The sequence below is a fragment of the Pseudomonas sp. KH_021 genome (genome assembly GCF_057838865.1).
The window spans coordinates 5,612,231-6,073,603 of the sequence record NZ_CM174477.1; the positions used below are offsets into that span (position 1 = coordinate 5,612,231).

A 461,373-nucleotide genomic window follows, 5' to 3' on the forward strand; every position below is an offset into this window, starting at 1 on the left:
TGGATAACCCGAGAGCGTCATCTGCTGGTACAGGGTTTCGCTGCCAAGGTTGCGCACGCTTAAGGGTGAGGCGAGCAGCGGCCCTTCCAGTTTCAGTCCCGGTTGCGCATTGCTGAGCTCGCGCGTCTCGTTGGCGCTGGAGAACTGCGCTTGCCAAGGCACCTCGGGTTTGCCAAGAAAACCGCGCCCCGCCAGAAACAATGCATTGCGTTCCTGCGTCGAAAGCCACCGGCTGGCGGCCAGTTGATCAGACAGCTCGAACAAGCGCTGCTCTCGTTGCCCAGCAGCCAGATCGTTCTCTTGCAGCAGCGCCAGTATCAGCGCTTGATCGCGCAACGGGCTGCCATAGTCCGCCAGCCATTCATTGCCTTGGCGCGCTGCCACCAGCCCAGCCTGCATCGCCTGATCGGCGCGCGGCTGATCGCCCATTTTCTGCAGCGCAATGGACAGTTGTACCAATGGCAGACCGGAGCGGGCATCGGCGCGTCGTTCAAACAGGCTGCGCAGCGCGCCCAGTGGCGCCTGTTGGCTGCGGGCCAACACCAGGCCCGCATAAGCCTGCACGGCGAAGCGGGTGTGCTCGGCGTTCTCGCTGTAGCTGACTTCGATCAGGTTGCGCTCCTGCACATAGCGCAACAGCCGCTCGCTGGCTTTTTTCAAGGCCTCGGCCGGCACCGCGAAACCCTGCTCGCGAGCGCGCAGCAAAAAGTCGGTGACGTAGGCGGTCAGCCAATATTCTTCTTCGCCGTCCGCGCTCCACAGCCCGAAGCTGCCGTTGTAGCGCTGCATGCCCAGCAGACGCTCGATGCCCAGCTCGATCTTGCGTTGCCGTACATTTGCAGGCTCGCCTTCAAGGCCCAGGCGCTTGAGGGTGGCCGAGTCGGCGTACAGGGAAGGATAAAGCCCGCTGGTGGTCTGCTCCGAGCAACCATAGGGGTACGCCTTGAGCGCACGAATCTGCTCGCCCAGGTTCAAGGGCGGGCGGCTCGACAGGGCCAGCAAAGCTTCACGACCGGCGGGCTCAAATTGCTCCAGGTCACCCGCTGGCAGTTGCCACGGCTGGTCCTTGAGCACCACGCGATAGTGCTTGAGCTGTGCCGGGTAGGCCGGGCGCACGCCCAAGGTCCACTCGCGGCTGAAGGCGTTCAATGACTCGCCCGGCAGATCAAGGCCGTCGACCTGCACCCTGACGCGGCCCTGACCAAGCCCGCCCAGGGCCTGCACGGGAATTTTCAAGGTGGTGCGCTGGCCTTCGCTCAAGGTCACGCTTTGATCGGTAGCGCCGAGCAGCGTCAACTGGCCGTCTACCGCCAGTTGCACCTTGAGGGTTTGCGCCTTGCCAGACAGGTTCGAAAGATCCAACGCCAATGTGGTCTGGTCACCGCCGGCCAAAAAGCGCGGCGCTGAAAGCTCGGCAATCAGCGGTGCGGCAATCACCGTCTTGGCTTCGGCCATGCCATAGCGCTCGTCCGTCCAAGCCTGGGCCATCAGTCGCAACTCGCCGTTGAAGTCGGGTATGTCCAGGCTGACCTCACCCTCGCCCTGCTCGTTCAAGGCGACCGGCGCACTTTGCAGGGCGACGATGGTGATGCTGGTGTCCGGGCGCTTGCCGCCCTTGGCCAGGCCCGCGTCACCGCCAAAGGCCAGGCTGGCCAGACGCCCCTGCCCGGCCTCGATCAATTGCCCATAGATATCCAGTTGGTCAGCACCATAGGCCTTGCGCCCGAACAGGCTGGCAAACGGGTCTGGAGTCTTGTAGTCGGTGATGTTGAGGATGCCCACATCAACCGCCGCCACTAGCACATGCACCTGGCTGGGCACACTGCCGTCGGCATTGCGCGCCTGCACCTTGACCTTGAGGGGTTGCTTGGGTCGCATTTTTTCGGGTGCGCTGACCGTCAACGCCAGTTTTCGCTCGGCACGGTCCAGCGGCAGATGCAGCACCCCGACCGCCCGCTTGGGCGTGGTGTTGGCCTTGCGCTCGCCGGGGCGAATCACCAGGGCGCTGAAATACAGGTCGTGGCGCAGCCATTTCGGGTCGAGCTTGACCGCAAATTGCTTGCCTTCGGCCGGCACGTCGATTTCCTGCCACCACAATGGCCCCTCGCTGGACTCGACCAGCAGATAGCCTTTGCCCGCCGCAGGCGGGGTGACCGTCACGTTAGCGGTGTCGCCATCGGCATAAACCGGTTTATCCAGCGCCAACTTGACCTGATCGGGGCGTACTGCGCCGCCTTCAGCGTTGTCCTGGGCGCGGTAGCCCGCCCAGAAGCGCAAGCTGCTGACCAAGCCGGTCTGCGGGTCTTCGACTTCGACGCGGTACGGCCCCCACTCTACCGGGAAGCTGACCTTGGCCGTTTCGCCGCCTGCGATGTTCAACGTCTGCTCACTCAAAGTCAGGTACTTCTCGTTGAAGTTGTAGCTCCAGCCGTCGTTGTCGGAGTAGTTCCAGTAATAGTCGCGCCGCTCGCGCACCAGCCGCACCTTGAGGTTGTCGGCGGCCAGTTTGTGGCCGTCCTTGTCAGCCACCAGCAATTCGAACTCGGCCTGGGCATCACCGTCGGTTTCTTCGCCCGTGAACAAACCACGCACACCCGGCAGCCGGTCCGCTGGCCAGATAGGCTGGTTGAAGCGCCGGGTGATCGGCCGTCCACCGGACTCCTGCAAACTGGCCTGGACGATCAATTCCAGCGGCGAGCGCGCTTCGGCCCATTTGCTCTCGATCGACAGGGTTGCCTTGCCGGCATTATCGAGAGTGGTTTCATCCAGCTCCAGATCCTGGCTCAACTGTTCTTCGGTGACCGAGCCGAACTGATAGCCCGGCAGCGCCTCAACCGCCTCGCGCAGGGGGCGCACATACGCCTGCCCGCTCAGGCGATTACCCGAGGCCGGCGCACCATAAAGATAGCGGCCGGTGACATCGATCTCTACGCTCTGATCCGGGCTGATCGGGGTGTCGCTGCCCTTGAGCTCCAGGGCCAGGCGTTCAGGCAGAAAATCCTCGACCTGGAACTCGTACAGCTGTGGCTTGCCGTCGCCCAGGTCGAACACCAATTGCCAGCGACCGGTGGGGGCTTCGGCCGACAGCTCCAGGGGATATTGATAGAGCCCGCTGGCATCTGCCTCCCAGACAAACTTGCGGCTGACCTGCTCGTCTGGCCGACGGACTTCGACGTTGACCGGCTGGGGTTTGAGGGCACGGCCATCGTTGTCACGCAGCAGCGCATTGAGCAGCACCGTTTCACCGGGGCGATAAAGGTCACGCGGGCCAAACACGAAAAATTGCAACGGGTGCGCCTGCGGCCCCGTGATGTCGAACTCGGCCAAATCCAATGCGGCGGTATTCAATCGCAGCAACGTGGTTTGTTCACCCTGCTGGGCCACCAGCACCTCGGCCTTGGCAGGCAACGAAAGCTGCGCATGGCCACCCTGCTCGGTCTTGGCCTGGGCCAGTACTCGGCCATTGCCATCCAGCACTTCAAGCGCAACACCTTCCATGGCCTTGCCGCCCTCGAGCGCCTGGGTGAAAACGTCCAGGCGATTGCGATAGCGGTGCACTGAGACGCCGATATCGCTCAAGGTAAACAGCGTTGCCGGCTGCGAATAACCGTAGGTGCCCGAGGCACGCATCACGGCCAGGTACACGCCGGGTTGCTGCAAAGGCTTGAGACCGGCGATGGGCAACAGCACTGTTTCGCGGGTGTTGCGTGCAGGGTTCAAGTCAAAACGTCCACCGTAGACCAGCTCTGCCATCGGCAACAGGTCACGGGACTCATAACTCTGCAGGCTACTGTTGCGCCCCCACTGGCTGAGAAAGGCTGGCAAGGATTCGGGCTTGATACGAAAGAACTCGACATCGACCTTGGCCACGTTCAGGGCGATGACCGGCAGACCTTCAGCCAGTCGAGTGGGCAACAACGAACCGCGGCTGGCAAAGCCGATGCTGGGCTCAAGGTCGCGGGTTTCCAGGCGGCTGACGTATTCACTGGCCAGTTGCTGGCCGTTGACCGCCCGCACGCCGGCGTCGATGGTCAGCACCAGTTTGCGCTTGGGTTCAAGATGACGAAGGCGCAGCTCCATCAGGTTATCGGAGAGCTCCCATGCGCCATCGACCTTGCCATTCACGGTGTCGACCAGGTGCAACTTGTCAGCGACATTTTGCTGCGGGTCCAGAGGCACCGAGAACGACACCGACAAGGTGCTGGCCCCGTCCAGTTGCACTTCGGAAACGTCCGCCACGCTCAGTTCGCGCCCGGCATAACGCTGGGCCAAGGCCGCCACATCCTGAACGGGTTTGACCACAGGCTGTGCGGTCTGCGCGGGCTTTTCCACAGGCGTTGGCGCAGGATCTGGCTTGTCGCCGGTCGATGAATCACAGGCGCTGAGCAGCGCCAAGGCACAAGCCAGCCACAATCCTTTGTTCAACATGGAAACACTCTTGGGCAGGAGACTCTGAAGGGTTGAACTATAGGTCGTCTTCGGATTGACGGCCAAGGCCCATCGCTGCCGGTACAATGCCGGCTCTCAAGGAGCCCGCATGTCCCTATTCGCACAAGACTGGCGCGACCGCCCGACTCACCGCAAGGTCTGGGCCCTGGCCGCGCCGATGATTCTGTCCAATATTTCCGTGCCGATGGTGGCGCTGGTCGACAGTGCCGTCGTTGGCCACCTGCCCCATGCCCATCAATTGGGCGCGGTGGCGGTCGGCGCCAGCCTCTACAGTTTTTTGGCCTGGGCCATGGGTTTTCTGCGCATGGGCTCGACCGGTTTTGCCGCCCAGGCGGTCGGTCGCAACGATGGTGCGGGCTTGCGCCAGGTGTTGGTCCAGGGCTTGTTGCTGGCAATGCTGTTTGCGTTGTTGATCGGCGTGCTGGCCTTGCCCTTCAGTCATTTGGCGCTGAGCTTCATGCAGCCCTCGGCGGAGCTTGCGCAAACCACCCACGACTTCTTCCAGACTCGGTTGCTCGGTTTGCCCGCGGCGCTGGCAAGCTTTGCCCTGGTGGGCTGGTTTCTGGGTACACAGAACGCACGGGCGCCACTGGCGATTCTGCTGACCACCAATGTGCTCAATATCATCCTCAACCTGTGGTTCGTGCTTGGCCTTGACTGGGGCGTGGTCGGTTCGGCGCGGGCTTCGGTGATTGCCGAGTGGAGCGCCGCGCTGCTAGGCCTGGCCATGACCCGCCCGGCCCTGCGTGCACGTCCCGGCCAGATGCTGTGGGCGGCTTTGGCGACCTGGCAAAGCTGGCGCCCACTGCTGAGCGTCAACCGCGACATCTTTATCCGCAGCCTGGCCTTGCAGACGGTGTTTTTCCTGATCACGGTCCAGGGTGCACGGCTGGGGGACGCGACAGTGGCCGCCAACGCACTGCTGCTCAATGGCCTGCTGTTGACTGCCCATGCCTTGGACGGTCTGGCCCATGCCGTCGAAGCCCTGTGCGGACACGCCATCGGTGCGCGCGACCGGCTCGCCTTGCGGCGCTCGCTGAACGTCGCGGCGGGTTGGTCATTGCTGTGCAGTGTGGTGTTTGCCGTGCTGTTCCTGCTTGGCGGGCACCTGTTTATCGATTTGCAAACCAGCATCGCATCGGTGCGCGAAACGGCTTACCAGTACCTGCCGTATCTGGCGCTGCTGCCCGTGATTGCGGTGTGGAGTTACTTGCTTGACGGGTTGTTCATTGGCGCAACAAAGGCGCGGGAGATGCGCAATGGCATGCTGATCAGCGTGGCCATTGCCTTGCCGTTGGCCTATGCCGCCAGTGGCCTGGGCAACCATGGGCTGTGGCTGGGGTTTCTGCTGTTCATGGCCCTGAGGGCCGTAACGCTGGGGGCGATCGGCTGGCGCTTGCAGCGCCAGGATGCCTGGATTCGGTAAACCTGTAGCCGCTGCCGAGAGGCTGCGATCGCTGTAGCCGCTGCCGTTAGGCTGCGATCGCTGTAGCCGCTGCCGTTAGGCTGCGATCGACCGCAGAGCGGGCGCGGGATCTTGAGATCCGCGTTGGCGCCCCTGACGGGCCGCATCGCAGCCTATCGGCAGCGGCTACAGTGCAATCACGACGACAGGTACGAAGAGCGGGTCAGCCCCAACCGCAGTGCATCCAGGAACTGGGTGCGTTCGCGGGCGGTGATCTTGGCGCTGGCGCATTTGTCGCGGTAGTGAGTCATCAACTCTTCCGGCGACAGGTGCACGTAGCGCAGCATGTCTTCGATGGTGTCGTGGGTCTCGATACCGGCGTGGTACACGCTGCCATCCAGGTTCTGGTAGATGTTCACCGAGTCGGTGTCGCCGAACAGGTTGTGCATGTCACCCAGGATTTCCTGGTAGGCACCGACCAGGAAGATCCCCAGCAGGTAGTCCTCGCCCTCCTTCATCGCGTGCACCGGCAGGCTGGTCTCGATGCTTTGCTCATCGACGTACTGGTTGATCTTGCCGTCCGAGTCGCAGGTCAAATCCTGCAGTACAGCACGGCGCATTGGCTCTTCGTCCAGACGGTGCAGCGGCAAGATCGGCAGTACCTGGCCGATGGCCCAGGTGTCCGGCAGGCTCTGGAACACCGAGAAGTTGCAGATGTACTTGTCGGCCAGCTTGTCGTTGAGTTCGTCCAGCACTTGGCGGTGCGAGCGCTGGCGAGCCTTCAACGAGTTGTGCAGGCGTCGGCAAACGGCAAAGTAGCACTGCTCGGCCAAGGCCTTTTCTGCCAGGGTGATCTTGCCGTCGGCATACTGGGCAGCCACGTCGCTCATGTAGTGAGTGGCGCGCCAGTAAGTCTCGGTGACCATCTCGATATCGGTCGGGCCCAGCAGGTCGGCCAGCCACTGGACGGTCTCTGGCAGGTTTTCCTTGTTCTCGATCACCGGGACTTCGTCGTTGTGCTTCTCGACGTCAGTCACCTGCACCACCAGCACGGCGTGGTGGGCGGTCAGCGAGCGACCGCTTTCGGAGAAAATATGCGGGTGCGGCAAGCCTTGGGCGTCGCAGAATTCCTTGAGCATACCGACCACGACACCGGCGTAGTCGTCCATGTCGTAGTTGATCGAGCTGGCGTTGCGCGAGTGAGTACCGTCGTAGTCCACACCCAGGCCACCGCCGACGTCGATATGGTCGACCGGCAGGTTCAAGGCGCGCAGTTCGCCGTAGTAACGAATCGCTTCCTTGAAGCCGTGCTGGTAATCGGCAAGGTTGGCGATTTGCGAGCCCATGTGGAAGTGCAACAGGCGGATGCCCTGGTCAAGGCCGGCATCGCGAAAGCGCTGGACCACTGAAATCAGCTGGGCCGCAGAAAGACCGAACTTGGATTTCTCGCCACCGGTGTCAGCCCACTTGCTCGACGCCAGCGACGACAGGCGCACGCGCAGGCCAACCTGTGGCTTGACCTTAAGCTCAGCCGCCTCTTCGATCACCAGCGCCACTTCCGACTCTTTCTCGATCACGATAAAGACGTTATGGCCCAGCTTCTGGCCCATCAGTGCCAGGCGAATGAACTCGCGGTCCTTGTAGCCGTTGCAAACGATGGTGCCGCCCTTGGGCGCCAGCGCCAGCACCGCCAGCAGCTCAGGCTTGGAACCGGCTTCAAGGCCGATGGAAACGTTTTGGGTGGCGATGATGTTTTCCACCACCGCTTCCTGCTGGTTGACCTTGATCGGGTACAGCGCGGTGTATTGGCTCTGGTACTCAAGGCGCGCGATGTTGGCATCGAAAGCACCGGTCAATTGGCGCACACGGTCTTGCAGAATGTCCGGGAAGCGAACCAGCAAGGGCAGCGACAGGCCGCTCTGGCGCAGCTCATCGACCTGCTCGTACAGATCGATCGGGGCGCTTTTCGGGCCGTTCGGGCGCACTTCCACGCGTCCGGCCTCGTTGATCGCGAAATACCCGGCCCCCCAATGGCGAATCCCGTAAACACTGCGGCTGTCCGCAACTGTCCATTGGCTGCCATCGTCTTTGCGTGTGCGTCGTACGGACATCGAAGTCCCCTATCAATAAAGTCAAAAAACACCGGCCAAGCGGGATGGCGCAGTGTAGAGAATGAAAATGACAATTCTCCGCCTGCCGGAGTAGACCCCGACCACGGACATGAGTTTAGAAGTCCGCCAGCAAAAGACACCGCTTCACACGGTCATGACCGTGTAAAGCATCGGTGAGACTTGTGCAGGCGAGGCGGATCAGCCGCCGGACTTCTTGGCTTTGAAACCCTGTTTGACCAGCTCTGCCAGAAGCAGCTCGACGTGGTCGCCCTGGATCTCGATGACGCCATCCTTGAGCGCACCGCCGGTTCCGCAGCGACGCTTGAGCGTACTGGCCAGTTCCTTGAGTTCGGCTTCAGGCAGCGGCACGCCGCTGATGGTGGTCACCGTCTTGCCGCCACGACCTTTGCTTTCGCGGCGCACACGGGCGATGCCATCCCCTTCGGGAATGAGCGTTTTCTTGCAGATGCAGGCATCTATGGGTTGACTGCAGTCCGGGCAATGCCGGCCAGCGTCGGTGGAGAACACCAGGCCACCGAGGGCGGCGAAGGAGGCGGCTTTCTTGGCCACTTTTGATCCTCTTGGGAGGACAAAAACTGGTCGGTGGGGACCGACCGCGAAGCCCCACTCTGGCAGGGGCAGCGCAACCGAAGCGGTGAGGCTTCGGTTTAAAAAGGCCGCGCAGTGTAACGGCAAAAGCGTCGCTTGCTAAGTACACAACTGCGCCATTTTACTCAGCAATCGCGACGTTATGGACGACTGGCGATAAATCGGTTCAATGCCGCCAGCGAATCGGGGCAATACGGGTTGCTCTGGCTGTCCTTCAAGGCCTCTGCGACCGGCAAAAACCGGGCCTCACTGACCTCTTCAGGTTGAAGCCGCAACGGCCCATCCCAGACCGCCGAGAACACCGCACACCAGAGTCGGTTGCCAGGCTGATCGAAAAAGAACCGTTCGTGCGCGGTCAACTCGACCCCCGCAACGCCCAGTTCTTCTTCCAGCTCACGGGCCGCCGATTCAGCGTAGCTTTCATCGGCCTGGACCATGCCTCCGGCTGCCACATCCCAGTAACCTGGGTAAATCGCCTTGCTCAAGGTCCGCCGATGTACGCACAACTCACCGGCAGAATTGAACAGCAAAATATAAGTGCCCCGCCCGATGAGGTTTTGCTCACGCAACTGTGCGCGGGGCAAGGCACCCAGTGGCTGGTCGTGTTCATCGACCCAAGCAATGGTTTCGGCATCGGAGGCGGCGCGGTGCGCGGCCTCCTCAGGAGTGACGGCCATGATTCAACCTTGCGAGAGCAGTTGGCGCAGATCGATCACTGCAGCGTTGGCCCGGGAAATATAGTTGGCCATGACCAGCGAGTGGTTCGCCCAGACGCCAAAGCCGCTACCGTTGAGTACCATCGGGCTCCACAGCGGCTCCTGCGAAGCTTCCAGCTCGCGAATGATCTGCCGCACGCTGACCGTCGCGTTCTTCTTGGCCAGTACATCGGCGAAGTCCACCTCAATGGCACGCAGCAGGTGCGACAGCGCCCACGCCTGGCCTCGAGCCTCATAGAAGACGTTGTCGATTTGTAGCCATGGGGTCTCGACCACTTCTTCATCGACCTGCGGCACCTGGCCTGGGACGATGCTTTCAGTCTTCAGGGTGGAGTTGAGCTTGACCCGGCCAACGCTTGCCGACAGGCGCTGGGACAACGAACCCAGGCGCGTGGCCACATCACCCAGCCAGTTGTTGAGGTTGTCGGCCCGCGCATAAAACAGCGCGTTCTTTTGATCAGGCGCCGACAACCGCAGTTGATAGCGCGTCAGCGAATTGATGCCTTCCTGATACTCCGATTCGCTCGAAGGCAGGACCCAGCTCTTGTTATCGAAGTTAAAGCGCGGCTCAGCCTTGGCCAGGTCCGCGTCTTCGGCGGATTGCGACTGGGAGCGGGCAAAATCCTTGCGCAGGGCGCGGCTCAGGTCACGCACCTGAACCAGCACGCCGTATTCCCAGCTCGGCATATTGTCCATCCACAGGCCTGGCGGGAAGCGGTCGTTGGAAATATAGCCGCCGGGGTTGTGCAGCAAGGTACCGGCTACGGTCTTGAGGGTTTCGACCGTGGTAAAACCGACCACCATCTGGCGCTGATCACGCTCGGCGGCAGCCTGGGCATTCTGTTGCACCGGAAACAAGTCCGGTTCGCGGCTCCAGTACCACCCCACCAGCGCGGCAACCAGCAAGTAAAGAAACAGCAGCGTTCCCAGCGCGCGGCTGAACAGCAGCCCCGTGAAGTAGCTGCGCGCACCGGCACTTCGTGCATCGACTCGTTCACGCGGTTGCGCATTGCCTGTGCGGTTTTTCCAGTCCAGCATGGCTATGTCCTTTCGATAACGTCAATTCAGGGGGATTCGACCGCAAGCCCGTTGCATCGTGCCTGTGCTGCACGAGCATTTTTGCGCGTGGCATCACTACGGATTGCGCCGCCCACCTGCACTATAAAGCAAGCATGGGCAGGCGCGGAACTGGCCAAGGTCATCCGCCATAACGAGCGCTATGTCAGCGTACCGATCATCTACTTGTCCGCCGAAGACGATCTGGACAAACAGCTTGATGCCATGAGCGAAGGCGGTGACGACTTCCTGACCAAGCCGATCAAGCCGCGCCATTTGATTACCACCGTGCGCAACCGTGCCGGCCGCGCCCGTCATCTGAAGTCGGATTGCCATGTTCCTCAAGCAGCGCCTGCTCAAAACCGACTGTATCGGCCATTACGGCGGTGAAGAATTTGCCAAAGGCGTCGCACAGTAGCACAAGGCAATTGGCCAGCTTTCTTGGATTTCGGTCATCCCCGTCATAACCCCGTCATAAAAACGCAATATCTTCAAACACTTACACTCGGTCGTAAGTAGATACCGCGTATGCGCCTGAAGCTGCTCACCAATTTCAATACCTTCCTGCTGGTCACAGTTTGCCTTGCCCTGGGCGCCACGCTGTGGTGGTCGCAGCAAGCGCTGGACCGCCCTTATCTGCTGATGGAGCGCTACCTGGGGCTGTCCCAGCAATTCCAGAATCAGGTCGCTCGCAATGTCGAAGACTATCTGAGCAGCGGCGATGCCCTGCGCCACAGCGAGGCGGTACAGAACCTGGCCAAACTGGAGCGGGAACTGGGCGAACTGCCGCAACCTTTGGCCGACACCCTGCGCCCCAGCCTGACCCAACTGAACGCGTTCAGCACCACTGACCTGCTGGCGGCCGGCAAGCTGGCCGGCGACCCCCAGGCCTTGCTGTTGCAAGCCGAGCGCGAACTGGGTGCCAACCTTGAACAACTGGCGCACTACGCAAGCGCTGGCACCGGCAGCGATGCCGCGCTCTATCAAGCCCCCCTGCTGAACGCCGCGCAGCATCTGGCACGCCTGTCGCTGGCACGTGACAAGCTGGTCAGCAGCGGTCGTGGCGAGCTGGCCGTGGATGTCGAACGTGAGCTGTCCGCCATTGCCACTCAGGCCGACGCTTTGCAGGCGCTGCCGTTGCTGGGTGTGGCCAGCAACAACGAAAGCAACACCGACGACTTTGCTTCGATGATGGGCCTTCAGACCGAAGCCAAGGTCGACGCCCAGGATAAGGGCGTGGACTTGAAGCGCGAGCTGAGCAGCCTGCTGACACGCTACCCGGCCGAACTCAGCCGCACTCGCGAGCAGATCGAACGCCGCGCCGCGTTGGCCGAACGCACCCACAAGGAAATCGCCCGCGTGCAGACCGCCATCGCCGATCTTGAACCGGCCGTGCGCAGCGAGCATGGCCGCATTCAGGGCGAAGTGCGCATCCTGCAGGGCATCATTATTGGCCTGATTCTGCTGATCGCGCTGTTGATCGATACCCTGCAACGGCGCCTGGCCCGCGTGCTGACCCGCCTGGCCCCAGCGCTCTCGACCTGGGCAGAGGGCGATTTCAGCAACCCCATCACGCTCGGCAAGACCAACCGCGAGCTGCACGACATCGAAGAATCCCTCAACCGCTTGCGCGCCTACCTGGTGGATCTGGTCGGCACCATTCGCCACAACGCCGAAGGCGTGGCCGGCAGCAGCCGTACCCTGGCCGACCTGAGCAGCGGCCTGCACGAGGATGCCGAACGCCAGGCGGGCGACACCGGCATGATTCGCGATTCCTTGGGCGAGTTAGAGGCAACCATCCAGCAAGTGGCCGGCGATGCCAGCCAGGCCGCCGACGCCAGTCGTGATGCCGGCCGCGCGGTCGAGCAGGGCCAGGCGGTTATCGGCCAGAGCCTGACCGGGCTGCATGCCTTGGTCGGTGAGGTGCAGAGCAATGCCCAGATGATCGAGCGGCTGGCCGAAGAGTCCGCGACCATCGGCGGTGTGCTGACGGTTATCCGCTCGATTGCCGACCAAACCAATCTGCTGGCCTTGAATGCGGCCATCGAAGCGGCCCGGGCCGGCGAGATGGGCCGAGGCTTTGCCGTGGTGGCCGAGGAAGTCCGCTCGCTGGCCCAGCGCACCGCCGGTGCCACCGGCGAGATCCAGACCCTGATCGCCAATCTGCAGCAAGCGGCCCGTCACTCGGTGGAAGGCATGCGCGCCCAGGTCGGGCACGCTGAAGCCACGGCCAGCCAGGCACAGGCCGCGGATGGCGCGCTGGATGAAATCGTCGCGGCCATCCAGACCATCGCCGCCACCGCCGAGCGCATCGCCTACGTGACGGCCCAGCAAAGTGGCGCAGTGAGCGAGATCCGCGACCACAGCGAGCGCATCCATGAATTGGGCGAAGGCAATCTTCAGCGCATCGGCGAAGGTCGCGAGCAAGGCGAGCAACTGCTGGCGCTGGGCGGTGAACTGCGCACGGCGGTGCGGGCATTTCGGGTCTGATAACCGGCTCTTAATCCTGGCGCACTAAAGATGGGCATCGCGGGTCGCGCTCTGCACGGCGCGGCTCAGTTCGCTATGATGCCCACACCCCAGCTTCGCGAGATTGCCATGCGCCGCCTGCTTTGCCTGCTGTTTCTGCTCTTCACCCTGCCTGCCGTTGGTGCTGGCCTGCTCGACAATCGCCCCAATGCGATCTTCGGCGGCGCCGCGCTGAATAACAGCAGCGACTTTTTGCCGGTGCGCGAAGCATTCAAGCTCAGCCTGGTCGACAGCACCCCCGAGACCCTCAAGTTGCGCTTTGTCGCCACCGACGGCTATTACCTCTATCGCCACCGCTTCCAGTTTCGCAGCGACCCGGTCGACGTGGTGCTCGGCCCTGCACAATTGCCTCAGGGCGAAAAGAAGCACGACGAGTTCTTCGGCGATGTCGAGGTGTACTACGGCATCCTCGACGTCGAAATCCCCCGTCCCAAGAATGACAACCGGGCCTTTACGCTGGTCGTGACCTATCAGGGCTGCGCCGACAAGGGCTTGTGCTATCCGCCGGAAACTGAGCGATTGAACATCGAGGGCGACCCGATCGCCACGCCAGTGGCCATGGCGGGTGCCGTGCCCATCCCCAGCGGTTGGAGCTGGAAGGAGATGGCGCTGTTCTTCCTGGCAGGGCTGGGCCTGACCTTCACGCCGTGCGTGCTGCCGATGCTGCCGATCTTGTCCGGCGTGGTGCTGCGTGGCCAGGTGGGTGGCTGGCGCGGCTTCAGCCTGTCGCTGGCCTATGTGCTGCCGATGGCAGGTTGCTTCGCCTTGCTGGGTGCATTGATGGGCCTGTTCGGTGCCCAGCTGAACCTGCAGGCACGCCTGCAATCGGTCTGGGTGCTGGTGCCCTTTGCATTCTTTTTCGTCGTGTTCGCCCTGGCCATGTTCGGCTTGTTCGAGCTCAAGCTGCCCCACTCGATCAGCTCGCGACTGGACCGCATGGCCCACAAGACCAAAGGGGGGTCGCTGGTGGGCGCCGCCATTTTGGGCGTGGTTTCAAGCCTTCTGGTTTCGCCCTGCGTATCGGCACCTTTGGCGGGCGCGCTGCTGTATATCAGTGCCAGCGGCGATGCGGCCGGTGGCGCACTCAAGCTGTTCAGCCTAGGGCTTGGCATGGGCGCCCCGCTGCTAGTCGTTGCCACGGGCGGCGCGGCCTGGCTGCCCAAGAGCGGGCCTTGGCTGGGCACCGTCAAAAATGCCATCGGTGTGCTGTTGCTGGGCTTGGCCATCGGCTTGCTTAGCCGAGTGCTCCCAGGCCAGGTCACGCTGCTGCTGGTGGGCTTGCTGGCCGCAGGGGTCGGCGTGTTTCTCGGCGCACTGGAGTTCACCCTCAAGAGCACCCGCCAGCGCTTGGCACAGGTGCTGGGCCTGATGTTGATGTTCTACGCCCTGGCCTGCTGGTATGGCGGCCTGAGCGGCAAAACTGACCCCTTCGAGCCCCTGGGCCGTACTGCGTTGATGGCCAGCAACAGCTCCAGCCCCCAGGCGCCTCATGGCGACTGGCAGACCATCACCACGCCCGCTGAGCTCGACCGCGCCTTGCTGGAGGCCAAAAACGCAGGGCAGCCGGTACTGCTCGACTGGTACGCCGACTGGTGCATCAGTTGCAAGGTGATCGAGAAGGAAGTGCTCACTGCACCGTCCGTGGTGCCTCAGTTGAACGACTACCGGCTGGTGCGTTTCGACATCACTGAAAGCAACGCCGAGCAGCGCGCCCTGCTGGACCGCTACAAACTGTTCGGCCCGCCCGCCATTATGTTCTTTGCGGCGAACGGCGACGAACTGAAGCAGGTTCGGGTCGTTGGCGAGATAAACGCCGTCGAATTTGCAGAGCGACTGAAGAGCGCAAGACGCGATCTGCGTCTATAACTTCCCAGGCCGCCGAAAAAGGCGGCCTTGATGACCAGATTTAATTATTCGGTCATAAATTTCGCGCAATCCTCGGGCATCGTGCTGGCTATTGCAGCAAACTGGACAGTGGGCAACCCTTGCGGCATAGTCGCCCGCATTGAACTCAGCCCAGACTCGAGAAAGGACAACGCAGATGGCAACGCTACTGGTGCTTCACGGCCCCAACCTCAACCTGCTCGGCACCCGCGAACCGGGTGTCTACGGTGCCGTGACCCTGGCCCAGATCAATCAGGACCTGGAGCAGCGCGCTCGCGCCGCTGGCCACCACCTGCAGTACCTGCAAAGCAATGCAGAGTACGAACTGATCGACCGCATTCACGCCGCGCGTGACGAAGGCGTCGACTTCATTCTGATTAATCCGGCAGCTTTTACGCATACAAGCGTCGCATTACGTGACGCATTGCTGGCTGTGAGCATCCCATTCATCGAAGTGCATTTATCCAACGTGCACAAGCGCGAACCTTTTCGCCACCACTCCTACTTTTCGGATGTCGCCGTAGGAGTGATTTGCGGCCTGGGCGCCAGCGGTTACCGGCTCGCCCTGGAGGCGGCCCTGGAACAACTGGCTGCAGCTGCAAAACCCTAAATATAGGCGCCTGGTCGCAAGACGAGGCGCATGCAATCGCTTGAAGACAGCGCTTACATACCCCTGACCGACCCTTGGGAGTTGATGATTAATGGATATTCGTAAAGTCAAGAAACTAATCGAACTGCTGGAAGAGTCCGGCATCGACGAGCTCGAGATCAAAGAAGGCGAAGAATCCGTACGGATCAGCCGCCATAGCAAAACCCCTGCCCAGCAGTACTACGCACCGGTTCCAATGGCTGCACCGGCACCTGTCGCTGCTGCTCCGGCCGCCGCTGCCCCAGTTGCTGAAGCACCGTCCGCACCAAAACTGAACGGCAACGTTGCCCGTTCGCCAATGGTCGGCACTTTCTACCGCAAGGCCTCGCCTAGCTCCCCTGCCTTCGTTGAAGTTGGCCAGAGCGTGAAGAAAGGCGACACCCTGTGCATCGTTGAAGCGATGAAAATGATGAACCACATCGAAGCCGAAAGCAGCGGCGTGATCGAGTCCATCCTGGTAGAAGACGGCCAGCCGGTTGAGTTCGACCAGCCGCTGTTCACCATCGTTTGAACCGCGGAGAGTTAACGATGTTGAAACCTGCGAAGTTGGAAAAAGTTCTGATCGCCAACCGCGGTGAAATCGCCTTGCGGATCCTGCGTGCCTGCAAAGAGATGGGCATCAAGACCGTCGCCGTTTACTCCAAGGCTGACAAAGACCTGATGCACCTGGGCTTGGCTGACGAGTCGGTGTGCATAGGTCCCGCGCAAGCCGCTCAATCCTACCTGCACATCCCGGCCATCATCGCGGCAGCCGAAGTCACTGGCGCCACGGCGATCCACCCGGGCTACGGCTTCCTCGCAGAAAACGCCGACTTCGCCGAGCAGGTCGAGAAATCCGGCTTTGCCTTCATCGGCCCGAAAGCCGACACCATTCGCCTGATGGGCGACAAGGTATCGGCCAAGGACGCAATGATCAAAGCAGGCGTTCCGACTGTGCCGGGTTCCGACGGCCCACTGCCTGAAGACGAAGAAGAAGCCCTGCGTATTGGCCGCGAAGTCGGCTACCCCGTGATCATCAAGGCCGCTGGCGGCGGCGGTGGTCGTGGCATGCGCGTGGTGCACAAGGAAGAAGACCTGATCGCCTCGGCCAAGCTGACCCGTACCGAAGCCGGTGCTGCGTTCGGCAACCCGATGGTGTACCTGGAGAAGTTCCTGACCAACCCACGTCACGTGGAAATCCAGGTGCTTTCCGATGGCCAGGGCAACGCCGTTCACCTGGGCGACCGCGACTGCTCCTTGCAGCGCCGCCACCAGAAGGTGATGGAAGAAGCACCGGCACCGGGCATCGATGAGAAAGCCCGCCAGGAAGTCTTCGCTCGTTGCGTCAAGGCGTGCGTCGACATCGGCTACCGTGGCGCCGGTACGTTCGAGTTCCTCTACGAGAACGGCGGCTTCTACTTCATCGAGATGAACACCCGTATTCAGGTAGAGCACCCGATCACGGAAATGATCACGGGCATCGACATCGTCAAGGAGATGCTGAGCATCGCCGCTGGCAACAAGCTGTCGTTCTCCCAGGAAGACGTCATTTTCCGTGGCCACGCCTTTGAATGCCGGATCAACGCTGAAGACCCGAAGAAGTTCATTCCAAGCCCTGGCACCGTCAAGCATTTCCACGCCCCAGGCGGCAACGGCGTTCGCGTCGACTCGCACCTGTACAGTGGCTATTCGGTACCACCGAACTACGATTCGCTGATCGGCAAGCTGATCACTCACGGCAAGGACCGCAACGAAGCCATGGGCCGCATGCGCAATGCCCTGGACGAAATCGTGGTTGACGGGATCAAGACCAACGTCCCGCTGCACCGTGAACTGGTTCGCGATGAAGCCTTCATCAAAGGCGGCGTCAACATCCATTACCTGGAACACAAACTGGCTAGCCAGGAGTGATTCTGCGGTAACGATGTAATGCTGTTCGAGGGTAACTCCGGCTCGGTAGGAGCCGGGTTTACCCGCGATGAACCGCGGCGCGTTCATCGCAGCCAAGGCTGGCTCCTACAACCCCCTGTCGTGTTTCCCCTCCACCTCAAGTAAACTGGCGAGCTTCTCGCAGCCCAGGGCTGCGCTCCGTTTATTTTCAAAGGTGCCCGCCATGCCTTGGCTGCAAGTACGTCTGGCTATCAGCCCGGAACAAGCCGAAACCTACGAAGACGCCTTGCTGGAAGTCGGCGCCGTGTCCGTAACCTTTATGGACGCCGAAGACCAGCCGATTTTCGAACCGGACCTGAACACCACTCCGCTGTGGTCGCACACTCACCTGCTGGCCCTGTTCGAGGCCGACGCCCAGCCCGAACAGGTGCTCGCGCACCTGCAACTGCTGACCGGCACCGAGCTGCCCGAGCATCAGGTCGAAGTGGTCGAGGATCAGGACTGGGAACGCAGCTGGATGGATAACTTCCAGCCCATGCGCTTTGGCCAGCGGTTGTGGATCGTACCGAGCTGGCACGCCGCGCCGGAACCCGAAGCTGTGAACCTGTTGCTCGATCCGGGCCTGGCCTTTGGCACTGGCACGCACCCCACCACCGCCTTGTGCCTGGAATGGCTCGACGGCCAGGACCTGAACGACTGCGAAGTCCTGGACTTCGGCTGTGGATCCGGCATCCTCGCCATCGCCGCCTTGTTGCTGGGCGCGCGCCTAGCGGTCGGTACCGACATCGACGTGCAGGCGCTGGAAGCTTCGCGTGACAACGCCGGGCGCAACGGCATCGCCAAGGAGCGTTTCCCGCTCTATCTGCCGCAAGACATGCCAGCCATGCAAGCCGATGTGCTGGTCGCCAACATTCTGGCCGGCCCGCTGGTCTCGCTTGCCCCGCAGCTGTCTGGGCTGGTCAAATCCGGCGGCCGCCTGGCGCTCTCCGGGATCCTGGCCGAGCAAGGCGAAGAAGTCGCAGCCGCGTATGCCGCCGACTTCGACCTGGACCCGATTGCCGTGCGTGACGGCTGGGTACGCATCAGTGGTCGCCGTCGCTAAGAGCGCCTAGAATGGTCCTCTGTCCAACCCGGATTGCCGCATGACCGACAGTTTCGTCACTCAGTGCCCCCATTGCCAGACCAGCTTTCGCGTCAGCCATACTCAGTTGAGTGTGGCGCGCGGAGTGGTGCGTTGTGGCGCCTGCCTGCAGGTGTTCAATGCCGCGCGCCAGCTGCTCGAACAGAGCGCCGCCCAGCAACCCCAAGCGGCGCAGCCACCTGCGCCACCCGTAGCCGAGGCGCCCACGACCAGCGAGCCGCCAGCACCGATCAGCCAGCGCGAATGGTCACCTGCCGAACTGGACCTGGATAACCTCGACCTGGACAAACTCGATCTGGATGGGGAACTGGCCAGGCTCGAGCAGCGGGAAATCCAGCCAATCACCGATTTTGGCCAGCCGCATCCTGCGCGTGAAGAGTCCTTGAGCGCGCAGCGCGACGTCCACGATATTGATGAGCCGCCCCTGGCGGGTGGCTTGTTCGGTTCAGCCAACGACGAACCTGAGCACGACGAGCCCGAACTTCAGCCTCCGACCATCGAACCCATCGCCATCGACGAACCTGAGCCGGCACGCTTTGAGCGAACCGAGCCGTCGCCGTCACTGGATCTTGAAGACGATCTGGATGAAGAACGCACTCCCCCATTGCCAGCGGTCGAAAAGCCGTTGCCGCGCACATCGAGCCGTGAGCGCCTGACAGCGCGAGACCCGCTCGATGAGCAGGACGATGAACCCGTTCGGCGCGATCCACCGCTGCAAAACCGTCACGGCAAAGGCGCGCGCAATGAGCCGGGCCTGAGTAACGAAGGCCTCTCCGATCTGATGGACGACCCCTTGCAGCTCGAATGGCAAAGGCGTCGGACGTCCTGGGGCAAGCGGCTGCTGTGGCTCATCCTGGTGCTGGTCGCCGCGGCGGCCTTGGCCGGGCAATACATTTGGTATCATTTTGATGAGCTGGCGCGACAGGACCAATACCGCCCCTGGTTCCAGCAACTCTGCCCAGCGCTTGGGTGCAAGGTGCCCTCCAAGGTCGATATCAGCCAGATCAAGAGCAGCAATCTGGTCGTTCGCAGCCACCCGGACTTCAAGGGCGCACTGATCGTCGATGCGATCATTTATAACCGCGCCACTTTTTCCCAACCGTTTCCGTTGCTTGAGCTGCGTTTTGCCGACCTTAACGGCCAATTGATTGCCAGTCGTCGGTTCAAGCCGGGCGAATATTTGAGTGGCGAATTGGCCGGCAAGGCCGAAATGCCGCCACAGACCCCGATCCACATTGCGCTGGATATCCTCGATCCGGGTGCCAAAGCCGTCAATTACAGCCTCAGTTTCCGCTCTCCGGAGTAATCTGTGCGCCGCGCCAAGCGCTGACGCCGGCATTTCGGCGCCAGCTTCTGGCCATTGAACCTTGGGTCATTAGGCCCCAGCTGTTCAGATTTTATCCAAATCGACCTTTATCCAGTCATCGAGAGCGGGTATCATGCCAACCCTTTTTCGAACTCCAATGATCCGGCCCCACAACAGGGAACACCTATGTCGGCGGTACGCATCGGCCCATATACATTGCAAAACGCCTTGATCCTCGCCCCAATGGCCGGGGTCACGGACCAACCATTTCGTCAGTTGTGCCGACGACTGGGCGCAGGCCTGGTGGTCTCGGAAATGGTGACAAGCGACATGAGTCTGTGGAACAGCCGCAAATCGCGTCTGCGCATGATCCACGAAGGCGATCCCGAGCCGCGCTCGGTACAGATCGCCGGTGGTGATGCCCAGATGCTGGCCGCTGCGGCCCGGGCCAATGTCGAGTCGGGAGCCCAGATCATTGATATCAATATGGGCTGCCCTGCGAAAAAAGTCTGCAACAAGGCTGCAGGCTCTGCTTTATTGAAAGATGAAGACCTGGTGCGCGAAATCCTGCACGCCGTGGTTGACGCAGTCGATGTGCCGGTCACGCTGAAGATCCGCACCGGCTGGGACCGTTCGAACAAGAACGGCATCACGGTGGCAAAAATCGCCGAACAAGCCGGCATTCAAGCGCTGGCCGTCCATGGCAGGACCCGAGCCGACCTGTACACCGGTGAAGCTGAGTACGACACCATCGCCGCTATCAAGCAGTCGGTGTCGATCCCGGTCTTTGCCAACGGCGACATCGACTCTGCGCACAAAGCCCGGCAGGTGCTGCAAGCCACCGGTGCCGATGGCCTGTTGATTGGCCGGGCCGCCCAGGGGCGACCATGGATCTTTCGCGAGATCGAGCATTACCTGCGCACCGGCGAGCTATTGCCGCCGCCGCAGTTGGAAGAAGTAGAACGAATTCTGTTGGAACACCTGGCCGCACTGCACGTCTTCTACGGCGATGTGATGGGCGTACGTATTGCCCGCAAGCATGTCGGCTGGTATCTGGCCACCCTGCCAGGGGCTAGAGAATTTCGCACCCAGTTCAATCGACTGGAAGATACCCAAGCGCAGTGCGCCGACGTTCGCAGCTTTTTTCGCGAACGTACCGAGAGCCTGGCAAGGGACGGAGATGGGGTGGCCGCATGACGATGATGACCGAGACTTTAGTGAGTGGAACAACACCCGTGAGCGACAACGTCAATTTGAAACAGCACCTGAACACGCCGAGCGAAGAGGGTCAGACCCTGCGCGGGAGTGTCGAGAAGGCGCTGCACAATTATTTCGCCCACCTGGAGGGCGCTGCAGTCACGGACGTGTACAACCTGGTGCTCTCCGAAGTCGAGGCTCCCTTGCTTGAAAGCGTAATGAACTACGTCAAGGGCAACCAGACCAAGGCCAGCGAACTGCTGGGCCTGAATCGGGGCACCTTGCGCAAGAAACTCAAGCAGTACGATCTGCTGTAAGCATGCATTCAAACCAGAAAAGGCGGCTCCCATGAGGTCGCCTTTTTTGCTGTCTCCCCTGCTTTAGACGGAAATTGAAATGACCGACCAGACTACCCGCCTGCCGATCCGCCGCGCTTTGATCAGCGTCTCCGACAAGACCGGGATCCTTGAATTCGCCCGTGAGCTCGAAGCCCTGGGCGTCGAGATCCTGTCCACCGGCGGCACCTTCAAGCTGCTCAAGGACAACGGCGTTGCCGCAGTCGAAGTCGCCGACTACACAGGCTTTGCTGAAATGATGGATGGCCGGGTCAAGACCCTGCACCCGAAAATCCACGGTGGCATCCTTGGCCGCCGCGGCATCGACGACGCCATCATGCAAGAGCACGGGATCAACCCGATCGATCTGGTCGCGGTCAACCTCTACCCTTTCGAAGCCACCATCTCCAAGCCAGGTTGCGACCTGCCGACCGCGATCGAGAACATCGACATCGGCGGCCCGACCATGGTTCGCTCGGCAGCCAAGAACCACAAAGACGTGGCCATCGTGGTTAACGCCAGCGACTACACCAATGTCCTTGAAAACCTCAAGGCCGGCGGCCTGACCTACGCCCAGCGCTTCGACCTGATGCTCAAGGCGTTCGAGCACACCGCCGCCTACGACGGCATGATCGCCAACTACATGGGCAGCGTCGACCAGTCGGCCCAGACCCTGAGCACTGAAGGCCGCAGCGAATTCCCGCGCACCTTCAACAGCCAGTTCGTCAAGGCCCAGGAAATGCGCTACGGCGAGAACCCGCACCAGAGCGCGGCGTTCTATGTTGAAGCCAAGCCTGCCGAAGTCGGCATCGCCACCGCCACCCAGCTGCAGGGCAAAGAGCTGTCGTACAACAACGTGGCCGACACCGACGCTGCACTGGAATGCGTCAAGAGCTTCGTCAAGCCTGCCTGCGTGATCGTCAAGCACGCCAACCCGTGCGGCGTGGCTGTTAGCCCAGACGCCGAAGGCGGCATCCGCCAGGCTTACGAACTGGCCTATGCCACTGACACCGAGTCGGCCTTTGGCGGCATCATCGCCTTCAACCGCGAACTGGATGGCGAAACCGCCAAGGCCATCGTCGAGCGTCAGTTCGTCGAAGTCATCATTGCCCCAAGCATCAGTGCCGAAGCCCGCGCCATCGTCGCCACCAAAGCCAACGTGCGCCTGCTGGCCTGTGGCGAATGGTCGGCTGAGCGTGCCGCCGCCTGGGACTACAAGCGTGTCAACGGTGGCCTGCTGGTGCAGAGCCGCGATATCGGCATGATCACCGCAGGTGACTTGAAAGTTGTGACCCAGCGTGCCCCGAGCGAGCAGGAAATCAACGACCTGATCTTCGCCTGGAAAGTGGCCAAGTTCGTCAAGTCCAACGCCATCGTCTACGCCAAGAACCGTCAGACCATCGGTGTCGGCGCCGGCCAGATGAGCCGCGTCAACTCCGCGCGTATCGCCGCGATCAAGGCTGAACACGCCGGCCTGCAAGTGCAGGGCGCGGTCATGGCATCGGATGCGTTCTTCCCGTTCCGCGACGGCATCGAAAACGCAGCCAAGGTCGGCATCACTGCTGTGATCCAGCCGGGCGGCTCGATGCGTGACAATGAAGTGATTGCTGCGGCCGATGAAGCCGGTATTGCCATGGTCTTCACTGGCATGCGCCACTTCCGTCATTGATCCACGGCGAGTGCTTTGCACTCGTTCGCGGCCAGGGCCGCTCCTACAGGTATTGCACTGACCTTGTGGGAGCGGCCTTGGCCGCGATGGCGTCCTCACTGGCGCCCTCACCCTGAAGAATTCGCTTCATCGAGGTTTTTGACATGAATGTTTTGATCATCGGCAGCGGTGGCCGTGAACACGCCCTGGCGTGGAAAGTTGCACAAGACCCACGTGTAGCCAAGGTCTTCGTGGCCCCTGGCAACGCCGGTACGGCGACAGAAGCCAAGTGCGAAAACGTCGACATCGACGTGCTGGCCCTGGAGCAACTGGCCGACTTCGCCCAGAAAAACGTCGCACTGACCATCGTCGGCCCGGAAGTCCCACTGGTGGCCGGTGTGGTCGATCTGTTCCGCAGCCGCAACCTGGATATCTTCGGCCCAACCGCCGGCGCCGCGCAGCTGGAAGGCTCCAAGGCTTTCACCAAGGATTTCCTGGCGCGCCACAAGATCCCGACCGCCGATTACCAGAACTTCACCGAGATCGAGCCAGCCCTGGCTTACCTGCGTGAAAAAGGTGCTCCGATCGTCATCAAGGCCGACGGCCTGGCGGCTGGCAAGGGCGTGATCGTTGCCATGACCCTGGCTGAAGCCGAAGACGCCGTGCGCGACATGCTGGCTGGCAATGCCTTCGGTGATGCAGGCTCGCGTGTAGTGATCGAAGAGTTCCTGGACGGCGAAGAAGCCAGCTTCATCGTCATGGTCGACGGCAAGAACGTATTGCCGATGGCTACCAGCCAAGACCACAAGCGCGTTGGCGACGGTGACACCGGCCCGAACACTGGCGGCATGGGTGCTTACTCCCCTGCCCCGGTCGTGACCGCCCAGGTGCATGACCGCGTCATGGAGCAAGTGATCTGGCCGACCGTGCGCGGCATGGAAGCTGAAGGCAACATCTACACCGGCTTCCTGTACGCAGGGCTGATGATCGACAAGGCCGGCAACCCGAAAGTGATCGAGTTCAACTGCCGTTTCGGCGACCCGGAAACCCAGCCGGTGATGCTGCGCCTGCAGTCGAGCCTGGTGCTGCTGGTTGAAGCTGCATTGGCCAAGGCCCTGGATAAAGTCGAAGCCCAATGGGATCCACGCCCAAGCCTGGGCGTGGTACTGGCCGCTGGCGGCTACCCTGGCGACTACAGCAAAGGCGCCGCCATCCACGGTCTGGATGACGCAGCTACACTACCTGGCAAGGTGTTCCATGCCGGTACCGCCCTCAAGGACGGTAAGGTAGTGGCCACTGGCGGCCGCGTGCTCTGCGCAACCGCGCTGGGTGAGACCGTAAGTGCCGCCCAGCAAGGTGCTTACGCACTGGCCAAGCAGGTCAATTGGGAAGGTAGTTTCTACCGCACGGACATCGGCTACCGCGCCATTGCCCGTGAGCGTGGCGAACAGGAATAAGCCTCGGAGCCTCGCTCGGCAGAAACTGCCTGGCGAGGCTCCATGGCTAGCCAGATAGGCGGCCCCACCAGGGGCCTTGCCATCTGCTTGGCGCCCCGCGCATAGTTATCAACAGGCATTCACCTACGAAGGGATTTCGCCGTGCGCTGGCTCAGGACTGCCACAGTATTCATCGTCAGCTTGCTGACCCTGCTCTGCCTGACTCCGGCCTTCGCCGAATCGAGCAGTGGCTGGTCGGTTTTGCTTGATGAGCAGGGCAGCCTGCAACTGAGCGATGTACGCTCCGAGCGTTACCGCAATCAATTCAGCCCCATCGAACTCAATCAGCTCGACGCCGCCGAACCGGACAAGGCGTTGTGGCTGCACTACCGACTGGCGCCCGGCCAATCGGAGCAACTACTGAGCATCTTTGCCCCGGACCTGGCCCAACTGGACCTGTACGTGCTCGATGGCAGCACGCTGGTCAAGCAGATCCGCAGTGGCAACGACGCCGCGCAAAGCCAACAACTGTTGGCCAATAGCAACCATCTGTTGCCGCTGCCCGAAAGCCAGTACACGCTGGATATCTATTTACGCCTGGTCTCCGAACACCAGTTGCGCCCCAGCATCAGCCTGCAATCGGCCGCCCTCGCCGCCGCAGACCAGCGCCAGCCCTTGTTGTTTGGCCTGTTGTTCGGCTGCCTGGCCATGCTGGTGCTGCATAACCTGGCCCGCTGTGCCTATGGTCGCTCGATCACCACCTTGTGGCTGGCCGGCTATCAGGCCTTGATGTTACTCAGCTCCCTGATCCTGCTTAACCTGAGCGGGCCCTGGCTCTCGCTCTGGCATCCGGCCCAAACCCCGGCGGCGTACTTTCTCGTTTTGCTCGCTTCACTGTGCAGCCTGATGTTCACCGCGCGCTTCTTCGCCCCTTGCGGTCACCCACTGCTGAGCAGGGTGCTGCTCAATGAAGTGCTGTTGGTCGCCCTCTGCGGCATGCTATTGCTGTTTATCGATACCCTGCCCCTGAACCTGATGACCTACGCCTTGGTCGCGCTCTGCAGCTTGAGCATGCTGGTGGTATCTGCCTACCATGCCCACAAGGGCTATCGCCCTGCGCGCTTGTTCGCCCTGTCGATGCTGGTGTTCAACCTGGGCTGCCTGGTGGTGCTCCCGGCACTGCTGGTATTGACCCGCACGCCAGTGCAGTGGCTGCTGTTCATCCTGCTCGCCCTGACCGCTGTCAGTGGCCTGATCCTCAATATCGCCGTCAGCGAACGCCAACGCTCTATCCGCGAGGCACGTTTCAACGCCAGCCGCGCCTTGGCGGCCAGCGACGCAGAAGTCAATGCCAAGGCCGAATTCCTGGCCAAGATCAGCCACGAAATCCGCACCCCCATGAACGGCGTGCTGGGCATGACCGAGTTACTGTTGGGCACTCCCCTGTCGGTCAAGCAGCGGGACTATGTACAAACCATCCACAGCGCCGGCAATGACCTGCTGACGCTGATCAACGAGATTCTCGACATCTCGCGCCTGGAGTCGGGGCAGATCGAGCTCGATGATGTGCAATTCGACCTCAACGCGTTGATCGAAGATTGCCTGAACATCTTCAGGGCCAAGGCCGAGCAGCAAAATGTCGAACTGATCAGCTTCACCCAGCCGCAAGTGCCACGGGTGATCAGCGGAGACCCGACGCGCCTGCGCCAAACGCTGCTGAGCCTTTTGGAAAACGCCCTGAAGAAAACCGACGAAGGCGAGATCCTGCTGGTGGTCGCCCTTGACCAGCGCGCCAGTGAGCCTCGCCTGCGTATTGCGGTACAGGACAGCGGCCAGCCAATGCCGGCCGCCGAGCGCGACGCGTTGCTGCAAGCCGAACTGCACAGCAAGAATTTTCTTTCCGGGAACCCGTTGGGCGGGCACCTGGGGCTGGTGATCGCCAAGCAGTTGATCATGCTCATGCAGGGCGAGTTCGGGATCAAGACCAGCAACAACCAGGGCAGTACCTTGTGGCTGACCCTGCCGCTGGACCCAGCCCGCCTGGAACAGCCAGCCACCGACCTCGACGGCCCGCTCAAGGACACCCGCGTGCTGGTGGTGGATGACAACGACACTTGCCGCAAAGTGCTGGTGCAGCAGTGCAGCGCCTGGGGCATGAACGTCAGTGCCGTGCCATCGGGCAAGGAGGCGCTGGCCCTGCTGCGCACCAAGGCGCACCTGCGCGACTATTTCGATGTGGTGCTGCTGGATCAGAATATGCCTGGCATGACCGGCATGCAGCTGGCGACCAAGATCAAGGAAGACCCGAGCCTTAACCACGATATCCTGCTGATCATGCTCACGGGCATCAGCAATGCGCCGAGCAAGATCATTGCCCGCAATGCCGGCATCAAGCGGATCCTGGCCAAGCCGGTCGCAGGCTACACCCTCAAGACCACCCTGGCCGACGAACTCAACCAGCGCACCCGCGGCATTCTGAGCGGCCCTGCGCCAATGGTTGCCGTGCAGGCACCGATGAACGTGCCGGCTGACTTTCGCATTCTGGTCGCCGAGGACAACAGTATTTCGACCAAGGTGATTCGCGGCATGCTCGGCAAACTCAATCTGGAACCAGACACCGCCAGCAATGGCGAGGAAGCGCTCAAGGCCATGAAGAGCCAGCACTATGATCTGGTGCTGATGGATTGCGAAATGCCGATTCTGGACGGTTTCTCCGCCACCCAGCAATTGCGCGCCTGGGAAGTGGGCAATCAGCGTCGACGCACGCCCGTGGTGGCGCTGACGGCGCATATCCTCGCCGAACACAAGGAACGCGCACGCCAGGCCGGCATGGACGGGCACATGGCCAAGCCTGTGGAACTGTCGCAATTGCGCGACCTGATCAACCACTGGGTCGCCCAGCGTGAACGTGGCAGCCAGCGCGCCCACACCTCCTGAGCTTTTTCGTCGCCCTGCCAGCGCCTGATACACTCCCACCCGACTTTTCTGCCGCGAGCCAAAACCATGCTCCATGCGCTGTTCAGCGTTTATTTAAAAATGCTTGTGCTCTACAGCCCGTTCTTCGTGCTGTCGTGCTTTATCGGGCTGTCTCGTGGCTATTCGGTGAAGGAGCGCAAACGCCTGGCATGGCGCGTTGCACTGGGCGTATTGATCGCCAGCGTGCTGCTGTATCTGTTTGGAAGGGCTATTTTCGGCATCTTTGGCATCACGGCGGACGCTTTTCGCATCGGGGCGGGGAGCGTGCTGTTCATCTCGGCCCTGGGCATGGCGCAAGGGAAGTCGGCCGTTCAGACCGATAATGTCCAACAGGATGTGACCATCGTGCCGCTGACCATTCCTCTTACGGTGGGCCCCGGCACCATCGGCGCGCTGTTGGTCATGGGGGTGAGCCAGCCTCACTGGGATGACAAGCTGATCGCCATTGTCGGTATCGCGTTGGCAAGTATCACCGTGGGGCTGGTGTTGTATCTGTCCAATCGAATCGAGCGGATCCTGGGCGATCAGGGCTTGGAGATCGTCAGCCGCTTGATGGGGTTGTTTGTCTGCGCACTGGCAGCGCAAATCATATTTACCGGTATCAAGGGTTACTTGCTGCCAGGCTCGTAGCGGCCGAGGGCAATGAGTTCATCCTCCTTGGCCCTGAGCCGGTTTTCGATAGATTCCCTGACGGATGCGTACACCGATGGGCTGAGCTGGGCCTGCATCACCTCAAGGCGTGCCCCGTCGATCAATTGGTCAACGCTGAAGTATCGGTGACTCCAATTCGTACCAATGGCTTGGCGTGTCTGTAATGTCAGGTTGAAGCAGCCTAGCCGGTACCCCGGGCAAGCAATGACCACCCGCAATGTCAGACCATAGGGCGGCGACGTGGCCAGTACACCACGCAAAGGCTCCTTACCCACTCTATTGGCCATTCGCGCCAACGCTTGGGCAAGCATATCTGGCACCAGCCATGCCTGCTCTTTGACCCAGTCGTCCCTCAGAAGGTCAGCGACAGACCGTTTTTCACCCACCGCAAAGGGCACAGCGCGCGATTGCGTGTCAGTAAAACCCCAGCCCACTGAAGTCATCGCCGAACGAAAAAGACCCGACCACTCAATAGACTCAGAGACCGCTGTGTATTTCTTGGTGGCCACCAACTGTGAAAACCAACTGGAGTAAACAGTGTCCTGTCGCTCACGAAGCCCAAGGGTATCTGGCAGTAAAAACAAACTCCCCCCACTCATGTAGAAATTATTTTTCTCATCGATCATGGCGTTCCCGATAAACGTATTAGATAGGCGTGCAGTCCCTTGGACTGCACTGGGCGGGCTCACGATTCAAATTTGATAACTGTCAACCATGGCAATGGCATGCTCACCCAACTTTCGAGCAATGGTTTCACGAAGGTAGGTTGCATATAACTGCTTATGAAAGTGCAACACGGCACTGCCGCTGTACATATCAACACTGCTATGTTGATAGTTCCAGAACAGTACGCGCGTGTTTTTGCTGGAGGTGGTGAAGTTCACGGTGCCCAGCGCCATGACCACATCGTGGTCTGCTGACTCACTGCAGGCGCCGACTGAAAAGGTACCGCCCTTGAACCCGCGAGAATTACTTTCAAATAGCGTGAGCGGGCCTTCGTGCCGCTGCAACGCGGCCAGGCTTTGATCGGCCAACGCGCTTAAGACCTCCGCACGAGAACTGGCAGAGGACTTGGCTACGCCGGCGAGCAACTCGATCACCACACGGTCCATGGTGAAGGAAGGGCCGTTCTGGGTCATACGCTCATATTTGCGCGTGCCAATGATCCAGCCAAAGTTTTGCATCGCTTCGATGAACTTCTTGTACCAGCGCTCGCCTTCCGCTTCAGGGTGGTGCGCCCTGTTGGCAACCAGGCTGGCAAACAGGAACGAGTTCCTGACGTCTTCCTTGCTTTGTTCCGACATCCCCTCGACGAATGAGAGGACACTATTGCCCACCACACTGGCTGTTCCGTTTGCCGTGATCGCAGGCGCATCGTCGCCGCGCAAATGATTACTTAAATAATCATCTTGCGCGATTGAACCCGCCATACGAGGGGCGCGCCAGTTATTGAAGTCGTCCATGAGCAAGTCCTTTTCAGTGATCGCGAAGCGTCATTGTTTCGCGCTGAAAAAAACTAATTAAATTCTCCCACTTTGTCCATGACAAGCACCCCGGGGAGTTTATTCCCCGGGGCACTTTCAACCCTATGGGCGCTCGCCATACCAACGCGGCGTATACACCCATTGCGTACCATCAGGCCGTGGAAATACGCAGGTGAGCGACGAGCCGATCAACACCATGGTGCGCATGTCGACCTGATCGGGCGTTAGCTCGCCCAGCGTGGTCACGCGAAGGCTCTGCCCAGGGCGGGCAATGTCACGGCCGAGCACCACCGGTGTATCGGCCGCGCGATGGCGGGTGACGATTTCCAGTGCCCTGCCCAACTGCCAAGGCCGCGAGCGGGAAATCGGGTTGTAGAACGCCATGGCCAAGTCGGCTTGGGCGGCAAGGTCCAGGCGCTTCTCGATGACGTCCCAGGGTTTGAGGTTGTCCGAAAGGGACAGCACGCAGAAGTCATGCCCCAGCGGCGCACCGGCTTGGGCGGCGGTTGCCAGCGAGGCCGAAATGCCGGGAAGGATCTGCAGATCGACCTGATGCCAGGCCGGGTCGCTGGATTCATGCAGCGCCTCGAGCACTGCCGCCGCCATGGCGAATACACCTGGGTCACCCGAGGACACCACAATCACCGAGCGCCCTTGCGCCGCCAGCTCGAAAGCGTGGCGGGCACGTTGCATTTCTTCACGGTTGTCGGTGCAGTGCTGCACTTGGTCGTCTCGGAACGGCCCGGCCATACGCACATAGGTTTCATAGCCCAGCACGTCGGTCGCTCGCGCAAGTTCGGCCTTGACCGCAGGGGCCATCAACTCATCGGAACCCGGCCCCAGGCCGATGACCGCCAGACGCCCTCGGGCACGGCCGATTTGCTCAGGCTGCAGAGGCTCGCGGCAAACGGCAATGGCCAGCTCGTTGCCGGCTGCAATGGCAGGCAACAGTTGTGGAACCGCTTGTTCAGCCATCTGACTGGCGCTCGCCGCCGGCGGCACAAACCGCAGGGCAACGCCCAACTCATCAGCGGCCGCACGCAGCTGTAGGTTGGCCATGTCAGTATCAGCAGCCAGCAGGCAAGCCAGCGACGGCAGCGCAATGCGAGCGGCCTGCAAGGCTTCGCGTACTGCGCCCGCAAGGTCTGGCAACTGGCCTTTGACCGCGACGGCTACGCAGCGCGGATAAATCAACAGCTCATCAGCGCAGTGAGGTGATTCGGTGCAGCCCACCCGAATGGTCAACGCAGCGTGCGGGTCTTGCGGCAACTGCGCCTTGTCCAACCAGGGCGCATCACCTTCGATACGCACGCTGGCGCCACCGAGCAGGTCCGATACGAAGCGCTTGCCCAGCTCCAGGTCGCCCAGCGCGTAACCGCGGGGCGGGCTGAGCAGGCAGGTGCCAAAACGCAGTTCGCCGCTGGTGGTGATCGCGGCGGATACACCCAAACCAGCGCCAATCTCTCGGGCCATCAGGTTGACGCCACCCAGGCCGCCCAGCAACGGCACGACGGCGCTGCCGTCTTCAGCAACGGCCAGCACGGGTGGCTCGGCGCCCTTCTCCAGCAACACGCCGGCCAAGGTCCGAATCACGATACCGGCCGCGCACAGGGCGATGATCGGGGTGTCCTGCTGATAGAGCTGACGCAGGGTCGTACCGAACTCCAGGTAGGTACGATCAGCGCCTTCAACACGCTCGGCCAGGCCGTAGATCAGCGCGTCGGGATACAACTGCTGAATCTTGCGCGCCGTGCTCAGGCTGCCATTGCCAAGAATGACGATGGCCGGTGTCTGTCGAGTCATCAACCTTGCCACCGTTCGCCTGGCACGATGATCAGCGAGAAGTACGGCGACGACATCGGGTCGACCGCTTCCAGCGCGACAATCTTCTGGTTGGCCATGGTCGCCCGTTCCACATACAGCGCGCGCTCCGCCAGGCCCAGCTCGGACAGCACCTCACGCACCTTGGGGAAGTTGCGCCCAAGCTTCATGATCACGGCCGCATCGGCATCGGCCAAGCGACGCTTGAGCTCTTCAGCGGGCAGCACACCCGAGAGCACCGACAGGCTTTGGTTGCGGTACACCAGGGGAGCGCCCAGCACCGACGCCCCGCCGAGCATCGAGCAAACGCCCGGAACGACTTCGGCGTCATAACGCTCAGCCAACCGATCGTGCAGGTACATGTAGGAGCCGTAGAAGAACGGGTCGCCTTCGCAGATTACCGCCACATCGCGCCCGGCATCCAGGTGCGCCGCCACTTCAAGGCTGGCGGTGTCATAGAAATCGCTGATCACCTGTTCATAGGACAGCGGGGCCGGCAGCGCTTCGGTGGTCACCGGATACACCAGCGGCATTAACTGCTGCTCGGCTTGCAGGTGCGCTTCGATGATGCCGAAGGCGTTGCCCTTCTTGCCCTTGGCGACAAAGTAGGCCACCACCGGCGACTCGCGTAGCAAGCGCAGCGCCTTGACCGTGATCAGTTCCGGGTCGCCAGGGCCCACGCCCAGGCCAAGCAAACGTCCGCGAGGCTGCATCATTCGACCTCCGTGGCCAGGGCGTTGACCGCGGCAGCGGCCATGGCACTGCCGCCACGACGACCTTCGACAATCACGAACGGCACACCGCGGCTGTCGGCCGCCAACATGGCCTTGGATTCAGCCGCACCGACAAAGCCCACCGGGAAGCCAAGAATCAGCGCGGGCTTGGGCGCGCCAGCATCAATCATGTCCAGCAGGTAGAACAGCGCCGTCGGGGCGTTGCCGATCACCACCACGCTACCCGCCAGATGAGGGCGCCACAGCTCCAGGGCGACCGCCGAGCGCGTATTGCCCAACTCACGCGCCAGATCCGGCACGCTGTCGTCCTTGAGGGTACAGATCACCTCGTTATTGGCCGGCAGGCGAGCGCGGGTAATGCCTTCGGCCACCATCCGTGCGTCGCAGAGGATGGGCGCACCGCTGGCCAGGGCATCACGCCCGGCCTTGCCGGCACCCGGTGAAAAGCGCAGTTCATCGACCACATCGACCATGCCGCAAGCATGAATCACCCGCACGGCGAGTTTTTCCAGGTCGGCCGGGATGCGGTCGAGCCGGGCTTCTTCGCGAATGATCGCGAAGGAGTTGCGATAGATCTCCTGACCATCGCGGATGTAATCAATCATCAAGGTTGCTCCGTGAGCAGGCGTCGAGTGTCGCGCCGGCTTCTTTCAAGGTGAGGTTGCTCGCCCGCAAGGCACCGAAACCCGGATGCCCCGCGTCGCGCAGGTATAAGTCGTATCGGCCCGGCGCTACCGCCAGCAGGGTGGCCGGGGCCGTGTGGGCCGATGCGCAGGAGCGTCGGCAACCGCTCAGGTGGACGCTGGCAATACCGCCATGTCCCTGCAAGAGCGTGGACAACTGGTGGGCGTCGGCCTTGGTGTCGGCCAGGCCCTTGGCGCAGCCAGCGGAGCCGGTGCAAGCCAGCAATTGCGCCATGGGTGCCCGGGGCTCGACCAGAAGATCGAGGGCCTGCAGTTCGGCTATCAGCGCCGCTGCGTGCTGCGCCAGTACGTTGGGCAGCAGCAGGCTCTGCCAGGGGGTCAGTCGCAACGTGCCGTCGCCAAAACGCTGGGAAAGTTCGGCAATGCCGCGCATTTGCCGAGGCTGGAGGCGGCCCAGTTCAGGAGCGGCCACCACGGCTACATGGTCGACAGTGTCCTGTGGATAAGTGCCCAGATGAGCGAAGGAGCTCGCCAGCCGACTCCGCTGCAACACAGGGGTATCCTGGCGAATGTCCAGTCCCAGGCCGTCGATGAATGCGTCAATGGCGATACTGCTCAACAGCTGACGCATGCGCGCCTGCGAAGGCAACGCCAGATCGAGAAAGCGCTCCAGCACGGCGAGCACCAGCCTGTGGCCCTGCTCCAGCGGCACCGCGCCCAACGGCGCGTCCAGGCCAGGGCAACCGGCCAGCCCAAAAGCCAGCCAGAGGGCTCCGTCCAGGCGCATCGCCGACAACCACAGGTCATGCGGGTGTTCGAGCATGGCCAGGCCTTCACCACCGTCCAGTTGCAGCGCGAACTTGGCCGACAACTGATGGAAGCGTTCGGTGCGTTCCAGCGAGTGCAGAATCTGCGCGGCCAGCGGGCGAGTATCCAGCAGCCTGTGCGGATCGATGCCGGCACTGGGGCTGAGCATCAGGTTACGCACATCGTCGCCACCGGCATGGCTGGGGCCCAGCCCCGCCGCCAGCAGCAGCGCGATCAGTTCGGCGTGCCGGGCACCGACACCGCGAATCTGCAAGTTGGCCCGGTTGGTGAGCTCGATCACGCCGCCGGCATGCTGCTCGGCGGCCTGGGCGACGACCCGCGCTTGCTCGGCCGTCAGGCTGCCACCGGCCAGCTTGACCCGGCAAATCCCGCCATCCAGTGCCTGGACAATGCGCAACAACCCCGGACACGCCGAGGGGCGAAGCGATTCTTGGGCAGGGTGGGCCGAAACAGGCTCGTTCAAAAGGTCATCCGATAATCGTCAAAAGACGCTTGAGTGTAGAAGGCGCGGTATTATGCCTGCTTTGTCCGAAGGCATGAAAAGCCTGCCGGTCGGATTGGCGTGGAATGAGGATGCGGGATGTCGCCCTGGCTGACAGTAGTGGGAATCGGTGAAGACGGCTTTACCGGGCTGGGCAAGCGTGCTCGACGGGCATTGCTGGGCGCCACGCAAGTGTTTGGCAGCCAGCGCCAGCTGGATCTGTTGCCGCATTGCCTGGTTGCCAGCCGCCAACAGTGGCCGAGCCCTTTCTCGCTGAGCCCGGTTCTGGCGCTGCGGGGGCAGCCGGTGTGCGTATTGGCCAGCGGCGATCCCATGTTCTACGGCGTCGGTGCAAGCCTGGCGCGGCAACTGCCCGCCCAAGAGCTCTGCGTTTTATCCGCCCCGTCGTCCTGTTCGCTGGCGGCAGCGCGGCTGGGCTGGCCACTGCAAGAAGTGGAAGTCGTCTCGGTGGTGGCCCGGCCCTTGGCGGCCCTCTGCGCGCACCTCTACAGCGGCGTGCGCCTGCTGGTGCTGAGCAACGACGGCAACAGCCCCGCTGCCATTGCCCAATTACTGCGCGAACGCGGCTTCGGCCCCAGCCGCATGACGGTGCTGGAACACTTGGGCGGTGAGGCCGAGCGGCGTATCGACGGCCAGGCCAACGACTGGCAGGCAGGGCCATTCGCCGCCCTGAACCTGGTCGCCATCGAATGCCAGGCCAGCGCCGATGCACCTCGGCTCTCGCCTTTGGCTGGCTTGCCAGATTCGGCGTTTCGTCATGACGGCCAGATCACCAAGCGCGATGTGCGCGCCATCACCCTCGCCCGCCTGGCTCCCCAACCGGCCGAGCTGCTGTGGGACGTGGGCGCCGGCAGCGGCTCGATCAGCATCGAGTGGATGCGTGCCCATCCCAGCTGCCGGGCGCTGGCCATCGAGGCCGATGAAGGCCGCCAGTGCTTGATCGAGTACAACCGCGATGCCTTGGGCGTACCCGGCCTGCAGCTGGTTCGAGGCCGCGCGCCGCAAGCATTGGCAGGGCTGGAGCGGCCAGATGCGATTTTCATCGGCGGCGGCGTCACTCGTGAAGGCGTGCTGCAAACTTGCTGGGAGCAACTGCGTCCCGGTGGCAGGCTGGTCGCCAATGCGGTCACCTTGCAAAGCGAACTGACGCTGGTCGATTGGCGTGAACGCCATGGCGGCGAGCTGACCCGTATCCATATCGCCCAGGCGCAACCGCTGGGCGACTTCGACACCTGGCGCCAGGCGCTGCCCATCACCCTGCTTGAAGCGATCAAACCCCTCGATGCGTGACGAAACTGGCGAACAAGCACGACCGCTGCGCAGCGGCCTGACCACCGGCAGTTGTGCCACCGCCACCAGCCTTGCGGCGGCCAGGTTGCTGCTGACCGGCCAGGTCAGCGATGCGGTGGCAATCACCTTGCCCAAGGGCAAGCAAGTGCAGATGCGCCTGGAGTTCTGCCGCACGCAGCAAGACGGCGCCGAAGCAGGCACCCTGAAAGATGCCGGCGACGATCCAGACGTCACCCACGGTGCCCTGCTGTTCAGCCAGGTTCGCTTGCTGGACACGCCCGGCGTGCATTTTAAGGCGGGCACCGGGGTCGGCACCGTCACCCGCCCTGGCCTGGTCTTGGCCGTCGGTGAACCTGCGATCAATCCGGTCCCGCGCAAGATGATGACCGATCACTTGCAGCACCTGGCCGATGAGTGCGCCTACCCAGGCGGCTTTGAAGTGACGGTCAATGTGCAGGATGGCGCCAACTTGGCCTTGAAGACCATGAACCCGCGCCTGGGGATTCTCGGCGGCTTGTCGATCCTGGGAACCAGCGGGATTGTCCGGCCGTTTTCTTGCGCAGCCTACATTGCCTCGATCCATCAGGGCATTGATGTGGCCAGCACCAATGCTTATGAGCACATCGCCGCGTGCACCGGCAACGCCAGTGAAGACACCATGCGGCGGGTGTACAACTTGCCGGAGATCGCCCTGATCGAAATGGGCGACTTTGTCGGCGCGGTGCTCAAGCACCTGCGCAAGGTCCCGGTGGCCCGCCTGAGCCTGTGCGGTGGTTTTGGCAAGATCAGCAAACTGGCGGCCGGGCACATGGACTTGCACAGCCGCCACTCCAGCATCGACCTGCCGCAATTGGCCAATTGGGCGCAAGCGATCGGCGCCGACGAGGCGTTGGCGGCGGCGATACGCCAGTCCAATACCAGCCAGCAGGCCTTGGCATTGGCCCACGCTGCGGGGGTAGCGCTGGGGGATGAGGTGTGCCGCCATGCACTGGAGTTTGCCCGCAGCATCGTCCCTGCCCAAGTGCAGGTTGAAGTGTTCGCCATCGACCGTCAGGGCGGCATCGTTGGCCATGCCGGAGCGTTCATATGAAGCGGATTCTGCTGCTGGGCGGCGTTAGCGAAGCCTTGACCCTCGCCCGCACGCTGGGGCCCGGGCATATTTACAGCCTGGCCGGGATCGGCCGGGTCCCCACCGATCTGGCCTGCCAGGTCCGGGTGGGCGGCTATGGTGGCGCCGAAGGCCTGGCCGCGTTTATCAACGCCGAAAACATCAGCCTGTTGATTGACGCGACCCACCCTTACGCAGCGCAAATCAGTCAGAACGCTACCCGTGCAGCCGCTAGGGCAAATATTGAATGTTGGGCCTTGCGCCGTCCGGCCTGGCAGCCCCAGGCCGGTGATGACTGGCGCGAGGTGGCCGACTGGGAAGCACTGATCGCGGCGCTCAAGCCCTTCAAGCGCCCGTTGTTCACGCTCGGCCGCGAGCCTTTGCAGCATCTGGACGAGATCCCCGCGCAGCAGTTCTGGACCTTGCGTGCCCTGGAGGCGTGCCCGGCCAATGAGCGCTGCGAAGTGATCGGCGCCCGCGGGCCGTTTCATCTGATTGATGAACGCGCCCTGTTCGAACGCCGCCAGATCGACGTGCTGATCAGCAAGAACAGCGGCAGCAGCGCGACCGAGCCCAAGCTTGAGGTGGCTCGCGAACGAGGCGTACCGGTGCTGATCCTCAAGCGCCCGGAACTGCCGCCCGTGACGTGCGCATTTTCCTCGCCAGATGCTTTACTCAAGGCATTGGCCCACGCCGGTTATTGAAGACCTGCGTCATCATAGGTATCTACACAACTCTGGGGCCGCGCGGCTCTTGTAGCCGCTGCCGAGGTACGAGGCTGCGATCGGCGGCGAAGCCGTCGTAAATTCAGGCCCTTCGGTGTGCCTGATGGATTACGGTCTCAGGTTTTACGGCCGCTTCGCTGCCGATCGCAGCCTCGTACCTCGTCAGCGGCTACATTCGTAGCAGTACGCCAAAAGATGTGTAGATACCTATGCCTGCGTCATACCACCACAGCCGGGTGTTTGTACTTACGCCGATGCATCTGGCTAAATAGCTTTCGCGCCTCCCCGCTGGCCTGATTCAAGCCTCGCACTGCCAAGCCCTTTGAATCGACTGGAGAAACACCATGCTGAAGAAAGCACTTGCCTTGGCGGCCTTGCTGCTGCCTGCCTGTTTTGCACAGGCTCAGGATTACCCACTCGGCCCCCTGACGATTATGCAACCCTGGTCCCAGGAATTGCCCCCTAACGCCCCCAATGTCGCCGCCTACTTCGTCATCCACAATGAGGGCACCCAAGCCGATCGCTTACTCCGTGTCGACAGCCCGGTGTCGGATAACGTCCAGTTGCATGAACATACGATGAGCAGCAATGGCCTGATGAAAATGCAGCAGGTCACCGGCGTCGACGTGCCTGCCCACCAGCACGCCGTGTTCGCCCCCGGTGCCTACCATGTGATGCTGATGGCGCCCAAGGACCGCAGCCTGCTGCAAGACGGCAAACAATTTCCGGTGACGCTACACTTCGAAAAAGCAGGCGCCGTGACAGTCAATGTCGAGGTCAAGCGTGAGCCGCCGAGTGAACAGTCCATGTCCATGCACGCTCACTAAACCAGCGCGCACGCTGAGGTGAACGCTCACCGCAACGGCCGGCCCATTTGTCACCGCACACGGCGGGGATCCTGGCTGAGCCTGTTCGCCATGCTGATGATTTTCATTGGCCCGCTGGTGTCCCAGTCGGTGCCGATGGACCCTCGCATGCCCATGCAAATGCCAATGTCGGCAGGCATGGTCATGGAGCATGGCGGGCATGACGCCCACCACGGCGAATCGCAGCTGCATGCCTTATGGGAAAAATGCGGCTATTGCACCCTCTTTTTCCACTGCCCGGCCCTGCCCCAGCCCCTCCACCTGATCACCGCCCAGGCCTTGCCTGGCACCCCGCTGCATCGCGCCCAACCCTCGGGCGGGCACGCTCGCCAGGCTGTATTTCCGGGCGCCCGAACCCGCGCACCACCCTCGCTCGATCGCGTCTGACTGTTTCCCTACCTCGTTTGCCCGATGAGCCATGCCCTGCGTGGATCATCGGCTGTGCATTCACCATGGCAACACCAGGAGCGCTCCCTATGAGCCAATCCAACGTCTCTTTTTACAATCTGGCCTGGCGCTGGCATTTCTATGCCGGCCTGTTCGTCGCACCCTTCATGGTGCTACTGGCCCTGACCGGCATCATCTACCTGTTCAAGCCGCAGCTTGATCCTTTGATGTACAGCGACTTGATGACGGTCCAGGCCGGTCATCACAGGCTCGCCGCCGATGAGCAATTGCATCGGGTCCAGGCTGCTTATCCCCAGGGCCAAGTCAGCCAGTATCTGCCACCGATCAATGCCGAGCGCAGCGCGCAGTTCGTAGTGAATCAGAGCGGCCGTGAACTCAATGTATTCATCAACCCCTACAGCGGCGCCCTGCTGGGCGAGCAAGACGCCAAGGACAACCTGCAAGCTATCGCTCGAGCCTTGCATGGCGAGCTGATGATCGGTACGGTTGGCGATCGCCTGATCGAACTGGCCGCTGGCTGGGGCATCGTTCTGGTGGTCTCTGGCTTGTACCTCTGGTGGCCCCGTGGCAAGGCATCCGCAGGCGTGCTCTGGCCGCGCCTGCACAGCCGCGGTCGGCTCTTCTGGCGTGACCTGCATGCGGTTATCGGATTCTGGGGCGGGGCTTTCCTGCTGGTGATGCTGCTCAGCGGCATGACCTGGACCGGCTTCTGGGGCAAACAATTTTCCCAGGTCTGGAACACCTTCCCGGCAGCCATGTGGACCGATGTGCCGAAGTCTGACCGTGAAGCCCGCGACCTCAACACCGCCACTCGCCAGACCGTGCCCTGGGCCCTGGAAAATACGCCCATGCCGGTCTCCGGCGCGCATGCCGAACATGCCGGCCACAACATGCCGAGTACAGGCCCTGCTGCGCCGCAGATCAACCTGCAGCAGGTGCAGGATATCGCCAGTGAACGCAAGGTCGAGTCCGGCTACAGTATCACTCTGCCCACCACCGCTGACGGCGTGTACACTATCGCGGTATTTGCAGACGACCCTCGCAACGACGCTACTCTGCATGTCGATCAATACAGCGGCAAGGTCTTGGCCGATGTTCGCTGGGAACACTACAACCTTGTCGCTCGCGCAACCGAAACCGGCGTGATGCTCCACGAAGGCAAGATGTTCGGCCCGGTTAACCAAATCATCGTGCTGCTGATCTGCCTGATGATTCTGCTGAGCGCTGTCAGCGGCGTTGTGATGTGGTGGAAGCGTCGTCCTCAAGGCAGTTTCGGTGTGCCACCGCTGCGTCATGATTTACCCAAGTGGAAGACCGCGATTGTGATCATGATCGGGCTGGGCGTGGCGTTTCCACTGGTGGGGGCTTCGCTGGTGGCGGTATGGCTACTGGAGTGGGCCCTGCTGTCGCGCCGCAATCGCCAGGTAGAAACCGCTTAATTTTGTGATGGCTTTTGTGCAGAATCGCCACCTTTTCAACAATGCTAAACGCTGCACAGAAGACTAAAAACGAAGATGAACGCGCCTGCCCTTGAACCTGTCTTTACCCCGAGCTGGAACGCTGAGCTTGAGCTGGCCTATGGCCGCTTTGGCGAAGCGACCCGGCCCACCTGCCGGCGCCACTTGGGGCCATTGCGCGTGCAGAAGCATCTGTACCCCGAAGGCCCGCAGGTGTGCCAGCACATCATCGTCCACCCACCTGCTGGCATCGCAGGCGGCGACAGCCTGGACATCAGCGTCCACGCGCAGGCCGATGCCTGGGCCCAATTGACCAGCCCGGGCGCTGCCAAATGGTATCGCGCTGCCAGTCCCGCTTATCAGAACATCACGCTTAGGGTCGACGCCGGAGCCACGCTGGAGTGGTTGCCTCAGGAGGCCATTGTCTTCAGCGCCGCTCAAGCCGAACTGACCACCTCCATCGAGCTTCACGGCGATGCCCGACTATTCTATTGGGACGTCGTTGCCCTTGGGCGGCCCGCCTGTGGAGAGCGCTTCGAGCGCGGGTACTTCCAGTCGCACTTGGATATCCGCCGCGATGGACAACTGATTTGGCATGAGCGCCAGCGCATCCAGGGCAACGACGGCTTGCTCGATTCACCGATAGGCATGGATGGCCAGCCGGTTTTCGCGACCCTGTTGGTGACCGGCGAAATTGACGCAACGCTGCTGGAGCAGTGCCGTGCGCTGCCCACCCAGGTACGCGGCGACCTGACTCAGCTACCCGGCCTTCTGGTCGCCCGCTGCCTGGCCCGCGAGGCCTTGCATGCGCATGACTGGCTGGCCACCCTGTGGCACCTGCTGCGCCCGGTCATGCTGGGCCGCGAAGCGGTTGTGCCGCGTATCTGGTATACCTGAATTCAACGAAAACACGAACTGGACCCGACATGGACCTGACACCACGCGAAAAAGACAAAATGCTGATTTTCACGGCTGGCCTTGTGGCTGAACGGCGACTGGCCCGAGGCGTGAAGCTCAACTACCCCGAAGCGATGGCGTATATTTGCGCAGCAATACTCGAAGGCGCTCGTGACGGCCAGACCGTCGCCCAACTGATGCACTTCGGGACCACCCTGCTCACCCGTGACCAAGTCATGGAGGGCATCCCCGAGATGATCCCCGATGTCCAGGTGGAAGCCACCTTTCCCGATGGGACCAAGCTTGTCACTGTCCACCAGCCAATTGCTTGAGTCGTGATCATGACCACGACCCTGCGCGATGCCGTCCATGCCGACTTGGCTGGCATCCGTGACATCTACAACGATGCGGTGCTCAACACCACGGCAATCTGGAACGAACAACCGGTAGACCTCGACAACCGCCGGACCTGGTTCAATGCACGCCAGGCCCAGGGTTACCCGATCCTGGTCGCCGTCGATGCCGACGAAACGGTCCTCGGCTACGCATCGTTTGGCGACTGGCGTCCTTTCGAGGGCTTTCGCCACAGCGTCGAGCATTCGGTATACGTGCGCGCCGATCAACGCGGCAAAGGCCTCGGCCCACTGCTGATGAGCGCGCTGATCGAGCGCGCCCGCGCCTGCAACAAACATGTCATGGTGGCCGCCATCGAGAGCGGCAATCTTGGTTCGGTGCGCTTGCATGAGCGCCTGGGCTTTGTCGTCACCGGCCAGATGCCCCAGGTGGGCGTCAAGTTCGGTCGCTGGCTAGACTTGACCTTCATGCAGTTGATCCTCAACCCAGGTGCCCCACCGCCTGCAATCGCTTCGGAGTAAGCCTTCATGAATGCTGACCAGTTGCGTCACGTTGCATCAGCGCGGCCTGCGCACTACTACAAGACATTGCAAGGAGCGATTGCATGATTCCTGGCCAATACCAAATCCAGCCTGGCGAGATCGAAATCAACGTCGGGCGCCGCACCCATCGCCTGACGGTGGCCAACACCGGCGACCGTCCGATCCAGGTGGGCTCGCACTATCACTTTTTTGAAACCAATGACGCGCTGGACTTTGACCGCGACGCCAGCCGAGGCATGCGCCTGAACATTGCCGCTGGCACAGCGATGCGCTTCGAGCCTGGGCAGAGTCGCGAAGTAGAGCTCGTGGACCTGGCGGGTAAGCGCCGGGTGATGGGGTTTGCCGGGCGGATCATGGGTGACCTCTAAGGCATCTTCGCAGGCAAGCCTTGCTCCTACCGCGGTCGCAATAATTAGGAATTGAAATGAAAATATCCAGACAAGCCTACGCCGATATGTTCGGCCCTACCGTCGGCGACCGCGTGCGCCTGGCCGACACCGAGCTGTGGATCGAAGTCGAAAAGGACTTCACCACGTATGGCGAAGAAGTGAAGTTCGGCGGCGGCAAGGTCATCCGCGATGGCATGGGCCAGGGCCAACTGCTCGCCGCTGACGTGGTCGACACCGTGATCACCAACGTCGTGATCATCGACCACTGGGGCATCGTCAAGGCCGACCTCGGTCTCAAGGACGGTCGTATCCATTCGATCGGCAAGGCCGGTAACGCGGATATTCAGCCGGATATCACCATCGCCATCGGCGCCAGTACCGATGTGATTGCCGGCGAAGGCATGATCGTCACCGCAGGTGGCATTGATACGCACGTCCACTTCATCTGCCCCCAGCAAGTTGAAGAAGCCCTGATGAGCGGCGTCACCACCCTGATCGGCGGCGGCTCAGGGCCGTCCACCGGCAGCAACGCCACGACCTGCACTTCGGGCCCCTGGCACGTGGCGCGCATGCTCCAGGCCTCCGATTGCTTCCCGATCAATATCGGCTTTACCGGCAAGGGCAGCGCCAGCGTGCCGGAGCCTTTGATCGAACAGATCAAGACCGGCGTGATCGGCTTGAAACTGCATGAAGACTGGGGGGCGACCCCAGCCTGTATCGACATTTGCCTGAACGTGGCCGACCAGTACGACGTGCAGGTGGCGATCCACTCCGACACCCTGAACGAATCAGGTTTCGTCGAAACCACCATGGCCGCCATCAAGGGCCGCACCATTCACACCTACCACACCGAGGGTGCCGGTGGCGGCCATGCGCCGGACGTTATCAAGTCCTGCGGTTATCCCAACGTCTTGCCGAGCTCGACCAACCCGACCCGGCCATTCACCCGCAACACCATCGACGAACACCTGGACATGGTGATGGTCTGCCACCACCTGGACCCGAGCATTGCCGAAGACGTGGCCTTCGCCGAAAGCCGCATCCGCCGCGAAACCATCGCCGCCGAAGACATTCTTCATGACTTGGGCGCTTTTTCGATGATCAGCTCCGACAGCCAGGCCATGGGGCGGGTAGGCGAGGTTGTCTCTCGCACCTGGCAAACCGCCGACAAGATGAAAAAGCAGCGCGGCCCACTGCCTGAAGATGGCCCGGGTAACGACAACTTCCGCGCCAAGCGTTATATCGCCAAATACACCATCAACCCGGCCATTACCCACGGTATCAGCCACGAAGTGGGCTCGATCGAAGTCGGCAAGTGGGCCGACCTGGTGCTGTGGCGCCCGGCGTTCTTTGGCGTGAAACCGACGATGATCCTCAAGGGTGGCACCGTTGCCGGGAGCCTGATGGGTGACCCCAATGGCTCGATCCCAACGCCCCAGCCGGTTCACTATCGCCCCATGTACGGCAGCTACGGCGGCACCATGCATGCGACCAGCTTCACCTTTATCAGCCAGGCAGCCATGGACCTCGGCGTACCGGAAAGCCTGGGGCTGCAGAAAAAGATCGGAGTGGTCAAAGGCTGCAGATCGGTGAAAAAGACCGACCTTATCCACAACGGCTACATGCCAAACATCGAGGTAGATCCGCAAACCTACCAGGTCGTGGCCGACGGCCAACTGCTCTGGTGTGAGCCGACCACTGAAGTGCCGCTGGCCCAGCGTTACTTCCTGTTCTAACGCCACCCTCGTACCGCGGTCTATCCGGCATCGGCGGTGATGCCATCGCGAGCAAGCTCGGCTCCTACACGGTCCTGTAGGAGCCGGGTTTACCCGCGATGACCATATCGCGGTGCAACAGGCAAACCGCGGTGCGCTCATCGCGGCTAAAGCCGGCTCCTACAAAAGAGCGCCAAGCAAAGGTGCGGTTCAAATCACAAATCGGCTCAAGCGACGCTTGAGCTGATCGTTCTCCCGGCGCAGCTGCTGGACTTCCTCCAGCAGCTCCATCGCCAATGCCACCCCTTCCCATTCCAGTTGCAGGTCGTCGTGCAGCTTGCACGCGCGCTTGGCGACCACCGGTGCGATGTCATCGAACAACCACTCATCGGGCGTTCGCCCCTGAGGCTCGAGAATGCCGTGTTCGACGATTTCGATCACGTAGGCGCGCGGAAGATCAGCGGCCTGACAGAAGCTATTCATGTCCATCTGAACGATCAGGGTATTGTTCATCGTCAACTACTCCATTGAGTACGGGGGTTGAACGCCGCCTTTTCCGACAAGGATTTCCACAGCTCTTGAGTGGCCTCGTCAGAATGCGCAGGCATCACCACTTTCAATTGTGCGAACAGATCGCCACGCTGGCCCTGCTTGTCGAGCAAGCCGTTACCTTTGACCCGCAGCCGCTGGCCACTCTGGCTGTCCGGGCGGATGGTCAGGTGGATCCGGCCGGTCAAGGTCGGCATCGCGACCTTGGTGCCCAGCGCGGCTTCCCACGGCGCCAGTGGCACTGTGATGATCAGATTATTGCCTTCGACATCAAACAGTGGATGAGGTGCCAGGCGGATGATCAAGTACAGATCGCCATTCGCTCCGCCACCCACCCCCGGTGCACCCTGGCCCTTGAGGCGGATGCGTTCGCCGTCGCTGACTCCGGCTGGAATCTTGACGTTGAGGGTTTTGGTGGTGTCGCCGGTGCGCTGGCCCATGGCGTTGTATTGCGGCACCTGGAAGCTGATCTTTTTCGACTCCTGGGCCAGGGTTTCTTCCAGGAAAACTGCCAGTTCCATTTCCACGTCTTGCCCTCGCCGTCCGGCGCTGCGTTGGTGGCCACGCCCGAACGGGTTGCCGCCGCCATTGCCGCGGCCGGCCTGGCCGAAAATGGAGCTGAAAAAATCCGAGAAATCGCCGCCGCTTTCCTGGCCAAAACCACCACCACGGCTTTCCCAGCCGGGCGGGCCCTGGAAGGGGCGACCGTGCTGGCCATATTTACGCAGTTCGTCGTATTCGGCGCGCTTTTCCGGGCTGCTCAGGGCTTCATAAGCCTCGTTGGCTTCCTTGAACTTGTCTTCGGCGCTGTGCTCCTTGCTGACATCGGGGTGATACTTGCGTGCGAGCTTGCGATAGGCGGTCTTGATCTCCTTGACATCCGCCGTCGGCTCTACGCCCAGTATCTTGTAGTAGTCTTTGAAGTCCATCTAAGGATCACCATCCTGATTAAATCGGTAAAAATCTGAAGATTGGGGTCAAGCATAGCCTTTCAAGGCAACAGATGGATCACTGGGCCTTCGATTCTGTTCGCGAGTGGCATACACTGCGCGGCCGTTTTTTTCCGGAATGCTCACGACCATGACTAGCGCTGCTCCTGCCCGTGCCTGCGGTATCGACTTTGGCACTTCCAACTCCACCGTCGGCTGGCACCGTCCGGGCATGGAATCGCTGATCACGCTGGAAGACGGCAAGATCACCCTGCCCTCGGTAGTGTTCTTCAATATCGAAGAGCGCCGCCCGGTGTATGGCCGCCTGGCCTTGCACGAATACCTGGAAGGCTACGAGGGGCGCCTGATGCGCTCGCTCAAGAGCCTGTTGGGCTCCAAGCTGATCAAGCACGACACTAGCGTGTTGGGCACCGCCTTGCCGTTCAAGGACCTTTTGGGGATGTTTATCGGCGAGCTGAAAAAGCGCGCCGAGCAGAACGCCGGCCGTGATTTCGACGAAGTGGTCCTGGGTCGCCCGGTGTTTTTCGTCGATGACGATACCGCTGCCGACCGGGAAGCCCAGGACACCCTGGAAGACGTCGCCAAGAAGATCGGCTTTAAAGAGGTGTCTTTCCAGTACGAGCCCATTGCCGCAGCCTTTGACTATGAGTCGACTATCGAGCGCGAAGAGTTGGTGCTGATCGTGGACATCGGCGGGGGTACCTCCGACTTCTCGCTGGTGCGCCTGTCGCCCGAGCGGCGTATGGTCGCCAATCGCCACGATGACATCCTCGCCACCGGCGGCGTCCACATCGGCGGTACCGATTTCGACAAACAATTGAGCCTGCAAGGCGTCATGCCGCTGTTCGGCTATGGCAGCCGGATGAAAAGCCAGGCACTGATGCCCACCAGCCACCACATGAATCTCGCGACCTGGCACACCATCAACTCGGTGTATTCGCAAAAATCCAAGTTGGCCTTGGGCAGCATGCGCTACGACATCCAGGACACCGACGGCATCGACCGCTTGTTCAAGTTGATCGACCAACGCGCCGGGCACTGGCTGGCCATGGAAGTGGAAGAAACCAAGATCCAGCTCACCGAAGTCGAAAGCCGCCTGGTCGCCCTGGACCGCATCGAGCCAGGCCTGAGCGTGGACCTGACCCGCGCCCTGTTCGAAGAGGCCATCGACAACCTGCTCGAGCGCGTACGCGCCAGTGTCGGCAACCTGCTGAACCAGGCCGGCGTGGGTGTCGAGCAAGTGGATACAGTGTTCTTCACTGGCGGTTCGAGCGGCATCCCGGCCCTGCGCAACAGCGTCGCGGCCATGTTGCCGAACGCACGGCATGTGGAAGGCAACATCTTCGGCAGCATCGGCAGCGGCCTGGCCATCGAAGCGCGCAAACGCTACGGCTGATCCCTTGTAGGAGCGACGGGGGCGCCTAGCCCTTGGTCGCGATGGCATCACCACGGTGTTACATCAAAAACCGCGTTGAGGCCATCGCGACCAAGGGCTAGGCGCCCCCGTCGCTCCTACAGTTACACCATCCCCGCCTGGCGCAGCTCGCTCTTCAGGTACGCGTAATAAATCGGCCCTGCCACCACCCCCGGCAGGCCGAACGCCGCCTCAAATATCAACATCGCCAATAGCAACTCCCACGACTTGGCGCTGATCTGCCCGCCAACAATGCGCGCATTCAGAAAGTATTCCACCTTGTGGATAACAATCAGGTAGCCCAAGGCGGCCATCGCCACCCAGATCGACAGCGACAGGCCGACGATGGTGATCAGGGTGTTGGACATCACGTTGCCGATCACGGGCAGCAATCCGAGCAGGAAGGTCAGCACGATCAGGGTCTTGGTCAGTGGCAGCTGGACCCCGAACATGGGCAGCACCACCGCCAGGAAAATCCCGGTGAAGAAGGTGTTGAGCAAAGAAATCTTGATCTGCGCGAAGACGATATTGCGAAAGGCCTTCACCAACAGGCTCAAGCGTTCGAACAGCGCGGCAGCCAATGGCTTGCGCAAAGTAGGGTCGGGATTGGTTTGCAAGGCGATGATCGCCCCCAGGATCATGCCGATCAACAGGGTCACGAACATGTGCGCCGCGCCCTTGCCCACCAGTTGCAAGTCGCTCAGGTGGGTTTTCAGCCATTCACCGATAGCCACCCGAAATTCCGCCGCGCTGGCCGGTAGATAGGCATCGATAAAGGGGGGCAGTTGGGAGCGGGCCTGTTCGACCAGCACCATGAACTTGTCCAGCGAGGCCCCAGGGTTCTCGGCTTCATGCAACAGAAAGCTGATGGCCCCGGCAAACAGCAAGGTCAAGGTGCTCACTATTAGCGTGCCCAGCAGCGCCACTGCCAGCCAGCGCGCCCGAGGCCCCGCGATCAGGTGCTGCAGCTTGGGCGTCAGCATGTTCACCAGTTCGAACACCAGCAAGCCGGCCAGCAGGCTTGGTAACAGCTTGAACGGCAAAACCAGCAGCAGCCCGGCAAACACGATGATCCAGCTGGCAATAGTGACTTGGCGCGCGGTGAACGTGGGCATACAGCCTCAAAAGCGAACGGCATGAAGGGACCCGCAGTCTGCCAGCGTTCCAGGGGCACGACCAGTGTGGGTTACGATCCGGCCGCCAGCGCCACACCCGAACGACCGGCGACATCATCACTTTTTCTTCAGGCATTCACTCATGTAGGCCTTGCGCTCATCGCCCTTGAGAGTCTTGGCCGAAGCATCGGCGTTGCAGGTTTTCATTTTTTCCTGCTGAGTGGCAGCGGGAGCAGGAGCAGCCTTGAGGCAAGTACTCATGTAAGCCTTGCGCTCATCGCCCTTGAGGCTCTTGGCGGTAGCGTCGGCATTGCAGGTTTTCATTTTTTCCTGCTGGGCGGTGGCGGCAAACACTTGGCCAGTCATCAGCAGGGACATCACCAGCACAGATACAGGCAACCTCTTCATGAAGCACTCTCCCCCGGCACCACGGCAAACCCGCAGCCTCGAAAACCAGTGTAGCCAAACTTTTTTACACCTCCCCGATCACAACCCCAACGCCCTCAACCGCGCCGCATGCTCGGTAAATAATCGCAGCGGCTGCGCCGCCTGGCCGACCGCCCCCAGTGAATGATTAACGATGTCGAAGTGATCCAGGGGGAAGTCATCGCCAATCACCTCGCCCAGGTGCGAACTGATACGCCCGACCATGCCATCGCATTCTTTATCCTTGGTGAAGCTGCGCGCATACAACCGGCAGAGGTAGTGACTGGCGTCGAACCGATTGAGCCCTCGATTTGTGCGCGGGTCCTGGAGGATGCCGGACCAGGAGAAGTAGCGCACACCCTCGACCAGTGTCTCGCCCGGCCCGCCCCAATGGGTCGGTACCCCTTGCGGGTATTGGCGGTTGAATCGCGCAGCGCCTTCGCAGGTCAGTGACTGATGCGCGGCATGCACATCAATCGGCAGCACAGGCCCTCGCTGGCCCGTCTCGAGCACCCACATCGACAGGGCCAGCGATCGCATGGCAAAGGCCAGGAGACGGCCACGTGCGGAATCGGCCGGGTAGTGGCGCTCACGGTAGTCAGCCAACTCCGAACCGCGATTGGGGCCGGCCACCGACGTCACCGAAGCCACCCACTCCGGGCGCTTGGCCGCTGCATAGCGAGCCGACAGCGCGCCTTGGCTATGGCCGATCAGATTGACCTTGTCGGCCCCCGTCTCGCGGCGAATGCGCTCAATGACCGCCAACAACTGCTCGCCCCGCACTTCATTGGAATTGAGGGGCGAAACCTGCGCGGCAAATACCGTTGCCCCACCCTTGCGCAGGGCCTTCGGGATGCCAAACCAATAGGGATACAGCACCAGCCGCTCAAACCCGAGCATGCCCGGCACCAGTACCAACGGATATCGTGTAGCCAGCGTTTGTGACATGGGTAGACGTCCCTGAGCCCTAATCTTGATGAACACTAGCATCGAACTCCTGCGCGCCGCCGAGGTTCAAGGACTTGCCCAACGGCGGCACCTGCAACAACTACATCCTCAATCGGGACGGCCACCAGCAGCCGTACTACATCACCTTCGACGGCACCGGCCATGTGGACGGCAAAGGCTTCATGACCTGTGAACAGCACATGAAAAACCAGAAGGCACACGGATAAAACTCAGCCCGGAGAACTCGGTTTCCAGGCGGGTGTAATTGAGCGCCAGCAAGCGAAGTTGCATGAACTGCGAGCGCAGGGACGCTACGTCGCCGATCTGGTCGAGCATCGCATGCAGGTCGTAGGTCTGTTCCAGCTCGGTAAAGTACTGCCGGTTGAGGATATCGAAGCTGCTCAGACCAGCTTCTCCGGCGTGGAGGCCCTGAAAGCGGGCGTCGTCGCGGGCAAGTCGAGCGCTCACCCATTCGCTGAAGGCCTGGCGGTAGCGCAAGGTGGCCTGTTCGATTTCCTCAAGGCGCCGCTGGCTGTCCGAATCGCCAAGCAAGGCCTTGAGTTGGCGGGTCAGGCCGAGGATGCCATCGATACCCGCTTCGACTGGCTGGGTCGCGTTTGTGTCGAGGCCACTGCTGTAGTTCTGTAGCTCGACCCGGCTCTGGATGAACTTTTCGTTGAGCTGCCCGCTCAGCAGCAGTTCGTCGCTGTTACGGACCATCGCGTCGATGCTGGAGAGCCCCGCCGCCGATATCAGGACGGTCAAGGCCAGGACGAGGCCAAAGCCCAGTGACATTTTCTTGCTCAGAGACAAGTCGCCCAGTCGGCGGGCAGCCCATGCATACATCTGACACATCCTCGGCAAAACGCCCGGCAGGTGCCGGGCGGTTCGGATTCAGGTAGGGATTTAGAAGTAGTAGCCAATGTTGATGTTGGTCCGGTAGTACCAATCGTTGCTGCCGACCGAGGATGTGCTCGTCCAGCCGGTACCGTTCTCGGCACCGCCGAAGGGGTTGGCGTTTTTCGCCCAGGTGAAGTCGACCCAGGCCATGATCGGCATGGCGAGGAACTGCGCACCGACGGTGAACATCTGCGAGTCGTCCCAACCGCTCTTGTCTTTCATCATCCGGCTGTAGTCGTTGTAGATCTTGATCTTTTTCAACTGGCCAAGGCTTGGCGTGAAGATGTCATAGCCGACGTTGAGCGAGGCAATAGTGGCCTTGGAGGCGATCAGGAAGGCCGGCGTCAGGCCATTGCCACCCATCAGCACCGAATCATCGCTGACCCCTGCCGGGTTCTTCGGATTGTATTCGTAGCGGATGCCCTGGGTGGTCACGGTCCAGGGGCCGGCATTGATCACCGCATGAATACCACCGGCCCAATAATCGCCGTCATCCTTGGTGGTGGCGTTGTATAGCTCGGCTGCAGCCAATGAAGCGCCGATTTCGGTCTTCCAGCCATCGCCGATGAAGGTCCGGGCGACGCGGGCATTGACCTGATTGCGCTTTTCGTTGTCCTGGCGTGACTGGGTGAACGCGATTGCGTTGTCCTTGAGATCAGCGAAGCGACCGACCTCTGGCGAGTAGCGAATGTTCGAGGGCAGCATGCGCGGGAAGTAGCCCAGCTGGAGGTCCCAGTCCTTGTCTTTGTAGCTGTACTTCAGGCCGCTGCCGGCGCTGACGCCATAGCCCATGAAGAAGGGAATGTGGTAACTCCAGCCGAACTGTGGATAAGGTTCCAGGCCGAAGGGTTTGAACGGTGCACCCAGTTGCAGGTTCGAGTTGCTGTTGAAGCGATAGCCGACAAAGCCACGGTCGATTGCGTGTTTGCCGTCATCCTGAAACCAGTAGCCGACATCACTGAAAAGGCTCTTGTGGCTGGCCTGTACATCCAGGCGGAAGGTATCGAACAGGAACCGGCCATTGTTCTCGGTGGTGTCCCAATGTTCGTCGCGGTAATTCATGCGCAGTGCACCGCCGATATCCAGGGTGCTCTGGCCATCGTCACTGCGCAGGGCGATATGCGGAAAGGGCTTTTTACTGACGGCCGGCTGGTCCGGTGCAGCAGGGCCTGGTTCGGAGGCGAAGCTGGCGCAACTACTGACCATCAGACCCAGGCATACGACGTACTTCTTCATCTAGACCACCCCTGCTGCGTTAAACGGTATAAGCAATCGGCAACACTTGTCCGTTCGCCTCAAACCGGGCAATTAACGGGGTCGCATCAGGTGCCGCTGCTTTGAATGGATAGTTGGCTTTATTGTTTTATAGGTAACACGCGGTCTTGCGTGCGAACTCACTATTGATTTAGCAGGATCTGTGCCAGGCGTTCGGTATTGAGGTTTTTGTTAATAAATTCCATATAAAACAATTATTTATATTTGAAACAGATGGCCTTGTGCCGTCCGTGAAACGTGGCTGCCCGAAGGTAACAACGTTGCACAATCACCGTGCGTAGTTATTGCACAGCGGGCTTTGCTGGAGCATTGACTGTGTTTCACTGATAAATAATCAGCAGGCTTTTTAATTAACTTACGAGCAAAAAAAGGCCGACATTAATGTCGGCCAATCATGCGCATGAATACGAGCGGAAGTTATATATCAAGTACCAGTCGGCGACTCTTGCAACCGGACACGCAGACCATCATTGATTTATTGGCGGCACGTTCGACCTTGGTCAATACACCGTCACGGTGGTCGATATCGCCATCGACCACTTTGGTTTCGCAAGAACCGCAGACGCCTTCGCGGCAGCTGTACTCAATGTCGCAGCCGGCTTCGAGCAGGACATCGAGCAGGTTCAAGCCAGGCTCGACCGATAGGGTCTTGCCCGACTTTCTCAACTCGACGCTGTAACTGCTCTGCGCATCCTCGGAAGGTGGCAGCTCGGCAGCGGTGAAGCGTTCGATATGCGCATGCGGATAGCCCAGGCTTTCGCAGGTGCTTTCGAAAGCGTCGAGCATCGGCGTCGGCCCGCAGCAGTAAAAGTGCGTATCGCCTGGCTGGTCGGCCAGGTAGGTGGTCAGGTCCGGCGCCAAGCCTTTCTCGTCGTTGAAGTGATAGACCACCTTGGCATCCACCCCGCTGAGCTGCTCCAGCAACGCGGCTTCCTTGCGCGAGCGAGCGCAGTAGATCAACTCGGCGGACTTACCCAGCGCCAACAATTGATGGAACATGCAGTAGATCGGTGTGATGCCGATGCCACCGGCGACCAGTACGCTATGTTTGGCATTGAGGTCGAGATGGAAATTGTTGCGCGGTTGCGAGATCGACAGTTGCATGCCGACACGCAGTTGCCCGTGCACGTATTCCGACCCGCCACGGCTGTTGCGATCACGCAGGATACCCACCACGTAACGGCCCTGGTCGCTCGGCGAATTGAGCAGCGAATAGCTGCGAACCAGCCCGTTGGGCAAATGCAGGTCGATATGGGAACCGGCTTCGAACGGCGCGAACACCGTGTCGCCATAAGGCCGCAGTTCGACACTGATAATGCCTTCGGCTTCATAGCGCAGGGTATACACCAGCGCGGTGATGGTGGAGGAGTTGGACATGGGTTACCTCGTCTGCGCAGTGCGCAAGTCAAGATCGAGCCGGGCGCTGGCTTCGATTTCCACCATCAGTTCAGGGAACACCAGCGCGTTCACTTCGACCAGGGTGGAGGTAGGGTAAATAGCGAAACCTTCGAAGAAGTCGCGACGCGCGCGACCCACTTCATCCTTGTCGGCAATGTTGGTGACATACACCGTGAGCCGGTAGATGTTGCCGATGTGCCCGCCGGCAGATTCGACCAGTGCCCGGGCCTTGTTCAGCACCACGAGCGTCTGAGCATAGGCGTCCAGCGGCGCACCCGCTTCAGCGGCTTGGCGAGTGGCGGGATGCCCGGTCATGCCGGACATCACCACTTCGTTACCGATCAGCAATGCATTCGACCAGCTGGCCGTCGCCAGCTCGGTCAAGATAGGTGCCTTGATTCGCTGCACGACGGTGTTCATGAAAGCTGCTTCGCGTCGATCAGTTCCAGCTGTTCCTTTGCCTTGCCTTTGAGGTAACGGCGCAGGCGCACCACACCCAGGTCATGCTGGTAAAGGTTTTCACGCTGGTTGGCATCTGGTTCCATGAACTCGAGCATTACCCGGTCCTGTTCCAGCACTGCCCAGTGACGCGCTTCCAGGCGGTTCTTGTAGAGGAAGCGCCAGGTATCGCGCTGCCAGCCGGTCAATGGGCGGCAACGCCAGTGGAACACCGCTGACAATGAGCGGCTGCTGGGGGTGTAGCTGCCGATGATGGTGAAGTTGCCGCCAGGGCCACCGGTTTTCGGATAAGGGATCTCCAGGCGCAGCCAATGGCAACCGTTGTCGAGGAACTCGGTCCAGTCGAAGTTCACGCCGCGCTGGCCTTCCTTCTCGAAGAAGAAGCCGTTGTCGGTGTCACGGGTGACGAACTTGGCGGTGGCTTCGCCCTCGCTCATGGAATGCGACATCTTGTGCAGGTAGGTGCCGTGCATCGGGTCCATGACGTTGTCGAGCACATAGCGGTAGTCGCCTTTCCACTCGGTGTAGCAGACGAAGCTGCTCCACTCGGGCGAAGTCAACTGCTCTGGCAGCACCAGCTCTGGCGGGTTGTCCAGGTGTGGGTCGGCGGCGTTGAACAGGAAGATGGCGCCTGCGGCCTCACGGGTATGGAACATACGGGTCGGACGGCTGCCTTCGAGCTTGCAGCCCGGGCTGCCGGGAACCTTGGTCACGGTGCCGTCGTAGCGCACTTCCACGCCGTGATAAGGGCATTGCAGGCGGTCGCCCAGTACCGGCCCCTGGGACAGCGGTGCGCCGCGGTGCGGGCAGTGGTCTTCAAGGGCGTGGACACTGCCGTCGTTGTCGCGCCACAGGGCGATTTTGTAACCCAGGCGGCGGATCGAGACCGGTTTGTCGCTGAGCAGATCCGAAGGCAGGACTGGGAACCAGAGGTTCTTCAGACCATTGGCAAGGTGGTTCTCAACGGGGTCGATGGTGACTTGCGTATTCATATTCTTCTACCTCCGGCGGGTCATTCGCCCAGCCGAGCCATCAGGGTTTTGTAGGAATCTTCGGTCCACTCTCCGGTGGTCAGCGGGCAGGGCGGGCCCGCCAGATTCAGGTGTGCGAGCAACGCGGGCAACTCGGTGATGCCACTGCCGAAGGCACGCTCGATTGAGTCGCCGAGCAACTCTTCGAACTGGGTGTTGGGCCGCTTGCGGGCCTGATGCGGTTCCAGATAACGCTCGGTAGTGTTCATGTCATTGACCTCCATTGCGGACCCGTTCGCGGATCATTTCGCGGACCGGGACAAAGTCGTAAGTCGGGTAGCATTCGGTGCGGAAAACGCCCCAGGCGGAGCGCTCCAGTTCAACATTGACCTTGGCCAGCAGGCTCGGCGGCAGGCGCAGGGTGACGATCTGGCCCAGGCCCATGGCCACGGTCCAGGACACCACCTCGACGCCTTGCGGTGGAAAGCTCTCCCACCAGCCCATTTTTTTCATGTGGCCCTGGATATCCTCCAGGTTCTTCGACTGATCATGCTTGAGCACGACCGTCAGCAGCATCGATTCGCTCATGGCCTAATTCTTGGGTTTGTCAGTGAGGAACTTGCCTTGCGGCGCGTCGACGTTCTGCTGGCGACGGGTATTGCCATCGATGCCGCCGGCAATCGCCCACTCGGCAAACACCGTCGGGCCCGGTTCGAATTCGCGGGGTTGCCACTCGCCGGTCAGTTGGTCTTCGTCGGCGTAGTACTCGACCAGCCCGCCGGCCGGATTCTTGAAGTACCAGAAGAACGCCGAAGACACCGGATGGCGCCCCGGCCCGATCTCCGTGGCCCAGCCGCAACGGGAAACGTGCATGCCACCGCCGAACACCTCATGCACATCACGTACGGTGAAGGCGACGTGGTTGAGGCCGGCCCGTGGTGCGGGCAGTTGCAGCATGAACAGATCGTGGTGGCCGCCTTCTTCGGCGGTGCGCAGGAAGGCACCGCGATCCGGGTAACGGTCCGAGGCCTGGAAGCCGAAGCGCTCGTGATAGAAGGCCTCACAGGCGTTCACATCCTTGACGAAGAACACCACATGGCCGACTTCGATCGGCGTGGCGCGTTCGTAGACCGGGGCCGGCTTGTTGATACGGCCCTTGGTCTGCCAGGTGTTATGGCCGCTGCATTCTATGTCCAGCGCGCGCTTGCGCGTGACTTGCAAGCGAATCGACAGGCCGTTGGGTTCGATACAGCCAATGCGGCCATCGACCTCAACGAAGCCGGGGTCGTTGGCGATTCGTTCGCGGTAGAGTTTCAAGTCAGCTTCGTTTTCGACCCCCCAGACCACCTCGCGCACTGTCGAGCCTGGCTCGATGGCTGCTGGCAGGCCAGGCTTGTTCAGGTCGGCTAGCACAACGCGGCAACCGTTGAGGGTTTCAAAGATGACCTCGTCGGCTTGTTCGCTGACTTTGTTCAAGCCCCAGTCGCTGAAGAAGCGGGCACAGGTGTCCAGGTCTTCTACGCCGTAGGTGACTTCATCAATGCCTAAAACGCTCATGGCGTAACCTCTCAGTGCCCACTGGCCCAGGCCAGTGGTTGTTCATTCATGCCCCAGTAGAGGCTTTTCTGTTCCATGTATTGCACGATGCCCAAGCGGCCTTTTTCGCGACCCAGGCCGCTGTCGCGCCAGCCACCGAAAGGGGTGGAGATCGAGAATTGCTTATAGGTATTGATCCAGACCGTGCCCGCCTGGATCTTCCGGCCCAGGGCCCAGGCGCGCTTGTAATCACGGCTCCAGATCCCTGCGGCGAGGGCGTACAGGCTGTCATTGGCCTGTTCGATCAGTTCGGCTTCGTCGTCGAAGGGCATGGCCACCAGCACAGGCCCGAAGATTTCTTCCTGGCAGGTTTGCTGGTGGTTGCTCAGGCCTTCGATAATGGTCGGAGGGTAGAAGTAGCCCTGGTCGAAAATGCCACCGGTCGGACGTTGACCACCCAGACGCAGGCGACCACCTTCCGCGAGACCAAGCGCAACGTAGCGCTCCACCGACTCGCGATGGCCGGCACTGATCAGCGGACCCATCTGGGTGTGCTCGTCGGCCGGATCGCCCAGACGCAGTTGCGCGGCGCCGGCGACCAGCCGTTCCATGAAGGGCTCGTACAGTGCGCGGGCGACAAACAGCCGCGAACCGGCAATGCAGGCTTCGCCGGAGGAGCTGAAGATGCCGTAGAGCACGCCGGCTACGGCATGATCCAGGTCGGCGTCGTCCAACACGATGGTCGGCGATTTGCCGCCCAGCTCCAGCGACACCGGCATCATCTTGTCGGCGGCAATGTGGGCGATGTGCTTGCCGGTTTTGGTGCCACCGGTGAACGACACGCGCTTGATCAGCGGGTGTTGGGTCAGGGCATCGCCCAGTACCGAGCCTTTGCCCGGCAATACGCTGAGCAGGCCACGCGGCAGGCCGGCGTCTTCGCAGATCCGGGCCAGTTGCAGGGCCATCAGCGGGGTGATTTCCGCAGGCTTGATCACTACCGCGTTGCCTGCCGCCAGAGCCGGTGCCACTTTCTGCGCTTCGCTGGCGATAGGCGAGTTCCACGGCGTGATGGCCGCAACCACACCCATGGGTTCGTAGACGCTCATGGTCACGAAATCACCGCGCGAGGGGGTGATGGTTTCTTCCAGTGTTTCGCAGGCTGCGGCAAAGAACTGGAAGGTGCCGGCGGCGCTGGCAACCAGCGCACGGGTTTCGCCAATCGGTTTGCCGTTGTCCTGGCGTTGCAGTTGCGCCAACTCTTCGCTGCGCTCGCGGATCAACTCGGCAATGCGATACAGGACGCTGGCCCGCTCATGCGGTTTGCGCTGTGCCCAGCCGCTGTGCAGGAAAGCCTGATGGGCACCTTGCACGGCGTCTTCGACATCTTCGAGGCTGGCGGCGTTGAGCCAGGCCACCGGTTCGCCGCTGGCGGGGTAGCGTGTGGCGTAACGCTCGCCACGGCCCAGCCGCCAGGTGCCGGCAATGCACAGGGGTAAAGTCTGTTCGAGATTCATCGGCTTGCCCCTAGATTGAAATGGCGTGAGCGTGGTTGCCCAAGGCTCGGACCACGCTGTAGACGGTCAGGGCCGAGGTTTTCGGGTTGGCCTGCAGCGGTTTGCCGCGCAAGCTCAATTCAAAGCCACCGAACGCGCCACGGGCCTCGAATTGGTGAACGTTCTCGTCGCTCAACGGGTCGGCGATCAGCGTGACCTGGGTACGGTCCAGGCCCAGGCCGGCCAGTGACAGGGTCGCGGCGACGTTGGCGTTTTTCGGATACAGACGTGCGGCTTCACGGGCGCTGCCCTGGAAAATCACCGTGGCTTCGGTGATGGCGTCCAGATCGCAGACCAGTTCGCCCGGGGTGTTCTTCCAGGCGCGTGCCGGCTTGCGTCCGATGTAGTTCACCGCGTCGAGACCGCCGACCTTGGCAGCCGACAGCGCATCGATACCACCGATGGCGCCGGGCAGCAGTTCGATGTGGGTGTTGCCGCGCGCGGCCGCCGCTTCCAGCCGCTCGACCAGGCCGACCTCCGAAAGCGCACCGACCGAAACGATCAGGCAGGCGATGCCACGCTCCAGTGCGGGCAACACATGCTCTTCGATGGCGCGGTGGCCGGCGCATTCGACCAACAGGTCGGGACGGGCATCGGCCGGCAACGCGGTTAGCACCTGGGGGGGCTGCCTGAAGCTGGACAGGCGCTGACGAACCAGGTCCTCGGACCCGGCCGAAGCGATGACGTGGTCAACGCAAAGCTGTGGGTCTTTCTCCAGCAGTTCGAGAACGCCGACGCCAATGGCACCGCAGCCGATCATGGTGATATGCAACATGGCACAGTCCTCAGGCAGTGGCTTTCTGAGCTTTGGTTTCGCTGTTGGGCGGGCCGGCGAACTGGGTAGCAAAGCTACCGACGCTGAGCATGTCGACTTCCAGCAAGAACGGCCCCGACTCGCTCAAGGCGCCATCGAGCACGCGACCGAAATCCTTCAGGTCGCTTACCAGGCCGTGACGCAGGCCCATGGACTCGGCCAGCTGCTTGTAGTCCGGTGTATGCAGCTCTACATAAGCATGCCGGGCACCGTAGATGGCATCCTGGATGTTGCGGATCACGCCATAGCGTTGGTCGTTCATCAGCAGGATCACGACGTTGGCCTTTTCCTGGACCAGGGTCGCCAGCTCACCCAGGTTGAGGATGAAGCCACCATCGCCAGCGAGGGCGAACACCTTGCGCTGCGGCGCAGTTTCAGCGGCGGCCACTGCGGCACCGATGCCCATTGCCAGGCCTTGGCCGATACCGCCGCCCAATGCATGGACTCCGGACCGCGGGTGGTAAAGATTGAGCAGGCGGTTGCCCCAGATGCTGTTGGACAGCGTCACGTCGCGGACCCAGGAGAAGTCGCGACCGGTGAGCGCCTGCATCTGCTCGACCATTGCCGAGTAAGGGCCAAGATCGGCGATCAATTGCTTGCGGGACTTTTCGCGAACATCCTTCAGTTCGGCGAGGAAATTCGGGGCGGTTTGCAGGCGGCCTTCAAGACGGTCGGCCAGCCCCTCAAGGGCCAGGGCAGCGTCACCGCAGATGAACAGCTCGCTGGAATAACTGCGGCCTTCAATCGCTGGGTTGGCATCGATGCGCAAGGTAGTACGCGGCAGCTTCAGGGCATATTTGAAGGTCTCGTTACTGCGCAGGCGCGAGCCGGCAACGACCAGCGCATCGCAGGTTTGCAGGAAGCCTTCGACCAGCTTGTTCTGCGAAAACGCGCCGAGGCAGCGCTCATCGTCTTCATTGACCACGCCACGGCCTTGGGTCGAGGTAATCACGCCTACACCCATGTCCAGCAGTCGCTTGACCTGAGGGCCTGCATGCCGTGCACCGCCACCGAGCCACAGTAATGGGCGCTTGGCCCCGACCAGGCGTTCAGCGACCAGGTCGAGCGCATCGGGTGCCGGCACCGCCACAGGCACCGGCAGCGGCGACAGGTCGGTTGGCATAGGGATGAAGGTGGACTGGATGTCGATTGGAATTTCCACGCTCACTGGCCCTGTCGGTGCCGTCAGTGCCGTTTGCACTGCGAGCTTCATGGTGCTCAGCGCGGTTTCCACGCTGCGCACGCGGAATGCTGCCTTAGACACGGCCTTGAGCATGGTCAGCTGATCGCGGGCTTCGTGAATGTAAGCGAAGTCCTGATCCAGATAAGGTGTTTCGATCTGGCCGGTGATGTGCAGCAGCGGCGTACCGGCGGTCAATGCTTCGACCATGGCACCGGCGGCGTTACCAGCGGCCGTACCGGTGGAGGTCAGGCACACGCCCAGGCCACCGGTGGTGCGGGCGTAGGCATCGGCCATGTTGGTGGCACCGGCTTCGCCGCGGGCCATGACGAAGCGAATATTGCCGCGCACGGCGAAGGCGTCGAGAATCGGCATGTTGTGAATGGAGATCACGCCAAAGGCTGCCTTGACCTCACATTGTTCGAGAAACGCAGTAATGGCTGCGCCAACGGTGACAGTGTTTTCGTTACGCATGACGGGACAGGCCTCCAGAAACATCGATATGGCTGCCTGTGGTGTAAGCCGACAGAGGCGAAGCCAGAAACAGGATTGCGCGAGCCGCTTCAACCGGCAGGCCCAGGCGACCCAGGGGAATGTGTTTGCGTTGCGCCAGCTGTGCGGTCCATTGCGACCAGTCGAGGTCGCGCTCTTCGCGGGCCTCGAAGCGCCGGCGCCATTGGCCGGATTCGACCAGGCCGATGAGAATGCCGTTGACCCGGATATCGTTGGCAGCAAACTCGGTGGCCATCGAGTGCACCAGGTTCTTGAGCCCGGCGCGGGCGGCCGACGTGGCGACCATGTGCGGCTCCGGCTGGCTGGCCAGTAGCGAGTTGACGCAGACGATGGCCGCGCCCGGCTGGCTTTGCAGTTGCGCCATGAAGGCACGAACCGGGTAGATCACCGAGAAGAACTTCAGTTGGAGTTCTTCGGTCCAGGCTGCGTCGGTGGTGTCGGTGAAGGTCGAGACGCGACCTTGACCGGCGTTATTGATCAAGACGCGGGCCGGGCCGAACGTGTTTAGGCTGGCCTGGGCGAAAGCCTCGACGGAGGCCTGGTCGAGCACATCGCAAACCTGGGCCAGCAAGCGTGCCTGCGGAAAGCGCTCGCGCAGGCGTGCTTCGGCGCTGCGCAGGCGATCATTGTCACGACCGCAGAATGCCACGGCGGCACCCGCCTCGAGCAGCAACTCGACACAGGCCAGGCCGATCCCGGAAGAACCGCCGGTGACGATGGCGGTGCTGCCCTGAAGTTGATAGAAGTTCATCTCAATCCCTCATCAACGCAGTGACGCGGTTGTGGCCGACGTTGGGGGTGTAGTTGAGCAGGCGCGACAATTCGTCGGCGCTGCGGCGCACTTGCGAGAGCAGCTCTTCGAAGTTCACATGGCCGATCTGCACGGTGGGGATGGTCACGCCCAGTGCGGCGACGATCCGGCTGGTGTGATCGCGCACCGGCGCCGCTACGGTGGAGATGGCCGACTCGAAAAATCCTTCACCGCTGACGAAGCCGCGTTGACGGTCGCCCTGCACCAGGTCGAACAGTTCGAGCACGGTTTTCGGCGTGCATGGCGAGTGTTGTTCCAGGTGTTCTTCGGGGTACAGCTCGCGCAGTTCCGCGAGGCTCAGGTCTTCGAGCAGGATCCTGCCCAGTACGGTGGCGTGGGCGGGCAGGCGAGTGCCGACACTGACGGCGCTGGAAAAAACCGAAGGCGGCGAGACCTTGGCCACGTAGACGATCGAGCGGCCATCGCGTATCACCAGGTTGCTCGGGTAGTTGAGGCGATCGCACAGACGCGCCAACAAGGGTTGGCCCAGCTCGGTCAATTCCAGCGAGGCGAGGTATTCGAAGCCCAGGCGCAGCACAGACATGCCCAGCCGGTATTCATTGCCGCTGCGGGTGACAAAACCCATGGTTTCCAGGGTGGTCAGCAAGCGGAAAATTGTCGAGCGCGGCAGTTCCAGGCGCCGCGCCAGTTCAGGGGCGGTCAGCGTGCGGTTTTGCCGGCTGAATTCACACAGCAGCAACAGGCCTCGCTCAAGGCCCGGCACGATGTATTTATCCTGAGCGTCTTTCAACAGATCCGAGTCATTCATAGCGCGCTACCTGTCAGGGATTCTTCGAGGGCGTGGGCCAGGCGCCCAGCCACTACGATGGGTTGTTCGATGGGGCTGGCGTGCCCGGCATCGGGAATCAGGCTGAAGCTTGCAGTCAATGATTTGGCCAGGGCATGGCAGGCTTCGGCGGGGGTGATTGTGTCTGCTTCGCCGCAGTGCACCTCGCAAGGCGCAGGCAGCGGTGCATGGCGCATCAGATCATCACCGCAGAGCAGTTCGATGGCCTGGCGATAGCCGGAATGATTGAGTCGCGACATGTTCCACTGCACCCACGCCAGGGCGCTGCTGCCAGCGAGGGGGCTGAGCATGTGAACACTGCGCTCGCGGGCCATCGTTTCGATGCCCAACTGCTCCAGCGCCTGCAAACGCTTGTTGCGAACCTGCTGGCGCTGGATCTCCCGAGCCGGGTCGCCATAGCCGCGCGCCGGGCTGATCAGCACCAGGCGGCTGACCCGGTGTGGCTGGCTGTTGGCGAACGCAGCGGCGGTCAAGGCGCCGAGCGAATGACCGACCAGCACACAGGTCTGGATGTTCAGTGCGTCGAGCATTTGCAGAAGACGACCGGCGTAATCCATCGCCACCGGTGCGGTCTCGGCCAAAGGTGTGGAGGCACCGTAGCCAGGGGCGTCCCAGGCAATGACCCGGGCGCCTTGTTTCAGCTCCAATGCCACCTGCAACCAGGACGCCGCGCCTGAGCCGATCCCATGCAACAGCACGATGGCCGGGCCAGTTCCGGCTTCACGGAAAGCCTGGCGACCGTCGCTCACCATCAGTTCACGCTGGGCGAATTGACTGTCGAGCAGTGCCTCCAGCCTGGCTGTAGGCGTGCAATCGTGGTTGAGGTTGGCAGTCTGCATGGGCTTATCCGCGCTTGATCGAAGCCAGTGGGTGCTCTGGCGGGTAGGTCGGGGTCACAGGCTTTTTGGCACCGAGCATTACGCACATCAGCGCATCTTCATCGCCGATGTTGATCTCTTCGCGGTAAACGCCCGGCGGCACGGAAATCACGTCACGGTCGGTGAGGATGGTTTCAAAACGCTCGCCATCCTTTTCGATGATCACCTTGAGCTTGCCGCGCAGGACGAAGAACACTTCTTCGACGTCGGTGTGCAGGTGCGGCGGGCCTTCGTGGCCGGCAGGAATGACCATGGTCGAAAAGGTGAAGTTCTCCGACGGAATGGTGTTCATGTCGGTGCTCACGCCGGTACCGCCGGTGCCGATGTAGCGCATTTGCGCGCGGCGGAATTTCGGGTCGTAGTCGGCCTGGAACTTCAGCGCGTTCCAGTCGTACTTGCGGGTTTCATAACGGGCGATGCGGGTTTGCATCCAGCCTTCGAGGCTGCTGCCGGCGGGCCGTTCCCAGCTTTTTGGGGTGTCTTGTTGTGCAGATAGATCAGTCATGGCTGTCTCCAGATCAAGGCATGACGAACCCGCCGTTGACCGGCAAGGTTTGTCCAGTGATGAATCGGGCCAGGTCAGAGAGGGCGAATATCACCGCTCCGCTGACGTCCTCGGGAAGTTGCGGGCGTTGGAGCGCCCGTTGTTCGGTGTACAGACGATGACGCGCCTCGGGTACGTAGGCGGTCGCCTCGACCAGGACCAGGCCTGGTGCGATCGCATTGACCGTAATGTTGTCGCTGCCCAGTTCGCGGGCCAGGCTGCGAGTCATGGCGATGATCGCGCCCTTGCTGGCGACGTAGGCCAGCAGGTTCGGCGCACCCCACAGTGGTGTGTCCGACGCCAGGTTGACGACTGCGCCCTTGCCGCTGGCGCGCAAGGCCGGCAGGCAAGCCCGGGTCATCAGCCATGTGCCACGCACGTTGACTTGCATGACCTGGTCCCAAGTGTCGACGTCCAACTCTTCGCAGGTCTTGCCGCCGGAGTTGGTGATCGAAGCGTTGTTGACCAGCCCGTCGAGCCCGCCCAGGCGCTCGACTGCTTCGGCAGCGCAGGCGTTGATGGCGTCGGGGTTGCCCAGGTCCAGGGCGACACCACTGACATCCAGGCCTTGTGCGGCCAATTCGGCGGCAGCCGTTTGTACACGCTCGTTCAGTATGTCGGCGATCACCACTCGGGCACCGGCCTGGCCAAGGGCTTGGGCGAACGCATAACCCAGGCCGCGGGCACCACCGGTCACCAGCACGCGACGGCCTTCGAGGAGACGATTGGAGTGGCTCATCATTGGGTACTCAGCATGGCTTTGGGCATGTAGTGCAGGACGCGTTTTTCCGCCCAGACCACCGCGCCGTAGGCCAACACACCGATCAAGGTGAGCATGACGATGGCGACAAAGACCCCGGCGGTATTGCCTTGACCTTCAGAGTCGACCAGCAGGAAACCCAGGCCCTGGTTACCGCCGACCAACTCGCCGACGGTGACGCCGATGACGGCGAGGGTCGAAGCGATACGCAGGCCGGAGAACAGTGCGGCCATGGCCGAAGGAAGTTCCACCAGGCGGAAGATCTGCCAGCGGCTGGCGTTCATGGTGCGCACCAGGTTGATCATGTCCGGGTCCACCGTGCGGATGGCCGAGAGCACGTTGATCATCACCGGGAAGAACACGATCAGGATGGCGATCAGGATCTTCGGGTAGATGGTGTAGCCCAGCCACATCACGAACAGCGGGGCGAAGGCGACCTTCGGTGCGATCTGCAGTGCCAGGATGTAAGGCGAGAGAATGGCTTCGGCCGAGGGCGAAAGGCCCAGCGACACGCCGATGACCACACCCAGCAATGCGCCCAGACCAAAGCCGACGATGATTTCAAAGGCGGTGATCAGGGTGTGCTGGAGCAGTCCGCTCGAGTGCCACATCACCACGCTTTCTTCGGCGACGCGGGTCAGTTGCGGCATGACAAACTCGGGCATGCCGAGCAGGCCGGGGCCCCATTGCCAGAGCACCAGGAACAGGATCAGCAGGGCTATGCTGCCGAGCATGGAGTTATTCAGGCTTTTCATCGTGTCAGTACCTTGTTGTTACCCGCGACTATTGAGCGGCCGTCGTGGTTTCGATGAATTGGTTGGTATAGAGCTCGTCCAGCGCAGGCTCCTTGGCGACGATGCCTTCGCTCACATAGAACTTGCGGACCTTGTCCAGGCGCGCCGGATCAATACGGCCCAGCACACTCTGGTTGGCGTAGACGTGTTCCACGTAAAGCTTGAAGGTCTTTTCCAGCGAGGCTTCCTTGCCGGCATAGGCCGGAATTGCCTTGGCAAAGGTCACGGCAGCGGCATGCGGGTCCTGGATAATGTCGTGCATGCCCTGCAACGTGGCCTGGACCACGCCGCGAATTACTTCCGGGTGGTTCTTGATGGCATCGTCCGAGGCGATGATTGCCTGGGCCATGCTTTCGAAGATCTGCTCCTGGGGAATCAGCTTGATCTGCAGCCCGGCTTCTTCGGCGTTGACGACCCAATCCGGTACGCCGGCCATGGCCTGGGCCTTGTTTGCCGAGAACAGCTGCCAGACACCCGCAGGGCCGGCAGCCTGGACGTTGACATCGGTCTTGCTCAGGCCGGCCTTGCGCAGCGAGGCAAGCAACGCGTAGTAGGTGGTGTCCGAGTAGGACATCACGGTCATGGTCTTGCCCTTGAGGTCGCTGATCGAGTTGATATTCTCGGCGGCATTGGTTGCGACCATGGTCACGCCACCAGCACCTAGTACGGCAACTGCGCGCACCGGAATGCCATTGGCACGCACCACGATCGGGGTGTCGCCGAGGGCGCCGCCGAGCATGGCGTTACCGGCACCGACCTGCTTGGCCACATCGACACCGCCCTTGGCAGCGATGAACTCCAGGTTCAGGTCCTTGTTGGCGTAGTAGCCCTTTTCCTTGGCGATGATCCAGGGGGCGAAGGCCGGGGAGTTCGGTGGCGCAGGTAGCAAGTAGGTCACGTTGGTCGGCTGCGCCTGAGCATTGAGTGCCAGGCTCAGGCCGAGGGCGACCACCGAGGCCTGACCGAATCGTTGAAAGAGAGTATTGAACATGCGTACTCCTGAATCCGTTGATGAGCCGTGAGGCGTTGATCAATGCAGTTCGGTGTCTTCGCCGACTTTCAGCAGTTCCATCAGGCGACCGGCCAGAGGACCGATTTCCGGCAGCTTGCGACGTTCCAGGGGGTTCTCCCGGAACGGCAGGTCAACGGTTATTTCTTCGATGATGGTGCCGGGGCGGGCGCTCATGACCAGCAGGCGATCGGACATTGCAATCGCCTCGACCAGATCGTGAGTGATGAACAGCGCGGTTTTCTTCTCTTCAAAGAGCATCCGTGCCATGTCCTGCTGCAGGATCATCTTGGTCTGGGCATCTAGGGCCGAGAACGGCTCGTCGAGGAACAGTACTTGCGGGTCGATGGCCAGGGTGCGGGCCAGGGCTGCGCGCTGACGCATGCCGCCCGACAACTGGAAGGGGTAGTGGTCGGCAAAGCCTTGCAGATGGCAACGCTTGAGCAGATCTTCGGCGATCGGCTGGCGCTGGGCGGCAGGCATGCCCTGGATCTCCAGGCCCAGTTCGATGTTGCGACGAATACTGCGCCATGGCATCAGCAGGTCTTTCTGCAGCATGAACGCCACTTTGCGCACGGGGCCGGTGACGGCTTCGCCACCGACGAAGACTTCGCCTTCGCTGGGGCGATAGAGGCCCGAACCCATGTTCAGGATGGTGCTTTTGCCGCAGCCGGACGGGCCGATGATCGATACCACTTCGCCGCGGCGAATCTTGAAGTTTACGTCACGGATGGCGAAGGGCGCTTCTGACTTCCCCTTGGCCGGGAAGCATTTGCCGACATGACGGAATTCAATTTCTGTCGGCTCGAGATCTTCCTTGAGCGCAGGTGTATTCCATTGTGGGGCGATTGCGTACATCTCTTTCACAGCCATTGGGAAGGTCTCTGGTCTGTTTTGTAGGTGATACGCCGTTTACTGCATGAACAATGCCAATTGTTAAAATATGCTGATTAAATAAAAAACCCTTATTTATTAATTGGTTACGCATAGCTAACTGTTTAGCTGTGTTTTATATATGAAACATCGATTCTCCTGTGACACATATTTACACATTCTTCGCGCGCAACCTGCGCAATGGCGAAGGAGCAGTGTTTTTTAGGTAACGGAAAATTGAGGTCAAAGTGCCACTTTGTTTTATGTGTAAAACAAGGCTTTTCTTTATATAAGAAGGCGGTTGGGGCTCCGCTGGACCTGCATGGTGGCCACCTTCCGTACCTCCAGGGACAAGAACTGCGACAAGTTCAGCACCACCCAGCCCTAGCGGATCGCACGACCAGCCACCACCATCGCCTGCCGACGTACTCAACCGCATGACCGTTGGCGGCAATAAGTGCTGCGGCTAACTCTCGGCGCGACCCCGGGTAGGCAGTCCGCTCGACTGAGGCCATTAGCATGCCCCCCAAAGACAAATTAACGCCTCGGCATAGTCGTCGAATCGTGGCCTAGCGGAGGGTCGGGAAAGTTTCGTCGGCAGATGATTTTAAAATCAAAGGCTAAGATGCCGAATGTCCTAATTTTTGCCTTATCTCGGCATGACCCCTACCTCGGTGCGGCCATCGCAGCCAAGGCTGGCTCCTACAACGGTCGGTAGGAGCAGAGCTTGCTCGCGATGGTCACACCGCGGTCTGCCTGATATACCGCGGTTTGACCATCGTCTGTACAAAATTTAGCCAACACCCTTCAGGCCCCAGCCCGCCGGTGCCTGGCGCTGTTGATATACATGTTATCCACAGGCAGGCCCACAGCAATTGTGGGCAACCTTGCCAATCCACAGCTGTACAAAAATTAACCACAACCAGATAAAACCATGCAGGCCGTGGCCTGCAGCCTTTGCTCTACACCTTATCCACAGCCAGGCCCACAGTAATTGGGGGTAAAAAAGTTATCCTCAGCCCGCCGTCTTCGGCGTCTTGCCCGCTTTCATCTGCTCCAGCAGAGGCCTGCATTGGTTCGGTTCACCACCACTGGGCGCCACCAGCGCCAACAAGCCCGCCGCAGGTCCCGCCACGACGCCCAAGGCCACCATGCCCGCGCCGCGCAGCATCAGCGGCACGGCCTGCACGCCTGCGCTTGGCTTCTTGAAGGTGCCACGTACATACAAGGGCGAGCGCAGCGACAGCAAGCGAATACCCTTGGATTCGGGGATGATCTTCAGGTCGAGTTTTTCCGTGGCGAAGTTGGCCGTGCCATCGATGTAAATGATCGCGTTCTCGGTATCGAAGACAAACACCTGCGAAGTCGCCAGGCCGTCCTTGATACCGAAGTGAGTGGCGGCGCAGTTGATTTTCACTTCCTTGTCACCAAACAGCTTGCCGACCACATAGTTACCCACATTGAGCCCGGCGATTTCCATCAGGCCGCGACTGATCGCGCCATCGTTAATGAGCATTTTCAACTCGCCATTGGCCGTCCCCAGCAGCGCCGCTACTGAATTGCCACGCCCACTGATATCCGCATCACCATTGAGCTCTCCGAAACTGGTCTTCATCGGTTCAAAGGTGGGAAACAACTGCTTGAGTTTGAAGTTGCGCGCACTCCAGCGTGCTCGTCCTTGCAGCGGTGTGCTTTGCCCTTGCAGGCGGATCTGGGCATCGAGCTTTCCGCCAGCGACGCCAAACCGCAGCGGTTCCAGGCGCAGCAGGCCGTCTTCAAGGATCAGGTGGGTGTACAGGTCGGTGAAGGGCAAGTCCTTGCTGCGCACGATACGCTTGCCGGTGAACTCCACGTCTGCGTCCATGGTTCGCCAGCGTTCAGTGCGAAACTCTTCGACCGGCAACACCTTGTCAGCCGGTTGTTTACTTTCACCGCCCCGGGCTTTCTGCTCGGCATTGGAGTCCGCCCCGATCAGCGGCGCCAAGTCGGAGAACAACAGTTGGTTGGACACCAGCGCCCCCGTCAATTTGGGCCGCGGTTGACTGGCGACGAAGGCCAGGTTGCCGTGAATGTCACTGTCACCGATCTTGCCGTTGAAGTCTTGATAGCGGAACGTTGCGCCTTCTGGCTCATGCAATTTTGCCAGCAAGTGACCATCGGTGCTGTAGGCCGGCGAATCCGGCAGGGTAATGCCCGTCAATGGGTAGAGATTGCCAAGACTGGTGCCCGAGAGCCGCAGGCGCAGGTCCAATGCGCCCAGGTTGCGTGGGTCGGTGAGGGTGCCAGCGACGGCGACACGCGTGTCACCCACGCGCACGTCCGCCTGCAGCGGGAACGGCTGGCTGGCATCCTGCAGCGCCAACAATCCGCCAATCTTGCCCTCGCCTGCCAGCGCCTGGCCTTTGTAGCGGCCCGTGACCTTGAGGGCGAAGGCATAGTCTTGCGGGTTGGCACCCTGGGTGCTGGTTTTTGGCGCCGCGCCACTGCCAACGATATCGCTGAACGGGATCGGCTTGCCCAATGGGTCAATCACCACGTCCACACGGGTCTTGAGCGTCTGGTCATCAAAGATCACATGGCCTTTGTCAAAACCAATGGCGCCGATATCCAGCACCCAAGCCGATGGCCCGGCGCTTTCATCCTTGGGCCCGAAGTCGAACACCCAGTTGGCCCGGCCATCGGCCAGGCGCTGCAACTCGCCGCTGGGTTCAGTGAGGTCGATACGGGGGACGACAATGCGCTGGACCACCAATGGCAAAGGCGAAAGGCGAAACTCGATGCGCTTGAGGCCGGCCATCTGCGGGGTTTTGGACCAATCCGGGTTGCCCAGGGTGATGTCTTCGGCGACGAAATGTGGCCATGGCAGCCAGGCCCGCCAGCCGCCCTGATCAGGCTCGCGACGCCACAGCACATCAAGGTTGCCATTGATGGAGAACGGTCGGTGCAACGCCTCGGAAACTTTTTCATTGATCGTGGGCTTGAGCCGGTTCCAGTCAAAGGTGGCGATGATGATGCCCACGATAAGCAGGATCGACAGCAGGCTGGAAAGGACCCAGGCCATGATTTTTGAAGTGCGCGTCATTGCACGATTCTCCCGATGACAGCCTTGCAGCGGCGCTGAGTATCTTCTTAGGACTTTGCAAAGCCCCACAGGTTTAAAAACCCTCGCACCGAATCGAATATTTCGCCGGTCGACAGGCCAGCGACCGGCTGCAACAGCCTCGCGCCAATCGGCTGGAAGCCACGGCTCACAAGGGCTGCGGCAACATATCAATTCCGTTGATTGTTACCATTACCTTTATGAACTTTTATATCTAATTCTCGAGAGTAGCATTGGCTCCGTAGACACATTTCAGCCCTCCAAGGAGCGCACTCTCATGAAACGCCAATTACTGCTCAGCCTTACCCTTTCTGTCCTGGCCGCCAACGCCTTTGCCATTCCGGCCGCCGACCAGGGAACTTCTGCCGAAGCCAAATCCAGCGCCACCGTGATCAGCCAGCCGGTTGGCAGCCTTGCCGAAGGTGGCTCCGATCGCCTGATCGAGCGCAGCAACACCATCGCCGAAGGCGGTTCTGATCGCACTCTGCACCGCAACGATGTGGCCGAAGGCGGCTCTGATCGCTTGATCGAACGCAGCAACACCATTGCCGAAGGCGGTTCGGATCGCACCCTGCAGCGCAACGATGTGGCCGAAGGCGGCTCTGATCGCTTGATCGAACGCAGCAACACCATTGCCGAGGGCGGTGCCGACCGTCTGCACCAGCAAACCAGCGTTTGAGCCAGGGCCATGCGGTCCTTGGAAAAAGCCCGGTTCCCGCAACCGGGCTTTGTTTTTGGGTAACGACTACGGTTCCCCGTTTTGCGCTTGAAAGTCGATTTGCTAGAGTGCACAGCTGTTCTAACTGAAACTTGCCCACCATGCTCCCCCGCGCCGAACAAAAACAGCAGACCCGCCATGCCTTGCTCGAATCTGCCCGTCAGCTGATGGACAGCGGCCGTGGCTTCGGCAGTCTGAGTTTGCGCGAGGTGGCCAAGGCTGCCGGTATTGTCCCCACGGGTTTTTATCGCCATTTCAGCGATATGGACACCCTGGGCCTGGCCCTGGTGAGTGAGGTCGGCGAAACCTTTCGCGAAACCATACGCCTGGTGCGCCACAACGAAGTGGTCCTCGGCGGTATTACCGATGCCTCGGTGCGAATCTTTCTGGATGTGGTGGCCGCCCATCGCAGCCAGTTTCTGTTTCTGGCCCGTGAGCAGTACGGGGGCTCTTTGCCAGTGCGCCTGGCGATCAAGGAATTGCGTGAAGGCATCGCTTCGGATCTGGCGGCCGACCTTGGGCTGATGCCCAAGTGGCAACACCTGGACAGCGCCGCGTTATCGGTCATAGCAGACCTTGTGGTTAAAACGGTCTTTGCCACCCTGCCCGAGCTGATCGACCCTCCTTGCGCCCCCCTTCCCCCTCACTTGACGCCCCAGGCCAAGATTACCCAGCAACTGCGGTTTATCTTCGTCGGTGCTCGTCATTGGCAAGGCATCAACTAACGCAATGGCTGTGTGATTGAGACACAGCCTTCCAACGATTGAATCCAAATTTCCCGTCTAGACTACGAAATGTCGCGAGCTTCTGTAGGCAATTTCCTACAGAATATGTCATTGGCAAGACACTTGCTCTACACAAGCTAACGCTAATCGCTGGAAATTTTAGTCATGCTGGTTATCCACAAACGAATCGCACCAACCTCTAACTGGTCGGCCGAACTGCACCTGACCTTTGAAGCCCGTAGCAAGAGTCGCCTGCGCTGTTTTAGCGCTGACGGCGAAGACGTCGGGTTGTTTTTGGAACGCGGCCAATCGCCGCTGCACGATGGCGAATGCCTGCAGGCCGAGGATGGCCGCGTGGTGAAGGTGTGCGCCCGCCCAGAACAACTCCTGCACGTTACCTGCTCCAGTGCCTTCGAACTGACCCGCGCTGCCTATCACCTGGGCAATCGCCATGTCGCCCTGCAAGTAGGCGACGGCTGGCTGCGCTTGCTCGATGACTATGTGCTCAAGGCCATGCTCGAACAACTGGGCGCCCATACCGAAGCACTGGAAGCGCCGTTTCAGCCCGAGCATGGTGCTTATGGCGGCGGCCATCATCATTCCCGGGCCGGTGAAGAAGACTTCAATTACGCCCCGAAGCTGCATCAATTCGGCGTACGGCTGTGAGCCCAGCCTGGGCTCTACTGCGCCTTGCCAGCCCGCAATTGCCCATTGGCGGCTACAGCTACTCACAAGGTTTGGAAATGGCCGTCGAGACGGCCGTCGTGTCCGACCCGGCCAGCGCTCGGCGCTGGATCAGCGACCAATTGCTGCTCAACCTCGCCCGCTTCGAAGCGCCGATGTTACTGGCCCACTGCGTGGCCGCCCAAAACGAAGACTGGGCAGAGCTTCAGAAGCAATGCAACCAGCATCGCGCCAGCCGCGAAACCCGCGAATTGCATTTGGAAAGCCGACAAATGGGCTATTCCCTCAAGCAGTTGCTGGAAGGCTTGCCGGAACTGGACGACGACGCCCGTCGCTTTATCGCCGCCATTGACGAGCCGCACCTGGCGCTCGGCTGGGCATTGGCCGCACGTGCCTGGCAGATCAGCCCACAAGATGCGCTGGCCGCCTGGCTCTGGAGCTGGCTGGAAAACCAACTGGCGGTATTGATGAAAACCCTGCCGTTGGGCCAGCAAGCCGCCCAACGCCTGACCAGCGAACTGCTGCCCTTGCTGCAAGAGGCCAGGCAGATCGCGACCGACCTTGATCCGCAACACATTGGCAGTGCCGCATTCGGCCTGTCGCTGGCGAGCATGGCCCATGAGCGCCAGTACAGCCGTCTGTTTCGTTCTTAGGAGAATCACGATGAATACACAACCCCTGCGTGTCGGTATCGGCGGCCCGGTCGGCTCCGGCAAGACAGCCCTGACCCTGGCGCTGTGCCTGGCCCTGCGCGACCGCTACAACCTGGCAGTGGTCACCAACGATATCTATACCCGTGAAGACGCCGACTTCCTGGTTCGCAACCAAGCCTTGGCACCGGAACGCATCATGGGTGTGGAAACCGGTGGTTGCCCACACACCGCGATCCGCGAAGACGCCTCGATCAATCTGGAAGCGGTCGATCAACTCAACCGCCGCTTCCCAGGCCTGGACATGATCCTGGTGGAATCGGGTGGCGACAACCTCTCGGCCACGTTCAGCCCGGAGCTGTCGGACCTGACCATCTATGTGATCGACGTGTCGGCCGGCGACAAGCTGCCACGCAAGGGCGGCCCGGGAATCTGCAAGTCGGATCTGTTGGTGATCAACAAGATCGACCTGGCGCCACTGGTAGGCGCATCGCTGGAAATGATGGACAGCGATACTCGCCGCATGCGCGGTGAAAAGCCTTTTGTGTTCAGCAATCAGAAAACCGGCCAAGGCCTTGAAGAAATCATTGCCTTTATCGAACGCCAGGGTCTGCTGACCGAAGCCTGAAACTCACCTTAGTCACTAGAAGGAAGCTGAATAATGTCACTGAAAAAACTACTGTGCCTATTGCCCCTGCTGCTCGCTCCCGGGCTTGCGTTTGCGCACCCTGGCCATGGCGATAACGGCCTGATCGCGGGTATCAGCCACCCAATTGGTGGCCTGGATCACTTGCTGGCAATGGTCGCAGTAGGCTTGTGGGCCGCTCAACAGCAAGGCGCTGCACGTTGGGCGCTGCCTTGCACCTTTGTCGGCACCATGCTGCTGGGTGGCCTGCTGGGCTTTACCGGCTTGGAATTGCCGGCAATGGAAAGCGGCATTGCCGCGTCGGTGCTGGCCCTGGGCCTGGCCGTTGCGCTGGCTGTGCGTCCGCCACTGGCTTTGGCGGTGGTCGCGACCGCACTGTTTGCGCTGTTCCATGGCGTGGCCCATGGCCTGGAACTGCCTGAGATGTCGAGCCCGTGGGCCTATGCCTTCGGTTTCGTAGCGGCCACCGCCGCACTGCATGCCGCGGGCTTCGTCGTGGTTCGCGTGCTGCCGCAGGCGGCTGCGCCACTGGTGCGTATCGCCGGCGCTGCCTCTGCCATCACCGGCGCCTGGCTGCTGGCCGGATAACACGCCACCCCCTGTAGGAGCCGAGTTTACTCGCGATGAAGATGACGCGGTCTGCCAGGGTATGGCGGCGCGGCCATCGCAGCCAAGGCTGGCTCCTACCGGGCTTATCCACAGCTGTGCGCCCTGCTACCATGTCGCCCAAACCCTGTGACGACATCAGCCAATGCCCGACCTATCCCTGCACACTCACCTGTCCGACGCCTTCGCCAAGGTGCAACAGCACTTCGCCCAGACGATAGTGCCGCTCTGGCAGGGGCCGGGATGGAATGCCGAATTGGCCCTGCCCTTCGAGGCCCTGGATGCCGGGCACCAGCCGCTACCGCCACAGCGCTACCGAGCCATGGCCTGCGCCCGACAACTGTTTCTGTTTTCCAGCCGCATGGATGAGCCCGGCGCCGCTGAGCGTGCTGGCGCGTTGTTCCGCTCCCTGCAACGGCACTTTCACGACGCCGAGCACGGTGGCTGGTTCTACAGCATCGACTCCAGCGGCCAGCCGCTGGACCGACGCAAGGATCTCTACACTCACGCTTTCATCATCTTCGCCTGCGCCCATTACTGGGCTCGGGTCCGTGATCCGCTGGTGGAATCGACCCTCAATGCCGCGCTGAAGGTGGTCAGCGAGCAGTTTTCCACAGGCGACGGGCTCTATGAGGCAAGTCTCGCTGAAGACTGGTCCCCGCTCGGCAGCGGCCCTCTGCAAAACCCATTGATGCACCTGGCCGAAGCCTTCCTGGCGACCCTTGAAGTACGTGACGATAAAGCGGTCGAACAGGCATTGGTGGCACTTACCGACGCCATGCAGAAGCACTTTATCGAGCCCACCCACGGGGTGATGCTGGAGAAACCCCGCGGGGCTATGGATAACTGGTTTGAACCGGGCCATCAGTTCGAGTGGTTCTATCTGCTGGCGTCATCGAACCTGCTCAACGGCAGCGCGCTGCATCGCTCACTGGAGCGCGCCTTCGGCTATGCCGAGGCGCAAGGTGTGCGCGAGGGGGCAGTATTGGCGATGCTGGACACTAAAGGTGACGTGCGCGACGCCACCCAGCGTATCTGGGCCAAGGCCGAGTACCTGCGCGCCCTGACCTTGCGCCCCGATAGCGAAGCGGCCGTACTGGCGCAGCTGCAAGCCTTGCAGGCAAACTTCCTGCACGCAGGCGGCTGGTATGAATGCCGTGATGCCAATGGCGCGGTCAGCCGGCATGACATGCCTTCGACCACGCCCTATCACCTGGCGACCTGCTATATCGGGTTGCAGACTGCGTTGGCTGGCTTGTAGGAGCGGCGGGGGCGCCTAGCCTTTAGCCGCGATGAAAGCACCACGGTTTGCCTGATGCACCACGGTGCGTTCATCGCGGCTAAAGGCTAGGCGCCCCCGCCGCTCCTACAGGTTTTTTGCTCAATCAGCCCTTGTGACGCTCAATCGCAAAACCGGCCAGAGTCTGGGTGACAGGCATCAACTCCAGGCTGTTGATGTTGATATGCGCTGGCTGGTTCATGACCCAGAAAATGGTGTCGGCAATTTCCTGCGGCTGGATAGGGTCGACACCGGCGTAAGTGGCGTCATAACGCGCCTTGTCACCCCCGAAGCGCACCAACGAAAACTCGCTTTCGCACATCCCAGGCTCGATGTTGGACACACGCACGCCCGTACCTTGCAAGTCACAGCGCAAGTTCTGGGAGAACTGCCTGACGAAGGCCTTGGTACCACCGTAGACGTGGCTGCCAGGGTAGGAATAGAGACCGGCCGCCGAGCCGACGTTAACGATGCTGGCGCCCTTGCCGTGGGCAATCAGGCGCGACAGCAGCAAGCGGGTGCTGTACATCAGGCCTTTGACGTTGGTGTCGACCATGGTGTCCCAGTCGTCCAGATCACACGTGGGCGCAGGGTCGGTGCCCAGGGCCAGCCCTGCGTTGTTGATCAGACCGCGCAGCGTGTTGAATTCCGGCGGCAAGCCTTCGATGGCCGCTTCCATGGCCTTGCGATCGCGCACATCGAGCACCAGGCCAAGGACCTTGGTCTGCTTGGATAACTCGGCGCACAACGCATTGAGGCGCTCCTCGCGACGGCCCGTCAGCACCAGTGACCAGCCGGCCTCTGCAAAGCGTCGGGCACAGGCTTCGCCAAACCCCGAGGTGGCCCCGGTAATGAATACAGAGGAAGTCATCGTGTTCTCCTAAAAATGGCGGCAGGTGGCAAGTTCTGAAGCATCGCTTGTGGGGTCAAACGATAATGGTGTGCGGGTATGCGTGCATGGCGCTGTCGTGTGTCACTAGGCTGATACCCTCTGCGAGCGCTTGGGCCACCATGATGCGGTCAAACGGATCGCGGTGATGGTTCGGCAGGGAACCTACAGTCAGCGCGTGATCAGACGTAATCGATAACTCAAGGTAGCCCGCATCTAGAAGCACCTTGCGCAGCACAGCAGGCATAACGCCGGTGCGTTCGGCTCCTTTTATGGTCAGCTCCCATATGCTGGCCGCGCTGAAATACAAAGTATTGGCCTTATCGTCGATGAGCTGGGCCGCGGCCTTGGATAGTTTGACGTCGTCGGTTGCTGCCCATATCAGGAGGTGAGTGTCGAGCAATAGCCTCATGCCTTACCCTCAAACAGGTCCGCTATTTCATCATCTAGGGCGTCCGAAGCCTCTGCATTGAATGTCACACCGGTTAGCATCCCGCGCCGCTTAGGGGCAATGATAGGGACTAGCATGGCTACTGGAATGCCTGCTTTAGCGATGATGATTGTTTCCCCGCCAGCAGCAGCATCGACCAGTTGCGAAAAGTGCGTCTTCGCCGCATGGATGTTGTGGGTTTGCATGTGCTTTGCTCCCAATGATTGGTGATGCGCCAAGATTAGTCCTCAGCATGGACTAAGTAAACAGCACTTCCCCGCTATCCTGAGCAAAACGATTTTTCCGCAAGCAACGTCAGTGAAACTGTACAAAAAACATACAGCACGCTGACACCCTTGCCGTTGCTGGCGCGCCCGTGGTTGTGCTCACCTTATCCACAAGCGGCTCCACAAAATCCGTGGGCAACTTGAAAAGCCCACAGGCCTTTATCCACAAGGGCTGTGGAGAATCGGAAGGATGATTTTCCTTGACGTTTGTGTTCGCTGCATGCCGCTGCGAACCACCTGGTGCAACCCGGTAACACCCGACTATGGCCGCAGGCCAGCAATTTCGCCGCCTGCAAGGGTCTTTCCAACGCTTGCCCACAGACTTATCCACAGGCTATCCGAGGCGTTATCAATGCTGCGCCGCAGCGGATAAAAGACTTGACATCAGCTTCTTGACGCCTATTAAAAGCCACTGTACAAAAAACAACCACACCGCTGTAGGCCACGGAAACAAAGGGCTGCAGCCATATGCTCCCAAGTTACCCACAATCGGCTCCACAGCAATCGGGGACAACTTGAGTTCATGACAAAACGATGAATTACAGCGGCTTTGCATGGCTTTTTTCACCCTTGGCAAAAGGGTTGTCCACAAAACGATGGCTGATCAAAAACGCCTGGCTTTTTGTAGGAGCCGGCTTTAGCCGCGATGAACGCACCGCGGTGCCTCAGGCAAACCGCGGTGCGTTCATCGCGGCTAAAGCCGGCTCCTACATCAGGGGTCAGGTCAGTGACCGCCTAGGTAGGCGTTGCGTACCTCGTCGTTGACGAGCAGCTCCTTACCGGTGCCGGTCAGGCGGATTTGCCCGTTGACCATCACGTAGCCGCGGTCTGACAGCTTCAGCGCATGGTTGGCGTTTTGTTCCACCAGAAAGATAGTCATGCCGGTAGACGCCAGTTCTCGCAAGGTATGGAAGATCTGCTTGACCACGATCGGTGCCAAACCCAGGCTCGGTTCATCCAGCAGTAACAGCTTGGGTCGGCTCATCAAGGCCCTGGCGATGGCCAGCATCTGCTGCTCGCCACCCGACATGGTCATGGCCCGCTGGTTACGCCGCTCCTTGAGCCGGGGGAACAGTTCGAACATGCGTTGCATGTCTTCGCTGGCGTATTTGTCGCCAATCGGGATGGTGCCCATCATCAGGTTTTCTTCCACCGACATGTCCGGGAATACCCGCCGACCCTCCGGCGATTGGGCGATGCCGTTGGAGGCGATGTAGTGGGCTGACTTGTGGGTGATGTCGATACCGCGATAGATGATCTGGCCGCTGCTGGCCCGTGGCTGGCCGAAAATCGACATCAGCAACGTCGACTTGCCCGCGCCATTGGAGCCAATCAGGCTGACGGTCTCCCCCTCGTTGATCTGCAGCGAAACCTTCTTCAGGGCCTGGATCGGCCCGTAGAACACGTCGATATCCTTGAACTCGAGGATCGGTTGAGTCATACCAACTCCTCTTCATCAGCACCCAGGTAGGCGGCGATTACTTTGGGATCTTTACGGATCTGCTCCGGCCCGCCTTCGGCGATCACGTTGCCGTGGTCCAGCACCACGATGTGGTCAGAAATGCTCATCACCATGCCCATGTCGTGCTCGATCAATACCACCGTCAGGTCGTGATCATCGCGCAGGTGGCGGATGATCGCGCTCAAGCGTTCGGTTTCCTGTGGGTTGAGGCCAGCGGCCGGTTCGTCCAGGCAGATGATCTTCGGCCGGGTACACATGGCCCGGGCAATTTCCAGGCGCCGCTGCTGGCCGTAGGAAAGCTCCCCGGCCAAGCGATTGGCGCTGTCCACCAGGTCAACCACTTCCAGCCAATAGAAGGCGTGGTCCAGCGCATCGCTTTCTGCCTGGCGGTAGGCCTTGGTATTGAGGACGCCCGAGAGCAAATTGCGGTTGACCCACATGTGTTGGGCCACCAGCAGGTTTTCCACGACGGACATTTCCCTGAACAGCCGGATGTTCTGGAAGGTACGGGCCAGGCCCGAACGGTTAATCAGATGAGTGCCGCCAAACATCTTGTAGTACAGGCGGCTGGCAAAGCGTGGTGGCGACACAAAATCGGTGAGCTGGAAGGGCTCGCCCAACAGCTTGATGACGTTGGTCTTGCTGTCGCGCACATTGAGCTCGATCTGCCCGCCCGTGGCCTTGTAGAAACCGGTCAGGCAGTTGAACACCGTGGTCTTGCCCGCACCGTTGGGGCCGATCAGGGCAAAGATCGAGTTGCGCTTGACCTTCAAGCTGACATCACTGAGCGCCTTGATACCACCAAAGTGCATCATCAAATTATCGACCGAGAGGATGACATCATCGCTCATGGCGCCACTCCTTTACGTGGGGTCACACCGGTGCGACTGATACGGATCAGGCCGCGTGGCCTCCAGATCATCATCAACACCATCAAGAATCCAAACAGCAGCACCCGGTACTCGGAAAAGCTGCGCAGCAGTTCCGGCGCCACAGTGAGCACGAACGCCGCGATCACCACCCCCACGGTCGAGCCCATGCCGCCCAGCACCACAATGGCGAGGATCAGCGCCGACTCGAAGAACGTAAACGAGGACGGGTTGACGAAGCCCTGGTAACTGGCAAAAAACACCCCGGCAAGCCCTGCAGTCGATGCACCGAGGGTGAATGCCGAAAGCTTGACCAGCACGTGGTTCAGGCCCATGGCACGGCAGGCGATTTCATCCTCGCGCAGTGCTTCCCAGGCACGCCCGACCGGCATGCGGGTCAGTCGATGCTTGATGTAAAGCACCGCCAGCACCACCAGGAACAACACGATGTAGATAAACAGAAATTTCAGGTTGGGGTTGTAGTCGATGCCGAAAAACTCATGGAACGGCACCCCGCCATCTTTGGCCCGGCGACCAAACTCCAACCCCATGAAGGTGGGCGACGGCACCGGCATGCCATTGGGACCACCGGTAAACGACATCCAGTTGTTGAGTATCAGGCGAATGATTTCCCCGAAGCCCAGCGTCACGATAGCCAGGTAGTCACCGTGCATTCGTAATACCGGGAAGCCCAATATGCATCCCGCGAGCGCTGCGGCAATGGCTGACAGTGGCAGCACCGTCCAGAAGCCCAGGCCCAGGTAGTGGTAACCCAGCGCCAGGCCATAGGCGCCGATGGCGTAGAACGCCACGTACCCCAGGTCGAGCAACCCGGCCAATCCGACCACAATGTTCAGGCCCAGGCCCAACAGCACATAGATCAGCCCGAGGATCACCACGGTCAGCAAGTACTTGTTGGCGAAGAACGGAAACACGATGGCGATCACGATCAAGGCCGGGATAATCCAGCGCAGCCGCGACTTGTAGTCCGGCGCCAGCACATGCACGCCAGAACCCGAACTTTCGAACCCCTGCAGAATGTTCAGGCCCTTGGGGGTTTGCAGGAACAGGCTGAGAAAGAACCGGCCGACCATCACCGCCCCCACCAGCCAGGCGACGCGCACAGGCTCAAGGTTGAAGCTATAGCCTTGCAGCACGATCCCGACGATCGGGCCGAAGACGATCAGTGAGATCAGCCCGGCGAGCACGGCGTCGATGAGGCTGCTCTTGATATCAATCGCTTTGTTTTGGGTAGAAGACATACTTACACCTTCGCCACGAGTGGGCGACCCAGCAGGCCTTGGGGACGGAAAATCAGGATCAGCACCAGCAGCGAGAAACTGAACACGTCTTTGTAGTCGGAGTTGACCAACCCTGAGAACAGCGACTCCGAAATACCCAGCACAATCCCGCCGAGCATCGCGCCCGGCAAAGAGCCAATGCCGCCCAGTACCGCCGCGGTGAACGCCTTGATGCCGATGATGAACCCGGCATAGAAATCGAAAGTGCCGTAGTTCAAGGTGATCAGCACCCCAGCCAGCGCCGCCATGGCAGCACCGATAACGAACACATAGGAAATGATCCGGTCAGTGTTAATGCCCAGGATCGAAGCCATTTTGCGGTCTTGCTGAGTGGCCCGGCACATGCGGCCCAGCTTGGTGAACTTGATGACGTAGGTCAGCAAACCCATGCCGACGAAGGCAGCCACCAGAATGAAGATCTTGGTGTAGGTCAGCTGCACGAAACCAGTACCAATGTCCACGCGCCAAGCGCCTTCGAGCAGGGTTGGAATCCCTTGTTGTTGGGCGCCCTGGCTGATCTGTGCGTAGTTTTGCAGAATCAGGGAAATACCGATGGCGCTGATCAGCGGTGCCAGTCGGGTGGAGTTGCGCAACGGCTTGTAGGCGACCCGTTCGATGACCCAACCATAGACGCCGGTGACGACGATGGTGAAGACCAGCGTGCCAAGCATCAGCAGCGGGAAGGATTCAATGCCGAAGTAAGCCAGCAGGGCCAGACTGATTGCCGCGAGGTAAGCGGAAATCATGTAAACCTCGCCGTGGGCGAAGTTGATCATGCCGATGATGCCATAGACCATTGTGTAGCCGATGGCGATCAGACCATAGACAGACCCCAGGGTCAGCCCATTGATCAATTGCTGCAGGAAAATACCATCCATAACGCAATCTCACGGTATTGAGATTGCACAAGCGCTGACCACGGCGGACGGCCGGTAGCAGTCCTCGCAGCGCAGGGGTTGTGCAGATCTACGAGAAAAGTCGAGTGCGGCAACAGGACCGCGCCGCGTCAGGCCTGAAGCCCGACGCGGCGCAGTGGGTTATTTCTGTTTTTCCAGCTGGTGGTATTTGCCGGCCTTGTCCCACTGGTAGACCACATAGTCGGAGACTTTCAGGTCGCCCTTGGCGTCCCAGGCTTTTTCGCCCATCACAGTTTTGACCGGGTTGGCTTTCAGCCACTTGGCGGCGTCTTCACCTTTATTGGATTTGGCACCCGCGAACGCTGCCGCCAGGGTCTGTACAGAGGCGTAGGCGTACAGGGTGTAGCCCTCAGGCTCATAGCCGGACTTACGGAATTTCTCAACCACCGCCTTGCTGTCAGGCACCAGGCGAGGGTCGGCGCCGAAGGTCATGTACACCCCATCAACGAATTGAGGGCCGCCGGCGGTGGTGACCAATTCGTCAGTCACAACACCGTCGTCAGACATGAACTTGACGTCCTTGAGGCCCTGCTCGCGCATCTGGCGAACCAGTGGGCCGGCCTCAGGGTGCAGGCCACCGAAATAGACTACATCTGCGCCGGTGGCGCGGATTTTGGTGACCACGGCGCTGAAGTCTTTCTCACCGCGCGTCAGGCCCTCTTCCATCACAGGTGCGACCCCGCGTTTTTTCAACTGCGCGGCGGTAGCATCCGCCAAGCCTTTGCCGTAGGTGTCCTTGTCATTCAATACCGCGACTTTCTTGCCCTTGAGCACGTCCACGATGTAATCGCCAGCCACGATGCCCTGCTGGTCATCACGGCCACACATGCGGAACATGGCATTCAGGCCGCGTTCGGTCACTGCCGGGTTAGTTGAGCCTGGAGTAATGGTGATAATGCCTGCCTCGTCATACACCGCAGAAGCAGGAATGGTCGAAGAGGAGCAGAAGTGCCCGACAACCCCGGCTACCTTATCCTGGTCAGCCAGGCGGTTGGCCACGGCAACAGCCTGTTTCGGCTCACAGGAGTCATCACCTTTCACCAGCACGATTTTCTCGCCATTCACGCCGCCAGCGGCATTGATATCGTCAGCGGCCTGCTGTGCCCCTTTCATGTACTGCTCGCCAAAGGATGCACTCGGGCCCGTCATTGGCCCCGCCACGCCAATCTTGATGTCCGCCTGAACAAACGAAGAAACGCCCATTGCCGTTGCCACGGCCAGCGCCAGAAAGCCTTTCCTGTAAAACGTCTGCGACATGAGGTGGTGCTCCTGATATTTTTTTTAGGGTGGCACTTTCAACTTCAGGTACGAATTAGCACGAAGGTACGAGCAAGCGCCGTGCCATCGTTTTTTTATTCTGAAAAAACTCACTGCCGATGTGTTGTTAGAGCGATTTGCTCCTTTCGTTACGGGTCGTGCAACCGCCTGCAATGCAAATGGTGAAACCCATTGAAATAAAAAGGCGCAACCAGCAGGTGCCATCATTGCAACCTCAACGCCTGTATACGTACCAACCCGCCTGTAACCGCTTGCGTAACGGAAGTGCACACTGACGGTGCGCAATTGCTACAGCTCGCACCACTACAGGCTAGACGATTGCGCCACAACTGCCGGGCCAAACCGCTTGAGCAGGCACAGCGCAGCCGGAAAAAGGCTGGCACAATGAGGCCTTTGCCGGCCCACGCCCGCCAGGGAGCTTATCTATGAGTGAGAGCGCATTCTCCGATCACAGCGTGCAGAATCTGCTCGACACCGATTTCTACAAATTGACGATGATGCAGGCGGTACTGCACAACTACCCCAACGTCGACGTCGAGTGGGAATTTCGCTGCCGCAATGGCGAAGACTTGCGACCGTACCTGGCCGATATCCGCACGCAGATCGAGCGTCTGAGCGAGCTGAGCCTGAGCGCCGACCAGTTGAGTTTCCTGGAGTCCATCAGCTTTTTAAAACCCGACTTCCTGCGCTTTCTGGGGCTGTTCCGCTTCAATCTGCGTTACCTGCAGTTGGGCATTGAAGACGACCAGCTGTTCCTGCGCATTCGGGGCCCGTGGCTGCATGTGATCCTGTTCGAGGTCCCGCTGCTGGCGATCATCAGCGAAGTGCGCAACCGCGGGCGGCATGCCGATGTGAAGCTTGAGCCGGTTCGCGAGCAGCTTTACCGCAAGTTCGACTGGCTGACCGCCCATGCCAGCCAAGATGAGCTCAATGCCTTGCAAGTGGCGGACTTCGGCACTCGCCGACGCTTTTCCTACAAGGTTCAGGAAGCAGTGGTCAGCGTGCTCAAGCAGGACTTCCCTGGCCGCTTCGTGGGCACCAGTAACGTGCACCTGGCCCGCGAGATGAACATCAAGCCGCTGGGCACCATGGCGCACGAATGGGTAATGGCCCACCAGCAACTCGGGCCACGGCTGATCGACAGCCAGATCGCCGCGCTCGACTGCTGGGTACGTGAATACCGTGGCCTGCTGGGCATCGCCCTGACCGACACCGTCACCATGGATGCCTTCCTGGGTGATTTTGACCTGTACTTCGCCAAGCTCTTCGACGGCCTGCGCCATGACTCCGGTGACCCGTTGCTCTGGGCCGAAAAAGCCATCGTCCACTACAAGCGGCTAGGCATCGACCCGATGACCAAGACCTTGGTGTTTTCCGATGGCCTGACCCTGCCCCGCGCCCTGGAAATATTCCGCGCGCTGCACGGCCGGATCAACGTCAGCTTCGGTATCGGCACCAACCTGACCTGTGATATCCCGGGGGTGGCGCCCATGAGCATCGTGCTTAAAATGACCGACTGCAACGGATCCCCAGTTGCCAAGATTTCCGATGAAGCGGCCAAGACCCAGTGTCGCGACCCCAACTTCGTCTCCTACCTGCGCCATGTATTCAAAGTTCCCGATTCTCCCAAGGAGTGAACCATGCAAGCCGTACAGCAAGAGATTGCCAGCGCGCTCAACGTCCAGCCGCCCTTTGCCGACGCTCAAGCCCTGCAAGCTGAAGTCACTCGCCGGGTGGCCTTTATCCAGCAATGCCTGAAGAATGCCGGGCTCAAGACCCTGGTGCTGGGCATCAGCGGGGGGGTCGATTCGTTGACTGCCGCCTTGCTGGCACAACGCGCCGTCAAGGAATTGCGCGCCAGTACGGGTGATCAGGCGTACCGCTTCATTGCCGTGCGCCTGCCGTATCAGGTCCAACATGACGAGCACGACGCCCAGGCCTGCATGGACTTCATCAAGGCGGACGAATGCCACACGGTCAATATCGGCCCGGCCGTCAAGTCACTGGCCAGCGAAGTCAATGCGCTGGACGGGCATCACGAAGCGGCGGTGGATTTTGTCTTGGGTAACACCAAGGCGCGCATGCGCATGGTCGCGCAGTACACCATCGCCGGTGCCTACCAGGGCCTGGTGATCGGCACCGACCATGCGGCAGAAGCGGTGATGGGCTTTTTCACCAAGTTCGGTGACGGCTCCTGCGACCTGGCACCCCTGTCAGGCCTGGTGAAGAACCAGGTACGCGCCATCGCCCGCAGCTTCGGGGCGCCTGAGCAACTCGTGGAAAAAGTGCCGACCGCCGACCTTGAAGACTTGGCGCCAGGCAAGCCGGACGAGGCCTCTCATGGGGTGACGTATGCAGAGATTGATGCGTTCCTGCACGGCGAACCGGTGCGTGAGGAAGCCTTCGAGATTATTGCCAGGACGTATCGCAAGACCCAGCACAAACGTGAAATGCCGTTTGCCCCGTAGGAACCGGCGGTTCGCCTGAGATTCCGCGGTGCGGCCATCGCAGCATAGGTATCTACACAATTCTGGGGCAGCGCGGCTCTTGTAGCCGCTGCCGAGGTACGAGGCTGCGATCGGCGGCGAAGCCGTCGTAAATTCAGGCCCTTCGGTGTGCCTGATGGATTACGGTCTCAGGTTTTACGGCCGCTTCGCTGCCGATCGCAGCCTCGTACCTCGTCAGCGGCTACATTCGTAGCAGTAGACGAGTTCAGCGAGGCCAGGTCCGGGGACGTAGTCCTCGCAAAGCCTGTACTCGCGGTGTATCTGAATACTGAAGTGCCAGGTTTTACGACTGCTGCGCAGCCGGACGTGGCCTCGTTCTACTCGTCCACTGCTACGAAATGCAGTACACCAAAAGATGTGTAGATACCTATGGCCATCGCAGCCAAGCCGGAGTGCCGGACCACTGGCTCCTACCTCACACGCATGGCGGTAGGAGCAGGGTTTACCCGCGATGGCATCACCGCCGTATCCAGATAGACCGCGGTGAGGCCATCGCAGCCAAGGCTAGCTCCTACTTCAGGGTAACCGTGCCTTTCATCATGGCGATGTGGCCTGGGAACGAGCAGAAGAAACCGTACTTCTCGCCGGCCGCCAGCTTGGAGACATCAAAGGTGACCGAATCGGTTTCCTTGCCGCCAATGACCTTGGTGTGCGCGATCACGCGTGCATCACCTTCTTTCAGGTAGTTCTTGTCGATGCCAGCGCTCAGGCCGTCGGTGGCGATCGGCTGCATGTCAGCTTCTTTGCTGAGCACCCAGTTGTGGCCCATGACGTTTTTCGGCAAGGAGCCTGAGTGGGTCAATTCGACGGTGAAGGTCTTGCAGCTCTTGTCGATTTCGATGGCCTTGGTGTTGAAGGACATCTGGTCCGTGGAATCAACGGTGGTCTTGCATTCAGCAGCCAGCAACTGACCACTGGCAACGGCCAGCACGGAAAACGCTAAAACTTTGGCAAGCATGGTACATCTCCAAGCAGGGTTTTATTGGAATTGAGACTGCCCGAACCCTGTTCAGGTTCTAGTGACCTGCATCAACGGCGCTCGAACAGCGGATTTGCCTCTTTGGCCCCCATCAAGTTAACCAAGCGGTCAATAATGCCCTGAGACCCCATGATCAGACAACACCCCCGTCTTCAGTCGGCATCACCGTGACCCGCACCTCTGGGTCATGGCTGCCGCCACCCAGGATAACCCCGCGCAACGGCGATACATCCGTGAAATCCCGCCCCCAGGCCAGGGTAATGTGTTCCAGCGCCGGCAGCACATTGTTGGTCGGGTCGAAATCCACCCAACCCACCACCGGGCAATACACCGACACCCAGGCGTGGGAAGCATCAGCGCCAATCATCCGCGGCTGACCTGGGGGGGGCTGGGTCAAAAGATAACCACTGACATACCGCGCGGCCAATCCCCGCGAGCGCAGGCAGGCGAGCATCAAGTGGGCGAAGTCCTGGCACACGCCACGCCGCCGCTCCAGGACTTCGAGCAACGGCGTTGCGACCTGGGTCGCTTCAGCATCGAAAGTGAACTCTTCAAAGATTTTTTCCATCAGTGCCCGAACCCCTTCGAGCAATGGGCGCCCCGGTGCAAAGCAACTGTCGGCAAACTTTACGAAGCTTCTTTTCAGGTGCACATACGGCGACTCGAACCGATAACGACAGGCCTGCAAGTGCTCAGGCGACATCGGCAAGCCACTGAACATCAAGGCATCGCGGGTCGCTTCCCAGGCCGCCGACGCCTCAACGTCCACCGGCTTGCGCTCCAGCACCTCGACCCACAGCCGCGCACTCACGCGCAACTCATCATGGGGGCGCTCGAAGGCCAAGCGCGTGAGCGGGTTGCCGAACACGTCCAGCTCATCCAGGCGGCTGGACGGCTGAGGGCTGATCTGCAGTTGCCGCTCGGTGCATCGCTGCCAGCCACACTCACGCGGCCACAAATGCGCCAACTGCTGGGCCAGCGACACCGGGCTGTCGTAGCGATAATGGGTGTCGTGAATAATCTGGTAGTGGGCACTCATGATTCAGACCGATACGGTTTGCTGACTGACATCGTCGACGTGGGCGAAATGGCGCAGGGCCAAACGATCAGAAACCTGATGGCTGGCGTCAGAAATGGTTTGCAGCAGGTCCGCCAGGCCATCAAGCACTGCGCGGACACTGGAGGTTGCGAACAGCGGATTCTCCAGGCTACCCAGATCAAAGCGTCCCAGCCGCTCGGCGAGCATGGCCATGCCGGGTTCAGGCGGGGAGCCGAATGCCTTGTTCAGGCGCCTTAGCGAACGGGTCACTTGCTTGAGCTGGAACAGCACCGCATGGGGGTTCTGCTCATCCAGCAAGAGCAGGTCGAGCACCGGAATCAACTGCGGCACCGCCAAGTAACGGGATCGGTAGGTGATGCTGCTGTTGCCCAGTTCCAGCAACCACTCAAGCCCAGCCTGATCAAATACCGCCACCCCGCGCAGGAAGCCCGACAGGCTGGCGCTGAGAAATTGCAGGCGCTCGATCCGCCGGCCCGTCATCAAAAAGCGCCAGCCTTCGTCGCGGGTCATGTCGTCCAGGGCAAAACCGGACAGCGCCGCCAGCGACATCACCAGCCGATCGAGAAAATCCAGCAGTTCGCCAAAATCCGGCTCACTGGCTTCCAGTGCATTGGCCTCGCGCTGCAACTCGACCAGCGCCTGCCAGTTTTCCCGCGAGAGCTTGCCGCGCACCTGCGAGGCCGCCCATTGCACTCGCTGCAAGTTGGCGCGCAGGCTAAATGCCCAGTCTTCGCCCAACAGCGCTGTCATCAGCCGCTGTTCGAGGGTGCCTTCCTCCGGCAGCAGCGACAGGCCCTCCCCCAACTCGATCGCTGCCTGCAGCGCCAGTGGGTCGTCGCCATCGACATAACGGGTGAGGATGATCCGCAACAGGCGCGCCAGGCCATCACAGCGCTCGCAATAGCGACCGAACCAGAACAGGTTCTCGACCACCCGCGATGGCAAATAGGGGTCCTGACGAATCAGGTCCTGCACGCCAAGGGCACGCTGGACACGCCACTGATCACCCAGCGGCGCCCCCTCGCCCACAATCCAGGTGTCCTTGCTGGCTCCGCCGTACTGCATCGAGACCACCTCGGCATCGGCCTGAGCCGCCACACGTGTGAGCCCACCCGGCAGCACCCGATAGCCATTGGCGCTGGCCACCGCGTATACCCGCATGCCAATGGCGCGTGGCTCCAGGTGGCCTTTTTCCGATTGCCAGACCGGCGCCTGGGACAACTGCGCCAGCGCCTGGGCCACGTATGCATAGGGCCGCGCCTGAATACGCTCGGCCAGGGCCTGGCGCTGTTTTTCATTCAGGTCACGGCCGAAAACCGGCATGAAATTCTGGGAAGGAAACGCCGCTTTGATCACTAACTCCGGTAGTTTCTCCAGCGCCTGGGCCAACACCGGGGCCTCACCGCACCACCCAGTGGCAATCGAGGGCAGCAGTAGTTCTTCGCCATGAAGCTTTTGATTGATCGTTGGCAAAAAGCCCAGCAGGCCAGGTGATTCGAGCACGCCACTGCCCAAGGCATTGGCTACCAATACCCGGCCCTGGCGCACAGCCTGCAGCAGGCCGGGGACACCCAGCGACGAGTCGGTGCGCAGCTCCAACGGGTCGCAGTAATTGTCGTCCAGCCGGCGCATGATCGCGTGGACCCGGCGCAAGCCTGTCAGGGTCTTGAGGAAAACCGTGGCGTCTCGCACGGTCAGGTCGCCGCCCTCTACCAGCGGATACCCTAATTGACGCGCCAGATACAAATGCTCGAAATAGCTCTCGTTGAAGCGTCCCGGCGTCAGCAGCACCACCAGCGGCGGCTCGTCATCGGCGGGCGCCAGGCGCACCAGGGTTTCTTGTAAGGTGCGGTAAAACCCGCCCAAGTGTTGCACGCGCAGGTCGCGATACAGGTCCGGCAAGGCGCGGGAAACGATGGTGCGGTTTTCCAGTGCATAACCGGCACCGGACGGCGCCTGGGTACGATCTGCAGTCACCCACCAGCGACCGTCCGGCGCACGGGCCAGGTCCACCGCATACACGTGCAAGTAAGTGTTATCGGGAGGGGTGATGCCTTGGCAGGGCCAGAGGAAGTGATTGTGCCCATACACAAGCTCAGCCGGCAGCAGGCCATCGGCGATCAGTTGCTGGGGACCGTAGATATCGGCCAGAACGGTATTGAGCAATTGCGCGCGCTGGGCCACGCCTTTGGCTATCTGCCGCCACTCTTGAGCGGGAATCAGGTGCGGCAGCAAGTCCAGCTCCCAGGGACGGTCAGCGCCCTTGGGGTCGGCGTAAACGTTGTAGGTCACGCCGTTTTCCTGGATCTGGCGAGCCAGCAGTGCCTGGCGCTGGGCGATCACGGTCGGGCCGCTGCGCTGCAACTGATCGAACAGCCGCCGCCAATGCGGCCGCACAGCGCCGCTGGCGTCGAGCATTTCATGATAGGTGCCCGCACTCAGCGGGTAGCGATCCAGCAAGTCAGCCATGACAATGCTCAGTGGCGGCAACGGCGATCAGAGTACCGCACTCCGATGACGGTCGGAATGCAGCCCTCCTCATCCTTTAGTGCCAACGAAGGTCCAGGGTCATCGGCATTTCGTCGTTGATCTGCACAGGCATCGCCAGCATTTGCCCCGGTGTGTGCCCCAAACGGAAAAAGCGCGCCAGGCGACGGCTTTCGGCCTCGTTGGCGTTCACGGGGAAGGTGTCGTAATTGCGCCCCCCTGGGTGGGCCACATGGTACTGGCAGCCGCCGAGCGAGCGCTGCATCCAGGTGTCGAGCACATCGAACACCAACGGCGCATGCACCGGTATGGTCGGCTGCAGGCAATTGGCCGGCTGCCAGGCGCGATAACGCACACCGGCCACGTATTCACCGACCTTGCCGGTTGGCTGCAAGGGCACAGGCACACCGTTGCAGGTCAGTTGATAGCGCTGCGGCGAGAGCCCGCGCACCTTGACCTGCAGGCGCTCAAGCGATGAGTCGACATAACGCACGGCCCCGCCCGCGCTGCCCTCCTCGCCCAGCACATGCCAGGGTTCCAGCGCCTGGCGCAGCTCAAGCTCGATTCCCGCGACGGCATAATCGCCCACCTTGGGGAAACGAAACTCCAGGTGCGGCGAGAACCACTCGGCCTTGAGCGAGTAACCGGCCGCGTTGAGCTCGACAATCACGTCGGCAAAGTCCTGCTCGATAAAGTGCGACAGCATGAAGCGATCATGCAGCTCGGTGCCCCAACGGGCCAGCTTGGCCGGCGCATAGGGTTCGCGCCAGAAGCGTGCGACCAGCGCTCGCAACAACAACTGCTGGACCAGGCTCATGCGAGCATGGGGGGGCATTTCAAAGGCACGCAGCTCCAGCAGGCCAAGCCGGCCGGAGGCGCTGTCGGGCGAATAGAGCTTGTCGATGCAAAACTCGGCGCGGTGAGTGTTGCCAGTGACATCGATCAGCAGGTTGCGCAGCAAGCGGTCCACCAACCACGGCGGGCAGTCCTGGCCAGCGGCTGGGAACTGCGAGAAGGCCAACTCCAACTCGTACAACGAGTCGTTGCGCGCCTCATCGACCCGTGGGGCCTGGGAAGTCGGGCCGATGAACAGGCCAGAAAACAGGTACGACAAGGATGGGTGGTTATGCCAGTAGCTGAGCAGGCTGCGCAGCACGTCTGGCCTGCGCAAAAACGGCGAGTCCGCAGGCGTCGCCCCGCCCAGGACAAAATGGTTGCCGCCACCGGTGCCGGTATGACGCCCATCGACCATGAATTTCTCGGTGCTCAGGCGCGTCAGCCGGGCCTGCTCGTACAGATACTCCGTGCGCCCCACCAACTCGTCCCACGTCGAGGAGGGCTGGACGTTGACCTCGATCACACCCGGGTCCGGCGTCACCTTGAAGTTGGCCAGGCGCGGGTCCGAAGGCGGCTCGTAACCTTCCAGCAGTACTGGGCAGTTGAGTTCTTGCGCGGTGGCCTCAACCGTCGCGACCAGCTCCAGGTAATCTTCCAGTCGTTCCAGGGGTGGCATGAACAGGTACAACCGACCTTCTCTCGCTTCGGCGCAGAGCGCGGTGCGCGTCAGCCAGTCCGCCGACTGATCGAGCTTGGGCACGCGCTCCTCTTCTTGATCGGCGCCGCCGCTGGCGCCCAGCAGTTGTGCCTGCGCGGGTAATGGCGAGAAAGCCTGGTTAGGGTCCTGCGGGTGCACGAAGGGATATTCCGCTGCCGTCACCCATGGCTGTGAGGACAGGGGCAAGCGATAACCCAAGGGTGAGTCGCCCGGCATCAACCGGCAATGACGATCACGCAGGTACCAGCGGCCACTCTGCCAGCCATCGCCCGCGGCGGTGCGCGCCAGCGGCAAGACCTGGCCGATGACTTTATCCAGGCCCTGGCTGAATACCTTGCGCAGCCGTTGGCGTTCCAGCTCATCCTCCAGGCGCGAATCGTCGGCCGTGACGTTGATGGGCAGATTGCCCTCACGCCAGAGGTAGTAGAAGTTGTCTTCGAAGGCTGGGAAGACATAGCGAGTCGGCAGCTTCAGACGCTCGGCGACGCTGGCCAGAAAGCGTCCGGCCAGTGTGGCATCAGCCTTGTAGTTCTGGCTTTCGTCGGCGACCAGGGCATCGTTCTGCCACACCGGTTGACCATCGCGACGCCAGAAGCAGTTCAGCGACCAGCGCGGCAATTGCTCGCCGGGGTACCACTTGCCTTGGCCAAAGTGCACCAGGCCCTTGGGCGCATAGCGCTTGCGCAGGCGCTCGAACAACTCGGCAGACAGCCTGCGCTTGTCGTCCCCCAGCGCGGCCGTGTTCCATTCGGCGCCATCGGGGTCGTCGATCGAGACGAAGGTTGGCTCACCGCCCATGGTCAGGCGAACATCATGCTTGAGCAGATCGCCGTCGATCTGCTGGCCCACCGCCACGATCTGGGCCCACTGGTCCTCGCTGTAAGGCTTGGTGACCCGGGGAGCTTCCCACAGCCGTTCGACCGACATCTCGTGGGCAAAATCACACTCGCAGGGCTCGACCAGCCCAGTGATCGGCGCAGCCGAAGTCGGGTCGGGGCTACAGGCCAGCGGGATATGCCCTTCCCCAGCAAACAGGCCAGAGGTGGCATCCAGGCCAATCCAGCCCGCCCCCGGCAGATAGACCTCACACCAGGCATGCAGGTCAGTGAAATCCACCTCGGTGCCCGACGGGCCATCGAGGGCTTTCACATCCGCGGTCAATTGGATCAGGTAGCCAGACACAAAGCGCGCGGCCAGCCCCAGGTGACGCAGCAGTTGCACCAGCAACCAGGCTGAGTCCCGACAAGAACCGGAGCCGTTTTCCAGGGTTTCTTCAGGCGTTTGTACACCCGGCTCCAAGCGAATCAGGTAGCGAATGTCTTCGCTCAGGCGCTGGTTGAGGGCTACCAGAAAATCGACACTGGCCGCAGGCTTGCGGTCGATGGCGGCGAGGTATTCAGCAAACTTCGGTGTTAGCGGTAACTGCTCCAGATACGGTGCCAGCTCGTGCTTCTCGTCACGACCGTATTTGAACGGGATTTTTTCAGCGTAAGGCTCAAGGAAGAAATCAAACGGATTGAACACCGCCATCTCAGCGACCAAGTCGACTTCGATGCGCAGTTCTTCGGTTTTTTCAGGGAACACCAGGCGGGCGAGATAGTTGCCCTGGGGGTCTTGCTGCCAATTGATGAAATGCTGCTCAGGCAACACTTTCAAGGAATAGGACAACACTCGCGTGCGGCTATGCGCGGCGGGCCGCAAGCGAACAATCTGCGCGCCGAGCTCCACGGCGCGGTCATAGCGGTAATGGGTGACGTGATGCAATGCGACATGAATCGACACGGCGTGCCTCCTGCGAACCCCGAATGATAGCCAAGCTGCGCAAGACTTGTGCCATGCGGCGCGGCTTGGCAATTCCTTGCCAACGGGTCACGGGGCAGCACCATGAATGCACGCAGCCGTGACCTGCGGTGCAAGAGTTGCACAGAATTGAGGCAATCGCGGGAAAAGTTCGTGAAGCGTCGAGAGCAAGCCAATGCCAAGGTAGGAGCCAGCCTTGCCGGAGTGCCGGACCACTGCGATGGCCACACCGCGGTGCATCAGGCAAACCGCAGTGCATTCATCGCGGGTAAACCCGGCTCCTACCCCAAAGCCGGGCAAACCCTGCTAGCGAGGCAGGGCTGGCTGGCGCGCAGGCTTCTTCTTGCCACCCTTGGCGGCTTCCTTGCGATCCTTGGCCGCCTGTTGGTTGCGGGCAAATGCCGCCGCCTTGGCCTGTTCACGCTTGTCCCACGGGTTGCTGCCGTCGCTGGCGCGCGGTGGCAGGCCAGTGTGCTGGGTCAGGATCTTCTGCTCTTTGGCCACCTTGTGGCTGCCCGCTGGCGTCGAGTTCTTGCGGCGCGCGCTCTGGTAGCTGTCAGTCGCCGGCTGGTGCAGCGGGATCAACTGATGCTTGCCAGGGCCGATCAAGTCAGCACGGCCCATGCGTTCCAGCGCTTCGCGCAGCATCGGCCAGCCCTTCGGATCGTGATAGCGCAAGAAAGCCTTGTGCAGACGACGCTGATCTTCGCTCTTGACGATGGTCACTGCGTCGCTCTTGTAAGTGACCTTGCGCAGCGGGTTCTTGCCCGAGTGATACATGGCGGTCGCCGACGCCATGGGCGAGGGGTAGAACGCCTGGACCTGGTCGGCACGGAAGCCATTGCCCTTGAGCCACAGCGCCAGGTTCATCATGTCTTCATCCGTGGTGCCCGGATGCGCGGCGATGAAGTACGGGATCAGGTATTGCTCCTTGCCCGCCTCCTTGGAGTACTTCTCGAACATGCGCTTGAACTTGTCGTAGGAGCCGATACCCGGCTTCATCATCTGGTTCAGCGGACCTTCTTCGGTGTGCTCCGGCGCAATCTTCAGGTAGCCACCGACGTGGTGGGTGACCAGCTCCTTCACATACTCCGGCGACTCGACCGCGAGGTCGTAGCGCAGGCCGGACGCAATCAGGATTTTCTTCACCCCAGGCAACGCACGCGCACTGCGGTACAGCTGAATCAGTGACGAGTGATCGGTGTTCAGGTTCGGGCAGATGCCGGGGAACACGCACGATGGCTTACGGCACGCGGACTCGATCTCAGGAGTCTTGCACGCAATGCGGTACATGTTCGCGGTCGGGCCGCCCAGGTCGGAAATCACCCCGGTGAAGCCTGGGACCTTGTCGCGAATCTCTTCGATCTCGCGAATGATCGAGTCTTCGGAACGGTTCTGGATAATCCGGCCTTCGTGCTCGGTAATGGAGCAGAAGGTGCAGCCGCCAAAGCAGCCGCGCATGATATTCACCGAGAAACGGATCATGTCGTAGGCAGGGATTTTTTCCTTGCCGTAGACCGGGTGTGGAACCCGCGCGTACGGCATGCCGAACACGTAGTCCATTTCTTCGGTGGTCATGGGGATGGGCGGCGGGTTGAACCATACGTCCACCTCGCCATGCTTCTGGACCAGCGCGCGGGCGTTGCCCGGGTTGGTTTCCAGGTGCAGCACGCGGTTGGCGTGGGCATACAACACTGCGTCCGAGCGGACCTTCTCGTAGGACGGCAGGCGGATCACGGTTTTGTCCCGGGTCATTCGCGGGCTGGCCAGGATCTGCACGACCTTGGCTTCATTCGGATCTTCCGCTGGGCCCTTTTCCTGCTCGATGGCGCAGGCCTGGGTGTCCTGGGTATTCACGTACGGGTTGATGATCTTGTCGATCTTGCCCGGCCGGTCGATACGGGTGGAGTCGACTTCGTACCAGCCTTGCGGCGTGTCACGACGAACGAACGCGGTACCGCGGATATCGGTGATGTTCTCGATGCTCTCGCCATAGGAGAGGCGCTGGGCCACTTCGACGATGGCGCGCTCGGCGTTGCCGTACAGCAGGATGTCGGCGCAGGCGTCGATCAGGATCGAATGGCGAACACGGTCCTGCCAGTAGTCATAGTGAGCGATACGGCGCAGCGAAGCCTCGATGCCACCGAGTACGATCGGCACGTTCTTGTAGGCTTCCTTGCAACGCTGGCTATAGACCAGGCTGGCGCGATCAGGGCGTTTGCCGGCCAATCCGCCTGGCGTGTAGGCGTCGTCGGAACGCACCTTCTTGTCCGCGGTGTAGCGGTTGATCATCGAGTCCATGTTGCCGGCCGCGACCCCAAAAAACAGGTTCGGCTCGCCCAGTTTCATGAAGTCGTCTTTGGACTGCCAGTTGGGCTGGGCAATGATACCGACGCGAAAGCCCTGGGCTTCCAGCAGTCGGCCAATGATCGCCATGCCGAACGAGGGGTGGTCGACATAGGCATCACCGGTCACGATGATGATGTCGCAGGAATCCCAGCCGAGCAGATCCATCTCCTCCCTGCTCATGGGCAGGAAAGGTGCTGGCCCGAAACATTCGGCCCAGTACTTTGGATAGTCGAATAACGGCTTGGCTGCTTGCATGTCGATGACCGGTGTTGGTGAAGATGGGCTCTTTGTTTCCAAAGAATTTCGCGGGGGCGGAGAATAGCACAAAAATTGACCAATTCCGACGATGGCGGTCGGAAATTGTGTTGAACCTCATCGCGAGCAAGCTCTGCTCCTACATGCGATGAGGCCCTGAAATCATTCGTCGTCGTCGAAGTTGTAACTGCCCGGGGCCAGGTTCTCAAAGCGCGTGTACTTGCCGATGAACGCCAGGCGGATAAAACCGATGGGGCCGTTACGCTGCTTGCCGATGATGATCTCGGCGATGCCCTTGTGTTCGGTTTCCGGGTGGTAGACCTCGTCGCGGTACACGAACATGATCACGTCGGCGTCCTGCTCGATTGCACCCGATTCACGCAAGTCGGAGTTCACCGGGCGCTTGTTGGGGCGTTGCTCCAGGGCGCGGTTGAGCTGCGACAGCGCCACCACTGGGCAGTTGAACTCTTTGGCCAAGGCCTTGAGCGAGCGGGAGATCTCGGAAATTTCGTTGGTACGGTTATCGCCGCTGGAGCCCGGGATCTGCATCAGCTGCAGGTAGTCGATCATGATCAGGCCGACTTCGCCGTGCTCACGCACCAGGCGGCGGGTACGCGCGCGCATCTCCGAAGGGCTGATACCGGCAGTATCGTCAATGAACAGCTTGCGATCGTTGAGCAGGTTGACCGCCGAGGTCAGGCGTGGCCAGTCATCGTCGTCCAATTGGCCGGAACGCACTTTGGTCTGGTCGATTCGCCCCAGGGAAGACAGCATACGCATGATCAGCGATTCGCCTGGCATCTCAAGCGAGTACACCAGCACCGCCTTCTCGCTGCGAAGCACGGCGTTTTCCACCAGGTTCATGGCGAAGGTGGTTTTACCCATCGACGGTCGGCCGGCGACGATGATCAGGTCGGACGGTTGCAGGCCGCTGGTCTTCTCATCCAGGTCGGTATAGCCGGTGGACAGGCCGGTAATGGCGCAGTCCGTGTTGAACAACGTGTCGATACGGTCGATGGCCTTGGTCAACAGCTCGTTGACCCCCACCGGGCCACCGGTTTTCGGCCGGGCCTCGGCAATCTGGAAGATCTGCCGCTCGGCCTCGTCGAGAATTTCGGCGGCGTTGCGCCCTTGCGGGTTGAAGGCGCTGTCGGCGATATCGCTGCTGATGCTGATCAGTTGGCGCAGGGTTGCCCGCTCTCGAACGATCTGGGCATAGGCCTTGATGTTGGCGACCGATGGCGTGTTCTTGGCCAGCTCACCCAGGTAGCCCAGGCCACCCACTTGTGAACTGGTGCCTTCCCTGTCCAACTGCTCGTGCAGGGTCACCACATCGAATGGGGTGTTCTGGTCAGCCAGCTTGTGGATAGCGCGGAAAATCAGGCGGTGGTCATGCCGATAGAAATCGCCGTCGGAAACTTGATCGAGCACCCGCTCCCAAGCGGTGTTGTCCAGCATCAAACCACCGAGCACAGCCTGTTCGGCTTCGATGGAGTGCGGAGGCACCTTCAGGGCAGCGGTTTGCAGATCATATTGTTCGGGGGCTGATATCTCGTTCATGGCCACTTGGAATTCTAGGGGTACAGAAAATACAAAGGGCACGACCTGTAAACAGGATCGTGCCCGATGTTAACCGCCCGGCACCCAGGGTGCCAGTCAGTTTTAGGCTGCTACGACGACAACGCGTACGGTAGCTTCTACGTCGCTGTGCAGGTGCACGGCTACGTCGTATTCGCCAACGTTACGGATGGTGCCGTTCGGCAGACGAACTTCCGACTTGGCCACTTCAACGCCCGAGGCGGTCAGTGCGTCAGCGATGTCGTGAGTGCCGATCGAGCCGAACAGCTTGCCTTCGTCGCCAGCGGTGGCAGTGATAGTCACTTCCAGCTCAGCCAGTTGGGCAGCGCGAGTTTCAGCCGAAGCTTTTTTGTCTGCAGCCAGTTGTTCCAGCTCAGCACGACGCTCTTCGAACGCAGCCAGGTTGGCAGCGGTCGCAGCGGTAGCTTTACCGTACGGCAGCAGGTAGTTACGACCGTAACCGGCCTTAACGTTTACTTTATCGCCCAGGTTGCCCAGGTTGGCGACTTTTTCCAGAAGGATCAGTTGCATGTGAAAATCCTCTAACTTTTAACCTTCACCGTTCGCAGAACCATCGTCGGCACCGTTTTTGGGTGCCATCCGGCCGCGAAAATCAATCAGGCTGTCGACTATGGCCAACACCACGAGCAACGGGTAGATCAGCTGCATAAACAGCAGCAGTGTCACGTACAAGCCCACCAACCAGAACTTGCCCAGTCGGCCTTGCGCCACCAGCCCATGCATCAGGGCCAGCCCGGCGAATACCAGCGGTACGCTGCAAAGCGGCGTCAACATGGCCATCTGTGGCCCGAAGTTGGGCCCCACCAGCATGCACGCCAGCAACAATAACGCCGGCCCCTTCGGGATTCGGACAGCGCGAAATTCGCGGCCAAAACCACCCGGGTTATACAACACTGCCTGCCAGTAACGCCCCAACATCAGGGCCAGCAGGCTGACGGCTTGCAGCAATGCCGCTATCAGGCCATTGAGCACCGGTGCAATAAGGGCTCCAAGGCGCGCTCGCTCTTCTACCGACAACTGTTGGTAGAGCCCATCGAGCATTTGCGGCAAGAGCTTCTCGAGCGCTTGCGCCATGGCTTCGATGGGTTCGCGGAAAACCGCGCCCAGTACCACTCCATACACCAGGCCTAGCGCTATGCTGACCAGCAGCACGCGGTTCCAGGACTCGCTGGCACGCAACACGGCGGCCAGCCCCAGCGTCCCCAGCAACACCATCAAGGTGCGCGGTTCGCCAAAAAACCACCAGGCCAAGGCCGGCAGCAGAGCCCAGACGAGAACGCCAGAAGCGTCCTTCATACCGCGCCGCAGGAACACCAGGGCGCCTGCAGCAGCACTCAACCAGAACAACAGCGGCAATGCCGCACAGCCGACCACTACCAGAGTGGCCTGCACGCGACCGCGCATGATGAAATCAGCTAACGCTCGCATGCTCTATCCCTTACTGCTTGTCGACAACCCGGTCTCAGCGGCCGTGGCTGTCGGTGTAGGCCAGCAGGGCCAGGAAGCGGGCGCGCTTGATAGCGGTAGCCAGCTGACGCTGATAACGAGCTTTAGTACCGGTGATACGGCTTGGAACAATTTTGCCGGTTTCGGATACATAGGCTTTCAGGGTGTTGAGATCTTTGTAATCGATCTCTTTCACGTCTTCAGCGGTGAAGCGGCAGAATTTACGACGACGGAAGAAACGTGCCATGTAATAGGCTCCTCAAAAGGTCCGTGGATTACTCGTCAGCGTTATCGCTGTTGTCGCTGTCATTGCTGTCGTCGCCATCGGCGCTGTCAGAATGCTCAGGACGGTCACGACGCTCACGGCGCTCGCTGCGGTTTTCTTCTGCCTTGAGCATCTCGGACTGACCGGTAACGGCTTCGTCGCGACGGATGACCAGGTTACGGATCACGGCATCGTTGTAGCGGAAGTTGTCTTCCAGCTCGGCCAGGGCCTTGCCGGTGCACTCAACGTTCAGCATCACGTAGTGAGCCTTGTGAACATTGTTGATTGCGTAGGCCAGTTGACGACGGCCCCAGTCTTCCAGACGGTGGATCTTGCCGCCGTCTTCTTCGATCAGCTTGGTGTAACGCTCAACCATGCCGCCGACTTGCTCGCTCTGGTCAGGGTGGACCAGAAAGATGATTTCGTAATGACGCATGAATGCTCCTTACGGGTTGTAGCCTGCCGCCAGAGCGGTCAGACAAGGAGTGAAAAGACACTGTGTGTCTTGCCTTGGGGTGAGGCACATGCGCGCCTGCCGTCATGGCAAGGGGCGCAATTGTAGAGAAGCGCTTGAAACCGCGCAAGGGAATTGGTGATTATTTGAGCAGTGGCCAGTTGCGATCGCGGTGTATTCATTCGCCGGCAAGCCGGCTCCCACAAAAGCCCAGTGCAGACCTTGTAGGAGCTGGCTTGACCTGTGGGAGCTGGCCTGCCAGCGAATGAGTACACCCCCGATATTGAATCAGGAAGCCTTGGCAGCCTTGATCTGACGCTGACGAACGGCTTCGAACAGGCACACGCCCGTCGCCACCGAGACGTTGAGGCTACTGACGCTGCCCGCCATCGGCAGTTTGACCAGGTAATCACAGTGCTCGCGGGTCAAGCGGCGCATGCCCTTGCCTTCGGCGCCCATGATCAGAATGGTCGGGCCGGTCAGGTCTTGCTGATACAGTTCCTGCTCGGCTTCACCGGCAGTACCCACCACCCACAGACCGCGCTGCTGGAGCTTTTCCAGAGTCCGCGCCAGGTTGGTGACGGCCACCAACGGAATCACTTCCGCCGCGCCGCAGGCCACCTTGCGCACAGCAGGCGTCAGCGTTGCGGACTTATCCTTGGGCACGATCACCGCCAACGCACCGGCCGCATCGGCCGTACGCAGGCAGGCGCCCAGGTTGTGCGGATCGGTGACACCATCAAGCACCAGCAACAGCGGGGCGCCTTCGGTGCGATCGAGCAACTCCTCGAGCATCGCCTCGCCCCAGACCTGGCTGGGGCTGACATCTGCCACCACACCCTGGTGTACGCCTTCGACCCAGGCATCCAGCTCGCGGCGCTCGGCCTGGCCTACTGCCACGCGGTTCTGCTGCGCCAGCTCGATCAGCGGCTGCACCCGAGGGTCACTGCGACCTTCGGACAGCCAGATCTGCTTGACCCGCTTGGGGTGATGACGCAACAACGCTTCCACGGCATGCACACCGTAGATTTTTTCCAGCTGACTCATGATTTGCCCTTGGGTTTGCCCGCCTTGGACGGGCCCTTGCGATGCTTGGTCGGTTTGGATGGCTTGCCATCACTCGCCTTGGAGGTCTTGCCAGCGGCATGGCTGCCCTTGGCATCGGCCAGCAACGCCTTTTTCAGTTCGCGGCTCTTGCGCACTTCAGCGTTTTTCGCAGCGGCATCGGACGCGCGATAGGCTTCACTGCTGCCGCTGTCCTTGCTGGCGCTGCGGCGCGGTGGCTTGATCGGCGCAGACTCACCTGCCTTACTGCCACTCGCCTTACTGCCACTCGCCTTGCTGTCGCTCGCCCGGCTGTCGCTCGCCCGGCTGTCACTTGCCTTGCCGCCCGGGCCTTTCTTGGCCGGAGCCCTGCCCGGAGCCGACTTCGCAGCCGGTGCTTCAGACTGGCGATTCTTGCGACCGATCGGCGCGTTGATGGTTTTTTCGGCCATCTCGAAATCGATCTTGCGCTCATCCAGATCAACGCGCATGACGCGCACTTCAACCGTGTCGCCCAAGCGGAAAGTGCGACCGGTACGCTCACCCGACAAGCGGTGATGAACCGGATCGAAGTGGTAGTAATCGCCCGGCAAGGCGGTGACGTGCACCAGGCCTTCGACATAGATGTCGGTCAGCTCGATGAACAAGCCGAAACCGGTCACCGCCGTGACCACGCCCGGGAAGGACTCGCCCACGCGATCCTTCATATATTCGCATTTGAGCCAGTTGACCACATCGCGGGTCGCCTCGTCGGCGCGGCGCTCGCTCATCGAGCACTGCTCGCCCAACTGCTCGAGGCCGGCTTCGTCGTACGGGTAGATCCGCGCCTTTGGAATAGTCATGGCGCCGGCACGCTTGACGTGCGGGGTATTCTGCTTGGAGCGGATCACACTGCGAATGGCGCGGTGCACCAGCAGGTCCGGGTAACGACGAATCGGCGAGGTGAAGTGGGTATACGCCTCGTAGTTCAAGCCGAAGTGGCCGTTATTGTCCGAGCTGTAGACCGCCTGGCTCAACGAACGCAGCATCACGGTCTGGATCAGGTGGTAGTCCGGGCGATCCTTAATGTGCTGCAGCAGCGCCTGGTAATCCTTGGGCGACGGGCCGTCCTTGCCTTTGTGCAACGACAGGCCGAGCTCGCCGAGGAAGGTACGCAGTTTTTCCAGGCGCTCCGGTGGCGGACCATCGTGTACGCGATACAGCGCCGGGACTTCATGCTTCTTGAGGAACTCTGCCGTCGCGACGTTGGCCGCCAGCATGCATTCTTCAATGAGTTTGTGAGCATCGTTGCGGATAGTCGGGCGAATTTCGGCGATTTTGCGCCCAGTCCCGAAGATGATTCGGGTTTCCTGGGTTTCGAAATCAATCGCACCGCGTACGTGGCGAGCGGCCAGCAGCACCTGATACAACGCATAAAGCTGCTTAAGGTGTGGCACCACGTCGCCGTATTCGCCACGCAATTGCTTGGCTTCACTGGTACGCGAGTGCTCCAGCATCGTGCTGACCTTGTTATAGGTCAGGCGCGCATGGGAGTGGATCACCGCCTCATAGAACTGGTAATCGACCATTTGGCCGGTCTTGGAGATGGTCATTTCACAGACCATGGCCAAGCGATCCACATGCGGATTCAGGGAGCACAGGCCGTTGGACAGCTGCTCAGGGAGCATCGGCACCACGCGCTCGGGGAAATACACCGAGTTGCCGCGCACCTGGGCTTCGGCATCCAGCGCCGAGCCGAGCTTCACATAGCTGGACACGTCGGCGATGGCGACGTACAGGCGCCAGCCGCCGGAAAACAGCCGCAGTTTTTTCACCGGCTCGCAGAACACCGCATCGTCAAAGTCGCGGGCGTCTTCGCCGTCGATAGTGACGAACGGCAGATGGCGCAGGTCGACGCGCTTTTCCTTGTCCTTCTCTTCCACTTCTGGCTTGAGCTTGGCGGCTTCTTTAAGCACCGCTTCCGGCCAGACGTGCGGAATATCGTAAGTGCGCAGGGCCACGTCGATTTCCATGCCCGGCGCCATATAGTTGCCGACCACTTCGACCACATCGCCTTGAGGCTGGAAACGCGGGGTGGGCCAATGGGTGATTTTCACCGCCACGAACTGACCGACCTTCGCCCCGCCGTTACGCCCCGGGGTGACCAGCACTTCTTGCTGGACCTTGGGGTTGTCTGGCGTCACAAAGCCAATGCCGCCTTCTTCGAAGTAGCGACCGACGATTTGCTCGTGGGCACGGGAGATCACTTCGACCACCACACCCTCGCGACGACCACGGCGATCCAGGCCAGAAACCCGCGCCAGCGCACGGTCGCCATCGAATACCAGGCGCATCTGCGCCGGGCTCAGGAACAGGTCATCGGAGCCGTCATCAGGAATCAGAAAACCGAAACCGTCCCGGTGGCCGCTGATGCGCCCCAGGATCAGGTCCAGTTTGTCGACCGGCGCGTAAGTACCGCGGCGGGTGTAGATCAATTGACCGTCGCGCTCCATGGCGCGCAAACGGCGGCGCAGGGCCTCGATCTGATCTTCAGTGGTCAAGCCGAACTCTTCCGCCAACTGCTCTCGGGCTGCGGGCGAACCGCGCTCGTCGAGGCGCTGGAGGATCAGCTCACGGCTAGGAATAGGGTTTTCGTATTTTTCCGCTTCACGAGCGGCCTCGGGATCGAGGGACTGCCAATCGGCCATTAGGAGGGGTTCACCTTGTCTATATAAGGGATAGTTTGGCATAGGCGTATTGAAACCGGAAATTTCGGGCTTGGACAGCCCCTCACAACGGCCCTGAACGCAGCCAAAATGCACTACGGAAACAATAGCTTGGAATTTTGAATATTTTTCTTTAACGGGGCTTTACAGCCCTCAAAGGCATCCGTATAGTGCGCACCACAACGACGGACACCGTCGTAATAGTTGAGAAGCAGCACGATGTAAAGCATCCTGTAGCCTCAATGAAATGCCCAGGTGGTGAAATTGGTAGACACGCCAGCTTCAGGTGCTGGTGACCTTACGGTCGTGGAAGTTCGAGTCTTCTCCTGGGCACCAATTTCAAATCTCAGAACTGCACAGCGCTTCTGAAATTTACTGCAACAAGTTACACTGTTTTCGTTACAAGCTACATCGCTTCATTTGCCCAGGTGGTGAAATTGGTAGACACGCCAGCTTCAGGTGCTGGTGACCTTACGGTCGTGGAAGTTCGAGTCTTCTCCTGGGCACCAAATTCAGATCAAACCCGCGAAAGCGGGTTTTTTCGTTTCTGCTCCTCCCCTTTCCCCCGCACAACCCAGCCACCCAACCTCAAGCGCCACATCTCACGAGCCTATAGACGCCATTGCTGCAATTAAATCGATAGGTTGCTGATGAAATCTCCCTTATCAGCGCATTTGAGAAACCATATCGTTTATGATTGTTACAAGATTTGTAGTCCGTAAGCGAGGAAATACCCGCATGACGTTTCGCAATAGCCCGACTTTGCGCGGCCTGGCGCTGTCTGTATTAGCCCTGGTCCTGGGCGCTTCCCAAGCCATGGCCGCCGACCCAGTCTCGCTGACCCTGTACAACGGCCAGCACAAGGAAATCGGCGAGGCTATCGCCAAGGCCTACGAGGCCAAGACTGGTGTTCATATCAATATCCGCAAGGGCAGCAGCAACCAGCTGGCCAGCCAGATCATCGAAGAAGGCGACCGCTCGCCCGCCGATGTGATCTATACCGAAGAATCTCCACCCCTGAACAACCTGGGTAATCTGGGCCTGCTGGCCAAGATCGACGATTCGACCCTGCAAGTACTGCCCAAGGAATTCGTCGCCGGCAACGGCACCTGGATGGGCGTCACTGCACGCACCCGTGTCGTTGCCTTCAACCCCAAGGTCATCGCCGAAAAAGACTTGCCGCCATCGGTCATGGACTTCGCCAACCCCGAGTGGGACGGCAAGATCGGCTTCGTACCTACCAGTGGCGCTTTCCAGGAACAGGCCGTTGCCATTCTCAAGCTGCACGGCCGCGAAGCCGCCGAAGAATGGCTGACGGGCCTGAAAGCCTTTGGCAAGACCTACACCAACAACATGGTCGCGCTCAAAGCCGTGGAAAACGGCGAAGTCGCCGCCGTCCTGGTGAACAACTACTACTGGTATGCCTTGAAGAAAGAGCGCGGCCAACTGGATTCCAAACTCTACTACCTGGCGGACGGTGACGCTGGTGGCCTGGTGACCATTTCCAGCGCCGCAGCGGTGAAAGCCAGCAAGCACCCGAAAGAAGCACAGGCGCTTCTGGCATGGATGGCCAGCGAAGAAGGCCAGCGGGTCATCACCCAGACTACCGCCGAGTACCCTTTGCACAAAGGCATGGTGTCGGATCAAGGCCTTAAGCCTTTCGAAGACTTGCGCCCGCCGAAGATTTCTCCGGCCGACCTGGGTAATGCCGAAGAGGCACTGGATCTCGAACGCGAAGTCGGCCTGCTCTGATGAGCGCCGCCCTGCCCGCTGCCGCCGTCTTCGTACCACGCGGCAAGCGACCCTCGATCTGGGTCGTCCTGCCGGTCCTGCTGCTGGTCGGCCTGAGCCTGCTGCCTTTGCTGTACGTGGGCATGAAGGCCTGGGAGGCCGGCTGGCGCGAAGCACTGCACCTGCTCTGGCGCCCCTTTGTCTGGGGACTGATGCGCAACACCCTGTTGCTAATGGCCGGGGTCACCGTGGCCTGCGCCCTGATCGGCCTGTCGCTGGCCTGGTTGCTGGAGCGCTGTGACCTGCCTGGCAGGCGGCTGTGGGGGGTGATCCTGTGCCTACCTTTCGCGATGCCAGCATTCGTCAGCGGCTTCACCTGGGTGTCGTTGAGCCCGCGCTTTGAAGGCCTGGGCGGCGCCATCCTGGTCATGGCGCTGTCCAAGTACCCGCTGGTCTTTCTGCCCGTGGCGGCCACCTTGCGCAACCTGGACACCTCGCTGGAAGAGTCGGCTCGCACGCTGGGCCAGGACCGCTGGGGCGTATTCTTTCGCATTACCCTGCCACTGCTCTGGCCGTCGATTCTGGGCGGCAGCCTGCTGATCGCCCTGCATATGCTGGTGGAGTTCGGGGCCCTGTCGATCCTCGGCCTGCAGACCTTCACGACCGCGATCTACCAGCAGTTCGAACTGGAATTTAGCAACGCCAACGCAGCGATGCTGTCTGCCGTCCTGTTGGTGATGTGCCTGTCGATGCTGTGGCTGGAATTGAAAGTACGCGGCAGCGGACGACATGTGCGGATCGGCCAGGGCGTCGCCCGCCGCGCCGCGCCACTGCGCATGGGCGCACTGATGCCCGTGGGCCAGTTGTATTGCCTGTTGCTGGCCGTGCTGGGTAGCGGCATACCCTTGGCGATGCTGGGTTACTGGCTCATGGTGGGGTCATCGGCGGCTTTTCCGGTGGCCGATATCAGCCGCGCCCTGCTCACTTCACTATCCGTTTCACTGGGCGGCGCAGGCCTGAGTCTGCTGCTGGCACTGCCGGTCAGCCTGTTGGTGGTGCGTTATCGAGGGCATCTGGCGATCTGGGCCGAGCGGCTGCCGTACTTGCTGCATGCCCTGCCGGGCCTGGTCATCGCCCTGACCCTGGTGTTCTTTGCCCTGCACTATGTGCCGGCGCTCTACCAAACCACCGCCCTGCTGCTGCTGGCCTATGCGCTGCTCTTTCTACCCCTGGCACAGGCACCGGTGCGCACCGCCTTGACCAAGGCCGCCCCACAACTTGAAGAGGCGGCACGCACGCTGGGCGCGTCGCCCTTCAGCGCGTTCTGCCGGGTGACCCTGCCGATTATCTTCCCAGCCTTGGCCGCAGCCTTCGCCCTGGTGTTTCTCGACGCCATGAAGGAGCTGACCGCCACATTGCTGCTCAGCCCGACGGGCATGACCACCCTGGCCACTGAAGTCTGGGCCCATACGGCCAATGTCGAGTTTGCCGCCGCAGCACCTTATGCGGCGCTATTAGTGCTGGTCTCGGGGCTGCCGGTGTACATCCTCACAACCCGCATGTACTTGAATCGCAACTAACCCCCCTCCCCTGTAGGAGCCTGGCTTGCCAGCGATAGGGCCCACCGCGGCGTGTCAGGTATGACGCCTCGCGGGCAAGTCGGAGCGCCGAACCGCCGACTCCTACAGGGGTCGGTGGGGCGCGCGTCGGTAGGAGCACGGCTTGCCGGCGATAGGCATAGGTATCTACACAACTCTGGGGCAGCGCGGCTCTTGTAGCCGCTGCCGAGGTACGAGGCTGCGATCGGCGGCGAAGCCGTCGTAAATTCAGGCCCTTCGGTGTGCCTGATGGATTACGGTCTCAGGTTTTACGGCCGCTTCGCTGCCGATCGCAGCCTCGTACCTCGTCAGCGGCTACATTCGTAGCAGTACGCCAAAAGATGTGTAGATACCTATGCGGCGATAGGGCCAGCGTGGTGTGTCAGGTATGGCGCCTCGCGGCCCAGACCAGGTTCTTTCGCACGTGTAAACATGCACCACTTTGTCGGCTGTGTGCGGCGTTAAGTTCAGGGCTTCAAACCCTGAACTGAAGGCACACACCATGACGACCCACCGACAAAACTCCTTTATCGCCGAACTGGGTTCTGTCGATCAGCCTGTGAACGCACTGGACGCCCTGCTGGGCCACCCCGCCACCTACACTGCCCGCATTGGAGGCGGTGGCATTATTTCCGGGGCTCAACGCAAGATCGACGATTCACACATGCTTGCCAATCAACGCATCACAAACCCCACAGCACCCTCTGCATTGACGCTGTATTTTCGCCAGACCGATTGCGGCTATGTGATGTACGTCAGAACGCCCGGACCACATTTTGGCAAAGGCATCAGCCTGGACAGCACGGGCGCACTGGGTGCGTTCAAGTCAGACGTCCAAAGCCCCACACACTTCGTTCTGCTGACGCGAGAGGGCAAACAGGTCACGCTCGAAGATCTGGATTCAGACACGTCGGACATCCAACTGCGCGCTCTTGGCACCCAGCAGCGGGTGATGCGGCAACGAAAAAATCACTCACCGTATATCTACCTGGCGTGCCGTGACACCGATCAACAGGCGTTTGTCTTCCCGTTGACCATCAAAGAGCGTAATGCACCCTACCTGAGCGAGCCCAACGAAGTCTGACCGCAAAACGACAAAGGGCCCCGAAGGGCCCTTTGTCATGACATCAACGCTTTATCAGGCGAACGGGTGACGCAGAACGATGGTCTCGTTGCGGTCCGGGCCGGTGGAGATGATGTCGATCGGCGCGCCGACCAGCTCTTCCACACGCTTGATGTAGGCACGGGCATTGGCCGGCAGCTCTTCCAGGGTCTTGGCACCCAGGGTCGACTCGGTCCAGCCTGGCAGCTCTTCGTACACAGGCTCAAGGCCGATGTAGCTGTCAGCGTCGGTCGGCGCGTCGATCACGGCGCCGTTCTCGTTCTTGTAACCTACGCAGATGTTGATGGTTTCCAGGCCGTCGAGAACGTCCAGCTTGGTCAGGCACAGGCCCGAGATGCTGTTGACGTCGATAGCGCGACGCAGGATCACAGCATCGAACCAGCCGCAACGACGGGCACGACCGGTGGTAGCACCGAACTCATGGCCACGCTTGGCCAGGAAGGCACCAACGTCGTCGAACAGTTCGGTCGGGAACGGACCGGAACCGACGCGGGTGGTGTAGGCCTTGGTGATACCCAGGATGTAGTCCAGGTACATAGGGCCGACACCGGAACCGGTGGCGATACCGCCTGCGGTGGTGTTGGAGCTGGTCACGAACGGATAAGTACCGTGGTCGATGTCCAACAGCGAACCCTGGGCACCTTCGAACATGATGTCCTTGTCGGCGCGACGCAGGTTATGCAGCTCGGCCGTCACGTCCAGCATCAACGGCTTGAGCAGTTCGGCGTACTCCATGCACTCGTCCAGGGTTTTCTGGAAGTCGATTGCAGGCTCTTTGTAGTAATTGACCAGCACAAAGTTGTGGTAGTCCAGCAGCTCGCCCAGCTTGGCCGCGAAGCGCTCGCGGTGGAACAAGTCACCGATGCGCAGGCCGCGACGCGCGACTTTGTCTTCGTAAGCCGGGCCAATGCCGCGACCGGTCGTACCGATCTTGTGCTCGCCACGGGCTTTTTCGCGCGCCTGGTCCAGCGCAACGTGATACGACAGGATCAGCGGGCAGGAAGGGCTGATGCGCAGGCGATCACGCACTGGCACGCCTTTCTCTTCCAGCTTGACGATTTCGCGCATCAGCGCGTCGGGGGCAACCACTACGCCGTTACCGATCAGGCACTGCACGCCTTCGCGCAGGACGCCCGACGGGATCAGGTGCAGAACGGTTTTCTCACCGTCGATCACCAGCGTATGGCCGGCGTTGTGGCCACCCTGATAACGCACTACGGCGGCAGCATGTTCGGTCAGCAGATCAACGATCTTGCCTTTGCCCTCATCACCCCATTGGGTGCCCAGGACTACGACATTCTTACCCATAACACTTGTCCTCATTCGCGCAAACTTGGCGCCGGCCGCAAGCCGGCGGGAAAACTCATTAAGCCAGCGGCAGTACCTGCCAAAGCCCGTTCTGCTGAATCAATTGTCGGTCGCAATCCGCTTCGCCAGCGGCGGTCATGGGCTGCCCAGGCAAGGCCTGGACCACCCGCTGGCCGTCGCTGCGCAGCTGGCAAACCAGCTGCCAAAGGGCTGCGTCCGTACTGTCTGGCATCCAGATGCCACCCGAGGGCAACACGACCTCGGCACGCCCCAGTGAGACCAGGGTCTTCAAATCCGTAGAGAAACCGGTGGCAGGCCGCGCACGACCAAAATCGGCACCGATATCATCATAGCGACCGCCCTGAGCGATCGACTGGCCAACGCCAGGTACAAATACCGCGAACACCACACCGGTGTGGTAGTGGTAGCCGCGCAGCTCGCCCAGATCGAAATACAGCGGGATCTGTGGGAAGCGCCCTGCCAGACGGTCAGCGATCTCGACCAGATCATCCAACGCAGCCAATACCGGCGCAGGCGCCTTGGCCAAGCGCAGGCGTGCCGCATCAAGCACTTCACGGCCACCGCACAAATCCACCAATGCCCGCAGCATGCCCGCCAGATCAGCTGGCAGGTCGGCAGTCAGGGCTTTCACTTCATCGATGGCCTTGCGTTGCAGGGCATCGAACAGCTGCTGCTCTACCGAACCGGACAACCCGGCGGCGCGCGCCAGACCGCGATAGATACCCACATAGCCCAAGTCCATGTGAACATCCGCTACATCGGCCAGTTGCAGCATAGCCAGCATCAGGCTGATCACTTCAACGTCGCTGACCGGGCTGGCATCGCCATACAGCTCGGCGCCCAACTGGATAGGGCTGCGCGAGGTGGACAGCGCGCGCGGTTGTGCGTGCAGCACACTACCGGCATAGCACAGGCGGCTCGGCCCTTCACGGCGCAGGGTGTGCGCGTCGATACGCGCCACTTGCGGCGTGATGTCGGCGCGAAAGCCCATTTGCCGACCCGATTGTGGGTCGACTACCTTGAAGGTGCGCAGATCCAGGTCCTGGCCGGCACCGGTCAGCAGCGACTCCAGGTATTCGATATGCGGAGTGACGACAAATTCGTAACCCCAGCTCTGGAACAGATCCAGCACCTGACGACGCGCCACTTCAATACGCGCCGCTTCCGGCGGCAGTACTTCTTCGATGCCATCTGGCAGCAGCCAGCGGTCTACCGTTGCCATTACGCCATTCCCCTATGATCCGGGCGGCCACCCACACAGGCAGCCTTGAGTGATGCAGATATCGGCAGACAACATCCGGCGGCTGCTGTTCAGTCAGTCACCTTGAGCCAATATCCTCGAAATCCTTGCCGGGCCATCTACGACGGTCGCGATGCGAGCGCAGCGTAGTGCCTGGGGCCTGAAACGGCCAATCGATCTTGCAGACGCAAAAAAGCCGGGAATTTCCCGGCTGCCGCATCATACACCCGTTTTCTCAAAGGATCACCCCGCCAGGCATTTTAGGTGCCCGGCGGAATGGCTCGATCAGGGCTTGAACTTGTTCATGAACTTGAAGAAGTCGCTGTTCGGATCCAGCACCAGCACGTCGCTCTTGCTGTCAAAGCTGTCGCGGTAGGCTTGCAGGCTACGGAAAAACGCGTAGAACTCCTGGTCCTGACCGTAAGCCTTGGCATAGATCGCCGCTGCTTGCGCATCGCCGTCACCACGGGTTTCTTCCGACTCACGATACGCCTCGGCCAGCAGCACGCGGCGCTGACGGTCGGCATCGGCACGAATACCTTCAGCCAGCTCGTTACCCTTGGCGCGGTGCTCGCGAGCTTCACGCTCACGCTCGGTGCTCATCCGCTCGAATACGCTGCGGTTGACTTCCTTGGGCAGGTCGATGGCCTTGACCCGGACATCGATCACTTCGATACCCAGTTCTTTGTTGGCCATCTTGTTCAGCGACGCGGTGATTTCAGCCATCAACGCATCCCGCTCACCCGACACCACTTCGTGCAGGGTACGCTTACCGAACTGGTCACGCAGACCGGACTCCAGGCGGCGCGAGAGGCGCTCGTCGGCGATTTGCTTCAGACCCGAGGTCGCGGTGTAGAAACGCTCGGCGTCCTTCACCCGCCACTTGGCGTAGGCATCGACCATCACAGCTTTCTTCTCCAGGGTCAGGAACCGCTGGGTCGGAGCATCGAGGGTCATCAGTCGCGCATCGAAACGACGCACCTGGTTCACATACGGCACTTTGACATGCAGGCCAGGCTGGACATCCGTCTGCACCACACGACCGAACTGCAGCAACACAGCGCGCTCAGTCTGGGCAACGATGTAGAAGCTGTTCCAGGCCACGATCGCCAGCACCACGCCCACGATCAGGGCGATCAGTGATTTATTGCTCATCAGCGGCTCTCCCTGGTACGCGGCTCACGCGCTTGTGGACTGTCGGGTGCGCGGTTGGACGCATCGTTGATGACCGTTGGCGTGCTGGACGACGAAGTGCCAGCACCGCGCGCCCCTTCGACCATCTTGTCCAGTGGCAGGTAAAGCAGGTTGCTCGAACCCTCTTTACCGCCCAGCAGCACCTTGCTGGTGTTGCTGTAGACGTTCTGCATGGTTTCCAGGTACAGGCGCTGACGCGTCACCTCTGGAGCCTTGCGATACTCGGTGACCAGCTTGGTGAAGCGGTCTGCCTCACCCTTGGCACGCGAGACGACTTCGTCGCGGTAACCGTTGGCGTCCTCGATGATGCGCTGGGCCTGACCACGGGCTTCCGGCACGACGCCGTTGGCATAGGTTTCAGCCTGGTTGCGCGAACGCTGCTCGTCTTCACGGGCACGAATCACGTCGTCGAAGGCTTCCTGCACTTCACGCGGGGCTGCCGCGCTCTGCACGTTGACCTGGGTCACGGTGATACCGGTGCGATAGGTGTCGAGGAAGCGCTGCAGACGCTCCTTGATTTCGATAGCCATCTGCTCACGACCTTCGGTCAGTACCTGGTCCATGGCGGTGGAACCCACCACATGGCGCAGCGCACTTTCGGTGGCGTGCTGCAGGCTGACTTCAGGCTGATCGACGTTCAGCACGAAATCCTGCAGGTTGGTGATCTTGTACTGCACGGTCAGTGGAACCTCGACGATGTTCTCGTCTTCGGTCAGCATCTGCCCCTGCTTGGAATAGGCACGCTCACGCGTGACGTTTTCCATGTACTTGCGATCAATGGGCGGGAAGTAAATGTTAAGACCCGCCCCCACCGTTTCGTAGTACTTGCCGAAGCGCAGCACAACGGCCTGCTCCTGCTCGTCCACGACATAGACGGCGCTGTACAGCCAGATGGCTGCCAGCACCGCCAGGCCAATGCCCAGCAAGCCGAAGCCGCCGCCCTTGCCAGGGCTGCTGTTATTGCGTTTCTTGTTGCCACCGAACAAACCGTTCAGGCTTTCCTGTAGCTTGCGGAAGGCTTCGTCGAGATCCGGCGGCCCTTTCTTGTCGCCGCCACGGCGCCCACCCCAAGGGTCCTGATTATTCGAGTTGCCACCCGGCTCATTCCAAGCCATAGCGCTCTCCATCTGATAAAGCAAAGACGCACCCACGGCGCGCCGACCAATGCTACAGAATGCCTGTCACAGCAGTACAACCGCTTTGCCAGGCTTTTATTGCAAAGTGTGTTGCTCGATAAATTCCAGCGGCTCCATCCCTTCGCGGCTGATCAGACGATTGAGCTCCACTCGAGACAGGCGTACCGCCAACAAACTACCGCCTTCTTCATCGTGCTCTTCGCTTTTTACCGCCCCCAACGCGAAGAACTGCGCTCGCAGTCGAGCAAAACGCTGACCCAAGTGCAAGGTGCCAATGAATAAATCGTCACCCAACAGTTCGGAAACAGCCTGGGCCAACAAGTCCAGACCTCGTCCGTCTCGAGCCGAAACCCAGACCCGCTGCGGTTTGCCGTCGGCATCTCGCTGAATCTGGGGCTCTACGCCTTCAAGCAGGTCGAGTTTGTTATACACCTCGAGGATCGGCAAGCCTTCGGCCCCGATCTCACCGAGCACCGCCATGACCTGTTCGATCTGCTGCATCCGATCAGGCTCATGGGCATCGATCACATGCAACAGCAGGTCGGAGTTGCTCGACTCTTCGAGCGTAGCCCGAAACGCCTCGACCAGCTTGTGCGGCAAGTGACGAATGAACCCTACCGTATCGGCCAACACGATCGGCCCGACGTCGTCCAGCTCGAGCCGGCGCAGGGTCGGATCGAGGGTGGCAAACAGTTGGTCGGCCGCGTAGACCTCGGATTCGGTCACGGCATTGAACAGCGTGGATTTGCCGGCGTTGGTGTAGCCCACCAGCGAAACGGAAGGAATATCGGCACGCTTGCGGCCTCGACGGGCCTGCTCACGCTGGCTGCGGACCTTTTCCAGGCGCGCCTTGATTTGCCGCAGTCGCACCCGCAACAGACGTCGGTCGGTTTCCAGCTGGGTTTCACCAGGGCCGCGCAGGCCAATACCACCCTTCTGCCGCTCAAGGTGAGTCCAGCCACGCACCAGGCGGGTACTCATGTGCTCAAGCTGGGCCAGTTCGACCTGCAGCTTGCCTTCATGGGTACGAGCGCGTTGCGCGAAAATATCGAGAATCAGCCCGGTACGGTCGAGCACGCGACACTCGAAGACACGTTCGAGGTTACGTTCCTGACTGGGCGTGAGGATGTGATTGAAAATCACCAGATCCACCTGTTCGGCTTTGACCAGGTCGCGTAGCTCTTCGACCTTGCCGCTGCCAATCAGGTATTTGGCTGTAGGCTGATGCCGCGCCACATTGACGAACGCGACGGTATCAGCGCCAGCCGACACTGCCAGTTCCTGAAACTCCTGCGGGTCTTCGCGCGCCTCAGGGTCCTGACCATCCAAGTGAACGAGTACGGCTCGTTCACCACCACCGTGGCGCTCAAAGAACAAAGCAGACTCCTATCAGGCGTTACCTGGCTCAGCGTCGCCGTGTTCAGTCTCGGAAGCGCTTGGAAGGCGAATCGGACGAACCGGGACAACTGTCGAGATGGCGTGTTTGTAGACCATCTGGCTAACGGTGTTTTTCAGCAGGATCACGAACTGGTCGAACGATTCGATCGTGCCTTGCAGCTTGATGCCGTTTACCAGATAGATCGAAACCCCAACTTTTTCTTTCCGCAAAGTATTCAAGTAAGGGTCTTGTAGCGAATGCCCTTTTGACATATGCCGCACTCCTGTAAGGATAAATAGTTAAAAAATGAGAAAAAACTGATAGCTCAGGCCGCCCCACCCCCAAGGATAGACGGCAATTGCGAGGACTCAGTCCAATATGGAGACCGATCCAAGGTATTTCAAGGTGCGAGGCAGATTGTCACGCGCCAGACTGTCCAACCAGTGGAGTTCAGCCCAACTGCGTAACCAGGTAAATTGCCGCTTCGCCAATTGGCGAGTGGCAATAATGCCGCGATCCTTCATTTCGGCTGCTGTCAACTTGCCATCTAGGTAATCCCAGACTTGACGGTAACCTACCGCACGTATAGACGGCAGCCCCGCATGCAAGTCACTTCTGCCCCGCAGCGCTCTGACCTCGTCAATGAAGCCCTGTTCCAGCATTTGTTCAAATCGCAGTGCAATTCGATCATGTAGCACCTGCCGATCATTCGGTGCTATCGCCAGATTTGCGACAGTATAGGGCAATTGACTGTTTCCCGAAGCGGCGGCTGCGGTACTTTGCGCAGATTGTCGCTCGCGATGTGAAGTCATACTCATACCGCTGACCCGATAAACCTCCAACGCTCGTATCAGCCGCTGTGGATCATTGGGGTGAATACGCGCCGCCGACACCGGGTCTACCGCGGCCAATTGCTCGTGCAATGCCTGCAAGCCAAGACGCTCGACCTCGGCTTCGATTTGCGCACGCACCTCTGGATCGGCCGCGGGCATATCGGCCAGGCCATCGACCAGCGCCTTGAAATACAGCATGGTGCCGCCTACCAGCAGCGGGATGTTGCCACGCGCGGTAATCTCGGCCATGGCTTGCAGCGCATCGGCTCGAAATTGCGCCGCCGAGTAACTTTGTGCCGGGTCAAGAATGTCGATCAATTGGTGAGGATGGGCAGCCAGTACCTCCTTGGAGGGCTTGGCCGTGCCGATGTCCATGCCACGATAGACCAGCGCCGAATCGACGCTGATCAACTCGCAAGGCAGGACTCGGCTCAACTCGATGGCAAGATCGGTCTTGCCGGCCGCGGTCGGCCCCATCAGGAATATCGCCGGGGGAAGAGCACTCATGTTCAACGACCGCGCAAGAAAAGTTTATCCAGATCATCCAGCCCAAGCTGGGTCCAGGTCGGGCGGCCATGGTTGCACTGGCCGCTGCGTTCGGTGGTCTCCATGTCGCGCAGCAGGCCGTTCATTTCCGGCACCGCCAAGCGTCGATTGGCCCTGACCGCACCGTGGCACGCCATGGTGCCGAGCAGTTCGTTCAGGTGAGCCTGGATACGGTCACTGGTACCGTACTCCATCAGGTCAGCCAGCACGTCCTGGACCAGACGATTGGCTTCGGCCTGCTTGAGCAGCGCCGGAATCTGGCGAATCGCCAGGGTTTCCGGGCCCAGCCGTTGCAGTTCGAAGCCCAGGCGCTGGAACCAGGCGGCATGTTCTTCGGCGCAGTCCGCTTCGCGCTGGCTCATCGCCAGGGACTCCGGCACCAGTAGCGGTTGGCCACTCAGGCCTTCACTGGCCATCGCCACTTTCAGGCGTTCGTACATGATCCGCTCGTGGGCTGCGTGCATGTCCACCAGCACCAGCCCCACGGCGTTCTCGGCCAGGATATAGATACCCTTGAGCTGCGCCAGGGCATAGCCCAGGGGCGGAATGTCACCCTGGCTTTCTGGCAGCGAGACGCTGGTGGCAGGCGTGCCCGGCAAAGGGGCAAAGAACTCTCGATAGACGCCCTGGCTTTCGGCCAGCGGCATTGCCGAGGGCTGCGCAGGACGTGGTGAATACTGGTAGCCCGCGCCTGCACCTGTGCCCGGCATGCGCGCGGCAGGCTCGACCCGCTGCGCCTCCAGCAGGTTGGCCGACAAGCGCATTTCGCCCTGTGGACCAAATTCACCCGCCTGTTGCCCGCTGGGGCGGACCATCTCGGTGACTGCTGCCGGTGCCGCCAGTTGGTCTTCGGGACGAACATCCGCCAGTGCACGGTGCAGCGTGCCGTACAGGAAGTCATGAACCATGCGGCCATCACGAAAACGCACTTCGTGTTTGGTCGGGTGCACGTTGACGTCGACCACGGCCGGGTCCACTTCAAAAAACAGCACAAAGGTCGGGTGCCGGCCATTGAACAACACGTCGCGATAAGCCTGGCGCACCGCATGGGCCACCAGCTTGTCCCGCACTGCGCGACCGTTTACATAGAAGTACTGAAGGTCTGCCTGGCTGCGCGAGAACGTCGGCAGGCCGACCCAACCCCACAGGCGCAAGCCATTGCGCTCGACCTCAATGGGCATCGCCTGTTCAAGGAAGGCCGGGCTGCACACAGCGCCAACACGGCGAGCTCGCGCCGTCTCGTCGGTCGCTTCGTGCAGGCTGAGGATGGTCTTGCCGTTGTGACGCAGATGAAAGCCCACATCGAAGCGGGCCAGGGCCAGCCGCTTGATGACTTCCTGCAGGTGATCGAACTCGGTTTTCTCGGTCTTAAGGAACTTGCGTCGAGCTGGCGTATTGAAAAACAGGTCGCGCACTTCAACCGAGGTGCCGACCGGGTGAGCGGCCGGCTGCACCCGAGGCGACATGTCACGGCCTTCGGTTTCGACCTGCCAGGCCTGTTCGGCATCGCGAGTGCGGGACGTCAGGGTCAGGCGGGCAACCGAACTGATCGACGCCAGCGCCTCGCCCCGAAACCCCAGGCTCATGACCCGTTCCAGGTCTTCAAGGTCGCGGATCTTGCTGGTGGCATGTCGCGCCAGCGCTAACGGCAGGTCATCGGAAGAGATCCCGCCGCCATCGTCACGCACACGCAGCAGCTTGACGCCGCCCTGCTCGACCTCGACATCGATACGCCTGGCGCCGGAGTCCAGGCTGTTCTCCAGCAACTCCTTGATCACCGACGCCGGGCGCTCGACCACCTCGCCGGCAGCAATCTGGTTCGCCAGCCGCGGGCTGAGCAGCTGGATGCGGGCCGAGTCACTCATTGCTGGGCCGCCAGGGCAGTGTTGGGAATGTTCAGGTTCTGACCGACCTTCAGCTCATCGGTTTTCAGGCTGTTGGCACTGCGCAGTGCCGCGATGGGCACTTCGTAGCGCACAGCCAGCATGGCCAGGGTCTCGCCCGGGCGCACCGTGTGGTCCCGTGGCCCTTGGGCGATCTTGCCCGAATCGCGCAGCCAGGCGACGTAAGTGCCCGGCGGCGGGTTTTGCTGGAAGAACTGCCGCACACCGCTGTGGATCGAACGGGCGAGGGCCTGCTGGTGGCTGATGGTCTGCAGCTTGCTGGCTTCGTTGGCGTTGGAGATAAATCCGGTTTCGACCAGGATCGAGGGGATGTCCGGCGACTTGAGCACCATGAAGCCGGCTTGTTCCACCCGGCGCTTGTGCAGCGGGGTCACCCGACCGATGTTGCTCAGCACTTTCTGCCCGACGTTCAGGCTGGAGGTGAGCGAGGCCGTCATCGACAGGTCCAGGAGCACACCTGCGAGCATGCGGTCCTTGTCGTCGAGGCTGACGTTGCCAGCGCCGCCGATCAGGTCGGAACGGTTTTCAGTGTCCGCCAGCCAGCGGGCTGTTTCCGACGTCGCGCCGCGCTCGGACAGGGCAAAGACCGAAGCACCGAAGGCCGCCGTTGAAGGCGCGGCATCCGCGTGAATGGAAATAAACAGGTCAGCGCCCTTCTTGCGGGCGATTTCAGTGCGCTTGCGCAGCGGAATGAAGTAGTCACCGGTACGGGTCAGCTCGGCGCGAAAGCCTTTATCGGTGTTGATCTGACGCTGCAATTCCTTGGCGATCGCCAGCACCACGTCTTTCTCGCGCTGGCCGCGCGAACCCGATGCGCCCGGGTCTTCACCACCGTGACCGGCGTCGATGGCAATGACGATGTCACGCTTGCCGTTAGGCACAGGGGTGAGCTTGATCGCCGGCTGAGTCGGCGTGACGGGCACGGCTGGCGCGGTGGCCACGACAGGTGTCGGTGGCGTCGGCTCGGCATCGGCTTCCTGATCGAACAGATCGACCACCAACCGGTTGCCGTACTGCTGGTTCGGCGCCAGCGTAAAGCTCTTGGGTGTGACCGATTTGCTCAGGTCGATGACCACGCGCAAGTCGGTGGGCGTGCGCTGGGCAGAGCGCACGCTGGTGATGGGTGTATTAGAGGTTGAAACCTGCAAAGGCGCCGCCAGCGTCGCGCCGTTGATATCAATGACCAGCCGATCCGGCGAGGTCAGAGTGAAAACACTGTGTTGAACAGGCCCAGACAAGTCAAAGACCAGGCGAGTGTTATCCGGTGCTCGCCACAAGCGTACGCTTTTGACTTGCGTGACGGCCAAAGCGTCCACGGTCACAGCCGTCAGCAATAGTCCAACGACAGCAACCAGTGCGCAAATGCGCATACCCATCCCCACTTAAAGTTGTTTGAATTCCAATGCCAGAACGGCACACCAAGACTCGCCACGCGACCCCAATGGCGACAAGCTCAGCGAACGCCCGCCTGCATGGGGGCTTATGGTAATGGTCAGGTCAGGCTTTGGCAAAAAGCCGTCACCCTTGTCAGGCCACTCGATCAGGCACAAAGGGTCATCATCGAAGTAGTCGCGGATGCCCATATATTCCAGCTCCTCGGGGTCGACAAGCCGATACAGATCAAAGTGAAAGGCCCGCGCACCCTGGATCTCATAGGGTTCGACCAGGGTAAAGGTCGGGCTTTTAACCGCCCCAGTGTGCCCCAGGCCACGGATGATCCCCCGCGAAAGCGTGGTTTTACCGGCTCCCAGGTCGCCTATGAGAAAAATCACGCCGTGCCCCCGGGTGACCTCGGCAATGCGTTTGCCCAACCCAAGCATGGCATCTTCATCGGCCAGGAACAGGGTTACTTCTGACACGGTGTTAACTCCTCAAGCAACTGACGAATGGTGGGGACAAGATCACTGGCAGCCAGCCCTCGCCCCCGCTCCCCTTGTATTTCTCCTGCACTGGCGTGCAGCCAGGCGCCCAGGCAAGCGGCCTCCCAAGGCGACAGCCCCTGGGCCATCAGGGCGCCCAACAGTCCCGCCAGTACATCCCCCAAGCCCGCCGTGGCCATGGCTGGATGGCCACGATCGCACAAGGCCAGGCGCCCGTCCGGGGCGGCTATCAAGGTGCCGGCGCCCTTGAGCAGGCAAATCGTTTCAAATTGATGCGCCAACGCTTGCGCACTGCCCGCCCGATCCGCCTGGACGTGCGCAGTGCTGATCCCCAGCAAGCGCGCCGCCTCCCCCGGATGTGGGGTGATCACGCTGCCCGCCGGCAGTCGCACGGTGCCGCTGGCTAGCAGATTCAGCGCATCGGCATCCCAGACTTGCGGCTTCGCCACGACGGCCGCGCTCGACAACACACTACGCGCCCAGCTGGTCTGGCCCAGGCCAGGCCCAACCACCAGCACTGAAGCAGCGTCGGTCAGCGCCATCAACTCATTGGCAGAACTGACCCCGGATGTCATGACTTCCGGCATTCGGACCAACGCCGCCGGCAGATGTTCAGCTCGGGTCGCGAGGCTCACCATGCCGGCGCCGCTGCGCAGGGCACTTTCGGCGCAGAGCAGCGCAGCCCCTCCGGTACCGAGCTCCCCCCCGATGACCAGCACGCGACCAAACTGACCCTTGTGGGCCGTGCGAGGGCGCGCATCCAATTCGGGCAGGTTACCGACATCCAGCCGAGTCGCAACCCCCGGCACCGCAGACACAAGCGCAGGATCTGCCTGCAAATCGTCGAAGATCAGTTGGCCAACATAGTCAGGCCCAAGGGCCGTAAACAAACCGAACTTGAGCCCGATGTAGCTCACCGTCAGCTCGGCCCGCACCGCACAACCCAGGACTCGCCCTGTGTCGGCACACAAGCCAGAGGGAATATCGACACTGACCACCGGCAAACCGCTCTGGTTGATCGCCTCGACCGCATAGACGTATGGGCCGCGCACATCCCCTTGCAGGCCGGTGCCCAACAAGGCATCGAGCACTATGCCGTCCAGTGTGTGATGGCTTGCCCAGGGCCAGATCGCAACGCCGCAGGCCTGCGCCTGGGCACAGGCTTGCGCCGCATCACCGACCAGCGAGACGGGGTCGGCCACAGCCAACACTTCCACCTGCCAGCCCGCACGCTCGGCCAACTCTGCGACCAGATAACCGTCGCCTGCGTTATTGCCCCGCCCGGCCAATACCGTCAGCACACGGGCCTGCGGCCACTGCCGACGTATGGCTCGCCAGGTGGCATGAGCCGCTCGTTGCATCAGCTCAAAGCCGGTCGTCCCTGCAGCGATCAAGCGGGCATCCAGGTCTCGAACCTGGGCGGCGGTATACAGAACGTCGGGTAAACCACGGTTCGAGAGCAGCATAAGTCCACTATTGGGGGCGATGTCTGGCAGAATTATACGCACCTCAGCCCCGGTTTCCTTCTTCGCATGCCTGCTCTTACCGCCGACCTTCACGCCCTGGCCCAGTCAATCAAGGATTGGGGCCGCGAACTGGGCTTCCAGCAAGTTGGCATCGCCGGCCTGGACGTGGGCGAGCATGAAAAACATCTGGAGCGCTGGCTGGCGGCGGGCTACCACGGCGAAATGGAGTACATGGGTGCCCATGGCAGCAAACGCTCGCATCCCGACGAGCTGGTACCCGGCACGCTGCGAGTCGTTTCGCTGCGCATGGACTACCTGCCCGGCGACACCGAAATGGCCCAGCGCCTGGCCCAGCCGGAAAAAGCCTATATTTCTCGCTATGCGCTGGGGCGCGATTATCACAAGTTGATTCGCAAGCGCGTGCAGCAATTGGCCGATCGCATCCAGCAAGCCATCGGGCCTTTCGGCTATCGGGCGTTCGTCGACAGCGCCCCGGTACTGGAAAAGGCCATCGCCGAGCAGGCTGGCCTGGGCTGGATCGGCAAGAACACCTTGGTGCTCAATCGCAAGGCGGGTAGCTACTTTTTCCTCAGCGAGCTGTTTGTCGACCTACCCTTGCCTGTCGATGCCCCGCACGCCACTGAACATTGCGGCCGTTGCAGCGCCTGCCTGGACATTTGCCCGACCCAGGCTTTCGTTGGCCCCTATGTACTGGATGCTCGCCGCTGCATTTCCTACCTCACCATCGAACTTAAAAGCGCTATCCCCGAAGAATTGCGGCCTTTGATTGGCAATCGGGTGTTCGGTTGTGACGACTGCCAGATCGTCTGCCCCTGGAACCGCTTTGCCCGGCCTTCCGGCGAAAGCGACTTCAAGCCGCGGCACAATCTGGACAATGCCGAGCTGGCGGCGCTGTTTATGTGGGATGAAGAGAAATTCTTGAGCAGCACCGAAGGTTCGCCACTAAGGCGTGCGGGTTATGAGCGCTGGCTGCGTAATCTGGCGGTGGGGCTTGGGAATGCGCCGTCGACCATAGCGGTGATCGAGGCACTCAAGGCACGCCGGGATTATCCGTCGGAGCTGGTGCGCGAGCATGTGCAATGGGCGTTGCGCCAGCATGGCTTGGAGTAAGCACGCAGCTCCAGCTCCAGCTCTTGATCTTGATCTTGATCTTGATCTTCAAACACAAAAAGCCCAGACACCACGGATGTCCCTTCAGGAGGCCGAGTGGAGCGCCTGCGCAGTGGGGTAAGGGCCATGGATGGCCCGCAAGCGCCGATGGGCCATGGACGGCCCGTCGGCGCGGCCCCACGGAGCAGGTGCGGAGGGAGGGAACCCGGAGCGCAGCGTAGGGCCGGATGCGGGGACCAGGGGTTTTGCCTACTTTTGCCCCAACAAAAGTAGGACGCCGTAAAGGCGGAAAGGTGACTAAGCGTCACCCTCGAAAACGGATAAGTTCTCGATTCAAGGGTTTGGGTTCGACTAATGGCAAGCATATCCAGATTACGAGCAGACGCGGACTCACCGTTCCGCTCTTACAGCCAGCCCTTTCAAGGTCTTCGTTTAAACTCTCTCCCATCTACGGTCCAGGATGACGAAACGATGTGGGAAGAAGTCTTAGCGCGGTTTGAAAAAAAAGCACCGGCCAGCGTCATGGCCAAGTTGGCGTTGGAGCAGGCCATCCCGGCCGAGTGGGTCGATCAGGTGTTCGAAAACCATCGCCAACGCCAGTACCCGCGTGAGCTTTTGTTTTCGACCATCGTTGAGCTGATGTCCCTTGTTTCATTGGGTTTACGACCTTCACTGCATGCCGCTGCACGTCAGATGGAGGACCTTCCGGTTACCTTGGCAGCGCTCTATGACAAGGTCAGCCGCACAGAACCCGCGTTGCTGCGGGCCCTGGTCACCGGCAGCGCAGAGCGGTTGACCCCGACCATAGAAGCGTTGGGCTGTTCAGCCATTTTGCCCGGCTGGCAACTGCGTATCGTCGACGGCAACCACCTGCCTTCTACCGAAAAACGTCTGGGGGCTTTGCGGCGTGAACGAGGCGCCGCGCGGCCTGGTTTTTCGGTCGTGGTCTATGACCCCGACCTGGATCAGGTCGTTGACCTTCAGCCCTGCGAAGATGCCTACGCCAGTGAACGCGTCAGCGTACTGCCGTTGCTGGCGAGTGCGAGGGCGGGACAGCTGTGGATGGCCGATCGGCTCTATTGCACGCTCCCCGTCATGGAAGCCTGCGAGGAGTCGGGCGCCTCGTTCATTATTCGTCAGCAGAGTCACCATCCACGCCTGATCCAGGAAAACGACTGGCAAGAACCCGTGTCTGTCGAGGCTGGAACGGTGCGTGAACAAACCATCGAATTGAAAGGCGGACGCTGCTGGCGGCGAATTGAACTGAGCTTGCGAACGCCCACTGAGTCGGGTGACTCCACGCTCTTATTCTGGAGCAATTTGCCCGACAGCATCAGTGCTCAGCAGATCGCTGATTTGTACCGTCGTCGCTGGAGTATCGAAGGGATGTTCCAACGCCTGGAATCGGTGCTGGACAGTGAAATCGCAAGCCTGGGCAACCCCCGAGCGGCCTTGCTCGGTTTTGCCTCGGCGATCTTGGCCTACAACGTTTTGTCGGTCCTTAAGCGCAGTGTTGAACAGGCCCATCGCCAGACGCAGCCCGAGGGCTGGGAAGCTTCGATCTTCCACCTGGCGGTGCAGGTGCGCAGCAGTTATGAGGGGATGCAGATCGCGTTGCCCTCGGATTACCTATCACTCCAAACGACCTCAGAAACTCTGGCGGAGCGTCTGTTGGCGCTGGCCAGGAATATCCAGCCCCGACAGGTCGCTAAAAGCAAACGCGGCCCCAAAGTAGATAAACCCAAGGAATGGCTCGAGGGCAAAGCTGCGCGTGCTCATGTATCGACGGACCGGGTGCTCAAGGCCAAAAAAGATGAAAGACCTTGAAAGGGCTGGCTCTTACAGCGGGTCACTTTTGTTGGCGCAAAAGTAACCAAAACGCCGCGTCCCCGCATACGGCCCTACGCTACGCTCCGGGTTCCCTCGCTCCCGCACTTGCTACGCGGGGACCGCGCCGACGGGCCGTCCCTGGCCCTACGGCGCTCTCGGGCCATCCATGGCCCTCGCCCCACTACGCAAGCGCTCCGCTCGGCCTCCTGAAGGGACGATCCGCGGCGTCTGGGCCATTTGTGCATGAAGATCAAAAGCCAGGGGCGCTTCAATGCTCGTCGTTGTACTGGAATTTCGGCATTTCCCAATGAAAGCGGATCGCCAACAAGCGAAACAGAAAACCACCAAACAAGGTGATCAAAATCGATTGCTCGCTCGGCAATTCCAGGGTGATGCACAGCAAATAGCACCACGCCGCCGCAAACGACACGCTGGCGTACAACTCGCGCCGGAAGACCAAGGGAATGTCGTTGCAGAAGATATCGCGCAGGATCCCGCCGAACACACCGGTAATCATGCCGGCTAGCGCAGCTACCAGCATGTCGTGACCCAACTCAAGCGCAGTCATGCAGCCAATCAACGTAAACGCTACCAGCCCCAGTGCATCGAGCACCAGGAACAACGAACGCAGGTGGCGCATCAGGGGCGCAATGAAGATCGTGACCAGCGCGGCAAAGCTGGTCAGCACCAGATATTCAGGGTGTTTGACCCAGGTCAGCGGGTAGTTCCCCAACAGCACGTCGCGCACTGACCCGCCGCCCAATGCCGTGACGCAGGCGATCAGCACCACGCCAAACCAGTCCATGCCCCGACGCCCGGCCGACAAGGCGCCGGTCATGGCTTCGGCGGTGATTGCAATCAAGTAAAGCATCAACAACATGGTAGCGATCCGTGCACTGGGGGCGCGCAGTCTACTCAGTTGCCTCGCGCACCAATAGAGGGCGCCAATCAGAATTTGATGAAGTGCGTGCGGTAGTGCTGAAGTTCGCCGATAGACTCGCGAATATCGTCCAGAGCCACGTGGGTACCGCCCTTCTTGAAGCTGTCCTTGACCTCCGGTGCCCAGCGTGCGACCAACTCCTTGAGGGTGGAAACATCCAGATTGCGGTAGTGGAAGTAGTTTTCCAGTTCACGCATGTGGCGATAGAGGAAACGACGGTCCTGGCAAATACTGTTGCCACAGATCGGCGACTTACCCTTGGGTACCCACTGCTCCAGGAACGCGATGGTCTGGGCCTGGGCCTGGGCCATGTCGATGCGGCTTTCACGAACCCGCTGGGTGAGCCCCGTGGCGCCGTGGGTGCGGGTGTTCCATTCGTCCATCCGGGCCAGCACTTCGTCGCTGTGATGGATGGCAATCACCGGGCCTTCTGCCAGCGTGTTGAGGTCGCTGTCGGTCACAATAGTCGCCATTTCGATGATGACGTCACTGTCGGGATCCAGGCCGGTCATTTCCAGATCGATCCAAATCAGGTTCTGTGGGTTCTGCATAATGTGCTCCTCGCGTAGGTGCGCAGTTTAGCCTAGTGGGGCGTGCTAAACTCGTCGCCGTTTTCTTTCAAACCTTTGCTTTATCGACACGGAACACTCATGGCCAAACGCCAGCTCAACCGCCGCCAAAACTGGCGCATCGAAAAAATCCAGGGTGAACGCGCTGCCCGCGCCGCCAAACGCGAGCAACACGCGCTGGACGAACTGGAAGGCGGCGACTTGGGCCCCGAACAGTTCGGCCTGGTGATCGCCCACTTCGGTGTCCAGGTGGAAGTCGAGGCGCTGCAGGGCGAACTGGCCGGCCAAGTGTTTCGATGCCACTTGCGCGCCAACCTGCCGGCGCTGGTGACCGGCGACCAGGTGGTCTGGCGTGCCGGCAACCAGGGCATTGGCGTGATCGTCGCCCAGCAGCCACGCAGCACCGAGTTGTGCCGGCCAGACAGCCGCGGCCAGCTCAAGCCGGTGGCCGCCAACGTCGACCTGATCGTGATCGTCTTCGCCCCGATGCCCGAGCCTCACGCGAACCTGATCGACCGCTATCTGGTAGCCGCCGAACATGCCGGCATTCGCCCGCTGCTGCTGCTCAACAAGGCCGACTTGATCGACGAGCAAAACGCCCCGGCGCTCAACGCTCTGCTGGCGGTGTACCGTCAACTGGGTTATCCGGTACTGGAAGTGTCGGCGCATCATGGCGACGGCATGCAGCAGTTGCAGGCGCAACTGGATGGGCACATCAGCGTATTCGTCGGCCAGTCCGGCGTCGGCAAGTCGTCGTTGGTCAACAGCCTGTTGCCGCAAGTGCAGACCCGCGTCGGGCCGCTTTCGGAATGGTCTGGCCAGGGCACCCACACCACCACCACCGCCCGGCTGTTCCACTTCCCCGGTGGCGGCGAGCTGATCGACTCACCGGGTATCCGTGAGTTTGGCCTGGTGCATGTGAGCCGCGCCGATGTCGAAGCGGGCTTTATCGAGTTTCACGACTTGATCGGCCATTGCCGCTTTCGCGACTGCAAGCATGACCGCGAGCCGGGCTGCGCCTTGTTGATGGCGCTGGAAGATGGACGGGTTCAGCAGCAGCGCATGAACAGCTATCGCTCGATCATTGCCAGCTTGCCGCAGGATACCTACTGACCTTGCGCGATAAACCACACTGACCTCATCGCGGGTAAACCCGGCTCCTACCGACCCGTGTAGGAGCCGGGTTTACCCGCGATGGCCATAGGTATCTACACAATTCTGGGGCAGCGCGGCTCTTGTAGCCGCTGCCGAGGTACGAGGCTGCGATCGGCGGCGAAGCCGTCGTAAATTCAGGCCCTTCGGTGTGCCTGATGGATTACGGTCTCAGGTTTTACGGCCGCTTCGCTGCCGATCGCAGCCTCGTACCTCGTCAGCGGCTACATTCGTAGCAGTAGACGAGTTCAGCGAGGCCAGGTCCGGGGACGTAGTCCTCGCAAAGCCTGTACTCGCGGTGTATCTGAATACTGAAGTGCCAGGTTTTACGACTGCTGCGCAGCCGGACGTGGCCTCGTTCTACTCGTCCACTGCTACGAAATGCAGTACACCAAAAGATGTGTAGATACCTATGCCGCGATGGCCGCACCGCAATCCCTTTTGCAGGAAAAATCTGTAGGATCTTTAACCCTGTTGCGTAGGGTTCGTCTTCTTTTGCGCCTGAACATTGCCCAACTCGCCACTCTGTCCAATGGTGTCCTTTTACCCTGAAAGGACGCACCTGATGACAGTACTTATCTGCTACCGCTACACCGATCGGTTCAGCGCTCATCTGATCAATGATCGCCTGCGAGATCACGACATCCCCGGCCGCATGCAGGCACTGGACTTCGAATCCGGGACTACCCATGACATCACCACCTTGATCACTCGCGACATCATGGAGTGCAGCCACGTGATTGCGGTGGTGTCGGAACGTTCGGCAAACGCTTGGTGGCTGCCCTTCCTGATCGGCGAGGTCACCATGATCGATAGGCGCATCAGCCTCTACAACACCAATCGCCTGCCACTGCCCGAATACCTCAAGCGCTGGCCCGTCATGACGTGCGTCGAGGACGTGGATTTCTTTATCGAGTGTTTTCGCAATGAGCTGCGAGGCCAGCAGAGCTTTGGTGCCGAGTCACTGGAAGCCATCGCCAACAACACGCGCAATGCCGATATCTTTCATACCGAGCTAAAAGCCAGGATCCGTCGCGGCGCCTGACCTGGGCGGCCATGCCCCTGCGGGGCCATGGCCGCACATCACTGCCTGGGCTCATCCATCTTCAAGGGACCGTTGTCGAAGATATTCAGCTTTTCGCGCAGCTCGCGGGGCTGGGTTGGGTCGGCAGGTGGCGCCTCTCCCGGCTGTGCAGCCGGTGATTCAGTGGGCGGCGACTGTTGCTCGCCCTCGATGGCACGCTGGGACTTTTTGGTCAGTACCACAATGTCGATGCGGCGGTTCACCGGGTTCAGAGGGTTCTGCCGGTCGAACAGCGCCGAAGAAGCATAACCCACCACTCGCGCAACCTGATTCTCCGGATAGCCACCCGCAACCAGTGCACGCCGGGCGGCGTTGGCACGGCCGGCCGACAACTCCCAGTTACCAAATTCACCACTGCCGGCATAGGGCTTGGCATCGGTGTGGCCGCTGATGCTGACCTTGTTCGGCACAGCCTTGATGGTGTCGGCCATGGCCAGCAAGATGTCTTCGAAATACGGCTGCAGGCGTGCGCTGCCCAGATCGAACATCGGCCGGTTTTCGGCATCCATGATCTGGATGCGCAGGCCATCCGGGGTAATCTCGAACAGGATCTGATCCTTGAATTTCTGCAGCTGCGGGTTTTCCTCGACCTTTTTTTGCAGCTCTTGCAGCAACAACTCCAGACGCTCGCGCTCGACCTGCTCGGCCATGCTTTGCGCCTGATCGTCGTCCAGCTTCTGGGTCACATCTGGTTGAGGCTGGGCTTCGACTTCGGGGTTGATTGTCTTTTCCGGCGCAAGCTTGGGCGAGCCGCCCAGGTCAATCACGTAAGGGGTGCCGCTTTCGGCAAAGCCGATAGGGTCCTTGAAGTACCCGGCAATGGCGAGTTTCTGCTCCGGCGTTGCGTTGGACATCAACCACAACACCAGGAAAAAGGCCATCATGGCGGTGGCGAAGTCAGCAAACGCAATCTTCCAGGCACCGCCATGGTGCCCCGCGTCGAAACGTTTGACCCGCTTGACGATTATCGGCTGGTTATTTTCCATGACTCAGCGACCGCGAACGGCTTGCTCAAGCTCCGCGAAGCTTGGCCGATGCAGCGGGAACAGCACCTTGCGACCGAACTCCACTGCCAGCGACGGCGGCATGCCGGAAGCCGAAGCCACCAGCGAAGCCTTGATGGCCTCATAAACGTTCAGCTCTTCACGCGCATCATGACGCAGCGCGGTAGCCAGTGGCCCAAAAAAGCCATAGGCCGCCAGGATCCCGAAGAAGGTACCCACCAGCGCTGCGCCGACGTGCATGCCGATGGCCGCCTTGTCGCCATCGCCCAAGGAAGCCATGGTCACGACGATCCCCAGGACCGCCGCCACGATACCGAAACCGGGCATGCCGTCGGCGATACCGGTAATGGCGTGGGACGGATGCTCGAGTTCTTCCTTGAGGCTCAACAGTTCCATGTCGAACAGGCCTTCCAGCTCGTGTGGCGCCATGTTGCCGGACGACATAATGCGCAGATAGTCGCAAACGAACGCAATCATGCGCTCATCCTTCAGCACCGCCGGGTACTTGGCAAAAATAGGGCTGGCGGCGGCGTCTTCGATATCGGCCTCGATGGCCATCATACCTTCGCGCCGGCTCTTGTTAAGGATCTCGTAGATCAGCCCCAGCACCTCTATATAAAAGGTATGGCTGAAGCGTGAGCTGAACATGCTCAGCGATTTTTTGAAGACGTGCTTGGTCATGTGGCCGGGGTTGGCCTGCAGGAACGCACCCAGGGCCGCGCCGCCGATAATCATGACCTCAAAGGGCTGAATCAGAGCGGCAATCTTGCCGTGGGACAGTACATATCCGCCGAGCACACTCGCGAATACGACAATGATGCCGATAATTTTAGCCATGGATTAAGCGCACTTACTAAAGTCGTGGTCAGGGTCGTGAGCGAGCTGTAAAACTCTTCTTCTACTTATCGGCCGAACTGCGCCAGACTATAGTCACAAAAGGCGAAAAGCCAGTTCGGGTCCCTTGCAGAGCAGCCATCGAAACCATCGTGCCAACCCAGACTCCCAAAAACCTAGACGCCTGGCTCAAGTTACTCGACAGCGTCCGCCTCCCGGTCCCACGCGAAAGCTTTGAGCGGGTGCGCATGGCAATCAGCGACAGCCGCCGCTCGTTGCGAGACATTGCGCAGTTGATGCAACAGAGCCCTGCGCTGGCATTGAGCGTGTTGCGCGAAGCCAATCATCGTACGCATGGCAGCCTCGCCGAGCCTGCCGAAAACCTCGAGATCGCCCTCACTCGCTTGGGTCTTGCGCGCACCCAAGAGCTGCTGGAGCGCTTGCCAGTCGCCGATGCCGCGGACATTCCCCACGCCCTGCGCCACCTGCAGATGATCAGCCAGCACGCAACAGAACAGGCCAATGGCCTGTTTGCCAACCGACTGGCGCGGCTGTGGCAGGACATTCACTGGGGCAGCCTGTTGTTCCTGGCCCCAATGTGGCCACTGGCGCTGGCCGAACCTGATCTGGTCGAAGCCTGGGAGCTGCGAGTTATCCACAAGGGCGAATCGCCAGCCAAGGTCGAAATGGAGCTGTTCGGCATCCGCCTGTTGGCACTGTGCGAGGCACTGGCCGATATTTGGCGCCTGCCAGCCTGGGTCAGCCATGGCTATAAGGTGCTGCAACATGAACGTAATGGGCTGGTCAAGGCGCTGCACATCGCCCGTGACAACGATCACCCCTTGCGCCAGCAGCAATTGCTCGATGCCGACCCCGCCCTGCGTCGCTGGCTGAACCAGCCGCCCAATACGGTGCTGCTGGCCAATGGGCTGGCACTGGCTTCGCAACAAGGCTGGGACTGCCCGCATACGCTGCGCTGGGAGTTTCTGACCTGCCTGTTCCTGCAGATGCCGTTGGATGAACTACAACAGCAGGTTCACCAGCAAGCGGTGCAAAGCGCGCGCTTGCATGGCGGAGGCGACTTGGCCCACCCGGCCCTCACGCTGATCTGGCCATGGGCGACGCGCCATATCGGTCGCGCCTTGCAGCCAATGGCACCGCCTTCGGCCGAAGCGCTGGCCACCTGGCGCAAGATCTGCACCGAACTGCTGGTCGAGCCCAGCCGTTATGCCAATGCCTTGCACCTGACCACTCAGGCTCGCGATGCCTTGCAAGCGTGTGGCATGCAACGGGTCATGATGCTGATGGTCGATAAGACGCAAAGCCATCTGCGGGTCCATCAGGTTGCTGGGCTACCGGCTGGGGCAGCCGAGCAAAGCGTGGCGGTCAACCAGAACAAACTGATTCAGCGCCTGCTATCGCAGCCGGCGCAGATCCGACTGACCCCGGACAATTACGCGCAATTCGAACCGCTTCTGCCAAACGATATCGACACGCTGTTCAAGGGCGAACATCTGTTGTTGCGCTCGCTAAGCAGCAATGGCCGGGTGGTGATGGTGGTGATTGCCGACCAAGGCGGCCATCCATTTTCCGAAATCAGCGTCCAGGCATTCGGTAAAACTGCACAATGCATCGAGCGGGCCTTGGCCAGCTTCAGCAACCGCAGCCAATGATCCTTGCGCTACAATCGCGCCTCACTTTCCTTCTGGAGACCTGACATGTCTGTTTTCTCTGGCTTGCCCCTGGTGATCGAGCCTGTCGATCTGCAGGCTCGACTCAATGCTCCAGAATTGATCCTGGTCGACTTGACCAGCGTCACCAGCTATAGCGCTGAGCACATTCCCGGTGCCCGCTTCGTCGACCCCAAGCGCACCCAACTGGGCAAGCTACCTGCGCCGGGGCTACTGCCCACTCTGGCTGACCTGGAGCACCTATTCAGCGAACTGGGCCATAATCCCGACGCCGTCTACGTGGTCTATGACGACGAAGGCGGCGGCTGGGCCGGTCGTTTCATTTGGTTGCTGGATGTGATCGGTCATCAAGCCTATCACTACCTCAATGGCGGTCTGAAAGCCTGGAAAAGCGAAGGCCTTCTGAACACTGATGTTCCGGCGCCCCACGGCAAGCCCGTCCACCTGACACTGCAGGACGAGCCCACCGCCACCCGCGAATACCTGCAAAGTCGCCTGGGCGCTGCGGACCTCGCAATCTGGGATGCGCGCAGCCACCTGGAATACACCGGAGAGAAAGTCCTGGCCGCCAAGGGCGGGCACATCCCGGGCGCAGTGAATTTCGAGTGGACCAAAGGCATGGACACCGATCGCGCGTTGCGCATTCGCGCCGATATGCAGTCGGTGCTGAACAACCTGGGCGTCACCCCGGACAAAGAACTGATCACCCATTGCCAGAGCCACCACCGCTCAGGCTTTACCTACCTTGTGGCCAAGTCCCTCGGCTACCCCCGCGTCAAGGCGTATGCCGGATCCTGGGGCGAATGGGGCAACCACCCCGACACGCCAGTCGAAGTTTAAGGAAACCCGATGAAATCCCGTTTGTTCCTACTCAGCCAGTACCTGCTGCCTCATCAACTGCTGTCGCGTCTGGCTGGCTGCGTTGCCGAGTGCCGCGTGCGCTGGTTCAAGAATGCCTTGACCGCCTGGTTTGCCAAGCGCTATCAAGTCGACATGTCCCAGGCACAGGTCGAAGACCTGACCGCCTACGAGCACTTCAATGCCTTTTTCACCCGCGCCTTGAAACCTGGCGCCCGCCCACTGGACCCAACGCCCGGCGCAATCCTCTGCCCGGCCGACGGCGCTGTCAGCCAATTGGGGTCGATCGAACATGGCCGGCTGTTCCAGGCCAAGGGCCACAGCTTCAGCGCACTGGAGCTGCTGGGCGGTGACCCGGCCAATGCCGCGGCGTTCATGGGTGGCGAGTTCGCGACCATCTACCTGTCGCCCAAGGACTACCATCGGGTGCACATGCCCCTGGCAGGCACCCTGCGTGAAATGATCTATGTGCCGGGCCGGCTCTTTTCGGTCAACCAGACCACGGCTGAAAACGTGCCGGAGCTGTTCGCTCGCAACGAGCGCGTGGTCTGCCTGTTCGACACCGAACGCGGGCCGATGGCGGTGGTATTGGTTGGTGCAATGATCGTGGCCTCGGTCGAGACCGTCTGGGCCGGGCTGGTCACACCGCCCAAGCGCGAACTTAAAACCTTCCGTTACGACGAAAGCGCCCGCGCACCGATTCATCTGGAAAAAGGTGCGGAGCTTGGGCGTTTCAAACTGGGTTCGACAGCGATCGTGCTGTTTGGGCCGGAGCAGGTCAAATGGGCCCATCATCTGTCCGCGGGCGCCTCGGTAACCATGGGCCAAGGGATGGGCCTGCCTGCCGAGGACTTCGTCGCGCACGCTGAAAACGCTTAATGGCCCAGTGACTTCCGGTTACCGCTCGTCCGCCAACACGGCTAGTATGTGTCTTTCGCGCCTATGGGAAGGACGGACGGTAACCAGGAGTTTTCACCGGTGCGCTGGCTGCGCCTGCACGGCGCACACATGGGCATCGAGTTGATCGCCCCCACCGCTCAACCTTGCGGTTTGAAATGGATGCGTACCGACCAGCGTAGCCAGTACCTCAGGGGGTTGATGATTCCAGAGGTGGTGTCGCTGGACGAAGTGCCGACACTCACAGCTCCACGCCGTCGCGGTCCCTGAAGCCCAGCAGATAGAGGATGCCATCCAGGCCCAGGGTCGAGATCGCCTGCTTGGCAGACTGCTTGACCAGCGGTTTAGCCCGGAAGGCCACGCCCAGGCCTGCGATGGCCAGCATCGGCAAGTCGTTGGCGCCATCACCGACGGCGATGGTTTGCTCCAGTCGAAGCCCCTCGCGTGCTGCCAGCTCACCCAGCAAATCGGCCTTGCGTTGCGCGTCGACAATGGGCTCGATCGCAACACCTGTGACCTTGCCGTCCACCACTTCCAGCTCGTTGGCAAACACATAGTCGATGCCCAGCTTGGCTTGCAGCTGTTTGGCAAAGTAGGTGAAGCCACCGGACAGGATGGCGGTCTTGTAGCCCAGGCGCTTGAGCTCGGCGAACAGGGTCTCGGCGCCCTCGGTCAGGCGCAGCGAGGCTCCGATATCGTCAAGCACGTTGACGTCCAGGCCCTTGAGCAAGGCCAGGCGCTCCTTGAAACTGGCGCGAAAGTCGAGTTCACCGCGCATGGCGCGCTCGGTAATTTCCGAAACCTGCTCGCCAACGCCAGCGGCCTTGGCCAGTTCGTCGATGACCTCGGCCTCGATCAGGGTCGAATCCATGTCGAATACCGCCAGGCGGCGGTTGCGGCGGTACAGCGAATCCTGCTGGAAGGCGATATCAACGTTCAGTTCCTGGGCGACGCTGAGGAACTCGGCGCGCAGCGCCTGCGCGTCGGCCGGCTCACCGCGCACGGAAAACTCGATGCAGCCCTTGCTCTGCTCCACGGGCGCGTCCATCGATACACGACCGGACAGGCGGTCGATATGATCGATATTCAGGCCGTACTTGGCCGTGATCGAACTCACCCGATGCAATTGCTCGGCCGTGACTTTGCGCGTCAGCAGGGTGACGATATGGCGGGCCTTGCCCTGGCCGCTGACCCACTGGCGATAGTCTTCTTCGGAAACCGGCGTGAAGCGGACCTGCTGATTGAGCTCGTAGCCCGTGAACAGGATGTCTTTGAGCACCGCAGACCCCTGCCCGGTGCCGGGAATCTCGACCAGGATGCCAAACGACAAGGTGTCGTGAATCACCGCCTGACCGATATCCAGGATATTCACACCACCCTGGGCCAATACCCCGGTAATGGCAGCCGTCAGCCCCGGACGGTCTTCGCCGGTGATGTTTATCAGGACGATTTCGCGCAAGGCGCACCCCCATCGTGGAAAAAAACTGCATTCTACCCACTTTCCATGACCATCGGGCACCGTCGGTGCTTTGCCGGTCAAGGGTCGCTCGCTATACTGCGCAGCACCTTACCTCATAGAAAGAGCCGTGCTCAGTGAACCGGCATCAGCCCGTTAAAAACGATAACTTCTTCCTGATGATCTTTCGGGCCCTGCGGCATCGCCGCGTTCCGTTGGTTTTGCGTATTGCCTTCCACAACGTGTTTCTGGTCGCGCTGGCGTTGGTGATCTATGCCTGCGTGATGGCCCTGCAGTTCAAGCAGGCCATGCATGAGCAGGCTGACGCCCTGGGGCAGAGCCTGACCACGCAAACCGCGACCTCGGCCACTGAGCTGCTGGTGTCCAATGACATCCTCAGCCTCAATGTACTGCTGGGCAATCTGGTGAAGAACCCGCTGGTGGCTCATGCCGCCATCTACAGCGTAGACAGTCGGATCCTCGCCGAAGCCGGCCAACGTCCGAAGAACTCGCTGCTGGGAGAAACCCAGGGCTTGTATGAAACCAGGATTTCCTTCCAGGACGTGACCGCCGGCCAACTGCGCCTGAGCCTGGACATGACCCAGTTCCAGCAGCCGTTGACCATCAGCCTGCAGAGCATGGGCATTCTGGCCGCCATCCTGGTGATGCTGTCCCTGGCCTTGAGCCTGCGCCTGGGCCGTCACATCACCCTGCCGTTGCTGCAACTGCGAGTGTGGCTGCGCAATCTGGACGAACACACGCCTGCGACCCAGCGCCAGGATGAGATCGGCGACCTGGCCCGGCAACTGCACACCCAGTTCGCCCCGCCACCGCGTGAACCAGAGCCTGAAATAGAGACTGAAGAAGCGCTCGAGCAAGAGCCCGCCTTTACTGTGCGCAACCTGCGTGATCCCAGTTTTGACACATCGCCAACGGCTGCGAAACCAGCCTCTCGTGCCTTGACGGCACTGGACGATGAAGAGGACGGCGAAGACCCGTTTGCCGATCTGCGTGACGACGACGCTTCACCTGTCGTGCGCCCAGCCCAGCAGCCGGTTGCCCGAGAACCACAAGACAGCGCGGTACTGGCGGTGCAGCTGGGCTCGCAAGAGCAACTGCGCCGTTTGCCCCGCACGCGTCTGGCCGAATTGCAGGAGCGCTATCGCGATTGCCTGGAGCAAGCGGCTTCGTTGTATGAAAGCGAAGTTCATAACCTGAACGATGGCAGCACGCTGCTGCTGTTCCACAGCGCAGACAGTGGCGAGGACTACCTGACCAACGCCATCTGCTGCGGTGAACTGCTAAGAGCGCTGGGCCACGCCCTGCAAATTGAGGTCGCTGACAGCGGCATTACCCTGCAGCTGCAATTGGGCCTGACCCAAGGTGATGACCTTTACGGCCTGAGCCAGGTTGACCTGCTACTGACCGAGTCCGCGCAAAACGCTCTGGCCCTGTCCCAGCACAGCCGTAATCTGCTGCTGGTCGAGCGCCCCATCAGCGACGACCCGCTGATTCGACAGCGCGCCCGCATCCGCTCGATCGCAAGCCCCGAGGGGGCCTGCTGCGTCGAGCGGCTGATGGAGCCTTATCCATCGATGCTGGAGCGCCAACTGGCGCGCATGCACGAGACGCGGGTCAAGACCTGAATACCAGTCATTCGATCATCCGAGCGGTCAGTGTCGCCACGACATCGATGACCGCTCGCTCACGCTGATCAAGGATGTAGAGGCCTGCCACGCGCAGTTGCTCGCTGCTCAGGGACACTATCTGCAATACCCCGTTATCTCGAAGGGAGATCTGCAATTCGGTCTCCAACCCACTGATCACGGCGTCAGAGAGCGCTGGCAAATTGACAGGATCCGAGGGCATCGTGCACTCGTCCAGGTACTCCTGCGCCCTCTCCCATGGAGCCCGCGCCCTCTCAAACACGCCAGGGTCATTGGCTTGCAGAAAGCGCCGCCAACCTGGCCTTGCCGACATCCATGCCTGACGGGCCGGCAAAGTATCCTCGGCAAGGACCTGAGTAAAAGCCCGATCCAGCATGGTGGCTGAAACCTCGGCGATATCACCGAACAACATGTTCTGGACCGATTCAACGAAGGACAATCGCTCGGAAAGGTTAAGGCGGAAAAACAGTCGAATCTCGATATCGTCGATGTCGAATTGCGCCAGGCGCACATCATCGATGTCATCGACCGGGTCCAATGGAAACTGCGTCAGATCAAGCTCTTGATCCAACGCCCCACGACGCGCCAACCGTGCCTGGATGACACGGTCGGCCAACTCGGTAAGCCTGGCCCTGCGAAACAGCCCTCGGAACATGCCCGCCACTTGCTCCGATGATCGACTGACCGTCTGATGCACCTGAAGCTGAACTTCCATCTCGGAAAATGCCAATGCCCCCGTATCGCCACAGGTGGGCGGGTAATCTTCGGCGATCGAAAACATCTCCTGGCGCAGCGTTTCATCACCCGCGGCGGCATCAATCACTTGCCAGACCCGCTGATGAAGCACGGGCCGAGCCCGGGTGTAATCCGCCGAACGTGTCAGTCGCGCCAGCACATCAAAAAAGCCTCGTGCGTTCGGCTCCTCCTGCAGCAAGGCCCAGCGAGCGCTGGCTTGTGCATCCACACCGACCAGCCACGCACGGTCATTTGGCACGGCCCGCGGCGGCCCGATATCAACATTGACCGCTTGGACCCTTTCGAGCGCAGTAGCGCTCAAAGGGTTGTCTTCCATGCGAAACGCGTAAAGCGGCACTTCCCGGTCCAAGGTCGCCCAACGCAGGCCTGAGAGTTCCGGCACTTCCCGGATCAAGTTGCTCGACAATTCAATTTGGCGCAGCACAACATCGGGAAGGTCCATTAACTGATCTAACCCGTGCGGCCAATCAGAGATTTCAGTACTGGCAAGCCCCAACCCTCTGAGATGAACCATCTGGCTCACATCGGGAGCAAGATTCAAAGGGTTGTTATTCAATACGAGCATGCGCAAACCCGTGAAGTTCGCCAATTGCTCCACGCTTTGGGGGGTCAGGGTGATGGCATTGTCTTCAAGGAAAAGCTCGGTCAGAGGGAGCTCTCGCCACAAGGCTAGATGATCGGCCGTCAGGGTGATCCGATTGCTCGGCAGTTCAAGAATTTGCAGGCTACGCAACTCACCAATATGAGCAATGGCTTCATCCGTCAGGCGCATCTCGTTATTGGCCGCTCGCAATTCTCTGAGCCTGCTCAAAGGCCTCAATCGCTGAAACATCCTCGCGGAAGATTCCAGATTGTTTTCCGACAGATCCAGAGACACCAGATGAGTCAGCTGTGCAATATCTTCCGGAATCCATGAGAGCAAATTCGATTGCAACGATAGGTGCCTGATATTCGGAAATAGACGAAGGAAGCCTGTGATATCTCGAGAGCTGATTTGCATGTCGCCCATATACAGCTCGGTGACGTGATTGAAATTAGCCCTTAACGATGGAAATTCTCCCGCTACATGGCCGGAGAGATCCAGGCGAAAACCTCCCGCCCCTCCCACCCCCGTCGTTCGGCGATGCCAGCCGTTGAGCAGGGCATCGCGAATGTTGGCCCTGCCTACGGCGTGTTCATGCCTGGCTAGCTGACTTTCCTGAAAATCTAACCCGGCAAAATGCATTACGGCCGTGTTATCGACCCAATCCTCAAGGGTTTGTCGCAACAGGCGTAACTCGGTTTCCAGATGCAGCACGCCGGCTTCTGCAGTGCGAAAGCGCGAACCCAATGCCTCTTCGGTCGTTTGCAGTTGCTCCGCTGACAGGTCGGGGTAAAGTCGCGCCAACCGAGTGCGCACAGTCACCGGTGGCGTTGGCGGGCTTAACGGGTAACCGATACGCCCTCCCGCCAGGCGCATCGGCGATCTGAAGCGAGGCGCGGCGGGCTGTATGCCAAGTGAGCGAGCCACGGCTTCTCGTTGGCCTGCAGCCCCAACACCAGGCTTTGGCGGCCAGTTTTCCAATGCACGGTTTATACGAACTTCCCGACCCAATAGGTGGGCCTCCTGAGCCAAACGCAAAGGCACCCTGCCGCTTGCCTGCAGCACCCCAAGCTCTCGCGCACTGGCGCGGCTGAGAATTTCTTCAGCTACTCGCGCCGGCAGGGATGGAAAGTCACGAATCACAATGGCCGCCAATGGATCATTCGTGGTGTTTGACTGCTGGTAACGTGCTTCCAGCAATTGTGTGCGAGCCTGAGGCTCAAGCGTGCGCTCCCCCGGTGTCGCGTCGATGTCAGCGCGCAATCCGAAGCGCTCCAGGGTATCGCTTAGAAGTGAGGGTATCCGGCCATTTTCCAGATACGCCTGGCGTAGCTGTTGAACCGTCACACCACTGGCATCAAGAATCTGTTTACGGGTCTTCTCGCTAAAGCGCTCAGCTTTTGGGCCCAGGCGCTTGAGCAGGGTGCTTTCGCTCCAACCGGTCGGGTCTTCATGGGCAAACCACCAGATGCCTTGCGCATTGTGGTGCGGTGTCGGTGACCAAGCTTGTGCATTGGAGGGGTCTACGACCTTCCAGCGGTCCCCCGGTGCCTTGGCAACCTCGTAAAGGTGCTCATCCACGCGGATGAATAAACGATTGCCAATCGAATACTGGCCCAGAGGATTTGCAACAGCACCGTCCGGCAAGGTCAGAGCCTGGCGGTAAGGTCGCAGATCTGGAAACCACAAGAGCTGCCGGCCCCCAGGCGTAGTCACGGGTTCCAGGCTTCGGGCAAAGGGCCCCGAATGCACAGCCCCATCAACGACACCCTCAGTTTTCACATGAGCACCCGCCAAGGCGCCCATGATTATCAAGTTCTCGACCATCCCCATCAGGTAGTCCAACGCCTGATCGCTGTGCCCTTGCTCCCAGGATTCGACACCGTGGAAAAACTGACCCAGCAATTGTGAGGCCGCCACTGGCAACATCAACAAGCCAAGAACCGGCACAAAGGTGCCGATGGCATTCAACAGGTTTATGCCAATGTCGAGCCAGGACTCAAGGCGCTCAAGTCGCATGCGCGCATCAATGTCTTCGCTGCTGACCGCCAGAAACATCGCATCATTCATGATTCTCTGACGGTGGCGGTCGTATTGCGCATGAACCAGACAAGCCTTGAACTCCAGCGCTTCCAGCCTCACTGCGCGAGGGTCGACGGGACTTGGCTTCAGGCCTGCGGCGTGACTGACTTCGACATGATTGAATATCTGTTCGACCCTGCGCCAATACTCGGCCTGGTCCCGGTGGCTGAAGAAGCGGGCAAAAAAACGCTGGAACGGTTTATGCCGCAATTTTTTTATCAACCAGGAAAAAAACGCCTGCTGCGACTGGAAGCGCTGGATTGATGAGGGTTCGGCACCGGGCATATAGACGATGACGGGCTGGGTGCCATGCTCATCAGCCCCCTGGATCTTCAGCAGGATCACCTCATCCAGGTTCAGCCCCCATAACGACAGGCTCAGCGCCTGCCCTGAAAGATCAGCCTCGCTTTCGACCAGCGCTCGAAACTGGTGATGGTCTTGCGCATCGATCTGACCTTGCAAGAACGCCTGGAACAACTGCACGCGCCAGGTTGTTCGCAAATTTTTGACGAACAATGCCCTGTCGGCATTCTCAAACGCAGTAACGGGAGTTTTACGCCCAAAGGCGGGAGGGAATACCCACTCCACATGAGCCTGATACTGCCCGCCAAGGTCGAGCTCATGACACAGTCGGGCGAAATCGACAGCGTCGATAGGCAAAGCTTCGCCCCTGGCGTCGACCAGGCCACTGCCGGCGTCAAAGGCTTCATCTTTGCCAAAATTCTGCAATGCCGCTTCAAGCAAAGAGAGCTGCATGAACTTCAGGACGGGGCCTGGCTTGTTACTCCCAGCCCTGGAAGAGCGCACGACGTAGTGGAAGCGACTGGTGAGCAGGTCAGGTTCCAGTGCCAGTCGGGTTTTCAGGCGTTGAGCAAGCAGCGGCTTGGCGAAGCTGGCGGGACTTTGCCACACGCCCAATCGGGCGCGTAGTTGCACGGTGGTTGCCTGGCTTTCGGCGATCAGCCGACGCAGCATCTGACGCTGCGGTGGCGAAGCCTCTATCAACCATTGGGGCGCGCGACTGGCTATAAAACGACCATGGCGCCCAAGATCATCAACGCTCAGTGGGGACTGGATAAGTGAGGTAGGCATACAACTTCTCTCCTGCGCAATTGAGTGCACAGAAGAGCAGCTGAGATCGAGGTGCCGGTGTTAGTTATTCACAGGCCTGGGAGGCTTTTACGCTGTTAGAAGCGGAATACTTCCATGTCGGTGCGAATCGGGGAAGCCAGCGGGATCCTGGCTTTCTCCGCTTCTTTGCGCACTTGAACAGGCGCTGCTTTTTTCGGCTCTTCAGCGATGGCGGGCTGATTGGCCAGTGGCTTCAAGGCAGTCGTCAATTGCTCAGCCAGACGCTGCAGCAATACACCTTGGGCCTGGACTTGAGCTGCGGTTGTACCGGCATGCTTCTCCTCCAGGTGCACGATGCGATTGTCACGCACCTGCCCACGACGGTCGATCAAGCGCCATTGGGCGTCGAGAATGGCCGATTGGTCAGCACCTGAATCCAGGCGGGTGATCGACAGCAGCACTTGCACGTCTGGCGTGAAGCCCGCGGTTGCCGGTGCCAGTACCACGCGCTGGCTGTCCAGGCGCCAGGCCAGTTGGCGTACCAACAGTTGGTCGATATCGGACGACAGGCTACCGGCCCAGCGACCGTCAGTCGCTGCGGTCAGGCTGCCATCGGGTTGGCGTTGCAGCAGGGTCTCACGTTGCAGGTAGTCGGCAACGGAGACAGGGCCCAGTACGACGGCCATGCCCGCGCTTTGCTTGGGTTGCTCGGGCTTGCCGGCATCCAACTGATAAAGAGCGACTGGCTTGTGCATGCTGCAACCGGCCAGACCCAGGACGCCAGTCAGTAACAATACGAAAGGAAGGCGCAGAAAAGTCATCTTGTCATCCAGGCGGCAGCCACAAGGCGCGCCGCAGTGATACTCATGAATTCATTCGGGCACTCGGCTACGCCGGTGCCGCAAAGGCGCATATCATCCGTGAATATGCGCTCTGACTCCAGCGTTTGTGTGTCGATCATGAAGGAAAAATCGCGAAGAGCACCTCTAGCGTGCCCTATCCAGCGACTTCGACCGTCAGTCCGTCAACCCGCTGGAAGCCGCGTGGCAGTTTATTACCGCGCCGCCCACGCTCTCCCTTGTAATGCTCCAGGTCGTCGGCCTTAAGAGAAAGGGTACGCTTGCCCGCTTGCAATACAAGGGTGGCGCCATCCGGAATGACCGCCAGATCCGTGACGTACTCCTCACGGCTGGCCACTCGATCACCGGGAATGCCAATGATCTTGTTGCCCTTGCCTTTACCCAATTGCGGCAAATCGGAAATCTTGAAGATCAGCAGCCGCCCGTCGGTCGTGACCGCCGCCAGCCAATTGAGCTCTCGATCCGCGACAGGTCGCGGCGCCAGCACTTTCGCGCCATTGGGCAAACTCAGCAGGGCCTTGCCGGCCTTGTTCTTGGCCTGAAGGTCTTCACCCTTGACCACAAAGCCGTATCCGGCGTCGGATGCAATGACGTACAGCGCTTCGTCATCGGGCAACAGCACGCATTCGAACGATGCACCCGGTGGCGGCGCCAGACGACCGGTCAAGGGCTCACCCTGCCCGCGCGCCGATGGCAGCGTGTGAGCGGCCACCGAGTAACTGCGCCCGGTCGAGTCGATAAACACCGCGAACTGGTTGGAACGGCCGTTGGCCGCCGTCTTGTAGCCATCACCTGCTTTGTAGGAAAGCCCGGTAGCGTCGATGTCATGGCCCTTGGCACACCGTACCCAGCCCTTTTCGGACAGCACCACCGTCACAGGCTCAGTCGGCATCAGCTCGTTTTCGGACAGCGCCTTGGCTTCGGTACGGGCAATGATCGGCGAGCGGCGATCATCGCCATAGGTCTCGGCGTCCTTGATCAGTTCGCTGCGTACCAGCTTGCGCAGCTTGGATTCGCTGCCCAGCAAGGCGATAAGACGCGCCTGCTCCTTGGCCAGCTCGTCCTGTTCGTTGCGGATTTTCATCTCTTCAAGCCGTGCCAACTGGCGCAGGCGGGTATCGAGAATGTAATCGGCCTGGATATCGGTCAGGCCGAAGCGCTCCATCAGCACCGACTTGGGCTGCTCCTCAGTGCGAATGATGTGGATCACTTCATCGAGGTTGAGGAACGCGACCAGCAAACCCTCCAACAGGTGCAAGCGACGCTCGACCTTATCGAGACGGAACTGCAGGCGGCGACGCACCGTCTGGACCCGGAACTCCAGCCACTCAACCAACAAGGCGCGCAGGTTTTTCAGCTGCGGCCGGCCGTCCAGGCCAATGATGTTGATATTGACCCGATAGGTGGATTCAAGCTCCGTGGTAGCGAACAGATGTTGCATCAGTTCGTCCAGGTCGACCCGGTTGGAGCGGGCGATGATGACGATGCGGCAAGGGTTCTCGTGGTCGGACTCGTCGCGCAAGTCGGCAACCATCGGCAGCTTCTTGGCCTGCATCTGGGCGGCGATCTGCTCCAGCACCTTGGCGCCGGACACCTGATGCGGCAAGGCGGTGACAATGATGTCGCCGTCTTCAATGCGATACACGGCACGCATGCGCACCGAACCACGACCAGTCTCATAGATCTTCAGCAGATCGGCTCGTGGCGTGATGATTTCTGCTTCGGTCGGGTAGTCCGGGCCCTGGATGTGCTCGCACAGCTGCTCGACGGTTGCCTTGGGCTCATCGAGCAGGCGCACGCACGCGCTGGCAACTTCGCGCAGATTGTGGGGTGGCACGTCGGTGGCCATGCCCACGGCGATGCCGGTGGTGCCATTGAGCAGGATATTCGGCAAACGAGCCGGCAAAACAGCGGGTTCGTCCAGGGTACCGTCGAAGTTTGGTACCCAATCCGCAGTGCCCTGCCCCAACTCAGTGAGCAGCACTTCGGAATAGCGCGACAGTCGCGCCTCGGTGTAGCGCATGGCCGCAAAAGACTTGGGATCGTCCGGCGCACCCCAGTTGCCCTGGCCGTCGACCAGGGTGTAACGATAACTGAAGGGCTGGGCCATCAGCACCATGGCCTCATAGCAGGCCGAATCGCCATGGGGGTGGAATTTACCCAGCACATCACCGACGGTACGCGCCGATTTCTTGTGCTTGGAATCGGCATCCAGCCCCAACTCGCTCATGGCATAGACGATGCGTCGCTGCACCGGCTTCAGGCCATCACCGATATGCGGCAAGGCGCGGTCCATGATCACGTACATGGAGTAGTTGAGGTAGGCCTGTTCGGTGAAGTCAGCAAGGGAGCGGCGTTCTACGCCGTCGAGGCTGAGATCAAGGGAGTCGCTCATGCGGGCCTCTTCATTTCAAAGTCTGACGCAGCAGCAAGTTGCCACCGCGCTGGGTAAATTCAAGTTGTTTCAACGCGCTCATGCCCAACAGCACTTGCTCGCCGGGCAACCCCGGGGCGACAAGGGCGCGGACATTACGCAAAACGATATCGCCCAACTGCACCTCGGCCAGTTGGGTACGGTAGCCTTGGCTTCGGCCATTGGCCGTGCTCAGGGTCACCGGCGCCCCGCGTTCCAGGCCCATCTTGCGGGCAACCGATTCGGGGATGGCCACATCGGTGGCGCCGGTATCGAGCAGGAACTGCACAGGCTCGCCATTGATACGGCCATCGGCGACAAAGTGTCCCTGGCCATTACTGGCTAGCTGGATTTCGATAAAACCGTCGCCGTGTTGCGAGCTGACAACCGTATTAGGGTTTTCCTGGCGCTGCTCCCACTCCCCGAAAAAACGCGTGGCCAGAAACATTCCGGCGCCCCAGGCCAGCACCAACAGAACCCTGCCGGCACGTTTTCCGGGTGGCTGACGGCTCATGACTTGGCACTCCAACCACCCTTGGGTGCTTCGAATCGCCAGACAATGGAGCGCATCTCGCCATCATGGCGAGGCCTGCCATTGGTGTCCTGGCCGATCCAGGCCCCCTGGGCATCAATCACCAGTGCCTCGGCAAGGCCGAATTTCTGTGAATAACGGCGCGTTTCATCGCCCAGCGCTCCAGTGGCATAGGACCAGCAGCGCTCAACCACGGCCGTTGACGCATCACGTCGACAGATCTGGAAAGCGTTGCGCTCAAGGGTAAAAAGTTTGCCATTAAACAGCGCAATATCAGCGAAATCTCGCGAGATCTCAGCAGGATTGTCGAATTGCGCAGGTTGCATGTCGGTCCCGGCCTGGCTCATCAGCACGCACGCCCCCTTGCAGTTCCAGACTGTCTGCTGTCGTTCAATGGCCAGCAACCCGCGCCGCTCGCGCTCGGCCGCCAGCCAAAGACGATCGCCGGCCGGGTTAATAGCCAAGCCTTCGAACAAGGCGTTGAAATGCAGCAACATGCCACTACCACGCGCCTGGCGCACCAGGTTCGGGGAGATTTTCAGCCAGTTCGGCTCACCTGTCACCGGCACCTGCAGCACCGCCGCATGGGCCTCGCTGACAATGTATCGGTTACCTGCAGCATCGCAGCTGATGCCCTCGAAATCCAGGTCTCCACCGCGAATGAACGATGCCGCCCAAGTGCGCGAACGCAAGCCCCAGGGCAGCCCGCTGTCCGGTACCGGAGGAACATTAATTTCAACCGATAGCGCCTGCCAGACCGGAGCACGTCTATCCAGGCGATAGAGACGATCATCGTCACGATCTGAAACCGTCCACAGGTCCTTGCCACACAGGGCGAGCCCGGAAAGATTGCCGCCGTGCAGCCCTTCGACAGGATGCTCGGACAGCAACTTGAGCTCCGGCCAGGGCTCGGCCCAGGCACTCGAGGCGATCAGCAGCAACAGGGCTGCCAACGCATGCCGCATCAGGTCAGGACCTCGGCCAGGTTACCCTTGGACTCCAGCCAGCTCTTGCGATCGCCTGCGCGTTTTTTCGCCAGCAACATGTCCATCATTTCAGACGCCACCGCGAAATCGTCCAGCGTCAGCTGCACCAGGCGACGGGTGTTCGGGTCCATGGTGGTTTCGCGCAATTGCGGCGGGTTCATCTCGCCCAGGCCTTTGAAGCGGGTGACCTGCGGTTTGCCGCGCTTCTTCTCAGCCACCAGGCGATCCAGAATGCCATCTCGCTCGGCTTCGTCCAGGGCGTAGTAGATTTCCTTGCCCAGGTCGATCCGGTACAGCGGTGGCATGGCCACATAGACGTGACCGGCATCCACCAAGGGACGGAAATGCTGCACGAACAAGGCGCAGAGCAAGGTTGCGATGTGCAAGCCGTCGGAGTCGGCATCGGCCAGGATGCAGATTTTGCCGTAACGCAACTGGCTAAGGTCCGCGGAGCCTGGGTCAATGCCGATGGCCACGGCAATGTTGTGGACTTCCTGGCTGGCCAATACTTCGCTGCCGTCCACTTCCCAGGTGTTGAGGATCTTGCCACGCAGCGGCAGGATCGCCTGGAACTCCTTGTCGCGGGCCTGCTTGGCAGAGCCACCGGCGGAGTCGCCTTCGACCAGGAACAGTTCGGCGCGCATAGGGTCTTGCCCGGCACAATCGGCCAGCTTGCCCGGCAACGCTGGCCCCTGGGTAATGCGCTTGCGCTCGACTTTCTTGCTGGCCTTGAGGCGGCGCCCGGCGTTGCTGATGGCCAGCTCCGCCAGTTGCATGCCCATTTCGGGATGGGCGTTGAGATAGAGGCTGAAGGCATCCTTGACCACACCGGAAACGAACGCTGCCGCTTCACGGGACGACAAACGCTCCTTGGTCTGGCCGGAAAACTGCGGGTCCTGCATTTTCATCGAGAGCACAAAGGCAATGCGCTCCCAGATATCCTCAGGCGCCAGCTTCAGGCCACGCGGTAGCAAATTGCGGAACTCGCAGAACTCGCGCATGGCATCGAGCAGGCCCTGGCGCAAACCGTTGACGTGCGTGCCGCCCTGCGCGGTCGGGATCAGGTTGACGTAGCTTTCCTGGACACTGTCGCCACCCTCGGGCAACCACAGCAGCGCCCAGTCAACGGCTTCTTTGTTGCCTGCCAGGCTCGCGCAGAACGGCTCCTCCGGCAGCCTGGCGAATTCGCTGACCGCGTCTTCCAGATAGGAGCGCAGGCCATCTTCATAGTGCCACTCGACCTTCTCGCCCGTGCCCTTGTCTTCGAAACTGACCAACAGCCCCGGGCACAGCACTGCCTTGGCCTTGAGCACATGCTTGAGGCGGCTGACAGAGAATTTGGGAGAATCGAAATACTTCGGGTCCGGGGAGAAATAGACACTGGTGCCGGTGTTGCGCTTGCCCACCGAGCCGACCACTTCAAGGTCGGTGGACTTGTAACCATCGGCGAAGGTCATCTGGTATTCGTTGCCGTCGCGCTTGACCTTGACCCGCACCAGGGTCGACAAGGCGTTGACCACCGAAATACCGACGCCGTGCAGGCCACCGGAAAACTGGTAGTTCTTGTTGGAGAACTTGCCACCCGCGTGGAGCTTGGTGAGGATCAGTTCGACACCCGACACGCCTTCTTCGGGGTGAATGTCCACTGGCATGCCGCGACCATCATCGGTCACTTCCAGGGAATGATCGGCATGCAGGATCACCGCAACCGACTTGGCATGCCCGGCCAGTGCTTCGTCGACACTGTTGTCGATGACTTCCTGGGCAAGGTGGTTCGGCCGGCTGGTGTCGGTGTACATGCCCGGTCGCTTGCGAACCGGGTCGAGGCCCGAGAGGACTTCGATGGCGTCTGCGTTATAAGAGCTAGCGCTGGGATTGGCCATGGGTTCTCGTCGTCAGTCGTTCGTGAAAAAGAAAGTATCGCGCAGCTGAGTGATCACAGGGCAGCGAAATCAAGGCCCTGAAAGCGCGCAGCGGGTATGCCGGCAAACGTCAGCAAGGCAGGCAAGCGCTGGGCAAAGCCCTGGAACCCGTGATCACCGCCGGCTTCTATGCGCAGGGCACAGGCCCGGTAGAACCGTTCGGCGCGGCGATAGTCCAGGGTTTCATCAGCGGTTTGCAACCATACCTGAAACCTGTGGGCCTCTTGCGGAGCGGGTACTTCCAGCTCAGCCAGGGCCTGCACGTGGTCCAGGGTCAGTTCCCAGGTTTCACCGGTGTATAAATTCTGCTGCGGCCCAAGGTAGCCGTCGAACAATCGGTGCGGGTTGACCGCAGGGTTGATCAACAGGGCCTTCAGGCCATGGCGCTCGGCCAGGTGAGTGGCATAGTAGCCGCCGAGCGAGCTGCCGACCAGCAACGGTCGGCCAAGCGCTGCAATGGCCGCCTCCAACTGCGCGATGGCTTGGCGGGGATGATGATGCAAGGCTGGGACCTGTAACTGATCGGCAAACCCGAGCTGTTGCATCACTGCCGCCAATTGGCGAGCCTTGCCGGAAGCTGGCGCACTGTTGAAACCGTGAATATAAAGAATAGAACCTGACATGCCGCCCTCAGAGCCTCCATAAACACCCGGCAACTTGCCCGGAGCGCAAAAATGCGCAGTTTAGCCTGTTAGGCGAGAGATAAAGCAGCTTCAGATGTTTAGCAACGATTAATGCCAAAGGGCGATCAGTAACCGTCGCCGTAATCCACATCGTAATGGAAGGCGCGAAGGCGCGAGACGCCCGTCTCAAGACCTCCATCGGCGTGCAAGCGCAGCCAGCGGTAGCCCGGTGTCTTGTCGACATCGACCTTGAAGTCGTCGCTGTGGGGCAGGAACTGCATACAGGTAGACGGTGAAGCCATCAGCCGTACCCCGTTTCGCACCTCGTCCCATTCCTGATGGATATGCCCCCAGAGCACGGCACGGACCTGTTTGAAGCGATCGATCAGCGCAAAAAACTCATCGGCGTTGCGTAAACCAATCGGCGCCATCCAGGCGCAGCGGATATCCACAGGCTGGTGATGCAGGCAAATCAGGTGGTGACGCTCGGGCGCTTGCTCAAGGGAATGGGCCAGGCGCTCCAGTTGCTGCGCTTGCAGATTCCCCGGCACTGAACCTTCGATCGCCGAATTGAGCATCACCACGCGCCATTGTCCGATGTCGACGATGGGCTCCAGGAGATCGCTCCCGGCACTGACCTGCGCCATGACCTGCGGCTCGTCATGATTGCCGCACAGCCAGCGCACCGGCGCGTTGAGCCTTGCACTTTGCTCGATAAAACGCTGATAGGACGCGGCGCTGCCATCCTGGGTCAAATCGCCGGTGGCCAGCACCAGATCGATCTGCGGTTGCTCGACAAGCACTTGATCGACGACCCGGCTTAAACTCTCTGATGTATTCATGCCCAGCAGGGTGCCCCCCGCTTCAGCAAACAGGTGGCTATCGGACAATTGCACGAGGGTGACCGATTTTTCAGCGATCCGATCAGGCGGGCTGGACAAGATGTTTCTCCGGGCAAGAACTGCCCGCAATTATGCGGACTGCACCCAGCCTGGGCAAACCGGCAGAGTGCGGCCGGGCTCACAGTTTCTTAAACCTTAGTCCGCATTCAGCGCCTCGAAGGTGCGCAGACTCGCGGTGTTGCGTTCCCCGTGGGCTGCTCGGGTCTGGATTTCCTGGCGGGCGCTGGCCAGCACGCCTGTGCGCACATAGCGGAAACCGGCCTGTGTGGCACAGTCGCGATCATCCAACAGTGCCAGCACTTCGTCGGCAGCGGCCAGCACATTACTCACTTTACCCGGAAAAACATAAAGGGTCTTACCATGCCCGAATACGGGTGAACTTCTGAATTCGGTACGGGTGCGCAGCTTGGCCAACACCGCGCCTTTCCAGCCGCTATAGACAAAGCGCTGAGTGAATGGCGGCCAGAAACGCTGCATCTGTGCCTCACACAGCGGCTTGACTTTGTTTTCAATGAAATCATCGTCGATCCGCGCCAGGATGTCTTGGGCCTGCAGCGCCGTATCAAAGGAGCCCATGATGGTGTAGCTGCCATGGGTCAGCACATAGCGGTTCGCCATGACCCTATGGTCGTCGATGACTGGCATCAGACAGGGAAACCAGCCGTCCATGACGATAAAAGAGAGGGGTTTTTCGCAAGGTTCGGAGTCTTCGTACATCAACCCCAGGCAGACTTGGTAGACCACATCCATGGCCACGGGCAACGTAGCGGGAAAGGCTGCGGGAATAAGCGATTGATATCCGCTGGTGTTAATGACCCGGTCAAAGGTATAGACCCGATCATTAGCCCCGTGCAGTCGAACGTCTGCCCCCTGTTCTTCACTGTGCAGCACCTCGAAATTGCAATGAATCTCGATGCCAGCCTGCCTTAGTTGCTCATGAAAAAAATCCCGCAGGCGCTTGCCCAACACCACGCTTGGCTCTTCCAGTTCAAAGGCCGACTCCAGGGAGCGGAACCCTTCAGCGCTGCAGTCAAGTGGCCTGCATTCCGGCGACTCATGGCACACCGCGGCGAAATGCTCGTTGGTGACTTTCGAAGGCTTCCCCAGCGCGTCTCGCAAGCCGTGTGCATAGACAGAAGACTGATGGGCGACCACCAGCTGTGGGTAGATTCGACAAAACCGACCGAAGGCCTCTAGACAGCTGTCGCGTGTCACTTTGGAGCGTGGATAGTGAGGCCCCTTATGCAGGCGAATGCCAAAGTCGCCTGAAACGCCACTAAATATATCGCTGTTTCTTTCCAGCAACATGACGCGGTGACCGGCCCTGGCCAACTCCAGCGCAATATGGCACCCATTCCAACCCGCGCCGACTATCCCTATCTGCATGCCGCTCTCCTAATCAAAGCATTGGATCAATGTGTTGATCTAGGGAGGTCAGTACAGAAAGGTTATTACATAGCTGTTCGATTCAAACTGTTGCGCCAAGCACAGGCCAAACCCTGTCAGCGAACCGCTTCGAACTCGTGGCCGCAGGCCAGGCAATGGCTCAGCCACTCGCCAAGGAACAAATTGAGCTGGGCCTTTTCATCCGGCTGGTGCATGGCGGCATTGGGATAGGGATAAATGCTGCGAAAGCGTCGCGCATGCTCGGCGCCGATGACTTCGGCCATGCGCGCATCGTGGTACACCTGAACTTCCATTTGCGGCACCGGCAGCCAAGGCAGGCTGTGCTCCTGGCGCACGCGCAGGGTGGTCGTATACGGACAAGCCAACACGACCTCCAGCGACAGTACCCCAAGCATTTGGTCCCCTTGGGTCATGGCGATACGGCGGGTGCGCTCAGTGCTGCGCATGTCCGGCAACAGGCGCATCAGGCGCGCATAGTTGGCCTCGCAAGCAGCTTGCAACCCGACCAGATCGACCCGGTAGCGTTCGCGCAACAGATTCACGACCATAGCCCCCTGACTTCATCGCGGTTCAACGCCAGCCATTGCAAGGCAATAATGCTCGCCGCGTTAATGATTTGCCCATCGCGTACGGCCTGCAAGGCATCCTCGAATGCCCAGACCTTTACGCGTATATCTTCGCCCTCTTCCTCCAGGCCGTGCAGGCCGCCCGCCCCCTGGCTGTCGCAGCGCCCCAGATACAGATGAACCAATTCATCGCTGCCACCGGGTGACGGAAAATACTTAGTCATCGGCCACAGCGCACTGAACTTCAGCCCAGCTTCCTCCTGCGCCTCGCGGTGCGCAACTTCTTCCGGCTGCTCGTCTTTATCGATCAGACCAGCGACCAACTCCACAAGCCAGGGGTTGGCGGTCTTGCCCATGGCGCCAACCCGAAACTGCTCGATCAACACCACTTCATCGCGCTGGGGATCGTAGGGCAGCACGCACACCGCATCGTGGCGTACAAACAGCTCGCGGCTGATTTCCCGGCCCATGCCACCGGCGAACAGTTCGTGCTTCAGGTGCAGCCGGTCAAGCCGGTAGAAACCCTGGAAGCAATTTTCCCGCCGGGTAATCTCGACGGCGGTCGGAAAGGTGTGTGCGCTGTCAGTCATGAATATCCTCGTTACCTTGCGGTTACAACTTCGGGCCATCCTAACGCGGCCCCTGCAATCGTGCAGCCTCTTTCAAGATAGCGAGCAGGCTGCCACGATAGGCAGCCATCAGTCGAATCGACTGTATTGATTCTAGTGGCGAACTGACGGCTTTGCCGACAGTCCAACCACGAGAATTTTTGCCTCAACACCCCAAGGATTAGCATGTCGTTATCCAAACTTGTCGCCGTGGCCTGCGTGGCCCTGACCCTGGGCGCTTGCCAAAGTCTGTTTCAACCCAACCTGCGGGCCCCGCTCGAAGCCAAGCGCGAGGCCTGGGAGCACATCAAGCCCGGCTGCAGCGCCGCTGACTGTCCGTTGGTGAATATCGACACGTTGCACTTTCCAGGCGAGCCGCAACTGGACCCGCTGATCGAGCGAAAGCTGCTGGAAATGACCCGCAACTCGCCTGACGCGCCCATGCCAACCTCGCTCAAGGCGTACGAAGAGCAGTTTCTGAGCACCGCAGGCAAACGCAACAGCACCTACCTGCAAGCCAAGGTACGCGAGCAGCATGACGGACTGGTGATCATTGAGCTGTCCAGCTATCTGGATACCGGCGGTGCCCATGGCATGCCCGGTCGCGCCTTTATCAACTATTCGCGCCAGCAGCACCGCGCCCTGGCCCTGCAGGACATGCTGGTGCCCGGCCAGGAAAACACCTTCTGGCTCGCCGCGCAGGAAGCCCACAAAGGTTGGCTGATCAGCAGCAAACTGGATCAGGACGCTGAATTCAACAAGACCTGGCCATTCCAGAAAACCCCGAACGTGGCCCTGACCTACGGTGGGGTGATCCTCAAGTACGACGTGTACAGCATTGCCCCTTACGCCATGGGCCACGTCGAACTGAAGATCCCCTATGCCCGCCTGAACGGTGTGATCAAGCCCGAGCTGTTTCCTGGCCGCGGCTGAAAGCCCGACCCAGCGCGTACTGCAACAGCCCTGCCAGAATCAGCGACGGCAGGGTGGCGCCGACATCCGGATACAGGTTAGCCAGCAAGTGGTAGGTGCTGATACCGCCCAGCCAGGCCAGCAGCGCTGTCCAGCGCAGGCCGACCATTGCCGTCGTGGCGCTGCGCTGGCGCAGGATGAAGTGATCGACCAGCACGACGCCAAACAGCGGTGCGAATACCGAACCGATCAGCAACAGGAAGTTCTGGTACTGGGTCAGCGGCGCCACGCAGGCGATCAGGGTGCAGAGCAGGCCCAGCGCCAAGGCCAGGTGTTCGACTTTCACACGCACCAACATGCCGGTGGAAACGGCTGCCGAATGGATGTCGGCAAAGGCTTTTTCCGACTCGTCGAGCAGGATCAGTAGCAGCGGGATACCCAGGCCCGCGCCTGCCAGCGCCAGCAACATGGCATTGGCTTCGCCACTGGGCGCGAAGGCCAGGATGTAGCCGACGCCCAGGCTCATCATCCAGACGTTGCCGATAAAGTAGCCCACGGCAGTGCCCGTGAAAACGCCCTTGCCACCCTTGCCGAAGCGCGAATAGTCGGCGATCAGCGGCAACCACGACAGCGGCATGGCAATGGCGATGTCGAAACCGACCGCAAACGACAACGTGCCATCACCGGCCTGAGCCCAGAGGGTTGGCAAATCGGCCTTGGTAACCAGGTTCCAGGTCAGCCACAGGCAGGAGCCCAGCAGCACCCAGATACCCCACTTGCGCAAGACTTTGCGCACGAAGGTCAGCGGCCCGCCAATCGCCAGCAAAGTCGCCAGCCCGCCGAAAAACAATGTCCACAACAGGGGACTGGTCCCAAGGCCGCCCTCGCCGAACACTCGCGCACCCAACAGGCTTGCAGCATCGCGCATAACGATGATTTCGAACGTGCCCCAACCGATCAATTGCAGCAGGTTGAGCACGGCCGGCACAGCTGCGCCCTGCTTGCCCAAGGTCAGTTTGAGCGAAGCCATGGCCGAAAGGCCGGTGTCGCTACCGATCACGCCCACGGCCGCCAGCAGCAGAACCCCCACCGCCGTGCCCAGCAGGATCGCCAGAATCGAGCCGGACAGGCCCAGGCCTGGCGCCAGCAGTGCACCGGTCTGCAGCACCATCAGGCCGATGCCAAGGGAAAACCACAGGGAAAACAGGTCACGCGCCCCGAAAACACGCTGGCTTGCGCTGATCGCCTGGTCGGGGGAATAGGTACTGGATGAAGTGTTCACATGTTCGATCTCAGACAGATAAGTGTTGTTGTTAATCACTGGCTGCCCAAAAACCGCGATGGACACACCGCGGTACTCAGTCAGACCGCGTGGCCTTCATCGCGGGTAAACCCGGCTCCTACAGATCTTGTAGGAGCCAGGCTTGCCTGCGATGAAGGCCACGCGGTGGTTCGGCGTTCAGGTAAGTCGGAGTGCCGATCAGACTTTCTGATACAGCTGGCTGCCTTCCTTGCGGAACCGCTCGGACTGCTCGCGCATGCCGTCCTCGGCTTCCACGTTGCTCGCTTCAATGCGCTGGTTGGCGGCGTATTCTCGCACTTCCTGGGTGATTTTCATCGAGCAGAATTTCGGCCCGCACATGGAGCAGAAGTGCGCGACCTTGGCCGATTCCTTCGGCAGGGTTTCATCGTGGTAGGCCCGTGCAGTGTCCGGGTCCAGGCCCAGGTTGAACTGGTCTTCCCAGCGGAACTCGAAACGCGCCTTGCTCAAGGCATTGTCACGAATCTGTGCACCGGGGTGCCCCTTGGCAAGGTCGGCCGCATGGGCGGCGATCTTGTAGGTGATGATCCCGGTCTTGACGTCATCCTTGTTGGGCAGCCCCAGGTGCTCCTTGGGGGTGACGTAGCAGAGCATGGCGCAGCCGAACCAGCCAATCATCGCCGCACCAATGCCCGAAGTGATGTGGTCATAGCCAGGGGCGATGTCGGTGGTCAGCGGGCCAAGGGTATAGAACGGCGCCTCGTCGCAGCACTCCAGCTGCTTGTCCATGTTCTCCTTGATCAGTTGCATAGGCACATGGCCCGGGCCTTCGATCATGCACTGCACGTCGTGCTTCCAGGCGATCTTGGTCAGCTCGCCCAGGGTTTCCAGCTCACCGAACTGCGCTTCGTCGTTGGCATCGGCAATCGAGCCCGGACGCAGGCCGTCGCCCAGCGAGAAGCTGACGTCATAGGCCTTCATGATTTCGCAGATTTCGTCGAAATGGGTGTAGAGGAAGTTTTCCTTGTGGTGGGCCAGGCACCACTTGGCCATGATCGAGCCGCCACGGCTGACGATGCCGGTCACTCGCTTGGCCGTCATCGGCACATAGCGCAGCAACACCCCGGCGTGGATGGTGAAGTAGTCCACGCCCTGCTCGGCTTGCTCGATCAGGGTGTCGCGGAACAGTTCCCAGGTCAGGTCTTCGGCCACGCCGTTGACCTTTTCCAGAGCCTGGTAGATCGGCACAGTGCCAATCGGCACCGGCGAGTTGCGGATGATCCACTCGCGGGTTTCGTGAATGTGCTTGCCCGTGGACAGGTCCATGACCGTGTCCGAGCCCCAGCGGATACCCCAGGTCAGCTTGGCCACTTCCTCTTCGATGGAGGAACCCAGGGCACTGTTGCCGATGTTGCCGTTGATCTTCACCAGGAAGTTACGGCCGATGATCATCGGCTCAAGCTCGGTGTGGTTGATGTTGGCCGGGATGATCGCGCGGCCGCGAGCGATTTCCTCGCGCACGAACTCAGAGGTGATCTCTTTCGGGATGCTCGCGCCGAAGCTGTGCCCGGCATGCTGCTGCTTGAGCAGGCCAGCAGCACGGGCCTCTTCCAGCTTCATGTTTTCGCGCAGGGCGACGTATTCCATCTCGGCGGTGATGATGCCCTGGCGGGCATAGTGCATCTGGCTGACGTTGGCACCGGCCTTGGCCCGGCGTGGGTTGCGCACGTGGGCAAAACGCAGCTTGGTCAGTTCTTCGTCGTCCAGGCGTTGCTGGCCGAAGTGGGAGCTCAGCCCGGGCAGGCGCTCGGTGTCGCCACGATCATCGATCCAGGCCGAGCGTACATCGCCCAGGCCCTTGCGCACGTCGATCTGCACAGCGGGGTCGGTGTAGGGGCCGGAGGTATCGTAGACCAGCACCGGGGCGTTGATCTCGCCGCCAAAGTCGGTCGGCGTGACGTCCAGGCTGATCTCCCGCATAGGGACACGGATGTCCGGGCGCGAGCCTTGAACGTAGATTTTTTGTGAACGGGTGAACGGCTGAACAGACTGCTGGTCGACTTGGGCCGACTCACTCAGGTGCACATTATTTTTTTGTTGTTTACTCATCACAGGCTCTCCAATCAGCATCCAGGCGGGCGGATTGTCGGAGTGAACCTGAAAAGCACGGACGCACCAGTGCTGGTGCTGTGCTGGTCTCGTCGAGGGCAGTTTCATGGCATGAACTGCATTCCCGGACCAAGCACAAGAGGACTCGCCGGGAGGACGAGAAATCTTGTTCCCTACGCAGGCGCTAACCTGATCAGGTTCAACGGGATCCGGATTAACCGATCTCAGCCTCATAACGAGGCACCCCGACAAGAACGTGGCCAGTCTAGACACAACTGACAACGAAAGCCAACCCCCAGTTGCAGCGCTCGATAAATGGCGCAAATGCCTGATTGTTGCCAAGCCTGCGCGCAACTACACTCGCAGCGGGCTTATAACCCTGGAAATGGCTGACCCGCTCATGCCCTTGTGATTACCACCTAAGGATCGCCTCATGCTGCGCAAACTCTCACTGGCCATCGCCGTGTCTTGTGCTTCCAACGGATTGGCCTGGGCAGCTGAAGCGCCCCTTACCAGCAAGACCGACCTGGTCAGCGTCTACCAGGAAGCGGTCAGCAACAACGCCGATCTTGCGGCCTCGCGCGCCGATTATGCGGCCCGCCGTGAAGTGGTGCCCCAGGCCCGTGCCGGCCTGCTGCCAAACCTGTCGGCCGGCGCCGACATGTTGAACACCCGCACCAAGCTCGATGAACCTTCGCTGACCTCCACACGCAGCGGCAACTCCTGGCAGGCTACCCTGGCGCAGCCCATTTTCCGCGCTGATCGCTGGTTCCAACTGCAGGCCGCCGAAGCCGTCAACGAACAGGCTTCACTGGAGCTGTCGGCCACCGAGCAAAACCTTATTTTGCAAAGTGCCGAGAACTATTTCGCCGTGTTGCGTGCCCAGGACAACCTGGCGTCCACCAAGGCCGAAGAAGCCGCGTTCAAGCGCCAACTGGACCAATCCAACGAGCGGTTCGACGTCGGCCTCTCCGACAAGACCGACGTGCTGCAGTCCCAGGCCAGCTATGACACCGCCCGGGCCAATCGGATCCTGGCACAGCGCCAGGTCGATGATGCTTTCGAAGCGTTGATCACCTTGACCAACCGCGAGTACAACGCGCTTCAGGGTGTACAGCACAGCCTGCCGGTACTGGCGCCGATGCCCAACGACGCCAAGGCCTGGGTCGACACCGCTGCGCGGCAAAACCTTAACCTGCAGGCCAGTAACTACGCGGTGAGCGCGGCCGAGGAAACCTTGCGCCAGCGCAAGGCCGGGCATGCGCCCACCGTGGATGCGGTGGCGCGTTACCAGAAAGGCGACAACGATAGCCTGGGCTTCACCAACCCGGCACCCCAGGCCGGCGTGCGCTATGGCGGTGATGTCGAACAACGATCGATCGGCTTGCAGTTGAACATTCCGATCTACAGCGGCGGCCTGACCAGCTCGCAGGTTCGCGAGGCTTATCAGCGCCTGAATCAGTCCGAGCAGCAGCGCGAAAGCCTGCGGCGCCAGGTGGTGGAAAACACTCGTAACCTGCACCGGGCGGTGAATACCGATGTCGAGCAGGTACAGGCGCGCAAACAGTCGATCGTCTCCAACCAGAGTGCGTTGGAAGCGACCGAAATCGGTTATCAGGTGGGAACGCGCAACATCGTCGACGTGCTTGATGCCCAGCGCCAGCTGTACACCTCGGTGCGTGACTACAACAACACCCGCTATGACTACATCCTCGACAACCTGCGCCTCAAGCAGGCAGCAGGCACGCTGAGCCCGCAGGATCTGGAAGACCTCAAGCGCTATCTGAAGCCTGACTACAACCCGGACAAAGACTTCCTGCCGCCGGACCTGGCAAAAGCCGCACAGGAACAACTCAAGGCCCGGTAGGAGCAGAGCTTGCTCGCGATGAACGCGCCGCGGTGCATCAGGCAAACCGCAGCGTCTGCATCGCGACGGTTCGGCGCCCCGACAAGCTCTGCTCCTACCCCATACCACGCAGACCGTGGCGGTGGCCTTGTAGGAGCTGGGCTTGCCCGCGATGAGCATAGGTATCTACACATCTTTTGGTGTACTGCATTTCGTAGCAGTGGACGAGTAGAACGAGGCCACGTCCGGCTGCGCAGCAGTCGTAAAACCTGGCACTTCAGTATTCAGATACACCGCGAGTACAGGCTTTGCGAGGACTACGTCCCCGGACCTAGCCTCGCTGAACTCGTCTACTGCTACGAATGTAGCCGCTGACGAGGTACGAGGCTGCGATCGGCAGCGAAGCGGCCGTAAAACCTGAGACCGTAATCCATCAGGCACACCGAAGGGCCTGAATTTACGACGGCTTCGCCGCCGATCGCAGCCTCGTACCTCGGCAGCGGCTACAAGAGCCGCGCTGCCCCAGAATTGTGTAGATACCTATGCCGCGATGAGCGCGCCACGGTGTATCAGGCAGAACGTACCGTGGAGCCAGTTTCGCAGTCAGACCAAGCGTGCCAAGCCGTCCAGCAAGCGCTGCAAGGCGCCTTGGTTGGCGCGCATCACGGTCAATCCCGCCTGTCCTATCTTCTGTGCTTCTTGGGGCAGCTCGATCAGCCGGCGCACCGCTTCGGCCAACCCCCGCGCATCGTCAACCTCCTGCAAAGCCCCCGCAGCGCGCAACATCGCCGAAATTTCCAGAAAATTGAACACATGCGGCCCGGTCAACACAGGTTTGGTCAAGGCCGCTGGCTCAAGCGGGTTGTGCCCGCCACTGGCAATCAGGCTGCCACCGACAAAGGCACTGTCGGCCAGGGCGTAGAGAAACAGCAACTCACCCATGGTGTCGCCCAGCAAGACCGACGTCTGTGCGTCTACGAGGGTACCCACGGAGCGCTTGACGGTCTTGAAGCCCTGCTGCTCACAGAGCGTGAACACACTGGCAAAGCGCTCGGGATGACGAGGGACCAGGATCAACAAGGCATCAGCGTGGTGCGCCAGCAACTGGCGGTGAGCCGCCAGCACGATTTCGTCTTCGCCTTCATGGGTACTGGCGGCGATCCAGACCGGCCGTTCGGTGGCGCTCCAGCTTGACCGCAGAAGGCCTGCGCGCTCCAGCAGTTGCGGGTCGATGTTCAGGTCGAACTTGATCGAGCCTGTCACCTGCACGCATTCAGGCCGCGCGCCCAACTGGCGAAAGCGCTCGGCTTCAGTCTCGGTTTGCACCGCAAAAAAGCTCATTTCAGCCAACATGGGCCGAGTCAGCCCGCCGAATCGCGCATAGCCACGGGCCGAGCGTTCCGATAACCGCGCGTTGGCCAACGCCACCGGAATACCGCGCTTGGCACACTGGTGAATATGGTTGGGCCACAACTCGGTTTCCATGATCACACCCAAGACCGGGCGGGCTGCCTTGAGGAAGCGAGCCGCAGCCCATGGCAAGTCATACGGCAGGTAGCAATGCTGGATGCGCGGCTCGTTGGCAAACATCGCCTGGATGCGCTCCGAGCCTGTCGGGGTCATGCAGGTGACGGTGATGGGCAGGACTGGATAACGCGCCATCAAGGCGCGGATCATCGGCGCCGCAGCGATGCTTTCGCCCACCGACACCGCGTGCACCCAAATACCGCCGGGCTTGAGCGCCGGCAGCTTGAAACCGAACCGCTCGGCGATTCGCCGGGCGTAGGCTGGGGCCTTGCGCGAACGCAGGTACAAGCGCAACGCAATCAAGGGCAGGCCGAGGTGAAGCAGCAGGGTATAGAGGGTTCTGTTCATGGCGACGAAGTGTACTAGCCAATGGCTCGCAAGTGCAGTGCGAAGCGCTCGGCCAGAAACTGCGCCGCAGGGCCCAACGGCTCGTCACGCCGCCACACCAGCTCGACCACCAGCGCAGGCGGCGTCCACTCGCAGGCAAGCTCAATCATATGGCCGTGATACGCCGAATACTGCACCACATGACGCGGCAGCCAGGCCCAGCCCAGCCCGCGCATGAGCATTTCGGCCATCACATAGAAACTGTCGGCCCGCCAGACTTGCGGGCTGATCGGGTCGCCACCGGGATAACCGCTTTGCTGTGGGGCAATCAGCAACTGGCGGTGTTGCGCCAGTTGCCGGCGGGACACTTGGGCATGCGCGGCCAATGGATGACCCACCGCACACACCGTGACCATTTCGACGCTGCCCAGCGCCCTACGCTCAAGCGCTGCTGGCATTCGATCCTGGTGAAACAGCAAGCCCAGGTCGGCACGGCGCTCCACCAGCTTGCGCGCCACATCGCCTTGGGCGGCGCTGGACATCTGCACCTCCACCAGGGGAAACCGCGTCGCCAGTGCTTCCAGGCTGTCGATGACCGGCTGGAACGGCATGGCTTCGTCCTGGGCGACGCGCAACTGCGCTTCCTGCCCGCGCATCAATGCCAGTGCCCTGCCATCGAGCCGCTCACATTGGCGCAGCAGCTCGCGGGCTTCCTCCAGCAAGGCGTTGCCGGCCTCGGTCAGGCGAGGCTGGCGACCGCTGCTGCGCTCAAACAGGGTCACACCCAGATCGGTTTCCAGCAAAGCGATGGCGTTGCTGATCGCCGACTGGGCCTTGTGCTGCTCGCGCGCCACAGCCGAGAACGAGCGCTGCTCGGCCACGCGCACGAACAGGCGAATCTGCTCGATATTCCACTGCTGCGCCATACAACCTATCTCCATAGAGGATAGGTAATGACTTTACCCCATCTGACCATCGACTAGAATACGGGCCTACGACGGAGGATCTCACCATGACTGCCTACTACTACCTGGCCATCGCCATCTGCGCTGAAGTGATCGCCACAGCTTCCATGAAGGCGGTCAAAGGCATCAGCACCCCACTGCCGCTGCTGTTGATGATCGCCGGCTACGCGGTTGCGTTCTGGATGCTGACCCTGGTGGTGCGCAGCATTCCAGTCGGTATCGCTTATGCCGTGTGGTCGGGCCTGGGTATCGTGCTGATCAGCATCGCGGCCTTGGTGATCTACGGCCAGAAACTGGACCTGCCGGCCATGCTCGGGATGGGACTGATCGTCTTGGGCGTGGGGGTGATCCAGGTATTCTCCAAAACCGCGGGGCATTGACCCTGCACGAGTAGAAAACCTCACAGGCTGTATACTGCGCACCTGTTCCAGCCTGTGAGGTCGTTCCATGCCATCCGTAATTTCCACCGACATCCTGATCGTCGGCGCAGGCGTCGCCGGTCTCTGGCTCAATGCTCGCCTGCGCCGCCAGGGCTATTCGACGGTACTGGTGGAAAGCGCCACCCTGGGCGGCGAGCAAACCGTCAAATCCCAGGGCATTATTCATGGCGGCGCCAAATATGCGCTGCATGGCGCCCTCACGGGCGCGTCAGAGGCAATTGCCGACATGCCACGGCGCTGGCGTGAAGCGCTGGCGGGCAACGGCGAGCTGGACCTTTCAGGGGTACGCCTGTTGTCTGAAGCCCATTACCTGTGGTCGCCTGGCACACTGGCCGGCAACCTGACCAGCTTTTTTGCCAGCAAGGCCGTGCGTGGCCGGGTCGACCAGGTCAAGGGCGAGCAACTCCCCCCGGCCCTGCAGGACCGAGGCTTCAAGGGCAAGGTGTATCGACTGGCCGAACTGGTCATCGACGTACCGAGCCTGATCGAGCAACTGGCCATCCAGGCCGGCGACAGCTTGCTGGCCGGGCAGACCCTGGAACCCCTCAGAGACGGCGATGAACTGGTGGGGCTAAAGGTCGACGGGCGCGAGATTCGGGCCCAGCGAATCGTGCTCAGCGCTGGCGCCGGCAACGCCGGATTGCTGGCCGCCCTGGGCCTGGATCAACCAGCCATGCAGCGACGCCCGCTGCACATGGTGCTGGCCAAGGGGCCGAACCTCAAACCGCTCTACGCCCACTGCTTGGGCGGCGGGCCCAAGCCGCGAATCACCGTTACCACTCACCCTGGCGCCGACGGCCAATGGGTCTGGTACCTGGGTGGCGACATCGCGGAAGCCGACGGCGTTGCCCGCGAGCCTGAGGCGCAGATTGCCGTGGCCAAAAAAGAAATTGCTAACCTGTTGCCCTGGGTCGATCAATCCCAGGTGCGCTGGGCAACCTTGCGCGTGGACCGTGCAGAACCTGCCCAATCGGGACTGGCGCGCCCCGACAATGCCTTTCTTACCGAAAACGGCAGGCTGATGGTCGGCTGGCCCACTAAACTGGCGTTGGCGCCTGATTTTGCTGATCGGGTCCTGGCACAGCTTGAACAAGACGACATCAAGCCTGGCCAACACCCGACGCTGCCCGACTTTCCGCGCCCTAGCGTGGCGCAACCTGCCTGGGAGCAATTGCTGCCATGACCCTGCCCACCCTGCACGATCTGCATCGCCCCTTGGGCAGCACTGGCCTTGTGGTTTCGCCGCTGGGCCTAGGCACCGTCAAGCTGGGGCGCGATCAAGGGGTCAAATACCCCAACGGCTTCACCATTCCCGATGACCAGCACGCTCGCCTGCTGATCGATCAGGCTCGCGATCTGGGCATCAACTTGATCGACACCGCGCCCGCCTATGGCCGCAGCGAAGAACGCCTCGGCCCGCTGCTGCGCGGCCAACGCCAGGATTGGGTGATCGTCAGCAAGGTCGGCGAGGAGTTTGACGAGGGGGTATCCCGGTTTGACTTCAGCGCCGAACACACACGCTTTTCCGTCGAGCGCAGCCTGAAACGCCTGGAAACGGATTTCATTGATCTGGTGCTGGTCCACTCCGACGGCAACGACCTGCAGGTTTTGAATGATACCGGCGTCTATGAAACCCTCGCGGCGCTCAAGCGCGAAGGCAAGATTCGCGGTTTCGGGTTTTCCGGTAAAACGGTCGAAGGCGGATTGAAGGCATTGGAGGCAGGCGATTGCGCCATGGTCACCTACAATTTGAACGAACAAGGCGAACGCCCGGTCATTGACTATGCTGCCAGCCATGGCAAAGCCATTCTGGTAAAAAAAGCCTTGGCCAGCGGCCATGTCTGCCTGAGCCCCGGCACCGATCCAGTGCAGGCCAGCTTCCAGTTGCTGTTTGATCACCCAGGCGTTGCCAGTGCGATTGTCGGCACCATCAACCCTGTGCACCTGGCCCACAACGTCGCCACCGCCGCCGCCGTACTGCGTAATCGATAGCGCCGCCCTCGCGGCCGCCCCCACCGCAAGGAGCCGAGATGCCGCGAACCCTGATAAGAAAGAACCCCAGCAACTTCAAGACCCTGCCGTTGTTCGTCGAAGCCACTCCCGAGGGCCTGACCTATCAGAGCGTCGGCAGGCCGTTGAATTTTGCCCAGACCTTGCAGCGGCGCAAACAGGTGCATATCGCCGACAGCAACCGGTTTTCGGTGGAGTTGGCGAACCTGGGGGTTTCGGTGCGTTTGACCCTGCAATGGCAAAACCGCGAATTCTGGGTGCTGGTGCGCCAACACCGCCAGGACCGGGGCGATGTGGTGCTCAAACTGATTTCTGGTTACGTGCCGGCCCATGAATTGAATCTGCCGCTGCTCACCGCAGTGCAGGAAGTGGCCGAGGAATGCCTGCTGGAAACACCCGAAGGCTGGCTGCATGGCCGCTTCAACGACACCTGGCTTCCCGCACCTTATCGCGAAGCCCTGCATTACCGTGAAGCAATGCCCTTTCGCCTGACCCCGCTGTCGGGCGCGGCACGGCCGGTGCGCTGCGCCAACCTGCATTTGATCGAACGCCCGCGTGCCTATGTGCATCTGCCGACGGCGTCATTGCAGTTGGTCTACGATTTGCGCCTTGAAGTCCCCAGGGACGCCAAGTCACTGAGCCTGTTCCATGTGGATGAACGCCTGGAAGGCGAGCAATTGGTTGCCCGCCTGGACCGCAGCCATCCCGATCTGTACTTGATGCCTCTCAAGGACGGTCATCCCTGCCCTGAGCTCTACACACTGAAGAAGGACCAACTGCTGCCGGCCAGTACTCGCGGGGTGTTTCTGGCGGAAAGCTTCGCCCGCCAGCAGGGTTGGCTGGTGGCTGAAGAACGCATTCGCTGGAAGGACTGGCTCAAGCAGCAGGGGCTGGAGGCCCCGGCTCACGGCACTCGCCTGGGTTTGCGTCGATTGACAGCCAAGGCACGGGAGTTGCTGCAGATGCAGCAACGGTTGTAGGAGCCGACCTTGGTCGCGATGGCATCACCGCGGTGCATCAGGCAAACCGCGGTGATGCCATCGCGACCAAGGTCGGCTCCTACAATGAACACACCTCGATGTGGTCGCCCAGGCTCAGTTCTTGCGGATTTTCTCGACGATGGCGGTGGTCGAGCTGTTTTCCACCAGGCCCAGCACCTTCACGGTACCGCCATAGGCCGTCACGATATCGGCGCCGACCACCTGGTCGATCGAGTAATCCCCGCCCTTGACCAATACGTCCGGCTTGAGCTGAGCCAGCAAGCTTTCCGGTGTGCCTTCGGAAAAGCTGGTCACCCAGTCCACCGCTCCCAGGCCAGCCAATACGGCCATGCGGCGCTCTACGCTGTTGATCGGACGACCCGGCCCTTTCAGGCGACTGACCGAAGCGTCGTCATTGACCGCCACGATCAAGCGATCGCCTTGCGCCCGAGCCTGCTCAAGGTAGGTCACGTGACCGGCATGCAGGATGTCGAAGCAACCATTGGTGAACACGATAGATTCGTTGTGCGCACGCGCATCATCAATGGCCAACATCAACTGGTCATGGCTGAGCACGCCGCGCTCGGAACCTTCTGCACGCTGGATCGCCCGGCGCAGTTCAGGTGCGCTGATAGCCGCGGTCCCCAACTTGCCGACCACGATGCCAGCCGCAAGGTTGGCCAGTGCCACCGCATGGGGCAGCTCTTCACCGGCGGCGATCGCCGCGGCCAGGGTGGAAATCACGGTATCGCCGGCACCGGTCACGTCGAACACTTCGCGTGCACGGGCTGGCAGGTGCAAGGCCGGGTGGTCGGCACGCAGTAGCGTCATGCCATGCTCGCCGCGGGTGACCAGCAGCGCACCCAGGTCCAGGTCCAGCATCAGCTTGGCGCCTTTGGCGACCAGGTCCGCCTCATCGACACAACGGCCGACGATGGCTTCGAATTCGCTCAGGTTCGGCGTGATCAGGCTGGCACCCCGGTAGATGGAGAAATCCTTGCCCTTGGGGTCGGCCAATACCGGAATACCCTTGTCACGGGCTGCCTGGATCAGGCTCTGATGGTTTTTCAGCGCGCCCTTGCCGTAATCCGACAACACCAGGACCTTGATGCCCTCAAGCATGGCCTCGACTTCATTGCCCAGCGACAACGGGTCGGTGGCAAAGGGTTCTTCGAAGTCGATACGCAGCAATTGCTGGTGCCGACTCATGACCCGCAGCTTGACGATGGTCGGCTGGTGGGCAATGCGCTGGAAGTTCGCCCGCACACCTGCGGCAGCCAGGCTGTTGGCCAGGCTCTCGGCCGCTTCATCCTCGCCGGTTACACCCACCAGGGACGCCGGAGCCCCCAGGGCAGCAATGTTCAACGCAACGTTCGCCGCGCCACCGGGACGGTCCTCGATCTGCTCGACCTTGACCACCGGAACCGGGGCCTCGGGCGAGATTCGTGAGGTACCGCCATGCCAGTAACGGTCGAGCATCACATCACCGACCACCAACACGGGGGCTTGATCGAATCGCGGCATCGACAATTTCATGGAGCAACCCACATACAAAATGAACAGGGGCGCGATATTAGCACAGGGAAGATGTTGCCTTGTTTACAGCCGACATGACCCGGTGTCGATCAAGGGCGTGAACAGCCGGGCCATTGCAGCCCGGCGCTCGTATTTTCAAGCGATATCGACTTTCGGCTCGTCCAGCCCCATGGCGTGCAGGCGGGAATAGAAACCGTTGTGCGCCATCAGTTCGGCGTGGGTACCGCGCTCGACAATACGGCCCTGGTCCATCACCAGGATCAAGTCGGCTTTCTCGATGGTCGACAGACGGTGGGCAATGACCAGGGTGGTACGGCCTTTCATGACCTGATCCAGGGCGGCCTGGATGTGCCGCTCCGACTCGGTATCGAGCGCCGAGGTCGCCTCATCGAGGATCAACAGCGGCGCGTTCTTGAGCAGTGCTCGGGCAATGGCCAGGCGCTGGCGTTGGCCACCGGAAAGCAGCACGCCGTTTTCGCCCACCTGAGTGTCGAAACCTTGCGGCAGCTGTTCGATGAAGTCCTTGGCATAGGCCGCCTCGGCCGCCGCCTCGATGTCCGCACGCGGTGCACCGGCCAAGTCGCCGTAGGCGATGTTGTTGGCCACAGAATCGCTGAACAGGGTCACATGCTGGGTGACCTGGGCAATGTGACGGCGCAGGTTCAACAGGCGGAAGTCTTCGGTCTCGACACCGTCCAGCAGGATTTCGCCCTGGTTATGGTGATAAAAGCGCGGGATCAGGCTGGCCAGGGTTGACTTGCCACTGCCCGAACGCCCCACCAGCGCCACCATCTGCCCCGGTTCCACCGAAAAGCTGATGTCGTCCAGTACCTGCCGATCGGTGCCAGGGTAGGTAAAGCTCAGGTTGCGCACTTCAAGGCGGCCGCTGACCGACTCACGCTCTACGGTGCCCTTGTCGACTTCAGGCTCGACGTCCAACTGCTCGAAAATGCTCTCGGCGCCGGCCACGCCCTTCTGGATGGTCGAACTGACTTCAGACAACTGGCGGATGGGCTTGGGCAGCAGGCCCGCCAACGTGATGTAGGCCACCATGTCGCCCGCCGAAGCGTCACCACGAAGGTACAGCACCAGGAACATCAGGATGGCCATGGCGGTATAGATCACCAACTGCAGCATCGGCGTGTAGATGGCGCCGGTGCGAGTCATGCGCAATTGCTTGTCGGTGTTGCTCTGGCTGGCATTGAAAAAGCGCTGGCGCTCATAGACTTCACCGCCGAAGCTGCGCACCACGCGATAACCCTGGATGGTTTCCGAGGCCACGTGGGTGACATCGCCCATGGCCACCTGGATTTTCTTGCTCTGCTTGCGAAATTTCTTGCTGGCCCGGCTGACCATAAAGGCAATCAGCGGCAGGATGGCGATCATGACCAGGGTCAGGCGCCAGTTCATCAGCAGCAGCGAGCCAAACAGGAAGATCACGGTCATGCCTTCACGAATAACGACCTTGATCGCATCCGTGGCCGCCCCAGTCACCATGGTCACGTTGAAAGTGATGCGGGAAATCAAATGGCCAGAGTTATGCTGGTCGAAATAGCGATTGGGCAGGGTCAACAAGTTGTTGAACAGCTGCACCCGCAGGTCATGGACCAGCCCGAGCGAGACCTTGGCCAGGAAGTAGTTACCCAGGAACGACCCCAGGCCCTGCCAGGCCGCAATCAGGATGATCAGCAGCGGCACGGCCTGCAGCAGTTGCAGGTCACGCAGGTAAGGAACGGTCGGGAACAGTACGGCCTCGGGGTTGGACAGTCCATCCACGAAGTACTTGAGGATGTAGCCCAGCATGGGCTGGGTCGAGGCGAAGATCAGAAAGCCGACGATGCTCAGCAGAAACAGGCCGATGTAAGGCCGTACGTAGCCAAGCAGGCGGAAATAAATCTTCATGCTCGAAGGGCTGGCGGAGCCACTGGAGTCGGTCATATCACGCGATGTACTGAAAATGGGAGGCTGACTTTATCACAGCTTCTTGCAGACACTTTAGGCAACATTGGCAGCTCCCCAGTTTGTATCAGCGACGCAATCGAGCGGTACCTGCGTTAACATTGGCGGCCCTTCATCGGAATCAGCGTCCAGCATGCACCTTAGCAGCGTTCAGAACAGTGCCAACCGCATTTTCGACTTCCTTTGCCTATGGATCTTGCCGATTGGCTTTTTCGTGCTGCTGAGCGCGTTGTTTTTCCTGCCTGACCGCAGCCTGCACCAGAAGCTGTATTACGGCCTGTTCAGTATTCCGGCGCTGCTGGCGCTGTGCGTGCGCCCCCGTGAATTCAAATCGCTCTGGCGCGAACCCATCGTGCTGCTCTTCGCCGCCTTTGCCGGCTTTGCAATCTTGAGCCTGACCTGGAGCGATACGCCCACCAGCACGATGACGCTGGTCAAGCGGCCCTTGCATACCTTCATGTTGTTCGCCGGCATGTGCCTGTTGCTGCGCCACAGGTTTGAAGCGTTGCAACCCCTATTGCTGGGGAGCGCGCTGTTGGCGCTGGGCTCTGCGGTGCCGGACTTGTATACCTACGCGCACGAATACGTCGATGGCCTGCGCCTGGTGGGCTCGGGTGCACTCGACAACCCGCTGCTCAGCTCGCACCTGTTCGGTTTTTTCAGCATCTACTGGCTGTTCATCTGCATGACCACCCGGAGTCTGCGGGTGCTTGCCTTCAGTCTGTGTGCCTTCGCGGTGATGTTCGCAACGGTACTGGCAACCGGCTCCAGAACCCCTCTGGTTGCCATCAGCCTGGCCGCCATCTGGATCGGCATTCTGAGCTGGAACTGGCGCACCGTCCTGTTGCTGCTGGCAGTCCCCGTGACAGCGATTGCGCTGGTTCTGATCGCGCCCGAAATGATGATCGGTCGAGGCGATTCCTTCCGCTTTGAAATCTGGAATATGACGCTGCAACTGATCAGCCAGCATCCGCTGATCGGCCATGGGTACGATGCCAGCCTGAAGCTCGACCCCGGCGTCGGCTTTTTCCTCAGCGAGCCGCATAACTTCGCCTTGGGTGTGCTTTATTACGTCGGCATCATCGGCTTTTTGCCATGGATCGCACTGTTGGCCTATGGGCTTTACAGCGGCTGGCGTCATCGCAGTCAACCACTGTTTATCCTGGTCTCGGCCTTGCTGATGTTCGGCATCGGTGCCGGCCTGACCGAAGGTGGCGGGATTCTTTCCAGGCCCAAGGAGCACTGGTTTCTGATCTGGATCCCGCTGGCCCTGATTGGCGCACTGAATGTCGCTTGGCGGGCGCGGCGCATGCCCGTCCAGCCCGTAGAGCTATTGGATCGCCAGCAGGCCGAGCAAATGGCCCACAACGCCTGGGTGATCGAAGAAGACGGCCTGGGGCCTAAAGTGTTGCGTTTACAGGACGGCAGCTTTCTCAAGCTGTTCCGCCGTCGGCGCTGGTACACCTCGGGCAGTTTCAACCCCTACTCCGAGCGCTTTGCCAAAAACAGCGAGCACCTGACAACGCTGGGCTTTATTGCGCCGCCGATCCTCAACCTGTATCGCTACCCCGATGGCAGTACCGGTGTGCGCTACCAGCCTCTGCCTGGGCGTACCGTCCGTCAGGTTCTGGAGACTACCGGCGATGCGGACGAACGCCGCAACCTGGTGCAACGCTTCGGGCGCTACCTGGCACAACTGCATGAGCACGGCGTCTATTTCCGCTCTGTGCACCTGGGTAACGTACTGTTGCTGGATAACGGCGAGCTGGGCCTGATCGATCTGGCCGACATGCGCATCCTGCCCTCACCCTTGACCCTTGGGCTGCGTCAGCGCAACCTGCGGCACATGCAGCGCTACACGCAGGATCGCGGCTGGTTGTTCGAGGAGCATGTCACGGAGCTGCTCAAGGGTTATGCCGACCTCGCACCCGAAACGGCGGTACAGCGCATTCATAAACACGTCCAACCCTTGGGCCACGGGCTGAGATGACATGATGCTGCTCGCCCCCCTGCTGACGTTTGCCGCCTATGCGTTGGCGCTGGGCACAGCGGCGGTGCTGCTGCGCCTAGTACCGCGCATGGCACAGGGCCTGGAACCAACAGGGGGCCGGTTTGCCAGCGTTGACGGCCTGCGTGGCTATCTGGCCTATGGTGTGTTCATTCATCATGCGGTCATCGCTTGGCATTTCCTCCAGACCGGCCAGATCAACATGCCCCCTGAGCGTTTCTTCGCCCAGATCGGCCTGGTCAGTGTTGCCCTGTTTTTCATGATCACCGGCTTCCTGTTCTGGAACCGCCTGCTCAAGCAAGGGCGCGAGCATGATTGGACGGCGTTTGCCATCTCGCGTGTTTTTCGCCTGTATCCGCTGTACCTGCCGTTGCTGGTCGCCGTGCTGATCAGTGTGTTCTACCTGCAAGGCTGGAACCTCTACAGCACGCCTGCCGAACTGTTCCAGCAAGTGGGCCTGTGGTTGATTTTTGACCGCCCGGAGATCAATCAACTGACCGACACCGGCATGCTGATCTCCAACGTGACCTGGACGCTGGCCTACGAGGTGTTCTTCTACTTGTCGCTGCCGTTGCTGGGGATGCTCTTTATCTACCGTGGCGGGCACCTGCAAACCGTGGCGTGCCTGGTCGCGCTCTATGTGTTGTATCAGGTCGTCGGCTGGGAACATTCGCTGAAGAAAAATTACCTGCTCAGTTTTGTCGGCGGTATCGCCGCCGCCTATTGGGTCCGCAAGCCCGCGCTGGTCGCCTGGGGTCGAACCCGCACAGCAGCCGTCGTCGCGGCGCTGCTGCTACTGATCGTCATGACGCTGTTTCGCAAGAGCTTCGCGGTGCTTCCGCTTTTGCTGTTAAGCGTATTCTTCGCCATTGTCGTGTCGGGCAATGATTTGTTCGGCGCACTCAGGTTGCGCAGCGCACGCTGGATGGGAGAGATCAGCTACAGCACCTACCTGCTGCACGGATTCGTGTTGTGGTGGGCGGTGTACCACTTTTACCCACAGATGCCGTTCGCACAAAACGAACCGCTGCCGTTTCTGGCCGTGATCGCGTTGTTAAGCGTGCTGCTGATTGCGCTGAGCAGCTTCACCTTCCTGGTCATCGAAAAGCCCGGCATCGCAGCTGGCAAGAAGGTCGTGCTGTGGCTTGCACGCAAGCGCGAAGCGCGGCAAGCCAATCCCCTGGAAGACGCGTGAAACCGGCTTAACGCTGGCACGCGTAAGCCAGGAAAGCCTGGGTATCCCCGCTGCAGAGTTTCTCGACAACGCTCTGGATCTCGGCCTGGGGCCAATCCCACCAGGCGCTCTCAAGCAACTGGGCGCGGACTTCTTCGGGGAAGCGCCAGTTGATCACCTTGGCAGGGTTGCCGCCGACGACCGAGTAAGGCGCGACATCCCGGGTCACCACGGCACCGGCGGCGACAATGGCACCGCTGCCAATGGTCACACCCGAGAAGATGCTGCAGTTGGAGCACAACCAGACGTCGTTGCCGATGATCACATCGCCCCGCGTGCCGTTGTAATCCTTGATATGCGATGCCTGATCGAGCATGGCCGGAAACGGGAACGTCGTGACCCAATCGGAGCGATGGTGCCCCCCCAGGAATATCTGGACGCCCTCGGCGATGGAGCAGTAGGCCCCGATCTTCAGTGTTGAGCCTTCCTGCCAGTCATGGACTTCAGGCAATCCATAGCTGCCGACACCAAAGGTGTATTGGGGGTAACGCGCCTTGAAGCGCGCCTGGCCGCGCTCGATGCGAGGCAACTTGCGGATTGCCCGCTTGGCGCGCTTTTCCAGATAGCGTTTGATCAGACCCATTGTCAAACCGCCTCAATCACGTTCCAGTGGAGAGAAATACAGCCGGCCGATGCCGCGCCAAGTCTTGCGCGTAAAGGCCTTGAGCGGAATCTGCGCCAGCAGTTCACGGGCCAATGCATGATCGCGATTGGAGGTCTTGAGGAACATGGAGTTCAAGGCTTTGTACTTCACTTCTTCATACTTTGGATGATCGCTGAACAAGGCGTAGGTGCGCAGGATGTTGTCGATCATGAAGCGGTGGTTCTTGTAGGAGTTGGTTGCGTGCTTGCGATAGCGCGCCATGACCACGCTCAAGCCGTCAATGAAGTAACCCGCATGGGTGACCTTCAATTCGATCAGCAAATCCTCCAGGCGGATGTTGGGGTCAAAACCACCGACCTTTTCCAGGGCTTCGCGCCGAAACAACAGCGTGGGTGCCGGCGGATAAGGTTTGCGTTCCAGGAACATGTCGTCGAAGTCCAGGCGGCGAAACGGCACGTCGCGACGTTGGCGCTTTTCTGGGAACAATTCACCCTGGGAATCGATCAGCTCGATATTGCCAGCACAGATGCCCACTTCCGGCTTGTCGGCCATGTATTCGACCTGGATGGCGATCCGGTCCGGCATCATGATGTCATCGGAGCCAAAGGGCGCGATCAGCGTACCTTTGGCGCGGGCAATGGCGCTGTTGAGGGTATGAGTCAACCCTTTGTTCTGCTGCACCAGGAAATCAAAACCGTGTAGGGCCTGCAAGCGCTGGATGCGCTCAACGCTGTCATCCTTGGACCCGTCATCAATGACCAGCAACTCGATGTTCGGGTAGGTCTGGCCGATCACGCTGAGAATACTGTCCTCAATGTAAGGGCCATGGTTGTAGGACGCGATGATGACCGTCACCAAGGGTTGCGTGTCCATCATGCCGGCTCCTTGCGCGCGCTGCTCAGACCTGACTCGATCAGGTTCAGGTACTCCTGACGGAATACGTCAATATCGTGGTGGCTCTGTAGGTATTCATAGGCCTGCTCGCCCTTGGCTTGCAGGGCCTGGTCGTCCAGCGCCAGGTAGGTGTCCAGCGCTGCGGTCAGCGCCGGCACATTGGCAGGTTCGACCGCCAGACCACCGGCCCCCTGGATCAGTGGCAGCATGGCCGGTACGTTGGAGGCGATCACCGGCAAGTGGCCGCTCATGCCCTCGAGCAATGCCAGCCCCAGGCCCTCGGCCAGTGAAGGCATGGTCCAGATATCAAAGGCCCGGACGTATTGCAGGGCGTTTTCCTTGAAACCAAGCAAATGCGCGCGGCCGCCGAGCCCCAGGCGCTCGATTTCATCCTGCAGCTTTTCTTGCTCGCGCCCGGCGCCGATGATCGCCAGCTGCGCGCTGGGATACTTGTCCTTGAGCGCCGCAAAGGCCTTGAGCAAGTGGATGTGGCCCTTGACCGGCACCAACCGACCCAACGCACCAATCAAGCGGGCACTCTGCGACAACCCCAGCAACTCGCGCGCTTTTTCACGGGAATGCTGCAGGGCCTCGGCCTGAACGATATCGATAGCGTTGGTGATGGCGTGGGTGTTTTGCTCGGTGAAGCCGCAATCGCATTCGACCAGATACTGTTTGACTGCAGGCGAGACACCGACAAACTGCCAATGGCCATCGATCAGCCGCTGGGTCTGGCGGCGCCGGTAAAAACGGTCGTACTCGCCAAAGCCGTGGGAAATCCCGATGCACAAGGGGATCTTCAACCAGCGATTGAGCTGCAGCAGCATGTTCACCGGCTTGAAGCGGTTGCAGATCACGACATCGAACTTTTCCTTGCGGCAAAACTTGTACAACCGCCACAGCGCCATCAGGCGCATGCCCTTGAGGGCTTTGTCGGAGAACTCGAAATACACCGAATGGTCGGCGCGGCTGACCGCCTCGCCTGGCCCGGGCTTGCCCTTGAGAAAGCCGGCCGTCATCTCAAAGCGCTCACGTGGCAAGGCTTTGACGATCTGTTCAGCCAGATCGGCAAAGTCGTGCTGCTTGACGTTGTAGTCCGGTTGCAGCTGCAAGACCTTGTAACGCTTTGTCATAACGCTTCCTGATGAAAACCGCTCTGGTCGATGATCCAGTTCGATGAGGCTGCCACTTTGCGAACCTCTGCCGGGTCCGGCGTGGGCAGGTTCGACCACTCATTGCGCTTCCAGCACACGAAGTGGAAATAAGGGAAATACCGTTCGCCGTCGCGATCATTGCTCAAGCGGCCGTCGCGCCAGAACCAGTGGCTGGGGAAATCGCTACTGCCGTCGTGCCACTTGATCACGCCCCCGGGCGTACTGAACGCCTCGGTGAACTCACTGCGTCGACGCAGGGGGTTGAACTGGCCCACCAGTTTGAACAGCGGCTTGGGGAAATTCTTGCGCCACAGGAACAGGCGGCTGAACGCGCCTTCATCGATGGCATGGTGCTCATTGTCGGTGAATCGGGCACGCCACTCCTTGATCTGCATGAACAGCTCGCGCTTGCAGGCGGTATTGCGCATCAGGCACAAATGCCCGGCGACGCGGCGCTCATGGGTCGAGAACAAATCGTTACGAGCCAGCCGTTCGGCGGTGAAGTAGGCACGCAAGTCACCGTAGACCAGGTCGATATCGCCAAATGCCCAGAAGTCATAACCCTGCAGGTGGTCTTCATGGATGTAGCCCAGCGCCGGTTTGATATCACACAGTTTGTAGGCATGTTCAGGGGCGAATTCGATGCCCAACCGGGACGAGACCAGCTTGCAATACTCTGTATAACTTATTTCTTCAACCTGGACGTTTTTGGGCAGGTTTTCAGGGATTCCACAGTCGCTGAACAACAACCAGTCGATGTCCGGGTTGCGCCGGCAACTCTCCAGAAAAAAGGGCATCCAGAACGGCCAACGCCCGAAATACGGGATGATGAACAGGATGCTCGGAGTGGGATTGATCACTTGAAGCTCACTATTTGAAGACGATGGCGGGCACTTTAGTCCCTTCGTCATTATTTTTGTTTCACGATCCAGAAGAGCTCATGACGACGAACCGCCTTGCGGAAGAATTCGTTCTCGCCAAACTTCGAACCATGACGACCCGCCAACCACCGTTGCAATGCCCGGCGAAGGCGCCGCTTGAACGGAGCACGAGGCTGCAGGTCATGCATCATACCCAGCGCCATGGCCTTGTCGCACTGGCGCTGCCCATCAAGCGACAGGCTGTAGGGCACCCAGGTTTCGTCACCGGATAACAGCGGAGGAAGGGCAACGCCTGTACCTGTGTTGCCCATGGGCCAGCGGTCGTTGTCGTGCAGGTGGTTGGCGTAGCCCAGCAGGGTTTCGGGCTGCCAGTCCAGGCCTTGCAATGCCTGCATCAATGCCTGTTGTGCACAGAGGTGGTCCGGGTGAGGGTCCAATGTGGGATGCGGCATCACGATGACCTGCGGCCTGGCCTTGAGCAGCAGGGTGCGCAGGTCCGCCAACAGGTTGTTCCAGGTCGGCACCCCGTCATCACCTGGCAACGCCAGTTGATTGAGCTGGCGAAACGGTCGGGTATCGCGGGTATCGGCCTCTCGCGAGCCGATCGGCTGATCAGGCGCCGCTTGCATCACCGGCAGTTGCAGGCAGAAATACCCCAACTGCACACACTGCGCCTCAGGTACACCCGCCCAGCGCGGCACCGCGATACTGTCCCAGGCCCGCAAGCGGCCCTTAAGCTGCGCCGCGGCAGCGGGCTCAAGGCCCATCTGTTGATAATGCTCGGCTTCGATTTCCCCGGCTGTCAGGGTGACGATCCAGGTTTGCGCGGCCTGGCTGTAAAGGCCATAAGCGGCAAGCTCCGCATCGTCGGCATGGGGCGCAATGACCATGACGCGCTTCTGGCGATAGTCGGGATGACGAAACACCCACAGCTTCGGTTGCCCGATCAGCCGACAAAGCCGTCCGCGCAAACTGAGCCGGCCTTCGCCGAGTGCCGTGGCCATTGAACTGAGGTTGAGATAACGCAGGCCTTTGACCCCGCGCTCGAAGGTTTGCAGGTCTTGATCCTGGCCTGCAACCATGACCACGGCCGGGTCGAGGAACCGCCCCAGCCAAGCGCATTTAAGCTGTACCTGCAGAATCAGCGTTTCGCTGCCATCCAATGACAAGGGCTGTTCAAGGCGCAGACGGCCATCTTCCAGACGCACAGGTGGCTGCTCGCTGTCGGCGGGGAATGAGTAGCGATAGTCTTCGGCGGGCGAATAGAACAGGTGGTCGGCAAACCAGGCTTCATGAGCCACCCAGGCGAGTACGGCCAGCAACAACGGCAGCCACCAGGCCACCAGCACGCCCACCGCAATCAGCAGCACCAGGCCTGCCACCAGGCCCAATCGCTTGTTGCGCCGGTGGCGCTTGAGCAACTGCTGCTTGCGGTTCAAACCTGGAATACCGGCACGGGGTTGCACCATCGGTCCTTGTAATCGCGATCCGAGCGCCCAAAAGAAAACCGTAGCGGCTTGCCGCGGCTGCGGGCGTCTTCCCAGGCGGTTTGGGTATTGAGAAAGCTCAGGACGCTACCGGGGCTGAACTCGCGGGTTTGCGGGTCCACCCCACCGTTGACGTACTCGACGCTGATCCAGTCCGGGGCTTCAACGCGGTAAACCAACTGGATGGCAATCGGCGCATCATTGAGAAAGACCACCGAGCCAATCAACAACGAACGCAGGCGCTCGATGACTTCAGCCATGCGCTCGGCCCCCGTGGCCGGGAATTCCCAGCGACGCAGGAACAGGTCGCAGTACATGGCACCCAACTCTGCGCTGGTGAAGTCGCTGACTGGCCGCACTACCCCGCCCGCCTCTTCCAGCAAGCGTAATTCACGACGTTGGTTGTAGCGAAACTTCTTGGACAATTCTTCAGGCGTACGGGCCATCGCCAAGGACTCGGGCTGCGCCTTGAGCGTACTGAAACGCCCTTGATTGAGCGCCGAGATATACCGTCCGCCATGGCGCAGCGGCACGTTGGCATCCGCCGCCGCCGGGAGGATGAACTCGGCATTGCCCATGTCGAACACGCCTTTTTTGCCATGAGCCTTGAGCACTTGCTTGGACAGCGCCAGGTAACGTCCCCAGGTGGGAATGGCGGCCTGTACTTCACCGCCCTGCTCCCAGGCCAGGTAGCGCACCGGAATACCGGCCACTTCTGCAAGCTGTTCGATCACCAGCGGGTGGGTGGCCACGCTGCCACCAAAGCGCTGCCAGGCCTGTGCATAGGTGGCCGCATCCACGGGCGTCCAGCCGCGCTCACGCCAGCTTCTAATTCGGTTGAGCATCAAGCCTCCGCGGTCAGGTCAGTCACTTGTGGCAAGCGCCAGAAGGCTTCCCGCACGGCGTGATCGGAAAAACGTTCTTGCAAGCGTTGTTGCATCAGGTCATGGCACGCCTGGCGCTGCTCGTCATTGAGCGAAGCCAGGTGCGCAAGCCCTTGGGCCAAGTGTTCGGCATCGCCCAGGGGAAACAGGACGCCCACCCCCTCGACCACTTCCTTGGCGCCACCGCAGGCGGTTGCCAGCAACGGCACGCCAGCGGCCATGGCTTCGAGCAAGACCATACCGAATGGCTCATGATCAGAGCTCAAGGCAAAGGCATCGAAGGCACGAAAATAGCGACGTGCGTCCGGTACCTGGCCAAGGAAGCTGACCTGGGCGCTGATACCCAGCTCGTTGGCCAACTCCTTGAGGTCTTGCTCAAGGCGGCCCTTGCCCATGATCACCAACCGCGCACGCGCAGGCAGGGCAGGCAACGCCTTGGCAAAACCACGCAGCAGGGTGGCCTGGTCCTTGTCGGGATGCAGGCGCCCGACATTGCCCACCACCCAGTCATCGTGTGCCAGGCCCAAGGCCTGGCGTGCTTCGCTGGCGTCCAACTGTTGCGCCTGGACAGCGTCGATGTCGATGCGGTTGTAGAGGGTGCGGATACGCCCGGTCGGCCATTTCGGCAGACATTGGCGCATGTCGTCGCGCACCGCGTCCGACACGCCAAGCAGGCTCAGTCGACGACGGAACAGGTTGGCAAATAACCGGCGCGTGCGCCGGACGTAATCGCCAAACCCGTGGTGCACGCCAATGACCGGCAAACGAGTACCGAGCAAGGCGATATAAATGGGCTTGAAACGATGGGCGATGCAGAAGGCGAAATCGCGCGACGCCGCAATCTTGCGCAGATCGCGGATCGCCCCCAGCTTCAGGCCGCTCACGGCCTTGGAGCTGTACTCAAGGAACAGCACCTGATCGCTGGCGCATTGCTGGGCCACTTCGGCATCGGCGACCCCGGTCAGAAACACCGTGGTCACCTTGTAGCCGCTACCGGCGAACAAGCTGGCGTACTGCCGTGCGCAGTCCAGAAAAGGCCCGTCATAGCCATGACAGAACTGCAGGACATGGCGTTCAGCCGAGCGTGTCATAGGCATCCGCGCCGTCTTTGACCACCAGGATGTCTTCCATGATCAGGTATTGCAGGTCGGAGCCGAAGAACATGTTCAGCGCATCGGTCGGCGAGCAGATCATCGGCTCACCGCGACGGTTCAGCGAGGTGTTCAGCGACACGCCGTTGCCAGTCAGGTTCTCGAGCGCCTTCATCATGTCGTAGTAACGCGGGTTGTATTCGCGCTTGAGCACCTGGGCACGGGAGGTGCCATCTTCATGGACCACTTCCGGCACGCGGGTTTTCCACTCCTCGGCCACTTCAAAGGTGAAGGTCATGAACGGCGCCGGGTGATCGATCTTGATCATCTGTGGCGCGACGGTGTCGAGCATCGACGGGCAGAAAGGCCTCCAGCGCTCGCGGAACTTGATCTGGTGGTTGATGCGATCCGCTACACCGGCCACGCTCGGGCAACCGATGATCGAACGACCGCCCAAGGCGCGCGGGCCGAACTCCATGCGGCCCTGGAACCAGGCCACCGGATTACCATCGACCATGATCTTGGCGATCTGCTCCGGCATGTTGTCGAGCTTGCGCCACTTCGGCTTGTCGGCATGACGGGCGCAGGCGGCAATGACGTCTTCGTTGCTGTACGAAGGGCCGAGATAGACGTGTTCCATCTTCTCGACCGGCACGCCACGGGCATGAGACACGTAAGCGGCTGCGCCGACGGCCGTACCGGCGTCGCCCGAGGCAGGCTGGACGAACAGTTCCTTGACGTCCGGGCGGGCGATGATCTTCTGGTTGAGCTTGACGTTAAGCGCGCAACCGCCCGCGAATGCCAGCTTGCCGGTTTGCTTGAGCACATCGCTCAGGTAGTAGTCGATCATCTGCAGCGCCAGTTTTTCAAACAGTGCTTGCATGCTCGCGGCGTAGTGGATGTAAGGCTCGTCGGCGATATCGCCTTCGCGCTTTGGACCCAGCCACTCGATCAACTTGGGCGTGAAGTAGAAGCCCTTGCCCTTTTCCTTGTAGCGACGCAGGCCGATGACGTTGGCGTATTCGGTGTTGATCACCAGCTCGCCGTTTTCAAAGCTGGCCAGGCGCGAGAAGTCATATTTGCTGGCGTCGCCGTACGGCGCCATGCCCATGACCTTGAACTCGCCGTCGAGCATCTCGAAGCCCAGGAACTCGGTGATTGCGCCGTACAGCCCGCCCAGGGAGTCTGGGTCGAAGAATTCCTTGATCTTGTGGATCTTGCCGTTTTCGCCGTAGCCGAAAAAGGTGGTGGCGTATTCGCCCTTGCCGTCGATGCCCAGGATCGCGGTTTTTTCCTGGAAACCCGAGCAGTGATAGGCACTGGAGGCGTGCGCCAGGTGGTGTTCGACCGGTTCGATCTTGATCTTTTTCGGATCGAAACCCAGCTGCTCCAGGCACCAGACGATCTTCTTGCGATAGCGCTTGTAGCGACGGTTGCCCATCAGGATCGCGTCGAGTGCGCGGTCTGGGGCGTACCAGTAGCGCTTGGCGTAGTGCCAGCGAGCCTTGCCGAACAGGCTGATCGGTGCGAACGGAATCGCCACCACATCGACGTCCGACGGCTTGATGCCGGCCTGCTCGAGGCAGAACTTCGCCGACTCGTAAGGCATGCGGTTCTTTGCATGTTTGTCGCGAACGAAGCGCTCTTCTTCGGCGGCCGCGATCAGCTTGCCGTCGATATACAGGGCTGCGGAAGGATCATGGCTAAGGGCGCCGGACAGGCCAAGAATCGTCAATGCCAAGGGTCTAGCCTCTTCAATCTTCAAAAATGCGCTCTCGCAGAGTTTGCGAGCAGCAGCTAAAGGGCGGGATTATAGCCCATCGCACAGCCCGGTAGGAGCAGAGCTTGCTCGCGATGAACGCACCGCGGTTTGCCTGATACACCGCGGTGATCCTGATCCTGATCTTGATCTTGATCTTGATCTTGATCTTGATCTTCGAACACAGAAAGCCCAGACACCACGGATGTCCCTTCAGGAGGCCGAGTGGAGCACCTGCGTAGTGGGGTAAGGGCCATGGATGGCCCGCAAGCGCCGATGGGCCAGGGACGGCCCGTCGGCGCGGCCCCACGGAGCAGGTGCGGAGGGAGGGAACCCGGAGCGCAGCGTAGGGCCGTATGCGGGGACCAGGGGTTTTGCCTACTTTTGCCCCAACAAAAGTAGGACGCCGTAAAGGCGGAAAGGTGACTAAGCGTCACCCTCGCCAACGGATAAGTTCTCGATTCAAGGGTTTTGGTTCAACGAATGGAGAACATATCCAGATTACGCGCAGACGCGGACTCACCGTTCCGCCCTTACGGCGGGTCACTTTTTTTGGCGAAAAAGTAACCAAAACGCCGCGTCCCCGCATACGGCCCTACGCTTCGCTCCGGGTTCCCTCGCTCCCGCACTTGCTACGTGGGGACCGCGCCGACGGGCCGTCCCTGGCCCTACGGCGCTCTCGGGCCATCCATGGCCCTCGCCCCACTACGCAAGCGCTCCGCTCGGCCTCCTGAAGGGACGATCCGCGGTGTCTGGGCCATTTGTGCATAAAAATCAAAAGCCAAGAACCAAGAACCAAGAACCAAGAACCAAGAGCAGAAAGGCGTTTAAGCGCTGGGCAGGCGCTGATCCAGGAGTTGGTGCAAGGCACTGTCGCTTGGCCAGTTGCGCAAGAAGCGGGCGCGGTCTCGGGCGTAGGCCGCTGCGAAGCTGCTCTGGCTGCTGTGTTGGCACATGGCATCCAGGTCGATCAGCGCCCAGCGCTGGTCGTGCCAGAACAGGTTGTGACCCTTCAGGTCGCCATGGCTGATGCGCTCACGGGTCAGGTCCAGAAACAATTGATCCAGCGCCAGCAGCTCAACTTCGGGCACTTCCCCTGAGGCGATATAGGGCGCCAGGTGCTCGATGATGTCCGGCCCTGGCAGGTATTCGGTGACCAGGTAAGCCCGCCGACGCAGCCAGAAAAAACGATGCTCCAGCAAGGCCAACGGCTTGGGCGTGGCGATACCCAGAAACGCCAGGCGATTGCCTTCGACCCAGGAATGCCAGGCCCGGCTCGGGCGCCAGAAGCGCTTGAACCAGTGCAGCACATTCTTGATGTTATAGCGCTTGATCACCAGGCTTCGCCCCGCAACCTCGACGCGCCCGACACTGGCCGCACCTCCGGTCTTGTACAGATGCCCGCGGTCGAGCAAGGCATCGGCATCGGCCAGCACCGGCAGCATGGCCGGCTCTTCTTCGCGGCGAATGGCACGCAAGGCGAAAGCGCCAGCGCTTACGCTGAACAGCGTGCACTCACGCCCCACCTTGGCGAGATAATCCTTGAGCCGCCAGGCCCGAACCTTGTCGACCTGCTTTTGCAGGGCTTCCAGTGGCAGTGCGTGCTCACCGTTGACCAGCAGGTACTGGACCAGCAACTCTTCGGTGAAGGGTTCGAAATGGCGTGGAAGCTGCGCGAAGAACACGCCCAGGTTCTGCAGCACTTGCTGGCGCGACAGCGGCTTGCCGGCTTCCTCTGCACGCACTCCAGCGCCGTCGATCAAGTACAAATCACCGTGATGGCGCAGCAGGTTGTCCAGGTGCAAGTCTTCCTGCCACAGCCCCTTGGCGTGCATGGCGCCAATGGCTGCCAGTGCCTCGCCCAGCACTGCCTGCTGCTCATCGGCCAACGCCGGCATCTGCTCGACCGAAGCCCAGGCATCCCCCAGGCTATGGGCCTCTTCCAGATACTCGAAGAGCAGCCAGCCGCCCTCGCCTTCTTTCAAGCCATCAACCAGCAAGGCCGGGGTGGTGAGTTTTTGTTCGGCCAGCAGGCGTACACCGCCGAGTTCGCGCTGGAAATGCCGCGCCGCCTTCGAGCCCACCAGCAGCTTGGCCAGCACCGGACGACCACGCCAGACACCGGCCCCGACATAGCGCTGCCCGGGCAACACACGCAGCAGGCTGAGCAGTTGCAACTGCGCAGTGCCGGCCCCATCGGCCAGCTCGATGCTTAAGGGCAAGGCCGGGGCACGCCCAGCATTTTGCAACTCTGACAGGCGCATCAACGGGTTCCTTTGTGTTGGCGGCGCTGGGTTAGCCGCTTGAGCCAGGCATCCACCAGGGTGCTGTCCTCGCTCTGGTTCAGATAGGCGCCGAGGAACACGCGAATGTCGGCCTCGGCCCAGTCAGGTGCGCGGCGCAGCAGCGGTTCCAGATCCTTGACCCGGTCACGTTGACCGAACAGCAGCGGCCGGGTTTTCTCAAGGTCGATCAGTTGTGCCTGATAGCCTTCCCCCCGCGCGCGCAAAAAAATATGCTTGGGATAGAAACAGCCATGAACTTGCCCGGCACCGTGCAGCACACGGGCAAGGTCGCCACAGGCCCGCAGGATCGCAGCTCTCTGGACAGGCCCCAGGGCCGGCCATTGCAGCAACAGGCTGTCCAGATCGCTCCAGCCATCCAATGCGCGGGTCATCAGAATGGCCCGCGTTTCGCCGTCCACTCGACGCTGGCCAAAAAACACGGCCTGCAGGGCAGGAATCTGTAGTTTCTGGTATCGGCTGATATTGCGAAACTCACGCGCGAAGGTCGGCTCACCGAACGGCCTGCGTAGGGTGCGCGTCAGGTAATCGCTCTGGCGCTTGAGGTAAAACCCCTTGCCTTCCAGCTCCATGCGAAAAACGCTGCTCCATCCGCCACGCCCGGTATTGGGCTCATCGACCGCTTCAAGCTGCAGGCTCCAGAGTTCGTCAAAACCGGCCAGCCCATGGCGCTCTAGCAACGCCTGTTCGGTGCTGGCAATGAAATCACTCATTCGCGCCCCTCGAAAAACGTCACGATGTGTCGGATGCGGCGCTTGTCCGCCGCATTCAGGCGCGCGCGCTGACGGTATTGCAGGTAGAAGCGCAGGCGCTGCGTAGCCGACAGGTGATATTTGGCCACCTTGTCCAGGCAAGCCAGATCCTTGGTAATCCGGTAACGCAACATGAAGCCGACCCAGAAAGCCCCGGTCGGGCAGTCAATGAAATACAGCTTGTCGTTGTTATCGACCAGCAGGTTGCGCCACTTCAGGTCGTTATGGGTGAAGTGGTGGTCATGCATGATCCGCGTATTACGCGCCAACTGGCGGCTGATGCGGTCGACCCAGCTGGCATCAGCCAGCAACGGGTCTTTGCGATCAGCCAGCGCCGACAAGTCTTCGGTATTCGGCAGCTCACGGGTGATCATCGCACCGCGGCCGAAAACAGTACCGCGACGCTCCAACCCCCAGGCCACTACCTCGGCAGTGGGAATGCCCCACTTGGCGAACAGTTTGAGGTTCTGCCATTCGGACTTGACCCGCGGGCAGCCCACATAGCGACGCAAGCCCTTGCCGGCACCGACATAGCGCTTGACGTAGTAGTTGACCCCGTCGCGCTTGACCCGAATCACTTCCGACAGCGGGTCCTGGGTCAGGCGCTCGCCCTGAAGGGCAAATACCGCTTCCAGGCTGCCAAAATCATCCGCCAGAGACGCGTAAGCAGGTTCCAGTTTCCAACCCGCCATCAGAGCGCGTCCCCATAGCGTTGTTTACGGTCGTACAGCTTGGCAGCCTTGGCGTCGAGCCAGGCCAGCAGTGCGGCTTCCTCACGCAGGATCTGGCGCAGCGGCTGCTGGAAATAACCACGCAGAAAACGCAGCTTGTCACGACGGGTGAGGCCGATGTCCAGTGCCGAGAAATACAACGCCGCCAAGTCTTTGTTACGCCAGCGACGGGTGATCTGCGAGCGGGTCTGGGCCCGGTGCAGGTCGATCACCGACAGCCTGAAATCATCAGCCGTCACCGGCTTATCCGTGTGCAGCAGAAAGTGGCAGATATAGCAGTCGCGGTGATTGACCCCGGCACGGTGCATGCCTCCGGTCATCTTCGCCACTTCAGCGATCAGCGCGCGCTTGAGTCGTGGCTCTGGCGGGTTGCGCTGCCAGTCCAGGCTGAAGTCTTCGAGGCTGACGGTGGGCGCCAGCTCCTCGGTGACGATAAACGAGTGCTGGCTCGCCGGGTTGCTGCCACGCTCGCCATAGGCCACGGCGGTCATGGTCGGCACACCGACTTGGTGCAAGCGCTGGATCGCCCGCCATTCCTGGCCAGCACCGAGCACCGGCAGCTTGGCGGTGGTGAGGTTCTTGATGATTTCGCCCCAGCCGATACCCCGGTGGATCTTGACGAAATAGCCGCGCCCTTCGACCTCAGTGCGCAAGGTCCGACGGCCTTCGAGCTCGCGATAGACTTCGCCCTGCAAGGCTTCGACTTCGGTAAACGCATCGCGCCCGGCCCACAGGCGCTTGAACGGTTCTGCCAGTATCAATTTCATGCGCGCCCCTGTGCCAGGATCACATCCGCTGCGTGCTGCGGCATGCTGTAGAGGTCGGCCGTATCGGCAAACGCCAACCCATTGCGGCCCCATGCGGCCCGGGCGGCATCGTCTTCGAGCATGCGCACCAGATAGCGGTTGAGCTGCTCCTGCTCGAAGGGCTCATCCAGCACCAGGCCGCTGTCGGCCTCGGCAATGTAGTGGGCGTAGCCACAGACGGCCGACACCAGCACCGGCAAGCCGGCCACCAGTGCTTCGAGCAGCACAGTGCCGGTGTTCTCGTTATAGGCCGGGTGAATCAGCACATCGGCGCCCAACAGGAAGCGCGGGATATCACTGCGCCCCTTGAGAAACTGCACATGATCGCCCAGCCCCAGGGTTGCGCTCTGCAGCTGGAAGACCTTGGGGTCGTCCTGGCCGATGACCAGCAGCCGCGTACGTTTTTTAAGCGTCGCAGGCAATGCGGCCAACGCTTTGAGGCTGCGGTCCACGCCCTTGGTCTTGAAGCCCGAGCCGATTTGCACCAGCAACAGCTCATCGTCCTTGACGTTGAACTCGCGGCGAAAGCCTTCGCGAACTTCGGCCGCATTGGCAGGGGCGCGGCGGTCCTGGGCAATGCCCGGTGGCAGCAGGTGGAAACGCTCGAGCGGGGTGTCGTAGTGCTTGATAAACAGCGGCTGCTGCACTTCGGAAATCATCAGCACTTCGGTCTTGGCATCTTTGCCAAACACCGCGCGCTCATATTCGGCGAAGTGGCGATAACGGCCCCAGCGGCGGTAAAAGGAGTTGCGCAGGTTCTGCGCCTTGTCCTCGAAACAGCCGTCGGCGGCGTAGTAGACGTCCAGCCCCGGCATTTTGTTGAAGCCGATCAGCCGATCGACCGGGCGCTTGGCCAGGTCAGCCTGCATCCAGGCGGTCAGCTTTTCGTTGCGACGGTGGTTGAACAACGCCTTGACCGGCGCCACCAGCACTTCAAAACCGGGCGGCACGTCGCCTTCCCAGATGAGGGTGTAGACGCGGATCTGATGCCCGCGCTGCTGGCACTCCAGGGCGATGCGCATAAAGTCGCGCTGCAGGCCGCCGAAGGGGAAATATTTGTAAAGCACAAAAGCCAGTTGCATCAACGAAGATCCTCGGCCAGCAGCAGCGCAGCCAGTCGGCTGGCCACACGCTCGGGATTCAGGCGAGTGAAGCACAGTGGCCACTCGCGTTTGAGATCAAAACGACGCTGGTCTTCAGCGGTCGGTTGATAGGTGCATTTCTTTTGCAGGCACGGTGCACAGGCAAAGTCGCTGGCCATATGTATCTGCACGCTGCCATAGGCACCGGTAAGCCCTGGATTGGTCGGGCCGAACAAGGACAGGGTCGGCACGTCCAGCGCCGCGGCCAGATGGCCCAGGCCGGTGTCCACGGCAACGCACGCCTTGGCCGTGGCCAGGATGCGCCCGACACCGGCCAGGTTCAGCTTGGGCAGTACCACGACATTGTCCAGCCCCTTGGCTATGCGCTCGGCGCGCGCCAGTTCAGCCGGGTTGCCCCAGGGCAGGCGCACTTCGATATTGGCCAGCGCCAGGCGCTGGGCCAGTTCGCGCCAATAGGCCTCGGGCCAGTGCTTGGTGTCCCAGGTGGTGCCATGCAAAAACAGTACGAAGGGTTTGTCGGCAGGCTTGTCCACCAACTTGCTGCGATCCAGGCCGTAATCGCCCATGCCCGCGGGCAAGTCGTAGCCGAGCGCCATGGCGAACAATTGTCGTATCCGCTCCACGGCATGCTGCCCGCGAGCCACTGCCAGGCGGCGCTGGTAGAAACGGCTGGCCAGTGGTTCGCGCACTGAGTCTTTATCGAGTCCCGCCACGGGAGCCTTGACGTAGCGGGTCAACCAGGCGCTCTTGAGCAAACCCTGGGCATCGATCACCAGATCGTACTGGCGCTCGCGAACCTGGCGCTTGAACGCCCGCCACTCACCGTTCTTGAAGGTCTGCCAGAGGTTTTTGCGCCAGCGCCGAATGGCCACCGGGATCACCCGATCGACCGCCGGGTGCCAGCTCGGGATTTCAGCGAAGCCTTCTTCCACCACCCAGTCGAAGCGAATGCCCGGGATCGCCCGGGCAGCATCGGTCAGGGCTGGCAAGGTATGAATGACGTCGCCAAGCGATGAGGTCTTGATCAGCAGTACCCGCAACTTAATCAACCCCTGCCTGGATTTCGACCACTTGTGAGCCGTTCAAGCGCTGCAAGGCGGCCGCCACGACATCCGGCTCCAGCTGGCGCAGGCAATTGTAATGACCGAAGCGGCAGGTGCGATCGAAGCAGGGGCTGCAATCGAGCCCCAGACGAACGATTTCGACCTGCTCGGCCAATGGCGGCGTAAAGCCCGGAGACGTCGAGCCATAGACCGCCACCAGCGGGCGGTTCAACGCCGCCGCCACGTGCATCAGGCCCGAATCGTTGGACACCACCGCATCGCTGCAGGACATCAGGTCGATGGCTTCGGCCAGCGACGTTTCGCCACTGAGGTTCACCGCCTCTTCACGCAGGCCTGGAATCAGCCTGTCACGAATCGACTCGCCCACCGCATGATCGTTTTTCGAGCCGAACAGCCAGACCTGCCAACCTTCGCGGATCTTAATCTCGGCAACCTTGGCGTAGTGCTCGGACGGCCAGCGCTTGGCTTCGCCGAACTCGGCACCGGGGCACAGCGTCAGGACCGGACGGTCCAGCGCCAGGCCGAACTTGGCCAAGGCCGCATCACGGCTGGCGGTTTCGATTTGCAGGCTCGGCCGTGGATACGGCTTGGGCAGCTCGGCACCGGGCTCATAGGCCAGGGCCATGAAGCGCTCGATCATCAGCGGGTAACGCTCTTTATCCAGCGTGCGCACGTCATTGAGCAAGCCATAGCGAAACTCGCCACGCCAACCGGTGCGCTTGGGGATGCCGGCAAAAAACGGCACCAACGCGGACTTGAGCGAGTTGGGCAGCAAGATGGCCTGGTCATATTGGCCGGCCAGCGACTTGCCGATCTTGCGCCGGGTCGCCAACTCAAGCACGCCATGGCCGAGCGGAAAGCTCAAGGCCTGACGCACTTCGGGCATCCTCTCCAGGATCGGCCGGCTCCACTCCGGGGCCAGTACATCGATCACACACCCTGGGTGACGCTGCTGCAGGCACTGGAACAGGGTCTGGGCCATTACCATATCGCCCACCCAACTGGGCCCAACGATCAGAATTCTCATGTATTTTCCAGAAACGAGCAGGGAGGCTACAGCCTGTTCGAAAACAGCCTGGCCTCCCCGTCTTTATAATCAGGCTTGGCTTACAAGTGTACGCCACTCCAGAAAAAGCGTGCGCTTGCCACCATTGCAGGCGCCCTTGCTGGCTGGGCGCCTCTTCAACTCAACGTTCAACTCAACCCCATCTGGGCCCAGATACGCAGCACTTCACGGCGCTCACTGACAAATTGATCAGCGGCGATCACCCCGGCCTGCTTTTGCAAAGCCTGCCGGTGAGCGGCCGAACGATAGGCCTTGTAGACCTCCCGCAACAGGTTGGCGTCGCTCGCGGGCATCAACCCCGCCTGCTCCAGGCCTTCCAGAATACGGATATTGTCGGTGTAGCGCGTCAGTGCCGGGTGTTCATGGGACCAGGCCAAGGCCGCGTATTGCACCATAAATTCAATATCGACGATACCACCGGCATCCTGCTTGATATCGAAGGGCGAAGCCGCCTGGAAGGCATTGGCCCCGGTGCCGGCAGCCGTCGCCTTGCTGCCAAGGTTCTCGCGCATCTTGGCGCGCATTTCGCTGACTTCCAGCGCCAGAGCCGGCAGGTCTCTTTTACGGCCAAGAATCTCGGCGCGGACTTTTTCGAAGGACTCACCCACAGCCTTGCACCCGACCAACACCCGCGCCCGCACCAGTGCCTGGTGCTCCCAGGTCCAGGCTTCGCTTTCCTGGTAGCGCTGGAAAGCACCCAGTGAACTGACCAACAGCCCCGAAGCACCAGAAGGCCGCAAGCGCATGTCCACCTCATAGAGCTGGCCGGAGTTGGTCTGGGTGGTCAGCAGGTGAATGATGCGCTGCCCCAGGCGCGTAAAGAACTGCGCCCCATCGATGGGTTTTGCACCATCGGTTTCGGCTTGCGGGTCGCCGTCATGGACAAACACCAGGTCCAGGTCCGAGCCGTGGCCCAGCTCGATACCCCCGACCTTGCCATAGCCCACGATGACAAAACCCGGATCGCACAGGCTGCCGTCGCTGCGCTGGGGCTGGCCATGCTTGGCCACGGCCTGGCGCCAGGCCAGGGCCAGTACTTGCTCCAGAATCACTTCGGCCAACCAGGTCAGGTAGTCACTGACTTTCATCAAAGGCAGGTTACCGGCGATCTCCGAGGCGGCGACCCGCAGGCTGTGGGCCAACTTGAAGTGACGCAGGGCTTCCATCTGCTGTTCGAGATCGTCCTCGGGAATCCGTGTCAGCCGCTCGCGCAGTTCGCCAGCAAGCTCCGGCGCCAGCGGCGGGCTGTACAACCGACCTTCATTAAGCAGTTCATCGAGCAGCAGCGGGAAGCGCGTGATCTGCTCGGCAATCCAGGGGCTGGCGGCGCAGAGTGTCAGCAGGCGGCGCAGTGCACCGGGGTTTTCTGTCAGCAACACCAGATAGGCAGAGCGGCGCGCCACGGCTTCGACCAAGGGCAGCACCCGCTCCAGCACCAGGTCCGGGTCTTTGTGCTCCACGGCCTGGGCCAGCAAACGCGGGATAAAGGCATCCAGACGCTCGCGCCCCAAGCGCTGCATGGCACGCAACTGTGGGCTGGCACGCAGCCCGGCCAATTGGCGCAAAGCCTTGGGCCCATCGACAAAGCCTGCCTCGTGCAGTTGTCGGCAGGCTGCTTCGTCATTCTGTTCTTCTTCCCACAGCGGCAACCATTCGCCACCGACCACCACTTCGCCTTCGTCGCCTTCCTCTTCATCCGGGTCAGCGATGACCTGGCGGAAATGCCAATCGATACGCCCGCGCCAATGCATCAACTGCGCATGGAACGCCGGCCAGTCGGCAAAGCCCAGCATAAAGGCAATGCGCGCCCGGTCCTGGTCGTTATCGGGCAGCATCTGGGTCTGGCGATCGGCAATCGCCTGGATCGCGTGTTCGGTGTAGCGCAGAAATTCATAGCCCTCACGCATCTCGGTGATCACCGCCGCCGGCAGGTAACCTTGACCTTCCAGCGTGGCCAGCACCTTGAGCAGGGGCCGCTGTTGCAAGCTCAGGTCGCGCCCGCCGTGGATCAGCTGAAAGGCCTGGGCGATAAACTCCACTTCACGAATGCCGCCCGAGCCCAGCTTGATGTTCTCGGACATGCCCTTGCGGCGGACTTCCTGCTGGATCAGTTGCTTCATGGTCCGCAGTGCTTCGATCGCAGAAAAGTCCAGATAGCGCCGGTAAACGAAGGGGCGCAGCATGTCCAGCAGTTGCGCGCCGCTGGCCTGGTCACCGGCTACAACGCGCGCCTTGATCATGGCGTAGCGTTCCCAGTCACGGCCCTGGTCCTGGTAGTACTGCTCAAGGGCATTGAAGCTGAGCACCAGCGCCCCGGAGGAGCCATAGGGGCGCAGGCGCATGTCGACGCGGAACACAAAGCCGTCGACGGTAATCGGGTCCAGCGCCTTGATCAGCCGCTGCCCCAGGCGCATGAAAAACTCCTGGTTATCCAGTGGGCGCTTCACCCCTTCGGTCTCGCCGCCTTCGGGGTAGGCGAAGATCAGGTCGATGTCCGAGGACAGGTTCAACTCCACCGCCCCCAGCTTGCCCATGCCCAGCACCACCATCGGCTGCGGCTGGCCGCTGCGCCGCCCCATGGGCGTGCCGAACTGCTGGCAGTGACGCGGGTACAGCCATTGGTAAGCCTGATCGATGCAGGCATCCGCCATGTCGGAGAGATCGCGACAGGTTTGCACCAGGTCCGCCTGGCGGGTCAGATCACGCCAGATGATCCGTACCTGATGACGGGTGCGCTGACGGCGCAATGCTCGGCCCAGGGCCTCTTCGGTCTCGGCAGGTTGAGCTGCGGTGGTGATCTGTGCGCACAACTCGCCCGCTGCATACGGGCGGTCAAGCTCCCCACTGCTGACCAGCCCAAGCAGCATGGTCGGGTCGCGCAGAGACTGTTCAAGGACAAATTCGCTGGCCGCACAGACACGACCGAACGCTTCCCAGCGCTGAGCATCCCAACCGTCGAGGCTGGCATCGGGCACTTGCAGGGCGGCGGCGCGCCATGAGGCTTCATTGCGTGCCAACAAGGGTTGAAGGTTCGCAGGCAAATCGACCAGCAAAGGCAGGCTCATGGACTATCCTTGATCGGCGTGGAATGAACAGTGAGGAAAAAGTCTGGAGATAGCGCTATCACAAAGACTGTCGTACAAAAGTTATAAATAGCTAAAAAACCCGATTCTCTGGCAGAAAGCATCGCGAACCACCTTGTAAAGACTTGTTTTTTACCAACCTTACCGATTACTCCCACAACCCGGCAGGAGGCCAAAAGCCGTGTTTATGTAGTTTTACTACTATGCAACCCGCTTGAAAGCATGAAATAGCTGTCGATTTGTAGTAAAACTACATCGCCGGAGTAACCCCCGGTAATCCAAGAATTCATGTCGTCTGCCCACAAGGCCAGTCGCAAACTCAGGCAACCGATTCTGGAAGCCTTTCCGCCCTGGAGCAAGCCATGCAAGACCTCGATCCCGTCGAAACCCAGGAATGGCTGGACGCCCTGGAGTCGGTTCTCGACAAAGAAGGCGAAGACCGCGCTCACTATCTGATGACCCGTATGGGCGAGCTGGCCACCCGCAGTGGTTCGCAGCTGCCGTACGCCATCACCACGCCATACCGCAACACGATTCCCGTTACCCACGAAGCACGCATGCCTGGCGACCTGTTCATGGAACGCCGCATTCGCTCGTTGGTACGTTGGAACGCGCTGGCAATGGTGATGCGCACCAACCTGAAGGATTCGGATCTGGGCGGCCATATTTCCAGCTTCGCCTCCAGCGCCACTTTGTATGACATCGGCTTCAACTACTTCTTCCAGGCGCCAACCGACGAGCATGGCGGCGACCTGATCTACTTCCAGGGCCACGCTTCGCCTGGCGTCTATGCCCGTGCCTTCATGGAAGGCCGGATCACTGAAGACCAGATGAACAACTTCCGCCAGGAAGTCGATGGCAAGGGCCTGTCGTCCTACCCTCACCCATGGCTGATGCCTGATTTCTGGCAGTTCCCGACCGTATCCATGGGTCTGGGTCCGATCCAGGCGATCTACCAGGCTCGTTTCATGAAGTACATGGAAAGCCGTGGCTATATCCCTGCTGGCAAGCAGAAGATCTGGTGCTTCATGGGCGACGGCGAGTGTGACGAGCCGGAATCCCTGGGCGCGATCTCCCTGGCTGGCCGCGAGAAGCTGGACAACCTGATCTTCGTCATCAACTGCAACCTGCAGCGCCTCGACGGCCCGGTTCGCGGCAACGGCAAGATCATCCAGGAACTCGAAGGCGTGTTCCGTGGCGGTGGCTGGAACGTCAACAAAGTCGTCTGGGGCCGCTTCTGGGACCCACTGCTGGCCAAGGACACCGACGGTATCCTGCAGCGCCGCATGGACGAAGTCATCGACGGCGAGTACCAGAACTACAAGGCCAAGGACGGCGCGTTCGTCCGTGAGCACTTCTTCAACACCCCAGAACTCAAGGCCATGGTCGAAGACCTGTCCGACGACGAGATCTGGAAGCTCAACCGTGGCGGTCACGACCCGTACAAGGTCTATGCGGCCTACCACCAGGCGGTCAACCACAAAGACCAGCCGACCGTTATCCTGGCCAAGACCATCAAGGGTTACGGCACCGGTGCTGGCGAAGCCAAGAACACCGCGCACAACACCAAGAAGGTCGACGTCGACAGCCTGCGTCAATTCCGCGATCGCTTCGACATCCCGGTCAAGGACGAAGAAATCGAAAACCTGCCATTCTTCAAACCTGAAGAAGGCAGCGCCGAAGCCCGCTACCTGAGCGAGCGCCGTACTGCCCTGGGCGGTTTCGTGCCTCAGCGTCGCGCCAAGAGCTTCAGCATCCCGACCCCGCCACTGGAAACCCTCAAGGCGATCCTGGACGGCTCGGGCGACCGTGAAATCTCCACCACCATGGCCTTCGTGCGGATCCTCGCGCAGCTGGTCAAGGACAAGGAAATCGGCCAGCGCATCGTCCCGATCATCCCGGACGAAGCCCGTACCTTCGGTATGGAAGGCATGTTCCGCCAGTTGGGCATCTACTCGTCCGTCGGCCAGCTCTACGAGCCAGTCGATAAAGACCAGGTGATGTTCTACCGCGAAGACAAGAAAGGCCAGATCCTGGAAGAAGGCATCAACGAAGCGGGCGCCATGAGCTCCTTCATCGCTGCCGGTACTTCGTACTCGAACCACAACCAGCCGATGCTGCCGTTCTACATCTTCTACTCGATGTTCGGTTTCCAGCGTATCGGTGACCTGGCATGGGCCGCTGGCGACAGCCGTACCCGTGGCTTCCTGATCGGCGGTACTGCCGGGCGTACCACCCTCAACGGTGAAGGCCTGCAGCACGAAGACGGTCACAGCCATATGCTGGCCGCGACCATCCCGAACTGCCGCACCTATGACCCCACCTACGGCTACGAGCTGGCGGTGATCATTCAGGACGGCATGAAGAAGATGACCGAACAGCAACAGGACATCTTCTACTACATCACCGTGATGAACGAAGCCTACACCCAGCCGGCCATTCCGGCAGGCGTCGAGGAAGGTATCGTCAAGGGTATGTACCTGCTCGAGGAAGACACCCGGGAAGCTGCGCACCACGTACAACTGCTGGGTTCCGGCACCATCCTGCGTGAAGTCCGCGAAGCGGCGAAGATCCTGCGTGAAGAGTTCAACGTTGGCGCTGACGTGTGGAGCGTTACCAGCTTCAACGAACTGCGTCGCGACGGCTTGGCCGTAGAGCGCAGCAACCGTCTCAAGCCGGGTCAGAAGCCACAAATCACCTACGTTGAAGAGTGCCTGGCTGGCCGTAAGGGTCCGGTCATCGCTTCCACCGACTACATGAAGCTGTTCGCCGAGCAGATTCGCCAGTGGGTGCCGAGCAAAGAGTTCAAAGTCCTGGGTACCGATGGCTTCGGTCGCAGCGACAGCCGCAAGAAGCTGCGTCACTTCTTCGAAGTTGACCGCCACTTCGTCGTGCTGGCTGCCCTGGAAGCCTTGGCTGACCGTGGCGATATCGAACCGAAGGTCGTGGCTGAAGCCATCACCCGATTCGGCATCGACCCGGACAAACGCAACCCACTGGACTGCTGAGGAGTATTTTTAAGTGAGCGAACTCATTCGCGTACCTGACATCGGCAGCGGTGAAGGTGAAATCATTGAGCTGTTCGTCAAGGTCGGCGACCGCATCGAAGCGGACCAGAGTCTCCTGACCCTGGAGTCGGACAAGGCGAGCATGGAGATCCCGGCCCCCAAGGCCGGCGTCATCAAGAGCCTGAAGGTCAAGCTGGGTGATCGCCTGAAAGAAGGCGACGAACTGATGGAACTGGAAGTCGAGGGCGCAGCTGCTGCGCCTGAGGCTCCGGCCGCTGCTGCCCCGGCTGCCGCTCCGGCACCTGCCGCAGCGCCGGCTGCTCCTGCTGCGGCGCCTGCTGCTGCCGCCGCTGCCACTGTCCAGGACATTCATGTCCCGGACATCGGCTCCTCGGGCAAGGCCAAGATCATCGAAGTACTGGTCAAGGCCGGCGACACCGTCGAAGCCGACCAGTCGCTGATCACCCTGGAATCGGACAAGGCGAGCATGGAAATCCCATCGCCTGCCGCCGGCGTGGTTGAAAGCGTCATTGTCAAACTGGACGACGAAGTCGGTACCGGCGACCTGATCCTGAAGCTGAAGATCGCAGGCGCAGCTCCGGCTGCTGCCCCGGCTCCAGCTGCAGCTGCAGCTGCAGCTCCAGCCGCGCCTGCTGCTGCACCTGCGCCAGCTGCCGCTCCAGCGGCCAAGGCTGCACCTGCGCAAGTGGCAGCGCCTGCCGCCAACGGTGCCAAGGTTCACGCAGGCCCGGCTGTTCGTCAGTTGGCCCGCGAGTTCGGCGTCGAGCTGAGCGCGGTCGCTGCCAGCGGCCCGCACGGCCGTGTGCTGAAAGAAGACGTTCAGGTTTACGTCAAGGCCATGATGCTCAAGGCCAAGGAAGCACCGGCCGGCGGCGCAACCGGTGGCGCGGGCATCCCGCCGATCCCGGAAGTCGATTTCAGCCGCTTCGGTGAAACCGAAGAAGTGCCGATGACTCGCCTGATGCAGATGGGTGCGACCAACCTGCACCGCAGCTGGCTGAACGTGCCTCACGTTACCCAGTTCGACCAGGCTGATATCACTGAGCTTGAAGCCTTCCGCGTTGCACAGAAAGCCGTTGCCGAGAAAGCCGGCGTCAAGCTGACCGTGCTGCCTCTGCTGCTCAAGGCCTGCGCGCACCTGCTCAAGGAACTGCCGGACTTCAACAGCTCGCTGGCGCCAAGTGGCAAGGCGATCATCCGCAAGAAGTACGTCAACGTCGGTTTTGCCGTCGACACTCCGGAAGGCCTGCTGGTACCGGTCATCAAGAACGTCGACCAGAAGAGCCTGCTGCAACTGGCTGGCGAAGCGGCGGCCCTGGCTGAAAAAGCCCGGAACAAAAAGCTGTCGGCTGACGACATGCAAGGCGCCTGCTTCACCATTTCCAGCCTCGGCCACATTGGCGGCACCGGCTTCACGCCGATCGTCAACGCGCCGGAAGTGGCGATCCTGGGTGTCTCCAAGGCAACCATGCAGCCGGTCTGGGACGGCAAAGCCTTCCAGCCTAAGCTGATGCTGCCACTGTCGCTGTCCTACGATCACCGCGTGATCAACGGCGCTGCAGCTGCACGCTTCACCCAACGCCTGGGTCAACTGCTGCAAGACATCCGCACCATGCTGCTGTAATGCTCAAAGGGCTCCCTGCCTTGCAGGGAGCCCCGCTGCACCGATTTCGAGCTGCCACGCTCGTACCTCAACCCCGCTTTGGCGGGGCTTTTTTTGCCTCGTAAAACCCCACCCCGCCCCACCGCCAGAGGCAACTGTAGCCGCTGCCGAAGGCTGCGATGCGGCCCGTCAGGGGCGCTAATGTGGATGTTAGATCCTGCGCCCGCTTTGCGGTGGTCCGGCATTCCGGCGATCGCAGCCTTCGGCAGCGGCTACAGCAGTTGGGGCTGACCCTGGCCATGGACGATTTCGGCACCGGCTATTCATCGCTGAGCTACCTGAAAAAGTTTCCCATCGACGTCCTCAAGATCGATCGCAGCTTTATCAGCGAGATCCCGGCCAACCAGGACGACATGGAAATCACCTCGGCGGTGATCGCCATGGCCCACAACCTCAAGCTCAAGGTCGTGGCCGAAGGCGTGGAAACCGCCGAGCAATTGGCCTTTTTGCGTCGTCACCGCTGCGATGTCGGCCAAGGCTATTTGTTCGACCGCCCGATACCGGGCAGCGAGCTTACCGAAAAGCTCAAACGCTACCCACGCAGACCAATGGCCTGACAGGCGCGTAACAGTCGGGCAAACTACCGGTCTATCGAATAGTGATCGCACCGGCCCACAAGAGCCGGGTGGTCGTGTCTGTCTAACGAGAGGATGTCTAAATGGCCCTGCGCTCGGAGATTCTGGTGAACAAAAACGTACTGCCAACTAAAGAACAAGCCCTACCCGGCCGCGATTCTCCGGTTAAAGTCCCGGACGAACATTTCGTCAATCACAACCCGCTCCTGGGCCCATTCCCAGGTGAGGTGGAGTTCGCCATTTTCGGCCTGGGTTGCTTCTGGGGTGCCGAGCGCCTCTTCTGGCAGCGCGAAGGCGTTTACAGCACGTCGGTAGGTTACGCCGGCGGCTTCACGCCGAACCCGACCTACGACGAAGTGTGCTCTGGCCTGACCGGCCATAGCGAAGTGGTGCTGGTGGTCTACACGCCAAGCGAGGTCAGCTACGAGGAACTGCTGGCAATGTTCTGGGAAAAGCACAACCCTACCCAGGGCATGCGCCAGGGCAATGACATTGGCACCCAGTACCGCTCGGTGATCTACACCACTATCCCCGAGCAACTGGAGCAGGCCAAGGCCAGCGAGAAAAAGTTCCAGGCTGAGCTGGACAAGGCCGGGCTGGGTGCTATCACGACTGAAATCGACGAAGCCCCGACCTTCTACTACGCCGAGGCGTATCACCAGCAGTACCTGGCCAAGAATCCGCAAGGTTACTGTGGCCTCGCCGGCACTGGGGTTTGCCTGCCGGCCTGATTGAACCGCTCCCATTGGCTGCGATGGCCATAGGTATCTACACAACTCTGGGGCAGCGCGGCTCTTGTAGCCGCTGCCGAGGTACGAGGCTGCGATCGGCGGCGAAGCCGTCGTAAATTCAGGCCCTTCGGTGTGCCTGATGGATTATGGTCTCAGGTTTTACGGCCGCTTCGCTGCCGATCGCAGCCTCGTACCTCGTCAGCGGCTACATTCGTAGCAGTACGCCAAAAGATGTGTAGATACCTATGCTGCGATGGCCTCACCGCGGTGCATCAGGCAAACCGCGGGGCATTCATCGCGTTACTCGGCAATCAACCAATCCATCCGCCAACTGCCCTTGGTCTGCCCCAGTACCTCGGCCAGCCATGGCAATAGCTCACGCAGCTCTTCTTCCAGCCCCCACGGCGGGTTGGCAATCGCCAGGCCCGAACCGTTGAGGCTTTGCGGCGTCTCCAGCGGATGCACCAGCAACTCCACACGCAGCAATTTCGGCGCGCCGGTGCTGGTCAGGTCGTTGTAGAAACGAGTCATCTGACGCGCATCATCCTTGATCGGATACCAGATGGCCGCCACGGTCTGGCGCATGCGGGCAATGGTTTCCTTGAGCGCCTGGCTGCAACGCTTGAGCTCGTCGAGCTGCTCGAACGGCGGATCGATCAACATCACAGCGCGCTTCTCGGCCACTGGCAGCAAGGCGCGCGGCACATGCCAGCCCTCACCCAGATGCACCGACACCCGCGGGTCGCGCTTCATGTTTTCCTTGAGCAGCTGCCCATCTTCGGGGTGCTTCTCGTTGAGCAACACGCGGTCCTGCTGACGCGCCAAGCGCCGAGCCAGCTCCGGGGAGCCAGGGTAATACCGCAGCTCACCGTCCGGGTTCATCTTGCCGAGGATGCGCAGGTAGTCCGCCGTCATCGCCGGCAAGTCCTGGCGCCCCCACAGGCGAGCAATGCCCTCCAGCCATTCACCGGTGCGGCTGGCTTCGTCGCCGCGCAAGTCGTACAGGCCAAGCCCTGCATGGGTGTCCAGGTAGGCAAACGGCTGCTCCTTGCGTGACATCAAGGCAATCAGACGGGTCAAAACAAGGTGTTTGAAGACGTCGGCGTGGTTGCCGGCGTGGTAGGCGTGACGATAGTTCATGGCAACTCCTGCAAGGCCGCAGAGTTTACCTTGCGCGGCGGCGCACGTCAGGTCGCCACTGGGCAGATCGCCTGGCAAAAACAGAACCGGCCCGACATCCAGAGGATGCGGGCCGGTGATGGAGCGCGTCAGCGAAAGCTGATTACTTGTCTTTGTGGTAAGCCGCTTCAGCAGCAGCGAAGCGCGTCAGCATGCTGGCCGAAGGCTTGCCCATCGAGCTCACCAGCAAGATGGCGATGCTGGCGAAGATGAAGCCCGGGATGATTTCGTAAAGGCCCATGATCGCGAAGTGTTTCCACACGATCACGGTAATCGCACCTACCAGGATACCGGCCAAGGCGCCGTTGCGGGTCATGCCCTTCCATAGCACCGAGATCAGTACCACGGGGCCGAAGGCAGCACCGAAGCCCGCCCAGGCATAGCTCACCAGGCCCAGGACGCGGTTTTCCGGGTTGGACGCCAGGGCAATGGCAACCAGCGCAACCAGCAAGACCATGGCGCGACCGACCCAGACCAGCTCGACTTGCGTAGCGGTTTTACGCAGGAAGGTCTTGTAGAAGTCTTCGGTCAGGGCGCTGGAGCACACCAGCAACTGGCAGCTCAGGGTACTCATCACGGCAGCCAGGATGGCCGACAGCAATACACCGGCAATCCATGGGTTGAACAGGATCTTGGCCAGTTCGATAAACACACGCTCATGGTTCTCGGTGACAGGAGCTGCGAGATCCGGGTGCGCCGAGAAGTAAGCGATACCGAAGAAGCCTACCGCCACGGTGCCGCCCAGGCACAGGATCATCCAGGTCATGGAGATGCGACGTGCATTGGCAATCGACTTGACCGAATCAGCGGCCATGAAGCGCGCCAGGATATGCGGCTGGCCGAAGTAGCCCAGGCCCCAGCCCATCAGCGAGATAATGCCGATGAAGGTGGTGTTCTTGAGCATGTCGAAGTTGCTTGGGTCTTGCGCTTCGATTGCCAGGAACGTGGTGTCGATGCCGCCAGTGGCGAGCATGACCACGATCGGGGTCAGGATCAGGGCGAAGATCATCAGCGTGGCCTGGACGGTGTCAGTCCAGCTCACTGCCAGGAAACCACCGACGAAGGTGTAGGCAATAGTGGCGGCAGCGCCGGCCCACAGCGCAGTCTCGTAGGGCATGCCGAAGGTCGATTCGAACAGACGGGCGCCAGCCACGATGCCGGAAGCGCAATAGATGGTGAAGAACACCAGGATCACGACCGCCGAGATAATCCGCAGCATGCCGCTCTGGTCGTCGAAACGACTGGAGAAGTAGTCTGGCAGGGTCAGGGCGTCGCCGTTGTGCTCGGTCTGCACACGCAGGCGGCCGGCCACGAACAGCCAGTTCAGGTAGGCGCCGATGATCAGGCCGATGGCAATCCAGCCTTCGGAAAGGCCCGACATATAGATGGCACCTGGCAAGCCCATCAGCAACCAGCCGCTCATGTCGGAAGCGCCAGCCGAGAGCGCAGTCACCACGCTGCCCAGGCTACGACCGCCAAGGATGTAGTCGGAAAGGTTGTTGGTAGAGCGATAGGCCATGAAACCAATCAGGACCATTGCCGCGATGTAGATCACGAACGTGATCAGGGTGGGGTTGCTTACACTCATGATGTGGCGCCCTGGTGTTTGTTTTTATGGAGGGGTGAAACGCTCTTTATGGGAGGTTGCACCTAGGCGGCGAATCCTATGCAACAACAGGAATAAGGTGCAACCAATATTTGCCCAGCAGTTGCACCTCGTCGGAAATTTTCGATCAAAAGCGGTTTTTGCTTCTTTTGGGAGCAAAAAAACGACTTTTCAGAAGCAAAAACACCAAAAACAACCGAAATTCACTACCGCCCCCTGCAGTGTAGTACCTCATGGAAAATTTCCTACAAACGGAGGTTGCACTAGGTTGCACCCTTCCATCGCCAGCGTTAATCTTGGCACCAGCTTGTGCCGCACCACCGTGGCGATAATGAGGATAAGAAATGGCGACTACCACCCTTGGGGTCAAACTCGACGACCCTACCCGCGAGCGACTGAAGTCCGCAGCTCAGTCCATCGACCGTACTCCACACTGGTTGATCAAACAGGCAATTTTCAATTACCTGGAAAAACTCGAGGGTGGCGCCACTCTGACCGAATTGAGCGGTGTGCCAAGCGCGCACATCGACGACGCCGGCGAAGTCCAGGCTGATCACAGCCACCAGTGCTTCCTGGAATTCGCTGAAAGCATCCTGCCGCAATCGGTCCTGCGTGCCGCCATCACGGGCGCTTACCGTCGCCCCGAGCAAGAAGCGGTGTCGATGCTGCTCGAGCAGGCGCGCCTGCCCGTGCCGATGGCCGAAGCCACCAATAAGCTGGCCGCTTCCATTGCTGAAAAACTGCGTAACCAGAAGAGCGCTGGCGGCCGTGCGGGCATCGTCCAGGGCCTGTTGCAGGAATTTTCCCTGTCGTCCCAGGAAGGCGTGGCGCTGATGTGCCTGGCCGAAGCCCTGCTGCGCATCCCTGACAAGGGCACCCGTGACGCCCTGATCCGCGACAAGATCAGCACCGGCAACTGGCAGCCTCACCTGGGCAACAGCCCATCGCTGTTCGTCAACGCCGCCACCTGGGGCCTGTTGCTGACCGGCAAGCTGGTGTCCACCCACAACGAATCCGGCCTCACCTCTTCGCTCAGCCGCATCATCGGCAAGAGCGGCGAACCGATGATCCGCAAGGGCGTCGACATGGCCATGCGCCTGATGGGCGAGCAATTCGTGACCGGTGAGACCATCGCCGAAGCCCTGGCCAACGCCAGCAAGTTCGAAGCCAAGGGCTTCCGCTATTCCTACGACATGCTCGGCGAAGCCGCACTGACCGAGCATGACGCACAGAAATACCTGGCCTCCTACGAGCAAGCCATCCACTCGATCGGCAAAGCCTCCCACGGTCGTGGCATCTATGAAGGCCCGGGCATCTCGATCAAGCTTTCGGCCCTGCACCCGCGCTACAGCCGCGCCCAGTACGAGCGCGTGATGAGCGAGCTGTACCCGCGCCTGCTGTCGCTGACCCTGCTGGCCAAGCAATACGACATCGGCCTGAACATCGACGCAGAAGAGGCCGACCGCCTGGAGCTGTCGCTGGACCTGCTCGAGCGCCTGTGCTTCGAACCGCAACTGGCCGGCTGGAACGGCATTGGCTTCGTGATCCAGGCCTACCAGAAGCGCTGCCCGTATGTGATCGACTACGTGATCGACCTGGCTCGCCGCAGCCGTCATCGCCTGATGATCCGCCTGGTGAAGGGCGCCTACTGGGACAGCGAAATCAAGCGCGCCCAGGTCGAAGGCCTGGAAGGCTACCCGGTCTACACCCGCAAGGTGTACACCGACGTGTCCTACATCGCTTGCGCCCGCAAACTGCTGTCGGTGCCGGAAGTCATCTACCCGCAGTTCGCCACGCACAACGCCCACACCCTGTCGGCCATCTACCAGATCGCAGGCCAGAACTATTACCCTGGCCAGTACGAGTTCCAGTGCCTGCACGGCATGGGTGAACCGCTGTACGAGCAAGTGGTGGGCAAGATTGCCGATGGCAAGCTGAACCGCCCATGCCGGGTCTACGCCCCGGTCGGCACCCACGAGACCTTGCTGGCCTACCTGGTGCGTCGCCTGTTGGAAAACGGCGCGAACACCTCGTTCGTCAACCGCATTGCCGACCAGTCGATCTCGATTCAGGAACTGGTCGCCGACCCCGTCGCCACCATCGAGCGCATGGCCACCCAGGAAGGCAGCTTCGGCCTGCCGCACCCGCGCATTGCCTTGCCACGTGAGCTGTACGGTGCCGAGCGCGCCAACTCGGCCGGCATTGATCTGGCCAACGAACACCGCTTGGCTTCGTTGTCCTGCGCCTTGCTGGCCACCGCGCACAACGACTGGAAAGCCACGCCGATGCTCGGTTGCGCCTCCAGCAAAGAAATCGCGGCCCCGGTGCTGAACCCGGCCGATCATCGCGACGTGGTCGGTCATGTACAGGAAGCGACGGTTGCCGATGTCGACAATGCTATCCAGTGCGCCCTGAGCGCCGCACCGATCTGGCAGGCGACCCCGCCGGCCGAGCGCGCTGCGATCCTGGAACGTGCCGCCGACTTGATGGAAGCCGAGATCCAGCCGCTGATGGGCCTGTTGGCCCGCGAAGCCGGCAAGACGTTCGCCAACGCGATCGCCGAAGTGCGTGAAGCCGTAGACTTCCTGCGTTACTACGCTGTGCAGGCCCGCAACGACTTCAGCAACGATGCCCACCGCCCATTGGGCCCGGTGGTCTGCATCAGCCCATGGAACTTCCCGCTGGCCATTTTCAGTGGCCAGGTCGCCGCCGCCCTCGCCGCCGGTAACCCAGTGCTGGCCAAGCCGGCCGAACAAACCCCGCTGGTAGCGGCCCAGGCTGTGCGCCTGCTGCTGGAAGCCGGCATTCCCGAAGGCGTAGTGCAACTGTTGCCAGGCCGCGGTGAAACCGTCGGTGCCCGTCTGGTGGGCGATGATCGCGTCAAGGGCGTGATGTTCACCGGTTCCACCGAAGTGGCTCGCCTGCTGCAACGCAACATCGCCGGCCGCCTGGACAACCAGGGCCGCCCGATCCCGCTGATCGCCGAAACCGGCGGCCAGAACGCCATGATCGTCGACTCTTCGGCGCTGACCGAACAAGTGGTTATCGACGTCGTGTCCTCGGCCTTCGACAGCGCCGGCCAACGTTGCTCAGCCCTGCGCGTGCTGTGCCTGCAGGAAGATTCGGCCGATCGCGTGATTGAAATGCTCAAGGGCGCCATGGCCGAAAGCCGCATGGGCAACCCTGAGCGCCTGAGCGTGGACATTGGCCCGGTGATCGACGCCGAAGCCAAGAGCGGGATCGACCAGCATATCCAGGGCATGCGTGAGAAAGGCCGTACTGTCTATCAGGTGGCCATCGCCGACGGTGACGAGGTCAAGCGCGGCACCTTTGTCATGCCGACCCTGATCGAACTGGAAAGCTTCGACGAACTGCAGCGCGAAATCTTCGGCCCAGTGCTGCACGTCGTGCGCTACAACCGCAAGAACCTGGACCAGCTGATCGAGCAGATCAACGCCTCCGGCTACGGCCTGACCCTGGGCGTGCACACCCGCATCGATGAAACCATCGCCAAGGTGATCGACAACGTCAACGCCGGCAACGTCTACGTCAACCGCAACATCGTCGGTGCCGTGGTCGGTGTACAGCCATTCGGTGGCGAAGGTCTGTCGGGCACCGGCCCGAAAGCCGGTGGACCGCTGTACCTGTACCGCCTGCTGTCGACACGTCCGAACGACGCCATCGGCACCACCTTCCAGCGCGCCGATGCTGGCATCGCCCCGGACACCCGTCTGCGCGACGCCATGAGCCAGCCGCTGCAAGCCCTGCAAGCCTGGGCCCAGAGCAACAAACTGGCAGAACTGGGTGAGCTGTGCCGCGAGTTCGCCGCACAATCGCAAAGCGGCGTGACCCGCCTGCTGACCGGTCCGACGGGCGAGCGCAACAGCTACACCATCCTGCCGCGCGAGCACGTCTTGTGCCTGGCCGAAGTCGAAGCCGACCTGCTGGTACAACTGGCAGCCGTACTGGCCGTTGGCAGCTCGGCGGTGTGGCCTGAAACCGAGTTGAGCAAGGCACTGCGCGCGCGTCTGCCGAAGGAAGTCCAGGCTCGCATCCAATTGGTGCAGGAGTGGAACAAGGATGAAGTGGTGTTCGATGCCGTCCTGCATCACGGTCACTCCGACCAACTGCGCGCGGTCTGCCAGCAAGTGGCCAAGCGTGCCGGTGCTATCGTCGGTGTCCATGGCCTGTCTCAGGGCGAGACGACCATTGCGCTGGAGCGATTGGTGATCGAGCGGGCGTTGAGCGTCAACACCGCGGCGGCGGGCGGTAACGCCAGCCTGATGACCATCGGGTAATAAAAAACCTTGCCTGCGATGGCCTCCCACGCAGGCAAACCGGGTCGCCTTCATCGCGGGTTGGCCGTTGTAGGAGCCAGGTTTACCTGCGATGAACGCGCCGCGGTGCATCAGTTAGACCGCGTGGTCTTCATCGCGGGTAAACCCTGCTTCTACAGACGTGGGCAGGGTTTATTTTTAGTCAAGCAGGTTAAACATCTGCGCCCAGACCAATGAACCCGCCACTATCCAGCAACCATTGGCCATTGTGAGCTTCGCATTGGCCGCCCCCTTGGGATCGCGCTCGCAAAAGTTAATGGCTTTCTGAGTACGTCCCCACAGGAAATACATACCGGTCATACATATTGCGCTCTTGGCTAAATCAAGTAGCGGATCCAGTGACGGCACCAAAGATACCAACGCAAAGCACACCAGCATGGTCGCATTCACAGTGGGAGACCATGCGAATTGGCGCCCTGATGCAAGTATCTGCTCATCTACCCGTCGAAATAACGCATGCAGGAAAAATATCCCGAAGGCCGCTCGTAGAAACGGAATGACATTAGCCCCCGTCGCCGCTTTGTAATTGCGCCAATGGATATACAGGCAATAGGTCAGATAAAGGCCAAAGGTAAAAAAACTCATCACTATCAGTTTTGTTACCGAAACCACAAAGAACGCTGGCGGATTTCCCGATTCAGCATCCAGTCCCTCTGACGCAAGCTTCCCTTCATTCAACATCGTAAACATCCTTAAAAAATCGGATCGACATCGAGCCCGTTTCAAAAGCAAAAAGCTGCCATCCATCTCCGCACTCTCCGTGTGAAATGTCGCCCTCTCTTGAAGTCCCTCGCTGTTCTACCCACCCATCACCCTCACCTATTTTGCTATCCACCCCCACTCCAGCCTCCTAGACTCGGCCCATTCCTCTACCGGTAGGCCGTCATGTCCGAAACCTTGCTCAGCTCCCGCAACCTGGCGTTCGAGCTGTATGAAGTGCTCGATGCCCAAGCCCTGACCCAGCGTGAACGCTTCGCCGAGCATTCTCGTGAGACGTTCGACGCTGCATTGAGCACCGCCAGGGCCCTCGCAGAAAAGTACTTCGCCCCGCATAACCGCAAGGGCGATGAAAACGAGCCGCGCTATGAAAATGGCGAAGCCATCTTGATCCCGGAGGTCAAGCCTGCGGTCGATGCCTTTCTTGAAGCCGGCTTTCTGAATGCGGCCCGTGATTTCGACGCCGGCGGCATGCAACTACCGACACTGCTGTCGCAAGCCTGTTTCGCTCACTTCCAGGCCGCCAACATCGGCACCGCGTCCTATCCGTTCCTGACCATGGGCGCTGCCAACCTGATTGAGAGTTTTGGCAGCGAAGCGCAGAAGCGCCGCTTTCTGCAGCCGATGATCGAGGGCCGCTTCTTCGGCACCATGGCCTTGACCGAGCCCCATGCCGGCTCGTCACTGTCGGATTTGCGCACCCGCGCCGAACCTCATGAAGACGGCACCTATCGCCTGCGCGGGAACAAGATTTTCATCTCTGGGGGTGATCACTCGCTGTCGGAAAACATCGTGCACATGGTGCTGGCCCGCCTGCCGGATGCACCGCCTGGTGTGAAGGGTATTTCGCTGTTTATCGTGCCCAAGTTCCTGGTCAACGACGATGGCAGCCTGGGCCCGCGCAACGATGTGCTGCTGGCCGGGCTGTTTCACAAGATGGGCTGGCGCGGCACCACGTCCACCGCGCTGAACTTTGGCGATAACGGTAACTGCGTCGGCTACCTGGTGGGCAAGCCACACCAGGGCCTGAGCTGCATGTTCCAGATGATGAACGAAGCGCGTATCGGCATCGGCATGGGCGCGGTGATGTTGGGTTACTCCGGTTACCTGTATTCGTTGGAGTATGCCCGCCAACGACCGCAGGGCCGCCTGCCCGACAGCAAGGACCCGACCACCGCGCCGGTAGCCATCGTCGAGCACGCCGACATCAAGCGTATGCTGTTGACCCAGAAAGCCTATGTCGAAGGCGCCTTCGACCTGGGCCTGTATGCCGCACGCCTGTTCGACGACACCCAAACGGGCGAGACCGAGCAAGACCGGGAGCAAGCCGTACAGCTACTCGATTTGCTGACGCCTATCGTCAAGTCCTGGCCCTCGGAGTTTTGCCTGAAGGCCAACGAACTGGCGATCCAGATTCTCGGCGGCCACGGCTACACCCGCGAGTACCCTGTGGAGCAGTATTACCGCGATAACCGCCTGAACCCGATCCACGAAGGCACCCACGGCATCCAGTCCCTGGACTTGCTGGGCCGCAAATTGGCGCAGAACGAGGGTGCGGGGCTCAAGCAACTGCTGCGGCTCATGGGTAGAACCTGTGCGCAAGCGTCCGGTCACAGCAGCCTGGATGAGCTGCGTGAGCCGCTTGAAAAGCTGGTGGAACACCTGCAGAGGGTGACGCTTGCGTTGCTGGGAGATCTGGCGACGGGCAACGTCGGCACCGCCCTGGCCAACTCAGCGCTTTACCTGAATGCATTCGGCCATACCGTGATTGGCTGGCGCTGGCTGGTGCAAGCCATCCGCGCGCAGGAAGGCTTACATGAGGGCTCGCAGGCCGATGCGGCTTTCTATCAAGGCAAGTTGCAGGCCGCCCGGTACTTCCTGACGTGGGAAGTGCCGGGCTGCCACCATACCCTCAATCTGCTGCTGGACCGGGATAACACCTGTGCAAGCATGCACGACGACTGGTTCTGAGTTACGCCGGGAAAAATCGATCCAGCAACGGTCGGGCGTCCTCGCCCAGCCGTTGCAGATAGCGAGCCCGATCGAAGACTTCACCGGTTCGCAAGTCGTAGAAGACGCTCGCTGCCGAACTACCGACTTCCTTGAGCCCTACCTCCATGATCCGATAGCCCGCCCCGGTTACCTCTTTCAAGCTCACGATCTGGAAATAAGCACCCGGTAAAAACAGCGACTCAACCTCATTCGGCGTCTTTGAAAAGGGCGCGACCGGGTAAGCACTGAAATACTGTTCTGCATCAAGCTTGAAAATCACCGAGCTCGGATCGAAATGAGCCTGCGCGGCCTCCTCAATGGCATCCCCGGCGTGGCTGCTGGCAAAGCGGCGGGCAACATAGGGGCTCTCGCTGAAAGAGGCAATGTCGGTATTGACCAACACATCGCCCACTTTCAAGCGCCCCGAGCGAAACACCAGCCCTGAAGTTCCGCGCAAGCCCGAGCCACCTCGATACAACGCTACGTCGTCGTTGGTTTCAATTTCCTCAAGCTCATCGGCCAGGTTTTCGATGTCTCGAACGACATCCTGATTAACGTGACGGGTCCCCCGTCGCAAGAAGCCATTGAACGCCTCATCGTCATCGGTATAGAACAGGATGGCTTCGCTGTGGTAGCGCCCGTCCGCGGTCACATACACTCGATGTGGCTGACCGTGGCTGTCGATAAACACATCGCTTTCAAGGGCAGCGTGCGGCGGTAACTTCAGTGCCTCGATGGCTTGCTTCTGCCTTTGCAGGGCTTGATTGGCAAAAGCCGTCTGGCCATCGGGGTCTGGCGCAATATAACGATCCCAAAATGCCGAAGGTCCGCTGTCCGGGCTTGGGAACGGCCGGGCACGACCGGTCTTCAAATAGATATCCAGCTCCGGCGGGCAAAGCAGTTTGTCGCGCAGTGAAGTCGCCACATGCAAACGCAACTCCTGGGCTTGGGGGGGAGGAAAGTCATAGGCACCCAACACGTAGTCGGCACCGCCTGCGTTAGGGAAGGCTTGGGTGATGATGGCCTCGGCGGTTTCATCACCGCCCTTTAACGCCAGGGGCTTGAGCAATCGCCATTGCCCTGCGGTGTCCATGGCCACGGGCCTGCCGGAAAAAAAACCATACAGGTTGTCGGGGTCGACGATTTCAACGGCTCGCAGCGAAGGGTTATAACGCACGCGATAAGGCAGGTGATCCATCTCGATATAAGCGCTACTGTCTCGCTGCAGGTACGCCCCGCGCAAAGGCCCCTGCATCACAGGCTGGCGTTGATCAATGACGACATTAGCCTCCAGGCCATGCAGGGCCTGCTCGATCACCGATCGGTCTTCCCATGCCCAACTCGCCGGCAGGCCCTTGTGCGCACCACCTGACAATAGAAAGAACCCGTTGAGTAGCACATCAACACTGCCCGCAATGGCTCCGATCACGCCGGCTCGACGCTGCTGGGCAGTGGCGCCATTGACGGCCTGATCGATGTTCAGCGCCACACTGGCAATACCCGCCCCCACCACCGTCAATGCCACCGGCCATGCCGCCGGAGCGGCCGCACCGGCAATGGAAATGAAGGCCGCCAAGTATCCGATCCACAGTTGCTTGTCGAGCTGCCAGTTGGACACCAGCAATCGCTTGGCATCGGCTTGCATCTGCTGGCGCGCGCATTGGCCAAGGTAGGCGAACACATCCCCGACAATCCTGATACCCGGCGTCAAGCGATACGTCTGTGCAGACTGCAGCGCCTGATGATCACTCAGCGCAAAATGCTCGATAAAGGCCACTGACGTTGATTGCGACGCCAGCCATCCGCCGAGTGCCGCGGCATCTTCAAAGACACGAAAAGCCGGCTGCCCTGCGGGCATATACAGAATTTCCCTACCTTCCCGGTCAGCAATCCTTATCAAGTCCAAGGCGGTCACCCCATTCAGGACGACCGATTGCATCCGAATGGCGTCACTTGCGGGCACTACCGCCGATAAAGCTTCCAGGGTTGGATAACAGGTTTTACCGGTGACCATCAGCACCTTGTGCAAGTCGGCATCGGTCAGGTGACTGGCCTGGTAATCCCTAAGCGCGCTTCCAAGGAACGCCGCGCGCGCAAGCAACGTGAATTCATCGGTGTGGGCATTCCAGAAGTCCGCCAGCGTTTCGCGGTACTGCGCGGCCAGGTCCAACGCCCAGAAGTCATGCAGCACATCGGCTGCAAGCAATCGTACTTCGTTGAGCTCGTTGTAGCGCGTGGCACTGGCATCGGCCAAGTAGAAACCGCCGTACAAGCCCAGCTCATCCACATTGTCCTGATCGCTGACACGAAAGCGCTGCATCATCAGTTGCACAAAGGTGAGGCTCTGCTCGGGATGGCCGACATGCTCCCAACCGGTGAAGGATCTGCTGCTGCTCTGCGCATTACCAAATCGATGCCACCAGACCTTATCCGGGTCCAGTACCTGGCCGGTATGCTTGAGTAGCAAAGTATGTGCGGCGGTGCTGACCACCTGATGAAGGTCGGGAAAGGCTTGTGCGAAACGACGCGCAATGCCCCGCAGCTTCTCACCCTCTGCGCCGCTGCCGACAGGGGAAATCTCGTTGTTCATACGCTGGGCTCCGTGGATTCAAAGAGCCCCGACTAGACCATTGCGCCCACTTCGCCAGGCAGCAACTATCTATCGCATGACCAGACGGTTACACCGGTTTGAAAAAGCTTTTGACGCACCAACAATCGCTCAGGTTAGAATCGTTTGGCACGCGCACTGCATACCGTGCCCTGCGCTGCCCCCCTTCCTGGAGTACTGCCTTTGAATGCGACCTTCATCAACAGCCTGTTCTTGATCGGCGCGTTGCTGGTGGGTGCAAGCATTCTGGTCAGCTCGCTTTCTTCGCGGCTCGGCATCCCTATTCTGGTCATTATCCTCGCCGTCGGCATGGCGGCGGGGGTTGATGGCGGCGGCATCATTTTCAACAACTACCCGACGGCCTATCTGGTCGGCAACCTGGCGCTGGCAGTCATCCTGCTCGATGGTGGCTTACGCACGCGAGTTGCCAGTTTTCGTGTGGCGCTCTGGCCAGCCTTGTCGCTGGCCACCATTGGCGTTTTGATCACCACCGGCCTGACCGGGATGATGGCGGCGTGGTTGTTCAACCTGAACCTGATCCAGGGCCTGCTGATCGGGGCCATCGTCGGTTCGACTGACGCTGCGGCGGTGTTTTCCCTGCTCGGCGGCAAAGGCCTGAACGAGCGGGTCACGGCGACCCTTGAAATCGAATCCGGCAGCAACGACCCGATGGCGGTGTTTCTCACCGTCACCCTGATCGACATGATCGCCAGCGGCGAGACCGGCCTGCACTGGAGCCTGCTGACCCACCTGCTCCGGGAGTTCGGCATCGGCGGCTTCATGGGGTTGGCCGGCGGATGGTTGATGCTGCAATTGGTCAACCGCATCAACCTTGCAGCTGGCCTGTATCCGATCCTGGTCATCAGCGGTGGCTTGCTGATCTTCGCCTTGACCAACACCCTGCACGGCAGCGGTTTTCTGGCGGTTTACCTGTGCGGCCTGGTCCTGGGCAACCGGCCGATCCGCAGCCGCCATGGCATCTTGCATATGCTCGACGGCATGGCCTGGCTGGCGCAGATCGGCATGTTCCTGGTGCTGGGGCTGCTGGTCACTCCCCATGATTTGTTACCCATCGCCTTACCGGCCCTGGGCCTTGCACTGTGGATGATTCTGTTTGCCCGACCGCTGTCGGTGATGGTCGGGCTGCTGCGTTTCAAAGCCTTCCATGGCCGAGAAAAAGCCTTTATTTCCTGGGTAGGCTTACGCGGCGCGGTTCCGATCATCCTGGCCGTGTTCCCGCTGATGGCCGGGTTGCCCGACGCGCAGCTGTACTTCAACCTGGCGTTTTTTATCGTGCTGGTTTCGCTGCTCGTGCAAGGCACCAGCCTGCCGTGGGTGGCCAAGCTTCTGAAGGTGACCGTGCCCCCGGATCCGGCGCCAATCTCCCGCTCGGCCCTGGAAGTCCACGTCACCAGCGAGTGGGAGCTGTTCGTCTACCGTCTTGGCGCCGAAAAATGGTGCATCGGCGCAGCCCTTCGCGAGCTGAAAATGCCCGAAGGCACGCGCATTGCGGCACTGTTTCGTGGCGAGCAATTGCTCCATCCGTCGGGTAGTACTACGCTCGAAGTCGACGATTTGCTCTGCGTGATCGGCCATGAACACAATTTGCCAGCCTTGGGAAAACTGTTCAGCCAGGCGCCACAGCGTGGGTTGGACTTGCGCTTTTTCGGCGACTTTGTGCTCGAAGGCGACGCAGAACTGGGGGCTGTGGCGGCGCTGTACGGCTTGAAGCTCGACGATCAAGACCTACACATGCCGCTGAGCCAGTTCATTGCCCAGAAGGTGGGCGGTGCGCCAGTGGTCGGTGACCAGATCGAGTGGAACAGCACCATCTGGACCGTTGCTCTGATCGAGGGGAACAAGATCCGCAAAGTGGGCGTCAAATTCCCCGACGGAACGCGACCCGGCCCCGGTTTATTCCTCTAAACTGCCAACCTTTCTCGAGTTGTACGATTTTTAACCTATGCCCACTCTGCTCAATGTCATTGGTGCAGCCCTGCTCGGGCTGTGCGCATCGGTAGCTTCAGTACAGGCCGCCGAACCCCCGACCAGTCCCGCCGTGCAAACCAGCCTGGACAAGATCGCCGAGCGCAAACTGCCCGAGACCGATCAGAAAGCGCTGCGAGGTGTGCTGGAACAAACCCTGACCTTTCTCGGCACCAAGGAAGACAGCGAAAAGCGCCTGGCCGCCCTCAAGCAACAACTGAGCGAAGCGCCGCGCAAGACCGCCGAGAATCAAAAAGAGCTGGAGCGCCTGAAAGTCACCAAGGTGGTGCCTGTCTCCCAGCGCTATGCCAACCTGGATGTGCCGCAGCTGGAACAAGTGCTCAGCGAGCGCAACATCCAGCAAGGGGCGCTGCAAAAGTCCCTGTCAGATGCCAATACCCTGGCCATCACCGCCCAGACCCGCCCCGAGCGAGCCCAGGCCGAGATCAGCAGCAGCCAGACGCGCATCCAGCAGATCAACACCATTCTCAAAGCGGGCAAGGACAGCGGCAAAATCATCACGGCCGACCAACGCAACCAGCTCAACGCCGAGTTGGCCTCGATCAATGCACTGATCAACCTGCGCCGCCAGGAATTGGCCGGCAACGGTCTGCTGCAGGACCTGGGCACCACCCAGCACGATCTGCTGGTCGCCCAGACCAGCCGCCTGGAGAAGGAAATCCAGGACTTGCAGACGCTAATCAACCAAAAGCGCCTGGCTCAATCCCAACAAACGGTGACCGAGCAATCGCTGGAAGCGCAAAAGTCCGGCGGCAGCAGCCTGCTGGCCACCGAAAGCGCTGCCAATCTCAAGCTTTCCGACTACTTGCTGCGCAGCACCGACCGGCTCAACGAGCTGACCCAGCAAAACCTGCGCACCAAGCAACAACTGGACAGCGTGACCCAGGCCGACCAGGCCCTGGATGAACAGATCAGCGTGCTCAAGGGCAGCCTGTTGTTGTCCAAGATTCTCTACAAACAAAAGCAGGCTCTGCCGCACCTGAAGGTCGACCGCGACCTGGCCGACCAGATTGCCGATATCCGCCTCTACCAGTTCGAAATCAACCAACAACGCGAACAAATCAGCAGCCCCAGCGCCTATGTCGACAAGCTGCTGGAAAGCCAGCCCAGCGAGCAAGTCACGCCACAACTGCGCAAAACCCTGTTGGAGCTGGCCGTTACCCGCAGCGACTTGCTTGAGCGCCTGAACCGCGAGCTGAGTGCCCTGCTCAACGAATCGATCACCCTGCAACTGAATCAGAAGCAACTGCTGAGCACCGCCCAGGGCCTGCGCGCGACCCTCGACGAGCAGATGTTCTGGATTCCCAGCAATAAGCCACTGGACCTGGAATGGTTGCAGACCATCCCCAAACGCCTGACCGCCCAAGTCAACACCTTGCCCTGGTTTTCGAGCCTGAACGAGCTGGCCGACGGCCTGTCGCAACGCCCCCTATTGTTCCTGCCACTGTTGCTGGTGATCGGCACCCTGTTGTGGAAGCGCAAGTACCTGCATGAACGGCTAAGCAAGCTGCATCAGGACATCGGCCACTTCCGACGCGACAGCCAGTGGCACACGCCGCAGGCGATTCTGGTCAATATCCTGCTGGCCATGCCGGTGGCGCTGGGGCTGGCCTTGTGCGGCTATGCCCTGCAGATAGACGCACGCGGGCAAAACGCCAACCTCGGCGCCGCGCTCTTGCAAGTTGCCCAGGCCTGGTTGGTGTTCTATACCGCCTATCGCGTGCTGGCACCGGGTGGCGTGGCCGAGCTGCACTTTCGCTGGGAGCGCCGTCAGGTCGAGTTCCTGCGCGGCTGGATCCGTCGCCTGGGGAGCGTAGTGCTGGCCTTGGTGGCCGTGGTGGCGATAGCCGAACTCCAACCTTCGGCGCTGGCCGACGACGTGTTGGGCATCGGCGTGGTGTTGGCGTGCTACGCCCTGATGGCGTGGTTGCTAAGCCGTTTGCTGATCAGCAGCCCGACCCACGAAAACGCCTCGTTATTCCGCAAGGCGGTCGCGGTGGTCTTCACCGCCCTGCCCATCGCTTTGTTTATCGCCGTGTGCTTCGGCTATTACTACACGGCCCTGAAGCTGACAGACCGCCTGATCGACACCCTGTACCTGCTGATGTTCTGGCTGGTGATCGAAGCGGCTTTCGTTCGCGGCCTGAGCGTGGCTGCACGGCGCCTGGCCTATCAGCGCGCCCTGAGCAAACGCCTGGCCGCCAAGGAAAACGGTGACGGCGAGGCTGCGGTCGAAGAACCGGCCCTGGACATCGAGAGCGTCAACCAACAGTCCCTGCGCCTGATTCGCCTGGCCCTGCTCGGTTGCTTTATCGGCGCCCTGTACTGGGTCTGGGCCGACCTGATCAGCGTGTTCGCCTACCTGGACAACATCACCCTCTACGAATACACCAGCGGCACCGGTGCCAGCATGAGCATGGTGCCCATCAGCCTGTCCGACTTCCTCGGTGCGCTGCTGATCGTGGGTATTACCATCGCCCTGGCCCGCAACCTGCCGGGCCTGCTAGAGGTGCTGGTGCTGTCACGACTGAACCTGGGCCAGGGCAGTGCCTACGCCACCACCACGTTGCTGTCTTATGTAATCGCCGGGGTGGGTTTTGTCTCGACGCTGTCCACTCTCGGGGTGAGCTGGGACAAGCTGCAATGGTTGGTCGCCGCATTGTCTGTAGGCCTGGGTTTCGGCATGCAGGAGATCTTCGCCAACTTTATCTCCGGCATCATGATCCTGTTCGAGCGCCCAGTGCGCATCGGTGACACCATCACCATCGGCAACCTGTCGGGCACGGTCAGCAAGATCCGCATCCGTGCCACCACCATCACCGACTTCGATCGCAAGGACATCATTGTCCCGAACAAGACGTTCATTACCGGGCAACTGATCAACTGGTCGCTGACCGACACCATCACCCGCGTCACCCTGAAACTGGGCGTGGACTATGGCTCGGACCTGGACCTGGTGCGATCCCTGCTGCTCAAGGCCGCCCAGGACAACCCGCGAGTCCTCAAGGAGCCAGCGCCGATCGTCTACTTCCTGAACTTCGGCGAAAGCACCCTGGACCACGAACTGCGTATGCACGTGCGTGACCTGGGCGACCGCAACCCGGTGCTCGACGAGATCAACCGCTACATCAACAAAGAGTTCAAGAAGCAGCAGATCAACATCTCCTTCCGGCAGATGGAGGTGTACCTCAAGAACATGCAGGGCCAGGAATACAAGATGGTGCCGGTTGAAAGCATGGACAGGACGGTGCTCCCGATCGAGCCGGTCGATGCCAAGCAGAACCCGGCTGCGCCTGCCACCAAGCTCGACTGACTGGACTTCAGGCGCCGTGCCCCAGCAGAATGCTCAAGTATTCTGCTGGAGCCGGCCATTGAAAGCCCTCGACGAACTGACCTTCGATAACCGCTTCGCCCGCCTGGGCGATGCGTTCTCCACCTCGGTATTGCCCGACCCCATCGCCGAACCGCGGCTGGTGGTGGTGAGCGCGGCAGCCATGGGCCTGCTTGACCTGGAACCAACCGAAGCCTATTCCCCCACCTTTGCCGAACTGTTCAGCGGCCACAAGCTGTGGGCCGAGGCCGAGCCGCGGGCGATGGTGTATTCGGGGCATCAGTTCGGCTCCTACAATCCACGCCTGGGCGACGGACGTGGGCTATTGCTCGGGGAGGTGGTCAATTCCAAGGGCGAGCACTGGGACCTGCACTTGAAGGGCGCCGGGCAAACGCCTTATTCGCGCATGGGCGATGGCCGCGCGGTGCTGCGTTCCTCGATTCGCGAATTCCTGGCCTCCGAAGCCTTGCACGCACTCGGCATTCCCACTACCCGCGCCCTGTGCGTAGTTGGCTCCGACAGCGTGGTCTGGCGGGAAACCCAGGAGCGCGCCGCCATGGTCATGCGCCTGGCGCCCAGCCATGTACGCTATGGGCATTTCGAGTATTTCTATTACACCCGCCAACCGGAACAGCAGAAGATCCTCGCCGAGCACGTGCTCAACGAGCACTTCCCCCATTGCCTGGGCGAGCCTGAACCTTACCTGGCGATGTTCCGCGACATCATCGAGCGCAACGCCGAACTGACCGCCAAATGGCAGGCCTACGGTTTTTGCCACGGCGTAATGAACACCGACAACATGTCGATCCTGGGCATCACGTTCGACTATGGCCCGTTCGCCTTCCTGGATGACTTCGACGCCAACTTCATCTGCAACCATTCCGATGATCAGGGCCGCTACAGCTTCAGTAACCAGGTCCCGATTGCCCATTGGAACCTGAGCGCACTGGCGCAGGCACTGACACCCTTTATCAGCGTTGAGGCGTTACGCGAAGCCCTGGGCATGTTCCTGCCACTTTATGAGGCCCATTACCTGGACCTGATGCGCCGCCGCCTGGGTTTCACCCAATCTGAAGAAAGCGACAAGCCACTCATCGAGCGGCTGCTGCAACTGATGCAAAACAGCGGTGTGGACTACAGCCTGTTTTTCCGTCGCTTGGGTGATCAAGCAGCCGAGCAGGCGGTACAACGGCTGCGCGATGACTTTGTCGATCTCAAGGGCTTCGATGCCTGGGCGGCGGATTACCTGGCTCGGGTCGGTCGTGAAGACGAAGCCGACAACGCCACCCGCACTGCGCGGATGCACGCGGTCAACCCGCTTTACATCCTGCGCAACTACCTGGCACAAAACGCCATCGACGCGGCGCAGCGCGGCGACTACGAAGAAGTCCGCCGCCTGCACACCGTACTCAGCCGCCCCTTCGAGGCCCAGGCGGGGATGGACGCCTACGCCGAGCGGCCGCCAGAATGGGGCAAGCATCTGGAGATCAGTTGTTCTTCTTGAGCGTCCGTATTTCTGGGCCTGACTTCGGGCGGGCTCAGAAAAACGCTTCGACCGGTACATCGAATCGTTCAGACAACCATCGCACCTGGCGCAAATTCAATTGGCGCTTCCCCGCCAATATTTCTGAAACGACGGACTGTGTCCCAAGATCAGGCAAATCCGCCTGCTTGAGCTTGTGTTCATCCATCAGATATCGCAGGGCTTGTGCGCCGCTGACAGGTGGCATCGGCCGATGCTCTCGGTCGTAGGCTGCAACCAGATCGCCCATCTGCAGCAACAACCCAGCCAACGGATGGGACTCATCCTCGCCCATGAGTGACAGTAGCTCGTCGATAGACTCCACCAAGGCATCGTATTCGGCTTCCGTCTCAGGCTTATGCAACAACGGCGCGATATAGTGCCAGTGCTTGCTCGCCTCTTTGATCAGAGAACTCATCGTGTTCCCTCCTTCCACTTACCCTTGTCGTACTCGACATGATCCAGAACATGCTTGATGTACAGCCGCTGCGCGCTGTAGTGAACTACTGCGATCAAACGCACTTTGTTCCCCCCGATATCGAAAACATGCAGTGCCCCAACCTTATCGGTTGCAGGGAAAATTGCCTTCATCGCCGCGAAATCCTTTGGGCGCACCGCCTTGATCAATCGATACCAGCTGTCCAGCGCGTTGGCCACATGGGGCCATTTTTCCTTGGACTCCCAAATGCGTTTTTCCGTAATTACGTGCATGCAGGCTTCCATATCGCAATTTGCTATGGCAGAGCTTAGACCGCTGTACAAAAAATCGCAAATTGCGATTGTTTATGTTTCTGACAAACCCGTTAAATCCGCTCCCACAGGGGCTTGTCTGCAACCTGAAGCAGTCGCAACCTCTTGATAACTTGATCCCAGAGCCCAAGATAACGTCATATCCCGTTCTCTCTGGAAACCCTCCATGACCGACCCACTGCTAATCCCCTGCCCTCACTGCAACGGCCTCAACCGCATCCCCGCCGACCGTCTCAGCGATCAGCCCAAGTGCGGGCGCTGCAAGGCGCCGGTATTGCTGGGCAAGCCCTTTGAACTCAAGCAAGGCGATTACGCCAGCCAGATCAAGGGCGATCTGCCGTTGTTGATTGATGTCTGGGCTGATTGGTGCGGGCCGTGCAAGTCGTTTGCACCGGTGTTCGAAGAGGCGGCCGCGCAATTGTCGGGCCGTTGCCGGCTGGCCAAGCTCGACAGCGAGGCTAACCAGCAACTCTCGGCGCAGTTGGGGATTCGCTCGATTCCCAGCCTGATCCTGTTCAAGAATGGCCGGGAAGTGGCACGCCAGAGTGGCGCCTTCCCGCTGCCGCAATTGCTCGCCTGGCTGGGCAGCCAAGGCGTCTGAGTCAGGCGTTTTCCAGCAGGCTGTGCAGCTCGATGAACTGCAGGGTCAGCTTGTGCCGCGGGTCGAGGTGGATCAGCGGCAGGCTGGCCTGGTGCGATTCGCGCATTTTTACCGAGCTGTTGAGGTAAACCGGCAGCACCGGCATGCCTTCGGCGATCAACTCGTCAAGCATCTGCTGGGGCAGGCTGGCACGGGACTGGAACTGATTGACGACAATGCCCTCCACCGCCAGATCTTCGTTGTGGTCTTCCTTGAGCTCTTCGATTTCCGCCAGCAGGCCGTAGAGCGCCTGGCGTGAAAAACTGTCGCAGTCGAAAGGAATAAGCACGCGATCAGCGGCAATCAGCGCCGATATTGCGTAAAAATTCAGGGCAGGCGGGGTATCCAGATAAATGCGGTCGTAGTCCTCGGCCAGCTCATCCAGCAGTTTGCGCAGCTTGTTGATCTTGTGCTTGGCTTCAAGCTTGGGCTGCAGATCCGCCAGTTCTCGCGTGGCTGTCACTACATGGAGGTTATCGAACGGCGTTTCATAGATATCGACCTTATTCTTCTTGGCGAACGGCCCGGAAGACAGCGTCTGCTTGAAGAAGTCGGCGATGCCCATCGGGATATCGGCCCCGGTCAACCCCGTCAGATACTGGGTGGAGTTGGCCTGGGCATCCAGATCGATCAATAGCGTCCGATAGCCTTCGCTGGCACTGACCGCCGCCAGGTTGCAGGCGATGCTCGACTTGCCCACGCCGCCTTTCTGATTGAATACCACGCGCCGCATGAAATAGAACTCCGTGTTCCTGAGGATGGCCGAGTGTAGTGGGCCGCGCAGTGAATAAGCCAGCACCGTCGGGCCTTTAGGTATTGAACTGTCGAACGGCCAACGGGTCTGTGTATTCAACCAACATTTGCTACCAGCAAGCCTCACCCGGATAATGCCTGCACTCGGCGATTGAGCCATGCCATGGTTGGTATCGCCCCGAGCCTCTCCCTTGGCATGGACGTCTACACGGCGGGAAGTACACGATTTGATCACATTCAACATCGCGCGATGGCGCGCTTGGGCGCCGGGCCTTGAGTCAGACGCAGATTGGCTGCGCTGGTTCCAGACGCCTGTCCCCATCGATGACACCCAGTCAGCCCCCGACGTATCGTTTTTACCGGCCATGCAACGGCGCCGCCTGGGCCGCCTGGCTCGCATGGCCTTCAGCGTTGGCTGGCCACTGGCCGAAGACCTTGAACGCTTGCCGCTGGTGTTTGTGTCCCGTCATGGTGAAACGCCACGCACCTTCGACATCCTCAAGGACCTGGCAACGGGTCAACCCCTGTCTCCGACCCAGTTCAGCCTCTCGGTTCACAATGCCGTGATCGGCCTGTGGTCGATCCTGCGCGGGGAAACCAGCGAGATGACCGCCTTGGCCGCCACCGGCGATGGCCTGGAGCACGGCCTGCTCGAAGCCGCAGGGTTGATGGCCGACGGCGCCCCTGCCGTGCTGGTGGTCATCGCCGAAGAACAGCCCCCCGAAGCCTATCGCCAATGGATCGATGACGTGCCCTTCGCCTACGCTGTCGGCCTATTGGTCACCCCTGGGGATCAATGGCAATTGCACCTGGGCCGCACCGATGAAGACATCGCCCCCGAGCGCCTGCCCCATGCCCTGAGCCTGCTGCGCTGCCTGCAAACCGATACGCCAACCTGCCAACATCATTGGGGGCGCCGCGAATGGACATGGCAGCGCAACCGCTGAACGGCCGTCGCGACGCCTACTATTGGCGCCTGCTGGCCACGGCCCTGAGCTTCGCCCTGTTTGGGCTGGGCGGGCTATGCCTGCGCGTGCTGGTGTTCCCCTTGCTGTCGTGCCTGCCCGGCGATGCCCAGGCCCACCAGCGCCGCGCCCGCCATACCATCAGTTGGCTGTTCTGGTTGTTCGTGCGCTTCATGAACCGCAGCGGCGTACTCACCTACAGCATCACCCACCCCGAGCGGCTCGGCCGCCCCGGGCAAATGGTCATCGCCAACCACCCATCACTGATCGATGTGGTGTTTCTGATCGGGCTGATGCGCAAGGCCAACTGCGTGGTCAAGCAAGGCCTGTGGCAGAACCCCTTTACCGGCAGGCCGGTACGCGACGCCGGCTACATCAGCAACGACGGCAGCATGGACATGCTCGACACCGCGGTGGCCGCACTGCAAGGTGGCCAGACCCTGATCATTTTCCCCGAAGGCACCCGTACCCCGCCCGGCCAGCCACCCGCCTTTCATCGCGGCGCGGCCGCAATCGCCTTGCGGGGTGCGAGAATCATCACCCCCGTGACGATCAAGGTCAGCCCGACCACGCTGACCAAAGCCGAACCCTGGTATCGCATCCCCTTGCGCCGCGTGCATTTCAGCCTGCACGTGGGCACCGATATCGACCCGCAGACCTTCGCCGCAACAGGCCCGCCGCCGCAGGCCTCGCGCAAGTTGAATGACTTTTTGCACCACTATTTCATAAAGGAGCTCGCCGAAGATGAGCGATCTGAACCCGGAACTCACCCGTGAAATCAAGCTGCTGATCATCGATGCCCTGGGGCTTGAAGACATCAGTGAAAGTGACATCGACAACGAACAGACCCTGTTCGGCGAAGGCTTGGGCCTTGATTCGGTCGATGCCCTGGAGCTCGGCCTGGCGATCCAGAAACGTTATGGCATCAAGATCGATGCCGACGCCAAGGACACTCGTTCGCACTTCTCCAACGTGGCCAGCCTTGCAGCTTTCGTCACCGCTAAACAGGCCGCCTGAGACAGCACCATGCAAACCCGTGATGACATCTTCAACACCCTGCGCAGCGCCCTGGTGGAACTGTTCGAGATCGAACCTGAGCGTATTTCCCTGGAATCGAACCTGTACCAGGACCTGGAAATCGACAGCATCGATGCGGTCGATCTGATCGACCATATCAAGCGCCAGACGGGCAAAAAGATCAGCGCCGAGGACTTCAAGTCCGTGCGCACGGTCAACGACGTGGTCGAGGCTGTTTATCGACTGGTCCAACCTGCGGCATGAAGCGACTGCTTGGCCTGGGCATTGTGCTGGCGGGCATCCTGTACCCGTTTGCGGTGCATTTCGGCATGGCTCATTTCGCCCCATGGCAGTTTGCCCTGCTGCTGGGCGGCCTGTGGCTGGGGCGCGTCTTGACCGGCGCCGGGCAGCCCGGTAATCGCTGGATGGCCTTGGTGGCCCTGGTTTTTTGCGGCGTGCTGGCATTGGCCAACAGCCCGCAATTGCTGCGTTGGTACCCGGTGTTGATCAACAGCTTTATGCTCGCCCTGTTCGGCTTGAGCCTGAAGGTCGGCCCACCGCTGGTCGAGCGCCTGGCTCGCCTGCGCGAGCCAGACCTGCCGCCTGCGGCTATCCGCTACACCCGCCAGGTCACCCAGGTTTGGTGCCTGTTTTTCCTGGGCAACGGCCTGATCGCCAGCGCCCTGACCCTATGGGCCCCGCTGGACTGGTGGACGCTCTACAACGGCGTGATCGCCTACGCCCTGATGGGCCTGCTGTTTGCGGCCGAATGGCTGACAAGACAACGTGTACGAGAACGCTCATGAAATGGATTGCCCTTGAGCATCTATTGGTCGAGGCCCACCCAGGCCGGCCTGTCACCTTCGCACCGACCCTGGACCACACCGGGCTGCGCGAACAGGCCCTGCGCCTGGCAGGTGGCCTGAAGGCCCGCGGTATCCGCCACTTGGCCGTGCATCTGGAAGATGCCGGCGAGCTGGCCATCGCCCTGCTCGGTGCCTGGCATGCCGGCGCCCAGGTGCTGTTGCCCGCCGACCTGCAACCGCAAACCCGCCAGCGCTGGGATGACGATGTGCAACTGTGGCTCAGCGATTTGCCCCAGGACTGCCGCCTCAGCAGCCTCTACGCCGAGCCCTTGCCCGCCACGGCCCTGGACCTGGACGCTATCCGGGTGAGCCTGTGTACTTCAGGCTCCAGCGGCGAACCCAAGCGCATCGACAAAAACCTGCGCCAACTGGCCAATGAAATCTTTGCACTCGAACAACTCTGGGGACAGTCACTGGGTGATGCCTGCATCATCGGCAGTGTCGCCACCCAGCACATCTACGGCCTGCTGTTCCGGGTGCTCTGGCCGCTGTGTGCCGGGCGCGGTTTTGTCAGGCGCCAACTGCCGTTCCCGGAAGACCTGCAATGCGCAAGCCTTGAGCACTCAAGCTTCGCCTGGGTCGCCAGCCCCGCCCTGCTCAAGCGCATGGGCGACAACCTCGATTGGCCGGCCCTGAGCCAGGTACGGCGGGTATTCTCTTCAGGCGGTGAGCTGCCTGCGACAGCTGCGGCGTTGCTGGAACAACGCCTTGGACAGTGGCCGACGGAAATCCTCGGCAGCTCCGAAACCGGCGGCATCGCCTGGCGCCAGGGCCCCGCGCTGTGGCAACCCTTTGCCGGCGTACGACTGAGCCAGAGCCCGGACGGCGCCCTGCAAATCCAATCCCCTTACCTTCCCACGGAGCACGTGGAGCAAACCTCGGACGCCGCCGAAATGGCGAGCGACGGGCGTTTTCGCCTGCTGGGCCGACTGGACCGGATCGTCAAACTGGAAGAAAAGCGCATCGCCCTGCCGCTGCTCGAGCAGGCCCTGCTGGCGCATGACTGGGTCAGCGACGCCCGCCTTGGCGTAGTGCAAGAGCGTCGCGCCAGCCTCGGCGCCTTGCTGGTGCTCAGCGCCAGTGGCTTGCAAGCCTTGCGCGAACAAGGCCGACGGGCCCTGACCGAAGCCTTGCGTGAACACCTCTTGCAGCACTGCGAAGCGCTGGCACTGCCTCGGCGCTGGAGGCTGCTGCGTCAATTGCCGTTCAACAGCCAAGGCAAACTGCCCCAAGCGCAGATCAACGCCCTGCTGTTGGCCCCCCGGCCGCAGGCGCCAGAAGTGCTAAGCCATACCACGGCCGCTGACGGACAGCACTGGACGTTGCACGTCCCCCATGACCTGGCCGTGTTCAGCGGCCACTTCGCCCATGCACCGGTCCTGCCGGGCGTGGTGCAAGTCGACTGGGCCATGCAGCTGAGCGACCAACACCTGGTACCTGGCGCCCGCTTTGTCGGCATGGAAGTCCTGAAATTCCAGCACCTGGTACGCCCTGGCGACACGCTGGAACTGACCCTGCGTTTCGAGCCTACACGCGGCAAACTCTATTTCAGTTATCGCAACGAGACAGGCGCAGCCTGCTCCAGCGGCCGCATTCTGTTGGAGGCCATCGATGCATAAGCCCTGCGCGGTGATTCCGGTCTACAACCACGAACGGGCGGTGCCGGCTGTCGTCGCCGAATTAATCCGCGCCGGCCTGCCCTGTGTACTGGTCGATGATGCCAGCAGCCCGGCCTGCGCCAGGGTGCTTGAGCAACTGGCCGAACAGCCGCAGGTGTTTCTCAAGCGCCTGCCGGTCAATCAGGGCAAGGGCGGGGCGGTGATGGCCGGGCTACGCGAAGCGGCAAGGCTGGGTTTCAGCCACGCCCTGCAAGTGGACGCCGACGGCCAGCACGACCTGCAGGACGTGGCGCGCTTTATCGAAACCTCGCGCACTTATCCACAGGCGCTGATTTGCGGTTATCCACAATTCGACGCCAGTGTCCCCAAGGGCCGGCTGTACGCTCGCTACCTGACGCACGTTTGGGTCTGGATCAACAGCCTGTCGCTGCGCATCCCCGACTCGATGTGCGGTTTTCGGGTGTATCCGCTGCCCGTCGTCCTGCCACTGATCAATTCGGTCAAGCTCGGCAAGCGCATGGACTTCGACCCGGAGATCCTCGTGCGCCTGGCCTGGCGCAATCAGCCGATGCAATGGCTGGCCACCCGAGTGCATTACCCGCAGGACGGCCTCTCACACTTTCGCCTGTTCCACGACAACGCCCTGATTTCCAAAATGCACACCAAGCTGTTCTTCGGCATGTTGCTGCGTTTCCCCCTGATCCTCTGGCGCAGGTATCACTCATGAGCACCTCAGAGCACTGGGCTGAGCAGCAGGAGCGTGGCAGCTTCTGGCTGATGAAACTGACCGCCGCCAGCGTGAAGCTGCTAGGGCGTCGGGTGCTGAGCCCGGTGCTACATGGCATCGTGCTGTACTTTTTCCTGTTCGGCCGCCGCGCCCGGCACAGCGCCTGGCAATACCAGAGCCGCCTGGCCCAATGGAGCGGACAAACGCAATTGCGCCCTTCCCACAGACGCGTGTTCGCGCAGTTCATGGCCTTTGCCGATGCCCTGCTGGACAAGCTCGATGTCTGGAATGGCAAGCTGGGCATAGAACAGATCGAAATCATCGACCCCAGCCATCTGCGCCCGCAACTGCGCGGCACACGCGGGCAGATGCTGGTGGGCGCTCACCTGGGCAATCTTGAGGTTTGCCGGGCACTGGCCGAACTGGGTGAGCAGGTGACCATGAACGTGCTGGTACATACCCGCCATGCCGAGCGCTTCAATCGCTTGCTCGGTGAAGCCGGTGCGACCCACCTGCGCCTGATCCAGGTCAGCGAACTGGACCCGGCGATCATGCTGCAACTCAGCCAGCGCCTGGACGACGGCGAATGGCTGGCGATTGCCGGCGACCGTATCCCGCTGCACGGCGGGCGCACCGTACAAGCCGATTTTCTCGGCCACCCGGCGGCCTTCCCGCAGGGCCCATGGCTACTGGCCGGGCTGCTCAAATGCCCGATCAATCTGATGTTCTGCCTCAAGCAGCAAGGCCGCTACCAGGTGACCCTGGAGCCGTTCGCCGACGCCATCACGTGGCGACGCAGCGAGCGCGAACAGGTCATCGCCCACTGGGCCGGCCTCTATGCCGAGCGCCTGGGCCACTACTGCCTGCAGGCACCCGAGCAATGGTTCAATTTCTACCCTTTCTGGAAGACCGATGACGACGTATCCGCTTGAGCCGGTCCTGTTCGGCCCGCTCCCTCTAAACATCGAAGACGTCCAGGCCTTGGCCCAGCGCCAGGCCTCGCCACAGCTTGAAGCCGACCCGGCCTATCGGGAAAGCATTGCCAAGGGCGCGCGCTTTCTCGACACCCTGCTCGACAAGGAAGGCGTGATCTATGGCGTCACCACCGGCTACGGCGATTCTTGCGTGGTCGCGGTGCCGCTGGAGCATGTCGAAGCCTTGCCACGCCACCTCTACACCTTCCACGGTTGTGGCCTGGGCAAGCTGTTGGATGCACCGGCCACCCGCGCCGTGCTCGCCGCCCGTCTGCAGTCGCTGTGCCACGGTGTGTCCGGGGTGCGAGTGGAGCTGCTGGAGCGGCTCCAGGGCTTTCTGCAACACGACGTCCTGCCGTTGATTCCCGAAGAAGGCTCGGTAGGCGCCAGTGGCGACCTGACGCCGTTGTCCTATGTGGCCGCCACGCTGTCCGGTGAACGCGAGGTGCTGTATCGCGGCGAGCGGCGCAGTGCCCTTGAGGTTCACCGCGAACTGGGCTGGACGCCACTGGTGTTGCGCCCCAAGGAAGCCCTGGCACTGATGAACGGCACGGCCGTCATGACCGGGCTTGCCTGCCTGGCCTTTGCCCGCGCTGATTACCTGCTCAAGCTGGCGACGCGCATCACGGCGCTGAATGTCATTGCGCTGGAGGGTAACCCTGAGCACTTTGACGAGCGCCTGTTTGCCGCCAAGCCGCACCCCGGCCAACTGCAGGTGGCCGCCTGGCTGCGCCAGGATCTGGCCATCGACGCCCCGACCGCGCCACTGCATCGCCTGCAAGACCGCTACTCACTGCGTTGCGCCCCCCATGTGCTCGGCGTGCTGGCCGACAGCCTGGGCTGGTTGCGCAGTTTTATCGAAACCGAACTCAACAGCGCCAACGACAACCCGATCATTGACGCCGAAGCCGAGCGGGTACTGCACGGCGGGCACTTCTATGGCGGCCATATCGCCTTTGCCATGGACAGCCTCAAGACCCTGGTGGCCAACGTTGCCGACCTGCTCGACCGCCAGCTCGCCCTGCTGGTGGACGTGCGCTACAACCACGGCCTGCCCAGCAATCTGTCTGGCGCATCAGCAGACCGGGCCATGCTCAATCACGGCTTCAAGGCCGTGCAGATCGGCGCCAGCGCCTGGACCGCCGAAGCCTTGAAAGGGACCATGCCAGCCAGCGTGTTTTCCCGCTCTACCGAATGCCATAACCAGGACAAGGTGAGCATGGGCACCATCGCCGCCCGTGACGCAATACGGGTGCTGGAACTGACCGAGCAAGTCGCTGCCGCCACCCTGCTCGCCGCCAACCAAGGCGTCTGGTTACGCCAGCGCAACACGCAGGCACGCCCGCTGCCAGCACCGCTGGCCGCCATGCACGAGCAGCTGCTGCAAGACTTCACCCCGGTCATCGAAGACCGTGCCCTGGAAGGCGAGCTGCGCCTGTGCCTGCAACGAATCGCCGAACGGCACTGGAGGCTGCATGCGTAGTGGGGGTGTATTGCACGTCGATACCGAAGTGCTGGTGCCGTTTTTCGACATCGACACGATGGATGTGGTTTGGCACGGTCACTACGTCAAGTATCTGGAAATCGCCCGGTGTGCGCTGCTGGACAGGCTGGATCACAACTACCTGCAAATGCGCGAGTCCGGCTATGCGTGGCCGGTGATCGACCTGCAATTGCGCTATATCCGTGGCGCGACCTTCGGCCAGCGCCTACGGGTTCGAGCAAGCCTGGTGGAGTGGGAGAACCGCCTGAAGATCCACTACCTGATCAGCGATGCGGCCACCGGCGAACGCATGACCCGCGCCAGCTCCGTACAGGTGGCGGTGCATCTCGCCAGCGGCGAGATGCAGCTGGCCTCCCCTGCTGTGTTTGTCGATGCCGTCCAGCAGGCCTTGGCATGAGGCTGGGCTTACGCATGCTCTGCGCGTTCAGTCTGCTGGCCTGCGCTACCGTCGCCCAGGCCTTTGACCTCAAGGACTTGCAAGCACAGCTGGCCCGACCTGCCGTGATCCATGGCCCCTTCACCCAGGAAAAACACCTGCGCGCACTGGCGCAACCCCTGCTGAGCAAGGGCAACTTTGTGTTGGCCAAGGACCGCGGCCTGCTCTGGTTGCTCAAGACACCCGTGCAACAGGACTACCGCATCGACTCCCAAGGCATCTCGCGCCGTGACCCCAGCGGCTGGCAGCGCCTGCCCGGCAAAACGGCTTCCGCCCAGCAAAACCAACTGTTTTTCGCCGTGCTGCGAGGCGACAACAGGGGCCTTGAGCGCGACTTCGAACTCGCCTTGCAAGGCGATGCCAAGCACTGGCAACTGCACTTGACACCGCGCTCCATGCTGCTCAAGCAGATCTTCACCGGCATCAACATCAGCGGCGCCGACTTTGTCGAACGCATCGAACTGTTGGAAACCCAAGGCGACAGCACTGTGCTGCTGATGCCGGCCAGCACCAGCGCTGCCAGCTTGAGCCCTGAGGAGCAGCACGACTTTGCCGACTGAACGCCTGCTGCCACGCCTGTTTCTGTTGTTGTTGCTCGGCGTCTGCGCCTTGGCCGGCTGGCAGTGGCACGCCAGCGCCCCTGTCACGGCCGACCTGATGCAATTGGTGCCGGGCGCAACGCCCGATCCGTTGGAGCAACGCGCCGAACAACGCATGCAGGAGCCGCTCAATCGGGAAATGCTGGTGCTGGTCGGGCATGTCGATCGTGCCCAGGCCATCGCCGTCGCCCAGCGCCTGGGCGAGCAATGGCAAGCCACTGGGCTGTTCGAAAAGGTCCAGTGGAGCTTGCAGGCCGACTTGCCCGCCTTGCGCACACAACTGCTGCAAGGTCGCCTGGCCCTGTTGCCGGCAGTTGACCGCAAACTGCTCATCGAACAACCCCAGGCGTTTATCGAACAACGCTTGCAAACCCTTTATGACCCCTTCGCCTTCAGCCTGGTGGCCAGCCAAGACGACTGGCTTGGCCTGACTGGGCGCATCCAGAACAATCAGGCGCAACCGGCCAGCGTGCAATTGGACCTGGGCAGCGGCGCACTGGTGGCCGAGGCCGATGGCAAGCAATGGGTGTTGCTGCGGGCCCGCACCCTGGGCAACGCCTTCGACATGCAGTTGCCGCTCAAGGTCGCCGACCTATTGGCCGATGCGCGCCAGCAAGCCCAGGCGGACGACGCTCAACTGCTGGCCGCCAGCGGCCTGCTGTACGCGGCCAACGGCCAGCGCCAAGCGAGTCGCGAGATCAGCTGGGTAGGCGGCGGTGCCACGCTCGGCATTCTTCTGATGCTGCTGTTGGCCTTTCGCCGCCTGGGCGTGCTGTTGGCGTTCGTGCCGGTGCTGGTCGGCATGCTGGTGGGCACCACCGCCTGCATCGCGCTGTTCGGCCAGATCCATGTGATGACCCTGGTGTTAGGCTCAAGCCTGATCGGCGTGGCCATCGATTACCCGCTGCACTACCTGTCCAAAAGCTGGAGCCTGAAACCCTGGCGCAGTTGGCCCGCATTGCGCATCACCTTGCCAGGCCTGAGCCTGAGCCTGGTTACCAGTTGCATCGGCTACCTGGCGCTGGCCTTCACGCCCTTCCCGGCCCTGACCCAGATCGCCATCTTTTCAGCCGCCGGGCTGATCGGCGCCTACCTGTGCGCGGTCTGCCTGCTGCCGGCCTTGCTTGAGCGAGTCGAATTGCAACCGGCCGCCTGGCCGCTGCGAGTGGCCCAGGCGTTGGTACGCTTACGCGAGAACGTAATCCGCAAGCTAGGCAATCTTGTGTTGCTGCTTGGGGTGTTGCTGTTCTGCGGCATCGGCGTGTGGCAACTGGAAACCCGCAACGACATTCGCCAATGGGTTGGTACCCCACCCCCATTGCTCGAAGAGGCCCAAGCCATCGCCCGCATCACGGGTTTTCAGCCGACCAGTCAGTTCTTTCTGGTACGCGCCGCCAACCAACAGCAACTGCTGGAACGTCTGGGCAGTTTGAGCGACCGCCTGGGGCAGCTTGTCAGCCTGGACAAACTGCAAGGCTTTATGAGCCTTGATCAACTGGTCACCAGCACCTCTGAGCAACAGCGCTTGCGCACGGCCTTGGCTGAGCTGCCAGGGCACTGGCAGCCTTTGCTCGCCGCAGGCTTGCCGCTCCCCGCCTTGCAGGCCGAACTGTCGCAGCTGCAAGCGCTGCCTGCGCTGAATATCGAACAGGCCCTGGCCGGGCCCTTGGGTGAACCGTGGCGCATGCTGTGGCTGGGTGACAGTGGCGACGGCGTGGCCGCGATGGTCAGCCTGCGCGGCCTGAACGACACCGCCTTGCTGAAGGTACAGGCTGAAGACCTGGAGGGGGTGAAGCTGGTGGACCGCTTGGGCGAGCTGAACCAGGTGTTTGCCGATACCCAACTCAGCGCCGCTGAACTCAAGCTGTTGTCTTGCGTGTTGATTGTGCTGCTGTTGCTGCTGCCTTTTGGACTGGGTGGCGCCCTGCGCATCGTTGCCCTGCCTCTACTCGCGGCGCTGTGCAGCTTGGCAAGCCTGGGCTGGATGGGGCAGCCGTTGACGCTGTTCAGTCTGTTCGGCCTGCTGCTGGTCACGGCCATCAGCGTCGATTACGCGATTTTAATGCGCGAACAGGTCGGCGGCGCGGCCGTCAGCCTGCTCGGTACGTTGCTGGCGGCCACCACGACCTGGCTGTCGTTCGGCCTGTTGGCAGTCTCAAGCACCCCTGCGGTCAGTAACTTTGGCCTCGCCGTCAGCCTGGGCCTGGCCTTCAGCTTTCTGCTCGCACCCTGGGCGGCCAAGCGCCAGCCTCTGGAGGCGAGCGCATGATGGTTCTAGCGTTCTGGGCCTTGGCGTTGCTGCTGTTTGCCACGGCAACTCTGATCGGCCGCCGGCTGGGCTTGATCCCGATTGTCAGCCAGCTGCTGCTGGCCACCCTTGGCCTGCCGCTGCTGATGCTGTTCTGGATCGAGCCGCACTGGCAACTGAGCGGTGCACAACTGGTTGCACCGGTCTGGCTAAAAACCCTCTACGGGCTGGGCTTTGCCCTCTTGCTGGGGCAGATTCTGGGCGATGTGATCGACCTTAAACTGGAACGCCAGAGCCTCAAGATCGCCCTGCCCAGCTTTGCCGTGCCCTTTGCCTGCGGGCTGGCCTGCGCCCTCTGGCTGCTGCCTGCGCAGCCTTGGCTTAACAGCCTCGCGCTAGGCCTGGTGTTTGCCATTACCGCTATCCCGGTGCTGTACCTGTATTTGCGGCATATCGACTATCCCCCGGCCGCCACCCGCAGGCTGTTGCAGGCCGCGATTCTGATTGACCTCACCTGCTGGACACTGTTTGGCCTGGGCCAAGGCAGCCTACAGCCATCGAGCCTGATGTTGCCGTTGGCGTGCGCGGTGCTCCCTTGGCTGCTGCATGCGTTGGGGCTGCGTCGACCTTGGGTTTATGGTTTGGTTTTCTTCGCCCTGCTGTTTATCGCCGAGCATTACCGGCTCAATGCGCTGTTGGTGGGTATTGGCTACTTGTTGTGCCTGGGCTGGCTAAAGCTGCCCCTGCGCCTACCGTTCAAGCCCGAACACTGGCTGCGCCTGCAATCGAGCGTAGCGGTTCCGCTGGTGCTGACGTTCGGCATCGTTCAGATCGATTTCCACCAGGCACTTCAAGCGTTCCACGCCTGGCAATTCGCCGCCCTGTTGTTGCTGCCCATCCTCAGTAAATTGCTCGGCAACTGGCTGGGGCTGCGCTGGGCCGGGCCTTCGTTTGTCGGGGCCAGCCGCTGGCGCGAAAGCCTGCTGCTGAATATTCGCGGCTTGAGCGAAATCATTTTCCTCAACCTGCTGCTGCAACAAGGCCTGATCAGCCCTGCGCTGTACCTGGCCCTGATGACCATGGGCCTGTGCGCCACCTTGTTGCCAGCCCTGGCCGGTATTCATCGGCCGCCCATACTATGTCCAGAACCGGCCAGGAGCCGTCATGCCGAACAGTGAAATGGAATATCGCAGCGTCGTCATCATCGGCGCAGGACCGGCAGGGGCCATTGCCGCGGCACTACTCAAGCGGCGCGGACACGATGTCCTCGTGGTCGAGCGACAGCGCTTTCCGCGCTTTTCCATCGGCGAAAGCCTGCTCTGCCATTGCCTGGATTTCGTCGAAGAAGCGGGCATGCTCCAGGCCGTGCAGGCGGCGGGTTTCCAGCTCAAGAACGGCGCGGCGTTCGCCTGGAAGGATTGCTACAGCGCCTACGATTTTGGCGACACGTTCAGCAACGGCAAGCCCACCACCTTTCAGGTGCAGCGTGCCGACTTCGACCAGTTGCTGGCCGATGAGGCCGAGCGCCAAGGGGTGGAAATTCGCTACGAAGAAGAGATCGTCAGCGTCGACTTCAGCCGCGCCAAGCCGCAGCTGCAAGTCCGTCGCAGCAACGCCAGCACCTACTCCCTGCAAGCCGACTTCGTGCTCGATGCCAGCGGCTACGGCCGAGTGCTGCCACGTCTGCTGGAACTTGAAGCACCGTCAAACTTCCCGGTGCGCCAGGCGGTGTTCACCCATATTGAAGACCGCATCGAAAACCCGGCCTTCGACCGGGAAAAAATCCTCGTCACCGTGCACCCGCAGCACAGCGATATCTGGTTCTGGACCATCCCCTTCAGCAATGGCCGCTGCTCCCTGGGCGTGGTCGCTGCACGGGAGCATTTCACTGAGACCGGCGACGATCTGGATGCCTGTCTCAAAGCCTTTGTCGCACAAACCCCAAGCCTGCAAAAAACCCTGGAAAACGCTGTCTGGGATACCCCGGCGCGCTCCATCGGCGGCTATGCGGCCAACGTCAAAAGCCTGCACGGGCCGGGCTTTGCCCTGCTGGGCAATGCGGCCGAATTTCTCGACCCGGTGTTTTCCTCCGGCGTCACCATCGCCATGCGTTCGGCCAGCATGGCGGCCGCCCTGCTTGACCGCCAGCTCAAGGGTGAAACGGTCGATTGGCAGGTTGAGTTTGCCGCGCCGCTCAAGCGCGGCGTCGATACTTTCCGCGCCTATGTGCAGGGGTGGTATGACGGCCGCTTCCAGGATGTGATCTTCCATCCGGGCAGTTCGGTCGAAATCCGCCGTATGATCAGCTCGATTCTCGCCGGCTACGCCTGGGATGAGCGCAACCCGTTCGTCGCTGAACCCGAACGTCGCCTGAACATGCTCGCCCAGGTCTGTGCAAGGTCACCGGCATGAGCGCGCCGCGCTACCTGAGCGACCACTACGTCGAAGAAACCCGCTTCGGCTTCTGGTTCCTGCGCAGCCACACTTGGCAGCACCATGTATTGCGCGTGGCCATCAATGACCTTGCGCGGCTGATGGGCGACGCACTGCCACACCTGCCGGTGCTGCTCGATGTCGGTTGCGGCCAGGGCAAGTCTTTTCGCCATCTGAACAGCGTGTTTGCACCTGCGCGTCTACTGGGTAGCGACGCCGACCCGCTCAGCCTTGAACTGAGCCTTGAGGAGGCTCGGCGCGAAGGCCTGGACGTGGAACTGCAGGGCGCCGACTGCGCCGCACTGCCTTTGCCCGACGCAAGCGTTGACCTGGTGTTCTGCCACCAGACGCTGCACCACCTGGTGGAGCAGGAAAAAGCCTTGGCCGAGTTCTATCGGGTACTCAAGCCTGGTGGCCATCTGTTGCTGGCCGAGTCGACTGAGGCTTACATTGATACCTGGGTGATTCGCTGGTTGTTCCGCCATCCCATGCAGGTGCAGAAAAGCGCCGGTCAATACCTGCAAATGCTCACCGATCATGGCTTCGAGTTTGCCCCACAGCAGGTCTCCTACCCTTATCTGTGGTGGAGCCGCTCCAGCGATTTCGGCCTGTTCGAACGCCTTGGGCTGCGTCAGCCACCCCCGGTGGGCCAGCGCAAGGAAACACTGGTCAACGTCGTGGCCAGAAAGCCACTGGCAGGTCAGGGTATCGCCGGATGACACGCCTGCTGTTGTTGAGTTGCCTGTTGCTGCTCGGTGCCTGCACCAGCCGCGCGCCCTTGCCCGCGCAGACGCCAACCCTGGCCTTGCCGCTGCAATTGCACGTACAACGCAAGCAAGCTGGCGAACGCCAGGACTGGATGCTGGTCATACAGCGCGAGCAGAACGCTTTGCGCTGGTCGCTGCTGGACTTTCTCGGTATTCCAGCGGCTCGCCAACTGCTCGATGACGGTCACTGGCACGCCGATGGATTGTTGCCGCCCAACCCCCAGGCCCGAGAGATGTTCGCAGCCCTATTGTTTGCCCTGACGCCAGAGGCCCAACTGGCCAAGAGTTATCCACAGGCCCGCCAACAAGGCTCGCTGCGTACCTTGGGAGAACGCTGGCAGGTGAGTTATCAACAGCCCACGATATTTACCGTAACGCTTGAACAAGGGCTGCGTTACGTCGTTAGCCCACTCAATAACGAGACTGCCCCATGACTGCCTTTCTCAATGCCCTTGGGGTTATTTGCGCGCTGGGTGAAGGCCGGGCGCAGGTCAGCCACAGCCTGTTTGCCGGTGATTGCAGCGGCATGCGCGCAGAAGCCGGCTGGGTGCCTGAACGGCAATTGCCGGTGGCTGCCGTGCGCACGGCCTTGCCGGCCCTGCCCGCGGCCCTCGCCCTGCATGAAAGCCGCAACAACCGATTGCTGCTGGCGGCGGCGGTGCAAATTGAAACCGAGCTTCGCGAGGCCATTGCCCGGTACGGCGCCGAACGAGTCGGCATTGTGCTGGGTACCAGCACTTCCGGGATTGATGAAGGCAGCCGCGGCATCGCCGCCTACCTGCAAGACCAGCACTTCCCTGCAAGCTATGACTATCGCCAGCAGGAGCTCAGTGCTCCCGCCAATTTCCTCGCGGACTGGTTGCAGTCGAGCGGCCCGGCCCATGTCATTTCCACCGCCTGCACCTCCAGCGCCCGCGCCCTGATGAGCGCCCGCAGGCTACTGGACATGGGGCTGTGCGATGCAGTGGTGTGCGGCGGTGTCGACAGCCTCTGCCAGCTCACCCTCAATGGTTTCTCGGCGCTGGAGGCGGTCAGTGAACAGCGCTGCAATCCCTTCTCGCGCAACCGCAATGGCATCAACATTGGCGAAGCCGCCGCACTGTTCCTGATGAGCCGCGAAAACTCAGGACCTGGCATTGCCCTGCTGGGCGACGGTGCCAGTTGCGATGCCCACCACATTTCCGCGCCCGACCCGCAAGGCCTTGGCGCTATCGCCGCGATGCGCCAGGCGCTGCAACGGGCCCATCTTGAACCCGAACAGATTGACTACCTGAACCTGCATGGCACGGCGACCGCACACAACGACGCCATGGAAAGCCTGGCGGTGCAGGCGGTATTCCCCACGGGCATCGCCTGTTCTTCGACCAAACCCATGAGTGGCCATACACTGGGCGCCGCTGGCGCGCTGGAAGCGGCGTTCTGCTGGCTGAGCCTGCATGCAGACAATATCGACGGCGCGTTGCCACCCCATGTCTGGGACGCACACGCCGACCCGCAATTGCCCTCGCTCAACCTGATCGATACTAAGGCTCGCCTGCCCCAAGGCAAGGTGCGCCGGCTGATGAGCACCTCCTTTGCCTTCGGTGGCAATAACGTCAGCCTGATACTCGGAGATGCCCCATGATCGCTTGGCCAATCGCCGAACTGGTGCCCCATAGCGGTGACATGATTCTGATCGATGCCGTCGAGTCGTTCGACGAAGAGCAGATCTACACGCGCCTGACTGTCCGCCCTGACGGCCCGTTCAACCGCCCCGACGGCAGCCTGCCCGCCTGGATCGGGGTCGAGCTGATGGCCCAGAGTGTGGCCGCCTTCGCCGGTTGCCGGGCGCGCAGCCAAGGCCACCCTGTGCAGTTGGGTTTTTTACTCGGCACGCGCAAATTCGAGTGCAATGTGGAACACTTCCCGGTCGGTAGCGAACTGCACATTCATGCGGTGCGTTCGCTGGAAGACGAAAGCGGCATGGGCATCTTCGAATGTTGCCTGAGCGGCCCCGGCATCCAGGCCGTGGCTCGCCTGAATGTCTTCAGCCCACCCCAAGCCAGCCAATACCTGGCCGACACGCAAACACAGGAACCCCGCCATGACTGAATCCATCCTGGTCACAGGCTCCAGCCGTGGCATCGGCCGCGCCATCGCCTTGCGCCTGGCCCAGGCAGGCTTTGACTTGGTGCTGCATTGCCGCAACGGCCGCGCCGAGGCCGAGGCCGTGCGCGAGGAAGTCCTGGCACTGGGCCGCCAGGCGCGGGTGCTGCAGTTTGATGTCGCCGACCGCGCCGCCTGCGCGACGATCCTGATGGAGGACGTCGAAACCCATGGCGCCTATTACGGCGTGGTCTGCAACGCCGGCCTGACGCGCGACGGCGCCTTCCCGGCGCTGACTGAAGAAGACTGGGACCTGGTACTGCGCACCAACCTGGATGGTTTCTACAATGTCCTGCACCCGGTCATCATGCCGATGATCCGCCGCCGCGCCCCGGGGCGCATCGTTTGCATCACCTCGGTGTCCGGCCTGATCGGCAATCGCGGCCAGGTCAACTACAGCGCCTCCAAGGCCGGCGTGATCGGTGCCGCCAAAGCCTTGGCGATTGAGCTGGGCAAGCGCAAGATCACAGTTAACTGCGTGGCACCGGGATTGATCGACACCGCCATGCTCGACGAACAGGTACCGGTCGAAGAACTGATGAAAATGATTCCCGCCCAGCGCATGGGCACCCCTGAAGAAGTCGCCGGGGCCGTCAACTTCCTGATGTCGGCCGAGGCGGCCTATATCACCCGCCAGGTCCTGGCGGTCAACGGAGGGCTGTGCTGATGAAGCGCGTGGTCGTCACCGGCATGGCCGGCATCACTTCGCTGGGCAATGACTGGGACAGCATCGCAGCGCACTTCGCCGCCAACCGCAGCGGCATCCGGCGCATGGATGAGTGGGACCGTTTCGAGGAGCTGAACACGCGCCTGGCCGGCCCCATCGATGATTTCAAAGTCCCCTCGCAATGGACCCGCAAGCAACTGCGCAGCATGGGCCGGGTATCGCGCCTGGCCGTGGCGGCGGCCGAAAACGCCCTGCGCGATGCGGGCCTGCTCAATGACCCGATCATCCGCGACGGCCGTATGGGCGTGGCCTGCGGCTCGTCCACCGGCAGCACCGACGAGATCAAGGCGTTCGGCAATATGCTGCTCAATTCGGTCGCAGAAGGCCTTAACGCCAACTCCTATGTGCGCATGATGCCGCACACCACGGCCGCCAATATCAGCATCTTCTTTGGCCTGACTGGCCGCCTGATCCCAACCTCAAGTGCCTGCACCAGCGGCAGCCAGGGCATCGGCTATGCCTATGAGGCGATCAAGTTCGGCCGCCTGCCACTGATGCTTGCCGGTGGCGCCGAAGAACTCTGCCCCACCGAAGCCATGGTGTTCGATGCGCTGTATGCCACCAGCCTCAAGAACGACGCCCCGCACACCAGCCCAAGGCCCTACGACGTGGACCGCGACGGCCTGGTGATCGGGGAAGGCGGCGGCATGTTGGTGCTCGAAGAGCTGGAACACGCCCTGGCCCGCGGTGCGACTATCTACGCCGAAATCGTCGGCTTTGGCAGTAATGCCGACGGCCAGCACACCACGCGACCGGAACAGGCCACCATGCGCCGCGCCATGGAGCTGGCCCTGGAAGACGCCAGCCTTGCCGTCGACGCCATTGGCTATGTGAACGGCCACGGCACCGCCACCGAACAGGGTGATATTGCCGAAACCCTGGCCACCAGCAGCCTGTTCGGGCCGCGCATGCCCATCAGCTCGCAGAAGAGCTTCCTGGGCCATACCCTGGGGGCCTGCGGCGCGCTGGAGTCCTGGTTCAGCATCGAGATGATGAATCGCGACCGCTACGTTCACACCTTGAACCTGGATCACGTCGACCCTCGCTGTGGAGAGCTGGATTACTTGTGTGGCGAGTTTCGCAGCATGAGCCATGAGTTCGTGATGAATAACAATTTCGCCTTTGGCGGGGTCAATACCTCGCTGATTTTTCGTCGTTGGGTTTGAGTGTGGCGCCGACCTCACCCTGAGGTGAGGTCGGACCGCGCAGAGGGAAAGGGACTGATCTGCGGGGCATGCCATTTTGGGGGCAGACATGCAGCCCCCACGCAGCCGATACAGAAAGTCGACAACTCATTTCCGCGGTCCCTCTTTGTCGGGAAGACAGAAAGCTTGGAGGATCGAACTTATAAGCGCAATCCATCGGACATAATCATTACTTCAAATACCAGGCGGTTTTTTAAGTTTGCCATGACCACCCAGGCTTGAGAGTTTGCGCAACCGGGCTGATTGTAAAAATTGGATCATCAAGCTGATCCAGTAATCATTTTTGCTTCGCAAAAATCAATTTGATATGACCATGTCAATGACAAGCATCCTGATGTATTCGCTCCGCAGCCTTTCAGGCATCTACGCTTGCAATTTACTTCCCGGGGATTTTAAGTTTGTCCCGACCAACTTACCGACGCCATGCGGCAAGCTAACCGGAACAGGCTTAGGCGACGTCTACAAGAGCGCACCTCAAAACAAAATCATTTATAACCAAGAACAATACAGACCAACCCCCACCATACCATTACAATAATCTGGGCCATCATCCCAAACTTTACCAGCTTCTTAAATCTAGCCGGGAAATTTTCAATCTCAAGCAGATCAACTCCAGGTAACGGTAACCTCCTCCATGGCCACACCACCACAATCGATATTTGAGCAACCATTAAAAGTCGCCCCATCAAGCCAAAATGCGTTAGAACCGCACAAAACTCCACTATAAACTCTGAGTTCTCCAACGCTTTTAACATTTCAGGAAGATAGCGACTCACATACCAAACATACCCCATAAAGAAAACTGCGACCAACATAGCGCCGCCAAAAAAAATGACCAGTGTCCATGAGTGCCAAAATTCAGGCCCAATCACTTCAAAACCCTCTCATATATAACCTCCGCAATAGACTCAGCAGCTTCACCTCCTTTCTCTCCTCCTAGATATGCACCCACCCCAACACCGCCTAACGCAACCACTGCACAAGCTAAACCACCCACTCCGCCCGCTGGAAGAGTAATTGCTACGAGCGCGACACAGACTGCAGCACTGCCGTAACCACCTATAATTCCCCCGGCACTCGCACCGGCAACCGAACCAGCAACCTTAGCACCCTCCGTGACTTTTACCTTTTTACACTCCTGACTTTCCGAATCCGCACTACAAACTTCCCAAACATGAATGGCTGACGAAAGGACACCTAAGCCAATCCCAATATACCCACCCGCCTTCATATACTTTGCGGCACGACTGATGGCATTCAGATGAGTGGCATACCCTGGTATTTGCCCCGGCGCACCAGCTTTGTCCCATTGATGCACTAAACTACGAGTAGAAATTCCAAGCGATTTCTTAAGCTTGTCATGCCCACCCAAACTTGAGAGTTTTCGCAACTGGGTTGATTTTAAAAACTGATCATCAAGCTGATCCAGTAATCGCTTTCGCTCCGCAAAAAACTCTGCTGAGTTGAGGTGGCCATGTTTGCGATAGCTATCTTGGTGCAGTTGTTCAATAGCCTGAAGCGTGCCAAGTATTTTCTTGAGTTGGCTTTCCATCATGGCTGCGCCGACCCCAAGCCCAGTTGAAGTTCCACTCAGGACATAACTCGCAATCGCAGCGAGATTGTCGTACATGAAATCAGCTTCTTCCGGGGTTAACGGATCCAGCGCTATCTTGACTTCACGCGCCGCTGCCATCAGTACAGATTCCTCGTGAGTACAAACCGTATGGGGTAAATCGCTGAGAACAATCATGCTCCCGGCCTTTATCACACTCTCGATATTTGGATTGAGACTGATGAATTTTTTTGGGCTGCAAGTCGAAGTGGTTTCGAAGAGCAAATTATCGAGTTCCCGCGCCGGAATACTCTTGGTCACTATATAAAAGCCCGGACCTGCAGGTGGCTCAACCTTTGGTCGGAAGAATTCTTCGGGTGGGCAGCGATACAACTCTGATTCGGGTCTCGGTACAGCGGGTTTCATCTGATTTGGGGCCGCCGGCTTACAAACTTGCGGCATAGGGCTGTATAAGCGGCGATCGTCGGATTTATTTGATTGATCCGTCATGTATTCGATTCCTTTTGTGCATAAATCAAGCCCTGAACAATGATTTCAACATCGCCCAGGGCTATTAATGATTGAGCGCTAAAGGCTTACGCCTTTACTGGGCTGCGCCAGTCATCAGACCCCGTAGTACCGCAAGTAAGATGCGTCCAGGTAATTTTTCGATAAGTAAAATACACATCTTCCAAATGTGTAAAATGCGCCATCGATGGGTCCTGGCAATTCGGCATACGCGACTTCACGTCAACAATGATAGCGTCTTCCAACTTAATAGAATAATAAAGCTCCTGAGTGCCCTTTGCCGATGTTCGATACCAATCCAAGTGACACTCTTTCAGACTCTCACCCGAGGTCAGCGCGTTGAATATCAGTGGAGAAGATTTATCGAACACCTTGGTGATCATCAGAGGCTTGTGTACTCGCGGCCCGGTTGGTTGTCCAGACTGTGGATCACGGGGAATGATTACTTGGTGATCAAAAGCCTGAACAAGAATTTGGTTCTCATGCCCTTGTTGATAAATGTTGCCTACTGAATCTTCAGTAAAGGCGCCAGCCGTCATCAGGCCTTGAGTAACGCCTTCCAGTGTCATGTACGCGGGTGTTGGCATTGTAAAACTCCTCAGTGAGTACCGAACATTTGTGTCGGCAGCAGACTGATAGAGCAAAACCCGGGCCAATCATATTTTGGCCTTTAAAATCAACAACCTATAAGATAGTAGCTGTCGACCAATATGTATTTTAGGTTTAAACCGCAAGAAAATGCGCAAGTTACTTCGCACTCGAAGTGCCATAAATTGCACAGGCCTGACCCCGCCCCTTAAAAGTCGGGTCTAAGCCCACAAAACAGGGGGAATGAGCCGCTGACGCCAAGGATAAATTTCGGAGAAAACATCATTTCCACAACCCACATGTGGGCAATTACCTGTTTCAGCAGGTGCATCTGCAAGGGCATGGAAAACATGAGTAGGGCACGCCCCCGTTGACCCAGCTCACGAAGAGGCTAGCGGGTTACTGGAGAGGAGGCGATCGATTCTGCACCCAACCATCACCCCGCAGCCCCTTGAGTCAGCAAATCCACGAACGCCTGCCCCATCGCCGACGCCGGCTCTCTGCGCTGGGCCAGCCAGACGGCGGTTTCTGCTCCCGGGTCGAGCAGGGCGCGGTATGCCACGCCCTCAATGCGCATGCGCTGGTACGACGAGGGCAACACCGTCACCCCCAACCCCGCGGCCACCAGCGCAATGATGGTCATGGCTTCCAGCGCCTCCTGGGCAAAATGCGGGGTAAATCCGGCCTGGCGCGCAAGGCTCAGCAATTGCGCATGCAGGCCACTGCCAAAGCTTCGCGGAAAAAACACAAACGGCTCCTCCGCCAGCACCGACAGGTGCAGGCCACTGGTCTCCTTCGCCAAGGGGTGACGAGCACTGAGCACAGCCATCAGTGGTTCGCGATACAACTCCGAGACCACAATGCCTTCGGGCAGGGCCAATGGGCGCATCAGCCCGATTTCTAGCGTCTTGTCGACCAGCGCTTCGGTGATCTCGCGGCTGTTCATTTCCTGCAGGTCCAAGTGCACCGCTGGAAACTGCTGGCGGAAGTGGTAGATCGCCTGAGGAATGGTCGAGTTGAAAGGTGCCGAGGCCGTGAAGCCGATCTTCAACTCCCCAAGCTCCCCCAATTGCGCACGACGCGCCACATCAGCCGCCTTGTCGACTTGCGCGAGCACTTGGCGCGCCTCATTCAGGAATAACCGCCCGGCCTCGCTCAAGGCCACTCGTCGGTTGGTGCGATCGAACAGCCGAGCCCCCAGCTCCTGCTCCAGCGCCTGTATCTGCTGGCTCAAGGGCGGTTGGGAAATACCCAATTGCTGGGCAGCCCGACCAAAATGCAGCTCCTCGGCCACGGCAATGAAATAACGCAGGTGACGCAGTTCCATAGCGGCTCCATCAAGTCGTAAAACCTATCAAACAGGTCGAACAATATATTGGAAATAATCGTTAGCCAGCTATATGCTTTTTTCACTGCCTCCCTGGCCGTACCCCTTCGAGGTCCTCGTGAAAACTGCTGTTGCTGCACCCGCCCAAGCTTCTCCCGCCGATTCCGTTACGCCTGACGCTGCCTCAAGCTGGATTGAAAAAGGCACCCCCCTGTTTCTGCGCACGGTGCTTGCCCTGTTCAGCGGCGGCTTCGCGACGTTTGCCCTGCTCTACTGTGTACAGCCGATGATGCCGATGCTGTCCCAGGAATTTTCCATCAATGCCGCGCAGAGCAGCTTGATCCTCTCGGTCTCTACCGGCATGTTGGCCATCGGCTTGTTGATTACCGGGCCCATCTCTGACCGCATCGGGCGCAAGCCGGTGATGGTCTGCGCGCTGTTCTGCGCCGCCGTGTGCACCATGGCCAGCGCGCTGATGCCCAACTGGGAAACCATCCTGCTGATGCGCGCGCTGGTGGGTTTGTCGCTGAGCGGCCTGGCGGCCGTGGCCATGACGTACTTGAGCGAAGAGATCCACCCCCGGCACATCGGCCTGGCCATGGGCCTGTATATCGGTGGTAATGCCATTGGTGGGATGAGTGGCCGCTTGATCATCGGCGTGTTGATCGACTTTGTCAGCTGGCACACGGCAATGCTGATCATCGGTGGCCTGGCGCTGATCGCCGCCACGGTGTTCTGGAAAATGCTCCCGGAGTCACGCAACTTTCGCGCCCGCTCGCTCAAGCCGCGCAGCCTGCTGGATGGCTTCACCATGCACTTTCGCGATGCCGGGTTGCCATGGCTGTTCCTTGAAGCCTTCCTGCTGATGGGCGCCTTCGTGACCCTGTTCAACTACATCGGCTACCGGTTGCTGGCCGAGCCTTATCACATGAGCCAGGCACTGGTGGGCTTGCTGTCGGTGGTGTACCTGTCAGGGATCTACAGCTCGGCGCAGATCGGCGCCCTGGCCGACAGACTGGGCCGTCGCCGGGTGTTCTGGGCGACCATTGTGCTGATGTTCGCAGGCCTGGGGCTGACCTTGCTGACGCAGGTTTCGGTGATCATTGCCGGCATGCTGATCTTCACGTTTGGCTTCTTCGCCGCCCATTCGGTGGCCAGCAGCTGGATCGGCCACCGCGCCACCCATGCCAAGGGCCAGGCCTCGTCGCTGTACCTGTTCAGCTACTACGCAGGCTCAAGCGTCGCCGGCACCGCGGGCGGCATGTTCTGGCACTACGCGGGCTGGAGCGGGATCGGCGTGTTTATCGGTACGCTGCTGACGATCGCCTTGCTGGTGGCGGTGCGGTTGAGCAAGTTGCCCCGTAGCCGGCCCGCTTAATTCAGAATCTCGATTCGGTCGACGTCGATATCACGCTTCATCAAGCCTTTATCGACTTCGCCGATCAGCTTGACCTTCGTTTTTTCATCGACGGCCACGGCCGGGAAGTCCTCATCGTCGATCTCGACCATGATGGTGCCGGTCGCGTCCTTGAATTCGTATTTGTCTTTTTTCAGACGCTGGGTGACATGGCCTAGCAGCACCACCGGCTCATCGTCGCCGGCCTCATGGGCAGCCGCCACGGTCGTGATGGCGCTGGCGCCTGGGCCCGTGTAGCCAACGGCCAGCGCAGCGGTGCTGAAGAAAGGGATAAGCAGCAGAGCGAGGGTTTGAGCTTTCATGAGGGTGGTCCATTTCGGTTTTGATAGGACCAGCGTATAGCGGCAGGCTGAATTGAAGCTTAAATGCGGTTTTTCTGCGGGACCGCGGTAACTTGCTCGCGATGTATCCATATGCAGAAACACCCTGATCTGGTCGCCTTGAGCAAGCAAGGTACACTGTGAGGTATGCCCGTATCGGTAAAGGACAGCCCCAATGCGTCTCGACCACATTCACCTGCAAAATTTTCGCTGTTATGAAGATGCGGAATTTTCGTTTCACCCCCAATTCAACTTGGTGATTGGCGTCAACGGCAGTGGCAAAACGTCTTTGCTAAAAGGGATTGCGACATCGTTTATTACGTTTATCAATGCCGCCGCGAGTCACTTTTCGCCCTTGTTAGGCGACGAGGAAGACGTCCGTTTTGAAGTCGACAGTTTCGACAACAGGATACGATTTGAACGACGCTATCCCTTGGTCTTGACTGCTCGTGGAGCAGCTTTCGGTGTGAATGCCTGGAGAACTGCTAAAGAGCGTAAAAGTGCTGCAGGAGAAATGGATGTTGCTGCTTATCAATCAACAGCGACACTTCTAACCCGGCTCGACAAGGGTGAAAAGCTAACCTTGCCAGTCATTGCTTTCTACAGGGCCAATCGTCGATGGTTGGCGGCAGACGTCGCGGCAGAGGTAGCGGCAACCGAAAAAGCCTCTCGATTGGAGGGTTACGCCAATTGGTTCGATGCTGCCGCCAATTTATCAAGCTTCGAAAGTTGGGTGATCGGAAAAACGCTAGAGCGACTACAAGACATCGCCGATAACAACTCAGGGGCCTGCGAGTTTGACGATGAACTGGAATGGGTCAACTCGGCAATCAAATTGGCACTACCGGATGCCCAAGGACTGCGATACGACCTTCGCTTACGCACGCTGATGGTTGGACTTGCCGCTCACCAATCAATTCCTTTCAACGATCTCAGCGACGGGCAGCGCAGCATGGTTGCTCTAATCGCCGATATCGCCCGCCGTATCTGTCTGCTAAACCCCCATATGGGCCGTGACGTGCTGACAGAAACACCCGGCGTCGTCATTATTGATGAGCTTGATATCCATCTGCACCCGGCATGGCAGCGCAGTATCGTCGTCGCTTTGAAAAATGCTTTTCCCAAAGTGCAATTCATCGCCGCCAGCCATTCGCCGCAAATTATCGGCAGTCTGCAGCCAGAAGAGGTCATCGTATTAGACGGTGAAAGCGCCCATCATCCTCGTGTCACCTATGGCTTGGATTCGAGCAGTATCCTCGAAGAAGTCATGGATGTGGGGCAGCGCGACCCCACCGTCCAACGCAAGCTTGCGCAAATATTCGCCGCCCTTGAACTTGATGATCTGACAACGGTTAAGTCCCTGCTCGTTGCGCTCAAGCAAGAAGCTCCAGACCTGCCGGAATTTGCCAGAATCGAAGCCTTAATCAAACGAAAAGAGGTCATTGGCCGATGAAGCAGGTATTCAAAGGATCTGAGCCCGCTTCATTCAAACGTTGGAAAGAACAGGAAACTTTAAATTGGAAACCGGTTTACGGCGTTCTGCAAAACCCTCAAAAACGAGAACTGCATGAAAGTCTTTTGAGCGAACAGCATTATTGCTGTTGCTACTGCGGTAGGGAGATCGATGCTCACACCAGCCATATCGAGCACTTTCGACCTCAGGAAACGTTCGAGCACCTTGCGCTGGAGTACAACAACTTGCACGCTTCGTGCCTGCGCGAAACGAAACCTGGAAACCCATTGCACTGTGGTCACAACAAGGGCAACTGGTTCGATACTGGACTTAATATCTCTCCCCTTGAGGACGGATGCGAATCGCGCTTTAGCTACCTGCTCAGTGGCGCGATTCAAGCGGCGAACAAGACCGATGCACCTGCCAGCACAATGATTAGCGTACTTGCGCTCGATATTGCCTATCTCAATAACCGACGCAGAGAGGCTGTATTGGGCATGTTCGATGAAGACTTCATCGAACATGCCACGGCGGCGGAGTTTCAAACCATCGCGGATGTAATGCGAACAACAGAGCGCCACTCAACCCGATTCAGCCATGTCATCGCGCGTTTCGCAGAGCAACAGTTGCCCCACTGACACTCGCACTTCTTCTATGCGATCTGTCAGCAGGATCGCGGTGACTGGATCGCGAGCAAGTCGGAACGCCGAACCGTCTGCTCCTACAAGGAGCCAGGCTTGCCTGCGATGAAGTTCATGCGATTACTGGTGGTATTGCGCCGACAGTTCGTGCACCGAATTGATGAAGGCACCGGCGTGTTCCGGGTCGACTTCTGGGGTGATGCCGTGACCCAGGTTGAACACATGGCCGCTGCCATGACCGTAGCTGGCCAGGATGCGGGCGACTTCGGCGCGGATGGCTTCAGGCTTGGCGTAGAGCACGGTGGGGTCCATGTTGCCTTGCAGGGCGACTTTATCGCCAACGCGCTGGCGGGCCTGGCCGATGTCACAGGTCCAGTCCAGGCCCAGGGCATCCGCACCCGCCTCGGCAATGCTTTCCAGCCACAGGCCGCCGTTCTTGGTGAACAGGATCACCGGCACCTTGCGCCCTTCGTGCTCGCGGATCAGACCACTGACGATCTTGCGCATGTAGGCCAGCGAGAACTCCTGATAGGCCGCCGCCGACAGGTTGCCACCCCAGGTGTCGAAGATCTGCACGGCCTGGGCACCGGCCAGGATCTGGCCGTTAAGGTAGGAAATGACTGACTGGGCCAGCTTGTCCAGCAGCAGGTGCATGGCCTGTGGGTTGTCGTAGAGCATGGCCTTGGTTTTGCGGAAGTCTTTGGACGAGCCGCCTTCGACCATGTAGGTGGCCAGGGTCCATGGGCTGCCGGAGAAACCGATCAGGGGCACACGGCCGTTGAGTTCGCGGCGGATGGTGCTGACAGCGTCCATCACGTAGCCGAGGTCTTTCTGTGGGTCGGGGATCGGCAGGGCTTCGATGTCGGCCAGGGTGCTGATCACTTTCTTGAAGCGCGGGCCTTCACCGGTTTCGAAGTACAGGCCTTGGCCCATGGCATCGGGAATGGTGAGGATATCCGAGAACAGGATCGCTGCGTCCAGGCCCGGGTAGCGGTCCAATGGTTGCATCGTGACTTCGCAAGCGAACGCCGGGTTCATGCACAGGCTCATGAAATCGCCGGCCTTGGCGCGACTGGCGCGGTATTCCGGCAGGTAACGGCCAGCCTGACGCATCATCCACACCGGGGTGACGTCTACGGGCTGCTTGAGCAGGGCACGGAGGAAACGGTCGTTCTTCAGGGCAGTCATGTCGGCATCCGAGTAAAAAGTGCGGGCATTTTCTCAGAGCTCGACGCAAAAGGCACGGCTAGAGCCGTGCCTTTTGTCTTTCAGGACAACTATTTTGTAGGTTGCAGGTAGGAGCCAGCCTTGGCTGCGATGGCCCCCACCGCGGTGTATCGGATGGACCGCGTGATCTTCATCGCGGGCAAGCCCGGCTCCTACAGAGCGGGGTTGCCCGCGAACAGGGTGTTAAACGCCCAGGTAATCCAGGATCCCTTCGGCGGCATTGCGGCCTTCGAAGATCGCCGTTACTACCAGGTCAGAGCCTCGCACCATGTCGCCACCGGCAAAGATTTGCGGGTTGCTGGTCTGGTGCTTGAACTGCGCCTGCTCAGGCGCAATGACGCGGCCCTGGCTGTCGGTGCTGATGTCGAACTGCTCGAACCACGGCGCCGGGCTTGGGCGGAAACCGAAGGCGATAACCACGGCGTCGGCCGGGATGATCTCTTCAGAACCCGGGATCGGCTCGGGGCTGCGGCGGCCACGGGCATCCGGTTCGCCAAGACGAGTCTCGACCACCTTCACGCCTTCAACCTTGTCTTCACCGACAATCGCAATCGGCTGGCGGTTGTAGAGGAACTTCACGCCTTCTTCCTTGGCGTTCTTCACCTCTTTGCGCGAGCCTGGCATGTTCGCCTCGTCACGACGGTAGGCACAGGTAACGGCCTTGGCGCCCTGGCGGATGGAGGTGCGGTTGCAGTCCATCGCCGTGTCGCCGCCGCCCAATACCACGACCTTCTTGCCTTTCATGTCGACGAAATCTTCCGGCGACTTTTCAAAGCCCAGGTTGCGATTGACGTTGGCAATCAGGAAGTCCAGCGCGTCATGCACGCCTGGCAGGTCCTCACCGGCAAAGCCGCCCTTCATGTAGGTGTAGGTGCCCATGCCCATGAACACTGCGTCGTACTCGGCGAGCAGTTGTTCCATGGTGATGTCCTTGCCCACCTCGGTATTCAAGCGGAACTCGATGCCCATGCCGGTGAAGACTTCGCGGCGATTGCTCAACACGGTCTTTTCCAGCTTGAACTCGGGAATGCCGAAGGTCAGCAGGCCACCGATTTCCGGGTTCTTGTCGAACACCACCGGGGTCACGCCACCGCGCACCAGCACGTCGGCACAACCCAGGCCCGCAGGGCCTGCGCCGATGATTGCTACACGCTTGCCGGTCGGTTTGACCTTGGACATGTCCGGGCGCCAGCCCATGGCAAAGGCGGTGTCGGTGATGTACTTCTCGACCGAACCGATGGTCACCGCGCCAAACCCGTCGTTCAGGGTGCAAGCACCCTCGCACAGACGGTCTTGCGGGCACACCCGGCCGCACACTTCCGGCAGGGTGTTGGTCTGGTGCGACAGTTCCGCAGCCGCCAGGATATTGCCTTCCGACACCAGCTTGAGCCAGTTGGGAATGAAGTTGTGCACCGGGCACTTCCACTCGCAATACGGGTTGCCGCAACCCAGGCAGCGGTGAGCTTGATCACCCGCCTGCTGGGGCTTGAAGGGCTCGTAGATCTCTACGAATTCTTTCTTGCGTTGACGCAACAGTTTCTTCTTCGGATCTTTGCGCCCGACCTCGATGAACTGGAAGTCATTACTCAGACGTTCAGCCATGTTTAAACCTCATCAAACTCTTCAGGCGCATATCACTGCGGGTTGGCACGGGTGCTGGACAACAGGGTTTTCAGGCTGGCCGCCTTGGGCTTGACCAACCAGAAACGACGCGCGTAGTCATCCAGGTTCTCCCAGAGGTTGCGTCCCCATTCACTGCCGGTTTCTTCAACGTACTCGGCAAGTACACGCTGCAGATGGCTGCGATACGCCTCCATGGCCTCGCCGGTGATGCGTTGGATTTCGACCAGCTCGTGGTTGACCTTGTCAACGAAGCTGTTGTCCATGTCCAGTACATAGGCGAAACCACCGGTCATGCCGGAGCCGAAGTTGTAGCCGGTCTTGCCCAGCACGCAGACGAAACCGCCCGTCATGTATTCGCAGCAGTGATCGCCGGTGCCTTCCACGATAGTGTGGGCGCCGGAGTTACGCACGGCGAAACGCTCGCCTGCAGTACCCGCTGCGAACAGCTTGCCGCCAGTAGCACCGTACAGGCAGGTGTTACCAATAATGGCGCTGTCCTGGGTGGCGAACGGGCTGCCGGCAGGCGGCACGATGACCAGCTTGCCACCGGTCATGCCTTTACCGACATAGTCGTTGGCATCGCCTTCCAGGTACATGTTCAGGCCGCCGGCGTTCCACACGCCAAAGCTCTGCCCGGCAGTGCCCTTGAAACGGAAGGTGATCGGCGCATTGGCCATGCCCTGGTTGCCGTGGGCCCGGGCGATTTCACCCGAGATACGAGCACCGATGGAACGGTCGCAGTTGCAGATCTCCAACTCGAACTCGGCACCGCTCTTGTCAGCGATGGCCGCCTTGGCCATGTCCACCATCTTCTCGGCCAGAAGGCCTTTGTCGAAGGGCGGGTTGCGGTCGACTTCACAGAATTGCGGCTTGTCGGCTGGCACGTGGTCGCTGCCCAGCAAGGGGGTCAGGTCCAGGTGGCCTTGCTTCTCGGTCTCGCCCTTGAGGATTTCCAGCAGATCGGTACGGCCGATCAGCTCGCCCAGGCTGCGTACACCCAGCTTGGCCAGCCACTCACGGGTTTCTTCGGCGACGTAGGTGAAGAAGTTCACCACCATGTCGACGGTACCGATGTAGTGGTCCTTGCGCAGTTTTTCGTTCTGGGTCGCAACACCGGTCGCACAGTTGTTCAGGTGGCAGATACGCAGGTATTTGCAACCCAGGGCGATCATTGGCGCGGTACCGAAGCCGAAGCTTTCAGCGCCGAGGATGGCCGCCTTGATCACGTCCAGGCCGGTTTTCAGGCCGCCATCGGTCTGCACTCGGACTTTGCCACGCAGGTCGTTGCCGCGCAGGGTCTGGTGGGTTTCCGCCAGGCCCAGTTCCCACGGCGCGCCAGCGTACTTGATGGAGGTCAGCGGCGAAGCACCGGTGCCGCCGTCGTAGCCGGAAATGGTGATCAGGTCGGCATAAGCCTTGGCGACGCCTGCGGCGATGGTGCCAACGCCCGCTTCAGCCACCAGCTTCACCGAAACCAGTGCCGCCGGGTTGACCTGCTTGAGGTCGAAAATCAGCTGCGACAAGTCTTCGATGGAGTAGATGTCGTGGTGCGGCGGTGGCGAAATCAGCGTGACGCCCGGCACTGCATAACGCAGCTTGGCGATCAGGCCGTTGACCTTGCCGCCTGGCAGTTGGCCGCCCTCGCCTGGCTTGGCACCCTGGGCCACCTTGATCTGCAGCACTTCGGCGTTGACCAGGTACTCAGGGGTGACACCGAAGCGACCGGTGGCGACCTGCTTGATTTTCGAGCTGCGGATGGTGCCGTAACGGGCCGGATCTTCACCGCCCTCACCGGAGTTGGAGCGCGCGCCCAGGCGGTTCATCGCCTCGGCCAGGGCTTCGTGAGCTTCCGGCGACAGGGCACCCAGCGAAATACCTGCCGAGTCGAAACGCTTGAGGATGGCTTCCAGCGGCTCAACCTGAGCCAGGTCCAGCGGCTGCTCCAGGGTTTTTACCTTGAACAGGTCACGGATCATCGACACCGGACGATTGTCGACCAGCGCTGTGTATTCCTTGAACTTGGCGTAGTCGCCTTGTTGCACGGCAGCTTGCAGGGTGTTGACCACGTCCGGGTTGTAGGCGTGGTATTCGCCACCGTAGACGAACTTGAGCAGACCGCCCTGCTGGATTGGCTTGCGCGGGCTCCAGGCTTCGGCGGACAGCAGTTTTTGTTCGTTTTCGATGTCGACGAAACGCGCGCCTTTAAGGCGGCTCGGAACACCACGGAAGCTCAGTGCGACCACTTCCTCGGACAGGCCGACCGCTTCGAACAGCTGGGCCCCACGGTACGAGCCGATGGTCGAGATCCCCATCTTCGAGAGGATCTTGAGCAGGCCCTTGGAGATGCCTTTGCGGTAGTACTTGAAGACTTCGTCCAGATCGCCCAGCACTTCGCCGGTACGGATCAGGTCAGCCAGCACTTCGTAGGCCAGGTACGGGTAGACCGCCGAGGCACCGAAGCCGATCAGCACGGCAAAGTGATGCGGGTCACGGGCCGTGGCGGTTTCGACCAGGATGTTGGAGTCGCAACGCAGGCCTTTTTCGGTCAGGCGGTGGTGCACGGCGCCAACCGCCAGGGAGGCGTGGGCCGGCAGCTTGCCAGGCGCGATAAAGCGGTCGCTCAGTACCAGTTGGGTCTTGCCCGAGCGTACTGCTTCTTCAGCCTGATCGGCGATGTTGCGCACCGCCGCTTCCAGGCCAATGCTCTCGTCATAGTTCAGGTCGATCAGGTGCCGTTCAAAACCTGGGCGGTCCAGGTTCACCAGCGAGCGCCACTTGGCCGGAGAAATGACCGGCGAGCTGAGGATCACGCGCGAAGCGTGCTCAGGCGATTCCTGGAAAATGTTGCGTTCGGCACCGAGGCAGATTTCCAGCGACATGACGATCGCTTCACGCAGCGGGTCGATCGGCGGGTTGGTCACTTGGGCGAACTGCTGGCGGAAATAGTCGAAGGGCGAGCGTACGCGACGGGACAGGATCGCCATCGGCGTATCGTCACCCATCGAACCGACTGCTTCCTGGCCTTGCTCACCCAGCGGGCGCAGCACCTGGTCACGCTCTTCGAAGGTGACCTGGAACATCTTCATGTATTGCTTGAGCTGGTCAGCGTCGTAGCTGGCCTGGCCCTGGTCATCCCCCAGGCTTGCCTGGATGCGCAGGGCATTCTGGCGCAGCCACTGCTTGTAGGGGTGACGCGACTTGAGGCGATTGTCGATGGCGTCGGTGTCGAGGATCTGGCCGGTCTCGGTATCGACCGCAAAGATCTGGCCCGGGCCAACACGACCCTTGGCGATGACGTCTTCTGGCTTGTAGTTCCACACGCCGATTTCCGACGCCAGGGTGATATAGCCGTTTTTGGTGGTCACCCAACGCGCCGGGCGCAGGCCGTTACGGTCGAGCAGGCAGACCGCATGGCGACCTTCGGTCATCACGACGCCAGCCGGGCCATCCCACGCTTCCATGTGCATGGAATTGTATTCGTAGAAGGCGCGCAGGTCGGCGTCCATGGTTTCGACGTTCTGCCACGCTGGCGGAATGAGCATCCGCACGCCACGGAACAGGTCGATACCACCGGTGACCATCAGCTCGAGCATGTTGTCCATGCTCGAGGAGTCGGAACCCACACGGTTGACCAGCGGGCCGAGCTCTTCGAGATCCGGGATCAGCTCGTTCTCGAACTTGGTCCGTCGTGCCTGTGCCCAGTTGCGGTTACCGGTGATGGTGTTGATCTCGCCGTTGTGGGCGAGGAAGCGGAAGGGCTGCGCCAGCGGCCACTTCGGCAGGGTGTTGGTGGAGAAGCGCTGGTGGAACACGCAGATTGCGGTTTGCAGGCGCTCATCACCCAGGTCTGGATAGAACGCCTGCAGGTCGGCAGGCATCATCAGGCCTTTATAGATGATGGTTTTGTGCGAGAAGCTGCAGACGTAGTGATCACTGTCGGCGGCGTTGGCCACGGACGAGCGACGACGGGCACTGAACAGCTTGATGGCGAAATCCTGATCGCTCAGGCCTTCTGCGCCGATGAACACTTGTTCGATTTGCGGCAGGCGCTCCAGGGCCAGGCGGCCAAGTACGCTGGTGTCGATGGGCACTTTGCGCCAGCCGATCAATTGCAGGCCGGCAGCCAGAATTTCGCGGTCCATGTTGGCGCGAGCCGCTTCGGCGCGGGCGTTGTCCTGATTGAAAAACACCATGCCCACGGCGTACTGCTTGGGCAGTTCGCTGCCGAACTGCTCCTTGGCGACCGCGCGCAGGAATTGATCAGGCTTCTGCATCAGCAGGCCACAACCGTCGCCGGTCTTGCCGTCAGCGTTGATCCCACCGCGGTGGGTCATGCAGGTCAGGGCCTCGATGGCCGTTGTCAGCAGGTGATGACTCGGCTCGCCCGTCATATGGGCGATCAGGCCAAAACCACAGTTATCCTTGAATTCTTCGGGATGGTACAGACCTGTATTCATAGACACTTTCTCACCAGGCTTGCCCCTTATTGAGGCAAATTTCTTTTCAATTCAACCACTTACCATCCACGCCGAACGTGTGCCAGCTTTGCGGGGGCAAAAGGGAGGTCATTGTTGCACAACGGCAGAGTAGCCCACAAATTTGATGACTAAATTATGTAAACCGGCGTCGCATTTTTGAACGTTTTATACGTTTCTCTATGCTAGCACCTGCTGGAGTCTGAAGCTTATCAGCCCGGACTGCAATGGCTTGTGGCCCGCAACCTAGAGACACCAAAGCCTGCCGCGTTTTTGGCGCAGCAGGCTTGGGTTCGATTCAGGAGACGCTCAGCAGGTGGCGGGGGTAGTGCCACCGAGCTATTTAACGAGTCGCCGACAGTTCCTGTTGGACACTGGCGACTGTACGAGGCCAAGGTTTACCAGCCTGGACCTTGGCTGGCAAGCCCTTGATGGCAGCCAGGGCGGCTGCGCGGTTGGCAAAGTTACCGTAAGTCACGACATACAGTGGTTTGCCCTGCAGGATTTTCTTGAAGTAGCGATAGTCGCCACCCTGCTCACGAACATAGGCCTGGGCCGAACTTTCGGAGCTGGTGCCGAGGATCTGCAGCACATAATTGCCCGGCACCTGGCCGGCGTACCACGTACCGCCAGCGGCCGGCTTGGCGGCAGTGGCAGGTTTTTCAGCAGGTTTCGGAGCAGGTTTGGCGGTGGCCACCTGAATCGGCGCTGGCGCAGGTTTGGCTGCTGGGGCAGCGACCGGCTTGGCTGGAGCAGGCGTAGGCGTGGCTACGGGCGCGACAGCACGGGGTGCTGGCGTGGGGGCCATCGCTTGGGTCGGCGCAGGGCCGGCCGGGACGCCGACGGGTGGTGCGATAGTGGTGACGGTGGGCGGTTGCAATGCGGTATCACCGGCCGGGCCACTTTCGTCGCCCTCGCCCATGCCAGCCGCTTCAGCCAGTGGGCTGCGCATCACCGGCTGGGATTGACCGACGAGCGGTAGCGGCATCGGCTGGGAATTGCCTGCGAATTCAATCGCCGGGCTACCTTTTGCCTGATCGGTTGGCGCTGAAGCCGTGCCGTCGGGGTTCTCCGCTTTTTTCGACGGGATCAGCAGGGCCGCTCCCACAGCCACTACGACCACGCCAGCAAATGCCAACACCAGTTTTTTCGACATATTGAACCCCATTGTCGGGCGCTTGACCCCAGAGCGGCTAGCAATCATGGCTTCGATGAGTGCATCCCGGGCGACCTGGTTGATTGCGCCAGGCCAGCCTTCGGAATTTTCGTGAATGGCCGTAATTTGCTGGTTATTGAACACTTCGATGCCCCGCCCGGCGCCTTCAAGGCGTTGGTCCAGATACTCGCGGGTTTCATCTTCGGTATAAGGTTGCAGGTCGATGACGTGGATACGTTCTTCTTCGACGCCCAGGTCTTCCAGGCTGGTCAGCAGCGCTGACTCGCCAAACAGAAACACATGCGGACGCCCTTCCGGCGCACCGGCAGCCAACGCCAGCAAGGCTTGGATGGCAGACGCTTCGAGTTGTTCCGCGTCGTCGACCAATAAATAAACTTCCTGGCCAGTCAGGGCCAGTTGCACCACCTGCGACAGCACCGCCTCGACCGTGGGTTGCACCACATTCAGCGATTCGGCCACCTGGGCCAGCAAGCTGGTAGCACCGCTGGCGCCCCGAGCCGAAACCGCAATGCTCTGCACCGACTGCTTGTTGGTGCTGGCGACCAGGGCTTGGCGCAGTAACGTCTTGCCGCTGCCCTCTGGGCCGATAACTACCAGCAACAACTGGCTGTAACGCGCCAGGTGATGCAGTTGGCCGAGCACAGGCTTGCGTTGCGCCGGGAAAAACTTGAAGCCGGGCACCCGCGCAGCGAAGGGGTCGTGATTGAACTGATAGTGGCCGAGAAAGGCCTCGTCGGCGTGCAAACTAGTCATCGAACTCTCATCAACCTCAAAGCTGGGCCACGATGGCGCGGTAATCCGCTGCCAAGGTGGCCTCAAGAACGTCTTTCGGATAGTCATCGGTCACCACGGCTTGACCGAGTTGACTCAACAACACCAGGCGCATACGACCATCGATTACTTTCTTGTCGACTGCCATGTGTTCAAGGAAATGCTCAGGTGTCATTTCCTGCGGCGGCACCACCGGCAAACCGGCGCGCTGGAACAGGCGAATACTGCGATCACGCTCTTGCTGGGTGATCCAGCCCAGGCGCATGGACATTTCCAGCGCCATCACCGTGCCAGCCGCGACGGCTTCACCGTGCAACCACACACCATAGCCCATGTGCGTCTCGATTGCGTGGCCGAAGGTGTGCCCCAGGTTCAGGGTGGCACGCACGCCCGTCTCACGCTCGTCGGCGCCCACCACGGCAGCCTTGGCCGCGCAGGAGCGCAGGATCGCGGCGGTCAGGGCCTGTTGGTCAACGGCTCGCAGGGCGTCGACGTTGTCTTCCAGCCAGCCAAGGAAGGGCTCGTCGCAGATCAGGCCGTACTTGATTACTTCCGCGAGGCCCGCCGACAGTTCGCGTGCCGGCAGGGTTTTCAAGGTGGCGGTGTCGATCAACACAGCGTTGGGCTGATAAAAGGCCCCCACCATGTTCTTGCCCAGCGGGTGGTTGATACCGGTCTTGCCGCCCACCGATGAGTCAACCTGGGACAACAGGGTGGTCGGTACCTGGATGAAATCCACGCCACGCTGGTAGCAGGAGGCTGCAAAGCCTGCCATGTCGCCGATCACGCCGCCCCCCAGGGCGACCACTGTGGTACGGCGGTCATGGCGAGCCGTCAGCAGGCCATCGAATATCAGTTGCAGGGTTTCCCAGTTCTTGTGCGCCTCCCCGTCCGGCAGCACTATCGGCAACACCGAATAGGCACCCAGGGTCTTGCTCAGGCGTTCAAGATAAAGTGGCGCGACAGTCTCGTTGGAAACGATGGCTACCTGCCGTCCGGCGATATACGGCGCCAGCAGCTCGGGCTGATCCAGAAGGCCTTCGCCAATATGGATCGGGTAGCTACGTTCGCCAAGTTCGACCTTAAGTGTCTGCATGTGTCCCCACAATCGAGTCGGGCGCCAGTGCCCGGTCCGAAGAATAACGGTAGAGCGCAGGAACCTCTGGGTGATCCTGCACCACGGTGACGAGCCCAGTCATACCATGACGGGCGGCCGAGAATAGCGCATTTGCGCAGCAAACGACCGCCCTGCTTCGCATGGTCTAGCGGGGCGGTAATTGTTGCAGGCGTTCGAGGATATCCAGAACGACCATGCGCGGCGGGCGCTCATCGGTCTCAATCACCAGATCGGCGATTTCCCGATACAGCGGGTCGCGCATTTCGAGCAGCGCTCGCAGCGTGGCGGCCGGGTCAGCGGTACGCAGCAAAGGGCGGTTGCGATCTCGGGCGGTACGAGCGACCTGTTGCTCCACCGACGCGTGCAAATACACCACGCGCCCGCCAGCATGCAGGGCTCGACGATTGGCCTCGCGCATTACAGCGCCGCCACCGGTGGCCAGAACCACGCCATCCAAGGCGCACAGTTCTTCGATCATCGCGTGTTCACGATCTCGAAAACCCGGCTCACCTTCTTTGTCGAAGATCCACGGAATATTAGCGCCGCTGCGCAGTTCGATCTCCTTGTCGGAGTCTTTGAACGGCAACCGCAGCTCTTTGGCAAGCAGACGGCCGATGGTACTTTTGCCAGCACCCATCGGCCCAACAAGTATCAAATTTCGCACAGAATCAACGACTCACAGCAATCGCCTGGTTATTCATGATACGCGGTGTCAGGAATACCAACAGCTCGGATTTTTTCTCTTGCACGACATCGCGCCTGAAGAGCCGGCCAACATACGGCACATCTCCCAAAAATGGCACCTTGTCCACGGTTTTACTTTGCGTGTTGGAGAATACACCGCCGATGACAATTGTTTCTCCGTCGTTGACCAGAACTTTCGCATTCACCTCGTTTTTCTTGATCGGCGGTACGCCCAATACCGCATTCAAGTAGTCCGGTTCGTCCTTGGTGACCTTCACCTCCATGATGATGCGGCTGTCCGGAGTAATCTGCGGGGTCACTTCAAGCGACAGCGACGCTTCCTTGAACGACACCGACGTGGCACCGCTGGAGCTGGCTTCCTGGTAAGGCACCTCGGTGCCCTTGAGGATCTTGGCGGTTTCCTTGTCGGAAGTGACCACCTTGGGCTGAGAGACGATTTCACCGTTGCCGGTCTTCTCCATTGCGCTCAATTCCAGGTCCAGCAGCACATTGTTGGTCACGAAGCCCAGGCCGATGCCCGAGGTGGCGCCGCTGGCGCCCATGTCGACGAACGGCACGTTGGGGCCGGTATCCGCACCGGTGTTACCGGCCTCGTCACCGTTGTTGTCCAGGCCATAGGTCGTCCAGTTGCGTTTACCCTGAAGATTGGTCGAACCACCCCAGCGCACGCCCAGCGCCTTGTCGTAGTCGACGTTGGCTTCAACGATGCGCGCTTCGATCATCACTTGGCGCACCGGAATATCGAGTTGCGAAACGATCCGGCGCAGTTCGTCCAGGCGCTCCTGGGTCTGGTAGGCAATGATGTTGTTGGTGCGATCATCCACGGTAATCGAGCCACGCTCCTGCTCTTGTGCCTCGGAGCTGGTGACTGACTTGAACAGGTCGGCAATGTCCTTGGCCTTGGCATAGTTGACCTGCAGCAACTCGCGACGCAGCGGTGCCAGCTCGGCGAGCTGCTTTTGCGACTCCAGCTCCTGGCGCTCGCGTGCGGCGATTTCATCGGCCGGCGCCACCAGCAACACATTGCCGATCTTGCGCTTGTCCAGGCCCTTGGTCTTGAGCACCAGGTCCAGCGCCTGATCCCAGGGCACGTTCTGCAGTCGCAGGGTGATGCCACCCTCGATGGTGTCGCTGGCCACCAGGTTGAGATTGGTGAAGTCGGCGATCAGTTGCAGGACCGAGCGCACATCGATGTCCTGGAAATTCAGCGACAGCTTTTCGCCGGTATAGACGAAACGATCGGCGTTACGACGCTGCAGGTCTTCGCTGCTGAGCGGGCGGACGCTGATGGTGAGCTTGTTGTCGGTCTGGTAGGCCGAATAATCGAAGGTGCCGCCCGGCTCGATGCTGATGCTGGCGGTTTCACCGTTGGCGCTGGCATTGACGAATTGCACGGGGGTGGCGAAATCCTTCACATCCAGGCGCACGCGCAGCCGCTCTGGCAAGCGGGTGCGCGCAAAGTCGACACGGACCTTGCCGCCCTGCTCCTTTATATCCGCACTGATGCTGGGGTCGCTCAAATCGATGACGACATTGCCTTCACCGGCGCTGCCGCGCTGAAAGTCGATGCTGCGAATGGCCCGGCCCGCCTCTACCGCTGGGCGCGAAGGCACGGCGCTGGCCTGGGCGGTGCGAGGCGCGGGTGCGATGGGGGGAGTTACCGCCTGGGTGTTGGTGTCTCGACCGACCACCACGAAGACATTATTGCCCTCCACTCGGGTCGTATAAGGGGCCTGACTCGTCAGGTTGACGATCACCCGCGTGCGATCCTTGGCCTGGACCGCCACCACACTGCGAGCGTTACCCATGCCCAGGTCACGGTGCTTGACCGCCAGGGCGTTGCTGACGCCGGGGAAATCCAGGGCAATCCTGGCCGGCTGGTCCGTCGTGTAGCCACGCGGTGCCGATACCGGCTCGTCAAAGCTCAATTTCAGTTCGACCCGATCGCCCGGCAAACCTGCAACATCCAGGCTTTTCAGACTGACCGCCCACACCGCCGGTGAAATACAGGCCATCCATAGCGCAACACCGACGACAGAAAAAATCCGGTTCATGTTCAAATCCCATCCAGCTTGATTCAGCGCGTATTTAAGAACGCTCCTTCAACGAAAGCGTACGCGGTCGCTCCAACCACCCACCCTCGCCATCTGGAACGATTTCGACGATGTCGACCTGCGAATCGCCAATGGCGACAATCCGTCCATCGCTACGCCCCAGAAAATCCCCTACCTTGACCTTGTACACACCACCCGCCCCCTTCAGCAGGGCGAATCTGGACTTGGCATTGGCCAAGGTCCCGGCCATTTCGAACTGCTCGATATTGAAACCTTCCAGAAACTGCTTGACCCGATTGGGATCCGGCTGGACCTTGCGCGAGCCCTGCAGACGCTTGGCCAAGTCTATTTTCATGGGCGGCTGGAAGGGGCTGCGCAGGCCGGAGGCTTCGTAATTGAATGCCTGGTACGGGGTAAAACGCGGAATCGGCTCGATCACCCCCGTTGGCCGCGAGCGCGCCTGCTCGGTGAAAGCCTTGAGATCCTCGACATCACTGGAACTGCCACACCCCGCCAGGGCCGCCAGCCACATCGCACACCCAAGCCACGCAAACAGCCTCATGGCTTGCCCCCCTGTTGCGCCGCGGGTTTCTGCTCGGCTGCAGGTATCTGATCGTTGTAGCGATACGTCTTGGCCAGGATGCTCATGCGCAGGCGATTGGGGCTCTCAGGGCTTATCGCCTTAATCTCGAAGTCGTTAAGGGTAACGATTCGCGGCAGGCCGGCCACGCCACTGACGAAAGTGCCAAGGTCGTGATATGACCCGGTCACGGTAATCTGGATGGGCAGTTCGATATAGAAAGGCTGTGTGACTTCGGGTAACAGCTTGATCTCCTCGAACTCCAGCCCACTGCCAAGACCTGTGCGGGTGATGTCCTCGAGCAAGCCGGGCACTTCGGTATCGCTGGGCAATTGGCGCAACAGGACGCCAAAGGACGCTTGCATGTCCTTCATCTGCTGGGTGTAGGCCTCAAGATTTGCGGCCTGGAATGCCTTGCTCGAATATTGCTCCTTGAGCGTGGTTTCTTCGCCGCGCTTGGCTTCAAGCTGGTCTTCCATGTCCTTGAGGTAGAAGTTGTAACCCAACACCAACACCAGCACCATCAGCAACATGCCCACCAGGCCACGCACCACGGGCGGCCAGGCACCTATGTTATTAACGTCCAGGTCATTGAAGTCGACGCGGCGCAGGCTTTCGAGCCATTGTGTCGGTTTCATGGCGCGGCCCCTTCAACAGGAGGCCGGCTCTGGCGCACGGTCAATTGGAAGAGATTACCCGGGACAGCCTGCGGCGCATCCGTCGCACTGGCGGCCTTGACCTCGTTCAGGCTCGGCGATTCGAGCCAGGGCGATGCCTCCAGGTTGCGCATCAGCTCGGAAACACGATTGTTGGTTTCGGCGGCACCGGACACCGCGACGGTTTTTCCTTGCATCTTGACGTCGGTGAAGTACACGCCGTCGGGAAGCGTGCGGGCCAGCTGGTCGAACACTCGACCGATCACGGGTCGATTGCCTTGCAACTCCTGAATGACCCGCATGCGCTCGATCAACTGTTTGCGCCGGGCCTTGAGTTCGCTGATTTGCTTGATTCGCCCGTCGAGCACGGCAATTTCCTTTTGCACAAAATCATTGCGAGCCGTCTGTCGGTCGATCTCATTGCTAATGTACTGGCTGGCCAGCAGGATTACACCGATGCCGGCGATCAGCACCCCAACCATCGCGACCCAAAAACGTTGCTTGCGCTCTTCTCGAAGCTGCTCACGCCATGGCAGCAGGTTGATCCTTGCCATCAGTCAAAGCTCCTCAAGGCCAGGCCGCAAGCGATCATCAGTGCCGGCGCGTCACTGGCGAGCGCCCCGGCATTGACCTTGCTGCTCAGGCTCATGTCGGCGAACGGGTTGGCTACCAACGTCGGCGTCCCCAGACGTTGCTGGATCAGGTTGTCCAGGCCCGAGACCGATGCCGTCCCCCCAGCCAACACGATGTAGTCCACCGCATTGAACTGGCCGGCTGCGAAAAAGAACTGTAGCGAACGCGATACCTGCTGGACGACCGCATCCTTGAACGGTTGCAGCACTTCGTCCTGATAGTCGTCAGGCAATCCACCCTGCTTCTTGGCAAGGCCCGCTTCTTCAACCGGGAGCCCATAGCGGCGCTGGATTTCTTCGGTCAGTTGGCGACCGCCAAACAGTTGTTCGCGGGTGTAAATGATCTTGCCGTTGTGCAGCACGCTCAGGGTAGTCATGGTGGCGCCAATGTCCACGACCGCCACTGTCAGCGGCCCATGACCGCTGGTCAGTTGCTCGGCGAGCAGCGAAAAGGCACGCTCAAGGGCATAGGCCTCGACATCGACCACCTTGGCGGTGATCCCGGCCAGCGCCAGGGCAGCCTCGCGGACCTCGACGTTTTCCTTGCGGCAGGCCGCCAGCAAGACATTGACACGCTCGGGGTTGCGCGGCGAAGCCCCTTGGACCTCGAAGTCGATAGCGACTTCTTCCAGCGGATAGGGAATGTACTGATCGGCTTCGATCTTGAGCAGGGTCTCGAGCTCTTCGTCCGAAAGCCCCGCATCCATCTCGATGGTCTTGGTGATCACGGCGGACCCCGCCACTGCCACAGCCGCATTGCGGGCAGCAGATCGGGCCTTGATCAGCACGCGACTGAGCGCCTGCCCAACGCCTTCGATCTCGGCAATGTTCTTTTCGACTACCGTATTGGCCGGTAGCGGCTCGACCGCGTAAGCCTCGACCCGGTAGCGGTTACCGGAGCGGCTGAGCTCCAAAAGCTTCACTGAGGTAGAACTGATATCGATCCCTAGCAACGAATTGGCTTTCTTGCCGAAAAATCCGAGCACGCCAAACTCCTTGATTATCCGTTCACACGGATCGTTTATAGTCCAGGGCGGTCATAAGCAGTCATGACAGGGGCGCCAATAACGCTCGGAGTCGAAAAATGCTTATAATGCCCAGCGATTATTCCTTGTCGCCGGCCCTTGCGCTTTAACCCATTCTTTTTTTCTGGAAATCCAAAAGCCTTGATACGCCTGCTGAAGTTTTTCTGGTGGTCTTTCCTCGCCGTTTTCTGCGGGCTGTTGCTCGGTTTGAGTGGCGCTTTTCTCTATCTTAGCCCCGGCTTGCCCTCTGTAGAGTCACTGAAAAGCATTCAGTTGCAGATTCCCCTCCGGGTTTTTAGCAGCGACGGGAAGCTGATCGCAGAATTTGGTGAGATGCGCCGCTCGCCCATTCGCTATGCGGACATTCCACCTCGCTTCATTCAGGCGCTGCTGGCCGCCGAGGATGATAACTTCCTCAACCACTACGGCGTCGACCCCAGCAGCCTCATGCGCGCCGCCACGCAGCTGGTCAAGAGCGGTCATATCCAGACTGGCGGCAGTACGATCACCATGCAGGTGGCGAAAAACTTCTTCCTTTCCAGCGAACGCAGCTTCTCGCGCAAGACCAACGAGATCCTCCTGGCCCTGCAGATCGAACGCGAGCTGACCAAGGACGAGATCCTCGAACTTTATGTAAACAAAATTTACCTTGGCAACCGCGCCTACGGCATCGAGGCCGCGGCACAGGTTTACTATGGCAAATCGATTCGCGATATCAGCCTGGCGCAGATGGCGATGATTGCCGGCCTGCCCAAGGCACCGTCGCGCTTCAATCCGCTGGCCAATCCGGTACGCAGCAAAGAGCGTCGCGACTGGATCCTGGGGCGCATGTTCAAGCTGGGCAAGATCGATGAGGCCAGCTACAAGGAAGCCCTGGCGGAGCCTATCAATGCCAGCTACCACGTGCCTACGCCCGAGCTGAAGGCCCCCTACATTGCCGAGATGGCCCGCGCCGAAATGGTCGGCCGCTATGGCAGCGATGCCTACACCGAAGGTTTCCGGGTCACCACGACGGTGCCGAGCAATCTGCAGGAAATCGCCAATTCGGCCGTATTCGAAGGGCTGCTCAACTACGACCAGCGCCACGGCTATCGCGGTCCCGAATCTCGCCTGCCCGGCAAGACCCGGGATGCCTGGAACCTGGAGTTGTCCAAGCAGCGCCCCTTGGGCGGCATAGATCCGGCTATCGTGTTCCAGGTCGACAAGAGCGGCCTGCGCGTACTGACTCGCAGCGGGGAAGAACACGTTGCGTGGGAAACCATGAAATGGGCACGCCCGTTCCTCAATACCAACAGCCAGGGCCGTGCACCACAGCAACCGTCTGACGTGGCTCAGGTGGGTGATCTGATCCGGGTGCTGCGCCAGGACGATGGCAGCCTGAAGTTCAGCCAAGTCCCGACCGTGCAGGGCGCGCTGGTCTCGCTAGACCCAAGCAGCGGCGCCATTCGTGCCCTGGTCGGTGGTTTTGCCTTTGAGCAGAGCAACTACAATCGAGCCATGCAGGCCAAGCGCCAGCCAGGCTCGAGCTTCAAGCCGTTCATTTACAGCGCGGCACTGGATCATGGCTTTACAGCCTCAAGCCTGGTCAACGACGCCCCTATCGTGTTCGTTGACGAGTACTTGGATAAAGTCTGGCGGCCGAAGAACGATACCAACACTTTCCTCGGCCCGATCCGTCTGCGCGAAGCCTTGTACAAATCCCGCAACCTGGTCTCGATTCGCCTGCTGCAGAGCCTGGGCGTAGACAGCACCATCAACTACATCGCCAAGTTCGGCTTCAACAAGCAGGACCTGCCTCCCAACTTGTCGCTGGCCTTGGGCACCGCCACCCTGACGCCGATGGAAATCGCCACGGGCTGGAGCACCTTTGCCAACGGCGGCTACAAGGTAACGCCGTATCTGATCGACCGCATCGAAAGCCGCAAAGGCGACACGCTGTTTGTCGCCAACCCGGCACGGGTGCCCACCGACGAAGCGAGCGCTGGCATCGCAGCCCCCGTGGACACCGGCATCATCACCGACAACAATCCCGCCGCGAACCCGGCAACCACCCAGGCACCCGCCGTGGCGGAACGCATCATTGACGGTCGCACCACCTACATCCTCAACAGCATGCTGCAGGATGTCATCAAGCGCGGCACCGGACGCCGGGCACTGGCGCTGAACCGGCCAGACATCGCCGGCAAGACCGGTACCACCAACGAATCGAAGGACGCCTGGTTTTCCGGTTACAACGGCGATTACATGACCACGGTCTGGACGGGTTTCGACCAACCGGAAACCCTCGGTCGTCGCGAGTTTGGCGGTACCGTCGCGCTACCGATCTGGATGAGCTACATGGGGGCGGCACTCAAGGACAAGCCGCCGCATACCCAGCTGGAGCCTGAAGGCATGCTGAGCCTGCGTGTAGACCCGATCAGCGGCCGAGCGGCCAGCCCGAGCACGCCCAATGCGTATTTCGAGTTGTTCAAGGCCGAGGATTCGCCACCTTCGGTGAACGAGTTGGGCAACGGCCGTGCGCCGAACAGCCCGTTGCCAGCGGATGAATCAGCGCCGATTGACTTGTTCTGATCCTGTGCAGGAGCCAGCCTTGCCGGAGTGCCGGACCACTGCGATGGGCACACCGGAGACCGCGTCGTCATCATCGCGGGTAAACCCTGCTCCTACACGGGGTGGGCCGCTCCACGGCATCGCGGGCAAAACTCGGCTTTGTAGGAGCCAGGCTTGCCTGCGATGAACATAGGTATCTACACAACTCTGGGGCAGCGCGGCTCTTGTAGCCGCTGCCGAGGTACGAGGCTGCGATCGGCGGCGAAGCCGTCGTAAATTCAGGCCCTTCGGGGTGCCTGATGGATTACGGTCTCAGGTTTACGGCCGCTTCGCTGCCGATCGCAGCCTCGTACCTCGTCAGCGGCTACATTCGTAGCAGTACGGCAAAAGATGTGTAGATACCTATGCTGCGATGAAGGCACCGCAATCCATCAGGCAAACAAAAAGCCCCGGCTTCAGGCCGGGGCTTTTTGTTTTACTAGTACAAAATCAAGCGGCTATCGAAGCCTTGACCTTGTTCATGGCGTTCTTTTCCAACTGGCGGATACGCTCGGCCGATACGTTGTACTTCTCAGCCAGGTCATGCAGCGTGGCTTTCTCTTCAGCCAACCAGCGCTGGTAGAGAATGTCGCGACTACGGTCGTCCAGTACTTCCAGCGCTTCGTGCAGGTTGCTGTTGGAGTTGTCGCTCCAATCGGCTTCCTCCAGCTGGCGCGCCGGGTCGTAACGGTGGTCTTCCAGATAGTTGGCTGGCGACTGGAAGGCGCTGTCGTCGTCGGCTTCGGACGCCGGGTCGAAGGCCATGTCCTGGCCGGTCAGGCGACTTTCCATCTCCCGCACTTCACGAGGCTCCACGCCCAGGCTTTCGGCCACGCGATGGACTTCGTCGTTGTTCAACCAGGCCAGGCGCTTCTTCTGGCTGCGCAGGTTGAAGAACAACTTGCGCTGGGCCTTGGTGGTCGCGACCTTGACGATGCGCCAGTTGCGCAGGATGAACTCGTGGATTTCTGCCTTGATCCAGTGCACGGCAAAGGACACCAGGCGCACACCCATTTCAGGGTTGAAGCGTTTTACCGCTTTCATCAAGCCAACGTTGCCTTCCTGGATCAGGTCGGCCTGGGCCAGACCATAACCGGAATAGCTGCGAGCGATGTGTACGACAAAGCGCAGGTGAGCGAGGACCATCTGCCGAGCAGACTCAAGGTTCTGCTCATAGTAGAGACTCTCGGCCAGTTCACGCTCCTGCTCCGGGGTCAGCAAGGGAATGCTGTTCACGGTGTGCACGTAGGCCTCCAGGTTCGCACCCGGGACCAAGGCATATGCAGGCTGCAACGAAGTGGTCATACGAAAAAACCTCCGACTCACAAGATGTGTGCCTAAAGACACAGCCACATAGACCGGGAACCTAAATAGAAGTTCCTGACACTTCGGTCAATGATGGCAAAAAAACATTATCGCGGTGCCAGCTCGCTTAAATGACGAGCGACCGCAATCCATGCACCGATATACCCTAACAGCACGGCACCAAGCAAGAGTGATAGACCATCGGCTACCGGTACGCCGGCCAACGAGAAATTGCTGCCGTACAGGCCGGCAAGGTCGACAACCGCGTCGTTGAGCCAGTCCAGGCCAAACGCCAGGACACCCCAGGAGAGCACGCCAGCGCCCAGCCCGTACAGCGCGCCCATATACAGGAAGGGCCTGCGCACGTAGCTGTCGGTGCCGCCCACCAACTTGATCACTTCGATCTCGGTACGGCGGTTTTCGATGTGCAGGCGAATTGTGTTACCAATTACGAGCAAGAGCGCCGCCACCAGCAAAACGGTCAGGCCAAACACAAACCGGTCACCCAATTTGAGAATGGCCGCCAAGCGCTCGACCCACACCAAATCCAGTTGTGCCTGCTGCACCTTGGGCAACTCAGACAGATGCTGGCGGAGTGCCTCCAGGGCGGCCTTATCGACCTCCAGGGGCGTTACCACCATCACGTTCGGCAGTGGGTTGTCTGGTAGCTCACGCAGGGCATCGCCCAGGCCAGATTGCTTCTGGAACTCACTCAAAGCCTGATCGCGGCTGATGTATTCCACTTCCGCCACACCGCCCAGGCCCTTGACCTGCGCGCGTAAGGCTTGGCCGTCCTGGTCGCTGGCGTCCATCTGCAGATACAACGAAATCTGTGCCGCACGCTGCCAGGAGCCGCCCAGGCGTTCGACGTTGTTAAGCAGCAGCGACAAGCCCATGGGCAGGCTCAGGGCGATGGCCATCACCAGGCAGGTGAAAAAGCTGCCGATGGGTTGCTTGCCCAGGCGACGAAGGCTGTCGACCAGGCTTGAGCGATGGCTTTCGAGCCAGGCATTGAACAGCGTGCCAAAATCCGGGCCGTCGTCTTCATCACGAGGCTTCTTTTTCGGTGGCAACGGGTCGGCGGCCTTGGGCGCGACTCGCTCCGATACCTTGGGACTACGTGTTGCGCTCATTGACTGGCCTCCCCATCACCGATCAAGCGGCCGCGCTGTAAAGTCAGCATGCGATGGCGCATGCGCGCGATCAGGGCCAGGTCGTGGCTGGCGATCAGCACACTGGTGCCCAGGCGATTGATATCTTCGAATACACCCATGATCTCCGCGGCCAGGCGCGGGTCGAGGTTACCGGTCGGCTCATCCGCCAGCAGCAGGGCCGGGCGGTGCACGATGGCACGGGCAATGCCCACGCGCTGCTGTTGGCCGGTAGAAAGGTCGCCAGGGTAGAGCTCGGCCTTATCGGACAGCGCCACGCGCTCCAAGGCTGAGTCGACGCGCTTGGCGACTTCCAGCTTGGAAAGCCCCAGGATTTGCAAGGGCAGCGCCACGTTGTTGAAGACCGTGCGATCGAACAGCAATTGGTGGTTCTGGAAAACGACGCCGATCTGGCGGCGCAGGAACGGGATCTGCGCCGTACTGATCTGGCCCAGGTCCTGCCCGGCCAGCAGGAGCTTACCGGTCGTCGGTCGCTCCATGGCCAGTAACAGACGCAACAACGTGGATTTACCGGCACCAGAGTGGCCGGTAACGAACAGAAACTCGCCGCGTCGTACTCGAAAGCTCAGTTCATGCAGGCCGACGTGACCGTTCGGATAGCGTTTACCGACCTGTTCGAAACGAATCATGAACGCTCCCGTTCGGCAAACAATGCCTGGACAAAAGACTCTGCTTCAAAATCTCGCAAATCATCGATGCTCTCGCCTACACCAATGTAGCGGATCGGCAGGCCGAATTGCTTGGCCAGCGCAAAAATCACCCCGCCCTTGGCCGTGCCGTCCAGCTTAGTCAAGGCCAGGCCAGTCAAGGAGACGGTCTGGTTGAACTGCTTGCATTGGTTGATGGCGTTCTGGCCTGTGCCAGCGTCGAGCACCAGCAAGACTTCGTGCGGGGCATCGGCGTCGAGCTTGCCGATCACGCGGCGAACTTTTTTCAGTTCTTCCATCAGGTTGTCTTTGGTGTGCAGGCGACCAGCGGTATCGGCGATCAACACATCAATACCGCGCGCCTTGGCCGCTTGCACCGCATCGAAGATGACCGAAGCCGAATCGGCACCCGTGTGCTGGGCGATGACCGGGATCTGGTTGCGTTCGCCCCAGACCTGCAACTGCTCGACCGCCGCCGCGCGGAAGGTGTCGCCAGCGGCCAGCATGACTTTCTTGCCATCAAGCTGCAGCTTTTTCGCCAATTTGCCGATGGTGGTGGTCTTGCCTGCGCCGTTGACGCCAACGACCAGGATCACGAACGGCTTGTTCTCGGACTTGATCTGCAGCGGTTGCTCGACCGGGCGAAGCATGTCGGCCAACTCGCCCTGCAGCGATTTGTACAGGGCATCGGCGTCGGCCAATTGCTTGCGCGCCACTTTCTGAGTGAGGCTCTGGACGATAACCGTCGTGGCTTCCACGCCCACATCGGCGGTCAGCAGGCGAGTTTCGATCTCGTCGAGCAGTTCGTCATCGATGACCTTCTTGCCCAGGAACAGGCTGGCCATACCTTCGCCAATGCTGGCGCTGGTCTTGGACAGCCCTTGCTTGAGGCGGGCAAAGAAGCCGACTTTTGCGGCTTCGCTGGTCGCAGGTGCAGCCGGTTCAGGCTCAGGAGCAGCAGGTGCAGGTGCAGGTGCAGGTGCAGGTGCAGGTGCAGGTGCAGGTGCAGTCGGAGCTTGCGCCTCAATCACTGCAGACGCGACAGCAGCGACGACCGGTGCAGGTGGTGGTGGCGGCGCTACAGGCTCAATGACAACGGCAGGTTGCACGGGAGCTGGCGCTTCAGGAGCGGGTGCCGGGGCTGGCTCAGGCTCAGGCTCAGGCACTATCAGCGCCGGAATGGCCGGCGGCTCGTCAGGCTGTAGCTCTGGCACCAAGGCCACCGGCTCCTCAGGAACCGGCAGCACCAGCCCATGCGCTGGCAAAACCTCTGCCGGCGCGACGGCGACGGGCTCAGGCTCGGCGGGAGCAATGACAGGCGTGACAACCGGGGCCTGGGCTGCCGACGCGTCTACAGGCACCTCTGCAGCGACAGCAGGCGCTTCAGGCTCGGGTGTGGGTGGCTGTTCGGCAACCGGTTGCTGGGGCTTTTTGCGAAACCAGCCGAACAGGCCTTTCTTTTCTTCGGCCGGGGCCGGGGTCTTTTTGTCGTCGTTGGAACCAAACATGGAAGACGGATATCTCAAAGTAGCGACGCGCCAGGCGGCGCGTCGGAAAAAATTCTAATACGCAGGAACAGACTATTTTTAATCCGGCTCGTTCATGCGCAACATTTTGTTGAGAGACCTCAGGGGATCTCTGCATCCAGGCATGGTCGCCAGTTCACCGGACCAGTATCCTAGCACCTCCTCGCCCGCCGACGCTAAGACCACGCGGGCAGTCCTACAGGTTTAAAAACGAATGAATGCTCTAGCCCGCCGCGCTGCTGGCCTGTTGCTCAGCACAATTTGCCTGCCGTTTGCCGCTTTTGCCGCTGATCCACAGCCAACCCATGAATTTATCCTCGATAACGGCCTGAAGGTCGTGGTGCGCGAAGACCATCGAGCCCCGGTGGTCGTCTCCCAGGTCTGGTACAAAGTCGGCTCCAGCTACGAATCACCCGGCCAGACGGGCCTGTCCCATGCCCTGGAACACATGATGTTCAAGGGCAGCGAGAAGATCGGCCCAGGTGAAGCCTCACGCATCCTGCGTGACCTGGGCGCCGAGGAAAACGCCTTCACCAGCGATGACTACACCGCCTACTACCAGGTCCTGGCCCGTGATCGCCTGGGTGTCGCCATGGAGCTCGAAGCCGATCGCATGGCCAGCCTGCGCCTGCCGGCCGACGAGTTCAGCCGGGAAATCGAAGTCATCAAGGAAGAACGCCGCCTGCGTACCGATGACAACCCCAACGCCAAGGCCTTCGAGCTGTTCAAGGCCATGGCCTACCCTGCCAGCGGCTATCACACCCCGACCATCGGCTGGATGGCCGACCTGGACCGCATGCAGGTCGAAGAGCTGCGCCACTGGTACCAGTCCTGGTATGTCCCGAACAATGCCACGCTCGTGGTGGTGGGTGATGTAAAGCCCGATGAAGTGAAGGCCATGGCGCAGCGTTACTTCGGTTCCATCGCCAAGCGCCCGATTCCGCCAACCAAGCTGCCACTGGAGCTGGCCGAGCCAGGCCTGCGCCAGTTGACCCTGCACGTGCGTACCCAATTACCGAGCGTGATATTGGGATTCAACGTGCCAAGCCTTACCACCACCAAGGATCCGCGCACCGTACATGCCCTGCGCCTGATCGCAGCGTTGCTCGACGGTGGCTACAGCGCCCGCATGTCGACCCAACTCGAACGCGGCCAGGAGCTGGTGTCCAGCGCTTCGTCGAGCTACAACCCGTTCACTCGCGGCGACAGCCTGTTCATGTTGTCGGCCACGCCAAACACGCAAAAGAACAAGTCCCTGAAAGATGTCGAGAAAGGTTTCTGGCAGCTACTCGACGAATTGAAGAAAACCCCACCCACCCCCGAAGAACTGGAGCGTGTCCGCGCCCAGGTCATCGCCGGGCTGGTCTACGACCGCGACTCGATCAGCAGCCAAGCCACCACTATCGGCCAGCTGGAGACCGTCGGCCTTTCGTGGAAACTCATCGACAGCGAACTGGATGAACTGAAAAGCGTGACCCCAGCCGACATCCAGACCGCCGCTCGTACCTACTTCAGCCGCGAACGCCTGAGCGTTGCCCACGTTTTACCCGAGGAAGCCGCTCATGAGTAAGCGCACCCTATCCCGCTTCGCCCTGCCAGGCCTCGGGATCGTACTGGCGCTGGTTGTGGCTGGCGTATTCGTCACCCGCGCGGCGCAATCGGACAATGCCACCCAACCGGCCGCCGCTGCGGCAAAACCGGCCAACACCTTGCAGTCGCTGGCTGAACTCGATGGCAAGGCACCTAGCCGCCGTCATCTGAACATCCAGACGTGGAACACCGCCGAAGGCGCAAAAGTACTGTTCGTCGAGGCTCACGAGCTGCCAATGTTCGACCTGCGCCTGACCTTTGCCGCTGGCAGCAGCCAGGACGAGGGCACACCCGGCCTGGCCACCCTGACCAACGCCATGCTCAATGAAGGCGTGGCTGGCAAGGATGTCAGCGCCATCGCCGAAGGCTTCGAAGGCCTGGGTGCCGACTTTGGCAACGGTGCCTACCGTGACATGGCCGTCGCCTCGCTGCGCAGCCTGAGTGCCGTCGACAAGCGCGAACCGGCTTTGAGCCTGTTCGCCGAAGTGGTCGGCAAGCCCACCTTCCCGGCCGATTCGCTGGACCGCATCAAGAACCAGTTGCTGGCAGGCTTTGAGTACCAGAAGCAGAATCCGGGCAAGCAGGCTGGCCTTGAGCTGTTCAAGCGCCTGTACGGTGATCACCCGTATGCTCACTCAAGCGATGGCGATTCCCAATCCATTCCCGGCGTCACCCTGGCTCAGTTGAAGGCGTTCCACCAGCGTGCCTACGCGGCAGGCAATGTCGTCATCGCCATGGTCGGAGACCTGTCCCGCGACGAAGCCCAGGCCATCGCCGCCAAGGTGTCTGCCGCACTGCCCAAGGGCCCTGCGCTGGCCAAGGTCGCCCAACCTGAAGAGCCCAAGCCGGGCCCAAGCCATATCGACTTCCCGTCCAAGCAGACTCACCTGATGCTGGCGCAGCTGGGCATCGACCGCAAAGACCCGGACTACGCGGCGCTGTCGCTGGGCAACCAGATCCTTGGTGGCGGCAGCTTCGGTACCCGCCTGATGAGCGAAGTGCGGGAGAAGCGCGGCCTGACCTATGGCGTTTATTCGGCATTCAGCCCGATGCAGGCCCGTGGCCCCTTCATGATCAACCTGCAAACCCGCGCCGAGCTCAGCGAGGGCACCCTGAATCTGGTTCAGGACCTGCTGCGCGATTACCTGAAAACCGGCCCGACCCAACAGGAGCTGAATGACGCCAAGCGCGAGCTGGCTGGCAGTTTCCCGCTGACCAACGCCAGCAACTCCAGTATTGTTGGCCAATTGGGCGCCATCGGCTTCTATGACCTGCCGCTCACCTACCTGGAAGACTTCATGGAGCAATCCCAGGCGCTGACCGTCGAGCAGGTTCGCACCGCCCTGAACAAACACCTGACCGCCGATAAGATGGTGGTGGTCACGGTTGGCCCGCAAGTGCCGCAAAAGCCCCTGCCGCCACCCACTGAAAAACCCGCCGAGCAGCCGCTCGGTGTACCGGAGCACTAATGCCAAGCCCCTCTGCAAAATCGAACAAGGCCCACGGTGGCCAGGGCCAGTTGCGTATCATCGGCGGCGAATGGCGCAGCCGACGCCTGAGCTTCCCCGACGCCCCTGGCCTGCGCCCAACGCCTGACCGCGTACGCGAAACCCTGTTCAACTGGTTGGCCGCCCACATCGAGGGCGCCAAAGTGCTGGACGCCTTTGCCGGCAGCGGCGCGCTGTACCTGGAGGCCCTGTCTCGCGGGGCCGCTTCGGCGCTGGCGCTGGACAACAACCTGGCCGCCATCAGCAGCCTGCGGCAGAATCTTGAAACCCTGCGCTGCACCAACGGCCAGGTGCAGCAGATCGACGCCTTGCGTTTTCTACAGGCACCGGCAAGCCAAGTCTTTGATGTGGTGTTCCTGGACCCGCCGTTCCATCAGAACCTGCTGACCGACACCTGCACGCTGCTTGAGCAACAGCAGTGGCTGGCCGCCGATGCATGGGTCTACACTGAAAGCGAGACACCGCCCTCGACCCTGCCGATGCCCGCCAACTGGCGCCTGCACCGGGAGAAAAAGGCCGGCCAGGTGTACTACGCGCTATGGAAACGCGGCTGATATCGCGACATTGAATGTGCCGAGCCACAGGGCACATCCGCAGTAGAGGGGCATACACGGATGCAGCCTTGTAGCAACGTATCAACGCTGCCAGAGGATCTGCCGATGCCCCCTTCTTCCCACTCTTTTCGTCCTGCTTTAGGCCTCGCCAACCCTCATCTGCAAACACTGTGGGGCCCGCTCTGGCGCAAGATACCCGTGCTCGATCGCCAGCGTGAACGGCTGTGGCTGGACGATGGCGACTTCCTGGACCTGGACTGGCACGGCCCGCATCTGTTCGACGCCCCGCTGGTGCTGGTGCTGCATGGCTTGACCGGCTCGTCCTCATCGCCGTATGTGCTGGGGCTGCAGCAAGCCCTGGCGCATCGCGGCTGGGCCAGCGCGGCGGTGAACTGGCGCGGCTGCTCGGGCGAGCCCAACCTGCTGCCACGCAGCTACCATTCCGGTGCCAGTGAAGACTTGGCCGCCACCATTTCCCACATACGCGCTCAACGCCCGCAAGCACCGTTGTATGCGGTGGGTTACTCGCTGGGCGGCAATATACTGCTCAAGCATCTGGGTGAAAGCGGCTCGAACAGCATGCTGCAGGGCGCTGTCGCCGTCTCGGTACCCTTTCGGCTGGATCAATGTGCCGACCGCATCGGCATGGGCTTTTCAAAGGTCTATCAAGCGCATTTCATGCGAGCGATGCTGACCTACCTCAAAGATAAACAAAGACGTTTTCAACACGAAGGCCTTCAGGACGGCCTGGACGCCATCGACCGCCTTGGCCCCCTGAACAACCTCAAGACATTCTGGGATTTCGACGGCCGCGTCACCGCGCCACTGAACGGCTTTCGCGATGCCCACGACTACTACAAACGGGCCTCCAGCCGGTATTTTCTAGGCCAGAACAAGACGCCAACCCTGATTATTCACGCCAAGGACGACCCGTTTGTGTTTCCCCATAGCCTGCCCAGCGCCAATGAGCTCACTGCCAGCACAACCCTGGAGGTACACGCACGGGGCGGCCATGTCGGGTTTGTCGACGGCTCGTTGAAAAGTCCAGGCTATTACCTCGAACGCCGTATTCCCCAGTGGCTGCAGGCATTGCAGTGAGGGCGCCGACGCTTAATCGCCTTTCGCAACCCCGCGCGACGCATCGGTAATCCACTCACTCCACGACCCCGCATACAGCGGCGCCAGCGGGTATCCGGCCAGGCACAAGGCGAACAAGTTGTGACAGGCCGTCACGCCAGAGCCGCAATAGGCCACCAGCTTTTCGGCCGGACGATCACCCAGCATCAGGTCAAAACGTTTCTTGAGCTCGCCAGCCGGCAAAAAGTGTCCATCCGCCCCGAGGTTTTCGGTAAACGCCGCGCATTGAGCGCCCGGAATATGCCCGGCCACCGGGTCGATCGGCTCGACGTCCCCACGAAAGCGCGGTTGGGCGCGAGCATCGAGCAGTGTCAGTTCTGGCCGGCCAAGGCGTTTTTGCAGTTGCTCAGCCGTCACAACCAGCGCCGCATCCGGCTGGCCACTGAAGTGCCCGCGGGTGGACGAAGGCGAGTCCAGGCTCAGGGGCAATCCTGCTCCATGCCAAGCCTTGAGGCCGCCATCAAGCAGGTAGACACCCTCGCGCTTGCCCAGCCAGGCCAGCAGCCACCAGGCCCGTGCCGCGAAGGCACCTGGGCCATCGTCATACACCACCACGTCGCTGCTGTTATCGATCCCCCAGGCTTGCAAGCGCTCAATCAACTGCCCCGGTGCCGGCAGCGGATGGCGCCCAGTCACACCCTTGACCACCGGGCCGCTGAGATCACGTTCCAGGTCGGCAAAATGAGCACCGGCGATGTGGCCCTCGGCATAGCTGCGCTGGCCGTAATCAGCATCATCCAGCAAAAAACGACAATCAAGAATTACCAACCCCGGCCGCTCCAGGCGAGCGGCCAGTTGTTGGGGGCTGATCAGTTGCGCAATTGGCATGGCAGGCTCCAGTTCAAGTCACTATCAGAGAACGCTGAATCTTCAGGCCCGGGCTCTATTGCTCCAGCGCCTGGTTCAGGGGTACGCAAAATTCCTCACACAAGGCATTTACTGCGGCCCGGGCCTCAGGTGTAACAAAGCCCAATTCCAGCATCAATACTTGATAGACACCTCGCTTGTAGGCTTCTTCGCTTAAATGCGAAGAATTTTCCCGCGTAGTACACAAAAACCTGACCCATGAAGTGAGGATGATCCAGGCGTTGAGTGTCAGAGACTCGACCTGCGCAGCCTCCATCTTGAGGATGCCAGCCTCGACAAAGCCTCGATAGATAGCCTGGCCTTGAATCAGGCAGCGCTGAGAGAAGTGCCGGTAGCGCTCGGCCAGTTCCGGGTCGCTGTCGAGTAGATGCTCCAGGTCACGATGCAGGAATCGATAACTCCACATCGCCGCCAACAACTCCTTGAGGTAGACACGTTTGTCTTCGACGGTCGCCAGGCGGCCCTGGGGCGGGCGCAGAAAGCTGTCGACCAGAACCTCATACTCGGTGAACAGCACGGAGATGATCGCCTGCTTGTTGGCGAAGTGGTAATAGAGATTACCGGGCGAGATCTCCATATGCGCTGCGATGTGATTGGTACTGACGCTACGCTCGCCCTGCTGGTTAAACAATTCGAGGCTGTGTTGCACGATGCGCTCGCGGGTCTTTATTCGCGGGGCCATGGCTGAGTCCAAAACATGAGCTTGAATGTGTTTCTGCATCTTACGGTTTATCGCCCGGTGGATGTAATCCGCAATTTGCGCAAATTAATGCAGCAAGACGATTTCTAGAGTATAAGCTCTACAAATCCACTCCTGTCGTCATGGAACCTGCCATGTCCGCTGAACCGGCTGTGATGTCATCGCATTTTTCTCCCCAAGCGTTACTGAAGCCATTGTTTACCGCGCAACGCCAGGCTTTTGCGGCCAATCCGATGCCTTGCGCCGCACAGCGCCAGCAATGGCTAAAGGCACTGCAGAGGATGCTGCTGGATGAGCAACCTCGCTTGATCGAGGCCATCCACCAGGACTTCAGCCAACGCAGCGCTGACGAAACACTGCTCGCCGAACTGATGCCCAGCCTGCAAGGCATTCACTACGCCCGCAAACACCTGGCCCGCTGGATGAAGCCTTCCCGGCGCAAGGTGGGGCTGGCGTTTCAGCCGGCATCGGCACAGGTGGTTTACCAGCCGCTGGGGGTCGTCGGCATTATCGTGCCCTGGAACTACCCGCTGTTTCTGGCGATCGGCCCGCTCACCGGGGCGCTGGCAGCGGGCAACCGCGTGATGCTCAAGCTCAGCGAGGCCACCCCTGCCACCGGGCAATTGCTCAAAAACCTGTTTGAACGGCTATTCCCTCAGGACCTGGTCACCGTTGTGCTGGGCGAGGCCGATATCGGCGTGGCCTTCTCGCAACTGCCGTTCGATCATTTGTTGTTCACCGGCGCCACCAGCGTTGGCAAGCAGGTCATGAGCGCCGCCGCGCAAAACCTGACGCCGGTCACACTGGAATTGGGCGGCAAGTCCCCGGCGATTGTCTCGGCAGACGTTTCCCTCAAGGAGGCGGCCGAGCGTATCGCCTTCGGCAAAACCCTAAACGCTGGCCAGACCTGCGTGGCACCTGACTATGTGTTGGTGCCCGAAGACCGGGTCGACGGTTTTGTCGATGCTTACCGCCAGGCCGTGTTGGGTTTTTATCCCACACTTGTGGATAACCCAGACTACACAGCCATCATCAACGCTCGACACCTGGCCCGCCTGGACAGTTATCTGGACGACGCACGCGCCAAGGGCGCCCAGGTGATTTCCCTGTACGACGCCCGGCAGCGACAGGGTCGAAAGATGGAGCCAGCCCTGCTGCTCGGTGTCAGCGACGAAATGCGTATCATGCAGGACGAAATTTTCGGGCCATTGCTGCCCATCGTTCCCTATAAGAGCCTGGATCAGGCCCTGGCCTATATCAACCAGCGGCCACGGCCACTGGCGCTGTATTACTTTGGCCATGACCGTGCCGCCCAGCAAAGGGTGTTGGAGCGCAGCCATTGCGGCGGGGTATGCCTGAACGACACCTTGCTGCATGTGGCCCAGGACGATATGCCGTTTGGTGGCATCGGCCCTTCAGGCATGGGCCATTACCATGGCCATGAAGGCTTCCTGACCTTCAGCAAAGCCAAAGGCGTGCTGCGCAAGGGGCGTTTCAATTCGGCGCGATTCATTTATCCGCCCTACGGCAAGTCGATTCAAAAACTGATCTACAAACTGTTCATACGCTGAGCAAACCTTATGACGCCGACTCTGATGACCAGTCGCCGAAGCGTGCTCAAGTTGGGCCTGTGCGCCAGTGCCTTTTTGGCCACTGCCGGTCTTGGCGCCAGCTTGAGTGGCTGTTCAAGCAACACGGCGGCAAACGGCTTCAAGGTGCTGCGCGAGACTGATTTGCCGCTGCTTGAGGCGTTGATCCCGGTGCTGCTGGCGGGCAGCCTGCCGACCGACCACCTGCAAGACGCCATTGCGGCGACCTTGCAACGGCTCGATAACAGCCTTGATCACCTTTCCCCGTCCATGCTCAAGCTGACCCAGCAGCTATTCGACGTGCTCGCCATGCCCGTTACCCGTGGGCCGCTCACCGGCATCTGGGGACGCTGGGAGACGGCGAGCGCTGCCGATATCGCAACCTTTCTTGAACGCTGGCGAACCAGCTCGCTGAACCTTTTACAAATGGGTCACACCTCATTGCTGCAGTTGATCAGCATGGCCTGGTTCGATGGCCAAGAAGCCTGGGGCCGTTGCGGATACCCAGGGCCGCCGAAGATCTGACCGCCGGACACACAACAACAAGAGCGCAACCATGCCCGTACCCGATCTGTTCCGCGAAGGCCTGAGTCGCGGCTGGAAGACCCATGATGGCTCTCGCCTTGAGCAAGACCTGACCCTTGAAGCGGATGTCGCCATCATCGGCAGCGGTGCCGGTGGCGCCACCAGCGCCGAAATCCTCAGCGCGGCAGGGCTGAAGGTGCTGTTGATTGAAGAAGGCCCGCTCAAGACCAGCACCGACTTCAAGATGCTGGAAGGCCCTGCTTATGCCAGCCTGTACCAGGAAGGCATCGGCCGCATGAGCAAAGATGGCGCCATCACCATCCTGCAGGGCCGTGCGGTAGGTGGCACGACCCTGGTCAATTGGACCTCGAGCTTTCGCACACCCGAGCCAACCCTTACCCATTGGGCCCGCGAACACGGGGTCAGCGGCCATTCGCTAGACGACATGGCGCCGTGGTTCGAGCACATGGAGCAACGCTTGGGCATCGCGCCCTGGCTGATCCCGCCCAATGCCAACAATGAGGTTATCCGCCGCGGTTGCGAGGCTCTGGGCTACAGCTGGAAGGTGATTCCTCGAAATGTACGCGGCTGCTGGAACCTGGGCTACTGCGGCATGGGCTGCCCGGTGAACGCCAAGCAGTCGATGCTGGTGACCACCATCCCCGCCACCCTCGAGCAGGATGGGGAGCTTGTGTATCTGGCCCGCGCCGAGCGTTTCAGTTTCAAGGGCGATCACATTGACAGCCTCCACTGCCAGGCCATGGACAGTCGCTGTGTGGCACCCACTGGCCGCACCATCACTATCAAGGCGCGTCACTATGTACTGGCGGGTGGCGGTATCAACAGTCCAGCGCTGTTACTGCGCTCCGAAGCCCCGGACCCTCATGAGCGACTGGGCAAGCGCACTTTCCTGCATCTGGTGAATTTTTCCTCGGCGCAGTTCGTTGAGACGGTCAACCCGTTCTACGGCGCGCCACAGTCGATCTATTGCGACCATTTCCAGTGGCTGGATGGCGTCAGCGGGCAGATGTCTTACAAATTGGAAGTGCCGCCGCTGCACCCGGCGCTGGCCAGTTCCCTGCTCGGAGGGCATGGCGAAGAGAATGCCCGGCGCATGCGACAACTGCCCAATACCCATGTGATGCTCGCCTTGATGCGGGACGGATTTCATCCGGACAGCCCCGGAGGCTCCGTGCATCTTCGCGGCGACGGCTCTGCGGTGCTTGATTACAGCGTCTCGCCCTACACCTGGGACGGACTGCGCAGGGCTTTTCACAGCATGGCCGAAATACAGTTTGCAGCCGGCGCCAGCCGCGTCATGCCGTTGCACGGCGATGCTCGCGAGGTCAAAACCCTGGCTGAAGCTCGGAAAATGATCGACGAACTGCCCCTTGAACTGCATCGCACGCGCTTGGGGAGCGCCCATGTGATGGGCGGATGCGCCATGGGCGAAGACCCGTCCCGCGCCGTCTGCGACAGCCTGGGACGGCATCACCAGTTGGCCAATCTGTCGATTCACGATGGCTCGCTATTCCCCACCAGCATTGGCGCCAACCCACAATTGTCGGTTTATGCGCTCTGCGCACAGTTGGCCAGCGCCTTGGTCAAAAGGCTTCAGAACACATGACTTGCAGGCCCTTGCCAGGCACCCCGCAGGCTGTCTTTAGAGCCTTGTACCTAGTTTGCCGACTTGGCCGGCCGCCCATGCTGCGATACCATCCGAATCCCCAACGGACTCCCGCCAGGACGACGCGATGAACCGAGTGTTGTACCCAGGTACCTTCGACCCCATTACCAAGGGCCATGGCGATCTGGTCGAGCGCGCCTCGCGGCTGTTCGATCATGTGATCATTGCCGTGGCTGCCAGCCCCAAGAAAAACCCGTTGTTCCCTATGGAACAGCGCGTTGAGCTGGCACGCGAAGTCACCAAGCACCTGCCCAATGTCGAAGTGGTCGGCTTTTCGTCGCTGCTCGTGCATTTCGCCAAAGAACAGAACGCCAATGTGTTTTTGCGTGGCTTGCGGGCCGTTTCTGACTTCGAATACGAATTCCAGCTGGCCAACATGAACCGACAATTGGCGCCCGAAGTCGAAAGCCTGTTCCTGACGCCTTCTGAGCGCTATTCCTTCATTTCCTCGACATTAGTCCGGGAAATCGCTGCGTTAGGCGGGGATATCACCAAATTTGTCCACCCAATCGTCGCCGAAGCGCTGACCGAGCGATTCAAGAAGTGACGAGTTGAAAACCGCGCCCGCGTGCACTGCGGGCGCTAATACGGCACAATTGCGCCTATTGGTTTTCATATGCCGGGGTCGACAGTCCCGGCCGGAGTCCCCATGTCCCTGATCATTACCGACGACTGCATCAATTGCGACGTCTGCGAACCCGAGTGCCCGAACGCCGCTATTTCCCAGGGCGAAGAGATCTACGTGATCGACCCGAACCTGTGTACCCAATGTGTGGGGCACTATGACGAGCCACAGTGCCAGCAGGTTTGCCCGGTCGACTGCATCCCACTGGATGAAGCCCACCCGGAAACCGAAGAACAGCTGATGGAGAAATACCGGAAAATTACCGGTAAAGCCTGACGCCCGTGGCCTGTAGGAGCCGGGTTTACCCGCGATGGCATCACCGCGGTCTACCTCTCGTTGCATCTGCGCGGTCAATTTGGGATACGCGGTGATGCCATCGCGATGGTCCGGCACTCCGGCAAGGTCGGCTCCTACGCAGGGAAGTCCATGCGCCAGATGTCACGTTTTCCCTCGCTGATCCTCGGCAGCCTGTTGCTGCTGGGTGTTGCCTGCGCCCAGGCGCAAACGCCAGGCCAAGCGGCCATCGCCAGCCCGCACCCGCAGGCGACGGCCGCGGGCCGGGTAATCCTCGAGCAAGGCGGCAACGCCTTCGACGCCGCCGTCGCCGTCAGCGCCGCGCTGGCGGTGGTCGAGCCTTATGGCTCAGGCCTGGGCGGTGGCGGGTTCTTCCTGCTGCGCGAACACGGCGAGCCCGCTCGTTATCGCTTTCTTGATGCCCGCGAGCGCGCGCCCTTGGCTGCAAGCAATGGCATGTACCTCAAAGACGGGAAAGTAGTACCTGGGCTCTCCATCAATGGACCACTGGCGGCAGCCATTCCGGGATTGCCCGCGGCCCTTGTCGACCTGGCTGAAGACTTTGGCAATCTGCCGCTGAAAAACTCCCTGGCGCCAGCCATTCGTCTGGCTAACCAAGGTTTTGCCGTGGACCGCGTCTATCGCGACCGAGCGACCCTGCGTTTGGCCGCGTTGCGCGACGACCCCGAAAGCGCCCGGCTGTTCTTGCATCAGGGCGAAGTGCCCGCGCTCAATGCAGTGATCCGCCAACCGGATCTCGCCATTACCCTGCAACGCCTGGCGGATCATGGGTTCAAGGGATTTTATGGCGGTGCCACCGCCCATTCACTGGTCAAGGGCGTGCGTGAAGCGGGTGGCCTTTGGACCCTGGATGACCTGAGCCAGTACCGCGTCGCCAAGCGCGAGCCCTTGCGATACGCCCTGGCCGACCGTCGCGAGCTGATCAGCGCCCCGCCGCCTTCGGCCGGTGGTGTTGCCCTGGCGCAGAGCCTGGCCATGCTGCAGCGCCTGCCCTGGCAGCAGGCCGACAAGGTACAACGCAGCCACTATGTGCTTGAAGTACTGCGCCGGGCTTACCGCGACCGCGGCCTGCTGGGCGATCCCGATCACGTTGATAACCCCGTACCGCAATTGCTCGACCGTCGCTACCTGACCGGCCTGGCCGATGGCATCGATGCCTACGACGCCACGCCCAGCAGCCGACTGCCGCCCGCACCTGCGTGGCGCGAAGGCGATCACACCACCCATTTCGCCATTCTCGATAGCCTCGGTAATGCTGTCGCCGCCACCTTGTCGGTCAACTTGCCGTTTGGCGCGGCCTTCAGCGCGCCGGGCACCGGCGTGGTGCTGAACAATGAAATGGACGACTTTGCCGCCGACCCGACGGGCAGCAACAGTTACGGCCTGGCGGGCAGCCAGGCCAATGTCGTTGCATCGGGTAAGCGACCGCTGTCGAGCATGAGCCCGACCTTTATCGAAAGCCCCAGCCAATTCACCGCCTTCGGGACACCGGGCGGCAGTCGTATTCCGAGCATGGTACTGCTGTCGGTGCTGGAATATCTGGACGGACAACCGGTCAAGACCTGGCCGGCGGTACCCCGCTATCACCACCAATACCTGCCCGACGTGGTCGAGTACGAACCGGGAGCGTTTACCCGTGAACAGCTGGGCGCACTAGAAAATCGTGGCTACAGCCTCAAGCCCACGGGTCGCCAGTACGGTAATCAACAGGTGCTGTTCTGGGACAAGGCCAGCGGCACCGTCGAGGCCGCCAGCGACCCTCGCGGGCTGGGTGTATCAGAGGTTTTTTCGCCCACTCATTGAGAACTCTGCTGGTAGCCGTTCTCCGTGCAGCCCAGACAACGCACGAAGGCTGCCTTGGCCGGGTCCAGCACCAGCGCCTGACCACTGTCGCCGACGTTGCCGCCTGCCGCGGTAAAGGGCAATGCCACCACAAACGCAGCTGTCCCGATCACCGTGGCCGCAATCAACAGCGGCCGCGCGATGATCAGATCGCCGAGCATGGCAAACGCAGGTGGGTTCTGGATTTTGTAGGCGGGGTCGCCACTGTTGGTGTGTTCGGCGACTTCAGCCTGAGCAGGCAAGACCTGGACGGTCAGGCTCAAGGCCAGTGCAAGAGAGAACAGGCGAAGCAGGTTCATGGCATGGTCCTTCTGCTGAACATGCCATGAACTATATCAGCGGCTGTCCGCCTGTCAGGTCAACTATTGACCATCGCCGCCTCAGAATGTGTCTGGTCGCTCAAGATTGGCAGCGAGGGCAGAACACACTGGCCCGCTGGCCTAGCTTGATCTCCCGCAAAAGCGTGCCGCATACCTTGCACGGCTCAGCGCCGCGGCCATAGACAAACAGCTCCTGCTGGAAATAACCCGGCTGCCCGTCACCGCCGACAAAGTCACGCAAGGTGGTCCCCCCGCGCTCGATGGCCATGGCCAAGATACGCTTGATCTCGATGGCCAACTTCACATAGCGAGCGCGAGAAATGCTCCCTGCCTCGCGGCGTGGGTCGATACCCGCCGCAAAAAGGGCTTCGGTTGCGTAGATATTGCCCACCCCGACCACCACCGCGTTGTCCATGATGAACGGCTTGATCGCGATGACCTTACGCCGGGACAACTGGAACAAGCGCTCGCCGTCGAACAAGTCGGTCAAGGGCTCCGGCCCCAGTCGCAGCAAGAGTTCGTGTTCCAGCGGCGCTAGGCTCCAGAGCATCGCCCCGAAGCGGCGCGGGTCGGTGTAGCGCAGCGCAAGGCCTGACTCCAGCTCGATATCCACATGCTCGTGCTTGAGCGGCGCCAGGCCGACCTCTACCAGACGCAGATTGCCCGACATGCCCAGGTGGCTGATCAAGGTGCCCACTTCGGCGTTGATCAGCAGATACTTGGCTCGCCGCTCGACGCTGACAATTTTTTGCCCGGACAGACGCACATCGAGGTCTTCCGGGATCGGCCAGCGCAGGCGTCGCTCGCGCACAATCACACGGCTGACCCGCTGGCCCTCAAGGTAGGGCGCAATGCCCCGGCGGGTGGTTTCGACTTCAGGGAGTTCAGGCATGGTCAGCGGATACCGAGTTCGCGGATGTTGTCTTTGATATTCTGAAAGTCGTACTCCGAGAGCCCGACATAGTCCAGCACCAGATCACTGATACTGTTCCACTCATGGTCCTGATATTGATTGCCGAGCACCCGATAGGCGTAGGCATCTTCGAGCACACTCATGTACTCGGGAAAACGCTTGAGCATCAACGGCACGCCACAATCGTGAAACAGTCCCAGCGCGTAGGCCTCATCAACCGACGGCACGCCCAGGCGCTTGGCCAGGGTCAGGCAGGTAATGGCCACGTCCTGGGCCGTATCCCAAAAACGGTTGAGGGTCACGATGGTCTCGTCGCTCATCTGGCCCTTGATCGACTGGGCGTTGATCAGGTTGATCACCGAGCGACTGCCCAGCAGGTCAACGGCGCGCCGGATCGAGGCTATCTTGTTGTCCAAGCCGTAATGGGGCGAGAGTACTCACTCGCAGCGAAGCGGCGATTCTAACCAAGGCCGGGCGTGCGGAACACCTGAAAGCGTAGGGCCATTTACTGCTATTGGTCGCAGGCCAGGACCGTCGCCATGCCAACAGGCTATACTCCCGCTCTTTTTTCCGGAGCGACGTCATGTCCCTGCCCAGCCTTCGCCTTAAAGCCAATGCCGACCGCCGTTTGCGCGCCGGTCACCTGTGGGTCTACAGCAACGAAATCGACGTAGTCGCCACTCCCCTGCATGGTTTCAAGGCCGGTGATCAGGCCGTGCTCGAAGCCGCTGGCGGCAAGGCCCTGGGCATCGTTGCCATGAGCCCCAACAACCTGATCTGCGCCCGCTTGGTGTCGCGTGATACCAAGCTGTCGCTGGACAAATCGCTGCTGGTACACCGTATCAATGTCGCCCTGTCCCTGCGCGAGCGCCTGTTCGACAAGCCGTTCTATCGCTTGGTCTACGGCGACTCGGACTTGCTGCCGGGTTTGGTGGTGGATCGTTTCGGCGACATCCTGGTCGTGCAACTGGCCTCGGCGACCATGGAGCGTCATCGCGATGACGTGCTGGCGGCGTTGATCCAGGTACTCAAGCCGACGGGTATTCTGTTCAAGAACGACTCGGCCGCTCGCGATGCCGAAGGCCTTGAGCGCTACGTTGAAACCGCCTTCGGCCTGGTGCCGGAGTGGGTGGCGCTGGAAGAGAATGGCGTGAAATTCGAAGCCCCGGTCATGGAAGGCCAGAAAACCGGCTGGTTCTACGACCACCGCATGAACCGCGCCCGCCTGGCCCCCTACGTCAAGGGCAAGCGCGTGCTCGACCTGTTCAGCTACATCGGTGGCTGGGGCGTGCAAGCCGGTGCCTTCGGCGCCAGCGAAGTCTTCTGCGTCGACGCGTCTGGCTTTGCGCTCGATGGCGTAGAGCGCAACGCCGGCCTGAACGGCATTGCCGAGAAAGTCACCTGCGTTGAAGGCGACGTATTCGAAGCCTTGAAAGAGCTGAAAGCCGCCGAAGAGCGTTTCGACGTGATCGTTGCCGATCCTCCTGCCTTCATCAAGCGTAAAAAAGACCTGAAAAACGGCGAAGGCGCCTACCGCCGCCTGAACGAGCAAGCCATGCGCCTGCTGAGCAAAGACGGCATCCTGGTCAGTGCCTCCTGCTCGATGCACCTGCCGGAAGACGACCTGCAAAACATCCTGTTGACCAGCGCCCGTCACCTGGACCGCAACATCCAGCTGCTCGAACGCGGCGGCCAAGGCCCGGACCACCCGGTACACCCGGCAATCCCGGAAACCCGCTACATCAAGAGCATCACCTGCCGGTTGCTGCCTAACAGCTAACCTTGCCCGTAGGAGCCAGGTTTACCGGAATGCCGGACCACTGCGATGGCCGCACCGCGGAGTATCAGGCAGATCGCAGCGCGTTCATCGCGGGCAAGCCTAGCTCCTACAGACCCGCGTAGGAGCCAGCCTCGGCTGCGATAGCCACACCGCGGAATATCAGGCAGACCGCAGCGCGTTCATCGCGGGCAAGCCCAGCTCCTACAGGCCCCTGTAGGAGCCAGCCTCGGCTGCGATGGCCACACCGCGAAATATCAGGCAGACCGCATCGCGGTAAAAAAGCTGTAGGAAAACTCACACAGAAAAGAGTGATAAATCGCCCGCATAACGCGCTGGCGATTTAATGGCAAATCCCCCTACTCTCCAGCATGGATTGAAGTACGGGATTTCCACAGTGAGTGATCGCAGCTATGCGGACGTAATGCTGAGGTCGATGCCGACCTTCATGCTCAGCAGGGCCATTCCCTTTCTGGGGATTTTCCTGACCTTTTCGACCGTTGCCCATCGATCACCCAATGATTTGGCTGAGTTTTCCTACACGCTTGCCATTTTTGCCGTGATCACGGCGACCACCAGCCTGACGCTGGGTGCCACCGGCAATCTTGCCGCCGAACGTGGCACCTCGATGGGCACGCTGTTTTCCAGTGGGCTGGCCATATGCGCCGCCATGACACTCTTGGCCATAACGCTGTGCGTGAGCGTATTGTTCGCCAGCGCTCATTTGCCTGGACTACGAGCACTCTCCAACAGCCACTTCACCGCGCTCGCGCTGATTTACATCAGCTGCGTTCCATTCCTGATCCTCAACACGTTCCTTCATCTTTTCCACGAAAGTTCAGGGCACCCAGCCACCTGCTCGAAAATCCGCACTCTCGGCACATTGGCAGGCTGCGGCTACCTGGCCGGCATGGCTCACTTCGCCCACCCTGATCACTTTGCGCTTCTGGCAATGGGCTATTTCTTTATCAGCGAAGGGCTGACAACGCTGTGCCTCGTCCTGCTTTCCCAGTCCCGCCACTTGAGTTTCCAACCAATTTTCTGCAAGAAAACCACCCGCCCGCTGCTATCACTCGGCGTGCCCATTGCACTCGGGATGGCGGGCCAGAAAGTCTATTTCTATCTGTTGAACGCAAGGCTCGCGATGCTGGCAGAAGGGCTGGTCGCGCAACTTGCTGTCTTCATGCTGGTCAGCGGCTTGCTGATGATTCCATTCCTCGCCTTCAACCAAGTGCATAGCCTGTATGTAAGCGAACGACCCGCGCCAAAAAATGCCGCCTACCTGCGCGGGTTCATCGGCACAACAATGCTCATGGGCATGATCGCAGGGCTGGTGTGGTGGATTGAAGAAGACATTTTCCAACTGGCCGGTGCGGGCGTCCTTCAAACCCACGAAAACATCTACCCCGTGCTGATGTTCGTTATTGGCTCAAGCGCCTTGCAGGCACTGACGATGGCGCATCTGCGCGCGATGAAACAAACTTTGCTGCCCCACGTGATGATCAATCTCATCTTGCTGGGCTTGCTGCCTGTTATTTATTACTACAGCCCAGCATCCACCCCCAGGCTGGGTGACTTTTTGTACCTGCAAGGCTTGGCGACGTTAACTGGAATCGTTGCTCTTCAACTTTGCATTTTTGCCAGCAAAACTCTGCCCGCCCCCCGTCTTAGGTTTTGAGAAGCAACAGAAAATGAGGTCAATTACACCCAGTCCTCAACCCGCAACCCCGGCACACGCTCAAATTCGCGCAAATTATTGGTGACCACAACCAACCCCTGCGATCGAGCGTGCCCAGCGATCATCTGGTCATATGGACCAATCGGTTTGCCATTTCTGGCCATTTCGGCGCGAAGCTGACCACTGTGAAGCGCAGCCCGCTCGTCATAGGAAAGCACCTCAAGACGAGCAGCGAAGCCCTCCACAACGGCAAGATTGCGCTCCGGCGACGCTGACTTTTCAGCGCCGTATATCAGCTCCATCAAGGTAATCGAGCTGATGCACATTTGGTGGTCATGACGCTTGAAGGCTTCGCGGACGGTTTCGGGCTTATTCTTGATGGTGAAAATACAGATGTTGGTATCGAGCATGTATTTGAGCATCAGAACCCCTCACGTTCTTGATCTGCAGGCTGCTCGCGTGCGGTCATGAAATCGGCGCTTACATTTTCGCCATCGAACCAGCTATCCCATGACTCGCCGGCCGGAGAGATGACACGAGTTCGACCAATGACGACGACATCCACTCGCGTCACCTCATCAGGCAGCGCTACCGCTTTGGGCAAACGAATAGCTTGGCTACGATTACTTTTAAATACGGCCCCCTGCTCCATGGCTCTCTCCTGCGGAAGAAATATAAGGGCGAGTTTAAAAGCACGCAGGGATATGTCAAAGGGATATACATGTTTGCCATGAGTCTCAGACAGAAGGCCATGCCCCACCTCAGTGCATCAGGCAAACCGCGGCGTGTTCATCGCGGCTAAAGCCGGCTCCTACCAGCTCGCCATCGTCCGGTAGGAGCCAGGCTTGCCTGCGATGGGGCGCACAGCGCCCCTGTCGGGCCGCATCGCAGCCTTCCGGCAGCGGCTACAGGTTTTTCGGTCCCGCACCGATGGTGCCGATTCCGGGCTTGTTCTTGGCAAAGAAGGCTCTACCCAGCCCACTTAAATCTCCCAGCCATCCATTGCACCATTCCTTCACGCCGCCAGCGGTGTAGAATCGGCCTATTCATCGCCAGTCATCCCCGGCGGGTTTATGAGCTCTGGCCGAGCGCACGGCGATCCCGCGGCGTCACCGGCTGCTTCATCCGTACCAGCGGCCATCTGCCTTCGGTACAAAGGACAAGAGAAGCTCACTCCCCTTTCTGATACCTGATTAGCCGCCAGGAGTGCTTCATGCCTGATTATCGTTCCAAAACGTCCACCCACGGCCGCAATATGGCCGGCGCTCGTGCCTTGTGGCGCGCCACCGGGATGAAGGATGCCGACTTCAAGAAGCCGATCATCGCCATCGCCAACTCGTTCACCCAGTTCGTACCCGGTCACGTTCACCTCAAAGACCTGGGTCAACTGGTTGCCCGCGAGATCGAGCGCGCCGGTGGCGTGGCCAAGGAATTCAATACCATTGCGGTCGATGACGGCATCGCCATGGGCCACGACGGCATGCTCTATTCGCTGCCAAGCCGCGAAATCATTGCCGACTCCGTGGAGTACATGGTCAACGCGCACTGCGCCGACGCCATTGTCTGCATCTCCAACTGCGACAAGATCACCCCCGGCATGCTCATGGCCGCCTTGCGCCTGAACATCCCGGTGATTTTCGTTTCCGGTGGTCCGATGGAAGCGGGCAAGACCAAGCTTGCCAGCCACGGCCTGGACCTGGTCGACGCCATGGTGATCGCCGCCGACAGCAGCGCCTCCGACGAAAAAGTCGCCGAATACGAGCGCAGCGCCTGCCCGACCTGCGGTTCGTGCTCCGGCATGTTCACCGCCAACTCGATGAACTGCCTGACCGAAGCCCTGGGCCTGGCCCTGCCGGGCAACGGTTCGACCCTGGCCACCCACAGCGACCGCGAACAGCTGTTCCTGCAGGCAGGTCGTACCATCGTCGAGCTGTGCCAGCGCTACTACGTCGAGAACGACGAGTCGGTACTGCCGCGCAATATCGCCAACTTCAAGGCGTTCGAGAACGCCATGATGCTGGACATCGCCATGGGCGGCTCGACCAACACCATCCTGCACTTGCTGGCCGCCGCCCAGGAAGCCGAGATCGATTTCGACCTGCGCGATATCGACCGTCTGTCCCGCACCGTACCGCAGCTGTGCAAGGTGGCGCCGAACATCCAGAAGTACCACATGGAAGACGTGCACCGCGCTGGCGGCATCTTCAGCATCCTCGGCTCGCTGGCCCGTGGCGGTCTGCTGCACACAGACCTGCCGACCGTGCACAGCCGCAGCATGGAAGAAGCCATCGCCAAGTGGGACATCACCCAGACCAACGATGAAGCGGTGCACCACTTCTTCAAGGCAGGCCCGGGAGGCATCCCGACCCAGACGGCGTTCAGCCAGTCGACCCGTTGGGAAACCCTGGATGATGACCGTGAGAACGGCTGCATCCGCAGCTTCGAGCATGCCTATTCGAAAGAAGGCGGCCTGGCTGTGCTGTACGGCAACATCGCCCTGGACGGCTGCGTGGTGAAAACCGCCGGCGTCGATGAGTCGATCCACGTGTTCGAAGGCAACGCCAAGATCTTCGAAAGCCAGGACAGCGCCGTGCGCGGCATTCTGGCCGACGAAGTGAAAGCCGGTGACATCGTGATCATCCGCTACGAAGGCCCGAAAGGTGGCCCGGGTATGCAGGAAATGCTGTACCCGACTTCGTACCTGAAATCCAAGGGCCTGGGCAAAGACTGCGCCCTGCTGACCGATGGCCGCTTCTCTGGTGGCACCTCGGGCCTGTCCATCGGCCACGCTTCGCCAGAAGCCGCTGCCGGCGGTGCAATTGGCCTGGTGCAGGACGGCGACAAGGTGCTGATCGACATTCCGAATCGCTCGATCAACCTGTTGGTCAGCGATGAAGAACTGGCGGCGCGCCGCATCGAACAGGACAAGAAAGGCTGGAAACCGGTCGAGAAACGTCCGCGTAAAGTAACGACGGCGTTGAAGGCCTATGCCTTGCTGGCGACCAGTGCCGACAAGGGTGCTGTGCGTAACAAGGCGATGCTGGACGGGCTGTAATCGGCTCTATCCTGTAGGAGCCAGCCTTGCCGGAGTGCCGGACCACTGCGATGGCCGCACCGCGGTATATCAGACACACCGCGTAATCTTCATCGCAGGCAAGCCTGGCTCCTACCCAAAAGCCTGGCATGCCGGGGGTCTTATTCCAAAAACATAGGACCCCATTCCATCTCGATATAAAATCGATTCTTTTCAAGCTGTTAGCATTTCCGGTTCGCAATCGCGCACAGACGCGATCAGCCTCGCTATTTCCCGGAGCAACAATGAATTTGCCGCTGTTTCTCAACCTGCTGGTGTTCCTGGCGCTTTTGCTGGGCCTGGCACAAACCGCCCGCACCTCCTGGAGCCTCGCCAAGAAAGTCTTGCTCGGCCTGGGCCTGGGTGTGCTGTTCGGGCTGGCGCTGCATGGCATCTACGGTGCCGGCAATCCGGTATTGAAGGCCACCATCGGTTGGCTGGACCTGGTCGGCAATGGCTATGTGCAGCTGTTGCAGATGATCGTCATGCCGTTGATCTTCGCCTCCATCCTCAGCGCCGTGGCGCGACTGCACAACGCTTCGTCGCTGGGCAAGATCAGTTTCCTGACCATTGGCACCTTGCTGTTTACCACCGCGATCGCCGCCCTGATCGGTATCGGCCTGACCAATCTGTTCGGCCTGACCGCCGAAGGGCTGGTGGCTGGTACGCAGGAAATGGCGCGGATGCAAACGATCCAGAGCGACTACGCCGGCAAGGTCGCCGACCTGAATATCCCGCAGTTGCTGCTGTCATTTATTCCGCAGAACCCAGTGGGTGACTTGGCCCGGGCCAAGCCTACCTCGATTATCAGCGTGGTGATTTTTGCCGCATTCCTGGGCGTGGCTGCGTTGCAGCTGCTCAAGGATGATGTGGAAAAAGGCACTCGAGTGATTAACGCTATCGACACCCTACAAGCCTGGGTGATGCGCCTGGTGCGTCTGGTGATGAAGCTCACGCCCTATGGCGTGCTGGCGTTGATGACCAAGGTGGTCGCCAGCTCCAACCTGCAAGATATCCTCAAGCTTGGCAGTTTCGTGGTGGTTTCCTACATCGGGCTGGGGCTGATGTTTGTGGTCCATGGCCTGCTGCTGGCCTTGGGCGGCGTTCACCCGCTGCGGTTTTTCCGTAAAGTCTGGCCGGTGCTGACCTTTGCCTTCACCAGCCGCTCCAGTGCCGCCAGCATTCCCCTGAGCATCGAGGCGCAAACCCGTCGCCTGGGTGTGCCGCAGGCGATTGCCAGTTTTGCTGCTTCGTTCGGTGCAACCATTGGCCAAAACGGCTGCGCCGGCTTGTACCCGGCCATGCTGGCGGTGATGGTCGCCCCTACGGTCGGCATCAACCCGCTGGACCCACTGTGGATCGCAACGCTGGTCGCCATCGTCACCTTGAGTTCTGCAGGCGTTGCCGGTGTGGGCGGAGGCGCGACTTTCGCGGCACTGATCGTGCTGCCGGCCATGGGCTTGCCGGTTTCGCTGGTGGCGCTGCTGATTTCGGTGGAACCACTGATCGACATGGGCCGCACGGCACTCAATGTCAGCGGTTCGATGACGGCCGGTACGCTGACCAGCCAGTGGATGAAGCAGACCGATCAGAGCCTGCTCAAGGCCGACGAGCACGCCGACCTGGCGCAGGCCTGATCACTTAGCAGCGGTCCCAGACCTCGAACGTGTAGGCGGGTTTACCGTCTACCGCAGGGTTTTCAACAGTCGACGTCAGTTGCCACTGGCTGGCGTCGTACTCTGGGAACCACGCGTCCCCTTCCGGCTCCAGTGCCACACGGGTCAGGTACAGGCGATCGGCCTGATCCAGCCCTTGCGCATACAACTGCGCACCGCCAATCAACATCACTTCGCTGACGCCCTGCTCGCCTGCCCAGGCGTTGGCGCGAGTGATGGCGGCGTCCAGCGAAGCGAACACCTCGGCACCTTCCAATTGCAGGCCCGGCTGGCGACTGACCACCAGGTTGAGCCGGCCCGGCAGCGGGCGGCCCAGCGAATCCCAGGTCTTGCGACCCATGATGATCGGCTTGCCCAGCGTGGTGGCCTTGAAGTACTTGAAATCCCCCGGCAAGTGCCAGGGCATGCTGTTGTCGATGCCGATGACGCGGTTCTCGGCGAGGGCCGCGATCAGGCAGAGGGGGAGTGATTTGGTCATGGGGAGCGAGGATACCAGAGGCGCCAAAGGAGTCACTAACGTCGCGATGCGCCAGCTGGGTTATGCTTTGAGACGAACTCGCTCAATGGACTTACGCGTGACTGCACCCTCTCATCTGGACACCCTCTGGCTAACCGAAACCGTGCGCCTGCGCGAAGAGCAGGCCGGGGCACTTGAAGATCAGGAAGCCAACCGCCGCGCCCGCCACTTGGGCGGCGATCTGACTACCCGCTTGCAAAACCGAGCCCTCTGGCTCGCTGAACGCGATGGCCTGAACGCGGCTTTGCAGCACTGGAAGCAAGGCGCACGCCTGGCACTCATTGCACTGGCAATCGTGGCGGTGATCAGCGGTGCAGGCCTTGCCTTCGCGGCATTGGCCCAACAGCCGGTCAATGTATTCTGGGCACTGGGCAGTCTGCTGGGTTTGAACTGGCTGTTATTGATTAGCTGGCTGCTTGGCCTGCTGCTTGCCGGTGAACACGGCGCGACGCTGGGCCGAGTCTGGTTATGGCTGAGTGAAAAGCTTGCGCGCGATGCCCGGGCCGCTCATTTGGCACCGGCTCTGGTGCTGTTGTTGCAACGGCGCAAACTCAATCGCTGGCTGCTCGGCTCATTGGTGCACGGCTTGTGGTTGCTGGCCCTGTGCAGCGCCTTGGTCGTCATGCTGATGTTGCTGGCCACGCGGCGCTATGGCTTTGTCTGGGAAACCACCATTCTAGGCGCCGACACGTTTGTCGCCTTGACCCAAGCCTTGGGCGCCCTGCCCGCCTTGCTCGGCTTCAGCCTGCCAGACCCCGACATGATCCGCGCCAGCGGCGATGGGGTGCAGGTGCTCGACAGTGCCCGGCAAACCTGGGCCGGCTGGTTGATGGGCGTGCTGCTGGTCTATGGCATTGTCCCGCGCTTGCTATTGGCTGCCCTGTGCCTATGGCGCTGGCGCAGCGGTCGGGCCGGGCTTGAACTGGACGCGAAGTTGCCCGGCTACAGCCATCTGCGGGAAGCCTTGATGCCCAGCAGTGAGCGGCTCGGGGTCAGCGATGCCGCGCCCGATCAACTGCATCAGGTGCCGCCGGCCGTGGCCCATGAAGCCAGTAATGGCGCCTTGCTGGTCGGTCTGGAACTGGACGACCGGCAACCCTGGCCGCCCGCCCTGCCCGCCTCGATCAAGGATGCCGGTGTGCTCGACAGCCGTGAGTCGCGCCGCCGACTGCTGGAGCAAATGACCCGATTCCCGCCTGCACGCCTGGCGATTGCCTGCGATCCACGTCGCTCTCCAGACCGGGGCAGCCTCGCCTTGATCAGCGAACTGGCACGCTGCGCCGGGGCCACCCGGGTCTGGCTGATGCAGCCGCCACCGGGCCAAATTCTGGATGGAGAGCGCCTCGGTGATTGGCACGATGCACTGAAAACGCTGGCACTCGAGACCCGCGATACGTCACCCATGACCTGGCTGGAGACTGGCCATGATTAAACTCGCCGTGGTCGGCCACACCAATGTCGGCAAAACGTCGTTGCTGCGCACACTCACCCGCGATACCGGCTTTGGCGAAGTCTCTCACCGGCCCAGCACCACCCGCCATGTCGAAGGCGCGCGGCTGTCGGTCGACGGCGTGGCGCTGCTGGAGTTGTACGACACACCGGGCCTTGAAGACGCCATCGCCCTGCTCGATTACCTCGAAAACCTCGAACGCCCCGGCGAACGCCTGGACGGCCCGGCGCGGCTCGAACGCTTTCTGCAGGGCAGCGAAGCCCGCCAGCGCTTCGAACAGGAAGCCAAAGTGTTGCGCCAGCTGCTGACCTGCGATGCCGGTTTATACGTGATCGATGCCCGTGAGCCGGTGCTGTCCAAATACAGGGACGAACTGGAGGTGCTGGCCGGTTGTGGCAAGCCCCTGTTGCCGGTGCTCAACTTCGTTGCCAGCAGCGATCACCGTGAAGCCGATTGGCGTGAAGCCTTGGCCCGCCTGGGCCTGCATGCGCTGGTGCGATTCGACAGCGTGGCACCGCCAGAGGATGGCGAGCAGCGTTTGTATGAGAGTTTGGCCCTGTTGCTGGAAGGGTCGCGCGCCAGCCTGCAAAAACTGTTGGACGACCAACAGGCTCAACGGCAAGCGCGCCGACAGAGCGCTGTCCATCTGATCGCCGAACTGTTGCTCGATTGTGCCGCCTACCGGCGCAGCGTCGCCAGCGAGCCACAACAGGAAGCAGCGGCCATCGCCGAGCTTCATCAGGCCGTGCGCCAACGCGAGCAGCGCTGCGTCGAGGCGCTGCTCAAACTCTATGCCTTTCGGCTTCAAGACGCATCGGCCAGTGACCTGCCCTTGTTGGATGGCCGCTGGGGAGACGACTTGTTCAACCCCGAAACCCTCAAGCAGCTGGGTGTTCGGGTCGGTGGCGGGATCGCCGCAGGCGCAGCAGCGGGTGCAGGCGTGGATTTACTGGTGGGTGGGCTGACACTGGGGGCCGCCGCACTGGCAGGAGCGCTGGCCGGTGGCGCCTTGCAAACCGCGCGCAGTTACGGCGGGCGCTTGCTGGGCAAGCTCAAGGGCCAGCGCGAGCTGACGGTGGATGACAATGTGCTGCGTTTGCTGGCATTGCGTCAGCGCCAACTGCTTGAGGCACTGGAGCGACGCGGCCACGCCGCCCAGGACAGCATCAAGGTGGCAGCGCCAACCGATAAAAGCTGGCGCGAGGGCAAGTTGCCCGAGGCCCTGAACAAGGCCCGGGCCCACCCGCAGTGGTCATCGCTCAACCCCCATACGCGGCTTGGCCAGGCGGAACGTCAGGAACAACTGCAGCTGCTCGCCTCGCAGCTATGAGGGTTACAACTCGTCGTGGGTCATGTGGGAAAACTCGACGATGTAGCCACGCAACGCTTTGAAGACATGCCCCGGCACTTGGCTGCGAAATTTTTCGACTTCGGCCAGCGTTTGCGTACATGCCTCGACCAGCTCCTGCTTTTCCCGAGCGATGTAGCGGCTGTCACTGAGCAATTTTTTGTACGCAGCGTATGTGTAGGGTTCGCCCTGCGTGGCGATGGCCTCGCCATATCGGCTGTGGGCCCGCAGCACACCGTCGCGCAATACGCCAAATCCGCGCTCATACAGCAATATCTGCGAGCCGTTCACATTTTTGGCGGCCTCTTCAAACGCCCGCATGATCGCCAGCGCATTATTGACGCTGACCTGAATGGCCGCGCGGTCGACAAAGCGCTCAAGCTCATCCTGCTTAAGGCTTTGCAGCGCTCGATTGATGGTCGACAGGTGCGTGAACACTTTGGTGCAAGCCATCAAGTGCACTTCGAATTGATACCCAGCTCCGACGGCGTAGGACGGGAAACTCGCAAAATCGAGAGAGTCGAAGGCGCATTCCATGATGATGTTGTATTTGTGCGCGAACGCTTGGTTGAAGATCTTGCCGCAAACTTCCTTGACGAACTGTTCGGTGTGCTCGTAGGCATACAGCACACCCTTGGCACGCATATTCGCGTAGTCCGGGTGGTAGGTACGATAGCTGGGTAGGTACAAGCGAACGTAGTTTCGGTAGTGACCGGTCGGCAGCAGCGTTTTTTCCAGCAAGGTGGATTTACCCGCGCCCTGCAGGCCGGCGACCACCAGTATTTTTGGCACGCTTTCGCTGTGAATGCCTTCGAACAGGTGGGCGGAGATGCGCTCGAAAGCGGTTTCAACATCCTGGGCGGCGTAGGGATGAAGTTGAGGGTCTGGCATGAGTTGATGTCCTATCAATTGCATGGCGTCCTGCCATGTGCGCACGAGTATGCGCACTTGCACTTAAAGCGCTTCGACGCGTTTGTTCAAGCCCCAATTTTTGACAAAAAAATACCCCGCAAGCCGTGAGAGCAACGGGGTACAGAAGGAGCGAACCGCACGCCATTCGTTAGGTGACCAAACCGTCAGAATGCTCGTTGAGGGCCAGTTTGCACAGTGTTTGGCCCACCGACTTGGCTGAAAACGACGTCTTTATAGCCATCTCTGACATTTGCCCATTTAGCCCTTGCCGTGGCTTTCGAGCGCTTACAGAATCGAAACACGATGACACTTCTGAACGCCCTTGAAGAAGGATTGCGACCATGATGCATGCGGATTTGATTGACCAGGAAGACCTGCTGGGAAAACTGCGGGCCCTGGGTTTCGAGATGCCAGCCGGCGCGACTGCCGAGCAGGCTTGCGAGTGTGCAGTACGCGGCTTGAGCGAGGACCGGGTCAAGGCCTTGGGCGGGATGGTTGAGCAGATGTTCAAGGGCAACGCGACGATTCTGCCAGCGGTGCGCCAGGCGATAGACAAGCAGCTGCTACCGGCGCTGGCGCAGTTCAAGGCCAGCACCATCTGACGCTTCATGTGGGAGCTGGCTTGCCAGCGAATTGCCGCGACGCGGTGTGTCTGAGATACCGCGGTGAATCTATTCGCTGGCGGGCCAGCTCCCACACAAAGCCCAAAGCCCAAAGCCTACAAAGTTCACAATGCCCAGAAAGTCGGTGCCCACAACAGGCAGGGTTATAGCCGCACGCTAGCAAAGGTCGATTCGTTGCGCGCCTGGCTCAGGGCCGACATCGGGCCGGACAACGGCGACAGCACCAGCGCCTGCGGAATCGGCATCATGGCCACTTGCTGTGCGGTGTTGGAGCCCACCCGCTCGTCACGCGGTGGAATGCCGAAGTATTCGCGGTAGCACTTGGAAAAGTGCGGCGTCGACACAAAACCGCACACCGAGGCCACTTCGATGATCGACATGGGCGTTTGCTTGAGCAACTGGCGGGCACGAATGAGGCGCAGCTTGAGGTAATAGCGCGACGGTGAGCAGTGCAGGTATTTCTGGAACAACCGCTCGAGTTGGCGACGCGATACCGCGACGTAGACCGCCAGTTCGTCCAGGTCGATGGGCTCTTCCAGGTTGGCCTCCATCAGCGCCACGATTTCCTGAAGCTTGGGCTGGTTGGTGCCCAGCATGTGTTTGAGCGGCACGCGCTGGTGGTCCTGCTCGTTACGGATGCGCTCGTAGACGAACATCTCCGAGATCGCCGCCGACAATTCGCGGCCATGATCACGGCTGATCAGGTGCAGCATCATGTCCAGCGGCGCGGTGCCCCCGGAGCTTGTGAAACGGTTACGGTCCAGGGTGAACAGGCGAGTGCTCATGGCCACACGCGGGAAGGCCTCCTGCATGGCCGCCAGGCATTCCCAGTGCACGCTGCAATCGAAACCGTCCAGCAAACCTGCACACGCCAGTGCCCAACTGCCGGTGCAGACGGCGCCCAGGCGCTTGGACTGGCGCGCCTGGCTTTGCAGCCAGGTCACGTGTTCACGGGTTACCGTGCGCTGAATACCAATGCCGCCGCAGACAATCACGGTGTCCATGGTCGGCGCCTTGTGCATCGCTGCATCCGGGGTGATCTGCAAGCCATCACTGGCCCATACCTGGCCGCCATCCACACTCAAGGTCGTCCAACGATACAACTCACGCCCCGACAACTGGTTGGCCATGCGCAGCGGCTCGACGGCGGATGCCAGGGAAATCAGCGTGAAATTGTCCAATAGCAGAAAGCCGATGGATTGGGGAGTGCGGGCTTGGGGTTGAGCCCCAATAGTGGACGACGTCATTGCGGTATCTCCTCACATATAGCGGGTGATGGCCTCAGGCGCAGGCTCTTTATTATTTGCCAATCCACACAGTGGCGGGCCTTTGCAATCTCATCGCAAATCTCATGCCTAAGTTGAATGTGCATCCAACAAAACCTGAAAACGACGTGGGCGCTCCGTCTACATAGCCATTGGCCGGGGCGTGACCGATCCGCGCAAAGTGTCGCGCTAGCGCCCTTGCTCACGGGCAGTGAGCAATTCGGTAGCACTTGTGGGAAGGATGCTTGTGAGCGACAGGTTTTTTTGTCACCGACACTCACAGGTCGGTTTCGGATATTCAGCTACGGAATAAATCTACTCGATTATCGGTAGATTCCGTGCGCCAAAACGGCGCGCCGTGTGCGATCACGGCGCAGTGTTCAGCATTCGATGGCGCTGACCGCGAGGCCTCCGCGGGAGGTCTCCTTGTACTTGTCGTGCATGTCGGCGCCCGTGTCGCGCATGGTACGGATCACCCTGTCCAGCGAAATGAAGTGCTGGCCGTCTCCGCGCAGGGCCATTTGCGCGGCGTTGATCGCCTTCACCGCGGCGATGGCGTTACGCTCGATGCACGGCACCTGAACCAGCCCACCGACCGGGTCGCAGGTCAGCCCCAGGTTGTGTTCAAGGCCAATTTCGGCGGCGTTTTCCAACTGCTCGGGCGTCGCGCCCAATATTTCAGCCAACCCGGCCGCCGCCATGGCGCAGGCGGAGCCCACTTCTCCCTGGCAGCCCACCTCGGCACCGGAGATAGAAGCGTTTTTCTTGCACAAGATGCCCACGGCCGCCGCTGCCAGGAAGTAATCCACGACGTTGGCTTCGCTGACCTCATCACTGAACTTCATATAGTAGTGCAGCACTGCCGGGATAATCCCCGCCGCGCCGTTGGTAGGGGCCGTTACCATGCGCCCGCCCGCTGCGTTTTCTTCGTTGACCGCCAGGGCGAACAGGTTGACCCACTCCATGGCGCTCAAGGTTGAGCCGATCACGTTGGGCTTGTTCAATTCCTGCAGGCTGCGGTGCAGTTTTGCCGCGCGCCGCCGCACGTTCAGGCCACCGGGCAGGATGCCTTCGTGCTTGAGGCCCTGTTCGACGCAGTCCTGCATGGCGCGCCAGAGCTTGAGCAGCCCTGCGCGGATCTCGGCCTCGCTGCGCCACACTTTCTCGTTGGCCATCATCAATTCCGACACGCGCATACCATGGCGCTCACAGAGCTCAAGCAATTCCACGGCGGTGTTGAAATCGTAAGGCAACTCGGTGGTGTCCGAATCCAGCACACCACTGGCCGCCTGGGCGGCGTCGACGACAAAGCCGCCGCCGACCGAGTAATAAGTATCGCGATGTATCTCGCCCTGCTCGCCCTCGGCGATCAGGGTCATGGCGTTGGGGTGATACGGCAGGTTCTCATCCAGCAGCAGCATGTCGCGCTGCCAGATAAAGGGGATTGGCAGCCGGCCGGCCAGTTGCAGCGTATCGGTTTCACGCAAGGTAGCGATGTGCAGGCTGATCAGGCGCGGATCGATTGCGTCTGGCCATTCCCCCATCAGGCCCATGATCACGGCGTTGTCGCTGCCGTGGCCAATACCGGTGGCCGAGAGAGAGCCATACAAGCGAACCTCCACACGCCTCACATGGGCAAGCTCGCCACGCTCGCCAAGCCCCTGGACAAACAGCGCCGCGGCCCGCATGGGGCCAACCGTGTGGGAACTGGACGGGCCGATACCGATCTTGAACAGGTCAAAAACACTGATGGCCATACCGCCAACCTCCTCCAATTGCAGACTTCGGGCACCGTCGGTGACCGATGGCGGAGCTGCTACGCTGAAGCTGCAATCCGCCGGATGCGCGAATCATCAGGCTTTTGAGGCTGTCATTGACGTCTGCAACCGACGCACTCTTGTCCAGCAACGCCGCCACCTGAAAGCGACGTTTTCAGGCTGTGCTCAGGCCTTCAACGCCTCCGTCAAATCGCGTCCAAAGGGGGTATCGAATCTGTAAGCGACCTCACCGACACTGGATGCGACCCTAGCAGTACTGGTTACGACCCACCCTGTAGGCGTTTGAATTTCGCTGTTACATGATCGTTATCGACTCGATTGCAAAGGCGCTTGCCCAACCGGTGGCCAAGCGTCCGGCTCAGCCAACTGCAACCCAATAAGCGCGGCAGCCTTACAAGACCGCCGACACTGCACACCAGGAGTCCACCATGAATGCTTCACCCCCGCTGTTGCTGGCCGTCGCAATGAGTTTGCCGCTGCTGGCACAGGCCGCGGAACCGGCCCAATGCTCCACCGTGAACTTCTCCGATGTGGGCTGGACCGACATTACCGTCACCACGGCGGTGACCAGCGTGGTCCTCGAGTCGCTCGGCTACAAAACCCGCACCACCATGATTTCCGTACCGGTGACCTACAAGTCGCTGGCCGATGGCAAGAACATGGACATCTTCCTCGGCAACTGGATGCCGACCATGGAAAACGACATCAAGCAGTACCGCGATGCCGGCACCGTGGACACCGTGCGCGCTAACCTTGAGAACGCCAAGTACACCCTCGCCGTCTCGCAGGAGCTCTATGACAAAGGCCTGAAGGATTTCGCCGACATCGCCAAGTTCAAGAAAGAGCTGGACGGCAAGATCTACGGCATCGAGCCTGGCAATGACGGCAATCGCATGATTCAGAGCATGATCGACAAGAACGCCTTCGGTTTGAAAGACGCAGGCTTCAAGGTGGTCGAGTCCAGTGAAGCGGGGATGCTTTCGCAAGTCGATCGCGCCCAGCGGCGCGAAAATGCGGTGGTGTTCCTGGGCTGGGAACCGCACCCGATGAACACCCGCTTCAAAATCCAATACCTCACCGGTGGCGATGATTTCTTCGGCCCCAACTACGGCCAGGCCACGGTCTACACCAACACCCGCAAGGGTTACACCGAGGAATGCAGCAACGTAGGCCAGTTGCTGAAAAACCTCTCCTTTACCCTGCCGATGGAAAGCTCGCTAATGGGCAATGTCCTGGACGACAAAATGAAGCCCGAGGCTGCCGCCAAAGCGTGGCTGAAAAACAACCCGCAAGTGCTCGACACCTGGCTCGCCGGGGTCACCACTATTGACGGCAAACCGGGCCTTGCGGCTGCCAAGGCCAAGCTCACGCAGTAATCACTGACGCCCGGCGCAGGCTTCTGCGCCGGGCGTCGTAATCACAGTTTGCATGGGGACGCTCGCTATCATGCTGATCGATCAAAAAATCCCACTGGGTCAGTACATCGCAGGATTCGTGGAATGGCTGACGCAACACGGCGCCAACTATTTCGACGCCTTCGCCGAAGCTCTGGAGTTCATGATTCACGGCGTGACAGGCGCCCTGACCTGGTTCAACCCCTTCGTTCTGATCGGCCTGATAGCCGCCATTGCCCACCTGATCCAGCGTAAATGGGCGCTCACCGCCTTTTGCGCGCTATCGTTCCTTTTAATTCTCAATCTCGGTTACTGGCAGGAGACCATGGAAACCCTTGCCCAGGTGCTGTTCGCCACAATGGTCTGCGTGGCCATTGGCGTGCCGCTGGGCATCGTGGCTGCGCACAAACCGATGTTCTATACCGTGCTGCGCCCGGTGCTAGACTTGATGCAGACGGTGCCGACCTTCGTGTACCTGATCCCTACCCTGACCCTGTTCGGCCTGGGTGTGGTGCCGGGGCTGATCTCGACGGTGGTGTTCGCCATCGCCGCACCGATTCGCCTGACTTACCTGGGCATCTGTGATGTGCCCCAGGAGCTGCTCGACGCCGGCAAGGCCTTCGGCTGCTCGCGTCGCCAACTGCTCTCGCGTATCGAACTGCCCCACGCCATGCCGAGCATCGCCGCCGGTGTGACCCAATGCATCATGCTGTCGCTGTCGATGGTGGTGATTGCCGCGCTGGTCGGTGCCGATGGCTTGGGCAAACCTGTGGTCAATGCACTGAACACTGCTGATATCTCACTGGGCTTCGAAGCAGGCCTTGCGATTGTACTGCTGGCGATCATGCTCGACCGTATCTGCAAACAACCCGACCTGCCAGTAAGGGGTGACGCATGAGCATAATTCGCTTCGACCAGGTAGACGTAATCTTCACCAAATCCCCGCGTGAGGCACTCGCGCTGCTGGACCAAGGCCTGACGCGCGACCAGATCCTGAAAAAAACCGGCCTGGTGGTCGGCGTTGAAAAAGCCAGCCTGGATATCAATAAAGGCGAGATCTGCGTGCTGATGGGACTGTCCGGCTCGGGCAAATCCAGCCTGCTGCGCTGCATCAACGGCCTGAACACTGTCAGTCGTGGCAAGCTGTTCATCGAACATGAAGGCTCGCAAATCGACATCGCCTCGTGCACAGCGGCGGAGCTTAAAATGATGCGCACCAAGCGCATCGCCATGGTGTTCCAAAAGTTCGCCCTGATGCCTTGGTTGACGGTGCGGGAAAACATCAGCTTCGGCCTGGAGATGCAGGGCCGGCCAGAGAAAGAGCGGCGCAAGCTGGTGGACGAAAAGCTGGAGCTGGTGGGCCTGACCCAATGGCGCAACAAGAAACCCGACGAGCTGTCTGGCGGTATGCAGCAACGGGTCGGCCTGGCCCGCGCGCTGGCCATGGACGCCGACATCCTGTTGATGGACGAACCCTTCTCGGCCCTCGACCCCTTGATCCGCCAGGGCCTGCAGGACGAGCTGCTGGAGCTGCAACGCAAGCTGGCCAAGACCATCGTGTTCGTCAGCCACGACCTTGATGAGGCGCTCAAGCTGGGCAGCCGCATCGCGATCATGAAAGACGGCAAGATCATTCAGTACAGCAAGCCTGAAGACATCGTCCTCAACCCGGCCGATGACTATGTGCGAACCTTCGTCGCCCACACCAACCCACTGAACGTACTGTGCGGTCGCAGCCTGATGCGCACCCTGGACAACTGCAAACGCATCAACGGTTCGGTGTGCCTGGATCCGAGCGGTGATTCCTGGCTGGACCTGGCCGAAGGCAACACCATCAAGGGCGCCCGCCAAGGTGTCGCCAGCCTCGACCTGCAGAGCTGGGTGCCTGGCCAAGCGGTTGAAGCGCTTGAGCGCCGGCCGACCATCGTCGGGGCCAATATCGGCATGCGCGAAGCGCTGCAGATCCGTTACCAGACCGGTAACAAGCTGGTGCTGCAGGAAGACAATCGAGTGGTCGGGATTCTCGGCGACAGCGAGTTGTATCACGCACTGCTAGGCAAAAACCTGGGCTGATACTGTGGGTGATCACCTGTCCGACCGCGGCGCCTGCATCGCAAGCAAGCTTGGCTCCTACAGGCGATGAAAAACCTGTAGGAGCCGGACTCACAACTTGGCGATCGATACCTCGGTGGATTTTACGAAGGCGATCACTTCGCTACCCACCACCAATTCCAACTCCTTGACCGAACGGGTGGTGATGACTGACGTCACGACACCGGAGGCGGTCTGCACGTCAATTTCCGACAGTACCGGGCCTTCGAGGATTTCTTTCACGGTGCCTTTGAACTGGTTGCGGACGTTGATGGCTTTAATGGTCATGGTCTTGATTCCTTAGTAAGAACAGAGGTCAGTGAGCCCAACGCAATTGCGCAGGCAAGGGTGCTACAGGTTCAGGGGTCGGGGGCGTGCCTGGCAGGGCCAGGACACGCTGCAACACTTGGCTTTCCAGCGCCGCCAGGCGATGCGAGCCACGGGCTCGCGGGCGTGGCAGATCGACCAGCACATCCAGGCCGACCTGGCCGTCTTCAATCAGAATCACTCGGTCCGCCACGGCAACGGCTTCGCTGACGTCGTGGGTGACCAGCAGCACGGTGAAGCCATGCTGCTGCCAGAGTCGCTCGATCAATTGCTGCATTTCGATCCGAGTCAGCGCATCGAGGGCGCCCAGCGGTTCATCCAAAAGCAACAGCCGCGGTTTGTGGATCAAGGCGCGGGCCAGCGCCACCCGCTGTTTCTGGCCACCGGACAACGCGGCCGGCCATTCATTGGCACGCTCGGCCAGGCCAACCGCTTCCAGTGCTTGCAACGCCTGCGGGCGCCAGTTGCCGGTCAGGCCCAGGCCCACGTTGTCGATGATTTTTTTCCACGGCAGCAGCCGCGCTTCCTGAAACATCAAGCGTGTTTCGTCGCGGGCTTGGCCCAGCGGCGCGGAACCTGCCAGCAGTTGACCGGCGCTGGGTTGATCCAGGCCCGCGAGCAAGCGCAGCAGGGTGCTCTTGCCGCAGCCGCTGCGACCGACGATGGCCACGAACTGACCGGCCGGAATATGCAGGTCGATATCACGCAACACGGTTCGCTCACCGAACGCCTTGTGCAGCTTGCGCACGGCCAACGGGACGCCGCGCAACAGATGCCGCGGTTGTTCCTTGAAGGCGGTCATGCCGCACCTCCCTTGACTTGATAAGCCGGATGCCAGCGCAACCAGACACGTTCAAGACCGCGCGCGGCGAGGTCAGCCAGCTTGCCGAGCACCGCATAAAGCATGATGGCCAGCACCACCACGTCAGTCTGCAAAAATTCCCGGGCATTCATTGCCAGGTAGCCGATACCGGCATTGGCCGAGATGGTTTCCGCCACGATCAGCGTCAGCCACATGAACCCCAGGGCAAAGCGCACGCCGACCAGAATCGACGGCAAGGCACCGGGCAGGATGACCTGGCGAAACAGGCCGTACCCGGACAGGCCGTAGTTACGCGCCATTTCCACCAGCGCCGGGTCGACGTTGCGGATGCCGTGGTAAGTGTTGAGGTAGATCGGGAACAACGTGCCCAAGGCCACCAGGAAAATCTTTGCCGACTCATCGATGCCGAACCACAGGATCACCAACGGGATCAACGCCAGGTGCGGCACGTTACGGATCATCTGCACAGAGCTGTCGAGCAGGCGTTCGCCCCACCTCGACAGGCCAGTGATAAAGCCCAGTGCCAGACCGATACCGCCACCGATCAGAAAGCCGATGCCGGCACGCCATCCGCTAATGGCCAGGTGTTTCCAGATCTCGCCGCTGCGCACCAGCTCCACACCCGCTGCCAGTACGGCGCTGGGGGCGGGCAAGATGCGGGTGGACAGCCAGCCGGCGCTCACCGCCAGTTGCCAGATCGCCAGCAGCAGTACCGGCAATGCCCAGGGCGCCAGCTTGTGCACGACTTTGTTCGAAATAGCACTCATGGGCCTGTCCTCAGCGCTTGGGCGTGTCGTTGGCGACCATCTCACCGAAGGGGCTCACGAAACTTGCAGAGGCAGGCGCTTGCGGGCGCTGTATGTCCAGGTGCGGGAACAGCAGCTCGGCCACCCGATAGGACTCTTCCAGGTGCGGGTAGCCGGAGAAGATAAAGGTGTCGATACCGAGGCCTGCATATTCCTGGACCCGCGCAGCCACGGTCGGGCCATCGCCCACCAGCGCCGTGCCGGCCCCACCGCGAACCAGGCCAACGCCGGCCCACAGGTTCGGGCTGACTTCCAGGTTGTCACGGTTGCCGCCGTGCAGGGCTGCCATGCGCTGCTGGCCGACGGAGTCAAAACGCGCCAGAGACGCCTGGGCTCGGGCAATGGTGTCGTCGTCCAGGTGCGAGATCAGGCGCTCAGCGGCTTGCCAGGCGAGTTCGTTGGTTTCGCGCACGATCACATGCAAACGAATACCGAAGCGCACCGTACGGCCCTGGGCAGCGGCCTTGGCGCGCACCTCTTCTATTTTTTCAGCCACGGCGGCTGGCGGCTCGCCCCAAGTCAGGTAGAGCTCGACCTGTTCGGCAGCCAGGTCCTGGGCTGCGTCCGAAGAACCACCGAAATACAGCGGTGGGCGCGGTTGCTGGACCGGTGGATACAACAGTTTCGCGCCTTTGACGGTAATGTGCTGGCCGTCGTAATCGACAGTCTCGCCTTCAAGCACGCGGCGCCAGATACGGGTGAACTCCACCGAAGCTTGATAGCGCTCTTCATGGGTCAGGAACAGGCCATCACCGGCCAGTTCTTCAGGGTCGCCACCGGTCACCAGATTGAACAGGGCCCGGCCGCCCGAAAGCCGATCCAGCGTCGCGGCCTGGCGCGCGGCCAGGGTGGGCGAAATGACCCCGGGGCGCAGCGCCACCAGGAACTTGAGCCTGGAGGTCACCGGGATCAGCGAGGCGGCCACCAGCCAGGAGTCTTCGCAAGAGCGCCCCGTTGGAATCAGCACGCCACCAAAGCCCAGCCGGTCTGCGGCCTGGGCGATCTGCTGCAGGTATCCGTGATCGACCGCGCGGGCCCCCTCGGCAGTGCCGAGGTAGTGTCCGTCACCGTGGGTGGGAAGAAACCAGAAAATATTTAGGCTCATTGGAGCGGTCTCCTAAGGGTGGCTCAGGCCGGGGCAGCGCCCCGGCCCATAAAAGTCAGAGGGCGTTGGCGACCTTGGCCGGCGGCGTCCAGATCACATCCTTGATGCTCAATGGCTTGGGAATCAGCTTGAGCTGATAGAAGCTGTCAGCGATTTTTTGCTGGGCGTTGATCACCTCAGGGGTGAGGAAATACGCGCCATAGCCGTGGCGCTTGACGGAGGTGAGGACGATGTCGGCGGACAGGCCCAACAGCGGCGCGACTTGCCGGGTCACCTCTTCGGGGTTGGCCTTGGACCATTCCCCGATCGCGCGCACCTCTTCGACCAGCGCCTGGATCACCTCAGGGTGCTGCTGGGCATAAGGTTGGGTGGCGAGGTAAAACTGGTGGTTGTCGACCAGTTGGCTGCCATCACGCAGGGTACGGGCTTGCAATTGCTGCTCGGCGGCGGCCTGGTAGGGGTCCCAGATCACCCAGGCATCGACGCTGCCACGCTCGAAGGCCGCACGGGCATCGGCAGGGGGCAGGAACACAGTCTGGATATCGCTGTACTTAAGGCCCGCGTCTTCCAGGGCCCGCACCAGCAGGTAGTGAACGTTGGAGCCCTTGTTGAGTACGACTTTCTTGCCTTTCAGGTCTTTGACCGATTGCAGGGGCGAGCCCTTGGGCACCAGGATCGCTTCACCGTGGGGGGCAGGCGGCTCGTAGGCGACGTAGAGCAGATCGGCGCCAGCGGCCTGGGCAAACACGGGAGGGGTTTCGCCGGTGACGCCGAAGTCGATCGAACCGACATTCAGGCCTTCCAGCAGCTGCGGGCCGCCTGGAAACTCGGTCCACTGCACGTGTATGCCCTGGGCGGCCAGGCGCTTTTCCAGCGTCCCCTTGGCCTTGAGCAGCACGAGGGTGCCGTACTTCTGATAACCGATGCGCAGGTTTTCCGCCTGGGCTTGAGAAATGGCGCCAAAGGACACAGCCGCAGCAAACAGAGCGACCAGACCACGACGCAAAAAGACAGTGCGCATAGCGCTCTCCTTAAGCAATAGAGGTTCAGGCTGCACCTGCTTGCCCGTTGGCGGGCGAGTAAGGCCAGTAATTCAGAGGGGTGTAGCGGGTCAGATGCTCCAGCGAGCCGTGAGCAAACGATCATTCAACAGTTTGGGGTCCAATGGCTTTGCCCGTCGGGCCAAAGCGCTGTGGAACAACTCCAGCGACTCGGTCAGACGGTGTTGCAGGGCCGGCGCCAATTGCGCGACGGCACTGCCGTGGCCGTAGGCGATCTGGCTGTCGTCAGCAAAGATCCCCTGCAGCGTTTCCTGGGCCTTGAGCGCCGACAGGACCGGCTTGAGCGCGTAGTCCACTGCCAACATATGAGCGATGCTGCCGCCGGTTGCAATCGGCAGGACCACTTTGTGGCTCAAGGCGCGTTCGGGTAACAGGTCGAGCAGGGTTTTCAGGGCCCCGGCAAATGACGCCTTGTACACCGGGGTCGCCACCACCAGGCCGTCCGCCTGCTCGACCAACTCAAGAAAATGCAGCACTTTCGGGCTATCGAAGCGGGCGTGCAGCAAGTCTTCAGCCGGGAAGTCCCGTACCTGAAACGTCACCACCTCCACCCCCTGCCCTTGCAGCCATTGCTTGCTGCGCTCCAGCAACACGCCGGAACGAGAACGAAGACTGGGGCTGCCTCCGATGGATACGACTAGCATTCAAGCGTTTCCTTCATGGGGTCAACGAGCCTGCGAGCTTGTTATCTCGCTGGGGATGAACAGACATTAACAGCAGGTTTCATATACCAATAAATCATATTTATTCATTTAGTTATTTCTTAAATGCATATTGATTTCGGGCCGTAAAAAAGCCCCGCACAACGTGCGAGGCTTCAGGTAGGAGCCAGCCTTGGCTGCGATGGCATCACTACGGTCACGAGGATAGTCCGCGGCGCCTGCATCGCAGGCAAGTCGGAGCGCCGAACCGCTTGCTCCTACGTTTTACAGGAAGCTGTAGGTGTAGTTGAAGATCAGACGGGTCTGGTCTTGATCAGCACTGCTCTGGCCGCTGCCACGATAAACACCGTGACGCAGGGTTGCGCCGAAGCCCTTCATCACGCCTTCCTGGAAGACGTAGTCGATACGGGCATCACGTTCCCATTCTTTGTAATCGCTGGCGCCATTGGTGCCTTTGATATCGTCACCACGCAGGTAGGAAACCGAAGCCTTCAGGCCCGGCACGCCCAAACGCGCAAAGTCATACGAGTACTGACCGAAGGTGGTGTTCTCGCCGGCACGAGCGAACTGGTTGATCATGCTGTCGGTGAACAGATAGAAACTGGCACCACCGGCACCTTCCAGAGAGGAAGTGCTGCCATCCTTACGGACGCTACCTTGGTTCAACCAGACGAAGCCGCCATCATCGCCAATCTGTTGATGGCCAACCAGGAATGCATGGCCACCCAGGGTGTAGGTGAACATGGCGCTCCAGGTCTTGTTATCGACCTCGCCTGCGTTCTTGGCGAAACCGCCATTGTTGTTGAAGGCGTAACCGGTTTGACCGTTCTTACCATCGGAGCTGCTGTCGAAGTAACGCAGGTCAGTCTTGAACGACTGATCATTGCCGATCGGCAGAACATGCACCAGGCCCAGGAAGTGCTGCTTGTAGTAGTCTTCCAGGTTCGAATAGTAGTACTGCAGCGTCAGGTCTTTGGTGACTTTCCAGTCAGCGCCACCAAATTGAAACTTGTTGCTGTCACGGAAGCCTCCCGCCACTGCCAGACCTGCGCGGTTGCTTGAGGCACGGCCCATGGCGCGCTCCAGTTGACCGGCAGTGAAGGTCACACCATCAAGTTCCTTGGAAGTGACGATGCCGCCTTCGAAGGTTTGCGGCAGCAGACGTCCATCGCTGGAAACCAGGATCGGCAGGTTAGGTGCCAAGGCGCTACCGATGTGGGCTTCAGTCTTGGAGAAACGAGCCTTGGCGTTACCGCCAATGCGCGCCCAATTGCTCACAGCCGAACCGTCCGTGTCGCTTGGGACAAAGCTGTTGTTGTCCGGGTGGTGACCGCGGCCGCCATCCAGGTGAATGCCCCATACTGCCTGGGCATCAACGCCGAAACCTACGGTGCCTTCGGTGAAACCTGAGATGTAGTCGAGCTTGAAGCCCTGAGCGGCTTCACGCTGATCAGCCAAGCCGAGCTCACGGTTGTCGTTGTTGAAATACAGGGTACGCGAGCTAACCGAAGCCTTGCTGTCTTCGATAAAACCGGCAGCGTTTGCTTGCTGGGCCAATACCCCAATGGCCACGGCTACTGCCAGGCTGGACTTGTACATGTTTTGCTCCTCGTTTTCTAATTCTTGTGTTCCGGCATCGGGATCTGTGTCCCTGAGCGCGATGCGCGACTAGCACCAAAATGTGACTGTCGCGTCAATTGTTACTAATCGTTTCGAGACTTTGGTCTAATTCCAGAGTCAGGTTTCAAAGGGATTGCAGAATAATGAATTCCCGATAAATCTAAAAAGAATTGTTTCGCAATTTTTCAGATCATTACGGAATATTAAATTATTTTACTAAAACGTTTAACCTTTCTGTAACAATCCTCGAAAGCTTTTGCTGCCGCTCGTCCGTCACGGTTGAAATACCGCTGGCCACCCCCATATGGGTTTTCATCAGGGCATTTTCGCCCCGCTGCGTGGAGACTCTCCCCTTGACCACCATCGTTTCAGTCCGCCGCAACGGCAAAGTCGTCATGGGCGGCGACGGCCAGGTTTCTCTCGGCAATACCGTGATGAAAGGCAATGCCAAAAAAGTCCGTCGCCTGTACCACGGTGAGGTCATCGCAGGCTTCGCCGGTGCCACCGCCGACGCCTTTACCCTATTCGAACGCTTTGAAGGGCAGCTGGAGAAACACCAGGGCCACCTGGTCCGCGCTGCTGTCGAGCTTGCCAAGGAATGGCGTACTGACCGCACCTTGAGCCGCCTGGAAGCCATGCTTGCCGTCGCCAACAAGGACGCCTCCCTGATCATTACCGGCAACGGTGACGTCGTTGAGCCCGAAGACGGCCTGATCGCCATGGGTTCCGGTGGCGCCTACGCTCAGGCTGCCGCTCGCGCACTGCTGATGAAAACCGATCTGTCGGCCCGTGAAATCACCGAGACTGCCCTGGGCATCGCCGGCGACATCTGTGTGTTCACCAACCACAACATCACTATCGAGGAGCAGGACCTCACGCAATAACGAGCTGTTCTGGCGCCCGGCTCAACACCGGGCTTTTCCACGCTTATATTGCTGCTAGAGGTCCGCCTACACCATGTCCATGACCCCCCGTGAAATCGTCCACGAACTGAACCGCCACATCATTGGCCAGGACGACGCCAAGCGCGCCGTTGCCATCGCCCTGCGCAACCGCTGGCGCCGGATGCAACTGCCCGAAGAACTGCGCGTTGAAGTCACCCCGAAGAACATTCTGATGATCGGCCCGACCGGTGTCGGCAAGACCGAAATCGCTCGTCGCCTGGCCAAACTGGCCAACGCGCCGTTCATCAAGGTCGAAGCCACCAAGTTCACCGAAGTCGGCTATGTGGGCCGTGACGTCGAGTCGATCATTCGTGACCTGGCCGACGCCGCCATCAAACTGCTGCGCGAGCAGGAAATGACTCGCGTGCGCCACCGCGCCGAAGACGCCGCCGAAGACCGTATCCTTGACGCCCTGCTGCCGCCAGCACGAGTGGGCTTCAACGAAGACCCGGCGCCAAGCAGCGATTCCAACACTCGCCAGCTGTTCCGCAAGCGCCTGCGCGAAGGCCAGCTGGACGATAAGGAAATCGAGATCGAAGTCGCCGAATCGATGGGCGTCGACATCTCCGCGCCGCCTGGCATGGAAGAGATGACCAACCAGCTGCAGAACCTGTTCGCCAACATGGGCAAGGGCAAGCGCAAGAGCCGCAAGCTCAAGGTCAAGGAAGCGCTCAAGCTGGTACGTGAAGAAGAAGCCGGCCGCCTGGTCAATGACGAGGAGCTCAAGGCCAAGGCCCTGGAAGCCGTCGAACAGCACGGTATCGTGTTTATCGACGAGATCGACAAGGTCGCCAGGCGCGGTAATGTCGGCGGCGCCGATGTCTCCCGTGAAGGCGTGCAGCGAGACCTGTTGCCGCTGATCGAAGGCTGCACCGTCAACACCAAGCTGGGCATGGTCAAGACCGACCACATCCTGTTTATTGCCTCCGGCGCCTTCCACCTGAGCAAGCCGAGCGACCTGGTGCCCGAGCTGCAAGGCCGCCTGCCGATTCGTGTCGAACTCAAGGCCCTGAGCCCACAGGATTTCGAACGCATCCTGAGCGAGCCGCACGCTTCGCTGACCGAGCAATACCGCGAGCTGTTGAAAACCGAAGGCCTGAACATCGAGTTCCTGCCAGATGGCATCAAGCGCTTGGCCGAGATCGCTTGGCAGGTCAACGAAAAAACCGAGAACATCGGTGCCCGTCGCCTGCACACCCTGCTTGAGCGCCTGCTCGAGGAGGTGTCGTTCAGCGCCGGTGACCTGGCCAGCGCCCACGACGAAACGCCGATCCGTATCGACGCCGACTACGTCAACAGCCACTTGGGCGAATTGGCCGAGAACGAAGACCTGTCCCGTTATATCCTGTAAGCCACACTCTATTGACAGGCAGGGCCGTTCGCGGCCCTGAACAGCATGACCACAAAGCTGCCCACCGCCATCGAGCTGCACAAGGCCTCGAAAACCCTGACCCTGAAATACCAAGGCGGTGAGGTTCATCACCTGCCGGCCGAATTCCTGCGGGTGCATTCCCCTTCTGCCGAAGTGCAGGGCCATGGCAAGCCCATCCTGCAATTTGGCAAGATCGGCGTCGGCCTGACCAAGATCGAACCGGCCGGCCAATACGCACTGAAACTGACTTTCGACGATGGCCACGACAGCGGCCTGTTCACCTGGGATTACCTCTATCAGCTGGGCGTTCGCCAGGAACAGCTGTGGGCGGACTATCTCGACGAACTGTCGGCGGCCGGCAAATCTCGCGACCCGTCCGAATCGGTCGTCAAATTGATGCTCTAACCCGGTAATTGCACCGTTTAGAACGCATTTTCTAATTCAATCTGATTGAATGCTCCCCGTAGCTGGGAGCCATTGGCTCGCTTGCGAATTCCGGTAAAGTCGCGTAACAGATAAAGCTGGCAAGTAACCTGCATCGGGATCGTGCAGGACGGGTCGCAATGTTGATGTCGCGAGTCATTACAGGTTGCTTCATTGCCCAGCACCCAAAGTAAGCTCAAGCCATTTTCATTCGACCAAAGAACACGCAGTTCATCATCATGGTCACCCCCGAGCAGTACCAGGCGTTTGTCTGTGTTACTCACAGCGGCGCTGGTATTTGTCTCAGGACAACGGAGCGTTGTAGATGAGTAACAAGAACACCGATGACCTGCCACGCCAAGCCTCTGAACACACTCTGGGGTTGAACCCGGTCGTAGGCTTGCGTCGTAAGGATTTGCTAACGTCTGCTCGACTGGTACTACGCCAGGCCATCAAACAACCTTTTCACAGTGCCAAGCACGTTGCCCATTTCGGCCTTGAATTGAAGAACGTCCTGTTCGGCAAATCAGGCCTGAAACCAGAAAGCGACGACCGCCGTTTCAATGACCCTGCCTGGTCCCAGAACCCACTGTACAAACGCTACATGCAAACGTACCTGGCCTGGCGCAAGGAACTGCATGACTGGATCGGCGAAAGCAACCTGTCGCCCCAGGACATCAGCCGCGGCCAGTTCGTCATCAACCTGATGACCGAAGCCATGGCACCGACCAACAGCATGGCCAACCCGGCAGCGGTCAAGCGCTTCTTCGAAACCGGTGGCAAGAGCCTGCTCGACGGCCTCTCGCACCTGGCCAAGGATTTGGTGAACAACGGCGGCATGCCCAGCCAAGTCAACATGGACGCCTTCGAGGTCGGCAAGAACCTGGGCACCACTGAAGGCTCGGTGGTGTATCGCAATGATGTGCTGGAACTGATCCAGTACCGCCCCATGACCGAGCAGGTCCATGCGCGGCCGCTGCTGGTGGTGCCACCGCAAATCAACAAGTTCTACGTCTTCGACTTGAGCCCCGAAAAGAGCCTGGCGCGCTTCTGCCTGCGCAGCCAGGTGCAGACCTTTATCGTCAGTTGGCGCAACCCGACCAAGGCCCAGCGCGAGTGGGGCCTGTCGACCTATATCGACGCGCTCAAGGAAGCGGTCGATGTGATACTGAAGATTACCGGTAGCACGGATTTGAACATGCTCGGCGCCTGCTCGGGCGGCATCACGTGCACCGCGCTGGTGGGCCACTATGCCGCCTTGGGCGAGCAGAAGGTCAATGCCCTGACCCTGCTGGTCAGCGTGCTGGACACCACCATGGATAATCAGGTGGCGCTGTTCGTCGATGAGCAAACCCTGGAAACCGCCAAGCGCCACTCCTACCAGGCCGGCGTGCTGGAGGGCCGCGACATGGCCAAGGTGTTTGCCTGGATGCGCCCCAACGACCTGATCTGGAATTACTGGGTCAACAACTACCTGCTCGGCAACGAGCCGCCGGTGTTCGACATCCTGTTCTGGAACAACGACACCACACGCCTGCCGGCCGCCTTCCACGGCGACCTGATCGAGCTGTTCAAAAATAACCCACTGATCCGGCCCAATGCACTGGAAGTGTGCGGCACTCCGATCGATCTCAAGCAGGTCACCACTGATATCTTCAGCCTGGCCGGCACCAACGATCACATCACCCCTTGGACTTCCTGCTACAAGTCGGCCCAGCTGTTCGGCGGCAATGTCGAGTTCGTGCTGTCCAACAGTGGCCACATCCAGAGCATCCTCAACCCGCCTGGCAACCCCAAGGCGCGGTTCATGACCAACCCTGAAATGTCATTGCAAGCCAGCGAGTGGCAGGAAAATGCCAACAAGCACACCGACTCCTGGTGGCTGCATTGGCAGGCCTGGATGGCCGAACGCTCGGGCGAACTGAAAAAGTCGCCGGTCAATCTGGGCAACAAGGCCTTCCCGCCCGCCGAAGCCTCGCCGGGCACTTACGTTCACGAACGTTGACAGCGGGCGTGCGGCCCACCTGGGCCGCACGTTCGGCGTTTACACACAGGGCCCAGCGCATGCCGCAACCGTACATCTTTCGCACCTTGGACCTCGATGGCCAGACCATTCGTACCGCCGTGCGCCCCGGCAAGTCGCACCTGACGCCCCTGCTGATTTTCAACGGCATCGGCGCCAACCTGGAGCTGGTGTTTCCCTTTATCCAGGCCCTGGACCCGGACCTGGAAGTGATCGCCTTCGATGTGCCAGGCGTGGGTGGCTCGTCTACCCCGCGCATGCCTTACCGCTTTTCGGGTTTGGCCAAGCTCACCGCGCGGATGCTCGATTACCTGGACTATGGCCAGGTCAATGTCATCGGGGTGTCCTGGGGCGGCGCCCTGGCGCAGCAGTTTGCCCATGACTATCCCGAGCGCTGCAAAAAACTGGTGTTGGCCGCGACCGCGGCCGGCATGGTGATGGTGCCGGGCAAGCCCAAGGTGCTGATGCTGATGGCAAGCCCCCGGCGCTATGTGCAACCCTCCCATGTGATCCGCATTGCCCCGCAGATTTATGGCGGTGCTTTTCGGCGCGACCCGGACCTGGCCATGGCGCATGCCGCCAAGGTGCGCTCCGGCGGCAAGATGGGCTACTACTGGCAACTGTTTGCCGGGTTTGGCTGGACCAGCATCCACTGGCTGCACAAGATCCATCAGCCGACTCTAGTCCTGGCGGGCGATGACGACCCGCTCATCCCTCTGGTTAATATGCGCCTGCTGGCCTGGCGGATTCCCAACGCGCAACTGCACATCATCGATGACGGCCATCTGTTCCTGATTACCCGGGCTGCTGCGGTGGCGCCAATCATCATGAAGTTCCTCGAACAGGAGCGCCAGCGCGCGGTCATGCACCCGCAGCCGGTCCCTGGTAGCCACTGATTCTTCGCACGGTGTGACGCTCGTCCGGGCAATGCCGCGCAAGGCCGGCTATGGTGTCTGTTTTGCTTCGAAATGTTTGTTGATGGTTTGACGACGGAGTGTTGCCCCCATGAAAGACAAACCCGCGAAGGCATCACCGCCCTCGCCTGCGACCTTCTTCAACGCCCAGAGTGCGATGACCGGCCTGCGTGGACGCGACCTGATTTCCACCTTGCGCACGGTCACCCGCCATGGCCTGCGCCACCCGGTTCATACCGCACGTCACGCCCTGGCCCTTGGAGGCCAGCTGGGCCGAGTATTGATCGGCGATACCCTGCATCAGCCACACGCCCAGGACAACCGTTTCAAAGATCCGGCCTGGTCGCTGAACCCTTTTTACCGGCGTGGCCTGCAGGCCTATTTGAGCTGGCAGAAGCAGGCCAGCCGCTGGATCGATGAGAGCCAGATGAGCGAAGACGACCGCGCCCGCGCCCACTTCGTCTTTTCCCAGATCAACGACGCCCTCTCGCCCACCAATTCACTGCTCAACCCGCTCGCGGTCAAGGAGTTGTTCAACTCCGGTGGCATGAGCCTGATCAAAGGCCTTAACCATCTGCTGGACGATTTGCGCAATAACCACGGCTTGCCCAGCCAGGTCGATAAGCATGCGTTTGAAGTCGGCCGGTCACTGGCCACCACGCCAGGCTCGGTGGTGTTTCGCAATGAAATGCTGGAGCTGATCCAGTACAAGCCCATGAGCGAAAAACAGTACGCCCGGCCGCTGCTGGTGGTGCCACCGCAAATCAACAAGTTCTATATTTTTGACCTCAGCCCCTCCAACAGCTTCGTTCAGTACGCGCTCAAGAACGGTCTGCAGACGTTCATGGTGAGCTGGCGCAACCCGGACCCGCGTCACCGCGAATGGGGCTTGTCCAGCTATGTCGAGGCGCTGGAAGAGGCCATGAACGTCTGCCGGGAGATTACCGGCAGCCGCGAGGTCAACCTGATGGGTGCCTGTGCCGGTGGCCTGACCATTGCCGCGCTGCAGGGGCATCTGCAGGCCAAGCGTCAACAGCGGCGCATCAGCAGCGCCACCTATCTGGTCAGCCTGCTGGACAGCCAGGTCGACAGCCCGGCCGCCTTGTTTGTCGACGAACAGACCCTGGAAGCAGCCAAGCGCCGTTCCTACCAGAAGGGCGTGCTGGATGGTCGCGACATTGCCAGGGTATTTGCCTGGATGCGCCCCAACGATTTGATCTGGAACTACTGGGTCAACAATTACCTGCTCGGCAAGCAGCCACCGGCGTTCGACATCCTCTACTGGAACAACGACACCACGCGCCTGCCGGCCGCACTGCATGGCGATTTGCTGGACTTCTTCAAGCACAACCCGCTTAACCACCCGGGTGGGCTAGAAGTCTGCGGTACGTCCATCGATCTGCAAAAAGTTAACGTCGACAGCTTCAGCGTTGGCGGCATCAACGACCACATCACCCCTTGGGACGCGGTGTATCGCTCGACCCTGCTGCTGGGCGGCAACAAACGCTTCATCCTGGCCAACAGCGGCCACATCCAGAGCATCCTCAATCCGCCGGGCAACCCCAAGGCCAACTACATCGACAACCCCAAGCTGAGCAGCGACCCGCGCGCCTGGTACTACGACGCCGAGCACAAGGAAGGCAGTTGGTGGCCAGAATGGCTGAAATGGATTCAGGAGCGCTCGGGCGTACAGCGCGAAACCCTGATGGCGGTCGGCGACCAAAACTACCCGCCGATGGAAGCCGCGCCCGGCACCTACGTGCATATACGCTGAGCAGAACAAGAAGACCGGATGAAAACCCGCGACCGTATCCTCGAATGTGCCCTGCAGCTGTTCAATCAACAGGGCGAACCCAACGTCTCGACGTTGGAGATTGCCAATGAAATGGGCATCAGCCCCGGCAATCTCTACTACCACTTCCATGGCAAGGAGCCACTGATACTCGGGCTGTTCGAACGTTTCGAAGAAGAACTGACCCCCTTGCTGGACCCGCCGGAAAACCTGCGCCTGGATGCCGAGGACTACTGGCTGTTCCTGCACCTGATTGTCGAGCGCATGGCTCACTACCGGTTCCTGTTCCAGGACTTGTCCAACCTCAGTGGCCGCCTGCCGAAACTGGCTCGCGGCGTTCGCAGCCTGCTCAATGCGCTAAAGCGCACCTTGGCGTCGCTGTTGACCAGCCTCAAGACCGAAGGGCAGATACTGAGCAACACCCGCGCACTGGGGCAATTGGTCGAACAGATCACCATGACGTTGCTGTTTTCGCTCGACTACCAGCGCATCGTTGCCCGCGAGTGTGAGGTGGGCGTGGTGGTGTATCAGGTGATGATGCTGGTAGCGCCGCACCTGCAGAGCGAGTCGCGCCATGCGGCGGAGCAATTGGCCCTGCGCTATCTGGACGGGTAGGAGCAGAGCTTGCTCGCGATGGGCATAGGTATCTACACATCTTTTGGTGTACTGCATTTCGTAGCAGTGGACGAGTAGAACGAGGCCACGTCCGGCTGCGCAGCAGTCGTAAAACCTGGCACTTCAGTATTCAGATACACCGCGAGTACAGGCTTTGCGAGGACTACGTCCCCGGACCTGGCCTCGCTGAACTCGTCTACTGCTACGAATGTAGCCGCTGACGAGGTACGAGGCTGCGATCGGCAGCGAAGCGGCCGTAAAACCTGAGACCGTAATCCATCAGGCACACCGAAGGGCCTGAATTTACGACGGCTTCGCCGCCGATCGCAGCCTCGTACCTCGGCAGCGGCTACAAGAGCCGCGCTGCCCCAGAATTGTGTAGATACCTATGTCGCGATGGGGACACCGCGGTGTATCAGGCAAACCGCGGTGCGTTCATCGCGGCTAAAGCCGGCTCCCACAAACGAAAACGCCCGGCCTTTTGGGGGCCGGGCGTTTTGTTTTGCCTGATTGAATCAGGACTGGCTTGCAGGCGAAGCCGGAATTACCGACAGTGTCGGTGCAGCCGGGGCCGGGGCCGGAGCCGGGGTGGCGACCGGGGCAGCGCTTACTGCTGGCGCTGCCGAAGCGGCTGGCGCCTCTGGCTTGACAGCAGGCTTGGCGGCTGCCGGTTTTTTCACCGCAGGCTTTTTCGCCGCAGGCTTGGCGGCTACTGGTTTAGCCGCAGCCGTTTTGGCAGCAGGCTTGGCGGCCGCTGTCTTGGCAGCAGGTTTTACTGCGGCCTTGGCTGTCGCAGGCTTGGCCTTGCTGATCGGAGTAACCGACTGGCCAGTCAGTTTCTCGATCTGCTTGGTCAGCGTATCGACCTGCTGGTGCAGTGCCTTGACTTCATTGCGGCTCGGTACACCCAGACGCGAAATGGCGCTGTTCAGACGCTTGTCGAAAGCCTCTTCCAGCTCGCTCCACTTGCCCAGGGCGCGGTCCTTGACCCCGCCGACACGCGACTTGGTGCTGGACTTGACGGCTTCGACGCTGTCTTCGACTTCGCTCTTGGCAGCCTTCTCGGCCTTTTCGCCATCCTGGACCAGCGTTTCGAACAGCTTGCTGCCGTCCTTGCTGACTTTCGAATAGGCGCCTAAACCAGCAAGCCAGATCTGGCGAGAGTATTTTTCAACTTCGCCCACCCACGAGCTGCTTTCGTTCTCTACTTTCTTTTTGCCAGCCATACCGCTCTCCTTACTGTTTATCCGCGGCACGTTCGAGCAATGCCGTCAGCTCATCGAGCTTAGCAGAGAGTGTCTCGACATCATGCTTGGAAGGAATACCGATGCGATTCAAGGCGCTGGCCACCCGGCTGTCGAAGGCTTTCTCGATCTTGTCCAGTTGCACTTCGACCTTGCCCTTGACGCTGGTCACGCTGCTTTTGACCGACTCGATTTCGTTGTTTGCCGCATCCAGCTCATGATCGATGCGCTTCTTGCCGTCTTGCTCGACCGCTTCACCCGCCTTGATCAATTCCTTGACGTATTCGGCGCCTTCCTGGCCGACACGGGCGTAAGCGCCCAGGCCTGCCAACCAGATACGACGCGCGTAGCTACGCGCCTCACCGATGGCGCCCGTGGGCACCTTGACTGTCTTTTTCAGAGAAACCTTGGCCATGCCTTGCACCTCACGCTAGGGAAGATATTGAGGAACGACCTCTTCAGATCCGAGGCTTGGAGCACAAGTTAATGACAAAAATTAGAATGGGCACCCTAAGGTCAGGGTCAAACCAGCGCTTTGTCCAAGGCCCGCTCGATCTCGGACTTGATGGTGCCCCCCATCATCGACAGCATCATCCCAAGCTTAAGTTCGACCTTGATGCTGTCTTCACCAATGCGAATGGTGCCGTTGGCACCGCTGCGCTTGACCTCTACGGTATCGCCGTTCCACTGGGCCTTGAGGTCGTACTCCTTCGACAGTTTTTCCACCAGCGCTTCGGCTTTCTGGCGGGCGGCGTCGCGGCCGAGGCTGTGTTTGCGTTCGACACTGATCTGGGTCATGCACGGTATCCTGATTAAAAGTGATGCTGTATGCCGCCTATAGTATCCCGGAACGTCCGACGAGCCATCCGCCAAGACAAAGCCGGCCACCGGGATTAGAATGGCCGGTAATTTTTTCCGGTGAAGCGAAATGAACGATCAGCGCAAAGGCAGCGATGCCGAACCCACCACTCACTTCGGCTACAAGAATGTGCCGGAAAGTCAGAAGGCCGAAAAGGTCGCCGAGGTGTTTCACTCGGTCGCCGCCAAGTACGACCTGATGAACGACGTGTTGTCCGTCGGCATGCATCGCCTCTGGAAGCGCTTTGCCATCGAGCTGTCCGGCGTTCGCCAGGGCAATCGGGTACTGGACATCGCCGGTGGCACGGGCGACTTGGCCCGCAAGTTCTCCCATCTGGTCGGCCCGACTGGCCAGGTCGTCCTGGCTGACATCAACGCCTCGATGCTCAAGGTCGGTCGTGACCGCCTGCTGGACGTCGGCGTGGCTGGCAATATCGAGTTCGTCCAGGCCGATGCCGAAAAGCTGCCGTTCCCCGATAACCACTTCGACTGCGTGACCATCGCCTTTGGCCTTCGCAACGTCACCCATAAGGAAGACGCCCTGCGCTCGATGTTGCGCGTGCTCAAGCCCGGTGGCCGCCTGCTGGTGCTGGAGTTCTCCAAGCCCACCAACAAGGTGATGTCCAAGGTCTACGACGCCTACTCGTTCGCGTTCATGCCGCTGGCCGGCAAGTTGATCACCAACGATTCGGAAAGCTACCGTTACCTGGCTGAGTCGATCCGCATGCACCCCGACCAGGAGACGCTCAAGGCCATGATGGTCGACGCCGGCTTCGACCGCGTGACCTACCACAACATGACTTCCGGCATCGTCGCCCTGCACCGCGGTATCAAGCCCTGATGCTGTTGGGCGGCATCCTCGCCAGCGTCGAACACGGCCTCAATCGTGTCTTGCGCATGGACAGCACTGCCCTGCCGCGCCTGCAAGCGCTGGAGGGCAAGGTGATTGCGATCGACTGCCGCAGCCCGTCCCTGCAGGTGTTCATCCTGCCCGATGAAGACGGCCTGATGTTGGCCGGTCACTGGGCAACCGATGCCGATTGCACCCTGCGCGCCCCGGCCAGCAGCCTGATACAACTGGCCCTGAGCAAGGACAAGAGCGCGGTGCTGCACAGCCCGCAGGTCGAGCTGGAAGGCGACAGCGCCGCACTGCTTGACCTGGTGGCCGTGCTGCAGGACCTGGAGCTGGATTGGGAGTTCGAGCTGTCGCGCTGGATCGGCCCGGTCGCCACCCAGTTGTTCAGTGGGCATGTGCGCAGCGGGGCCAACTGGACACGGCAAAGCCTGGCCAGCCTCAACCAGAACCTGTCCGAATACCTCAGTGAAGAGGCCCGGGCCCTGGTCGGCCAACGTGAAGCTGAAGCGCGCTTCAGTGAGCTCGACGAGCTCAAACTCGATGTAGAACGCCTCGAGGCGCGTATTGAGCGCCTCGCCCGATCCCTTGAAACCAAGCGATAACGCATGAAGCTGCTTGCTGTCCGCCGTCTGTTACGCATCCAGCGCGTCGTGATCCGCTACCGTCTCGATGACCTGCTGTTCGCCCTGCCCCTGCCCTGGTGGCTGATGGCGACACGCTTTGTCATGCCCTGGCGCTGGCTGCCACGCAAGCCACTGGACCTGAGCCGCGGCACACGCCTGCGCCTGGCGCTGCAGGATTTGGGGCCGATCTTCATCAAGTTCGGCCAACTGCTCTCGACCCGCCGCGACCTGCTGCCCGAGGACATCGCCGATGAGCTGATGCGCCTGCAAGATCAGGTACCTCCGTTCGATCCCAAGCTGTCGGTCAAGCTGATCGAGGAGCAGCTGGGCGCATCGGTCAGCGAGGTCTTCAGCCGCTTCGATGTCGAGCCGCTGGCGTCTGCCTCGGTGGCGCAAGTCCATGCCGCGCAGCTCAAGAGCGGCGAAGAGGTGGTGGTCAAGGTCGTGCGCCCAGGCCTCAAGCCGATCATCGCCCAGGACCTGGCCTGGCTGTTTTTGCTGGCACGCATGGCCGAGAGCCTATCGGCCGACGCCCGTTTGCTGCACCCGGTGGATGTGGTCCTGGACTACGAGAAAACCATCTACGACGAACTCGACCTGCTCCGCGAGGCCGCCAACGCCAGCCAGTTGCGGCGCAACTTCGAAGGTTCGCCACTGATGTACGTGCCCCAGGTCTACTGGCACTGGTGCCGCCCCAAAGTGCTGGTGATGGAGCGTATCTACGGGGTCCAGGTCACCGACCTTGCGACCCTGGCCGACCAACGCACCGACATGAAACTGCTGGCCGAGCGCGGCGTCGAGATCTTTTTCACCCAAGTCTTTCGCGACAGTTTTTTCCATGCCGATATGCACCCCGGCAACATCTTTGTCAGCACCGTGCAGCCCTGGAGCCCGCAGTACATCGCGATCGACTGCGGCATCGTCGGCAGCCTCACCCCGCAGGACCAGGACTATCTGGCCCGCAACCTGTTCGCCTTTTTCAAGCGCGACTACCGCCGCGTGGCGCAGTTGCACATCGATTCTGGCTGGGTACCGGCAGAAACCAAGCTCAATGAATTCGAAGCGGCGATTCGCACCGTGTGCGAGCCCATCTTCGAAAAACCGCTCAAGGACATCTCCTTCGGCCAGGTGTTGATGCGCCTGTTCCAGACCGCCCGGCGCTTCAATATGGAAGTGCAGCCGCAACTGGTGTTGCTGCAGAAAACCCTGCTCAATATCGAAGGCCTGGGCCGCCAGCTGTACCCTGACCTGGACCTGTGGAGCACCGCCCAGCCGTTCCTGGAACGCTGGATGCGTGACCGGGTCAGCCCCAAATCGTTGTTTCAGAACGTTCAGAGCCAGGTCGAGCAACTGCCACACTTGGCCAACATGACCCGCGATCTGCTCGAACGCCTGTCCCATCCCCACGCCGAAGACCCGCCACTGTCCCGCAAGCAGCCGGCCGACAGCCGTGCCCTGCGCCTGCTGGGCGGGGTGTTGATGGCGGCCGGCGCCACGGTGGCGGCGACCAGTGGCGCCGCCACCACGCTGGCCGCCTGGCCGGCCTGGGTCATGCTGGGCGCGGGCGTTTATCTGATCGCACGTCGATAGCCAGTTGCTTGTGCGGCTGGCACACTAGGGCAAGAGTTCGGCGCAGGATCGAACTCGGTTTCGGAGTCGAAGATGAAAGACTGGCTGGACGAGATCAAATGGGATGCCAATGGCCTGGTCCCGGCCATTGCCCAGGATCACAAGACCGGGCGCGTATTGATGATGGCCTGGATGAACCGCGAGGCGCTGGTCTTGACTGCCGCTGAGAACCGCGCCATCTACTGGTCACGTTCGCGTGGCAAACTGTGGCGCAAAGGCGAAGAGTCCGGGCATGTGCAGCATTTGCACGAAATGCGCCTGGACTGCGACGCCGACGTGATCATTCTGATGGTCGAACAGGTCGGTCATATCGCGTGCCATACCGGCCGCGAAAGCTGTTTCTATCGCGTTCACGAGAACGGCGAATGGAAAACCGTCGACCCGGTCCTCAAGGACCCGAACGCCATTTACTCAGCAGGACACTGACATGAGCGACACCCTGACCCGCCTGGCCCAAGTGCTGGAATCGCGCAAAGGCGCCGATGCCGACAGTTCCTATGTCGCCAGCTTGTACCACAAGGGCTTGAACAAAATTCTGGAAAAGGTCGGCGAAGAGTCGGTCGAAACCATCATCGCCGCCAAGGACGCCGCTATCAGCGGTGACTGCAGCGACGTGATCTACGAAACCGCCGATCTGTGGTTCCACAGCCTGGTGATGCTGTCTGCCTTGGGCCAGCATCCACAGGCTGTGCTCGATGAGCTGGACCGCCGTTTTGGTCTTTCCGGGCATGCTGAAAAAGCCGCACGTCAGCCCTGAACATTCACTAGGAGTTGCAGCATGGGTATTTTTGACTGGAAACACTGGGTCGTCATTCTGGTTGTCGTGGTGCTGGTGTTCGGTACCAAGAAGCTCAAAAGCCTCGGCACCGACGTTGGCGAGTCGATCAAGGGCTTTCGCAAGGCCATGAACGATGAAGAAAAACCTGCTGAACCGCCGGTATCCCCGGTGCAGCCGGTCAACCCACAGGCCTCTTCGCCGCTGAACTCGCCGCAAACCATCGACGGCCAGGCGCACAAGGTCGAAGAGCCGATCAGGAAAGACTGATAAATGTTCGGGATCAGCTTCAGTGAACTGCTGCTCGTGGGCCTGGTGGCCCTGCTGGTACTCGGCCCCGAGCGCCTGCCCGGTGCCGCACGCACCGCAGGCCTGTGGATCGGCCGGCTAAAGCGCAGTTTCAATGCCATCAAGCAGGAAGTGGAGCGCGAGATCGGTGCCGACGAGATTCGTCGCCAGTTGCATAACGAGCACATCCTGTCGATGGAGCAAGAGGCTCGCAAGATCTTCAACCCGCAGCAGGTCGAAGCGCAACCACCGGTCACCGGCCAGGACGCTACTGCAGTGCCTACCGTAGCCGGCACTGAAGCTGTGCCCTCGGCGCCCGCGCCCGCCTCCCCTTCCCCCACCGACACCCAACAGTCACCGCGAGCCTCATGAGCGAAATCCCGGAAAACGACCAGCAAATGCCGCTGGTTTCGCACCTTACCGAGCTGCGCACGCGCCTGTTGCGCTGTGTGGCGGTCATCTTCCTGATCTTCGCCGGGCTGTTTTCCTTCGCACAGCAGATCTACACCCTGGTGTCCGCGCCGCTGCGTGAGTACCTGCCGGTAGGCGCGACGATGATCGCCACCGACGTCGCCTCGCCCTTCCTGACGCCATTCAAGCTGACCATGATGGTGGCGCTGTTTCTGTCGATCCCGCTGATCCTGCATCAGATCTGGGGCTTTATCGCTCCGGGCCTGTACAAGCACGAAAAGCGCATCGCGGTGCCGTTGCTGGTCTCGAGTATTTTCCTGTTCTACGCCGGGATGGCCTTTGCCTATTTCCTGGTGTTCCCGCTGATCTTCAAGTTCTTCGCCCATGCCACCCCCGACGGCGTGGCAATGATGACGGATATCGCCAGTTACCTGGATTTCGTCATGACGCTGTTCTTTGCGTTCGGCGTGGCCTTCGAAATTCCGGTCGCGGTGGTGCTGCTGGTGTGGATCGGCGTGGTCGATGTCAAATACCTGAAGAAGATTCGCCCGTACGTGGTCATCGGCTGCTTTGTGGTGGGCATGATCCTGACGCCGCCCGACATCTTCTCCCAGACGCTGCTGGCCGTGCCCATGTGGCTGCTGTTCGAGATCGGCATTCTGTTTAGCGGTCTGATCCGCAAGCGCGGCGAGCATGACGAGACCGACTCTGACGGCAATCCGCAACCGCCTGCGACGTTGCCATGAACCTGCTGTTACTCGAGGAGGCCGACTTTGTGGCGGCCGACCGGGTGATCCTGCGCGATCGCCGCTTTACCCATATGCAGGAAGTTCACCGCAGCGAAGTCGGTGACTCAATGCGTGTTGGACAGATCAACGGTTTGATGGGCCAGGCCCAGGTCGTGCGCCTGGAGGGCCACGAGGCCGAGCTGCAGGTGGCCTTCGACCAGCCGCCACCGGCCAAGCTGCCGCTAACGCTGGTATTGGCCCTGCCAAGGCCGAAGATGCTGCGTCGGGTGCTGCAAACCGTCGCGGCCATGGGCGTGCCCAAGGTGGTGTTGGTGAACAGCTACCGGGTCGAGAAAAGCTTCTGGCAAACCCCCTTCCTGGAACCGGCCGCCATTCGCGAGCAATTGATCCTGGGGCTTGAACAGGCTCGGGATACACGCCTGCCCGAAGTCATCATCGAAAAGCGCTTCAAGCCCTTCGTCGAAGACCGCCTGCCCGCCATGGTTGAGGGCACCCTCGGGTTGGTCGGCCACCCCGGCAACTACCCCGCCTGCCCCCGCGGCCTGGACACATCGGTAACCCTGGCCATCGGCCCGGAAGGCGGCTGGATCCCCTATGAGATCGACTTGCTGGGCAAATCAGGCCTCAACCCGGTGCAGTTGGGTGAGCGCATCCTTCGCGTCGAAACCGCAGTGACCGCTCTGCTCGCCCGATTGTTCTGAATTTACCCTGCCGGACTTCAGTTTTCTCCGCGCGGGCCGACATACAGGTTAATAAAACAATAACCTGTGCCGGTTTCGCGCAAGGAGTCTCTGCCATGTACCGTTGGTCCGCCCGAAAGCTTGGAAATGTTAGCGTCAACCTCAAACTTGGCATTGGCTTCGGCCTGGTGTTGATGCTTACGCTGCTCATTACGGCCACCGGCTGGATGGGACTGAACGCCGTGATCAAGCGCGGCGACACCCTCGGCGCCATTTCCGACCTTGTCGATCTGGCCCAGACGCTGCGGCTCAACCGCTTCGCGTATACCCAAAACACCACACCCGAGAACGCCGGAGCCGTCACCAAGGTGGTCGACGATCTGGAAAAGCGTGTGCAAAACCTGCGCACCCGCATTGAACAGCCCCAGGACCTCGCTCGACTGGACAAACAAGCGGCCGCTCTCAGCGAATACCGTCGCGACTTCAAGGACCTGGTCCAGGCTGACCAGCGCCGTGAAGCCGCCCGTTTCAATCTGGGTGAAAGTGCTGACCACGCTGTGCAGCTCATCAGCCAGATCGAGAACACCCTGCTGCACGGCGATAGCCTGAGCCAGTTCAACAGTGTCAGCGAGGTGGGCAAGCGGATACAGCAGGCACGCTATCAGGTGCGCGGCTACGCCTACAGCGGCGATAGCGAACACAAACAAGGCGCCCTGGACGCCGTGGATCACGCCATTATCGGGCTCAAGACCCTGCCAGAGAAAATACCGAGTGAGTACGCTGACGCCCTGAGCGAGGCCGCTGGCGACTTGGCGGCCTATCGGCAGGCGGTTGTTGAGCTCAGCGATGCCCAACAGGCGAGTGCCCAGGCAATGGCCCGCATGCAAGGCCAGGGCACGACGCTGCTGGACATGAGCAAAGAGCTCACCGCCTCGCAAACCCAAGTGCGCGACACCAACTCCGCCAGCGCCCGTAATACGCTGGCCCTGGTCACGGCGCTGGCGTTGCTGTTGGGTGTGATCTCGGCATGGGCCATTACCCGCCAGATCGTGATCCCTCTGCGCCAGACCCTGGACGAGGTGGAGCGCGTGGCCGGTGGCGACTTGAGCCATGACCTCAAGGTCGAGCGCCGTGATGAAATGGGTCAATTGCAACGCAGCATCCAGCGCATGACCCACAACCTGCGCGAGCTTATTGGGGGTATTGGCGCTGGCGTCACCCAAATCGCCAGCGCTGCCGAAGAACTCTCGGCCGTGACCGAGCAGACCCGCGCCGGGGTCAACAATCAGAAGATCGAGACCGATCAGGTCGCCACGGCCATGAACGAGATGACCGCCACGGTACAGGAAGTGGCGCGCAACGCCGAAGAGGCTTCCGAAGCCACCGTAGCCGCCGACCAGCAAGCCCGCGAGGGCGACAAGGTGGTCAGTGAGGCGATTCGCCAGATCGAGCGCCTGGCCGCTGAAATGGGCCATTCCACCGATGCCATGAATCAGCTCAAGCACGAAAGTGGCAAGATCGGCAGCGTGCTCGATGTGATCAAGTCAGTGGCCGAACAAACCAACCTGCTGGCGCTGAACGCCGCGATCGAAGCGGCTCGGGCCGGCGAGGCCGGGCGTGGTTTTGCCGTGGTGGCTGATGAAGTGCGCAGCCTGGCCCAGCGCACGCAGAAGTCCACCGAAGAAATCGAAGCGCTGATTGCTGGTTTGCAACACGGCACCCAACAGGTGGCCAGCGCCATGGACAGCAGCCGCGAACTGACCGACAGCAGCGTCGAGCTGACCCGCCGTGCCGGGACCGCGCTGGACACCATCACCCACACCGTCTCCGCGATCCAGGCCATGAACCAACAGATCGCCGCCGCGGCCGAGCAGCAAAGCAGCGTTGCCGAGGAAGTGAACCGCAGCGTGATGAACGTGCGCGATATTTCTGACCAGACCGCTTCAGCCAGTGAACAAACCGCCGCCTCCAGCGTTGAGCTGGCGCGGTTGGGGACGCATCTGCAAGGGTTGGTCGGCCGCTTCCGCGTCTAACCTGCGATGGCCATAGGTATCTACACAATTCTGGGGCAGCGCGGCTCTTGTAGCCGCTGCCGAGGTACGAGGCTGCGATCGGCGGCGAAGCCGTCGTAAATTCAGGCCCTTCGGTGTGCCTGATGGATTACGGTCTCAGGTTTTACGGCCGCTTCGCTGCCGATCGCAGCCTCGTACCTCGTCAGCGGCTACATTCGTAGCAGTACGCCAAAAGATGTGTAGATACCTATGCTGCGATGGCCACACCGCGGTGTGTTCATCGCGGCTGTAGGAGCAAGGTTTACCTGCGATGAAAGCGCCGCGGTGTATCAGGCACACCGCGGTGGTCCAGCGATTACAGCACTTGGCGCAAAAACGCCTGGGCGCGCAGGTCTTTTGGCGATTCGAAGAAGGTCTCAGGCGGCGAGTCTTCCAGCAACTTGCCATGGTCGAAGAACAGCACCCGGTCCGCCACTTCACGGGCAAAGCCCATTTCGTGGGTGACGCAGACCATGGTCATGCCTTCTTCGGCCAGCTTCTTCATCACGTCCAGCACTTCACCGACCATTTCCGGGTCGAGCGCCGAAGTCGGCTCGTCAAACAGCATCACTTTCGGGTCCATTGCCAGCGCCCGCGCGATAGCAACGCGCTGCTGCTGGCCACCGGACAAGCGTGACGGAAACTCATTGGCCTTCTGGCCGATGCCGACCTTCTCCAGCAGCATCCGCGCCTTTTCTTCACGCTCTTTCTTGCCGCGCTTGCGCACGACTTTCTGAGCCAGGCAGAGGTTTTCCAGCACGGTCATGTGCGGGAACAGATTGAAATGCTGGAACACCATCCCGACTTCACGACGGTAAGCGTTGATGTCAGTTTTCGGGTCATCCAGGCGTAGGCCGTCGATGCTCACCGAGCCCTCATCAAACGCCTCCAGGCCGTTCAGGCAACGCAGGAAGGTCGACTTGCCCGAGCCCGAGGGCCCCAGCACGACCAGCACTTCACCCTTGGAGACATGAGTGCTGACATGATCTACCGCCCGCACCACCTGCCCACGGGTATCGAAGACTTTTACCAGATCGCGAACTTCAATCACTTTGCGCGAGCCTCCGTTCAAGCCGGCTGGCGATGTGCGACAGCGGCAGGTTGATAAGCAGATAAAGGCCGGCCACGCAGAACCAGATCTCGAAGGTCGAGAACGAGGTGGTGATCGCCTCGCGCCCGCTCTTGGTCAGCTCGGTAATGGCAATCACCGACACCAACGAAGTGTCCTTGACCAGACTGATGAACTGCCCGGCCAGCGGCGGCAGTACGCGCTTGAAGGCCTGCGGCAAGATCACATGGCGCATCGACTGGCCAGCATTAAGCCCCAGGGAGCGGGCTGCCTCGCTCTGGCCGCGGGCAATCGACTGCACCCCGGCGCGCACGATTTCGGCCACGTAGGCGCCAGTAAACAACGCCAATGCGGCCACCCCGGCAAACTCCCGGGACAGGTTCAGCACCGTGCCGATAAAGAAGTAGAAGATGAAAATCTGCACCAGCAACGGCGTGCCGCGCACCAGCTCCACGTACACCGTCGACAGGTAACGCAGGGTCGGGTTGTTGGACAGCCGGCAAAGGCCGGCAAACAGCCCGATCAACAATCCCAGCACGCCGGAGGCGACGGAAATCCACACCGTGGTCCACAAGCCCCAGGCCAGCGGGCCAGCTGCCCAGTGGTGGGTCACGCCGACCACATCGCCTTCGGCCACATCGTCGCCCTTGGCCAACTGCAGGCTGGCGGTGTCGACGTCGAGGACCTGCTCGGCGCCGTCTTCGTCACGAAGCGTGACGGTGCTGCTCGCGCCTTTCTGGACGATGCTTTCAACGGTGCCATAGCCCGCGGCCCGCTGGGCCTCTTCAGCCTGGTAGGCGAAGTACTGCGGGACACGGCTCCAGCGCCACTCATAGGAAATCGAGGTGGTCGCGATATACAGGCTGAAGGCCAGGCCAATCAGGACCAGCGCTGTCAGCCCGTGCCAGGGCCACTGGGCTTTTTTGTGTTTGATCACAGGGGGTTTCCGTCAGTGCTTGGAGCAAGGCATCAAGCCTTATTCCATTTCCTTGAGCCAGGCGGTGTCTTTGAACCACTTGTCATGAATACGATCGTAGGTGCCGTCTTCATGAACCTGACGCAGGAAGTTGTTGATCCAGTTGAGGCTGTCGTAGTCGCCCTTCTTCAGGCCAAAAGCCAGCGGCTCGTAGGTGAACGGCTTGTCCAGGAACAGCAGCTTGCCGTTGCCGACCTTGTTGACCGCCACCACGTTGTACGGCGCATCGTAGATGAAGGCATCAGCCTTGCCGTTGACCACGTCCATGACCGCTTCCTGCTCATTGTCGTAGCCATGGTATTGGGCTTTGGCGATCAGCTTCTTGGCAACCATTTCACCGGTAGTGCCCAGCTTGGAGGTAATGCGGTATTCGGCGCTGTTCAGGTCTTTATAGGATTTGACCTTGTCTGCCAGCTCCTTGCGGATCAGCAGGGTCTGGCCGACCACGATGAAGGGGTCGCTGAAGTTCAGGCGCAGGTTGCGTTCCTGAGTCAGGGTCATGCCGCTGCCGATCATGTCGAATTTGTCGGTCAACAGCGCCGGAATGATGCCGTCATAGCTGGTGGAAACCAGCTCCAGCTTCACGCCCATGGACTTGGCCATGGCCTTGAGCAGGTCCACTTCAAAGCCGATGATTTCACCGCGCTTGTTGGTCATTTCGAACGGCATGTAGGTGGGGTCCATGCCGACCCGCAAGGTGCCGCGCTTGACCGCTTCGTCGATGGCACCCGCTTGTGCGGCGCTTACGCAGGCCAAGGCGGTTACGCCCAGCAGCAGCCTCGACAGATACTTTTTAATCATCACCATCCCCTGCAAAACTTAATTTTTTTGGATACGCCTTCCTCGCCGCTTGGCGAAAAGACGCCGGGCGTATCGTTTCGGGATGCGATGCTAACGTACTCGCCGAGCAGTACAAAGGTTGGAGGGGACTTTGTTGCTTATTCATGTCGGAAATTTCTCCAGCCAAAGACAGAGAAAACCCTTCCAAAACGACAGCGCCCTTGGCCAAAGGCTCAAGGGCGCTGTTTTCAGGCGTTTGCCAGGTGGGTGGGTATCGCCACCGGCTCAGGGTGTAGCGGCAACAGAGGCGAATGCGGGTCCTCCTCGATGGACTGGCGCCAGACGCTCAGCCAGGCCTCATGCCCTTCGCTCCAGACCAGCGCATGCAAGCGCGCCAGTGCCACCGGGTCGCTGAGCAAGGCCAGGCGAATCGGCCCTTCCAGCTGCTCTGGCCCCACTTTCAGGGCATGCCGGATGCGTTCGGCACGCAGCCATTCCACAGGCTCCGCCTGACCATGACGAGCCGTCGCCAGGGCACAGGCCAGGGCGTTTTGCTGAGGGTCGACCACGGCCCGCACGAAACCATCCTTGAGCGCATGCCAACGGTTTTCGTGGGTGTACTGGTCGGTCGCCAGCAGCTCGTGTGGCGTGGCGTATTCCTCAGGGATCAGGAACAGCTTCTCGTCCTTGGCGCGCAGGCCCAGGTTCACACGGCTGGAGATCACTGACACCGGGATCGACAACATCAGCGAGCCTACAATCGGCACCAGCCACCACAGGAAGCTTGGGTTCAGCGCAGCCACCAAGAGGGCCCAGGCCGCACCCAGCAAGGTTTGCGGGCCATGGCGACGCACCGCTTCACCCCAGGAGGTGGAGTCGTCGTCACGCTGCGGCGAGTTCCAGGTCGCGGCCCAGCCCAGGAACGCGGCGAGCACGAAACGGGTGTGGAACAGCATCCGCACCGGCGCCAACAGCATGGAGAACAGCATCTCCAGCAGCATCGACACGGTCACCTTCAAGCGCCCGCCATACTCGGTCGCGCCCTTGGCCCAGATCAGAATGATGCTGAGCAACTTGGGCAAAAACAGCAACACGATGGTGGTGGAGAACAGGGCGATGGCCTTGTCCGGGTGCCATTGCGGCCACAGCGGGTACAGCTGGCGCGGCTCCAGGAAGTACTGCGGTTCCATCAGCGTGTTGACCGCCAGCAACGCCGTCGACAGCACCAGGAACAGGAACCACAAGGGCGCTGACAGGTAGGACATCACCCCGGTCAGGAATACCGCACGGTGTACCGGGTGCATGCCTTTGACCAGGAACAGCCTGAAGTTCATCAGGTTGCCGTGGCACCAGCGCCGGTCGCGCTTGAGTTCATCAAGCAGGTTGGGCGGCAGTTCTTCATAGCTGCCTGGCAGATCGTAGGCAATCCATACGCCCCAGCCGGCACGGCGCATCAGCGCTGCTTCAACGAAGTCGTGGGAAAGGATGGCGCCCGCAAAAGCACCTTTACCCGGCAGCGGCGCCAAAGCGCAGTGCTCGATAAAGGGCTTCATGCGGATGATCGCGTTGTGGCCCCAGTAGTGGGATTCACCCAACTGCCAGAAGTGCAGGCCGGCGGTAAACAGAGGGCCATAGACGCGGGTGGCGAACTGCTGCATGCGTGCATACAGCGTATCCATGCCCGAAGCTTTTGGCGCGGTCTGGATGATCCCGGCGTCCGGGGTCGCTTCCATCAATCGCACAAGGCTGGTGAGGCACTCACCGCTCATGACGCTGTCGGCGTCGAGCACCACCATGTAGCGGTACTCGCTGCCCCAACGACGGCAGAAGTCGTCCAGGTTACCGCTTTTGCGTTTTACCCGGCGGCGACGGCGGCGATAGAAGATGCGACCGAAGCCTTTGCTCTCGCGGCAGACGTCCAGCCAGGCCTGTTGCTCAGCCACGGCGATATCGGTGTCATTGGTGTCGCTGAGCACAAAGAAGTCAAAGCGATCCAGATCGCCTGTGGCGGCCACGGACTCGAAGGTCGCGCGCAAACCGGCAAATACCCGTGGCACGTCTTCGTTGCAGATCGGCATGACGATGGCTGTACGCGCCCCGGCCTCGATTGGCTCGTTACCCGCGCTGGCCCCGGAGATACGGTACTTGTCGCGCCCGGTCAGCAGTTCGAGAAAGCCCATCAGGGCGGTCCAGAAACCCGCCGACACCCAGCAGAACAAGATACCGAACATGATCAGGATGCTGGTCTGCAGGGCATACGGCAGCACCTGCTGGGCCGTTTGTAGCAGCGGCTGGTGCAGCACTTCGTCGAGGTCGACGAACGACCAGCCTTGGTACGGCATGATGCCTTTCATGTAATAGCCGGCAACGATGGTCTGGCCGAGCATCAGGATCAGCAGGATGTATCGGCGCATCGAGCCGACCCAGCGCCAGCGGGCTGGCGGTAGTTCGCGCAGTTCGCGGTCACGCTCAAGCTTGGGTGTCGGCGCGTTGGTGCGCCCGGTCAGGCGGCGCCAAATGCGCACCAAAATGTTGGTGCGCCATGGCTCCGGGATGACCCGGGTACGGTGGATCGGGGGCGCGGCCTTGAGCCGGACACGGCCAGCAGCGTCGAGGTCGAGCATCTCGGCCTCTTCAAGCTCGGCTGCGCTGTTGAGCGTCAGGCGCGTGCCCACCGACGCTTGGGCGGCGTCGGCTTCGTCACTGAACGGCTGCGAAGACAGCCGTGCGTGCAGCTCACTGAACGACTTGCAGCTGGCCAATTCGGCCCGCTGCTCCTCGCTCAGTGGCAGGTGTGCCAGGTACTCGTTCAGAGACACTGGCGTAGCTTGAGAATTACTCATCGGCAGACAACTGATAGCTCCAGGTCTCGGTTAGGACCTGTTCGGTCTTGGTCGGTTCCCCAGAAGTGGGTGCAGCCTCGGTAGCGGGCTGCTCGGTTGGCTTCTCGGCCTTCTTGTCGGCCTTGGCCGCCACCTGCTTGGCTGCGGCTTTTTCTGCCTTGGTCGGGGCTGCCGGTGGCAGGTCCTTGACCAGCGCGGCGCGCATTTCCACCGATTTGCTCGGGTCCTTGACCTTCAGGCGCAGGGTCAGGCGCCAGCCTTGGGTCTCGGGGTTGTAGCGCAGGTTGTTTTCCACAAGCTCCGCGTTATCGCTCACGCTAACCTGGCTGCGTACCGCGGCATCTTCAGGCAAGGCCTTGAGCACCGGGCCTTCGAAGTCAACCAGGAACGCCACGCTACCGTCTGGCTGGCGGATCAGGTTGGACTGCTTCACATCGCCAGTCGAGCGCAGGGTCTGCTTGACCCAGGCCAAGTCAGGGGCGTGCAACGCCGCTTCGTCGATGGTCCAGTGCAGGCGGTAGCTGAACTCCGTTTCCTGGCCAGGCTCTGGCAGCTTTTCAGGGCTCCAGAAGGCCACGATATTGTCGTTGGTTTCGTCAGCTGTCGGAATCTCTACCAGATCGACGGTGCCACGGCCCCAGTCGCCACGCGGTTCGATCCAGGCGCTTGGGCGCTTTTCGTAACGGTCGTCGAGGTCTTCGAAGCGGCCGAAGTCGCGGTTACGCTGAAGCAGGCCGAAACCACGCGGGTTCTCGACGCTGAAGTTGCTCACGGCCAGGTGCTTCGGATTGTTCAGCGGGCGCCAGATCCACTCGCCATTACCGGCATGGATCGACAGGCCTTCGGAGTCGTGCAGCTCGTGACGGTAGTTCAGCACCTTGGACGGCTGATTGGTGCCGAACAGGAACATGCTGGTCAGCGGCGCGATGCCCAGGCGGCTGACATGGTCACGCAGGTAGACCTTGGACTTGACGTCGACGATGGTGTCGCTGCCAGGACGCACGATCAGGCGATAGGCGCCCGTGGAGCGCGGCGAATCGAGCAGCGCGTAGATCACCAAATGCTTGTCGGTAGGCTTGGGCTTCTCGACCCAGAATTCGGTAAAACGCGGGAATTCTTCGCCCGACGGCAGCGCTGTGTCGATGGCCAGGCCACGAGCAGACAGGCCATAAACGTGGCCCTTGCCGATGACACGGAAGTAACTGGCACCCAGCAAGGTCATGATTTCGTCTTGCTTGTCAGCCTTGTTGATCGGGTAGAGCACGCGGAAACCGGCATAGCCGAGCTTTTCGGTGGCCTTGGGGTCGAACTTGACGTCACCGAAGTCGAAACGGCTCGGATCGTATTTGATCTGTTCGACGCTATTGGCGGTGACTTCGTTGATTTTCACCGGCGTGTCGAAGTGCATGCCCTGGTGGTAGAACGACAGCTTGAACGGCGTCTTGTCGTTGGCCCACTCGGCTTTTTCGTTCAAAAAGCGGATTTTCTGGTAGTCGGCGAACTTCATGTCACGAAATTCGCTCGGCAGATTGCTTTTAGGCGCTTCGTACTTCTGCCCAGCCAGGACTTTTGCCTTGGCCGCTACGTCATCAAGGTTGAATGCCCAGAGCTGGCCAGCGCCGAGCAGGCAAAACAGCGTAGACCCTGCCAGCAGGACGCTGCGCAGGCGTTTACCGGGGGTTCTTGGTGCATTACAGAGACTAACAATCACGAGCAACCCTCGCCGAAATCAGATCAAAGAACCAACGGCCAGCTGTCGTTTGCCGGGTTGGCGAGCATTGTTCGGACTCCGAAAGGACGCAATGATTCCCCAACGGATCCAGACAAGGCTCGAGTGTTCACAAAAACGGATCAACGATCGCCGATCCCCATGGCGCGCGATTATCTAGTAGGTCGCGTTACAACGCATCAGGGGCAAGCAAGTATTTGTACGAAAAACCCCCGGTTTTTGGGGATATGGGGGTTTTTCTGACACTTATGTTTGTAACAAAAATGTTACCGGGCCATCGTTGACCAGATGCACCTGCATGTCGGCACCAAATTCCCCGCTGGCGACCAGGTCATGCAGTGACCTCGCCTGGCTCAACAGGTAGTCGAACAACTCGGCGCCGAGGGCCGGTGGGGCGGCCGTCGAAAAGCTGGGGCGCAAGCCGTTCTGGGTATCGGCAGCCAGGGTGAACTGGGACACCAGCAGCAAGCCGCCGCCGATGTCCTTGAGCGAGCGATTCATCTTGCCCTGCTCATCCGAGAACACTCGATAGTTAAGCAGCTTATGCAGGAGTTTGTCGGCGCTGGCACGCGAATCCTGTGGTTCCACGGCAACCAGCACCAACAAACCCTGGTCGACGGCGCCTACGATTTTGCCATCGACCTCGACTCGCGCGCCGCGCACGCGCTGCAGCAGCCCTCTCATGCTTCTTCGAGTGGCAGGTCGAGCAGGCGGCGGGCCATCTGATCGGCGGCGCGCACCAGGGCATCGGTAATGCCGGGTTCGGAGGCGGCGTGACCGGCGTCGCGAATCACCTTCAGCTCGCTGTTCGGCCAGGCCTGGTGCAACTCCCAGGCGTTGTCCAGCGGGCAGATCACGTCATAGCGACCGTGCACGATCACGGCAGGCAGGTGGGCGATTTTTGGCATGTCGCGGATCAGTTGATCCGCTTCAAGGAAGCCATTGTTGACGAAGTAGTGGCATTCGATGCGGGCGATGGACAAGGCCCGTTGCGGCTCGGAGAAACGATCGACCACCAGCGGGTTGGGGCGCAGGGTAGCGGTACGACCTTCCCAGGTGGACCAGGCCTTGGCGGCATGCATCTGGGCGATCTGGTCGTTGCCGGTCAGGCGCTTGTGGAAGGCCTTGACCAAGTCATGGCGCTCATCCTGCGGGATCGGCGCGATGTAGTCCTGCCAGTAATCGGGGAACATACGGCTGGCGCCGGCCTGGTAGAACCACTCGATTTCCTGGGGGCGGCACAGGAAGATGCCACGCAGGATCAAGCCATGCACATGCTCGGGGTGGGTCTGGGCGTAGGCCAGCGCCAGGGTCGAGCCCCAGGAACCGCCGAACAGCACCCATTTCTCAATGCCCAGATGCTGGCGGATCCGCTCCATGTCCGCGACCAGATCCCAGGTGGTGTTGTTCTCGACGCTGGCATGGGGTGTGGAACGGCCACAACCACGCTGATCGAAAGTGATGATGCGATACAGGTTGGGGTCGAAATAGCAGCGGCTTTGTGCATCGCAACCAGCCCCCGGGCCACCGTGAATGAACACCACTGGCAGACCTTTCGGCGAACCGCTCTCATCGACATACAGCACATGCGGCTCTTCCACGGCCAGATCGTGCCGGGCGTAGGGTTTGATCTGCGGGTACAAAGTCTGCATTACGCGCTCCGTAGGGGGATTATTTCTGCCGTGGGGCATGATAAACCCGAATACGCGGAGAATGCATCGACGCAAGCAGAATCACTGTAGGAGCAGACCTTGGTCGCGATGGCCTCACCGCGGAGTATCAGGCAGACCGCATCGCGTTCATCGCGGGCAAGCCCAGCTCCTACAGGCCCGTGTAGGAGCCAGCCTTGGCTGCGATAGCCATAGGTATCTACACAACTCTGGGGCAGCGCGGCTCTTGTAGCCGCTGCCGAGGTACGAGGCTGCGATCGGCGGCGAAGCCGTCGTAAATTCAGGCCCTTCGGGGTGCCTGATGGATTACGGTCTCAGGTTTTACGGCCGCTTCGCTGCCGATCGCAGCCTCGTACCTCGTCAGCGGCTACATTCGTAGCAGTAGACGAGCTCAGCGAGGCCACGTCCGGGGACGTAGTCCTCGCAAAGCCTGTACTCGCGGTGTATCTGAAAAACTGAAGTGCCAGGTTTTACTACTGCTGCGCAGCCGGACGTGGCCTCGTTCTACTCGTCCACTGCTACGAAATGCAGTACGCCAAAAGATGTGTAGATACCTATGCTGCGATAGCCTCACCGCGGTGTATCAGGCAAACCGAGGCGCGTTCATCGCGGCTAAAGCCGGCTCCTACACAGGGTTAGCCTGGGTAGCGCTGACTGCCCCACGCTAGCACCGCTTGCAGCAAACCCTTGAGCACTTGCTGGGTCGGCTTGGCCAGGTCTTCGCGATAGCGGAACGGCTCGAATTCTTCCATGTAGGTTTTCTGTGCCAGTTCCAGCTGTACGGCATGGATATGGTTGGCCGGGTCGCCATAGTGACGCGTGATATGCCCACCCTTGAAGCGGCCGTTGAGCACGCTGGTATAACCCTCGGCCTTGGCGCAAAAGGCTTCCAGCTGCTCGGCCAACTGCGCATCGCAACTGGCGCCATTGAAGGTCCCCAGGTTGAAATCCGGCAAGGTGCCGTCGAACAGGTGCGGGATGGTCGCCCGGATCGAGTGGGCATCCCAGAGCACGGCGTAGCCGAACTGGTTGCGCAGGCGGTCCAGTTCGTTGCGTAGGGTCTGGTGGTAAGGGCCCCAGATGTCTTTCAGGTAAGTGGCACGCTCTTGGGCAGACGGCGCCTGACCTTCGCGAAACAGTGGCACGCCCTCGAATAAAGTCGCCGGGAACAGGCCGGTGGTGGCGCCTGCATAGAGCGGTTTGTCGTCTTCAGGGCGGTTGAGGTCAATCACGAAGCGCGAATAGTCAGCCGAGAGAATGCTCGCCCCCATCTCCTTGGCGAAGTCATACAGCTGGGGGATGTGCCAGTCGGTATCGGGCAGGCTTTGGGCCTCGTCGATCAGCCCCGCCTTGACCGACGGGGTCAGGCGCAAGCCAGCATGGGGCATGCTGATCAGCAGTGGCACCTGGCCTTGATGAAAATTGAATACCTTGTCCACGCTATACCTCCTGATTCAAAACAGTCACGCCGTGCTGGACCACGCGCTTTTGCACATCACCGCCCAGCCAATAGGCCAGGTCAGCTGGGCGCTCGATGTTCCAGGCGACGAAGTCCGCCACTTTGCCGACTTCCAGCGAGCCATGGCTGCTGCCCAGCCCAAGGGCGGTGGCGGCGTGTAGTGTAACCCCTGCCAGGGCTTCTTCCGGCGTCATGCGAAACAAGGTGCAAGCCATGTTGAGCATCAGGCGCAAGGACAATACTGGCGAGGTGCCAGGGTTGAGGTCGCTGGCGATGGCGATTTTAACACCGTGCTTGCGCAACGCTTCCATCGGCGGCAGTTGGGTTTCGCGCAGGAAATAGAACGCCCCTGGCAACAGCACTGCCACTGTGCCGGCAGCCCCCATGGCAATGGCGTCGTCCTCTGTCATGAACTCCAGATGGTCGGCCGACAGTGCCTGGTAGCGCGCCGCCAGGCTTGAACCCGCCAGTGAGGATAGCTGTTCGGCGTGCAGTTTGACCGGCAAGCCCAGCTCTCGGGCTGCGATAAATACCCGCTCGACCTGCTCTGGCGAAAACGCCAGGTACTCGCAGAAGGCATCAACCGCATCCACCAGCCCTTCTTCGGCCAGCGCTGGCAGCATTTGGTCGCAGATATGACTGATGTAGTCGTCAGGTCGACCCGCGAACTCCGGCGGCATGGCGTGCGCGGCCAGGCAAGTGCTACGCACTGTCACTGGCAACTCAGCCCCCAGGCGGCGAATGACTTTGAGCATCTTGCGCTCGTTGTCCAGATCCAGGCCGTACCCGGACTTGATCTCGACCGTGGTGACACCATCGTTGAGCAGGCTGCGCAAACGCCGCGAAGCGCTGCTGAACAATTCGTCCTCGGTGGCTGCACGGGTCGCTCGCACGGTGCTGGCAATCCCACCACCGGCAGCGGCGACTTCAGCATAGCTGACGCCTTGCAGGCGCTGCTCGAATTCACCGCTGCGGTTGCCGCCGAACACCGTGTGGGTGTGGCAGTCGATCAGGCCCGGCGTGACCCAGGCGCCGCCCAGGTCGATGTTTTCGTCGGTTTCAAGGGCTGGCAGGCCGCCACGCGGACCGATCCACTCGATAATGCGACCGCGGGTCACGATGGCTGCATCTTCGATGATCGAGTAGCTGCCGTTGGCCATGGTCGCGACGTGGCAGTTTTGCCAGAGCGTTTTCATTCGGGGCTCCAGGGTGTCTCGCAGTTAAAAAAGGTGTCGGTCACAGGCTAGGAAGAACCTGGGCGGGCACCAAAGTGTTCAAGATACCGGTGGCCAGCAACTGGCTCGCGGCCTCGATATCGGGTGCGAAGAAGCGGTCCTTTTCATAGAACGGCACCTTGGCACGCAGGGCCTGACGGGCCTGTTCGAGTTTACTGGAGGTTTTCAGGCCATCACGCAGGTCCAGGCCCTGGCACGCGGCCAGCCATTCGACCGCCAGGATGCCGCGCACGTTGTCGGCCATTTCCCAGAGACGCTTGCCGGCCGCAGGGGCCATCGACACGTGGTCTTCCTGGTTGGCCGAGGTCGGCAGGCTGTCGACGCTGTGAGGGTGAGCCAGCGCTTTGTTTTCGCTGGCCAGCGCCGCAGCGGTCACCTGGGCAATCATGAAGCCCGAGTTGACCCCGCCATTGGCCACCAAGAATGGCGGCAGCTGGGACATGTGTTTGTCCATCATCAAGGAAATCCGGCGCTCGCTGAGCGAGCCGATTTCGGCGATAGCCAGGGCCAGGTTGTCGGCGGCCATCGCCACGGGCTCGGCGTGGAAGTTACCACCGGAAATCACATCGCCTTCAGCGGCGAACACCAGCGGGTTATCCGACACAGCGTTGGCCTCGATGGCCAGCACGTCGGCGGCCTGGCGGAACTGGGTCAGGCAGGCGCCCATGACTTGCGGCTGGCAACGCAGCGAATACGGGTCCTGGACCTTGTCGCAGTTGCGGTGCGACTCGGACACTTCACTGCGCTCGCCCAGCAGCTCACGGTAGCAGGCAGCCGCGTCGATCTGGCCACGCTGGCCACGGGCAGCGTGGATGCGAGCATCGAACGGCGAGCGCGAACCCAATACGGCCTCAACCGTCAGCGCACCGCAGGCCAGGGCCCCGACGAACAGGTCTTCGCCTTCAAACAGGCCGCGCAAGGCATAAGCGGTGGAAACCTGGGTACCGTTGAGCAGCGCCAGGCCCTCTTTGGCTGCCAGTGTCAGCGGTTTCAAGCCGGCCACCGCCAGTGCTTCGGTGGCTGGCAACCATTGGCCCTGGTAACGCGCCTTGCCCTCGCCCAGCAGTACCAGCGACATGTGCGCCAGCGGCGCCAGGTCACCGGAAGCCCCGACCGAGCCCTTGAGGGGAATGTGCGGGTAAACCTCGGCATTGATCAGCGCAATCAGCGCGTCGATCACTTGGCGGCGGATGCCAGAAAACCCTCGGCTGAGGCTATTGACCTTGAGCACCATGATCAGGCGCACCAGCGCGTCATCAATGGGCGCGCCGACGCCAGCGGCGTGGGACAGCACCAGCGAGCGCTGCAGGTTTTCCAGATCGCTGCTGGCAATCCGGGTCGAGGCCAGCAGGCCAAAGCCGGTGTTGATGCCGTAGGCGGTACGGTTTTCGGCCAGGATCTTCTCCACACAAGCCACGCTGTCATCAATGGGCTTGGCGGCGCTGGCATCAAGCTTGATTTGCACCGGCTGACGGTAGATGGCGCGCAGTTGGGCCAGGGTCAGGGTGCCAGGTTTGAGCGTCAATTCAGTCACATTCATATTCCTTGAAAGCTGCTTGAAGAGAGTGTCGTGGGCTTACTGCAGGTTCGTAAAAGTTGCGTGTAGCAACGTTTCATCCTTGAGAATGGCCGCGCTGCTGGCAATGTCTGGCGCCAGCCAGCGGTCCTGCTCGTACGCGGGTACGCGTTCGCGCAGCAGTCGCCAGGCGCGATCGGTGCCTTGGCCGAAGCGTTGCTCCTTGAGAAACTCGAAGGCTTGACCCGCCAGCAGGTATTCGATGGCCAGGATCTGCGTGCAGTTTTCCAGCGCGCGGTGCAGTTTGAGCGCGGCATTGGTGCCCATGCTCAAATGATCCTCCTGCAAACCGGAGGTGACGTAGTTGTCGATGACCGCCGGTTGTGCCAATTGGCGGTTTTCTGCGCACAGGGACGCGGCAACGTATTGCACGATCATCATCCCCGAGTTAACGCCCGGGGCACTGACCAGAAACGCCGGCAAGCCGCTGACCAGCGGGTTGATCATACGGTCCAGGCGACGCTCGGCCATCGAGCCCAGCTCGGCCATTGCAATGGCCAGCAAGTCGGCCGCCATGGCCACTGACTGGCCGTGGGGGTTGGCCTGTGACACGACGCGCCAGTCGTCAGGCGTACCCAGCAGCAAGGGGTTGTCGGTGGCCGAATTGAGTTCGGTTTCGATCTGGCGGGTTGCGTGCTCGATCTGATCACGTGCAGCGCCGTGTACCTGCGGGATAGACCGAATACTCAGGGCGTCCTGGGTGCGGATACCACGGCTGCTGGCGATGACTTCGCTGCCGTCGAGCAGGCTGCGCAGGTTCTGGCCGACGCGCTGCATGCCAGGGTGGGGCTTGAGGGCAATGATCTGGGCATCAAAAGCATCGATCTGGCCGCGCAGGGCCTCGAAGGTCATGGCGCCAGTGATGTCAGCCCATTGGGTCAGGCGCGTGGCATCGGCCAGGGCCAGGCAGCTCAGGCCGGTCATGCACGGCGTACCGTTGACCAGGCACAGCCCGTCCTTGGCGCCCAGTTGCACCGGCTCAAGGCCGGCTTCGGCCAGCGCCTGCGCAGCCGAAACAATCTGCCCGCGATAGCTGACCTGGCCGACGCCCAGCAGACAGATACCAATGTGGGCCATGTGGGTCAGGTAACCGACCGAGCCTTGGGACGGCACTTGCGGCGTGATCCCGTGGTTCAGCAGGGCCATCAGCGCTTCGACCACCTGGCGATGGAGACCGGAATGACCGTGGCTGTAATTGACGATGGCCGCGCAAATGATCGCCCGTGTTTGCTCATCGGCCAGCACCGGGCCGACGCCGCAGGCGTGGCTGAGCAGCGTGTTGCGTGACAACTGGCTCAGTTGCTCATCGGCAAGGGAGACGTTGCACAGCGCCCCCAGGCCGGTGTTGACGCCATAGGCGCGCTCACCACTTTCGACAATGCGCTGCACGATGGCCTGGGCATTTTCGATCCGCGCCCAGGCCGACGCTGCCAGCTCCAGCGTGGCGCCGTGCCGGGCTACGGCCACTACATCCTGCCAACGCAGCGGTGCATCGGCGATCAAGACTTTTTTGGCGAACGACATCCGCACGATTCCTTTTATAAAGTGGCAACTCGGCGCTGCACGAAGCGATCGACGTAGTCGTCGGCAGGCTGGTGGAGAATTTCTTTCGGGGTTCCGACCTGGATCAGCCGACCATCCTTGAGAATGGCGATGCGGTTACCGATACGAACCGCTTCGTCCAGGTCGTGGGTGATGAAGACGATGGTCTTGTGCAGGGTTTTTTGCAGTTCCAGCAATTGGTCCTGCATCTCGGCGCGAATCAGCGGGTCGAGGGCACTGAAGGCTTCGTCCATCAGAATGATGTCGGTGTCGGCCGCCAGCGCACGCGCCAGGCCAACGCGCTGGCGCATACCGCCAGAGAGCTGGTGCGGGTAGGACTTCTCGTAGCCCTTAAGACCCACGGTGTTAATCCAATGCAGCGCGCGCTCGGTACACAAGGCCTTGTCTTCGCCGCGCACTTTCAGGCCGTAGGCGACGTTATCCAGCACATTCTTGTGCGGCAGCAGGCCGAAGCTCTGGAACACCATGCTGATCTTGCGCCGACGAAATTCGCGCAAGGCCTGCATGTCGTAGCGCAGGATGTCTTCACCATCGACCAGAATCTCGCCGCTGGTGGGATCGATCAGGCGATTGAAGTGGCGCACCAGAGTGGACTTGCCCGAGCCGGACAAGCCCATGATGACGAAGATTTCGCCGCTGCCGATGGACAGCGACAGGTCATTGACCCCGACCACACAACCGGTGTCGGCCAGTACCTGCTCTTTGGTTTTGCTCTGGCGAATCATCGCCAGGGCTTCATCGGCGCGGCCACCAAAGATCTTGAAGACATTCTTGACGACAATTTTGTTGTTCATGTTCGCGCTGCTCATTTGCTCACCTCATGACGCGGACGGCCATACGCCTGGGTAATGCGGTCGATCACCACGGCCAGGATCACAATCGCCAGGCCCGCTTCCAGGCCACGGCCAACGTTCAGGGTCTGGATACCGACCAGCACGTCTTCACCCAGGCCACGGGCACCGATCATCGAGGCGATCACCACCATCGACAGGGCCATCATGGTGGTCTGGTTGATACCGGCCATGATGCTCGGCAAGGCCAGCGGCAGTTGCACGCCGAACAGCTGTTGCATGCGGTTGGCACCGAAGGCGTTGATAGCCTCCATGACTTCGCCGTCCACCTGGCGGATGCCCAGGTCAGTCAGGCGAATCAGCGGTGGCGCGGCGTAGATCACGGTGGCGAAAATCGCCGGCACCTTGCCCAGGCCGAACAGCATCAATACCGGGATCAGGTACACAAAGCTGGGCATGGTCTGCATGATGTCGAGCAGCGGCATCAAGACCGCTCGCAGGCGATTGCTGCGCGCCGAGAGGATGCCGAGCGGGATACCGATCAATACCGAAATAAGGGTCGCTACCAGCATCAAGGCCAGGGTTTGCATCAGCTTGTCCCAGAGCCCGACGGCGCCGACCAGGAACAACAAACCGACGATGATGACGGTTGGCAACACGCGCCGAGTGGCGTGCCAGGCAATGCCGCCGATGATCGCCAGCATCAGCCACCAGGGCGTCATGCGCAGCACGCCTTCGAGGTTGACGATGGCCCACAGCAGGGTGTCGGAGATCTGCCGGAACACATCGCCGTAGTTGGTCACCAGCGCATCGACCCAGCCATTGACCCAGTCAGCGATGGAGAACGTGAAATTTTCGGGAAACATAGGAAATTCTCGATCAAGTAAGATGCCGGTGTGGCCCTGCTCGAAAGCCTGGGCCACCACGCGAATCAAAGTGCTGCTTCGACCTTCTTGGCGGCCTCTTCACTGACCCAGGCGTGCCAGACTTCAGGGTGCTCCTTGAGGAACAACTTGGCCAGTTTCGGCGACTCGATCCGCTCTTTGGCCATGCGGGCCAGGTTCTGGTTGAGCAGGTCGATGGGCAGGTTGACCTTCTCCAGCACCGCCACCAGCTCCGGCGCTTGCTCGTGGAAGGTCTTGGACAGGCCGACCTTGATGGTCACCGACTTGTCCACGCCCGGTTTCTCATCCAGCTTGACCAGGTCGACCTGGCCCATCAGCGGCGTTGGTGACCAGTAATAGAAGAGGATCGGCTCGCCACGCTTGTAGCTCGACAGCACAGCGGCATCCAAGGCGGGGCCGGTGCCAGGGCGGAAGTTGGTGTAGGTGCTTTCCAGGCCGTAGCTCTTGAGCATTTCGCTGTTGTCCAGCTCGCAAGTCCAGCCGGCCGGGCAGTTATAGAAACGGCCCTTGCCGGGCTCTTCCTGGTCCTTGAAGACGCTGGCGTATTTGCCCAGGTCTGCAATCGCCTTGAGGTCTGGCGCCTTGGCTTCCAGCTTGCGCTTGGCATCGCCTTCGATCACGTAGCGCGGCACGTACCAACCCTCGACGGCTCCCACCACGGGTGCGCCGACGCCTACTACCTTGCCGGCGGCTTCAGCTTTTTTCCAGACTTCGCTGCGGCCTACCCACTCCTCGGCGAATACCTGGATATCGTTGGTGCCCAGGGCGTTTTCCATGGTGATGGAATTGCCCGGCAGGCTGTCGGTCTTGCAGTCGTAGCCTTTTTCCAGAACAAACTGCATCAGGTCAGTGAGCAGCATGCCGCTTTCCCAGTTCAGGCCGGCAAACTTCACAGGTTTGCCGGACTCGCACCAACCGGCCGCTTGGCTTGCGCCAGCACCTGCCAACAGCCCGAAGGAAATCATCGTCGTCAGCAGGGTCTTTGTGATTTTCATTGTGACGCTCCTAAGCATGAATTTGGTTTACGGCAGTCAAGAGGCATCCGGGCCTAGGCATCGTTATCAGTCGAGATTCAAGCGTTTATTCAGCCCGTGATCATCGGCAGGTTCAGACCTTGCTCTTTGGCGCAGTCGATGGCGATTTGGTAACCGGCATCGGCATGGCGCATGACGCCGGTGGCCGGGTCGTTAGTCAGCACGCGGGCGATGCGCGCTGCCGCTTCATCGGTACCGTCGCAGACAACCACCATTCCTGAGTGCTGGGAGAAGCCCATGCCTACCCCGCCGCCGTGGTGCAGCGAAACCCAGGTCGCACCGCTGGCGGTGTTCAGCAGGGCGTTGAGCAACGGCCAGTCGGACACTGCATCCGAACCGTCCTGCATGGCTTCGGTTTCGCGGTTGGGGCTGGACACGGAGCCGGAGTCCAGGTGGTCGCGGCCGATCACGATCGGCGCCGACAGCTCGCCGCTGCGCACCATTTCGTTGAAGGCCAGGCCCAGCTTGGCACGCTGGCCCAGGCCGACCCAGCAGATACGCGCCGGCAGGCCCTGGAAGCTGATGCGCTCGCGAGCCATGTCCAACCACTTGTGCAGGTGGGCGTCGTCCGGGATCAGTTCCTTGACCTTGGCGTCGGTCTTGTAGATGTCTTCGGCGTTACCCGACAGCGCCGCCCAGCGGAACGGGCCGATGCCGCGGCAGAACAGCGGGCGAATGTAAGCCGGTACGAAGCCTGGGAAGTCGAAAGCATTGGCAACGCCCTCTTCTTGGGCCATCTGGCGGATGTTGTTGCCGTAGTCGAAGGTCGGGATGCCTTGTTTCTGGAAGTCGAGCATGGCTTGTACGTGTACGGCCATCGATTGCTTGGCGGCCTTGACCACGGCAGCAGGTTCGGTCTGGGCGCGGGCGCGGTACTGCTCCCAGGTCCAGCCGGCTGGCAGGTAGCCGTTCAAGGGGTCATGGGCGCTGGTCTGGTCGGTGACCATGTCCGGGCGCACGCCGCGCTTGACCAGCTCCGGCAGGATTTCAGCGGCGTTGCCCAGCAACGCGATAGAGATGGCCTTGCCTTCTTTAGTGTATTTAGCGATGCGCGCCAGGGCGTCGTCCAGGTCCTTGGCCTGCTCGTCGACGTAACGGCTGCTCAGGCGAAAATCGATGCGGCTCTGCTGGCACTCGATGTTCAGCGAGCACGCGCCGGCCAGGGTCGCGGCCAGAGGCTGCGCGCCGCCCATGCCGCCCAGGCCTGCGGTCAGTACCCACTTGCCCTGCAGGTTGCCGTTGTAGTGCTGGCGACCGGCTTCAACGAAGGTTTCATAGGTGCCCTGGACGATGCCTTGGCTGCCGATGTAGATCCAGCTGCCGGCGGTCATCTGGCCATACATGGCCAGGCCCTTGGCATCCAGTTCGTTGAAGTGCTCCCAATTGGCCCAGTGCGGCACCAGGTTGGAGTTGGCGATCAGCACGCGTGGGGCATTGCTGTGAGTCTTGAACACGCCGACCGGCTTGCCCGACTGGACCAGCAGGGTTTCATCATCGTTCAGGTTGGTCAGGCTCTCGACGATCTTGTCGTAGCATTCCCAGTTGCGCGCCGCACGGCCAATGCCACCGTAGACCACCAGCTCTTTGGGGTTCTCGGCCACTTCCGGGTCGAGGTTGTTCATCAGCATGCGCAGCGGGGCTTCGGTCAGCCAGCTCTTGGCGGTCAGCGTGTTACCGCGTGGCGCACGGATTTCGACATCACGGAATTTGTTCTGTTTTTGGGCATTGTCAGTCACGAAAAAAACTCCTCAGCGATCAATCCAAACCAACCCAGACAGTGGGCAAGTGGTGCCTGCCGATGCAGGCGAATTCGGGGTAACAGGCGGGCCGCCCTGGTCACTCATACGCACACATCTTTACTTGTACATACAAGCATATGCAATCGGGTTGCCAACTTTTATTGGCTGATGTGTTCGAGAAGCTGAAAGGCGTGGGGAAGCCTCTGTTTCAGGGCTTTGCGCAGGGTGGAGAAAATTTTGCGGGGAATTTTGCGAGAGATTTCAGATGGAGTGACTGCCTCGATTTGAGGCGTTCGGTAACAGTGTGCGCGAGGAAGATGCGAAAAAGGGATACACCGCGGCGTGGCCATCGCAGCCAAGGCTGGCTCCTACCCTGGACGGCGGTGCGCTATGGGTGTAGGAGCCGGGTTTACCCGCGATGAAGACAACGCGGTCCACCTGACGTACGGCGGCTAAGCCATCGCAGGCATTTGATAAACGCCGCACTTCAAAGAGAGAAGTTTCAGAAACGTCCTACTTACTTTTGGAAATCTGCGCTCTATCTTACGGCCTGCTAGCCCTTCTCTTGGCATGCATTGCCCCAGCCGGAGCAGTGCGCTTGCCAAGATGAGACAGGGACACCCTCCAAAAAAACAAGAGTCAGGATGATCAAAATGAATAGGCAGTCGCAACCGCTGTATACCAATCAAGCCTCCCCCGAGTTTCTGCGCAGCCTCGACAACTCGCCTTTCACTGAGCAGCAACTCGCGCAATTCAACGAAGAAGTCTTGGCCTCTGTCCGCCAGCAGCAAGCGTTCTGCACGGCCCATCCCGCCTTAGGCATTTACCGGCTGGCAACCACCGGCAGCCAGACCCGTGAGGGTGGGGTGATCCAGCAAGGCACGACGCAGATGGAGATCACACTGGAGAACGGCCAGCTGGTTCACGTAGCTCAGGTCGGCGATATCGCTGTGTATGCCGATGGCAGTACCGCGCAGATCGTGACCGGGGCTGGTCAAGGCAAAGACCACATGGCGCTGGTTGGCAGCCGTCTGAGTAATGGCGACGAGGTCATCAATACGCTGCAAGGCCGTGGTTTGTTCATGGTCCGTGAAGGCGAGACCCTGCCAGAAGACTTCCTGCCAACGGTCGAGGGTTGAGTCATGGGGCGAGGAACTGTTAACGGATTAGGACAGGGGCTGGACGGTGACCTGACCACCACCGGCGCGATGTGTATCAGCAGCCTGCCCCAGGCGGCACAAGGGCGGCGGGGTGTCTTGCGGGCCGGGGATAAAACGACACCCTGTCCGCAATGCGGAAAAATCGGCGTGCTCAACGGCAGTCTTCCAGGCTTTAACTGGGATGGGATGGTGACGGTACTGGACGACGCAGAAATTCAGTGCGGCTGCCCCCCGGGTAGCAATCGACTGATTGCGCGTGTCGAGCGATGGACCGGCGCCGACGCTGGGGCTGGCCGTTCCACGGTTGGCGCTCCTGTTTCGGCGTTTGCGCCAGAGGCAGCCAAGCCTGGGCCTGCCAGCCGGGATTCCAGCCTGGAAGAGGAGGAGGAGGAAGAGGAACTGGAGGACAGTGGCATTGTGTTGCGCCTGGGGCTGTTCTTTGATGGCACTGGCAACAACCAGGGTAATAGCGACATCGGTGAAGGTTGCCGAGCTAGCAATCTGGGGTTGGACACCGAGGCCGCCGAAGCGATTGGTCAACTCTGTCGCACCTATGGCTATGGCGCCTCCGGGGTGATTCCCGATGACAGCTATGGCAATGACACCAGCAATGTGGCGCGATTGCACAATCTCTATCCTGATCAGGCCGACGATCGTTTGCCGACAGGGACCGAAGCAGCCTATCTCAAGGTCTACCTCGAAGGTATCGGCACCAGTAGCGGCCGGGGTGATTCTACGTTCAGCCAGATAACCGGCGGAGGCGGCACTGGCGTGGTGGCGCGGGTTGAACAGGCACCGGCGCTGGTGCTACAGCAGTTACGATTGATGCTAGATAACAATCCCGGCCTCAAGATCTGTCGGCTCGAGATCGACCTATTTGGCTTCAGCCGCGGAGCGGCGGCGGCCCGGCATTGCGCCAATGACCTGCTCAAGGGACCGGCTAGCCTGCTGGCACGGGCTATGCCCGTCGGGACTCCTGGTTTCGCCGAAACCTTCGCCTGGCGCCACGGTAGCGACGTTGTCCTCAACTTCATTGGCTTGTACGACACGGTGGGTGGCATCGTCGCTCCGCTGAGCTATGACTTCAGCCCGCACAACGCCCATAGCCCCGGGGTTAACCTGCGCCTGGCACCGGGTATCGCTCGCCATGTGGTGCACCTGGTGGCCGAGGACGAGTACCGTCACAACTTCTCCCTCACGCGCACTGAAAACGATATCCCGGTGCCCGGCTGCCATTCGGATATTGGGGGTGGCTACCTGCCCCTGGCCACGGAAAAAATACTGCTAAGCAAACCCGACAACAGCCTGAGCCCACTGCGCGAGCCAAACGAGCGTAGCGAGGCCTACCGCCGCACGCTGCAGCGTTTCGAGCGCAGCCAGGACGACTGGCAGGCCTATTTCCCGCGCGAGGGGCTGAGCATTCTCACCTGGGACGTGCAAACACAGCACCGGAGCCGCGATACCCAGGCGGAAAAACGTGTCTATGCCGCCATCGCGGGTCAGCGTCAGGTGCGCGGAGAACTCTCCTTGGTGTATCTGCGGATCATGCGTGAGCTGGCGGTGCGCGCCGGGGTGGCGTTCAAGGATATTCCTGATAATCCAACCTTCGCTTTGCCTGCCGAATTGCAACCCATTGCTGCCAAGTTGCAGGCCTATGCCTTGCGTGAGTCCTCCGAGCAACCAAGTACCGAAGATCTTGCGCTGCTGCGCCGCCGCTACATCCATCTCTCGGCCCATTGGAACGCCGTCAAAAGTTGGAACACTAGCGACCTAGACGTGCTGTTTATCAATCGTCCGGCAGAGCGCAACCAGCGTGCGAAGCACGCCAATGAGTAGGCCTAACGGCCTATTGCTGTTCTGTGCGGTGTTGTGGCTGAGTGGCTGTGCCAGTGGCGCTGGTCGGCTGCCCTACGACTCATGGCGGTTGGGTCTGTTTGCCCCCAATTATATGGAGGTGTGGATCGAAACCGCCGATGCCGTGGATGTGCAGGAGCGTGTATACCGACGGGCCATGAGTGGTGTGGCAGCGATCAACTCACCGAAGAACCTCAAGGGTAATCCGGCTGGTTGGCCCAGTCGCCCCGGCGCAGGCGCAGGCAAACAGGTGCTCGGGGCCGACCTGCCGCGGTTGCTTTATGTGCGTTGGCAATCACTGGTGGAGCCGCAGACCTACGAGGTCTATATCGTTATTCCCGAGACCATCCAGCAGGCCATGCTCAAGGGGGAGAGAACCTACTGTGCATTTGATGCCAAATGGATCACGGGCTATCGCAATGCGATAACCGTAGGTCTCGCCCCGGGCGGTATTGCCAAGGTCTGGCTCATGGGCGCGTGCTTGACGCCGATCGATGTGGCGCGGGTGCAGGGCGAGGTGGTGAAGGTAGGGCCATCTGGAGGGATGAATGATGGCAGGTATGCCTTACCACTTGATCCAGCAGCCAAGGCCTATATCGAGAAGTACGGGGTTCCCTATGGCTCGTGGTAAGTGCTGGACTGCCGTCTTCGGACTTGGTGCCAGCGCCTCTGTTCAGGCTGCAGGGTGTGTTCGCTACATTTACCTTTCGGCTTGGAACGCCGTCAAGAGTTGGAATACCAGCGATTTGGAGGTGCTGTTCATCAACCGTCCGGCAGAGCGCAATCAGCGTGCGAAACACGCCAATGAGTAGGCTTAAAGGCCTCTTGCTGTTCTGCGCAGTGGTGTGGCTGAGCGGCTGCGCCAGTGGCACCGGTCGGCTGCCTTACGACTCATGGCGGTTGGGCCTGTTTGCTCCCAACTATATGGAAGTGTGGATCGAAACTGCCGATGCCGTGGATGTGCAGGAGCGTGTCTTCCGCCGGGCCATGAGTGGTGTGGCGGCGATCAACTCACCGAAGAATCTCAAGGGCAATCCACGCGGCTGGCCCAAGCACCCCGGTGCTGGCGCTGGCAAGCAAGTGCTCGGGGCCGACGTGCCGCGGCTGCTCTATGTGCGCTGGCAATCACTGGTGGAGCCGCAGACCTACGAGGCTTATATCGTTATTCCCGAGAGCATCCAGCAAGCCATGCTCAAGGGCGAAAAGACCTATTGCAAATTTGATGGCAAATGGATCACGGATTATCGAAACATGCTGACCGTTGGACTTGCCCCGGGAGGCATCGCCAAGGTTTGGCTTGGAGGAGCATGTTTGAAGCCGATCGACGTGGCGCGAGTGGAAGGCGAGGTAGTGAGGGTAGGGCCTGATAGCGGGCGAAGCGGAGGTGAGTACGCTTTGCCACTGAAACCAGCAGCCAAGGCCTATATTGAGAAGTACGGGATTCCCTATGGCTCGTGGTAAGTACCACCGAGCTCCTCCCCCTTTGGCAAAAGCCTGGGGGAGGCAATGGCGCTTACACCGGCGACAACTCGATCAGGCAGCAGCGCCCGTTCAGTTTCAACTCGATCAACTGCTCGTTACCGCTGACCTGCACGCAATCATATTTGCCCAACCGGGCGTCAAAGGTGCCAGCCACCGAGACCTGATCGTCGGCCGCAAACACCAGCACGGTCTGCGCCGAGCTGAACAGCCGCGAGGCGCCGTCGAGCCATTGCAGGCGCGCACGGTAACGCTCAGGTGAGTAGATCAGGTTGAAGTCCCGAATCGATCCGCCCAGCAAGGTACTGGACACAACACTGTCACCTTTGAAGGCAAAGGCATCGAAGGGTAACAACGGTCGGCCATCCTGGCCGTCGACCGTCAAGGTCATGCCGTCGCCCTGCAACACGGTGATCACCCGCTGATACCCGGCAAAGCTGGAAAAACCACCGGATTCGGCGATATCGGCAATCGACAGGCGCCAGCCAAAACCGTCCAGCCCCTGCCCCGCGTCGCGGGTGATTTCTTCGGTACTGCCACCGCCGTTTTTCCACGGCATGCGCGGATAATCGGCCGCGCGCAACACGTTTAATTCGCTCATTTGCTGAATCGTCCTTCCAAACGATGACGGGAACCAGGGTGGATCAATCGAGCGACCATCACCGGCTGGCGTCCCGACCAGGTACGCCGCTTGATCAGCAGGCACGGCTCGCCCCGCTCGATCTGCAGCAGTTTGCATTCCTCAGGCTCGGCCAGAATCGCTTCGACCACATGCTCGCCCTCAGTCAAGGGCGCAACCTGGGATAAATAAGCGTAAGGTGTTTGCAGGGTGAAATCCTGCTTGAGGTAGTCTGGCGCGGCCTGGGCATTGACGTAACGGTCTTCGATTTGCACGGCAATATCGTTCTCGTAATGCACGATCAACGAGTGGAAGACCTTCTGCCCTTCTTGCATATCCAGCGCCACAGCGCGCTCGGAGCCCGCGGGCTCTTCACCCAGGTGCACGACCTTGCAGGTGTGATGGTGCCCGCGTGAAGCGATCTCGTCAGCGATGTTGTGCACTTCGAACAACGCCGACCGGGTCTTGGGTTCGGCTACGAAGGTGCCGACGCCTTGCATACGTACCAGCAAACCTTCGGCAGTGAGTTCGCGCAGGGCGCGGTTGATGGTCATGCGGCTGAAGCCTAGCTCACTGACCAGCTCGCTCTCGGACGGCACCCGATGGTGCGGTGGCCAAGTGCCGTTCTGGATTTGCAGGGCGATCATTTGCTTCACACGCGCATACAGCGGCGCCGGACTATCGCCCATTTGGGCAACCAGCGCTGAAACGACAGGCGGAGTCGGCACGGTTATTCCTTGTTCGAAAGTTTGATCGATAGCTTGCCGGAGTTTACCGGGCACGCAAACGTCTGTATATGTATATACAAATAAACAAAATGAGGTGCCGACCGATGCCCGCTTTCTTTGCTGAACGCGCGTTGCTGCCTAATGGATGGGCCAATAATGTTCGACTTGAGGTCAATGCCGATGGGCTGCTGACCACCATCCAGGCCAACGACAGCGCTGACGGCGCCGAGCGGGTCAACGGCCCGCTGCTGCCGGGGATGCCCAACCTGCACTCCCACGCCTTCCAACGGGCGATGGCAGGGTTGGCAGAAGTGGCCGGCAACCCCAACGACAGTTTCTGGACCTGGCGCGACCTGATGTATCGGCTGGTCGGCAAGATCAGCCCGGAGCAGGTCGGCGTCATCGCCCGTCAGCTGTACATCGAAATGCTCAAGGCGGGCTACACCTCTGTCGCCGAATTCCACTATGTACACCACGACACTAACGGCCAGGCCTACGCCGACCCGGCCGAGTTGGCTCGACGCATCAGCCAGGCGGCCGTGGATGCCGGCATCGGCCTGACATTGCTGCCGGTGCTCTACAGCCACTCGGGCTTCGGCGGCCAGGCGCCGAATGAAGGCCAGCGCCGCTTTATCAACAGCACCGAAAACTATCTGAAGCTGCAAGCCCAGCTGGCCCCGATCATCGCTGCGCAACCTGCCCAGCACCTAGGCCTGTGCTTCCACTCCCTGCGCGCCGTCACCCCAGAACAGATCACGCAGGTACTCAATGCCAGCAACCGTCAATGCCCGGTACATATCCACATCGCCGAGCAGCAAAAGGAAGTTGATGACTGCCTGGGCTGGAGTGGCCGACGGCCGCTGCAATGGTTGTTCGAGAATGTCGAGGTGGATGAGCGCTGGTGCCTGGTTCACGCCACTCACGCTAACCCCGAAGAAGTCAGCCAGATGGCCCGCAGCCGCGCCGTGGCCGGGTTGTGCCTGACCACCGAAGCCAACCTGGGCGACGGTATCTTCCCGGCCGTGGATTTCATGGCCCAAGGCGGGCGCATGGGCATTGGTTCGGACAGCCATGTGTCGTTGAGCGTGGTGGAAGAACTGCGCTGGCTGGAATACGGCCAGCGCCTGCGCGACCAGCGCCGCAACCGGTTGTATCGCCAGGACCAGCCGATGATCGGACGTACGCTGTTTGATGCGGCGTTGGTGGGTGGCGCGCAGGCAATGGGCCAACCGGTCGGAGCGCTGGAAGTGGGCAAGCGTGCCGATTGGCTGGTACTCGATGGCAGCGACCCGTATCTGGCCACGGCCAGCGAAGACGGAATTCTGAATCGTTGGTTGTTTGCTGGCGGAGATCGGCAGGTGCGGGATGTGATGGTCAATGGCAAGTGGGTGGTGCGTGACGGGCGGCATGCCGATGAGCAGGACAGTGCCCAGGCGTTTACCCAGGTGCTGCGCCAGTTGTTGGGCTGATTGCCAGGGTAGGAGCCGGCTTTAGCCGCGATGAATACGCCGCGGTGCATCAGATAAACCGCGGCGTATTCATCGCGGCTAAAGCCGGCTCCTACAAATTTGGGTTGTGGGGGTTAGGGTTGTTTGCCGATATCTCGGTCGGACACCCGCCAGATCAAGCGGGTGGTGTCGTAGCCTTGCTGGCGTGCCTTGGCCAGCAGTTCTTCACGCATCAGCGCTGGAATTTGCGGCTTGCGTGACAGCAGCCAGAGGTGTTTGCGATCGGGGTTACCGACCAGCGCCGTCTGATAATCGTCACCCAGGTAGATCACCCAGTACTCCCCCTTGGCAGTGCCCGGCAGCACCTTTGAAAACCAGGTGTCGAACACCACCATAAGCTTATCGGTCTTGCCCGGCACTTGCGGGGTCGCCGTGCCGGTCGCTTCTTCCCAATCACCCTGCAGGGTTTGGCAGCGGTTCAGCACGCCCAACGAGCCATCTGGCTTGAGGTTGTAATGCGCTTCGGATTGCGCGCATTTGCGCTGGAACAACATCGGCATGCGCGCCAGCTCGAACCATTTGCCCTCGTAGCGCTTGAGATCAACATGCTCGACTGTCTTGGGCTGGACCAGCTCGCCGTTCGGGCTGGCACAACCTGCCAATGCCACACAGGCCAACAACGCCACCAGCCAACGCGTCATGCTCGCGGCGCTTGTCATTTCAGGCCCTGCCCCGAATACATCAGCACCTTGTCACCGGCGTACTGCACGCTGATAAAGCTGTTCTTGTCGCCCCAGGTACAGCTGGATATGCCAAGGGCGCCGGAACAATCACTTGGGCTGCCCAGCAATTGCTCCACTTCAGCCTTGGTCTGGCCGGTCTTGAGCTTGGAGTAGTTTTCTTGATTGATCTTGCTGCAGGCCGCCAACAACACGCACATCGACAATAGGGCGAGGGAACGCAACGACATTGAAAGTCACTCCTGGACATAAATGAGGCACGAACGCCTTCTGGGAGCTTAGAAGTAAAAAAACGGTTCCGGTTCCCGCCGGGGCCGGGTTTATCTTGCTTACCGTTGGTCAACTGGCCATAGGTCTTACTCATCTTTCTCACGCTTTGGACGACATAGGAGGGAACGGTGTTCGCCTTGCAGCCTCAACACCCGCCCCTTCCTTGATTTGCCTCGCGCACAAGACCAATCAATGACCAAAAATCTGAAGTTCAGCCACAAGATCCTGCTAGCCGCCGCCCTTGTGGTGGCTGTCGCCTTTACCTGCTTCATCCTGTTCAACGACTACCGCCAGCGCGAGACCTTGCGCAGTAACACTGAGTCGTCCATGCAGGAGCTGGGCGCCCTGACCACTGGCAATATCCAGACCTGGCTGGACGGCCGCATTCAATTGCTGCAGTCCCTGGCCCAGCAGATCGCCGTGGACGGTAGCGATCCGGCGAGCTTGTCGCGCAGTGTCGGCCTGCCCACCTACGCCGCCAACTTCCAGCTCAGTTACTTCGGTGGCCAGAACGGCGCGATGTACTCGGTGCCGGCCGGCAATCGCTCTGCCGACTACGACCCGCGTGCCCGCGGCTGGTACCAGGCCGCCAGCAGCGCCCAGCACACCATCGTCACTGAACCCTACCTGTCCGCCTCCAGCAGCAAACTGGTGCTCACCGTCGCCACCCCTGTGCGCCATGACGGCCAGTTCATCGGCGTAGCCGGTGCCGACGTCGATATGAGCAGCGTCAGCGCGATTATCAATTCGCTGAGTTTCGACGGCCACGGCCAGGCGTTCATCGTCAGCAGCGACGGCAAAATCCTCGTGCACCCCGACAGCCGCCTGGCGCTCAAGGGCCTGGACCAGGCCTACCCACAAGGGGCCCCGCCGATCAGCGCCGGTTTGAAAGAAGTCATGGTCGATGGTCGCAAGCAGTTCATCTTGTTCACGCCGATCAAAGGCATACCGTCCGCCAACTGGTACGTGGCACTGGTGCTGAACCAGGACGCCGCCTACTCGATGCTCAGCGAGTTTCGCACCTCGGCCATTGTCGCCACGGTGATTGCGGTGCTGATCATCATTGCCCTGCTCGGCCTGCTGATTCGGGTGCTGATGGAGCCGCTGCATGTGATGGGCCGCGCCATGCACGATATCGCCGAAGGCGAAGGCGACCTGACCAAGCGCCTGCAGATTCACGCCAATGATGAGTTCGGCGCCCTGGGCCAGTCGTTCAACCGATTTGTCGAACGTATCCACGACTCGATTCGCGAAGTGTCGTCGGCCACCGGCCAAGTCAACGAAGTGGCCCTGCGGGTGGTCAGCGCCTCGAACTCATCGATGCTCAATTCCGACCAGCAGGCCAACCGCACCAGCAGCGTGGCCGCCGCCATCAACGAACTGGGCGCCGCCGCCCAGGAGATCGCCCAGAACGCCGCCCTCGCCTCGCAGCACTCCAGCGCCGCCCGCGGCTTGGCCGAAGATGGCCAGCACGTGGTCAACCAGACTATCGAGGTGATGAACCAGCTGTCGGTGAAGATCAGCGACTCGTGCGGCAACATCGAAACGCTGAACACCAACACGGTGAACATTGGCCAAATCCTGGAAGTGATCACCGGCATTTCCCAGCAGACCAACTTACTGGCGCTGAACGCAGCCATCGAAGCGGCCCGCGCCGGGGAAGCCGGGCGGGGCTTTGCCGTGGTGGCTGATGAGGTGCGCAACCTTGCCCACCGCACCCAGGATTCGGCGCAACAGGTACAAACCATCATCGAAGAGCTGCAGATCGGTGCCCGTTCGGCCGTCAGTATCATGACCGAAAGCCAGAACCAGAGCCTGCACAGCGTTGGCATCGCCAACCAGGCCGGCGAGCGGTTGGGCAGCGTGACTCAGCGGATCGGTGAAATCGACGGCATGAACCAGTCGGTCGCCACTGCCACGGAAGAACAGACGGCCGTGGTCGAGTCGATCAATATCGACATCACCGAAATCAACACGCTGAATCAGGAAGGGGTGGAGAACCTGCAGGCGACCTTGCGGGCCTGCAATGACCTGGAGAGCCAGGTCAATCGGCTGAAGCATCTGGTGGGTAGTTTCAGAATCTGAGTGACAGGCCTGTGGGAGCTGGGCTTGCCCGCGATAAGAACGCCGCGGTGTGTCCGTTACGACGCATCGCAGGCAAGCCTGGCTCCCACAAAATGTCTTAAAACCGGGAGCCGGGCTCCAGCAGGAAATCCATTTCCTCGGCGGTACTGGCCCGGCCGAGGATCAGGTTGCGGTGCGGGAAGCGACCAAACCGGGCAATCACTCGCTGATGCTGTTGGCCATAGTCCAGGAAGCCTTCGAACAGACGCTTGTCGGCCTCGCGGACTTCATCGAGCAGCAACTGGTAGTGATGCACCGAGCGGTCCTGAAATTCCGGCACTTCGGCATGCTCCAACGCCAGCAGGACAAACACCTGCTCCAGCGGCAGCAACCGGTGCTGCCAGCCCTTGTCCAGCCCTTGCAGGGCCAGCACCTGCGCCCGACGGTCGCCGTCGAACGCACGCGGGGTATCGCGGTAGATCATGCGCGGCAGCTGGTCGAGCAGGAGGATCAGGCCCAGCCAGCCTTGCGGGCTGACCAGCCATTCGTCCAGGCCACCGGCCAGCGCGTGCTCCACCAGATCGCCGAAGCGCTCATGCGCCTCAACGTCATGGTGTTTGCCAAACCACAATGTGCTCTTCTCGTCAGCGACGTCCTGTGGGCTGGCGCCCCATCCGAACCACCACTCCAACAACGGCTGCCAAGGTGCGAGCATGGTTTACTCCTTGTGGTAGGCAGTCGCGCGTTCAACTTCCTGCTTGGAACCCAGGAATACCGCTACGCGCTGGTGCAAGCCTTCAGGCTGGATATCGAGGATACGCTGGTGGCCGTCGGTGGAAGCACCGCCCGCCTGCTCGACGATGAACGACATCGGGTTGGCTTCGTACATCAGGCGCAGCTTGCCCGGCTTGGACGGCTCGCGGCTATCACGTGGGTACATGAACAGGCCACCACGGGTCAGGATGCGGTGTACGTCGGCCACCATCGAGGCGATCCAGCGCATGTTGTAGTTCTTTTTCAGAGGCCCGGTCTCACCGGCCAGCAGCTCGTCCACATAGCGCTGCACCGGGGCTTCCCAGTGACGCTGGTTGGACATGTTGATGGCGAATTCGGCGGTAGTTTCCGGCACCTTGATGTTTTCGTGGGTGAGCACGAAGCTGCCCAATTCGCGGTCCAGGGTGAAGCCCTTCACGCCGTCGCCCAGGGTCAGGATCAGCATGGTCTGTGGGCCGTAGATGGCGTAACCGGCGGCGACTTGCTGGGTACCCGGCTGCAGGAAGGCCTTTTCGTTCAGGCTTTCGTTCTGGCTCAGGTATTCGTTAGGGCAGCGCAGTACCGAGAAGATGGTGCCGACCGAGACGTTGACGTCGATGTTCGACGAGCCGTCCAGTGGGTCGAATACCAGCAGGTAGGCACCTTTAGGGTACTTGCCCGGGATCTGGTAGGCGTTGTCCATTTCTTCGGAAGCCATGCCGGCCAGGTGGCCGCCCCACTCGTTGGCTTCGAGCAGGATGTCGTTGGAGATCACGTCCAGCTTCTTCTGCACTTCGCCCTGGACGTTCTCGGTGCCCATGCTGCCCAGTACGCCACCCAGCGCGCCTTTGGAGACGTGATGGCTGATTTCCTTGCACGCACGCGCCACCACTTCGATCAGGAAGCGCAGATCGGCAGGAGTGCTGTTGCTACGGGTCTGCTCAATCAAATAGCGACTCAGGGTAACGCGGGACATGTAAGGCTCCGAGGGAAGGGAAGAATAAACCCGCGCAGTTTACACCGCGCAGGCAAAACCTAGCGAGCATCGTGCAAGTAGATACCCGGATAAGACGGCAGACTGGCCCCGGAGTTCCCCCCGGGGCCAAGTCGGGCAGGCTCAGGCGAGAGCTTGCCAGATTTCAGTGGCGTATTCACGAATGGTTCGGTCCGAAGAGAACCAGCCCATGCGCGCAGTGTTAAGCACAGCGGCCCGCCACCAGTCCTTGGGCTCGCACCAGAGCGCCTCGACCTTCATTTGCGCATCCCAGTAGGCGTCGAAATCGGCGCAGACCAGGAAACGGTCATAGTCGATCAATGAGTCGATCAGGCCGGTGTAGCGCGCGGGGTCGTCGGGCGAGAACGTCCCGCCGCGAATCGCCTGCAGCACGTCATTGAGCCGACGAGAGGACGCAATAGCCGCTTCGGCGCCAAAGTCTCCGTCACGCTTGCGCGCCTCCACCTGCTGGGCAGTGAGACCGAAGATAAACATGTTCTCGGCCCCCACCCGCTCACTCATCTCGACGTTAGCGCCATCCAGCGTGCCAATAGTGAGCGCGCCGTTGAGGCCGAACTTCATGTTACTGGTGCCGGACGCCTCGTAGCCTGCGGTGGAGATCTGCTCGGACAGGTCAGCCGCCGGGATGATGCTTTCGGCCAGGCTGACGTTGTAGTTGGGCAAGAACACCACTTTTAGCAGGCCGCGCACGGTCGGGTCATTGTTGATGATGCGGGCGATGTCATTCGATAGCTTGATGATCAACTTGGCCTGGTGGTAACTGGCCGCCGCCTTGCCGGCGAATATTTTCACCCGCGGTACCCATGGGGTACCGGGCTCGTCGCGGATGGCCTGATACAGCGCCACGGTGTGCATCAGGTTGAGCAACTGGCGCTTGTACTCATGGATACGCTTGACCTGCACATCGAACATCGCTGTCGGGTCGATACCAATGCCCAGGCGCTCATGGATGATTCGCGCCAGCGCCTTCTTGCTGTGCAGCCGCTGTTCGGCAAAGCGCTTGCGAAATTCGGGCTTGTCGGCAAAGGCTTCCAGCCCCTCCAGATAGGTTTCCGGGTTATCGAGCACCTGTGGGCCTAGCGCCTCGACGATCATGGACGTCAGCGCAGGGTTGGCCTGGAACAGCCAACGGCGGAAGGTAATACCGTTGGTCTTATTGTTGATCCGGTTGGGATAGAGCTTGTGCATCTGGGAAAACACGGTACTGCGCATCAGTTTGGTGTGCAGCCCGGAGACACCGTTGACACTGTGGGATCCCAGGAACGCGAGATTGCCCATGCGCACCCGACGGCCATTGTCTTCCTCGATCAACGACACCGCGCGCAGCACGTCGAAATCGTGAATACCCTTGGCCCGCAGCGCATCGATATGGAAGGCGTTGATCAGATAGATGATCTGCATGTGCCGTGGCAGCATGCGCTCCATCAGGCCGACCGGCCAGGTTTCCAGGGCTTCAGGCAGCAAGGTGTGGTTGGTGTAGGCCAGGGTATCGACGGTGATCTGCCAGGCGGTTTCCCAAGCGATGCCATGCTCGTCGACCAACAGCCGCATCAGTTCGGCCACGGCAATGGAGGGGTGAGTGTCGTTGAGCTGGATGGCCGCCTGGTCGGACAGGTTGAGCAGTGAGTCGTGCATGTTCAGGTGGCGACGCATCAAATCCTGCAGAGAGGCCGATACGAAGAAGTATTCCTGCCTCAAGCGCAATTCTTGCCCCGCCTCGGTGCTGTCGGCCGGGTACAGGACCCGAGAAATACTTTCGGCCCGGGCCACTTCGGCGACCGCACCCAAGTGGTCCCCGGCGTTGAACCGCTCAAGATGCAGCTCTTCCAGTGCCCGTGCACGCCACAGGCGCAGGGTGTTGACGCTGGCACCGCGCCAACCGACCACCGGCGTGTCATACGCTACCGCCCGCACCGTTTCGCCCGGCCACCAGACCTGCTTGGGCTGGCCCTCGCCGTTGTGCACGGTTTCAACATGACCACCAAAGCTGATCGGGTAGATCACCTCTGGGCGCTCGAACTCCCAGGGGTTACCGAAATCCAGCCAGTTCTCGGTCTGCTCCTGCTGCCAGCCATCCACTATGGCCTGGCGAAACAGGCCGTGTTCATAGCGGATCCCGTAGCCGTGGGCAGCAATGCCCAGGGTCGACATACTTTCCATAAAACAGGCTGCCAAGCGTCCTAGGCCGCCATTGCCCAGCGCTGCATCCGGCTCCAGCAAGCGAATGCGCTCAAGGTCTACGTTCAGGCCACTCAAGGCCTCTCGAGCGATGTCCAGCAGGCCCAGGTTGCTCAGGCTGTCGTACAACAGCCGGCCGATCAGGAACTCCAGCGAGAGGTAATACACCCGCTTCTGATTCTTGCGATAGATCTGCCGGGTGTGGTCCATCCAGTGTTCGACCATATGATCCCGTGCGGCGAGGGCGATGGCCTCGAACCAGTCGTGGTCGAAGGCGTGATCGGGGTCCTTGCCCACCGCATATGTGAGTTTGGCGAGTACAGCGGCCCGGAAATCGGCCACCTCAGCGTCACGGACAAGCGGTTCCTGAGACATAACGACGTCCTCGGGGAGAGTTGACGAATGGGATTAAGAAAAAGGGAGGCTTGAGAGTAGACGGTTGAACAGGAGCCAGCCGCCCCAGTTCGAGGTTTTTTGTGCACAAGCGCGAGTTGTTCATGGGCATAACCGGCAAATGGTTGTTCAAAAATTCACCAACTCCGGTATTATCGCGCGCCCGATTACCCTGATGTCTTATCCCGATGAAACCTACCCTGATCGCCGCCGCCGAAATCGACCGCCTGGATACCTGGCAGAAATATGCCAGCCATATGTGCGGAGGTTGCATGTCGACGTGCTGCACGATGCCTGTGGAGGTGAAGATCAAAGACCTTATTCGTATCGGTGTAGTCGACGAATTCGAAAAAGGCGAGCCGCCGAAGAACATTGCCAAGCGTTTGCAAAAGGAAGGCATCGTCGAACGGTTCAACCAGAAGTCTGGCATCTTCACGTTACAGCGCATGAGCAACAACGATTGCCTGTACCTGGATAAGAAGTCGAGGATGTGCACGATTTATGACCTGCGGCCGGACACCTGCCGTAATCATCCAAAAATTGGGCCAAGGCCTGGGTTTTGCGCATACAAGCCAAAACCTCTGGTGCGCTGAACTTCTGCGGACATCAACCCACCGGTAGGAGCCGGCTTTAGCCGCGAAGGGGCGCGCAGCGGCCCCAATCGTTGGGCCTGCTGCGCAGGCCATCGCGGCTAAAGCCGGCTCCTACCGGTGGTTTGTCAGCAATAACAGCACAAAAAAAAACGCCCCCGGCCTTTCGACCGGGGGCGTTTTCATTCAGCCGGAGCTAACAATCAGTTCTTGGCTTTCTTGGCAGCGCGGGTACGCTCGCCTTCGTCCAGGATCTTCTTGCGCAGGCGAATCGACTTAGGCGTCACTTCGCACAGCTCGTCGTCCTGGATGAATTCCAGAGCCTGTTCCAGGGTGAAGCGAACAGGTGGAACCAGGGCGATGGTTTCGTCTTTACCCGAAGCACGCATGTTGTCGAGCTTCTTGCCTTTGGTTGGGTTGACGCCCATGTCGGTGTCACGGCTGTTCAGACCAACGATCTGACCGTTGTAGATCTCTTGACCGTGTTCAACGAACAGCTTGCCACGCGCCTGCAGGGTTTCCAGGGAGTAGGTCAGCGCCTTGCCGGTTTCAACCGATACCAGAACACCGTTCTGACGGCCGGACATCTGGCCCGACTTCATGGTGTCGTAGCGATCGAAGATCGAGGTCAGGATGCCAGCACCGTTGGTCAGGGTCAGGAACTGGTTACGGAAACCGATCAGACCGCGAGCAGGGATGTTGTACTCCAGACGAACACGGCCCTTGCCATCCGGCACCATGTTGGTCAGGTCGCCCTTACGCAGGCCCATCTCTTCCATGACCTTGCCCTGGGATTCTTCAGGGGTGTCGATGGTGACGTTTTCGAACGGTTCCTGCTTGACGCCGTCGACAACGCGGATGATCACTTCTGGACGGCCAACGCCCATTTCGAAGCCTTCACGACGCATGGTTTCGATCAGTACCGACAGGTGCAGCTCACCACGGCCCGAGACCTTGAACTTGTCAGCCGAGTCGCCTTCTTCAACGCGCAGTGCAACGTTGAACAGCAGCTCTTTGTCCAGGCGTTCCTTGATGTTACGGCTGGTGACGAACTTGCCTTCTTTACCGCAGAACGGCGAGTCGTTGACCTGGAAGGTCATCGAAACGGTTGGCTCGTCAACGGTCAGCGGCTTCATCGCTTCGACGTTCAGTGGGTCGCACAGGGTGTCGGAGATGAGCAGCTCGTCGAAGCCGCTGATGCAGACGATGTCGCCGGCCAGTGCTTCTTCAACGTCAACGCGGTGCAGACCGTGGTGACCCATCAGCTTCAGGATACGGCCGTTGCGCTTCTTGCCGTTGGCGTCGATGGCGACAACCGGGGTGTTCGGCTTGATGCGACCACGGGCAATACGGCCAACACCGATAACGCCAAGGAAGCTGTTGTAGTCCAGTGCCGAGATTTGCATCTGGAACGGGCCATCACGGTCAACGGCGGGTGCGGGTACGTTGTCGACGATCGACTGGTACAGCGGGGTCATGTCTTCGGCCATCTCGGTGTGGTCCAGACCGGCAATGCCGTTCAGGGCCGAGGCGTAGACGACTTTGAAGTCCAGCTGTTCTTCGGTGGCACCGAGGTTGTCGAACAGGTCGAAGATCTGGTCCAGAACCCAGTCAGGACGCGCGCCCGGACGGTCGACCTTGTTGATGACCACGATTGGACGCAGGCCGGCTTCGAAAGCCTTCTTGGTCACGAAACGGGTTTGCGGCATAGGGCCGTCTTGAGCGTCAACCAGCAGCAGAACGGAGTCAACCATCGACATCACACGCTCTACTTCACCGCCGAAGTCGGCGTGGCCCGGGGTGTCCACGATGTTGATGTGGTAGCCGTTCCAGTTGATGGCGGTGTTCTTGGCCAGAATGGTAATGCCGCGCTCTTTTTCCTGGTCGTTGGAGTCCATCACGCGCTCGTCGTTGAGCTCGTTGCGCTCCAGGGTGCCGGATTGGCGCAGGAGCTTGTCGACCAGCGTGGTTTTACCATGGTCAACGTGGGCAATGATGGCGATGTTGCGTAGATTTTCGATCACTTGTGTATCTCGATCAGAGGATTCGGTTTGCCGACAATTCTATACGGCGGATGTTAATTAACGATGATTCAGCCAGCCCGTCGGTCGGGGGGGCGATGGCGGATACTTCCGCCATTCAGCCCTGGGACTTTATGTCGGACGATAAACGCGCACATTGGCATGTCCCTCGCTGAGCAGGTGATGAGCGTGCAGGCGGCTCATGACACCCCGGTCGCAATACAGCAGGTACTGGCGTGTGTTATCCAGCTCCTTGAAGCGACTGTTCAGGGCATAGAAAGGCATCACTTGGACTTCGATGCCTTCAAGCTGCAACGGCTGGTCTTCCTGGGCATCGGGGTGACGAATGTCGATCACCACTTGCCCGGCCAGCGCTTCGCTGACTTCTTCGATCTGGATATCCTGGCCCAGCTCGTCGATTACTTCGTCGATGGACACCAGGCGCGCTCGCTCGATAGCGCGTTCCAGCACCGCCATGTCGAACTGCTTTTCTTCATGCTCCATGCGGTGACGCTTGGCGCATGTGGTCGGGTTTACCGAGATCACGCCGCAATATTCCGGCATGTGCTTGGCAAACTCGGCGGTACCGATCTGGTTAGCGAGGTCAATGATGTCCTGCTTGTGGCTGGCCAGCAATGGGCGCAGTACCAGCTTCTCGGTGGCCGAATCGATGATCGAAAGGTTCGGCAGCGTCTGGCTCGACACTTGCGAGATCGCTTCACCGGTGACCAGTGCATCAATTTGCAGACGATCGGCCATGTGCGTGGCGGCGCGCAACATCATACGCTTCAATGCCACGCCCATATAGCGGTTATCGACCTTGCCGAGAATTTCTCCGACGACTTCCTCGAACGGTACGCTGATAAACAGCACGCGGTGGGAGCTGCCGTATTTCTTCCACAAGAAGTGCGCGACTTCCATCACGCCCAATTCGTGGGCACGGCCACCCAGGTTAAAGAAACAGAAGTGGGTCATCAGGCCGCGGCGCATCATCTGATAGGCGGCCACGGTGGAGTCGAAACCACCGGACATCAACACCAGCGTCTGCTCCAGCGCACCCAGCGGATACCCGCCGATGCCCTGGTGCTGGCTGTGGATGACGAACAACCGTTGGTCGCGAATTTCCAGGCGCACCACGACTTCGGGGTTACGCAGGTCGATACCGGCGGCGCCGCATTGCTGGCGCAGCTGGCTGCCCACGTAACGGTCGACGTCCATGGAGCTGAAGCTGTGCTTGCCGCCGCGCTTGCACTTGACGGCAAAGACTTTACCGGCCAGCTGCGGGCCAAAATGGGCCTTGCACTTGGCAACGATGTCGTCAAAGTCGCCCAGCGGGTACTCCTCCACTTGCAGGAAGTGGGTGATGCCCGGGGTGCAGCTCAGGCGCTCGAACATCTCGCGCAAAATCTTCGGGTCTTCGATGCGGGTCACAAGCTCGAGGTTGTCCCACACGCCGTCGACCACCACCTTAGGGTCCAGGTCTTTGACAACGACACGGATATTTTTGGCGAGCTGACGGATAAAGCGCATGCGCACCGGCCGGCTCTTGATGGTGATCTCTGGAAAAACCTTAATGATTAGTTTCATGAAAACTGCGCGCGAGGTGCCAGTCAAAAAAGAGGGGGCGGGATTATAGCGGAAATTGCTCAGGTTTTAACCAATTATCGCACAGCCACCCCGAAGCGCACCAAAACGGATCACTAAGCACTTGATTCGCATCATTAAGGTGCGGAATTTTCCGATTTTCTACTGAATAAACCGTGAAACGCTTGAGTTTGGGGCGAAAAAACCAATACAGGGCACTGGCATGCAAATTGCTCCCTTGTGAGGCAGGTTGCCTTGGCGGACTATCCACGCCCGGCATCACCCAAATTCAAGGGCTGCAAAGGCAAGCTCTACCCCACCCGGAGGACACTATGTCGAAGTCGGTTCAACTCATCAAAGATCATGACGTTAAATGGATTGATCTGCGCTTCACTGACACCAAAGGCATCCAGCACCACGTCACCATGCCAGCCCGTGACGCGCTGGATGACGACTTCTTTGAAGTCGGCAAAATGTTCGACGGTTCCTCCATCGCTGGCTGGAAAGGCATCGAAGCTTCCGACATGATCCTGATGCCGGTTGACGATTCCGCCGTTCTCGATCCGTTCACCGAAGAGCCGACCCTGATCCTGGTCTGCGACATCGTCGAGCCTTCTAGCATGCAAGGCTACGATCGCGACCCACGTGCGATCGCCAAGCGCGCCGAAGAGCACCTCAAAGGTACCGGCATCGGCGACACCGTGTTCGCAGGCCCAGAGCCAGAATTCTTCATCTTCGACGAAGTGAAATTCAAGTCCGACATCTCCGGCTCCATGTTCAAGATCTTCTCCGAGCAAGGCTCGTGGATGTCTGACCAGGACGTAGAAGGCGGCAACAAAGGCCACCGTCCAGGCGTCAAAGGGGGTTACTTCCCAGTTCCGCCGTTCGACCACGACCACGAAATCCGTACTGCCATGTGCAACGCACTGGAAGAAATGGGCCAAATCGTCGAAGTTCACCACCACGAAGTGGCGACTGCCGGCCAGAACGAAATCGGCGTCAAGTTCAACACCCTGGTGAAGAAAGCTGACGAAGTCATGGCCTTGAAGTACGTCGTGCACAACGTTGCCGACGCCTACGGCCGTACCGCTACCTTCATGCCTAAGCCTCTGTACGGCGACAACGGCTCGGGTATGCACGTTCACATGTCCATCTGGAAAGATGGCAAGAACACCTTCGCTGGCGAAGGTTATGCCGGCCTGTCCGACACCGCCCTGTACTTCATTGGCGGTATCATCAAGCACGGTAAGGCCCTGAACGGCTTCACCAACCCTGCGACCAACTCCTACAAGCGTCTGGTTCCAGGCTTCGAAGCACCAGTGATGCTGGCCTACTCGGCTCGCAACCGCTCCGCTTCGATCCGTATTCCTTACGTTTCCAGCCCTAAGGCTCGCCGTATCGAAGCACGCTTCCCGGATCCGGCTGCCAACCCGTACCTGGCCTTCGCAGCACTGCTGATGGCCGGTCTGGACGGTATCCAGAACAAGATCCACCCAGGCGACGCTGCCGACAAAAACCTGTATGACCTGCCGCCTGAAGAGGCCAAAGAGATCCCACAAGTTTGCGGTAGCCTCAAAGAAGCCCTGGAAGAGCTGGACAAGGGCCGTGCGTTCCTGACCAAAGGCGGCGTGTTCTCCGACGACTTCATCGATGCCTACATCGCGCTGAAAAGCGAAGAAGAAATCAAGGTCCGCACCTTCGTACACCCACTGGAATACGAGCTGTACTACAGCTGCTAATCCAGTAGCGCTCGCGCAAGCGGCGTGACTAAAAAGGCCTCCTTCGGGAGGTCTTTTTTTTTTGCCCGGTAGGAGCCAGCCTTGGCTGCGATGGCCATAGGTATCTACACATCTTTTGGCGTACTGCTACGAATGTAGCCGCTGACGAGGTACGAGGCTGCGATCGGCAGCGAAGCGGCCGTAAAACCTGAGACCATAATCCATCAGGCACACCGAAGGGCCTGAATTTACGACGGCTTCGCCGCCGATCGCAGCCTCGTACCTCGGCAGCGGCTACAAGAGCCGCGCTGCCCCAGAGTTGTGTAGATACCTATGCTGCGATGGCCACACCGCGGTGCATCAGGCAAACCGCGGCGCGTTCATCGCAGGCAAGCCTTGCTCCTACAGGGCCCCAATGAACACCCAATGTTCTATGCTGCCAACACGCTCAGCCTTTGCGACTCAAGGACCCTCCATGCGCCTGCCCCTGATCGGCCTGCTGTTGCTGGTCGCCCTGCCCGCCAGCGCAGAGGTCTACAAGTACATCGACGCCAACGGCAACACCACCTACAGCAATATGCCGCCGCCAGATGGGCGCCCCGCCGAGACCGTCAAGCTGCTGCCACTCAACAGCGTCGAGAAGCAGCCACCCACCCAGCCGCCCCTGCCCACGCCAGCCACCCCGCCTATATCTGCGCAAAGCACCTATCAGGTACTGGAACTGACCGGCCTGCCCACCGATGAAGCCCTGCGCGCCAACAACGGCACCTTTACCGTGACCGTGCACATCGAACCACGGCTGGTGCCCGGCCATTTGCTCAGGCTGGTGCTCGACGGCAAGCCCTACGGCCAACCGAGCAACGTCCCGCGCCTGCAACTGGTCAATATCGACCGGGGTGATCATTACCTGGCCGTGCAAGTACTCAACAATGGCGAAGTGATCCAGCAGAGCGAGCCGTTCAAATTCACCTTGCAACGGGTGCATCTAGGCCAATGAAGCGACTTTTATTGTATTGCGCACTGATGGCCAGCCAAGCCGAGGCGGCCGATATCTATTCCTATAAGGATGCCAACGGCAATACGGTATTTACTGACAGCCCGCGCATCTATGACTCCAGGCCCTTGGCCTTACCACCGAGCAATAGTATCGCGGCCCCACTCCCACTTTCGACACCCAGCAAGCCCTCTCCCAAACCCCTTGCTCGCTATCAAAGCCTACAGCTGCTCGCTCCCACAAACGATGCCACCTTGCGCGAGCTCAGCGGTGATGTGCTGGTAACGCTGGCCAGCGATCCGCCGTTGATGGGCGGTCACGCCTATCGCCTTTTGATGGACGGCCAACCGCTCGCACCATTATCGAGCATCCCCTCGTTCACGCTGAAAAACGTTGATCGCGGCAGCCACAAGCTGGTGGCACAGATCCTCGATGAGCAGCACCGGGTGCTGGAGACCACGCCTACCGTGGTTTTCCACCTGCAGCGCACCAGCCTCGCGCAAAAGCGCAAGGCTCGCCCCTGCCAGAAAGACGACTACGGCGTACGCCCCGAATGCCCGCTCAAGGACAAGCCAGCTGAGGAGAAAAGCAGCATTTTGCCTTTCTTCTGACCACAACTGCTCACATCGCTCTATATTGGTGCGTCAGGTAACAAAGCAGTCCCCATAAAACCCATTTTGGGTCAATTTTCGCGATTGCCTTGAACAGTAGGCGTCGAATCGGCCCGTAAAAGCGCGGAAAATGGCTAATCGCGCTTCTTTTCGGAGCCTTGGTTTGGTTTTTGCATTTTCTTCGTATCCGCAGATTACCAGCGCGCCGACCTCTGGGACTCACCAGGGCGGCCATGTGCCAAAAGAGGTCAACGACAGCTAATGACCATCAGTGATGCACTGCACCGACTGTTACTCGACAACCTCACCACCGCCACCATCCTACTCGATGCCGAACTGCGCCTTGAGTACATGAACCCGGCGGCCGAGATGCTCCTGGCCATCAGCGGCCAACGTAGCCATGGCCAATTCATCAGCGAGCTGTTTACCGAATCGGCCGAAGCCCTCAACTCGTTGCGCCAGGCGGTCGAGCAAGCCCATCCGTTCACCAAGCGTGAAGCCATGCTCACCGCCCTGACCGGCCAGACCCTGACGGTGGATTACGCGGTCACGCCAATATTGAGCAAAGGCCAGACCCTGCTGCTACTGGAAGTCCACCCGCGTGACCGTCTGCTACGGATCACCAAGGAAGAGGCGCAGCTGTCCAAGCAGGAAACCACCAAGATGCTGGTGCGTGGCCTGGCTCACGAAATCAAGAACCCGCTGGGCGGCATTCGTGGCGCGGCGCAATTGCTGGCCCGCGAACTGCCAGAAGAAAGCCTCAAGGACTACACCAACGTCATCATCGAAGAGGCCGACCGCCTGCGTAACCTGGTCGATCGCATGCTCGGCTCGAACAAACTGCCTTCCCTGGCCATGACCAACGCCCACGAAGTGCTGGAGCGGGTATGCAGCCTGGTCGAGGCCGAAACCCAGGGCGGCATCACGCTGGTACGCGACTACGACCCGAGCATCCCGGACCTGCTGATCGACCGCGAGCAGATGATCCAGGCCGTGCTCAATATCGTGCGCAATGCCATGCAAGCCATCAGCGGCCAGAATGAATTGCGCCTGGGCCGTATCAGCCTGCGCACCCGTGCCATGCGCCAGTTCACCATTGGCCACATTCGCCATCGACTGGTGGCCAAGATCGAAATCATCGATAACGGCCCCGGTATCCCGGCTGAACTGCAGGAAACCATCTTCTACCCTATGGTCAGTGGTCGCCCGGATGGTACGGGGCTAGGCCTGGCCATTACCCAGAACATCATCAGCCAGCACCAGGGCCTGATCGAGTGTGAGAGCCATCCTGGCCACACAGTCTTCTCGATCTTTCTGCCGCTGGAACAAGGAGCCGCTTCGTCATGAGCCGTAGTGAAACTGTCTGGATCGTCGATGACGACCGTTCCATCCGTTGGGTTCTTGAAAAAGCCTTGCAACAGGAAGGCATGACCACCCAGAGCTTCGACAGTGCCGATGGCGTGATGAGCCGCCTGGCGCGCCAGCAGCCGGACGTGATCATTTCCGATATCCGCATGCCCGGTGCCAGCGGCCTGGAGCTGCTGGCGCGGATTCGCGAGCAGCACCCACGCCTGCCGGTCATCATCATGACCGCCCATTCGGACCTGGACAGCGCCGTGGCGTCGTACCAGGGCGGTGCCTTTGAATACCTGCCCAAGCCTTTCGATGTGGACGAGGCGGTAGCACTGGTCAAACGCGCCAACCAGCACGCCCAGGAACAACAAGGCATCGACGTGCCCCAGGCGCTGACTCGCACCCCGGAAATCATCGGTGAAGCACCGGCGATGCAGGAGGTGTTTCGCGCTATCGGCCGCTTGAGCCATTCCAACATTACGGTATTGATCAATGGCGAGTCGGGTACCGGCAAAGAACTGGTGGCCCACGCCCTGCACCGCCACAGCCCACGAGCAGCGTCCCCTTTCATCGCCTTGAACATGGCAGCGATTCCCAAGGACCTGATGGAATCGGAACTGTTCGGCCACGAAAAAGGCGCCTTCACCGGCGCAGCCAACCTGCGCCGCGGTCGCTTCGAACAGGCGGACGGCGGCACCCTGTTCCTGGACGAAATCGGCGACATGCCGGCCGACACCCAGACCCGTCTGCTGCGGGTATTGGCTGACGGCGAGTTCTATCGAGTGGGCGGGCACACGCCGGTCAAGGTCGACGTGCGGATCATCGCGGCCACCCACCAGAACCTGGAAACCCTGGTGCATGCCGGCAAGTTCCGGGAAGACTTGTTCCACCGCCTGAACGTGATCCGCATTCATATTCCACGCCTGTCGGACCGTCGCGAAGACATCCCGACCCTGGCCAAGCACTTCCTCGCCCGTGCGGCACAGGAATTGGCCGTAGAGCCCAAGCTACTCAAGGCCGAGACCGAGGAATACCTCAAGAACCTGCCGTGGAACGGCAACGTGCGCCAGTTGGAGAACACCTGCCGCTGGATCACAGTGATGGCGTCCGGACGAGAGGTGCACATTGGCGACCTGCCTCCAGAGCTGCTGAACCTGCCGCAAGATGCAGCGCCCGTCACCAACTGGGAACAGGCCCTACGCCAGTGGGCCGACCAGGCCTTGTCGCGTGGCCAATCGAGCCTACTCGACAGCGCCGTGCCAAGCTTCGAGCGGATCATGATCGAAACCGCCCTCAAGCACACCGCCGGCCGCCGCCGCGACGCCGCCGTGCTGCTGGGCTGGGGCCGCAACACCTTGACGCGCAAGATCAAGGAGCTGGGGATGAAGGTTGATGGCGCGGACGATGAGGACAGCGACGAGGGGTAGGAGCCGGCCTCGGCCGCGATGGTATCACCACGGTTACGACGTTAGACCGCGGCGATTTCATCGCGAGCAAGCTCTGCTCCTACAGGGCGCACGATGCCAGCCCCATGCACCGCCATAAAGCACATTGCTGATGCCAAAAGCGCTTAAAACCCCTAAAAGCTTGGCCTTCAGGCGATAAAACCAAACCTGGCACGTACCATGCATTAGTCATTACACAACCAGTTTTGGGGGCCTTGGTACAGGCAGGCCGGGGATTCCCCTCTTTTATTGCTCACGGAGGCTGATCTGCAGCCTCCAGCGCCCGTCCACCGCCTCGCTGCTCCACTGGCCACGCAACGGACGGGCCGCCACCAGATTCACCAGCAACCCCTCTTTGCTATTCTGAACCCGCCAGATCACATCCCTTCCTTGCACCTGCAAACGACCGCGCTGCGGCTTGCCTTCGGCCTGGAACAACAGCGCCACCGTGCCATCCACATGCTCGCCGTGCAGCTGCGGCTCTTCGTTGAACCACAGCACCAGGCCAGCCGGAATCACTTCGATTTGTTCGAGTTCGCGGGGTTCAGGGGGGGTCAGGCGGCCAATCATCAAGCCAACCATGACGCCGACAATGGCCAAGGAAAACATCACGCGTGGCCAGAGTTGAGAACGCGGGTCGGCTTCAGGGGTAGAATGCTCCCCGTCCTTTTGTTCGGAGCCGTGCATGTTTCACGTCATCCTTTTTCAACCAGAAATTCCGCCGAATACCGGCAACATTATCAGGCTGTGCGCCAACAGCGGCTGCCACCTGCATTTGATCGAGCCGATCGGTTTTGAACTGGACGACAAGCGCTTGCGTCGGGCCGGGCTCGATTACCATGAGTATGCCACTCTGGTGCGCCACAAAGACCTTGCCAGCTGTCTGGAGAGCCTGGGCCAGCCCAGGGTGTTTGCGTTTACCACCAAGGGCTCCAAGCCCTTCCACGACGTGGCGTTCAAACCGGGGGATGCGTTTGTGTTCGGCCCCGAGAGCCGTGGCTTGCCGCCGGAAGTGCTCGACCCGCTGACGCCCGAGCAGCGCCTGCGCCTGCCCATGCGCGAAGGGTGCCGCAGCTTGAACCTGTCCAATACCGTGGCAGTGGCCGTGTACGAGGCCTGGCGTCAGAACGGGTTTGCCTGAAACCTATTCGCGGTGGTCCGGCATACCGGCAAGCCCGCTCCCACAAAAGCACCCCAATGTGGAGCGTGAAATGTGGGAGCGGGCTTTGCCGGGATGCCGGACCACCGCGAATTTAGACGCCGCCGAATCAGATCACTGCAGCGAAGGCGCTTCGCCCGCCTCTTGCAGGCGCGCCAGTTCCTGGGCGTACAGGGCGTCGAAGTTGACCGGCGCCAGCATCAGTGCCGGGAACGAACCACGAGTTACCAGGCTGTCCAGCGCTTCACGCGCATAAGGGAACAGAATGTTCGGGCAGAACGCGCCCAGGGTGTGGCTCATCGACTGCGCATCGAGGTTCTTGATCAGGAAGATACCGGCTTGCTGGACTTCAGCGATAAAGGCGACTTCGTCGGCGTTCTTGACGGTGACCGACAGGGTCAGCACGACTTCATAGAAACCATCTTCCAGCGCCTTTTGGCGGGTGTTCAGGTCCAGGCCAACTTGCGGCTCCCAGCTCTGACGGAAGATCGCCGGGCTTTTTGGCGCTTCGAAGGACAGGTCACGCACGTAGATACGCTGCAGAGAGAATTGCGGCGTGTTTTCGTCGGCCGAGCCGTTGTTCTGTTGGTCAGTCATGACAGATCCTTCTTGAGTGGAGGTCTTGTAGGGTTTGGGTAATCAAGCCTTGAGCAAAGCGTCGAGCTTGCCGGCACGCTCCAACGCAAACAGATCGTCGCAGCCACCGACGTGGGTGCTACCGATCCAGATTTGCGGCACGGAGGTACGGCCAGCCTTCTGACTCATTTGAGCGCGAACCTGGGGCTTGCCATCGACCTTGATCTCTTCGAAGGCAACGCCCTTGCTGCCCAGCAACTGCTTGGCTTGGATGCAATAGGGGCAATAGTCGCTGGAGTAGACAACCACGTCAGCCATATCACTTCACCAGCGGCAGGTTGTCGGCGCGCCAGCTGGAAACACCACCGGACAGCTTGGCGGCGTTGAAGCCGGCCTTGAGCAGCTCGCGGCAGCTGGTGCCGGCGTGCTGGCCCATGTTGTCGACCACGATCAGGGTCTTGGCCTTGTGCTTTTCCAGCTCGCCGATACGGGCAACCAGTTTGTCCTGAGGAATGTTCAGCGCGCCCACGATGTGGCCTGCGGCGTATTCCTTGGTGTTGCGGATGTCGATCACCAGGCCTTGCTCGCTGTTGACCAGCGAGGTCAGTTCGCGAGTGCTGAGGCTTTTGCCACCGCGACGGAGCTCCAAGATGATCAGCAGCACCAGCAATACGACGAGAATGCCGACGAGCAGATAGTGATTTGTGGCGAATTTAATCAGATCAGCAACCATCAGGAAGTTCCAGGGCATTAAAATGTCGGCCAGTATACACAGCCCCCAAGGTCGGCCAAAGCCCGCCCGGCTGTCGCCCCATCGGAACCGTCAAACACGGTACGGGTCACTTTGCGCGGTAACGGCGAATAAACCTTATTCGTCATTCGGGGCCAGAATGCCCTAAAATGCGCTTCTTTTTTCCTCTGCACGCACGAGTGGGATCTATGACTGCCACGCCAAAACCTTTGGTCCTGATCATCCTGGATGGTTTCGGGCACAGCGAAAGCCACGAATACAACGCCATCTACTCGGCCACCAAGCCGAACCTGGATAAGTTGAAGCAGACTTGCGCCAATGGCCTGATCTCGGGTTCGGGTATGGACGTAGGCCTGCCGGACGGCCAGATGGGCAACTCGGAAGTCGGCCATATGAACCTGGGCGCAGGCCGGGTCGTGTACCAGGACTTCACCCGGGTCACCAAGGCCATCCGCGACGGCGAGTTCTTCGAGAACCCCACCCTGTGTGCAGCGGTCGATAAGGCTGTGGCTGCTGACAAGGCCGTGCACATCATGGGCCTGCTGTCCGACGGTGGCGTACACAGCCACCAGGACCATCTGGTCGCCATGGCCGAACTGGCTGCCCAACGTGGTGCCAACAAGATCTACCTGCACGCCTTCCTCGATGGCCGCGACACGCCACCACGTAGCGCCGAATCGTCGATCAAGCTGCTGGACGACGCCTTCGCCCGCCTGGGCAAGGGCCGCATCGCCAGCATTATCGGCCGTTACTTCGCCATGGACCGCGATAATCGCTGGGACCGTGTCTCCACCGCCTACAACCTGATTGTCGATAGCGTTGCCGAATTCAGCGCCGACACCGCGCAGCAAGGCCTGGAAGCCGCCTATGCACGCGATGAAAGCGATGAGTTTGTCAAAGCCACGCGCATCGGCGAGCCGGTAAAAGTCGAAGATGGCGATGCCGTCATCTTCATGAACTTCCGCGCCGACCGCGCCCGTGAACTGACCCGCGTGTTCGTCGAAGACAACTTCAGCGACTTCGAACGCGCCCGCCAACCAAAACTGGCCGCCTTCATCGGCCTGACCCAGTACTCGGCCAAGATCCCGGCCCCCGCGGCCTTTGCACCCGGCAGCCTGAACAACGTGCTGGGCGAGTACCTGGCAAAAAACGGCAAGACCCAACTGCGCATTGCTGAAACCGAAAAATACGCCCACGTAACCTTCTTCTTCTCCGGTGGTCGTGAAGAACCGTTCGAAGGCGAAGAGCGCATCCTGATCCCGTCGCCGCAAGTCGCCACTTACGACCTGCAGCCAGAAATGAGCGCCCCCGAAGTCACCGACAACATCGTCGATGCCATTGAGCACCAGCGCTACGACGTGATCATGGTCAACTACGCCAACGGCGACATGGTCGGCCACAGCGGCGTGTTCGACGCTGCCGTCAAGGCGGTTGAATGCCTGGACACTTGCGTCGGCCGTATCGTCGAGGCGCTGGCCAAGGTTGGCGGCGAAGCCCTGATCACCGCCGACCACGGCAACGTCGAGCAGATGGAAGACGCGTGCACCGGCCAGGCGCACACCGCCCACACCACCGAACCGGTACCGTTCATCTATGTTGGCAAGCGCCCGCTGAAAGTGCGCGAAGGCGGTGTGTTGGCTGACGTGGCGCCGACCATGCTCCAGCTGTTGGGCCTGGAGAAGCCTGCCGAAATGACCGGCACTTCGATCCTCGTCGAAGGCTGATACCGGAAAAATCGCCCGTTCGGCCGATTTTTAGACAAACGCCTCACAGCCAACGGTTGTGGGGCGTTTTTTTTGCATCGCGTGGCGGGCATACTAGGGTGATGATACGTCTACCCTTTATTACCCTGGTATCGCCCGCCCCCATGCTCCGCGCCCTGATCGCCCTAGCCCTGACCTGCCTGCTCCATCCGGCGTTTGCCGATGAGCGCGCACAAACCCAGCAACAACTGGACGCCACGCGCCAGGACATCGCCGAGCTGAAAAAACTGCTCGGCAAGTTGCAGGAAGAAAAATCCGGCGTGCAGAAAGACCTGCGCGGTACAGAAACCGAGATGGGCAAGCTGGAAAAGCAGGTGGAGGCCCTGCAAAACGAACTAAAAAAGACTGAAAGCGAGCTGCAGCGTCTCAATGAGGAGAAAAAAAAACTCCAGAGCGCCCGCACTGAGCAGCAGCGACTGATCGCCATCCAGGCCCGCGCCGCCTATCAAAGCGGCGACCAGGAATACCTCAAGCTGCTGCTTAACCAGCAGAACCCGGAAAAATTCGCCCGCACCCTCAGTTATTACGACTACCTGAGCCAGGCCCGTCTTGAGCAGCTTCGCAGCTTCAATGAAACCCTGCGCCAGCTGGCCAACATCGAAAACGAAAGCACCCTGCAGCAAGCACAGCTCTTGGCCCAGCAAGGCGCCCTCGACAGCCAGCGTCACGAGCTTGAACAGGTCAAGGCCGAGCGCGAGCAGGTGCTCGCCAAGCTCAACGCCGACGCCAATGAACGCGACCAGAAACTGGCCGCCCGCGAGCAGGACCAGGCCGACCTGGCCAAGGTGCTCAAGACCATCGAGGAAACCCTCGCCCGCCAGGCCCGCGAAGCCGAAGAAGCGCGCCAGAAAGCGCTGCTCGCCCAGCAAGAGGCCGAAAAACGCCAGCGCGAAGCCGAGGCTGCGGCCAAAGCCAAAGCCAAAGCCGAGGCCTATGCCCGCGACGACGCCCCTCCCAGCCGACCTAAACCTTCCCCCGGCGCGCTGGTCTCAAGTGGCGGCGCAACCTTTGGCGGCGCCTTCACCGCGGCCCGTGGCCAGCTGCCGTGGCCGGTCGATGGGCGCCTGCTGGCGCGTTTCGGTGAAACCCGCGGTGCCGATTCTCGGACCAAATGGGATGGCGTGATGATCAGCGCCAGTGCCGGTAGCCAGGTCCACGCCGTACACGGCGGTCGCGTGGTGTTTGCCGACTGGTTGCGCGGCGCCGGACTTCTCGTCATCCTCGACCATGGCAACGGATATTTGAGCCTGTACGGCCACAATCAGACCCTGCTCAAGGACGCCGGTGACATCGTCAAGGCCGGTGAAGCCATCTCGACCGTCGGCTCCAGCGGTGGGCAAGACACCCCAGCGTTGTATTTTGCGATTCGCCAGCAAGGGCGTCCCAGCGACCCTGCACAATGGTGCCGCGCCCAAGGATAGAGGCGCGACCGACAACATCTACGACGCAAGCCGAGCATTGCCAGGCCCGTCGATGCACCGAAAGGCGCAATTCAGGATTAGGAGTTCGTTCGACATGCTGCATTTGTCCCGCCTCACTTCGCTGGCCCTGGCAATCGCCGTGGTCGTTGGCGCGCCGCTCGCCCAGGCAGCGGAGCCTGCGCACCCGGCTACCGTCGCCGCCACGCCCGCCAATGCCAAGGCACCGCTGCCGCTCGACGAGCTGCGAACCTTTGCCGAGGTCATGGACCGGATCAAGGCTGCCTATGTCGAACCTGTCGATGACAAAACCCTGCTGGAAAACGCCATCAAGGGCATGCTCAGCAACCTCGACCCGCATTCGGCCTACCTGGGCCCGGAAGATTTCCAGGAGCTGCAGGAAAGCACCAGCGGCGAATTCGGTGGGCTGGGCATCGAAGTCGGTATGGAAGATGGCTTTGTCAAGGTGGTCTCGCCCATCGACGACACGCCAGCCAGCAAGGCCGGCATCGAGGCGGGCGACCTGATCGTCAAGATCAACGGCCAGCCGACCCGTGGCCAGACCATGACCGAGGCCGTCGACAAAATGCGCGGCAAGGTCGGCCAGAAAATCACCCTGACCCTGGTGCGCGACGGCGGTACGCCGTTTGACGTGACCCTGGCGCGGGCGGTGATTCAGGTCAAGAGTGTCAAGGCGCAAATGGTCGAGCCGGGCTACGGCTATATTCGTATCACCCAGTTCCAGGTCAAGACTGGCGAAGAAGTCGGCAAGGCCCTGGCCACGCTGCGCAAAGACAACGGCAAGAAAATGAAAGGCCTGATCCTGGACCTGCGCAACAACCCGGGCGGCGTCCTGCAGTCGGCGGTGGAAGTGGCCGACCACTTCCTGACCAAGGGCCTGATCGTCTACACCAAGGGCCGGATCGCCAACTCCGAGCTGCGCTTCTCCGCAGACCCGGCCGACGCCAGCGAAGGCGTACCGCTGGTGGTGCTGATCAACGGAGGCAGCGCCTCGGCTTCAGAGATCGTCGCCGGCGCCCTGCAAGACCAGAAGCGCGGCGTATTGATGGGTACCGACAGTTTTGGCAAGGGCTCGGTGCAAACCGTACTGCCGCTGAACAACGACCGTGCGCTCAAGCTCACCACGGCGCTGTACTACACACCCGACGGCCGCTCGATCCAGGCCCAGGGCATTATCCCGGACATCGAAGTGCGTCGCGGCAAACTGACCAGTGAGCAAGACAGCGAGAACTTCAAGGAAGCCGACTTGCTCGGCCATTTGGGCAACGGCAATGGTGGCGCCGATCGCCCATCGCCATCCGGCAAAGGCCCAACCGTCAGCAAATCCGGCAACAAGGATCGCCCACAGGATGACGACTTCCAGCTAAGCCAGGCGCTGAGCCTGCTCAAAGGCCTGAGCATCACCCGCGGAAACTGACCGATGCGTGTACGCGCCTGGCTGGGTGCCTGGCTGTTGCTGTTATGCGGTGCCGCCCAGGCAGCACCGGCCTACCTGACACTGATCATCGACGACCTGGGGCAGAACCTGCCCCGGGATCGCCGCGTGCTGAACCTGCCCGGCCCCGTCACCCTGGCCATCATGCCCGACACCCCGCACGCCACCGAACTGGCCCACGAAGCCCACAAGGCTGGCAAAACGGTGATCCTGCACATGCCCATGGACCCGGCCACCGGCCCTTACGCCTGGCACCCGGAACTGCCCTTGAGCGAACTCCAAAGCCGCCTGCACGCCGCCCTGGCCAAGGTGCCCACAGCCCGCGGCATCAACAACCACATGGGCAGCCGAATGACGTCGCAACCCGCCGCCATGGCCTGGCTGATGGAAGAGTTGCAGCGCCGCCGTTTGTTTTTCGTCGACAGCCGCACCAGCGCCGCCACGGTGGCCGCTGCCAGCGCCCAGCGCATCGGATTGGCCAGCCTGTCACGGGATGTATTCCTTGATGATGTACGCACGCCCGAAGCCATTGCCGAGCAACTGCAAAAAGGCATCCGGTTGGCACGCACACAGGGTTCAGCCGTGCTGATCGGCCATCCTTACCCCCAGACACTGGACGTGCTGGAGCGCGAACTGCCGCGCCTCAAGGCCCAGGGTATCGAATGGATCGACATCCACCAGATGATTGCCGAGCGCAGTAACCGCGCCATGACCGGGCACGGCAAGAACGGCGTCTACCGCTAAGGTTCAGAGATAACGCGCCATGGTTTCTTCGACGAAGCCTTCGCGGCGCATGTCGTCGAGGGCCGCCTGCAGCTTATTGACCACCTCATCCGGGGTCTGCTTGTTCAAGGCCAGAAACAGCTCGGCGCCATGAAAACGCAGAACCGTCTTGAGCCCACCGATCCCCTCCTGGCGGGCCAGATACCGACCGGCTGGGTCTCCGGTGGCCCAGAGGTCGATGTCCTTGTCGATCAGCTTCCTGGCGTTTTCCTGGTCCCGCAGGACCACCACCGGGTTCATCTTATGCTTGCCCAGATACAGGGCAATGGCATCGCCTTTATAGGCGCCGATCTTGTAGCCACGGGCCTGTTCCAGGCTTTTGATATTGAAACGACTGTCGGCACGGCCAAGCAGCACCCAGTCGTCCGGCCCAATCGGCCCGACCCATTTGAACAGCGGCTCGCGCTCGGGCAAGCGGGCGATCACAAACACGCCGTAGCCTGGGGTTTTCAAGGTCGTCTGGTAGATGCGTTCCCAAGGAAAGCGAAGCGTCAGGCTGTAGGGCACATCCGCACGCTTGAACATCTCGCGCACCACATCGGCGGCGATTCCCTTGATGTTTTCATCCTGGGCGAAGTTCTTGCCGTTGCTGGCCATATTGTAGGGAGGGAAGTTTTCCGTCAGCAGCACGATGGGGTCGGCCTGGGAAAGGCTGGAAAACGCTAAAGAATGAATAGAGAGAATGGCGAACAACAGTCGCTTGAGCATGTGAGGCCCCGCAGTCCATGGCTGTAGGAAACATTACCCCATTGCAGCCAACACGCAACCCTTGTAGGAGCCGACCTCGGTCGCGATGGCCTCGCCGCGGTATGTCTGGATATCCGCGTCGATATCATCGCGACCAAGGTCTGCTCCTACAAGTACAAGTACAAGTTATGCGATCAGCGCACCACGATCCCGCGGTGGGCCATATAGGCCTTGGCTTCAGGCACGGTGTATTCGCCAAAGTGGAAAATACTCGCGGCCAGTACCGCACTGGCGTGGCCTTCGATAATCCCGTCAGCCAGGTGCTGCAGGTTGCCAACACCACCCGAGGCGATCACCGGGATACCCAGGGCATCGCTGATCGCACGCGTCACGCCCAGGTCGAAGCCGTTTTTCATGCCGTCCTGGTCCATGCTGGTCAGCAGGATTTCGCCAGCGCCCAGGCCTTCCATCTTCTTGGCCCACTCCACGGCGTCCAGCCCGGTCGGCTTGCGGCCGCCGTGGGTGAAGATTTCCCAGCGCGGGGTTTCGCCCGGCTGCGAGACTTTCTTGGCGTCGATGGCAACCACGATGCACTGGGAGCCGAAATGCTCAGCGGCTTCGCCAACAAACTCCGGGTTGAACACCGCAGCGGTGTTGATCGACACCTTGTCGGCACCGGCATTGAGCAGGTTGCGGATGTCTTGCACGGTGCGCACGCCACCGCCCACGGTCAGCGGGATAAACACCTGGCTGGCCATGCGTTCGACGGTGTGCAGGGTGGTGTCACGGCCATCGACGCTGGCGGTGATGTCGAGAAAGGTAATCTCGTCGGCGCCCTGTTCATCGTAACGACGGGCGATCTCGACCGGATCGCCCGCATCACGGATGTTCTCGAACTTGACGCCCTTGACCACCCGGCCGTTGTCCACGTCCAGGCAGGGGATGATGCGTTTGGCCAGTGCCATGACGTGCTCCTCAGCCTTTGTAGGTATCGCAGAAGGCTTGCGCCTCGGCGACGTCCAGGGTGCCTTCGTAGATCGCCCGGCCTGTGATCGCGCCGATGATGCCTGGCGCCTTGGCGTCCAGCAGGGCCTTGATGTCACCCAGGTTGTGGATACCGCCCGACGCGATGACCGGGATCTTGGTGGCAGCGGCCAGGGCAGCGGTGAAAGGTACGTTGCAGCCCTGCATCATGCCGTCTTTGGCGATGTCGGTGTAGACGATGGCAGACACGCCGTCGGCTTCGAAACGCTTGGCCAGGTCGATCACCTGCACCGTGCTCACTTCAGCCCAGCCGTCGGTAGCGACGAAACCGTCTTTGGCGTCCAGGCCCACGATGACCTTGCCCGGGAAAGCGCGGCAGGCTTCGGCGACGAACTCAGGCTCTTTAACGGCCTTGGTGCCGATGATCACGTAGCTCACGCCAGCCTTGATGTAGTGCTCGATGGTTTCCAGCGAGCGGATACCGCCGCCGATCTGGATCGGCAGCTGGGGGTAGCGCTTGGCGATGGCTGTGACCACTTCGCCGTTGACCGGCTGGCCTTCGAAAGCGCCGTTCAGGTCGACCAGATGCAGGCGACGGCAGCCCCCTTCCACCCATTTGGCGGCCATGCTCACCGGGTCGTCGGAGAACACGGTGGAATCTTCCATGCGGCCTTGGCGCAGACGTACGCAGGCACCGTCTTTAAGATCGATAGCGGGAATAATCAGCATCTGGAAAACCTGTCAATTCGGTAAACAGCGATGCCCGGAAGATCAGCTCTTCTCGAGCGCCCACAAGTCGCTTTCAATGCTTTCGAACCTCTCCTTGAGGTGCGCCTGCACGTCGAAAATCGCCCTGTTGTAATAGTGTGGAGCAATTTCGCGAGTAAACAGCTCCAGGACCTCGGCCACTTCAAACGAACCCAGTTGCAGCTCAAAACGATCCTCGAGGAAGCGCTTGAGCACATCGAGTGCCTCGCGCTCCTGCTCGGGCGCGAGGGTCATGGTCGGGGCTTTGCTTTTGGAGCGGCTCATTACCAGCGGCCATCCCAGGCGGCGAAGTTCTGCAACAGCTGCAGGCCATGGGTATGGCTCTTCTCCGGGTGGAACTGCACGGCAAAGCGCGAGCCTTCGGCCAGCGCGGCGGCAAAGTCGACGCCGTAGTGGCCGCGACCGACCACCTGCCCGGCCTTGCCTGCCTCGATGTAATAGCTGTGGACGAAGTAGAAGCGCGCCAGGTCCGGGATGTTGTGCCACAGCGGGTGATCCACCGCCTGGGTCACTTCATTCCAGCCCATGTGCGGCACCTTCAGGTGCTCGCCGTCTTCATGCAGGCCCTTGCCGAAGAACTTCACATTGCCTGGGAACAGGCCAATGCAGTCGACACCGTCGTTTTCTTCGCTGTGATCGAGCAGTGCTTGCATGCCCACACAGATGCCCAGGAACGGGCGGTCCTGGCTGACTTCGCGCACCAGCGAATCGAAGCCCAGACGGCGGATTTCGGCCATGCAGTCGCGAATCGCGCCTACACCCGGAAACACCACCCGATCGGCTTCACGAATCACATTGGCATCGCTGGTGATCTGCACCCGGCCAGCGCCGACGTGTTCGAGGGCCTTGGCCACCGAGTGCAGATTGCCCATGCCGTAATCGATAACCGCAACGGTTTGCATTACAGGCAACCTTTGGTGGAGGGCATCTGCCCGGCCATACGCTCGTCCAGCTCAATGGCCATGCGCAGGGCACGGCCGAAAGCCTTGAACACAGTCTCGATCTGGTGGTGGGTGTTGTGCCCACGCAGATTGTCGATGTGCAGGGAGACGTTGGCGTGGTTGACGAAGCCCTGGAAAAACTCCTGGAACAGGTCAACATCGAAGCCGCCGACGCTGGCGCGGGTAAAGGGCACGTGCATCTGCAGGCCAGGGCGGCCAGAGAAGTCGATGACCACGCGCGACAGGGCTTCATCGAGCGGCACATAGGCATGACCGTAGCGGTAGATGCCTTTTTTGTCGCCGATCGCCTGCGAAAAGGCCTGACCCAGGGTGATACCGACGTCCTCCACGGTGTGGTGGTCGTCGATATGCAGGTCGCCCTTGCACTCGATGTCCAGGTCGATCAACCCATGACGGGCGATCTGGTCCAGCATATGTTCAAGAAAAGGAACACCGATATCAAATCGGGCCTTTCCGGTGCCATCCAGGTTGATCGAGGCCTTGATCTGGGTTTCCAGAGTGTTGCGCTCGACGGACGCCTTACGTTCGGCCATCACCAGCTCCGCGAAATCATTGGGCGAAAAAGGCAGACATTATAGGCCCAGATGGAGTTGGCATGAAGCAAACATGACGAATGCGAGGGAATTTCACTGGTTGGCCTCCTGAAACCGCTCCAACGTGCCGGAATATGCACCTCTGTAGGAGCCCAGCTTGCTGGCGATGGGCGCACCACGGTATATCAGGTAGACCGCGGCGCACTCATCGCGAGCAAGCTCTGCTCCTACCTGTGAGCAAGGTTTACCTGCGATGGCGGTATATCAGGAAAACCGTGGTGCGCTCATCGCGGTAGTCTTTCGCCCACCATCTGCCGCCATTCGAGGAACCGCCATGCCCATCGTTGTCGAAAAACTGGTCGAGCCAACCCGACAAGACCTGGAGGATCTGCACAAGATCTACCGCGATGCACCGGCCTGGCTGTTTGGCTCGCTCAAGGATAGCCAAAGCCTGATCGATGCAGGCCTTGGCGACGACAGTTGGCTCGCCGCGCGCTTTAACGACCGGTTACTAGGCGCTGCCCGCCTGCGCCAGGACGACGGGCAATGGCAGTTGTCGCACCTGTGCGTCCGGGCCTTGACCCGGCGCCGCGGGGTGGCCGAACGCCTGGTCAGCGAAGCGCGCCGAACCGCCCTTGAAAGGGGCGGTCAATTACACCTGCTGGCCCCGGCCGGCCACCTGGAATGCCAGGCGCTGGCTGCCAAACTGCACTTGCCACTGGCCAACGGCGAAGATTGATAACCACTGGCGCCTGCCATGACGCGCAGCCGCCGACGTCAGAGCGCTATACTCTGCGGCTAAATTTTGAATCGACCTACAAGGACTCGCCCATGAAAGCGTTCGGCAAAATCCTGGGGCTGTGTGTTCTCGGGCTGTTGCTGATCATTGTGGCATTGGGCTTTGCCCTGACCCACTTATTCGATCCCAACGACTATAAAGACGAGATTCGCCAGCTGGCCCGTGATAAAGCGCACGTTGAACTGACCCTCAACGGAGACATCGGCTGGAGCCTGTTTCCCTGGCTGGGCCTGGAGCTGCACGAAACCAGCGTGGCGACCCTGAACAACCCCAAGGTGCCGTTTGCCGACCTGCAGATGCTGGGCCTGTCGGTTCGAGTACTGCCGCTGCTGCGCCGCGAAGTGCAAATGAGCGATGTGCGCGTCGAAGGCCTTAACCTCACCCTGACCCGCGATAAGAACGGCCACGGCAACTGGGAAGACATCGGCCAGCCGCTCCCTTCAAGCACACCAGAGCCCACCACGGCCAGCACCCCAGAGCCTTCCGCCAGCCCGGTGCCAAAGGCACCCGACGCTGCCGAGCGGCCGATCAAGCTCGATATCGATAGCCTGACCGTGAACAACGCCCGGGTGTATTACAACGACGAGCGCACCGGCCAGCAGTACAGCGCCGAAAGCATCCAACTGAGCACTGGCGCCGTTCACCAGGGCATCAATATTCCGGTCAAGATGACCGCATTCTTCGGCAGCAACCAGCCGGTGATGCGTGCCCGCACCGAGCTCAACGGCGAACTGCGCTTTGATCGCGCCCTCAAGCGCTATCAGTTCGAAGACATGAAACTCAGCGGTGAAGCCTCGGGCGAACCCCTGCAAGGCAAAACCGTCACCTTTGCAGCCCAAGGCCAGTTGCTGGTCGATCTGGCGGCCAACGTTGCCGAATGGACAGGCCTGAAGGTTTCCGCCAACCAGCTGCGCGCCTTGGGCGAACTCAATGCCCGCGACTTGGACAAAGAGCCGAAAATCAGCGGCGCCCTGTCCATCGCCCAGCTCGACCTGCGCACCTTCCTCGACAGCATCGGCCAGCCCGTACCGGCCATGACGCCCGGCAGCCTGAGCAAGTTCGAACTGGTCAGCCGCGTGGAAGCCAGCAAAAACAGCCTGGCCCTGGAAGATCTCAACCTGAAGCTCGACGACAGCCTGTTCACCGGCCGCCTGGCCGTCGAAGACTTCGCCAAGCAAGCTCTGCGCGTGCAGCTCAAGGGCGACACGTTCGATGCCGACCGTTATCGCCCGGCCAAGAGCGAAGCGGCAGCCGGCGCCACCGCCGCGCGCCAGGCCGAGGTCAAAGGCACTGAAGCTGGAGCCCTGGGTAACGGCGACACCCCACTGCCCAACGCCCCGACCCAGACGGCCTGGAGCAACGACAAGCTGCTGCCGGTGGACCGCCTGCGCCAGCTCGACCTGCAGGCAGACCTGAGCTTTGGCGTGCTGACCCTCGACAAACTGCCGATCCAGAACGCTGTCCTCAAGGCCCAGGGCGCAGGCGGCCTGATCAAGCTGGAAGCCCTCCAGGGCGGCCTCTACAACGGTGATTTCGCCACCACCGGCACCCTCGACGTGCGCCCCGCGGTGCCACAGATCGGCCTGCAGACCCACATCAATCAGGTGCCCGTCGAACACTTCATCAACACCGACGACAAGCCCTCGCCCATCAAGGGCCTGCTGACCTTGAGCAGCGACCTGACCGCTAGCGGCAACAGCCAGAAAGCGCTGATCGACACCCTCAATGGCTCCGCCAAGTTCACCATCAACGATGGTGTGCTGGTCAATGCCAACCTTGAGCAGCAACTCTGCCAGGGCATCGCCCTCCTCAACCGCCAGGCCTTGGGCAGCGCCCCGCGCGGCAAGGACACACCGTTCGAAGAACTCAAGGGCAGCCTGGTGTTTCGCAATGGCGTGGCCAGCAACCCGGACCTCAAGGCGCGCATTCCGGGCCTGACGGTCAACGGCAACGGTGATATCGACCTGCGCGTGCTGGGCATGGATTATCACGTGGGCGTCATTATCGAAGGCGACAAGAGCGACATGCCGGACCCTGCCTGCCAGGTCAACGAGCGCTATGTTGGCCTGGAATGGCCGCTGCGTTGCCGTGGCCCGCTGGAGCTTGGCGCCAAGGCTTGTCGCGTGGAAAAAGACGGCCTGGGCAAGATGGCCGGCAAGCTGGCGGGCGACAAGATCAACGAAAAACTCAACGAAAAGCTTGAAGAGAAACTCGGCGACAAAGTGAGCCCAGAATTGAAAGACGCATTGAAGGGGCTGTTCAAACGATGAGCCCGGAGCAATTTTCCACCGCGGTCCTGGACTGGTTCGACCGTAACGGCCGCCACGACCTGCCTTGGCAACAGGGTATCAACCCGTACCGGGTGTGGGTCTCGGAGATCATGTTGCAGCAGACGCAGGTCAGCACCGTGCTGAACTACTTCGACCGCTTCATGGACGCCCTGCCCACCGTCGAGGCCCTGGCGGCAGCACCGGAAGATGAAGTGCTGCACCTGTGGACCGGGCTTGGCTACTACACCCGCGCCCGCAACCTGCAGAAAACCGCAAAAATCGTGGTCGAGCAGTACGGCGGCGAATTTCCCCGTGACGTGGAAAAGCTCACCGAGCTACCCGGCATCGGCCTGTCCACGGCGGGCGCCATCGCCAGCATCAGCATGGGCCTGCGCGCCGCGATCCTGGACGGCAACGTCAAGCGCGTACTGGCCCGCTACACGGCCCAGGAAGGCTACCCAGGCGAGCCGAAGGTCGCCAAGGCACTGTGGGCCAACGCCGAGCGCTTCACGCCACACGCCCGGGTGAACCATTACACCCAGGCGATGATGGACCTGGGCGCCACGCTGTGCACCCGCAGCAAACCCAGCTGCCTGCTCTGCCCGCTGGAAAAAGGCTGCGAAGCGCACCTGCTGGGCCTGGAGATCCGCTACCCGATCCCCAAGCCGCGCAAGGAAATCCCGCAAAAGCGCACACTGATGCCCATGCTCGCCAACCGCGACGGCGCCATCCTGCTTTACCGAAGGCCCTCCAGCGGCCTTTGGGGCGGGCTCTGGAGCCTTCCTGAGCTTGATGACCTGAGCGACCTCGAACACCTGGCCGATCAGCACGACCTAACCCTGGGCGCGACCCAGAGCCTTGCCGCACTGACCCACACTTTCAGCCATTTCCAGCTGGCCATCGAACCCTGGTTGGTTCGAGTCGACAGCCAAGGCCCGCGCGTGGCCGAGGCCGACTGGCTCTGGTATAACCTCGCCACCCCGCCGCGCCTGGGCCTTGCCGCCCCGGTGAAGAAATTGCTGAAGCGCGCGGCCGACGCCTTGAACGCAGGAGAGTTGTCATGACCCGCACCGTAATGTGCCGCAAGTACAAAGAAGAACTGCCAGGCCTTGAGCGCCCTCCTTACCCGGGCGCCAAGGGCCAGGACATTTTCGAACACGTCTCGGCCAAGGCCTGGGCAGACTGGCAGAAGCACCAGACTCTGCTGATCAATGAAAAGCGCCTGAACATGATGAATGCCGACGACCGCAAATATCTTCAGGGCGAAATGGACAAGTATTTTTCGGGCGAGGAGTACGCCCAAGCCGAAGGTTACGTTCCACCTGCTCAATAAATGAGCAAATCCGTAAGCTTCGGTATTAATTCAAGAAATTTTTAAAAACTTGCTTGACGCTTCATCGAAAAAGCCTTTTAATGCGCCCCGTTGCCCAGATAGCTCAGTCGGTAGAGCAGGGGATTGAAAATCCCCGTGTCGGCGGTTCGATTCCGTCTCTGGGCACCACTCACAAGCTTTTGAGTGGTGTGCATCACCACCGAAGCAAACAGAAAACCGGCCCTTGAGCCGGTTTTTTGTTGCCTGTAATTTAGGTCGCCCAGGTGCCACACCACACCAGCCAGGACCAAACCGCATGGCCTCCCCCGACAAGCAACAAAAGCGCGCCAAGCGCAGCGCCGCCAAAGCCAAACAGAATCGTGTTGCCCGCAGCACCAAGACCGCCGCGGCCACGAACACCAAAGACCCTGACTTCGAACTGACCATCGACGAAGTGTTCGAGCAGGCCACTGACGCCGGTGCCTACGACCAACTCTATGCCGACATGAACGAAGCCCTGCAGGGCGAAGCCGGCCTGGTGGGCCTGTGCGCCATCTTCCTGCAGGACTCGCTGCTGCAACTGGTGGTCGAGAGCTTCGACGAAGTGCAGGCCACCGACTACATCATGGCCGTGCTGGTGTCCTATCGCATCGCTGAAGGCGACCCGGACGAAGAGACCGCCATTGCCTGGATCGAAAGCGAAGCCTTCCAGATCGCCTACGTGGCCGCCTCAGAAGCCCTCGCCAAGCCATAACGCTGCATTGCGTTGCGCTTTGCGGTATGTAGGAGCCGAGCTTGCTCGCGATAAAGGCACCGCGGTTTTATCAGATGCTCCGCGGCGCCTTTATCGCGAGCAAGCTCGGCTCCTACATTAGATGCAAGCCGTTACAGATGCAGGCCGTTTCGGTGTTTCAATGATCCAGTACCACGCGCCCGAGGCCCTGGGCCTTGCGCCGGCGCGCCACCAACAAGCCGGCCGCCACCACGGCGATGCTCAGCAAGCCCATGGCAATGATCTCGACGCGGTGATCTTCACGCACCAGCATCAGCGTCAGTACCCCCACGATGAAAATGATGGTCGCCCAGGTCAGCCCCGGAAACAGCCACATCTTGTAGTCGATGGTCTCGCCCCGCGCCTGGCGCTGATGGCGCATGCGCAGCTGCGACACCGCAATCACCAGGTACACCAGCAGCGCGATCGAGCCTGAACTGGCCATCAGGAACGCAAGTACCTGCGAAGGCGCCACGTAGTTGGCGAACACCGCCACGAACGCCGCCGCCGTCGACAGCAATACTGCCCAGTAAGGTGTGCCGCTGGAATTCGTGCGCTGGGCGACTGCCGGGGCATCGCCACGCTTGCTCAGGGAGAACAGCATGCGCGAGGCGGTATAGAGGGCAGAGTTCAGGCAGCTTGTTACCGCTATCAGCACCACCACATCAACGATCAGCTTGGCATTGGGAATGCCAATACGGTCCAGCACCGTTTGGTAGGAACCCACTTGCGGCAGACTGCTGTCATTCCACGGCACCAGCGCCACCACCAAGAAGATCGAAACGAGATAGAACAGGAAGATCCGCCAGATCACCGAATTGGTCGCGCGGGTGATCTGCTGGCCCGGGTTCTTGGACTCGGCCGCAGCAATGGTGACGATTTCGGTCCCCATGAACGAGAACATGGTAGTCAGCATGGCTGCGGCTACCGCGCCCATGCCGTTGGGCATAAAGCCCTGGGTATCGACCAGATGACGCACACCACTGACCTGGCTGCCCGGGATCAGGCCAAAGACAGCCGCCGCGCCGACCACAATGAACGCCACGATGGCCACCACCTTCAGCAGCGCGAACCAGAACTCGAATTCACCGTAGTTCTTCACACTGATCAAGTTGGTTGCGGTCAGCAACAAGGTAACGATCAACGCAAAGGCCCAGATCGCAATATTCGGGAACCAGGCATGCAGGATGGTTGCAGCCGCACTGGCTTCCATCGGAATCACCAAGACCCAGAACCACCAATACAACCAGCCGATGGTAAAGCCGGCCCAGTGACCGATGGCCTTATCGGCATAGGTTGAGAATGAACCGGTGTCAGGGGAGGCGACGGCCATCTCCGCCAGCATGCGCATCACCAGCACCACCAGCGTACCGGCCGCCGCATAGGCCAGCAGTACTGCGGGGCCCGCTTCGGCGATGGCGTGGCCGGAGCCGACGAACAAACCGGCGCCGATCACGCCGGCAATCGACAACATGGTCACATGGCGCTGCTTCAGCCCTTGGCCGAGGTCGTTGGTGCTTTGCGTACTGCTCATAAAACTACCTTTTGTAAAAAATAGTATTCAGTCCAGCCCTTCACCTGCATCCCACATCAAGGGGATGCATTCCGCTTCTAACCGCTATCCAAGATCTGAACGCAAGATCTGAGCCAGAAGCCGGTGAATCTGCCACGCCCCCCCAGCCAGGGTTTAAGCAAGCCATTGAGAATGCTTACAAACTACCGTGAGCATTACCGTAACACTCAGTTACAGCAGCCTCGATCGCACCAAAACATAGACACGGGTAACACCGCGACGCAAAAAAGGAGCAACTCACCGGTGCAACCACAATCCGTTCAAGAAAGCCCACAGTCGCTACCGCGACTAAAAGCTGCTTCCAACCACCGGCCAAAGCTGGCACCATCGCGCCTTTTTTCAAGCGACTCCCCTCTGGATTCGGGCGGCGCCCGCTCCTTCAGACCCGCTCGGAAGATATCCGCGCGACAGTCTGCTGTAGCGATGCGACACCCACCCGCCTGCCGCGTGTTTGCACCCCGTGGCGCTGTTGGCGAGCTTCCGAACCCTATGCTAGCGTGGCGCCTCGCCAGGAAGGCCACTAATAGCAGGAGCGCACAGAACTCATGAGGACCGCCCATGGCCCAGGCCACGCCCGCGCTGGAAATCCGTAACTTGCATAAGCGCTACGGCGATCTGGAAATACTCAAGGGGATATCCCTGACTGCCCGTGATGGCGATGTTATCTCGATCCTGGGTTCTTCCGGGTCTGGCAAGTCGACCCTGTTGCGCTGCATCAACCTGCTCGAAAACCCGCACCAGGGCGAGATCCTGGTGGCCGGCGAAGCCCTCAAGCTCAAGGCCGCGAAAAATGGCGAGCTGATCGCTGCCGACAACAAGCAGATCAATCGCATGCGCAGCGAGATCGGCTTCGTATTCCAGAATTTCAACCTCTGGCCGCACATGACCATCCTCGACAACATTATCGAGGCGCCACGACGTGTGCTCGGCCAGTCCAAGGCCGAAGCGATCGAAGTGGCCGAAGCACTGCTGGCCAAGGTCGGCATCGGCGACAAACGCCACGCCTACCCTTCCCAGCTCTCCGGCGGCCAGCAACAACGCGCTGCCATCGCCCGCACCCTGGCGATGCAACCGAAGGTCATATTGTTTGACGAGCCCACCTCGGCGCTGGACCCGGAAATGGTCCAGGAAGTGCTCAGCGTGATCCGCGCACTGGCCGAAGAAGGCCGAACCATGCTACTGGTGACTCACGAAATGGGCTTTGCCCGCCAGGTGTCCAGTGAAGTGGTTTTCCTGCACCAGGGCCTGATAGAAGAGCAGGGATCGCCGCAGCAGGTCTTTGAAAACCCGCTTTCGGCGCGTTGTAAACAATTCATGTCCAGCAACCGCTAACGGAGCAACACGAATGCAGACTTACAAAAAATTCCTCCTGGCCGCTGCCGCTACGCTGGTGCTTGGCAATGCCATGGCCGCCGACAAACTGAGGATGGGCATCGAAGCAGCCTACCCGCCCTTCAATAACAAAGATGCCAGCGGCCAGGTCGTCGGCTTCGACGTCGACATCGGCAACGCCCTGTGCGCCAAGATGAAAGTCGAGTGTGTCATCGTCACCTCCGACTGGGACGGCATCATCCCTGCCCTGAACGCCAAGAAATTCGACTTTTTGATCTCGTCTATGTCGATCACTGACGAGCGCAAGCAGGCGGTGGACTTCACCGACCCGTACTACTCCAACAAGCTGCAGTTCATCGCGCCTAAAGATGTCGACTTCAAGACTGACGTTGCCTCTCTAGAGGGCAAATCTATCGGCGCTCAACGCGCGACGCTGTCCGGCACCTGGCTTGAAGACAAAGTCGGCGCAGACAAGGTCAAAATCAGTCTCTACGACACCCAGGAAAACGCCTACCTGGACCTGACCTCTGGCCGTCTGGACGGCATCCTGGCGGACAAGTACGTGCAATACGAGTGGCTCAAGTCCGACGCGGGCAAGGCCTATGAGTTCAAGGGCGACCCGGTTGAAGAAAGCGACAAGATCGGCATTGCCGTTCGCAAGGGCGACCCGCTGCGCGAGAAGCTCAACGCCGCGCTGAAGGACATCAAGGCCGACGGTACTTACAAGAAGATCAACGACAAGTACTTCCCGTTCAGCATCGAATGATTTACCCGACCCGCACCGCCCGCCCTGCGGCGGTGCCCGTCCCAGTGACCAAACCTGCCCATGAATATTGATCTCTACGGATTCGGCCCGGCGCTTGCGGCCGGCGCTTTGATGACCGTCCAGCTGGCGCTTTCGGCCCTGTGCCTGGGCTTGGTGCTGGGCTTGCTCGGCGCCCTGGCCAAGACTTCGCCGTATCGGACGTTGCAGTGGATCGGCGGCACCTACTCGACCATCGTGCGAGGCGTGCCCGAACTGCTGTGGGTTCTGCTTATCTATTTTGGCACCGTCAGCCTGATGAACCGGCTGGGCGAGCTGCTGCACATTCCAGGCCTTGAACTCAATGCCTTTGCCGCGGGCGTTATCGCCCTGGGCTTGTGTTTTGGTGCCTACGCCACGGAAGTATTCCGCGGCGCGATCCTGGCTATTCCCAAGGGCCATCGTGAAGCCGGCATGGCCTTGGGCTTGTCCAAGAGCCGGATTTTCTCGCGGCTGATCCTGCCGCAAATGTGGCGCATCGCCCTGCCGGGCCTGGGCAACTTGTTCATGATCCTGATGAAAGACACCGCGCTGGTCTCGGTGATCGGCCTTGAAGAAATCATGCGCCACTCGCAAATCGCCGTGACGGTGAGCAAACAGCCGTTCACCTTCTATATGGTTGCCGCCTTTATCTACCTGGGCCTGACCATCCTTGCCATGATCGGCATGCACTTCATGGAAAAACGCGCCGCCCGTGGCTTTGCGAGGTCCGAATCATGAATTGGGAAGTCATCATCAAGTGGCTGCCACGCTTGGCCCAGGGCGCTACCTTGACCCTGGAGCTGGTCGCCATCGCCGTTATCGCCGGCCTGATCCTGGCCATCCCGCTGGGCATCGCCCGCTCATCACGGCTGTGGTACGTGCGTTCATTCCCTTACGCCTACATCTTCTTCTTTCGCGGCACACCGCTGCTGGTGCAGCTGTTTCTGGTGTACTACGGCCTTGCCCAGTTCGACGCCGTGCGCCAAAGCTCGCTGTGGCCTTACCTGCGCGACCCGTTCTGGTGCACCGTGCTGACCATGACCCTGCACACCGCGGCCTACATCGCCGAGATCCTGCGTGGCGCCATCCAGGCCATCCCCCGCGGCGAGATTGAAGCGGCGCGAGCGCTGGGCATGTCCCGCGCCAAGGCCATGATCTTCATCATGCTGCCGCGCGCGGCGCGTATCGGCTTGCCGGCCTACAGCAACGAAGTGATCCTGATGCTCAAGGCCAGTGCCCTGGCCAGCACCGTGACCTTGCTGGAACTGACCGGCATGGCCCGAACGATCATCGCCCGCACCTACCTGCCGGTCGAAATCTTCTTTGCGGCTGGCCTGTTCTACCTCGCCATCTCCTTCTTGATGGTGCGCGGCTTCAAGCTGCTGGAACGCTGGCTACGCGTAGACGCCGCCCAAGGCCGCTAGTGGGTAGTGTGGGAGCAAAGCTTGCTCGCGATACGGGCGCCGCAGACCAACGGGTACACCGCGGCGCCTGCATCCCCACCACCAGGACTCGATAACCGCCATGACCCACCCCCTCTCCGGCGACCACCTGCTGACCCGCTTCAAGGCCCTGGACACCTTCCTGCTCCAACACCAGGCCCTATGGCGCCCCCGCCCGTTCAACCACCTCGAACTACCCTGGGAAGCCGACCACCCACAACTGGCCACCTGGCTACGCCAACGCACCCTCGCTGACGCCGAAGCCGCCGACAACCACCCAGAAGCCCTGCCCGCCCCTGCGCCTTACCCACAGATCGCAGCCCAAGCCGCAGCACTGGCCGCCGTCGGCGAGTTATCCACATCCGCCCTACACCCCTGCGCCCCACGCCTGAGCGTCGACGTACCCGGCCGCAAGTGGGACCAGATCCAAGCCTTCGCCAGCCACCTGAACTTCAACACCCAGCCCAGCCACTGGCTAGACTGGTGCTCCGGCAAAGGCCACCTGGGCCGTCGCCTGCTGCAACCGAGCCAAACTCTCACCTGCCTCGAATACGACGCCCACCTGGTCGAAGCCGGCCAGCACCTGAGCCAGCGCCACAGCCTCAACGCCCAGCACCTGCTGCAAAACGTCATGGCCGACGACGCCTCAAACCGCCTGAGCGCCCAACACACCCCCGTCGCCCTGCACGCCTGCGGCGACCTCCACGTACGCCTCATGCAACTGGCCAGCCGCGCCGGCTGCCGCCAACTGGCCATCGCCCCGTGCTGCTACAACCGCACCGCCAGCACCGGCCACCAGCCACTCTCCAGCGCCGCCATCGCCTCCAGCCTGCACCTCTCACTGGACGACCTTGGCTTACCCCTGAGCGAAACCGTCACCGCCGGTGCCCGCGTACGCCGCCAGCGCGACCTCTCCATGGCCCGCCGCCTAAGCTTCGACCTGCTGCAACGCCGCCTCCGCGACCTCGACCAATATCTGCCAACCCCCTCCCTGCCCGCCGCCTGGCTGGACAAACCCTTCACCGAGTACTGCCAGGAACTGGCGGCGCTCAAAGGGATATCCACCAACGGCTTCACCGACTGGGCAGCCCTAGAAACAGCCGGCCAACACCGCCTGGCTGCCGTGCGCAACCTCGAAATGGTCCGCAACCTCTTCCGCCGTCCCCTGGAAATGTGGCTCGTCCTCGACCGAGCCCTCTACCTGCAAGAACAAGGTTACGAAGTGTATCTAGGCCTGTTCTGCGAAAGCCGCCTGACCCCCCGCAACCTGCTACTGCTGGCCCAGCGCTGAAAATCTGCACAAGGTTTGTACTCAGCCTGTGGATAACTCTGTTGAAAACATCCGCTGATGGCCCCGTAAAATCATGGATCCAAGCGCTTTAACAGCTTGTTCATTTTTTAGTCATATTTGAAAGCCGAACAAAAACAGCACCTTGCGTCAGGGCGCCACACCGCGCACAAAATCGAGCGATGGCAGGGGCTGCCATGTCATGAATGTGCATAAGCATTTGGGGTGGGTAAGAAAGGACGAGAAAAAAAGCATGCAGAGGGGGTTTACTCGACAGAGCGAATGGCTATAATCAGCGCCCTACTGCCGGTATAGCTCAGATGGTAGAGCAACTGACTTGTAATCAGTAGGTCCCGGGTTCGATTCCTGGTGCCGGCACCATACGCAGTACCGAAAAAGGCTCACCGAAAGGTGGGCCTTTTTTGTTTGCTTGAAACTTCTTGGCTGGATTCCTTACGTCATTGCAACGGTCTAGCCCAGCCAGCCGGTGATATAGTTTTCGCGCTTCGCCGTTCAATTTGCAGGGATGCAGCAGGAGACCAAGCATGAACATTTTTACTGCCGGCTATGAAGGCCTCAGCATCGACGCATTTATTGCGCGACTCAAACAAGCCCAGATCGACAAAGTGCTCGACGTTCGGGAGTACCCCATTTCGCGCAAGCCCGGCTTTTCCAAAAAGGCCTTTGCCAAATGCCTGGAAGATGCGGGCATTGCGTACCAGCATAGTCGCCCGCTGGGCTGCCCCAAGCCTATCCGCGCTCGTTACAAGGTAGACGCTGATTGGACTACCTATTCGCGAGACTTCCGAGCGTACATTCGCACGCAATCCACCGTACTGAACGAGCTTGTGGTTGATGCGGCGCAACAGCGAGTCTGTATGGTCTGCTACGAAGCCGATGCCAGCTTTTGCCATCGCAGCCTGATTGCAGAAGCAGCACAGACACTGGACGCATCCATCACGCCTGCACATCTTCCGCTCAAAACAGAGGCATCTGCTGGTTCTCTCCCGGCTGTCGCTTAGGCGGATAGATCAGGCTAATAATCAGCCACTGCTCGGGAAAGCGATGGATCGTTCCCAGCAACAGCAGTAAGTCTTTCGACGGCAGCTCAGCCTCAAGCTTTCTTCGAAACGGCGCCTCCCAAGCATCAGGCCCGTGCTTTCGACGGACATTCCGGTAAAGCTGGCTCGCCTCCCAATCGACGATTTTATGGGTATAGGTTTTCACCTCCCCGTCGACTAGGCACTCATAGGTGTAATGAAAGTCGAAAGGCACCTTCTCAAGACGCTTGATGCTCGCCCGCTCCTGCACAGGATCAAAAAGGCTAGGTTGCAGCTGCAGCTGTTGCAGCTTCTCAAGCTCATCCGCCGTCCAATCTTCTGAGGTTGCTTTGCGAATGCGCAAAGAGGTGACGCGTTGCGGTCTCACAAGCCCCAAGGTGATATTGCTTTCAATCCTGGCCTGCTCCAAGTGATCGAAGCTGTCGTATATCACCAGCTTATCCAGCAACGCCCGCCGCTCTAGCCAATCACCGGCAGGCAACGTCTGGCCTAGCGCAATAGTGTCCACGCCCACCCGGTGGCTTTCGGGGCGCCGATCTGCAGGGCTTTTCTCGATCTGAGCCTCAATCCACTGCCATTTTGCAAACTGTTGATCGCCAGCAACCAACCGAAATGGGACAGGGTAAAGCCGAATCAGTTTCCCCTGCTGATCCATACCTGCCACACATGAAGTCTCGGCATATTTTGAACTGGGCGAGGGGTAGGTTTTACAGAGGACCAGTATTTTAGTTTTCTGTCTCATTGCTTCCAGCTCCTTTGGAATGCAGATTTGAATCCCTACTTTTCCAGTCCCTGACATAGACGATCATGCAGCGCTGCATTGCTCAGTCGACGATGCTCCTCCTGAACATACGCGCCGAGCTTAGCGGTTATAACCTGAGCAAGCCTGGAGGCTGTGCTTTCATCCAGAGATTTGACGGCCCCCGCCTCAGCCGATGCGCAGGCTACATTTTTTGATGGGATGCCCATTCCAACGAGCACACCATCAATGAACGCGGACAACAGGTCATACTTTCGAGACAAGATGCTGCTCTCGGGGGCTTCCTGATAATCCCAATGCACCTCAAACAACTTCCCGACCTTGATTACCTCGATAATCGGTAATGCCGCTACGCTGGCTGAATTCTTTCGCACGCAAAATATCCCCCAAAAATCTCTAAAAAACCGCCCCTACTCAAGCATCGATACAAGCCGCAACATTACCTTCGACCCTGCTCGCGTGGCGTAGGAGTAGAGCTTGCTCACGATCGACTGCAAAGCAGTCGTAAACCTGTATCCACACTCATAACTGACACAGCGCTCCTGAAACTTCCTCGCTGCTCAGAAATAGTCGCAATAACAGAGCCCATAATCGTAGCCATGAAACGACGCCCTTAAAGCGAAGCGAAATTCCATTTAACAAATCTCAGCGAGAATTTCCGCGGGGGGAAGCCGACTCAACGTAATGAACTTCATTTCCAGAACTACGCAAAAAGCGCAGTGCGGCTTCGCCGCACCGAATACTGCAATCACTCTGGCCAACGCTGTCTCGGTACCGGCGCGCATATCCATGGGCTCGGTGGCGAGCCAGATGGCGTCGATGCGAATCATTGCGTGAGTCCCTGGACAAAACGGGCGCAGCCGTCAGGATCGGAAGTCGGCCATTTCACTGTGATCGATTGCTCGCCAAGTGGCACTTCAATGGTCGCCAACGCTTCCGCCTGATTTTTAGGCGTAGCTTTCAACGGAACGAAAGCCGGCAACGTCGCGGGTAGCTGATCTCGATAAAGCGGTAGCCATCGGCGAACGACATTCGCATTGATGCCGTGCCTCATCGCAATAGCCGCCACAGAAGCGCCGGGCTGCACGCACTCATGGACGACTTGGGTTTTGAAGGATTTCGGGTAGGACTTACGTTGGCGCATGGCGATCCTGGCGTTAAGGGTAATTGCGTCCGCTTAAAAATACGCGGACACCATCGCCCTTAATGCTGGAGTTCGGAAGGTGTGTTCCCGGAACGCTTACAATTAAACTTTACCTAACCATTAAAAAAAGCCCCAAACCACATTTAGTGCGGAGGGGCTTTGGGTACACTGTTTTAAGTATTTCGAGCTAAGCTATTTTTGTGTTCACCAGAGAACGTCATTTCTTTATGTACAGAAAAATCAAACCTTTCTTTAGACTGCACCATGCAGAAAAAACTCAACCGGAACCTTAAAGAAATCAGCAAAGCCTTTTATTTGGGCAACAGTCATTTTTCTTTTGTTGTTTAGTATTTCAGAAACAGCACTTTGTGTTGCAATATCAGACAAATCTTTTTGTTTAACTCCCCTATCCGAAATCAGAAACGCGAGCGCTTCCGACTGGGAGGATTGAGGTATCAACACCGTTTCAGCTTCGTACTCATACACTCGATCAGCAACCAGCTCCGCAAAACGTGCTGCTGCGTGATCTTCACTATCCGCATGAGAGTAGAGTTCATCAATTAGCGCCATCCGTCCCTGCAAGTCATCATCATCTTCAATAGGATCATGACATGCAGATAACAACTTGGACATTGTGGCTATCTGATCACTCAGACCATCAAGCATTGGTGAAATATTAGCTATGAAGGAATCTAGTCCAGTGGCTTCGATCTTATCACGCTTCATCTTGTCACCTATAATTGCATTATACATAAATAGAGCCGATCTTCCTGATCAGCTACTTAACATCACTTCTGCACCACTTATCATATCCGGCGTGGGGCAGAATGTCCTTCATGTAAATGGTGCCGGTTCGCGTGTTGATCCACGCGATGATTCGACACTCATTTTTCTTGATATCAAAGACATAGATATCAAGAGGTCCTTTTTTGCTCGTGTGCCTCAGCTTTGAGTGAGGGATGCGATCAACGTTCCATCCTGAGGCGGTGACCCAAACGTCACGAATCTGCTCAAAGGACTCAAACCGAAGGGGCGGCCTGTCAAAGGTGGTCAGCCACAAGTTCAGTGGCTCTTTCCACTGGCTGTACGTTTCAATGGCTTGTGCAACCGCCGTCTTTGTTACCACTCGCATATTTTTGGTCTCCGGCGTCCTTACATACAACGAATGTTATCGCCGATCCAGATATCTGTCAAACAGATATCTGTGCGCCAGATAAATTCTTCTAGCGAGCTTAGGCGGCATCAACAGCAGCACCATGCCTAGGCCATGAAGGCGATCACTGGGATGATTTCTTGCGGAACTCGACCGGTTAGCAGGCGTACGAGGACCTTGAGGTAGTTTTAGAGGTAGAGTCGCACAGGTCTTTAAGTATTAATCAGCTAATTCAATAGCTTATGAAATCGTTCGACTCCTGGTGCCCTACGCAGTACCGAAAAAGGCTCACCGAAAGTTGGGCCTTTTTTGTTTCCATCATCTGCGCAGCCCATTCAATGACTTGCCCCCTCCATCCCGATTTTCCGTGGACGGAAGATCAGGAGGCGTCGTGATTTAGCTCAGATCAATCACTACGACTCTTTTGGCCCTATCCACTTCTCAGAGATCATTGCTCCCGGATGCCGCTCCCGCCCTGGGGCCTTCGCCGAGAAAGGGGGCGGTTTCAACTTCCAGCATCAGCAACACCATTTCCGTCAACTCGGCGTCGGACTTCTGTCCCGCATAGAGGTCATGGAGTGCTTTAGCGAAGGGAATGCGCAGGTCTTGGTTTTCTTCGCGGGCAGTATCGCTGTATTGCATTAGTTCGCCGATGGCTCGCAGCACAGCCGCTTGCCACCGAGCGGTGGTCCTCAGACCATCGCCGGTGATTGCAATCAGCTTATCCTTCGTCAGCTGGCGAAGGGCTGGTTCCCGCAACGGCTTAGGCGGCTTTGGACTGCGAGTGATCTTTGACATACTGGACGATACTCAGCGTTTCCTGCCGGAACTGCTCGTAGTCGATCTGCTGGGCGTTAATAAAGGTGCTGCCCATCATGGTCAACGCCCCCATAAAGCTGGCTTCGGATATTTCCTCGTCGCTCGCGCCAAACAAGCGCGCGGCTTCGGTATGGAACAGGGCGCAATACTTACAACGGGTCGCCCCGGACACCGCCAGACCTATCAACTCCTTGTACTTATTAGGAATCTTGGTATCCGCCAGCCAGAAGTCCCGGGCCACGCCCCAGAATCCGTTCGCTCCGCCTTCCGGCATCTGCTTAATCCACTCTGGTACCTGACCTAGGGCCTGTTCAATTTCTCGATAGGTATCTTGAATGGCCATTTGACACCTCCTGCCTCTGTAGAGACATCTGCTCTAGAGATACAAGTTTAGTTCGATGGCGGCCATGTTAGAGTCGGCAGCAGGACGACTCCAGCAATGAATGCTTAAACATCGTAGAAACAATAGGATGGATTTAGATTTTTTCGGAGCAATGACGTATCTCTAAGTACCTGGAGTTATCAAACTTGGCGGGGTGCGCTCCCGTAGGAGCCTTGCTAGCAAGCGGCGGTCGCCTGGCCGCCGAAATTCATGTGGGAGCGGTGGTCCGGCACTCCGGTTTATCCGCGAATAAATGCACCGCGGTTTATTCAGACATCACGCATCCTTAGCCCTTAGCCAACCTCCATTGCAATAACAGTTCCAGCCACTCGACGACGTACGTCTTTGACATACATCGAGGTCCCACCATTACGCATCTCAATCTCGAATAGCTCAGACGCCCGCATCAGATCTCCCAATGTTCGATACCCGTAGTTCACCGCCGAGAACGAGCTGTTATTACGGATAAACGAACCAACACGACTTAAGTCCGACCATCCAGTGTCATCCGTCGTTTGCTCCATGGCCGTCCTCAATAGGCGAACCAAATTGGTGTCGGCACGAAGTTCGTTCCTGCTGCGCTTGGACGAAGCCTGGCCCTCCTCGATGGCTTTTGGGTCCTGTCGGATAAGGTTTTCGGTGAAGATGAACTGGGAGCAAGCAGCAACAAAAGGCTTGGGTGTCTTCGTCTCGCCAAACCCATACACCGGTAAACCGCTTTCCAGCAGCCGAAGTACCAATGGCGTGAAGTCGCTATCACTGGTCATCAACGCAAAGGCATCCACGCTCTTGCTGTACAGCAGGTCCATGGCATCAATGATCATCGCTGAGTCGGTTGCATTCTTGCCTTTGGTATAAGCGAATTGCTGCATGGGGCGAATAGCAAAGGCGTGCAATTTATCCGCCCAACCAGAGAGATGAGCCGAGCTCCAGTTCCCGTGTGCGTGCCTGATATTGACCATTCCGAACTTGGCCAGCTCCTCCAGGACCCCGTCGATGGAGGTATGGCTGACGTTGTCGCAGTCGATCAGTAAAGCGATTCGCTTGGCTTCCATGGCTAAACTCCTTTTCAACAACACTGCACCCGTGGAGCGCCTGTCATCGCTCAACGATCACGAAAGCACAAATCTCTTACCCAAATAGCATCCGCTGCCAATGACCCTCACCCACGATCGCAATCGGTGTGCGCAACGTTAGTTTCCAGCCACTGCTTCAGAAAAACGGCTTCAGCAGTGTTAACGAGGTCGTCCGCTGCCAATCCAGCCGCCACACCGATCAAGGCGTCTGCTGCGCTACGGTCAATGCGGGCGCTGCGAAAGAATTTGCTGTGCTCGAATTCGCGGTGTAGATCCATTACTGGCTTTTCCTGATGATGGCGAATTGCTTGGCTAGGGGCTGCATGAACAAACCTAGCACTGGGTGGCGTAATTGCCTCGGAGGTTGGCGAAAAATTTGTGCTGTTTGCCGGTGCGCTCTGGGAAGAAATGGGCGCTCTTGGCGCTGCTGCAGCCCTTATCGAGCATGCCAATCGGAGTGACACAGCCCAAGGAATGGACTGCAGCTGGCTGCTGGCATGCCCCAGTCATCGCATCACTCCTTCACCCGACTCCGCATGCCCCTGCTCGTTACAATTCCACATCGGCAGGACGTTGACGGTCTCATCCACCTACCTAAAATGCATGCCAACACACCCGCCAAGCCTAGGTTGACCCAGTCAGCAAGCTCAAATCGTGCGGTTTTTTTTGCCTGGAGAAAGCTACATGAGGCCCTTCGACCAGCCAGCCCTCAGCATAAAGCAGCAATTGGACCTGCTGAAGCACGAGGCCTTCAAGTCGCCAGCGACATCCGGACCATGCGTTTCGCCGAAGTGTAATGCTTGTTCGCCTGAGCCCTAGCCCCGCAGTGAACCTCGCTTCTGCTTGGTTTGCTCACGGTGCGGTACCCTCCAACTTGCGCCATTCCCTTAATGACCGTGCATTGAATTCAGGCTATAGGTCATCTAGCGAAATCTTAACCCGCTGTGGGGCAGCAATCCGCTCGCACACCGTCGCGAAACCTTGCATCTGCCCAGTGATCCAGATATCCAGGCCGCCTATACTGCCGCCCACAAACGAAAAAACCCGCCAAAAAGGCGGGTTTTTTACTTTCGTCTGTCCTCGGGGGGAGGCTTGCGCCCGCGTGTCCCGTGGCTAGTGAAAAAACTATATGGATATAAGTTTGCCATGTCAACGCACATAGCCCAGGTAGTCATGACCGCCCTCTCTCCAGCCCGAATGGCCACCTACGAAACAATTGCCGCTGCCGCCGGTCATGACGCCGAGGCAGCTTTGGCCCTCTACGCCTGGAACGCTCGGATCTGCGGCGCGCTACTCCCGCCCCTGCATATCTGCGAAGTCGTCGTGCGCAATGCAGTGGCGGATGCTCTCGAGTCCATCCACGGCCCTGACTGGCCGTGGAATCCAGGGTTTGAACGCAGCCTCCCTCGTCAAGCCGGGCCAGGTTGTAACGCTTTGAACGACCTTCAGGGAGTGCGAGGCAAAACTAAGAAGACTGGACAGGTGATTGCCGAGCTGAAGTTTGTTTTTGGGAAAAAATGTTCACCAGTCGGCATGACAACAGAATCTGGGGGGCGCAGTTGATGCGAGTGCTGCCAAATCTGGATACGAATAAAACCGTCGCACAGCATCGTAAGCAAATCTTCGACGACTTGAACAAGGTTCGGCTGCTGAGAAATCGAATTGCTCACTATGAGCCCATTTTTGCGCGAAATCTGCTCGATGACTTCCGAGTTATTCAGCAACTCGTTGAAGCTCGATGCGTCGTTTCTGCCCAGTGGATGCTGACGCAGCAACAAGCCTTAGCGGTGATCGGCGCGAAACCCTTTTAGGTCGTCATCTCCCTGATGCTGCAACCAGCAAGACAGACCGCACGGCCTTGATCGACGAGATCGACCAATTGGTGACCGAAATGACCTCCACGGCCCATGGCTGGAAATTGGGCTAGCTTGTCTACGCTGGCGAAGATCGCATCGGAGAGATCGTCAGCAGCCTTGGAGTTTTCAAGGGCTATGTAGTCCTGCTCCAGCGCCGGGCACGCATCGCCGCCACTTGTTCATCGGTGGCGAATTCACCTTGATCGGCCTCCTCTACCGCCAGTTCGATCTGTGCAGTCAGTGCCCTCTCGTGCTCGACGTAGTCACGAAGAACGTCCATCGCCAATTGACTCACGCTTTGGCCATTGGCCTGGGCCAGATCGGTGAGCGAGCTCGCAAGGACTTCCGGCAGATTCAGGGATATCCCGGTCATGGCAGCTGTAGTGGTCAAGTTTTTCCGGACACCTTAATCGGTGACTATTCAGGCTGCCTGGCGCTCGTACTGATTGGGTGAGACATACCCCAGTGTCGAGTGCAGGCGGCCTTCGTTGTAAAACCGCATGATGTAATCAGTAATGTCCTTGCTGGCCTCACCATGGTTGGCGTAATCCTTTCTCCAGACCCGTTCCATCTTCAGGTTCAGGAAGAAGCGTTCCATCACCGCATTGTCCCAGCAGTTTCCTTTTCGACTCATGCTGCAGAGCATCCCGTGGCGCTTCAACAGATCCTGATAAACGCTCCCTGCATACTGGCTGCCTCGGTCGGAGTGCATGATCAGGCCTGGCTCAGGTTGTCTTTGCGCAATAGCCAGTTGCAGGGCGCTGCACACCAACTCAGCACGCATATGAGGCGCCATGGACCATCCAACGATCTTGCGAGAGAACAAGTCCATGACTGTGGCCAGGTAAAGCCAGCCGCTACGTGTTCGGATGTAGGTAATATCCGCGACCCAGGCCTGATTGGCGCGCTCAGGATTGAACTGGCGATCAAGTAGATTCGCCGCTACTGGCAAGTCATGATTGCTGTCGGTGGTATGCACGAATTTGCGTTTCCAAATCGGTTGTAATCCCAGCTTTTTCATAAGTCCACGCACCTTGAAACGACCAATCGACGCGCCCTTGGCACGCATTGCCTCCAGCAAGCGTCGGCTGCCAAAGCAGCTTTCATTGCTCTCGAAGAGAGTCTTGAGCTGGAGCGAAGTCGGGCATACAACGTCTGGCTGCAGGCTTCGCTGATGGGCTTCGTAATAGCCTGAACGACTGATCCGCAACACCCGGCAAACACGCGCCACCGGATAGGCCTTACGTTGTAATTGGTGAACCACCTGATGGATCACTTCAATTCGCGGGCAAAGAAGGCCGTAGCTTTTTTTAAGATGTCGTTGTCCATTTTCAGCTCACGAACCTGCTGTTCAAGCTGGCGAATGCGTTGCTGTTCACTGGTCAACGGTTTGCCGATTCCAGGACCCCCCTGTAGCTCGGCCTTGTACTGCTCTACCCAACGTCGAACCGCCGTATCGCTCAGGTTCATGTCGATGCAGACCGAGTTCACACTCTGGCCTTGATCAACGATCAGCTTGCAGATATCTAGCTTGAAAGCGGCATCGAATTTTCTGTATTTCTTGGTCATAGGGGACTCCTCTAGGGGTAGTTTCACCCATTGAGGTGTCCGGAGCTATTAGACCAGCTCAAGCCTCGATAGTGAACGTTTGCTGGGCATCGTACACCGTCACTTGAATTAGCAGGTCGCGAACCCACTGACAGCCATAACTATCTATTTTTCGATTGAGTAGCGCCCCCAAAGACAGTCATTCTTTATTGGGACAAACCTCCTCAACCAACCAAACCAAGCAATCTTACAAACCAAGAGTTTCAAAATTAATCAATCTAAACACTACGATTAAACAGCGGTCTTATGAATATAAAAAAGGCGACAACCAAATAGTTTCAACACGAGGAGATTTATCCAAGAGCCATCTAGACGGCATCTCATTCGAAGAGTCCAGAAGGACTCGGGAGTGGTCCCAATGAAATCATTACAAATCCTCGCTCTCACCATTGGCCTCACCGGCCAACCTCTCGCCATCGCCAACGAAACCTGCAACAACATCCCAATCGACCCTGCCAGCGTGAAGGCCCAGCAGCAACAACAAAACGGAATCGCTTACATTTCCGGCGGTATCGGCATCGATGAATCGTGCGCTCTGCAACAGGTCAGCGGCTATAACCTGCACATGACCTTTTCCACCGGCCCGGACAGCAAGTATCTATCGGGGGTTTCGGTGGCCATTCAAAATACTCAAGGCAATGAACTACTGAGACTGGATGATGCGGGGCCTATTGTGTTGACCCAATTACCGGCCGGTAAGTATGTCGTTGTGGCTCAGCATAATGGACGGGAGATGCGCAATGAAGTTGATTTGAAAGGTGGAGGTGTTCGTACGCTTAATATTCATTGGAATGATGCAAGTTGAGGGGGGCATTGCAGTCGTGTTACAAACACAATAAAGCAGAGGATTCAATCTGTAGCCGCTGCCGCGAGGCTGCGATCGCCGGAATGACGGACCACCGCAAAGTGGGCGCGGGATTTTGAGATAAGCTCTGGCGCCCCTGACGGGCCGCATCGCAGCCTTCGGCAGCGGCTACAGGGTTTGTCGTTGGTTTGATCCAACACCCTCTGCGCGTAATAAAGCCACAAACGCATCCCTCGCCGGGTGCCGTTCGGACTGTTCATGCCAGTAAAACAAGTTATCCACACCCGTTAGCTCTGGAAACTCATAGCTCACCATCCCGCCGACATTGCGGTACTGCTCCCAGATGCCCTTGGGCACCAGCGCCACCCCTGCGCCTGCGCTGACGCAACCCACAATCGTGCCGTAGCTGCCAATGCTGACAATCGGCAGCACCAAGCCCTGGCGCGATAGCCATTGCTCCAGCGCGCCCCGATACGGGCAGCCCGGTGGCCACATGAAGATGGCTTTGCCTTGCAGGTCTGCGGCGCAGGTCAGTGGTTCCAGTGAGGTCGGGGCGATCAGCACCAGGTCTTCGCGGTACATGACCATTCGGCGCAGCTTTGGCCGCTCGACGTCGACCGCGACGATGACGCCATCGAGGCGGTGGTTGAGGGTGTCGTCGAGCAGTTGTGTCCAAGTGCCGGTGATCAGTTCCAGTGATACGTCTGGGTATTGCGCGTGGTACTTGGCCAGCAGGCGTGGCAGGCGGGAGGTGGCGCTGGATTCGATGGCGCCGATGCGCAGTGGGCCGCTGGGGGCGCTTTGGGGGGAGACGGCGCGCTTGGCTTCTTCGGCAAGGCCGAGCATTTTGGCGGCATAGCCGAGGAAGATTTCGCCAGCCGATGTCAGGCGCAAGCCGCGGCCTTGTCGGAAGAACAAGGGCATGCCCAGTTCGCTTTCGAGCGCGCGGATGCGGGCGGTGATGTTGGAGGGCACGCAGTGCAGTTTTTCGGCGGCGCGGGCGATGCTGCCGGTGTCGACGATGGCCTTGAGCATGCGCAGTTGGGACAGTTCCATAGCTCACCAAAAGTGAATGATTGGCTCAGTATTAGTCAGTTGTGGTGAGGTTTCCAGCTTCTGATACTGAAGGGGCGACGGGGCGTTTTCCCCGGTGATCAGGGGCGTGGAAGTGGATCGTTCATCAGCGAGCAGGCCGGGCTTGAAGACGGTCTTGGCGGCGGGGTTTGTGATTGGTTGCTGGGCGTATTCACCGATCGGGATTCGGATCGGGCTGCAGGGTTACGACGCGGGGCATCTGGCGTTGGTGAGGTTTTTGATCGCTTCGGCCTTTATGGCGGTGGTGGCGGTGTTTATGCGGATTTCCCTGCCGCGCGTTCGGGACCTGCCGCTGCTGGGGGTGCTGGGGTTCTTCGCGGTCAGCCTGCATCACATTTCGATCAATCACGGGCAGCAAGGGGTCAGCGTAGGGGCGGCGAGTGTGTTGGCGCAGTCGACGCCGCTGTTCACGACGATACTGGCGCATTTTGTGTTCAAGGATCGTGTGGGCCGTTGGCAGTGGGGCTGTGTGGGGTTGGGGCTTTTTGGCGCGGCGGTGGTGGTGATCGGCGGCAAGGGTTTTGGCGAGGTGGACCCGCATGGGCTGTTGATTCTGGTCGCGGCGCTGTCCTGGAGTGTGTATTTCATGCTGCAGCAGCGCCATGCGCATCGGTATGACGGGCTGACGATGGTTTGCTACACGATTTGGTCCGGTACGGTGTTGCTGTTGATTTACTTGCCAGGGTTGGCGGATCAGGTGTTGCAGGCACCGGCACGGGTGAACTGGGCGGTGTTGGTGCTGGGGATTTTTCCGAGTGCGCTGGCCTATCTGGGCTGGGCCTATGTGCTGGCACGGGTGGAGGTAAGCCGGGCTTCGGTGTCGCTGTATCTGGTGCCGCCCACGGCGATGTTGATGGCGTCGATGATCTTGGGCGAGCGGCCGGCGATGATGGTGATCGTGGGGGCGGTGATTGTGCTGATCAGCGTACTGGCGCTGAATTTTGAGCGGATTGTTCTTACGAGGTCGGTTGGGAATTCCTAGAGCGGTGGGCCTGTATTCGCTAACGGCGTTTGATGGGGAGGAAATACCCTACGAAATCTGTCTCCCTGCATGAACTGTTCGCATGGCTGGATGACCCGTAGGCTTTTCTGGTCGCTGACGTTTCAGCGATCGGGTGTGGTAGCCCGGGGTAAACCGTCTTGAACAGCACAGCTCCAGTAATGGCGGCTGTACGCGGGAGGACTTCGGTCCTGCCGGGTTTGGGGCGGTTCCCCGGTCTACCACTCCGCGTACAGCTGCCTCCCCCTCGCGTGGTAGCGAATGGATTCAGCTTCTATCAAGGAATCTCCCCCTATGAAGAAGATTGTTCCCGATCCACCGTTCAATTTCCCCAAAACCAAACTGACCCCCTTCGGAACCTGCGAAGCACCCCACGGCCCGATTTTCGCTGTGCTCAGCGGAGTCGACGCGCACGATGCGTTGGTACACGCCTCGCTGTATCTGAAATGCGCGATGAATACCGGTCGAGAAGCGGTGAGTTGTACGCCCGAAGAAGACCGGGGTATGGCCTGGTCGACCTTGCATCTGGCCGAAATGGCGAAGGCGTTGGTGGATGCTTTGTTGGAAGGTTTGGAGGATGAGATGGATAAAGCGACCTGTGGATAACTAAGCAATTCACCTGTTGATGAATTAATCCACAGCGGTTTCAGCCCATGTTTATAGGCATTCTGTGAATGTATGCACAGGGATAATCACAGGCTCAAACTAGTGCCTGACGTGACCAAGCATGGCCTGAACAGGGTTGTCAACAGATTGATCTGGTGTGGGTATCTTTGCTGCTCGCGATGGATGATGCGTCATTTCTGGAAAACGGCGGCGCGGCCATCGCGGGCAAGCCCAGCTCCTACCTGTCAGGCGTCTAGATATCCACAGCGCCCGCTCAAACTGACTGCAATTCGCGGAGTACTTCCGGATGCTGGCTTGCCACACGCAATAGCGTCCGCGCGGCACCTGTAGGGTGTCGCCGCCCCTGCTCCCAGTCTTGCAAGGTTCGTAAACTGACACCCAGAAGTTCGGCAAAGTCATTCTGGGACACGCCCACCTTAGCTCTTGCCTCAGCCGCTTCCGACAGCTTGACCGTGGTCACTCGAGCCGCCTTGCCATCTTTCATCTGTTGGATGGAAGCAAGGAGATCGTTTTGAAATTGGGTGAGCTCGTCACTCATTGTGGAGCGCCTCTTTAAGCTGCCTGAGGAAAGATGCGGGCAGGTTGTCAAATTTCGCCTTGGAGTAGGCAATAAGTAGCCAGGTGCAGCCGCTGGCAAACGTGTTGTAGTAGATCACACGCGTCCCACCCCGCTTGCCAGAACCCTCTCGGGCCCAGCGAACTTTTCGCAAGCCCCCACTGCCGGGGATCACATCGCCCACCAACGGGTCTGCTGCCAACCAGACAATAAACTCCTGGCGCTCGTTATCGCTCCAGATAGCGTCTGCAGAACGGCGAAAAGTTTCGGTTTCGATAATAGTGTACATGCGGCTGACTATACGGCAAGGCCGTATGTCAAAATGTAAGGGTGTATGAGGGGAAGTTTCACTTACGCAGCGGTGGAAAAACCAAGCTCTAAACGAGCCCGGCTTTAAATGCATCAGAACACGTTGATCGGGTACTCAACGAACACACGCAGTTCGTTACCGTCTTCGTTGTAGGCAGCAGCGTTGTTGGAGACGCGCAGGAAGGAGGTGCGAGCACGCAGGGTCAGGTCTTTGGCGACGCCGTTCTGCACCACGTATTGCAGTTGGGTGAAGATCTCGCGTTCCTTGCCTTCGCCCAGGCCGTGGGTGTTGATGTTGTCGCCGCGCACGTAGGCCAACTTGTAGGTCAGGCCTGGGGCGCCGAAGCTGCTGAAGTCCAGGCCGTAGCCCAGCTGCCAGGAGCGTTCGTCTTCGGCGTTGAAGTCCGACCAGTAGGAGTTCGCCAGGTAGATGGACGAGCCACCGTCGCCGATACCGCCCGCGTTCTGGTAGCCGCCGTACAGGTAGCCGGTTTCACCGCTGCTGCGCTGGTGCGCCAGGGTGAAGGAGTGCGCGCCGGTCACATAAGTCGCCGCCAGGCTCCAGATGGTGTTGTCGCGGTTGTTATCCACAGCGTACTGCTTGTCCAGCTCGGTCTTGTAGCCGTTGAAGTCCAAGGTCAGGGACTGTTCGTCGCTGATTGGCATCACGTAGTTCAAGCCCAGGTATTGCTTCTTCAGCACGTCTTCAACGTCGGAGGCATAGAGGGAGCCTGTGAAGTTGTCGGTGAAGCGGTAGCTGGCGCCGTACACGTCGATGGACTTCAGGCCACCGCTGTCACGGCCTTCGGCGCTCTTGCGCGATTCCTGGGTGAAATGACCGAGGTTCAGCTCCAGGCCCTTGATCTCTTTGGAGGTGATCAGGGTGCCGGTGAAGCTCTCGGGCAGCAGGCGGGTGTCGTCGTACTGCAGCACGGGCAAGGCTGGCATCTGGTCGCCGTACTTGAGCACGGTGTTGGAGACGCGCAGTTTCACCGCAGCGCCGCCCTTGCTCAAGTCGTTGGCCGCTTCGCCACTGTCGCCCTGCTTGAAGAAGTCGATGCCGCCAGCGCCGCTGCGGCCCTTGCCGCCGTCCAGGCGCAGTGCGTACAGGCCGAAGGCATCAACGCCGACGCCGACGGTGCCTTGGGTGAAACCGGACTCGAACGTGCCAATAACGCCCTGGCCCCACTCGGCGCGAGTCGGGCTGTGGTGGTAGTCACGGTTGATGTATGCGTTGCGCAGCAGCAGCTTCATGCTGCTGTCTTCAACAAAACCATTGGAAGCGGCTTGATCGTTCGCCATCGCCTGGGTAGCACTGATCATTCCCAGAGCGATCAGGCTGATCCTGGTGTTCAACATGTTGTTTTCCTTATTACGGGTTGATGACGCGCTGTGGCCCCGCGCACGGTGGAAGCGCACCGGGCGGGATCGACTCTTCTGGGTCAGAAATGAAAAAGCCCGCCTGCGCAGAGCGCAGCGGGCCTTTTTATTCTGAGCGTGGCTGATTGGCCACAGGCGTTGCGGCGGATCCTATCGTTGCCTATAGATAGGTGTCAATTTCGCGGAGGTTCGCCGGCTTTAGCCGCGATGAGCACGCCGCGGTTTGCCTGATACTCCGCGGTGCTTTCATCGCAGCCAAGGCTGGCTCCTACCCTGACGGCGGCGCGGCTTGCTGTAGGAGCCGGCTTTAGCCGCGATGAACACGCCGCGGTTTGCCTGATACTCCGCGGTGCTTTCATCGCAGCCAAGGCTGGCTCCTACCTAGACGGCGGCGCGGCTTGTTGTAGGAGCCGGCTTTAGCCGCGATGAACACGCCGCGGTTTGCCTGATACTCCGCGGTGCTTTCATCGCAGCCAAGCAGGCTGTGTGAAAACTCCGACAAAAGTCGACCCACTCAAAAAACGACCTCCTGTAATCGCGTACACGCGACGATCGACTAGTCGGGAGGGGGTCAAGTACCCCCTAAATCAACCAAATTTTGAGTTTTCACACAGCCTGCAAGGCTGGCTCCTACGGGGCCGGTTGTTGTTGGGTCAGGCAGTGGATGTTGCCGCCACCGAGCAGCAGTTCGCGACCTGGCACCATGACCACTTCATGCTGTGGGAACAGTTCCTGAAGCAGGGCTTTGGCGGGTGCATCCTGAGGGTCGTCGAAGCTCGGCGCGATGATGCCGCCATTGACGATCAAAAAGTTCACATAGGAGCCGGCCAGGCGTACCGAAGGGTGACGCTCCTGGGAGCCCTCCACCAGATCGACGCCCGCACATTCTTCCTCGGTCGCGTACAGCGGCCCGGGGATGGGCATTTTATGCACGACGAAGGCCCGGCCCTTGGCGTCGCGGCTGTTCTGCAGCACGTCGAGTGCCGCGTGGCAGCGCGAGTAGTTGGGGTTTTGCGGGTCATCTGTCCAGGCCAGCAACACTTCGCCAGGGCGCACGTAGCAGCAAAAGTTATCCACATGGCCGTCGGTTTCATCGTTGAACAAGCCATCCGGGAGCCAGATGATTTTATCCACAGCCAACTGATCGCTCAGCACTGCCTCAATCTGCTCGCGGGTCAGGTGCGGGTTGCGATTGTGGTTGAGCAGGCACTCTTCTGTGGTGATCAGGGTGCCTTCACCGTCCACGTGGATCGAGCCACCTTCGAGCACAAAACCTTCGGTGTAATAACGCGGGCAGCGCTCGATTTCGAGGATCTTGCTGGCCACCTGCTCGTCGCGGTTCCAGGGCGCATACAGCCCGCCCTCGAAACCACCCCAGGCATTGAAGTCCCAGTCCACACCACGAACCTCGCCCTGATCGTTGATGACGAAGGTCGGGCCGGTGTCACGGACCCAGGCGTCGTCGTTGCTCATTTCCACCACGCGAATGTTCGGCACATCCAGGCGGGCACGGGCGTTGTCGTACTGCCCGGCCGACACGGCCACGGTCACTGGTTCAAAGCGGGCGATGGCCTTGGCCAGGGCCACATGCGCCGCCTGCGCGGGCTTGCCGCCCAGGCGCCAGTTGTCTGGCCGCTCGGGCCAGATCATCCAGATCTGGGTTTGCGTGGCCCATTCGGCCGGCATATGGAAGCCGTCTGCGCGTGGCGTACTGGTCAAAGTGGTCATGTTCAGGACTCCAGGGAACCGTCCAAAGTTTTAAGGGCGCCGTACAGGTTCGGACGTCGGTCGCGGAAACTGCCCCAGGCGCTGCGAGTGTGTTCAAGCTTATCCAGATCGAAGCGGTGAACCAACACGCCTTCTTCGGTCTGGTTCAACTCTTCGACCTTTTCGCCAAACTGATTGGCGATAAACGAGGAGCCGTAAAAGGTGATGTCGTAACCATCCTGCTCTTCCCGGCCAATGCGGTTGCTCGCCACCAGAGGCATCAGGTTGGCGCCGGCATGGCCTTGTTGCACGCGCTGCCAGTGCTCACGCGAAGTGATGCTGGCGTCGTGCGGTTCGCTGCCGATGGCGGTTGGGTAGAAGAGGATTTCCGCACCTTGCAGCGCCATGCTGCGGGCGCACTCGGGGAACCACTGGTCCCAGCAGATGCCCACGCCGATTTTGGCGTAACGGGTTTGCCAGACTTTGAAGCCGGTATCGCCCGGGTTGAAGTAATACTTTTCGTGGTAGCCAGGGCCATCGGGGATGTGGCTTTTCCGATAAATCCCGAGGTTTGAGCCGTCGGCGTCGATGATCGCGATGCTGTTGAAACGGGCACGACCCGCCAGCTCGAAAAAGCTGATCGGCAGAACCACGGCCAACTCCTTGGCAACCTTTTGGAAATGCAGGATCGCCGGGTTGCACTCGGGCGGGGTCGCCAGCTGCAGGAAGTCTGCATTGGGCTTCTGGCAGAAGTACGGGGTTTCGAACAGCTCCTGGATCAGGATGATCTGCGCGCCCTTGGCCGCCGCTTCGCGGACCAGCTTTTCGGCATTTTCGATATTGGCCTGGGTATCCCAGGAACAGGCCATCTGGGTAGCGGCGACGGTCACGATACGGCTCATTGAACACCTCGTTGAGTGGCTGGCTTCGACAATGGGCGTATTTATATCCGATAAATATCGGCTTTAAAACTTAATTCAGTAACCGCCTGGCGAAAAAAAGCCTGTTAACCCGATAACAATCGATTTAACAGGCTTCAGATGAAGGCTTACAGGTCTTCTGAAAGCACCTTGGACACGCTGTCCGCAAAGAAGTCCACGCTTTGGCGGGTGGTGCACATCGGCGGTTTGATCTTGAGGATGTTCAGGTAATCACCCGTCGGCTGCATGAAGATACCCAGATCGCGCAGGCGCTCGCACAGGATGGCGGTCTCGGCCGTGGCCGGCTCCAGCGTGGCGCGGTCGCGCACCAGCTCAAGGCCCAGATAGAATCCCGAACCATGCACCGCCCCCACCAATGGATGTTTATCGATCAAGGCTTCAAGCCGCGCCTTGAAATGCCCGCCCACTACACGAGCGTTTTCCCACAGGCCCTCTTCATCCATCACATCAAGCACGGCCATGCCGATCCGGCAACTGACCGGGCTGCCACCGGCCGAGGAAAAGAAATAACCCTCGGCTTCCAGTGCTTCGGCGATTTCTCGGCGGGTGATGACCGCGCCCAGGGGGTGACCGTTGCCCATGCCCTTGGCCATGGTGATGATATCCGGCACCACGCCCTGCTCTTCAAAGCCCCAGAAATACTCGCCCAGGCGGCCGTAACCCACCTGTACTTCATCGGCGATGCACACGCCACCGGCCGCCCGAACCTTGGCGTACACCTGCTGCAAATAACCCGGTGGCAGGGCGATGCCACCGGCGTTGCCGTAGACCGGCTCACAGATAAAACCGGCCACTTGCCGTTGCTGGCCGGCCAGGTTCTGCAGGTTTTCTTCAACATTTCGCACATAGTCGGCGGTGCTGTCGCCCCCGCGAAAAGTACCTCGATAGGTATTCGGCGCCGTCACCGGATGGACCCAATCGGGCCGAGTGCTCAGGGCCTGGGGGTTATCGGCAATCGAGGTGGAGATGGCGTCGGTGGCCACCGACCAGCCGTGGTAGGCCTCCAGCACGCTGAGCATGTCGCGCCCACCGCTGTAGGCCCATGCCAAGCGAATGGCCAGATCATTCGCTTCGGTGCCGCTGTTGACCAGAAACACCCGGTCCATCGAGTCGGGTGCCAGCGCCAGCAGGCGCTCGGAAAACTCGGCGATAGCGGCGTAGTGGAAACGTGAGTTGGTGTTGAGCAGCGACCATTGTTTGGCCGACTCGGCAGCCATACGCGGGTGGCCGTGGCCGAGCACCGCGACATTGTTGAGCATGTCGACGTAGGAACGGCCCTGCATGTCGATCAGGTGATTGCGCCAGCCTCGTTCGATCTGCGGAGGCGCCTGGTAGTAATGCTTTTGCGAACGGGCAAAGCTGGCGTCGCGGCGTGCCAGCAGTTCAGATGCGTCCTGCAATGGCTCTGCATCGCAATCAAACCCCAGCACTGCACGTGGGGAGGGGCATAAGGCTTTCCATGCTGCGGCGCGCGATGACGTACAAAACAAGGGTGGCAGCCCCCCTTCGGCGCTGCACAGTTGAATGCGCAAATGCGCTTCGCTGTGGCCCAGCGCTTGGCCTGCAAGCACGGTGGTTTCGCTGGCCACTGTCAGTACCAGGCCCCACAAGTGCAGGCTCAAATCTTCGCCCTGCAACAGTACGCCGCCCTCCTCCAGCAGCCGCACGGTGCCCGCGAACGGCGCCTGGACGATGGTTTCGGCAGGGATTTTCACATCCACATGCAAGGCGCAGGTGTCGGGCTCGTCGGAGCAATCCGGGCGGGTGCGGGACAGTCGATACTGGCCATACAGTGTGGTAGCGAGGCCGGTGTTGTCTGCGCCCTCCTCCAGCAAACGGGCGTCGATGCCAGGCTGCTGCCAGTTGCCAGCGGTGAAGTGCGGGCTCAAGACGCCCAGGTCGACGCGCTCGAAATGCTCACCGGCAAGCTGCGGCAGCAAAGGCAAAAAGCTTCGCGGATAAACCGGGGGGCCCTCAACAATCGCCGCCTCCATCAACGCCTGCGGCACCGAGGTAGCCACCTCGAAAATTTCCCACTCATGGGCCAGGTTGTCCCGGCTGTAGGCATTGCCCGGATCGACACTCACCTGCTGCTCACCGCTGAGCACCAGCACCGCAGCCCGCTCGACTATCAGCGGCCACAAGGCTCGCAGCTCGGGCAACGTCAATGGATTGCACGCGTGATAAGCCCGCACTGTCGGCAAAATCCGCATCGGATCGCCCTCGGCATGGTGCAGCAAGGCCGCGCAGGTGACCGCCAGGTCGGCAATCCGCCAGGTACGCAGCAGATCCCCGAAATCGATGATGCCCTGTAGTTGCCATTGCCGCTGCTCATCGCGAAGCCAAACGGCGTTGTCATCGGTGATGTCCAGGTGCACGGCCTGCACGGGTAGTTGTTCGCGCAATGGTTGCAGACGACGATCGGCCTCACCGACAGCCGCTTTGAGCGCCTGCTGGCGAGTAGCATCGGTCAACACCGGCATCAGGTGCTCGATCATGACTTGGGCATGGCGCGGGTCCCATTGCAGGGTGCGGGCCAGCCCCTCGTGCTCAAAATCCGCCAATGCCAGGTCGACTTCAGCACACACCTGCCCAAGCTGTGCCATCAGTGCTGCGCTCATATAAGGCAGGCGGGTCAGGGACTGGCCGTCGATGTAGTCGAGCAGTCGAACGCGCACCGGTTGCTCCCCCACCGTCAGCGCCAGCAACCGCTCTCCATTGAGTGCGGCCACCACACCGGGCACCGGCAGCCCCTTGGCCTTGAGGTGATCCAACGCCGCATGCTGTGCCTCGATCTCCACCGCGGCGTAGTCGCCATGGCAAATCTTCAGCACGTAGCGTCCACGCTCGCTGTCGAGGCGAAAATTGAGGTCTTGCTGGCTGCCCAACGACTGCAACGACCCTTGCAAGCCGTAGTGCGCCAGCAGCCATTGCGCCGCCTGATCGGCATCGACGGACGGGCCTGGGAGGCTGGCACGGTGAATCAGAGTGGAGAGCGGCATGATCGGAGCCTCGGTGTTTTTGCCGCTTATATCGCCACTGCGCCGACCGATTCGCAAGAGGCTGGCGCATAATGCCGGCAAACTTCGACGCCAAACTGCATGCCCATGACCCTGACCGCACTTCGTCGCCCCCGTTGGCGCAGCCTGGCCTTGTTGGCACTGTGCCTGGCACCGCTGCTCTGGCCGCTGGAGCACCTTGCCGAACGCTATTACCGCAGCGAATTGACCAGCCAGAACCGGCAAACCCTCGACCTCTACGTGGCCAACCTGTTGGGCACCTTGCACCGCTACGAAACGCTGCCGCAGATTCTGGGCGACCTGCCAGCGCTACGCGCCATCCTTGCCAACCCCTTCAATATCGAAGCCCAGACCAACGCCAACCGCCTGTTGCAGGACATCTGCAAGCAAACCGGCGCCGAGGTCATGTACCTGATGGATACCAAGGCCAATACCCTGGCCTCTTCGAACTGGGACAAGCGCGATAATTTCGCGGGCCGTAATTTTGCTTTTCGGCCTTATTTTCGCGATGCCATCGAGGGTCGGCTGGGGCGATTCTTCGGCCTGGGTACCACCTCGAGCAAGCGCGGATATTTCTTCGCCGCCGCCGTGCGTGATGGAGAAAAAATCGTCGGGGTGCTGGTGATCAAGGTCGACCTGGACCACACCGAAACCCTGTGGGGCAAGTCGCCCGAACAACTGCTGCTGACCGACCACAATGGCGTGGTGATCCTCACGTCCAGGCCGGAGTGGCGCTTTAGGGCCACCCGTCCTCTGACTGAAGATGAGCTGGCGGCCATCAAGGCCATCCAGCCCTACCCGACCCAAGACCCAAAGCCTCTGAACCTGGACAGGAACGCCTGGCTGATCCAGACCCAGAGCATCGAGGAAACCGGCTGGCAAGTCAGCATCCTGGCGCCCCGCACCCTCCTTGACCGCCCGGTCCGCACCGTGGTGGCGGTGGGCGGCGCGACCCTGCTGGTGATCATGCTGTTGCTCGGCTTGATGATGCAGCGACGGCGTAACTATTTGGACCGTATCGAGTTCGAGGCCCATGCCCGACAAGAGCTGGAGGTGCGCGTGATCGAGCGCACCAGTGACCTTGAAGGCCTCAACCGGCGCCTGAAAACCGAAGTGCTGGAGCGCGAGCAGGCCCAGCAGGAGCTGGTACAGGCGCAGGACGAGCTGGTCCAGGCCGGCAAGCTGTCGGCGCTGGGCACCATGTCGGCCAGCATCAGCCATGAGCTCAACCAACCGCTGGCGGCCATTCGCAGCTACGCGGAAAACGCCGAGAAATTTCTCGACCACCAGCGCACCGATGACGCTCGTGGCAATCTCAAGCTGATCAATGAGCTGACCGGCCGCATGGCCTCGATCATCGCCCACTTGCGCGCCTTCGCCCGTCGCGACCGCCACGCACCGGAGCGGGTGGCGCTGCAACCGGCGCTCGAAGATGCCCTGGCGCTGCTGGGCAAACGCCGCCGGGCGATGGCGGTGGAACTGGTACGGGATATTCCAGACGCGACCCTGTGGGTCCAGGCTGGCGAAACCCGGCTGCGCCAAGTGCTCGGCAACCTGCTGGCCAATGCCCTGGATGCGCTCACCGAAAAAGCCAACCCGCGCATGCTCTGGCTCAGTGCCGAACGCCAAGGTGAGTACGTCAACCTGTACATTCGCGACAACGGCCCAGGCTTCAGCAGTGAAGCACTGGCCCGGGCACGGGAGCCTTTTTTCACCACCAAGACCCGCACCCAGGGGCTTGGCCTGGGCCTGGCCATCTGCGATACCTTGATGCGGGCGCTGGGTGGCGAGCTGCTGCTGGCCAACCATCCCCAGGGCGGCGCTTTGCTGACCTTGCGCCTGCGCGCCGCGGAACCGGGCGCCAACCTTCAACCGCCGGAGGATTTATCTGCATGAGCACGGACACCGCCATCGACAGCCTCGTCAACGTGGTGCTGATCGACGACGACCCGCACCTGCGCCAAGCCCTGAGCCAGACCCTGGACCTGGCCGGGCTCAAGGTCATGGCCTTGAGCGAAGCCCGGGGCCTGGCCGCGCGTATCGAGCGAGACTGGCCGGGCGTGATCGTCAGCGATATCCGCATGCCGGGCATTGATGGCATGCAGCTGCTGGAGCAACTGCATGCCCAGGATGCCGAACTGCCGGTGCTGCTGATCACGGGCCATGGCGACGTGCCCCTGGCGGTACAGGCCATGCGCGCCGGTGCCTATGACTTTCTGGAAAAACCCTTCGCCAGCGACGCCATGCTCGACAGCGTGCGCCGTGCCCTGGCCTTGCGCCGATTGGTGCTGGAAAACCGCAGCCTGCGCTTGGCCTTGAGCGACCGACAAGAACTCAGCGCTCGGCTGGTCGGCCAGTCTGGCCCCATGCTGCGTCTGCGCGAGCAGATCGGCGCCTTGGCCGCGACCCGTGCCGATGTGCTGATCCTGGGCGAAACCGGTGCCGGCAAAGAAGTGGTGGCGCGCGCTCTGCATGACCTGTCGGCCCGCCGCAATGGCCCTTTCGTCGCCATCAACGCTGGCGCGCTGGCAGAGTCAGTGGTCGAAAGCGAGCTGTTTGGCCATGAGCCCGGCGCCTTTACCGGCGCGCAGAAGCGCCGGATCGGCAAGTTCGAATTCGCCAATGGCGGCACACTGTTCCTGGACGAAATCGAGAGCATGAGCCTGGATGTACAGGTCAAGCTGCTGCGCCTGCTGCAGGAGCGTGTGGTGGAGCGCCTGGGCGGCAACCAGCTGATCCCGCTGGATATCCGCATCATCGCCGCCACCAAGGAAGACCTGCGCCAAGCCGCCGACCAGGGCCGCTTTCGTGCCGACCTCTATTACCGGCTGAACGTCGCCCCACTGCGCATTCCACCGCTGCGCGAGCGCGGTGAAGACATCCTGGTGTTGTTTCAATATTTCGCCGATACGGCCGGTGAGCGTCATGGTTTGCCCCAACCGCTGTCCGAACTGCAACCGGCGCAGCGCGCCATGCTGCTGCGCCATACTTGGCCTGGGAATGTGCGTGAACTGCAAAACGTCGCCGAGCGCTTTGCCCTGGGCCTGGAGCTGGCACTGGACAACGAGCATCCCGAATCGACAGCCCCCCACTCAGTGGCCATCGGTAGCGGCAACCTCAGCGAGCAGGTCGAGCATTTCGAACGCGCCCTGATCGCCGCCGAGCTGGCGCGCTCCCACAGCTCCATGCGCAGCCTGGCCGAAGCGCTGGGCATACCGCGCAAAACCCTGCATGACAAGTTGCGTAAGCACGGCTTGAGCTTTGCTGCCAGTGACGACACGGAGTAACCGGGCATGACTGACACTCGTAAAAAACTGCAGGCACTGCTGCACCACGACATCCCCCTCACCCGGGAAATGGGCCTTGAGGTGCTCGACTGGCAAGCCCAGTGCCTGCGCCTGAAGCTGCCGCTGGCGGCCAACGTCAATCACAAGAGCACCATGTTCGGTGGCAGCCTGTATTGCGTAGCGGTGCTGGCCGGCTGGGGCTGGCTACACCTGCGGCTGCGCGAAGAAGGGATTGAAGACGGGCATATCGTGATCCAGGAAGGACAGATCAGCTATCCGTTGCCGGTGACGGGCGATGCGATTGCGCTGTGCGAGCCGTCGGAAGATAAAGTCTGGAAGAAGTTTGTCGCGACGTATCAGCGCTATGGCCGGGCGCGGCTGACATTAAACACCCAGGTGATGAACAGCGGCAGCGAGCAAACGGCAGTGCAATTCAGCGGGCAGTACGTATTGCATCGTTAAAACCGCGCTGCCCGCATCGCGGCATAGGTATCTACACATCTTTTGGTGTACTGCATTTCGTAGCAGTGGACGAGTAGAACGAGGCCACGTCCGGCTGCGCAGCAGTCGTAAAACCTGGCACTTCAGTATTCAGATACACCGCGAGTACAGGCTTTGCGAGGACTACGTCCCCGGACCTGGCCTCGCTGAACTCGTCTACTGCTACGAATGTAGCCGCTGACGAGGTACGAGGCTGCGATCGGCAGCGAAGCGGCCGTAAAACCTGAGACCGTAATCCATCAGGCACACCGAAGGGCCTGAATTTACGACGGCTTCGCCGCCGATCGCAGCCTCGTACCTCGGCAGCGGCTACAAGAGCCGCGCTGCCCCAGAATTGTGTAGATACCTATGCGCATCGCGGTGCAACAGACAATCCGCGGCGTCCGCATCGCGGGTACCCAGCTCCTACCGGCCCGTGTAGGAGCCAGCCTTGGCTGCGATGCGGTCACCACGGTGCAACAGACAAACCGCGGTGCATTCATCGCGGCTAAAGCCAGCTCCTACCTTAACCGTGCCCCACCGTCAGGTAGGTGTATCAATCATGGCCAACAGCAACAAATCACCGCGCCAAGGCGCCGCTGCCGGCAAGGCCAGGAAAAACGGATTCAGCAATGACTCACGCGCCGGGTAGCTGAACACCTGCCCGCTCACTTCCAGCACTTCTCCCCCGGCCCCTTCCAGCACACCCTGTGCCGCCGCGGTATCCCACTGCGAAGTAGGCGCCAGGCGCGGATAACAATCCGCCGCCCCTTCGGCCAATAAACAGAACTTCAGCGAACTGCCGATATTGGCCAATTGCAATTCACCCAGCGCCGCACTCAACCCGGCCAGCAGCTTCTCCTGCTCGGGGCTCGAATGACGGCGGCTGGCAACTACGGTGAAGGCTTCTCCGGCAGCCGGCAGCGTGCGCACCTTAATGGGCTGAACACTGCCATCGGCTTCACTGCGAAACGCACCCAAGCCTGCACCGCCGAAATAACAGCGACCGTTAGTCGGCATCGCCACCACCCCGAACACCACCCGCCCCTGTTCGACCAAGGCGATGTTGACGGTGAACTCTTCGCTGCCGGCAATAAATTCCTTGGTGCCATCCAGCGGATCGACCAGCCACCAGCGCTGCCATTGGGCACGCACTTCAAGGGGGATATTGCAGTCTTCTTCCGACAGAATCGGAATATCCGGCGCCAGGGCCGTCAGGCCGTCGACGATCACCTGGTGGGCCGCCAGATCGGCCGCCGTCACCGGCGAGTCATCCGCCTTGGCGGTCACGGCCACGTTCATGCGCCAGAACGGCACGATGGCCTCACCCGCACGATGCGCCAATTCGATCACGCCAGGAATCAGAGGGTGGATAGCAGTACTCACGGGATGAATACCCCGCGCTGGGTCAGCAGGTCGCGCACCAGATACAACGACGCCAGGGCCCGGCCTTCGGAAAACTGCGGATGCTGGGCCAGGGCCGACAGCTCGCGCAGGTTGACCTTGTCGACGCGCATCGGCTCGGGCTCATCGCCCGGCAACGACTCTTCATACAAATCGTAAGCCAGCACCACCTGGATTTTCTGGCTCATGTAGCCCGGCGACAGCGACAACTCAGTCAAATGTTCCAACTGGCGCGCACCGAAACCGGCCTCTTCCTTCAGCTCCCGGTTGGCCGCCGCCAGCACATCCTCGCCTGGCTCGATCAGGCCCTTGGGCAAGGACAACTCGTATTCATCCGTACCACCGCAGTATTCTTCGACCAGCAGTGCATGGTCGGCATCGATCATCGCCACGATCATCACGGCCCCGTACCCTGTGCTGCGCCCAACCAGCCGTTCATAGGTGCGTTCTGTGCCATTGGAGAAGCGCAATTGCACAGCTTCGACACGAAATAGGCGGCTGCTGGCGACAATCTCGCGAGCAAGCACAGTGGGTTTTTGGCGCATGGGGCGGCTCCTTGGCGTGAACGGGTTACTATACCGTGGCTTGGCCCTGCGAAGGCCAGCGTCAGACCACCCCTGCTTGAGAATATTTCACATGCCTTCCATTGCCTGGCCCGATATCGACACCGTTCTGCTGGACATGGACGGCACCCTGCTGGACCTGCATTACGACAACCACTTCTGGCTCGAACACTTGCCCCAGCGTTATGCCGAGGTGCACGGCATCAGCCGCGCCATGGCCGAGCTTGAGCTGCAGCCGCTGTTCGAGAACAACGCCGGCAAGCTGTGCTGGTACTGCCTGGACTTCTGGACGACTGAACTGAAGCTACCGGTTCGCGAGCTGAAGCTGGAAACGGCCCACCTGATCGCCCTGCGCCCGGATGCCGATACCTTCCTCAAAGCCATCCATGCTGCTGGCAAGCAGGTGATCATGATCACCAACGCCCACCGCGACTCGCTGTCGCTCAAGCTTGAGCGGATTGAACTGGCGCCCTATTTCGAGCGGCTGATCAGCTCTCACGACTATGGCTTTGCCAAGGAAAGCCCGCAGTTCTGGAGTGCGCTCAAGGACGACATCGATTTCGATCCGGCCCGCAGCCTGTTCATCGACGATACCTTGTCGATTCTGCGCAGTGCACGAGACTTTGGCGTGGCGCACCTGCTCGCCGTACGCGAGCCCGACAGCCGCAAAGGGCCACGCGATACGGCGGAATTCGATGCAGTGGAAGACTACCGGGCGCTGATCGAAACGCTGTGATCGGCGCCCGCCATACCGTTACTTTGGAACGCGCAAGACCTGCCCAGGGTAGATTTTGTTGACGTCCTTGAGCATGGGTTTATTGGCGTCGAAAATTTTCTGGTAGTGGTTGGCATCGCCATACACGACCTTGGAAATGGCGCTCAAGGTGTCGCCTGCTTTTACCGTGACAAACTGCGCGGCCAACACTACCGGCCCTGTGACGATGATTTGGTCATCCACCGTGGCTACACCCGCGATATTGCCCAGCGTCAGGAGGATTTTTTCTTTTTCTTCCTGGCTCGCCACTTCACCCGTCACGGTTACCTTGTCCCCGTCCACCGTGGCTTGCACATTTGGATTGCCCAACCCCACCTTCGCCACATGGTCCTTCAACTGCTCACTGGCATTGGCATTACCCGGCGTCAGCAGGTCGATCAACTTCTCGCCGGCTTCCTTCACAAAGCTGAATAGACTCATGACACACTCCATCGTTATCAGTTGAACCGCTTAGTCTAGCCAAGGCTGGCAAATCGACCTGCCGGACAGGCTAAAATCCCGGTTCGCCCACAGGCCCGAGACAGACGATGGACATCAAACAGCTCAAATTCCTCATCGCCCTCGACGAGACCCGCCACTTTGGCCAGGCGGCAGCGCGCTGCCACGTCACCCAACCAACGCTGTCGATGCGCCTGCGCAGCCTGGAGGAGGAACTCGAACTGCCCCTGGTCAATCGCGGCCAGCGCTTCGAGGGTTTTACCGCCCCCGGTGAGCGGGTACTGGCCTGGGCCCGCACGGTATTGGCCGCTTATGACGGGCTCAATGCTGAAGCCGCCGCTTGCCGTGGGCATCTGGTGGGCACCTTGCGCCTGGGCGTGGTGCCGCTGTCGAACTTCGACCCACTGCCACTGCTGCAGCAATTGCACCGCGAACACCCCAACCTGCGTTTTGAGCTGAGCGCCCTGAGTTCAGAGCAGATCCTCGAACAGTTGGCGAACAATCGCCTGGATTTGGGCATTTCCTACCTGGAACGCCTGGATAACGAACGCTTCGAAACCCTGGCCTTGAGTGAAACCCGCATGGGCTTGCTCTATGACCCGCGCTTTTTCAGCTTCGAGCCCGCGCCTTTGAGCTGGGACGCACTGATTGAATTGCCTTTGGGCCTGCTCACCAGTGGCATGCACTTTCGCCAGTCCATCGACCATAACTTCCACAGCCGCGGCCTGACCCCGCAACCACTGCTGCAAACCGATGCCGTGCATCAATTGGTGCAAGCCGTCCATGGGGGCCTGTGCTGCGCGATCATCCCGTTGGACGGCGGCCTTGAAGCACTGACCGATCACCTGCGCCTGCAACCCATCGAGCAGGCGCAAACCCTGGCCGCCCTGGGCCTGATCATGCGCCGCGGGGCGCCGCGTTCGGCGCTGGCCGAAGCCTGCTTCAGCCTCTACCGGCAATCCTCAAAGCCTTCTTGATCGACGCCGTCTATCACGGCATCGGTATAAGCGATTAGACGCCATACCCGCGCAGGCCTAGTCTTAAAGCACTCTTTCCCTGCCGGTATGCGCGATGAATGCCAAGCACCCGGCCTGCGCGGTGCTCACTGCGTCCACGCCTGCACCGGCGGCCAGCCAGACTTATCAATACTGCGACCTCTCCCATGAGGCCTCGGCCAATGCCGCATTGGCCGAAGAAGTGGCCCTGGCCATCGCCTTCAACGGCATCAGCCAAGCCGTCATGCTGGTCAGCCCTAACGATCTTGAAGACTTTATTGTCGGCTTCAGCATCGGCAGCGGCATCGTTGCCAGTGCCGATGAAATCTATGACATCAGCTTGTCTGGCAATGGCTCGGCGCAACAGGCCGAAGTCGAAATCGCCAGCCGTGCCTTCTGGGACCTGAAAAACCAGCGCCGCCAGTTGGCCGGCACCAGCGGCTGCGGCCTGTGTGGCGTCGAAGCCGTCGAGCAGGCGTTACCGCAATTGAGCGTGCTGCCAGGTGCCCCGCTGCCGCCCGCCGAGTGGCTGGACGGCCTGCGCCAGCGCATCAGTGCCTTCCAGCCGCTGGGCCGGCACTGCGGGGCAGTGCATGCCGCCGTCTTCATGGACTCCACGGGCGAACTGCTGTTCGGCCGTGAAGACATCGGCCGCCATAACGCGCTGGACAAGCTGATCGGTGCGTTGGTGCGGCAAAAAATCTGCACCGACGGCGGGCTGGCCATCGTCACCAGCCGCTGCAGCCTGGAACTGATCCAGAAAGTTTTGCGTGCCGGCATTCAAACCCTGGTCAGCCTGTCCTCGCCTACGGGCCTGGCGCTGCAATGGGCACGCCGACACAACCTCAACCTTATCCACCTGCCGCAACACAGTGCGCCGCGGGTCTATAGCCCTGCGATGGAGAATTCAGCGTGAGCATGCACCACAAAGCCGACCAGACGCCCACCCCGCGCTACAAGCCTTACAACGGCGCAGCCGGTGGCTGGGGCGCCCTGCAGAGCGTGACCAAGGCTTGGCTGGGCAGCGACAATGCCCTGAAAAACATCCGTGCCCTGCTCAAGACCAATCAGAACGGCGGTTTCGACTGCCCTGGCTGCGCCTGGGGCGATTCGCCAGAAAGCGGCATGGTCAAGTTTTGCGAAAACGGCGCCAAGGCGGTCAACTGGGAAGCCACCAAGCGCCGTGTGGACGCCGCCTTCTTTGCCAAGCACAGCGTCACCTCGCTGCTGGCCCAGAGTGACTATTGGCTTGAATACCAAGGCCGCCTGACCGACCCGATGGTCTACGACCCGATCAGCGACCGTTATAAGCCAGTGAGCTGGGACGACGCCTTCAACCTGATCGCCAAGCACCTGCTCAACCTCGAAAGCCCCGACCAGGCCGAGTTTTATACCTCCGGCCGGGCCAGCAACGAGGCGGCTTACCTGTACCAGCTGTTTGTGCGCGCCTATGGCACCAACAACTTCCCGGACTGCTCGAACATGTGCCACGAAGCCAGCGGCGTGGCCTTGTCGCAAAGTGTCGGGGTCGGCAAGGGCACGGTGACCTTCGATGACTTCGAGCACAGCGACGCGATTTTCGTCTGGGGCCAGAACCCCGGCACCAACCACCCGCGCATGCTCGAACCGCTGCGCGAGGCGGTCCAGCGCGGTGCCCAGGTGGTCTGTATCAACCCCCTAAAGGAGCGCGGCCTGGAGCGATTCCAGCACCCGCAGCACCCTATCGAGATGCTCACCAACGGCGACCGCCCGACCAACACCGCCTATTTGCGCCCGGCGCTGGGTGGTGACATGGCGCTGATGCGCGGCATGGCCAAGTTTTTGCTGCAGTGGGAACGTGAGGCGCAGGCGAATCAGGCCCCGTCAGTGTTTGACCATGACTTTCTCAACGAGCACACCCAAGGCGTGTTGGAGTATCTGACGGCCGTCGACACCACCTCCTGGGAGCAGATCGTCGAGCAGTCCGGCCTCAACCTTGATGAAGTCGAGCAAGCGGCGCGGATGTATCGCAAGGCCAACAACGTGATCATGTGCTGGGCCATGGGCATTACTCAGCATCGCCATTCGGTGGCGACCATCCAGGAAATCTCCAACCTGATGCTGTTGCGCGGCAACATCGGCAAGCCCGGTGCCGGCCTGTGCCCGGTGCGCGGCCACAGCAACGTGCAGGGCGACCGCACCATGGGCATCAATGAGCGCCCGCCTGCGGCCTTGCTCGATTCCCTTGAAAAGCGCTTCAAGTTCAAGGTGCCGCGCCACAACGGCCATAACACGGTCGAAGCCATCCACGCCATGCTCAAAGGTGAGGCCAAGGTGTTTATCGGCCTGGGTGGCAACTTCGCCCAAGCTACCCCGGACAGCCACCGCACCGCGAAGGCTCTGCGCAATTGCGACCTGACCGTGCAGATCAGCACCAAGCTCAACCGCAGCCACCTGATCCACGGCAAGGAGGCTTTGATCCTGCCGTGCCTGGGGCGTACCGACATCGACATGCAGGCCCAAGGCCCGCAAGCGGTCACCGTGGAAGACTCCTTCAGCATGGTGCATGACTCCCATGGCCAGCTGCAGCCGCTGTCCAAACAGATGCGTTCGGAGCCTGCAGTGATCGCAGGCATTGCTGCCGCCACCCTGGGCACCCATCCGGTGGACTGGAACTGGCTGATCGCCGACTACCGGCGCATTCGCGACTTGATTGCAGACACCATTGCCGGCTTCAAGGACTTCAACCAGCGTCTGGAACACCCGGGGGGCTTCTATCTGGGCAGCAGCGCCGCGGACCGTCGCTGGGCAACAACCAATGGGCGCGCCAACTTCAAGTCCAACGCCTTGCCAGACGACTTGCTGCACGCCGATATCCGTGACAGCGGCCAGGTGCCGGACCTGATCATGCAATCGATGCGCTCGCACGATCAGTACAACACCACGATCTATGGCCTGGATGATCGCTATCGGGGGGTCAAGGGCCAGCGTGACGTGATGTTCGTCAATGAAGCCGACATCATTCGCCTGGGCTTCAAGCCTGGACAGAAGGCCGATATCGTTTCGCTGTGGAGTGACGGGATTGAGCGGCGGGTCAAAGGCTTCACGCTGTTGGCCTTCGATATCCCGGCAGGCCAGGCAGCGGCCTATTACCCGGAAGTGAATCCGTTGGTGCCGCTGGAAAGCGTCGGTGACGGCAGCCACACGCCAACGTCCAAGTTCGTTGCCATTCGCCTGGAGCCTGCCAGCGATAGCGCTCGGATCATCTGATAACCGGGGTTGGCCACTTTATGCCTAAGGGCGTAAGGTGGTCGCTTCCTCGAATTACGCCCACAAAAAAGGCCTTTGCATCACTGAAAAGGCCTGTCCGAAGTAACCTAAGACCGACGAAAAAGCAGAAAGTTTCATCGAAAAAACAGTAATTTAGCGTTTTGTGTACATGTCGTGCTATTCGTCGGATTTGCGTTGAAAGCTCCCTCTCAGAGCCTCAGGATCGCCTCGTCATCCCTCTGAGGCTCTCTCAATGAAGAAGTACTCCTCGATTCTGTTGTTGTCCCTTGGCTTGCTCAGCGGCGTTGCGTCGGCGGGCGGCACTACCGAAGCTGGTATTGGCGGCGCACTGGGTGGGGTATTGGGTTCGGTGGTCGGTCAATCGATCGGCGGCAGCACCGGTTCTGCGATTGGCGCAGGCCTGGGTGGTGCGGCCGGTGGTGCGGTAGGTGCCGACAAACGCAGCCGTGGCGAAGCGGCCATTGGTGGTGCGCTGGGCGCAGCAGGCGGCAACGTGGTTGGCCGCAGTGTCGGCGGCACCACCGGCAGCCTGATCGGCGCAGCAGCCGGTGGTGGCGCGGGCGGTGCCCTGGGTAACTACATGGGCAACGAGAGCGACCGCGATGATCGCCGCTACCGTGACCGTGGCCGTTACGACGACCGTCGTTACGAACGTCGTCATGACCGTGGCCGTCACTACGGCCACCGCAAGCACAAGCACTGGCATGACGACGATTAAACCGTGCCCATTGGAAGGGCTGGCCGCACCGCTTGCGGCCAGCTAGACCAACGCTTGCAACACCCCGCGTAACCGCTCTGGAATCGCCACAGGCCGATTCGATACCCGATCCACAAACACATGCACAAAGCGCCCTGCCGCACAGGCATCGGCCTCTCCCGCCTTGAAGACCGCCAGCTCATACTGCACTGAACTGTTGCCCAGCTTGCCCACCCGCAGACCGATCTCGATGCGATCGGGAAAGGCAATCGAGGCAAAGTAGTCGCAGGACGAGCTCACCACGAATCCCACTACCTCCCCGTCATGGATATCCAGCCCACCTTCCTCGATCAGGTAGGTGTTCACGGCTGTGTCGAAAAAGCTGTAGTAGGTCACGTTGTTGACGTGCCCATAAACATCGTTGTCGTGCCAGCGCGTGATGATCGGCTGGAAATGGCGGTAATCGCTGCGCTGTGGAGTCTTTTCGCTCATGGTTTCCTCGATAACGGTTGTGTAGGAGCAGAGCTTGCTCGCGATGGCGTCACCGCTGTCATCTGGCAAACCGTGTCGACGCCATCGGGAGCAAGCTCTGCTCCTACAGGGGAATATCAAGCTTGCGACAGCCGACCGCCTTCGGCCGCCAAGCGACCGATCAAGCCTGCCGGTCGCCAATGCTCGCCCAATTGCGCCTCAAGTGCCAGCAGGCGTTTCTTGATCAGTGTCATGCCTTGGGCATCGGCCCAGGCCATCGGGCCACCTTGAGCCACTGGAAAGCCATAGCCATTGAGGTAGACCAGGTCGATGTCATGGGCCGAGTCGGCGATACCCTCTTGCAGAATCTTCGCGCCTTCGTTGACCAGCGCCAGCAGGCACCTTTCCAGGATCTCCTGAGCGCTGATAGCGCGCCGTTCGTAGCCCAGACCCCGGCTGACCCCGACCACCAGTGCATCGACCTCAGGGTCGTGCTCAGCCTGCCGACTCCCCGGTTCATAGTGATAGAAGCCGTTGCCGGCCTTCTGGCCATAACGACCCAGCTCGCAGAGTCGGTTGTCCACCTGCACCAGTGGGTCGTCCTGGCCCTTGCCGGCCAACTCCCGAGCACGCCAGCCCAGATCGATACCCACCACATCGAACATGCGAAACGGCCCCATGGCGAAGCCAAAGTCCTGCATGGCCTTATCCACCTCATAGGGTAAGGCACCTTCGAGCAGCATCGAGCGCGCTTCACGAACGTAGTTATTGAGCATGCGATTGCCGATAAAACCATGGCAATTGCCGGCCACCACGCTGACTTTGCCCATGCGCTCGCCGAGCGCCTTGGCAGCCTGAAGCACAGCCGGCGCAGTCTTGGCACCGCGCACCACTTCCAGCAACTTCATGATGTGGGCCGGGCTGAAGAAATGCAGGCCCAGCACTTGGGCGGGACGCTTCGTAACCGCTGCAATCGCGTCGATATCCAGCTCTGACGTATTGCTGGCCAAAATGGCAGAGGGCTTGAGCACAGCATCCAGCTCGCGAAAGATGTTTTGCTTGAGCTCCAGGTTCTCGTACACGGCCTCGATCACCAGGTCCACATCGCGGATAGCCGAATAATCCACCGCCGACTCTACCCGCCCCCGTCGCGCCGCCGCCTCTGCTTCATCGATACGCCCTTGGCGCACGTTGTGCGCGTAGGTCTCGGCCACCGCGGCCATGCCCTGCTCCAGCATCTGCGGATTATTGTCCAGCCATTGCACCTGCACGCCGGCATTGGCCAGGCACATGACAATGCCCCGGCCCATGGTCCCGGCGCCGATCACGGCGGTGCGCTGAATGTTGAAAGCGGTCTGGCTCATGCTACTTCCTCGATCATCGGAGCTTCGGATACACCGAACCATAGAACAGCGAGGGGCAGGTTTTGAACTTTATTAGTGTGATACGTGGCATTCGGGGGATGAATACCTGCGCCCACACATGCAAAAGCCGCCCCGAAGGGCGGCTTTGACAGCGGTGCGTTCATCGCGGTGGTCCGGCATTCCGGTAAACCCTGCTCCTGTAGGAGCCAGGCTTGCCTGCGATGGCCGTTACGCATTCCATCAGGCAAACCGCGGTGCGTTCATCGCGGGTAAACCGGAATGCCGGACCACTAGCTCCTACAGCTGAGGACCTGCCTGCTTGATAGCCTCGGAAACTTCGAACTTCTTGAAGTTTTCGATGAACAGACCGGCCAGGCCTTTAGCGGCTTGGTCGTAGGCGGCTTTGTCTTCCCAAGTGTTACGTGGGTTGAGCAGGCCGCCGTCTACGCCTGGGACCGACTTCGGCACGTCCAGGTTGATCACGTCCAGGTGCTCGGTTTCGGCACCGATCAGAGCGCCGCTCTGGATGGCAGCGATCACGCCACGGGTGGTCGGGATGTTGAAGCGCTTGCCAACACCGTAGCCACCGCCGGTCCAGCCGGTGTTGACCAGGTAGACCTTCGAGCCGAAGCCACGGATACGCTTGATCAGCAGTTCAGCGTATTCGCCAGCCGGACGCGGGAAGAACGGGGCGCCGAAGCAGGTGGAGAAGGTCGACTTGATGCCGCTGCCCGAACCCATTTCAGTGGAGCCAACCAGTGCGGTGTAACCCGACAGGAAGTGGTAAGCCGCCTGCTCTTCGCTGAGGATCGACACCGGTGGCAGTACGCCGGTCAGGTCGCAGGTCAGGAAGATCACAGCGTTTGGCTCGCCGCCGAGGTTTTTCGGTGCGCGTTTTTCGATCAGCTCACGCGGGTAAGCGGCGCGGCTGTTCTGGGTCAGGCTGTCGTCGGTGTAGTCCGGCAGGCGAGTTTGTGGATCCAGCACGACGTTTTCCAGCACGGCGCCGAACTGGATGGCTTTCCAGATCACCGGCTCGTTCTTCTCGGTCAGGTCGATGCACTTGGCATAGCAACCGCCTTCGATGTTGAACACCACGCCTTCGCCCCAACCGTGTTCGTCGTCACCGATCAGGTAACGGCTTTCGTCGGCCGACAGGGTGGTCTTACCGGTGCCAGACAGGCCGAAGAACAGGGTGACATCACCCTCTTCGCCCATGTTGGCCGCGCAGTGCATTGGCAGCACGTCGGCCGCTGGCAGCAGGAAGTTCTGCACAGAGAACAGGGCTTTTTTCATTTCGCCGGCGTAACGCATGCCCGCGATCAGCACTTTCTTGGCGGCGAAGTTGATGATCACGGTGCCGTCGGAGTTGGTGCCGTCACGCTCTGGCTCGCACACGAACCAAGGGGCGTTGAGGATCTGCCACTCTTGCTTGGCGCCCGGGTTGTACTGTTCAGGGTTAATGAACAGGCAACGACCGAACAGGTTGTGCCAAGCGGTTTCGGTGGTCATCTTGACCGCCAGGTAGTGCGCCTCATCGGAACCGACGTGCACATGGGAAACAAACCGCTCGCGCTCGCCCAGGTAGGCTTCCACGCGGTTCCACAGGGCGTCGAACTTGTCGGCCGGGAATTTGCGGTTGATCGGGCCCCAGGCGATTGCGTCCTGGGTGCTCGGCTCTTCGACGATAAAACGATCGACCGGCGAACGACCCGTACGGTGACCTGTTTTCACGACCAGCGAGCCATTAGCGGCAAGCTCGCCTTCACCGCGACGGATGGCTTCTTCCACCAGTTGTGCGGTGCTGATATCGGTGTACACGGCGTTGTTGGCTTGCGTCATGAGGTTCCCCATCGGCCGATGGCCGAGTGCTCCAAACGTTTTGTAGTAGACACGTTTTTACTACTACAGCGAAAAAAGTGGCCCGGATTATGCCAGAAAAGCCCAAAAAAAGTAGAGCCCTCCTGTCAGAACAGCGCTATCCCGGCCTTTCACAGGACTTTCTCCTGCGCTGAAGCGTTTTAGTGACGAGTGTCTGACGGGTTGTCCACACCACCGCCTGCGAACAATTGCGCTACATCCGCGGCATCGAACAAATAACGCTCGTTGCAGAACTGGCAATCGATCTCGACCGTGCCGTTGTGTTCCTTGACCAACTGTTCGGCGTCATCGGCGCCCAGGCTGATCAGCGCACGGGCCGAACGCTCGCGCGAGCACGTGCAACGGAATGTCAGCGGCTGGATATCGAACAGGCGCACATCTTCTTCGTGATAAAGGCGATGCAGAATGGTTTCGTTGTTCAGGCTCAACAGCTCTTCGGCGTTCAGGGTATGGGCCAGGGCGGTGATGTGCTGCCAACTGGCGGCGCGATCGTCTTCATCTTTAAGGCGGTCGGCCGGCAGTTGCTGCAGCAGCACGCCGCGCGCACGAGAGCCGTCGGCGTAGAGCCAGAAACGGGTGCCCAGCTGCTCCGATTGCTTGAAGTAGTTGGTGAAGCAGTCTGACAGGCTGTCACCGGCCAGCTCGACGATGCCCTGGTACCGCTGGCCCTGGGTAGGGTCAATGGTCATCACCAGTTCGCTCTGGTCTTGAGGCATCAGCTCGCGCAGGGTGGCGCCGTCGGTGATCTGGTCTTCGTGATAGCGCGCCAGGCCGCGGATCTCGCGCTCGCTGGAGCATTCGATCATCAGCATCGGTACAGGGCCGTTGGAACGCGCCTGAAGCACCAGCAGGCCGTCGAACTTCAAGGTGCCGACCAGCAAGGAGGCGGCCGCCATCAGTTCGCCGAGCAATTGCGCGACCGGACCTGGGTAGGGGTGTTTGGCCAGCACTTCGGCGTAGCTGCGTTCCAGCGAAACCAGTTCGCCGCGCGTGTCGCTGTCGTCGAAAATGAAGCGCTGGGTAAAATCGGTGTCAGGTAGATCGTGCATAAGTCTGTCTGTCTGGATGGGTGACAATGGCGGTTGCCCGCTGCATTACTGTGTTTCCGAGCGCAGCCATTTGGCCAGTTTTTTGCCGGGCGTGCGACGAATGGCGGTGCAGAACGACTACTCGTTGGCGTCATCCTGGAACTGCTGAAGCTGGCGACGCTGCTTCTTGTTCGGCCGACCGTCAGTGCTGACACTCAGCGCGCCCGCCTTGCGCATCGCCGCCGCTTGCTCGCGACGAGCGATGCTTTGCTCGGTTTCGGCGTACAGCAACTGCGCTTCAGGCGCGCCGCGACGGGTCACCGATAGCGCCTTGACGACGACGGTGCGCTCATCAAAACCGGTGCGAATTTGAAACTCATCGCCTATATGGGGTTCTTTCCCCGGTTTGCAACGGTCGCCCCGATGGTGAACCTTGCCACTTTCTATAGCCGCCTTGGCCAGCGCCCGGGTTTTGTAGAAGCGTGCGGCCCACAGCCATTTATCCAGACGCACCTTGTCGTCCGTTTCTGTTTTCTGTGTCACTGCAAAACTCCGTTCATCTCTATAGCGCAAACTTTACTCCGTGCAGCGTCTGGCCAAAACCCCCGCAGCCTGCAGCGCCGATGCCCTCGTATTTCTCAAGCGCGGCACACAATAGCTATCGCCATTTGCTTAAGTTTCTGCCTGAATACCGCGCAAGGACTCAAGGCGTCCCTTTCGGGAGTTTGTGCAGGCGCTATGCTGGGGGGAATTTACCCGCATCATGCCGGGTCAGAGCCCGAGTATTTCCATCGCTGGTTAATCATTTTGAAGACATTCGACCATTTGACAGTTATCGGTTTGCGCGAATGGGTGGCGCTCCCAGGCCTTGGGGTCGCGGGCCTGCGGGCCAAAATCGATACCGGAGCCAGCACATCGAGCCTGCATGCCACAGAAATCGAAACCTTTGTGCGCGAGGGTGAGCAATGGGTGCGTTTCAATGCCCACCTGGGCTCGGTCGTGCAACTGCGTCATCGCCGCTGCGAAGCCCCATTGGTAACGATGAAAACGATCAAAAGCTCCAACGGCCACGCCCAAATCCGCTACGTGATCCGCACGCCATTGGCACTCGGTGATCGGGTCTGGGAAGTGGAATTTACCCTGGCTTGCCGCAAGTCCATGCGTTATCGCTTACTGCTCGGTTCCAAAGCCCTGATCCATGGCCAGTTGGTGGTCAATCCGGGCCTCACTTATGTTCAAGAAAAACCGGCTTTCCCGGTCTCTTCCCCCTCTTCCACAGGTGTTTCATGAAGATCGCTGTCCTGTCGCGCAATCCGCGTCTGTATTCCACTCGCCGCCTGGTCGAGGCGGGTGTCGAACGTGGCCATGAGGTGGTGGTGATCGACACCTTGCGGGCGTACATGAACATCGCCAGCCACAAGCCGCAGATTCACTACCGGGGCAAGCCCATGGAGGGCTTCGATGCGGTGATCCCGCGGATTGGCGCGTCTGTCACGTTCTATGGCTGCGCCGTGTTGCGCCAGTTCGAAATGATGGGCGTGTTCCCCCTCAACGAATCGGTGGCCATCGCCCGCTCGCGCGACAAACTGCGTTCGCTGCAATTGCTGTCACGACGTGGCGTGGGCCTGCCGGTGACAGGCTTTGCCCACTCGCCAGACGATATTCCCGACCTGATCCAGATGGTCAACGGCGCGCCGCTGGTGATCAAGGTGCTGGAAGGCACCCAGGGTATCGGCGTGGTGCTGTGCGAAACCACCAAGGCTGCCGAGTCGGTGATCGAAGCTTTCATGGGCCTGAAGCAGAACATCATGGTGCAGGAATACATCAAGGAAGCGGGCGGCGCCGACATCCGCTGCTTTGTGGTCGGCGACAAAGTCATTGCTTCGATGAAGCGCCAGGCCAAACCTGGCGAATTCCGCTCCAACCTCCATCGCGGCGGCACCGCCAGCCTGATCAAGATCACCCCCGAAGAGCGCATGACCGCCATTCGAGCGGCCAAGGTGATGGGCTTGTCGGTGGCGGGTGTGGATATCCTGCGCTCCAACCACGGGCCGCTGGTGATGGAGGTGAACTCCTCGCCTGGGCTTGAAGGGATCGAAACCACCACCGGCAAGGATGTGGCCGGCATCATCATCGAGCATATCGAGAAGAATGGCGGGCCGAACATGACACGGACCAAGGGCAAGGGTTGATTTCGGCGGTGATCTAATAGCGCTACGTCAGTCAGACCGCGGTGCATTCATCGCAGCATAGGTATCTACACAATTCTGGGGCAGCGCGGCTCTTGTAGCCGCTGCCGAGGTACGAGGCTGCGATCGGCGGCGAAGCCGTCGTAAATTCAGGCCCTTCGGTGTGCCTGATGGATTACGGTCTCAGGTTTTACGGCCGCTTCGCTGCCGATCGCAGCCTCGTACCTCGTCAGCGGCTACATTCGTAGCAGTAGACGAGTTCAGCGAGGCTAGGTCCGGGGACGTAGTCCTCGCAAAGCCTGTACTCGCGGTGTATCTGAATACTGAAGTGCCAGGTTTTACGACTGCTGCGCAGCCGGACGTGGCCTCGTTCTACTCGTCCACTGCTACGAAATGCAGTACACCAAAAGATGTGTAGATACCTATGCTGCGATGGGCACACCGCGGTACATCAGGCAAACCGCGGTGCGTTCATCGCGGTGGTTCGGCATTCTGGTAATCCCTACCTGGCTGGCTCGCGAATTTTGTACCAGGCCACGTACAACGCTGGCAGGAATAGCAGCGTCAGCAAGGTGGCGATGATGATCCCGCCAATCATCGCGTAGGCCATCGGCCCCCAGAACACTTCCCGGGCAATCGGGATCATCCCCAGGCTCGCCGCAGCAGCGGTCAGCAGGATCGGCCGGCGTCGATGCTCAGTCGCCTCGATAACTGCATTCCATGGCGTATAACCGTCCCGCTCGAACGACTCGATCTGCGTCACCAGAATCACCGAGTTGCGGATGATGATGCCGATCAACGCCAGAATCCCGAGAATCGCCACAAACCCCATGGGCGTGCCGGTCGGTACCAGCGCGAGCACCACGCCGATCAACCCCAGCGGCGCCACACTGGCCACCAGAAACAGCTTCTGCACACTGTGCAACTGGATCATCAGAAAGGTCGCCATCAAGAACAGCATCAAGGGCACGACCTTGGCAATCGGGCCTTGGGCCTTGGCGCTTTCTTCAACCGTACCCCCGGTTGCCACCTGGTAGCCCACCGGCAACTGGCTGGCAAACTGGTCGATCTCAGGCTTGAGCAACCTCACAAGGTCAGTCGGCTGGATGTCGTCGCTGACCGCCGCCTTGATGGTGATAGTGGGTTTGCGATCTCGCCGCCATACCAACGGCTGTTCAAGTTCGTAACGGACGGTAGCAAAAGACAACAGCGGGATCGACGTGCCGCTCGGGGTGAGGATTTGCAGGTTCTGCAGGGTCTCAGGCGAGCCCCGCTCGCTGTCCACCGCACGGCCAATCACATCGATCAGGTAGATATCGTCTTGCACCTGAGTCACTGGCAAGCCGCTGACGATGCTGTTCATCAGGTTGGCCACATCCTCCGATGACAGCCCCAATTGTCGCGCCTTGTCCTGGGCGATGTCGATGCGTAGCACTTTGCCTGGCTCGTTCCAGTCGTAGATCATTTCGCCGATGTGCGCGTTGTTGTCCAACAGCGTCGCCAGGTCGATCGCGTGCTTGCGCACCCGATCGATATCCGGGCCGCTGACCCGGTACTGGATAGGGCGGCCTACTGGTGGACCCATCTCCAGTGCCTGGACAAAACTGCCGACGCCGACAAAGTCCTCACGCAAGATCGTGTTCAATCGGCCCATCAACGCACCGCGCTCTTCCAGGCCCTTGCTGACAATCACCAACTGCGCGTAGTACGGGTTTTCCAGTTGTTGGTCCAACGGCAGGTAGAAACGGATCGCACCCTGGCCGATATAGGTGCTCCAGCGGACGATGTCCGGGTCATCCTTGATCTTGGCTTCCAGGCGATCAACCGCCAGGCGGGTCTCCTGGATCGAGGCGTTTTGCGGCAAGTTCAGGTCGACCAGGATTTCGGGCCGGTCTGAAGACGGGAAGAACTGGTTTTGCACAAATCGCATGCAGAACACGGCCAGCACAAACAGCAGCACCGTGCCGATAATCGTCAGCCAGCGGTTACGCATGCACCAGATCAGCCCATGGTTGAAGCCGCGGCCAATACGCCCAGGCTCTGCATTGTGCGGCTTTACGTTGGCGCTCAGGATATGCACGCCGATCACCGGGGCAAACAGCACCGCGACGATCCAGGAAACCAGCATGGCCACGGCAATCACCGCAAACAGGGTGAAGGTGTATTCACCGGCCGAACTGGCGTTCAAGCCGATGGGCACGAACCCCGCCACCGTCACCAGGGTGCCGGTCAGCATGGGGAAGGCCGTGGAGGTGTAGGCGAACGTGGCCGCCTGCTCCTTGGTCTCGCCCATTTCAAGGCGGGTGACCATCATCTCCACCGTGATCATGGCATCGTCCACCAGCAACCCGAGGGCGATGATCAAGGCGCCCAGCGAGATCCGCTGCATGGTGATGCCGCTGTATTCCATGAACACGAACACCATCGCCAGCACCAGCGGAATCGAGCAGGCCACCACCAGGCCCGCCCGCACACCGAGGCTGACAAAACTCACCACCAGCACGATGATCACCGCCTCGAACAACGCACTGGTAAAGCCGCCGACCGCCTTCTCGACCACCTCGGCCTGGGATGACACGGTGTGCACGCCAATACCCACGGGCAAGTCGGCCGTCAAGCTCTGCATCCGCTCATGCAGCACCCTGCCGAACTCCTGGATATTGCCGCCAGCTTTCATGGCGATCGCAAGGCCAATACCGGGCTGGCCATTGAAGCGGAACATCGTCGTGGGTGGGTCGACGTAGCCCCGGGTGATGTCGGCAATATCGGCCAACCGATAGAAGCGGTCGTTCAAACGCAGATTGACCGCTTGCAGATCCTTCTCCGAAGCAAACTGCCCGGACGTGCGTACCGAAATGCGCTCCGGCCCCGCCTCAATGACCCCGGCCGGCGTCACGGCGTTCTGCGATTGCAGGCTTTGCACGACCTGGCGCTGATCCAGGCCCAGCGCTGCCAGTTTGCGCGTCGAGAAACTCAGGTAGAGGACTTCATCCTGCTCCCCGATCATCTCGACCTTGCCCAGGCCCGGCACATCGTGGATCTCGGCGCGTACTTGCTCCACATAGTCGCGCAGCTGGCGCATGCTCAAGCCGTCAGCGGTAAAGGCGTAGACCGAGCCGAACACATCACCGAACTCATCGTTGAAACCCGGCCCCTGGATGCCCTGAGGAAAGTCACCGCGGATGTCCTGGATCTTTTTGCGTACCTGGTACCAGATCTGCGGGATGTCTTCGGCCTGGGTGGTGTCGCGCAGGTTGACGAACACCGTCGACTCGCCAGGGCGGGTATAGCTTTTGACGTAGTCGAGCGAGTCGAGCTCTTCGAGCTTTTTCTCGATTCGATCGGTGACCTGATCGAGGGTCTCGTCCTGGGTCGCGCCCGGCCAGCGGGTCTGGATCACCATGGTCTTGATGGTGAAGGACGGGTCTTCCTCTCGGCCCAGGTTGAAGTAGGAAAACACGCCCATCAGCAACGCCACAAACATCAGGTACCAGATGAAAGACTGGTGCTTGAGTGCCCATTCGGACAGATTGAAGCTCCCCTTCATTGCTGGCTTCCCTTATCGAGTTTGATCTTCTGCCCGGGCTTGAGGCTGTTGACGCCAGCGCTGACCACCCGCTCGCCGGGCTTGACCCCGGAAGCCAACAAGACTTTGTTGCCCTCGCGGCTGAGTACCTTGACCTCGTGGGGTGATACCGTGCTGGCGGCCGTATCAATGACCCAGACCTGCGCCTTGCCGTCTATTTCCTGAAGCGCACTGGCCGGCAGTTCGATGCGCGGGGTGATGACTGAGCTCAATGTGACGCTGATCGCCGTACCAAGCCGAAAACCCTGGGGCGTTTGGGCCAGCGTCAAACGGGCCCGCCGGGTGCGCGTGGCGCTTTCAGCCTGGGGTTCGATCTCACGCAACTTGGCCGTGGTATTGATCCCTGGATCGAGTTGCGCCGCCACGGTGAACTCAACGCCCACCGGCATTTGATCGGCCAGGCTCGCGGGCAAGTCGATCACTGCCTCCTTGATCTCTGGCTGAGCCAGAGTCACCACCTGCTGCCCGATGCTCACCACTTGCCCTGCTTCAGCGTGCCAGGCGGTCACCACCGCTGCGTGGTCGCTGTGCAATTCGCTGTAGCCCAGTTGATCACGCGCCTGGCTGACAGCTGCCTTGGCCTGCGTCAACTGAGCGCCGGTGGTTTTCAGGTCGGTCTGGGCGATATCCAATTGCGCCTGGGCGCCGACGCCTCGATTGAACAACTCTTGCTGGCGACGGGCATTGGCCTGGGCGTTGATCCATTGCGCCTGGATCTTGGCCAGATCGCCTTCGCTGGCGCGCAACTGGTTTTGCTGATCGGTGGGGTCCAGCGCTGCCAACAAGGCACCCTTGGCCACCTGGGTGCCTACGTCGACATAACGCCGGGCGATCCGCCCCGACACGCGAAAGCCCAAGGTGCTTTCGTAGCGCGCTTGAATGGTGCCGGCAAAGCGGCCATAAGTTTCCTGATCCTGCGCCTTGACCTCGACGGACAGCACGGGCCTGATTTGCTCTGGCGCCTGTTCTTCCTTGGAACAGGCCGTCAGCAGCAGGCCACCCAATATCCACAGCGCAAGTTGCCTCATGGTTTGCTGGCCTCGGCAATTTCTACCTGCATCCCGGGGTGCAGCAGTTGCCCTCCGGCCACGACCACTCGCTGGTTGTTGTCCAGACCGTCGCTGATGATCACTTTACCGGTCAGGTAGCGCGCGACCTTGACGTCCTTGAGGCTGACCTTGTTGCCCTCACCCACCACCCACACCGCGGGCGAGCTCAGGTTCTTGGTCAGGGCCGACCAGGGCAAGGCAATACTCGACTTGCCTGGCGGGCTTGCCGTGGCGCTGACCACCGACCCCAGGTCCATGCCGTCGGGCAGGCTTTGCAAGGCCACCTTGACCTGCACCGTACCGCTGTCGGCCGAAACCGTGGGCGTGACCTCGCGCACTTTGCCTTGGGCCTGGATTTTCGGATTGTCCAGCAGGCTGATGGTGATGACGCGATCTTTGGGTGGGTCGATCAGCAGGGACTCATAGACGTTGAATACGGCGTCGCGCTCTCCGTCACGGGCCAGGCTGTAAATCGGCACCGTGGCCTGCACCACCTGCCCTACCTCAGCCTGACGCGCCGTAATCACGCCAGGCGCTTCTGCGATCAGGTCGGTGTAACTGAGTTGTTCACGGGCGTTGGCCTGTTGCGCCTGGGCGGCTTTTAACGCGCTCTGATTGGCACGCAAGTTGGCCTCGGCCGAATCGTATTCGCTGCGGCTGGTGTAGCCCTTGGGCAACAGCTTTTGCTGGCGCACAAAGGCTGCACTGGTTTGCGTCACCCGCGCCTGGGCGGCAAACACCTCGGCGTTGGCCGACTCCAGCGCCGTTTGCAAATCCTTGGGGTCCAGCCGCGCCAGCACTTGCTTGGCCGTGACCCGGTCCCCCACATCGACCTTGCGCTCGATGATCTTGCCACCCACCCGGAACGACAGGTCGGCTTGCACTCGCGCCTGGATATCACCCGTGAGCGTCACCGCCGCCGCAAACTCCGTTGCCGCCACCGACTCCACCCGCACACGTGGCAATTGCGGCTCGGTGGGTTTGCTTTTTTCGCAGCCGGTCAGCACGGTCAGGCAAGCCAGGCCGAGTAACAACGTCGATCGAAGAGCAGCCATACAGGCTCCTTGCTTGTGCGGTACGGCTCTGGGGGTTGCGAGGGAAAGCGTAGTTCAGGGTGGGGGCGATGCACGTTTCTGCCCAGAGGGCTTTTTGTAGGAGCAGAGCTTGTCGGGGCGCCGAACCGTCGCGATGGCGTCAATGCAGCTCTTCAGTCAAACCGCGTCGCCTGCATCGCCGGCAAGCCGTGCTCCTACAATGTGGCAGCAGAGCTTGCTAGCGATTGTGTCGATGCGAGCGTTCAATCAAACACTACAAGCAAGTCCCCGGGCGTGATCGCACCTCATCCAAAACGTCACAACCATCCTGCAACAGCAAGTACGCCACATCGGCAACTGCAGATATATCGCGGGTTTCCATGGCAGCAGTATTGAGACAGGAAAGGCTGATCATCAGCTCTTTGGCGGTGCGGATGCGCGTATCAGCGAAGGCCAACAGGTCGGGAACAGTGGCGTCGGGGTTGATGAGCATTACCGCAGGTTCGCGGGAAATGTCAGTCAGCGGGATTTCTTTGGCCATGGGCAAATTCCTTGAGCAAAAGGACTCAGCGGCCTCAAAGGCTGCTGGGTAGTTAAGTGCTGTACACATGGCTCGGGCTTGCACGCCCGGTCGCTGATTTGGCAGCGACGGGCGAACTATAGGGGAGCGGGTTCGGGGGATGCAAGTTTGCTCAGGCCCAATGGGCTTTTTGTAGGAGCAGAGCTTGTCGGGGCGCCGAACCGTCGCGATGGTATCAATGCAGTTATTAAGTCAAACCGCGTCGCCTGCATCGCCGGCAAGCCGCGCTCCTACCCTAGCCCGTTTGTGCCATGTGAGTTCAGGAGAGGGGGTTGATGGGGATGGATTGTGCCACCTGGGCGACACAGCGCTTGAGCCGCGCCTCCAGGTTGCGATCCGGCATGGCGTGGCTGCGCAGCGCGTTGATCGTCTGGGTCACGTATTCATGAGTGGTGCCGGAGCGCCCACAGGCGCTGGACAGTACATGGCTGAACAGATGGTCCGGCAGATCACCGGCGTAGCTGGGTAGGTGCCGCTCCAGCACAAAGCCTAAGGCCTGGACCTTGCTGCCATCTTCAAGCCGGCAGGTCAGCCAGTGCGGCCGATAAGACGGGTATGGCATCTCCCGCTGCCACAGCGCCAACAGCGACTCCTCAAGCCCTTCATCCGCCAGCCGATAGGCAAACCCGCTGCATGAACCACCCCGATCCAGCCCAAACACCAGGCCCGGTTTTTCCGGCGTGCCACGGTGCTCCATGGACCACAAGTACAGCCCGCGATGATAGCCATGCACCCGCGCGCGACGCCGTTCGCTGCTGGAGCACTCCGGCCGCCAGATCAACGAACCATAGGCAAATAACCACACCGGCCCACCTTTATGCTTGAGCAGGGTGTTGCGCATCGAGTTCAGCAGTTGTTCATGCGTGAGTTGCGGCCCAAAGTCGACCGACGGGGGATAAGCAGGATGCACACAAGGTTGTTCAGTCACCGACATAAGCGTCGCCAAATATTCCTCGCGCCTACCCAAGTAAGCACTGCAAGCGAATAAAGTCCGTGCCCTCACCGTACGGCAGCCAGACCCCGCAGATCAAGGGCTTGCGGCTGAATGGCGGTCGCCGCCTTGATAAAAATGAGTATAGCGATAGTTCTTCCGAACAGCGCCTTGCCTATAAGGGTGAAGAAAATTCTCGGTGGTAGCACGCCCAAAACTGACACCTCATACGCTTACAATGAGTCGCAGCTGCACTGCTGGGTGGCGTGGATTGAGCGATGGATTGGCCGTCCGGAAGGAGATTCGGCTCCGAGAATTTGGCTCGAACCGACCTGACGTTTTCCTGGAGTAGAAAAAGACGCGGGGAACTCGTTTTCCGAGTTCCCCGCGATACTACGGTCAGCCGATGCCTAACAGAACGATACTCGGCGCTTATTGCCTGACCTCGTTCAACGGTGCTCGCTCGGGCCCACAGGGAAAATTCCCCCTGCTTCATGTTTAAGGACCACCGGGCATAGAAGTGGTCGACTGCCGGACAAGACTACAAAACCCAAGCTCGGAAATCAACAACGTGCAGTGATATTAAACCCTGCTGAGCAAACACAGGGCCGAAACCTCGGCGGCTCCAGCTCCGGTAAGCAGCCGGTGAGCGGTGCGGAGCGTAGCGCCCGAGGAAAACAGATCATCAACCAACAGAATACGATGGCCCGCAACCGCAGCATCGGGAGCGAGTACGAGTGGCTCGATATAGTCGCGAAGGCGCTGGTCAACATTTTTCATCGCGAAGCTGCTGTTGTGCGATTTTCGCAGTGTACCGATCAGTGCCGCAGCAAGACTTTTGAGTTTCTTTGGAATCTCGTCAGCATCGTATTTCGCCTCAAGTTCAGCAATCACTTGGGTTGCTGAGCGCTTCAAGAAAAGCCCCGTCTCCAACTGGGCTTCCGGCTGAAACCGGCCTGCCTTTTTTGCCACGTAGCGCGCTATGGGCTTGCTCGACGGGAGTGGTGTGATCTTGTCATAGGGAACTTGGGACATGTAGATGCTGAGAGTGGTCAGGAAATTTGGCCGGAAAGCCCACAGTTGTTCGTCCGAAATCGAATAACGGTGCAGACCCTTCAATGCGTAGATGAATGGATTTCCATCGCCATCATTACCCCTCGCCTTACGGCGGCGGAAGATAGAGGCGACCGAAAGCGATCCTACCGTCTGCATGTGCGGCTTGCGATCCGTTGAGGTATCGAGCAAGTTCTGATGCTCAGCGTTGTAGATAACCTCACGCCGACCGTTCGCCGTTCCCCTTACGTCGATGCCCAAAGCTTTCCCCAAGCCATGCAAAAGGAGCCTTGTATCACACCTGACCTCTTTCACGTCGCGGCATTTTGGATACTCAAAATGTTAGCGAACTAGCCGATATTTTTATGGGAAACGTCTGACGCAATTACCAGATTTCACCGTGTGCGCTCTGCGCTATTTTCACCACACGAACACCCTTTCAAGCAGATATTGAAGCTCAAAAATTAAACTCGGTCTTACGTGGAGTTTTTGTGAGTATTTATAGGGCGGGGTTACTAAATGACTCAGATTCCTCTCGGCTTAATTGCAGGGTTATAACGGCGACGGCTCACTGTTTTTGAAGTGCGCCGTGCTAGCAAGAATCAATTGCGGGGGGCGTAGGCGAATACATCGGCGCGCATTTGATGCGCGTCCATGCCCTTCTCGACCAAGGCGTCGAGGGTGGCGTAGATCATGGCCGGCGAACCGCTGGCGTAGACATGCACAGAGGAGAGGTCGGTGATGTCTTCGCAGACCGCTTCGTGCAGCATGCCACAGCGCCCTTCCCAGCCACACAGATCGCTGACGACCTTGTGAAGGTGCAGGTTGGGCAGTTGCTGCCAGCTGTCCCACGCATCGATGCGGTAGAAGTCTTCCGGTCGACGCACGCCCCAGTACAGGTGGACCGGGTGCTTGAAACCCGCCGCTCGGCAGTGCTCGACCAAACTGTGCATCTGCGCCATGCCGGTGCCCGCGGCAATCAGCACCAGCGGGCCGTCTGGCAGCTCGGCCAAGTGGGTATCGCCAAAGGGCAGTTGCAGGCGCGCCATGCCATTGCGCTGCAACTGCTCGATCAAGCTGCGAGCGCTCGGCTCGCGGGCCAGTACGTGCATTTCCAGCTCGCGGCCGGCAGACGGCGCGCTGGCCAGCGAGAACGCCGATTTCTCGCCATTCTCACGTTCGATCATCAGGTATTGCCCCGCGTGGTAGCGCGGTGGCTTGCCAGCCGGCGCTCGCAGGCGCACACGCCAGACGTCGCCGCCCAGATCCACACATTCGCTCAGCTGGCAGGCCATGCTGCGTACCGGCAGCTCGCCCAGGGCCAACACACCGTCCCAGAGGACCGTGCAGTCTTCCAGCGGTTCGGCTATACAGGTGAACAGCTCGCCATGATCGCGAACTTCACCGGCCTGCTGGATCCGACCATCGACCAGCAAGGCCGCACAAATGTGGCAGTTGCCATTACGACAGCTTTGCGGGCAGTCATAGCCCAGACGCCGTGCGGCATCGAGAATCCGTTCTCCGGGCAACATCTGAAGCACTGCGCCGGAAGGCTGCAAGGTCACACGCATCAATCTATTCCCAACTGATTCCACATTTCGTCGATTCGGCGCGTCACGGCATCATCCTTGACGATCACCCGGCCCCACTCGCGGCTGGTTTCACCCGGCCACTTGTTGGTGGCGTCCAGGCCCATTTTCGAGCCCAGGCCCGACACTGGGGATGCAAAGTCCAGGTAGTCGATCGGCGTGTTGTCGATCAAGACCGTGTCGCGCTTGGGGTCCATGCGCGTGGTAATGGCCCAGATCACGTCGTTCCAGTCGCGCGCGTTGATGTCGTCGTCGGTGACGATAACGAATTTGGTGTACATGAACTGTCGCAGGAACGACCAGACCCCCAGCATCACGCGCTTGGCATGCCCCGGATACTGCTTCTTCATGGTCACCACCGCCATGCGGTAGGAGCAGCCCTCAGGCGGCAGATAGAAGTCGGTGATTTCCGGGAACTGTTTCTGCAGGATCGGCACGAATACTTCGTTCAGTGCCACGCCCAGAATGGCCGGCTCATCGGGCGGGCGACCCGTGTAGGTGCTGTGGTAGATCGGCTTGCGGCGATGGGTGATGCGCTCAACGGTGAACACCGGGAAGCTGTCCACTTCGTTGTAGTAACCGGTGTGGTCGCCATAGGGGCCTTCAGCGGCCATTTCGCCTGGATGAATCACGCCCTCAAGGACGATTTCGGCGCTGGCCGGCACTTGCAGGTCATTGCCACGGCATTTGACCAACTCGGTACGGTTGTCGCGCAAAAGGCCGGCAAACGCATATTCGGAGAGGCTGTCCGGCACGGGCGTCACGGCGCCAAGAATAGTCGCAGGGTCAGCGCCCAAGGCGACCGATACCGGGAACGGCTGGCCCGGGTGCTTCTCGCACCACTCGCGGTAATCCAGCGCGCCGCCGCGATGGCTCAACCAGCGCATGATCACCTTGTTACGACCGATCACCTGCTGGCGATAAATGCCCAGGTTCTGGCGTTCCTTGTTCGGCCCGCGAGTGACAGTCAGGCCCCAGGTAATCAGCGGCGCTACGTCGCCCGGCCAGCAGTGCTGCACCGGCAACATGCCCAAGTCGACGTCATCGCCCTCGATGACCACTTCATGGCACGCCGCATCCTTGACCACCTTGGGGGCCATGGCGATGATTTTTTTGAAGATTGGCAGCTTCGACCAGGCATCTTTCAGGCCTTTGGGCGGCTCCGGCTCCTTGAGAAAGGCCAACAGCTTGCCGATCTCACGCAATTGCTCGGTGGATTCGGCGCCCATGCCCATGGCCACCCGCTCGGGCGTACCGAACAGGTTGCCCAACACCGGGATATCGAAACCGACGGGGTTTTCGAACAACAGCGCCGGGCCCTTCTTGCGCAGGGTACGATCGCAAATCTCGGTCATCTCCAGCACAGGAGAAACCGGGACCTGGATGCGTTTCAATTCTCCGCGCTGCTCAAGCTGCTGCACGAAATCCCGTAGATCCTTGAATTTCATCGACCATGCCAATCAGAAAAGAGTGCTACATCCTACCTGCTCCGAAGGGCGCTGGCACTCAAGGCTGATCATCGAACTGCACTAAAGGGTAATGCGGCGGTGCTTTTTCTCCCATAAAGAGCGGTTCGAGCAATGGCTCGATAAACTGCGCCCCCGCGTCGGACAAATGATTGTCGTCCTTGTAGAGCGATAGAGAACCACAGCGATGACAACAATGGCTCGCAAGCCATAACGATCCTTGTTTTTCTTGTTACAAAAATGGCGCCCCTAGAGGCGCCATTTCTTATTGCTGACAAACCGTGTCGCGGTTTGCCTGATCCATTGCGTCGCGCCTATCGCAGGCAAGCCTGGCTCCTACAGCGGCCTGTAGGAGCAGGTGGTCCGGCATTCCGGTTTACCCGCGATGAATGCACCGCGGATTTTCTTACTTGCGCTTCATCGACAGGAAGAACTCGTCGTTGGTCTTGGTCTGTTTCAGCTTGTCGACCAGGAACTCGATAGCGGCAACTTCGTCCATTGGGTGCAGCAGCTTGCGCAGGATCCACATGCGCTGCAGTTCGTCGTCGGCGGTCAGCAGCTCTTCGCGACGGGTACCGGAGCGGTTGATGTTGATGGCCGGGAAGACGCGCTTCTCGGCGATCTTGCGGTCCAGGGGCAGTTCCATGTTGCCGGTACCCTTGAACTCTTCGTAGATCACTTCGTCCATCTTCGAGCCGGTTTCAACCAGCGCGGTGGCGATGATGGTCAGCGAGCCGCCTTCTTCGATGTTACGAGCGGCACCGAAGAAACGCTTTGGTTTTTCCAGGGCGTGGGCATCGACACCACCGGTCAGCACCTTGCCGGAGCTTGGGATCACGGTGTTGTAGGCACGGGCCAGACGGGTGATGGAGTCCAGCAGGATCACCACGTCCTTCTTGTGCTCGACCAGGCGCTTGGCCTTCTCGATCACCATCTCGGCAACCTGTACGTGACGGGTTGGCGGCTCGTCGAAGGTGGAGGCAACCACTTCGCCGCGCACAGTACGCTGCATCTCGGTCACTTCTTCCGGGCGCTCGTCGATCAGCAGGACGATCAGGTGCACTTCCGGATTGTTACGCGTGATGTTGGACGCGATGTTCTGCAGCATGATGGTCTTGCCCGCCTTCGGCGGAGCAACGATCAGGCCACGCTGGCCTTTACCGATCGGCGCACACAGGTCGATTACACGGCCGGTGAGGTCTTCGGTGGAACCGTTACCGGCTTCCATCTTCATGCGCACGGTCGGAAACAGTGGCGTCAGGTTTTCGAACAGGATCTTGTTCTTCGCGTTTTCTGGACGGTCGAAGTTGATCGTGTCGACCTTGAGCAGGGCGAAATAACGCTCGCCTTCTTTAGGCGGGCGGATCTTGCCGACGATGGTGTCGCCAGTGCGCAGGTTGAAACGGCGGATCTGGCTGGGGGAGACGTAGATGTCGTCCGGGCCGGCAAGGTACGAAGCATCAGCCGAACGCAGGAAGCCGAAGCCGTCCTGGAGAATCTCCAGCACGCCGTCACCAGATATTTCCTCGCCGCTTTTCGCATGCTTTTTCAACAGGGAGAAAATCACATCTTGCTTGCGCGAACGGGCCATATTGTCTATGCCCATCTGTTCGGCCATTTCGAGCAGATCGGTAATCGGCTTTTGCTTGAGTTCAGTCAGGTTCATAAGGGAATGACGTAATCATGATAGGAGGGGAGGAATTAAGCACCTGGCTTAATGAGGCCGCGCCGCAGAGAAGGCGACAGGATCGCGTACTTATTCGAGTAGGAGTGCGTCGGCGACGGCTTGCAGGGGGCACTGGAGAAACCAGCGCGAGGCCGAATGTATCACTTGCTTTTTCTGGCGTCTAGTCGTTCGCCAAAGAAAAGCCCCGCGAGGTGCGGGGCCATTCGACTCAGATGTTGGCGTCCAGGAACGCGGCCAGCTGAGACTTGGACAGTGCGCCGACCTTGGTCGCCTCGACGTTGCCGTTCTTGAACAGCATCAGCGTCGGGATACCACGCACGCCGTGCTTGGCCGGGGTTTCCTGGTTTTCGTCGATGTTCAGCTTGGCGACGGTCAGTTTGCCCTTGTAGGTTTCAGCAATCTCGTCCAGAACCGGTGCAATCATCTTGCAAGGGCCGCACCATTCAGCCCAGTAATCGACCAGTACCGCACCTTCGGCCTTGAGAACATCCGCCTCGAAACTGGCGTCGGATACGTGCTTGATAAGATCGCTGCTCATGGAAATCTCCGGGGTCGTAAGCAAAAACGTCGTTCATCATAACGGCCCAGGCGGCCTACAGGAAGCCGAGGGTGATTGAGTGTAACTATAGATGTGCATGAAGCGGCGTATCAGGTGATTTGTCAGCCCAGGCTGGACCTTCTTCCAGGCTCTATCAGAATTTTCTTACCCTTTTGCGATTACCTGCCTTAAGTCACAGCATATGACGCTTCGCGTTGGCGGCACGTAAGGATCGTGGCACGATGGCGAGGTTATCGACCAGGATCCTCACCATGCCGCAATCCACAGCCAAGAATCTTTCCTTGATCGCTGCCATCGACCTGGGCTCCAACAGCTTCCATATGGTTGTTGCCAAGGCTCACCACAGCGAGATCCGCATACTGGAGCGGCTCGGAGAAAAGGTTCAGCTGGCCGCCGGCATCGATGAAGAGCGCCGGCTCAGCGAAGAGTCCATGCAACGCGGCCTCGACTGCCTCAAGCGCTTTTCCCAACTGATCAACGGCATGCCAGCAGGCGCCGTGCGTATCGTCGGCACCAACGCCCTTCGCGAAGCCCGCAACCGCGGCGAATTCATCCGCCGCGCCGAAGAAATCCTCGGCCACCCCGTCGAAGTCATCTCTGGCCGTGAAGAAGCGCGCCTGATTTACCTGGGTGTGTCCCACACCTTGGCCGACACCCCCGGCAAGCGCCTGGTGGCCGACATTGGCGGTGGTAGTACCGAGTTCATCATTGGCCAACGCTTCGAGCCGCTGCTGCGCGAAAGCCTGCAGATGGGTTGCGTGAGCTTTACCCAGCGATACTTTCGCGATGGCAAGATCACCCCGGCGCGCTATGCCCAGGCCTACACCGCTGCGCGCCTTGAGCTGATGAGCATTGAAAACGGCCTGCACCGGTTGGGCTGGGACGAGGCCATCGGCTCATCGGGCACCATCCGCGCCATCGGCCTTGCGCTCAAGGCCGGTGGCCAGGGCTCTGGCGAGGTCAATGCCGATGGCCTGGCCTGGCTCAAGCGCAAGCTGTTCAAGCTGGGCGATGTCGACAAGATCGACTTCGACGGCATCAAGCCAGACCGCCGGGCGATCTTCCCGGCCGGCCTTGCCATCATGGAGGCGATTTTCGATGCGCTGGAGTTGCAGCGCATGGACCACTGCGAAGGCGCGCTGCGTGAAGGCGTGCTGTATGACCTGCTCGGCCGTCATCACCATGAAGACGTGCGTGACCGCACCCTGACCTCCCTGATGGAGCGCTACCACGTCGACCTCGGCCAGGCTGCGCGGGTAGAACGCAAGGCCCTGCACGCTTTCGATCAAGTGGCCAAGGCCTGGGATCTTGAAGACGGTATCTGGCGCGAACTGCTGGGATGGGCTGCCAAGGTGCATGAGGTGGGCCTGGACATCGCCCACTATCACTACCACAAGCACGGCGCCTACCTGATCGAGCACTCCGACCTGTCAGGTTTCTCGCGCGAAGACCAGCAAATGCTGGCGCTGCTGGTGCGTGGCCACCGGCGCAACATTCCCAAGGATAAATTTGCCGAATTCGGCGAAGAGGGGCAAAAACTGATTCGCCTGTGCGTGCTGTTGCGCTTTGCGATTCTGTTTCACCACATCCGTGGCACCCAAGAGATGCCCAAAGTGACTCTCAACGCCAATGGCGACAGCCTGGACGTGCAATTCCCCAAAGGCTGGCTGGATGAAAACCAGCTAACCCAGGCGGACTTTGCGCTGGAAGCGGAATGGCTGACGCGCGTGGGATTTGTGCTCAGCGTTCACTGAGAGCTGCGATGGCATCACCGCGGTGTGTAGGAGCCAGCCTTGGCTGCGATGGCCACGCCGCAGTGTATCAGGCAAACCGTGGCGCGTTTATCGCGACGGTTCGGCGCCCCGACAAGCTCTGCTCCTACAGCGATGGCCGCGCCGCGGTGTATCAGGCAAACCGTGGCGCGTTCATCGCGGTGGTCCGGCATCCCGGTAAACCCGGCTCCTACAGGGCATCAGCGAACGATGAGCACCGGGTTGCTCAGGCGCTCCAGCAGGGTCGCCTGCGCGCTACGCGGGTTCTGGTTGCCGGTTGGCGTGCTGCGCACATAACGGCCATCAGGCTGCAGAATCCAGGCGTGGGTGTTGTCGGTCAGATACCCCTCCAACTCCTTTTTCACCCGCAGGATCAGCTTCTTGCCCTCGACCGGGAAGCAGGTCTCGACGCGCTTGTCGAGGTTGCGCTCCATCCAGTCAGCGCTGGACAGGTACAACTGCTCGTCGCCGCCATTGAGGAAATAGAACACCCGCGTGTGCTCCAGGAATCGCCCGATGATCGAGCGCACCTGGATATTGTGCGATACCCCCGGGATACCCGGGCGCAAGCAACACATGCCGCGCACGACCAAGTCGACACGCACGCCCGACTGGCTGGCCTTGTACAGCGCCTTGATGATTTTCGGGTCGGTCAGCGAGTTGAATTTGGCAATGATATGGGCAGGCTTGCCTTCGAGCGCGAACTGGGTTTCACGCGCGATCATGTCGAGCATGCCCTTTTTCAGGGTAAACGGCGCATGCAACAGCTTTTTCATGCGCAAGGTCTTACCCATGCCGATCAACTGGCTGAACAATTTGCCGACGTCTTCACACAAGGCGTCGTCAGAGGTCAGCAGGCTGTAGTCGGTGTACAGGCGGGCGTTGCCGGCATGATAGTTACCCGTACCCAAATGGGCATAACGGACGATCTCGCCCGCCTCACGGCGCAGAATCAGCATCATCTTGGCGTGGGTCTTGAAGCCGACCACGCCGTAGATGACGACCGCACCGGCCGCTTGCAAGCGGCTGGCCATCTGCAGGTTGGATTCTTCGTCAAAGCGCGCACGCAGCTCGATCACCGCGGTCACTTCCTTGCCGTTACGCGCGGCATCGACCAAGGCGTCGACGATTTCCGAGTTGGCGCCGCTGCGATACAGCGTTTGGCGCACGGCCAGGACATGCGGGTCCTTGGCGGCCTGACGCAGCAGGTCGATCACCGGAGTGAAAGACTCGAATGGGTGTAGCAACAGGATGTCCTGCTTGCTGACCACGCTGAAAATGTTTTCGCTGTTGGTCAACAGCTTGGGAATCGCCGGGGTAAACGGTGTGTATTGCAGCTCTGGGTGGCTGTCCAGGCCGGTGATGCTGAACAGACGCGTCAGGTTGACCGGTCCATTGACCTTATACAGCTCGGTTTCGCTCAGGCTGAACTGCTTGAGCAGGTAGTCCGACAGGTGCTTGGGGCAATTGTCAGCGACTTCCAGGCGTACTGCATCGCCATATCGACGCGAGAACAGCTCACCGCGCAGGGCGCGAGCCAGGTCTTCCACATCTTCGGAATCCAGTGCCAGGTCCGCGTTTCGGGTCAGGCGAAACTGGTAGCAGCCCTTCACCTTCATGCCCTGGAACAGGTCATCGGCGTGGGCATGGATCATCGATGAGAGGAACACGTAGTTGTCGCCAACGCCCCCCACTTCCTCCGGCACCTTGATGACGCGTGGCAGCAGGCGTGGTGCCGGGATGATTGCCAGGCCCGAGTCGCGACCAAACGCATCGATACCTTCAAGCTCGACGATGAAGTTCAGGCTCTTGTTCACCAGCAACGGGAACGGGTGCGTTGGGTCGAGGCCGATCGGCGTGATGATCGGAGCGATCTCATCGCGGAAAAAGCGCCGGACCCAGGTCTTGATCTTGGTCGTCCACTGGCGGCGACGGATGAAGCGAATCTGATGCTTCTCCATCTCCGGCAGCAGAATGTCGTTGAGAATCGCGTATTGGCGATCCACATGCCCATGAACCAACTCGCTGATGCGCGCCAGCGCCTGATGCGGTTGCAAGCCATCGGCACCGGCCTGTTCACGGGCGAAGGTAATTTGCTTCTTCAGGCCCGCCACGCGAATTTCGAAGAACTCATCCAGGTTGCTGGAGAAGATCAGCAAGAACTTCAGCCGCTCCAACAGCGGATAGGACTCATCCAGTGCCTGTTCCAGCACCCGGATGTTGAACTGCAGCTGGGACAGCTCGCGATGGATGTACAGGCTGCTATCGTCCAGCCCTGGTACGGCATGTACCGGGGCTGGCGTGGCGGCTGGCACTGGCATGGCGGCCGCCACCGGCGTCTCGGCAGGTGGCGAGTCGACCGGTTCGAGCTCTGGCGGTATTTCGACGACTTGCTCGAGCACAGGCTGAGCTTCCTTCACGGTAACTTCGGTGAGTGCTTCGTTGTTCATCTAGCGTTCCTGAAGGGCGTTACTGCCCTCTCATCAATTGTGCGGCGCGAATAGCGAAATACGTGAGGATGCCATCGGCACCCGCGCGCTTAAATGCCGTCAGGGATTCGAGAATCACCCCTTCGCTGAGCCAACCGTTCTGGATCGCGGCCATGTGCATGGCGTATTCGCCACTGACCTGATACACGAAGGTCGGGACCTTGAACTCATCCTTGACCCGGTGAAGGATATCCAGATATGGCATGCCTGGCTTGACCATAACCATATCGGCGCCTTCAGCGAGGTCGGCAGCGACTTCGTGCAGCGCTTCGTTGCTGTTGGCCGGGTCCATCTGGTAGGAGGCCTTGTTCGCCTTGCCCAGGTTCAACGCCGAGCCGACTGCATCACGGAATGGGCCGTAGTAGGCGCTGGCGTACTTGGCCGAGTAGGCCATGATGCGCACGTTGACGTGACCCGCCAGCTCCAGGGCTTCGCGGATCGCCTGGATGCGGCCGTCCATCATGTCCGAAGGGGCAACCACTTGGGCACCGGCCTCGGCATGGGACAGGGCCTGGCGCACCAGCGCATCAACGGTGATGTCGTTCTGGACGTAGCCTTCTTCGTCGAGAATGCCGTCCTGTCCGTGCGTGGTAAACGGGTCCAGGGCGACGTCGGTGATCACGCCCAGCTCCGGGAAACGGTCACGCAAAGCGCGAGTGGCGCGCTGGGCAATACCCTCGGGGTTCCAGGCTTCGCTGCCATCAAGGGATTTTTTTTCGGGCGGGGTGACCGGGAACAGCGCCAGCGCCGGAATGCCCAGCTCTACCCAGTGTTCGGCTTCCTTGAGCAGCAAGTCGATGCTCAGACGCTCCACGCCTGGCATGGACGGGATGTCTTCACGGCGGTTTTCGCCATCCAGTACAAATACCGGCAGGATGAGATCGTCGACAGTCAGGACATTTTCACGGACCAGACGACGAGAAAAATCATCACGGCGATTACGACGCAGGCGAGTGGCAGGAAACAAACGGTTAGCGGGGGTAAAGCTCACGGCAAACTCCTGAGCCCGCTCTAGCGGGCGAGCGCGACAGTTATAAGCGGCCATTATGACGGTTGTATTACAGCTATTGACAACCCTGCAACTGGTGGCCGCAGCCATTGTCCTTGTAGGAAATGTTCACGTCGAGACACATTTGGACACTTTCCCCGACGCGCGCGAAGGGTTAGGCTGCGCGTTCATTTCGCCAGCATCCAGAAAATGCTCCAACAATTCCTGCAGGATTTCGGCTACTTAGCCCTTTTTCTTGGTACCTTTTTTGAAGGCGAGACCATTCTGGTCCTGGCCGGCTTTCTTGCGTTCCGAGGATACATGGACATCAACCTGGTGGTTGTTGTTGCATTCTTCGGCAGCTACGCCGGTGATCAGCTGTGGTATTTCCTGGGCCGTAAGCACGGTCGCAAGCTGTTGGCACGTAAGCCGCGCTGGCAGTTGATGGGTGACAAGGCCCTGGAGCACATCCGTCGCCACCCGGATATCTGGGTACTGAGCTTTCGCTTCGTCTACGGTCTGCGCACGGTGATGCCGGTGGCGATTGGCTTGTCTGGCTATCCGCCGGGCCGTTACCTGCTGCTCAATGGTATTGGCGCGGCCATCTGGGCTGCGGCGCTGGGTGCGGCGGCGTATCACTTTGGTGCCGTGCTCGAAGGCTTGCTGGGCAACGTCAAGAAATACGAGCTCTGGGTGCTTGGCGCGTTGCTGCTGCTGGGCGGCTGCCTGTGGCTACGCCGCCGCATCAAGGCCGCGCGCGTGGCTCGCAAGGCAAAAGCCTGACCGCATCGACTGCATCGCGGCTAAAGCCGGCTCCTACATGCTGTGTAGGAGCAAGGTTTACCTGCGATGGCCATAGGTATCTACACATCTTTTGGCGTACTGCTACGAATGTAGCCGCTGACGAGGTACGAGGCTGCGATCGGCAGCGAAGCGGCCGTAAAACCTGAGACCGCAATCCATCAGGCACACCGAAGGGCCTGAATTTACGACGGCTTCGCCGCCGATCGCAGCCTCGTACCTCGGCAGCGGCTACAAGAGCCGCGCTGCCCCAGAGTTGTGTAGATACCTATGCTGCGATGGCCACACCGCGGTATCAGAAAGACCGCATCAACTTCATCGCAGGCAAGCCTGGCTCCTACGCCGAAGGGGTGGCGGTGTTGATGGGTGAGGTTCGGCTGTAATAGAGTCCGATCAGGCTGAGTAGGCTGTAGCACCCCAGTGCCAACCAGCCAAGCGTCGTGCCCGCAAAAAACGCCACCAACGGCACGTTCGACAGTAACCGCAGCCACTCAAGCTTCGGCCCCCAAGGCCGATTCTCGAGCAACACCCCCAGCACGAACAAGCCGAACGCCATCCATCCCCACCCCAGCCACAGCGCCGCAGCTGTCAGTTGCTCGCCGTGCCCGAGCAAGTAGCTGCCTACCGCGAGATACAGCGTGAACTGCACGGCGATATAAACCTGTTGACCCGGTGCCAGGATCACCTCGAATTTGCGGAACTGGCTCAGGTCCGGTTTGGCCTGTGGATAACGCTGCGCAACATCCGCCGGGCGCCAGCCAGTGGGCATGAACCAGATCCGCAGCTTGTCCCATAGCCGCTCGGTGCGCCGCGCATCGGCCCACAGCTGGGCATAGAACTGCAGGTTGGCCCACAGTGGATTCCAGCTCGCCAGTGGCGTGGTCACCCCAAAGATCACAGGCTCCCTGGCGTCCTCCTCCTGGAAAGTGCCGAACAAACGGTCCCAGACAATGAACACTCCGCCGTAATTGCGATCAATGTAAAGACGGTTCTGGGCATGGTGGACGCGATGATTGGAGGGCGTGACGAAAAACCATTCATACCCGCCAAGCTTTGGAATGTGCCGGGTATGCACCCAGAATTGATACAAGAGGTTCAGCGCCGCGACGCTGACAAACACCACCAATGGCACACCCAGCACTGCCAGTGGCAGGTAGAAAATCCACGAGAAGATAAAGCCGGTGCTGGTCTGCCTGAGGGCGGTGGACAGGTTGTAGTCCTCACTTTGGTGATGCACCGAGTGCGCTGCCCACAGCACGTTGCGCTCATGGCCCAGGCGATGCAGCCAGTAGTAACAGAAGTCGTATCCGATAAAGGCCAGCACCCAGACCCACCAGCGCTCTGCGGGCAATTCGAACAGCGCCAGATACTCCAGGGCCACCGCGTAGGTCACAAGCCCCACGCCCTTGGTCAGCAAGCCGGTGGTGGTCGACAAGACACCTGCACTGAGGCTGTTGATCGCATCGGCCAACCGGTAGGTGCGCACGCCACGCCAACGGTCGATCAGCAACTCAACGCCTATCAGGACGAAAAAGAAGGGTACCGCGTACAGAACGAAGTCCATGAAGCCACCGGGCGGTTTACGCAGGCTTCAAGATTAGGCCCACATCGCGCAAAACCCTATGGCGGGGAGTGACGAATTAGTGGACATTTACGCCAGAAATCGGGAGAAAACAGCATGACCAAAAAAGTTGCAGTGATTCTGTCCGGGTGTGGCGTTTATGACGGCGCCGAAATCCACGAAAGCGTGATTACCCTGCTGCGCCTGGATCAGCGTGGCGCCAAGGTGCAGTGCTTCGCACCCAACGTGTCGCAGTTGCATGTGATCAACCACCTGACCGGTGAAGAGATGCCCGAGGCGCGCAATGTGCTGGTGGAATCGGCGCGCATCGCGCGAGGCGACGTCAAGGACCTGCGCGAAGCGAATGCCAATGATTTCGACGCACTGATTGTGCCGGGGGGGTTCGGCTCCGCCAAAAACCTTTCCAACTTTGCCGTCGAAGGCACCAACTGCACAGTCCAAGCGGACGTGCTGGCCCTGGCCGAGGCCTTCGCTGAAGCCGGCAAGCCCGTGGGGCTGATCTGCATTTCGCCGGCCCTGGCCGCAAAAATCTATGGCCCAGGCGTGGTCTGCACCATCGGTAACGACGCCGGCACCAGCGCCGCCATCGTCAAGATGGGCGGCACCCATGAGGAGTGCGAAGTCAGCGAGATTGTCGAAGACAACGCCCGCAAGCTGGTCAGCACGCCGGCCTATATGCTGGCCAAGTCGATTGGCGAAGCGGCGTCAGGCATCAACAAGCTGGTCGACCGCGTGCTTGAGTTGACCCACGCAGACGACTGAACAGCTCAGGTCGGGTTCTGCCGCGCCAGGCGCGTCAGAATCCGGTCCAGCGAATTGGAGAACGCCTGCTTGTCGCGTTCTCCATATGCCCCCTGCCCTCCCCCGACCTGCCCCTGTTCACGTAAATCGGTGAACAGATTGCGTACCGCCAGGCGCTCACCCATGTTCTGCTGGTCAAATTCCCGCCCGCGCGGGTCCAGCGCCGCGACGCCCTTTTTCACCAGCCGGTCAGCCAGCGGCACATCGCTGCAAATCACCAGTTCGCCCGGTTGGGCATGCTCAACCAGGTAGTCATCGGCCGCGTCAGGCCCGGCAGGCACCACGATCAAGCGCACACAGGCGAAAGCGGGTTTGATCTGGCCCTGCCCTGCCACCAGCCAGACCTCGAACTTGCGCTTGAGGGCAAACTTGACCACTTGGTCTTTGGCGGCCTTGGGGCACGCATCGGCATCAATCCAGATTCTCATGGTCAGTTGGCCTGTAAGCGGTGTTTCTCAGCCAGACGGCTGCGCCCGTAAAGCACGATGATCGCCAGCAGCGCCGCGGCCTGCGCCGACAGTGAATAGGCATCGGCATGAATACCCAGCCAGTCGAACTCGAAGAAGGCGACCGGGTGCGTGCCGAAAATCCCGGCCTCCTGCAGCGCCTTGACGCCGTGGCCGGCAAACACCACTGACAAAGCGCACAGCAGGGCGGCGTTGATGCTGAAGAACAAGGCCAGCGGCAGTTTGGCCGAGCCGCGCAGAATGACCCACGCCAGCCCCATCAACAGCACCAGCGCCGTGGCGCCACCAGCCAGCACCGCTTGATGCCCGGCAGGGCCTGCCTGCAGCCAGAGGGTTTCGTAGAACAGGATGACTTCGAACAGCTCGCGGTACACCGAGAAGAATGCCAGCAACGCAAAACCAAAGCGCCCACCACCGCTGACCAGGCTGCTCTTGATGTAGTCCTGCCAAGCCGCCGCGTGGCGACGGTCATGCATCCACACGCCGAGCCACAGCACCATGACCGCCGCAAACAACGCCGTACAGCCTTCCAGCAACTCACGCTGGGCACCGCCCACGTCGATCACATAAGCTGCTACTGCCCAGGTTGCAAAACCCGCGACAAACGCCAGCGCCCAGCCAATGTTGACACTGCGTACCGCTGCCTGTTGGCCAGTGTTACGCAGGAACGCCAGGATCGCCGCCAGCACCAGAATCGCCTCCAGGCCTTCGCGCAGCAGAATCAACAACCCTGAGATGTAGCTCAGCGACCCGCTCAGGCTATCGCCACCCAGCAGCTCGGCGCAGGCGCTGAGTTTGCTCTTGGCAACGTCGAGCTTTTGGCTGACCTGCTCCAGCGGCAAGCCATCCTGCAGCGACTGCCGGTATGCCATCAGCGCCTTTTCGGTGTCCTTGCGGGCGGTGCTGTCGAGGTTATCCAGTGAGCTTTCTACCAGCTCGAAGCCTTCAAGATACGCCGCTACCGAGAGGTCATAGGCCTGATCGTGATGACCGGCCTGATAAGCAACCAGGCTCTTGTCCAAGGTTTCCGCGGTGTAGTCGATCAATTGCCCGGGGCCCCGCTGAACCTGTGGCGGTTGAGCGCGTTGGCCGCGAAAGATAGCAGCGGCCTCAGGGCCTTCGGCCTTGAGCACGTCAATCGGTGTGTGCCGCGCGAGGTCAGCAAGGTTGAAGGTTTTGCCGCCCTTGGCCGCTGCCGGGTCAGCCGTGAAACTGGCGATATAGGTCGCAATATCCCACCGCTGACGCTCGTCCAGTTGGTCTGCAAACGCAGGCATATCGGTACCGTCGATGCCCTGCCCCAAGGCCTTGTACAACTCGAACAGACTGAGCTGGTCCATCCGCGCACGGTCTTGGAAGTTGCTTGGTGGCGGTTCCAGACCCAGACCGGCCGGGCCGTCTCCCGCCCCAGTGTCACCATGACAGACCGAGCAATGCTGGGCGTAAAGCAGTGCTCCACGTGCCGGGTCGGGGGTGATCACAGGTGCCGTGCCTTCGACGGCGTCGGCCTGCGCAGCCAGGCTGCACAAGGCCAGCACCGAGGCCAGGAGCCAGGCGCAAATACGGGAGGGGGTGGTCATCAACCAATCTCGAATAAGTAGGGGAAGCGTGGGTGCAGCATTGTTCACACCCAACGCGACGCACTCAAGGCTTCCCCGCCCAATTCAGAAATAAATTTTTACAAACAGGCGCAAATCAGACCGGCGCGCGGCGGATAGTGGCCAGCAAAGTCGCAGCGCCCAGGAACAACCCAGCGAACGTGCGGTTCATGCGACGTTGCTGCTTGGGCGTGCGCAGCAGGCGCAATACCCGCGCTGCCAGCCCGGTATAACCGGCCATCACCAGCAAATCGACGGCCACCATGGTGGCCGCGATAGTGACGTATTGGGCCACCAGCGGCGCATGCGGATTGATGAATTGCGGCAGTACCGCCAGCATGAAAATCAGGGCCTTGGGGTTGCTGACGTTGACCAGAAACCCGCGGAGCACCAAGCTCATCGGCTTGCCAATAGGTCGAACCGCCGATTCATCGCTGATGTCAGCCGGTAGCGCACGCCACTGCTTGATCGCCAGGTAGACCAGGTACACCACGCCAAACCATTTGATGACCTGAAAGGCAGTGGCCGAGGCTGCCAGTATGGCGCCAACACCTGCGGCGATGATCGCAATCTGCAGCACCAGGCCCAACTGCAAGCCTAGGGCGTTCCAGTAACCGCGCCAGAAACCGTATTGAAGACCACAAGACATCGACGCAATGGCGCCGGCCCCTGGAGAAAGACTGATTACCCAACAAGCGGCAAAAAAAGCCAGCCACGTTTCCAGCGTCATCGCACACCTCTGCCCACACGTGAATCAAATGCCTAAGCTAGTGTGGGCGAGGAAAAATCACCACGATTTTTTGCTGCGCGGTCGTATTACTCGGCGCTGATCTTGTTTTCACTGACCAGCGGCAGGCCATCGGTGCCCCGCCAACGCCGTACCGACTTCTGGAAGAATTGGCTATTGGGCACCTGAACCAAGGCCCCACCGGCTTCCGGCAGCTCGATCAAGGTGGTGAACAGCAAGTTGATCGCCACCACCCGCCCCTTGACCCCAGGCTTGTCGAGGGTGTCCACCAGCTCGACGACATCACCCAGGCGAAACGGCCCGACCGTAAAGATCAGTACTGCGCACAAAAGGTTAGACAGCACGCTCCACATGGCGAAGAACGCCACCGCCGCCACCGCGACAAACCCCGACAGCGCCGTCCACAGCACAGTGGCAGACACGCCTAGGCGCTCCAGCACCGCAATCAGGGCACTGCCCATGATCAGCCAGCGCAACGCCCCTCGCAGCGGCATCAACAGCTCTTGAGGCAGCGGGTAGCGCTTGCCCAGCCGACCCATGCAGCGCGTCACCACCCGTTGAAGCACAAAAGCGATGATCAGGATCAACACGATCTGCAGGCCCAGCCAGAACGGTGTGATCCACTCCACCGGCAACATCTGCCTCAATGCCTCCATCAGGACAACGCCTCCAGCTCCGCCTGCATCGTCTCAAGCAGCTCAAGGGCTTCCATCCAGGATTCCTCCAGTGTCGCTTCAAGGCCTTTCAACTTGGCCTGACGGTCCAGCAAGTCGCGCAGTTCATCTTTGCGCGCGGCCTCATAGAGGGCGCTATCGCCCAGGCTGGCTTCGATTTTTGCCAGTTGCTCATGCACCGTGCCCAGCTCGCGCTCCAGCTTGTCGGATTCGCGCTTGTGCGGCGCCAGCTGTTGGCGCAAGGCAGCAGCGGCCTGGCGCTGGGCCTTTTTGTCGGTCTTGTCCGGGTTACCGGCAGAGGTACTGACCGGGGCATTGCGCTGGCGGAACTCGACCAGCCAGCGAGCGTAGTCTTCCAGGTCGCCGTCGAACTCTTGGACGCGGCCATCGGCAACCAACAGGAAGTTGTCGGTGGTGCTCTTGAGCAGGCTACGGTCGTGGGAAACCACCACCACGGCGCCACTGAACTCCTGCAGGGCCATGGTCAGCGCCAGGCGCATCTCTAGGTCCAGGTGGTTGGTCGGTTCATCGAGCAGCAACAGGTTTGGCCGCTCCCAGGCAATCAATGCCAGGGCCAGTCGAGCCTTTTCGCCACCGGAAAAATTCAGCACCGGCTCATCCAGGCGAGCGCCACGGAAATCGAAACCGCCGAGGAAGTCGCGCAGGGTTTGCTCGCGCTCGGTCGGTGCCAGGCGCTGAAGGTGCAGCAAGGGGCTTGCCTTGCTGTCCAGGGAGTCGAGCTGATGCTGGGCGAAGTAACCCACCACGGTGTTCTCACCACGCACCAGATGCCCGCTGAGGGGCGATAGCTCGCCGGCGAGGTTTTTGATCAGGGTCGATTTACCGGCACCGTTAGGCCCCAGCAAGCCAATCCGCGCGCCCGGCGCCAACTGCAACTTGACCTTCTGCAGAATGGTGGTTTCGCCATAGCCCAGGTTTGCCTCGGAAAGGTCGAGCAAGGGGCTGGAGATTTTTTGCGATTCACGGAAAGTGAAATCGAAGGGCGAATCGACGTGCGCCGCCGACAGCTCTTCCATCCGCTCAAGAGCCTTGATTCGGCTCTGGGCCTGGCGAGCCTTGGTGGCTTGCGCCTTGAAGCGTGCGATGTACTTTTCCATGTGCGCACGCTGGACTTGCTGCTTTTCGTACGCCTGTTGCTGTTGCGCCAGGCGCTCGGCACGGGCTCGTTCGAAAGCGCTGTAGCCGCCACGGTACAGGGTCAGCTTGCATTGCTCGACATGGGCGATGTGGTCGACCACGGCATCAAGGAAGTCACGGTCGTGGGAGATCAGCAGCAGCGTGCCGGGATAGCTCTTGAGCCACTCTTCAAGCCACAGGATAGCGTCGAGGTCCAGGTGGTTGGTCGGCTCATCGAGCAACAACAAATCCGAAGGACACATCAATGCCTGGGCCAGGTTAAGGCGCATCCGCCAGCCGCCGGAGAAGTCACCGACACGACGGTCCATCTGCTCGTTGGTAAATCCGAGACCCGCCAGCAATTTGCGCGCTCGTGCATCGGCGGTGTAGCCGTCGGCGCCGTCGAGCTCGATATGCAAGCGCGCCAATGCAGCGTTGTCGTGCGCCGCCTCGGCGGTGGCCAGCGCTTGCTGGACCTCACGCAGGCGGGCATCGCCGTCGAGCACATAGTCCACCGCCAGGCGCTCGAGGGTATCGACCTCCTGGCGCATGTGGGCAATGCGCCAATCGGCGGGCAGCTGACAATCCCCGGCATCGGGTGTCAGCTCGCCGCGCAGCATGGCGAACAGGCTGGATTTGCCGGCGCCATTGGCACCGATCAGGCCGGCTTTATGGCCGGCGTGCAGGGTCAGCTCGGCGTCTTCTAGCAGGCGCTGCGGACCACGCTGTAAAGTGAGGTTGGATATTCTGATCATAATGGCGGCGGAGTCTACCAGCTTCGTTGGCAACTGGCGCGAGTGGCACAATGAAGAGTGACCTGTGGAATTTTGCCCTGAACCTTTACGCCCAGCCGGACGTGGAGGCGACGTGCCTGGCCCTGCAAGAAGAAGGCGCCAATGTCTGTCTGCTGCTGTGTGCAGCCTGGCTGGAACATCGTGGCGTAGAGCCTTCCAGGCAACGGCTCGAACAGTTGCACGCCACCGCGCAGCCCTGGAGTGATGAGGTGGTCGAACCCTTGCGCCATCTTCGCCAGCAATGGCGCCAGGCAGCAGAACAAGATAGCGCCTTGGCGGCGTTACGCAGGGAAGTGAAGAAATTGGAGTTGGAGGCCGAGCATCAGTTGCTGACGCGCTTGCAAATGTTGACCACTGCCTGGCCTCCGGGAGGACCAGGGCATTGCGTAACCGGTTGGCTTGAGATGCTCACGCCCCCAGGCAAGACCAACGACCGCCATCGCCAGGCGCTGCAATCGCTACGCGTGGCAATGGCGGCGATGACTCAAGAGGCCGACGACGGGCTTTGAGTACCGATGTTGGTGATGGCTGCCGGCGCGGTTGCCGATGGCGTTGCGGCCGGGGCTGATGGAGCGACGCTGGCGGGCGCTGCGGTCGCGGCTGGCGTGGCAGGTTTTGCAGCTGCTGGTGCTGCAGGTTTTGCCGCGGCGGGTTTGGCGGCGGATTTTGGCTTGGCTGCAGGCTTGGTCGCTGCAGGTTTTGCAGCTGCAGGTTTGGCTGCTGGCTTGGCTGCTGCGGTTTTCGCAGCAGCAGGTTTGGCAGCTGGCTTGGCCGCAGGTTTGGCTGCCGACTTGGCCGCAGTAGTTTTCGCTGCTGGCTTGGCCGCTGCGGTTTTCGACGCTGCGCTTTTGGCTGCAGGTTTGGCGGCCGCAGGTTTTGCCGCAGGTTTGGCGGCTGCCGTTTTTGCGGCGGGCTTGGCGGCTGCTGGTTTGGCTGCAGCAGTTTTCGCTGCCACAGGTTTTTTGGCAGCAGGTTTTGCAGCTGCCGTTTTAGCGGCGGGCTTGGCTGCAACAGGTTTAGCGGCGGCTGTTTTAGCGGCAGGTTTGGCAGCGGTCTTGGCAGCTGCCGGTTTGGCCGCAGCCATCTTGGCGGCGGGCTTTGCAGCAGGTTTTGCCGCTACAGTCTTGGTCGCCGGCTTCGCTGCGCGCAGGCCCAGTGCCTTGTTCGCGGCCTCCTTCACACGGCCTACACCCTGGGCCAGCTTCAAGCTCTCTTGTGCATCCTTTTTTAGCTCTGCGATGTAGGCGCGAGTTTCCGATTGGCGCGCCTTCAATGCGTCGAGCAACTCTTCCAGCTCAGAAGCAACAGCCTTGGCCTTGGCTTGTGCCTTGGCTTTCCCAGCGGCCGCAGCATCTTGCAGTTTGATGCGGGACTTGTGCAGTTTTTCTTGAGCCTTGCCGCGTTGCTTTTCCAATTTGGCGAGCAGTTTTTCAGCATCGGCCAACGCCGTGGAGCAGGCGTTTTCAAGATGCTCGAGCAGGCTGCTAGAAAGCTGTTGGAGCAAGTGCAAGGGAGTGCTTACAGGCTTCTTATTGGCCGACATGGTTAACCTCCTGGCTGACGTGAGTGCGGCCCATGTTAGACCTCTGCCGCGCCCAGTGCCTAGGGCATGTTGAAGGTATTGAATGTGCCGAGTCGCAGCATCGCGCAATAACCATCCGCACTGCAACTGCGCACAAGTGTAGATCCACTGGCGACAGCTGTCGGCCCCGTCGAAATCCAGTCAACGCGCACCGCTACGACACTGGCATA

403 protein-coding genes, 4 tRNA genes, 7 pseudogenes and 1 riboswitch (1 of these 415 running past the window's edge) are annotated in these 461,373 nt (G+C 60.5%); of the genes and pseudogenes, 180 read left to right on the forward strand and 234 right to left on the reverse strand.

All coding sequences use genetic code 11. From position 1 onward, the window contains the following. A protein-coding gene (locus AC3IX4_RS25900; RefSeq protein WP_489258149.1) for an alpha-2-macroglobulin family protein crosses the window boundary here: on the reverse strand, nt 1–4,428 show its 5' portion. The gene continues 483 nt to the left of window position 1, outside the view; only the first 4,428 of its 4,911 coding nucleotides appear in the window; it begins with the start codon at nt 4,426–4,428; its stop codon lies beyond the left edge, outside the window. Between the two features lie 109 nt (nt 4,429–4,537). Here AC3IX4_RS25900 and AC3IX4_RS25905 point away from each other — a divergent pair, with 109 nt between their 5' ends. Further along, the gene (locus AC3IX4_RS25905; protein WP_489258150.1) at nt 4,538–5,875 is read left to right on the forward strand and encodes an MATE family efflux transporter; all 1,338 of its coding nucleotides are present in this window, start codon (nt 4,538–4,540) and stop codon (nt 5,873–5,875) included. A gap of 176 nt (nt 5,876–6,051) precedes the next feature. On the opposite strand, the gene speA is transcribed toward AC3IX4_RS25905, so the two are convergent. The 4 genes from speA to AC3IX4_RS25925 form a co-directional block, all read right to left on the reverse strand. Next, nucleotides 6,052–7,965: an arginine decarboxylase gene (gene speA, locus AC3IX4_RS25910; RefSeq protein WP_489258151.1), complete on the reverse strand. Its 1,914-nt coding sequence runs from the start codon at nt 7,963–7,965 to the stop codon at nt 6,052–6,054. Nucleotides 7,966–8,163: 198 nt separating this feature from the next. Beyond that, a complete protein-coding gene (locus tag AC3IX4_RS25915) occupies nt 8,164–8,535 on the reverse strand; it encodes a translation initiation factor Sui1 (RefSeq protein WP_489258152.1) in 372 nt (123 codons plus the stop codon). Nucleotides 8,536–8,714: 179 nt separating this feature from the next. Further along, a complete protein-coding gene (locus AC3IX4_RS25920; protein ID WP_489258153.1) occupies nt 8,715–9,251 on the reverse strand; it encodes an NUDIX hydrolase in 537 nt (178 codons plus the stop codon). Nucleotides 9,252–9,254: 3 nt separating this feature from the next. Further along, the gene (locus AC3IX4_RS25925) at nt 9,255–10,328 is read right to left on the reverse strand and encodes a DUF2333 family protein (RefSeq protein ID WP_489258154.1); all 1,074 of its coding nucleotides are present in this window, start codon (nt 10,326–10,328) and stop codon (nt 9,255–9,257) included. Between the two features lie 141 nt (nt 10,329–10,469). On the opposite strand from AC3IX4_RS25925, the pseudogene AC3IX4_RS25930 reads away from it, so the two are divergent. The 14 genes and pseudogenes from AC3IX4_RS25930 to AC3IX4_RS25995 form a co-directional block, all read left to right on the forward strand. Further along, nucleotides 10,470–10,746, forward strand: a pseudogene (locus AC3IX4_RS25930) (response regulator); the annotation flags it as partial. Between the two features lie 1,361 nt (nt 10,747–12,107). Beyond that, entirely contained in the window at nt 12,108–12,836 is a 729-nt protein-coding gene (locus AC3IX4_RS25935; RefSeq protein WP_489261372.1) for a methyl-accepting chemotaxis protein, read from the forward strand. A gap of 108 nt (nt 12,837–12,944) precedes the next feature. Further along, complete coding sequence (locus tag AC3IX4_RS25940) at nt 12,945–14,741, forward strand: protein-disulfide reductase DsbD (protein ID WP_489258155.1); 1,797 nt, start codon at nt 12,945–12,947, stop codon at nt 14,739–14,741. A gap of 175 nt (nt 14,742–14,916) precedes the next feature. Next, on the forward strand, nt 14,917–15,369 hold the full coding sequence (gene aroQ, locus AC3IX4_RS25945) for a type II 3-dehydroquinate dehydratase (protein WP_489258156.1): 453 nt from the start codon (nt 14,917–14,919) through the stop codon (nt 15,367–15,369). A 91-nt stretch (nt 15,370–15,460) separates the two neighbouring features. Next, nucleotides 15,461–15,919, forward strand: coding sequence for an acetyl-CoA carboxylase biotin carboxyl carrier protein (accB, locus tag AC3IX4_RS25950; protein ID WP_489258157.1), 459 nt, complete (start codon nt 15,461–15,463; stop codon nt 15,917–15,919). Between the two features lie 17 nt (nt 15,920–15,936). Beyond that, the gene (gene accC / locus AC3IX4_RS25955; protein WP_489258158.1) at nt 15,937–17,298 is read left to right on the forward strand and encodes an acetyl-CoA carboxylase biotin carboxylase subunit; all 1,362 of its coding nucleotides are present in this window, start codon (nt 15,937–15,939) and stop codon (nt 17,296–17,298) included. 202 nt (nt 17,299–17,500) lie between these two features. Then, on the forward strand, nt 17,501–18,379 hold the full coding sequence (prmA, locus tag AC3IX4_RS25960) for a 50S ribosomal protein L11 methyltransferase (protein WP_489258159.1): 879 nt from the start codon (nt 17,501–17,503) through the stop codon (nt 18,377–18,379). A gap of 40 nt (nt 18,380–18,419) precedes the next feature. Then, a complete protein-coding gene (locus AC3IX4_RS25965; RefSeq protein ID WP_489258160.1) occupies nt 18,420–19,724 on the forward strand; it encodes a DUF3426 domain-containing protein in 1,305 nt (434 codons plus the stop codon). 186 nt (nt 19,725–19,910) lie between these two features. Further along, nucleotides 19,911–20,921: a tRNA dihydrouridine synthase DusB gene (dusB, locus tag AC3IX4_RS25970; RefSeq protein WP_489258161.1), complete on the forward strand. Its 1,011-nt coding sequence runs from the start codon at nt 19,911–19,913 to the stop codon at nt 20,919–20,921. After that, complete coding sequence (gene fis / locus AC3IX4_RS25975) at nt 20,918–21,238, forward strand: DNA-binding transcriptional regulator Fis (protein ID WP_003186237.1); 321 nt, start codon at nt 20,918–20,920, stop codon at nt 21,236–21,238. The genes dusB and fis overlap by 4 nt, the downstream gene beginning before the upstream one ends. A gap of 79 nt (nt 21,239–21,317) precedes the next feature. Beyond that, complete coding sequence (purH, locus tag AC3IX4_RS25980) at nt 21,318–22,925, forward strand: bifunctional phosphoribosylaminoimidazolecarboxamide formyltransferase/IMP cyclohydrolase (RefSeq protein WP_489258162.1); 1,608 nt, start codon at nt 21,318–21,320, stop codon at nt 22,923–22,925. Nucleotides 22,926–23,068: 143 nt separating this feature from the next. After that, complete coding sequence (purD, locus tag AC3IX4_RS25985; RefSeq protein ID WP_489258163.1) at nt 23,069–24,361, forward strand: phosphoribosylamine--glycine ligase; 1,293 nt, start codon at nt 23,069–23,071, stop codon at nt 24,359–24,361. Between the two features lie 141 nt (nt 24,362–24,502). Further along, nucleotides 24,503–27,277, forward strand: a complete 2,775-nt coding sequence (locus AC3IX4_RS25990) for a hybrid sensor histidine kinase/response regulator (RefSeq protein WP_489258164.1) — start codon at nt 24,503–24,505, stop codon at nt 27,275–27,277. A 66-nt stretch (nt 27,278–27,343) separates the two neighbouring features. Continuing rightward, nucleotides 27,344–27,946 (forward strand): MarC family protein, encoded by a 603-nt coding sequence (locus tag AC3IX4_RS25995; RefSeq protein ID WP_489258165.1) that lies wholly within the window; start codon nt 27,344–27,346, stop codon nt 27,944–27,946. Here the strand turns inward: AC3IX4_RS25995 and AC3IX4_RS26000 are convergent. From AC3IX4_RS26000 to cobG, 6 genes are all read right to left on the reverse strand, one after another. Next, entirely contained in the window at nt 27,925–28,593 is a 669-nt protein-coding gene (locus tag AC3IX4_RS26000; protein ID WP_489258166.1) for a hypothetical protein, read from the reverse strand. The genes AC3IX4_RS25995 and AC3IX4_RS26000 overlap by 22 nt on opposite strands. A 66-nt stretch (nt 28,594–28,659) precedes the next feature. Next, nucleotides 28,660–29,430: a hypothetical protein gene (locus tag AC3IX4_RS26005; protein ID WP_489258167.1), complete on the reverse strand. Its 771-nt coding sequence runs from the start codon at nt 29,428–29,430 to the stop codon at nt 28,660–28,662. Between the two features lie 123 nt (nt 29,431–29,553). After that, nucleotides 29,554–31,254, reverse strand: coding sequence for a precorrin-3B C(17)-methyltransferase (gene cobJ / locus AC3IX4_RS26010; protein ID WP_489258168.1), 1,701 nt, complete (start codon nt 31,252–31,254; stop codon nt 29,554–29,556). After that, nucleotides 31,254–31,985 carry a precorrin-2 C(20)-methyltransferase gene (locus tag AC3IX4_RS26015; protein ID WP_489261373.1) on the reverse strand — a complete coding sequence of 244 codons (732 nt, stop codon included), beginning with the start codon at nt 31,983–31,985 and terminating at the stop codon, nt 31,254–31,256. The genes cobJ and AC3IX4_RS26015 overlap by 1 nt, the downstream gene beginning before the upstream one ends. Then, entirely contained in the window at nt 31,985–32,611 is a 627-nt protein-coding gene (locus AC3IX4_RS26020; RefSeq protein WP_489258169.1) for a precorrin-8X methylmutase, read from the reverse strand. The genes AC3IX4_RS26015 and AC3IX4_RS26020 overlap by 1 nt, the downstream gene beginning before the upstream one ends. Beyond that, nucleotides 32,604–33,941: a precorrin-3B synthase gene (gene cobG, locus AC3IX4_RS26025; protein ID WP_489258170.1), complete on the reverse strand. Its 1,338-nt coding sequence runs from the start codon at nt 33,939–33,941 to the stop codon at nt 32,604–32,606. The genes AC3IX4_RS26020 and cobG overlap by 8 nt, the downstream gene beginning before the upstream one ends. 117 nt (nt 33,942–34,058) lie before the next feature. Between cobG and cbiE the strand changes: the two genes are divergently transcribed. From cbiE to ureC, 11 genes are all read left to right on the forward strand, one after another. Continuing rightward, a complete protein-coding gene (gene cbiE / locus AC3IX4_RS26030; RefSeq protein WP_489258171.1) occupies nt 34,059–35,270 on the forward strand; it encodes a precorrin-6y C5,15-methyltransferase (decarboxylating) subunit CbiE in 1,212 nt (403 codons plus the stop codon). Next, complete coding sequence (locus AC3IX4_RS26035) at nt 35,263–36,360, forward strand: cobalt-precorrin-5B (C(1))-methyltransferase (protein ID WP_489258172.1); 1,098 nt, start codon at nt 35,263–35,265, stop codon at nt 36,358–36,360. The genes cbiE and AC3IX4_RS26035 overlap by 8 nt, the downstream gene beginning before the upstream one ends. Further along, nucleotides 36,357–37,082: a cobalt-precorrin-6A reductase gene (locus AC3IX4_RS26040; protein ID WP_489258173.1), complete on the forward strand. Its 726-nt coding sequence runs from the start codon at nt 36,357–36,359 to the stop codon at nt 37,080–37,082. Before AC3IX4_RS26035 ends, AC3IX4_RS26040 begins: the two co-directional genes overlap by 4 nt. A gap of 365 nt (nt 37,083–37,447) precedes the next feature. Continuing rightward, nucleotides 37,448–37,930 (forward strand): copper chaperone PCu(A)C, encoded by a 483-nt coding sequence (locus AC3IX4_RS26045; RefSeq protein ID WP_489258174.1) that lies wholly within the window; start codon nt 37,448–37,450, stop codon nt 37,928–37,930. 18 nt (nt 37,931–37,948) lie between these two features. After that, entirely contained in the window at nt 37,949–38,356 is a 408-nt protein-coding gene (locus tag AC3IX4_RS26050) for a DUF2946 domain-containing protein (protein ID WP_489258175.1), read from the forward strand. 89 nt (nt 38,357–38,445) lie between these two features. Further along, nucleotides 38,446–39,816: a PepSY-associated TM helix domain-containing protein gene (locus tag AC3IX4_RS26055; protein ID WP_489258176.1), complete on the forward strand. Its 1,371-nt coding sequence runs from the start codon at nt 38,446–38,448 to the stop codon at nt 39,814–39,816. A gap of 75 nt (nt 39,817–39,891) precedes the next feature. Beyond that, a complete protein-coding gene (locus AC3IX4_RS26060) occupies nt 39,892–40,731 on the forward strand; it encodes an urease accessory protein UreD (RefSeq protein ID WP_489258177.1) in 840 nt (279 codons plus the stop codon). Between the two features lie 29 nt (nt 40,732–40,760). Next, nucleotides 40,761–41,063: an urease subunit gamma gene (locus AC3IX4_RS26065; protein ID WP_489258178.1), complete on the forward strand. Its 303-nt coding sequence runs from the start codon at nt 40,761–40,763 to the stop codon at nt 41,061–41,063. Between the two features lie 9 nt (nt 41,064–41,072). After that, nucleotides 41,073–41,606: a GNAT family N-acetyltransferase gene (locus AC3IX4_RS26070; RefSeq protein ID WP_489258179.1), complete on the forward strand. Its 534-nt coding sequence runs from the start codon at nt 41,073–41,075 to the stop codon at nt 41,604–41,606. Between the two features lie 83 nt (nt 41,607–41,689). Continuing rightward, nucleotides 41,690–41,995, forward strand: a complete 306-nt coding sequence (locus AC3IX4_RS26075) for an urease subunit beta (RefSeq protein WP_489258180.1) — start codon at nt 41,690–41,692, stop codon at nt 41,993–41,995. 56 nt (nt 41,996–42,051) lie between these two features. Continuing rightward, nucleotides 42,052–43,752: an urease subunit alpha gene (gene ureC / locus AC3IX4_RS26080; RefSeq protein WP_489258181.1), complete on the forward strand. Its 1,701-nt coding sequence runs from the start codon at nt 42,052–42,054 to the stop codon at nt 43,750–43,752. A gap of 189 nt (nt 43,753–43,941) precedes the next feature. On the opposite strand, the gene AC3IX4_RS26085 is transcribed toward ureC, so the two are convergent. Next, nucleotides 43,942–44,244: a chaperone modulator CbpM gene (locus AC3IX4_RS26085; RefSeq protein ID WP_489258182.1), complete on the reverse strand. Its 303-nt coding sequence runs from the start codon at nt 44,242–44,244 to the stop codon at nt 43,942–43,944. Between the two features lie 2 nt (nt 44,245–44,246). Beyond that, entirely contained in the window at nt 44,247–45,209 is a 963-nt protein-coding gene (gene cbpA / locus AC3IX4_RS26090; RefSeq protein WP_489258183.1) for a curved DNA-binding protein, read from the reverse strand. Nucleotides 45,210–45,360: 151 nt separating this feature from the next. Between cbpA and AC3IX4_RS26095 the strand changes: the two genes are divergently transcribed. Next, on the forward strand, nt 45,361–46,626 hold the full coding sequence (locus AC3IX4_RS26095) for an Hsp70 family protein (protein ID WP_489258184.1): 1,266 nt from the start codon (nt 45,361–45,363) through the stop codon (nt 46,624–46,626). 122 nt (nt 46,627–46,748) lie between these two features. Here the strand turns inward: AC3IX4_RS26095 and AC3IX4_RS26100 are convergent, their stop codons facing one another. From AC3IX4_RS26100 to AC3IX4_RS26110, 3 genes are all read right to left on the reverse strand, one after another. After that, on the reverse strand, nt 46,749–47,759 hold the full coding sequence (locus AC3IX4_RS26100; protein ID WP_489258185.1) for an AI-2E family transporter: 1,011 nt from the start codon (nt 47,757–47,759) through the stop codon (nt 46,749–46,751). 117 nt (nt 47,760–47,876) lie between these two features. Continuing rightward, nucleotides 47,877–48,167 carry a PsiF family protein gene (locus AC3IX4_RS26105; protein ID WP_489258186.1) on the reverse strand — a complete coding sequence of 97 codons (291 nt, stop codon included), beginning with the start codon at nt 48,165–48,167 and terminating at the stop codon, nt 47,877–47,879. A gap of 78 nt (nt 48,168–48,245) precedes the next feature. Next, on the reverse strand, nt 48,246–49,133 hold the full coding sequence (locus AC3IX4_RS26110) for an esterase/lipase family protein (RefSeq protein WP_489258187.1): 888 nt from the start codon (nt 49,131–49,133) through the stop codon (nt 48,246–48,248). Between the two features lie 53 nt (nt 49,134–49,186). Between AC3IX4_RS26110 and osmE the strand changes: the two are divergent. Continuing rightward, nucleotides 49,187–49,360 (forward strand): annotated as a pseudogene (gene osmE, locus AC3IX4_RS26115) (osmotically-inducible lipoprotein OsmE); the annotation flags it as partial. On the opposite strand, the gene AC3IX4_RS26120 reads toward osmE, so the two are convergent. From AC3IX4_RS26120 to AC3IX4_RS26215, 20 genes are all read right to left on the reverse strand, one after another. Then, nucleotides 49,314–49,979, reverse strand: a complete 666-nt coding sequence (locus AC3IX4_RS26120; RefSeq protein WP_489258188.1) for a methyl-accepting chemotaxis protein — start codon at nt 49,977–49,979, stop codon at nt 49,314–49,316. The pseudogene osmE and the gene AC3IX4_RS26120 sit on opposite strands and share 47 nt — an antisense overlap. Before the next feature lie 60 nt (nt 49,980–50,039). Continuing rightward, a complete protein-coding gene (locus tag AC3IX4_RS26125) occupies nt 50,040–51,269 on the reverse strand; it encodes a hypothetical protein (protein ID WP_489258189.1) in 1,230 nt (409 codons plus the stop codon). A 456-nt stretch (nt 51,270–51,725) separates the two neighbouring features. Then, nucleotides 51,726–52,685: a PDR/VanB family oxidoreductase gene (locus tag AC3IX4_RS26130; RefSeq protein WP_489258190.1), complete on the reverse strand. Its 960-nt coding sequence runs from the start codon at nt 52,683–52,685 to the stop codon at nt 51,726–51,728. Nucleotides 52,686–52,688: 3 nt separating this feature from the next. Then, nucleotides 52,689–53,126, reverse strand: a complete 438-nt coding sequence (locus AC3IX4_RS26135; RefSeq protein ID WP_489258191.1) for a Rid family hydrolase — start codon at nt 53,124–53,126, stop codon at nt 52,689–52,691. Continuing rightward, nucleotides 53,123–54,157, reverse strand: coding sequence for a Rieske 2Fe-2S domain-containing protein (locus tag AC3IX4_RS26140; RefSeq protein WP_489258192.1), 1,035 nt, complete (start codon nt 54,155–54,157; stop codon nt 53,123–53,125). The genes AC3IX4_RS26135 and AC3IX4_RS26140 overlap by 4 nt, the downstream gene beginning before the upstream one ends. Before the next feature lie 20 nt (nt 54,158–54,177). After that, complete coding sequence (locus tag AC3IX4_RS26145) at nt 54,178–54,405, reverse strand: recombinase-like helix-turn-helix domain-containing protein (RefSeq protein ID WP_489258193.1); 228 nt, start codon at nt 54,403–54,405, stop codon at nt 54,178–54,180. A gap of 1 nt (nt 54,406) precedes the next feature. Then, nucleotides 54,407–54,724: a hypothetical protein gene (locus tag AC3IX4_RS26150; RefSeq protein WP_489258194.1), complete on the reverse strand. Its 318-nt coding sequence runs from the start codon at nt 54,722–54,724 to the stop codon at nt 54,407–54,409. Between the two features lie 3 nt (nt 54,725–54,727). Then, the gene (locus AC3IX4_RS26155) at nt 54,728–55,693 is read right to left on the reverse strand and encodes a VOC family protein (protein WP_489258195.1); all 966 of its coding nucleotides are present in this window, start codon (nt 55,691–55,693) and stop codon (nt 54,728–54,730) included. A gap of 11 nt (nt 55,694–55,704) precedes the next feature. Beyond that, entirely contained in the window at nt 55,705–57,186 is a 1,482-nt protein-coding gene (locus AC3IX4_RS26160) for an aldehyde dehydrogenase (RefSeq protein WP_489258196.1), read from the reverse strand. A gap of 10 nt (nt 57,187–57,196) precedes the next feature. After that, on the reverse strand, nt 57,197–58,000 hold the full coding sequence (locus tag AC3IX4_RS26165) for an aspartate dehydrogenase (RefSeq protein WP_489258197.1): 804 nt from the start codon (nt 57,998–58,000) through the stop codon (nt 57,197–57,199). A gap of 10 nt (nt 58,001–58,010) precedes the next feature. Then, nucleotides 58,011–59,693 carry a thiamine pyrophosphate-binding protein gene (locus AC3IX4_RS26170; protein WP_489258198.1) on the reverse strand — a complete coding sequence of 561 codons (1,683 nt, stop codon included), beginning with the start codon at nt 59,691–59,693 and terminating at the stop codon, nt 58,011–58,013. Continuing rightward, nucleotides 59,686–60,483: an SDR family oxidoreductase gene (locus tag AC3IX4_RS26175; RefSeq protein ID WP_489258199.1), complete on the reverse strand. Its 798-nt coding sequence runs from the start codon at nt 60,481–60,483 to the stop codon at nt 59,686–59,688. Before AC3IX4_RS26175 ends, AC3IX4_RS26170 begins: the two co-directional genes overlap by 8 nt. Nucleotide 60,484: 1 nt before the next feature. Further along, nucleotides 60,485–61,312: an IclR family transcriptional regulator gene (locus tag AC3IX4_RS26180; protein ID WP_489258200.1), complete on the reverse strand. Its 828-nt coding sequence runs from the start codon at nt 61,310–61,312 to the stop codon at nt 60,485–60,487. Next, the gene (locus tag AC3IX4_RS26185; protein WP_489258201.1) at nt 61,309–62,190 is read right to left on the reverse strand and encodes an alpha/beta fold hydrolase; all 882 of its coding nucleotides are present in this window, start codon (nt 62,188–62,190) and stop codon (nt 61,309–61,311) included. Before AC3IX4_RS26185 ends, AC3IX4_RS26180 begins: the two co-directional genes overlap by 4 nt. 4 nt (nt 62,191–62,194) lie before the next feature. Continuing rightward, entirely contained in the window at nt 62,195–62,734 is a 540-nt protein-coding gene (locus AC3IX4_RS26190; protein WP_258445178.1) for a cupin domain-containing protein, read from the reverse strand. A gap of 13 nt (nt 62,735–62,747) precedes the next feature. Continuing rightward, a complete protein-coding gene (locus AC3IX4_RS26195; RefSeq protein ID WP_489258202.1) occupies nt 62,748–63,515 on the reverse strand; it encodes an SDR family oxidoreductase in 768 nt (255 codons plus the stop codon). Next, nucleotides 63,512–64,288: an ABC transporter permease gene (locus AC3IX4_RS26200; protein WP_489258203.1), complete on the reverse strand. Its 777-nt coding sequence runs from the start codon at nt 64,286–64,288 to the stop codon at nt 63,512–63,514. Before AC3IX4_RS26200 ends, AC3IX4_RS26195 begins: the two co-directional genes overlap by 4 nt. A 28-nt stretch (nt 64,289–64,316) precedes the next feature. Continuing rightward, complete coding sequence (locus tag AC3IX4_RS26205; protein ID WP_489258204.1) at nt 64,317–65,318, reverse strand: ABC transporter substrate-binding protein; 1,002 nt, start codon at nt 65,316–65,318, stop codon at nt 64,317–64,319. A gap of 39 nt (nt 65,319–65,357) precedes the next feature. Continuing rightward, nucleotides 65,358–66,194, reverse strand: coding sequence for an ABC transporter ATP-binding protein (locus AC3IX4_RS26210; RefSeq protein ID WP_489261374.1), 837 nt, complete (start codon nt 66,192–66,194; stop codon nt 65,358–65,360). A 1,030-nt stretch (nt 66,195–67,224) separates the two neighbouring features. After that, nucleotides 67,225–69,291: an AsmA family protein gene (locus tag AC3IX4_RS26215; RefSeq protein WP_489258205.1), complete on the reverse strand. Its 2,067-nt coding sequence runs from the start codon at nt 69,289–69,291 to the stop codon at nt 67,225–67,227. Between the two features lie 295 nt (nt 69,292–69,586). On the opposite strand from AC3IX4_RS26215, the gene AC3IX4_RS26220 reads away from it, so the two are divergent. From AC3IX4_RS26220 to AC3IX4_RS26250, 7 genes are all read left to right on the forward strand, one after another. Next, nucleotides 69,587–69,988, forward strand: a complete 402-nt coding sequence (locus AC3IX4_RS26220; protein ID WP_489258206.1) for a phage infection protein — start codon at nt 69,587–69,589, stop codon at nt 69,986–69,988. Between the two features lie 140 nt (nt 69,989–70,128). Next, on the forward strand, nt 70,129–70,752 hold the full coding sequence (locus AC3IX4_RS26225) for a TetR family transcriptional regulator (RefSeq protein ID WP_489258207.1): 624 nt from the start codon (nt 70,129–70,131) through the stop codon (nt 70,750–70,752). Nucleotides 70,753–70,917: 165 nt separating this feature from the next. Beyond that, on the forward strand, nt 70,918–71,418 hold the full coding sequence (gene ureE, locus AC3IX4_RS26230; protein WP_489258208.1) for an urease accessory protein UreE: 501 nt from the start codon (nt 70,918–70,920) through the stop codon (nt 71,416–71,418). Further along, complete coding sequence (locus tag AC3IX4_RS26235; protein ID WP_489258209.1) at nt 71,415–72,089, forward strand: urease accessory protein UreF; 675 nt, start codon at nt 71,415–71,417, stop codon at nt 72,087–72,089. Before ureE ends, AC3IX4_RS26235 begins: the two co-directional genes overlap by 4 nt. A 10-nt stretch (nt 72,090–72,099) precedes the next feature. After that, nucleotides 72,100–72,714, forward strand: coding sequence for an urease accessory protein UreG (gene ureG / locus AC3IX4_RS26240; protein WP_489258210.1), 615 nt, complete (start codon nt 72,100–72,102; stop codon nt 72,712–72,714). Between the two features lie 33 nt (nt 72,715–72,747). Then, nucleotides 72,748–73,320, forward strand: coding sequence for a HupE/UreJ family protein (locus AC3IX4_RS26245; RefSeq protein WP_489258211.1), 573 nt, complete (start codon nt 72,748–72,750; stop codon nt 73,318–73,320). A gap of 163 nt (nt 73,321–73,483) precedes the next feature. After that, nucleotides 73,484–74,599 carry an AGE family epimerase/isomerase gene (locus AC3IX4_RS26250; RefSeq protein WP_489258212.1) on the forward strand — a complete coding sequence of 372 codons (1,116 nt, stop codon included), beginning with the start codon at nt 73,484–73,486 and terminating at the stop codon, nt 74,597–74,599. A gap of 124 nt (nt 74,600–74,723) precedes the next feature. Here AC3IX4_RS26250 and AC3IX4_RS26255 read toward each other — a convergent pair whose 3' ends face one another. The 8 genes from AC3IX4_RS26255 to AC3IX4_RS26290 all read right to left on the reverse strand — a co-directional run bounded on the left by AC3IX4_RS26255 (nt 74,724) and on the right by AC3IX4_RS26290 (nt 82,029). Continuing rightward, entirely contained in the window at nt 74,724–75,488 is a 765-nt protein-coding gene (locus AC3IX4_RS26255) for an SDR family oxidoreductase (RefSeq protein ID WP_489258213.1), read from the reverse strand. 55 nt (nt 75,489–75,543) lie between these two features. After that, nucleotides 75,544–75,918, reverse strand: coding sequence for a type II toxin-antitoxin system VapC family toxin (locus tag AC3IX4_RS26260; protein WP_489258214.1), 375 nt, complete (start codon nt 75,916–75,918; stop codon nt 75,544–75,546). Next, nucleotides 75,915–76,142 (reverse strand): type II toxin-antitoxin system Phd/YefM family antitoxin, encoded by a 228-nt coding sequence (locus tag AC3IX4_RS26265; RefSeq protein WP_489258215.1) that lies wholly within the window; start codon nt 76,140–76,142, stop codon nt 75,915–75,917. The genes AC3IX4_RS26260 and AC3IX4_RS26265 overlap by 4 nt, the downstream gene beginning before the upstream one ends. 805 nt (nt 76,143–76,947) lie before the next feature. Then, nucleotides 76,948–77,664 (reverse strand): ABC transporter ATP-binding protein, encoded by a 717-nt coding sequence (locus AC3IX4_RS26270; protein WP_489258216.1) that lies wholly within the window; start codon nt 77,662–77,664, stop codon nt 76,948–76,950. After that, nucleotides 77,661–78,536 (reverse strand): ABC transporter ATP-binding protein, encoded by an 876-nt coding sequence (locus AC3IX4_RS26275; RefSeq protein WP_489258217.1) that lies wholly within the window; start codon nt 78,534–78,536, stop codon nt 77,661–77,663. Before AC3IX4_RS26275 ends, AC3IX4_RS26270 begins: the two co-directional genes overlap by 4 nt. Then, entirely contained in the window at nt 78,533–79,816 is a 1,284-nt protein-coding gene (gene livM / locus AC3IX4_RS26280; RefSeq protein WP_489258218.1) for a high-affinity branched-chain amino acid ABC transporter permease LivM, read from the reverse strand. The genes AC3IX4_RS26275 and livM overlap by 4 nt, the downstream gene beginning before the upstream one ends. A gap of 2 nt (nt 79,817–79,818) precedes the next feature. Further along, on the reverse strand, nt 79,819–80,733 hold the full coding sequence (locus tag AC3IX4_RS26285; RefSeq protein ID WP_489258219.1) for an ABC transporter permease subunit: 915 nt from the start codon (nt 80,731–80,733) through the stop codon (nt 79,819–79,821). A 159-nt stretch (nt 80,734–80,892) separates the two neighbouring features. Beyond that, nucleotides 80,893–82,029, reverse strand: coding sequence for a branched-chain amino acid ABC transporter substrate-binding protein (locus AC3IX4_RS26290; protein ID WP_489258220.1), 1,137 nt, complete (start codon nt 82,027–82,029; stop codon nt 80,893–80,895). 446 nt (nt 82,030–82,475) lie between these two features. Here AC3IX4_RS26290 and pncB point away from each other — a divergent pair, with 446 nt between their 5' ends. After that, nucleotides 82,476–83,687, forward strand: a complete 1,212-nt coding sequence (pncB, locus tag AC3IX4_RS26295; RefSeq protein WP_489258221.1) for a nicotinate phosphoribosyltransferase — start codon at nt 82,476–82,478, stop codon at nt 83,685–83,687. Between the two features lie 3 nt (nt 83,688–83,690). Next, nucleotides 83,691–84,518: an NAD(+) synthase gene (gene nadE / locus AC3IX4_RS26300; protein WP_489258222.1), complete on the forward strand. Its 828-nt coding sequence runs from the start codon at nt 83,691–83,693 to the stop codon at nt 84,516–84,518. A 550-nt stretch (nt 84,519–85,068) separates the two neighbouring features. Here nadE and azu read toward each other — a convergent pair. The 12 genes from azu to rnr form a co-directional block, all read right to left on the reverse strand. Continuing rightward, entirely contained in the window at nt 85,069–85,515 is a 447-nt protein-coding gene (azu, locus tag AC3IX4_RS26305; RefSeq protein ID WP_489258223.1) for an azurin, read from the reverse strand. A gap of 154 nt (nt 85,516–85,669) precedes the next feature. Continuing rightward, nucleotides 85,670–86,575, reverse strand: coding sequence for a transglutaminase family protein (locus AC3IX4_RS26310; RefSeq protein ID WP_489258224.1), 906 nt, complete (start codon nt 86,573–86,575; stop codon nt 85,670–85,672). A gap of 3 nt (nt 86,576–86,578) precedes the next feature. Further along, entirely contained in the window at nt 86,579–89,065 is a 2,487-nt protein-coding gene (locus AC3IX4_RS26315; protein WP_489258225.1) for a circularly permuted type 2 ATP-grasp protein, read from the reverse strand. A gap of 76 nt (nt 89,066–89,141) precedes the next feature. Beyond that, a complete protein-coding gene (locus AC3IX4_RS26320) occupies nt 89,142–92,420 on the reverse strand; it encodes a transglutaminase family protein (protein ID WP_489258226.1) in 3,279 nt (1,092 codons plus the stop codon). A gap of 324 nt (nt 92,421–92,744) precedes the next feature. After that, the gene (locus tag AC3IX4_RS26325) at nt 92,745–95,042 is read right to left on the reverse strand and encodes a YgiQ family radical SAM protein (protein WP_489258227.1); all 2,298 of its coding nucleotides are present in this window, start codon (nt 95,040–95,042) and stop codon (nt 92,745–92,747) included. A gap of 162 nt (nt 95,043–95,204) precedes the next feature. Next, nucleotides 95,205–96,602, reverse strand: coding sequence for a replicative DNA helicase (dnaB, locus tag AC3IX4_RS26330; RefSeq protein WP_489258228.1), 1,398 nt, complete (start codon nt 96,600–96,602; stop codon nt 95,205–95,207). Nucleotides 96,603–96,704: 102 nt separating this feature from the next. Further along, entirely contained in the window at nt 96,705–97,151 is a 447-nt protein-coding gene (gene rplI, locus AC3IX4_RS26335; protein ID WP_489258229.1) for a 50S ribosomal protein L9, read from the reverse strand. A gap of 18 nt (nt 97,152–97,169) precedes the next feature. Continuing rightward, the gene (locus AC3IX4_RS26340) at nt 97,170–98,069 is read right to left on the reverse strand and encodes a hypothetical protein (RefSeq protein ID WP_489258230.1); all 900 of its coding nucleotides are present in this window, start codon (nt 98,067–98,069) and stop codon (nt 97,170–97,172) included. A gap of 34 nt (nt 98,070–98,103) precedes the next feature. Next, entirely contained in the window at nt 98,104–98,334 is a 231-nt protein-coding gene (rpsR, locus tag AC3IX4_RS26345; protein ID WP_002551829.1) for a 30S ribosomal protein S18, read from the reverse strand. Nucleotides 98,335–98,362: 28 nt separating this feature from the next. Next, the gene (rpsF, locus tag AC3IX4_RS26350) at nt 98,363–98,788 is read right to left on the reverse strand and encodes a 30S ribosomal protein S6 (protein ID WP_136478398.1); all 426 of its coding nucleotides are present in this window, start codon (nt 98,786–98,788) and stop codon (nt 98,363–98,365) included. A gap of 306 nt (nt 98,789–99,094) precedes the next feature. Continuing rightward, the gene (gene rlmB / locus AC3IX4_RS26355) at nt 99,095–99,853 is read right to left on the reverse strand and encodes a 23S rRNA (guanosine(2251)-2'-O)-methyltransferase RlmB (RefSeq protein WP_489258231.1); all 759 of its coding nucleotides are present in this window, start codon (nt 99,851–99,853) and stop codon (nt 99,095–99,097) included. Beyond that, entirely contained in the window at nt 99,850–102,537 is a 2,688-nt protein-coding gene (gene rnr / locus AC3IX4_RS26360; protein ID WP_489258232.1) for a ribonuclease R, read from the reverse strand. Before rnr ends, rlmB begins: the two co-directional genes overlap by 4 nt. Before the next feature lie 267 nt (nt 102,538–102,804). Here rnr and AC3IX4_RS26365 point away from each other — a divergent pair. The 5 genes from AC3IX4_RS26365 (at nt 102,805) to AC3IX4_RS26385 (ending at nt 106,968) form a co-directional block, all read left to right on the forward strand. Further along, nucleotides 102,805–102,891 (forward strand) — tRNA-Leu (locus tag AC3IX4_RS26365). An 86-nt stretch (nt 102,892–102,977) separates the two neighbouring features. Beyond that, a tRNA-Leu gene (locus tag AC3IX4_RS26370) sits at nt 102,978–103,064 on the forward strand. Nucleotides 103,065–103,293: 229 nt separating this feature from the next. Beyond that, nucleotides 103,294–104,307, forward strand: coding sequence for an extracellular solute-binding protein (locus AC3IX4_RS26375; RefSeq protein ID WP_489258233.1), 1,014 nt, complete (start codon nt 103,294–103,296; stop codon nt 104,305–104,307). Beyond that, nucleotides 104,307–105,866, forward strand: coding sequence for an ABC transporter permease (locus AC3IX4_RS26380; protein WP_489258234.1), 1,560 nt, complete (start codon nt 104,307–104,309; stop codon nt 105,864–105,866). The genes AC3IX4_RS26375 and AC3IX4_RS26380 overlap by 1 nt, the downstream gene beginning before the upstream one ends. Before the next feature lie 520 nt (nt 105,867–106,386). After that, nucleotides 106,387–106,968 (forward strand): hypothetical protein, encoded by a 582-nt coding sequence (locus AC3IX4_RS26385; RefSeq protein WP_489258235.1) that lies wholly within the window; start codon nt 106,387–106,389, stop codon nt 106,966–106,968. Nucleotides 106,969–107,022: 54 nt separating this feature from the next. Here the strand turns inward: AC3IX4_RS26385 and AC3IX4_RS26390 are convergent, their stop codons facing one another. The 11 genes from AC3IX4_RS26390 to AC3IX4_RS26440 all read right to left on the reverse strand — a co-directional run bounded on the left by AC3IX4_RS26390 (nt 107,023) and on the right by AC3IX4_RS26440 (nt 119,913). Then, nucleotides 107,023–108,315 carry an adenylosuccinate synthase gene (locus AC3IX4_RS26390; protein ID WP_489258236.1) on the reverse strand — a complete coding sequence of 431 codons (1,293 nt, stop codon included), beginning with the start codon at nt 108,313–108,315 and terminating at the stop codon, nt 107,023–107,025. Between the two features lie 58 nt (nt 108,316–108,373). After that, a complete protein-coding gene (locus AC3IX4_RS26395; RefSeq protein WP_489258237.1) occupies nt 108,374–109,558 on the reverse strand; it encodes an ATP phosphoribosyltransferase regulatory subunit in 1,185 nt (394 codons plus the stop codon). Nucleotides 109,559–109,861: 303 nt separating this feature from the next. Further along, on the reverse strand, nt 109,862–110,731 hold the full coding sequence (gene hflC / locus AC3IX4_RS26400; protein WP_489258238.1) for a protease modulator HflC: 870 nt from the start codon (nt 110,729–110,731) through the stop codon (nt 109,862–109,864). Continuing rightward, nucleotides 110,731–111,885, reverse strand: a complete 1,155-nt coding sequence (gene hflK, locus AC3IX4_RS26405; RefSeq protein ID WP_489258239.1) for an FtsH protease activity modulator HflK — start codon at nt 111,883–111,885, stop codon at nt 110,731–110,733. The genes hflC and hflK overlap by 1 nt, the downstream gene beginning before the upstream one ends. Nucleotides 111,886–111,981: 96 nt before the next feature. Further along, nucleotides 111,982–113,283: a ribosome rescue GTPase HflX gene (hflX, locus tag AC3IX4_RS26410; RefSeq protein ID WP_489258240.1), complete on the reverse strand. Its 1,302-nt coding sequence runs from the start codon at nt 113,281–113,283 to the stop codon at nt 111,982–111,984. A gap of 12 nt (nt 113,284–113,295) precedes the next feature. Next, nucleotides 113,296–113,556 (reverse strand): RNA chaperone Hfq, encoded by a 261-nt coding sequence (hfq, locus tag AC3IX4_RS26415; RefSeq protein ID WP_489258241.1) that lies wholly within the window; start codon nt 113,554–113,556, stop codon nt 113,296–113,298. Between the two features lie 96 nt (nt 113,557–113,652). Beyond that, a complete protein-coding gene (miaA, locus tag AC3IX4_RS26420; RefSeq protein ID WP_489258242.1) occupies nt 113,653–114,624 on the reverse strand; it encodes a tRNA (adenosine(37)-N6)-dimethylallyltransferase MiaA in 972 nt (323 codons plus the stop codon). 2 nt (nt 114,625–114,626) lie between these two features. Continuing rightward, a complete protein-coding gene (gene mutL, locus AC3IX4_RS26425; protein ID WP_489258243.1) occupies nt 114,627–116,528 on the reverse strand; it encodes a DNA mismatch repair endonuclease MutL in 1,902 nt (633 codons plus the stop codon). Next, a complete protein-coding gene (locus AC3IX4_RS26430; protein WP_489258244.1) occupies nt 116,525–117,937 on the reverse strand; it encodes an N-acetylmuramoyl-L-alanine amidase in 1,413 nt (470 codons plus the stop codon). Before AC3IX4_RS26430 ends, mutL begins: the two co-directional genes overlap by 4 nt. Before the next feature lie 12 nt (nt 117,938–117,949). After that, complete coding sequence (tsaE, locus tag AC3IX4_RS26435; RefSeq protein ID WP_489258245.1) at nt 117,950–118,426, reverse strand: tRNA (adenosine(37)-N6)-threonylcarbamoyltransferase complex ATPase subunit type 1 TsaE; 477 nt, start codon at nt 118,424–118,426, stop codon at nt 117,950–117,952. Then, on the reverse strand, nt 118,414–119,913 hold the full coding sequence (locus tag AC3IX4_RS26440; RefSeq protein ID WP_489261375.1) for an NAD(P)H-hydrate dehydratase: 1,500 nt from the start codon (nt 119,911–119,913) through the stop codon (nt 118,414–118,416). The genes tsaE and AC3IX4_RS26440 overlap by 13 nt, the downstream gene beginning before the upstream one ends. A 66-nt stretch (nt 119,914–119,979) precedes the next feature. On the opposite strand from AC3IX4_RS26440, the gene queG reads away from it, so the two are divergent. After that, the gene (gene queG, locus AC3IX4_RS26445; protein WP_489258246.1) at nt 119,980–121,044 is read left to right on the forward strand and encodes a tRNA epoxyqueuosine(34) reductase QueG; all 1,065 of its coding nucleotides are present in this window, start codon (nt 119,980–119,982) and stop codon (nt 121,042–121,044) included. A 522-nt stretch (nt 121,045–121,566) separates the two neighbouring features. Beyond that, nucleotides 121,567–122,871, forward strand: a complete 1,305-nt coding sequence (locus AC3IX4_RS26450; RefSeq protein WP_489261189.1) for an IS4 family transposase — start codon at nt 121,567–121,569, stop codon at nt 122,869–122,871. A 271-nt stretch (nt 122,872–123,142) separates the two neighbouring features. Here the strand turns inward: AC3IX4_RS26450 and AC3IX4_RS26455 are convergent, their stop codons facing one another. Both AC3IX4_RS26455 and orn read right to left on the reverse strand, forming a co-directional pair. Beyond that, the gene (locus AC3IX4_RS26455) at nt 123,143–123,754 is read right to left on the reverse strand and encodes a trimeric intracellular cation channel family protein (RefSeq protein WP_489258247.1); all 612 of its coding nucleotides are present in this window, start codon (nt 123,752–123,754) and stop codon (nt 123,143–123,145) included. A gap of 68 nt (nt 123,755–123,822) precedes the next feature. Continuing rightward, nucleotides 123,823–124,365, reverse strand: a complete 543-nt coding sequence (gene orn, locus AC3IX4_RS26460) for an oligoribonuclease (RefSeq protein ID WP_489258248.1) — start codon at nt 124,363–124,365, stop codon at nt 123,823–123,825. A gap of 99 nt (nt 124,366–124,464) precedes the next feature. On the opposite strand from orn, the gene rsgA reads away from it, so the two are divergent. Continuing rightward, nucleotides 124,465–125,496 (forward strand): small ribosomal subunit biogenesis GTPase RsgA, encoded by a 1,032-nt coding sequence (gene rsgA / locus AC3IX4_RS26465; protein WP_489258249.1) that lies wholly within the window; start codon nt 124,465–124,467, stop codon nt 125,494–125,496. A gap of 604 nt (nt 125,497–126,100) precedes the next feature. Then, nucleotides 126,101–126,580, forward strand: a complete 480-nt coding sequence (locus AC3IX4_RS26470) for a toll/interleukin-1 receptor domain-containing protein (RefSeq protein ID WP_489258250.1) — start codon at nt 126,101–126,103, stop codon at nt 126,578–126,580. Nucleotides 126,581–126,618: 38 nt separating this feature from the next. Here AC3IX4_RS26470 and motB read toward each other — a convergent pair whose 3' ends face one another. Both motB and motA read right to left on the reverse strand, forming a co-directional pair. After that, nucleotides 126,619–127,605 carry a flagellar motor protein MotB gene (gene motB / locus AC3IX4_RS26475; RefSeq protein ID WP_489258251.1) on the reverse strand — a complete coding sequence of 329 codons (987 nt, stop codon included), beginning with the start codon at nt 127,603–127,605 and terminating at the stop codon, nt 126,619–126,621. Nucleotides 127,606–127,608: 3 nt separating this feature from the next. Continuing rightward, a complete protein-coding gene (gene motA / locus AC3IX4_RS26480; RefSeq protein WP_489258252.1) occupies nt 127,609–128,460 on the reverse strand; it encodes a flagellar motor stator protein MotA in 852 nt (283 codons plus the stop codon). Between the two features lie 149 nt (nt 128,461–128,609). Here motA and AC3IX4_RS26485 point away from each other — a divergent pair, with 149 nt between their 5' ends. From AC3IX4_RS26485 to AC3IX4_RS26500, 4 genes are all read left to right on the forward strand, one after another. Continuing rightward, the gene (locus tag AC3IX4_RS26485) at nt 128,610–130,130 is read left to right on the forward strand and encodes an HDOD domain-containing protein (protein WP_489258253.1); all 1,521 of its coding nucleotides are present in this window, start codon (nt 128,610–128,612) and stop codon (nt 130,128–130,130) included. Between the two features lie 45 nt (nt 130,131–130,175). Then, nucleotides 130,176–130,988 (forward strand): rhodanese-like domain-containing protein, encoded by an 813-nt coding sequence (locus AC3IX4_RS26490; RefSeq protein WP_489258254.1) that lies wholly within the window; start codon nt 130,176–130,178, stop codon nt 130,986–130,988. A gap of 9 nt (nt 130,989–130,997) precedes the next feature. Beyond that, nucleotides 130,998–131,885, forward strand: coding sequence for an archaetidylserine decarboxylase (gene asd, locus AC3IX4_RS26495; protein ID WP_489258255.1), 888 nt, complete (start codon nt 130,998–131,000; stop codon nt 131,883–131,885). Nucleotides 131,886–131,984: 99 nt separating this feature from the next. Further along, nucleotides 131,985–132,173, forward strand: a complete 189-nt coding sequence (locus tag AC3IX4_RS26500) for a hypothetical protein (RefSeq protein WP_489258256.1) — start codon at nt 131,985–131,987, stop codon at nt 132,171–132,173. Here AC3IX4_RS26500 and serB read toward each other — a convergent pair. Continuing rightward, the gene (gene serB, locus AC3IX4_RS26505) at nt 132,145–133,362 is read right to left on the reverse strand and encodes a phosphoserine phosphatase SerB (protein ID WP_489258257.1); all 1,218 of its coding nucleotides are present in this window, start codon (nt 133,360–133,362) and stop codon (nt 132,145–132,147) included. The two genes, AC3IX4_RS26500 and serB, sit on opposite strands and share 29 nt — an antisense overlap. A 134-nt stretch (nt 133,363–133,496) precedes the next feature. On the opposite strand from serB, the gene AC3IX4_RS26510 reads away from it, so the two are divergent. After that, a complete protein-coding gene (locus tag AC3IX4_RS26510) occupies nt 133,497–135,005 on the forward strand; it encodes a histidine kinase (RefSeq protein ID WP_489258258.1) in 1,509 nt (502 codons plus the stop codon). A gap of 7 nt (nt 135,006–135,012) precedes the next feature. Here the strand turns inward: AC3IX4_RS26510 and AC3IX4_RS26515 are convergent, their stop codons facing one another. The 11 genes from AC3IX4_RS26515 to AC3IX4_RS26565 all read right to left on the reverse strand — a co-directional run bounded on the left by AC3IX4_RS26515 (nt 135,013) and on the right by AC3IX4_RS26565 (nt 150,319). After that, nucleotides 135,013–139,539 (reverse strand): NEL-type E3 ubiquitin ligase domain-containing protein, encoded by a 4,527-nt coding sequence (locus AC3IX4_RS26515; RefSeq protein WP_489258259.1) that lies wholly within the window; start codon nt 139,537–139,539, stop codon nt 135,013–135,015. 95 nt (nt 139,540–139,634) lie between these two features. Continuing rightward, on the reverse strand, nt 139,635–140,339 hold the full coding sequence (locus tag AC3IX4_RS26520; protein WP_489258260.1) for a PqiC family protein: 705 nt from the start codon (nt 140,337–140,339) through the stop codon (nt 139,635–139,637). A 175-nt stretch (nt 140,340–140,514) separates the two neighbouring features. Further along, the gene (parC, locus tag AC3IX4_RS26525) at nt 140,515–142,773 is read right to left on the reverse strand and encodes a DNA topoisomerase IV subunit A (RefSeq protein WP_489258261.1); all 2,259 of its coding nucleotides are present in this window, start codon (nt 142,771–142,773) and stop codon (nt 140,515–140,517) included. A 10-nt stretch (nt 142,774–142,783) separates the two neighbouring features. After that, nucleotides 142,784–143,305 carry a retropepsin-like aspartic protease family protein gene (locus AC3IX4_RS26530; protein WP_489258262.1) on the reverse strand — a complete coding sequence of 174 codons (522 nt, stop codon included), beginning with the start codon at nt 143,303–143,305 and terminating at the stop codon, nt 142,784–142,786. After that, nucleotides 143,302–144,288, reverse strand: a complete 987-nt coding sequence (locus AC3IX4_RS26535; protein WP_489258263.1) for an esterase-like activity of phytase family protein — start codon at nt 144,286–144,288, stop codon at nt 143,302–143,304. Before AC3IX4_RS26535 ends, AC3IX4_RS26530 begins: the two co-directional genes overlap by 4 nt. Beyond that, nucleotides 144,288–146,192, reverse strand: coding sequence for a DNA topoisomerase IV subunit B (gene parE / locus AC3IX4_RS26540; RefSeq protein ID WP_489258264.1), 1,905 nt, complete (start codon nt 146,190–146,192; stop codon nt 144,288–144,290). The genes AC3IX4_RS26535 and parE overlap by 1 nt, the downstream gene beginning before the upstream one ends. A 53-nt stretch (nt 146,193–146,245) precedes the next feature. After that, on the reverse strand, nt 146,246–146,854 hold the full coding sequence (locus AC3IX4_RS26545) for a YqiA/YcfP family alpha/beta fold hydrolase (RefSeq protein WP_489258265.1): 609 nt from the start codon (nt 146,852–146,854) through the stop codon (nt 146,246–146,248). A 125-nt stretch (nt 146,855–146,979) separates the two neighbouring features. Then, nucleotides 146,980–147,795 (reverse strand): 3',5'-cyclic-AMP phosphodiesterase, encoded by an 816-nt coding sequence (cpdA, locus tag AC3IX4_RS26550; protein WP_489258266.1) that lies wholly within the window; start codon nt 147,793–147,795, stop codon nt 146,980–146,982. 96 nt (nt 147,796–147,891) lie between these two features. After that, nucleotides 147,892–149,142, reverse strand: a complete 1,251-nt coding sequence (locus tag AC3IX4_RS26555; RefSeq protein ID WP_489258267.1) for an FAD-dependent oxidoreductase — start codon at nt 149,140–149,142, stop codon at nt 147,892–147,894. 116 nt (nt 149,143–149,258) lie between these two features. After that, nucleotides 149,259–149,711 carry a DUF1249 domain-containing protein gene (locus tag AC3IX4_RS26560; protein ID WP_489258268.1) on the reverse strand — a complete coding sequence of 151 codons (453 nt, stop codon included), beginning with the start codon at nt 149,709–149,711 and terminating at the stop codon, nt 149,259–149,261. After that, on the reverse strand, nt 149,702–150,319 hold the full coding sequence (locus AC3IX4_RS26565; protein ID WP_489258269.1) for an NUDIX domain-containing protein: 618 nt from the start codon (nt 150,317–150,319) through the stop codon (nt 149,702–149,704). Before AC3IX4_RS26565 ends, AC3IX4_RS26560 begins: the two co-directional genes overlap by 10 nt. A gap of 204 nt (nt 150,320–150,523) precedes the next feature. Between AC3IX4_RS26565 and AC3IX4_RS26570 the strand changes: the two genes are divergently transcribed. Next, entirely contained in the window at nt 150,524–151,270 is a 747-nt protein-coding gene (locus AC3IX4_RS26570) for an RsiV family protein (RefSeq protein ID WP_489258270.1), read from the forward strand. Here AC3IX4_RS26570 and cytX read toward each other — a convergent pair. Further along, nucleotides 151,239–152,531, reverse strand: coding sequence for a putative hydroxymethylpyrimidine transporter CytX (gene cytX, locus AC3IX4_RS26575; protein WP_489258271.1), 1,293 nt, complete (start codon nt 152,529–152,531; stop codon nt 151,239–151,241). The two genes, AC3IX4_RS26570 and cytX, sit on opposite strands and share 32 nt — an antisense overlap. 198 nt (nt 152,532–152,729) lie before the next feature. Further along, a complete protein-coding gene (gene thiC / locus AC3IX4_RS26580) occupies nt 152,730–154,619 on the reverse strand; it encodes a phosphomethylpyrimidine synthase ThiC (RefSeq protein WP_489258272.1) in 1,890 nt (629 codons plus the stop codon). A 153-nt stretch (nt 154,620–154,772) separates the two neighbouring features. Continuing rightward, nucleotides 154,773–154,877: riboswitch (TPP riboswitch) on the reverse strand. Between the two features lie 175 nt (nt 154,878–155,052). On the opposite strand from thiC, the gene AC3IX4_RS26585 reads away from it, so the two are divergent. Continuing rightward, nucleotides 155,053–156,486 (forward strand): TolC family outer membrane protein, encoded by a 1,434-nt coding sequence (locus AC3IX4_RS26585; protein ID WP_489258273.1) that lies wholly within the window; start codon nt 155,053–155,055, stop codon nt 156,484–156,486. Between the two features lie 582 nt (nt 156,487–157,068). On the opposite strand, the gene waaA is transcribed toward AC3IX4_RS26585, so the two are convergent. Further along, entirely contained in the window at nt 157,069–158,340 is a 1,272-nt protein-coding gene (waaA, locus tag AC3IX4_RS26590) for a lipid IV(A) 3-deoxy-D-manno-octulosonic acid transferase (protein ID WP_489258274.1), read from the reverse strand. A gap of 14 nt (nt 158,341–158,354) precedes the next feature. Beyond that, the gene (locus AC3IX4_RS26595) at nt 158,355–159,245 is read right to left on the reverse strand and encodes a LysR family transcriptional regulator (protein ID WP_489258275.1); all 891 of its coding nucleotides are present in this window, start codon (nt 159,243–159,245) and stop codon (nt 158,355–158,357) included. An 86-nt stretch (nt 159,246–159,331) separates the two neighbouring features. On the opposite strand from AC3IX4_RS26595, the gene AC3IX4_RS26600 reads away from it, so the two are divergent. From AC3IX4_RS26600 to AC3IX4_RS26615, 4 genes are all read left to right on the forward strand, one after another. Next, complete coding sequence (locus AC3IX4_RS26600; RefSeq protein WP_489258276.1) at nt 159,332–159,664, forward strand: DMT family transporter; 333 nt, start codon at nt 159,332–159,334, stop codon at nt 159,662–159,664. Nucleotides 159,665–159,731: 67 nt separating this feature from the next. Then, complete coding sequence (locus AC3IX4_RS26605) at nt 159,732–160,907, forward strand: NAD(P)/FAD-dependent oxidoreductase (protein WP_489258277.1); 1,176 nt, start codon at nt 159,732–159,734, stop codon at nt 160,905–160,907. Beyond that, nucleotides 160,904–161,716, forward strand: coding sequence for an aldo/keto reductase (locus AC3IX4_RS26610; protein ID WP_489258278.1), 813 nt, complete (start codon nt 160,904–160,906; stop codon nt 161,714–161,716). The genes AC3IX4_RS26605 and AC3IX4_RS26610 overlap by 4 nt, the downstream gene beginning before the upstream one ends. A gap of 38 nt (nt 161,717–161,754) precedes the next feature. Then, nucleotides 161,755–162,714, forward strand: coding sequence for a metal ABC transporter ATPase (locus AC3IX4_RS26615; protein ID WP_489258279.1), 960 nt, complete (start codon nt 161,755–161,757; stop codon nt 162,712–162,714). A 114-nt stretch (nt 162,715–162,828) separates the two neighbouring features. Here the strand turns inward: AC3IX4_RS26615 and hldE are convergent, their stop codons facing one another. Both hldE and msbA read right to left on the reverse strand, forming a co-directional pair. Beyond that, complete coding sequence (hldE, locus tag AC3IX4_RS26620; protein ID WP_489258280.1) at nt 162,829–164,250, reverse strand: bifunctional D-glycero-beta-D-manno-heptose-7-phosphate kinase/D-glycero-beta-D-manno-heptose 1-phosphate adenylyltransferase HldE; 1,422 nt, start codon at nt 164,248–164,250, stop codon at nt 162,829–162,831. A 135-nt stretch (nt 164,251–164,385) separates the two neighbouring features. Next, nucleotides 164,386–166,188: a lipid A export permease/ATP-binding protein MsbA gene (msbA, locus tag AC3IX4_RS26625; RefSeq protein WP_489258281.1), complete on the reverse strand. Its 1,803-nt coding sequence runs from the start codon at nt 166,186–166,188 to the stop codon at nt 164,386–164,388. 154 nt (nt 166,189–166,342) lie between these two features. Here msbA and AC3IX4_RS26630 point away from each other — a divergent pair, with 154 nt between their 5' ends. Next, the gene (locus AC3IX4_RS26630; RefSeq protein ID WP_489258282.1) at nt 166,343–168,199 is read left to right on the forward strand and encodes an O-antigen ligase family protein; all 1,857 of its coding nucleotides are present in this window, start codon (nt 166,343–166,345) and stop codon (nt 168,197–168,199) included. Nucleotide 168,200: 1 nt separating this feature from the next. Beyond that, the gene (locus tag AC3IX4_RS26635) at nt 168,201–169,412 is read left to right on the forward strand and encodes an acyltransferase family protein (protein WP_489258283.1); all 1,212 of its coding nucleotides are present in this window, start codon (nt 168,201–168,203) and stop codon (nt 169,410–169,412) included. 7 nt (nt 169,413–169,419) lie between these two features. Here the strand turns inward: AC3IX4_RS26635 and AC3IX4_RS26640 are convergent, their stop codons facing one another. The 16 genes from AC3IX4_RS26640 to glnE all read right to left on the reverse strand — a co-directional run bounded on the left by AC3IX4_RS26640 (nt 169,420) and on the right by glnE (nt 189,095). Next, nucleotides 169,420–170,034: a CatB-related O-acetyltransferase gene (locus AC3IX4_RS26640; protein ID WP_489258284.1), complete on the reverse strand. Its 615-nt coding sequence runs from the start codon at nt 170,032–170,034 to the stop codon at nt 169,420–169,422. Nucleotides 170,035–170,046: 12 nt separating this feature from the next. After that, nucleotides 170,047–170,931: a glycosyltransferase gene (locus tag AC3IX4_RS26645; RefSeq protein WP_489258285.1), complete on the reverse strand. Its 885-nt coding sequence runs from the start codon at nt 170,929–170,931 to the stop codon at nt 170,047–170,049. Continuing rightward, on the reverse strand, nt 170,928–172,082 hold the full coding sequence (locus tag AC3IX4_RS26650) for a glycosyltransferase family 4 protein (RefSeq protein WP_489258286.1): 1,155 nt from the start codon (nt 172,080–172,082) through the stop codon (nt 170,928–170,930). The genes AC3IX4_RS26645 and AC3IX4_RS26650 overlap by 4 nt, the downstream gene beginning before the upstream one ends. Beyond that, nucleotides 172,079–172,963, reverse strand: a complete 885-nt coding sequence (locus AC3IX4_RS26655) for a DUF6625 family protein (protein ID WP_489258287.1) — start codon at nt 172,961–172,963, stop codon at nt 172,079–172,081. The genes AC3IX4_RS26650 and AC3IX4_RS26655 overlap by 4 nt, the downstream gene beginning before the upstream one ends. A 50-nt stretch (nt 172,964–173,013) precedes the next feature. Beyond that, nucleotides 173,014–174,453, reverse strand: a complete 1,440-nt coding sequence (locus tag AC3IX4_RS26660) for a PIG-L deacetylase family protein (protein ID WP_489258288.1) — start codon at nt 174,451–174,453, stop codon at nt 173,014–173,016. Beyond that, nucleotides 174,420–175,316 carry an antimicrobial resistance protein Mig-14 gene (locus AC3IX4_RS26665; protein WP_489258289.1) on the reverse strand — a complete coding sequence of 299 codons (897 nt, stop codon included), beginning with the start codon at nt 175,314–175,316 and terminating at the stop codon, nt 174,420–174,422. The genes AC3IX4_RS26660 and AC3IX4_RS26665 overlap by 34 nt, the downstream gene beginning before the upstream one ends. Further along, nucleotides 175,316–176,446, reverse strand: a complete 1,131-nt coding sequence (locus AC3IX4_RS26670; RefSeq protein WP_489261376.1) for a glycosyltransferase — start codon at nt 176,444–176,446, stop codon at nt 175,316–175,318. Before AC3IX4_RS26670 ends, AC3IX4_RS26665 begins: the two co-directional genes overlap by 1 nt. Beyond that, nucleotides 176,430–178,187 carry a carbamoyltransferase family protein gene (locus AC3IX4_RS26675; protein ID WP_489258290.1) on the reverse strand — a complete coding sequence of 586 codons (1,758 nt, stop codon included), beginning with the start codon at nt 178,185–178,187 and terminating at the stop codon, nt 176,430–176,432. Before AC3IX4_RS26675 ends, AC3IX4_RS26670 begins: the two co-directional genes overlap by 17 nt. 845 nt (nt 178,188–179,032) lie before the next feature. Beyond that, nucleotides 179,033–180,469: a lipopolysaccharide kinase InaA family protein gene (locus AC3IX4_RS26680; RefSeq protein WP_489258291.1), complete on the reverse strand. Its 1,437-nt coding sequence runs from the start codon at nt 180,467–180,469 to the stop codon at nt 179,033–179,035. Beyond that, nucleotides 180,469–181,221 (reverse strand): lipopolysaccharide kinase InaA family protein, encoded by a 753-nt coding sequence (locus tag AC3IX4_RS26685; protein WP_489258292.1) that lies wholly within the window; start codon nt 181,219–181,221, stop codon nt 180,469–180,471. The genes AC3IX4_RS26680 and AC3IX4_RS26685 overlap by 1 nt, the downstream gene beginning before the upstream one ends. After that, nucleotides 181,218–181,952, reverse strand: a complete 735-nt coding sequence (locus AC3IX4_RS26690) for a lipopolysaccharide kinase InaA family protein (RefSeq protein WP_489258293.1) — start codon at nt 181,950–181,952, stop codon at nt 181,218–181,220. Before AC3IX4_RS26690 ends, AC3IX4_RS26685 begins: the two co-directional genes overlap by 4 nt. Further along, entirely contained in the window at nt 181,952–182,758 is an 807-nt protein-coding gene (gene rfaP, locus AC3IX4_RS26695) for a lipopolysaccharide core heptose(I) kinase RfaP (protein WP_489258294.1), read from the reverse strand. Before rfaP ends, AC3IX4_RS26690 begins: the two co-directional genes overlap by 1 nt. Continuing rightward, complete coding sequence (locus tag AC3IX4_RS26700) at nt 182,755–183,879, reverse strand: glycosyltransferase family 4 protein (protein WP_489258295.1); 1,125 nt, start codon at nt 183,877–183,879, stop codon at nt 182,755–182,757. Before AC3IX4_RS26700 ends, rfaP begins: the two co-directional genes overlap by 4 nt. After that, nucleotides 183,879–184,940: a lipopolysaccharide heptosyltransferase I gene (waaC, locus tag AC3IX4_RS26705; RefSeq protein ID WP_489258296.1), complete on the reverse strand. Its 1,062-nt coding sequence runs from the start codon at nt 184,938–184,940 to the stop codon at nt 183,879–183,881. Before waaC ends, AC3IX4_RS26700 begins: the two co-directional genes overlap by 1 nt. Before the next feature lies 1 nt (nt 184,941). Then, on the reverse strand, nt 184,942–185,991 hold the full coding sequence (gene waaF / locus AC3IX4_RS26710) for a lipopolysaccharide heptosyltransferase II (RefSeq protein WP_489258297.1): 1,050 nt from the start codon (nt 185,989–185,991) through the stop codon (nt 184,942–184,944). Between the two features lie 167 nt (nt 185,992–186,158). Next, nucleotides 186,159–189,095 (reverse strand): bifunctional [glutamate--ammonia ligase]-adenylyl-L-tyrosine phosphorylase/[glutamate--ammonia-ligase] adenylyltransferase, encoded by a 2,937-nt coding sequence (gene glnE, locus AC3IX4_RS26715; RefSeq protein WP_489258298.1) that lies wholly within the window; start codon nt 189,093–189,095, stop codon nt 186,159–186,161. 380 nt (nt 189,096–189,475) lie between these two features. On the opposite strand from glnE, the gene aceE reads away from it, so the two are divergent. From aceE to msrA, 4 genes and pseudogenes are all read left to right on the forward strand, one after another. After that, on the forward strand, nt 189,476–192,121 hold the full coding sequence (gene aceE, locus AC3IX4_RS26720; protein WP_489258299.1) for a pyruvate dehydrogenase (acetyl-transferring), homodimeric type: 2,646 nt from the start codon (nt 189,476–189,478) through the stop codon (nt 192,119–192,121). 13 nt (nt 192,122–192,134) lie between these two features. Next, on the forward strand, nt 192,135–193,766 hold the full coding sequence (gene aceF / locus AC3IX4_RS26725) for a dihydrolipoyllysine-residue acetyltransferase (protein ID WP_489258300.1): 1,632 nt from the start codon (nt 192,135–192,137) through the stop codon (nt 193,764–193,766). A 248-nt stretch (nt 193,767–194,014) separates the two neighbouring features. Then, nucleotides 194,015–194,362 (forward strand): annotated as a pseudogene (locus AC3IX4_RS26730) (EAL domain-containing protein); the annotation flags it as partial. A gap of 101 nt (nt 194,363–194,463) precedes the next feature. After that, a complete protein-coding gene (gene msrA / locus AC3IX4_RS26735; protein WP_489258301.1) occupies nt 194,464–195,111 on the forward strand; it encodes a peptide-methionine (S)-S-oxide reductase MsrA in 648 nt (215 codons plus the stop codon). A 300-nt stretch (nt 195,112–195,411) separates the two neighbouring features. On the opposite strand, the gene AC3IX4_RS26740 is transcribed toward msrA, so the two are convergent. Together AC3IX4_RS26740 and putP are read right to left on the reverse strand one after the other, a co-directional pair. Then, nucleotides 195,412–196,251 (reverse strand): 23S rRNA (adenine(2030)-N(6))-methyltransferase RlmJ, encoded by an 840-nt coding sequence (locus AC3IX4_RS26740; RefSeq protein WP_489258302.1) that lies wholly within the window; start codon nt 196,249–196,251, stop codon nt 195,412–195,414. Between the two features lie 142 nt (nt 196,252–196,393). Further along, the gene (gene putP, locus AC3IX4_RS26745) at nt 196,394–197,878 is read right to left on the reverse strand and encodes a sodium/proline symporter PutP (RefSeq protein WP_489258303.1); all 1,485 of its coding nucleotides are present in this window, start codon (nt 197,876–197,878) and stop codon (nt 196,394–196,396) included. Nucleotides 197,879–198,240: 362 nt separating this feature from the next. Between putP and putA the strand changes: the two genes are divergently transcribed. Beyond that, nucleotides 198,241–202,194 (forward strand): trifunctional transcriptional regulator/proline dehydrogenase/L-glutamate gamma-semialdehyde dehydrogenase, encoded by a 3,954-nt coding sequence (gene putA / locus AC3IX4_RS26750; RefSeq protein ID WP_489258304.1) that lies wholly within the window; start codon nt 198,241–198,243, stop codon nt 202,192–202,194. 177 nt (nt 202,195–202,371) lie between these two features. Here putA and AC3IX4_RS26755 read toward each other — a convergent pair whose 3' ends face one another. Beyond that, nucleotides 202,372–202,914 carry a hypothetical protein gene (locus tag AC3IX4_RS26755; RefSeq protein WP_489258305.1) on the reverse strand — a complete coding sequence of 181 codons (543 nt, stop codon included), beginning with the start codon at nt 202,912–202,914 and terminating at the stop codon, nt 202,372–202,374. A 204-nt stretch (nt 202,915–203,118) separates the two neighbouring features. Between AC3IX4_RS26755 and AC3IX4_RS26760 the strand changes: the two genes are divergently transcribed. Next, nucleotides 203,119–204,921, forward strand: a complete 1,803-nt coding sequence (locus tag AC3IX4_RS26760; protein ID WP_489258306.1) for an acyl-CoA dehydrogenase — start codon at nt 203,119–203,121, stop codon at nt 204,919–204,921. Between the two features lies 1 nt (nt 204,922). Here the strand turns inward: AC3IX4_RS26760 and AC3IX4_RS26765 are convergent, their stop codons facing one another. Beyond that, nucleotides 204,923–207,532, reverse strand: coding sequence for a dermonecrotic toxin domain-containing protein (locus AC3IX4_RS26765; protein WP_489258307.1), 2,610 nt, complete (start codon nt 207,530–207,532; stop codon nt 204,923–204,925). 201 nt (nt 207,533–207,733) lie between these two features. Between AC3IX4_RS26765 and AC3IX4_RS26770 the strand changes: the two genes are divergently transcribed. From AC3IX4_RS26770 to selO, 3 genes are read left to right on the forward strand one after another with little or no spacing between them, the layout of a single operon-like run. Beyond that, entirely contained in the window at nt 207,734–209,476 is a 1,743-nt protein-coding gene (locus AC3IX4_RS26770) for a potassium/proton antiporter (RefSeq protein WP_489258308.1), read from the forward strand. 37 nt (nt 209,477–209,513) lie between these two features. Then, nucleotides 209,514–212,870, forward strand: coding sequence for a mechanosensitive channel MscK (gene mscK, locus AC3IX4_RS26775; RefSeq protein ID WP_489258309.1), 3,357 nt, complete (start codon nt 209,514–209,516; stop codon nt 212,868–212,870). Nucleotides 212,871–212,928: 58 nt separating this feature from the next. Beyond that, nucleotides 212,929–214,392, forward strand: coding sequence for a protein adenylyltransferase SelO (gene selO, locus AC3IX4_RS26780; RefSeq protein WP_489261377.1), 1,464 nt, complete (start codon nt 212,929–212,931; stop codon nt 214,390–214,392). Between the two features lie 34 nt (nt 214,393–214,426). On the opposite strand, the gene AC3IX4_RS26785 is transcribed toward selO, so the two are convergent. Together AC3IX4_RS26785 and AC3IX4_RS26790 are read right to left on the reverse strand one after the other, a co-directional pair. After that, nucleotides 214,427–214,828 (reverse strand): helix-turn-helix domain-containing protein, encoded by a 402-nt coding sequence (locus AC3IX4_RS26785; protein WP_489258310.1) that lies wholly within the window; start codon nt 214,826–214,828, stop codon nt 214,427–214,429. Beyond that, nucleotides 214,825–215,121, reverse strand: a complete 297-nt coding sequence (locus AC3IX4_RS26790; RefSeq protein ID WP_489258311.1) for a type II toxin-antitoxin system HigB family toxin — start codon at nt 215,119–215,121, stop codon at nt 214,825–214,827. The genes AC3IX4_RS26785 and AC3IX4_RS26790 overlap by 4 nt, the downstream gene beginning before the upstream one ends. A 205-nt stretch (nt 215,122–215,326) precedes the next feature. Here AC3IX4_RS26790 and trxC point away from each other — a divergent pair, with 205 nt between their 5' ends. Further along, nucleotides 215,327–215,761, forward strand: a complete 435-nt coding sequence (gene trxC, locus AC3IX4_RS26795) for a thioredoxin TrxC (RefSeq protein ID WP_489258312.1) — start codon at nt 215,327–215,329, stop codon at nt 215,759–215,761. A gap of 1 nt (nt 215,762) precedes the next feature. Here the strand turns inward: trxC and AC3IX4_RS26800 are convergent, their stop codons facing one another. Further along, nucleotides 215,763–216,533 carry a ParA family protein gene (locus tag AC3IX4_RS26800; protein WP_489258313.1) on the reverse strand — a complete coding sequence of 257 codons (771 nt, stop codon included), beginning with the start codon at nt 216,531–216,533 and terminating at the stop codon, nt 215,763–215,765. A 247-nt stretch (nt 216,534–216,780) separates the two neighbouring features. Here AC3IX4_RS26800 and AC3IX4_RS26805 point away from each other — a divergent pair, with 247 nt between their 5' ends. Genes AC3IX4_RS26805 through AC3IX4_RS26900 form a run of 20 tightly spaced genes read left to right on the forward strand, consistent with a single transcriptional unit; the run spans nt 216,781 to nt 234,746 of the window. Continuing rightward, nucleotides 216,781–217,500, forward strand: a complete 720-nt coding sequence (locus AC3IX4_RS26805) for a beta-ketoacyl synthase chain length factor (RefSeq protein WP_489258314.1) — start codon at nt 216,781–216,783, stop codon at nt 217,498–217,500. Then, complete coding sequence (locus AC3IX4_RS26810) at nt 217,476–218,294, forward strand: lysophospholipid acyltransferase family protein (RefSeq protein ID WP_489258315.1); 819 nt, start codon at nt 217,476–217,478, stop codon at nt 218,292–218,294. The genes AC3IX4_RS26805 and AC3IX4_RS26810 overlap by 25 nt, the downstream gene beginning before the upstream one ends. Then, complete coding sequence (locus AC3IX4_RS26815) at nt 218,263–218,535, forward strand: phosphopantetheine-binding protein (RefSeq protein WP_489258316.1); 273 nt, start codon at nt 218,263–218,265, stop codon at nt 218,533–218,535. Before AC3IX4_RS26810 ends, AC3IX4_RS26815 begins: the two co-directional genes overlap by 32 nt. Before the next feature lie 9 nt (nt 218,536–218,544). Continuing rightward, the gene (locus AC3IX4_RS26820; protein WP_489258317.1) at nt 218,545–218,799 is read left to right on the forward strand and encodes an acyl carrier protein; all 255 of its coding nucleotides are present in this window, start codon (nt 218,545–218,547) and stop codon (nt 218,797–218,799) included. Beyond that, nucleotides 218,796–219,341, forward strand: a complete 546-nt coding sequence (locus AC3IX4_RS26825) for a COG4648 family protein (RefSeq protein ID WP_489258318.1) — start codon at nt 218,796–218,798, stop codon at nt 219,339–219,341. The genes AC3IX4_RS26820 and AC3IX4_RS26825 overlap by 4 nt, the downstream gene beginning before the upstream one ends. Continuing rightward, nucleotides 219,338–221,020, forward strand: coding sequence for an ApeI family dehydratase (locus AC3IX4_RS26830; protein ID WP_489258319.1), 1,683 nt, complete (start codon nt 219,338–219,340; stop codon nt 221,018–221,020). Before AC3IX4_RS26825 ends, AC3IX4_RS26830 begins: the two co-directional genes overlap by 4 nt. Beyond that, nucleotides 221,013–221,747: a glycosyltransferase family 2 protein gene (locus AC3IX4_RS26835; protein WP_489258320.1), complete on the forward strand. Its 735-nt coding sequence runs from the start codon at nt 221,013–221,015 to the stop codon at nt 221,745–221,747. The genes AC3IX4_RS26830 and AC3IX4_RS26835 overlap by 8 nt, the downstream gene beginning before the upstream one ends. Next, a complete protein-coding gene (locus tag AC3IX4_RS26840) occupies nt 221,744–222,679 on the forward strand; it encodes a lysophospholipid acyltransferase family protein (protein WP_489258321.1) in 936 nt (311 codons plus the stop codon). The genes AC3IX4_RS26835 and AC3IX4_RS26840 overlap by 4 nt, the downstream gene beginning before the upstream one ends. After that, nucleotides 222,660–224,204 carry an HAL/PAL/TAL family ammonia-lyase gene (locus AC3IX4_RS26845; protein WP_489258322.1) on the forward strand — a complete coding sequence of 515 codons (1,545 nt, stop codon included), beginning with the start codon at nt 222,660–222,662 and terminating at the stop codon, nt 224,202–224,204. Before AC3IX4_RS26840 ends, AC3IX4_RS26845 begins: the two co-directional genes overlap by 20 nt. Further along, entirely contained in the window at nt 224,197–224,622 is a 426-nt protein-coding gene (locus tag AC3IX4_RS26850) for an acyl-CoA thioesterase (RefSeq protein WP_489258323.1), read from the forward strand. The genes AC3IX4_RS26845 and AC3IX4_RS26850 overlap by 8 nt, the downstream gene beginning before the upstream one ends. Further along, nucleotides 224,619–225,221, forward strand: a complete 603-nt coding sequence (locus AC3IX4_RS26855; protein WP_489258324.1) for an outer membrane lipoprotein carrier protein LolA — start codon at nt 224,619–224,621, stop codon at nt 225,219–225,221. The genes AC3IX4_RS26850 and AC3IX4_RS26855 overlap by 4 nt, the downstream gene beginning before the upstream one ends. Further along, nucleotides 225,193–227,529 carry an MMPL family transporter gene (locus AC3IX4_RS26860; protein ID WP_489261378.1) on the forward strand — a complete coding sequence of 779 codons (2,337 nt, stop codon included), beginning with the start codon at nt 225,193–225,195 and terminating at the stop codon, nt 227,527–227,529. Before AC3IX4_RS26855 ends, AC3IX4_RS26860 begins: the two co-directional genes overlap by 29 nt. After that, nucleotides 227,526–228,686 carry a cation:proton antiporter gene (locus tag AC3IX4_RS26865; RefSeq protein ID WP_489258325.1) on the forward strand — a complete coding sequence of 387 codons (1,161 nt, stop codon included), beginning with the start codon at nt 227,526–227,528 and terminating at the stop codon, nt 228,684–228,686. Before AC3IX4_RS26860 ends, AC3IX4_RS26865 begins: the two co-directional genes overlap by 4 nt. Further along, nucleotides 228,673–229,920 (forward strand): NAD(P)/FAD-dependent oxidoreductase, encoded by a 1,248-nt coding sequence (locus AC3IX4_RS26870; RefSeq protein ID WP_489258326.1) that lies wholly within the window; start codon nt 228,673–228,675, stop codon nt 229,918–229,920. The genes AC3IX4_RS26865 and AC3IX4_RS26870 overlap by 14 nt, the downstream gene beginning before the upstream one ends. Then, the gene (locus tag AC3IX4_RS26875) at nt 229,917–230,660 is read left to right on the forward strand and encodes a class I SAM-dependent methyltransferase (RefSeq protein WP_489258327.1); all 744 of its coding nucleotides are present in this window, start codon (nt 229,917–229,919) and stop codon (nt 230,658–230,660) included. The genes AC3IX4_RS26870 and AC3IX4_RS26875 overlap by 4 nt, the downstream gene beginning before the upstream one ends. Continuing rightward, the gene (locus AC3IX4_RS26880) at nt 230,657–231,142 is read left to right on the forward strand and encodes a hypothetical protein (protein WP_489258328.1); all 486 of its coding nucleotides are present in this window, start codon (nt 230,657–230,659) and stop codon (nt 231,140–231,142) included. The genes AC3IX4_RS26875 and AC3IX4_RS26880 overlap by 4 nt, the downstream gene beginning before the upstream one ends. Then, on the forward strand, nt 231,139–232,332 hold the full coding sequence (locus AC3IX4_RS26885; RefSeq protein ID WP_489258329.1) for a beta-ketoacyl-[acyl-carrier-protein] synthase family protein: 1,194 nt from the start codon (nt 231,139–231,141) through the stop codon (nt 232,330–232,332). The genes AC3IX4_RS26880 and AC3IX4_RS26885 overlap by 4 nt, the downstream gene beginning before the upstream one ends. Then, on the forward strand, nt 232,329–232,799 hold the full coding sequence (locus tag AC3IX4_RS26890) for a hotdog family protein (protein ID WP_489258330.1): 471 nt from the start codon (nt 232,329–232,331) through the stop codon (nt 232,797–232,799). Before AC3IX4_RS26885 ends, AC3IX4_RS26890 begins: the two co-directional genes overlap by 4 nt. Beyond that, complete coding sequence (fabG, locus tag AC3IX4_RS26895) at nt 232,792–233,520, forward strand: 3-oxoacyl-ACP reductase FabG (protein WP_489258331.1); 729 nt, start codon at nt 232,792–232,794, stop codon at nt 233,518–233,520. Before AC3IX4_RS26890 ends, fabG begins: the two co-directional genes overlap by 8 nt. Further along, nucleotides 233,520–234,746, forward strand: a complete 1,227-nt coding sequence (locus AC3IX4_RS26900) for a beta-ketoacyl-ACP synthase (RefSeq protein WP_489258332.1) — start codon at nt 233,520–233,522, stop codon at nt 234,744–234,746. Before fabG ends, AC3IX4_RS26900 begins: the two co-directional genes overlap by 1 nt. A gap of 524 nt (nt 234,747–235,270) precedes the next feature. Here the strand turns inward: AC3IX4_RS26900 and AC3IX4_RS26905 are convergent. The 4 genes from AC3IX4_RS26905 to AC3IX4_RS26920 all read right to left on the reverse strand — a co-directional run bounded on the left by AC3IX4_RS26905 (nt 235,271) and on the right by AC3IX4_RS26920 (nt 238,780). Further along, a complete protein-coding gene (locus tag AC3IX4_RS26905) occupies nt 235,271–235,657 on the reverse strand; it encodes a hypothetical protein (protein ID WP_489258333.1) in 387 nt (128 codons plus the stop codon). Beyond that, nucleotides 235,654–236,847, reverse strand: a complete 1,194-nt coding sequence (locus tag AC3IX4_RS26910; protein ID WP_489258334.1) for a hypothetical protein — start codon at nt 236,845–236,847, stop codon at nt 235,654–235,656. The genes AC3IX4_RS26905 and AC3IX4_RS26910 overlap by 4 nt, the downstream gene beginning before the upstream one ends. Before the next feature lie 86 nt (nt 236,848–236,933). Then, on the reverse strand, nt 236,934–237,452 hold the full coding sequence (locus AC3IX4_RS26915; RefSeq protein ID WP_489258335.1) for an Hcp family type VI secretion system effector: 519 nt from the start codon (nt 237,450–237,452) through the stop codon (nt 236,934–236,936). Nucleotides 237,453–237,889: 437 nt separating this feature from the next. Beyond that, nucleotides 237,890–238,780 carry a LysR family transcriptional regulator gene (locus AC3IX4_RS26920; RefSeq protein WP_489258336.1) on the reverse strand — a complete coding sequence of 297 codons (891 nt, stop codon included), beginning with the start codon at nt 238,778–238,780 and terminating at the stop codon, nt 237,890–237,892. 118 nt (nt 238,781–238,898) lie between these two features. Here AC3IX4_RS26920 and AC3IX4_RS26925 point away from each other — a divergent pair, with 118 nt between their 5' ends. Further along, the gene (locus AC3IX4_RS26925; RefSeq protein ID WP_489258337.1) at nt 238,899–240,158 is read left to right on the forward strand and encodes an MFS transporter; all 1,260 of its coding nucleotides are present in this window, start codon (nt 238,899–238,901) and stop codon (nt 240,156–240,158) included. Here the strand turns inward: AC3IX4_RS26925 and AC3IX4_RS26930 are convergent. Then, nucleotides 240,155–240,499 (reverse strand): YgiW/YdeI family stress tolerance OB fold protein, encoded by a 345-nt coding sequence (locus AC3IX4_RS26930; RefSeq protein WP_489258338.1) that lies wholly within the window; start codon nt 240,497–240,499, stop codon nt 240,155–240,157. The two genes, AC3IX4_RS26925 and AC3IX4_RS26930, sit on opposite strands and share 4 nt — an antisense overlap. 193 nt (nt 240,500–240,692) lie before the next feature. Between AC3IX4_RS26930 and AC3IX4_RS26935 the strand changes: the two genes are divergently transcribed. Continuing rightward, nucleotides 240,693–241,970 carry an AAA family ATPase gene (locus AC3IX4_RS26935; RefSeq protein WP_489258339.1) on the forward strand — a complete coding sequence of 426 codons (1,278 nt, stop codon included), beginning with the start codon at nt 240,693–240,695 and terminating at the stop codon, nt 241,968–241,970. Beyond that, nucleotides 241,967–242,608: a retron system putative HNH endonuclease gene (locus tag AC3IX4_RS26940; RefSeq protein WP_489258340.1), complete on the forward strand. Its 642-nt coding sequence runs from the start codon at nt 241,967–241,969 to the stop codon at nt 242,606–242,608. Before AC3IX4_RS26935 ends, AC3IX4_RS26940 begins: the two co-directional genes overlap by 4 nt. Before the next feature lie 123 nt (nt 242,609–242,731). On the opposite strand, the gene hemE is transcribed toward AC3IX4_RS26940, so the two are convergent. The 11 genes from hemE to AC3IX4_RS26995 all read right to left on the reverse strand — a co-directional run bounded on the left by hemE (nt 242,732) and on the right by AC3IX4_RS26995 (nt 258,614). Then, the gene (gene hemE, locus AC3IX4_RS26945; protein WP_489258341.1) at nt 242,732–243,799 is read right to left on the reverse strand and encodes a uroporphyrinogen decarboxylase; all 1,068 of its coding nucleotides are present in this window, start codon (nt 243,797–243,799) and stop codon (nt 242,732–242,734) included. Between the two features lie 222 nt (nt 243,800–244,021). Continuing rightward, on the reverse strand, nt 244,022–245,440 hold the full coding sequence (locus AC3IX4_RS26950) for an FAD-dependent oxidoreductase (RefSeq protein WP_489258342.1): 1,419 nt from the start codon (nt 245,438–245,440) through the stop codon (nt 244,022–244,024). Between the two features lie 32 nt (nt 245,441–245,472). Next, nucleotides 245,473–249,918, reverse strand: a complete 4,446-nt coding sequence (gene gltB, locus AC3IX4_RS26955) for a glutamate synthase large subunit (RefSeq protein ID WP_489258343.1) — start codon at nt 249,916–249,918, stop codon at nt 245,473–245,475. 361 nt (nt 249,919–250,279) lie between these two features. Continuing rightward, nucleotides 250,280–251,866: an SPOR domain-containing protein gene (locus AC3IX4_RS26960; protein WP_489258344.1), complete on the reverse strand. Its 1,587-nt coding sequence runs from the start codon at nt 251,864–251,866 to the stop codon at nt 250,280–250,282. 16 nt (nt 251,867–251,882) lie between these two features. Further along, entirely contained in the window at nt 251,883–252,980 is a 1,098-nt protein-coding gene (aroB, locus tag AC3IX4_RS26965) for a 3-dehydroquinate synthase (RefSeq protein WP_489258345.1), read from the reverse strand. Between the two features lie 166 nt (nt 252,981–253,146). Further along, nucleotides 253,147–253,665 (reverse strand): shikimate kinase AroK, encoded by a 519-nt coding sequence (gene aroK, locus AC3IX4_RS26970; RefSeq protein ID WP_489258346.1) that lies wholly within the window; start codon nt 253,663–253,665, stop codon nt 253,147–253,149. Between the two features lie 4 nt (nt 253,666–253,669). Further along, entirely contained in the window at nt 253,670–255,760 is a 2,091-nt protein-coding gene (locus AC3IX4_RS26975; RefSeq protein WP_489258347.1) for a type IV pilus secretin PilQ, read from the reverse strand. 34 nt (nt 255,761–255,794) lie between these two features. Further along, nucleotides 255,795–256,322: a pilus assembly protein PilP gene (locus AC3IX4_RS26980; protein WP_489258348.1), complete on the reverse strand. Its 528-nt coding sequence runs from the start codon at nt 256,320–256,322 to the stop codon at nt 255,795–255,797. Then, on the reverse strand, nt 256,319–256,978 hold the full coding sequence (gene pilO / locus AC3IX4_RS26985; protein WP_489258349.1) for a type 4a pilus biogenesis protein PilO: 660 nt from the start codon (nt 256,976–256,978) through the stop codon (nt 256,319–256,321). Before pilO ends, AC3IX4_RS26980 begins: the two co-directional genes overlap by 4 nt. Beyond that, nucleotides 256,975–257,550, reverse strand: a complete 576-nt coding sequence (locus AC3IX4_RS26990; RefSeq protein ID WP_489258350.1) for a PilN domain-containing protein — start codon at nt 257,548–257,550, stop codon at nt 256,975–256,977. The genes pilO and AC3IX4_RS26990 overlap by 4 nt, the downstream gene beginning before the upstream one ends. Beyond that, nucleotides 257,550–258,614: a pilus assembly protein PilM gene (locus tag AC3IX4_RS26995; protein ID WP_489258351.1), complete on the reverse strand. Its 1,065-nt coding sequence runs from the start codon at nt 258,612–258,614 to the stop codon at nt 257,550–257,552. Before AC3IX4_RS26995 ends, AC3IX4_RS26990 begins: the two co-directional genes overlap by 1 nt. A 180-nt stretch (nt 258,615–258,794) precedes the next feature. Between AC3IX4_RS26995 and AC3IX4_RS27000 the strand changes: the two genes are divergently transcribed. Then, a complete protein-coding gene (locus AC3IX4_RS27000) occupies nt 258,795–261,224 on the forward strand; it encodes a penicillin-binding protein 1A (RefSeq protein WP_489258352.1) in 2,430 nt (809 codons plus the stop codon). Between the two features lie 468 nt (nt 261,225–261,692). On the opposite strand, the gene rpoH is transcribed toward AC3IX4_RS27000, so the two are convergent. The 4 genes from rpoH to ftsY all read right to left on the reverse strand — a co-directional run bounded on the left by rpoH (nt 261,693) and on the right by ftsY (nt 265,874). Further along, nucleotides 261,693–262,547 (reverse strand): RNA polymerase sigma factor RpoH, encoded by an 855-nt coding sequence (rpoH, locus tag AC3IX4_RS27005; RefSeq protein ID WP_489258353.1) that lies wholly within the window; start codon nt 262,545–262,547, stop codon nt 261,693–261,695. Between the two features lie 107 nt (nt 262,548–262,654). After that, complete coding sequence (gene ftsX / locus AC3IX4_RS27010; protein WP_489258354.1) at nt 262,655–263,680, reverse strand: permease-like cell division protein FtsX; 1,026 nt, start codon at nt 263,678–263,680, stop codon at nt 262,655–262,657. Continuing rightward, nucleotides 263,677–264,348: a cell division ATP-binding protein FtsE gene (ftsE, locus tag AC3IX4_RS27015; RefSeq protein WP_489258355.1), complete on the reverse strand. Its 672-nt coding sequence runs from the start codon at nt 264,346–264,348 to the stop codon at nt 263,677–263,679. Before ftsE ends, ftsX begins: the two co-directional genes overlap by 4 nt. Next, nucleotides 264,345–265,874 carry a signal recognition particle-docking protein FtsY gene (gene ftsY, locus AC3IX4_RS27020; RefSeq protein ID WP_489258356.1) on the reverse strand — a complete coding sequence of 510 codons (1,530 nt, stop codon included), beginning with the start codon at nt 265,872–265,874 and terminating at the stop codon, nt 264,345–264,347. The genes ftsE and ftsY overlap by 4 nt, the downstream gene beginning before the upstream one ends. A gap of 232 nt (nt 265,875–266,106) precedes the next feature. Here ftsY and AC3IX4_RS27025 point away from each other — a divergent pair, with 232 nt between their 5' ends. The 4 genes from AC3IX4_RS27025 (at nt 266,107) to AC3IX4_RS27040 (ending at nt 270,642) form a co-directional block, all read left to right on the forward strand. Continuing rightward, nucleotides 266,107–267,462: a M16 family metallopeptidase gene (locus AC3IX4_RS27025; RefSeq protein WP_489258357.1), complete on the forward strand. Its 1,356-nt coding sequence runs from the start codon at nt 266,107–266,109 to the stop codon at nt 267,460–267,462. After that, nucleotides 267,455–268,951, forward strand: coding sequence for a M16 family metallopeptidase (locus tag AC3IX4_RS27030; RefSeq protein ID WP_489258358.1), 1,497 nt, complete (start codon nt 267,455–267,457; stop codon nt 268,949–268,951). Before AC3IX4_RS27025 ends, AC3IX4_RS27030 begins: the two co-directional genes overlap by 8 nt. After that, nucleotides 268,951–269,544, forward strand: a complete 594-nt coding sequence (gene rsmD / locus AC3IX4_RS27035; RefSeq protein WP_489258359.1) for a 16S rRNA (guanine(966)-N(2))-methyltransferase RsmD — start codon at nt 268,951–268,953, stop codon at nt 269,542–269,544. The genes AC3IX4_RS27030 and rsmD overlap by 1 nt, the downstream gene beginning before the upstream one ends. Nucleotides 269,545–269,649: 105 nt before the next feature. Continuing rightward, on the forward strand, nt 269,650–270,642 hold the full coding sequence (locus AC3IX4_RS27040; protein WP_489258360.1) for a hydrolase: 993 nt from the start codon (nt 269,650–269,652) through the stop codon (nt 270,640–270,642). A gap of 12 nt (nt 270,643–270,654) precedes the next feature. Here the strand turns inward: AC3IX4_RS27040 and AC3IX4_RS27045 are convergent, their stop codons facing one another. Both AC3IX4_RS27045 and AC3IX4_RS27050 read right to left on the reverse strand, forming a co-directional pair. Further along, complete coding sequence (locus AC3IX4_RS27045; protein WP_489258361.1) at nt 270,655–271,509, reverse strand: sulfurtransferase; 855 nt, start codon at nt 271,507–271,509, stop codon at nt 270,655–270,657. Nucleotides 271,510–271,564: 55 nt separating this feature from the next. Next, nucleotides 271,565–272,230, reverse strand: coding sequence for a TetR/AcrR family transcriptional regulator (locus AC3IX4_RS27050; protein ID WP_489258362.1), 666 nt, complete (start codon nt 272,228–272,230; stop codon nt 271,565–271,567). Nucleotides 272,231–272,382: 152 nt separating this feature from the next. Between AC3IX4_RS27050 and AC3IX4_RS27055 the strand changes: the two genes are divergently transcribed. From AC3IX4_RS27055 to ggt, 6 genes are all read left to right on the forward strand, one after another. Then, the gene (locus tag AC3IX4_RS27055) at nt 272,383–273,819 is read left to right on the forward strand and encodes a coniferyl aldehyde dehydrogenase (RefSeq protein ID WP_489258363.1); all 1,437 of its coding nucleotides are present in this window, start codon (nt 272,383–272,385) and stop codon (nt 273,817–273,819) included. 9 nt (nt 273,820–273,828) lie between these two features. Then, a complete protein-coding gene (locus AC3IX4_RS27060) occupies nt 273,829–274,362 on the forward strand; it encodes a twin-arginine translocation pathway signal protein (RefSeq protein ID WP_489258364.1) in 534 nt (177 codons plus the stop codon). 31 nt (nt 274,363–274,393) lie between these two features. Further along, nucleotides 274,394–275,989, forward strand: coding sequence for a GMC family oxidoreductase (locus tag AC3IX4_RS27065; RefSeq protein WP_489258365.1), 1,596 nt, complete (start codon nt 274,394–274,396; stop codon nt 275,987–275,989). 127 nt (nt 275,990–276,116) lie between these two features. Further along, the gene (gene coaD / locus AC3IX4_RS27070; RefSeq protein WP_489258366.1) at nt 276,117–276,596 is read left to right on the forward strand and encodes a pantetheine-phosphate adenylyltransferase; all 480 of its coding nucleotides are present in this window, start codon (nt 276,117–276,119) and stop codon (nt 276,594–276,596) included. A gap of 102 nt (nt 276,597–276,698) precedes the next feature. Then, nucleotides 276,699–276,950: a YfhL family 4Fe-4S dicluster ferredoxin gene (locus tag AC3IX4_RS27075; protein ID WP_003195146.1), complete on the forward strand. Its 252-nt coding sequence runs from the start codon at nt 276,699–276,701 to the stop codon at nt 276,948–276,950. 150 nt (nt 276,951–277,100) lie between these two features. After that, complete coding sequence (gene ggt, locus AC3IX4_RS27080; protein ID WP_489258367.1) at nt 277,101–278,792, forward strand: gamma-glutamyltransferase; 1,692 nt, start codon at nt 277,101–277,103, stop codon at nt 278,790–278,792. Here ggt and AC3IX4_RS27085 read toward each other — a convergent pair. The 3 genes and pseudogenes from AC3IX4_RS27085 to AC3IX4_RS27095 all read right to left on the reverse strand — a co-directional run. Continuing rightward, the gene (locus tag AC3IX4_RS27085; protein ID WP_489258368.1) at nt 278,786–279,130 is read right to left on the reverse strand and encodes a multidrug transporter; all 345 of its coding nucleotides are present in this window, start codon (nt 279,128–279,130) and stop codon (nt 278,786–278,788) included. The two genes, ggt and AC3IX4_RS27085, sit on opposite strands and share 7 nt — an antisense overlap. A gap of 100 nt (nt 279,131–279,230) precedes the next feature. Next, nucleotides 279,231–280,043: a bifunctional DNA-formamidopyrimidine glycosylase/DNA-(apurinic or apyrimidinic site) lyase gene (gene mutM, locus AC3IX4_RS27090; protein WP_489258369.1), complete on the reverse strand. Its 813-nt coding sequence runs from the start codon at nt 280,041–280,043 to the stop codon at nt 279,231–279,233. A 2-nt stretch (nt 280,044–280,045) separates the two neighbouring features. After that, nucleotides 280,046–280,501: pseudogene (locus tag AC3IX4_RS27095) on the reverse strand (HDOD domain-containing protein); the annotation flags it as partial. Between the two features lie 146 nt (nt 280,502–280,647). Here AC3IX4_RS27095 and AC3IX4_RS27100 point away from each other — a divergent pair. Next, the gene (locus AC3IX4_RS27100) at nt 280,648–281,844 is read left to right on the forward strand and encodes a class I SAM-dependent rRNA methyltransferase (RefSeq protein ID WP_489258370.1); all 1,197 of its coding nucleotides are present in this window, start codon (nt 280,648–280,650) and stop codon (nt 281,842–281,844) included. Between the two features lie 394 nt (nt 281,845–282,238). Continuing rightward, nucleotides 282,239–283,519, forward strand: coding sequence for a hypothetical protein (locus tag AC3IX4_RS27105; protein ID WP_489258371.1), 1,281 nt, complete (start codon nt 282,239–282,241; stop codon nt 283,517–283,519). Nucleotides 283,520–283,542: 23 nt separating this feature from the next. Here the strand turns inward: AC3IX4_RS27105 and vapC are convergent, their stop codons facing one another. Then, nucleotides 283,543–283,941, reverse strand: coding sequence for a type II toxin-antitoxin system tRNA(fMet)-specific endonuclease VapC (gene vapC, locus AC3IX4_RS27110; RefSeq protein WP_489258372.1), 399 nt, complete (start codon nt 283,939–283,941; stop codon nt 283,543–283,545). Next, nucleotides 283,941–284,171, reverse strand: coding sequence for a type II toxin-antitoxin system VapB family antitoxin (vapB, locus tag AC3IX4_RS27115; RefSeq protein WP_489258373.1), 231 nt, complete (start codon nt 284,169–284,171; stop codon nt 283,941–283,943). Before vapB ends, vapC begins: the two co-directional genes overlap by 1 nt. 561 nt (nt 284,172–284,732) lie before the next feature. Between vapB and ilvD the strand changes: the two genes are divergently transcribed. Then, a complete protein-coding gene (gene ilvD, locus AC3IX4_RS27120; protein WP_489258374.1) occupies nt 284,733–286,574 on the forward strand; it encodes a dihydroxy-acid dehydratase in 1,842 nt (613 codons plus the stop codon). Between the two features lie 263 nt (nt 286,575–286,837). Further along, complete coding sequence (locus AC3IX4_RS27125) at nt 286,838–288,229, forward strand: L-cystine transporter (protein WP_489258375.1); 1,392 nt, start codon at nt 286,838–286,840, stop codon at nt 288,227–288,229. Nucleotides 288,230–288,233: 4 nt separating this feature from the next. Here AC3IX4_RS27125 and AC3IX4_RS27130 read toward each other — a convergent pair whose 3' ends face one another. Further along, nucleotides 288,234–288,746 carry a dihydrofolate reductase gene (locus tag AC3IX4_RS27130; protein ID WP_489258376.1) on the reverse strand — a complete coding sequence of 171 codons (513 nt, stop codon included), beginning with the start codon at nt 288,744–288,746 and terminating at the stop codon, nt 288,234–288,236. A gap of 85 nt (nt 288,747–288,831) precedes the next feature. Here AC3IX4_RS27130 and AC3IX4_RS27135 point away from each other — a divergent pair, with 85 nt between their 5' ends. Both AC3IX4_RS27135 and AC3IX4_RS27140 read left to right on the forward strand, forming a co-directional pair. Next, complete coding sequence (locus AC3IX4_RS27135) at nt 288,832–290,217, forward strand: DUF2868 domain-containing protein (RefSeq protein ID WP_489258377.1); 1,386 nt, start codon at nt 288,832–288,834, stop codon at nt 290,215–290,217. Continuing rightward, nucleotides 290,210–291,565: a DUF3482 domain-containing protein gene (locus tag AC3IX4_RS27140; RefSeq protein ID WP_489258378.1), complete on the forward strand. Its 1,356-nt coding sequence runs from the start codon at nt 290,210–290,212 to the stop codon at nt 291,563–291,565. The genes AC3IX4_RS27135 and AC3IX4_RS27140 overlap by 8 nt, the downstream gene beginning before the upstream one ends. A gap of 3 nt (nt 291,566–291,568) precedes the next feature. On the opposite strand, the gene AC3IX4_RS27145 is transcribed toward AC3IX4_RS27140, so the two are convergent. Next, nucleotides 291,569–292,474, reverse strand: coding sequence for a zeta toxin family protein (locus AC3IX4_RS27145; RefSeq protein WP_489258379.1), 906 nt, complete (start codon nt 292,472–292,474; stop codon nt 291,569–291,571). Between the two features lie 362 nt (nt 292,475–292,836). Between AC3IX4_RS27145 and AC3IX4_RS27150 the strand changes: the two genes are divergently transcribed. Further along, entirely contained in the window at nt 292,837–293,097 is a 261-nt protein-coding gene (locus tag AC3IX4_RS27150; protein WP_489258380.1) for a hypothetical protein, read from the forward strand. A gap of 164 nt (nt 293,098–293,261) precedes the next feature. Here the strand turns inward: AC3IX4_RS27150 and gbdR are convergent, their stop codons facing one another. Together gbdR and AC3IX4_RS27160 are read right to left on the reverse strand one after the other, a co-directional pair. Next, nucleotides 293,262–294,365 (reverse strand): choline metabolism transcriptional regulator GbdR, encoded by a 1,104-nt coding sequence (gene gbdR / locus AC3IX4_RS27155; RefSeq protein ID WP_489258381.1) that lies wholly within the window; start codon nt 294,363–294,365, stop codon nt 293,262–293,264. Between the two features lie 398 nt (nt 294,366–294,763). Next, a complete protein-coding gene (locus AC3IX4_RS27160) occupies nt 294,764–296,140 on the reverse strand; it encodes an L-serine ammonia-lyase (protein ID WP_489258382.1) in 1,377 nt (458 codons plus the stop codon). Nucleotides 296,141–296,589: 449 nt separating this feature from the next. Between AC3IX4_RS27160 and AC3IX4_RS27165 the strand changes: the two genes are divergently transcribed. From AC3IX4_RS27165 to choV, 3 genes are all read left to right on the forward strand, one after another. Then, nucleotides 296,590–297,537: a choline ABC transporter substrate-binding protein gene (locus tag AC3IX4_RS27165; protein WP_489258383.1), complete on the forward strand. Its 948-nt coding sequence runs from the start codon at nt 296,590–296,592 to the stop codon at nt 297,535–297,537. 67 nt (nt 297,538–297,604) lie between these two features. Then, nucleotides 297,605–298,453 (forward strand): choline ABC transporter permease subunit, encoded by an 849-nt coding sequence (choW, locus tag AC3IX4_RS27170; protein WP_489261379.1) that lies wholly within the window; start codon nt 297,605–297,607, stop codon nt 298,451–298,453. Continuing rightward, on the forward strand, nt 298,450–299,628 hold the full coding sequence (gene choV, locus AC3IX4_RS27175; protein WP_489258384.1) for a choline ABC transporter ATP-binding protein: 1,179 nt from the start codon (nt 298,450–298,452) through the stop codon (nt 299,626–299,628). The genes choW and choV overlap by 4 nt, the downstream gene beginning before the upstream one ends. A gap of 90 nt (nt 299,629–299,718) precedes the next feature. Here choV and AC3IX4_RS27180 read toward each other — a convergent pair whose 3' ends face one another. The 7 genes from AC3IX4_RS27180 to AC3IX4_RS27210 all read right to left on the reverse strand — a co-directional run bounded on the left by AC3IX4_RS27180 (nt 299,719) and on the right by AC3IX4_RS27210 (nt 306,029). Next, complete coding sequence (locus AC3IX4_RS27180) at nt 299,719–299,934, reverse strand: TOBE domain-containing protein (protein ID WP_489258385.1); 216 nt, start codon at nt 299,932–299,934, stop codon at nt 299,719–299,721. A gap of 28 nt (nt 299,935–299,962) precedes the next feature. Then, nucleotides 299,963–300,775, reverse strand: a complete 813-nt coding sequence (gene ssuB / locus AC3IX4_RS27185; RefSeq protein WP_489258386.1) for an aliphatic sulfonates ABC transporter ATP-binding protein — start codon at nt 300,773–300,775, stop codon at nt 299,963–299,965. Continuing rightward, nucleotides 300,772–301,563, reverse strand: coding sequence for an aliphatic sulfonate ABC transporter permease SsuC (gene ssuC, locus AC3IX4_RS27190; RefSeq protein WP_489258387.1), 792 nt, complete (start codon nt 301,561–301,563; stop codon nt 300,772–300,774). Before ssuC ends, ssuB begins: the two co-directional genes overlap by 4 nt. A gap of 10 nt (nt 301,564–301,573) precedes the next feature. Beyond that, nucleotides 301,574–302,707, reverse strand: a complete 1,134-nt coding sequence (gene ssuD, locus AC3IX4_RS27195) for an FMNH2-dependent alkanesulfonate monooxygenase (protein WP_489258388.1) — start codon at nt 302,705–302,707, stop codon at nt 301,574–301,576. 55 nt (nt 302,708–302,762) lie between these two features. Then, nucleotides 302,763–303,728: a sulfonate ABC transporter substrate-binding protein gene (locus AC3IX4_RS27200; protein WP_489258389.1), complete on the reverse strand. Its 966-nt coding sequence runs from the start codon at nt 303,726–303,728 to the stop codon at nt 302,763–302,765. Between the two features lie 90 nt (nt 303,729–303,818). Beyond that, a complete protein-coding gene (gene ssuE / locus AC3IX4_RS27205; RefSeq protein WP_489258390.1) occupies nt 303,819–304,412 on the reverse strand; it encodes an NADPH-dependent FMN reductase in 594 nt (197 codons plus the stop codon). 282 nt (nt 304,413–304,694) lie between these two features. After that, entirely contained in the window at nt 304,695–306,029 is a 1,335-nt protein-coding gene (locus tag AC3IX4_RS27210; protein ID WP_489258391.1) for an OprD family porin, read from the reverse strand. A gap of 374 nt (nt 306,030–306,403) precedes the next feature. Here AC3IX4_RS27210 and hslV point away from each other — a divergent pair, with 374 nt between their 5' ends. The 7 genes from hslV to AC3IX4_RS27245 all read left to right on the forward strand — a co-directional run bounded on the left by hslV (nt 306,404) and on the right by AC3IX4_RS27245 (nt 314,133). Continuing rightward, nucleotides 306,404–306,934 (forward strand): ATP-dependent protease subunit HslV, encoded by a 531-nt coding sequence (gene hslV, locus AC3IX4_RS27215; protein ID WP_489258392.1) that lies wholly within the window; start codon nt 306,404–306,406, stop codon nt 306,932–306,934. 73 nt (nt 306,935–307,007) lie between these two features. Continuing rightward, nucleotides 307,008–308,345: an ATP-dependent protease ATPase subunit HslU gene (gene hslU, locus AC3IX4_RS27220; RefSeq protein ID WP_489258393.1), complete on the forward strand. Its 1,338-nt coding sequence runs from the start codon at nt 307,008–307,010 to the stop codon at nt 308,343–308,345. Between the two features lie 45 nt (nt 308,346–308,390). Next, nucleotides 308,391–308,771: a gamma-butyrobetaine hydroxylase family protein gene (locus AC3IX4_RS27225; protein ID WP_489258394.1), complete on the forward strand. Its 381-nt coding sequence runs from the start codon at nt 308,391–308,393 to the stop codon at nt 308,769–308,771. Nucleotides 308,772–309,114: 343 nt separating this feature from the next. Beyond that, nucleotides 309,115–310,794 carry a class II poly(R)-hydroxyalkanoic acid synthase gene (gene phaC, locus AC3IX4_RS27230; RefSeq protein ID WP_489258395.1) on the forward strand — a complete coding sequence of 560 codons (1,680 nt, stop codon included), beginning with the start codon at nt 309,115–309,117 and terminating at the stop codon, nt 310,792–310,794. Between the two features lie 59 nt (nt 310,795–310,853). Further along, nucleotides 310,854–311,708 carry a poly(3-hydroxyalkanoate) depolymerase gene (gene phaZ, locus AC3IX4_RS27235; RefSeq protein WP_489258396.1) on the forward strand — a complete coding sequence of 285 codons (855 nt, stop codon included), beginning with the start codon at nt 310,854–310,856 and terminating at the stop codon, nt 311,706–311,708. Between the two features lie 109 nt (nt 311,709–311,817). Further along, a complete protein-coding gene (gene phaC / locus AC3IX4_RS27240) occupies nt 311,818–313,500 on the forward strand; it encodes a class II poly(R)-hydroxyalkanoic acid synthase (RefSeq protein WP_489258397.1) in 1,683 nt (560 codons plus the stop codon). Between the two features lie 18 nt (nt 313,501–313,518). Next, entirely contained in the window at nt 313,519–314,133 is a 615-nt protein-coding gene (locus AC3IX4_RS27245) for a TetR/AcrR family transcriptional regulator (protein WP_489258398.1), read from the forward strand. Between the two features lie 515 nt (nt 314,134–314,648). Here AC3IX4_RS27245 and AC3IX4_RS27250 read toward each other — a convergent pair. The 3 genes from AC3IX4_RS27250 to AC3IX4_RS27260 form a co-directional block, all read right to left on the reverse strand. After that, nucleotides 314,649–315,359: a phasin family protein gene (locus AC3IX4_RS27250; RefSeq protein ID WP_489258399.1), complete on the reverse strand. Its 711-nt coding sequence runs from the start codon at nt 315,357–315,359 to the stop codon at nt 314,649–314,651. Nucleotides 315,360–315,369: 10 nt separating this feature from the next. Beyond that, nucleotides 315,370–315,792, reverse strand: coding sequence for a phasin family protein (locus tag AC3IX4_RS27255; RefSeq protein ID WP_489258400.1), 423 nt, complete (start codon nt 315,790–315,792; stop codon nt 315,370–315,372). Nucleotides 315,793–315,899: 107 nt separating this feature from the next. Next, nucleotides 315,900–316,175: a polyhydroxyalkanoic acid system family protein gene (locus AC3IX4_RS27260; protein ID WP_489258401.1), complete on the reverse strand. Its 276-nt coding sequence runs from the start codon at nt 316,173–316,175 to the stop codon at nt 315,900–315,902. 130 nt (nt 316,176–316,305) lie between these two features. Between AC3IX4_RS27260 and ubiE the strand changes: the two genes are divergently transcribed. The 11 genes and pseudogenes from ubiE to AC3IX4_RS27315 all read left to right on the forward strand — a co-directional run bounded on the left by ubiE (nt 316,306) and on the right by AC3IX4_RS27315 (nt 324,279). Beyond that, nucleotides 316,306–317,076 carry a bifunctional demethylmenaquinone methyltransferase/2-methoxy-6-polyprenyl-1,4-benzoquinol methylase UbiE gene (gene ubiE, locus AC3IX4_RS27265; RefSeq protein ID WP_489258402.1) on the forward strand — a complete coding sequence of 257 codons (771 nt, stop codon included), beginning with the start codon at nt 316,306–316,308 and terminating at the stop codon, nt 317,074–317,076. Then, a pseudogene (locus tag AC3IX4_RS27270) lies at nt 317,076–317,700 on the forward strand (ubiquinone biosynthesis accessory factor UbiJ). Before ubiE ends, AC3IX4_RS27270 begins: the two are co-directional and overlap by 1 nt. Beyond that, the gene (gene ubiB, locus AC3IX4_RS27275) at nt 317,697–319,304 is read left to right on the forward strand and encodes a ubiquinone biosynthesis regulatory protein kinase UbiB (protein WP_489258403.1); all 1,608 of its coding nucleotides are present in this window, start codon (nt 317,697–317,699) and stop codon (nt 319,302–319,304) included. The pseudogene AC3IX4_RS27270 and the gene ubiB overlap by 4 nt, the downstream one beginning before the upstream one ends. A 72-nt stretch (nt 319,305–319,376) precedes the next feature. After that, nucleotides 319,377–319,769, forward strand: a complete 393-nt coding sequence (gene hisI, locus AC3IX4_RS27280; protein WP_489258404.1) for a phosphoribosyl-AMP cyclohydrolase — start codon at nt 319,377–319,379, stop codon at nt 319,767–319,769. A 1-nt stretch (nt 319,770) separates the two neighbouring features. Further along, entirely contained in the window at nt 319,771–320,100 is a 330-nt protein-coding gene (locus AC3IX4_RS27285) for a phosphoribosyl-ATP diphosphatase (RefSeq protein WP_489258405.1), read from the forward strand. Nucleotides 320,101–320,121: 21 nt separating this feature from the next. Beyond that, complete coding sequence (locus tag AC3IX4_RS27290; protein ID WP_489258406.1) at nt 320,122–320,388, forward strand: twin-arginine translocase TatA/TatE family subunit; 267 nt, start codon at nt 320,122–320,124, stop codon at nt 320,386–320,388. A gap of 3 nt (nt 320,389–320,391) precedes the next feature. Next, on the forward strand, nt 320,392–320,778 hold the full coding sequence (gene tatB / locus AC3IX4_RS27295; protein WP_489258407.1) for a Sec-independent protein translocase protein TatB: 387 nt from the start codon (nt 320,392–320,394) through the stop codon (nt 320,776–320,778). Further along, nucleotides 320,775–321,563, forward strand: coding sequence for a twin-arginine translocase subunit TatC (gene tatC / locus AC3IX4_RS27300; protein WP_489258408.1), 789 nt, complete (start codon nt 320,775–320,777; stop codon nt 321,561–321,563). Before tatB ends, tatC begins: the two co-directional genes overlap by 4 nt. Next, nucleotides 321,560–322,267 (forward strand): 16S rRNA (uracil(1498)-N(3))-methyltransferase, encoded by a 708-nt coding sequence (locus AC3IX4_RS27305; RefSeq protein ID WP_489258409.1) that lies wholly within the window; start codon nt 321,560–321,562, stop codon nt 322,265–322,267. Before tatC ends, AC3IX4_RS27305 begins: the two co-directional genes overlap by 4 nt. A 206-nt stretch (nt 322,268–322,473) precedes the next feature. Further along, nucleotides 322,474–323,424 (forward strand): annotated as a pseudogene (locus tag AC3IX4_RS27310) (methyl-accepting chemotaxis protein); the annotation flags it as partial. A gap of 141 nt (nt 323,425–323,565) precedes the next feature. Beyond that, nucleotides 323,566–324,279 carry a methyl-accepting chemotaxis protein gene (locus tag AC3IX4_RS27315; RefSeq protein WP_489261380.1) on the forward strand — a complete coding sequence of 238 codons (714 nt, stop codon included), beginning with the start codon at nt 323,566–323,568 and terminating at the stop codon, nt 324,277–324,279. Between the two features lie 334 nt (nt 324,280–324,613). On the opposite strand, the gene AC3IX4_RS27320 is transcribed toward AC3IX4_RS27315, so the two are convergent. The 15 genes from AC3IX4_RS27320 to hutU all read right to left on the reverse strand — a co-directional run bounded on the left by AC3IX4_RS27320 (nt 324,614) and on the right by hutU (nt 343,663). Next, nucleotides 324,614–325,348, reverse strand: coding sequence for an amino acid ABC transporter ATP-binding protein (locus AC3IX4_RS27320; RefSeq protein WP_489258410.1), 735 nt, complete (start codon nt 325,346–325,348; stop codon nt 324,614–324,616). Beyond that, a complete protein-coding gene (locus AC3IX4_RS27325; RefSeq protein WP_489258411.1) occupies nt 325,341–326,303 on the reverse strand; it encodes an amino acid ABC transporter permease in 963 nt (320 codons plus the stop codon). Before AC3IX4_RS27325 ends, AC3IX4_RS27320 begins: the two co-directional genes overlap by 8 nt. Before the next feature lie 39 nt (nt 326,304–326,342). Continuing rightward, nucleotides 326,343–327,140 (reverse strand): transporter substrate-binding domain-containing protein, encoded by a 798-nt coding sequence (locus AC3IX4_RS27330; protein WP_489261381.1) that lies wholly within the window; start codon nt 327,138–327,140, stop codon nt 326,343–326,345. A gap of 230 nt (nt 327,141–327,370) precedes the next feature. Then, entirely contained in the window at nt 327,371–329,965 is a 2,595-nt protein-coding gene (gene mdoH / locus AC3IX4_RS27335) for a glucans biosynthesis glucosyltransferase MdoH (protein ID WP_489258412.1), read from the reverse strand. Beyond that, nucleotides 329,958–331,676 (reverse strand): glucan biosynthesis protein G, encoded by a 1,719-nt coding sequence (locus tag AC3IX4_RS27340; RefSeq protein WP_489258413.1) that lies wholly within the window; start codon nt 331,674–331,676, stop codon nt 329,958–329,960. Before AC3IX4_RS27340 ends, mdoH begins: the two co-directional genes overlap by 8 nt. 264 nt (nt 331,677–331,940) lie before the next feature. Continuing rightward, nucleotides 331,941–332,378, reverse strand: coding sequence for a D-aminoacyl-tRNA deacylase (gene dtd / locus AC3IX4_RS27345; protein ID WP_489258414.1), 438 nt, complete (start codon nt 332,376–332,378; stop codon nt 331,941–331,943). Beyond that, nucleotides 332,375–333,346, reverse strand: a complete 972-nt coding sequence (pip, locus tag AC3IX4_RS27350; protein WP_489258415.1) for a prolyl aminopeptidase — start codon at nt 333,344–333,346, stop codon at nt 332,375–332,377. Before pip ends, dtd begins: the two co-directional genes overlap by 4 nt. A gap of 653 nt (nt 333,347–333,999) precedes the next feature. Continuing rightward, nucleotides 334,000–334,803 (reverse strand): N-formylglutamate deformylase, encoded by an 804-nt coding sequence (gene hutG, locus AC3IX4_RS27355; protein ID WP_489258416.1) that lies wholly within the window; start codon nt 334,801–334,803, stop codon nt 334,000–334,002. Between the two features lies 1 nt (nt 334,804). Then, entirely contained in the window at nt 334,805–336,019 is a 1,215-nt protein-coding gene (gene hutI, locus AC3IX4_RS27360) for an imidazolonepropionase (RefSeq protein ID WP_489258417.1), read from the reverse strand. Between the two features lie 40 nt (nt 336,020–336,059). Beyond that, complete coding sequence (gene hutH, locus AC3IX4_RS27365; protein ID WP_489258418.1) at nt 336,060–337,598, reverse strand: histidine ammonia-lyase; 1,539 nt, start codon at nt 337,596–337,598, stop codon at nt 336,060–336,062. A 36-nt stretch (nt 337,599–337,634) separates the two neighbouring features. Beyond that, nucleotides 337,635–339,158, reverse strand: a complete 1,524-nt coding sequence (hutH, locus tag AC3IX4_RS27370) for a histidine ammonia-lyase (RefSeq protein WP_489258419.1) — start codon at nt 339,156–339,158, stop codon at nt 337,635–337,637. A 14-nt stretch (nt 339,159–339,172) separates the two neighbouring features. After that, a complete protein-coding gene (locus AC3IX4_RS27375; RefSeq protein WP_489258420.1) occupies nt 339,173–340,006 on the reverse strand; it encodes a quaternary amine ABC transporter ATP-binding protein in 834 nt (277 codons plus the stop codon). After that, complete coding sequence (locus AC3IX4_RS27380) at nt 340,003–340,854, reverse strand: ABC transporter permease (protein WP_489258421.1); 852 nt, start codon at nt 340,852–340,854, stop codon at nt 340,003–340,005. Before AC3IX4_RS27380 ends, AC3IX4_RS27375 begins: the two co-directional genes overlap by 4 nt. A 65-nt stretch (nt 340,855–340,919) precedes the next feature. Next, nucleotides 340,920–341,888, reverse strand: coding sequence for an ABC transporter substrate-binding protein (locus AC3IX4_RS27385; RefSeq protein ID WP_489258422.1), 969 nt, complete (start codon nt 341,886–341,888; stop codon nt 340,920–340,922). Between the two features lie 89 nt (nt 341,889–341,977). Next, nucleotides 341,978–343,663 carry a urocanate hydratase gene (hutU, locus tag AC3IX4_RS27390; protein ID WP_489258423.1) on the reverse strand — a complete coding sequence of 562 codons (1,686 nt, stop codon included), beginning with the start codon at nt 343,661–343,663 and terminating at the stop codon, nt 341,978–341,980. Nucleotides 343,664–344,319: 656 nt separating this feature from the next. Between hutU and AC3IX4_RS27395 the strand changes: the two genes are divergently transcribed. From AC3IX4_RS27395 to AC3IX4_RS27410, 4 genes are all read left to right on the forward strand, one after another. Further along, nucleotides 344,320–344,805 carry a hypothetical protein gene (locus AC3IX4_RS27395; RefSeq protein ID WP_489258424.1) on the forward strand — a complete coding sequence of 162 codons (486 nt, stop codon included), beginning with the start codon at nt 344,320–344,322 and terminating at the stop codon, nt 344,803–344,805. A gap of 3 nt (nt 344,806–344,808) precedes the next feature. Continuing rightward, nucleotides 344,809–346,662 carry a type VI secretion system family protein gene (locus tag AC3IX4_RS27400; protein ID WP_489258425.1) on the forward strand — a complete coding sequence of 618 codons (1,854 nt, stop codon included), beginning with the start codon at nt 344,809–344,811 and terminating at the stop codon, nt 346,660–346,662. Beyond that, nucleotides 346,655–347,311, forward strand: coding sequence for a DUF2931 family protein (locus AC3IX4_RS27405; protein ID WP_489258426.1), 657 nt, complete (start codon nt 346,655–346,657; stop codon nt 347,309–347,311). Before AC3IX4_RS27400 ends, AC3IX4_RS27405 begins: the two co-directional genes overlap by 8 nt. Before the next feature lie 173 nt (nt 347,312–347,484). Further along, a complete protein-coding gene (locus AC3IX4_RS27410; RefSeq protein WP_489258427.1) occupies nt 347,485–348,141 on the forward strand; it encodes a DUF2931 family protein in 657 nt (218 codons plus the stop codon). 52 nt (nt 348,142–348,193) lie between these two features. Here the strand turns inward: AC3IX4_RS27410 and AC3IX4_RS27415 are convergent, their stop codons facing one another. Both AC3IX4_RS27415 and hutC read right to left on the reverse strand, forming a co-directional pair. Then, on the reverse strand, nt 348,194–348,760 hold the full coding sequence (locus tag AC3IX4_RS27415) for a HutD/Ves family protein (protein ID WP_489258428.1): 567 nt from the start codon (nt 348,758–348,760) through the stop codon (nt 348,194–348,196). Then, nucleotides 348,757–349,467 (reverse strand): histidine utilization transcriptional repressor HutC, encoded by a 711-nt coding sequence (hutC, locus tag AC3IX4_RS27420; RefSeq protein ID WP_489261382.1) that lies wholly within the window; start codon nt 349,465–349,467, stop codon nt 348,757–348,759. The genes AC3IX4_RS27415 and hutC overlap by 4 nt, the downstream gene beginning before the upstream one ends. A 143-nt stretch (nt 349,468–349,610) precedes the next feature. Here hutC and AC3IX4_RS27425 point away from each other — a divergent pair, with 143 nt between their 5' ends. Continuing rightward, on the forward strand, nt 349,611–350,975 hold the full coding sequence (locus tag AC3IX4_RS27425) for a formimidoylglutamate deiminase (protein WP_489258429.1): 1,365 nt from the start codon (nt 349,611–349,613) through the stop codon (nt 350,973–350,975). A gap of 113 nt (nt 350,976–351,088) precedes the next feature. On the opposite strand, the gene AC3IX4_RS27430 is transcribed toward AC3IX4_RS27425, so the two are convergent. Next, complete coding sequence (locus tag AC3IX4_RS27430) at nt 351,089–351,655, reverse strand: lipocalin family protein (protein WP_489258430.1); 567 nt, start codon at nt 351,653–351,655, stop codon at nt 351,089–351,091. 14 nt (nt 351,656–351,669) lie between these two features. Beyond that, nucleotides 351,670–351,924: an outer membrane protein assembly factor BamE domain-containing protein gene (gene bamE, locus AC3IX4_RS27435; RefSeq protein WP_489258431.1), complete on the reverse strand. Its 255-nt coding sequence runs from the start codon at nt 351,922–351,924 to the stop codon at nt 351,670–351,672. Nucleotides 351,925–352,156: 232 nt separating this feature from the next. Here bamE and AC3IX4_RS27440 point away from each other — a divergent pair, with 232 nt between their 5' ends. After that, the gene (locus AC3IX4_RS27440; RefSeq protein WP_489258432.1) at nt 352,157–354,049 is read left to right on the forward strand and encodes a methyl-accepting chemotaxis protein; all 1,893 of its coding nucleotides are present in this window, start codon (nt 352,157–352,159) and stop codon (nt 354,047–354,049) included. Between the two features lie 97 nt (nt 354,050–354,146). Here AC3IX4_RS27440 and AC3IX4_RS27445 read toward each other — a convergent pair whose 3' ends face one another. From AC3IX4_RS27445 to AC3IX4_RS27455, 3 genes are all read right to left on the reverse strand, one after another. Further along, nucleotides 354,147–354,743, reverse strand: coding sequence for a DUF924 family protein (locus tag AC3IX4_RS27445; protein WP_489258433.1), 597 nt, complete (start codon nt 354,741–354,743; stop codon nt 354,147–354,149). Between the two features lie 3 nt (nt 354,744–354,746). Further along, nucleotides 354,747–355,757 (reverse strand): class 1 fructose-bisphosphatase, encoded by a 1,011-nt coding sequence (locus tag AC3IX4_RS27450; RefSeq protein WP_489258434.1) that lies wholly within the window; start codon nt 355,755–355,757, stop codon nt 354,747–354,749. A 141-nt stretch (nt 355,758–355,898) separates the two neighbouring features. Next, a complete protein-coding gene (locus tag AC3IX4_RS27455) occupies nt 355,899–358,349 on the reverse strand; it encodes a glycogen/starch/alpha-glucan phosphorylase (protein WP_489258435.1) in 2,451 nt (816 codons plus the stop codon). Between the two features lie 206 nt (nt 358,350–358,555). Here AC3IX4_RS27455 and AC3IX4_RS27460 point away from each other — a divergent pair, with 206 nt between their 5' ends. Next, a complete protein-coding gene (locus AC3IX4_RS27460) occupies nt 358,556–358,960 on the forward strand; it encodes a YkgJ family cysteine cluster protein (RefSeq protein ID WP_489258436.1) in 405 nt (134 codons plus the stop codon). A 200-nt stretch (nt 358,961–359,160) separates the two neighbouring features. Here the strand turns inward: AC3IX4_RS27460 and typA are convergent, their stop codons facing one another. Continuing rightward, nucleotides 359,161–360,981, reverse strand: a complete 1,821-nt coding sequence (gene typA, locus AC3IX4_RS27465; protein WP_489258437.1) for a translational GTPase TypA — start codon at nt 360,979–360,981, stop codon at nt 359,161–359,163. A gap of 129 nt (nt 360,982–361,110) precedes the next feature. Continuing rightward, nucleotides 361,111–362,565, reverse strand: coding sequence for a tRNA uracil 4-sulfurtransferase ThiI (gene thiI / locus AC3IX4_RS27470; protein WP_489258438.1), 1,455 nt, complete (start codon nt 362,563–362,565; stop codon nt 361,111–361,113). A 329-nt stretch (nt 362,566–362,894) separates the two neighbouring features. Between thiI and glnA the strand changes: the two genes are divergently transcribed. The 5 genes from glnA to ntrC all read left to right on the forward strand — a co-directional run bounded on the left by glnA (nt 362,895) and on the right by ntrC (nt 368,665). Further along, nucleotides 362,895–364,301, forward strand: coding sequence for a type I glutamate--ammonia ligase (gene glnA / locus AC3IX4_RS27475; protein ID WP_489258439.1), 1,407 nt, complete (start codon nt 362,895–362,897; stop codon nt 364,299–364,301). Between the two features lie 454 nt (nt 364,302–364,755). Further along, nucleotides 364,756–365,277: a DUF4124 domain-containing protein gene (locus tag AC3IX4_RS27480; protein WP_489258440.1), complete on the forward strand. Its 522-nt coding sequence runs from the start codon at nt 364,756–364,758 to the stop codon at nt 365,275–365,277. Further along, complete coding sequence (locus tag AC3IX4_RS27485) at nt 365,274–365,885, forward strand: DUF4124 domain-containing protein (RefSeq protein ID WP_489258441.1); 612 nt, start codon at nt 365,274–365,276, stop codon at nt 365,883–365,885. The genes AC3IX4_RS27480 and AC3IX4_RS27485 overlap by 4 nt, the downstream gene beginning before the upstream one ends. Before the next feature lie 261 nt (nt 365,886–366,146). Beyond that, nucleotides 366,147–367,232 carry a nitrogen regulation protein NR(II) gene (gene glnL, locus AC3IX4_RS27490; RefSeq protein ID WP_489258442.1) on the forward strand — a complete coding sequence of 362 codons (1,086 nt, stop codon included), beginning with the start codon at nt 366,147–366,149 and terminating at the stop codon, nt 367,230–367,232. Then, nucleotides 367,229–368,665, forward strand: a complete 1,437-nt coding sequence (ntrC, locus tag AC3IX4_RS27495) for a nitrogen regulation protein NR(I) (RefSeq protein WP_489258443.1) — start codon at nt 367,229–367,231, stop codon at nt 368,663–368,665. The genes glnL and ntrC overlap by 4 nt, the downstream gene beginning before the upstream one ends. Nucleotides 368,666–368,929: 264 nt before the next feature. Here the strand turns inward: ntrC and AC3IX4_RS27500 are convergent, their stop codons facing one another. Then, on the reverse strand, nt 368,930–369,370 hold the full coding sequence (locus AC3IX4_RS27500; protein ID WP_489258444.1) for a hypothetical protein: 441 nt from the start codon (nt 369,368–369,370) through the stop codon (nt 368,930–368,932). Here AC3IX4_RS27500 and trmL point away from each other — a divergent pair. Beyond that, nucleotides 369,369–369,824, forward strand: coding sequence for a tRNA (uridine(34)/cytosine(34)/5-carboxymethylaminomethyluridine(34)-2'-O)-methyltransferase TrmL (trmL, locus tag AC3IX4_RS27505; RefSeq protein ID WP_489258445.1), 456 nt, complete (start codon nt 369,369–369,371; stop codon nt 369,822–369,824). The genes AC3IX4_RS27500 and trmL overlap by 2 nt on opposite strands. 132 nt (nt 369,825–369,956) lie before the next feature. On the opposite strand, the gene secB is transcribed toward trmL, so the two are convergent. The 3 genes from secB to AC3IX4_RS27520 are packed head-to-tail and all read right to left on the reverse strand — an operon-like array spanning nt 369,957 to nt 371,151. Next, nucleotides 369,957–370,439: a protein-export chaperone SecB gene (secB, locus tag AC3IX4_RS27510; protein WP_489258446.1), complete on the reverse strand. Its 483-nt coding sequence runs from the start codon at nt 370,437–370,439 to the stop codon at nt 369,957–369,959. Nucleotides 370,440–370,481: 42 nt separating this feature from the next. Further along, nucleotides 370,482–370,736, reverse strand: coding sequence for a glutaredoxin 3 (gene grxC / locus AC3IX4_RS27515; RefSeq protein ID WP_489258447.1), 255 nt, complete (start codon nt 370,734–370,736; stop codon nt 370,482–370,484). Nucleotide 370,737: 1 nt separating this feature from the next. Then, nucleotides 370,738–371,151: a rhodanese-like domain-containing protein gene (locus AC3IX4_RS27520; protein ID WP_489258448.1), complete on the reverse strand. Its 414-nt coding sequence runs from the start codon at nt 371,149–371,151 to the stop codon at nt 370,738–370,740. A 206-nt stretch (nt 371,152–371,357) separates the two neighbouring features. Between AC3IX4_RS27520 and gpmI the strand changes: the two genes are divergently transcribed. The 4 genes from gpmI (at nt 371,358) to AC3IX4_RS27540 (ending at nt 376,550) form a co-directional block, all read left to right on the forward strand. After that, a complete protein-coding gene (gpmI, locus tag AC3IX4_RS27525; RefSeq protein ID WP_489258449.1) occupies nt 371,358–372,893 on the forward strand; it encodes a 2,3-bisphosphoglycerate-independent phosphoglycerate mutase in 1,536 nt (511 codons plus the stop codon). A gap of 143 nt (nt 372,894–373,036) precedes the next feature. Next, entirely contained in the window at nt 373,037–374,353 is a 1,317-nt protein-coding gene (locus AC3IX4_RS27530) for a murein hydrolase activator EnvC family protein (RefSeq protein WP_489258450.1), read from the forward strand. A 94-nt stretch (nt 374,354–374,447) separates the two neighbouring features. Then, entirely contained in the window at nt 374,448–375,788 is a 1,341-nt protein-coding gene (locus tag AC3IX4_RS27535; protein WP_489258451.1) for a S41 family peptidase, read from the forward strand. Between the two features lie 3 nt (nt 375,789–375,791). Next, on the forward strand, nt 375,792–376,550 hold the full coding sequence (locus tag AC3IX4_RS27540) for a divergent polysaccharide deacetylase family protein (protein WP_489258452.1): 759 nt from the start codon (nt 375,792–375,794) through the stop codon (nt 376,548–376,550). A 3-nt stretch (nt 376,551–376,553) separates the two neighbouring features. Here the strand turns inward: AC3IX4_RS27540 and AC3IX4_RS27545 are convergent, their stop codons facing one another. From AC3IX4_RS27545 to hisB, 6 genes are all read right to left on the reverse strand, one after another. Beyond that, nucleotides 376,554–377,297 carry a substrate-binding periplasmic protein gene (locus AC3IX4_RS27545; RefSeq protein WP_489258453.1) on the reverse strand — a complete coding sequence of 248 codons (744 nt, stop codon included), beginning with the start codon at nt 377,295–377,297 and terminating at the stop codon, nt 376,554–376,556. 173 nt (nt 377,298–377,470) lie between these two features. Continuing rightward, on the reverse strand, nt 377,471–378,241 hold the full coding sequence (hisF, locus tag AC3IX4_RS27550; RefSeq protein ID WP_489258454.1) for an imidazole glycerol phosphate synthase subunit HisF: 771 nt from the start codon (nt 378,239–378,241) through the stop codon (nt 377,471–377,473). A gap of 10 nt (nt 378,242–378,251) precedes the next feature. Further along, on the reverse strand, nt 378,252–378,989 hold the full coding sequence (gene hisA, locus AC3IX4_RS27555; protein WP_489258455.1) for a 1-(5-phosphoribosyl)-5-[(5-phosphoribosylamino)methylideneamino]imidazole-4-carboxamide isomerase: 738 nt from the start codon (nt 378,987–378,989) through the stop codon (nt 378,252–378,254). 42 nt (nt 378,990–379,031) lie between these two features. Then, the gene (locus AC3IX4_RS27560; RefSeq protein WP_489258456.1) at nt 379,032–379,292 is read right to left on the reverse strand and encodes a DUF2164 domain-containing protein; all 261 of its coding nucleotides are present in this window, start codon (nt 379,290–379,292) and stop codon (nt 379,032–379,034) included. After that, the gene (gene hisH, locus AC3IX4_RS27565) at nt 379,292–379,930 is read right to left on the reverse strand and encodes an imidazole glycerol phosphate synthase subunit HisH (RefSeq protein ID WP_489258457.1); all 639 of its coding nucleotides are present in this window, start codon (nt 379,928–379,930) and stop codon (nt 379,292–379,294) included. The genes AC3IX4_RS27560 and hisH overlap by 1 nt, the downstream gene beginning before the upstream one ends. Further along, nucleotides 379,930–380,523, reverse strand: a complete 594-nt coding sequence (gene hisB, locus AC3IX4_RS27570; RefSeq protein WP_489258458.1) for an imidazoleglycerol-phosphate dehydratase HisB — start codon at nt 380,521–380,523, stop codon at nt 379,930–379,932. Before hisB ends, hisH begins: the two co-directional genes overlap by 1 nt. A 334-nt stretch (nt 380,524–380,857) precedes the next feature. Here hisB and AC3IX4_RS27575 point away from each other — a divergent pair, with 334 nt between their 5' ends. The 6 genes from AC3IX4_RS27575 to AC3IX4_RS27600 all read left to right on the forward strand — a co-directional run bounded on the left by AC3IX4_RS27575 (nt 380,858) and on the right by AC3IX4_RS27600 (nt 385,658). Next, nucleotides 380,858–381,262: an acetyl-CoA sensor PanZ family protein gene (locus AC3IX4_RS27575; RefSeq protein WP_489258459.1), complete on the forward strand. Its 405-nt coding sequence runs from the start codon at nt 380,858–380,860 to the stop codon at nt 381,260–381,262. Between the two features lie 92 nt (nt 381,263–381,354). Continuing rightward, nucleotides 381,355–383,592, forward strand: coding sequence for an AsmA family protein (locus tag AC3IX4_RS27580; RefSeq protein ID WP_489258460.1), 2,238 nt, complete (start codon nt 381,355–381,357; stop codon nt 383,590–383,592). Then, nucleotides 383,589–384,656, forward strand: coding sequence for an A/G-specific adenine glycosylase (gene mutY / locus AC3IX4_RS27585; RefSeq protein ID WP_489258461.1), 1,068 nt, complete (start codon nt 383,589–383,591; stop codon nt 384,654–384,656). The genes AC3IX4_RS27580 and mutY overlap by 4 nt, the downstream gene beginning before the upstream one ends. Continuing rightward, nucleotides 384,653–384,925 (forward strand): oxidative damage protection protein, encoded by a 273-nt coding sequence (locus AC3IX4_RS27590; protein WP_489258462.1) that lies wholly within the window; start codon nt 384,653–384,655, stop codon nt 384,923–384,925. The genes mutY and AC3IX4_RS27590 overlap by 4 nt, the downstream gene beginning before the upstream one ends. Before the next feature lie 92 nt (nt 384,926–385,017). Further along, nucleotides 385,018–385,093 (forward strand) — tRNA-Phe (locus tag AC3IX4_RS27595). 127 nt (nt 385,094–385,220) lie between these two features. Then, the gene (locus AC3IX4_RS27600; RefSeq protein ID WP_489258463.1) at nt 385,221–385,658 is read left to right on the forward strand and encodes a hypothetical protein; all 438 of its coding nucleotides are present in this window, start codon (nt 385,221–385,223) and stop codon (nt 385,656–385,658) included. A gap of 157 nt (nt 385,659–385,815) precedes the next feature. Here the strand turns inward: AC3IX4_RS27600 and gabP are convergent, their stop codons facing one another. Further along, nucleotides 385,816–387,210, reverse strand: coding sequence for a GABA permease (gabP, locus tag AC3IX4_RS27605; protein WP_489258464.1), 1,395 nt, complete (start codon nt 387,208–387,210; stop codon nt 385,816–385,818). Between the two features lie 597 nt (nt 387,211–387,807). Between gabP and AC3IX4_RS27610 the strand changes: the two genes are divergently transcribed. The 7 genes from AC3IX4_RS27610 to AC3IX4_RS27640 all read left to right on the forward strand — a co-directional run bounded on the left by AC3IX4_RS27610 (nt 387,808) and on the right by AC3IX4_RS27640 (nt 393,117). Beyond that, nucleotides 387,808–388,581 carry an ABC transporter ATP-binding protein gene (locus tag AC3IX4_RS27610; protein ID WP_489258465.1) on the forward strand — a complete coding sequence of 258 codons (774 nt, stop codon included), beginning with the start codon at nt 387,808–387,810 and terminating at the stop codon, nt 388,579–388,581. Between the two features lie 13 nt (nt 388,582–388,594). After that, complete coding sequence (locus AC3IX4_RS27615; RefSeq protein WP_489258466.1) at nt 388,595–389,347, forward strand: ABC transporter substrate-binding protein; 753 nt, start codon at nt 388,595–388,597, stop codon at nt 389,345–389,347. A gap of 60 nt (nt 389,348–389,407) precedes the next feature. Continuing rightward, nucleotides 389,408–390,103: an ABC transporter permease gene (locus AC3IX4_RS27620; protein ID WP_489258467.1), complete on the forward strand. Its 696-nt coding sequence runs from the start codon at nt 389,408–389,410 to the stop codon at nt 390,101–390,103. Beyond that, nucleotides 390,100–390,789 (forward strand): ABC transporter permease, encoded by a 690-nt coding sequence (locus AC3IX4_RS27625; RefSeq protein WP_489258468.1) that lies wholly within the window; start codon nt 390,100–390,102, stop codon nt 390,787–390,789. Before AC3IX4_RS27620 ends, AC3IX4_RS27625 begins: the two co-directional genes overlap by 4 nt. A 100-nt stretch (nt 390,790–390,889) precedes the next feature. Further along, nucleotides 390,890–392,098 carry a methyltransferase gene (locus tag AC3IX4_RS27630; RefSeq protein ID WP_489258469.1) on the forward strand — a complete coding sequence of 403 codons (1,209 nt, stop codon included), beginning with the start codon at nt 390,890–390,892 and terminating at the stop codon, nt 392,096–392,098. Nucleotides 392,099–392,400: 302 nt separating this feature from the next. Then, a tRNA-Thr gene (locus AC3IX4_RS27635) sits at nt 392,401–392,476 on the forward strand. A gap of 164 nt (nt 392,477–392,640) precedes the next feature. Continuing rightward, nucleotides 392,641–393,117 carry a DUF488 domain-containing protein gene (locus AC3IX4_RS27640; RefSeq protein ID WP_489258470.1) on the forward strand — a complete coding sequence of 159 codons (477 nt, stop codon included), beginning with the start codon at nt 392,641–392,643 and terminating at the stop codon, nt 393,115–393,117. Here the strand turns inward: AC3IX4_RS27640 and AC3IX4_RS27645 are convergent. The 10 genes from AC3IX4_RS27645 to AC3IX4_RS27690 all read right to left on the reverse strand — a co-directional run bounded on the left by AC3IX4_RS27645 (nt 393,074) and on the right by AC3IX4_RS27690 (nt 398,768). After that, a complete protein-coding gene (locus tag AC3IX4_RS27645) occupies nt 393,074–393,898 on the reverse strand; it encodes a DUF8758 domain-containing protein (RefSeq protein WP_489258471.1) in 825 nt (274 codons plus the stop codon). The two genes, AC3IX4_RS27640 and AC3IX4_RS27645, sit on opposite strands and share 44 nt — an antisense overlap. A gap of 35 nt (nt 393,899–393,933) precedes the next feature. Beyond that, nucleotides 393,934–394,290, reverse strand: coding sequence for a hypothetical protein (locus tag AC3IX4_RS27650; protein ID WP_489258472.1), 357 nt, complete (start codon nt 394,288–394,290; stop codon nt 393,934–393,936). Nucleotides 394,291–394,551: 261 nt separating this feature from the next. Beyond that, a complete protein-coding gene (locus AC3IX4_RS27655; protein ID WP_489258473.1) occupies nt 394,552–394,746 on the reverse strand; it encodes a transposase family protein in 195 nt (64 codons plus the stop codon). Continuing rightward, complete coding sequence (tnpA, locus tag AC3IX4_RS27660) at nt 394,743–395,060, reverse strand: IS66-like element accessory protein TnpA (RefSeq protein WP_489258474.1); 318 nt, start codon at nt 395,058–395,060, stop codon at nt 394,743–394,745. Before tnpA ends, AC3IX4_RS27655 begins: the two co-directional genes overlap by 4 nt. Nucleotides 395,061–395,312: 252 nt before the next feature. Then, nucleotides 395,313–395,786: a helix-turn-helix domain-containing protein gene (locus AC3IX4_RS27665; RefSeq protein WP_489258475.1), complete on the reverse strand. Its 474-nt coding sequence runs from the start codon at nt 395,784–395,786 to the stop codon at nt 395,313–395,315. 52 nt (nt 395,787–395,838) lie between these two features. Then, on the reverse strand, nt 395,839–396,192 hold the full coding sequence (locus tag AC3IX4_RS27670) for a type II toxin-antitoxin system HigB family toxin (RefSeq protein ID WP_204931141.1): 354 nt from the start codon (nt 396,190–396,192) through the stop codon (nt 395,839–395,841). Between the two features lie 462 nt (nt 396,193–396,654). Further along, nucleotides 396,655–397,011, reverse strand: coding sequence for a hypothetical protein (locus AC3IX4_RS27675; protein WP_489258476.1), 357 nt, complete (start codon nt 397,009–397,011; stop codon nt 396,655–396,657). Then, complete coding sequence (locus tag AC3IX4_RS27680) at nt 396,977–397,375, reverse strand: carboxymuconolactone decarboxylase family protein (protein WP_489258477.1); 399 nt, start codon at nt 397,373–397,375, stop codon at nt 396,977–396,979. Before AC3IX4_RS27680 ends, AC3IX4_RS27675 begins: the two co-directional genes overlap by 35 nt. Before the next feature lie 332 nt (nt 397,376–397,707). Then, complete coding sequence (locus AC3IX4_RS27685) at nt 397,708–398,469, reverse strand: NYN domain-containing protein (protein WP_489258478.1); 762 nt, start codon at nt 398,467–398,469, stop codon at nt 397,708–397,710. Between the two features lie 107 nt (nt 398,470–398,576). Beyond that, nucleotides 398,577–398,768: a hypothetical protein gene (locus AC3IX4_RS27690; protein WP_489258479.1), complete on the reverse strand. Its 192-nt coding sequence runs from the start codon at nt 398,766–398,768 to the stop codon at nt 398,577–398,579. 919 nt (nt 398,769–399,687) lie between these two features. Between AC3IX4_RS27690 and AC3IX4_RS27695 the strand changes: the two genes are divergently transcribed. Next, nucleotides 399,688–400,053 (forward strand): hypothetical protein, encoded by a 366-nt coding sequence (locus AC3IX4_RS27695; protein ID WP_489258480.1) that lies wholly within the window; start codon nt 399,688–399,690, stop codon nt 400,051–400,053. Next, nucleotides 400,053–400,301, forward strand: coding sequence for a hypothetical protein (locus AC3IX4_RS27700; RefSeq protein ID WP_489258481.1), 249 nt, complete (start codon nt 400,053–400,055; stop codon nt 400,299–400,301). The genes AC3IX4_RS27695 and AC3IX4_RS27700 overlap by 1 nt, the downstream gene beginning before the upstream one ends. A 178-nt stretch (nt 400,302–400,479) precedes the next feature. Here the strand turns inward: AC3IX4_RS27700 and AC3IX4_RS27705 are convergent, their stop codons facing one another. Together AC3IX4_RS27705 and AC3IX4_RS27710 are read right to left on the reverse strand one after the other, a co-directional pair. Continuing rightward, nucleotides 400,480–400,719, reverse strand: a complete 240-nt coding sequence (locus tag AC3IX4_RS27705) for a CopG family ribbon-helix-helix protein (protein ID WP_489261383.1) — start codon at nt 400,717–400,719, stop codon at nt 400,480–400,482. Nucleotides 400,720–400,767: 48 nt separating this feature from the next. Beyond that, nucleotides 400,768–401,915, reverse strand: a protein-coding gene (locus AC3IX4_RS27710; protein ID WP_489256774.1) for an IS3 family transposase whose coding sequence is annotated in 2 segments (ribosomal slippage) — nt 400,768–401,663 and nt 401,663–401,915 — 1,149 coding nt in all. Because the reading frame shifts where the segments join, the coding sequence is not laid out codon by codon here. A gap of 397 nt (nt 401,916–402,312) precedes the next feature. On the opposite strand from AC3IX4_RS27710, the gene AC3IX4_RS27715 reads away from it, so the two are divergent. Continuing rightward, the gene (locus tag AC3IX4_RS27715; RefSeq protein WP_489258482.1) at nt 402,313–402,759 is read left to right on the forward strand and encodes a carboxypeptidase-like regulatory domain-containing protein; all 447 of its coding nucleotides are present in this window, start codon (nt 402,313–402,315) and stop codon (nt 402,757–402,759) included. Between the two features lie 168 nt (nt 402,760–402,927). On the opposite strand, the gene AC3IX4_RS27720 is transcribed toward AC3IX4_RS27715, so the two are convergent. After that, complete coding sequence (locus AC3IX4_RS27720; protein ID WP_489258483.1) at nt 402,928–403,815, reverse strand: LysR family transcriptional regulator; 888 nt, start codon at nt 403,813–403,815, stop codon at nt 402,928–402,930. Nucleotides 403,816–403,957: 142 nt separating this feature from the next. On the opposite strand from AC3IX4_RS27720, the gene AC3IX4_RS27725 reads away from it, so the two are divergent. Both AC3IX4_RS27725 and AC3IX4_RS27730 read left to right on the forward strand, forming a co-directional pair. Then, a complete protein-coding gene (locus AC3IX4_RS27725) occupies nt 403,958–404,836 on the forward strand; it encodes a DMT family transporter (protein WP_489258484.1) in 879 nt (292 codons plus the stop codon). A gap of 312 nt (nt 404,837–405,148) precedes the next feature. Beyond that, a complete protein-coding gene (locus AC3IX4_RS27730; RefSeq protein ID WP_489258485.1) occupies nt 405,149–405,460 on the forward strand; it encodes a DUF3077 domain-containing protein in 312 nt (103 codons plus the stop codon). 274 nt (nt 405,461–405,734) lie between these two features. Here AC3IX4_RS27730 and AC3IX4_RS27735 read toward each other — a convergent pair whose 3' ends face one another. The 6 genes from AC3IX4_RS27735 to AC3IX4_RS27760 form a co-directional block, all read right to left on the reverse strand. Next, a complete protein-coding gene (locus AC3IX4_RS27735) occupies nt 405,735–406,019 on the reverse strand; it encodes a helix-turn-helix domain-containing protein (RefSeq protein ID WP_489258486.1) in 285 nt (94 codons plus the stop codon). Beyond that, nucleotides 406,012–406,326, reverse strand: coding sequence for a transcriptional regulator (locus AC3IX4_RS27740; RefSeq protein WP_489258487.1), 315 nt, complete (start codon nt 406,324–406,326; stop codon nt 406,012–406,014). The genes AC3IX4_RS27735 and AC3IX4_RS27740 overlap by 8 nt, the downstream gene beginning before the upstream one ends. A 113-nt stretch (nt 406,327–406,439) precedes the next feature. Next, nucleotides 406,440–407,705, reverse strand: a complete 1,266-nt coding sequence (locus tag AC3IX4_RS27745) for an OprD family porin (RefSeq protein WP_489258488.1) — start codon at nt 407,703–407,705, stop codon at nt 406,440–406,442. A gap of 651 nt (nt 407,706–408,356) precedes the next feature. Next, nucleotides 408,357–409,454 carry an agmatine deiminase gene (gene aguA / locus AC3IX4_RS27750; protein ID WP_489258489.1) on the reverse strand — a complete coding sequence of 366 codons (1,098 nt, stop codon included), beginning with the start codon at nt 409,452–409,454 and terminating at the stop codon, nt 408,357–408,359. 2 nt (nt 409,455–409,456) lie between these two features. Then, nucleotides 409,457–410,335 (reverse strand): N-carbamoylputrescine amidase, encoded by an 879-nt coding sequence (aguB, locus tag AC3IX4_RS27755; RefSeq protein WP_489258490.1) that lies wholly within the window; start codon nt 410,333–410,335, stop codon nt 409,457–409,459. Nucleotides 410,336–410,481: 146 nt separating this feature from the next. Further along, the gene (locus AC3IX4_RS27760; protein ID WP_489258491.1) at nt 410,482–413,376 is read right to left on the reverse strand and encodes an aminotransferase; all 2,895 of its coding nucleotides are present in this window, start codon (nt 413,374–413,376) and stop codon (nt 410,482–410,484) included. A gap of 105 nt (nt 413,377–413,481) precedes the next feature. Between AC3IX4_RS27760 and AC3IX4_RS27765 the strand changes: the two genes are divergently transcribed. Genes AC3IX4_RS27765 through AC3IX4_RS27775 form a run of 3 tightly spaced genes read left to right on the forward strand, consistent with a single transcriptional unit; the run spans nt 413,482 to nt 417,143 of the window. Further along, nucleotides 413,482–415,290, forward strand: coding sequence for a sensor histidine kinase (locus AC3IX4_RS27765; protein ID WP_489261384.1), 1,809 nt, complete (start codon nt 413,482–413,484; stop codon nt 415,288–415,290). Then, the gene (locus AC3IX4_RS27770; RefSeq protein ID WP_489258492.1) at nt 415,287–416,681 is read left to right on the forward strand and encodes a sigma-54-dependent transcriptional regulator; all 1,395 of its coding nucleotides are present in this window, start codon (nt 415,287–415,289) and stop codon (nt 416,679–416,681) included. Before AC3IX4_RS27765 ends, AC3IX4_RS27770 begins: the two co-directional genes overlap by 4 nt. 6 nt (nt 416,682–416,687) lie before the next feature. Beyond that, the gene (locus tag AC3IX4_RS27775; protein ID WP_489258493.1) at nt 416,688–417,143 is read left to right on the forward strand and encodes a YiiD C-terminal domain-containing protein; all 456 of its coding nucleotides are present in this window, start codon (nt 416,688–416,690) and stop codon (nt 417,141–417,143) included. A 561-nt stretch (nt 417,144–417,704) separates the two neighbouring features. On the opposite strand, the gene cysQ is transcribed toward AC3IX4_RS27775, so the two are convergent. Further along, entirely contained in the window at nt 417,705–418,547 is an 843-nt protein-coding gene (gene cysQ, locus AC3IX4_RS27780; RefSeq protein WP_489258494.1) for a 3'(2'),5'-bisphosphate nucleotidase CysQ, read from the reverse strand. After that, on the reverse strand, nt 418,544–419,110 hold the full coding sequence (nudE, locus tag AC3IX4_RS27785; RefSeq protein WP_489258495.1) for an ADP compounds hydrolase NudE: 567 nt from the start codon (nt 419,108–419,110) through the stop codon (nt 418,544–418,546). The genes cysQ and nudE overlap by 4 nt, the downstream gene beginning before the upstream one ends. Before the next feature lie 91 nt (nt 419,111–419,201). Between nudE and yrfG the strand changes: the two genes are divergently transcribed. Then, on the forward strand, nt 419,202–419,864 hold the full coding sequence (gene yrfG, locus AC3IX4_RS27790; RefSeq protein WP_489258496.1) for a GMP/IMP nucleotidase: 663 nt from the start codon (nt 419,202–419,204) through the stop codon (nt 419,862–419,864). An 18-nt stretch (nt 419,865–419,882) separates the two neighbouring features. Here the strand turns inward: yrfG and lysM are convergent, their stop codons facing one another. Next, complete coding sequence (lysM, locus tag AC3IX4_RS27795) at nt 419,883–420,323, reverse strand: peptidoglycan-binding protein LysM (protein WP_489258497.1); 441 nt, start codon at nt 420,321–420,323, stop codon at nt 419,883–419,885. A gap of 107 nt (nt 420,324–420,430) precedes the next feature. On the opposite strand from lysM, the gene AC3IX4_RS27800 reads away from it, so the two are divergent. The 4 genes from AC3IX4_RS27800 to AC3IX4_RS27815 all read left to right on the forward strand — a co-directional run bounded on the left by AC3IX4_RS27800 (nt 420,431) and on the right by AC3IX4_RS27815 (nt 425,324). Further along, nucleotides 420,431–421,318, forward strand: coding sequence for a LysR family transcriptional regulator (locus AC3IX4_RS27800; RefSeq protein WP_489258498.1), 888 nt, complete (start codon nt 420,431–420,433; stop codon nt 421,316–421,318). 94 nt (nt 421,319–421,412) lie between these two features. Beyond that, entirely contained in the window at nt 421,413–422,252 is an 840-nt protein-coding gene (gene fdhD, locus AC3IX4_RS27805; RefSeq protein ID WP_489258499.1) for a formate dehydrogenase accessory sulfurtransferase FdhD, read from the forward strand. Nucleotides 422,253–422,254: 2 nt separating this feature from the next. Then, nucleotides 422,255–424,585 (forward strand): FdhF/YdeP family oxidoreductase, encoded by a 2,331-nt coding sequence (locus AC3IX4_RS27810; RefSeq protein ID WP_489261385.1) that lies wholly within the window; start codon nt 422,255–422,257, stop codon nt 424,583–424,585. 253 nt (nt 424,586–424,838) lie between these two features. Beyond that, nucleotides 424,839–425,324: a glycine zipper domain-containing protein gene (locus tag AC3IX4_RS27815; protein ID WP_489258500.1), complete on the forward strand. Its 486-nt coding sequence runs from the start codon at nt 424,839–424,841 to the stop codon at nt 425,322–425,324. 42 nt (nt 425,325–425,366) lie between these two features. Here the strand turns inward: AC3IX4_RS27815 and AC3IX4_RS27820 are convergent, their stop codons facing one another. The 5 genes from AC3IX4_RS27820 to AC3IX4_RS27840 all read right to left on the reverse strand — a co-directional run bounded on the left by AC3IX4_RS27820 (nt 425,367) and on the right by AC3IX4_RS27840 (nt 430,590). Further along, nucleotides 425,367–425,795, reverse strand: coding sequence for an acyl-CoA thioesterase (locus AC3IX4_RS27820; RefSeq protein ID WP_489258501.1), 429 nt, complete (start codon nt 425,793–425,795; stop codon nt 425,367–425,369). Nucleotides 425,796–425,911: 116 nt separating this feature from the next. After that, on the reverse strand, nt 425,912–427,138 hold the full coding sequence (locus AC3IX4_RS27825; protein WP_489258502.1) for a 3-hydroxyacyl-CoA dehydrogenase: 1,227 nt from the start codon (nt 427,136–427,138) through the stop codon (nt 425,912–425,914). Between the two features lie 297 nt (nt 427,139–427,435). After that, on the reverse strand, nt 427,436–428,980 hold the full coding sequence (locus AC3IX4_RS27830; RefSeq protein ID WP_489258503.1) for a phosphoenolpyruvate carboxykinase: 1,545 nt from the start codon (nt 428,978–428,980) through the stop codon (nt 427,436–427,438). Nucleotides 428,981–429,159: 179 nt separating this feature from the next. Continuing rightward, a complete protein-coding gene (hslO, locus tag AC3IX4_RS27835; protein ID WP_489258504.1) occupies nt 429,160–430,068 on the reverse strand; it encodes an Hsp33 family molecular chaperone HslO in 909 nt (302 codons plus the stop codon). Between the two features lie 117 nt (nt 430,069–430,185). Then, nucleotides 430,186–430,590, reverse strand: a complete 405-nt coding sequence (locus AC3IX4_RS27840) for an RNA-binding S4 domain-containing protein (protein WP_489258505.1) — start codon at nt 430,588–430,590, stop codon at nt 430,186–430,188. A gap of 264 nt (nt 430,591–430,854) precedes the next feature. Between AC3IX4_RS27840 and rimB the strand changes: the two genes are divergently transcribed. Both rimB and rimK read left to right on the forward strand, forming a co-directional pair. Continuing rightward, nucleotides 430,855–431,337, forward strand: coding sequence for a retropepsin-like aspartic endopeptidase RimB (gene rimB, locus AC3IX4_RS27845; protein ID WP_489258506.1), 483 nt, complete (start codon nt 430,855–430,857; stop codon nt 431,335–431,337). After that, nucleotides 431,334–432,239 carry a 30S ribosomal protein S6--L-glutamate ligase gene (gene rimK, locus AC3IX4_RS27850; RefSeq protein WP_489258507.1) on the forward strand — a complete coding sequence of 302 codons (906 nt, stop codon included), beginning with the start codon at nt 431,334–431,336 and terminating at the stop codon, nt 432,237–432,239. The genes rimB and rimK overlap by 4 nt, the downstream gene beginning before the upstream one ends. Before the next feature lie 499 nt (nt 432,240–432,738). Here the strand turns inward: rimK and AC3IX4_RS27855 are convergent, their stop codons facing one another. The 10 genes from AC3IX4_RS27855 to trxA all read right to left on the reverse strand — a co-directional run bounded on the left by AC3IX4_RS27855 (nt 432,739) and on the right by trxA (nt 445,749). Further along, nucleotides 432,739–435,783: an efflux RND transporter permease subunit gene (locus tag AC3IX4_RS27855; RefSeq protein WP_489258508.1), complete on the reverse strand. Its 3,045-nt coding sequence runs from the start codon at nt 435,781–435,783 to the stop codon at nt 432,739–432,741. After that, a complete protein-coding gene (locus AC3IX4_RS27860) occupies nt 435,780–436,850 on the reverse strand; it encodes an efflux RND transporter periplasmic adaptor subunit (RefSeq protein WP_489258509.1) in 1,071 nt (356 codons plus the stop codon). Before AC3IX4_RS27860 ends, AC3IX4_RS27855 begins: the two co-directional genes overlap by 4 nt. Continuing rightward, the gene (locus AC3IX4_RS27865) at nt 436,847–437,926 is read right to left on the reverse strand and encodes an efflux RND transporter periplasmic adaptor subunit (protein ID WP_489258510.1); all 1,080 of its coding nucleotides are present in this window, start codon (nt 437,924–437,926) and stop codon (nt 436,847–436,849) included. The genes AC3IX4_RS27860 and AC3IX4_RS27865 overlap by 4 nt, the downstream gene beginning before the upstream one ends. 253 nt (nt 437,927–438,179) lie before the next feature. Beyond that, complete coding sequence (locus AC3IX4_RS27870) at nt 438,180–438,446, reverse strand: hypothetical protein (RefSeq protein ID WP_489258511.1); 267 nt, start codon at nt 438,444–438,446, stop codon at nt 438,180–438,182. Between the two features lie 298 nt (nt 438,447–438,744). Next, the gene (locus AC3IX4_RS27875) at nt 438,745–439,419 is read right to left on the reverse strand and encodes a gamma-glutamylcyclotransferase (RefSeq protein ID WP_489258512.1); all 675 of its coding nucleotides are present in this window, start codon (nt 439,417–439,419) and stop codon (nt 438,745–438,747) included. A 579-nt stretch (nt 439,420–439,998) separates the two neighbouring features. Next, nucleotides 439,999–440,730: a ComF family protein gene (locus AC3IX4_RS27880; protein ID WP_489258513.1), complete on the reverse strand. Its 732-nt coding sequence runs from the start codon at nt 440,728–440,730 to the stop codon at nt 439,999–440,001. A gap of 341 nt (nt 440,731–441,071) precedes the next feature. Continuing rightward, on the reverse strand, nt 441,072–442,040 hold the full coding sequence (locus AC3IX4_RS27885; RefSeq protein ID WP_489258514.1) for a CDP-6-deoxy-delta-3,4-glucoseen reductase: 969 nt from the start codon (nt 442,038–442,040) through the stop codon (nt 441,072–441,074). Next, nucleotides 442,040–443,506, reverse strand: coding sequence for a 4-hydroxy-3-polyprenylbenzoate decarboxylase (ubiD, locus tag AC3IX4_RS27890; RefSeq protein WP_489258515.1), 1,467 nt, complete (start codon nt 443,504–443,506; stop codon nt 442,040–442,042). Before ubiD ends, AC3IX4_RS27885 begins: the two co-directional genes overlap by 1 nt. Nucleotides 443,507–443,930: 424 nt before the next feature. Then, nucleotides 443,931–445,190: a transcription termination factor Rho gene (gene rho, locus AC3IX4_RS27895; RefSeq protein ID WP_489258516.1), complete on the reverse strand. Its 1,260-nt coding sequence runs from the start codon at nt 445,188–445,190 to the stop codon at nt 443,931–443,933. A gap of 229 nt (nt 445,191–445,419) precedes the next feature. After that, nucleotides 445,420–445,749, reverse strand: a complete 330-nt coding sequence (trxA, locus tag AC3IX4_RS27900) for a thioredoxin TrxA (RefSeq protein ID WP_003206727.1) — start codon at nt 445,747–445,749, stop codon at nt 445,420–445,422. A 272-nt stretch (nt 445,750–446,021) separates the two neighbouring features. Here trxA and ppx point away from each other — a divergent pair, with 272 nt between their 5' ends. Then, a complete protein-coding gene (gene ppx / locus AC3IX4_RS27905; protein ID WP_489258517.1) occupies nt 446,022–447,524 on the forward strand; it encodes an exopolyphosphatase in 1,503 nt (500 codons plus the stop codon). 218 nt (nt 447,525–447,742) lie between these two features. On the opposite strand, the gene ppk1 is transcribed toward ppx, so the two are convergent. Both ppk1 and hemB read right to left on the reverse strand, forming a co-directional pair. Further along, on the reverse strand, nt 447,743–449,992 hold the full coding sequence (gene ppk1 / locus AC3IX4_RS27910) for a polyphosphate kinase 1 (protein ID WP_489258518.1): 2,250 nt from the start codon (nt 449,990–449,992) through the stop codon (nt 447,743–447,745). A gap of 19 nt (nt 449,993–450,011) precedes the next feature. Beyond that, nucleotides 450,012–451,022, reverse strand: a complete 1,011-nt coding sequence (hemB, locus tag AC3IX4_RS27915; protein WP_489258519.1) for a porphobilinogen synthase — start codon at nt 451,020–451,022, stop codon at nt 450,012–450,014. Between the two features lie 207 nt (nt 451,023–451,229). Between hemB and AC3IX4_RS27920 the strand changes: the two genes are divergently transcribed. After that, on the forward strand, nt 451,230–451,802 hold the full coding sequence (locus AC3IX4_RS27920) for a DedA family protein (protein WP_489258520.1): 573 nt from the start codon (nt 451,230–451,232) through the stop codon (nt 451,800–451,802). A gap of 355 nt (nt 451,803–452,157) precedes the next feature. On the opposite strand, the gene AC3IX4_RS27925 is transcribed toward AC3IX4_RS27920, so the two are convergent. Next, a complete protein-coding gene (locus AC3IX4_RS27925; protein ID WP_489258521.1) occupies nt 452,158–453,384 on the reverse strand; it encodes a sterol desaturase family protein in 1,227 nt (408 codons plus the stop codon). Between the two features lie 114 nt (nt 453,385–453,498). Here AC3IX4_RS27925 and elbB point away from each other — a divergent pair, with 114 nt between their 5' ends. Further along, on the forward strand, nt 453,499–454,164 hold the full coding sequence (elbB, locus tag AC3IX4_RS27930; protein WP_489258522.1) for an isoprenoid biosynthesis glyoxalase ElbB: 666 nt from the start codon (nt 453,499–453,501) through the stop codon (nt 454,162–454,164). Between the two features lie 5 nt (nt 454,165–454,169). Here the strand turns inward: elbB and AC3IX4_RS27935 are convergent, their stop codons facing one another. From AC3IX4_RS27935 to AC3IX4_RS27955, 5 genes and pseudogenes are all read right to left on the reverse strand, one after another. Continuing rightward, entirely contained in the window at nt 454,170–454,631 is a 462-nt protein-coding gene (locus AC3IX4_RS27935) for a YaiI/YqxD family protein (protein WP_489258523.1), read from the reverse strand. A 2-nt stretch (nt 454,632–454,633) separates the two neighbouring features. Beyond that, nucleotides 454,634–456,157: pseudogene (locus AC3IX4_RS27940) on the reverse strand (FTR1 family protein); the annotation flags it as partial. 208 nt (nt 456,158–456,365) lie between these two features. Further along, nucleotides 456,366–456,998: a LysE family transporter gene (locus AC3IX4_RS27945; RefSeq protein ID WP_489258524.1), complete on the reverse strand. Its 633-nt coding sequence runs from the start codon at nt 456,996–456,998 to the stop codon at nt 456,366–456,368. Nucleotides 456,999–457,084: 86 nt separating this feature from the next. Then, nucleotides 457,085–457,672 (reverse strand): mechanosensitive ion channel domain-containing protein, encoded by a 588-nt coding sequence (locus AC3IX4_RS27950; protein ID WP_489258525.1) that lies wholly within the window; start codon nt 457,670–457,672, stop codon nt 457,085–457,087. Then, complete coding sequence (locus AC3IX4_RS27955) at nt 457,672–459,582, reverse strand: ATP-binding cassette domain-containing protein (RefSeq protein ID WP_489258526.1); 1,911 nt, start codon at nt 459,580–459,582, stop codon at nt 457,672–457,674. The genes AC3IX4_RS27950 and AC3IX4_RS27955 overlap by 1 nt, the downstream gene beginning before the upstream one ends. A gap of 50 nt (nt 459,583–459,632) precedes the next feature. Between AC3IX4_RS27955 and AC3IX4_RS27960 the strand changes: the two genes are divergently transcribed. Further along, nucleotides 459,633–460,130, forward strand: coding sequence for a TIGR02444 family protein (locus AC3IX4_RS27960; protein ID WP_489258527.1), 498 nt, complete (start codon nt 459,633–459,635; stop codon nt 460,128–460,130). Here the strand turns inward: AC3IX4_RS27960 and AC3IX4_RS27965 are convergent. Further along, the gene (locus tag AC3IX4_RS27965; RefSeq protein ID WP_489258528.1) at nt 460,106–461,164 is read right to left on the reverse strand and encodes an AlgP family protein; all 1,059 of its coding nucleotides are present in this window, start codon (nt 461,162–461,164) and stop codon (nt 460,106–460,108) included. The two genes, AC3IX4_RS27960 and AC3IX4_RS27965, sit on opposite strands and share 25 nt — an antisense overlap. Between the last annotated feature and the right edge of the window lie 209 nt (nt 461,165–461,373).

Excerpts from the sequence above, each read along its gene's own strand:
- AC3IX4_RS25905 (WP_489258150.1), top strand. The coding sequence starts at position 4,538 with ATGTCCCTATTCGCACAAGACTGGCGCGACCGCCCGACTCACCGCAAG.
- speA (WP_489258151.1), bottom strand. The coding sequence starts at position 7,965 with ATGTCCGTACGACGCACACGCAAAGACGATGGCAGCCAATGGACAGTT.
- AC3IX4_RS25920 (WP_489258153.1), bottom strand. The coding sequence starts at position 9,251 with ATGGCCGTCACTCCTGAGGAGGCCGCGCACCGCGCCGCCTCCGATGCC.
- AC3IX4_RS25925 (WP_489258154.1), bottom strand. The coding sequence starts at position 10,328 with ATGCTGGACTGGAAAAACCGCACAGGCAATGCGCAACCGCGTGAACGA.
- AC3IX4_RS25935 (WP_489261372.1), top strand. The coding sequence starts at position 12,108 with ATGATTCGCGATTCCTTGGGCGAGTTAGAGGCAACCATCCAGCAAGTG.
- AC3IX4_RS25940 (WP_489258155.1), top strand. The coding sequence starts at position 12,945 with ATGCGCCGCCTGCTTTGCCTGCTGTTTCTGCTCTTCACCCTGCCTGCC.
- aroQ (WP_489258156.1), top strand. The coding sequence starts at position 14,917 with ATGGCAACGCTACTGGTGCTTCACGGCCCCAACCTCAACCTGCTCGGC.
- accB (WP_489258157.1), top strand. The coding sequence starts at position 15,461 with ATGGATATTCGTAAAGTCAAGAAACTAATCGAACTGCTGGAAGAGTCC.
- accC (WP_489258158.1), top strand. The coding sequence starts at position 15,937 with ATGTTGAAACCTGCGAAGTTGGAAAAAGTTCTGATCGCCAACCGCGGT.
- prmA (WP_489258159.1), top strand. The coding sequence starts at position 17,501 with ATGCCTTGGCTGCAAGTACGTCTGGCTATCAGCCCGGAACAAGCCGAA.
- AC3IX4_RS25965 (WP_489258160.1), top strand. The coding sequence starts at position 18,420 with ATGACCGACAGTTTCGTCACTCAGTGCCCCCATTGCCAGACCAGCTTT.
- dusB (WP_489258161.1), top strand. The coding sequence starts at position 19,911 with ATGTCGGCGGTACGCATCGGCCCATATACATTGCAAAACGCCTTGATC.
- fis (WP_003186237.1), top strand. The coding sequence starts at position 20,918 with ATGACGATGATGACCGAGACTTTAGTGAGTGGAACAACACCCGTGAGC.
- purH (WP_489258162.1), top strand. The coding sequence starts at position 21,318 with ATGACCGACCAGACTACCCGCCTGCCGATCCGCCGCGCTTTGATCAGC.
- purD (WP_489258163.1), top strand. The coding sequence starts at position 23,069 with ATGAATGTTTTGATCATCGGCAGCGGTGGCCGTGAACACGCCCTGGCG.
- AC3IX4_RS25995 (WP_489258165.1), top strand. The coding sequence starts at position 27,344 with ATGCTCCATGCGCTGTTCAGCGTTTATTTAAAAATGCTTGTGCTCTAC.
- AC3IX4_RS26000 (WP_489258166.1), bottom strand. The coding sequence starts at position 28,593 with ATGATCGATGAGAAAAATAATTTCTACATGAGTGGGGGGAGTTTGTTT.
- AC3IX4_RS26005 (WP_489258167.1), bottom strand. The coding sequence starts at position 29,430 with ATGGACGACTTCAATAACTGGCGCGCCCCTCGTATGGCGGGTTCAATC.
- cobJ (WP_489258168.1), bottom strand. The coding sequence starts at position 31,254 with ATGACTCGACAGACACCGGCCATCGTCATTCTTGGCAATGGCAGCCTG.
- AC3IX4_RS26015 (WP_489261373.1), bottom strand. The coding sequence starts at position 31,985 with ATGCAGCCTCGCGGACGTTTGCTTGGCCTGGGCGTGGGCCCTGGCGAC.
- AC3IX4_RS26020 (WP_489258169.1), bottom strand. The coding sequence starts at position 32,611 with ATGATTGATTACATCCGCGATGGTCAGGAGATCTATCGCAACTCCTTC.
- cbiE (WP_489258171.1), top strand. The coding sequence starts at position 34,059 with ATGTCGCCCTGGCTGACAGTAGTGGGAATCGGTGAAGACGGCTTTACC.
- AC3IX4_RS26035 (WP_489258172.1), top strand. The coding sequence starts at position 35,263 with ATGCGTGACGAAACTGGCGAACAAGCACGACCGCTGCGCAGCGGCCTG.
- AC3IX4_RS26040 (WP_489258173.1), top strand. The coding sequence starts at position 36,357 with ATGAAGCGGATTCTGCTGCTGGGCGGCGTTAGCGAAGCCTTGACCCTC.
- AC3IX4_RS26045 (WP_489258174.1), top strand. The coding sequence starts at position 37,448 with ATGCTGAAGAAAGCACTTGCCTTGGCGGCCTTGCTGCTGCCTGCCTGT.
- AC3IX4_RS26055 (WP_489258176.1), top strand. The coding sequence starts at position 38,446 with ATGAGCCAATCCAACGTCTCTTTTTACAATCTGGCCTGGCGCTGGCAT.
- AC3IX4_RS26060 (WP_489258177.1), top strand. The coding sequence starts at position 39,892 with ATGAACGCGCCTGCCCTTGAACCTGTCTTTACCCCGAGCTGGAACGCT.
- AC3IX4_RS26065 (WP_489258178.1), top strand. The coding sequence starts at position 40,761 with ATGGACCTGACACCACGCGAAAAAGACAAAATGCTGATTTTCACGGCT.
- AC3IX4_RS26070 (WP_489258179.1), top strand. The coding sequence starts at position 41,073 with ATGACCACGACCCTGCGCGATGCCGTCCATGCCGACTTGGCTGGCATC.
- AC3IX4_RS26075 (WP_489258180.1), top strand. The coding sequence starts at position 41,690 with ATGATTCCTGGCCAATACCAAATCCAGCCTGGCGAGATCGAAATCAAC.
- ureC (WP_489258181.1), top strand. The coding sequence starts at position 42,052 with ATGAAAATATCCAGACAAGCCTACGCCGATATGTTCGGCCCTACCGTC.
- AC3IX4_RS26085 (WP_489258182.1), bottom strand. The coding sequence starts at position 44,244 with ATGAACAATACCCTGATCGTTCAGATGGACATGAATAGCTTCTGTCAG.
- cbpA (WP_489258183.1), bottom strand. The coding sequence starts at position 45,209 with ATGGACTTCAAAGACTACTACAAGATACTGGGCGTAGAGCCGACGGCG.
- AC3IX4_RS26095 (WP_489258184.1), top strand. The coding sequence starts at position 45,361 with ATGACTAGCGCTGCTCCTGCCCGTGCCTGCGGTATCGACTTTGGCACT.
- AC3IX4_RS26100 (WP_489258185.1), bottom strand. The coding sequence starts at position 47,759 with ATGCCCACGTTCACCGCGCGCCAAGTCACTATTGCCAGCTGGATCATC.
- AC3IX4_RS26105 (WP_489258186.1), bottom strand. The coding sequence starts at position 48,167 with ATGAAGAGGTTGCCTGTATCTGTGCTGGTGATGTCCCTGCTGATGACT.
- AC3IX4_RS26110 (WP_489258187.1), bottom strand. The coding sequence starts at position 49,133 with ATGTCACAAACGCTGGCTACACGATATCCGTTGGTACTGGTGCCGGGC.
- AC3IX4_RS26120 (WP_489258188.1), bottom strand. The coding sequence starts at position 49,979 with ATGTATGCATGGGCTGCCCGCCGACTGGGCGACTTGTCTCTGAGCAAG.
- AC3IX4_RS26125 (WP_489258189.1), bottom strand. The coding sequence starts at position 51,269 with ATGAAGAAGTACGTCGTATGCCTGGGTCTGATGGTCAGTAGTTGCGCC.
- AC3IX4_RS26130 (WP_489258190.1), bottom strand. The coding sequence starts at position 52,685 with ATGTCCAACTCCTCCACCATCACCGCGCTGGTGTATACCCTGCGCTAT.
- AC3IX4_RS26135 (WP_489258191.1), bottom strand. The coding sequence starts at position 53,126 with ATGAACACCGTCGTGCAGCGAATCAAGGCACCTATCTTGACCGAGCTG.
- AC3IX4_RS26140 (WP_489258192.1), bottom strand. The coding sequence starts at position 54,157 with ATGAATACGCAAGTCACCATCGACCCCGTTGAGAACCACCTTGCCAAT.
- AC3IX4_RS26145 (WP_489258193.1), bottom strand. The coding sequence starts at position 54,405 with ATGAACACTACCGAGCGTTATCTGGAACCGCATCAGGCCCGCAAGCGG.
- AC3IX4_RS26150 (WP_489258194.1), bottom strand. The coding sequence starts at position 54,724 with ATGAGCGAATCGATGCTGCTGACGGTCGTGCTCAAGCATGATCAGTCG.
- AC3IX4_RS26155 (WP_489258195.1), bottom strand. The coding sequence starts at position 55,693 with ATGAGCGTTTTAGGCATTGATGAAGTCACCTACGGCGTAGAAGACCTG.
- AC3IX4_RS26160 (WP_489258196.1), bottom strand. The coding sequence starts at position 57,186 with ATGAATCTCGAACAGACTTTACCCCTGTGCATTGCCGGCACCTGGCGG.
- AC3IX4_RS26165 (WP_489258197.1), bottom strand. The coding sequence starts at position 58,000 with ATGTTGCATATCACCATGATCGGCTGCGGTGCCATTGGCGTCGGCGTT.
- AC3IX4_RS26170 (WP_489258198.1), bottom strand. The coding sequence starts at position 59,693 with ATGCGTAACGAAAACACTGTCACCGTTGGCGCAGCCATTACTGCGTTT.
- AC3IX4_RS26175 (WP_489258199.1), bottom strand. The coding sequence starts at position 60,483 with ATGAACTTCTATCAACTTCAGGGCAGCACCGCCATCGTCACCGGCGGT.
- AC3IX4_RS26180 (WP_489258200.1), bottom strand. The coding sequence starts at position 61,312 with ATGAATGACTCGGATCTGTTGAAAGACGCTCAGGATAAATACATCGTG.
- AC3IX4_RS26185 (WP_489258201.1), bottom strand. The coding sequence starts at position 62,190 with ATGCAGACTGCCAACCTCAACCACGATTGCACGCCTACAGCCAGGCTG.
- AC3IX4_RS26190 (WP_258445178.1), bottom strand. The coding sequence starts at position 62,734 with ATGACTGATCTATCTGCACAACAAGACACCCCAAAAAGCTGGGAACGG.
- AC3IX4_RS26195 (WP_489258202.1), bottom strand. The coding sequence starts at position 63,515 with ATGATGAGCCACTCCAATCGTCTCCTCGAAGGCCGTCGCGTGCTGGTG.
- AC3IX4_RS26200 (WP_489258203.1), bottom strand. The coding sequence starts at position 64,288 with ATGAAAAGCCTGAATAACTCCATGCTCGGCAGCATAGCCCTGCTGATC.
- AC3IX4_RS26205 (WP_489258204.1), bottom strand. The coding sequence starts at position 65,318 with ATGTTCAATACTCTCTTTCAACGATTCGGTCAGGCCTCGGTGGTCGCC.
- AC3IX4_RS26210 (WP_489261374.1), bottom strand. The coding sequence starts at position 66,194 with ATGTACGCAATCGCCCCACAATGGAATACACCTGCGCTCAAGGAAGAT.
- AC3IX4_RS26215 (WP_489258205.1), bottom strand. The coding sequence starts at position 69,291 with ATGACGCGCACTTCAAAAATCATGGCCTGGGTCCTTTCCAGCCTGCTG.
- AC3IX4_RS26220 (WP_489258206.1), top strand. The coding sequence starts at position 69,587 with ATGAAACGCCAATTACTGCTCAGCCTTACCCTTTCTGTCCTGGCCGCC.
- AC3IX4_RS26225 (WP_489258207.1), top strand. The coding sequence starts at position 70,129 with ATGCTCCCCCGCGCCGAACAAAAACAGCAGACCCGCCATGCCTTGCTC.
- ureE (WP_489258208.1), top strand. The coding sequence starts at position 70,918 with ATGCTGGTTATCCACAAACGAATCGCACCAACCTCTAACTGGTCGGCC.
- ureG (WP_489258210.1), top strand. The coding sequence starts at position 72,100 with ATGAATACACAACCCCTGCGTGTCGGTATCGGCGGCCCGGTCGGCTCC.
- AC3IX4_RS26245 (WP_489258211.1), top strand. The coding sequence starts at position 72,748 with ATGTCACTGAAAAAACTACTGTGCCTATTGCCCCTGCTGCTCGCTCCC.
- AC3IX4_RS26250 (WP_489258212.1), top strand. The coding sequence starts at position 73,484 with ATGCCCGACCTATCCCTGCACACTCACCTGTCCGACGCCTTCGCCAAG.
- AC3IX4_RS26255 (WP_489258213.1), bottom strand. The coding sequence starts at position 75,488 with ATGACTTCCTCTGTATTCATTACCGGGGCCACCTCGGGGTTTGGCGAA.
- AC3IX4_RS26260 (WP_489258214.1), bottom strand. The coding sequence starts at position 75,918 with ATGAGGCTATTGCTCGACACTCACCTCCTGATATGGGCAGCAACCGAC.
- AC3IX4_RS26265 (WP_489258215.1), bottom strand. The coding sequence starts at position 76,142 with ATGCAAACCCACAACATCCATGCGGCGAAGACGCACTTTTCGCAACTG.
- AC3IX4_RS26270 (WP_489258216.1), bottom strand. The coding sequence starts at position 77,664 with ATGACTCAACCGATCCTCGAGTTCAAGGATATCGACGTGTTCTACGGG.
- AC3IX4_RS26275 (WP_489258217.1), bottom strand. The coding sequence starts at position 78,536 with ATGAGCGATGATGTCATCCTCTCGGTCGATAATTTGATGATGCACTTT.
- livM (WP_489258218.1), bottom strand. The coding sequence starts at position 79,816 with ATGTCTTCTACCCAAAACAAAGCGATTGATATCAAGAGCAGCCTCATC.
- AC3IX4_RS26285 (WP_489258219.1), bottom strand. The coding sequence starts at position 80,733 with ATGGATGGTATTTTCCTGCAGCAATTGATCAATGGGCTGACCCTGGGG.
- AC3IX4_RS26290 (WP_489258220.1), bottom strand. The coding sequence starts at position 82,029 with ATGTCGCAGACGTTTTACAGGAAAGGCTTTCTGGCGCTGGCCGTGGCA.
- pncB (WP_489258221.1), top strand. The coding sequence starts at position 82,476 with ATGAGTGAGAGCGCATTCTCCGATCACAGCGTGCAGAATCTGCTCGAC.
- nadE (WP_489258222.1), top strand. The coding sequence starts at position 83,691 with ATGCAAGCCGTACAGCAAGAGATTGCCAGCGCGCTCAACGTCCAGCCG.
- azu (WP_489258223.1), bottom strand. The coding sequence starts at position 85,515 with ATGCTTGCCAAAGTTTTAGCGTTTTCCGTGCTGGCCGTTGCCAGTGGT.
- AC3IX4_RS26310 (WP_489258224.1), bottom strand. The coding sequence starts at position 86,575 with ATGAGTGCCCACTACCAGATTATTCACGACACCCATTATCGCTACGAC.
- AC3IX4_RS26315 (WP_489258225.1), bottom strand. The coding sequence starts at position 89,065 with ATGGCTGACTTGCTGGATCGCTACCCGCTGAGTGCGGGCACCTATCAT.
- AC3IX4_RS26325 (WP_489258227.1), bottom strand. The coding sequence starts at position 95,042 with ATGCAAGCAGCCAAGCCGTTATTCGACTATCCAAAGTACTGGGCCGAA.
- dnaB (WP_489258228.1), bottom strand. The coding sequence starts at position 96,602 with ATGAACGAGATATCAGCCCCCGAACAATATGATCTGCAAACCGCTGCC.
- rplI (WP_489258229.1), bottom strand. The coding sequence starts at position 97,151 with ATGCAACTGATCCTTCTGGAAAAAGTCGCCAACCTGGGCAACCTGGGC.
- AC3IX4_RS26340 (WP_489258230.1), bottom strand. The coding sequence starts at position 98,069 with ATGCGAGCGTTAGCTGATTTCATCATGCGCGGTCGCGTGCAGGCCACT.
- rpsR (WP_002551829.1), bottom strand. The coding sequence starts at position 98,334 with ATGGCACGTTTCTTCCGTCGTCGTAAATTCTGCCGCTTCACCGCTGAA.
- rpsF (WP_136478398.1), bottom strand. The coding sequence starts at position 98,788 with ATGCGTCATTACGAAATCATCTTTCTGGTCCACCCTGACCAGAGCGAG.
- rlmB (WP_489258231.1), bottom strand. The coding sequence starts at position 99,853 with ATGAGTCAGCTGGAAAAAATCTACGGTGTGCATGCCGTGGAAGCGTTG.
- rnr (WP_489258232.1), bottom strand. The coding sequence starts at position 102,537 with ATGGCCGATTGGCAGTCCCTCGATCCCGAGGCCGCTCGTGAAGCGGAA.
- AC3IX4_RS26375 (WP_489258233.1), top strand. The coding sequence starts at position 103,294 with ATGACGTTTCGCAATAGCCCGACTTTGCGCGGCCTGGCGCTGTCTGTA.
- AC3IX4_RS26380 (WP_489258234.1), top strand. The coding sequence starts at position 104,307 with ATGAGCGCCGCCCTGCCCGCTGCCGCCGTCTTCGTACCACGCGGCAAG.
- AC3IX4_RS26385 (WP_489258235.1), top strand. The coding sequence starts at position 106,387 with ATGACGACCCACCGACAAAACTCCTTTATCGCCGAACTGGGTTCTGTC.
- AC3IX4_RS26390 (WP_489258236.1), bottom strand. The coding sequence starts at position 108,315 with ATGGGTAAGAATGTCGTAGTCCTGGGCACCCAATGGGGTGATGAGGGC.
- AC3IX4_RS26395 (WP_489258237.1), bottom strand. The coding sequence starts at position 109,558 with ATGGCAACGGTAGACCGCTGGCTGCTGCCAGATGGCATCGAAGAAGTA.
- hflC (WP_489258238.1), bottom strand. The coding sequence starts at position 110,731 with ATGAGCAATAAATCACTGATCGCCCTGATCGTGGGCGTGGTGCTGGCG.
- hflK (WP_489258239.1), bottom strand. The coding sequence starts at position 111,885 with ATGGCTTGGAATGAGCCGGGTGGCAACTCGAATAATCAGGACCCTTGG.
- hfq (WP_489258241.1), bottom strand. The coding sequence starts at position 113,556 with ATGTCAAAAGGGCATTCGCTACAAGACCCTTACTTGAATACTTTGCGG.
- miaA (WP_489258242.1), bottom strand. The coding sequence starts at position 114,624 with ATGAGTGCTCTTCCCCCGGCGATATTCCTGATGGGGCCGACCGCGGCC.
- mutL (WP_489258243.1), bottom strand. The coding sequence starts at position 116,528 with ATGAGTGACTCGGCCCGCATCCAGCTGCTCAGCCCGCGGCTGGCGAAC.
- AC3IX4_RS26430 (WP_489258244.1), bottom strand. The coding sequence starts at position 117,937 with ATGCGCATTTGCGCACTGGTTGCTGTCGTTGGACTATTGCTGACGGCT.
- AC3IX4_RS26440 (WP_489261375.1), bottom strand. The coding sequence starts at position 119,913 with ATGCTGCTCTCGAACCGTGGTTTACCCGACGTTCTGTATACCGCCGCC.
- queG (WP_489258246.1), top strand. The coding sequence starts at position 119,980 with ATGCCTGCTCTTACCGCCGACCTTCACGCCCTGGCCCAGTCAATCAAG.
- AC3IX4_RS26450 (WP_489261189.1), top strand. The coding sequence starts at position 121,567 with ATGGCCAAGTTGGCGTTGGAGCAGGCCATCCCGGCCGAGTGGGTCGAT.
- AC3IX4_RS26455 (WP_489258247.1), bottom strand. The coding sequence starts at position 123,754 with ATGTTGTTGATGCTTTACTTGATTGCAATCACCGCCGAAGCCATGACC.
- orn (WP_489258248.1), bottom strand. The coding sequence starts at position 124,365 with ATGCAGAACCCACAGAACCTGATTTGGATCGATCTGGAAATGACCGGC.
- rsgA (WP_489258249.1), top strand. The coding sequence starts at position 124,465 with ATGGCCAAACGCCAGCTCAACCGCCGCCAAAACTGGCGCATCGAAAAA.
- AC3IX4_RS26470 (WP_489258250.1), top strand. The coding sequence starts at position 126,101 with ATGACAGTACTTATCTGCTACCGCTACACCGATCGGTTCAGCGCTCAT.
- motB (WP_489258251.1), bottom strand. The coding sequence starts at position 127,605 with ATGGAAAATAACCAGCCGATAATCGTCAAGCGGGTCAAACGTTTCGAC.
- motA (WP_489258252.1), bottom strand. The coding sequence starts at position 128,460 with ATGGCTAAAATTATCGGCATCATTGTCGTATTCGCGAGTGTGCTCGGC.
- AC3IX4_RS26490 (WP_489258254.1), top strand. The coding sequence starts at position 130,176 with ATGTCTGTTTTCTCTGGCTTGCCCCTGGTGATCGAGCCTGTCGATCTG.
- asd (WP_489258255.1), top strand. The coding sequence starts at position 130,998 with ATGAAATCCCGTTTGTTCCTACTCAGCCAGTACCTGCTGCCTCATCAA.
- AC3IX4_RS26515 (WP_489258259.1), bottom strand. The coding sequence starts at position 139,539 with ATGCCTACCTCACTTATCCAGTCCCCACTGAGCGTTGATGATCTTGGG.
- AC3IX4_RS26520 (WP_489258260.1), bottom strand. The coding sequence starts at position 140,339 with ATGACTTTTCTGCGCCTTCCTTTCGTATTGTTACTGACTGGCGTCCTG.
- parC (WP_489258261.1), bottom strand. The coding sequence starts at position 142,773 with ATGAGCGACTCCCTTGATCTCAGCCTCGACGGCGTAGAACGCCGCTCC.
- AC3IX4_RS26530 (WP_489258262.1), bottom strand. The coding sequence starts at position 143,305 with ATGAGCCGTCAGCCACCCGGAAAACGTGCCGGCAGGGTTCTGTTGGTG.
- AC3IX4_RS26535 (WP_489258263.1), bottom strand. The coding sequence starts at position 144,288 with ATGCGGCATGCGTTGGCAGCCCTGTTGCTGCTGATCGCCTCGAGTGCC.
- parE (WP_489258264.1), bottom strand. The coding sequence starts at position 146,192 with ATGGCCAATCCCAGCGCTAGCTCTTATAACGCAGACGCCATCGAAGTC.
- AC3IX4_RS26545 (WP_489258265.1), bottom strand. The coding sequence starts at position 146,854 with ATGTCAGGTTCTATTCTTTATATTCACGGTTTCAACAGTGCGCCAGCT.
- AC3IX4_RS26555 (WP_489258267.1), bottom strand. The coding sequence starts at position 149,142 with ATGCAGATAGGGATAGTCGGCGCGGGTTGGAATGGGTGCCATATTGCG.
- AC3IX4_RS26560 (WP_489258268.1), bottom strand. The coding sequence starts at position 149,711 with ATGGTCGTGAATCTGTTGCGCGAACGCTACCGGGTCGATCTGGTCGGG.
- AC3IX4_RS26565 (WP_489258269.1), bottom strand. The coding sequence starts at position 150,319 with ATGACTGACAGCGCACACACCTTTCCGACCGCCGTCGAGATTACCCGG.
- AC3IX4_RS26570 (WP_489258270.1), top strand. The coding sequence starts at position 150,524 with ATGTCGTTATCCAAACTTGTCGCCGTGGCCTGCGTGGCCCTGACCCTG.
- thiC (WP_489258272.1), bottom strand. The coding sequence starts at position 154,619 with ATGAGTAAACAACAAAAAAATAATGTGCACCTGAGTGAGTCGGCCCAA.
- AC3IX4_RS26585 (WP_489258273.1), top strand. The coding sequence starts at position 155,053 with ATGCTGCGCAAACTCTCACTGGCCATCGCCGTGTCTTGTGCTTCCAAC.
- waaA (WP_489258274.1), bottom strand. The coding sequence starts at position 158,340 with ATGAACAGAACCCTCTATACCCTGCTGCTTCACCTCGGCCTGCCCTTG.
- AC3IX4_RS26595 (WP_489258275.1), bottom strand. The coding sequence starts at position 159,245 with ATGGCGCAGCAGTGGAATATCGAGCAGATTCGCCTGTTCGTGCGCGTG.
- AC3IX4_RS26600 (WP_489258276.1), top strand. The coding sequence starts at position 159,332 with ATGACTGCCTACTACTACCTGGCCATCGCCATCTGCGCTGAAGTGATC.
- AC3IX4_RS26605 (WP_489258277.1), top strand. The coding sequence starts at position 159,732 with ATGCCATCCGTAATTTCCACCGACATCCTGATCGTCGGCGCAGGCGTC.
- AC3IX4_RS26610 (WP_489258278.1), top strand. The coding sequence starts at position 160,904 with ATGACCCTGCCCACCCTGCACGATCTGCATCGCCCCTTGGGCAGCACT.
- AC3IX4_RS26615 (WP_489258279.1), top strand. The coding sequence starts at position 161,755 with ATGCCGCGAACCCTGATAAGAAAGAACCCCAGCAACTTCAAGACCCTG.
- hldE (WP_489258280.1), bottom strand. The coding sequence starts at position 164,250 with ATGAAATTGTCGATGCCGCGATTCGATCAAGCCCCCGTGTTGGTGGTC.
- msbA (WP_489258281.1), bottom strand. The coding sequence starts at position 166,188 with ATGACCGACTCCAGTGGCTCCGCCAGCCCTTCGAGCATGAAGATTTAT.
- AC3IX4_RS26630 (WP_489258282.1), top strand. The coding sequence starts at position 166,343 with ATGCACCTTAGCAGCGTTCAGAACAGTGCCAACCGCATTTTCGACTTC.
- AC3IX4_RS26635 (WP_489258283.1), top strand. The coding sequence starts at position 168,201 with ATGATGCTGCTCGCCCCCCTGCTGACGTTTGCCGCCTATGCGTTGGCG.
- AC3IX4_RS26640 (WP_489258284.1), bottom strand. The coding sequence starts at position 170,034 with ATGGGTCTGATCAAACGCTATCTGGAAAAGCGCGCCAAGCGGGCAATC.
- AC3IX4_RS26645 (WP_489258285.1), bottom strand. The coding sequence starts at position 170,931 with ATGATGGACACGCAACCCTTGGTGACGGTCATCATCGCGTCCTACAAC.
- AC3IX4_RS26650 (WP_489258286.1), bottom strand. The coding sequence starts at position 172,082 with ATGACAAAGCGTTACAAGGTCTTGCAGCTGCAACCGGACTACAACGTC.
- AC3IX4_RS26660 (WP_489258288.1), bottom strand. The coding sequence starts at position 174,453 with ATGGTGCAACCCCGTGCCGGTATTCCAGGTTTGAACCGCAAGCAGCAG.
- AC3IX4_RS26665 (WP_489258289.1), bottom strand. The coding sequence starts at position 175,316 with ATGCTCAACCGAATTAGAAGCTGGCGTGAGCGCGGCTGGACGCCCGTG.
- AC3IX4_RS26670 (WP_489261376.1), bottom strand. The coding sequence starts at position 176,446 with ATGACACGCTCGGCTGAACGCCATGTCCTGCAGTTCTGTCATGGCTAT.
- AC3IX4_RS26680 (WP_489258291.1), bottom strand. The coding sequence starts at position 180,469 with ATGCGCCTGTCAGAGTTGCAAAATGCTGGGCGTGCCCCGGCCTTGCCC.
- AC3IX4_RS26685 (WP_489258292.1), bottom strand. The coding sequence starts at position 181,221 with ATGAGTGATTTCATTGCCAGCACCGAACAGGCGTTGCTAGAGCGCCAT.
- AC3IX4_RS26690 (WP_489258293.1), bottom strand. The coding sequence starts at position 181,952 with ATGGCGGGTTGGAAACTGGAACCTGCTTACGCGTCTCTGGCGGATGAT.
- rfaP (WP_489258294.1), bottom strand. The coding sequence starts at position 182,758 with ATGAAATTGATACTGGCAGAACCGTTCAAGCGCCTGTGGGCCGGGCGC.
- AC3IX4_RS26700 (WP_489258295.1), bottom strand. The coding sequence starts at position 183,879 with ATGCAACTGGCTTTTGTGCTTTACAAATATTTCCCCTTCGGCGGCCTG.
- waaF (WP_489258297.1), bottom strand. The coding sequence starts at position 185,991 with ATGAGAATTCTGATCGTTGGGCCCAGTTGGGTGGGCGATATGGTAATG.
- glnE (WP_489258298.1), bottom strand. The coding sequence starts at position 189,095 with ATGAGCCTGCCTTTGCTGGTCGATTTGCCTGCGAACCTTCAACCCTTG.
- aceE (WP_489258299.1), top strand. The coding sequence starts at position 189,476 with ATGCAAGACCTCGATCCCGTCGAAACCCAGGAATGGCTGGACGCCCTG.
- msrA (WP_489258301.1), top strand. The coding sequence starts at position 194,464 with ATGGCCCTGCGCTCGGAGATTCTGGTGAACAAAAACGTACTGCCAACT.
- AC3IX4_RS26740 (WP_489258302.1), bottom strand. The coding sequence starts at position 196,251 with ATGAACTATCGTCACGCCTACCACGCCGGCAACCACGCCGACGTCTTC.
- putP (WP_489258303.1), bottom strand. The coding sequence starts at position 197,878 with ATGAGTGTAAGCAACCCCACCCTGATCACGTTCGTGATCTACATCGCG.
- putA (WP_489258304.1), top strand. The coding sequence starts at position 198,241 with ATGGCGACTACCACCCTTGGGGTCAAACTCGACGACCCTACCCGCGAG.
- AC3IX4_RS26755 (WP_489258305.1), bottom strand. The coding sequence starts at position 202,914 with ATGTTGAATGAAGGGAAGCTTGCGTCAGAGGGACTGGATGCTGAATCG.
- AC3IX4_RS26760 (WP_489258306.1), top strand. The coding sequence starts at position 203,119 with ATGTCCGAAACCTTGCTCAGCTCCCGCAACCTGGCGTTCGAGCTGTAT.
- AC3IX4_RS26765 (WP_489258307.1), bottom strand. The coding sequence starts at position 207,532 with ATGAACAACGAGATTTCCCCTGTCGGCAGCGGCGCAGAGGGTGAGAAG.
- mscK (WP_489258309.1), top strand. The coding sequence starts at position 209,514 with ATGCCCACTCTGCTCAATGTCATTGGTGCAGCCCTGCTCGGGCTGTGC.
- AC3IX4_RS26785 (WP_489258310.1), bottom strand. The coding sequence starts at position 214,828 with ATGAGTTCTCTGATCAAAGAGGCGAGCAAGCACTGGCACTATATCGCG.
- AC3IX4_RS26790 (WP_489258311.1), bottom strand. The coding sequence starts at position 215,121 with ATGCACGTAATTACGGAAAAACGCATTTGGGAGTCCAAGGAAAAATGG.
- trxC (WP_489258312.1), top strand. The coding sequence starts at position 215,327 with ATGACCGACCCACTGCTAATCCCCTGCCCTCACTGCAACGGCCTCAAC.
- AC3IX4_RS26800 (WP_489258313.1), bottom strand. The coding sequence starts at position 216,533 with ATGCGGCGCGTGGTATTCAATCAGAAAGGCGGCGTGGGCAAGTCGAGC.
- AC3IX4_RS26810 (WP_489258315.1), top strand. The coding sequence starts at position 217,476 with ATGGACATGGCAGCGCAACCGCTGAACGGCCGTCGCGACGCCTACTAT.
- AC3IX4_RS26815 (WP_489258316.1), top strand. The coding sequence starts at position 218,263 with ATGAGCGATCTGAACCCGGAACTCACCCGTGAAATCAAGCTGCTGATC.
- AC3IX4_RS26820 (WP_489258317.1), top strand. The coding sequence starts at position 218,545 with ATGCAAACCCGTGATGACATCTTCAACACCCTGCGCAGCGCCCTGGTG.
- AC3IX4_RS26825 (WP_489258318.1), top strand. The coding sequence starts at position 218,796 with ATGAAGCGACTGCTTGGCCTGGGCATTGTGCTGGCGGGCATCCTGTAC.
- AC3IX4_RS26830 (WP_489258319.1), top strand. The coding sequence starts at position 219,338 with ATGAAATGGATTGCCCTTGAGCATCTATTGGTCGAGGCCCACCCAGGC.
- AC3IX4_RS26835 (WP_489258320.1), top strand. The coding sequence starts at position 221,013 with ATGCATAAGCCCTGCGCGGTGATTCCGGTCTACAACCACGAACGGGCG.
- AC3IX4_RS26840 (WP_489258321.1), top strand. The coding sequence starts at position 221,744 with ATGAGCACCTCAGAGCACTGGGCTGAGCAGCAGGAGCGTGGCAGCTTC.
- AC3IX4_RS26845 (WP_489258322.1), top strand. The coding sequence starts at position 222,660 with ATGACGACGTATCCGCTTGAGCCGGTCCTGTTCGGCCCGCTCCCTCTA.
- AC3IX4_RS26850 (WP_489258323.1), top strand. The coding sequence starts at position 224,197 with ATGCGTAGTGGGGGTGTATTGCACGTCGATACCGAAGTGCTGGTGCCG.
- AC3IX4_RS26855 (WP_489258324.1), top strand. The coding sequence starts at position 224,619 with ATGAGGCTGGGCTTACGCATGCTCTGCGCGTTCAGTCTGCTGGCCTGC.
- AC3IX4_RS26865 (WP_489258325.1), top strand. The coding sequence starts at position 227,526 with ATGATGGTTCTAGCGTTCTGGGCCTTGGCGTTGCTGCTGTTTGCCACG.
- AC3IX4_RS26870 (WP_489258326.1), top strand. The coding sequence starts at position 228,673 with ATGCCGAACAGTGAAATGGAATATCGCAGCGTCGTCATCATCGGCGCA.
- AC3IX4_RS26875 (WP_489258327.1), top strand. The coding sequence starts at position 229,917 with ATGAGCGCGCCGCGCTACCTGAGCGACCACTACGTCGAAGAAACCCGC.
- AC3IX4_RS26880 (WP_489258328.1), top strand. The coding sequence starts at position 230,657 with ATGACACGCCTGCTGTTGTTGAGTTGCCTGTTGCTGCTCGGTGCCTGC.
- AC3IX4_RS26885 (WP_489258329.1), top strand. The coding sequence starts at position 231,139 with ATGACTGCCTTTCTCAATGCCCTTGGGGTTATTTGCGCGCTGGGTGAA.
- AC3IX4_RS26890 (WP_489258330.1), top strand. The coding sequence starts at position 232,329 with ATGATCGCTTGGCCAATCGCCGAACTGGTGCCCCATAGCGGTGACATG.
- fabG (WP_489258331.1), top strand. The coding sequence starts at position 232,792 with ATGACTGAATCCATCCTGGTCACAGGCTCCAGCCGTGGCATCGGCCGC.
- AC3IX4_RS26900 (WP_489258332.1), top strand. The coding sequence starts at position 233,520 with ATGAAGCGCGTGGTCGTCACCGGCATGGCCGGCATCACTTCGCTGGGC.
- AC3IX4_RS26910 (WP_489258334.1), bottom strand. The coding sequence starts at position 236,847 with ATGACGGATCAATCAAATAAATCCGACGATCGCCGCTTATACAGCCCT.
- AC3IX4_RS26915 (WP_489258335.1), bottom strand. The coding sequence starts at position 237,452 with ATGCCAACACCCGCGTACATGACACTGGAAGGCGTTACTCAAGGCCTG.
- AC3IX4_RS26920 (WP_489258336.1), bottom strand. The coding sequence starts at position 238,780 with ATGGAACTGCGTCACCTGCGTTATTTCATTGCCGTGGCCGAGGAGCTG.
- AC3IX4_RS26930 (WP_489258338.1), bottom strand. The coding sequence starts at position 240,499 with ATGAAAGCTCAAACCCTCGCTCTGCTGCTTATCCCTTTCTTCAGCACC.
- AC3IX4_RS26935 (WP_489258339.1), top strand. The coding sequence starts at position 240,693 with ATGCGTCTCGACCACATTCACCTGCAAAATTTTCGCTGTTATGAAGAT.
- AC3IX4_RS26940 (WP_489258340.1), top strand. The coding sequence starts at position 241,967 with ATGAAGCAGGTATTCAAAGGATCTGAGCCCGCTTCATTCAAACGTTGG.
- hemE (WP_489258341.1), bottom strand. The coding sequence starts at position 243,799 with ATGACTGCCCTGAAGAACGACCGTTTCCTCCGTGCCCTGCTCAAGCAG.
- AC3IX4_RS26950 (WP_489258342.1), bottom strand. The coding sequence starts at position 245,440 with ATGGCTGAACGTCTGAGTAATGACTTCCAGTTCATCGAGGTCGGGCGC.
- gltB (WP_489258343.1), bottom strand. The coding sequence starts at position 249,918 with ATGAATACAGGTCTGTACCATCCCGAAGAATTCAAGGATAACTGTGGT.
- AC3IX4_RS26960 (WP_489258344.1), bottom strand. The coding sequence starts at position 251,866 with ATGACTAGTTTGCACGCCGACGAGGCCTTTCTCGGCCACTATCAGTTC.
- aroB (WP_489258345.1), bottom strand. The coding sequence starts at position 252,980 with ATGCAGACACTTAAGGTCGAACTTGGCGAACGTAGCTACCCGATCCAT.
- AC3IX4_RS26975 (WP_489258347.1), bottom strand. The coding sequence starts at position 255,760 with ATGAACCGGATTTTTTCTGTCGTCGGTGTTGCGCTATGGATGGCCTGT.
- AC3IX4_RS26980 (WP_489258348.1), bottom strand. The coding sequence starts at position 256,322 with ATGAGGCTGTTTGCGTGGCTTGGGTGTGCGATGTGGCTGGCGGCCCTG.
- pilO (WP_489258349.1), bottom strand. The coding sequence starts at position 256,978 with ATGAAACCGACACAATGGCTCGAAAGCCTGCGCCGCGTCGACTTCAAT.
- AC3IX4_RS26990 (WP_489258350.1), bottom strand. The coding sequence starts at position 257,550 with ATGGCAAGGATCAACCTGCTGCCATGGCGTGAGCAGCTTCGAGAAGAG.
- rpoH (WP_489258353.1), bottom strand. The coding sequence starts at position 262,547 with ATGACCACTTCGTTGCAGCCTGCATATGCCTTGGTCCCGGGTGCGAAC.
- ftsX (WP_489258354.1), bottom strand. The coding sequence starts at position 263,680 with ATGAGCGCAACACGTAGTCCCAAGGTATCGGAGCGAGTCGCGCCCAAG.
- ftsE (WP_489258355.1), bottom strand. The coding sequence starts at position 264,348 with ATGATTCGTTTCGAACAGGTCGGTAAACGCTATCCGAACGGTCACGTC.
- ftsY (WP_489258356.1), bottom strand. The coding sequence starts at position 265,874 with ATGTTTGGTTCCAACGACGACAAAAAGACCCCGGCCCCGGCCGAAGAA.
- AC3IX4_RS27025 (WP_489258357.1), top strand. The coding sequence starts at position 266,107 with ATGAATGCTCTAGCCCGCCGCGCTGCTGGCCTGTTGCTCAGCACAATT.
- AC3IX4_RS27030 (WP_489258358.1), top strand. The coding sequence starts at position 267,455 with ATGAGTAAGCGCACCCTATCCCGCTTCGCCCTGCCAGGCCTCGGGATC.
- rsmD (WP_489258359.1), top strand. The coding sequence starts at position 268,951 with ATGCCAAGCCCCTCTGCAAAATCGAACAAGGCCCACGGTGGCCAGGGC.
- AC3IX4_RS27040 (WP_489258360.1), top strand. The coding sequence starts at position 269,650 with ATGCCCCCTTCTTCCCACTCTTTTCGTCCTGCTTTAGGCCTCGCCAAC.
- AC3IX4_RS27045 (WP_489258361.1), bottom strand. The coding sequence starts at position 271,509 with ATGCCAATTGCGCAACTGATCAGCCCCCAACAACTGGCCGCTCGCCTG.
- AC3IX4_RS27050 (WP_489258362.1), bottom strand. The coding sequence starts at position 272,230 with ATGGCCCCGCGAATAAAGACCCGCGAGCGCATCGTGCAACACAGCCTC.
- AC3IX4_RS27055 (WP_489258363.1), top strand. The coding sequence starts at position 272,383 with ATGTCCGCTGAACCGGCTGTGATGTCATCGCATTTTTCTCCCCAAGCG.
- AC3IX4_RS27060 (WP_489258364.1), top strand. The coding sequence starts at position 273,829 with ATGACGCCGACTCTGATGACCAGTCGCCGAAGCGTGCTCAAGTTGGGC.
- AC3IX4_RS27065 (WP_489258365.1), top strand. The coding sequence starts at position 274,394 with ATGCCCGTACCCGATCTGTTCCGCGAAGGCCTGAGTCGCGGCTGGAAG.
- coaD (WP_489258366.1), top strand. The coding sequence starts at position 276,117 with ATGAACCGAGTGTTGTACCCAGGTACCTTCGACCCCATTACCAAGGGC.
- AC3IX4_RS27075 (WP_003195146.1), top strand. The coding sequence starts at position 276,699 with ATGTCCCTGATCATTACCGACGACTGCATCAATTGCGACGTCTGCGAA.
- ggt (WP_489258367.1), top strand. The coding sequence starts at position 277,101 with ATGCGCCAGATGTCACGTTTTCCCTCGCTGATCCTCGGCAGCCTGTTG.
- AC3IX4_RS27085 (WP_489258368.1), bottom strand. The coding sequence starts at position 279,130 with ATGAACCTGCTTCGCCTGTTCTCTCTTGCACTGGCCTTGAGCCTGACC.
- mutM (WP_489258369.1), bottom strand. The coding sequence starts at position 280,043 with ATGCCTGAACTCCCTGAAGTCGAAACCACCCGCCGGGGCATTGCGCCC.
- AC3IX4_RS27100 (WP_489258370.1), top strand. The coding sequence starts at position 280,648 with ATGTCCCTGCCCAGCCTTCGCCTTAAAGCCAATGCCGACCGCCGTTTG.
- vapC (WP_489258372.1), bottom strand. The coding sequence starts at position 283,941 with ATGCTCAAATACATGCTCGATACCAACATCTGTATTTTCACCATCAAG.
- vapB (WP_489258373.1), bottom strand. The coding sequence starts at position 284,171 with ATGGAGCAGGGGGCCGTATTTAAAAGTAATCGTAGCCAAGCTATTCGT.
- ilvD (WP_489258374.1), top strand. The coding sequence starts at position 284,733 with ATGCCTGATTATCGTTCCAAAACGTCCACCCACGGCCGCAATATGGCC.
- AC3IX4_RS27125 (WP_489258375.1), top strand. The coding sequence starts at position 286,838 with ATGAATTTGCCGCTGTTTCTCAACCTGCTGGTGTTCCTGGCGCTTTTG.
- AC3IX4_RS27130 (WP_489258376.1), bottom strand. The coding sequence starts at position 288,746 with ATGACCAAATCACTCCCCCTCTGCCTGATCGCGGCCCTCGCCGAGAAC.
- AC3IX4_RS27135 (WP_489258377.1), top strand. The coding sequence starts at position 288,832 with ATGGACTTACGCGTGACTGCACCCTCTCATCTGGACACCCTCTGGCTA.
- AC3IX4_RS27140 (WP_489258378.1), top strand. The coding sequence starts at position 290,210 with ATGATTAAACTCGCCGTGGTCGGCCACACCAATGTCGGCAAAACGTCG.
- AC3IX4_RS27145 (WP_489258379.1), bottom strand. The coding sequence starts at position 292,474 with ATGCCAGACCCTCAACTTCATCCCTACGCCGCCCAGGATGTTGAAACC.
- AC3IX4_RS27150 (WP_489258380.1), top strand. The coding sequence starts at position 292,837 with ATGATGCATGCGGATTTGATTGACCAGGAAGACCTGCTGGGAAAACTG.
- gbdR (WP_489258381.1), bottom strand. The coding sequence starts at position 294,365 with ATGACGTCGTCCACTATTGGGGCTCAACCCCAAGCCCGCACTCCCCAA.
- AC3IX4_RS27160 (WP_489258382.1), bottom strand. The coding sequence starts at position 296,140 with ATGGCCATCAGTGTTTTTGACCTGTTCAAGATCGGTATCGGCCCGTCC.
- AC3IX4_RS27165 (WP_489258383.1), top strand. The coding sequence starts at position 296,590 with ATGAATGCTTCACCCCCGCTGTTGCTGGCCGTCGCAATGAGTTTGCCG.
- choV (WP_489258384.1), top strand. The coding sequence starts at position 298,450 with ATGAGCATAATTCGCTTCGACCAGGTAGACGTAATCTTCACCAAATCC.
- AC3IX4_RS27180 (WP_489258385.1), bottom strand. The coding sequence starts at position 299,934 with ATGACCATTAAAGCCATCAACGTCCGCAACCAGTTCAAAGGCACCGTG.
- ssuB (WP_489258386.1), bottom strand. The coding sequence starts at position 300,775 with ATGACCGCCTTCAAGGAACAACCGCGGCATCTGTTGCGCGGCGTCCCG.
- ssuC (WP_489258387.1), bottom strand. The coding sequence starts at position 301,563 with ATGAGTGCTATTTCGAACAAAGTCGTGCACAAGCTGGCGCCCTGGGCA.
- ssuD (WP_489258388.1), bottom strand. The coding sequence starts at position 302,707 with ATGAGCCTAAATATTTTCTGGTTTCTTCCCACCCACGGTGACGGACAC.
- AC3IX4_RS27200 (WP_489258389.1), bottom strand. The coding sequence starts at position 303,728 with ATGCGCACTGTCTTTTTGCGTCGTGGTCTGGTCGCTCTGTTTGCTGCG.
- ssuE (WP_489258390.1), bottom strand. The coding sequence starts at position 304,412 with ATGCTAGTCGTATCCATCGGAGGCAGCCCCAGTCTTCGTTCTCGTTCC.
- AC3IX4_RS27210 (WP_489258391.1), bottom strand. The coding sequence starts at position 306,029 with ATGTACAAGTCCAGCCTGGCAGTAGCCGTGGCCATTGGGGTATTGGCC.
- hslU (WP_489258393.1), top strand. The coding sequence starts at position 307,008 with ATGTCCATGACCCCCCGTGAAATCGTCCACGAACTGAACCGCCACATC.
- AC3IX4_RS27225 (WP_489258394.1), top strand. The coding sequence starts at position 308,391 with ATGACCACAAAGCTGCCCACCGCCATCGAGCTGCACAAGGCCTCGAAA.
- phaC (WP_489258395.1), top strand. The coding sequence starts at position 309,115 with ATGAGTAACAAGAACACCGATGACCTGCCACGCCAAGCCTCTGAACAC.
- phaZ (WP_489258396.1), top strand. The coding sequence starts at position 310,854 with ATGCCGCAACCGTACATCTTTCGCACCTTGGACCTCGATGGCCAGACC.
- phaC (WP_489258397.1), top strand. The coding sequence starts at position 311,818 with ATGAAAGACAAACCCGCGAAGGCATCACCGCCCTCGCCTGCGACCTTC.
- AC3IX4_RS27245 (WP_489258398.1), top strand. The coding sequence starts at position 313,519 with ATGAAAACCCGCGACCGTATCCTCGAATGTGCCCTGCAGCTGTTCAAT.
- AC3IX4_RS27250 (WP_489258399.1), bottom strand. The coding sequence starts at position 315,359 with ATGGCTGGCAAAAAGAAAGTAGAGAACGAAAGCAGCTCGTGGGTGGGC.
- AC3IX4_RS27255 (WP_489258400.1), bottom strand. The coding sequence starts at position 315,792 with ATGGCCAAGGTTTCTCTGAAAAAGACAGTCAAGGTGCCCACGGGCGCC.
- AC3IX4_RS27260 (WP_489258401.1), bottom strand. The coding sequence starts at position 316,175 with ATGACCCAGATCAGTGTCGAACGCAAACACAGCCTCGGCCGCGACGCC.
- ubiE (WP_489258402.1), top strand. The coding sequence starts at position 316,306 with ATGAACGATCAGCGCAAAGGCAGCGATGCCGAACCCACCACTCACTTC.
- ubiB (WP_489258403.1), top strand. The coding sequence starts at position 317,697 with ATGAAGCTGCTTGCTGTCCGCCGTCTGTTACGCATCCAGCGCGTCGTG.
- hisI (WP_489258404.1), top strand. The coding sequence starts at position 319,377 with ATGAAAGACTGGCTGGACGAGATCAAATGGGATGCCAATGGCCTGGTC.
- AC3IX4_RS27285 (WP_489258405.1), top strand. The coding sequence starts at position 319,771 with ATGAGCGACACCCTGACCCGCCTGGCCCAAGTGCTGGAATCGCGCAAA.
- AC3IX4_RS27290 (WP_489258406.1), top strand. The coding sequence starts at position 320,122 with ATGGGTATTTTTGACTGGAAACACTGGGTCGTCATTCTGGTTGTCGTG.
- tatB (WP_489258407.1), top strand. The coding sequence starts at position 320,392 with ATGTTCGGGATCAGCTTCAGTGAACTGCTGCTCGTGGGCCTGGTGGCC.
- tatC (WP_489258408.1), top strand. The coding sequence starts at position 320,775 with ATGAGCGAAATCCCGGAAAACGACCAGCAAATGCCGCTGGTTTCGCAC.
- AC3IX4_RS27305 (WP_489258409.1), top strand. The coding sequence starts at position 321,560 with ATGAACCTGCTGTTACTCGAGGAGGCCGACTTTGTGGCGGCCGACCGG.
- AC3IX4_RS27315 (WP_489261380.1), top strand. The coding sequence starts at position 323,566 with ATGAACGAGATGACCGCCACGGTACAGGAAGTGGCGCGCAACGCCGAA.
- mdoH (WP_489258412.1), bottom strand. The coding sequence starts at position 329,965 with ATGAGTAATTCTCAAGCTACGCCAGTGTCTCTGAACGAGTACCTGGCA.
- dtd (WP_489258414.1), bottom strand. The coding sequence starts at position 332,378 with ATGAGAGGGCTGCTGCAGCGCGTGCGCGGCGCGCGAGTCGAGGTCGAT.
- pip (WP_489258415.1), bottom strand. The coding sequence starts at position 333,346 with ATGCAGACTTTGTACCCGCAGATCAAACCCTACGCCCGGCACGATCTG.
- hutI (WP_489258417.1), bottom strand. The coding sequence starts at position 336,019 with ATGAAAACGCTCTGGCAAAACTGCCACGTCGCGACCATGGCCAACGGC.
- hutH (WP_489258418.1), bottom strand. The coding sequence starts at position 337,598 with ATGAATGTGACTGAATTGACGCTCAAACCTGGCACCCTGACCCTGGCC.
- hutH (WP_489258419.1), bottom strand. The coding sequence starts at position 339,158 with ATGTCGTTCGCCAAAAAAGTCTTGATCGCCGATGCACCGCTGCGTTGG.
- AC3IX4_RS27375 (WP_489258420.1), bottom strand. The coding sequence starts at position 340,006 with ATGAGCAGCGCGAACATGAACAACAAAATTGTCGTCAAGAATGTCTTC.
- AC3IX4_RS27380 (WP_489258421.1), bottom strand. The coding sequence starts at position 340,854 with ATGTTTCCCGAAAATTTCACGTTCTCCATCGCTGACTGGGTCAATGGC.
- AC3IX4_RS27385 (WP_489258422.1), bottom strand. The coding sequence starts at position 341,888 with ATGAAAATCACAAAGACCCTGCTGACGACGATGATTTCCTTCGGGCTG.
- AC3IX4_RS27395 (WP_489258424.1), top strand. The coding sequence starts at position 344,320 with ATGAATAGGCAGTCGCAACCGCTGTATACCAATCAAGCCTCCCCCGAG.
- AC3IX4_RS27400 (WP_489258425.1), top strand. The coding sequence starts at position 344,809 with ATGGGGCGAGGAACTGTTAACGGATTAGGACAGGGGCTGGACGGTGAC.
- AC3IX4_RS27405 (WP_489258426.1), top strand. The coding sequence starts at position 346,655 with ATGAGTAGGCCTAACGGCCTATTGCTGTTCTGTGCGGTGTTGTGGCTG.
- AC3IX4_RS27410 (WP_489258427.1), top strand. The coding sequence starts at position 347,485 with ATGAGTAGGCTTAAAGGCCTCTTGCTGTTCTGCGCAGTGGTGTGGCTG.
- AC3IX4_RS27415 (WP_489258428.1), bottom strand. The coding sequence starts at position 348,760 with ATGAGCGAATTAAACGTGTTGCGCGCGGCCGATTATCCGCGCATGCCG.
- hutC (WP_489261382.1), bottom strand. The coding sequence starts at position 349,467 with ATGGGCGATAGTCCGGCGCCGCTGTATGCGCGTGTGAAGCAAATGATC.
- AC3IX4_RS27425 (WP_489258429.1), top strand. The coding sequence starts at position 349,611 with ATGCCCGCTTTCTTTGCTGAACGCGCGTTGCTGCCTAATGGATGGGCC.
- AC3IX4_RS27430 (WP_489258430.1), bottom strand. The coding sequence starts at position 351,655 with ATGACGCGTTGGCTGGTGGCGTTGTTGGCCTGTGTGGCATTGGCAGGT.
- bamE (WP_489258431.1), bottom strand. The coding sequence starts at position 351,924 with ATGTCGTTGCGTTCCCTCGCCCTATTGTCGATGTGCGTGTTGTTGGCG.
- AC3IX4_RS27440 (WP_489258432.1), top strand. The coding sequence starts at position 352,157 with ATGACCAAAAATCTGAAGTTCAGCCACAAGATCCTGCTAGCCGCCGCC.
- AC3IX4_RS27445 (WP_489258433.1), bottom strand. The coding sequence starts at position 354,743 with ATGCTCGCACCTTGGCAGCCGTTGTTGGAGTGGTGGTTCGGATGGGGC.
- AC3IX4_RS27450 (WP_489258434.1), bottom strand. The coding sequence starts at position 355,757 with ATGTCCCGCGTTACCCTGAGTCGCTATTTGATTGAGCAGACCCGTAGC.
- AC3IX4_RS27455 (WP_489258435.1), bottom strand. The coding sequence starts at position 358,349 with ATGTCTCAGGAACCGCTTGTCCGTGACGCTGAGGTGGCCGATTTCCGG.
- AC3IX4_RS27460 (WP_489258436.1), top strand. The coding sequence starts at position 358,556 with ATGAAACCTACCCTGATCGCCGCCGCCGAAATCGACCGCCTGGATACC.
- thiI (WP_489258438.1), bottom strand. The coding sequence starts at position 362,565 with ATGAAACTAATCATTAAGGTTTTTCCAGAGATCACCATCAAGAGCCGG.
- glnA (WP_489258439.1), top strand. The coding sequence starts at position 362,895 with ATGTCGAAGTCGGTTCAACTCATCAAAGATCATGACGTTAAATGGATT.
- AC3IX4_RS27480 (WP_489258440.1), top strand. The coding sequence starts at position 364,756 with ATGCGCCTGCCCCTGATCGGCCTGCTGTTGCTGGTCGCCCTGCCCGCC.
- AC3IX4_RS27485 (WP_489258441.1), top strand. The coding sequence starts at position 365,274 with ATGAAGCGACTTTTATTGTATTGCGCACTGATGGCCAGCCAAGCCGAG.
- glnL (WP_489258442.1), top strand. The coding sequence starts at position 366,147 with ATGACCATCAGTGATGCACTGCACCGACTGTTACTCGACAACCTCACC.
- ntrC (WP_489258443.1), top strand. The coding sequence starts at position 367,229 with ATGAGCCGTAGTGAAACTGTCTGGATCGTCGATGACGACCGTTCCATC.
- trmL (WP_489258445.1), top strand. The coding sequence starts at position 369,369 with ATGTTTCACGTCATCCTTTTTCAACCAGAAATTCCGCCGAATACCGGC.
- AC3IX4_RS27500 (WP_489258444.1), bottom strand. The coding sequence starts at position 369,370 with ATGCACGGCTCCGAACAAAAGGACGGGGAGCATTCTACCCCTGAAGCC.
- secB (WP_489258446.1), bottom strand. The coding sequence starts at position 370,439 with ATGACTGACCAACAGAACAACGGCTCGGCCGACGAAAACACGCCGCAA.
- grxC (WP_489258447.1), bottom strand. The coding sequence starts at position 370,736 with ATGGCTGACGTGGTTGTCTACTCCAGCGACTATTGCCCCTATTGCATC.
- AC3IX4_RS27520 (WP_489258448.1), bottom strand. The coding sequence starts at position 371,151 with ATGGTTGCTGATCTGATTAAATTCGCCACAAATCACTATCTGCTCGTC.
- gpmI (WP_489258449.1), top strand. The coding sequence starts at position 371,358 with ATGACTGCCACGCCAAAACCTTTGGTCCTGATCATCCTGGATGGTTTC.
- AC3IX4_RS27530 (WP_489258450.1), top strand. The coding sequence starts at position 373,037 with ATGCTCCGCGCCCTGATCGCCCTAGCCCTGACCTGCCTGCTCCATCCG.
- AC3IX4_RS27535 (WP_489258451.1), top strand. The coding sequence starts at position 374,448 with ATGCTGCATTTGTCCCGCCTCACTTCGCTGGCCCTGGCAATCGCCGTG.
- AC3IX4_RS27540 (WP_489258452.1), top strand. The coding sequence starts at position 375,792 with ATGCGTGTACGCGCCTGGCTGGGTGCCTGGCTGTTGCTGTTATGCGGT.
- AC3IX4_RS27545 (WP_489258453.1), bottom strand. The coding sequence starts at position 377,297 with ATGCTCAAGCGACTGTTGTTCGCCATTCTCTCTATTCATTCTTTAGCG.
- hisF (WP_489258454.1), bottom strand. The coding sequence starts at position 378,241 with ATGGCACTGGCCAAACGCATCATCCCCTGCCTGGACGTGGACAACGGC.
- hisA (WP_489258455.1), bottom strand. The coding sequence starts at position 378,989 with ATGCTGATTATTCCCGCTATCGATCTTAAAGACGGTGCCTGCGTACGT.
- AC3IX4_RS27560 (WP_489258456.1), bottom strand. The coding sequence starts at position 379,292 with ATGAGCCGCTCCAAAAGCAAAGCCCCGACCATGACCCTCGCGCCCGAG.
- hisH (WP_489258457.1), bottom strand. The coding sequence starts at position 379,930 with ATGCAAACCGTTGCGGTTATCGATTACGGCATGGGCAATCTGCACTCG.
- hisB (WP_489258458.1), bottom strand. The coding sequence starts at position 380,523 with ATGGCCGAACGTAAGGCGTCCGTCGAGCGCAACACTCTGGAAACCCAG.
- AC3IX4_RS27575 (WP_489258459.1), top strand. The coding sequence starts at position 380,858 with ATGCCCATCGTTGTCGAAAAACTGGTCGAGCCAACCCGACAAGACCTG.
- AC3IX4_RS27580 (WP_489258460.1), top strand. The coding sequence starts at position 381,355 with ATGAAAGCGTTCGGCAAAATCCTGGGGCTGTGTGTTCTCGGGCTGTTG.
- mutY (WP_489258461.1), top strand. The coding sequence starts at position 383,589 with ATGAGCCCGGAGCAATTTTCCACCGCGGTCCTGGACTGGTTCGACCGT.
- AC3IX4_RS27590 (WP_489258462.1), top strand. The coding sequence starts at position 384,653 with ATGACCCGCACCGTAATGTGCCGCAAGTACAAAGAAGAACTGCCAGGC.
- AC3IX4_RS27600 (WP_489258463.1), top strand. The coding sequence starts at position 385,221 with ATGGCCTCCCCCGACAAGCAACAAAAGCGCGCCAAGCGCAGCGCCGCC.
- gabP (WP_489258464.1), bottom strand. The coding sequence starts at position 387,210 with ATGAGCAGTACGCAAAGCACCAACGACCTCGGCCAAGGGCTGAAGCAG.
- AC3IX4_RS27610 (WP_489258465.1), top strand. The coding sequence starts at position 387,808 with ATGGCCCAGGCCACGCCCGCGCTGGAAATCCGTAACTTGCATAAGCGC.
- AC3IX4_RS27615 (WP_489258466.1), top strand. The coding sequence starts at position 388,595 with ATGCAGACTTACAAAAAATTCCTCCTGGCCGCTGCCGCTACGCTGGTG.
- AC3IX4_RS27620 (WP_489258467.1), top strand. The coding sequence starts at position 389,408 with ATGAATATTGATCTCTACGGATTCGGCCCGGCGCTTGCGGCCGGCGCT.
- AC3IX4_RS27625 (WP_489258468.1), top strand. The coding sequence starts at position 390,100 with ATGAATTGGGAAGTCATCATCAAGTGGCTGCCACGCTTGGCCCAGGGC.
- AC3IX4_RS27630 (WP_489258469.1), top strand. The coding sequence starts at position 390,890 with ATGACCCACCCCCTCTCCGGCGACCACCTGCTGACCCGCTTCAAGGCC.
- AC3IX4_RS27640 (WP_489258470.1), top strand. The coding sequence starts at position 392,641 with ATGAACATTTTTACTGCCGGCTATGAAGGCCTCAGCATCGACGCATTT.
- AC3IX4_RS27645 (WP_489258471.1), bottom strand. The coding sequence starts at position 393,898 with ATGAGACAGAAAACTAAAATACTGGTCCTCTGTAAAACCTACCCCTCG.
- AC3IX4_RS27655 (WP_489258473.1), bottom strand. The coding sequence starts at position 394,746 with ATGATTCGCATCGACGCCATCTGGCTCGCCACCGAGCCCATGGATATG.
- tnpA (WP_489258474.1), bottom strand. The coding sequence starts at position 395,060 with ATGCGCCAACGTAAGTCCTACCCGAAATCCTTCAAAACCCAAGTCGTC.
- AC3IX4_RS27665 (WP_489258475.1), bottom strand. The coding sequence starts at position 395,786 with ATGAAGCGTGATAAGATCGAAGCCACTGGACTAGATTCCTTCATAGCT.
- AC3IX4_RS27670 (WP_204931141.1), bottom strand. The coding sequence starts at position 396,192 with ATGCGAGTGGTAACAAAGACGGCGGTTGCACAAGCCATTGAAACGTAC.
- AC3IX4_RS27675 (WP_489258476.1), bottom strand. The coding sequence starts at position 397,011 with ATGTCAAAGATCACTCGCAGTCCAAAGCCGCCTAAGCCGTTGCGGGAA.
- AC3IX4_RS27680 (WP_489258477.1), bottom strand. The coding sequence starts at position 397,375 with ATGGCCATTCAAGATACCTATCGAGAAATTGAACAGGCCCTAGGTCAG.
- AC3IX4_RS27685 (WP_489258478.1), bottom strand. The coding sequence starts at position 398,469 with ATGGAAGCCAAGCGAATCGCTTTACTGATCGACTGCGACAACGTCAGC.
- AC3IX4_RS27690 (WP_489258479.1), bottom strand. The coding sequence starts at position 398,768 with ATGGATCTACACCGCGAATTCGAGCACAGCAAATTCTTTCGCAGCGCC.
- AC3IX4_RS27695 (WP_489258480.1), top strand. The coding sequence starts at position 399,688 with ATGGCCACCTACGAAACAATTGCCGCTGCCGCCGGTCATGACGCCGAG.
- AC3IX4_RS27700 (WP_489258481.1), top strand. The coding sequence starts at position 400,053 with ATGCGAGTGCTGCCAAATCTGGATACGAATAAAACCGTCGCACAGCAT.
- AC3IX4_RS27705 (WP_489261383.1), bottom strand. The coding sequence starts at position 400,719 with ATGACCGGGATATCCCTGAATCTGCCGGAAGTCCTTGCGAGCTCGCTC.
- AC3IX4_RS27715 (WP_489258482.1), top strand. The coding sequence starts at position 402,313 with ATGAAATCATTACAAATCCTCGCTCTCACCATTGGCCTCACCGGCCAA.
- AC3IX4_RS27720 (WP_489258483.1), bottom strand. The coding sequence starts at position 403,815 with ATGGAACTGTCCCAACTGCGCATGCTCAAGGCCATCGTCGACACCGGC.
- AC3IX4_RS27730 (WP_489258485.1), top strand. The coding sequence starts at position 405,149 with ATGAAGAAGATTGTTCCCGATCCACCGTTCAATTTCCCCAAAACCAAA.
- AC3IX4_RS27735 (WP_489258486.1), bottom strand. The coding sequence starts at position 406,019 with ATGAGTGACGAGCTCACCCAATTTCAAAACGATCTCCTTGCTTCCATC.
- AC3IX4_RS27740 (WP_489258487.1), bottom strand. The coding sequence starts at position 406,326 with ATGTACACTATTATCGAAACCGAAACTTTTCGCCGTTCTGCAGACGCT.
- AC3IX4_RS27745 (WP_489258488.1), bottom strand. The coding sequence starts at position 407,705 with ATGTTGAACACCAGGATCAGCCTGATCGCTCTGGGAATGATCAGTGCT.
- aguA (WP_489258489.1), bottom strand. The coding sequence starts at position 409,454 with ATGACCACTTTGACCAGTACGCCACGCGCAGACGGCTTCCATATGCCG.
- aguB (WP_489258490.1), bottom strand. The coding sequence starts at position 410,335 with ATGAGCCGTATCGTGACCGTCGCCGCTACCCAGATGGCCTGTTCCTGG.
- AC3IX4_RS27760 (WP_489258491.1), bottom strand. The coding sequence starts at position 413,376 with ATGCCGCTCTCCACTCTGATTCACCGTGCCAGCCTCCCAGGCCCGTCC.
- AC3IX4_RS27765 (WP_489261384.1), top strand. The coding sequence starts at position 413,482 with ATGACCCTGACCGCACTTCGTCGCCCCCGTTGGCGCAGCCTGGCCTTG.
- AC3IX4_RS27770 (WP_489258492.1), top strand. The coding sequence starts at position 415,287 with ATGAGCACGGACACCGCCATCGACAGCCTCGTCAACGTGGTGCTGATC.
- AC3IX4_RS27775 (WP_489258493.1), top strand. The coding sequence starts at position 416,688 with ATGACTGACACTCGTAAAAAACTGCAGGCACTGCTGCACCACGACATC.
- nudE (WP_489258495.1), bottom strand. The coding sequence starts at position 419,110 with ATGCGCCAAAAACCCACTGTGCTTGCTCGCGAGATTGTCGCCAGCAGC.
- yrfG (WP_489258496.1), top strand. The coding sequence starts at position 419,202 with ATGCCTTCCATTGCCTGGCCCGATATCGACACCGTTCTGCTGGACATG.
- lysM (WP_489258497.1), bottom strand. The coding sequence starts at position 420,323 with ATGAGTCTATTCAGCTTTGTGAAGGAAGCCGGCGAGAAGTTGATCGAC.
- AC3IX4_RS27800 (WP_489258498.1), top strand. The coding sequence starts at position 420,431 with ATGGACATCAAACAGCTCAAATTCCTCATCGCCCTCGACGAGACCCGC.
- fdhD (WP_489258499.1), top strand. The coding sequence starts at position 421,413 with ATGAATGCCAAGCACCCGGCCTGCGCGGTGCTCACTGCGTCCACGCCT.
- AC3IX4_RS27810 (WP_489261385.1), top strand. The coding sequence starts at position 422,255 with ATGCACCACAAAGCCGACCAGACGCCCACCCCGCGCTACAAGCCTTAC.
- AC3IX4_RS27815 (WP_489258500.1), top strand. The coding sequence starts at position 424,839 with ATGAAGAAGTACTCCTCGATTCTGTTGTTGTCCCTTGGCTTGCTCAGC.
- AC3IX4_RS27820 (WP_489258501.1), bottom strand. The coding sequence starts at position 425,795 with ATGAGCGAAAAGACTCCACAGCGCAGCGATTACCGCCATTTCCAGCCG.
- AC3IX4_RS27825 (WP_489258502.1), bottom strand. The coding sequence starts at position 427,138 with ATGAGCCAGACCGCTTTCAACATTCAGCGCACCGCCGTGATCGGCGCC.
- AC3IX4_RS27830 (WP_489258503.1), bottom strand. The coding sequence starts at position 428,980 with ATGACGCAAGCCAACAACGCCGTGTACACCGATATCAGCACCGCACAA.
- hslO (WP_489258504.1), bottom strand. The coding sequence starts at position 430,068 with ATGCACGATCTACCTGACACCGATTTTACCCAGCGCTTCATTTTCGAC.
- rimK (WP_489258507.1), top strand. The coding sequence starts at position 431,334 with ATGAAGATCGCTGTCCTGTCGCGCAATCCGCGTCTGTATTCCACTCGC.
- AC3IX4_RS27855 (WP_489258508.1), bottom strand. The coding sequence starts at position 435,783 with ATGAAGGGGAGCTTCAATCTGTCCGAATGGGCACTCAAGCACCAGTCT.
- AC3IX4_RS27860 (WP_489258509.1), bottom strand. The coding sequence starts at position 436,850 with ATGAGGCAACTTGCGCTGTGGATATTGGGTGGCCTGCTGCTGACGGCC.
- AC3IX4_RS27865 (WP_489258510.1), bottom strand. The coding sequence starts at position 437,926 with ATGGCTGCTCTTCGATCGACGTTGTTACTCGGCCTGGCTTGCCTGACC.
- AC3IX4_RS27870 (WP_489258511.1), bottom strand. The coding sequence starts at position 438,446 with ATGGCCAAAGAAATCCCGCTGACTGACATTTCCCGCGAACCTGCGGTA.
- AC3IX4_RS27875 (WP_489258512.1), bottom strand. The coding sequence starts at position 439,419 with ATGTCGGTGACTGAACAACCTTGTGTGCATCCTGCTTATCCCCCGTCG.
- AC3IX4_RS27885 (WP_489258514.1), bottom strand. The coding sequence starts at position 442,040 with ATGCGTGTGACCTTGCAGCCTTCCGGCGCAGTGCTTCAGATGTTGCCC.
- ubiD (WP_489258515.1), bottom strand. The coding sequence starts at position 443,506 with ATGAAATTCAAGGATCTACGGGATTTCGTGCAGCAGCTTGAGCAGCGC.
- rho (WP_489258516.1), bottom strand. The coding sequence starts at position 445,190 with ATGAACCTGACTGAACTCAAGCAAAAGCCGATTACCGATCTGCTCGAA.
- trxA (WP_003206727.1), bottom strand. The coding sequence starts at position 445,749 with ATGAGCAGCGATCTTATCAAGCACGTATCCGACGCCAGTTTCGAGGCG.
- ppx (WP_489258517.1), top strand. The coding sequence starts at position 446,022 with ATGCCGCAATCCACAGCCAAGAATCTTTCCTTGATCGCTGCCATCGAC.
- ppk1 (WP_489258518.1), bottom strand. The coding sequence starts at position 449,992 with ATGAACAACGAAGCACTCACCGAAGTTACCGTGAAGGAAGCTCAGCCT.
- AC3IX4_RS27920 (WP_489258520.1), top strand. The coding sequence starts at position 451,230 with ATGCTCCAACAATTCCTGCAGGATTTCGGCTACTTAGCCCTTTTTCTT.
- AC3IX4_RS27925 (WP_489258521.1), bottom strand. The coding sequence starts at position 453,384 with ATGGACTTCGTTCTGTACGCGGTACCCTTCTTTTTCGTCCTGATAGGC.
- elbB (WP_489258522.1), top strand. The coding sequence starts at position 453,499 with ATGACCAAAAAAGTTGCAGTGATTCTGTCCGGGTGTGGCGTTTATGAC.
- AC3IX4_RS27935 (WP_489258523.1), bottom strand. The coding sequence starts at position 454,631 with ATGAGAATCTGGATTGATGCCGATGCGTGCCCCAAGGCCGCCAAAGAC.
- AC3IX4_RS27945 (WP_489258524.1), bottom strand. The coding sequence starts at position 456,998 with ATGACGCTGGAAACGTGGCTGGCTTTTTTTGCCGCTTGTTGGGTAATC.
- AC3IX4_RS27950 (WP_489258525.1), bottom strand. The coding sequence starts at position 457,672 with ATGGAGGCATTGAGGCAGATGTTGCCGGTGGAGTGGATCACACCGTTC.
- AC3IX4_RS27955 (WP_489258526.1), bottom strand. The coding sequence starts at position 459,582 with ATGATCAGAATATCCAACCTCACTTTACAGCGTGGTCCGCAGCGCCTG.
- AC3IX4_RS27960 (WP_489258527.1), top strand. The coding sequence starts at position 459,633 with ATGAAGAGTGACCTGTGGAATTTTGCCCTGAACCTTTACGCCCAGCCG.
- AC3IX4_RS27965 (WP_489258528.1), bottom strand. The coding sequence starts at position 461,164 with ATGTCGGCCAATAAGAAGCCTGTAAGCACTCCCTTGCACTTGCTCCAA.